Here is a 461,373-nt window from a genome sequence, read left to right as displayed (position 1 = left end):
TATTCTCTTTGAACATTTCCATCAACTGCCTGCTAGAGTGTGTTTTAAAAATGCTCTAACCGCCGAACAAATAGTAGTTCTTGCTGTAACTGGAATTCAAAATAGAAAAGGATTACTCGCTGATACGTTTTACGCTGCTGCGGGCCACCAGTCTGGTACCCACTTCCATTTTCACAACGCCTTCCGTATTTTCACTGATCTTCTCCACAATCAGATTCACTGCCGATACCCCGATTTTATGTTTGCGTATCTGAATCGTCGTAAGCGGAGGATCTAACATTTCCGAAAGTGTCATATTATCAAACCCTACAATCGAAATGTCTTCTGGAATCTTATAGCCTAATTCGCGGAATACACGCATGGCGCATATGGCAACGATATCATTATCTGCAAAAAATGCCCCGGGCAGATCTTTCTGTTCCTCCAGCTTATGCTTTAACTCACCGTAAACGGCTTCTCCGCCGTCTGTGGCAATCCAGATGATATCCCGGTCATTTAGCGGCAGGCCGCATTTTTCCACAGCTCTTTTGAATCCATAATAGCGTTCCGTGAAATTATTGGCATTTTGGCTTACATGCAAGTAACCTATCCTTTTATGACCCATTTTTGCAAGATGCTCTACTACCTGATAAACACCCTGCTCATTATTTATAGTTACACAATCAAATTTGCGGTGCTCCATATAGTTATCAACCATAACTACCGGTACCTTCAAATCTGTAAAAATCTTAATCTGTTCTTCTGCCATCTCCGTTGCCAGAACAAGCACACCTTCTACATCCTGTTTCTTGATTTTCTCAGCTTCTTCCAGTATGGTTTCTTTATCCGTATAGGATATCATCAGATTGTAGCCTTTGATTTTAATCTGGCTTTCCACTCCTTCAATGATTTCCGAAAAGAGCTGGGAAAAATAAGGGGTGCTGGCCGGAGCTACACCATGTTTGCGGTAAACCAGGAAAAGAATATTCTTTTTCTCCTGAGATTCCGACACAAGCAGCTCCTCATATCCCATATCTTTTACTGCCTTACGTACTTTATTTCTTGTCGCCTCGCTGATTCCAGGTCTGTTGTTTAACACCAGTGATACCGTAGAGGGCGACAAATTCAACAAACTTGCCAAGTCCTTCACTTTAATCCCCATCATATACCATCCTTTTTTTTTGGATTATAAATTTTTCTAAATATTTATTAAATCTTTATTTAGTTTTATATTATCACTGGTGTTTACTACTTGTCAATGTAAATAACACAAGGTTATTTTACAGAGCCGACCATACCTTCCACAAATGCATTCTGCAGCAGGAAAAATACTAAAATCGTAGGAACCGTTGAAATAATAATTCCCACCATGACCATACCGTAATCCGGTGTAAATCCTGCTGCCAGGTTAGAAACCGTAAGGGGCAGGGTGAACTTGGAGTTGCTCTGCAGCGCAATCAGCGGCCACATGTAATTATTCCAGCTTGCCATGAATGAAAAGATTCCTGCTGCCGCATAGGTTGACTTCATCATGGGCATAAAAATTCTTATAAATATTTGTAATTCATTTAATCCGTCTACTCTGGCAGCCTGTATTGTTTCCTGGGGAAAAGCATGGGTATTCTGCTTAAAAAAGAAAATTAAAAACGGTGCTCCTATGGCAGGCAGAATAATCGCCCAGTAACTGTTTAACAGCTTCATTTCCGAAAACATACGAAACATAGGAATGATTTTTGCTGCAAAAGGTACCATCATGGAAGCTATCAGTACCATAAATAAAATATCTTTTCCTTTGCTTGGATAGATTACAAATGCATATCCGGCAAGAGAACAGATCACCAGGGATATGACTACAATAATTACCGCCAGTATCGTCGAATTTAAAAACGCCCCCCACAGATCTGCTGTCTCAAATGCATTTTTTACATTTTTCATCAGGGAAGATCCAAAGGTAAGCTTTCCCATCGTAATATCCTTGGAATCATTTGTGGCACTGACAAGCATCCAGTAAAAAGGAAATATAGAAACCAGTGACACAATGATTAAAAACAGATGTTTGAAAATCCCGCTTACTTTATTCATCCTTACTACCCGTTATTCCTTTCTGCACAATCGTCAATATGATCACTAACACTAAAACTACATAAGAGATTGCCGCTGAATATCCATAACTCGGAACATAATTAAACGAAAGGTCGTAAATATACTGTGAAATCGTTCTGGTTGCATTACCCGGACCGCCTCCGGTCAGGTTTACTACCTCATCAAAGAGCTGCAGGGTAGTATTTAACGCCATAATACTGGTCAGAAATACGATAGGCTTCAGCAAAGGCACTGTAATTTTGAAAAAGGACTGAAAAAAGTTGCATCCATCCATTTTCGCCGCTTCATATACGGATTTATCAATATTTTGAAGGGCTGATAAGTAAAAAATCATATAGTATCCTGTATATCTCCAGATAAGCGCTATGACAATTACTGCTTTCGCCCATCCGGCATCCAGGACAAAGGGGATTGCTTTGTCCACAATATTCAGTTTAAGCAGGACCTGATTTACAATCCCGTCTACTGCAAATAAATTCTTAAATAAAATTGAATAAGATACCAGAGATGTTACACATGGAAGAAAAATACAGGTCCTGTAAACACCTCTCATTTTCATCTTCGGGTCATTCAGCAACACGGCGATCACCAGCGCTGCCAGCAGCATAACAGGAAGCTGTACTACTGCATAGAGCAGCGTATTTCCCATAGTCGTCCAAAAAGTAGCATCCTTAAACATTCTGATATAATTTGCAAATCCTGCAAAATGCAGTGCAGCCCCCTTTCCCGTTTTCAGGGAAAGGATAAACGCCTGGATCATCGGTACATAACTGAAAATCAAAACCAGAGCGGCTGCTATCGCTACCATGGACCACCCTGTCAGGCGGTATTTTTTCTTTCCTTTAGTTTCCATTTTTATATCCTCCCGCATATCGCAGGCCCTGTCTGCGATATGCATTAATATGTAGTTTGAAAGGAACTTTCAAACTTTCTCCTCTTAGCAACTCTCCAGAGCGTGTTTTCAATTGCTTTATCCAGTGCTCCATCCAGTTATTTTACTGTTAATTGCACAATGATTTACCAGATGCAGCACTTACTGTATCGACTGATTAAACTGCTCTGCCGCATTTTTTAAACAGTCATCCAGAGTTCCTCCCGCAAGGTATTCCGGTGTTACGGCTAAGAGTGCCGCCTGTGCTTCTGCTGAAAATGCTCCTGTATCAACAGCCGGAATATCTTTTAACCATGCTGCCAGATCTGCATTTAATTTCTGTCCGCCATAAAATTCAGATGGTTCCGAGTAAGCTTCTACGCTTTCTGCCGGAAGATAAGTTCCCATAATGTTGTTGGATTTTAACAGTGTATTATATAAGTCTGTGCTTCCCGCGAATGTCTTAGCCAGGAAATCTGCTGCTTTTTGGGCATTCTTTGCATTATTCAGTACATACCAGCTGGAACCGCCCTGATTGGATTTATTTGTTGCACCTTCTACACTTAATTTTGGAACCGGTGCTACTGCCCATTTTCCGCTCTGATCTTCTGCTGCCATAATCGTGGAAGAAATCCAGGATCCACGAAGTACACAAGCTACATCTCCACCATTAATTGCTCCGGCGAATTCTGTCCAGTCGCTGACTACCTTACAGTAATCAGATTCATTTAAAGTATTAAAAATCTCAAAGCTTTCTTTTAATGCCGCATTGTCTGTAAAATCAGCATTTCCATCTGCATCTGTAAACCATTTCCCTGCAGACTGCATCATGATTTGGAATTCAGCAATATCATTTGGATTGTAGGTCTGCAGCATATGGCCTTTCTCTTTTAACTTTTCGCCCATAGCCAGATATTCATCCCAGGTCAGGTCCTGCATGTCTTCCTGGGTATATCCTGCTTCTTCTATATAATCGGTACGATAAAAGAGTCCTGCCACGCCTGTGTCAAATGGAACTCCGTATCCTACACCGTCATAAGATACTGCTGCTTTTTTATAACTGGCAAAATCATCATAATTGATGACATCATCCATCGGCATAAATGCATCCGGGTAAGACATCAGATATCCCTGTGCTGCAAGGTCACTGATGATCACAATATCAGGAAGATCATCTGTCACACCGGAAGCTAACACGGTATGAATCTTCTGGAGGCAATCAGCCTTTGACATTTCTACGAAATTAATTTTCGCCCCGTCATAAAGCTTATCCGCTTCTTCCAGCGCCTTGCCGTTAAATGCCTTGTCCCATGCCCAGACCGTAAGTTCCGCTTCCGAATCGGAATCTGCATCCTCTGCTTTTCCACCTGTTTCTTTTGCATCCGCTGCTGTCTGGGCTGACTCTGCCCCCTTATCTGCGGAAGTTTCTGCCGGCTTATCTGAACTGCCACAACCAGCGATCATCGATGCCGTTAAAGTAACTGCTAATAATGTTGCTGCTAAACGCTTTTTCATTTTAAAATCCTCCTTTAATAAATGTCTCTAATGTTCTATTAAAGATTTTATATTTATTTATAAATTCTTTAATAGAATAGTAGTACTATTTTTATAAAAAGTCAATATTAATTTTCATTTTTTTATGTTCATTTATCCACTTTGGTTTATTTGCACTATTATACAGCTCCAATTTTGGATACTTTTCACATCATACATTCATTATTTCTTTCTGCGAAGCTTATAAATTTTATATAAATATTTACATTAACTTTACAAATACTCATAAATAAATTTAGTTTTTTTATATTCTCATGATTTTTTATTTTTTCTATTAAGTTCGATGGATTCACAGAGTAAGAAGATACTCACAATACACAAAAAATACAGATATGCCTATATATCTAATAAGCTTATCTGTATTCTTCCCTGATTTGGATTTTTTGAAACAAATTTTATATCTCTGAAAGATGATAGACATCATTCCTTCTATTTTCCAGAGTGAATACCTGATTGCGCACTGACCGAAGATACTCCAGATCAATCTCTGCTGTAATCACGGTGGTTTTGTCTGATGCCATTGCGATTACATTTCCCCAGGGATCAATAATCATCGTTTTCCCATATGCCTGATACTTCGGCTTCACACCAATCTGTCCAGGGGCAATTACATAACAGCCATTTTCAATTGCCCTGGCTCTTAAAAGTACTTCCCAATGATCCTTTCCGGTATTTACCGTAAAGTTTGCAGGAGTGATAAAAATCTGTGCTCCCTTAAGTGCCATTATCCGAAACAGTTCACAGAATCTCATATCATAGCAGACAGACAGCCCCAGATGACCAACTTCCCGGGTGTCTACCGTCAGTATATTATTCCCGGGACAATTCACGTCGGATTCCCGAACGTCCGGTCCATCCTCTATCGATACATCAAATGGATGGAGCTTACGGTATTTGGCCGCTAACTCCCCCATAGGATTTATTAACATCGTTGTATTATAGGGGCGTCTGTCATTTGTATCTTCATTTTTTTCATAGATACTTCCGCAGTGCAGCCACACCCGGTACTTTTTGGCCTGTTCTGCAAATACTTTGAATGTATGCCCTTCCGGTATGGACTCTGCAAATTTCTCGCATTCCGATCCGATATAATTAACCGTCTCCGGCATAGCAATTAACCGGGCACCCCGCTCTGCTGCTTCTCTTATCAATTCAACTGCGTTGTTAAGATTTTCCTCAACATTGCTCTTGGAATCTAATTGGATTGCTGCTGCTGTGAATTTGTTCATATTATCGCTGTACCTCCTTTTTATTCTCTAATTTATTGCCAGTTCAAAAATCTGCTTACAAAATCCCCATTTCCTTCCCCCTGTTCACAGCTGCCAGCCTGCTGTTCACCTGCATCTTGGAATAAATATTAATTACATGGGTCTTCACGGTTGCCAGGGAAATGCAAAGCGCATCTGCAATCTGTTTATTGCTTTTTCCGGTACTGAGTTCTCTCAGAACTTCCAATTCCCTTTCAGAAAGAATATGCTCTTTATTGCTGCTGCTCTCCTCCGGCATCATTTCATGAAGGAATTCCCGTTCCTTTTCTTCCAGCTTTTCCTCTAATTCCAGGCGATACCTGGCTGTCATCTTCTGCATCAGACCCCGTTCGAAGAAAAAGGGCTGCCGCAGTCCGCTGTCTGCGGCGTAAGTAATTACTTCGATCAGCATATTTTTTAATTCCCGCCGGCTTTCCTTGCTCTGCTCTTCTTCCTTCTCTTTACTCAATATTCTCATCTTCAGCAAATCTGCCTCAATAATTCTATTCTTATTACGATTCTTCCTTGCAGATTTCAATATCTCATTTATTGTCTTTATCCCAGTATCCACATGGCCTCTGTCCGCAGACAGCTTTGCATAAACCAGCAAAGTATCCATTTCATTCCCCCGTTCTGCACCACGGTGAAAATCATGTAAAAAACGTTCCTCACATTCCGGATCACTATGGTTCCAAACTACGTATTTAATCAGTGCAGACCCAATCAGGCAATTATCCGGAAGACAGCTTCTTAGAAATGCTTTCACTTTTGCGCTGCTTTTCGTGTAATCTTCCGTCAGGCATTCATATTCGACCACATTGTATTGAAAGCTCAGATCCATCATCAGTGCCTCCCGGGATGTCACCTGTTTTGCCTGTTCGATTGCTTCTTTTGCCTCTTTTAGCTGCATTTTCTTCAAATAAACGCCGATCAGCCCTACATAGTAGGGCAGCTTTAACATTTTGTAATCATTCAGTAACGGGCTGCAGCTCTCATAAAGTTCCATGCACAGATCCAGTTCCCCAAGTTCTTCATAGATCTGGGTGCGTACAAAGGTTACAAAAAACCCCAGATAATGGTTCCCTGTCTTTTTCCATATACTGTCTGCCTTTTCCAGATAATCAAAGGCAGTCTGAATATTCCATTTGTAATATTGTAAAAATGTTTCCTTTACCAGCAGGAACGCCTTTGTTGTATCATTAATTGGAAAACTATCTATTTCTTCCATGGTAAGGAGGCGGATATCGGAATAGGAAAAAGATTCATTAACAAATAAATCAGCACATTGGATTGCTTTTCCCAGATTTCCCAGATCTCCCAGATCTCCGGAACTGCTTTCCCGGCTTAATTTTTCATAAACTTTTTTACAGATTTCAAATTCAAAATTAGCATAGTGATAAAAGAAATACTGTATGGCAAAATCTGAATTACTATATATTTCTTCAATCGGAACTTTACAAAAGTAGGAAAAGAAGATGGAATTTTGTGGTATTTGCACCAGGATATCCATTGCTTCTTCATAAGCTTCTATAAGAAACAGCTGATTCAGGCTCTCTTCATAATCCCCTGATTCGTATAGAATTTCAGATGCATGCTTATGTACTTTCCTCTGAAGATCAATATCTTCTTTTGCAAAGTGCTTCCTTAAATATTCCAGCAGGATCCCATGATAACGATACATGCCTTCCATTTCATCCACACATATCACGAATAAGTTCCGGTCAATGATACTGTCAAATGCCTCTTTTGCATCTTCTCCTGTCAGCTCCACACACATTTCTTTATTAAAATATTGAAAGACAGAAGAAAACAGCAAAAAATGCTGTTCCTGTTCCGGCAATACCTGAAAAATCTCTCTGGAAATGTATTCGTCAGAAAACCTGTTTTGAAAATTCAGTGTAAGTATCTCTTCTTCCGTCTTTCCTTTCAGGGAAAGAGAAAGAAGCTGAAGCCCTCCAATCCACCCCTCTGCGATCCGGCACATATATTCCAGCACTTGATCCGAATAAGAAAGCCCCAGTGTATTTGTAAGAAAATCCATACTGTCCCGGTATCCGCATTTCAACTGCCCCTCATCAATTACCAGAAGTTCTCCTTCCATGCCAAGCGCTCCCAGATAGACCTTTGGCTGCTCTCTGGTTACCAGCAGGATATGCAGCTGCTCGGGCATATTTTTAAATATCAGGTCGATTGTGTTTATCAGTTCCGAATCCTGGATCACCTGAAAATCATCCAGGATCAGCCAGCAGTCACCGGCAAAAGTTATTTCACCAAATAAAACCGGTAAAAACCGCTCCATATTATCCATCTGCATATTTTCGTCAAACAGATGAATCAGTTCCTCACCCTTTTCTCCCAGCTGGTCTCTGACCGCTTCCAGAAAATAATGCCAGAAGACAAATATATGGTTACTGTTTTCATCCAAGGAAATCCAGCGAACAAGTTCTAATTTTCTGTCGGAAATATAAGAACTCAGCAGCGTTGTCTTCCCGCTTCCCGCCTCTCCCTGAATCAGTATTACTTTATAATCCGGCACTTGATCCAGGATCTGATATAACTCACGCCGCACCACATAATTTTTCCGTGGTTTCGGTATTTTAAATTTTGATTGTAATATGGATGTATTAAACATAATTGAACCTTTCCGGACTGAAGCCTCTCCAGCGTGTGATTAAAAATTCATTTCCGCCATCTGCACGCCCCAGGCAATTCTTTATTTTACAGCAGGCCGGTACTTTCTGCAGTTTCGTACAATTGAGATTCCCGTCAATACCAATATGATTACCAGACAGTAACCCAGCTGCTGATAATGATGTATATTCAGACTTCCCTTTTCTACCCCATTCACAAATGAGATAAAATTCTTCTGAGGCAGCACATTTATCAGCCCATTCATGATTTGGCTGCTGTGCGCATAAGAATAAAAGGTTCCCCCTAAGACAGATGTCAGTACAATCAGTGGGGATGCAGTCATATTGGCACTGTCCATGCTCTTACAAAAAGTATGCATAAAGATCCCAAATGAAACAGAAAGCATACACAAAATTCCAAGCAGCGCTGCATATTCCCACAGGGATAAACCAATGTTCAGCCCGATTATCCGGGCAGCAGCCACCACACCCATACTGGGTAGAAAAAGCATCAGGAAAGCATATAAAAAGTGTGCTGCCAGATATTTGACAAAACTGATTGGCGAAACAGCGATCCGTTCCACTAAATGTTTCTCCTTATCTTCACCATAATATTCCATGTGCAGAACCCCCTGCATCAGCAGAATCATCACCAGGTATCCGATAATATTTGTTCCAACTCCCCGAATCCGGTCTGTTTCGGGAACAAATCCTGCCGGGTCTTTTAACGCCTGCATCACCATATTTTTAAAAGTATCGCCTTTGAGCGTCTGTATCCCATATCCCTCAGCTGTTTGTTTTATCACGGCATCATACCGCCCGCTTACTAACTCACTCTCTTTTGGTTCCTGCAAAACATAACTGATATTAAAATAATGCTCCAGCCCAATCTCTTCCCGGACATTTCCAACTACTGCAAGATTTCCAATCACCTGTATCTTATTCGTAAAGTAAATAGCAAACCCTACCATACAAATGGTAAGCACTAACGTCATTATAGCATTTTTTTTATTGCACAGCACCCTATCCAGATCATTTTTTAATATTTGTATCATACATAATCCTCCTTGTGGAAAAACACACCGCACAGCACCACTATGATCACCGTCCCTGCTGCCAGCATAAATATAGTGGGTAATACCTGACCCAGATCCCTGTCATATATAATTGCAAACAGCGTATTCATAATCCATTTCACCGGAGACAGCAGGCATATCTTCCGAACAGTCTCTCCGAATCCATCCAGTGAAAAAAACACTCCGCCCAGCAGACATAATATGGTAAGCAGCGTACTTAGAATCTGATTCGTAATATTCTCACTTTTTAAAATACAGCAGCACATAACTCCCAGTGCTGACGAAAAAAGAATTGCCATAGTAAGTACCGCCAGCACATATCCCGTATACATTCCCCCAATATTGACACCAAACAAATAATGCAGTATACCAAAATCAATAAAATACGCAATCTCCGTAAATAGAAATGCTGCGATAATCTTAGAAAAATACAGATAGGAATCCGGCTGTGGTGAGAAAATAATTCTCATATTTCCTGCCTTAATACGCTCCTCCATAAAGGAATTTGCACCGATAGTAGCTGCATTTAATGCACCGTAGATCATCAGGCTGATGCCATAGTAATCATAAGAAGTGATCTCTGTGCCATAACTACCCTCCATAAAAAATCCCATCACTCCCACCAGCAAAATTGGAAATGCTAAAACATAAAAAAGCCACATTGGATTTTTAGCCAGATTCATAAAATCCTGTTTACATATATTATAAAATCCCCGCATATAAAGCTCCTTTCTTAATCCGTTTATTCATCCCGAAGGCTTTTTCCCGTGAGGCTTAAAAAAACTGTTTCCAAGTTGGCAGTCCGGCACATTACATTGTTGATTTTGATATTCTGGGATAGCGCCAGTGATATAATTTTATCCAGGTTTTCCACATTTTTTAAAGTTGTGATTTCAATAATTCCTTCTTCTGACCTGATTTCCATAACACCTTCAATGCGGTAAAATTCATCAATACTCAATTCTTCTTCGGATTCTACTGTCAGAATAAATTTTCTTTTATCGGAAATACTTTCCTTAAGTTCTTCCTTCGTTCCCTCGGCTATAAGCAATCCATCATCCATTATGATAATACGTGTAGAAATCTCTTCCACTTCTTCCATATAATGTGTGGTGTATAATACGGTCATACCATGGCTGCGCAGTTCCCGTATGGATTCTAAAATGTGATTGCGTGACTGGGGATCAATTCCCACTGTTGGTTCATCCATAATAACCAATTCCGGCTCATGGGCAATGGCACACGCTATATTTAACCTGCGCTTCATACCACCGGAAAATGTTTTCACTTTCTGATTTTTACGATCCTTTAATCCGACAAAGGAAAGTGCTCGTTCTGCCTTCTCACTTAAATCTCTCCCTTTCAGCCCATAAAGAGATGCAAAGAAACGCACATTCTGGATAGCGGTTAGATCTTCATACAAAGCCAGATCCTGCGGTACAACTCCAAGATGATACCGGTACTCCTTTTTTGTATCCCGGATACACTTTCCCTTATATTGAATTTCTCCCCCGTCTGCCCCCAGCACTCCTGCAAGGATATTGATTGTCGTACTTTTCCCTGCACCGTTTGGTCCAAGGAAGCAGAGAATTTCACCCCGCTTAATCTCAAACGATATTTTCTTTACCACTTCTTTATCTCCATAACATTTTTCCAGGTTCATTACCTTTATTAATTGATCCATAGGGATACCTCTCATTCTCTCTGTGATTTGTTCCTGCCATTACTTTAGCATCCGGGACAAAAAAAGAAATCAACCGAAAGGTTGATTTCTAAGGTTGAACTCTCTATTTTTACGTTATTCAAACATATGCTATCTAAGCAGCCCCATACTCCCCGTAAGTTTATTTACCAGCTTCTTATTGCCGCATATCGCAATACCAAAGTACTGCAGTTTTTCTTCATCTACCTTGCTTAACTTTTTTGTAAAATCTTCATAATCATTACAGCTCTGCGCCACATCTGAAAAATCTGCAACCGTAAGCGGCTTGAATTCTTCTGTATAAAGTCTGCTCCGCAAATCCTTTATGATTTGAACATTTCCCTTCAGGATGGGAACCGGAAATGCTGTAATTCCCAGATGTTCATTCTTAGTTCCATCCGATACATCCGCCCCTACTATCTCCGGATGTTGTCTTCCCAGTGTGATTCCCAGGACTGCTGCCGTATTAGCAATAATTCCCAGCGGAAGATTCTCATCAATTACCATGACACATTTATCATTTTGACTGTCCATTTTTGTTCTCCTTTGCATCTGATCTATCTTTGCAAAGTATAACACACACTAAAATAGTTCTCTTGTATGATATTGACAATCTCTTCTGCTTTTCAAATATTATGGTTCCAAACTTTACTCAGAACTATTGATCATCCTTCACCATTTGAAGAAAATATTCATGGACTCGGGTATCCGCTGTAACTTCAGGATGAAAGGCAGCTCCAAGCTGATTTTTATATCTTACTGCTACTATTTTGTCATCAACCCTTGCCAGTATCTTCACCGCCGGATCAGCAATTTCAATGTATGGTGCTCTGATAAATGTCATTGGAATCATGCCGACTCCATCCATATGTCCCTCTGTATGAAAGCTGCCTAGCTGTCTGCCATATCCATTTCTTTTTACAGTAACCGGCAGTGTTCCGAAGTGGACCTGTTTATCGTTGGATAACTTTTCCGCCAGTAGGATCAGTCCTGCACAGGTTCCAAGTACCGGCATCCCGTTTTTGATCTTTGTTTTTAAGATATGGAATAAATCCAGCTCTTTTAAAAGCTTCCCCATTACTGTGCTTTCCCCGCCCGGCAGGATAAGACCGTCAAACGCTTCCTCTGCATCCTTTTTCTGCCGTATTTCGATGCAGTCTGCGCCCAGTTTTTCAAGCATCTTCTCATGTTCTATAAAAGCCCCCTGAACTGCCAACACTGCAATTTTCACTTTATTTTCCCCTTTCTGCCATTAAAAGTCCGATTTCCTGCTCATTGATTCCCACCATTGCTTCCCCCAGGTCTTCCGACAATTCAGCCAGCATTTTAGCATCCTGATAATTGGTTACGGCTTTCACAATTGCCTGTGCCCTCTTTGCCGGGTCACCTGATTTAAAAATGCCCGATCCTACAAAGACTCCTTCCGCTCCAAGCTGCATCATTAATGCTGCATCTGCCGGAGTTGCAACTCCGCCTGCTGCGAAATTAACAACCGGAAGTTTACCGTTCTGATGCACATATTCTACCAGTTCATAGGGTACCTGAAGCTCTTTCGCTGCCTGAAATAGTTCATCCTCCCGCATGGAAACCAATCTTGCTATTTCCTGATTCATCATTCTCATGTGACGGACTGCCTGCACAATGTCACCGGTTCCCGGCTCCCCTTTCGTACGTATCATGGAAGCTCCTTCCGTAATTCTCCGAAGCGCTTCTCCCAGATCTTTCGCACCGCATACGAAGGGAACCTTAAATTTAGTTTTATCAATATGGTACACATCATCCGCCGGAGACAGCACTTCACTTTCATCGATATAATCTATCTCAACTGCTTCCAGAATCTGCGCTTCCGCAAAATGTCCAATCCTGCATTTTGCCATAACCGGAATCGTCACTGCCTCCTGAATTCCACGAATCATCTTTGGATCGCTCATTCTGGATACCCCGCCGGCCGCTCTGATATCTGCCGGAATCCGCTCAAGTGCCATAACCGCACACGCTCCGGCATCCTGTGCTATCTTTGCCTGCTCCGGTGTAGTTACGTCCATGATAACCCCGCCCTTTAACATCTGTGCCAGTTCCTTATTTAACTCATATCTGTACTGTTTCATTTAAACACTCTCCTTGTTATCTATTGTTGTAATGGTTGTCAACGGCAAGTAAATATTTGTATGGCTCATACATTTTCCAAATTAAGATCATAAGAATTCTTATCATTCATTGCAAATGAGCAATTTTTATGGTCTTACTATATCCGAAATGTGTCCTTGTTTCAAATGCCAGTTTTGATTTTTTAACCCATGCCAGTTCACCAATGACGAACAAACTAAATAACTGGAACCCAAAATTGAATTTCACTTTTTCCATCCTCATCCATTACTTCACCATAACTATTTTGCATACCCCATCATTAAAATAACGGCAATGGATTCCTGCTTCATAGGCTTCGAATCCTCCGCCTCAACAAAATAAACTGCCTTTTATCTTTAAACACGGGTCTTTACGCGTAGTTTAAAAAAGTGATAAAAACATATAAGGCTTACCCTGTATATGTTTTTACCACTTTTGACTCTCATACTATTTATATTAATCATAAAGATTTGCAAACAGCTTAGCTGCTAATCTCTGTCTAACACAATCAGCCTGGATATAATTTCCTCACAAATCTCTACAACATTCTTACCATCTGTCTCCACGACAACGTCAGCAGTGGCAAGATATTTTTCACGCCGTTTTTCCATTAGCTCTTCTATGAATGCTACATTCATATTATTGTTCAGGATCGGACGTTCCCGGCTGTCCTTCACGCGCTCGAAAATTGTCTTTGGTGAAGCGGTCAGCAATACCACTCTTCCATGCTTCTTCATATGTTCCGCATTGTCCGGACGCATTACAACGCCGCCTCCGCAGGATACAATTGCCTGGCTTTTTTTCTGAAGTTCAATCAGCATATTACTTTCCAGATTACGGAAATATACTTCTCCATACTCCTCGAAGATTTCCGGTATTGACATTCCCTGCTTCTTAGCAATCATTGCATCCATCTCAATACGCTCCATCTCAAGCATTTTCTCAAGACCGTCTGCAACCGTACTCTTTCCAGCCCCCATGAATCCGATTAAAAAGATATTATAGTCGAACAAACTCTTTGCCTGTATCTTCCGGCTGTTTTTTACAATATATTTAAAAATATGTAAAATCTCTTCTTCGAATTCATTGTTCCCAACCTTCTTCTTCAGGGCATCTTCCTGTTTCTTCTCCTGTTCGGGCTGGATAATCGGCGTACCTGTTTCTTTTTTGTATTCGATAATATCCTTTATGTAATTCATGCGTATTACAAGTTCCTCAATGATGCGGTCGTCACATTGGCTTATCTTCTCTCTGATTTCTTCTAATCTATCCATCTGGGCTGTTCCTTTCTTATATTTCTATGCTGTATTATAACAGTAGGATGAAAATTTTTCAACATTTTAATACTTTAAAGCGAAAAAACTCCTTATTTCTTTTACTATATGTAGTATTCGCCTATTTCATATGATATAATTTAATATAATTGCAATTAATAGAAAGGTGAGGATGCTCCATGAACTTAAACCAGCTATACTATTTTCAGACGATCGCAAGGCTGCAGCATTTTTCCAAGGCTGCTGATGAACTTCATATCTCCCAGCCCAGTTTAAGCTACGCCATGTCCAGCCTGGAAAAAGAACTTGAAACCTGCCTGTTTGAGAAACAGGGACGGAATGTTGTACTTACGAAATATGGAAAATTTTTTTTGGAGCATGTTGACCGCTCCCTGGAAGAACTGGAAGCAGGTATCCGACAATTAAAAAAATACACCAGCAATACAAAAGGGCAGATTGATATCGGATATGTATATCCTCTCGCCCCCAGGTATATACCAAAAATGGCACGCAGCTTTCTGGATCTCCCGGAAAATAAAGATGTAAACTTTACTTTTTATCAGGGTATTACATCTGCTTTAGTTTCCGGTCTGAAAAGCGAAAAGTATGATCTTATCTTTGCATCCCAAGTCCCCGCCGAAACAGATCTTGAATTTGTTTCCCTGATCGAACACGCACTTTCTGTCATCGTACCACTTAATCATCCGCTGGCGAATTTTGACCGGATTCATTTTCATGAAATATCCAACTATCCACTTGTTGTCTACAATAAAGAAACCGGACTTGGGCAGCTAACACTAAAGCTTTTTAATATATCCAACATAGAACCGCAAATCATATGTGAGGCAGAAAATGAACAGGCTTTATATGGACTTGTGTCCGAAGGGTTCGGTATCTCTCTTGCAGCCGTAATCCCTGAAATAAACCTGTATCAGGTAAAGGCAATTCCTGTCATTGAAGGCTACTGTAAACGTCATATCCATATGGCATATCTGAGAAATCATTATCAGACTCCAGCCATGAAACGCTTTATTGAATATGTCAAGTCACATGAATTTGAAATATAATTCAGAAAGGATCAAAATCATGCAAAAAAGGAAATTGGGAAATACCGGTTATCAGATCAGCCCCGTTGTCTATGGGGGAATTGTATCTATGGATGATGGTCAGGATGCTTCTGACCGCTATGTGGAATATGCTATTCAAAAAGGAATCAACTATTTTGATGTGGCCCCCTCCTATGGCGATGCCCAGGAAAAGCTGGGTAATTCCCTGAAACCTTATCGTAATCATATTTATCTTGCATGTAAAACCAACTGCAGGCTGGCTGAAGATGCAAAAAAGGAATTGGATGAATCCTTTGATCTGCTGCATACGGACTATTTTGATGTTTATCAAATGCACGGACTTGCAACTATGGAAGAACTGAACACCGCTTTTTCCAAGGGCGGGGTTATGGAAACCATGTGCAAAGCGCAAGAAGAAGGAATCTTAAAAAAGCTGGGCATCACCTGCCACAGTGAAGAGGTGGCTTTAGAGGCGCTTAAACGCTATAACTTTGACACTGTGCTCTTTCCTTTAAACTGGGGAGTAAATCTTGGAAAAGACTTCGGTACCCGCATTGCAAAAGCAGCCAAAGAAAAAGACATCGGTTTGCTTGGCATGAAAACCCTGATTCACCGCGCATGGATAAATGAAGAAGAACGTAGGGAATCTTCTTTTCCAAAATCCTGGTGTAAGCCCATTTCCGGCAATGAAGCCCTGGGGATCGCTGCCATTAAATATACGCTTTCCATGGGTGCAGATGCTGTTGTACCGCCTGGAAATTTCGAAAGTTTTTCTTTCGTTGTGGATCATATCGACGAATGCCTGAACCATCCTTTGTCTGATAAAGAAAAAGCCCTTCTGGATGATGAACTAAGAATGATAGATGGGCAGTATTTCTTCTAATTAAAGGTCTTTCCACCCAAAATGGATGCCGGTATCATAGCTGCCGGCATCCATTTAATACGTTATTCTTCTATATATAAATCTACTAATTGATCACCTGCCTGCTCTCTGATATCATCATAGACATTCTGTGCCAGCTTTTGCATTTCATCGTGTACTTCATTCGAAAGTTCGATTCTTTCCACGCCTGCTGCTTCCATTATTTCAATCCTGTCTTCCACCCGGATATTAGCCTGTTCTCTGGCATACTCTGTTGCCGATTTTGCTGCTTCCTGAATAATCTTCTGTTGCTCCCGGCTTAATTTATCCATAAAATCTTCACTGGCAATCAAGGTAATCAAATGAGGCACATGATTCGTCTCTACCATATATTTTTGCTGTTCATACAGTTTTCCGGATACAATGACTTCATATGGATTTTCTTCTGCATCAATCGTGTGCTGCTGCAAACCAATATATACTTCACTGAATGCCATCGGGGAAGGGTTTGCTCCCAGATCCTGCCAGAATTTTAAATGATTTGCATTTTCCATGGTCCTTATTTTCTGTCCCTTAAATCCGCTTATATCCTGGATATTCTTATTTGTTGTCATAACCCGGAAGCCCTGATCTGCAATCCCCAGCAATTGATAACTGCTTTTTTCATATACTTCCTGAATTGCCGTATAAAATTCCGGATTATCGATCTTCTCCCGTACTTCCTCAATGGTAGTACTTGCACATGGAAGATCAAAAACAGCCGTTTCCGGCATAAAGCTTACCTGTGGAGCCGTATTTTGCACTACAAAGGGGATATCCCCATCCGCACAGCTTTCTAAAAGTTCTCTGTCACCACCAATTACCCCATTTGGATACACGGCTATTTCCATAGATCCGTTACTGCGCTCCATTACTTCCTGGGCAAACTTTTCACTATACACCTGCGTCACAGTATCTTCCGGACTGCTGGTACCCAGTGCCCATGCATAATGGTTTTCTGTTTTACTGCAGCCACATAATACACTAATCATACTGATCGCTAAAACGGTAATTCCTGCTTTCGATAACTTTTTCATTATGATGCCCTCCTTATAATGACAGGCTGATAGCCGGAATGAATGTAATCAGCAGCAATGCAACCAGGAAGATTAGAATCATCGGCAATGCCTTTTTAGCAATCTGCATAACCGGCACTTCTGTCATGGAACTTGCCACAAATAAATTCACGCCGATTGGCGGAGTAACAAAACCAATCGCCAGGTTAATTACCATAATAATACCGAACTGAATCGGGTCTACACCAATTCCCGTAATGATGGGAAGCATGATCGGCGTTACAATCAAAATCGCAGGGCTGGTATCCATAATCATTCCCACAATCAGTAAGAACACATTGATAACCAGTAAAACTGCCACCTTTCCCGAGAAGGAATCTAAAATCCATCCGCTCACAAGCTGTGGAATCTGCATAAGAGTCAGTACTCTTGAAAAAGCGCTGGACGCTACTAATATAAATAATAAGGGTCCATAGGTTCTGCAGGACTCCACACAAATTGCATAGATATCTCTCACATGAATTGATTTATAAATTACAATACTGACAAACAAGGCATAGAAAACAGAGATTACCGCCGCTTCTGTCGGAGATGCAATTCCACCATATATACATCCTAATATAATGACCGGAGTCAGAAGTGCCCAGACTCCATCTTTTAAAAGGTGTAATAATCCTTTCTGACGTAATTCTCCAACAACAAATTCAATCTTTTCCCGATCCTCTCCATATCTTCTGCAATAGTAATACGCATACCCCATAAGCAAAAGGGCAATTAAGATACCTGGAATAATTCCAGCCTTGAACATAGCTCCTACCGATTCCCCTGAAGCCATTCCAAATAAAATATAAGGTATACTCGGAGGAATAATAACTCCCAGTCCCCCTGCTACTGCTACGATTGCAGTTGCAAAGACTTTATCATATCCAAGATTTATCAAAATAGGAATTGTCATGCTTCCCACAGCTGCAACAGTCGCAGGGGCAGAACCTGATATCGCCCCATAAAAGAGGCAGGTTATAATTACTGCACAGGGAATTCCAGCCTTTCTTTTTCCAATAAAGAAAGCAAATACATCAAATAATTTGCGGGATACACCACCTCTTGCCATAATAATACCGGATAATACAAACATGGGGATAGCCAGGAGCGGGAAACTGTCAATTCCTCCCAGCATGGAACGAATCACATAAGTCGCACTGGCGGTGAAGCTGGAATCTGCCATTCCCGGCAAAACCGAAACAATTCCTAAAGATGTTGCAATTGGTATGGATAAAAATAAACATGCAATAAATATAATAAATACAACTACACTGCTCATGCTTCCTTCCCCCTTATCATTTGAATTTCTCCCCATATCTGCTGTACGGCCCGTAAACATACAAGCACGAAACATACAAACGGTGCCGCCTGAACAATATACATTGGCATCTCACAAGCTGTACTGAGCTGTCCGCTCTCTACCGCTTTCATCATATACGACCAGGAAAAAGGAATCAGGTAAGCAAAAAAGATCAATTCTGACATATGTACAATAATATTAGCAGCCGCATGCATTTTAGGTTTTAATTTACTAGTAACCTGTTCCAGGCGGATTGCAATTCCTTTTGTCATACAAAAACTAATGCTTAAAAATCCTGACCACACAAACAAATATCTGGTAATTTCTTCTGTCCAAGCCATAGAATTATTGAATAAATATCTGGCGCAGATCTGAATCCCCATAATCAAAGTCATTATCATCAAAAATGACACCATGATAAACTCTTCAAAATTCTTGTTTAACCATTTTAAAGCTTTCATACCTTCTCCTTTCGGTTCCATGATCTTTTAATTCGAAAAAGCAAAGCCCCCACTATAACCTTTTCGGTTCCAAACACGATTAAACTATGCAGCACTGGAAATCATTTTTTTATACCTTACATTTACAAAAAGTGCCAGGGCAACCCCTATAACCGTTACAACAATATTTAAAACCATTACCGCTTCCGGTCCGCTGTTTGTGCTCAACTGCCCTGCAAATGAAAGAATTGTATAATTAGACAAGCTGGATGCAATCATAATAATACTTGTAATCGTTCCCTTGATGGAAGGAAAAAGATCATTTACTGTTGCAGTTGCCAGCTGCAATACCCCTCCTGCTGCAGAATACCCGATAACAAATGCACCAACCAGACATATCAACGGTGTTTTTATAACAAGTACGATGATCAGCATCAACGTTGCAATTGCAGGATAAATTACCAGAAAACGAACCTGTTTAAACTTGTTTACCAGAACCGCTGTTACAAACAGCGCTGCAATAGTTCCAGCCGAATACCAGGTCTGCATCATGCCCGCATCTTCCATACCTGCTATCTGAGTTCCGAACTTTTGCGAACAATTCATCCACAACTGAAAGGTTGCCGTACAGGTAAATCCAATTGCAATTAACGCAGCACTTTCCGCTGTAAATTTTGCCTTTTTCAGATTTGCAAAAAAGGAATCCGGCTTACCATCGGCTTTCTTTTGAATTTCAATCATTGGCACCTTTATGACTAAAATACCGATTATAACAATTACTGCTGCAGCCGCAATCATAATGACATTATACGACATATTTCTTGCAGCTACAAATCCCAGCATAAATGGCAGTAACAACTGTGAAGCAGAAATAAATAATTTTGTCAGCATTGCTGCCAGACCGGAACGCGGTTCCAATATTTCTACACATGCCGGTATAACTCCTGTATCTAAAAATGAATTTGCTGCTCCACCAAGGATTGCTGCAATATACGCAACTGCCAGATTCGGTGAAAATGCCATACCAAGGAAGAATATTGCATATGAAGCCACACCGATCAGCGTTGATATTCTTCTACCAAGCTTATCCGAAATTGGGCCGGAAAAAGGCAGCGTAATCAATCTCCCAAGTCCCAATGCCGCAGCTACCATCGTTACCTTGTCATCTCCTGTTCCCCACTGGGCCGCAAGTGCCTCTTTCATAACCTGCTGTCCTAATATAGAGGCCCCGATTCCGTGGATAAAATAATTCAGATACAAAATAAATGCACTAGGATAATACTTTGATTTTCTCACCGCTTCACTCATTACTTCCTCTCCTTTTACCTGAATTCCATCACTTTTTGGATGTTTCTCCCTGATGTTTGTAACATTTATTGAGATTATTATATCAATTAGATTCAATAAATACCAATCGTTTATTTACTGTTATTCATAGATATTGTCTATAGTTATACGCTCTGATTTCTCTTTTCCCATTCGCTTGAATACATTAATGCGCTAAAGAAATAATTGACTTTTTCTGTCAAATAGTTTACTATTAAAAAATCATATATCACAGAATTTTACTGATAAACAATGAGCTAATGAAAGGGGATTATAAAAATGGCAAGAAAAATAACCGGACATACACGTCTTGCATGTCTTTTAGGAAGTCCAGTAGAACATAGTATTTCACCCGCAATGCATAACGAAGCATTTGAGCAGCTGGGTCTTGACTGTGCTTATCTGGCATTTGATGCTGGTGTGGATAAAATGCCTCAGGTAGCAGAGGGGCTTCGTGCAATGAATGTTTTAGGTTTTAATATTACAATGCCTGATAAAAACATCATGTGTGAACTTTGCGATGAACTTTCACCCGCTGCAAGGATTGGCGGCGCTGTGAATACCGTTTTAAATGATAATGGAAAATTTGTTGGTTATACAACAGATGGCACCGGATTTATGATGGCATGTAAAGATTCCGGATTTGACATTATAGGCAAAAAGATGACCCTGTTAGGAGCCGGCGGCGCTGCCAGCGCTATTCTAATTCAGGCAGCTTTGGACGGTGTAAAAGAAATTTCTGTATTCAGCATTCACGACGCATTCTGGGATCGTGCTGAAAAAATCGTCGAAACGTTAAATGCAGAAACAAAATGCATGGTAACTCTATTTGATTTTGATGATCCTTCCGTCCTGAAATCTGAAATTGCCGGAAGTGATATTCTGACCAATGGAACAAGCGTTGGTATGGCTCCAAATACAGATGGCTGTCTGATTACCGATACCAGTGTTTTCCATGAAAATCTGATGGTTTTTGATGTAATTTATAATCCAAAAGAAACAAAGCTACTAAAGCTTGCAAAAGAATGCGGATGCCGTACCGCCAACGGTATGTATATGCTTCTATACCAGGGTGCAGCATCTTTTAAGATCTGGACCGGGCAGGATATGCCGGTTGATATTATTAAAGATAAATATTTCAAATAATAAATTTCCATGTGTAGAAGGACAGGGGGCATATCATTTCAGATTGAGCTCTCCTGTCCTTTTCTTGTATATTACTTTTCTTATATTACGTTTCTTGTATATTACTTTAATCATTTTTCTTTATTTCTGTATTTTATTTCTGTATTTTATTCCTGTGTTTCTTTATTCCCTAATTCCACAGCCTTTTTTTCCTGATCTGTTTTTAACTTTTGAACTATCTCAACAGACAGACCTGTCTTTCTGGCAATGGTTTCTACATCCAGGATATCGATCAGATTCTTTGCAATATCTATCGCTTTCTTTTGTTCACCCTGCTCTATTCCTTCCTCCCTAATCATGATTTTTTCTTCCCATTGCTGCAAATACCTTACCCCCACTTCTTCATTGCGCTTTATGCTTGAGACGCGCTTATGTATCTTGTGAATACGCGAACTTTCGCATTTGCGGCAGACTTCATCCGTAGAGCTTTCCACGTAATGCAGAAAATCAATTAATTCCTGGCTTACCCCTTGCCGGTCTATCCCCTTTGTATTTAAAAAGATCCTAACTGCACCATCTTCTAAAACAGTGCCAGGCAATTCCTCACACTCCATCCTGCAAGTATAACGATACTTTCCAAATCCAAAAAGATCAAAACAAGCGATCATAATCATATAGGAATCATTTAGCTCATTAAAATCTATGACACCCGGTTCCAACAGGGATACATCCAGATGCGCCTGATAAAACCTGCCTCTCCTTGCCAAATTTCCTGCATTTTTCTGCTGCATTTCCATATTGTAGATTTTATCATCTGCATCAGCTGCAAAAACGTCCAATTTTATAGATCTTTGTGAGGTTGTAGTTCGAAATTCCTTTTCAGTTTCATTTTTCTTCAAAATTGTAATTTCTTTATCCAGTATGATTTCCAACATCGCTTGACAGCATTCCGGATCTTCTGCTACTTCATCAAATAAAAATCTGTCTTTCAGATCCAGTTTCTCTAACGGTTTCATCTTCTTTAATATTTTTTCCATGTTTGTCTCCTATATTATAACATCAAAAATAAATTACAGCAACATCGGACTTTGCACTGTACCTACTATTTATCTTACATCTGTAAGCAAATGTATAAAATTATAATTTGCAATATTATAACACGCTTTAAGTCCCGATATTAGTTTATAGTTACCTGTTACTTTTCCATATTAAAATTAATCATTCGTCCATTTACGTTATTTGGAGTTCCCAGCGAGCTGCCAGTAAAAAGAAATATTATAGATATGTTATATACAATAAGACTACTATATTTTATGTAATTAGTCAATAATATATTTATTAAAATGTATATTTATTTGCAATAAATTTTATATATATTTAGTGATATAAGTGTAAAATTGCTAATTAATTCACCACTATTGCATTTCCTGAGATCACGGCATAATTTATAGTCTTTCTCTATTGATTATGGACAAATTAACAATTTGTTTTACCAATTATCCTGTATTATAATAGAATCAACAAAGTTGTTAAAGTATTAACACTTACACAAAACGGAGGAATCAAAATGAATAATTATCCTAATATTTTTAATCCCCTCAATGTCAAAACAATGACACTTAAAAACCGTATTGTTATGACCCCTATGGGTACTAATTTCGGGGAACAAAATGGTGAAATGAGCTTTCTGCATATTCAATACTACGAACAACGCGCTAAAGGCGGCACAGGACTAATTATCCTGGAAAACGCCAGCGTAGATTCTCCGCAGGGCTCCAATGGCACAACGCAGCTTCGTATTGACCAGGACAACTATATTCCTCGCCTGTTCAAGCTCTGTGAGTCAGTACATAAACATGGTTCCTGCATCGCAATTCAGATTAACCATGCCGGAGCTTCTGCTGTTTCTTCACGAACTGGTATGCAGCCTGTATCTGCGTCCGACATACCATCCAAGGAGGGCGGAGAAATTCCCCGGCCTCTTGAGATAAGTGAAATCGAAGCAATTGCAAGAAAATATGGAGAAGCCGCCAAACGTGCACAGATAGCCGGTTTTGATGCTGTAGAAGTACATTGCGGACACTCTTATCTGATTAGCCAGTTTCTGTCTCCTACTACAAATAAGAGAACCGATGAATTCGGAGGATCTCCTGTAAACCGCGCCAGATTTGCTTCTATGGTTATGTCCGAAGTACGAAAAGCAGTTGGACCCATGTTTCCTATTCTCATGAGGATCAGTGCAGACGAAATGATCGAAGGCGGCAATACGCTGGATGATATGCTGAACCTAATGGAATATTTCCAGAAAGAAGCCGATATCATAGATGTCTCAGCCGGACTGAACGGATCTATTCAGTTTCAGATTGATTCCAACTTCCTTCCGGATGGCTGGCGCTCCTACATGGCAAAAGCCGTAAAAGAAAAATTTAATAAACCAGCTATAACCGTTGGTAATATTCGAGATCCTAAAATTGCCGAAGATATTTTAAATCGTGGAGATGCCGATCTGATCGGTATGGGCAGAGGATTAATTGCGGATCCCGATTGGGTCAATAAAGTAGAGTTCGGGAATGAATGCGATATCCGCAAATGTATCTCCTGTAACGTAGGCTGTGCCGGCAACCGCATAGGCGTCAACCGTCCGATCCGCTGTACCGTCAATCCTGCTGTAAATGATGGCCAGGATTACCTGAAAAAACAGGTGAACAAACCTTGTAATGTTGTGGTTATCGGAGGCGGAACTGCCGGGCTGGAAGCCGCCTGTACTGCTTCTGAAGTAGGATGTACTACATTTCTGCTTGAAAAAAGTGATCATCTGGGCGGTCTGGCACATGAAATTTCTAAGATCCCGGACAAAAAAAGACTTGCTGACTTTCCTCACTATCTGATACACAGGGCAAAAAAACAAAAAAACCTATTTATTTTTCAGAATACATGCGCTAATGTGAGCAAAGTAAAAGAACTAAATCCTGATATTATCGTAAACGCCACCGGTTCTAATCCACTGCTGCCTCCAATTAAAGGGCTGCATGAGACAATGAGCAAAGAAGATACCAAGGTCTTCTCCATTTTGGATATGATACAAAATATCCCTAAGTATCCAGACGATATGTCCGGCAAAAAAATTGTGGTTATCGGAGGCGGGGCAGTTGGATTAGATGTCGTTGAATTTTTTGCTCCCAGAAATGCAAGCGTCAGCATCGTTGAAATGATGCCTCAAATAGGCAAAGACCTGGATCCGGTATCAAAGGTTTCAACAAAAGCGCTTATGAAAAAATACAAAGTAAACCAGATGCCAAATACTGCACTGCAGGAAGTACACGATGACTACTTTCTAGTTAAAAGAGACGGGATAGAAGAAAAACTGGACTTTGATTATGGATTTGTCTGTCTTGGAATGCGAGCAAATTCCCCTCTGATGAACGATCTGAGAGACCATTTCTCTTCTAAAGAAGTTGAGATCTATAATATCGGAGACAGCGTAAGAGCACGGCGCATTATTGATGGTACACAGGAGGGACGCAATATCATAAATATATTAGAGCGAAGAAATTTCATATCATAATCCTTGCATAAGGCATGGAAAGAGGGGTGTTTATATTCTTTAACATCTCTCTTTTTTTATGCTTGTCATAACTGCTCTGCACTCAGGATAAACTATAGGACGTTACAATAATAAACTTTAAATTCTGATTATACTAAGAATCGGATTAGCTGCTTTATGAACAGAAATTATGCTGAGAATCGGATTAGCTGTTTTATGAACAGAAATTATGCTGAGAATCGGATTAGCTGCTTTATGAACAGAAATTATGCTGAGAATCGGATTAGCTGCTTTATGAACAGAAAATTACCGGAGCAGGAGGATGTTTATCCTTCCTGTTCCGGTATATAATAACTTAAATATTAGAACCATGTAAAATCTTCAAAACGGTTCTCAGCTCATCCACTGCAAGCTGCCCCGGCGCCGACGCCCGCCTGGCCGAACCAAACGTCAATGCTGAACCAAAGAACTCTCCTGCGATTCTGCTGACTGATCCCATCCACTTCATAGACATTGTAATAACCGGACAGTCTGCATATTTCTGTATATAATCATCTGTTGCAGCGAGCAGAGTAATAACATCCGCAGATGTATTTGGCATAACGGCTATTTTAGGGACATCCGCACCAATTGCTCTCATTTTTTTTAGGCGTTCCAGGATCGTATCCTGATCCGGAGTACTTTGGAACTCATGACTGGAAACAATTACTTTTGTATTACTTTGATGAGCAGATTCAATCACATTTTTACAGATCTCCTCACCCCTGAATAGTTCCACATCCACAAAATCTATCTCGTTGGCGGCTGCTGCCTCTTTGTTCATTTTCTCATAATTCTCCGGTGAAATTGCTTTTTCCCCGCCCTCTTCTGCCGTGCGGAATGTAAACAGCAGCGGAATGTCTCCAAGGGAAAGACGTATTTCCCGCAATGCCTCTTTTACTTTCTCCAGATCTTCGGAAGCATCAAAATAATCTACTCTCCACTCGACCATATCCGCACTTGCGGCCTTTGCCAAATGAATTTCTTCCAGCAGCGTCTTCACATCTCTACCTGTTAACGGGACACATATTTTAGGAATTCCTGCCCCCAGCTTCATACCTCTAACGTCCAATACTCTACTCATACTTATACCTCCTGCATATCGCAGGCCTGCCTGCGATACTGCCTTAATAAGTAGTTTGAAAGTGCTTTCCTTTCAAACTTCCTCCTGCTATTCTTTTTATCTGCCGTAAGTGTAAATCCCAAAGCTTTCTAACAATTCTAATCCTTTTTTCAAATCCTTTTCATAATTGTCAAATGTGTTAGCCTCATAGGAAATCATACCCTTGTAGCATATCTTTTTTAATGTCTCGAATAAGAGACTATAATCAAATCCATCTTCCAGCATTGGAACTCTTCTCTCCGGAAATGCATGAATGGGATTATCCACATGCACGTGCTTTATGAAGTCCGCATATTCTTCTATGATGGAATATGGATGTCCGCCGGCTGCAAACCAGCGAAAATCCAGTAACGTTTTTAAATTCGGGCACCCCAGCTCCTTTGCATATGCAAATGCTTCCGGAATGCTTACCACTGAATTACAAATAGAACTATGCAATGGCTCTAACATAATCGTAATGTTCTCTTTTGCTGCAGTATCACACAGATTTCTCAGTAATTCCCGGTTTTTTTTCACTGCTTCTTTTCTTTTTTCACCTTCCGGAAGGCTTCTGGTACGGCCGTTTCCATACACAAAGTAACGAGCCCCCATTTGAGACGTCCTAAATACAGCTTTCTTTAGATACTCATTATAATATTGAAAGTCAAAGGTATCCTCTGCAATTACCACATCCAGTGGAAGCGGATTATCAAAAATTTCACTAGCCAGTCCGCTGTCCTTTATTCTTTTCTTTGCCGTTTCAAATTCAGCATCATCAAAGGACATAATTTCTTTGATATGTAATTCGATTGCATCATAACCGGCTTTCGCTATTTTATCTGCTTCTTCTGTAAATCCAAAATGGCTGATTCTCATTTTCATGGTTTCACCTCAAGGCTCTCAATCATTTTTCAAAATAACTTTTACATCTTTGGATTTCCCGCTTGTAAGTTCCATCATTTTATTTTGCACTTCACTCATGGGAACTTCTGATGTAATTAACGCTTTCAGATTAATCTTATTTTCCATCAGCAAATCTACGATTTCATAGAGTTCGTCTACATAGCAATAGCTGCCATATAATTTCATTTCATGGGCAACTGCGTACTTATACTCAAATCCATCCATTCTTTCAACACCCATTCCAACCATGGATACTTCTCCGCCATTTCTTACCATCTTCATACTGGTATTTAGACTGACAGCTATACCCACCGCATCCATGCCTGCATACGCTCCATTGCCTCCGGTTAGCTCCATCACTTTTGCTACCGGATCTTCTTCCATGGAATTAATGGTATGGGAAGCGCCGCATTCTCTGGCTACTTCCAGTCTTTCGCTGTTAATATCTATGGAAATAATCTCACTGGCTCCCAGATATTTAAGGCACTCTACACACAACAGTCCGATGGGACCGGCTCCAAAAACAGTTACCGTCTTCCCTTTAACATCCTTCAGCATTTTCGCACCGCGGAGTGCAACAGAAGTTGGTTCAAACATGGAACCCTCCTCGAAACTAATCTTATCCGGAAGTTCGATTAATTTATCTGCCGGAACCACTACATACTCTGCCATGGCTCCGTCATAGCTGCCAGCAGGCATTGTAGTTCCTGGAATAAAACGATTTTCACACAGATTTGGCAGCCCAGCCTTACAATCCGGACATTCTCCACATGGAATATTTGGATAAACCACTACCCTGCCGCCTAACGCTATGGCAGGATGCTCCACGCCTTCCCCATAAGCATCCACAACTCCTGAGAATTCATGCCCCATTACTAACGGTGCCTGCCTCATCGCAGACGTCCCTTTAAAACCCCCTGTATCTGATCCGCAGATAGACACTGCTTTGACTTTTATTCGAACCTGGTTTTTATCCGGCACCGGAATCGGTCTTTCCTGTTCTTCTATGGTAAATGGTGCAGTATATACATATGCTTTCATAATGAACCCTCTCCTTTTTGCTATTCCCCATATGCAGTGTCTGTCAGTATTTTTAAACAGACACCGCATACCTACTATTTTAAGAAATTGAAATCTGAACCTTAATCTCCGTATTGTGCAGATCATTTAAAACATCAAATGCTTTTTTCCCATCTGCCAGATCATAGCAGGATGTAATCAGATCTTCTACCTCCAGCTTCTTATCTGCCAGCATCTGAGCTGCTTCTGCCATTTCTGTTGTAAACATATAGCTGCCAAGGAATTTTAATCCTCTGCCTACAATTTCCATTGGATCAATTTCTACATGCTCATGCATCAGCGCCACTAGCACAATTGTTCCCCCATTTCGTACTAGTTGGAATGACTGATTAATAGATGCACCGACGCCTGCTGCAATAATAACTCTGTCCGCACCATATCCATCGGTATATTTCTTCACCATTTCTTCCACATTTTGATTACCAGCATTAATAATCTGATTTGCACCACATTCTTTTGCTTTCTCCAAACGTGTATCTAAAATGTCAGAGACAATTACATTTGGAACACCCAATGCTTTTAGAAATTTTACTATAAGTAAACCAATGGGGCCTGCCCCTATTACTACTGTATTTTTTTCATCCTCTGTAAATCCTTTTTTCGCACAGGCAAGTGTTACGCCACATGGTTCCAGCATTGCTGCTGCTTCATAGGATACATTATCTGCAATAGGAACAACCATCCACTCCGGTACTGCTACATACTCTTCCATTGCTCCATGTGTCTGGATCCCGCCAATTGCAGTCCCCATACTCTTTCGATTACCACAGAGATTTCCTTCTCCTCTTTCACAAAAGAAGCAGTCATTGCACAACACCATTGGATTAACCGTTACTCTCTGCGCTTTGGTTAGATTTGTTACACCTTCTCCAAGTTCTTCTATATCTCCGGAAAATTCATGGCCTAATACAAGAGGTGCCCGAAACCGGTCTGAAGCAACACGGTATGCCCCCAGATCAGAACCGCATATAGAAACCTTTTTGATTTTTATTAAAACTTCTCCTTTGCCGGGAACAGGAACAGGACGTTCTTCCAGTTCCAATATCCCCGGTCCTTTATATACTAATGCTTTCATCGCTTTTACGTGGCTTCCTTTCTATTCATTATTTTCTTTGTCCCGTAAACCGGCATACCAGACGTGTTTGATAATTCTTCAAACAGCTCTGGAGCATTCCTGAGAAATGCTTATGTTAAGAAGTGCGGTCCAGTTTGCAGGGTGGATATGCCGGCATCCTCTTACGTTGGCCAGGCCAGTGTATAGATATGCTTTCCTCCATGTGTAGGCCCCTTTAATAATTTCTCGATTTCTTCCGGATCTCTCTGGCTCATATAAGAAGCAGGCGGCAAAACACCCGGAGGGCACGCTGTTAAAATATCATCATGTAATTTTACCAGATAATCACAGACTTTATTAATAGATGCTTTTGCCTTTTCGGGATCTGCTTCCGTTGCATGGCCTAATACCCCCTGGGGAGCTGTTACACACTCAATACCTGCATTACCAACCACACAGTGTCCGGGGATTGGATTTCCATAAATATCTCCGCCCCGGTCTACGTGTCCTGCCGGTAAAATACCATGTACATCGGTATCTTCTGCATCCTCCATATTACAAAGTTCCGGGAAGAGTGCAAGTGAAATACTCTGCTCTGCTTCACATGCATGCTGGAACGGACGGTTATAGGGTCCTCCGTGTTCCTTATCCATCAATGTCTGCCCCATAACACGCGGCAGATCCACAAAATACAGCATTGCCGGAACCTGATATTTTTTGCCCCATTCCTGTAATGCTACCGGAAGAGAATATTCCTGCCCGTGCATACTGATGAAAATCTGTTTCCGAAATCCGGTATTCCAAAATCCGGTGATAATCGCCCTTAACTGTGCAATAAAAATATCATCCGGAAGCGGGATAGTGCACGGCTGTCCAATATGGTGAAATGGATGGGAACCATACCATACCGGTTCAGCAACTGTACATCCAGTCTTTTTTGCTACCATTTCTGCAATACGGCTTACGATAAACGTATCTTCGCCGATGGGTCCGGAATTACCATGATTCTCTGTAGAGCCAACCGGGATAATTACAATATCATCCTTCTCCAATCTTTCCTCTACATCCCTTTTGTTCATTGTCTGATAATACATCTTGTCTGCCGACTCCATATAACCTTTGTTTGGAAAACTCCAATCTGACATAATATTTCCTCCTTTAATTGTGTGTTCTTATATATAATGGCTTATCCACTATTTTCATATTTAAGATACGGACTCTGCCAATGCCCGCAAACGCTGCTGGTAGCTGTCTGTTCCTCTGTTTTCCACCAGGTCGGTTACATATTTCCCTGCATCCATAATTTTATGGAAGTCAATCCCGGTTTCCACCCCCATGCCGTTTAGCATAAACAGGGCATCTTCCGTTGAAATATTTCCGGTAGCACCTTTTATGTACGGACATCCGCCCAAACCAGCCAGCGAAGTGTCAATTTTGTCAATCCCTGCCGCCATAGCTGCCACCATATTCGCAAGTCCCATCCCTCTGGTATTATGCATGTGAAGCATCCAGTCCATTTTCGGAAATGCCTTTCTCAGCTCCATCACTCTGCGGTAAACCAGTTCCGGATTCCCTAGTCCTGCTGAATCGGAGAGTGATACCTGAGCAGCTCCGGCATCTTCGAATGCCTTTACAATCTCTATAATAAAATCAAGTGGTATTTCTCCTTCCCACTGGGATGCAAATGGCAGCGAAATAGACCCGGCGAATCCCATCCGATGATCTCTTGCAATATCTCCTGATTTTGCAAAGCTCCTCATGGATTCAAGAGGTGAACGTCCTGCTCCATCCTGGTTATGCTTTGTACTTGCAGAGACATTCAGTTTGATCTTTCTGCATCCGCAGTCTGCCGCCCTTTTTACATCATCCGGCAGATAAACCAACGCTCTGTATTCTACACCTTGTTTTTTATGAAGCTGTTGAAATACCTTATCTGTATCTTTCATTTTGTACATCGTCTCATACGTTGAAAATGCACCTACTTCCACGCATTTCACACCTGCATCCACTACAGCTTCAATAATTTTCACCTTTTCCTCCACCGAATATATCTTAGGAGCTGTTTGAAATCCGTCTCTGGTGACAACTTCGCACAGTGTTACTTTTTCTGGAAATCCCATCCGTCTCTTCCTCTCTTACTGTCATTTGGAAATTTACCTATTTATTTCCTGCTGACTCTCAATTCCACTTCTTTATTCCCTATCTGATGATGTCATTATACTGCCAGTCAATCCATAAGTCCAATTGAAAAATATCTGCAAATTCATAGTTTTTATCTATGTATTATTTGCAAGTTACCCTAATTCCTTTTCCCCCTTTACATTTCATTATTTTCTATGATACGATAATAAAAACCAGAAACAACAACCCTGCTCCATATGGAAACAGGGCGCAATCTTGAAAGGAGCCTTTATGCGCTTATTAATAAAAAATGGACGAGTGATTGATCCCTCCAGTAAAAAAGATGAGATAGCTGATATTTTAGTTGAAGATGATAAAATCCTTAAGGTAGCTGAGAATATTTGCGAGGACTCAGATGAAATCTTAGATGCAAGCGGGTGTTTTGTCATGCCTGGACTGATTGACCTGCATGTCCATTTACGGGATCCCGGACTGGAATATAAAGAGAATATTGAAACGGGTTCTATGGCTGCTGCCAAAGGAGGTTTTACAACAATTGTTGCAATGGCAAATACACTTCCCGTCATTGACAGCGGCGAAAAGATCTCTTCCATATATGAAAAAGCCGCAAGACTTTCTCCTATTCATGTCCTCCAGGCTGGTGCCGTTACAAAGGGAATGCAGGGTGAAGAATTAGCAGACATTGCTTCAATGGCTGCATGCGGTGCGGCAGCACTGAGTGAAGATGGAAAAACCGTCATGGATGCAGCACTGTATCAGGAGGGCTTACGAACTGCTGCCAAGTTCAATCTTCCTGTTCTGGATCATTGTGAAGATGCTGACCTGAAAGGTAAAGGGGTTATGAATGAATGTGAGACATCCAGAAAATACGGCCTTCCGGGAATCCCCAATGAAGTGGAAGACCGCATTATAGAACGCGATATTCAGCTTGCTGCTGAAACCGGAGCCCGACTTCATATCTGCCACTGTTCTACAAAAGGTTCCGTTGACCTTGTTCGCCAGGGAAAAGATAGAGGCATCAACGTAACAGCTGAAGTTTGCCCCCATCATTTTACATTGACCAGCGGGGACATTCCCCCTGATGATACCAACTATAAAATGGCTCCTCCCCTTCGTTCCAAAGAAGATGTGAACGCATTAATTAAAGGACTGGCTGATGGAACGATTGATACCATTTCCACAGACCATGCTCCCCACGCTGCACATGAAAAGGACAAGGACTGGCGTAAAGCTGCTTTTGGTATCGTGGGTCTGGAGACAGCCGTTGCCCTGACAATCACCCGACTGGTTGAACCGGGTTATCTTACTCCCATGATGATGGCCGAACGCATGAGTACCGCCCCTGCACGTATCCTTGGAATCGATAAAGGCAGCCTGCAGAAAGGGAAGACTGCGGATATCGTCATCATTGATCCTTCCCACGCTTATAAGATTGATAAAAATACTTTTGTCTCAAAAGGACGAAATACACCATTCCATGGATGGGATGTAAAAGGAAAGGTAAGACACACCATTTGTGACGGAAGGATTGTCTATAGCGATTTGTAGTATCATAGTTTTTATCTATGGATTTACCTATATTTTTCAATTAGACTTATATATTAAATTCGGATATAATAAGTTCATCGGTAGAGGATACCGATAAATACTCAAGCGAAAGCTTTGGGTATTTAATACATAAACCTCTGTTCTTTTAATAACTGCTATTCTCTCTATTTACCTCCGCAAGTAAACAGAGAAGAAAACAGTCAGAGGGTTGTCCTGCCCTCAAAAAAGAGGCATAAGCCAGTCTAAAGCATGTTTGAAACTTGCTTTTAACTAGCTTATGCCACTTTTTTATCGTATCAGAACCGCCATTTTACCCATCTGATTGTACAGACTTTCAAAATCCTCCGCATTTCTGACTACAATTCCATCTAAAGGATCATTAATTAAAACTGTTCCTTTTTCTTTATCATATCCACATAATACAACACAATGTTCCCTGCCATACCATCGGTAAGCCCTGCCATTTTCATAATATGTCAAATCAGTATATACCGGCTGCATCATATACATGGTGTTCCACACAATTACGGGATTACCTGCTTCTACATATTTGTACAGCTTTGTAAATGAAGTTCCCGTCAGGTCTGTAGCAGTCAGTCCCGAACGCTTCTCTCTTAGAAATTTATTTGCTGCATTGGTAATGGCGGGCGCATAACACCCTGCCCCATCCCAGGATCTTGGATTTCCAATATACGCTGAGACAAAATTATAGGAACTGTATTCCAGATAATTGTCCGCAATGGTCGTCTTTTTCAGTGGAAATTTATAATAGTTTAATACGTTTGTCAGCGCAACGGATTCACATCCGGTAGGAAGCTCCGGATTTTGCAGGATTGCATCCATACTTAGCTCATAAGAGGAAGCCCTGGTCTTTGTCACAATTCCCTTTGCATTAACATAGTTGTCTCCAACCCACTTCTTCGCTGCCATAATGCCGGTTTTGGTATTAAAATAATATTTCTTTCCGCTAATAGTATGCCATCCTGTATAGCGAACACCGGTTTTCTTATTTGCATAATACGTATTTCCTTTTACCGTAAACCAGCCTTTTTTGGTAACACCTGATTTTTTATAATAATACCACTTCCCTTTAATCTGCTGCCATCCACCCTTAAAGTTTGGAATCCACTTTCCATCCCGTCCAACAAAGTACAGTTTGCTTCCTTTGTCAATCCACTGGTCCGTGACACGATTTCCTTTTTTATCCACATAATAATTCCCAATCCAGCGGTTTTTCAACAATTTACCGTTTGCATCATAGTAGCGGTACGTTCCCTGAGATGTCTTCTTCCATCTCGCATCTGCCGTGACCGGCAGGCATAATAACAGGAACAGTATCAGCAGCGTAATCATTGCCGGTTTCTTTTTCATTTGTATCTTCCCCTATTCTATTTATCTTTCTCTCATTGTATCTTCCTTTTGACTCAATTATAAGTGCAATTACAGTATTGTTATTGTATCAAAACCGCCATCTGACCGGTCAGATCATATATCGCTTCGAAGTCCTCGGCATTACGTTCTATGATACCTTCTAACGGATCATTTACGGTAACGGTTCCCTTCTCTTTATCATAACCGCACAGAACCACACAATGCTCTTTCCTGTACCATCGGTAGGTCTTTCCATTTTCCGTATACGTGGCACCAGTGAATTCAGGCTGCTGCATATACATGGTATTCCATACCAGTACCGGCTGGCCTGACTCAATATACGGATAGAGATCTTCCAATGGGGTTTCCGATATATCTTCCGCCCGCAGCTGAGATTCCTTTTCCTCCAGGTACTTATTCGCCGCCTTTGTAATTGCCGGCGCATAGCATCCCGCACCGTTTCCTGATCTTGGATTACCGACAAAAGAAGAAACAAAATTGTCAGAACTATAATCCAGGTACTGGTCCGCAATCGTTGTTTTCTTCACCGGAAAATCGTAAAATTTTAAAACCATTGCCAATGCCACGGATTCACATCCCGTAGGAAGCTCCGGTTTTTGAAGAATATTCTTCATCGTGATCGTAGCGCTTGACGGCAATTTTTTAGTAACCGTCCCTTCCGGACCCACATATTTTTCACCAACCCACTGATTCATTGCCATTACCCCCGTTTCAGGATCAAAATAATATGTCTTATCATCTATAACATACCAGCCGCTAAGCCTCTGCTGTGTAGTTTTATTCACATAGTATTTTTTTCCGTCCACCGTAAACCAGCCGGTCTTCAAAATGCCCTCATCCGTGTAGTAATACCACTTTTTATCTATCTCGTACCAGCCTTCGGACAACTCTTTTATCGCGTTTCCGTCTGCTCCCAGAAAGACTTCTTCATCTCCCTGCAGTACCCACATATTTTTTGCACGTCTCCCTTTGATATCTACATAATAATCTTCTGTCACTTCATTTTTTATTAAATGTCTGTTCAGATCCAATGGAGGTATATCACTGGCTTTTATCTTTTGTACTTCGTTTTCTTCACTAGGTTTCTCGTCTGTCTGTTTTTTTGTCTGTATCTGATTTTCTGTCTGTATCTGTGTCTGTGACTCTGTCTGTGTCTCTGTCAGAGATTCTGTCTGCAGTTCATTATCTTCTGAGTTTTGTTTCATCCACTGGTTTAGGTCCAGCCAGTCCAGATTGTCTTTTGCCTTGTCTTTAAGGCCATTTAGAATCTGGTCCGTACTATCCTGCTTATTCTCTCCCAGAGATTTGGCACTGATGGGAAAACTTACAGCCATCACTACCAGGATCACTGCGCAGGCAGCCCATTTCTTCTTCATCGGCAGATTCTCCTATTCTCATTTACATCTCTCTATTTTATAATGCCTTCCGTGTTTTTGCAAGCCACTATTCCCGAAATATTCTTTTTCTATCATACCTTTTCCTTTATTTATGCCCCTGCATGCAGAATTTAGTCGTATTTAACCGAATTTGCAAAACAAGTGTCTGGGTGACGGGTAAGTGGGGATGATTGCCCGCACACTGCTTCCCTTTCTCACCGAAACCCAACACACACGGTAAACTTAGAAATAATAATCCAAAAAGTAAAATACACTTGACATTTAATGTAAAGCGCACTATACTTTAATTGTAAAGTTAACTATACATTTAAGCATAGAATTGGATCTGCTATCTACAAATACAAATCTAAATACAGCGGAGTATAATTATAAATTGCTCGGAAAGGAAGTGGATGGTTGCAAAATCGAATTCAGATACTTAGAAAAGAAAGACGAATCACACAAAGCGAACTGGCTGATGCGGTGGATGTCACACGTCAGACCATAATTTCCCTGGAAAATGGGAAATACAAATCATCTTTGGTTCTGGCTCACAAGATTGCCCAGTACTTTCAATTAACTATTGAAGATATTTTTATTTTTGATCTGGAGGAGGAAAATATATGTTAATGAAAACCTTAGCACCTACTGCTGCAAATGATCAGGAATTTACCAACATCCTGAAAAAACGTACTGCCTACTTTTTTATTATGATCGCCCTTGGCATAATAACGATTCTATGCTCACTCTATTTCTCATCGGGAAATCATGCTTATCTTTCTGACTATTCTAAAGGACTGTACTGCGGTATGGGCACCGGGTTGATTTTGGGCGGAATCCTGTTAATCGTCAAAATCCGGTTTACCTTAAAGGATAAGAAAAAAGTTCATACTGCAAGACTGAAGGAGCAGGATGAACGCAACCAGGCAATTGCCCAGAAAGCAGTCCACTCAGCGTTGCTTATACTTCTTATACTGATATATCTGGCGATGTTAATTTCCAGTTTCTTTAACCTGGTTATCTTTAAAACACTGCTCTGTACAGCCATGGCATTCATGCTTCTGCTTGCAATAACGAAGTTTTATTACCAGCATAAATATTAACAGTCATTTTTAACTGTAAAAGTATAATAGGCAGGTGATTGAAATGATGAATGAAAACCCAAAAATAAAATTACTCATTATCGGATCTATGTTTATTCTCACCTCTAATCTGATACGTATGGTAAATTTCACATTTTTTCCGGAAGAACTTTCCCACTTTATCTCAGGCTTAGGAACGGGACTTATTTTCACAGCAGCTTTTTTTCTGATTATTTCCCCACGTACCGTCTGCAGGATTAAGTCTTGGAAAAAATCATTGTCAAAGGTACTGCTGCGCAGGTCTCTTTGAATTGGGTAAAGGCAGCTGTATATGCGGAAGAATTCTATCCAAAAAGGTATACGAAGGATTATTGCCGTTCGTATACCTTGATTATACTCCATTTACTATATTATCTTTTTCGACTGCTTAAAAATTTTCATTTCAATTGTGTCAATATCTATCAATATATGGAGCCCTTCTGGAATTCCATTTTATTCAGCCTCCATAAATTGAATTTTCCATTGTCTGCTTTTATCATCATTTCATGCACGCTTTCATTGGGATAAAATCTCGTAGTCATTACTTTTTCACCTTCATTTATAAAGATCTCCAGTATTGAGTTATCCACAAGTAAGTGTATCTTTTCCATTTTATCCACAAGCACTGCTCTTAAGGTTCTCCCGGCAGCCAGTCTGCCATGTAAACTTAGAACTACCTTCCTGCTGACCGGATCATAGCTGATGGACAGATCTTCTGCAATCCGTATTTCAAAACCCCCGGTTACAAAAAGCTCCAATTCATACATTGATAGATCTTTTTTCACATAACTGCCTGCTATTTCTCCCGTTATTTTTTCCTGACGGAGCATTTGCAATTCCTCTGCAGGCCGTTGGTAAATCTGTCCGTTTTTCCATTCCAGTACCCGTGGTACACTCAGACAATGCTGCCAGTTTTCTTTCTGTGCCGTAGGATTTTCATAATCTGCATCCGGCATACCTGCCCAGCCGATCATAACCCGGCGCCCTTTTTCATCCTGAAATGTCTGGGGCGCGTAAAAATCAAAGCCAAAGTCCAGCTCCGTAAAATCCCCCAGCCTGCACCGTGACGTGATCTTTTTATCTGCCGCAAAATAACCGCATTGATAAAGATTCTGGTACCTGATTCCCTCTGACTCTACACCCTGAGGGCAGACAGCAAGAATATTCATCCCATCCAATGGAAAATAATCGGGGCATTCCCACATATATCCAAATGGTAACTCACTGGTTATCCGATCCCGTATCTGCCAGTTTACTTTATCTACTGATTCAAAGACCAGTACTTCCCCAAAATCGTTTCCCGGCGCAGATCCCTGCCTTCTGGCTCCCTGTACCATATAATAACGATCATGCTCACGCCAGACTTTCGGATCCCTTACATGGCAGGTACAATCGGGTGGATAGTTCTTATTTGTCATAATACAGTTCTTATTTTCAAAGTGCAATCCGTCTTTACTGACTGCCAGCACAGTATTGGATTCTCTTCCATTATTTACATAGTCATAATCGCCTAAATGTTTCACGTTGCCGGTATAGTACAAATACATCGTATCATCTTCTATATATGCCGATCCTGAATAGACTCCATGACAGTCATAAGGCTGATCTGCATAGAGGGCGGCTCCCAGATACTTCCACTCCGTCAGATTCTTACTTTTATAATGTCCCCAGAACTTTACTCCGCCATTTTCATCAAAGGGAGAATATTGAAAAAAAACGTGATAGTCTCCTTTATAAAAACAAAGGCCATTGGGATCATTCAGCCATCCGGTTACCGGCATCAGATGAAATCCAGGGCGCCAATGATCCTCATCCCATTTCTTCCAGGCATTCTGCTCCTTCTCCGCCACAAGCTTCATCAAATCTCTGTTCATCGCATTCATAATACCGCTCCTCTGATATCTTAAATTAGCAAATCTCAATAATTACATCCTGTTCTTCTGCCGGCTGCCCGGTTTTACAATTTACACTTTCATAGTCATCGGTATTTGTGACAATCACCATTGTAGTTGTATCGTATCCGGCTTCCTCGATACATTTTTTGTCGAACTCCAGAAGCAGGTCACCCCTCTTCACCGCTGCATCTTCTTTCGTATATGCTTTAAAGTGTTCTCCTTTCAGATTCACCGTATCTATCCCAACATGGATTAAAATTTCCAGACCGTCCTGATTGGTAAGCCCTATGGCATGTTTCGTTTCAAAAAATGTGGTGACTGTTCCATCAAAAGGTGCAACCACCCGATCTGCATAAGGCAAAATTCCAACTCCTTTGCCCAACATTTCCGAAGCAAATGTTTCATCCTTTACTTCGGATATGGGAATGACGTTACCTTTCAACGGACTGAAAACAGTTTTATTGTCAGTTGCTTCCGGTAGGATTTTCTCACCCTCTTCTATCTGATTTTCACTGTTAACTTCTTTTTGATTTTCCCTGTTAACTTTTATTTGATTTACACTTTCCACTTCTTTAACCTGATTCTTATAACCAAATAGCCACGTAAGTACAAATGCCGTACCCGCTGAGATCAGCATCATGATCAGGTAATGTGCCGGCTGGTTCAGACAAAGCAGAATACCAAAGATCCCGGTTACTCCTGTCCCTGTGGCTCCAAGTCCAACCACAGATGCATAGAGGGCACCGCATGCACCCCCTATGGATGCCATGATAAAGGGCTTAACAAAGCGAAGGTTTACACCAAAAATCGCCGGCTCTGTAATGCCCATAAATGCACTTAATGCAGACGGAACGGCCATTGCTTTTATTTTCAGGTCCTTTGTCTTAATTGCCACAGCCAGTGTTGCTCCACCCTGTGCCATATTTGCTGCCGAGGCAAGAGGCAGCCAGAAGGTCATTCCAAATTTTGCAATCTGTCCCAGATCTATGATGGTATACATGTGATGTACCCCGGCAACTACGGTTGTAGCATAGGCGCCGCCCATGATAAAACTGCCAATACCAAGTGGCAGGGCAATCAGCCACTGGACACCATCTAAAAGTCCATTTTCAACAGTTACAAAAACCGGACCTATGATAGAAAGTGTTAAATATCCGGTGACAAATACGCTGACTAACGGCGTAACAAACAGATCCAACATGGCAGGCACAATTTTATGAAGCCTTTTTTCAATCTGTGCAAGAACCCATACGGATATAATTACAGGAATGACATGTCCCTGGTATCCTACCATATCTACACTGTATAGTCCAAACCAGACACTCTGTGTAGCCTGCACTCCTTCGGTTGCCACTGACCAGGCATTCTGCAGATCCGGATGGATCATGATCATACCGATTACTGCGGACAAAAACGGATTGGCACCAAATACTTTACCTGCACTGTATGCAATGAGAATCGGTAAAAATGTATATGCCGTATTACTGAAGATTTTTGCAAAGACATAGATGGAACCGGAAGTATTAATATCCAGGAATCCATTGGCAACCATAAAGTTTAAAGCTTCCATGATTCCCATTAAAAAGCCGCTGGCTACAATAGCCGGGATAATTGGAACAAAGATATCACCCAGAGTTTTAATCAGTCTCTGCAATGGATTCGCCTTTGATGCTGCAGCCTGCTTTAATTCTTCTTTACTGCTTTCTGAGATATCTGCAATTTGAATAAATTCATCATAGACTTTATTCACCACACCCGTACCCAGGATAATCTGCATCTGCCCCTGGGCGAAAAAGACTCCTTTCACCCCGTCTATATTTTCTACCTTTTCCTTATCCGCTTTTCCATTATCGGATATAACAAGACGAAGTCTTGTTGCACAATGGGCTGCTGAGATTAAATTCTCTTTGCCGCCGATCTGCTCATAAATCTCCCGTGCCACTTTTCTGTAATCCATTTTTCTCCTCCTTCATATGTTATCGATCTCACATAATGTTGAATTATTACCATATAATATTCCCTATAATTATGAGAAATATTATATGGTATCGATCCCATTTCTTTAATTGTATTTTACACGCTTTTCTCCGAATTGTAAATTATGAAACTAAGCTAAATTTCAGGGATTGTTTTTGTATAAATTTACTAATAGCCTGCAGACCAGACATTCAAAAAAGATACCGCAACTGGCAGATCCCAATATGCGGCATTTTTTATCTTTATTAATGGTTTATTTCTTGCTATATTTATTATTTCCTTTATTACTGATCTTCTTTTTTTCTTACAGAATTCCTTTGAATAATTTCATAGCCCAGTTTAAGCTTTTTTACATGGGTTTCTTTTGCATCAATAAGATTTACCAGCATTTCGGCTGCTTCCTGTCCGCTCTGTTCATAAAAATATCTGGCTGTGGTCAGTTTTGGCGTAATAACTTTTGAAAACTGGCTGTCACCCATGCCCACGACGGATATATCTTCCGGTATGCGCAGTCCTTTTTCCTTAATACATTCAATAGCGCCAAGTGCAATACTATCGGTAACGCACACCACTCCATCCAGATCCGGCTTCTCTTCCAGGAGCTGTCTCATCTGCCGGTAGCCGGATTCTGCATTAAACTCGCATACACGCATGGCTTTCCTATCCACGTCTCCGCCTGACGCCTTAAGCGCATTCAAAAAGCCTTCTTTACGATTCACACCTACCGCACGATCCTTTTCGGTAACTCCCAGATAACCGATATTACGGCAGCCTGCCTGTATCATACTCTCTGTCAAATCCCTTGCTGCGTGATAATCATCATGAAAGACACTGCAATACCCTTCCAGTTCCTGTCCCAATATCACAACCGGTGCATCCAGAGATTTTAATTCTTCAATATGCTTCTTCGTAAATACTGTAGCAATGAACACAATACCATCCACATGGTTGTTACGAAAGACATTGATATATTCCAGTTCCTTCTGTAAATTGTTTTCTGTATTGCCAAGCAATATATGATAACCGTTTTTTGTAAGTATCTGGCTGATTCCATTTACCATATTGCTGATTGACTCAGAACTGATCTTTGGCACGATAACACCGATCAGCCTGGACTTCTTGGTACGAAGAGCCTGAGCGGACATCGATGGTACATAACCAGTCCTCTCTATTACATCACGGATCTTTTCCCTTTTCTCGTCACTTATGTAGCCATTATTAAAATACCTGGAAACCGTAGCTCTGGAAACCCCTGCTAATTCCGCTATTTCGCTGATATTCATAATGTTTTCTACCTTCCTTATAACAATTATTTATTTTGAGGTATCGATTTCATAACAACTGTAAAAAAGCTCCCGCTAAAAATCTAGCGGGAGTCTACTGCTCTTATACAAGCTCTAACAGAACTTCCATAGCTGCATCACCTTTACGAAGGCCAATCTTTACGATTCTTGTATAACCACCGTTACGGTCTGCATATTTAGGAGCGATTTCGGTAAATAATTTATCTACTAAATCAACCTGTTTTGCATTTGCTTTCTTACCAGCTGCTTCCTTCGGTACTTCCTTTACAGGATAAAGTACTTTTAACATCTGTCTTCTGGCATGAAGTCTGGAAGCATTGTCTTTTTTAATTTCTTTTTGAACTTCATCATAAACAGTAACTTTCTTACCATCTACAACTTCTTTCACTCTTTTGCCATCTTTGTCTTTACGAGCTACTTTAGCAGTAACTGTAACAGTTTCAAAGTTGTCTCTTTCTCTAACAGCCATAGCAATTAAGCCTTCTGCAACTTTGCGGATTTCTTTTGCTTTGGTTTCTGTTGTAACGATCTTACCATTGTGGAGTAAAGCGGTAACCTGATTTCTGATCAATGCTTTTCTCTGACTGGAAGTTCTTCCAAGTTTTCTATAACCTGCCATTTTATATTTCCTCCATATGTGGAACATTTAAGAATGCTCTTCGGGCTTACTTCATAAATGCTTTCTTGTCCATAATGTTTTTATTATTATCGCCTGGCACAGGTACCTTCCCGAAGCTAGTTCGGGAAGTATTCACCAGCAACTATTCGTCGCTTGGGTTCAACTGTAATCCAAGTTCTTTCAATTTTCCTAATACTTCTTCTAAAGACTTACGTCCTAAGTTACGAACCTTCATCATATCTTCCGAAGTCCTGTTACACAATTCTTCTACGGTATTGATACCGGCTCTCTTTAAGCAGTTGTAAGAACGAACAGACAGCTCTAATTCGTCAATGTTCATTTCTAACACTTTCTCTTTTTCATTGTCTTCTTTTTCAATCATTACTTCTGCGGATTTCGCATTTTCTGATAAGTCAATGAATAAGCTTAAATGCTCACTTAAGACTTTCGCTGCAAGGCTGACTGCTTCATCAGGAGCTAATGTTCCGTTCGTATATACGTCTAATGTCAGTTTATCGTAATCGGTAATCTGGCCTACACGTGTATTCTGAACAGTCAGGTTAACACGTTCTACCGGAGTGTAAATAGAATCCACTGCAATTACACCAATCGGCATATCATCGTTTTTACCCTTATCAGCACTTACATATCCTCTGCCTTTTGTAATGGTAAGTTCCATGTATAATTTGCTGTCTGCACCACCATTTAAAGTTGCGATGACTAAGTCAGGATTGAGAATCTCAATGTCCTGGTCTGCCTGAATATCAGCAGCTGTTACCACGCCTTCGCCTTCAAATTCGATGTATGCAACCTTAGCTTCATTCGTCTCACTGTTGTTCTGAATCGCCAGTGATTTGATGTTCATAATGATCTCAGTGACATCTTCTTTTACACCTGGAATCGAGCTGAATTCATGTAACACGCCTTCAATCTTCACCTGGCTTACTGCAGCTCCCGGTAATGAGGAAAGCATGATTCTTCTAAGAGAATTACCAAGCGTCGTTCCGTAACCTCTCTCTAAAGGTTCCACAACAAATCTTCCGTAGGTCTTATCGTCTGATATCTCAGCTATCTCAATTTTTGGTTTATTAAAATCGAACACTATAAAAGCCCCTCCTTTTGGGTTATCATTTTTTTGAGGGTGACGAAATCACTTTAAGGATTATTTAGAATACAACTCGACGATAAGCATCTCATCAACTGGAACATCAATTGCTTCTCTGGCTGGTGCTTCTTTAACAGAAATTTTTAAAGCTTCTGCTTCAGTATCTAACCATTCAGGAACAAGTCTTCCACTTGTTGCATCTAAAATATCTTTGTATCTCTGAGAACCTTTGCATTTCTCTTTGATTTCGATAGTATCGCCTGCTTTTACTAAATAAGAAGGGATATTAACCTGTTTGCCGTTTACTAATACGTGCTTGTGGTCAACGATCTGTCTAGCTTCTTTTCTAGTTCTTGCAAGTCCTGCACGGAACAATACGTTGTCTAATCTGCACTCTAATAAGATCATTAGGTTAGGACCAGTCATACCCGTCATTTTCTCAGCTCTTTTATAGTAGTTTCTGAAAGGTTTTTCTAAAACACCATAAATGAATTTTGCTTTCTGTTTTTCTCTTAACTGCAAACCATACTCACTCATTTTACGGTTTGCTCTTCTTAATTCTCTAGTGGATTTTTTATCTATTCCTAAGTAAATTGGATCTAATCCAAGTGATCTACATCTTTTAAGAACAGGAACTCTATTAACTGCCATCTTACTCTACCCCTCCTATTAGACTCTTCTGCGTTTTGGTGGACGGCATCCATTATGTGGAACCGGAGTCACGTCTCTGATACTAGTTACTTCAAGACCACATGCCTGAAGAGCACGAATCGCTGCTTCACGTCCTGAACCTGGTCCTTTTACCATAACATCTACAGTCTTAAGACCATGTACTAATGCTGCTTTTGTAGCTGTTTCAGCTGCCATCTGTGCAGCATATGGAGTAGATTTCCTTGAACCTCTAAATCCCAGACCACCAGCACTTGCCCATGATAAAGCATTTCCTTCAGCATCAGTTAATGTTACGATTGTGTTATTGAAAGATGACTGAATGTGTGCCTGTCCGCGTTCAACGTTTTTCTTTACACGCTTTTTTGTCACTTTTTTGGTAACTTTTTTAGCCATTTTAAACTAACCTACTTTCTCATATTCTTTAATAAAGTTTGTAATTTTCGTAAATACAATATTATTTCTTCTTGTTAGCAACTGTTCTCTTAGGACCTTTTCTGGTTCTTGCATTGGTCTTTGTCTTCTGTCCACGAACCGGAAGTCCTTTTCTATGACGGATTCCACGATAGCATCCGATTTCCTGTAATCTCTTGATATTAAGAGCGATTTCTCTTCTTAAATCACCTTCTACAGTCTGTGTTTCATCAATTACGTCACGAATTCTTCCTACTTCTTCATCAGTTAAATCTCTGACACGAGTGTCCGGATTAACCTTTGCAGATTCCAGAATTTTTGTTGCACTTACTCTACCAATTCCGTAGATGTAAGTTAATCCAATTTCTACACGTTTTTCTCTTGGTAAGTCTACACCAGCAATACGAGCCATGTAATATTTCCTCCATTTTCTTGTAAGATTACGATGCCGCGCAGCCCATGCCTTTTGCATGTCTGAAATGTGTGCGCCTTTCGAAACCTTAATTATATTGTCCTTAATTGAGGCACGGATAGATGGTCCTGCCCAGCCGCATTGAAATACGACCTTTCCGAATGCCCCCCATTACTGAACGAGGTGGTATGCATGCATCCGGTATTATAAGCAATATATGGTGGAGCGAGTCTCCACTTTATATTGTCATCAGCAGTAACAACACACCCTGGTGAGTCCTGCTGCAGCCGCACTAAAATAAAACTTTACAAACAGATCTTATCCCTGTCTCTGTTTGTGCTTCGGATTTTCACAGATTACTCTGATACTTCCTTTTCTTTTGATGATTTTGCATTTTTCGCAAATAGGTTTCACTGATGATCTAACCTTCATGGTAAATCCTCCTTTCACACCATTTAACGCCCGGTATTTGGGCAAACTGCGACACCGAAACATGGTGTCTTCACAAAAAGTTCGACTCAAATTATATCACGAATATATTGGAAATGCAAGCAAAATATTGACTTTTTTTACTTATCTCTCCAAATAATACGGCCTTTATCTAAATCGTACGGTGATAATTCGATTGTAACCTTGTCACCCGGAAGTATACGGATGAAATTCATACGTAACTTTCCGCTGATGTGTGCTAAAACTACATGCTTATTCTCTAATTCTACTTTAAACATCGCATTTGGTAATTTTTCTAACACAGTTCCTTCTACTTCAATAACATCTACTTTTGACATTTAAAAACCTCCTGAAACTTTCTTCACCTGATTGACATTATCTATTTTCTGTGATTTACGATAATGCTTAATTACTCGTTTGATATCTTCATTTTTAAGTGAATCCATAGGTGCACCACACAAATCTTCTGGAATCATGCGGATCACCTGGATATGTTTTTTCTTCTTTTTCTTGGGACGCTCAAGGGGTTTCACCTTTCCATCCGTCAGATATACATATTCACCATCTATGGCACTTATTACATACAGACAGTCTTTATCATGGCCGGCTCTTGATACAGCCAGCATTCCTATCTCAAATCTTTCCATTTTTTGCCCTCATTATTCATAAATATGTCCCAAAGTTAAAATTTCGGGCTCATCTTCAGTAATCAATACTGTATTTTCATAATGGGCAGACCAGGAACCATCCTCTGTCACTACCGTCCAATCATCATCCAGCCATTCGACATCGTATCGTCCGGCATTAATCATTGGCTCTATTGCCAGGGTCATTCCAGGCTGAAGGCGGATACCTCTGCGCTTTTGGGAAAAATTAGGGATTTGTGGATCCTCATGCAGGCTGGTGCCGATTCCATGGCCAACCAGGTCACGAACCACTCCGTAGCCAAAGCTCTCAGCATATGCTCCAATAGCGGCTGAAATCTCATGCAGATGATGCCCTGCCCTTGCAAATTTGATACCTTCAAAGAAAGACTGTTTTGTTACTTCAATCAGTTGTTTCGCTTCCTTACTGATTTCGCCCACCGCATGGGTTCTGGCTGCATCCGAATGAAAGCCTTTATAGATAAGTCCTGCATCTAAGCTGACAATATCCCCTTCCTGCAGGATACGCTTTTTAGAAGGAATTCCATGTACGACCTCGTCGTTAACAGAAACGCAGATAGATGCCGGATATCCGTTGTAATTCAGAAAATTAGGAGTACAGCCAAAGCTTCTGATAATCTGCTCGCCAAGCTGATCAATTTCCCAGGTAGATATCCCCGGTTTGATTGCCTTTGCCAATTCATTATGAGTAATCTCCAGTAATCTTCCAGCTTCTCTCATAAGTTCAATTTCTTTTGCAGACTTTATTGTTACTGACATAGTGTTACACTCCTAATATCTGTACGATAGCTGTAAATACGTCTTCCATATCTACCGTGCCATCTACTTCTTTTAATATTTGTTTGCTGCTGTAATACTCAATTAACGGCTGTGTCTGATCATGGTATACATCCAGACGCTTCTTAACAGTCTCTGGCTTGTCATCTTCTCTTAAGATCAGCTTTTCGCCGTCAATGTCACAGAATCCTTCCTCTTTGGGAGGGTTATATGCAACATGGTATGTAGCACCACAGCCTACACAGGCTCTTCTTCCGCCCATACGGTTAATGATATTTTCGTCCGGAACTTCCACATTAATTGCATAATCAACTTTATCGCCTAATTTAGCAAGTGCTGCATCTAATGCTTCTGCCTGAGGAATTGTTCTCGGGAAACCGTCCAGAACATAGCCATTCGCACAATCACTCTGCTGTACTCTGTCTACTACCAGATCCACTACCAGTTCATCCGGTACTAATAATCCCTGGTCCATGTAAGTTTTTGCTTTTTTACCCAGTTCCGTTCCGTTCTTGATATTAGCACGGAAAATATCACCTGTTGAAATATGCGGTATCTGATACTTATCCGCTATTTTCTTAGCCTGTGTTCCTTTACCGGCTCCTGGTGCACCTAACATGATAATCTTCATACTTTACCCCTGCCTTTCCTTGGACATTTATGATAATCCATCCTATCTGCTCAGAACCATGAACAGATATAATCCATCCTATATAGCATTTAAGTGCACTACCCACCTATCGTTACCTGCCTGCGCAGATAACGATAAGTGATGCAGTACACTGTTTACTCACTTAAGAAGCCTCTATAATTACGTACTAACATCTGTGATTCAATTTGCTTTAATGTCTCCAGAACAACACCTACGATGATGATGATGGATGTACCACCAAAGGAAACATATGCACCAAATACTCCATTAAAGAAGATTGGAATTATAACAACAATTGTAAGTCCTACAGCTCCTAAAAATACGAGATAATTTAAAATTTTGTTTAAGTAGTCTGTGGTTGGCTTACCAGGACGTATACCCGGAATAAATCCACCCTGCTTCTTCATATTATCCGCTACTTCAATTGGATTAAAAGTAATGGATGTATAGAAATAAGCAAAGAAAATGATCAGGACAATGTACAGCACCAAACCAACCGAATAAATCGGCTGTTTCGGGCTAAACCAGTTGTTCTGGCTCATCATTCCAAGGATTGTAGCGCCAACACCAGTTCCTCCGGTCTTTCCTAAGAACGATGCGATTACAGTCGGCATAGACATCAGGGAAGACGCAAAGATAACCGGGATAACTCCGGCTGTATTTACTTTTAACGGAATATGTGTGGACTGGCCTCCGACCATCTTCCGGCCCTGCATTTTCTTTGCATACTGAACAGGGATCCTTCTCTGTGCATCATTCAATAGTATAACTAAAACAACGGTAACTACTATAACTGCCAGGATTACTAACGCTGCCAGTGAACCACGGGCAACTGATTTTCCTTTTATGAATGTAGTATACAGTGAAGATAAATCTGAAGGGACTCTTGAAAGAATATTAATCATCAATACGATAGAGATACCGTTTCCAACACCCTTTTCAGTAATACGTTCACCAACCCACATTAAGAAAGCAGAACCAGCTGTTAAGGAAACTACAACCATAAATGCTTTCAGGAAGTTCATATCCGGAATTAATCCTTTGTTACCAAAACCAATTGCCATGGCAATTGATTCAATTAATGCTAAAGCAACCGTTACATAACGGGTAATAGCAGTAAGTTTCTTCCTGCCATCTTCCCCTTCTTTTTGCATTTCCTCTAACTTTGGAATTGCAATGGTAAGAAGCTGGATAATGATCGAAGATGTAATATAAGGTGTAATATTCAAAGCGAATATTGACATCTTCTCGAAAGAGCCACCGGTAAATGCACTAAAGAAATTAAATGCATCTCCGGTCTGGTTTGCAAACCAATTGGCTAAGAATGTTCGATCCACTCCTGGAACAGGAAGCTGAGAGCCCAATCTTATTACTACCAGCATCAAAAACGTGAAGAAAATCTTTTTTCGTACTTCCTTAATTTTAAATGCATTTCGTAGCGTCTCTAACATTAGATCACCTCTGCTTTTCCACCAAGTGCTTCTATTTTAGTTTTTGCACCTTCACTGAAGGCATTTACTTTAACAGTAAGCTTCTTTGTAAGTTCACCGTTGCCAAGTATCTTAACACCATCTTTTGGACTTTTAATAACACCTGCTTCCATTAATGTTTCAATGGTTACTTCGGTATCATTTTCAAATCTTTCAAGCTCGCTAACGTTGATTGCTTCAATGTCAAGAGTATTTCTGTTCGTGAAACCTCTCTTCGGAATACGTCTGTATAAAGGCATCTGTCCACCTTCGAAGCCAATTCTTGTTGCTCCTGAACGAGCCTTCTGTCCTTTATGACCTTTACCAGCAGTTTTACCGTTTCCTGAACCGTGTCCACGTCCTCTTCTGAAGTTATCACTTTGTCTTGAACCTTCAGCAGGCTGTAAATTTGATAAATCCATCACGACACCTCCTTATCAATAATTTAGATTTCTTCTACTTTCACTAAGTGCTGTACTTGTTTAACCATTCCCATGGTAGCTGCGTTGTTTGGTAATTCAACTGATTTATTAACTTTTTTCAGTCCCAAAGCTGCTACAGTGGCACAATGTTTTGGAATAGCACCAATTGTAGATTTAACTAATGTAACTTTTACTTTATCTGCCATTTTTCAAATCCTCCTTACGCCAGAATCTCTTCAACAGATTTTCCGCGAAGTCTAGCAACTTCTTCAGGAGACTTGATCTGTCTTAAGCCTTCGATTGTTGCAAGTACTACGTTTTGTTTATTGTTTGATCCTAAAGATTTTGTACGGATGTTCTTGATGCCTGCAAGCTCAAGTACGCTACGTGCAGGACCACCAGCGATAACACCGGTACCTTCAGGAGCTCTCTTTAACAATACGGAAGCACCACCGAATTTACCCTGAAAATCATGTGGAATACTAGCATTGTCATCTAAAGATACATTGATGAGCTTTTTAGCAGCATCTTCTTTTCCTTTACGGATAGCTTCTGGAATCTCAGTAGCTTTACCAAGTCCAGCGCCAACGTGTCCATTGCCATCACCAACAACTACCAAAGCTGTAAAACGGAAGTTACGACCACCTTTAACAACTTTTGTAACACGTTTAATTGATACTACTTTTTCATTCAATTCTAAGCTGCTAGCATCAATAATTGTATGTTTCATGTGTTCTACCTCCTAAAATTCTAGACCAGCTTCTCTAGCTGCATCTGCTAATGCTTTGATTTTACCCTGATATATGAAGCCGCCTCTATCAAAGACAACAGTTGTAATACCTTTTTCCAAAGCCTTTTTTGCAATAACAGTACCTAAATATGCTGCTGCATCAACGTTATTGGTCTTTTCCAGTTCCGCTTTAACATCCTTCTGAAGGGTGGAAGCTGAAACAAGCGTATTTCCAACTGTATCGTCAATAATTTGAGCATACATATGATTATTACTTCTAAACACTGCTAAACGTGGTCTTTCAGTAGTTCCGCTGAAACGATTACGAATTTTCAGGTGTTTTTTTTCGCGAACTTTTGTTCTGGATTCTTTATTAACCATTTTTACACTCTCCTTAATTATTTCTTACCAGTCTTACCAACTTTACGTCTAATAACTTCATCAGCATATTTAATACCTTTTCCTTTATAAGGTTCCGGTTTTCTCTTCTCTCTGATTTCAGCTGCGTATTGGCCAACTTTTTCTTTATCGATACCTTTTACAACGATTTTATTTCCTTCTACAGTAGACTCTAATCCTTCTGGATCGATCATTTCTACCGGATGGGAATATCCAAGTGATAATGTTAATTTCTTACCAGCTTTTGCTGCTTTGTAACCAACACCGTTTACTTCAAGAACTTTCTGATATCCTTCACTAACACCAACAACCATGTTAGAGATCAGAGTTCTTGTTAAACCATGTAATGATTTCATTTTCTTTAAATCGTTTGGTCTGGAAACAACAACCTGACCATCTTCTAATTTGATATCCATTTCAACAGGTAATACTCTTTCAAGTGTACCTTTGCTACCTTTAACAGTAACTTTATTGCCATCTGCAATTTCAACAGTAACGCCTGCCGGAACTGCTACTGGCATTCTTCCGATACGTGACATTTGATATGTCCTCCTTACTTAAATTTTCGGAAAGGTCATAGACCTTTCTGTTTTCAGTAACTTCTAATAGTTCACAGCCTACCAAACAAATGCAAGTACTTCTCCACCAACCTGAAGCTTTCTAGCTTCTTTATCAGTGATAACACCCTGGTTTGTAGAAATAATTGCTACTCCTAAACCTCCAAGTACTTTAGGAAGTTCTTCCTTGTTTGCGTAAACACGTAAGCCCGGTTTAGAAATTCTCTTTAGACCTGTTATGATCTTCTCATTTTTATCTGCACCGTATTTTAAGGTGATACGGATTGTATTAAAGTTTCCATCTTCTACGATATCATATTTTGCAATATAACCTTGATCTAAAAGAATATTTGCAATAGCAATTTTCATTTTAGAAGCAGGTACATCTACTGTATCATGTTTAGCAGTATTTGCATTACGAATTCTTGTAAGCATATCTGCGATTGGATCGCTCATTGTCATTTAAGTTGCCTCCTCTCTACTTCTTTATCCTACCAGCTTGCTTTTCTCACACCTGGGATCTGTCCTTTGTATGCTAATTCACGGAAGCAGATTCTGCAGATTCCGTATTTTCTTAAATAAGCATGTGGACGTCCACAGATTCTACAACGGCTGTATTCTCTTGTAGAGAATTTTGCCGGACGTTGCTGTTTGATTTTCATTGCTGTTTTAGCCATGAAATTTCCCTCCTATAACTATTTAGTAAACGGCATATTGAACTGTGCCAATAATTCACGAGCTTCTTCGTCAGTCTTAGCAGTCGTAACGAAAATTACGTCCATACCTCTAACCTTGTCTACTTTATCGTATTCGATTTCAGGGAAAATTAACTGTTCTTTAATACCCAGTGCGTAGTTACCTCTTCCATCAAATGCGTTAGGGTTTACACCTCTAAAGTCACGTACACGAGGTAATGCTAAATTGATCAGACGATCAACAAATTCATACATTCTCTCGCCACGAAGTGTTACCTTACATCCGATTGCCATACCTTCACGGATTTTGAAATTAGCAACAGAATTCTTTGCTCTGGTAAGAACTGCCTTCTGTCCTGCAATGGTTTCCATGTCTTTTACAGCAGTTTCTAATAATTTGGCATTATCTTTTGCTTCGCCAACGCCCATATTGATAACAACCTTATCAATTTTCGGTACTTCCATTACATTTTTATATCCAAATTTTTTGATCATAGCATCTACGATCTCATTATTGTAAGTTTCTTTCAGTCTACTCAACTTGTGCGGCCTCCTCTCTTAATTAATCGATCACTTCGCCAGTTGCTTTCGCAAAACGAACTTTTTTGTCTCCATCCATTTTAAAACCAACTCTTGTTGCTTTACCTTTGTGAAGCAGCATTACGTTTGAAACGTCAATAAAGGCTTCTTTATTAACAATTCCACCCTGCTGATTCGCTGCTGATGGTTTTGAATGCTTTGTAATCATGCTTACGCCTTCCACAAGTACTCTACCTGCTTTTACGTCTACAGCAAGAACTTTGCCTTCTTTATCTTTATCTTTTCCAGCGATTACTTTTACAGAATCGCCCTTTTTAATTTTCATAGCTGACATTATTTTGGCACCTCCTTATAATACTTCAGGAGCTAAGGAAACAATTTTCATGAATTGTTTTTCACGAAGCTCTCTGGCTACTGGTCCAAAAATACGAGTTCCTTTTGGATTCTTGTCATCTTTGATGATAACAGCAGCATTTTCGTCGAATTTAATATAAGAACCGTCTTTACGACGAGCGCCTTTTACTGTACGAACAACTACAGCTTTTACAACATCACCTTTTTTTACAACACCGCCTGGTGTTGCATCTTTAACGGTAGCTACGATAATGTCGCCGATATTTGCATATCTTCTGGTAGATCCACCCATAACTCTGATACAAAGTAATTCTTTGGCACCAGTGTTATCAGCAACTCTAAGTCTACTCTCTTGTTGTATCATGCTGATATACCTCCTATACTATTTAACTCTCTCGATGATTTCCACAAGTCTCCATCTTTTATCTTTGGATAATGGTCTTGTTTCCATAACTTTTACGGTATCACCAATGTTACATTCATTTTTTTCATCATGTGCTTTTAATTTATATGTTCTCTTTACGATCTTTTTGTAAAGAGGATGTTTAACATGGTCTTCTACTGCAACGACAATTGTCTTATCCATTTTGTCGCTAACAACTTTACCAGTACGGGTTTTTCTAAGATTTCTTTCCACGTTATTTACTCCTTTCATGGTATAAGCACGCCACGAGACTATCCCGAATATCGTGCGAATCTACACCCACCCCACTCCTGAAAGTGTTTCCTGGTCCAGTGGATTTGGTGTATCCTTTATTATTGAGCCTTCTCAGTGATCACTGTCTGAATTCTAGCGATGTTCTTGCGAACTTCTTTAATTCTGCTTGTGTTATCTAACTGATTGGTTGCGTTCTGGAATCTTAAGTTAAAAAGTTCCTTTTTAGCAGCTACTAATTCTTCATTTAATTCTGCAGCTGATTTGCTTTTTAAATCTTCTACAAATTTATTAATTTTCACTGTTATCACCGCCTTCTAAGTCTGCGCGAGAAACGATCTTACATTTACAAGGTAATTTATGCATAGCAAGACGTAATGCTTCACGTGCGATATCATCTGGAACACCTGCAAGTTCGAACATTACACGTCCTGGTTTTACAACTGCTACCCAGTATTCTAATGTTCCTTTACCGGAACCCATACGAGTTTCTGCTGGTTTAGCTGTTACTGGTTTATCTGGGAAAATCTTAATCCAAACCTTACCACCACGTTTGATGTAACGGGTCATAGCAACACGGGCTGCTTCGATCTGGTTTGATTTGATCCAACATGGTTCTAAAGCGACAAGTCCATATTCTCCGTTTGAAATCGTATTTCCTCTAAGTGCTTTACCAGCCATAGAACCACGGAACTGTTTACGACGCTTTACTCTTTTTGGCATTAACATTATTTATCGCTCCCTTCCTTTGTTCCTTTAGTTGGAAGTACTTCGCCTTTGTAGATCCAAACTTTTACGCCTAATTTGCCGTAAGTTGTATCTGCTTCTGCGAATCCATAGTCAATATCTGCTCTAAGTGTCTGAAGTGGAATAGTACCTTCGCTGTAGAATTCTGTACGAGCCATATCTGCTCCGCCAAGACGTCCTGCAACTGCTGTTTTGATACCTTTCGCTCCGGATCTCATTGTTCTGGTCATAGTAGATTTCATTGCACGTCTGAAAGAAACACGGTTTTCTAACTGTAAGGCAATGTTTTCTGCTACTAACTGAGCATCTTTATCCGGTCTTTTTACTTCTTTGATATCAACGATAACTTTTTTATCTGTAAGCTTCTGAACTTCAGCTTTTACTTTTTCAATTTCAGAACCACCCTTACCGATAACCACACCTGGTTTTGCAGTATGAATGATTAATTTCACTCTGTCAGATGCTCTTTCGATTTCAATCTTAGATACACCTGCGCTATATAACTTTTTCTTCAGGTATGTTCTGATTTTGTGATCTTCTACTAAATAGTCAGCGAAGTCAGCCTCAGCATACCATTTGGAGTCCCAGTCTTTAATAACTCCGACTCTTAAGCCGTGAGGATTAACTTTTTGTCCCATGATTGCCCTCCTTATCTTTCATTCAGCACAACAGTGATATGACTTGTTCTCTTTTCGATTCTGTAAGCTCTACCCTGTGCTCTTGGTTTGATTCTCTTCATTGTAGGTCCTTTATTAGCGTAACATTCCTCTACATAAAGGTTTTCTACACTCATTCCGTTGTTGTTCTCAGCATTAGCGATTGCTGATTTCAATAATTTCTCTATTAAGCTAGAAGCATATCTTGGATTATAAGTCACAATACCAAGTGCTGTCTGTACATCCTTACCTCTGATGGCATCTAATACGAAACATGCTTTCTGAACAGAAACTCTAGCGTAAGATAACTTAGCGCTCGGTCTTGTGTCTTTCTGTGCATTTCTCTCTCTTTTGATTTGGGATCTATGTCCTTTTGCCATGGATGAAACCTCCTTTCAAATCTACGATATTCTAGCGAACGCCAGATCTTTTTTCATCTTTTCCATGTCCTCTGTAAGTTCTGGTAGCAACAAACTCTCCAAGTTTGTGACCAACCATATCTTCTGTAACATATACAGGCACATGTCTTCTTCCATCATGAACTGCTATTGTATGTCCAACCATCTGTGGGAAGATTGTGGAACGACGGGACCAGGTTTTAATAACCTGTTTCTGTCCTGCTGCGTTCATCGCATCTACCTTTTTCAGTAAACTATCATCTGCAAATGGTCCTTTTTTAAGTGAGCGAGCCATAGGTTCTAACCTCCTTGTAAACTTTAATTGAATTGATTAATTAGTTAATCGCTTTACCGTCGCGTCTTCTTACGATCATCTTATTAGAATGTTTGTTTTTCTTTCTTGTCTTTAAGCCAAGAGCAGGTTTACCCCAAGGTGTACATGGACCTGGACGGCCAATACCTGTCTTACCTTCACCACCACCATGTGGATGATCGTTAGGATTCATTACGGAACCACGAACGGTAGGTCTGAAGCCCATATGACGTTTTCTACCAGCTTTACCAATATTGATCAGGTTATGATCACCATTACCAACAACACCAATCGTTGCTCTGCAAATGATCGGAACCATTCTCATTTCACCTGAAGGAAGACGAAGTGTTGCAGTTTTTCCTTCTTTTGCCATTAACTGAGCGCTGTTACCTGCTGAACGAACTAACTGTCCGCCTTTTCCAGGATACATTTCAATATTGTGAACCATAGTACCAACCGGAATATCGGATAACGGCATACAGTTACCAATTTTCACTTCTGCTTCTGGTCCATTCATAATTTTCATTCCATCTTTTAATCCCTGAGGAGCTAAGATGTAAGCTTTTTCGCCGTCTGCATAGCAGATTAATGCAATATTAGCAGTTCTGTTCGGATCGTATTCGATTCCGATTACAGTTGCCGGAATACCATCTTTTTTATTTCTCTTAAAATCGATGATTCTATATTTTTTTCTGGATCCGCCTCCGCGGTGTCTTACAGTGATTTTACCTTGATTGTTACGACCAGAGTTTTTCTGAAGAGAAACTAATAAGCTTTTTTCAGGTTCGCTCTTTGTGATTTCTACGAAATCAGAACCGGTCATATGTCTTCTGGAAGGTGTATATGGGTTATATGTCTTAATTCCCATTATTGTCACTCCTTTCAATATTTATTGTCACGCTTTTCTTGCGTATATTTTAGTTGCGGTTGATTCTATAATCCTTCAAAGATTTCGATATCTTTGCTTTCTTCTGTCAAAGCAACAATTGCTTTTTTCGTTTTAGCAGTTTTTCCAACAGTAGTTCCACGTCTTTTTTTCTTACCATCCATATTCATGGTATTAACGCTTTTTACCTTTGTTCCTTCGAACATTTTTTCAACTGCTTCTTTGATCTGATTCTTAGTAGCTTCTGTATGAACTAAGAAAGTATATTTCTTCTCGCCCATAGCATTCATGCTTTTTTCTGTAATAACTGGTTTAAGGATTACATCATAATATTGTATTGCAGCCATTATGCGTACACCTCCTCAATTGCCTCTACAGCAGCTTTTGTTAAAACAACTGTATTATATTTTAAAATATCGTAAACATTGATTGTGCTTGTAAGAGCAGTCTGTACACCCGGAATGTTTCTTGCAGATAACACTACATTGTTGTCATTCTCTTTTGTAACAACTAAAGCTTTGTTTAATTTTAAGTTGTTCAATACATTCTGCATTGCTTTTGTTTTTACTTCATCTAACTTCAGGTCATCAAGAACGATTAATTTGTTCTCCTGTAATCTTGAGGTTAATGCAGATTTTAAAGCAAGTCTTCTTTCTTTCTTGTTCATTTTGAAAGAATAATCTCTTGGTGTTGGAGCAAATACAACTCCGCCGCCCGTCCACTGAGGAGATCTTGTTGAACCCTGTCTTGCATGACCGGTTCCTTTTTGTCTCCAAGGTTTTCTTCCACCGCCGGAAACTTCTGAACGAGTTTTCGCTTTCTGTGTTCCCTGACGTTTATTAGCAAGCTGGCTTACAACTGCCATGTGTACTAAGTGATCATTAACTTCAACACCAAATACAGCATCGTTCAGCTCCATTGTACCAACTTCATTGCCTTCCATATTGTAAACAGATACGTTTGCCATCTGTGTGTTCCTCCTTTCCTATAAAAGCCTATTTACCAGCTTTTACTGTTTCTTTGATTGTTACCATAGATTTCTTAGGTCCTGGTACAGCACCTTTTACTAAAAGCAGATTGTTTTCTACATCAACTTTTACAATTTCCAGATTCTGGATTGTAATCTGTTTAGCTCCCATGTGTCCCGGCATTTTCTTGCCTTTAAATACTTTACTTGGATCAGATGCAGAACCATTTGAACCAGCATGACGATGGAATTTAGAACCGTGGGCCATAGGTCCTCTGCTCTGATTATGTCTCTTAATCGCGCCCTGGAATCCTTTTCCCTTTGAAATAGCAGTTGCATCAATCTTATCGCCAGCTTCAAAAATGTCAGCTTTGATTTCCTGTGCTACTGAATATTCCTCTGCATTGTCAAACTTGAATTCTCTGACATATCTTTTATAAGAAACACCAGCTTTGTCAAATTGGCCTTTCATAGGTTTGTTCACTAATTTTTCTCTCTTATCAACAAAACCTACCTGAATTGCTTTGTAACCATCATTTTCTTCTGTCTTAACCTGAGTTACTACACAAGGTCCAGCCTGAAGTACGGTTACTGGAGTTAAAACTCCGTCTTCATTGAAGATTTGAGTCATTCCGACTTTTGTCGCTAAAATCGCTTTCTTCATTCTTTTTACCTCCTGTTTTTCTACAGCGGATTACACCGTGTTGTGCAATCATCCTAGTCAAACAGTTAATATAAGTGGAACTTTTCGTTACTTCTATATCAACCTTTTAGGATAATCTCTGTTCGAATACCTGTTTCTTATTTGCTTTTCATTTTGATATCAATATAAACACCTGCTGGCATTTCCAGTCTGGATAATGCATCAACCGTCTTCTGGGTTGGTGTCATGATATCGATCAGTCTCTTATGAGTTCTCTGCTCGAACTGCTCTCTGGAATCTTTGTACTTGTGTACAGCTCGTAAGATTGTAACAACCTCTTTCTTAGTAGGAAGTGGTACCGGTCCACTCACCTGAGATCCGTTCTTCTTCACAGTTTCGATGATTTTCTTTGCGGATGCATCAATTAATTGATGATCATACGCTTTTAATGTAATTCTCATTACTTGACTTGCCATAAAAAAAGTCGCCTCCTTTTCGCACTTAATTGCAGTACGACAAGCGGTGACTGTACACTCTCCCGTGTGTATCATCTTAATACTACACGTTGTTTCCATTCTTTGATGGACAGTTATATATTGTACAGTGACTTGTCGCCAGTTTTCTAACTTGACATTCGCTCCATGGAAAACCTGCAGATTAAACTGCAGCAACCTCACACTTCTACGCTATCAAGGTCACAACACGAATGATTATATAGCATAAGCCTCGCAAATGCAAGGGTTTTTTAGGAAAATTTGTATTTTTTTTTGTACACAGCTATTTATTGGTAATTTTTCGTATTTTAATCTCTTTTAGAACCTGTTCATCGTTAAAATCAGGGTTTTCCATTATTATCCTGCCGATACCGGATACCAGGGGTATCTCCATCTCCAGCAGCTCAGCAATGTCCGCCGTCTCCCAGCCTTTATTTATCTGCTTTCGGATTAAAGTAATACAAAGTAGCTCTTTTCCAGCTTCTCTGCCTTCTGCGATTCCTTCTTTCTTCCCCAGTTCCCGTTCCTCAATCCCATGAATTCTAAGTACTTCTTCCATATTACACTGTGCATACAGCATTTGATCTGCCCGGCTTCCATACTTGTCCAGGAAATCCGACACGATTCCTCTGCGCCTGCAATCCTCTATTCCGCGACTGACTGACGCTTTCTTACCGTATCCCATCTTCAGATTCATTCTGATACTTTCTATAAATATAGAATACTCTTTCAATGCACGGCACTTCTCTAAAAGGGGATGATTGGCATCCAGGTTTATGTTGATGACTTTTACCGTCAGTTCAAGTGCCGGCTCGCCGCCATGTGCCTCAAAAACATCAGATAAACGAAGTGTCTCTTCTGTCATGCTGTCTCCTTCGCCATTATAAAAAACATAAAACTTCGGCCATGGTATCAGCATCCTTTTCTTTTGATATATTTCTTTGGAATCTAATAGGGATTCCACTATTCTTCCGTAATAAATCACATCCTGTACCGGAATATTCCGGGTTTGGCCCGTCAGGTGTTCACTGATAACCAGCATTTTGCCGTTAACGGCAAATGCAAGATCATTTTTCCCAGTCATAAACAGTTCATCTTCCTGAGCCAAATAATCAATCTGGGATGGGTCTGTACATTTTTCAGATTCTATAGCATTAAATAGTTCCATTGCATTTTGGGGCTCTCCAAAGTATGCTGCAAATGCGCTTGCTTTAAACCCTGTGTTTGAATAATCTCTGCTGTTGTTTTCTTTCAATCTTTTTCCTCCTATATTTTAGCATATGATTCTGGGTATTACAATGACAAGCAGTAAACATAAACCTATGTTATACAACCTGTTATTTACATGTGTTTTTATAACTGAACATCTTTTAAACTGGAATATTTTGAACAGAACTGTCCGGAAAAACGAAATGTTTCTTCTATTATATAGTGTATTAGTTTAAATAGCAATCACTAATCTTGTAATTTCAAAAAAGGAGAATCCAGAAAGCACTGCCGGATTCTCCTTTTTCATTAAAATAATATTTTCTTAATTTTAGCCTTCTACTCTTTTATTCGCCACATCATCAAATTCCTTCAGCATCTCTTCATCCGGAGCTGCTGTCATGAGACTCACTGCAATAATCAGTATAATACTGATGGCAAAGCCAATAACCAGTGAGTATAAACCGGTGGAGGCTCCAAGCGTCTGTCCTCCAAACGGAATATAATCCCAGACAATAACTGTCAGTCCCCCGGAAACAATACCTGCTATAGCACCTGCTATATTAGTTCTTCTCCAAAATAAGGAAAGTAATACAGTCGGCCCGAATGCTGCGCCTAAACCTGCCCAGGCATTGGAGACCAGCCCCATAATGCTGCTGTTTGGATTCAGGGCAATGATGTATGCCAGCACTGCAACAGCAATGACAGTGATACGGCTGAGTTTTAATACATGTTTTTCTTCTGCCTTTGGATTAATAAATCCCTGATATAAATCTTTTGATACGGAAGATGCCGTTACCAGCAATTGAGAGTCTGCCGTTGACATAATCGCTGCCAGAATACCACAGAGGAATATTCCTCCGATAAACGGCAGTGCCAGATCTTTTGTAAACAACTGTGTAATCATGGCAATGAAAACATTTTCTGCTGAATCTGCTCCTGCGCCGCCTAAAAGTGTCGGATACAGGTATGCTCTTCCGATGACCCCGATGATTACTGCCATACCAAGGGATATCAATACCCACACAATCGCGATAACTCTGGATTTTTTTAATTCCTTCTCACTTCTGACCGCCATAAAACGTGTCAGGATATGAGGCATTCCACAGTATCCAAGTCCCCATCCTATCTGGGATATAATATCCACTGCCCGGTAGGACTCTCCACCATTATGCATCAGATTTAAATAGGAATCTGCATTTACGCCGCTGGCTGCCAGATTTGCAGTCACCGTGTCCGGACCCATTACAAAATAAGCGACTATCGGTACTACCAGAAGTCCTACCAGCATCAGCATCCCCTGAATAAAATCAGTAAGGCATACTGCAAGGAATCCTCCCATGAATGTATAAGCCAGAATAACGGCTGCCCCTATCGTTAATGCAACGCGGTATTCAATTCCAAATACACCGGCAAATAATTTACCTCCTGCAGCTAATGCAGAAGCCGTATATACGAGGAAGAAAATAACAATAACAATCGAAGAAATCAACAGCAATATTTTCTTCTTATCGTGAAAACGGTTTTCCAGATATTCCGGAAATGTGATTGCATTATTTGCCCTGATTGTATAACGGCGAAGACGGGATGAAATGCACACCCAGTTAAATACGGTTCCAATAAATAAACCGACTGCTATCCATGCCTGCCCTGTTCCCAGTGCATAAACTGCTCCCGGCAGACCCATGAGCAGCCACCCGCTCATATCAGAAGCCTGTGCAGACAAAGCCGCCACCCAGCCGCTTAACCCACGGCCTCCTAAAAAGAAATCATCTGTGCTTTTATTCTTTTTCATGGTCACCACACCGATTCCCATCATCATTGCAAGGTAAGCAACAAATGCAATCAATATCCAAATTATAGAACTTTTCTCCATGTACCTTTTCCTCTTTCTCCTTCTTTTTCTTTACATATATTTTAAGAATGCCTGGTATCCCAGATACGCTTCATATATATCCACCTTGCTGGTAATCTCCCACGGTGCGTGCATGTTCAGTACGGCAACACCGCTGTCAATAACCTCCATACTGTAATTCGCCAGGATAAAAGCAATGGTTCCGCCGCCGCCCTGGTCTACTTTTCCAAGCTCTGCTGTCTGGAAACTGACCTGGTTTTCATCCAAAACCCTGCGTATGTCTGCAATATATTCCGCATTGGCATCATTGGAGCCGGATTTTCCCCTTGAACCGGTGTATTTGTTAAATGTCAGTCCCCTGCCTAAGAAAGCACTGTTGTTTTTCTCCATAACACTTGGATAGTTCGGGTCAAAGGCAGCACTTACATCGGAAGAAAGCATCTTAGAATTTTTCAGGGCACGGCGCAGCTTTAACTCACTGTAGTCTCCGGTACAGTTCATAACCTCAGCAACCGTATTCTCAAAAAACTTAGACTGCATACCGGTTGCCCCCACGCTTCCGATCTCCTCTTTATCCACTAAGAGGCAGACTGCCGTTCTGGTTGTGTTAGCCAACTGCAGCATAGCCATGTATGATGGGTAAGCACATACACGGTCATCCTGTCCATATCCCATAACCATACTTCTGTCCAGGCCGTAATCCCTTGCTCTTCCCGCAGGAACAGCTTCAAATTCTGCAGACAGGAAATCTTCTTCTTCTATTCCGTACTTTTCCTTGAGTATCTGAAGAATCTGGGCTTTTACCGGCTCTTTATCATCTCCGTCTAACGGAATACTGCCTATTAATATGTTCAGGTCTTCCCCTTCAATAACTTTATTTGCTTTTTTCTCCAGCTGGGTACCGGATAAATGAATCAATAAATCAGAAACTCCAAATACAGGTTCTGACATCTCTTCTCCAATGGAAACTTCCACAATGCTTCCATCTTTTTTCGCTGCAACACCATGCAGGGCAAGGGGATGTGCAACCCACTGATACTTTTTCACACCGCCATAGTAGTGTGTTTCCAGCATTGCGAGATCATTATCCTCATATAATGGATTCTGTTTCAGATCCAGTCTCGGTGAATCAATATGTGCTCCCAGAATATTCATACCTTCTTCCATGGGTACTTCTCCGATATGAAACAGCGCAATTGTTTTTCCCATATTTGCAGCATATACTTTATCCCCTGACTTTAAAACTCTTCCGGAAGAAACAATTTGATCCAGATCCTCATAGCCAAAAGACTGTACCTGCGCAATCACTTCTTTTACACATTCCCTCTCTGTTTTACATTTGGAAATGAAATCTTTATATCCTTCATTAAAAGCAAATACTTTTTCACGACCTGCCTCATCATATTTTTTCCATGCATTTTCCCGTTCCATATTATGTCATCCTTTCTGTTTCTTTTATTTAAAATATAATTACATACCTCTGGATTTCTTTACACATGCCTTCATGGCTTCGATCACAGCACTTCTCATGCCTTTTTCTTCCAATACACGCACCGCCTCGATGGTTGTTCCTCCCGGTGAGCATACCATATCCTTTAATTCCCCCGGATGCTTTCCGGTTTCTAAAACCATCTTTGCACTTCCAAGTACTGCCTGGGCTGCAAATTTATAAGCCTGGGCTCTTGGCATTCCATCGGCTACCGCACCGTCAGCCATGGCCTCGATAAACATAAATACATAAGCCGGAGCACTGCCGCTTACGGAAACTACCACGTCCATTAGATGTTCACTGATTACTTCTGTGGAACCGCATGCTCCCAGAATCCTGCATACCATCTCTAATTCCTCAGAAGACACCAGTTCATTTGCGCAGACTCCGGTAATCCCTTCCCCTACCAGGGCCGGTGTATTTGGCATACAGCGAATAATTTTAAGGGGTTTTTCAAATACATCACCCAGCCACTCAAGAGTCTTACCGGGAGCTATGGACACCACGATCTTATCAACGTTAACTGCATCTCTGATCTCTTTGATTACCGCTTCATAATACTGTGGTTTAACCGCCAATACAATCACATCCGACTGCTTTGCAACTTCTTTATTATCTAAGGTAGTGCAGATGCCGAACTTTGCTTTAATTGCATCCAGACTTTCCTGTCTTGAAGTAGATCCTATAATTTCATCTGCAGGAATCAACTCATTTTTTAAAATCCCGCCCAGCATCGCTGTCGCCATATTTCCACATCCAATAAATCCTATTTTCATTTAAGAACCTCCTGATTTTAATCTCTTTACCATTCTGCAGGTGCATTTCTTTCACACTTTACCATTGAATAGCGCAAGCTGGGCTTGTGCTATTCCTAAATCAGCAGTGTGAAAGCGGTTTTCTTTAACACTTACCCCATGAATAGCGCAAGCTGGCTTGTGCTATTCCTAAATCAGCAGTGTGAAAGCGGTTTTCTTTCACACTTACCCCATGAATAGCGCAAGCTAGCTTGTGCTATTCCTAAATCAGCAGTGTGAAAGCGGTTTTCTTTCACACTTATCTTTCACTTTATCAAATTAACGGGATTCGGTCAAGTTTTTCATTGAATATCCTTACATTTTGAACTATAATGATTAGAAGATTTTCTTTAAGGGAGCGCACCTATGATAAAAGACAATGCTTATATGAAATTAATAGAAGAGATTTCTCTCAATGCATGGCCTTCGCATAAGATCGAACTTTATGACGGATGGCTGATCCGTTTTTCCCACAACTATACCTACCGTACCAATAGTGTAGAGCAGGTTGGCATCTCTAATCTTCCGGTTGAAGAAAAAATAGCATATTGTGAATCCATGTATGCCAACTTTCATACCCCGGTTAATTTTAAAATCAATCCCATGATCGATCCGTCTTTTGACCGGATCCTGGCGGAACGAGGGTATAGCGTGGAGCATATAACTGATGTGATGACTATGCCTATGGAACAATTTCATATGTTCCCTTATGAATCTATTGAATATGAATATTATGGAAGAAACTCAAACCTACCTTCTTCCGTTTTTTATCCGAATGATACGATCGTCCAGCTGCGGGACCGCATTACGGATGACTGGATAACTTCTCTATTTCGTTTAAACGGTACCACCAATCCTACACTCAGGAGGATTGTGCCTTCAATGTTTAAGGCAATCCCAAAGGAAACAATCGTCGCTTTTATCGAAATCGACGGACGTATGGTTGCATCCGGACTGGGTATTTTGGACCGTGCCCACATTGGCCTTTATGCCATTTATGTGGACGCAAGCTGCAGACGCAAAAACTTTGCGCGTTCAATTTGCAGCTCAATTCTGGAAGAAGCAAGAAAAAAAGGTGCTGAGCATGCTTATCTTCAAGTGGTAGATGGCAATACTTCCGCTAAGGACCTTTATATTTCACTTGGATTTGAAGATTTTTATACTTACTGGTTCCGTTCAAAAAGGAACCTGGCAGTCCATAAAGTTTGACTTCACACGAAAGACGCAGAATGCTTTACGGACTAACGGATACAAAATTTAACTAGGAAAGGTAATATGTAATATGTGGATAGCTGATAATTGGAAAGATTACGAAGTAATTGATACTTCTTGTGGAGAAAAATTAGAGCGGTGGGGGGATTATATTCTCGTCCGTCCTGACCCCCAGGTTATCTGGGATACACCGAAAACCAACAGAGGCTGGAAAAAGATGAATGGCCACTACCACCGCAGTAAAAAAGGCGGGGGTGAATGGGAATTCTTTGATCTTCCCCAGCAATGGAGTATTTCTTATAAAAGCCTGACTTTTAATTTAAAACCTTTTAGTTTTAAGCATACCGGTCTTTTCCCGGAGCAGGCGACAAACTGGGACTGGTTTTCTGATAAAATCAAACATGCAGACCGCCCCGTTAAAGTACTGAACTTATTTGCCTATACCGGAGGCGCTACCCTGGCAGCCGCTGCCGCAGGCGCTTCGGTGACCCATGTGGACGCTTCTAAGGGCATGGTAGGATGGGCGAAAGAAAATGCCCGCTCTTCTAATCTGGAAGACGCACCAATCCGCTGGATTGTAGATGACTGTGTGAAATTTGTAGAACGTGAAATCCGACGCGGCAGTCATTACGACGGAATTATTATGGATCCTCCTTCCTACGGACGGGGTCCTAAGGGCGAGATCTGGAAAATTGAGGATGCCATTCATCCTCTCATTAAATTGTGTGCACAGCTTTTGACAGAAAATCCATTGTTCTTCCTGGTAAATTCTTACACCACAGGACTTGCACCAGCTGTTCTGACATATATGCTGGCAACAGAATTAAAACAATTTAACGGAAAAGTCGACTCTCAGGAGGTAGGACTTCCTGTATCCGGCAATGGACTTGTGCTTCCCTGCGGAGCATCCGGCCGCTGGGAATCAAAACCAAAAACCCGATAACTGGTTATTAACTCAAGAAGGAGCTTTGTTACATGGATCTTAATCACGATATGCCGCTTAAAAAGCAACTGTTCACCATCCCCAATCTTATGGGGTATTTCCGTATCATCCTGATACCGGTTTTCGTATGGCGCTACATTACTGCTGACAGCATAACTGATTACAGAATAGCCGCCATCATTGTAGCAGTCTCCGGATTAACCGATATGTTTGACGGGAAAATAGCCCGACGCTTTCATATGATTACCCCTTTAGGCAAAGCACTGGATCCCATTGCAGATAAGCTGACTCAGGGGGCTATGGCACTTTGCCTTGTATTTCGTTTTCAGTGGATGATGCCTCTCTTAATTCTCTTCATCATAAAAGAAGGTTTTATGGGCATCATGGGAATTCTGCTGCTAAGAAAGGGCAAGATGCTAAATGGTGCTATGTGGTTTGGTAAAGTATGTACAGCGGTACTGTATGTCATTATGTTCATACTTTTCCTTTTTCCAAGCATCCCTTTGGCTGCAGCAAACGTACTGATCGTCATCTGCATTGGTTTCATGCTGCTTTCCCTGTTTATGTACATACCGGTATTTGCCCAAATGCATAAAGAAAAATAAGATATCTGTAAACAAGCAACAGCCAGTCCTATGAAAAGTTCACTCATCCTTTTGTTGTGACTGGCTGTTCTAGAGCGTGTTTGAAAATTCATTCCTGCCATCTGCACGCCCCACTTTGTGGGAGATTTGCCCCGAATTAGAGCTCTATCAAGCAAAAATACATCCCGACTGTAAAATAATATTTGCATATGGCGTAATCTCGCCGGTACGTATCACCGCTTTACAGGATTTTGTTCTGTTTTTTAAGTCACTATGGGATATAAACACGATTTCCGGACCCTCTTGCTGATCAGCAAATAATTTTTCAATTTCCAACAGCATCTCATGATTTTTATCTTTGATCTCCTCTGCCAAAATCAGTTTTTCTATTTTCATATCTTCTGATACTACTTTTAATACTTCCATAAATCCAGGATGTCCGAAACTTAATGCTAAATCTATTCTCCTTATTCCATCGGGAATGGGCAGTCCGCAATCTCCGATTGCGATTAAATCTGTATGCCCCATATTAGATAATACTTCTGAGATATCGCTATTTAAAATTCCATGCTTTTTCATCTTTATACCTCCTGCATATCGCTGACCACCAGTGCTTTAATAAGCAGCAGTTTGAAAGAAACTTTCACACTTCCATCTCCTTCATAGCATTCAGCACCTGACTTCGGCATGGCATCCCCCCCTGGGCTCCGAACTTCTCTGTTGACAGACTTGCAGCTGTATTGGCAAACTGCAGTGCATTTTTTATATCACTTCCACTGGCGATTTCAACGGTAAATGCCCCGTTTAAAGTATCGCCGGCTCCGGTGGTGTCAACGACGTTTGCTTTTCTTGCCGGTACTACCAGGATCTCTCCTGAATTCAGGCAAGTTGCTACGCCTCTGCTGCCCTGGGTAATAATCAGCTTTTCCGGATATTTCTTCAACAGTTCCTCGGTAGTCATTTCATCTCCAAATAATATGACTGCTTCGTGTTCATTTGGAGTCAGGTAGGTAACCTTATCCAGAATCTCTTTTCTGACAGGTCTTGCCGGACCTGGGTTCAGGACAATTTTCACCTGACTTTCATAACATTTTTCTATGACGTATTCAATCGTTTCCTGCGGAATCTCATGCTGAAGCAGTACAATATCACATTTCCGCAGTTCATCCAGAATTTGATCCACATATTCCCGATCCACGCAATTATTTGCTCCGGCAACAACGATAATGGTATTGTCATTTTCACCTACCGTAATCAATGCCAGCCCGGTTGATACGTCAGGTATGACTTTTATATGATCTGTAATAACCCCTGCGTTTTGGAGATTCTCAAGCAAGGCTGCTCCTGCATCATCGTCTCCCACACATCCGAACATCTCAACCTGAGCTCCCAGCTTTGCCATAGCTACAGCCTGGTTCGCGCCTTTCCCACCGGGTATATAGTGTACATCTTCCCCGCGTAAGGTCTCCCCCTTTAACGGTATACGCTCTGCTGTTACCGTCATGTCCATATTAATGCTCCCTACTACTGCTGTTTTCATACTATTCTCCTTTTCTGCACTCTTTAAATTTCATTAGACGTATTTAACGTTGTTTCCCTTTTTATCAGCTTCACTTCAAATAATTTCTTTATAGCCTCTTTTCCTTCTACTGCACGAATCAATGCTTCCACAGCTGCCTTTCCCATTTCACCAATGGGCTGGGATACTGTTGTCAGCTCCGGTGTCACTAACCTGCTGAGGCTGATATTGTCAAATCCAATAAGCTGTATGTCCTGAGGAATACGGTATCCCTTTCTTATCAGAACCTTATATACGGAAATAGCTACCATATCATTCGCGGCAATAATACCATCTGTCTGCGGAAACTTTTCCAGAATCTCCCTTGCCTTGTTCAGTCCATCCTCATAATCATACCTGCAGTCAATAACCGATTCCTGCAGCCCTCTTTCACGGCAGACATCCTGATATCCCTGATAACGCCGCCGTGCACTGGAAAACTTGAGCGGTCCTCTCATATGCACGATATGCTCACAGCCGCAGGATATCAGATATTCCATTGCTATCCTGCCTCCAGTATAATGATCGGACTGAATGCAGGCACTTTCCCCGCCTCCATCTAGCTGCCGGTCGATCATCACAACCGGTATCCTGCATTTGTGCACCTCGTTCTCCATCTTCTCCTGGTTTGTCATTAGAATAATACCATCTGCATTCATCCGGTCCAGTAAACTCAGATTCTTCTTTTCTTTCTCCAGATCATTATTCGAATTGCAAAGGGTTAAACGATATCCCCGCCGATAGCTTTCCTCTTCAATCGCCTTTGCCAGTTCATTGAAAAATGGATTTTCTATATTCGGAACGATCATTCCGATAATCCGGGAAGACCTTTTAAAAAGGGAACGGGCTACTTCATTTGGTTTGAAACCGGTTTCTTGTATTGCATTTAAAACCCTCTGCCTCTTTTCCTCATCTACATTTGCTGTTTCATTCATAACTCTGGATACCGTAGCCGGAGAAACTCCCGCTATTTTTGCCACATCACGAATACTTACCATATACAGAACCTCCATGTCATCACTTTGAAACCCGTTTCAAGATATTTATATTATATTCTTTGCTGTATTGGGTGTCAAACGTTATTTGCCTGAATTCTTTTTTTCATCATTTCAGATATTATTTATATTATTTCCCTGTGAATTCCACATAGGATTTATATAATTTCACTAAATAAAATATATTTGAGATTATACTCAAAAACTGAGAGACTGCACAAAAGGACGGAAACAGGAATATTGCTTTCCCATTTCCGTCCTTTCCAGACTGACTATACAGCGACCGAAGTCGGCTGTCCATTTCCATTTACCAGTTCTTTTATATCCTGTATATCATGACTAAGGTCTAAATCCTCTGTTAATACTTCGGCTATACTCATACAGTTATTTCCCATGCGTTCAAGACTATGCAGCACTGCTGTAAATTCTACCGTGAAATCCGGACTGCACTTTCCTTTTTTCAAACGATCCATATGATTCTTCAGTAAACGCACCTCTAATGAAAGAATATCCTGTTTCTGTAATATAACATTGCCTGCATTTTCGATATTGCCTGTCTGAAGCGTATTGATACAATTATCAAGCATCTCACTGATGCTTTCCATAGTCACCTGAATTTCTTTCACGGCATCTTTTGAGAATCGGAATCCTTTTTCCTGCTTACTCCTGGACGCCCGGGCGATATACAGTCCGTTCTGTGCCATGCGCTCCGATTCTCCCAGAACATACATGTAAGATGCCGTCTGTCTTGCCTGATCTTCTGTCAGTACCCCGTCAGCCATCAGACCTGACATATGCTTCACTGCCTTTTTCTGTACAGAATCAATCATCTCAGCCATATGTTCTGCCTGTTTCAAAGCATTCTCATCTCTATTAATAAATGCATTTTTAGAATCCAATAGTACTGTCCTGACGTTCTGGGCTACATGGATTACTTCTTTACGAATCAGATGCAGGGCAAATACCGGTTGATTCACAATGGTAGAATCAATAAACATCGGCTCATTTTCTCTTGCCTCATTATCATCTTTACCGGGAATAATCCACATTACAATCTTAACCATAAGCCAGATTAAAGGAAGCCAGATTAACGTATTCGCAATATTAAAGGTTGTATGGGCATTGGCGATCTGTCTCGAAATTACATCAACTTCATTTCCTTTTGGTGAAATCCACTGTACGAATTTTGCAAACCATGGGATGATACAGATAAACACCAGACTTCCGCTTATGTTAAATACACTATGTGCCACTGCGGTACGTTTGGCATTCCTGGACTGCCCTACCGATGCCAGAAGTGCTGTTATTGTAGTACCGATGTTGTCACCCAGAAGAATCGGTATCGCACCTGCAAGTCCGATAACACTGGTAACTCCATCCGCTCCCGGCTGAATTGCAAAATTCTGTAAAACTGCAATGGTTGCGCTGCTGCTCTGTACTACCAGAGTCATAACCGTTCCCAGCAATACACCCAGCACCGGTATTTCAGATACTTTTGCAATCATATCTGTAAAGATCGGACTGGCAGCTAATGGCTTCATTACGTCACCCATTGTTATTATTCCTACAAATAGTAAACCAAATGCAAAGATAGTCTGACCTACACTCTTTACTTTTTCTTTTTTTGAGAAGAAGAAAATCACGAACCCGATAAATACAATCGGCCATATGTAATCATTAATTTCAAAAGCAATTATTTGGGCTGTCATCGTTGTTCCGATATTAGCACCCAGAATAACAGAAATTGCCTGGGGCAATGTCATCAGACCTGCACTTACAAAACCAATTACCATTACTGTCGTTGCACTGCTGCTCTGCAAAACTGCTGTTACAAGAGCTCCGGCCAGAACTCCAAGCACCGGATTCTTTGTCAGAAATCCCAGAATCATCTTCATTCTTTCTCCGGCGGCTTTCTGAAGTCCCTCGCTCATCATGTTCATACCATAAATAAATAGTGCCAAACCACCCAATAGACCAAAAATCGTCTGCAATGTACTATTCATACCTTTTCTCCCTTAAACCTGTAAAATTTTTATTATAAAGGCAGATTATCATAACTATGTAAAATGTAATCCGAAGTTTTGTAAAGTTCTTGTAAAATTTTCTTAAAGTTCAAAGCCTGTACCCCTTAAAAAACGCAAAAAAACAGACCTTCCTTTGCCGTTCCCGGCACCTCAGTATGACTTTACAATCAAATACTGTGAAAAGGACTGTCTGTTCTTCATTATATATTTATTTTTAAATTTAGGTTTAACCGATTAAGTTCAGGATCTGTTGTTTTGATCCGGCTCCAACCATTGGCTTCTCCGGCTGTCCATTGCGGAATACCATTAAGGTAGGAATGGACATTACTTTGTATTTTGCAGCCAGATTTGGATTCTCATCTATATTTACTTTAGCGATATTTACAGATGTATCCTCATCTGCAATCTGCTCCAGGATCGGACCTACCATTTTACATGGTCCACACCAGTCAGCATAAAAATCAACTAATACAGGTCCCTGTGCCTGTAAAACATCTTGTTCAAAGCTAGATTCATTTGTTTTAATAAGACTCATAAGCTATTACTCCTTTTTTTATTGTATTATCTCTCATATTTGTGATTTTATTCTTTATTGCAAAGTTTCATTCTGCAATTAAAGTGCAGGTTTTGATTTAAATATTTTGTCATCAATATTCTGTATGGAGATCTGACTCAGGCGCTTTTTACAAGCATCATCCAGATCCTCATAGATCTCATCCATAATATCCGCCATTCCGGAAGCTATCAAACATTTCAAGCAGGAATTTCCCGAACGCCATCCGGATGAAACGATCTTGGTATCCAACGCATCACAAATCTGCTGCAGATTTACGGCATTTGGATCCTGATCAAAATAATATCCACCCTCGATACCTTCCTTGGTTACAACAAGCCCGGCTTTTTTTAGCTTCGCCATAACTTTCCGTATTCTGGCTGGGTTGGTACAGACATTTTCTGCCAGTACATCACTGGCTAAAATCGTTTTTTTATGATTAAGAAAAACTATCGCATGGACTGCCACTGTAAATTCGCTGGTCACATTCCCTCCCACCTTCTCTTTTATCTATCTGTTATCTTGTTAGTTACAGTTGATACTGTAATAATATCAATTACAGTTCGTTTTGTCAAGTAGTATTTCAATATTTTTTTATTTAAATTTCGACAAAATGGAGGCTGCAGTCTGCAGCCTCCATTTTCAGTATTATTACTTTAATTCAATTGTAAAAGGTTCGCCAACCTGTTCAAAATCGTTACTCATTTTTCCGCTTTCTTTTGGAAAAGCTACCGCATAAAGCGTCAGTGTAACGGAAGATGCATTTTCTCCGATATGAGGTCTTAAATCATCAATGTTGAAGCGTCCCCTGCCGCTGCCTGCCCTAGAGAGATAGAAGCTGATTTCATTGCCCAGATCATCCGTACCTTCCAGTTTCATATCATATTCGCAGCGATCTGTATTATATGTGAAGTATATTTTTTCTCCCAATGCGTTGTTGGTAAATTCACTTAAAGTAACCTGGGTACCATCCGGGAGTTCAAAACTATTATCAAGCGCCCGTCGGAATGTATCGATACTTAACTTACTTCCATCCGCCTCAAATGCAAATTCCCAGTTACCACCGCCCTCACGGTCACTGAATACTAATTCAAAATCCAGTTTTCCGCTGGTGTCGAGTCCTTCAATATCATAATGCATTACACTTTGCATGGTATGCGGGTCTGCCAGCGCTGTTCCCCCGCTTGCACCTGTGCTTACATCTCTTCCATTGATATAGATACTGCCGCTAATCGTACTCATATCATTCTCTTTTAGCTCACGGTCGTAAACTTCTGAAGTAGAAACTACCAGCTCATTCTCATCCAGGATAACTGAATTTAATGTAATAGTCACTCCATCATCGCTTACGGACTGGTTCAATACACTTTCGTAAGGGGATAAATCCTTCTGAATTCCAAGTGAATTTGCAATCGTATAAGACACATATTTCATTGCAGCCTGTACTTCCCCTTTTAACGGACCTGCTGCCAGACCAACCGCGCACAGGCAGACACATGCAGCAGCCACTATTTTCTTTCCACTGTTTTTCTTTTTCATATTATGAATCACCTTCTTCTTTATTCTCTTATTTTCTATTTCCGTTAAATGTTCGTCTGAATATTCATTCAAATCTGTCTCTACTTCATTTAATAACTCATATATGTTTTTATTCATATGATATCTGCTCCTTTCCCATCTGAAAATAAAGCTCTTATTTTCTTCTTACCCCTGGATACACGATTATAAATAACTGCTTTTTTCAAGCCTGTTTCTTCACTAATTTCGTCCATTTCCTGCTCATCTACATATAACTTTAGAAATAATTCCCGGTCTTCCGGTGACAGACAAGCCAACATCAGTTCCAGTTCATCCGAAATTTCCTGTTCCACCGTCCTTTGAATTGCCTCATCTTCTTTTACAATAACCACATCTTCCCAGTTTGCATTTTCTAAATCCTTTGCATATTTTCTCAGATAATCAATTGCTTTATATCTGGCAATTCCTGCCGCCCAGTTTTTAAAGGTATTTTTTTCTTCCTCAAAGTAAGAAATATTATTCCAGATCCCTAAGAGAACGTCATTTAAACATTCCTCCTGATAATCTTTCAAAGCATACATGTGTTTTCCAATCACAGACTTTAAAAGTCCTCCATACTGGTCTATGATATACATAAGAGCTTTTTCGTTTCTTTTTTTTAATTGTTCAATAAAATTGTCTTCTCTTATTTTCATTTTTTCCCCCATGGATTTATTGCAAGCTTGCCAGAACGTGTTTTATAATTGCCGTGTCCGAAATGTACGATTCGGTTTTAAATGCAAACATGCTCCTGTAATACTATTTAAATATGATATATGAAAAAATTGATCTTCCATATATTTTTTCTGACCGGTCAGGTAAGCTTACGTATTACCTGTTACACTTATTATTTCGTATTGGCTTAGGTAAATTCTATCAATATCATAACATTTTTTTTAATTTTTGTTTTAACCAATAAAAAAAGCCATCAAATCTTACGTGATTTGATAGCTTTTTACTGCTTCAATATGAATCTAATTTGTTATATCTAAATATTTATCGATTCTGTTTTATCTTGAATATTACATTTTAAACATTTATATTAATGACTTTCCTTTAACTTATGCTTTGCAGAAAACTGCAATTGCCTCATAAGGCTGAAGTACACCGGTTTTATGCTCTTTGTAATTAGATATTAACTCCTTGCCATCTTCTAATCCCTGGAACAAATCACATGCCTGCACTTCTTTTGTAAAATTACATGCCACTACAATTTTTTCACTTTCCCAAAGCCTTTCGTAAGCATAAATGTGATCGTCCTCTTCCAAAAGCGGATTAAATCTGCCATGAACCATGATCTCATTTTCTTTTCTCAGGCGGATCAGTTTTTTATAGTAGTTATATACACTGTCTTTCTCTGCCATTTCAGCTTCCGCATTGATTTCGAGGTAATTTTTATTAACTTTAATCCATGGCATACCTGTCGTGAACCCTGCATTCTCTTTCGTGTTCCACTGCATAGGGGTTCTGGCATTGTCACGGCTGATTTCTTTTAAGCAATTCATCATTTCTTCTTTGCCGGCAAGACCATTCTCGGTATATTCATGATAAGCATTGATGCTTTCAATATCACGATAGTCTTCTAACTTGCTGAAGTATGCATTTGTCATTCCCAGTTCTTCACCCTGGTAAATATATGGAGTTCCTTTCATCATATGAAGGCAGGTAGCCAGCATTTTTGCGGATACTTCACGGTACATAGGACTGTCATCGCCAAATCTGGATACGGCTCTTGGCTGGTCATGGTTATCCCAGAATAAACTGTTCCAAGCCTTTCCTTCCAGATTAATCTGCCATCTGTTCATTGCTTCCCGCAAATCTTTTAAAGGTACCTCTTTTGCAGACCATTTTCCGATTCTGTGGTCTCCCAGTTCCACATGTTCAAACTGAAATACCATGTTTAATTCCCCGGTTGTTTCTCCGGCATATTTTTTTGCTTCCTCTATGGTAACACCTGCTGCTTCACCAACGGTCATAATATCATATTTAGACAATACTTCCTGATTCATCTCTCTGAGATATTCATGTACATGAGGTCCATTACATACAAATGGGCCATTGTCTCCATAAAGTCCGTTTCTCACTTCACCATTCGGGAATGCCGGGTCCTTAGAAATCATGCTGATTACATCCATACGGAAGCCATCGATTCCTTTTTCGCACCACCAGGACATCATATCGAATACTTCCTTACGAACCTGTGGGTTTTCCCAGTTGAGATCCGGCTGTTTTTTGGAAAAGCAATGCAGGAAATACATATCCGTTTCTTTATCATATTCCCATGCAGAACCTCCAAAACATCCGCCCCAGTTATTCGGCTCTTTGCCGTTTTTACCTTCTTTCCAGATGTAATAATCACGGTACTGGTTATCTTTGCTCTTTTTGCTTTCTACAAACCACTGATGCTCATCGGAAGTATGGTTTACCACCAGATCCATAACGATTTTTATTCCGCGTTTATGAGCCTCAGACAGCATTCTGTCATAATCCTCCATGGTTCCAAAGTCACTCATGATCGCCTGATAATCAGAAATATCATATCCATTATCATCGTTTGGGGACTGATAGACCGGTGAGAGCCAGATTACATCAACGCCCAGGTCCTGCAGATAGTCCAGGTGTTCCGTTATTCCATTTAAATCTCCGATTCCATCTCCATTGCTGTCAGCAAAGCTTCTTGGATAAATTTGATAAACTACGCTTTCTTTCCACCACTGTTTCATGTTTTTCCTCCATCTATTGACTCATAATTGTACAGTTTACTTCTTTTTTCTGAGTTCATCATATCATCGGAAATGCTGGAGCGTCAATAGGTTTCGTGCGAAACTATATATTATAACAATACTTTATCATTTGCTTTATGCATATTATACAAAACGACAAAATCAAAAAACAGCCTGCCATAACATGGAACTGCCCCCAATAAGTAAAATCATAAAGTCCAACTTATTGGGGGCACATCAGATTTCTATTACAGTAAACTGTTTTAACATTTATTTCCCGGATCTGTCCCGGACGGAATCCCGGATTACCAGATTTACCGGCAGCCGGGTATCTTTATTTTCCACTGTTTTATTTTCCATTACCTGAAGGAGACGTTCAAATGCCAGTGCCACCTTTTTTCTGTTTTCCTGCCGTACCGTTGTCAGCTTGGGACGTACCACTCTGGCAAGCATATTGTCATCAAATCCAACCACCGAGATCTGGTCCGGTATTCCAATGCCCCTGTCATGGCATTCATTTATAAATTCCACTGCCAGATAATCCGCAGCAAAGAAAAGTGCCTGTGCTTTAAGGAAACGGGGCATCATCTCCCGGTATGTACAAAGGCGCACCGTTTCATAATGAGAAAGCAGAATGCGCCTGTTATCCATGCATAAAACCCCTGCTTCCTCCAATGCTTTTTGCATTCCCATCCAGCGGTATGCATCTGCATTTTCCTCGTACTCCGCCAGATAGAGGGGATCACGGTATCCCATATCCAGCAGATATTTTCCAGCCAGATATCCTCCGTGAAAATCATCGATTCCAATATTCACCATATCATGGGATTTGTCCTGATAGATATCAATTGTTACCATCGGTTTATTTAACTTTTTCTGCAGCTTCAGATAATCTTTTTCCGAATAAGCAAACAGAATCAGCCCATCCACATTCCATCTGGACGCTATATTAATTACGTTTTCCTGATTTTCACCGCCGATCAGCATCAAATAATAGCCGTGGCGTTCCACGATTTCATGTAATGCCCCAGTCATCTCGCTGACAAAAGGATCTCCGATAGCCGTATTCCCATGGGCCTTTTCATATCCGATCACAAGTCCGATAAGTTTTGACTTCTGATTGGTCAGTATCAGGGAGCCCATATTTGGAACATATTCTGCTTCTTTTAATAGCGCTGTAATCTTCTGAATTGTTTCTGGTGACACTTTTTTCGTTTTCCCATGCAATACATTGGAAACCGTTGTCCGGCTCACCCCCACCATATCTGCAATGTCCTGTAATCTTACCATATCTATCCCCCTGATTAGCAAAATCTTAAAGGCCAATCCTAATCAATCAGAAATTCCTGACCTTCATAGGCGATATCGTATATTTTAGAACGGTAACTCTCTGACTCTTTCATTTCTTTTATTCGTTTGATCACACTGTAATCTTCCCAGAAATGCATGGGAAATACTGCTTTTACATCCGGTACGGTTCTTAAAAAATAATCCATACCCTGATAAAATTCCCCTTCTTGTCTTCCATCCAGCGGGAGAAATGCAGCATCAATTTCTTTATCTTTTATTCCGTCTACGATCTTCCGATAGACTCTGCGCATTTTTTCATTCCAGTCATCCGGCTCCAAGGTCCAGGTCCAGTCATTTAAATCCCCCGCATGATAAATGGTCTTTCCACCGGCGGTTACAAGAAATGCAACGCCTTCATCCGTGGAATGAAAGGTTTCTACCACAAGATCTCCTATCCTTTCTTCCATGTTTTTTCCCAGAAAAGTTGTTTTGGAAAGGAATTCTGCCGGAACCTGCTTCGTTTTGATATCGGATGAAAGAATATAGCAGATATTAGGATGAACTTTTTCAAGTTCAAAAATCACCCTGGAAAAATGGTCTCCATGCCGATGGCTTGCAAATACATAAAGGGGCTTTTCTTCTGATAAATCCGGGACTTTCCCCTGGAAATAATCAAACAATAGATAAAACTCCGAACCTTCAACTAAAAATGAACTGTGATGTATATAGGTGATTTTCATACTTACCTCCATTCAGATCTTCAGAGCGTGTGTAATGCTCTGTGACCTCAAAAATATTTACGACTGCGTTAATACTAAAATAATCCTCCAAACACCTGAATAACCACACCTGCCACAACCGAAATTCCGTACAGCAGTCCAACGATTTTCAAATTTTCTTTGGGGTTATGATTCATTTTTAATAACACTACCAGACCAATTCCCGCCCCGGTACACAGCCCGGATACGACGGATGCAAAACTGATTGCACCACTTAAATACAGCTCGGTCAGTATAACCGATGAGGCACAATTTGGTATCATACCAATCAGTGCCGCTATGAAAGGCTGAATCAGGGAATCTTTTAGTAGATATTCGGAAAGCCTCTGGGCACCAATCCAGTCCAATGCAACTTCCAGAACTAAATTAAACACCAATACATAGAGAAATATTTTTGCCGTATGGCGCAGGGCCGGCATTAAAATTCCGCCATGCCCTTCATGGCAGCCGCAGTGGTCACAGATTTCCCCGATTTCCTTCTTTCCTTCACTTCGGCTTCGAAAGAAAATGTCTACTCCATATCCGGCAACAACTGCTATTATGATCTTCGTTATAATTAAATTGAGAATATCGGTTCCTCTGCCGGGATTGCCCATCAGGATCAGGATCGCCTCATCGGATGTAGCGATAAAGACTGCCAGCAGCGTTCCCAGTGTGATGATTCCTCCGGAATACAGATTTGCTGCAATAACAGAAAACCCGCACTGGGGAATACATCCCAGAACTGAGCCTGCTACCGGTCCTGCTTTGCCTACCTTATAAAGGGCTTTTTTCATAAATCCACTGGAGTAATGTTCTACTGCTTCTAAAATTAAAAAAGCTGCAAATAAAAATGGCAGCATCTGTAAACTATCAAAAAATGCTTCTCGTAATGCTTCTGTAAACATATTCCCTCACTGTCTTCCTACCGGTTATGCATCTTACAATGCCCTACACGGTATTACGGCAACACGAAAATTTAAATGCCGCATCTTATTTATTATATTCACCATATCCGTGAAGCATTATACCATATTTGCCCAGATATTGCTATGATATTTACGTTCACTTAATGATAAGTTTTTTTCCATAAGCCTGTATCCGTGTGAACCAGAAAAAGCGTCTCTGCCGGCGCTGCAACACGCCGGCAATAGACACTTTCCCTGTCACTTACTTATTTTCTAACCTTATTTTTTCAACGGAACTGTATTTTCCAAAAACTCTCTTTCCTGCAGAATCAATTTTGTATGCCCTTACTTTTACATAATAAGTCCTGCCGGTCTTGAGATTTTGGATCAGCGGATTTGTTCTGCCGGTGCGTACCCTGGCCATAGATTTCCTGAAATCTTTACTGGTACTATATTTAACCAGATATCCATCTGCCCCGCTGGTTTTTCCAAATCTTACCCGTATTCTGTCTTTTCCCGAAGTTTTTAACGTCAGGGATTTTACCCTGTCAACGCTGATCTTTTTCCATTTGGCGTATACGGTAATATTCTTTTTCGTTCCTTTCTTTATTTCCTTTATTTTGTTTTTATAGTTCTTATCGGTATACCATCCTGCAAACGTGTATCCTTTTCTTGCTGCTTTTTTTAATTTTGTGGTTTCATTTGTCAGGAAAACTGATGGATTGGATGTGGCATTTTTGCCTTTGTTTAATTTGTAGGTTATCCCATAGCCAATCCTTACCCTGCAGCTGGCTTTCACATTGCTGCCGTCTCTTGACACGGCTGTAATAACAGCTGTTCCTGGTGCTTTTGCCGTTATTCTGCCCTGCCTGTCCACAACGGCTGCTTTTTTATTGGAAGATGTCCACATTACCGCTTTCTCATCCGCATTGGAAGGGGACACCTTTGCAGTGAGTTTTACCTTTTTCCCTTTAGCAAGACGTATACCCTTCTTATTCAGTGTAATCTTCTCCACTTTTACCGGATTCTTCTGATACGTTGCTTTCACAACCAGGTTTCCCTGTACATTTGTATAAGCTTTATCCCACCCCATAAATGTATAACCTGCTATGGAAGGCGGATTTGGCGCTGTGGCATCTTTGCCTTTTTCCACGGTTTCTTCTTTCAGAAGCTTTCCATCCCGGTCTAAGAATCTTACGGTATATTTTACAGACGGGACAGCAATTTCCTTATACACTGCCATGACATCCAGGTTGCTCTGTACTTTTGAATAGTCTTTGTCCCATCCGATAAATTCATATCCTTCTATCTCAGGTGGGTTTGGCGCTGTGGCATCTTTGCCTTTTTCCACATTCTGAGCCTTTAACAGATTCCCATCTTTTCCAAGGAAACGGACGGTAAATGTCTCGGTTGGGGGATTTACGGCTTCCTGAAACTCTGCCATAAAGTGCAGCGTCTTGCCTGCAAATGCAGTTTCCCCGCCCTGCTGGAAGGCAAAGTCTGCTTCTGTGCTGACTTCTGCTTTGTCTAACGTCCATCTGACAAATTCGTAACCTTCGTTGGCATCTGCATGAATGGTATAAGTATCATTTTGTTTGGATATGGAAGTTCTTCCGCCTGCCGCATTCTGAGTTCCTGCCAATATCTGAGATTCATAGGCATCCTGCGTCAGTTTACTCACAGAATACGTATTATACCGGATTTTATCCAGGAACTGTCTCGTATTCCCCTGCTCATACAAGATCCCTACATCTGCGTTTGGCAGCTGGGTCAGGCAGGAATATGCAAAATAAACTCCTGTTTTCGTCACATCATACTGGTATTTCCAGTCAATTTCCGGATATTCCTCCCCTTTCGATATGTCATCATTTATTAAACCGATACGGATTACGCCGTGTCTTCTGGAGGACTCTACAGGTGCGGATAAAATGACTGCACGTTTTCCATCTATATAACCATCATAATTGATTACGGACAGCTGGCATCCGGAACCGCTTGCCAGCAGAAGCCTGTCATCTAACGCTCCGTTTGTCCATGTCTCTCCTCCGTCTTTGCTGTATGCGGTGGCAATTCTGCTTTTGACGGTTCTTGCAAATACCTGCAGGGTACCGTCTGGAAGTTCAATTAACTGGGATTCACTCATGGAACCTACGGTTGCCCGGTCAAATTGCGGGCTACCCCCCAGCTTCCAGGTTTCGCCATGATCATCGCTGTAAATTGTATGACACCACTGATCTCCATTTACATATTCATAGACCTGGAATAGCAGCCGTCCCTTATGTTCTCCATCTACAATCTGTATTCCTCTGCCTGGTCCTACACCTAAGAATCCCATGTCTTCCGTCTTCACCATGCCATTTAAATTCACAGGATCTGACCATGTCTTTCCCTGATCATCACTGTATTTCAGATAGAGATAAGAGGTCCGCAGAACCTGGAAGACAGATGTGTCATACATTACATTCATAGCTACATCCTGATCCGTCGTAACTGTGGTAATCGTATCATTATTGTATTCAATATCCTTTTGTTTTACAGTTAACGGCTCACCATTTTTAAGTACTTCAAAATTTCCGTTTAATGAATATTCCGTAGGTGCTCCGTTCTGATTGTAAATTACATTATTTTCCCGAACGGTATAATTATATTCGGTCTCTCCTGCTTTCTTTAGCTTCAGATATTTCTTACCATCTACCAGCGTATAACCACTGCCTTTCTGTGCTGACAAGGTGCCGGTTGCACTTGGGAATGCATCCACCAGGATAAAAATTCTTCCATCGGAATTGATGGTGCGGTCTTCTAAGAGTGCCGGATCGATAAATGCTGCGCTTCCGGCAACTGAAACAGAGGATCCTTCTTTAAATATCTGACCATTATCTGCAAAGTCATCAAAATGGAATGGAAGTATTCCCTCTGACCAGCTTCTGCCGCCATCCGTGCTGGTACTGACTGCGGTATCCAGATTATTCGGAGCATCCTGGGTTCCTCCAAACCTCGCATCAATGGCTGAAATAACGGTTCCCTGCATAGTTGTCAGCATAGCCGGTATTCTGAAATAAGAAGAACCGGTAGCATCATTTGAGTGGAATGGAGGGTCTAACTGTTCATATCCTTCCACTTTGGTCATAGACTTACATATGTCTTCATTAAGCGGTACCCCATAATATTGCAGTTTTTCCATACTGCCTGCATAGGCATATTTCACAGCACCGCCGCGCATGGTAGCACCAATCGTTACGGTATTCAGATGAGGCATATCAGACAGATATCTATACCCTCCAAGGACGGATGCTGCAAGTTCGAATTCCAGCTTGCCATTTACAAAGAGCTGATAGCTTCCTTTCTCTTTATCTGCCCGGAAAATTACTTTATTCTGTTCACCAATTCTGATTACTCCTGTTTTTAGTAATTCTGCCCCTTTGTAATCAAATACAGGATCTCCCTTTTGATTTCGGATTTCCACACCCAGGTTTTCCCCGCTGGTATAAACATGCATATGGGTATTCTGGGCTGCAGCTGCGGTATCATCCCCAAGGGAAACGCTGAACAGGGACTGAATAGATGCATTTGCGGAAGTAAAATCTACAAAAAGTGTTCCTTCCTCTAAATCTTTTATTTCCTCAATATATTTCTCTGTAAGATCAATTGGATGTCCGCTCTCAATCTCCATTTTGCCTTCATCAATGATCAGATACCTGCCTAAGGCTTTGATTGTAAATACCTGTTCTTCCGAGATTTCTCCGATACTTGCTTTTACCCTTACCGAATAGGTATTGCCTTCTGTCAATGTTTCTTTTACTTTTAACTGGTTACCTTCAATGACGAACTTATGATTATCGGTATCCTTTTCTCCCTGGCAAAGACTATATTCAGGTGTTCCTTCCGGTGCCAGCGTACTGACATAGAACGTCCCAGCCAATGCGGGCGGTGTCAGGTCTGTGAGCTTTGAAGCCAAAAAGCCAAGTCCGATTACCACTTCCCCTTCTTTCAATTCTACTGTTTCTGTTTGAAACGTAACTGATTTACTGGTTTCCAGCAAGTCTGCCTTTACCGTAACCTGATACGTTTTATTTACGGGTAAATTCCGGAGTGTTATCATCTTTTCCCCTTTTTTTGAAGAGGCAGTATATGTTTTACCATCGCAGACAGCCTGGATTTTAGTTACCCCAAAGGTACTTCCATAAGTTTCTTCCAGGACTTTTATATCAACTGCAATTTTGTCTCCGGATGCAACTGCTCCTATTGCTTTGTCACTCTGCTCCTCCGTATGGGGAAGTTCGTATGACAGATTGCAGATAGGGCTGGTTTCATTATATAACCCGCATGCCCGGATCAACGACTGAGCCATATTCAACTGGCCATTTGGATTGGGATGAATGGTATCATTGTTCCAGTAGGTATTCTGCCACAAATACGCTCTTGTTTCTAATTCTTTGCTCCATTCTGTAAAATGATCATCTAGCAGTGCATTTTTTTCTGCTGCAACGGTACGTATTACTTCCGCATATCTTGGAAGATTTACCGCCCTGTTTCCGGCTTCCGGCCTGAGCGGGTTTGGTGTCCGTAATACGGCAACAGCACCTTTGTCATGTATTTTATCTACGATACTTTCCAGATTTGCTTTATAGCGGTCTATTGGAACCGTTTCATTTGAAGCATCGTTAGTTCCAAGCATGACGATTACAACATCTGCATTGTATTTATCCAGTCTTTCGTTGGAATTTTCCTCCTGCTCCGCTGTGGTTGCACCTGATACAGCTGTATTAATTACCACATCATCTTTTCTGCCCAGTTCATCTTTTATATATTTTTCAAATGTCTGATGGATGGAATCATAGCCTTTTGTGTGCAGGGCGCCGTGGGTTATGCTGTCACCTACGAATAACCAGGTTGCCGGTTTTTTATTTTCTACAATTTCTTTCATTTGTTTTTGAAGATCATTTAACTCAGTCTGCGTAACCGGTTTAATCTGGCCTTCATCTCCTTGCATTACAGTTCCTGTAACGGCTGCAAGCTGTGTATTCCCGTCTTCAGACTTCACAGTTAACGTATAGCCTGCGCCTGTTGGGAGACCGCCAATCACTGCCTGCTTATTAATAAATCTGCCGCTTATAGTCTGATCTTCAATTAGCAGCTCATAACGCCACCCGGTAATGCCTTCGAAAACCGAATCAGGGATATTTACTGTCAACTGTGTATCTGATGCCGTTACCCCTGGTGCTTCGCCGGAATACGCTGAAGGGGTCTTAACTTTTCTCAAAGAGAGGTCTCCTTCGCTCACCGGAAATCCTTCTGCGGTACCGTAGGTCACTTTTGCAAATTGTTTTGCAATTTCCAGATGTCCTAATGCATTTATTTTTCCCTGTTCATCCAGACAATTCTTTTTAAATGATTCATGGTCTGTATTCTTAAGATGGTCTGCTACCATAACTTTTGATTTCTGTGCATCGCTAAAGCCTTCGTATACCTCATGAACAGCCTCCGCGTAAGCAGCAGCCATTTGGTTCCGGCTTTCATCTGCCTGGGCATAAGGTGTCTGAATAACCAGATAGCCTGTGCCATCACGCAGCCCAAGTGCTTTATCTGCCAGTGTCTGCAGGGATGCCTTAAATGCTTCCAGCCCTTCAGTTCCCGCCTGATAATCTTCTTCTCCTACCATCACGGCAAGCGCTCTCGGATCATATTTTCCAACCAGTTTCTCAAACTGGTCCTTTACATCTTCGATTGTATTTCCGGCTTTCCCGGTATTGATCATATAGCGCTGGCGCCCCATAACACCACCATTTTTTGTCCAGCGTATATACTCTTCAAACTGCCCCACATAATTTCGGATTCCCTGTGTTTCGCCGTAACCGCCTTCCACATCTGTTCCACCGGTAAATACCCAGGTATTATCTTTTGACTGGTCAAACATCTGCTCCGGTAAATCACATAATATTCCGCTTTCGGACTTGGTAATCTCCAGTGTATCTTCTAAACTGGCTGCTTCATCTGTTACCACTACGTAAGCAATCTCACCTTTAAAACCATTGGATACCGTCTGGGTATTGCCATTATAGTAACCTCCTATGGTGAGCTGGTTTAAGTTCTGTACGGTTGAGAAAAATCCTTTATTGCTATCTCCCGTAAATTTCCCCCTGTCTACACCGTCAATTGCAAACCGGAAGACATATCCGCTGTCTGCCTGGGTCACCATCGCTGTATGCCACTCTCCGTCGGCATAATCAATTCCGGCAACAGATGCTCTGGTGTGTTTCATATCTGCACGGTATCGCATAAGATTATCCGATTTTTCCAAATAAAAGGAGGCTTTGTTTACGGATCCATTGATCGCTGTGGATTCCCCCGCAGTTTTTCCCATCAGCATCATGAGATTACCACTTTTATCAGTTGTCCGGAATTTAATCAGGACGGATCCTGTTGACAGTTTGCCTACTTCTGCAGCTTTTTCACTCGCATCAACCAATGTGCTTCCATTAAATTTCTGCCCTGCAAGATCCTGGTACAGAACAGCATTTTCTTTCATTGATTCTATGCCGGTTGGGCTGTTATTACATATTTTATCCGATACTTTGTTCCCATCTTTGGACCGCACCTGGTAATAATAGGTCTTTCCTGCCCCTGTCTGATCAATATAAGAGGTACCCTTGGTGCTTCCGATCTTTTCATAAGTTCCATTTTCATCTTCACTTCGGTAGATATCATACTCTGTGATGCCTTCTGCCGGAACAAAATTAATTTTAATGGAACTGTATCCTGGTTTGATAACGGTTTCGATGGACGGTCCGTGGGATGCAGGTATGGTAAATCCGTCAAATCCGCCTTCGGCTACCCCGATATTTTGCGCATTGCCGTAAAAATCCCTGCCTTCAGCTGTTATTTTACGGAACGTCAGCTCATGTGTGTCATCCGTCCCCGGACGGAATAATAGCTTCGTCGTGCCGCTGCCGGAATCATATTCCATAGAAACAGGTTCTCCGTCAGCGCTTGCTTCCAGATGGGGGCTGCCTATTACCATCATTGGCTGGTCAAATGTTACTTCAATCCTGCTTCCTTCCCATCTGACACCTTGTACGGCTGGTGCTGTCCTTTCCACCGGCGTCTTGTCAGCCATCAGCCATTGTAAATTAAACGTGGTATAATTCTGATCCAGGTTTGTTCCTTCCCAGAATAATCCGATTTTATTTTCTCCCAAAACGGAAAGGCATGAATATCCATAATTTCCAGCTTCCACTAATCTGGATGCAATCCATACAAATTCATCTGTCTGTGGTTCATAATATCCAAGACGGAGGGTTCCATGGTTTCGACCAGCCGCATAAGTACTGTCCGGATTAGCAAAAAGAAACATTTCCTTACCCTCATATCCGGGCACCTCATATGGATAAGGAACAATCGTAAGCTGACAATATGCATCCCTTAATACGGAATCAAACTTCAGGGTATTCTCCCAGGTCTCTCCTCCGTCTTTACTGGTGGCTATGGCTACATTCCCACCCTGGTTTCTGCAGAACAGTCTCAGTTCTTTTTCTCCTGCTGCATTTGTTACCTCCACTGCCTGGGATTCTGTCATCATTGCGCCGTTGTTATTCATGGTTTTCGTCTGCAGTATGGTTCCGTTGCTAAGTACTCTTCCGTCATTTACGGTTTCACCCATGTGCCATGTTTCACCGGCATCATCACTATAGATTACCGCTGCTGACTGACTCCCGCCTACATTACTGTTTGTAATATATACCGGAAGTATTAAACGTCCATTGCTCATCTGCATGCCTACTCCCGGACCCGTGCCGGTAAATAGCATCCAGTTTTCTTTGATCTGACCGTTCAGATCAATTGGCTCAGACCAGTCTACACCATCATTTTCACTTGTGACCATCCAGAGATGTGATGTTCTGACTGCTTTTAATGGCGCCGCCTCAGTTCCGGTATAGAGATAAATGTTGCCGGCGTACTGCAGTTGGTCTGCATCATCGTTTGCATTTGCCGGCTGGGCTTTAGATACCTGCTCACTTATCTGACCAGATTCCGGTTCACCCTCCGCTTCCAGTACTTCGCCATCATCTTCCATCAGTATTGGATTTCCGATAACTTTGGATAGCAACTCTGTTTCATCTTTATTGGATACTTCTTCTGCTGTTTCTTTTATGGTTGCTTCTGTTGTTTCTTCCCCTGTTGTATTTTCTTCGGTTATTGTATCTGGTGCTTCTTCTTTCGTTTCCTCTTCTGGTGTTCCATTCTCTGATGTTTCCTCTTCTGGTGTTCCATTCTCCGATGTTTCTTCTCCTGATGTTCCAACCGCTGATGTTTCTTCTCCTAATATTTCTTCTCCCGAGATTCCATCTTCTTTCGTCCTATTTGCTGAACTGACTGCAATCTTTTCAAATAGTTTTCCATCTGCCAGATTAGGTACCACATAATTGGTGGCTTCACCTGATGCTTCATCGTACACGATTCCATTTTCCCGGATTGTATATTCTTTTGTGTAAGTGTTGCCTCTTTCTGAATTTGGACAATCTCTTAAGATCAGATACTTCTTTCCGTTCACCTCTTTATAGCCGGAGGAAGTTACCAGACTTCCAGAATCCATAATTGCATTGGACTCTGGGAACATATCTACCATCAGGAATATTTTACCGGTATTTCTGTCCTGGACCATATTGGCATCAATACTCAGTGCATGTCTGTTCTGCCCCGATGGGAGATTTACCAAAGTTTTTGTTTCCTCCCAGGTTACGCCCCCGTCTGTGCTCCTTTTGATAACAGTGTCAATATTACCCTGGTCTGCAGATCCGCTCTGGCGTTTATCAATGGCTGCAATAATAGTTCCCTCAGTTGTTGTTAATAAGGATGGAATACGATATGAAGCAGAATTCTCATATCCATTGTAGAATAGCCTTGTATCTGTTCTGACCGCATCTTCCGGATCATCGGGAATTACCGGTTCATAAGCAGTTGCCTTTTGCATCTCTGCCACTTCTTCTGCTGAAAGAGCCTGTCCATACACCTCTACCAGGTCAATGTCACCGCTAAATACCCATTGATTTGTCCCTCCTTTAGCCGGAGCACGATCCAACGCACCTACTTTAACGGAATCCGCTTCTGTTATTTTATCAAAGAAGCCAGACTTCTCCTGTTCCGTAAGCTTCTTTCCGTCCAGATAAATCTGGAATTTTGTTTTTCCAAATACATAAACAACTGTATGCCATTGGTCATCACGAATCGAAGCTGTGGCACTAACCTGATTATAATTTGTTACATTGCTGTTGTTTCCCTGACGTACTTCTACCCCGGCTTTGTTTCCCGTTGGATTAACATAGGCAACCGCATAAGTATTTTCCTGCCCTGGATCTGTACTGGACAGACTGAACAAAGCACTTAATCCCTGATTGGGATTGGACCGGTATCTTACTGAAATGGTCCCCTCCTTTAGCGTTGAAAGCCTTGTCAGATATTCCTCTGTAACATTGACCGTATTTGCCGCTGACGAAATACTCATATTTCTCCCGGAATATATGGGCTGGGTTTTTTCCTGTGCAGATACCTGTATCATTCCCTGAGGCACAATTCCTGACACGACAAGTACAATTGCTAACATCATCGCTAAAAATCTTTTTTGTTTTTGCTTGATATACATTATTTCCTCCTTTTTCACATCCCATAAGATAAGTTTAGTTATTCTCCTACATGGAAACCCGGATTTCCTTTCCCCTCCTCCTTTCTCTTACTGGAAATCGTTTCCTGTCGATATACCTAACATTATTACAAAAATAATTTCTTTTTTCAATATAATATTAGAAGATTTTTCCTTTTTGTTTGTTTCTTCCTTTTTTACCGTTTTTCCAATGCATTTATCAAGGTTTTTCCAGTAATTTCTATCTATATTGCACAATTACAAAAAAGCCCCTCACGAAGTTATGCTTCATGAGAGGCCATTCACTGCTATTAAATTTTATAAGTTCCTCAAAAATACTTTTGTCTCATATGGTTTCATTTCCATGGTCCCCATCACCTGAGCACCTGTATACAGGTCCAGCAACGACTGTTTTAAACAGATCCATACTGGCTCGTGACTATAGTTCAGGACAAATATATATTGTCTGCCATCCTTTTCCCTTACGGCTAATTCTGTCTCCCGGGGTAAATCAAACATATTCTGATAAGGTTCTGCCACACAAAGCTTCCTTAAGAAAACCTCTGCCGTATCCCTTGTAAAAGCTCCCCCAAAATAATAGACCTTACCTTTCCCCCAGTTATTCTTTATTAGTCCTGCTGCCCCCTTATAATAATTAGACTGATAAGTACCCAGTATTTCCGCCTGATTGGTAAGCGGTTCCAGGATATCGTTATAAACCGCTGCTTCTATCAAGCAATCCTCCCAGCCCACCATAACCTTTCCATCTGCTTTCCCGATAAAAGTACCGTCTGTTACGTCCGTTCCCGACAAATCCTGCATAAGCCCGGGAAGATTCTGCATCACACATTTTCCGGTTCTGTCTTTATATCCGGTCCTGCATCCCAGAATCAGGATACCCCCTTCCTGCACATAAGCTTCTAAAAGGGCTTTTCTTTTGTTTGTTATAATAATACCGTGGGGATAGAATAATAGTGGATACTTTAATAGTTCCTGCAAGGATACATCCTCTGTGAGATAGACGTAATCCATCGGCGTATGGGTTAACTGTGCCGCCTCAAAAATTCCCTTCTGACTTACTTTTTCCATACGCTGATGCCATACATCCAGATCTGCATCCCAGACATTATCATAGTCTTTGATTACACCAAAGGATGCCTGATATCTGCTTCCCGCCAGTTCTCCTATTTTCCGAAATTTCCCATGTATCTCCCGTACTTCCTCCAGTCTTCTGTTATCCCGGTTGGCATAATCCAGAATGCCATGCCAATAAATCTCGGTTCCCATAATCGCAGTACGCCAGCGGAAATAGCTGATGTAATCTGCACCATGTGCTACGCTCTGCATAGTCCAAAGTGTCATCTGCCCGGGTTTTGGAGCCGGAGCTTCCATCCGGGTATTCCACCCGTTGGCACCCGACTGCTGTTCCATAATACCAAAGTTTGGGGAAACCGATCTAACTTCTGTCAGATTACGGCTCCATTTCCGGTCATTTAAATCATCTGAATGCAGCGGATCCTCGCACAGGCAGTATGCAAAATTAGGATAGGAATCGTACATATAAAAATCCAGGGATTCCTTTGTCATGCGGTGGTTATCCAGGTGGGAGAACATTCCATTCGTCGTAATGAAATCGGAATCTTTCTTGTACGTCCTTAGAATATCACTCTGCATCTTGGCAAAACGGCAGGCACTGTCTGATATAAATCGGATATAGTCCATTACCTCATGGGGATTTGTGGAATTACTAATGGTGGTACGTGGTACATGGATTTCCTCCCATTCGGTGTATGTCTGATTCCAGAAGACTGTTCCCCATGCGGCATTTAAAGCATCCAGATCTTTATATTTGTTCTTAAGGTATTCCCGGAATGCCAGCGTATCACTTTCAGAATAGAATACGTCTGTCTCACAATTTAATTCATTGTCGATCTGCCAGCCTATGACGGAACTCCTCTTACCATAATGCTGTGCCATTTTTGTTACAATCCGGGCACTGAGCTCCTGATATTTTTTTGAGTTATAATTGTAATGCCGCCTTGCCCCATGACGAAACGGGACTCCATTGATATCACAGTTTAACACTTCCGGATATTTTTGTGTAAGCCATGCCGAAGGGGTTGCTGTGGGCGTCCCCATAATTACCTGCATCTTAGTTTCTTCAGCAATATCTAAAAAATTATCGAAAAATTCATAGGTAAACTGCCCTTCCAAAGGTTCTGCTTTGCTCCAGGCAAACTCTGCAATCCGAATTGTTTCAATACCTGCCTCTTTCATTCTATTCAGGTCATCTTTCCATAGAGACCTGTCCCAATGTTCCGGATAATAGCAGGTACCAAGTGCTAGTTTATCCAGTTTTATACTCTTTTCAATTGTCATAAGACCCTCCACTATATTTCGTTCTCCAACTGCTCATTTAACTTCTTCAGGGACAGGCAGAAAGTAATTTTTGTCCCTTCATCTTTGGCACTTTCTATTTTTAAAGTCCCTTCTGCCCCATAATAAATCTTCAGACGGCGGTATACATTTTTGATTCCAATAGATTCCCTGCCATCATCTCTTTCACACTGCTCATAGGTTCTGCGCACCTCTTCCGGTGTCATTCCAACTCCGTCATCGCTCACGCAAAAAAAGATACCCTGCTCCTGCATTCTGATTTCAATATTCAGATTTCCTTTTCCAAGTTTTGGTTCCAGTCCATGTATAATGGCATTTTCTACCAATGGCTGCAAAATGAAGTTTGGAATGATATAATCCCTTGTCAGGTTATCAATCTGATAAGAGGCTTCTACCTTATCCCCAAAACGGTATTCTTGAATAAACAGATAATTCCGCACACTTTTTAATTCCTCATCAATTGTTATGAAACTATCCTGCTTAATAGTCGCCCGAAGCAGATCCGCCAGGGTAACCGCCATATCGGAGATGTCATTATTTCCTCCGCTTCTTGCCATCCAGCTGATGGTATCCAGGGTATTGTATAGAAAATGGGGATTAATCTGCATTTTAAGAAATTCAATCTCCGCCTGCTTTTGGGATATCTCCATTTTATATACCTTTTCAATCAGGGTTTCTATGTTCTTAGCCATATCATTATAGGTTCTTCCCAGACTTCCGATTTCATCATTGCCCGCAATGTGCACCCGGCCTGAAAAATCCCCCTGTCCCACTGCCGTCATACTTTTGCTCAACTGTCCCAGGGGAAAGGTAATATGCCTGATCATCAAAATAATTGCAACCACAGCCACTACTATGGCCAGCAAAGCTATCCCGCCTGAAAAAAGCGCAAAATACCGGATATCTTTTTGTATTTCTCCAACTGCTACCGTTGTAACCAGCATCCATCCATTGGGCATTTTTTCACCGGTATAAAGGTAGGAATCCACTTCATTGATTTCTGCCCGTGAATCATTTTCCATATTCTGCAGCCTTTCAAGTTCCACCGGAAAATAACTTCCCACATGCTTCCTGTTGTTGGATGCCACTACTATTCCATCTGTATCCACAATGTAAGTACCACTGGTGTACGTATTTGATATATCTTCCAGAATATCGGAGAAATATGCCTCTTCGCAGACGAGATCGATGATTCCAATGGGACGCTGTGTTTTAAAGTCATAAATAGCCCGCTCAATACAGATTCCATTCTGCCCGTCATCTGTCAGTTTCCAGAGGGTGGAGCCCTTCGCATCAAAGACTTCATTTCCGGAGAACATCTGTATGACCTGCTCTCCAACCTGCTTTTGTACCGTAAACGCTTCCTCCGTCAGGGAAATAACGCTCAGGGAAGTTACGTTTTTATTATAGAGGGCATCTCCGATCAGTTCTTCCTCCACTGACCTTTTTACCAGCAGCTTCTCATATTCAGACAGCGTTTTCGTATTGACTATGCCCAATTGCTCCTGAATCTTAGTGTTTTTCAATGTATTAAAAGTAATGGTCTCCATTTCATCAATATTATTTTCCAGGTTATTTGTTGTCTGTCTGGTAATATCCATGATATACTGCCTGGACTTTTCTTTGTAAACCGCTTGGAATACAGCCATTGAAGCAAACGAAATACCTGCGCTGGAAATGATAACCAATACCGAAAATGTCAGAATCAGCTTTTCTTTCAGCCTCATATCCTTGAATCTGTGCTTTCTTTGCATGATTAACCCCATGGCATATTACAGAAAATCTGTAATACTGCTGTACCTCTTATTTTTTCCTGTCCATCATGTCCAGAATTTCTCTGATTGAATAATCCTTTTGTATCCCCGGGTTCTTCCTGTACTCTCCCGGCGTGCTGTCAAATATCCGCTTAAACACCTGACTGAAATAGCGGGAATCATGGAATCCTGTTCTGTCGCAGATCATATTGATTTTCTGTTTATTTTCCTTTAGCAGATACCCCGCATTCATAAGGCGGATACCAGTCAGGATATCCACAAAGGAGTAGCCAGTTTCTCTTTTTATCAACCTTGACAGATAGATCGCGGTGAAATGATACTGTTCAGCCAGTGCATTCAGTGTAATATCTCCGCTGTAATTCTGCGCAATATAAGTCAGCATATCCATAACCTGAGGATTTGCCCCCCGGAAACTGTAAAGTATTTGCTCTGAAGCATCAAAAGCCCCCACCATATCTTCGTGTTCCCGGACTACTTTCCTGGAATATCTTTTTTGTTCCAGAATACTTACGGCACGTCTCACCGAAGCAGCTAATTCATCCGTCTTAATTGGTTTTAATATGTAATCATATACCTGCTGCCTGATTGCTTCCTGTGCATACTGGAAATCACTGAATCCGGTGAGCAGTATTACCATGGTACTCTTCTGGTATTCCCGGATATACCCCGCCAGCTCAAGACCTGACAGCCCAGGCATGCGGATATCACTGATAATAATGTCAATCTCTTCTCTCTCCAGCAATTCTCTGGCATCCTGCCCATTCTGTGCACTTAAGACCTGTTCAAACCCCTCTGCTTTCCAGTCCATGGATAAAATTCCCTGGCGTATAATAAATTCATCATCTGCAACCAGCAGTTTCAATGATATTCCCCCTTTTCCTGTATCCTTCCTCAGCCCTTTACTGCCCCTGCCACCATTCCCTCCATAATATTTCGATGTAATAGAATGTATACAATCACGCTGGGGATAATGGTAATCACAACTGCAGCTATCATCGCTGTATAATCCGTTGCATATTGCCCCTGAAAAGCAGTAAGTCCCACTGGAAGCGTCATTTTTGACTGGTCTGTCAGAAATATCTGAGGAAGCAGAAGATCGTTCCAGATATTGATAAATACAATCACAGCTACCGTCACAACAGAGGATTTGGAGATGGGCATAATGATCTGGTAGAAAATACGGTAGATACTGCACCCATCCATTACTGCTGCTTCTTCAATATCACGGGGAATTGACAGAAAAAATCCGGTTAGTATGAAGATAGCCATTGGAAAGCTGTTGGCTATATGGGGAATAATCACCGAAGCATGGGTGTTCAACAAGTTTACCTTATTAAACATATTAAATAACGGGATAATCGTTGCATATGCAGGTATCATCATACCCAGCAAAAATATATTCATCATTATTCCGGAGAGCTTCCATTTCATCCGTGATATTGCATAGGCAGCCATACAACTTAAGACCGCTCCGGCTAATACCGCTATTACTGCAATTATAACAGAATTTGTAAAATATGTCCCAATCTTTCCATCCACCATCGCAGAAATATAATTCTTAAACCCAAAGGCTTCCGGCATGCCCCAGGGATTGGCAAATAACTCATCATTGGTCTTAAACGAACTGATTAACAGCCATATAATCGGATAAATACAGGTAAGTGTGAATAGCCCCAGCCCTGTATACTTAAATGCGAAAAACATCTTGTCTTTTCCATTTATCCTCATCTTTATTCCTCCTTTCAAAACCATCATGCAACACTAGAGCGTGTTTTAAAATTGCTTTCTGGCAGCTGTGCGTCACAGTTTGTGGGAGATTTGTCCCGAATGAAGGGCACGTAGCGGGCTACGTAACCTGAATTCGGGGCAAATATACCGCAAAGTGGGGCGTGCAGATGGCGGGAATGAATTTAAAAACACGCTCTAGTATTCAACTGGATCCGATTTGAAAATCAAATTCGAAACTGCAACGGCACAGATACATAAAACAAGTAAAATAACACCAATTGCTGCTGAATATCCGTATTTTAATGTCCGAAATCCCTGATAAAACATATAAGTAGACATTAATTCGGTTGCATGGTTTGGGCCTCCGCCGGTCATAACCGCCACCAGATCATAATATTTCAGGGACCCTGTAATAATCAACACTGCATCCACCTTTAATATATTTTTAATGAGTGGAAAAGTAATAGAACAAAATTGTATCCATCTGCTGGCTCCATCGATTTCAGCCGCTTCATACAGGGAACTTGGTATATTTTTCATTGCAGCTATCTGTATAATCATGTGATACCCAACGAACTGCCACATGACAACAATAATAATACAAAACAGTGCAATCCGGGGGTTGGACAGCCATGCCTGCTGAGCATTGCCAAATCCCAGAACTTCAAGGAGTTTATTCAGAAGCCCAAATTCCGAATTATAAATAAAAGACCACATCAGTCCCACTGCCACCCCACATATAACACTGGGCAAAAAGAATACTATTTGGAAAAAATGACTTCCTTTTATCTTTTGAAACAGAATATTTCCAAAAATTAATGCCAGCGGCAGATGGGCAATTAAGGAACCGATTACCATGAAAATATTATTGCGCAGAGCCGTTAAAAAGGTAGAATCTTTAAACAGATTCAAATAATTTTTCAATCCCACAAATTTTCCCGGACTCATCAGATCAGTCTGAAATAAACTGATATAAATATTATAAAATATCGGTATCAGAGAAAATACACCATAGATTAAAAATGCCGGAAGTACAAATACTGCAATACTTTTTTTATTTCCTAAAATTTTGTCCATATTAACAGCCTCCTTAAGCCTGATTAACTGCCGCTTCGACAGAAAGGTTTAAACTTTTAGCGGTCTGCATTTTCTTCTGCAAATGCCTGCAGTTCATCAAATGCTTTTCTTGGATCGGAACCTCCGAATACCGCCAGACACTGATTATTAAATTCCACACCTTCTCCGGCCCCAAAGGCTCTGTCCCACCAGGGTGTGAGACCCTTTGCCTGGTTTGATAAGCTGATAATCTCAGCAACCAGTGGGTCAATCTTAGAATCATCTACTTCTAATTTTAAAGATGGCAGCCTTCCCATCTCATAAAGCAGTTTCTCTTCACTTTGTTTGGAGGTCCAGTATTTCAAAAATGCAACTGCAATCTCCTTGTTGGATGAGGATTCCGCAACGGCAAAGCAGGTATCTACCGATCCAACTGAAATATTATTGAATTGGGAATTCTTTGCCGGGAGTGTAAATGCACCTACACAATCGGTGATGGAACTGGTATTCTTATCCAGAATTGTGGATGCATCCCATGCTCCCTGAAAATACATAGCCGCCTTTCCCTGTTTAAACTGAGACTGTACTTCTTCTGCTGTCATACCAAGCATTCCGTCCTGAAAATATCCCTTATCTATCATACTCTGTACTTCATTGGAAGCTTCCACATGCGCCGGATCATTCCATTTTCTCGTTCCGTCACAGACGCCATCATACAAATCCATTCCTGCTATTCCGTTTGATATCTGCTGCACAAACTGCGCCGGAATCCAGGAATCAGTAGCTGCCAGTATCATTGGCGTAACCTGGTTATTTTTTAAGGTTTCGCATACATCCAGAAATTCTTCATAGGTTTCTGGAACGCTTACCTGATTCTCTTCGAATATCTTTTTATTGTAAAACATGACACAAAAGGACTTCTGGGTTGGTATTGCATATAGTTTTCCATCATAAGTCACCGGATCCAGTACCCCTTCTGCAAAACTGTTCTTCCACTTGTCATCTCCTTCCACCGCTTCCTGAAGGGATGCCACTTTGCCGCCCTCTACAAATGGTTTTAAATAATCCAACTCCCAGGTAAAAAATATATCGGGCACAGAATTAGAAGCCATAAGCGTTGTCAATTTTGTTTTGTACTGTTCGTTCTCATAAAACTCTATATTTACCGTGGCTCCCCACTCATTGTCCTTTGAAAACTCATCAGCAATTTCCTGATACGTCTCCCGATATGCATCAGCTGCGCTTCCAACGCACATAGCTGTCAGCGCCGGTCCATCTCCTGTTTTTACACCTTCTCCCGTATTCCCACTATCCAGGTTTTCTGACATCTCACTTCCCGTTTTGCTGCTCTTCCCATCCGGGGAGACCTGGCTGTCAGCCCCATTGCCTCCGCATCCTGCCAGCATACCTACGGCTGCCATTGCCGCAATCCCTGTAAATATTAAACTCATCCATCTTCTTTTCATACCCTGTCTCTTCCTTTCATAATTCGTTTTTCATTTTCCTTGTTTTAACACATTTTCAGGTTCACCACATCGATTCCTTTTGATATCTGTTTTTGTTTTAAGATAATTTTATTATATATTACATCACATTAACGAAACAGGTAGATGGATAACCAAAAATGTTTAAAATATAAAACAGAGTAGTCTTACCATATCAACCTCTTTACTAAAAAATAAAAAAAGCGGTATGATTAGCTTTCCCAGCCATATCATACCGCAGATCTTTCCTGTTTAAATTTACCAGATAATGTTTCCGAAAAGGTTTCATTTTTCAATCTTCTCAGAAAACAGTTCTCTTTAATTCCCCATTCCAACTATCATACCCAGCACATAAGGCACCAGCCATACCGCCCAGACAAAAATACTGAATTTGTGGAAATTCTCCTGTTTCTGCTCATCCTTTTTCACCAGAACAATCGTTGCCCATACTGCATGGAACAGCATCAGGGCAATTGCCAGAGCGCCTGTAATTCCATGGAGATTTATGCCACCAGTACCTGGCTTACTTCCTGCAATGGTACTCATGATGGTAGTTCCTGTGGTATCAAACACCAGGCCCAGCCAGAATATGATGACATGAGGCTTGCGCAAAACATGTGCCTTTCGCTCTGAAAAAACGCCGATTGTATAAAATATCAGTGCCAGAGTAATCGTAATTATAGCTAAAATTAATTTTACATCCATATGTACTATCTCCTTTATATTCAACTTGAACATTGTTCATTATATGATATAAATTATCATTTGTCAAATCTTTTAGATAAATCCATATTCACTACAATTAAAAATCAGCCGGAGATATCTTCCTCCCAGGCTGATTTTCTTATCTATATTAATTTCGTTATCACACTCTGAAACCCACTCAGAACAACATTGCCTTCCCCGACATTCAATTTCTCATAATTGTTCAAAAGTATTTCTCCAATTTCATCTTCTAACGGCAGCCTGATTTCCCTTGCATTACAATTGTGGATCGCCAGTATCCGTTTTCCTTCATATCTTCTTTCATAAGCAATGATTCCATCCTGGTCTTCATACCGTGGAATGGTATCGCCATAAATAAAAGCTTCTTCAAGATCTTCCCTTTTTCTTAAGGCTATCATCTTTTTGTAATAAGAAAGCAGGGAGTTTTCATCTTTTTTCTGTGCCTCATAATTTATCCTGCGGTAGTTCGGATTTACTTCGAACCATGGAGTTCCCTCCGTAAACCCTGCATTTTTCCTGTCGTTCCACTGCATAGGAGTCCGGCTGTGTTCCCTGCATTCGTTGTTGACTTTTTCCAATGCCTCTTCTTCCGTCATACCTTTTAGCAGGTATCCATTATAATTGTTGAAGGTTGCCAGATCCAGAAACTCGTTAATCGATTTTTTCTGGTAATCCCGCATTCCAATTTCCTGCCCCTGGTATAAAAATACAATTCCTCTCAGGAAAAAGTTTACCGAAGCCAGCAAAGATTCGCTATAGAAACTGATATACTCTTCCGGTATAAACCGCTCCACAGATCTGGAGGTATCGTGATTGTCTGTAAAATTACACATCAGACCATGGCCTTTCGCGTAATCCTGTTTTGCAAACAGCCGCTCTCTCAGTTCATGAACCATTTCTAACGGACGGTCTTTCCATTCTTTATCCTTTACGTGAAACTGCGTATGGCAGAAATCAAAGATCGTGGAAAAATAACCATCGTCTCCGATAAATTCCCCCAGTTCTTCCGGTCTGACATCGTCCACCTCTCCGATTGTCAAAGCATTGTGAGGCTTAAAGGTCTTTTCGTTTAACTCATTCAGAAAGACATTTAGTCCTTTTGCATTGCGGAAATAATCCCAGGCACTGGCAAGCCCGTCCGGTCCATCTGCCGGCTGGTTGACATATGCAAAGTTTTTCTTTAAATGGCTGATTGCATCGATGCGAAATCCCCTAAGTCCCATGTCCAGCCACCGATTTACCATATCGTAGATGATTTCCCTCAGTTTTGGATTTTCCCAATTCAGATCCGGCTGGCCTTTTGTAAAAAGATGCAGATAGTACTTATTGGTATCTCCAATTTTTTCCCAGGCACTGCCGCCAAAAATAGAGCGCCAGTTGTTGGGCGGGTTATCTCCATCCCCTTCTTTTATAATATAATAATCCGCATATTCGCTGTCTGGATCCGCCATTGCTTTTTGAAACCATTCGTGCTGGTCTGACGTATGATTTACCACCAGATCCATCAGTATTTTGATTCCTCTTTTATCTGCTTCCAGTATCAGTTCTTCCATCTCTTCATTTGTTCCAAACATCGGGTCGATCCTGTCGTAATCGGAAATGTCATAACCATGATCCACCATCGGGGATTTGTATATCGGACATAACCAGATTACATTGATCCCCAGATCCTGCAAATCGTCCAAATGCCGGATAACCCCTCTGATATCACCGATTCCATCCCCATTGGTATCTTGAAAGCTCTTTGGATAAATCTGATATCCAATTGTATTATGCCACCACTTTTTAAGCATTTTATCCTCCATCTGCGCATAACTCTGCGCCTAAACTTTGAACTTAAGTGTATCTGCTGATTCATTCCTGCCAATGCATTTAGCCCTTAACTGCTCCGCTGTTGGCGGAATGATAATCCAATGTATGCATCCGCAATGCACTTAGCCCTTAACGGCTCCGCTGGTTACACCCTCCACATAATATTTCTGCATATAGATGAACAGCAGCGAAATAGGAATCGCAATAATCACACACCCAGCAGTAAATACCGTAAACATCGTATTAGAACTTGACTTTGTCATCATCGTGTACAATCCAATCGCAACCGTATAGTTCTCAAGCTTATCCCCCATGATAACCTTGGAGAAAATGAAATCCATCCACGGTGCCATAAATGCAGTAAGTGCCGTATAAACAATCATAGGCTTTGACAATGGAAATATGATCTTGGTAAATACCTGAAACTGGGTTGCCCCATCAATCTTCGCCGATTCATCCAGTGCTTTTGGCATGGTGTCAAAAAATCCTTTTGCCACATAAAAGGTAAGTGCCGCACCGGAAGAATAAATAAGTACCAATGCCAGAAGACTCTGTGTCAGATCCATCGCTTTTAAAATATAATAAACTGCGATCATACTCATAAATGCCGGAAACATATTCAGAACCAGGGCTATTTTCATGATCGGTTTTCTCATGCGGAATCTCAGCCTGGATAATACATATGCCATGGATGTGGTTAAAAATGTACTTAACAGGCAGGATGCCACCGACACGATCAAGGTATTGGAAAACCATCTGAAAAAAGGATATTCACTCATGGTAAAAAGCATTTTATAATTGTTCAGGGTAAATCCCTTTGGTATAAAGTAGGAAACAAATTGTCCGCTCTCCGCTCTGAATGATGTCAGAACGATCCAGATAATGGGGAATATCCAAAGTATACTAAGTGCAATCAGTATGATGTAAGTGATCGTATTGCCTAATTTATTTTTCAGTTTCATTGATACATATCCTCCTTACTGTACGCAGCTGATCTGGTATATGTAATCAGCGAGAATACTGCACATATGACAAAGGTTATGATACCGATGGTAGACGCCAGGTTATAGTCCGCCTTTTCTACCGTCAGTTTATATAACCATGTTACCAGCAGATCCGTATCTCCCGCCGCATAAAAGTTACTGTTAAGCGGTGCTCCTCCGGTCAGCAGGTAAATAACGTTGAAGCTGTTTATATTACCGACAAACTGCTGAATCAGTGAGGGCGTCATAACAAAAAAGATTTGGGGCAGCGTAATCTTTCTGAAAATCTGGAAGGTATTGGCACCATCCATTCTGGCCGCTTCCACCTGATCCTCCGGCAGATTCGTTAAAATACTGGTTACTACAATCAGGGTAAATGGAATGCCGACCCACATATTTACCATAATAACCGAGAATTTTGCTACCAGTGGATCTGTTAAAAATGGAATTGGCTGATCGATCAAACCAATATTCTGCAATAATGTATTCAACGGCCCGGATGCATGAAGCATATTTCTCATAATCAGAAGAGATACAAACTGAGGCACTGCAATTGTGGTTACGAAAATCGTACGGAAAAATTTCTTAAGACGAATACCTTTTTTGTTGATCAAAAGCGCCAGTATAACTCCGCCCAGAAAGTTTGTAACAGTAGCCAAAAGTGCCCAGATCAGTGTCCAAACTAATAGCGGGAAGAAAGTACCGGCAATATTTCCGCCCAGCATAGAACCAAAATTGCTAAATCCAACCCAGCCAAACAAGTTCTTTGGCGGCAGATGATTGTGGTCATAGCTTGTAAATGCCAGTAAAATCATATACATTAGCGGCAAAATAGTGAAAATTAATACAGCAATTGTGGGCAGTCCTAATAATGAAATGTGAAAGCGGCTGTCCAGCAAGGAATGAATATCCTCCGTAAAGGAAGGTATTTTCTTATCTGACGCTTTGAGCATCTGGATATTCCGGGCGCTTTTTATATTTACAAAATAAGCTGCGATAAACAGTGCGATGATGATCACAGTTGCCAGTCCATAAATCATAAACAACATAGAATTATCTCCCTGGACCTGTACCTTAATGCCCAGATTTTCATCCATGACCCACCCCTGCGACTGCACCCCAAGGGTTACCAGTCCGCCAAGGGCAGCTGCCCCATTAAATATCATGTAGAGAAGGAACACTGCTTCTATGGCTAGAAACAGTAAACCTTTTATGATCTGATGATTCATCAGATTGGCACTTCCCATGATAAAATAAGATAAACGAACGGACAGATCCCCGTTTTTAAATCCATTTATATAATTTTTAATTGGATTTCCTCTTCTTTTCTTTTTTGTCTGCATATCCTTATCTCCTCTGAAAAGGCCAGCCATGAATCTTCATGACCGGCCTATGCTTTGACAGATGCGCGCTTACCGAATCTGAAAAATAATTGTGCCGGGTCCCTGCCTGACTTATTAATTGGCAGCAGCGGCACTGGCGGTATCATTTACCAGGGCATCCAGTTTCGTCTGAATATCTGCATCTGATAATTTACCTGCATATGCATCGATAATAATCGGATCCAGAATATCCCAGAAGGAACGCAGTTCAGAAAGTTTTGGCATTAATACGGTATAGTCTTCCTGGGTCATTTCAGAAACAACGCCGGAGATCATGTCATTTTTTACTTCATCTGATTCTCTTAATGCATTATTGCATGGAATATTACCATTTCCTTCAAAACGTGCTTTCTGGCTTTCCTGGTTTGAGAGGAAATCAGCAAGTTCCATTGCATCTAACGGATATTTGGTAGCTGCATTTACAGCCAGTAATTTAACTCCCTGGAAAGAGCGCAGCTGAACGGCACCATCTCCAAAATCAGCAGTTGGGTAAACAGCTACCCCAAGGTTTTCTCCAAGGGCATCTGTAATATCCTTTTTTCCCCAGGGGCCGGTTACCATAGCAGCGATTTCACCGGATTTTAACTTATTCATAGCATCTGCATTGCAGGCAACCACGTTTTTATTATCTTTTAGAGAAGCAATCCATTTTGTTACATTTACACCCTGTTCGGAATTAAAAGTGGTATCTGCAATGTCTTCCCCATTATCTCCGAAAAGCTTACATCCGTTTGCAATATACATCGGTGCTACTGTATAGTTGGTACCTTCTTCCGCTACATTTAATCCGATTTTAGCCTTTGCGGTTATTCCCTCAAATGTTTTCACATCTTCTTCCGTAAGCATGGATTTGTTATAAACCAGATACATTGCTTCTACTGCATACGGGTAGCCATAAACAGTATCTTTATAGGTAGCCGCATCCAACGCTGTCGGCGTATCTTCACTCTTAATTCTGTCTGCATACTTGGTATTTTCGTATAAGGTGCCCGCCTCTACAAGCTGTCCCAGCTGATCATGAGGTAATGCGATTACATCTGCTGCAGCCTCCGGATCTTTCTTCACCTCTTCTTCCGCCTTGCCGCTTTCTGAAAATACAACATCGATGGTATAATTCTTTTCCGGATGAGCTGCTTTAAACTGCTCTACCAGATCCTTGGTAATATCCAGTACATCCTGATCTGCCCACACCTTTAACGTCACGTCCTTACTGTCTGTGCTGACTGCTGATCCTGTACCGGCTGCGGTAGCCGCCTCTGCCGAAGACTTACTGTTGCCTCCGCATCCTGCAAGCAGACCGCCCGCCATCATAACCGATAATGCAAGAGCTGTGAATTTAACTGTTCTTTTCATAATTCCTTACCTTCCTTTTCATTTGGATGTTCTCCTGTTTTCTGAGGTAATTATAACTTTTCATCCGCCTGTTTAAAATGAACTAAATAAACTTTGGTAGTGAACAAAATAAACTTTTCATGGCTGTATGGGGTTTCCCTCCACTTATTGTTCTGTTTCCGGCTGGCCATGACTATTCTTTTATAAACTACATGGACATAGAAAATCAGAATCTACGTAACTTTTTTCAAATGCCATGCCAAATAAATCAACGTAACTTTTTTCAAATGCCATTGACAAAACTAAGACTGACAGCTATAATCAAAACAACATACATGCGTATGTACAGGAGGTGATACTATGCCACGCCATGATCCAGACCAAAAAACAAAGCAGAATATATTGGAAACTGCTATGCGCCTTTTTTCTGAAAGGGGAATGGAGAATGTAAACGTTGAAGATGTTGTAAAGGAGGTCGGTGTTACACGGGGAGCATTTTACCATTATTTCAAATCCCGGGAAGAATTGATTTCAAGTGTTATGTATAAATCTTTTGAATGTGATAACCCTTATCTGCTTGCTGATAAACAGGAAGGACTTAACGCTCTTGAAAAATTTCGCTTTATAGCCAAACTTAGTCTGCGTTCCCATTTGGATGCAAGTGACAGTATGAAAGCACAGATGAAGAAGTTAGCGAACAATCCAGTTGTTTTTAAGAATGAGATGATATTCCAGGTAAATGTTATGGCAACTTATATGGAGAAGTTAGTGATTGAAGGTAACAAAGACGGCTCGATGAATGTGGTCTTTCCAAAACAGACATCACAAACGATTGCATGGCTTGCTGCCTCGTGGCTTAGTCCATACGCATTTGAAGTATCTTATGAGGAATATGTCGATAAAGTTTTGTTCTTTGAGCAACTCTCAACATTGCTGGGCTTTCCTATAATGGATGAGGAAATGAAAGAGATTTATTTAAAACTCGGTAGTTCTGAATTTAAAAAAGAATAAAAGTATAATTTTTAACTGCCTTTCTTTAGGCAGTAAAATTTACAGGTTAAACATACATACGTATGTATAAAAAGGAGGTTAATAATGTCAGAAAAAATAATTGAAGTATCAAGGCTGAAAAAATCTTATAAGTCAAACCATGTTTTGAAGGATGTGAGTTTTACCATTGGAAAAGGCAGCATATTTGCCCTGCTTGGGTCAAATGGTGCGGGAAAAACTACAGTTGTTAAAATTCTTTCCACATTGCTGAAACCGGATGGCGGCAGAGCTGTAATTAACGGATTTGATGTAGCAGCAAATGGCGATGATGTACGTAAATGTATTAGCCTTACAGGACAATTTACAGCAGTAGATGAAGTTTTGACAGGCAGAGAAAATCTAACTCTTATCGGACAGCTAAAACGTCTGCCAAACCTTAAAAATACGGTTAATGAGTGGCTGTCTTTTTCGGGTTTGGGGGATGCCTCCAACCGGAAAGTGTCCACCTATTCGGGAGGTATGCGGCGCAGGCTTGACATAACAATGAGTCTTATGGGCAGCCCCGATGTGCTTTTTCTTGATGAACCTACAACAGGACTTGACCCCCAAAACCGCATTGCTATGTGGGATCTGGTAAAAGAGTTAGCAATGAAAGGAACAACAGTGTTTCTCACAACACAATATTTAGAAGAAGCTGAATATCTCGCAGATAATATTGCTATTTTACATGACGGTAGAATCATCGCTGAGGGAACACCGACGTATCTGAAAGAAAAAATGCCCCAGAGAGGGGTACGGCTTAATTTTGACAGTGAGATAAAAGCCGGTATAGCGATAAAACTCTTAACGGAAAATGGAATTGCTGCCGACAGCATAGAACAAAACTTACCCTCTTTAGAAGATGTATTTTTAACGCTGATTGATGAGAAAAAGGAGAGCAATTAATATGAAAAAATCTAACGTAAATATTTTTTTTGATGCATGGGTCATGTTTAAACGCTGTTTCATTATATCTTTGCGAAATCCCGAAACACTCCTGACGGCAACCTTAATACCATTTTTTTTAATGGTTTTATTTGGTACGGTATTTGGAAGCATATCCGATGTAGGGGATTTTAATTACATTGATTTTATCGTACCGGGAATTATCTTGCAAAGTATCGGTCAGGCATCTCAATACTCGGCAATGAATGTTACATCTGACATGACAAAAGGCATCATAGACCGTTTTCGCTGTATGTCCATATCAAAATCCGCCGTGTTAATTGGTCATACAGGTGCTGGAGTGATACGAGGTCTCATTTCAAATGCCGTCATTATCATAACTGCTCTCATTCTCGGCTTTAGACCGCAAGCTGGATTTATAGATTGGCTTTTGGCAGTATTATTTCTTTTGCTGATAAATATTACAGTTACTTTAATCGCTGTACTATGCGGGATGATATCAAAATCGGTAGAAGGAGCGAGCGGACTACTGTTTCCCCTTTTTATTCTGCCTTTTATGAGCTCGGGGTTTGCTCCCGTAGACACTATGCCAGGCGGCATTCAGTGGTTTGCAGCGATACAGCCTATGACACCCATTATTGACAGTTTGAGAGCCCTGACACTTGATTTGCCTTTGGGAAATAGTTTATGGCTGGCACTTGCCTGGTGCGTGGTATTAAGTATTGGGAGTTTTACTTTATCAATGCGGACATACAATCAAAAATTATCGTAAAAGTACATTCATTTATACTGGGCTTTATCGCCAATTTCATTAGTACCACAGCTCTATTTCAACCGGATATCCCACTTATCATTGGCGGATTAGGCGATTTTCTGTTCATTGCCAACTCAGACTTAAAATGTTAAAATACCTTTATACTTAACAATCATACATTTTTCATAGCAAAGATAAGGATGTGAAACTTGAAACCCAAATACCGCTTTAACCGTATCCGCACAAAATTATTTACCATATTTTTTATTCTGGTACTGTTCCTGCTGCTGATTACTATTTCGTTGAATTACATGATCTCCAGCCGTTCTAACAACCGGAATGCAAAAATATTAAATAACCAGATGGCGACTCTGGCTGATCAGGATTTCCAGGTTATATTTGATGAAATAGACCGGATTTATTCTTCCATAACCACCAGTCCGAATTTTTCATCTCTTTATAATGCCAGCAGTAAAGCTTCCCCATTGGAGAATTATCTGCTGACCTATAACCTTTCGGATCTGCTGAGCACTCCACTGGGAGCTTCCCTTTATATACACAGCATTAATTATATCAACCCATCCAATGACATGCTGATTTCCTGCATTGCCGGGGAAATGAATGTTGAGCGCAATTTTTCATTTTCTGACTCGCCTTCCTGGTTTCAGACAGCCGTAAATAAGTTGGAAGAAAATGAGAATGCAAATATTCTATATCTTCCCTCCCACCAGGAGCTCTATTACAAACGTGGGGCAAATGATGTAAATAAAGAAGTAATTACCGTGGTCAGAAAGACTGCTAATGTCAATACAAATTATCAGAATAAGGGACTATTATTTTTTAACATCGATCTGGAAGTATTGAAAAAACTAACCAGAGGACTAAATGCTTACGACGGGATGCAAAATATCATTATGACAGACACCGGAGAGGTAATCTATTCAACAGATACCGGTCTGACTCAGGTTCCGGGCGCAGCAGATACCCTGTTAAACTGCAAAACGATTGGATATCTCACCTTATCCCAGAATACCTACATGGCGCTTCCTGTTCCCATTCAGGTAAATAACTGGCGGATTATTTCCCTCATACCAAAATCCGTCTACACCCGTGAAAGCCGTCATGTGGCAATGCTCAGCATTTTAGTCGGCGTTCTGGTGCTGACTCTGGGGCTTTTCATTACCTGGATTTTGTCCAAAAGGATCTCTACCCCCATTGAATCTCTTTCCGGAACTATGAAAGCTGTTTCCAACGACCAGATGGATATCCGTGCTGAGATCACTTCTAATGATGAGGTGGGTGAGCTCTCCGTGAGTTTTAATACGATGCTGGACCGGATCAATGATTTAATTGAACAGGAGTACGTTCTGACTGCCCGGCAAAAGGATGCTCAGATTAAAGCTCTGCAGGCACAGATCAACCCCCACTTTCTCTATAATATCCTGCAGTCCATAGCCAGCATTGCATCCATTAACCATATACCCGAGATTACCACTATGGCTAATTCCCTTGGAAAAATGATGCGATACAGTATTAAAACAGCTGAAAACTCCACTACCATCCAGGATGAACTGATACATGTGGTACATTACCTGGAAATCCAAAAAATCCGCCACCTGGAAAAACTGGATTACCAGATCCAGTCCGATGAAAAATATGCTGATTTTCCACTGTTAAAATTAACACTTCAGCCATTGATCGAAAATGCAATTATGCATGGGTTCTGCCCATCACACGAAAAACTTTTTATTTTATTAACGGTTACAGAAGAAGATCCCTGGCTTATCATTCAAATTTCAGATGATGGTGCCGGAATTCCGGCCGAAAAGCTGCAGCAGATTCAAACAGAACTTCTTACACCTGCTACAGGCTTTTACAGTGACAGCAGTCCCAGTATCGGTATAAAAAATGTCTATGCACGTTTGCGCCTTTACTACAACAAAAATGTTCTGCTGGAGATCGACAGCGAGCAGGATGAAGGGACTGTTATTACTCTGAAACTGCCCTTGGATAAGGATAAAACGAAAGAATTACCAGAGTGATTTTGCAGAAGTAATTAAGAACAGGAGGCACTAAAAATGATCCGTACTATCATATGTGAGGATGAATACTGGGTACGAAAAGGCATTATAAACCTTGTCCCATGGAAAGAATTCGATCTGGGGTTTGCAGGTGAATTCGAAAATGCCACCGATGCCATTGAGTTTTTAAAGACCAATCCGGTTGATCTGGTCATTACTGATATGAATATGAATAACGGAGATGGCTGTACGCTGCTTGACTATCTCATGGATTCAAATACTGATTGTGAAAAAATTATTATCAGCGGATATACCGATTTTGAATATACAAAAAAAGCGATCAATTCCTCTGTATGTGAATACTTATTAAAACCGGTAGAAGAGACGGAGCTTCGAAATGTGCTGAGAAAAGCCATTGATAAGATTCATGCAAAACGCAAAGACCGCCTGGCGCAAATCGAGGTACAGGAAAAAATGCAGCAGACCGTACCGCTTCTTCAGGAAAAATTATTAAATTCATTGGTGAGTTCCGAAGATTTTGGAAAAGAAAAAATTATTGAGGAACTGTCTAAGATAGGTTTTGAATTAAATGATAAATATTTCACTGTACAGATTCTCTATGTGGCAAAGTTGGAACCCGGCGCATCCATTACTCCCCTATCCGAGGAAGAACTGATGGAGTGGACTTCTTTCATCGAAGAAAAAATTACACGAAAAGAATGTATTTTATTTAAAAGCCGTCATCGTAAAGAAGAGTTTATCCTTTTATGGGAGGGAACACCACAACGTCCGCTTCATCGGACTTCCATATTTTCAGAATTTCATAAACTGGGGGATGCCAAGGGCTATACCATGAAAAGCGGGACAGGAACCTTTGTGAAAGGATATCAGTCCATCCCTCTTTCCTATCGGCAGGCGAAGGCTGCGCTGGATTATGAACTGATCAGCCAGCCGCTTCCCCAAATCATATTTTACGATGATATCAAAGAGCTGAACCTAAGAACCTACTCCTATACCCTGGATGAAAAATTACTGAGCGGCATTATCAAAAACAGAAGCCGGAAAATGATCCCTCTTTTTTTAGAACATATCGGTTCTATTTCCAAAACTGCTTCTTACTACCATCTTCCAACTTATAAAAATGCCGTGATACGTGCCGCCATGCAGTTAGAAAAGGCATGTTTTGAAAAAGAAATGAAATGCCCGGAATTATCAGACACGGTAAATATTGTCACCCCGATGTGTTCCACCGCCCGGATTAACCAGTATCTCATAAAGATCTTCCACGATATTCTGGATGAAATCGAAAAAGCCAAAGTTCCCGCGGGGAAAAACGTAATCGAAGAAATATGCGAATATGTAAAAGTAAACTATGGTGAAGAAATCAGTCTCATTGCATTTGCCCAAAAATACTACATGAACCATATTTATTTGAGCCGCCTGTTCAAATCAGAAACAGGTGAAAACTTCAGCAGTTTTCTAACCAGAATAAGAATGGAAAAGGCAAAAGAATTATTATCCAGTGATTCCTTTCTGATTAAGGAGATTGCCGAAATGGCAGGTTATGAAAACCCTTATTATTTTACCAAAGCATTTAAAAAATACTTTGCCTGCTCGCCAACGCTCATTGAGAAGCTGGATACCAAGGAGAATGAGGGTTGAAAGGAAATCTATATATGAAAAAATATTTTTATTTTACTTTAATGATTGTCTTGATCCTGATTATGACTGCCGGCTGCAGTTTTTCACTTTCTGCCACAGATGACACTTCTGAAACCACTGATGCAGATCAGGTAAATCTTTATGTTATGCATGGACGCCAGGAAGCACCGGAAGCCTACACAAAACTGGCAGATGCTTTCCACAAAAAATATCCGAATATTACCGTGCACTATGAAACACCAAGCAATTTCGACCTGACCATGCAGAACAGAAGGGCTCAGAACCGGACACCGGATATCTATTCCGCTACCACCATTGAAGCAAATGCCGGAATTCTTATGGATCTGACCGATGAACCTTTTATGAAAAAGGTAAAAAAGGTAACCTTTGACACCGTAAAAGATAGACGGGATTATTTTTTCCCCATTGGATATTCCGGTGTAGGCGTAATTTATAACAAAACTGTTTTCAGGGAAAATAACCTGACACCCCCTAAGACGCTGTCAGAACTCACGAAAGTCCACCAGGTGCTGGCTTCGAAAAACATTGCGGCCTTTGCCCTTGGATACAAAGACCTGTGGGTTGGGCATTTTTCTCTGCGGCCCGCCTTTTATGCGGTGTATGGAACTTACCCCGACTGGAATCAGAAAAGGAGCAAGGGAGAAGTATCCTTTTCCGATACCCCGCAGTGGCAGTTAATCGCTGATATACCGAAGAATTACGTCTATGCCTATGGCAATACCGATACCGCATTTGAAGTGGGTTATATGGATGCCTGTTCTATGCTTGCCAATGGTGACGCAGCCATGATGCTTCAGGGGTCCTGGGCAACTTCACTCATTCAGACCTATAATAAGGATGTGGAACTGGGATTCATTCCCCTGCCGGTCTCCGATGATCCGGAACGCAGTAAGATCAGTTACTATTGTGACTATTATTTATCCATAAGCGCCGACACCAAACATCCAAAAGAAGCAAAGCTGTATCTGGATTTTCTCTCAACACAGGAAGCTGCAGAAATCTATGTAGACAGTACGAAGACCTTTTCCAGTGTAATTTGTGCCCCCATTCCGGAAGATACCGTTTCTAAGGATATCGAAAAATATGTGGATAAAAACCAGTATATCGATGACCCCAGCGGCACCTGGCCTAACCGTTTTTATAAAAATGCAGAAAAATATTTTATGGAATATATATTGGATGGTATAAATTACAAAGAACTCACGAATTTACTGGACGAAGAATGGGATACCTGCAGTGATAAATAACTGCAGGCATCCCATTTGCATTTAGATAGATTATTTCTTTACAACTGGCATCCAGACCTCAAATACAGCATTTGCAGGATCCGGACTTAAATACAATTCGATATCCGGTGCATTTCCGTATTCATATCCGGAAGTTGGCAGCCACTCTGTCACAGCTCTTTTTTCAATATCCTGGATGCTGTCCGGCATGGTACCTGTTCCAAAGAATACAGCCCAGGTAGCAGCCGGAACCATGTATTCTTCTGTTCCTTCTATTGCAGGCTGGTCTGTAGCCACTCCAATATAATAGCACCAGTTATCTTCTTCCAGGCAGGCGCTTACTCCCAGAATTCCTTTGACTTCCTGATTCATCATTCCGGCCAGTTTCTCCAGAATGCCTGTCTGCGCTGCCTTAGCCCACATCTGCGGTACTTCCCTGAAATTCTCTTCCAGCTCTTTACTTAAGCTTTCCTTCATTCCTACAATTCGAAATGCTTCCTTTTTTTCAATACGATATTCCATCTCCGCTTCTCCTTTAATCACCATTTTTAAGCTGATACGCGGGTATGCCTTTAATGTAACGCCCTGCTGCTTTGCTGCAGAAGGCGGAAATCCATGGACTCCCTGGAATGCACGGTTGAATGACGTAGGGGATTCGTACTGGTAACGATATGCCACATCAAGAACCTTATCTCCATTACACAGATCAAAAGCTGCCTGGGTCATCCTCCTTCGTCTGATATACTCTGCTAAAGGTACACCTGCTATATAAGAAAACATCCGCTGGAAATGATATGTGGAGCATCCGGCTATCTGAGCTGCTTTTTTGATTTCTATTTCCCTGCTCAGACTGTCTTCAATATATTTAATCGCTTCATTTAATTGTTCTATCCATTCCATTTGTATCACCTCTTTTATCATCATAGTTTATTTAAAGAATAAAATCCTCTCTTATTACAGACGGAATCTGCGAGATAGACTTATCGTGAGATTTTTCGGCATAACACAACTCAATAGGCAAGAATCTCATATCCTTCTTCTGTGACAAGCACCATCACTTCCCACTGTGCCGATGGCTTCCCGTCATCCGTATAGACCGTCCATCCATTTTCATCATCTACAAAAACCTCATCCGTTCCCATATTTATCATAGGCTCAATCGTAAAAATCATGCCCGGTGCCAGGATCACTCCGGTATCCGGTTTTGTAACATAACTGACGCATGGGTCTTCGTGAAACTCCAGTCCTACACCGTGGCCTCCGATATCTCTAACCACTGTATACCCGTTTTTCATGGCATATGCGTGGATGGCATGCCCCATATTGCCGATGGGCTGCCAGGGTTTTACTTCATCCAGTCCAATCTGAATCGATTCCCTGGTGATATCCACCAGTTTCTTTTTTTCCTGGCTGACCTCACCGATACAGAACATTCTGGACGAATCTGAGAAATACCCATTGTAAATGGTGGAAACATCTACATTTACAATATCCCCATCCGCTAAAATCCGCTCCTCATCCGGGATTCCATGACATACTTCCTCATTTATGGAAACACAGACGCTTTTGGGAAATCCTTCATAATCCAGCGGTGCCGGAATTCCTCCCAATGTAATTGTAGTTTCGTGAACGATTCTGTTAATTTCTTCTGTGGACATGCCCGCCTGTATATGTTTTGCAACCTCATCCAGAATGGCAATGTTTATTTTTGCGCTTTCCCGTATTCCCTCTATCTGCTTTTTTGTCTTAATCATATTCCGGTTTGGAATCCGGTATCCTTTTCGCTTCAGTTCCTGTAATTTTCCATCGAATCCTTCGTGGCATAACTTATATTTTTTACCGCTTCCACACCAGCACACATCATTTCTGCCCAGTTTTTTCAACATATCTTACTCCCTTTCTCTCTAACCTCCGCAATATTCCCCTCTCTCATCCCATATCTTCGGTATTGCCCCGGAGTTCTTCCGAACTGTTTCACAAAAGCCCTGGTAAATGCCTCCTGGGAAGAATATCCGTATTCCACTGCAATGTCCAAAAACCTTTGGTCCGTTGCTGCAATCTCTTCGGCAGCCAGACATAATTTTCGGGTGGCTATATATTTTTTGAAAGAGATCCCGGTATATTCATGGAATTTTGCAGAACAATAAAATGCAGAATATCCTACATGACAGGACATTCCCTCCAAGGTAGGGTTTCCTTTTATATTCTCTTCTACCCATGCGATCATACTCTTTACTGTTTTAACTGACATATCTTTCTACCCTGCCTTTTTCATTCATTGAATATCCCAATTCATTCTATACCTGATACTATTTTATCAGAATCCCTATCTTTTTATTTGATATAAATTGCACAATAATGGTGCATTCGAGCATGCCCTAAAGTATTTTTTCCATCACCGTCAGGTATTCACTGGTTTCATAATCCTTTTTTTGATAATATCCTTCCGTCTGTGGATCCCGGCTGGTCCAGAGGATTATTTTATCTATGCCTTTTTCCTTCAGCCTGTTCTCAAACTCTTTTAACAGAATACTTCCCAATCCCTTGTTTTTCATGCTAATATCCATGCAAAACTCTTTGATTTCAAAGTGTACGCAGTCATAATACTGTTCTTCTCTCCCCACGATCATACCGCAAAGCTTTCCATCCACATATCCGGCAATGCCATAAGCATTGTCACCGGTAATCATCTGGCGTATCCTTCTTCCTGCAGTCTCTTCTGTCCATTTATCATTCCAGGGAGGTGCATTAAACGCATTCATAAACATATTTGCCAGTTCTAAAACCATTGACTCTTTCATTTCATAAAATTCCATATATGTAACAACCTTTCTCAGATTTAATTTATCTGGTTCATCTCCGCGCCTCCAAATTCATGGCCACAAGGCTTACTGTACATCTGCTCCCCGGCTTCCTGCCTTCCTGTACATCTGACTTCCTGACTTCACGGCTCCTTGACTTCACGGCTCCTTGACTTCACGGCTTCCTGTACATCTGGTTTTCTGGCTTCTCTTACGATACTCCGAATGCGCTTCCAAATATCTGCATATAAAGCGGTATCGCTGCCATTGCTAAAACAGTCGTTACAGTGATTACAACCGAAGCAAAAGAGTAATCGCTTCCGCTTTCTTTCGCCATAATCCCAAGCTGGGTCATGGCGGGCATGATTGTCATAATACAAAATACAAGCTGAAGCTGGGAATCTATCGGCAGAAGGAGACACAGTCCAAACATAATCGCAGGCGCGATAATAAAACGTCCCGCCAGTATCATAACCAGCTCTCTGGAAAACCGGATTTCCCTTCGATCAGTCATACGGATAACACTTCCAATGAATACCATGGACAGTGCTGTTGTCGACTGTTTTACATAGCTTATGGAACTCATCAGAAAATCGGGCAGATTTATTTTTAACAGCACCACGGCCACCCCCAGCAGAAACCCCACAAGGGGAGGCGAAAAGATATTTTTTATTTCCTTTTTCCAACCGTACTTTGTCTTCTCACCGGAATCCCTGCGCAGCAGCCAGGTTCCAAGCGTCCAGAATAATGTGGTATTCGCCATATAATACACCATAGCATCTGAAAGCGCCTTTTCTCCCATCAATGCTATAATTACCGGAAAACCTACAATGGTTGTGTTAGAAAAGGTCACTGCATTAATGAACACCCCTCTGCGGCTTGCACTTACCCGAAAAAGCCCAGCTAAAAGGACACTGATTCCCAGGCATACCAGAATCACCATGACCGGTATGGGAAGCTTTGTTACAATCCGTAATAATTCTTCCCGGTCTTTACAGGTTGTAAGTACGTTATAAAACATATAGCAGGGTATGGCTATTTTGACACAGAATTTAGAACAAACATCCATTCCGGTCTTTCCAAACCATGCCCTGCCAGCAATTACCCATCCGATTCCAATCATAATCAACAGTGACAAAACACTCTGAATACTATTCCATAGCATAATCTTTCCTCTTTCTATGATGTCTACCCCAGATAAACTCGCTCCCAAATATCCCAAAAAGTAAAATTATGAATCGAAAATTCATATCATACCTCATACCTGCACTTTCTTCTGCCTGTGTTGGATATCTAAAAATGTTTCCTTCTTCTAAAACGAAAAACCTTCGCAAAAAAATAAGCTATATCACATAATAACATGGTGGGAATCTTATACATTTATTGGATATCCTTTCTGATTTATTAACCGTTGTTTCGGATCGTTCGATTTTCTTTAACGCTATTCTTCTGGTCTTTGATTATGTTTCTTAATCTTCTAATATATATATGATCTTCGAAATTTCCCCATAAGCATCTGCCGGATTCGTCCATTGGAATGTATAGCCCAGTGAAACATTGACATACCGGATGCCGTTTTTTAAGATCTTCATTGGCATATGGGAATGACCGCTGATGCTTAAGGAAACATCATTCTTTTCAAAAAAATACCGGTATCTTTCACTACCCAGCTGATTGATAAATTTACCATAAAAGGGAATTGGATAAGAACGGATAAGATCACTGGTTGGCAGCATGTGCATGACAACACAGCGCTTTTTCCCCTTGGCGGCTTCCTTTTGGAAGGACTTCTGAATCAGTCTGATATCCTTCATTACCAGCCTGACATCCCGTTCATAATCAATCACACCCCCATGGATTACCTTCTGATCCGGCCAGAGATATCGGGATATTAGATTATTCGCCGCCTTCCTGGGATTATCCCCTGAATGCTTCCTTCCAAAGCTGTAATCAAACCAGCCGCAGATCCCCGTAATGTACCATTGCTTTGTTACAATGGGATTTTCCATCAGGGAATACTTTCTGTGAAATAGTATACTGTCATGAAAGGCACTGGATTCTTTATTAATCTGAGCGCTGTTTTTTCTTCTCAGATTCTCCACATACATGTCATGATTTCCCGGAACAATTCGCACCTGTGCCCTGGTCCTATCCGCTATATTATCATAAAATCTGAGTGCATCTTGGGCTCCCGTAGATGTATCCCCCAGAAAAACAACCACATCCAGCCCCTTGTCCGCTATCACTTCAGGCAAAATCTTAAGGAAATCAAACTGCCTGTTAAAATCAATATGAAGGTCCGATATAAATCCAATCCGCATTGTCACACTCTTCTTTCTGCCACTGTCCGCTGTTTCAGTCTTACTATAAGTATATCCAAAAAATTGATTTTATCAAGCCCCTGTTTCCATTAATAATTATTCTCTGTTAATTTCTTCAATAATGGAATCCCCCAGTACCTGCTTCACCGGGATAAACACTGCACCAACACTAATTATCAGGTTCAGTATTATAATTCCTCCTATTATCCAAATATTTGTCCTTTGATTAGGATTGATATATAAATAAACATGGGTAAGTAAATAAAGCAAAAGTCTCTCCAGTCCTAAATACACCAGAACAGTCAGCAGGCTTGCAAAAACACCATAAAGCAGCCCTTCTTTTAACATCATTATTAAAAATCCGCTGTCTGTAATTCCCATTGCTCTTAGTATTCCAAACTCATGCCTTCTGGACAGAACCAGATGGCTCATGCTATTCATAATATGCATTAAGCTGATCATTAACAGGATCACAGCTATCCCATAAAAGAATATCATTTTTTGTTCCAGATAACTGTTTTGCAATTTTATTTCAGCCGTATAGTCTTTGATCAGGCATCTTGGTAAATTATAGATCTGATCTTTGATTCCTTTTACAATCTCTTTGCTATCCCCCGTCCCTTTTTTTACACTGATTATGTTGTAACCGGATATACCAAAGTTTTCCTCCATCTGACGGTTGGTCAAAATCAAATCTAACCCACTATTCCCTATGAAATACGGATTATTTGCCATTGCCCGACTTACAACTGCCGATACCACGAATTTCTTTTCTAGAAACCAGTCCTCCTGATCTCCGAATTTCACCGCCTCTTCCGGAACATCCGGACTTTTTGGCACTTTAACGGTTATCGTATCACCGGGATGGATAAGCAACCCATCATAATAGCCCTGTCCATCCATGAGCGTACGCAGAATTACTGAATTATCTTCTTGCATTTTCAGGGGATTTATCCTTCCCTCCAGAAGATATGATTCCAGTCCCGCCAGCATTCGCGAATCGTATCCATAAATATTGCTCTTAATTCCGTATCCTCCATCCGGCTTCTCAGTACAGATCCCATTAAAATATTCCATAGTTCTGGGGTCCGGCAAATAGTTCGGATCATTGGCTATTTCCGGAAAAAAGTTTTTCCATTGTAATGTATCCCGGGCAATCTCAAGCTCGCCCAGAAAATAGTTTACCGGATGGGCCGATTCTACTCCCAGTACTTTTTTTATATTTGATACACTCTTTTCAGGTATTGTATCCTGAAGTGATGAAGTCTCCAGAAAGATCTGATAATCCGATCCCAGCCCGTCATCTGCCTTTAGTGATAATTCATTATTATGTCTGGTATTTACCGTTACATATGTTGTACATAAAAAAATGATACCACCAAGAGACAGGGAAAACAAAATGCTGATAAACGTTCCTTTTCTTGCAAACATAAACTTTTTAGAAATCACGTCTGTCATTTGCACTGTATTCGTACTGTAACTTTTTCTGTTTCTTCTCTTACTATGATTACTGTTTTTCATAACATCAACCACAGACAGCCTGTGTAACCTTCTTACACTGATAAAGCTGATCAGGAACAACAGGATTCCTAAAAATACCGCCCCCAGAATAACCGCCTTATAGCTTATATAAAAATGTTTGGAAACCGCATCTGCATCTGCGAACACATTGGAAAATTTTGAATAAGACAATCCGATAATTCCATTTCCGATGATACTTCCAATTGGATATCCCATTGCAAACAACAGCCCAAGTTCCATAAACAGCAATCGGAAAATATCTTTATCCCCAATTCCCAGGGCCTCCATGATTCCATATTGGGAAGTCCTCTTCATAATAGACACGTGAAAGATACTATATATAATAAAAGAGCTGAAAATGCACAATATTATAATTACCCCATTAACAGTCAGATTAAATTCTTCCTGTGCGTACATTAATGCCGTAGTGAAATTAGAACCTGGAGTAGTCATCAGCTTCCAAAAACCGAAAGGCTGCCCATCTCCAAAAAATGAAACAACTGCATCATTTACCATCATTCCCCCATCCGGAATATGAAACTCTTTCTGAAATGCTTTTCTTTGTCTCTTTAAGTCTTTTTCCTCATCAAACTTAATATAAAGAAATTGCTTTCCCCCATCCCCCTTTGTGTCTTTGCTTACAAATCCTTCCATCCCGCCAACTGCTGTTGCCCATCGGTTTGAAACCACTCCGCATAAGGTGTATTCTTTACCATCCAGCATGACTTTTCTACCAATTTCATTGCTGATATTTAAATTTTGCATGGTATACTCATCCAACATAACCTCTCCAGGTTTTGCCGGGTAATCTCCCTTTAATAATTTCCTTTTAATAATGGAGAAATATTCTCCATCCGCGTAGATGAAAGAAAAAATATAAGGTTCCTGAATAACCTTTTTCTTTTCAAATACCCCAAGCCGGGTGATTCTATACTCCTCCCCCTTCTTTTTACTCCGAATCTCCTGGATTAAGTCTGAATCTGCCTTAATGTAATAATGATAATCCCCGTAAACTGTCCGGTCTTTCTCCAGATTACTTCTTTCTCCACTGTATACAAGTGAACTGATCCCTGTCATCAGAGCAACTGAAATCACGATACTGAAGAGAATGGCCAATGTCTGCCTTTTATAAAATTTGATGTATCGTACTGAGAATTTATAACTGGCTTTCATTCTATATCACCGCCTTCTCCCACAATTCCACCATCTTCTATATGGATAATCCTGTCACAGATTTGTGCAATCGCCTCGTTATGAGTAACCATCATGATTGTCTGATGGAATTTCTGACTGCTGTTTTTTAATAGACCGATTACCTCCATGGTTGTCCGGGAATCCAGATTTCCAGTTGGTTCATCCGCCAGGATAATTGCCGGTTTATTTGCAAGGGCTCTGGCAATCGCAACACGCTGCTGCTGTCCTCCTGAAAGTTCATTGGGATATTTATCTCTTTTTTCCCACAATCCCAATTCATGCAGCAGTTCCCCGATATATACATGGTCAATGCGCTTCCCCTTATCAAAAGTCACGGGAAGCGCTACATTATCATAAACATTTAAAACCGGCATCAGGCTGTAATTTTGAAAAATAAATCCTATATTTCTCCTCCTGAAGATTGTTAACTCTTTTTTCTTCAATGCCGCTATATTGTGGTTTCGAATGATGATCTCTCCATCGGAAGGATTGTCAAGTCCTCCAATTAAATTTAATAATGTACTCTTACCGGAACCGGAAGTGCCCACCAAAGCGACAAATTCTCCCTGCTCAATCGAAAAACTGACATGGTGCAAAGCCTGAACCGAATTCTCACCGCTGCCATATACTTTAACTATGTCCCTTATTTCTAATATCTTCATCGGACCGCCTCTTTTCCATTTTTTCTTTATTGTAGCAGGCAAGTCTTTCATATCTACTACAAATAGATTCTCAGTTCTTACAATTTTGTAAGAACACCAAAAAAGAGCTGCCCTCCCCCGGCTTAGATTCAATTGTTATATATCCTTTCTGTTTTTCCAGAATCAATTTAGCAAGGTATAGCCCTATGCCCGAACCTTCCAGTTCCTGTACCTCCCTGCTTCGATAAAAGCGTTTAAAGATATGGTTAAATTCTTTTTCATGAATACCAATTCCCTGATCACTAATTCTAATCTGGCTGTACATTTCAAATTGTTTTATTGAAATCTCAATCCGGCTTCCCCTGGGAGAATATTTCACGGCATTCTCCAAAATATTCTCCAGCGCCTCCGCTGTCCACTTCACATTATGAACCAGTGAAATTTCATCAAATTGCCGGGTAATAATTTCAATTTCTTTGGAAACGGCTTTCTCATATACAGAATTAATCGCCTTTCTTAAAGTTTCTTTGACCGGATGAGGTTCCGCATCAAATTGAATTACCCCCTCCTCCAGCCGAACCATTTTAAACAAAGATTGTAAAATCCAATTTATTTTTTCCGTCTGTTCTTTTAACTTTCTTTGAAAAACAGATCTTTTTTCTGGATCCAATGTCTGATTTTCTAAAAGTTCCTGATACATCATAACATTAGACAAGGGTGTTCTTAATTGATGAGACATATTAGAAATGAGGCTCTTTACACTTTCTTTTTCCTCTTTTGCCTGGCATATTTCAAGATTCAGTTTTTCCTGAACACGCATCATCTTTCCAGCTAGAGCCGATGCTTCTCCCTCTTTTAAATCTGATTGAGAGACAGCTCTTTCACTAAGCAATTCATCCAGCATCTTATCAATATTAAAATACAGTTTCAGATATTTCTTCCTGTAGTAATAGCACAGCATTCCAAGAAGAACTATGCAAATCACAAATAATACATATGCAATCATTTTTTCTCTCTCCAAATGTACCCCATCCCATGCACCGTTTTAATAGATTGGGGATTAGAAGAATCTTTTTCAATCTTCATTCGCAGTCTTCTGATATTTACGGAAACAATATTCTCATCCACATATTTACCATCCTGATCCCAGACCCAATTCAATATCTGCTCTTTGGATAAAATCTGCTCCTTATTCTCCACAAAATATACCAAAAGCTTATACTCCACTGTGCTGAGCGAAATCTCCTCATTCTCCTTAAATACCTTTCCCCTACCCTTATCAATCGTGACTCCATTGGAGTTTATAATAGATGCATTCTCTCTTCTTCTACACAAGTTCTTTATCCTGGCCTTCAGAACAGACAAGGAAAATGGTTTTGTCATAAAATCATCTACCCCTAATTCTAAGGCTTTGATTTCATCCATCTCCGTATCCCTGGCTGTCAGCATAAGAATAGGAATCTGACTGTACTCCCTCACCTCCCTGCACAATTCAAAACCATTTCCATCCGGAAGATTACAATCCATGATAAGCAGAGAGTAATTCTCCTTATCTATTTTCTCTTTTGCTTCCTTTTTACAGACAGCCCTATCCAGACTATATCCCTCACACTCCAAATAAAATACCACACCTTCCATAAGGTCTATATCATCTTCTATCATTAATATTCTTTCCATTCCATCACCTCTTCCATTCGATAAGTACATCATATTCCACCCCCATTCTAATTTCAATACAATCCAGAGAATGATTGCAAAAATATATAAGATTTTTTGCTTACGTAAAAAAAGCATAATCTTCTGCTACAAAGATTACGCTTTTTACGCTCTAGATCGAACAATTTTATCTTAAAAATGGTGTTAGCTGAGTAGGCGACGCTTTGCAGATAGATGTAGTGCTCGGAAAGCGTAGGGGCGAACCATGGCAGGCGTTTGGAGGGCTTACCGCAGAACTGGCATTTTCTAACCTTCCCGGAGTACTAATCCAGATACTTGCTTTCATTTTTCTCCTGTTTTTTTCTCACAAAATGATCAAAAACCCAGGTAAAGCAAAATATGAGTAAAAATAAGATAATAAATGCGGTTCCAACTCTTTTCTCTATACTGAAGTTCTTTTCGCCCTTACTGCAAATCAGTATTGCCCAAAAAGCCAGGCTGAATATTCCTGAACCGGCAAACCCATAAAATAAACTACCCTTCCATCCTCTTAGTGCATTGGAACCATCCCAGATGCCTTCCCGGATGCACCCAACCTGATACACGATAATACCTGCCAGTAATATAACCGTTTCCCCCAGAGTACTTCCTGAATCAGATTCCAAAATAAAATCCTGCACAATTATTACTACCAGGCAGATAACTACCATAAACCAGAAACTACGTTTTCCTATTTCCGCTAATTTCTGTTTCTCTCTTTCATCCAGGTTATTTTCTCTCATAGCCATTCCTCCTCCCAGAATAAATCGTTTAGTGTCTTACCTAAAGCTTTGCATATAGAAATGCAAAGTTTGAGTGATGGGTTGAAATCACCGGCTTCGATCATACCAATCGTCTGCCGGGTAACACCTGTCATCTCTGCTAACTGTACTTGCGAAAGATTTTTTTCCATCCTCGCAATTTTTAATTTCAAGTTTTTCATATCCCACCACCTTTTTCTTAGTCTAGTATACTACCATTAATGAATAGATGTCAACTATATATTGCATTTATATACTATATTTTACATTTGCGAACTATATTACTCACCTGTATGACGGCTGACTCACATGTAAGACGAGATGCCACTTTGTAAATCAAAAAGCCATATTTGTAATTAACAATTGAGGCTGTATGACGCTGTATCACATTGTAAGAAGGTAAGAAGTTTAACTCACATGGACTTCAGTCACTGCTTTTATGCTGTTTTCTGACAAAAAAAAGAGACCCTGCAGCGGATCTCATTCTATTTCACAGCTATTAACTAGGCAACCTGTAATAGCTTTGCAATTTGTGCTTCTATTCTCTCAACTGTTGTGTCAAAAACTACTGCAAGTTCTGAAAAAAGTAAATGCTCTACCCTCTGAAGATTTTTGTCATCACTTATACTCAGCTTTTTTCCACTTTCCTGTCTGTTTTTCTGTGCATGCATAATCCCTTTTAACATGCCAAAACATTTTCCACATTCACATGACTTCAGTACACTCTGATATTCTTTGTCTCTTACTCTATCATTCTCGTCATAAATACCCGTCATTTTTGGTAAATCATCAAGGTACTTCTCGGCTTTTTCTTTTGTTATGACTTTTCTCATGGATACCTTGTCATTGTTTGTTTTGATATAAATGGTACCACCATCATTACAAACAGGTTTTAAAATATAGTACATCTCATTTGTGTTAAGGAAATCCAACATATCAATTTTTTCAATATTATATACGCCTCTTCCCTCATAAACTACACTTTCATTAATTTTGAACAATATAAGCACCTTACTTTCTTTACTTCCCTCGTGGAAGAACTACTCCAATAGCCAATGCTTTGAATACCGCAGCAGCAAGTTACTATCCTATTATAACACACTTTTTGCTTTTTTCCTAGGGTCAAAAGTCACAATAGCTATATCGGGATCTATAGATAATAATAACCAATAGCCAGTACAACAGAAAAAGGACTACCACAATAATGTAATTAATGTGGCAGTCCTCATCTTACGCTTGGACTAATGTATCTATTTAAATTGTTTTAATTATTTAACGATTGTAGCAACACGGCCTGATCCAACTGTACGTCCACCTTCACGAATAGCGAAAGTAAGACCCTGCTCCATAGCGATTGGGTGGATCAATTCGATTGACATTTCTACGTTATCGCCAGGCATGCACATTTCTGTGCCTTCTGGAAGGTTGATAACACCTGTAACGTCAGTTGTACGGAAGTAGAACTGAGGTCTGTAGTTGTTGAAGAAAGGAGTATGACGTCCACCTTCATCTTTTGTCAATACGTAAACCTGTGCTGTAAATTTTGTATGGCATGTAACTGTACCTGGTTTGGAAAGAACCTGTCCTCTTTCGATTTCTGTTCTCTGAACACCACGAAGTAACGCACCGATGTTATCACCAGCCTGAGCTTCGTCAAGAAGTTTACGGAACATTTCGATTCCTGTAACAACAACTTTTCTTGTTTCTTCTTTGATACCAACGATTTCAACTTCTTCAGATACATGAAGAATACCACGTTCTACTCTACCTGTAGCAACTGTACCACGGCCTGTGATAGAGAATACGTCTTCGACTGGCATTAAGAATGGCTGATCTGTAGCACGCTGAGGATCTGGGATCCAGCTGTCAACTGCGTCCATAAGTTCCATGATCTTGTCTCCCCAAGCGCTGCTTGGATCTTCAAGAGCTTTTAAAGCAGAACCCTGGATGATTGGTGTATCATCGCCTGGGAATTCATATTCGCTTAATAATTCACGGATTTCCATATCAACTAATTCAAGTAATTCTTCATCATCAACCATATCACATTTATTCATGAATACTACGATGTAAGGAACACCTACCTGACGGGAAAGTAAGATATGCTCTTTTGTCTGAGCCATAACACCATCAGTAGCTGCAACAACAAGGATAGCACCATCCATCTGAGCAGCACCTGTGATCATGTTCTTTACATAGTCAGCATGTCCTGGGCAGTCAACGTGTGCGTAATGTCTCTTATCTGTTTCGTACTCAACGTGAGCTGTAGAGATTGTGATACCACGTTCTCTTTCTTCTGGAGCTTTATCAATATTCTCGAAATCAACTGCTGCGTTACCTGCAACTCTTTCGCTCAGAGTTTTTGTAATTGCAGCTGTTAAAGTTGTTTTACCATGGTCAACGTGTCCAATGGTACCAATATTAGCATGTGGTTTGTTTCTTTCAAATTTAGCTTTAGCCATTTTGAATGTCCTCCTTATAATATGCGCCTGTATCAGGCTTTCTTTTTGGTTTTTTATTTCATTAGGCTATCTTTGATTATATTTCAAATCAAAGATATTTTCAAGCCTAATTTTTTAAAATAACGATATAATTACTTACTTGGACTTAGCACTTAATACTTTTTCCTGTACAGACTTCGGAACCTGCTCATATTTTTCAAAGAACATAGAGTAGTTACCACGTCCCTGTGTTTTGGAACGTAAGTCTGTAGAGTAACCAAACATTTCAGCCAGCGGAACATAACCTCTTACAAGCTTACCACCACCGATATCTTCCATACCTTCGATACGACCACGACGGGAGTTGATATCACCGATAACATCACCCATATAATCTTCAGGCATAGTAACTTCCACTTTCATGATTGGCTCTAATAATACCGCATCACCTTTTCTCATAGCATCCTTGAATGCCATAGATCCGGCGATATGGAATGCCATTTCACTTGAATCGACTTCATGGTAAGAACCATCATATACGTTTGCATTAACACCAAGTACTGGGAAGCCGCCAAGAATACCTGCTTTTGATGCTTCTTCGATACCCTGACCAACTGCTGGGATATATTCCTTCGGAATAGCACCACCAACAACACTGGATTCATATTTGAATGTTTCTTCGCCATTTGGATCCATTGGTGTAAATCTAACTTTACAATGACCGTACTGACCACGTCCACCGGACTGTTTTGCATATTTGCTGTCAACATCAACAGGTTTTGTAAAGGTTTCTTTGTAAGCAACCTGAGGTGCACCTACATTTGCCTCAACCTTGAATTCACGAAGAAGTCTGTCTACGATAATTTCAAGATGAAGTTCACCCATACCTGCGATAATTGTCTGTCCTGTTTCATGATCTGTATGTGCACGGAAAGTAGGATCTTCTTCTGCAAGTTTTGCTAAAGCTTCACCCATCTTGCCCTGACCAGCTTTTGTTTTAGGCTCGATTGCTAATTCGATAACTGGTTCTGGGAATTCCATGGATTCCAGAATAACCGGATGCTGTTCGTCACAGATTGTATCACCAGTTGTTGTAAACTTAAAGCCTACAGCTGCTGCGATATCTCCTGCATAAACTTTATCAAGTTCTGCTCTCTTATTAGCGTGCATCTGAAGGATACGTCCAACACGTTCCTTTTTGCCTTTTGTTGCATTTAATACATAAGAACCTGAGTTCATAGATCCAGAGTAAACTCTGAAGAATGCCAGCTTACCAACAAATGGGTCAGCCATGATCTTGAATGCTAATGCTGCAAACGGTTCATCATCAGATGAATGTCTTACGATCGGATTTCCTTCCATATCTGTTCCTTCAATAGAAGCGATATCAGTAGGAGCCGGCATAAATTCAAGAATTGCATTTAACAGCTTCTGAACACCTTTATTTCTGTAAGCTGTACCACAGCAAACAGGAATAGCAGTACATTCGCAGGTACCCTTTCTCAGAGCAGCCTTTAATGCTTCTACGGATGGTTCTTCACCTTCCAGGTATTCCATCATTAAATCGTCATCTAACTCGCAGATTTTTTCTACTAATTCTGTACGATATAATTCAGCATCATCTTTCATGTCTTCCGGAATCTCAGTGATGGAAATGTCTTCACCTTTTTCATCATTGTAGATATAAGCCTGCATTTCGAATAAGTCAATGATTCCCTTGAAATCATCTTCTTTTCCGATTGGAAGCTGAAGACAGATTGCATTTTTACCTAATCTGTTTTTAATTTGTTCTACTGCACCGTAGAAATCTGCACCCATGATATCCATCTTATTGATGAATGCCATACGAGGTACATTATAAGTGTCAGCCTGACGCCATACATTTTCAGATTGAGGTTCAACACCGCCCTTAGCACAGAATACACCGACAGCACCGTCGAGTACACGTAGGGAACGTTCAACCTCTACTGTAAAGTCAACGTGTCCTGGAGTATCAATGATATTGATACGATGCTCTAAAGCACCTGGTTTTGTTTCGCAGTTTTCCTGCAATGTCCAGTGACATGTTGTAGCGGCTGAAGTAATTGTAATACCTCTTTCCTGTTCCTGCTCCATCCAGTCCATGGTTGCAGTACCTTCGTGAGTATCACCGATTTTATAGTTTACACCAGTGTAATACAGGATACGCTCTGTCAATGTTGTTTTACCAGCATCGATATGAGCCATAATACCAATATTTCTGGTTCTCTCTAATGGATATTCTCTTCCAGCCAAGGTTATTTCCTCCTAAATAATTTAAAGCTTTCCGCTTTGTCACAAGCCGGCCAATACAGGCCGGCACCGCTCATTTATATTTTTTATATAATTAGAAACGATAGTGAGCAAATGCTTTGTTTGCTTCTGCCATTTTGTGCATGTCTTCTTTTTTCTTAACGGATGCGCCTGTATTGTTTGATGCATCTAAAAGCTCATTTGCTAATCTGTCTACCATTGTTTTTTCTCCTCTTTTACGAGAATACAATGTGATCCAACGAAGAGCTAAAGCCTGGCGTCTATCTGGTCTAACTTCGATAGGTACCTGGTATGTTGCTCCACCAATACGTCTTGCCTTTACTTCGAGTACAGGCATGATGTTGTTCATAGCTTCTTCAAATACTTCGACTGCTGGCTTATCTGATTTCTCAGCCATTTTGTCAAATGCTCCATATACTATTTTCTGAGCTACACCTCTCTTACCATCTAACATAATGTTATTGATAAGCTTTGTAACCACTTTGTTGTTGTATAATGGATCTGCTAATACGTCTCTTTTTTGAGTATGTCCTTTACGTGGCACGGTACTTCCCTCCTTAATTATTATCGCAGCCAATTAAGACTGCTTGATTAATTCATCGGTACTCACATGTGTCGTTCTACTTGTGTTTCGTGCACGAAAGCTTCTATATTAACCTGCAACCACGGGTGAATAAGAAATCCGGCACAATTTTTGTTTGTAGTTCTGTTTGTGATACGAATAATTTATAATTTAATTGTTACGAATTATTTTTTAGCGTCTTTCGGTCTCTTAGCTCCGTATTTAGAACGAGCCTGTCTTCTCTTTGCAACGCCTGCTGTATCAAGTGTACCACGAACGATGTGATATCTTGTACCTGGTAAGTCTTTTACTCTACCGCCACGGATCAGAACAACGCTATGCTCCTGAAGGTTATGTCCTTCACCTGGGATGTAGCTTGTTACTTCGATTCCGTTAGATAAACGAACTCTGGCGATCTTTCTAAGAGCTGAGTTAGGTTTCTTAGGTGTAGCTGTCTTAACTGCTGTACATACACCTCTTTTTTGTGGTGCGGATACGTCCGTACTCTTTTTCTTTAAGGAGTTAAATCCTTTTTGCAGAGCTGGTGCAGTTGATTTTTTCTCAGATGTCTGACGACCTTTTCTTACTAACTGGTTAAATGTTGGCATTCCTTTCACCTCCTGTTTTATTTGTACAAAAACATAATTTTTTTCTTTCTGTACATGTGGTTGCTGTTTTAATTTTATTTTATGATGCATGAAATTAGATTAAAATTCACGCACACTGATTTATTATATCCACATGCATTTCTAATGTCAAGCACTTTCCAGTATTTTTCAAAGTTTTTTGCCCAAAATACCTTATAATTTTCTTAAGCCGGTAGACAACAAACGTCAGGAATGCTATGATAGGCGCAAATCGGAGGCGATATATTATGAGGAAATTATTAAAACCATTATCATTTATACCAGCTATACTTTTAATGTGCCTTATTTTTAATTTTTCCAGCCAAAGCGGAGATGTTTCCGGACAGCTGAGTTTTAAAGTCAGCTGTAAAATTGTAGAAGCAGGAGATTATATCTTCGACGCCAATCTGGAACAGTGGCAAATAGAAGAATGGGCCAATAAAATCAATTTTATCACACGTAAATTAGCACATATGACCGAATATTTTGCTCTCGCTGTGGCAGTATCCTTTCCATTATATGTGTACGGGCTGCACGGTATCTGGCTTATGCTTGTAGCCGGCATCCTATGCGTCGGTTTTGCCCTGGGAGATGAATACCACCAATCTTTCGTGGGAGGCCGCTCTCCTTCCCTTCGGGATGTCGGGATTGACAGTGTTGGAGTCTTTTTCGGTATTGTACTCGTCCGGATGGTGGGATGGACCGGTCGAATGACGATCTTTAAGCCGAGAAAGAAAAAAACAAAGGTAAAAAGAATCACAAAAGTAAAACACAAAAACCATAAGTTCAAAAATTACACAGCCAACGCACCGGAATACCATTATAAGGAAGAACATGCTTATTATAATGATATCCCAAAATCTGCATCTAAATCAAGAACATTTAGAAAAGCGCAGAAAAACAGCAAAGACAACAGTTATTCCTATGACCAGCAATATACCGGTTACGATGGCCATACACCTTACAGTCAGGATCCGGGTTATCAAAATTATAATCATCAGCAACCCTATTATAGAAATAACCCCCAGAATTTTAACGGGCAGCCTAATGGCGGCGGTCCTCAGCAGAATTTTAACGGGCAGCCTTACAGCGATGGTCCTCAGCAGAATTTTAACAGACAGCCTTACAGCGATGGTCCTCAGCAGAATTTTAACGGACAGCCTTACAGCGATGGTCCTCAGCAGAATTTTAACGGACAGCCTTACAGTGGCGGTCCTCAGCAGAATTTTAACGGGCAGCCTTACAGCGGCGGTCCTCAGCAGAATTTTAGCGGGCAGCCTTACAGCGGCGGTCCTCAGCAGAATTTTAACGGGCAGCCTTTCGGCGGCGGTCCTCAACAGGATTTTAACAGCCAGCCTTTCGGCAGCGGTCCTCAACAAAATTTTGGAGGTCAGCAACAGGATTTTAACAACTGCAGTTCCGACCAGGACTATGCAAATTACCATTCCGCTGATTATTTTGAAGACCAGACACAGTATTATGACCGGCACCAGCAATATGAAACTTCTGATGACAGCGATCCGGAAGATGATTACAGCGCAGCGAAAAAACATTCACAGCGGCCGGACGATGATGATGACGTGGATATCGTATCTAAAATCCAGTCTCTTTTTAACCGGAAATAATAAAAGCCAATGCAGTATATGATTATAAACTGCGTTGGCTTTTTCTATTTAATCTCCGTATTTTCAAACTGAGACAGAACTGCTTCTTATCTTACATCCCTTCCAGCCTGCTTCATTACCTCCTTTAATTTCTGTATATAATATTGATAATCTTTAAGAGATGTAGATGGTGCCACCTGATGATCAGAGCCCACTATATAACCCCCACCCCGTATCACCGGAAGGATTCTGTCAAATTCCCGGTCTATTGCTTCTTTTCCTTCGGCAATCATAAGCTTATTGAATCCGCCGATAAATTTCAGCCTGGGAAACTGCTCTCTCACTTTAACTATATCCATTCCGGCATTCACATCCATGGGAAGAAAACCATCCACCCCTGCTTCTAAAAAATGCGGGATCATAATGGTAAAGTCTCCATCCGTATCCACAAAAACATTATTTACCCCATGCTCTTTCAGCAATGGAATCAGTCTTTTGTAATAATCGCCTACAAATTCATCAAAGTTTTCCCCTGATATCATCGGTCCGTTTTTTCCACTCAGATCTTCCATCAGATAAACAACATCCGGCTGCAGCAGATCTACGATTTTTATTACTTTTGTAGTGTACACCTGCAATATATACTCATTGATATCATGTATCAGATCCGGCTCATCGTAGAATGCATATAAATGTGCCTCTATCCCCATTAATTCCCTGGGAACCCAGAAAAAACCTTCCAGATTCAACCGGATTGAGTAGTCTCCTCTGTCATGACCCTCCTTCAGGGAACCGTATGCAGCCTCTATAGCCTCATCACTATAATAAGCCTCCAGTTCTCTGTCTGCATAAGATTTAAGCTTCTCCCAATCTGCTTCATTCTGAATAACTGATTTATATTCTGTTTCAATCTCCGAACCCTTTTTCTGCATCATCTGCCTGCCGTATATATCCTGCTTAATGAGATAGGTTTCGGTATCTTCCAGTATCTTTTCTTCAAATCTGCGAAAAGGAAGCACAAAATGAATCCGCCTTACTGAATCAAATCCCAGATACTGCTCATATTCCATGACTCCCTGCCCCCATGCTGCCGCCAGATACATTTCAGTCTGATTTGCTTTATTTCCTACAATATCATTGGTAATATCTTTTGCATTTTGTGCGATATCTGATGGAAATCCCTCTTCCACAAAGCGGTTCTTCGTTAATACCCAGGGATAAAAAGTTTCCTCCACAGCACCTCGGTCCGGCTTTCCAAAATTCAAAGTTAAATTTTCACGCTCCCTATTTGTCATTATATCCTCCTTCTCCATTTACCGAATTCCAGAGCCTCAGTTAAGATTCATTTCTATACCGCTGCATATTGCAGGTAAACCTGCAATACTACCACCAGAAAATAGTTTGAAAGCGGTTTTCTTTCACACTTAACCCCATGAATAGCGCAAGCAGGCTTGTGCTATTCCCAAATCAGTAGTGTGAAAGCGGTTTTCTTTCACACTTAACCCCATGAATAGCGCAAGCAGGCTTGTGCTATTCCCGAATCAGTAGTTTGAAAGCGGTTTTCTTTCACACTTTCCTCTGCAATCCTCTTTATAGGTTCATTTTAAAAGTAAATAGTGAAAAAGTACATGTAAAATCAAAGCTGAAATATATAAAATACAAAACTCATTTATCATTCCTTGCACGGTATTCACGAGGGGTATACCCGGTTGCATTTTTAAATACTTTACTAAAATAAAATTGGTCGGAAAAGCCTAATAACTCGGCTATTTCCCCTATGAGATACTCTTCTTTCCGATCCAGAAGCTTCTTTGCTTCCTCTATACGGATACCGATGAGATATTCGTTATAGGTACAGTTAAAATGCGTTTTAAATGCTTTGCTCAGATAAGGCTGGCTGATAGAAAATATACTGCAGATATTCAGTATGCTATTGTCTCCGGCAATATTTTTGCGGATATGCTCTTCTACTTTTTTCACTAATTGTTCGGTACTTAGCCTGCCCTGGGGTAGTTTTACAGTACACGGATTTTCTCTTGTAGAGATCAAAAGCCTTCGGATCCTTACAAAAAGTTCTTCAATTTTCTTAGGCTCCACCGGCTTTAGAAGATAGTCAAATGCTCCATAGGAAAATGCATCGTGTACATAGTCAAAGTCGGCGTAACCGCTTACTGCTATGCAGACCGCTCTGTTTTCTTCCTGTCCGGCAATGTATTTTATAAGCTCAATCCCATTTTGTTTTGGCATTTTCATATCCGTTAATACAACATCCGGGCTTGTGTTATGGTAAAGTTCAATGGCATCTTTTACGTTATATGCTTCTCCTGATACCTGGAAATATTCCGTCCTCTTCTGAATTGCTCTTTTTTCCATATCAAGGGCTGCCGGCTCATCATCCACCAGCAATACTTTATACATCTTTACCCACTCCTTTTATCTGTATTTACTAATATTCATGCCAAACAGAATACTGGTGCCGCCCTCGTCATTGTTATCCTGAAGTTCATACCAGAAACTGTCTCCATAATAAATCGAAAGCCTGATCAGTGTCCCGCTCAGCCCCATTCCTCCAAACTGAATCTGCTCTGCTATATAGGTGGCTTTATCTGTATTGTGAAATTCGTCAATTCTCTCACGGATTACTTCTCCGGCTTCTTTGCTGATGCCGCACCCGTTATCCTTTATTTCTACAACCAGCTTATCGCCCAGTACCACTGTGTAGATCTTAATTATCACTTTTTCATGTTCCATCAGGCTGTACTTGATGGCATTTTCCACCAGCGGCTGGTAAGTCAGCTTCGGTATTATAATATATTTGGTGTCATCATCTATCTGCATTTCAAATTCGATTCTTTTCTGGTAGCGGCTCTTCATAATTGACATATAGGCCTTCAGGTTCTCTATTTCTTCCCCTATGGTTACTTCGGATGTCTCATAATTGGATGCATATCTCAGGATCTCCGTCAGACTGTAGCATGCATCTGCTGCCGTTTCTGTTTCCCCACGCTCACACAAATTAGCAATACTTCCAAGGCTGTTGTAAAGAAAATGAGGACCCATTTCCGACTGCAGGGCACTAAATAATGTTTTTGTCTGGACATTTTCAAGTTTTTTCTGCTTTACCAGAGCATCCTCCAGCCGCTTTGCCATATCTTCAAAAGAATTCACCAAAATCTCTGTTTCTTTATCCTTAACTTTTATCTCCCTCTTTTGTCTGAAATTCGTCAGATCTGTATTCTGCATGGTCTTTACCAGCAGATTAATCGGACGCATAATCATCCTGGTCGTCCAGAAGCTGTAAAATGTAGTGACAATTATCAGCACTAAGGTAATGGCAATAATTCCTCCCAGCATCTTGTTCAAGGACTCATTCAGAACATTCTTATCCAGAATGATCACTGTTTTACAGGCGTAATAATTGGATGATGCCGTGGAAAATAGTGAATGGCTGTCTTCTTTTATCTTGGAATACTGCCTGGTAAAATCCTTCACCTGCTGGATATAAGTATCATTTCTTTTACTGTCGGGAAGATTGGTATAGAAAAGCTCATCTGTTTCTTCCATAAATACCATGACTTTTAAGCCTTTGCCATTCCACTTTACATTACAGATATTATCCATATAAAAAGCATTCTGCTGAACTTCCAGATAACCGATAATATCAGTATTTCTGTCCTTAACCGGCTTAATTTCAGACACAACAAGGACTTCGCTGCTCTTGTTCCAATAATCGAGATGCGGCTTTAAATAGACCCGGCTGTTCATCTGCTTCATCGGATACTGGCTTTCTATCATTTGTATCCGCTCTCTTACATCATCTTTCTTTACATCCGTTTTCCCGGTACTGTAAAATGTGCCATCTTTTCCATAAATCGAAACCCTTCTTATATCCGATTTATTGATATATGCCTTAGTCAAAAGCTTTCGTATTTCTTTGCCCACTTCATCACCGGACGAAACCACAGCCTGATCCCACAGGTCCAGAAAATGATTATCTGACAATACGTCTATCGCCGTCTGATCCATGGTCGTAAGGCGGCTGTCTGCCTGAGCCATTACATTTTCGGCGATCTGTCCAATATTGCTGACTCCATCCTGATGGATATTATATTGGTTATATTTATAGAAAATAACTGCTGCAATTCCAATAAACAAGATCGTCAAAACAGCATAGGTCATAGAAAGCTTTGTACTGATTTTCTGTTTTATCATAGTTCACACTCTGCCACTTCATAATCCTCTTTTCACAAAAGCGCATGTATGCAAAATGCCTGTGAAGGACTCTTTAAAACCGCTTCAGCCATCTCACGGCATGGTCGATCCATCCTGCATTATCCGGTACGATCTGATCCTGGTTACCCGCTGTAGTCTCATCGCACAGGGATAATCCATGTCCGCCTTTTTCATAAATGTGTAGTTCAAAAGGCACTCTGTATTTGCGCAGTGCACAAGTAAACAATAGCGTGTTTTCTACGGGAACTGCATTATCTTCCTGGGTATGCCATATAAATGTGGGCAGCGTATCTGCTGTGACCTGCTTCTCCAGAGATAACTTTTCACTCAGTTCCGTGGAACCGTCTGTTCCCGTCAGATTTGCGCGCGACTCCTTATGGGTAAATTCACCCATCGTAATAACCGGATAGCATAAAATCATTCCTGATGGTTTATAATTTAAGTTTTCTGTTCCAAACACCTGTGTAAATATTTCATCCTTCCATAGAGTTCCAAGGGAAGCGCATAAATGTCCCCCTGCAGAAAATCCGCAAATAAAGATCTTTTCCGGATCAATCCCCCATTCTCTGGCATGTTCACGAACCATAGCTACGGATGTGGCAAGCTCAAGTACAGCACATGGATATCTGGATGGTGCGGCACTGTATTGCAATACAAATGCCTGCATACCTGCTGCTAAAAACCGCATTGCTACCGGTTCAGCCTCCCGGTCAGATTTAAATTGGTATGCACCTCCCGGACAGATAATGACTGCCGGTCTTTTCCCGGACATTTTCAGTTCTTCACTGTCACTATACATATACCCAAATAATCTGGGCTGATATTTTCCATGATCGGCACCTGCCTTTTCATACGCTGCCTCTACATTCATTTCTTTGTAAATCATATAACTCCCTTCTGCCCTTTTAGGACCATTCATCTCAGAGTATGCCTGAAATTTCTGTTATTATTTTTTCTCTATTATACACCATATCTATTTGAAGGGAAATAGGGGAGTGCTGAAAGGAAAAGACCTATAAACAGAGGTCTTCTCCCTATCTATAGGCCGTTTATTACACTTCTGCTAATCATTAATAGTCATAATTATCCACGGTAGCCGCATCAAATACCAATGCATCCCCTAATACGCACTCACGGTTTGTAATCTCTTTCGTTCCCAGTCTTCCTGCTTCAATGGAGGTAGAATCCGTCGTGATCGTTCCCTCTGCCAGCTGATATCCTGACTGAACTGCCAGATATCCCAGATCCATACAGTTCCAGAGAACTCCGGTGTTCATTGGATTCTCTTCATCCTTAATGTATGTTTTCAGAGCATTTGGTGTCGCCAGTCCGGTTAACGTGATCTTGGAAGGATCCGGTTTGCTGGATGCAGACTGATACTGTGCACCCAGAGCAGGAGTTGACATGGATGACAATGCAATTGCTGCCTGAATCTGGTCCGCACCTTCCCCCATACGGCTGATCAGAGTTGCACACTCGCTGTTTACTGTAGTTTCGTCCGTACCCGGATAATATACATCTGTTTCTTTATTCTGAATTTTCATAAAGCTGTAATCATCTGTCTTCAGTAATTCATCAATTGCTGCCTCCCATGCTGTTTGATTTGCATCTGTGCCGGATCCGGACACCAATGCAATATTTGCAGGTTGGCCTGCACCGTATCCTTTCGCCTTCAGATCAATTGCAGCACCATCCAACAAGCCTTTTGCAGCTGCCTGTGCAGTAATCTGGTTTACAAATAAATCTCTGGAATCTTCCTGAGCATCCGCATCAAATGTTACTACTTTAATACCTGCATCCTGGGCTTTTTTTAAGGTCGGAGCAATTGCAGTCGGATCATTAGGAGATACAATAATAACATTTACATCCTGAGCAATCCATCCTTCGAGAATATCCACCTGTTTCTGGTTAGTAGCCTGATCCTGTGACGGTCCATCATACAACAAGGTGATTCCCAATTCATCTGCTGCTTCCTGGGCACCTACTTTACATGCATCAAAATAGTTTTCTCCTTTGAATTTGGGCAGCATTGCCACAACCACATCAGCGCCTTTGGTTTCTGACGATGAATCTTTGGATGCTTCCTTTGTTTCTTCATTGCCTGCTGCGGCTGTCTCTTTCGTCTCCGCTTTTTCTGTAGTTTTACTTCCACCCGATGTGTCAGTCGCAGAGCATCCGGCTAAAGAAGATACCGCCATAATACCAATCAGGGCTGCCGCCAATACCTTTGTTACCAATCGTTTCTTCATAATTTACCCACCCTTTCTTCTTACAAATTAATTTTTTATGTAAATATTATGTGTTTACTCAGTTGACCCTGAATATCACAATTTTATTACAATCCATTGGTTTTTACAACCGGCTGCTATATAGTGGCGTATTTACGCCGGGAGACACTAGCCGTCATACCTGACTCTCTGATATTTGTTTTGCTGATACTGCAATAATTTTCTTTTTCTTAGCTTTTGAATTTACAAAGGCATAGGCGATCAGAGCAATCATCAGAACTACACCCTGTACAATCGTCTGCACGTCAATAGGGATATTCAATACGGTAAGTCCGCTGTTCAGGGTTGCTATAATCAGCGTGCCCAATACGGTGCCTTTCATATCTCCGATTCCACCGTTGATACTGGTTCCGCCCAGAACAACTACCGTTATTACTTTCAGGTTAAAACTGGTTCCGGCATCATACTTAACACTGGTGAACCTTCCCAGCCATATAAAGGCTGCCAGTGCACAGATGAGACCACAAATTACATAAATCAGTATCTGCATCTTATCCGTATTCACACCGGAATATTTCGTTGCATTTTTATTCAACCCAATACTGTATAATTTTCTGCCAAAAGTAGTCTTACCCAGAAGAATAATGAAGAAAACAGCAAGTATCACATAAATCCAGATTTGCAGCGGAATCCCTGCAATGGAGGTATTTCCAAAAAAGTTCGTAAAGTCATAACTGTAAACACTGTCACCATGAGATATTCCTCTTGCCAGCCCCAGAAACAGATACATCGTCGCCAGCGTAGTCACCATCTCCGAAATTTTGGCTTTGGCTATGATAATACCGTTCACCAGTCCGCAGATTCCTCCTGTAAGGATCGTAACAATAATTCCAGCTCCTGTTCCCATTCCGGCAGCTGCCATTCCGCCCATCATAGCGGAGAGAATCATGATGTTTCCTACCGAAAGATCAATGCCGCCCGTAATAATAATCAACGTCATAGGCAGAGCAGCCATACCGATTTCTACAATATTTCGAAACATAACGTTTATAATGTATGCGGGTTTTAAAAACGACGGACTCCCTAGTGCGATTGCTGCAAATATCACAACCCAGATTAAAAACAGCGCCATATTAAACGTGACTTTATATTTTCTATTCTTTTCCATTATGCTTCACCCCCAGCCTTACAGATCACAGGGTTTGTAATGACCCTTTTTTTCTTGATATATCTGGCTGCCGTAACCAATACGGAGATGATAATAATTGCGCCTTTAATCGCATCTGACCAATTTGGACTAATACCAAGATAGTTAATTGCCGGGGATATCATGGCAAGAATGAAAGCTCCAATAACCGTTCCGATTATTTTTCCCGAACCACCCGCCGTGCTGGTTCCTCCTAATACAACAGCTGCAATAAATGTCATCTCAAGACCACTTCCCATAGTGGTAGTAACTCTCTGCCCTGCCGTTGCTATAATTACTGCTGATATCCCAAATAAGGCACCTGCTATCGTATAAGTGAGCACTACAGTTTTATTTACATTTATACCAGCCAGTCTGGCACCGCCTTTATTGTTCCCAATAGCATAGATCTTCTTGGAAAATCTGGAGTACTTCATAAATAGCAAGGCTGCTGCCACCACAATCAGACATATAAGTACACTTGCCGGTATCATTCCGAAGATTTTTGCATCGAATGCCAGCCAGGTAAAAGAAGCCGGCAAATCATAAATAGACCCTTCTACCGTAAGCGGCAGAATCCCCTGAAATATCTGGGTCGTCGCCAAAGTGGCTACAATTGCCGGAATCTTTAATTTTGTAATAAACAACCCGTTAAATGTGCTCAGGGCTGCTCCTATTACCATCGCTGCTGCCAGAAGAACAGCAAACGGTGCCCCCATCTTCCCGATAGCCGCTGTGCATATACAGATTACTGATATTAAAGCTCCTGTGGAAACATCGATATTCGATGTCAAAATAATCATGTTCATACCTACTGCCGATATTAATATGTAACTGAAAGAATTCAATAAGCTCATCAGGTTATTTACGGTATAAAATCCTTTTGCAAAAATTGCAAGTCCAATCAATACTACTGCCAGAAAGACTGCCAGATAAAATTCTGTTGTTAAAAACGCTGCTTTTTTCTTATTATGATCCATTTTACTCCCTCCTTAAGCATATCTTCAAAATGTTTGTGTCCGGCTTATGCCATTACCTGCTTTTTAGATTCCAGAGCTACTGTTAGTATCTTTTCCTGGGTCACTTCATCTCTGTCAAAACAACCGGCGATATAACCGTCTTTCATTACATAAATCCGATCACACATTCCAAGCAGTTCCGGGAGTTCTGAGGAAATCATAATAATCGTCAGGCCTTTTTGTGTCAGATCACTGATAATCTTATGGATTTCTGCTTTTGCATTTACATCCACGCCTCTGGTTGGTTCGTCCAGTATTAAAATTTTAGGATTTAATGCCAGCGCTTTTGAAACAGATACCTTCTGCTGGTTTCCCCCTGACAAATTTGCAACCAGAAAATCAGCCTTTGGAGCTTTAATACCAACATCCTGTATATATTTTTCTCCAATTTCCTGCTCTTTTTTCGTGTGGATTATGCCCAGTTTACCAGCAAATTTTTCCAGTTGGGGCAGAGAGATATTCTGTTCAATACTCATATCAACAATCAATCCGAATTTTCCACGATCTTCGGAAACATATACCAGTCCATTTGCCATAGCATCTTTATAGTCCCTGATCACGACCTCTTTTCCCTCTAGTATGACTTTACCTGCAGCTTTTCCCGTAAAGCCGCAGAGGGACTCCATAAGCTCTGTCCTGCCAGCTCCTGCCAGACCTGCAAACCCGAGAATCTCTCCTTTATTTAAGGCAAAACTGATATCTTCTAAAAATCCATCGTCATAATAATGCTCTACACGAAGCAGTTCTTTTCCAATCTTAGCTTCTGCCTTGGGATAATAATTGCCCATCTTTCTTCCTACCATATCTGCCACAAGTTCATCTTTATTCGTACCGGATACCTCTTTAGTAGAAATATACTGACCATCACGGATCACCGTTACCCTGTCGCAAATCTCAAATATTTCTTCCAGACGGTGGCTGATATACACAATTCCCAGACCTTCTTTTTTCAGGTTCCCAATAATCTCAAACAGGGCACTGACTTCTCTTTGGGTAAGAGATGCCGTAGGCTCATCAAATATAATGATATTAGCATCAAATGTAAGTGCTTTTGCAATTTCCACCATCTGCTTTTGAGCCATACCCAAGGTTTTTATCGTTACATCCAGGCTCATCTGAGTATTCAGACGTCTGAAAATTTCTTTTGCCCGTTTCTTCATCCCATCGTAATCAATGAAACTGACAGGACCTATCCTTTTCGTTATCTCATGTCCCAGAAACAGATTATCCAGTACAGTCATTTCCTCAAAAAGGCTGGTTTCCTGAAAAATAATGGAAACTCCTTTCTGGTATGCTTCCATAGGATTCCCAAACGATTCCTCTTTTGCATTAACAACCATTGTTCCGCTATCCGGCTTATGCACTCCGCAAACCACTTTCATAAGCGTGGATTTTCCCGCTCCGTTCTCGCCGCAAATGGCATGTACTTCACCGCTTCGAAGTTCAAAATCAATGCCATTCAGGGCCAGGACCCCTGGAAAAGTTTTCACAATATCTCTAAGTTCCAATATTGTTTTTCCCATAGTTCCTCCTCCAATCTTCATATGCTGTCTCTTTCTTAACTGTCTTTATCTTACCAAGAGCAGAAGAAAAGGTACATGTAAAATCAAAAAGGGTTTATATAAAATACAAAAGCCCCCGGACAGAAGATTTTACTCTTTGTCCAGGGACACTTATCATTGACTGCCGGCTTTGCGGCACCCCTTTTATACCTGTTGTTTTTTCTTACCTCTGCATAACACATTCGCTAACGGATACTCCACGCACAAATACATCAGTAACCCCACCGCCACTGTAAAGACCACAAAAAGCGTCATCACAAACTCTCCGCCCTTTTTAGGAATAAAGGCAAAAAACGCAAACTGGTACAAATATATTGAATAAGAGGCTGCAGAAAGCGCCATTATTATCGTACGCAATGAATTTTTAACGTTTATTTTTGGCATCCACAAAAACCCAAGAGCAATTGCTACGCCAGATATCGACTTATATGCATCGTAAGTTAAAAAGGGATTAGATTTTATGAACATCATTCCTATTCCGCCTAAAAACAATAAAATGCCAATAACCCTTGGAACCTTGACTCCTTTTAAATATGCAGCCAGCATCCCAACTAAGAAGCATGGCAGCATCGCTATGTATTCCATATTACTAAAAAAAGTAATCCAGGTTAAGGGGAAAAGAAGTATACATGCTAATATCGCAGCTACTTTTTTTGCTGTCGCTGAAAGCTTCAGCCATAAAACAGCTTTTTTGCAAACTAAAAAAATAAAAGGTACCATTAAGTAAAAGATCATCTGAACGCTGATATACCAGTAAAAACCTTTTATTTTTGCAACTGTTTCCATGCTAAATGCATGAACAAATAATAAATGTGCTACCACATCCTTAAATTCATATGGCTGTGGTTTCAAATTATTTGCCATGAAAATACAGCAGATTAATATAGATATATAATACGCCGGTGCGATCCGAAGAAATCTTGTTAAATAAAAACTTTTTAATCTTTTACCGGTAGGTAACCCCTCTAACCTCTGATAACTGCCTACCATACAATATCCCGAAATCACAAACATAATTATTACACCAATGACACCCCATTTTGCAAAACCATCCAGGTTAAATATCCCTACAATATATTCCGGTCTGCGCATTCGCTTCCATATGTGATAATAGGTCACACCCACTATTGCGAATATCCTTGCCAAGTCAATATTAAGCGATCTTTCATCCTTCATATCCAAAACCTCTCCCTTAGAAAAATGGCATGCTATAGTTCACACCATAACATGCCATAATTACTTATTCTTCTGTAGCAGATACCAAATCTTCTTCACCCAGATCATCCAGATCTAAATCATCTGATAAATCAAGGCCCAGATCCAGATCGTCATCATCATCAAAATCTTCATCCTCATAAACCTGATCCAGTGTATAATCTGTATCCAGTTTTACATTACGGTATCTCTTCATGCCTGTTCCGGCCGGAATTAATTTACCGATTATAACATTTTCTTTTAATCCGATAAGCGGATCAATCTTACCTTTGATTGCTGCTTCTGTCAGTACCTTCGTCGTTTCCTGGAAAGATGCTGCTGATAAGAAGGAGTTGGTTGCAAGAGATGCTTTTGTTATACCAAGCATTACCTGTTTTCCGTCTGCAGGCATCTTGCCTTCTTCTACTAACGCATCATTAACATCTTCAAAGTCAAGAATATCTACCAGTGTACCAGGCAGTAATTCAGAATCACCATTATCCTCAATTCTGATCTTCTTCAGCATCTGACGAACAATAACTTCGATATGCTTATCATTGATCTCAACACCCTGTAAACGGTAAACACGCTGAACTTCCTGAATCATGTAATCCTGTACAGCACGAACACCTTTGATCTTCAGGATATCATGTGGATTTACGCTACCTTCTGTCAGCTCATCACCGGCTTCCAATAATGCACCATCCTGTACCTTGATTCTGGATCCATAAGGAATCAGATATGTCTTAGCTTCACCGCTTTCATCGTTTGTCACAATAATCTCGCGTTTTTTCTTGGTATCCTTAATGTTTGCAATACCAGGAATTTCTGTAATAATAGCAAGACCTTTTGGCTTTCTTGCCTCAAAAAGCTCCTCGACACGGGGAAGACCCTGTGTAATATCGCCGCCGGCCACACCACCGGTATGGAACGTACGCATGGTAAGCTGTGTTCCAGGTTCTCCGATAGACTGAGCTGCAATAATACCTACGGATTCACCTACCTGAACTGCTTCGCCTGTTGCAAGGTTGGATCCATAACATTTCGCACATACACCGATATGTGATTTACATGTCAGTATCGTACGGATCTTAATCTTGTCAAATGGTTTTCCATTTGCATCCACACCTTCGTTCATGATACGTGCCGCACGTCTTGGGGTAATCATATGGTTTGCTTTTACGAGAACTTCACCATCTTTATTTGTAAGAGTTTCGCAGGCAAATCTACCTGTAATTCTCTCCTGCAGGCTTTCAATTTCTTCTTTTCCGTCCATGAATGCTTTTACATACATACCCGGAATTTCTTTTCCTTCACAACAGTCAACTTCACGGATAATCAAGTCCTGGGAAACGTCAACCAGACGTCTGGTCAGGTATCCGGAATCGGCTGTACGAAGAGCAGTATCAGACAGACCTTTACGAGCACCATGTGCAGACATAAAGTACTCCAATACGTCAAGTCCTTCACGGAAGTTTGACTTGATAGGCAGCTCGATTGTATGACCGGTTGTATCCGCCATCAAACCACGCATACCGGCAAGCTGTTTAATCTGCTTGTCAGAACCACGGGCTCCTGAGTCAGCCATCATATAGATGTTATTGTACTTATCAAGACCGTCTAACAGCGCCTTGGTCAGAATATCATCGGTGTTCTTCCATGTTTCCACAACTTCTTTATAACGCTCTTCTTCCGTGATCAGACCACGTTTGAAGTTCTTTGTAATTCTATCTACCGTATCCTGTGCCTGCTGAATCAGCTGCGGTTTTTCAGGAGGTACTGTCATATCGGAAATGGATACGGTCATCGCTGCCCTGGTAGAGTACTTGTAACCCATAGCCTTGATATCATCAAGTGCTTCAGCAGTCTTGGTTGCTCCGTGAGTATTGATGATTTTCTCCAGAATCTGTTTTAATCCTTTTTTACCTACGTGGAAATCTACTTCCAGCTTCAGTGCATTTTCCGGAATATCACGGTTTACAAAACCTAAATCCTGAGGAAGAATTTCATTAAAGATGAAACGTCCCAACGTAGATTCTACATTTCCGGTAAGCCTGCTTCCATCCGGCATGATCTTTGTCATACGAACCGTAATTCTGGTCTGTAATGTCAAAGCCTTATTTTCATAAGCAAGGATTGCTTCGTTTACGCTTTTAAATACTTTGCCTTCTCCAAGTGCACCTGGTCTCTCCTGTGTCAGATAGTAGATACCAAGGACCATATCCTGTGAAGGTACGGCAACGGGACCACCATCGGAAGGTTTTAACAGGTTGTTTGGAGACAACAGTAAGAAACGGCATTCTGCCTGTGCTTCCACAGACAATGGAAGATGGACAGCCATCTGGTCACCATCGAAGTCAGCATTAAACGCTGTACATACCAATGGATGAAGCTTGATCGCCTTACCTTCTACCAATATAGGCTCAAATGCCTGAATACCAAGTCTGTGAAGTGTGGGGGCACGGTTTAACATAACCGGGTGTTCTTTGATAACTTCTTCCAGAACATCCCAGACTTCCGGCTGAAGTCTTTCTACCATCTTCTTCGCATTCTTAATATTGTGAGAAGTACCGTTTGCTACTAATTCTTTCATAACGAAAGGTTTGAATAATTCAATTGCCATTTCTTTTGGCAGACCGCACTGGTAAATCTTAAGTTCCGGTCCAACAACGATAACAGAACGTCCTGAATAGTCAACACGTTTTCCAAGTAAGTTCTGACGGAAACGTCCGGATTTACCCTTTAACATGTCTGATAAGGATTTAAGGGCTCTGTTACCCGGTCCTGTTACCGGACGTCCACGACGTCCATTATCAATTAAAGCATCTACCGCTTCCTGAAGCATACGCTTTTCATTACGAACGATAATATCAGGTGCACCTAATTCCAAAAGTCTTTTCAGACGGTTATTACGGTTGATGATTCTTCTATATAAGTCATTCAGGTCAGATGTGGCAAAACGTCCGCCATCCAGCTGAACCATAGGACGTAAATCCGGCGGAATAACAGGAACAACTGTCATGATCATCCACTCCGGTCTGTTTCCTGAGCCACGGAAAGCTTCTACAACTTCCAGTCTTTTAATGATTCTGGCTCTTTTCTGACCGGTAGAATCCTTCAGTCCTCTTTTTAATTCAACGGATTCCTTCTCCATGTCAATGGCTTCTAACAGTTCCTTAATGGATTCTGCTCCCATGCCTACACGGAAAGTGTTTCCCCATTTTTCTTTCGCTTCCTGGAACTCTTTTTCTGTCAGAACCTGTTTGTACTGTAAATCTGTAGTTCCTTTATCCAACACAATATAATTGGCAAAGTACAATACTTTTTCCAATACTCTGGGAGACAGATCCAGAATTAATCCCATTCTGGAAGGGATTCCCTTAAAATACCAGATATGGGAAACAGGAGCTGCAAGCTCAATGTGTCCCATACGTTCTCTACGAACGCTGGCTTTGGTTACTTCTACGCCGCATCGGTCGCAGACTACACCTTTATAACGGATTTTCTTATATTTACCGCAGTGGCACTCCCAGTCCTTGCTGGGACCGAAAATACGCTCGCAGAATAATCCGTCTTTTTCTGGTTTCAGGGTTCTATAATTAATCGTTTCTGGTTTTTTAACTTCTCCTCTGGACCACTCTCTGATCTTATCCGGAGATGCTAAACCAATTTTGATTGCATCAAAAGTCATTGGCTGATACGTTTCATTGTTTGTTGTTTCAGGCATTGATGGTACTCCTTTCCATTGTTAGCTACCTACATTTACTCTTCATCAAGAACTTCTTCTAGGTCTAAAAATGCTTCTTCTTCTTCCTCTTCCACATCAACTAACTCGCCGTCCTCAAATTCCTGCTGACTAAATCCGAAGTCTTCCAGAGGTTCTTCCTCATTGTAGCCCTTCTCGCCTTCAATAACGGAATGCAGATCTGTTTCGCCAAAATCAATCGTTTCCATGATTTCAACTTCTGTCTGGTCTTCCTTGAGTACTTTTACATCAAGTCCAAGGGACTGAAGCTCTTTTAACAATACCTTGAAGGATTCCGGTATACCTGGTTCCGGTATATTTTCTCCTTTGATAATTGCTTCGTAAGTCTTCACACGGCCGATAACATCATCGGACTTCACAGTCAGAATTTCCTGCAGTGTATAGGATGCACCGTATGCTTCCAGCGCCCAAACTTCCATCTCTCCGAAACGCTGTCCACCAAACTGTGCTTTACCACCAAGAGGCTGCTGTGTAACCAGGGAGTAAGGACCGGTGGAACGTGCATGGATTTTATCATCAACCAGATGATGAAGCTTCAGATAATGCATGTGTCCGATTGTAACTGAACTGTCGAAGTACTCGCCGGTACGGCCATCACGCAGCCTTACTTTACCATCGCGTGAAAGCGGTACACCTTTCCAGAGTTCTCTGTGTGCTCTGTTCTCATATAAATAATCCATAACATCAGGAAGCAGTTCCTGCTCATGTTTCTCTTTAAATTCTTCCCACTCAAGATTGACATAATCATTCGCCAGATCAAGAGTATCCATAATATCAACTTCGTTCGCACCATCAAATACCGGTGTGGATATATTAAATCCTAACGCTTTTGACGCAAGACTTAAATGGATCTCAAGTACCTGTCCGATATTCATACGGGAAGGCACACCAAGAGGATTCAATACGATGTCAAGCGGACGTCCGTTTGGCAGGAACGGCATATCTTCTACCGGAAGTACACGGGAAACAACACCCTTGTTACCATGACGGCCGGCCATCTTATCTCCAACGGAAATCTTTCTCTTCTGTGCAATATAAATACGTACTGCCTGATTTACGCCCGGTGATAATTCGTCTCCGTTTTCTCTGGTAAATACTTTGGCATCTACGACTATACCATATTCTCCATGAGGTACTTTCAGAGAAGTATCTCTTACTTCACGCGCCTTTTCACCAAAGATCGCACGAAGAAGCCTTTCTTCTGCAGTCAGCTCAGTCTCTCCCTTAGGGGTAACCTTACCAACCAGGATATCTCCGGCACGGACTTCCGCACCGATACGGATGATACCTCTTTCATCCAGATCCTTTAACGCATCATCGCCGACACCGGGAACGTCTCTTGTAATTTCTTCCGGTCCTAATTTTGTGTCTCTGGCTTCTGCTTCATATTCTTCAATATGGACAGATGTATAGACATCCTCCATAACCAGTCTTTCACTTAATAATACCGCATCCTCGTAGTTATAACCTTCCCAGGTCATAAATCCGATCAATGGGTTCTTACCTAATGCAATTTCACCATTCTGTGTAGAAGGTCCGTCAGCAATAACGTCTCCCGCCTGCACATGATCGCCTTTGAATACGATCGGTCTCTGATTGTAACAGTTACTCTGGTTACTTCTTGCAAACTTCGTCAAATGATACTCATCTTTAGATCCATCGTCATTTTTCATAACAATTGTCTTAGATGTGGAACGTTCAATCGTTCCGGCTTTTTTGGCAACCACACAAACACCGGAGTCAACCGCTGCTTTCATTTCCATACCTGTTCCAACAACCGGTGCATCCGTAGTCAATAACGGTACGGCCTGACGCTGCATGTTAGATCCCATCAGCGCACGGTTAGCATCATCATTTTCCAGGAAAGGAATCAATGCGGTAGCAACAGAAAATACCATCTTAGGAGATACATCCATGTAATCAAATGTAGTTCTTTCATACTCCTGCGTTTCTTCTCTGTAACGACCGGAAACATTTTTATGAACAAAATGTCCTTCTTCATCCAGGGCCTCATTCGCCTGAGCTACATGATAATTATCTTCCTCATCTGCAGTCATATATACAACATCTTCCGTAACACGAGGGTCAGTCGGATCTGTCTTGTCTATTTTACGGTATGGTGCTTCAATAAAACCATACTCATTAATTCTGGCATAGGTTGCCAGGGAGTTAATCAGACCGATATTAGGACCTTCAGGTGTCTCGATCGGACACATTCTTCCATAATGGGAATAGTGAACATCTCGAACCTCGAATCCCGCTCTATCTCTGGACAAACCACCAGGGCCCAGTGCGGATAAACGTCTTTTATGTGTTAACTCACCAAGCGGATTATTCTGATCCATGAACTGAGACAGCTGGGAAGAACCAAAGAATTCTTTAACAGCTGCTGTTACCGGCTTGATATTGATCAGAGACTGTGGTGAAATTCCTTCCAGATCCTGTGTTGTCATACGTTCACGTACAACTCTTTCCAGCCTGGAAAGACCAATACGGTACTGGTTCTGCAGCAACTCGCCTACTGCTCTGATACGTCTGTTTCCTAAATGGTCGATATCATCTGCATTGCCAATTCCATATTCCAGATGCATATTATAGTTAATAGAAGCAATAATATCTTCTTTTGTAATATGCTTCGGAATCAATTCGTGGATATTCTGCTTGATTGCATATTTGATATCTTCAATATCGTCATTTTCTTCCAGTATTTTTTCAAGCACAGGGTAATATACTAACTCTGTAACACCCACTTCTTTTGGATCAACATCAACGAAATTCGTAATATCAACCATCATACTGGAGATTACTTTCGCATTACGTTCTTCCGTCTGAATCCAAACGAAAGGAACTGCTGCATACTGAATAGCATCTGCAATTTCACGTGTTACTTCGGTGCCTGCTTCAGCCAGAATTTCACCTGTAGTAGTATCTACAACATCTTCTGCAAGCACATGTCCTGAGATACGGTTGCGAAGAAGAAGCTTCTTATTAAATTTATAACGGCCAACCTTAGCAAGATCATATCTTCTAGGGTCAAAAAACATACTGGTAATAAGGCTTTCTGCACTTTCTACTGCCAGCGGTTCACCCGGACGGATCTTTTTATATAATTCAAGAAGACCTTCCTGGTAATTTTCTGATGTATCCTTAGTTAAACTTGCCAGGATCTTAGGTTCTTCACCAAATAACTCAATGATCTCAGCATTGGTACCGATGCCAAGTGCACGGATTAAAACCGTAATCGGCACCTTTCTGGTTCTATCTACACGAACATAGAAAACATCATTGGAGTCAGTTTCGTATTCCAGCCAGGCACCTCTGTTAGGAATAACGGTAGCAGAAAATAACTTTTTACCAATTTTATCATGAGCAACTGAATAATAAATACCTGGCGAACGAACCAACTGACTAACGATAACACGTTCAGCACCATTAATTACAAAGGTACCTGTTGCAGTCATTAAAGGCAAATCCCCCATGAATATCTCATGTTCATTGATTTCGTCATTCTCTTTATTATGAAGTCTCACCCTAACCTTTAACGGTGCAGCAAATGTTGCATCTCTCTCCTTGCACTCCTCGATGGAATATTTCACATCATCTTCACATAATGTGAAATCTACAAATTCCAAGCTCAGTTTGCCACTATAATCTGCGATTGGAGAGATATCTTCAAAAACTTCCTTCATTCCTTCGTCTAGGAACCATTGGTATGAGTCTTTCTGGACCTCAATCAAATTGGGCATTTCCAGAACCTCTTTTTGTCTTGAGTAACTCATACGAAAGCTTTTGCCGCTTTTGATTGGTCGTATCCTGTTTTTCTCCATTGACGTTTCACCCCTGTTCTTTCTATATAAATATAAACTATTTCCAACAACCCGGTTTTGGGCATAATGATACCCTTGGGCACAATCCTGCACAATAGTGCATCTTCCACTTTAGCATAAAGAAAAACTGCTGTCAAGCAGTTTCTCCTGAAAAAATTGGTTTTAAATTTGTACAATTTGAACTTCCTGTTTAAGAGCACGATTAAAAACAAACAGTAGCAAACTGTGGATTTCAGCTTGTATCTGAAATGTGCCGTATACATAGCATCAATAATTTGCAGCACCATAGTTTAGCAGGGTTTTGGTATCCCTCCATCTGGACTCACTGCTTGGACACCCCAGAACCACCGAAATGTAGGTCTTTCCGTTTTTGCTCATCGCCCCGGCAAAGCAATGTCCAGCCAAAGTTGTCCAACCTGTTTTTCCACCCAGGAATCCTGACATCTGGCCCAGCATATCATCCGTACTATATACCGTAAATCCTCTGCCGCCAGAAAGGCTGGAAAAACTATAAGCCCTGGTCTGTATAATCTGGCGGAACAAATCTTTTTTGATGGCATAACGCAGCATCTTTGCAAGATCCAGAGCTGACGAACCATGATTTCCCATCTCCAGTCCATTTGGTGTGACAAAGGTTGTATTTTTGCATCCAAGCTCTCTAGCCTTCTGATTCATAAGATCTGCAAAATTTTGTACCGAGCCGCTGATATGCTCCGCTATTGCCACTGCCACATCATTATAGGAAGGCAGCAGTAATGCATACAGCAGATCCTGCATCCGATAGACTTCACCCGGATTCATATACAGCTTTACTTCTTCCTGTCCTGCGGCATACGCAGAGACAGAAACTGAATCATTCAATCCGGCATACTCCAAAGCCAGTATTGCCGTCATTATTTTTGTGGTACTGGCATTGGGGCGGTTTTGATTTGCATTTTTCTGATAAATAACTTTTCCCGTCTTAGCGTCAATTAATACCGCAGAGGGTGCAGACAGGCTTAATGCAGAAGCGCTTACCTTTTTCCCGGAAGCATCAACGAACTTACTTCCTATAAAAGTACTCTTCACCATTGCCCCATTACTGCCCAGATAGTAATCGCCAACCCATTTATTTTTTACCATATAACCATTACTGCCAAAATAGTACCACTTACCCGACACTTTCTTCCAACTGTTTTTCAGATAACTTCCGCTTTGGTTCTGATATTTCTTTCCTTTATCTCCAGTTCGCATACCCGGCTTCATGAAACCATATTTATCAAAGCTGTATTTAATTCCATTTATGGTAATTCTTTTATTTTTGACCGCATAACCATGTTTATCAAAATAGCACCGTTTATTATTGATAGTCTTCCACTTATTCGTTATGTACTGGTTCTTTTCATCCCGGAAACGCCAGCCTTTCGATGTTTTCACAAGCCCTTTTACATATTTCCCGCTTGCCTCCAGATAATGACTGCCCACCCAGCTTTGTGTAACGGCATAACCCTTCTTATTAAAATAATAACGGTTCCCATCAATTGTTTTCCACTGGCTTTTCAGGTATCCCTTAGATCCATTCTTATAGCGGTATCCCTTCCCGGTATTTTTAAAGCTTACAATCCATCTTCCTTTGGAATTTACATACCGGTCACCAACCCAGCGGCTTTTTTGCAGTCTTCCGCTCTTTGTATAATAATACCAGCCTGTACTTTTGTGCTTCCATGCAGCGTCCGCCTGGAAAACAGGTGAAATGCCAATCAGCAATATCAGAATTAATGTTAATGGAATAAAAAATCGCTTTTTTACATTTTTCATTTAACTCTACCCCCCACTTTGATTTTCAAAAACATTCTAAAAATATTATACATGATAATGTAAAATTCACCAAATCAATTTTTCTCACCAGCAATATAAAAAATGCCGGTGCCAAGATTATCTCTCAGCACCAGCATCATTTTAAGTTATCATACATTCTAAAATTACAAATTTAAAGCAGATCAGATTGTTCCATCCCAGGTAGAAACTGTTTTGGCTTTCTTCTCTTCCTCGTCAAACCAACGGGTGGTCACTACTTTTCCTTCTGTATAGAAACGATATCCGTCTTTTCCAAGGCAATGCAGATCTCCAAAGAAAGATTTCTTATGTCCATTAAATGGGAACATACCTACGGGAACCGGAATACCTACATTGACTCCCACCATTCCTCCGTCCGTACGTCTTGCAAATTCTCTCGCATAGTGACCGCTCTGTGTGAAGATTACAGAACCGTTAGCATATGGATTTGCATTCATAACCGCAAGTCCTTCATCGAAATCTTTCACACGTTTGATACAGAGAACCGGACCAAATACTTCTCTGTCTCCGATGGTCATTCCCGGTTTTACGTGATCGAAAATCGTAGGCCCTACATAATAACCATTCTCATATCCCGGAACCTGGATATCCCTTCCATCTAAGATCAGTTCTGCACCCTCTTCAATTCCTTTTTCGATCCAATTCGTAACAAACTTCTTATGCCCTTCATTTACTACCGGACCCATACCTGTTGTTTTATCATAAGCCGGACCGACTTTAATTTCTCTTGCTTTTTCTACAATTGCATGAACCAGGTCATCTGCAATATCTTCCTGGACTACAACCACCGGGAGTGCCATGCAGCGTTCACCGGCACATCCAAAGGCTGCGTTAATAATTCCAGCTGCTGTTCTTTCGATTGGTGCATCATTCAACACCAGTGCATGGTTTTTCGCTTCGCAAAGAGCCTGAACGCGTTTTCCATTTGCTGCTGCAGTTGAATAAATATGTAATCCTACTTCTGTTGATCCCACAAAAGTAATTCCTTTGATATCCGGATGCTGTAAAAACATTTCCGCTTCATTTCTGGAACAGGTCACAATATTGATTACGCCATCCGGTAGCCCTGCTTCCTTATATAATTCAGCGATACGCATACAGGTCTGAGGTGTAAACGTTGCAGCCTTTATTACAATGGTATTTCCACAGGCGATGCACATTGGTGTCATCCATCCCATAGGGATCATTGCCGGGAAGTTAAATGGAACAATACCTGCAAATACACCCATGGGTTCACGGTACATTACAGTGTCAAAACCGGAGGAAGCATCCATGAGACTTTCGCCCATCATTAATGACGGCGCGGAAATTGCCTGTTCGGTTCCTTCTTTTGCTTTCAGGACGTCACCTTCTGCCTCAACCCATGCTTTGCCGTTTTCTCTTGCAACAAGTTCCGTCAGTTCATCCATATGCGCAATCAGCAGATCTCTCAGCTTATAAAGAATCTGAACACGTTTGATTACAGGTGTTCCTGACCAGCCAGGGAAAGCTGCTTTCGCTGCTGCAATGGCTTCTTCTACTTCCTCTGAAGTACAGCAGGGTACTTTTGCAGTGATTTCACCGGTACTCGGATTGCAAGCATCCGTATAACGTTCCGTCTTAGATTCTTTAAACACACCATTAACATAATAACCCAGTTTCTTAACATCGCCCATGATAAATCCTCACTTTCATATTTGTGGTAAACTATTGTAATTTGTTGATTATATTTTGGATATATCTTATATTATCACAGAACATAACCAAAATCAACACAAACTTTTCGTTATTTTATTCACGAAACAATCAGGACATTATCTGCATTCACAGATATGTTCATAACTTCACATATCTATATTTTTTTTGTGAAGACCTATTCCGGACAACAAAAAATCCCCGCAGACACCTGGAACCAGGTAACTGCGGGGATTGCTAATCATCAGATTATTTTAATGTGATCTTAGCGCCTTCTGCTTCTAATTTAGTCTTTAATTCTTCAGCTTCTGCTTTAGAAACGCCTTCTTTAACAACCTTAGGAGCTCCGTCAACTACTTCTTTAGCTTCTTTTAAGCCTAAGCCTGTAGCTTCACGAACAACTTTGATAACTTTAACTTTGTTTGGTCCAACTTCTGTTAATTCTACGTCGAACTCATCTTTTTCTTCTGCTGCTTCTGCTGCTCCGCCTGCTGCTGCTACTACAACACCTGCTGCTGCAGATACACCAAATTCTTCTTCACATGCTTTTACTAAATCGTTTAATTCTAATACAGATAATTCTTTGATAGCATCAATAAATTCTGCTGTTGTTAATTTTGCCATTTTATTTTCCTCCATTTAATTTTTTAAGTTATTTTTTCGGATATCCGATTTCCCGGTTCCACGTTTTACGTTGAATTCTTAAGCTTCTTTTGCTTCTGCAATCTGATTAAGAACACGAGCAAGATTTGTAATAGGTGACTGGATACTTCCAAGTAACTTGCCAAGAAGTTCTTCCCTTGACGGAACGGAAGCCAATGCCTGTACGCCTGTCTCATCGTAGTAAGCTCCTTCTACGACACCTGCGATCAATTTGATTGCCGGAACAGTCTTTGCATGTTTTGCTAAGATTCTTGCCGGAGCAGTTGCGTCTTCTTTCGAAATTGCAATTGCATTTGGTCCTTCCAGATGTTTGCTGAGTGCTTCGCAATCTGTATCTTTGAATGCAAAGTTCATCATTGTATTTTTGTATACTTTGTAGACAACGCCAGCTTCTCTAAGCTCTTTACGAAGAGCTGTGTCCTGTTCCACGCTGATTCCACTATAAGTTACTAAAATAACTGATGCTGCATCTTTGATACTTGCGCTAATCTCTTCAACAACTGGTTTTTTAAGTTCAACTTTTGCCATGAATGGTGCACCTCCTTATGTTAGTATGTGTACCGCCGTAAAAAACCTCTTTGTACAAGACAAAGAGGTTTCATAAATCATTCTTATTAGAACTCATTACTCCTCGGTAGGCGTTTTCACCTTATGCCTTACGGCACCTACTGTCTTCGGCAGTTTTCTAATAGACTATAGCATAGTCTGTCTGAATTTGTCAAGCAGATTTTATAACTTTTTCTGTTGGCTGGCATTATTCTTTGATTTTTTTATGAAACTCCTGTAATGAATGAACCTCTAAACGTTCTCCCATCTTTACTGCCTTAATGCCTTCTGCCGTAGCTTTTGCCGCTGCCATTGTTGTCATGTAAGGTATTTTTTCCTTGATAGCAGCCTTACGGATATAACTATCATCTGTTGCACCTTTTTTATCAATTGGTGTATTGATGATCATTTGGATCTTTTTATTGGTGATGGCATCCAGGATATTCGGTCTTCCCTCATTAATCTTAGATATCTTCTCGGCTTCAAGTCCGGCTTCCTTAATCAGTTCATAAGTACTACCGGTCGCCATCAGCTTAAATCCGCAATCATGAAGTTCCTGTGCCACTTCTTTTACTTCCGGCTTGTCTCTGTCACTTACGCTGAGGAGTACGGTACCTTCTAATGGAAGTTTGGTCTGAGTAGCTTCCTGCGCTTTATAGAACGCTTCACCGAAACTTTCTGAAATACCAAGTACTTCTCCGGTAGAACGCATTTCAGGTCCTAATAAAGGATCTACTTCCGGGAACATATTAAACGGGAAAACAGCTTCTTTTACACCATAGTGTGAAAACTTCTTCTCTTTTAAATCAAGTACCGGAGAAGGTCTTCCAGTTAAATAAGAAGTCATGATATCTGTTGCCAGTTTAACCATTTTAATATTACATACTTTTGATACCAGCGGTACTGTTCTGGATGCACGCGGATTTGCTTCAAGTACATATACTACTCCGTCTTCAATGGCATACTGCATATTCATAAGTCCGACTACATTCATTTCTGCTGCAATCTTTCTCGTATAATCTTTAATGGTTTCGATCTGTTCTTCTGTCAGGTTCTTAGATGGAAGAATACATGCGGAGTCACCGGAATGAACACCTGCAAGTTCAATATGCTCCATTACCGCCGGAACAAATACATTAGTTCCATCGCTGATGGCATCAGCCTCACACTCAGTAGCATGATGTAAGAAACGGTCGATCAATATCGGTCTGTCGGGAGTAACTCCAACCGCTGCCTTCATGTAGAATGTCAGAGCCTCATCATCATGAACCACTTCCATGCCTCTTCCGCCCAAAACATAAGAAGGACGTACCATAACCGGATATCCGATCTTATTTGCAATCGCAAGCGCTTCCCCTACGTTAACAGCCATTCCTGCTTCCGGCATAGGAATATTCAGCTTCTTCATCATGTCACGGAACAGATCTCTGTCTTCTGCAAGATCAATCGTTTCCGGTGTTGTTCCAAGAATATTGACTCCCGCTTTTTTCAGGTCATATGCCAGATTCAGCGGCGTCTGTCCTCCAAACTGTGCAATAACTCCTACCGGTTTTTCCTTGTCATGGATACTCAGTACATCTTCCAGGGTCAGTGGTTCAAAATACAATTTATCAGAAGTGTCATAATCTGTAGAAACAGTTTCCGGATTACAGTTAACAATGATAGTTTCAAATCCCAGCTCTTTCAAAGCAATTGCTGCATGTACACAGCAGTAGTCGAATTCGATTCCCTGTCCGATACGGTTTGGTCCACCACCTAAAATCATGATCTTCGGTTTATCATTATTAACCGGGCTCTCATCTTTCATATGGTAACTGGAATAATAATATGCAGAATCCTTGGTACCGCTTACGTGAACCCCTTCCCAGGCTTCAACGATTCCGGCTTCTATTCTTGTACGTCTTACTTCATCTTCTGTTACTTCCAGGATCTGGCTCAGGTATTTATCAGCAAAACCATCTAACTTCGCCTGTTTCAATACGTCTGTCTGAGGAACCTTTCCCTTTAAAGCCTTTAATGATTCCTCTTCTTCTACCAATTCTTTCATCTGTTCAATGAAGTAATGCTTAATTTTCGTTAATTCAAATAATTCCTGAACGGAAGCACCTTTTCTCAATGCTTCATACATAATAAACTGACGTTCACTTGTAGGAACGGCAAGCATTTTCAAAAGTTCTTTCTTCGACTTGGTTGCAAAATCCTTTGCATTGCCAAGTCCGTACCTGCCGGTCTCAAGACTTCTGATTGCCTTCTGGAAAGCTTCTTTATAAGTCTTACCGATACTCATAACTTCACCAACGGCACGCATCTGGGTTCCAAGCTTATCCTCAGATCCTTTAAACTTCTCAAACGCCCAGCGGGCAAACTTAATTACAATGTAATCACCGCCTGGAACATACTGATCCAGAGTTCCATACTTGCCGCACGGAATTTCATCTAAAGTCAAACCACTTGCAAGCATTGCGGAAACCAGAGCAATAGGGAACCCGGTTGCTTTTGATGCCAGCGCAGATGAACGTGATGTCCTTGGATTAATCTCAATTACGATAATGCGGTCACTGACCGGATCATGTGCAAACTGTACGTTGGTACCACCAATTACTTCAATGGCTTCAACGATTTTATAAGCCTGCTCCTGAAGTCTTTTCTGAACCTCTCCGGATATGGTCAGCATCGGTGCAGAACAGAAAGAATCGCCTGTATGAACGCCCAGCGGATCAATATTTTCAATAAAGCAGACTGTAATCATGTTGTTCTTCGCATCACGGACAACTTCTAATTCCAGCTCTTCCCAGCCGAGAATTGATTCTTCAACTAATACCTGGCCTACCAGACTTGCCTGTAATCCTCTGGCACATACCGTCTTTAACTCTTCAACATTATATACCAGTCCGCCGCCTGCACCACCCATGGTATATGCAGGACGCAGAACTACCGGATAACCCAGATTGTCAGCAATTTTCACTGCCTCTTCTACGGTATATGCCACTTCACTTTTTGCCATTTCGATTCCCAGGCTGTCCATAGCCTTTTTGAATTCTATACGGTCTTCTCCACGCTCAATAGCATCTACCTGAACACCGATAACCTTTACGTCATATTTTTCCAAAACACCGGCTTTTGCCAGTTCGGAACACAGATTCAGACCGGACTGTCCACCCAGGTTTGGCAGTAACGCATCCGGACGTTCTTTTTCAATAATCTGAGTCAGACGTTCCACATTTAATGGTTCAATATAAGTAATATCCGCTGTTTCCGGATCTGTCATGATTGTTGCCGGATTGGAATTTACCAGAACAATTTCATAACCAAGGTTTCTTAGCGCTTTACACGCCTGTGTTCCGGAATAGTCAAATTCGCATGCCTGTCCAATGATGATAGGACCGGAACCGATAATAAGTACTTTGTGAATATCATTTCTCTTCATGGTTTTACCTCTCATAATATCTTTTTGTATACTATACTACACAAAATCATTAGGTCTATTATACGTTATTGTAAGAGATGTGTAAATATATAATTTTATCCCATGATAAAATTCTGCCTCAGGCGCGTTCTCTTCGCTTATACTTCCTCAGAACTGCTTCAAAATACTCCAGCATTTCCTCTCTTTCATATACCATTGTCCCCTCTTTCAAGGTCTCCATATAATCCTGCAGCATATCATAAGTTTTCTTTTCACTGATTACAACTCTCTGACTCTTGCCTTCCCCGTTTCTTACAAATACCTGTGCCTGGTCCTTGTCGAATACCTCCATATAGATATTCTTCATGGTTCCCGCCTCATCTGTCCTTAACATATAACCTTCCGAGCCGCCTTTTTTTATTTCTGTATAGACCTGCTCCAGAATCTGATATGTATGGCGCAGTCCAAGTGGATGCTGCTCCGCCTCCGGTACTCCAACTATCGTTCCCTGCCTGGCAAACTCTTCCAGTCCGGTATCCGGAAAATAAAACCTGAATTTTCTTTTCCCCTGTATTTCTCTCATATCCCGATTATTGTCATTCATCATCTCACACTACCTCCACCAGATAGATTGTATGTTTAGTTTCTTTTTTCCCTCAAATAATCCTTATATCTTAATATCCTTTTAATATTAAGAATTATTATAACATGTTAACACTTTCATAACAACATCCGATCGAACATGTGACCGTTTTTTGTAAAAAACAGAAGAGTATACTCAGATTCGAATACTCTTCTGCCTTTATTTATGTTCACTTCCTGCAGTCTCTTTCATTGCTTCTACCGTATTTCTGTCACATTCTCCAATGCCATATCTCGCCATCTCATAATATTCGGTCATTTTCGGTCCGCCGGATACCTCGGGAAATAATTCCATGCGAATTTCTTCCGGCGTACAGGATGCCGGCAAAATTCTGCCCTTTTTCATTCTCCCTTTCACGAATTTTTTATACATCTTTCTGATTTTCATGTTATTGCTGCCGGTAAAAAGTTCCCGGATTGTTCGTCTGTTTTTTCGTTTCTTTACCCTTTCCTCTTTCCACAGAAAAGTGCTGGACTCCTGTATCTCTTCGTCCGGCATCTTCTGTTTATATTTCCGGTAGATTCTGTAAATTCCATATGCTGCCAGAAATACAATTCCTGCAGCTACAGCAGCTTTTAAAACCGTTGCAAGAATTTGCTCCAGTATCTCGAGCCACTGACTTTTTTCACTTATTTCCTGCGTGAACATATCAGCCATTTGATTCTGTGCCTGGAATGCCTCTGTCTGCGGCACATCATTGGACTCTTTTAAGAAAAATGCCAGAAGCCATCCCACAATCCCCAGCATTATGTTTTTTAATGCAGTCAGGATCAGGTCCGGGGATAAGTCTTTAAATAGAAAAATTACTGCTGCCCCGCAAAACAGAAAAACCAGCATCATAACATTTCCCACCCATTGAATCCGCTCATAGGGAATACTGGTATTCCTTTTGTTTTTCACAAAAAACTGATGCATATTTTCTAAATATATGAGAATCATTTCAGATAATCCAAAAACGCTGACTGCCAGTACGCTGACCCGCTTCAATATTTCGCTGTTGGTATACCCCCCTATCCCGTAGGACACAAGAAAAACACCTGCCCATGCCAGCCAAGGACGCTCCTGTTTATTCTGTATACGCAGAAACAAAGAAATAAGTGCTGAGAGTCCTGTACAAAAAGTCAGAAGCAGACCGGCAGATTTATCCGGTATTAAAATATACATCCCAGCCGTTATCAGTATATGAAGCATAAGGAACACTATAAAACTTACAGTTGTTTTTCTCAAAATATAAAATACAACAAGCGGAACCACAAACACAATCCCTTTTACAAACCAATCCTTACTCAGCACATTCCCGTTGCAAAGTCCGGCCAGCACCGAAGCATAAATCATATAGTACAGACATGTCTGTGCCGCAATTTCCAAAAACGCCGTATGAAACTGCTGCCTGCCCCCTTTTAATACCATTTTGGACAATTTTTTCACCTGCCTTTTTACCTGCACTCTCAACCGCCTCTTTCTACTTCCCAGCAAATCATGTCACCTGCGATTCCGGGATGCATATTTAACAACGTTCCACGATAAACAGGTGCGATCCAAACAGACCCCCTGCTCTGTTCCCGAAGCCTTAAAAAATCTTCCTGCAGTTCCTCCCTGCAGCTGGTGGATACAAAAACATAAAGGACATTTTCGCTTTTCCCATTACAAAGTTCTTCCATACGGACATGAAAACGCTCCGCTTCCAGAGTCAGATCCATCCTTGCCAGCTGCTCATCCAGCATTTCCCCGTGAGCCTCCCCGCTGCCGGCACGAAGGTACAGACTTTCTTTTGTTATTTTGTCTTTCCCATTGGTTAGAAACTGAACCGGAACACCCTGCTCTAAAAACTGTCTGGCTAAAGTACTTACTATACGGATGCCTTCTTCCAGCAGATCATCATGATGCCAAATCGTATCCTGATCCGCATTAAATAGAAAACAAATAGCCTGAGAAGCTGTAGCATCATGTACATTTACCATGTAAGTGCTGTTCTTCGCAGAAATTTTCCAGTTGATGCTCCTCATGGAATCATAACTTTGATATTCTCTTATACCGGCAAATGCAAAAGGATCCTCCTGAAGGTATTTCCTGGTCTGTATATTCCCCATTATCCTTTCATAAGGAACATCTGTCCGTTCCAGATCCGCCTTTGCAGGAAACACATACAGCCTCGCCTTATTTTCACAGGTGCTGTAATATTCCCCGGAAAACCAGATATCACCTGCCGTCAGATCTAATTCATCCACATCATACAATCCCCGCTTTGCACAGGTGACCTTATGACGCCGGACTATTTTTTGATACGGAAACAGCGAAAATATGTCACATTTATAACAGTAATCCGTTATTTTCATATTCTCCTGTTTTTCAAAATGAAGTCCTTTATCGGTCTTAAACATCACTTTTAATGTGGGCAGGATCATCCATTTACGATTGCTTACCATTTCAAACAGAATCGTTTCGCTTCCTTCCGTTACGGCACTGTGTTCAAATGACACCTCCGCATTCAGTCCTTTTTTCCAGTTCTTTTCATATACCAGCCGCTGTATAAACCAGACTATAAATAGTCCCAAAATAATCAGGATAATTTTCATCTTTATACCCATTGTATATTGCAGGCCTGCCTGCAATACTGCCACAAAATAATAAGGTTTCACGTATCACAGTGTGGCTGCCTTCCATCTGAAATTTTCTTTTACCCTTTCTCCATGCATGTCGCAAACAGGCTTGCCATACTTCCCTTACTTTTCCCAGTTCTCAGTAGGAACCGGTACCTGATCCAGGATTTCTTTTATTGTATTTACCGTGTTCCGGGATCGGTTCATTCCGCCGTACATTACCAGGCGGTGTGCCATTACCGGAACGGCAAGTGTTTTCACATCCTCAGGAATAACGTAATCCCTGCCCTCTATGACAGCATAAGCCTGTACTGCTTTTACAAATGCCAGCGTTCCCCGCGGGCTGACTCCCAGTTTGATCTTCTCATGTTTTCTGGTTTTGGTAATCAGTGCCAGTATATATTCTCTGATCCCAGCATGAACAAATACATCTCTATGTACCTGACTCATAAGAAGCAGGGTTTCTTTTGAACACACCGGTTCTATTTCATCCAGCGGATCTCCTTTGATAAAGCGCTCCATCATCTGCAATTCTTCCGACTCTTGTGGTACTCCCATGGACAGCTGCATTAAGAATCTGTCCAGCTGTGCCTCCGGCAACGGATAAGTTCCTGCTGTTTCTATGGGGTTCTGAGTCGCAATAACCAGAAAGGGTTCCTCCAGATGCATGGTCACACCATCTACCGTTACCTGCTTTTCCTCCATGCATTCCAGCAGACTTGACTGGGTTCTGGGTGTGGCCCTGTTGATCTCATCCGCCAGAACAATATTTGCAAAAACAGGTCCCTCACGATATACAAATTCTCCCTGCTTCTGATTGTAATAATTGATACCGGTTATATCTGATGGCAGTAAATCCGGCGTAAACTGGATTCTGCTAAAGGGAAGATCCAGGGATCTGGCAAGAGACTTTGCCAGCTTTGTCTTTCCTGTACCCGGTACGTCTTCTAACAGTATATGCCCACCTGCTAAAAGTGAAGTCAGAACCAGGTCTATCACTTCTGATTTACCTATGATCACCCTATTTATATTTTCCTTTATGGATTGTGCCGCTGCTGCTGCCTGAACGATATCCATTTATCCTGTCCTCCTGTTCCAGAGCATGTCAGAACAATCATTACACGGTCATATCCTGCCAGGGGCGCAGTCAGTCCGGTGCAAGCCGTTTCTAATACACTCTAATACTGTTTTTATTTTACTACGAATTCAGGAAAATTACTATTTTAATTCAAAAAGATAAAAAAGCAAAAAAAGGGGGCCATCGCACTAAATCTTAATGCGATGACCCCTTTATAAGGGTTTATGCAAATTTTGCTGTGTTAAGCTTCACACCAGGTCCCATTGTAGGAGCGACTGTTACGCTCTTTAAATACTGTCCTTTAAGTGCTGAAGGTTTCGCTTTTAAAATTGCACCCATAAGCGTCTGGAAGTTGTCCGCTAACTGCTCCTCTGTAAAAGAAGCTTTTCCGATTGGCACGTGGATAATGTTTGTTTTATCTAATCTGTACTCAATCTTACCTGCTTTGATTTCCTGAACTGCTTTTGTTACGTCCATAGTTACCGTACCAGCTTTTGGGTTTGGCATTAAGCCTTTTGGTCCAAGTACACGACCAAGACGTCCAACAACACCCATCATATCCGGTGTAGCTACAACTACATCGAATTCAAACCAGTTTTCGTTCTGGATCTTTGGAATTAATTCCTCTGCTCCAACGTATTCAGCGCCTGCTGCACGAGCTTCATCAGCTTTTGCATTTTTAGCGAATACTAAGACACGAACTTTTTTACCGGTACCGTGTGGTAACACAACAGCTCCACGGATCTGCTGATCCGCATGACGGCCATCACAGCCTGTTCTGATATGAGCTTCGATTGTTTCATCAAATTTAGCAACAGATGCTTTCTTCACTAAAGAAATAGCTTCTGTTGTATCATAAAGATTTGCGCGGTCGATTGCTTTTGCAGCCTCTGCGTATCTTTTTCCTTTTTTCATATTAAATAACCTCCTGGTGGTATTTGCGGGAATTTCCCTCCCACTTTTCATTGTTTAGTTTACGTTTTGCTTGATTGCCAAGTATATTATTCCTCAACAGTGATACCCATGCTGCGTGCGGTACCTGCGATCATGCTCATAGCAGCTTCAACAGATGCTGCATTTAAATCTGGCATTTTCATTTCAGCGATCTCTTTGATCTTTTCTTTGCTGATTGTAGCAACTTTTGTTTTATTTGGAACGCCTGAACCTGATTTCAGGTTGCATGCTTTCTTTAATAAAACTGCTGCCGGAGGAGTTTTTGTAATAAAGCTGAAGCTTCTGTCTGCATATACAGTAATAACAACCGGGATAATTAAATCGCCTTTGTCAGCTGTTCTTGCGTTGAACTCCTTTGTAAACTGAACGATGTTAACACCGTGCTGTCCAAGTGCCGGACCAACTGGTGGAGCTGGTGTAGCCTTTCCAGCAGGAATCTGTAATTTAATATAACCTGTTACTTTTTTTGCCATTTTTAGGCACCTCCTATGTGGTATTGGCGGGGGATTTCCCTCCCACTAATCCGTCAGACTGCGAATATTACCCGACGGTCTAATATCATGTTACATTTTTTTAATCTCTGTGAAACTTATTTCTACTGGTGTTTCACGACCGAATAACTCAACATTAATGGTAACGATCTGTTTACCATGATTGATGGACTGAATTACTCCAACGGTATCTTTCCAGACTCCGCCGGTTACAGTAACGGCATCTCCCTCTGTGAAATCCACCTGGACATCGTCCGCCTGGATTCCAAGATTCAGCATTTCCGCTTCGGTAAGTGGCACTGGTTTTGATCCAGGACCAACAAATCCGGTAACACCTCTTGTATTTCTAACGACATACCAGGTGTCATCATTCATGACCATATTCAGAAGTACATAGCCAGGAAACAGTTTCTTCTGAACCTGCTTCTGCACGCCATTTTTTACTTCTACAACATCCTGCATCGGAACTCTGACCTCAATGATCTGATCTTCTAAATGCCGGTTTTCAATCGTTTTCTCAATGTTGGCCTTAACCTTGTTCTCATACCCTGAATAAGTATGAACTACATACCAGTTTGTTTCTGACATAAAATCACCCTTGCCCTTACTTTATTAAGAAATCAATACCATACTGTACAATAACATCAATAATGGTTATAATGACACCTAATACACAAGAAACGGCAACAACCGCAATGGTCTGTTTGCCAAGTGTTTTTTTCTCCGGCCAGATAATTTTCTTAAATTCAGATTTAAGACCTTCAAACCAGCTTTTCTTGGGGGCTTTTTCTGTTTTTGCAGTTTCTCCCATTACATTCACTTCCTTTGCATTATCACTAACAGTTATTTGGTTTCTTTGTGTGATGTGTGTGTTCTACAGAATTTACAGTATTTTTTTGTTTCCATTCTGTCCGGATGATTTTTCTTATCCTTCGTCATGTTGTAGTTACGTTGTTTACATTCCGTACATGCCAATGTGATTTTAACGCGCACAACTTCCACCTCGCCTTCTTTGTAATTTGGTAACAGCTTGCGTAGGCTGTTGAATTTTTAGGCATAAAAAAAAGACCTACTTCCATTCGCTCGTTTATCTTATCATATACAATAGCTGGAAGTCAAGTCTTTTTTTGACAAGATCCATGATCTTATGCAGTGTTTTAATTACAAATATCTCAGAAATCTATCTGAAGTATCATTCAGATATGCTCCGGATCAGCGGAATTTTTCCTGTCCCTGTTTTAATGATACTTCCCTGCCGAATGCTGTGGCTGCCAGGCCGCCTTCCCCCGTTTCCCGCAGGGAGACATTCATCAGATCTCCGACTTCTTTCATGGCATCAATCACCTGATCAGGGGGAATCCGGCTTTCTATTCCAGCCAATGCCATATCGGCACATGCCAGTGCGTTCACCGCCCCGATTACATTCCGCTTCACACACGGAACCTCTACCAAACCGGCTACCGGATCACAGACCAGTCCCAGCAGATTTTTAAGAGACATCGCGGCCGCATGAGCGATCTGACCTGCATTTCCGCCTCTGAGATGTACCATTGCCCCTGCCGCCATCGCACTTGCCGAACCTATTTCCGCCTGACAGCCGCCGGAAGCTCCGGCAATATAAGCACGGACAGCTATAACCTGTCCAATTCCAGCAGCCACATACAGTGCTTCTCCAATACGTGCATCCTCTGTCTGCTCATTCTTGTAAAAAGGGACCAGTACAGCCGGAAGTACGCCGCAGGCACCAGCTGTGGGTGCAGCCACAATCCGTTTCATGCAGGCATTGGATTCACCCATCTGCAGTGCAGCCGCAATGACCTGTCCCATAAATGCACCGCACAATGGTGTTTCCTTTTGAATATACTGTTCCATAATACCGCCGCTTCCGCCTACCAGACCGCTGTTGGAAATCAGTTTTTCATCATATGCTTCACTGGACGAAAGCATCGCCCGCCACATACCCATCATCTTCTCAAAAGATTCCTCTTTTGTAACTTTCCGCTCATTCATATCATCCTGCAGGATGGTTTCCCAGAATGGAATCTGTGATTCCCTGCATACTTCTAAGATTTCCTCTAATGAGTTATATGCCATGTTACCGGTTCCCTCCTATATCAATGTATGTTACCTTCAGTATGCCCTCTTTCTGCTCCAGCCACTCAATGGATTCCTTTGGAATCTTCTGGTCTGTCTCTATGATCATCACCGCATAGCCCCCTCGTTTTTTCCGGTGCAGGGACATATTGGCAACATTCACGGACTTCTGAAAAAGCATGGATGCCACCTCGGCAACATAACCGGGCTGATCCATGTTATGAATAATTAATGTGGGATTCTCACAGGTACAATTGACCTCCACATCATTGATTTTATTCAGCATAATCCGACCGCCACCCAGAGAAGAAGCCTGAACTGTCAGCTTTCTGTGCTGGCCATCCTCCAGTACCATCTGTACGGAATTAGGATGTGCCCCCTTTAAAGTTGTCTCTTCAAATGTAAACTCTAATCCCTTTTCTCCTGCCATTTCAAAGCTTTCCGGAATCCTTACATCATCCGGCTCCATTCCAAGCAGGCCTGCCACTATGGCTTTATCTGTACCATGTCCTACTCCGGTCGCCGCAAAGGAGCCATGCATACAAATCCGTGCTTTTAAGGGCATACATCCCAGCAGCTTTCTCCCCATCAGCCCGATCCTTACTGCCCCGGCCGTATGAGAGCTTGATGGTCCAACCATAACAGGTCCCAAAATATCGAATATGTTCATCCGTTTTTTCTCCTTAGCGTAAATTGAAAGGGAACGCCGAACGCTCCCTTAAAGAATATATTCATTATTATATTTTATCAAATCCCTGTCAAAAAGTATAGGGGGCAGCTAATTTTTTTCTGCGGTTCCCACTCGCAGGGAAACCAGCGTACGAAAAACCTTTTCTTCCTCTTTACACTCCATACTGCCTTCGTATTTTTTTACAATTCCCTTTACAATGTCAAGTCCCAGACCATGGCAGAACTTATCTTTTTTAGAAGTTTTAAAGTTTCCTTCCCGTTTAGCTTCCAAAGCTCTGGTCTCACCGGATCTGGCATTACAAAAAATCAGAACCTGATAGCCTGCACGGTACTGGCTTTTCACATTAATAAAGCGCTCCTGGGAATTTTCCATGCGCATGCAGCTTTCAATTGCATTATCAAACAAATTATAAAAGATACTGAGCCAGTCAACATCATCGACTCTTCCACTGACAAAATGTGCCATGTTTAACTGCAGTTTAATTTTATTTTTCGCACACTCTGTAATTTTATTATGCAGTACTGCATCAATCATTACATTTCTGCTGATATTGCTTTGCAGAAGCTTGTCATATTCTTTATTCAGTCGTTTTGTGATTTCACCCATAGATTCTGTATGATTATCCCGTACCAGCCTTTCTATGGTCTGAAGATGGTTTCCAATATCGTGGCGCATTTTCTGCACCAGTTCGTTTTGCTCTTCCAGAACCTTATAATGCTCTCTCAAAAGCTTTTGCTGCATCAGCAGATATTGATTCTCTCTTTTAAGGTTTTCTCTGCTGTACCAGGTCAGCAATCCGCCGAATACGCACAGCATAGCTACCACATACATCAGTACCCAGGGTTCGAGAAGCCGGTTTGCATTTTCATTCATCATAAAGACAGTTGCAGCCAGATTCACAAATACGGATACAATAGCAAATACCTTCCAGATCCATAAAGGAATTTTTTCAAATACGCAGAATTTAATCACAACACATATGATCGCGGCAGCAAGAATATTTTTAGCCCCGTTTACCGCAGTCACTAATAAAATATTCTCTCCACTGTAAAGAGCAGCAGCGCCGCCAAAACCAAATATGTTGTTCGTAATCAGACTGAATGCCGCACCGATAATCCCAAAAAATTCTATAAATGCGTAAAATTTCACAAAATCATTTACCGGTTTCACCGATATTTTATAGATGACTGCCATCCACAGAATGATTTCTGCCACATAGACCAGAAATGCAGAACCGCCGTTCTTTACAGGCAGCATCAGCAAACCATCCACCACAGCAAGAAGAAGCAGAATCATCCGCTTCTTTCTCAAGTCCATATTTCCGGTATCTACGCACCGAATGGCAAAAATATAGAATATAACAGTTTCTAACAGGGCAGCAACACATTTTCCGGTAAATACCGTCATTATTTCACCTCACATTAGATTGTATTCTAGATATCTTCCCCCAGCCACCTGGCAAATGCCCTGCGGACATCATTCAGATACCTTCGGCTGATCGGAACCTTTTTCCCATTGCGCAGAATCAATTCATTCCGGCAAAATTCTTTTACAAAATTCAGATTCACAATATAACTGTTATGGCATCTTACAAAGTAATCCGATCCAAGCTGTGCCTGCAGTTCGGTCAATCCGGAAGATGTTCTGACAGTTTCTCCGACGCAGACCGCAAGTGTACTGCGCTTTTCCCTTTCTAAGTACTGAATATCCATAGGAAGCAATATAATCTTTCTTCCTTTTACCATGACAACAATACGTTCTCTGGCAACCTTACTTTTCTGTTGGATTTGCTTCTCAATAATCTTTGGCAGATATTTTTCCAGGTCTTTTTTCAAAACAAAATAGCAGTAGTCAACCTCATATACTTTTGAACTGTAGCAAAGATAGTTCGTCAAAAACACAATTTTTGTTCTGGTATCTAATGCTTCCAGCTTTTTCGCAACCTCAACCCCGTTAGATTCACCTATTTCAATATCCAGAAACAGTAAATCCAAATCATAAATACTTTCCCTTACGTAATGGTATAACTCCTCCGGATTCAAAAATTCATGAATTTCATACTCACACTTGTTTTTCTTCAAAAATTTCTCAATGAAATCTTTGCTTACCTGAACCGCCTTTGCTTCATCGTCACATATCCCGATTCGCATCATGATTCATCCCACCTTACTTATTTCTTTTCATTACCCGAATATAATTGCACAATTATATTTCTTGGAATTATACCATCCGTATCACAGTAAATGCAATGCTAAATACACTTTTAACACAGTTCGTGTAATATTTAACCAAAGTTTGTCGATTTCATTAAAAAATAGTCAAAAAATGGTAAATACTTCCATCCATTATAATCCACAAGCTATTTTTTAGGTTATAGATTATTATAATATAACAAAACAAATAATACAATACTTAATAAGTAATTATACAGGGGGTAAGTATGACAATTGATTATACCGCTATCGGACGCAGAATCCGAGCCATGAGATTAACCCAGAAAATTACACAAGAACGGCTCGCCGAACAGGTAGATATCTCTACACCACATCTTAGCAATATCGAAAGAGGGGTCACCCATGTAAGCCTGCCTACATTAATCACTATTGCAAATGCACTCCACACTACGGTAGACAATCTATTGTGCGACAGCCTTCCCGAAGCAAAGTCTTTCTACGTGAAAGAATTAAGGGATTTGTTAAACGACTGTGACGAAAAAGAGCTCCGCATATTGACGGAAACTTTAAGATCTCTGAAATCTTCCCTTCAGGATACTTATGGACATTGAATCATCGCTTGCATAATGACTGATAAAACAAAAAAGGACATTCCATTTGGAATTATCCTTTTTTTATTACCAAGCCGATACCTTTTCTGGCCTTGCACCCGGTATGTGTCCATCCAGTTTCCGAAAAGCTGTTACACTTCTTAGGATATATTATTCAGTATTCCATAAATATAAGTATCTTTCCAGACAGGCTGATTATTCTCATCCTTCCAGAAATATACGTTCTTTCTTAAATATCCTTCCCTGATAAATCCCAATTTCTCCAATAATCCCCAGGAATTCTGATTGTCCGGATCACAGTACGCACAAATCCTATGGATTCCATTTTCAAATGCCCATATAATCAGCTTTTCACAGCTTTCTTTTGCATATCCTTTTTTCCAGTAATTTTCATTAAACACATATCCGATTTCCAGAGAATTACAATCGCATTTACCCAAATAAACATTACCTATCATTTTACCTGTAGATTTTAGCTCAACCGCAATCATTTCATCCGTTGAAATTCTGGATTCCAGATTTTCCTTAACCTCTTCCATTGACATCGGCTTATATGGCTCATATTCCAGGACTTTCGGATTGGACAAGTATTCATATAGGTCCTGTAAATCACTTGTTGTGTATCTTCTTAATATTAATCGGTCCGTTTCTGCGATTATTATTTTTTCCATAATTATCTCCCCGTAAATTTATCTTTACCAACTTCCTGCACTTTTTTATTATATCATTGCCATATTCCAAAGTCACTTTATTTTTTCTTTTTTCTGGCATTTTCTAGCCTTCCCGGAGTACTATAGCGTGTTTTAAAAAAGTGGGGCGTGCAGATGGCGGGTATGAATTTTCAAACACGCTCTGGCAGCTCCCCACTCAATATTATGTTACCAATACGTCTTCCAGTCTTTTATATTTCTGACCAGTGCCTCAAGATAGAAATAATCTCCCCACAGATTACATTCATCGACCCCTCTGTCGGATACGCTGTTAAATGGACTGCTTTTCGCATAAACACCATGCAGGATCAGTCCGTTTGCTTCCTTCGGTGACCTAACCGCATAGTTGTCTATCAGGCTTTCCAGCATCTTCTGAGCCCTTTTACCATAAAAGGATTGCTCTTCCTTTTCCAGTCCCCCGTTTTCACACATTTCCATGATCCCGCAGACTGCTGCTGCGGCGGCTGACGAATCTCTCGGTTCATGGCTCCCCTCTGAGAACTGCAAATCCCAATAGGGAACCATATCCTCCGGGAGATGTCTTAGATAAAAATCCGTCACTTTGCGGAACAATTCTCTGCAGGTTTCATCTTTTGTATACCGCCATGCCAATGCCGTGCCATATATTCCCCAGGCCTGTCCTCTCGCCCAGGCAGAATCATCCTGATATCCCTGAGCCGTAACCCCCCGTAACGGCTCTCCGGTTCTCGGATTAAAAAAATAAGTGTGGTAGGTGGAATTATCTTCCCGCACCAGGTTTTGGATGCTTGTCTTCGTATGACGTACTGCAGCGTCTCTGTACTTTCCGTCCCCAGTTACTCTGGAAGCCCAGTATAATAAGGGCAGATTCAGCAGACAGTCAATAATCAGGCGGTAATTATCCTCTGCCCCCGGCTCTCCCCACGCCTGGAGAAACTCCCCTTTTACCTGAAAACGGCTGATAAGCTGGTCTGCAGCCAGAATAGCCGCTTCTTTTGCCCTTTTATTTCCCGTAATCTGATATGCTGCCACGCAGGAAGGTGTGTATAGAAATCCCATATCATGGTGGTCTACATCTATTTTCTGTTTTATCCTATTATAAAAGCTCTCAACCTGAACCTCCGCCGCCGATCTGAAACTTTCCTCTGCCGTCAGTTCATAGGCAAGCCAGTATGTCCCCGTACAGAATCCGGTTGTCCACTCTGTATTTTCTGTTTCCGGGTAAAACAGATGCTCACTATTGGATCCTGGAAATTTGTATGTGTAGTTATTCAGATTTCCTTTTAGAATAGATACTGCCTGCGCAGCTGCTTTTTGTATTTTTAACTTCTCCATAAATGCCCTCCTGCTGTAACTCCCGTTCCGCTGAATTCTCCATTTGTGGCAGTCCCATAATTTTTTATTTTGTCACTTTGATATAATTATCGTAAGCCGTCTGCTGAATTTCAATTGCTTTTTCAATATTCCTGTCCTTAAGTTCCTGAATAAATGCATCGTATTCATCGTCTATATTGCTGGAACCTAAAATCCAGCTCTGCAGCTTTTCATAAACAATTGGCTGAATTCCCGACATGATGCTCTTGTATTCATCCATATCCTCTGTGCTCAGCTTCAGCTCCGGAAGTTTTGGAGCACTAAACCATTCATCATGTGAATCATAAAGCTTGTTTGCTGCTTTCCCTGCATCATTCATGGTCGCATACTCATAATCTGCTGCCTGGATATAACCGGCACGGTATTGTGAGCCCAGGGAACGCAGATATTCCACCGGTGCCAGTCCGGATTTGAACACTTCCTCTGTAAAAGCTTTCCCGCCGTTGTCATCCACCGTGTATGTCCTGCCCTCGATACCCCAGTTCATCAAATCGGAACCTTCCTCTGTAAACATGAAATCCATAAACGCAATTGCACTCTCCGGATCCTTGCACTGGGAAGAGATTCCCCATCCGCACTCAGCATAACGGTAATCACGCTCCTTCACATTCCCATTCTGGTCTTTTAACGGTGCAATTGCCACCATATTAAATCCCGGTATTTCCTCTCCCAGAGAATCATTGTAATTACCTGTACTTACCCAGTCATGGGTAAATCCACCTGTGTTATTACTAAGCAGTGTATCTCTTGCGGACATGCCTCTTGTAAAAATCTCCGGATCAATCAGTCCCTCTTTATACCACTGAGCCAGATTTTTTACCGCAAGTTTATAATTATCTGTCAGCGGTTCAAATGTGATTTTACCGTCACGGGGATAGAAGGATGCACTGGAATCCCACAGTGCGAGATACTCTCCCATTTCTGTCTCCGAAGTAGCAGAGCGGTCAAACAGCGGAATCTCGTCTGCCTTTCCATTGCCGTTGGGATCATTGTTCTTAAATGCTGTCAGTACATCATGGAGTTCATCCACGGTTTCCGGTGCCTTCAGCCCCAGTTTATCCAGCCAGTCCTGGCGTATCCAGTAAAATTGTGAAGACTTCAGCTCTTTTCCCAACGGGATATTATAGATATGTCCGTCTTCCGCTGTTGCCTGATATTTCAGATTCGGGTCATTATCCAGTGCTTCTTTGATATGAGGGGCATGCTCCTCAATCAGATCATTTAAAGGGATAACCCCTCCGTCCTTACCCAGTTTCTCCATATCAGTCGTTAAATCACATGCAATAATATCAGCCAGCTGCCCGGATGCCACCATATTCTGGAACGCTGTAGCATAATCGGAATTGGATGAGGCAACCAGCCCTTTGAGTTTTACACCCGTTTTCTTCTCCACCTCTTTCCACACTTCCCAGTCAGAATTAAAAGGTGTTCCGGACAGGAACATAAACGCCGTGAATTCTTTGCTGCCCTCTCCCTTAGAAGCAGTTGCTGTGCTATCCTTCACTTTTCCGCATCCTGCTGCACCAAATATCATAGACAAGCCAAGAACTGCGGTCAGTAATAATACTGTAATCTGTTTTCTCTTCATAATGAATAATCCTCCATTTATAATTAGCCTTTGACACCACCCAGGGTGAGGCCTGATTTAAAATATTTTTGAATAAAAGGGAATACAATAATCATGGGAACAACTGCCAGTATAATCAATGCATATACCTGCGTGGTAGGTGAAGTGAGCGATGCCTTTGTCACAATTGCCGCATCGGAAGGGTTGGATACCCTCTCCACGATTAATTTTTTCAGGAATACCTGCAAAGGGATCTTGCCGTCATCTTTTAGAAGCTGCATTGCCCAGAAATAACCGTTCCACCTGCTGATGCCGTAAAACAATCCTACAGTGGCAAGTGCCGGTTTTGATAGGGGCAGATATATATTCCATAATACCCTGAAATGCCCTGCACCGTCAATGAACGCTGCCTCTTCCAGTGCCTCCGGCACCTGCTCAAAAAAGCTCTTCATAATAATCAGATTATACGTCTCAATTGCGAACCCAAAAATAATTGCCGCTCTTGTGTCCAGCAGTCCCAGATTGCTGAAATTCATATAAGTGGGAATGATCCCTGCGCTGAACCACATGGTAAAGACTGTGAATAGTGTCAGAGCTTTTCTTCCCATCAGATATTTCTTCGATAACGCATATGCCATAGTAGTTGTAAAGAACATATTTGCCAATAGTCCGAAGACCGTGTAAAAAATAGCATTTCCGTAAGCTGACCACAGCCCGTCACGCTTAAAAACTGCCTCATAACTTGCTGTAGTAAACTCCCTGATCTTCAGTAAAACATCCCCATTTTCAACAAAAAATGGCTTGCTGAAGGAAGAAATCAATACATAATATATGGGATACAGAGCGATAAAGGTAATCAGGATACCCAGAATAACCATCACCACATTGAAGATCTTTTCTTCGAACCCGATAACCTGTCCCTGTTTTATTTTATTTCTCAACATCTCTTTTCCTCCTTACCATAATGCGTTATCGGAAATCTTCTTGCTGATTTTGTTAGCAAGAATTACCATGATGAATGCAACCGCGGATTCAAATAACCCAGCCGCCACAGACAGCCCATAGTTTCCGTTTTCAAATGCCAGACGGTAAGAGTAGGTGGATATAACATCTGCTGCCGAATAAGTTGCCGGCTGGTACAGAAGCAGAATCGCCTCGTACCCTACCTTGATGATCCCTCCCAGCTTGAGAATCAGCATGGTTACAATAGCAGGTACCATACCCGGAATCGTCACATGAAAAATTTTCTTCATTTTCCCTGCCCCGTCCACAGTTGCTGCCTCATAAAGCTGCTGGTCTATTCCCATAATTGCGGCAATATATACCAGTGCATCAAATCCTGCATTCTGCCACAGTGTCATCAAAGTATAGATTCCTTTGAAATATTCCGGTTTTGTCATAAAGTACACCGGATCTGCACCCAGCTTTTCCAATACCAGATTTATCACACCGGTACTGGGTGAAAGAAAGTTAATCACAATACCGCAGACCACCACTACCGATATAAAGTGCGTAAGCAGCGTGGACATCTGCGTCATCCTGCTGACAAACTTGTTCTTCATCTCTGTTACACAAATTGCCAGTGCGATAGGCACCGGAAAGCAGATCAATAACTGCCAGAAAGAAATCATCAGGGTGTTTTTCAATACCCTGGGAAAATCCTTCCCCTTAAAAAATTCAATAAAATTCTGAAGACCTGTAAACGTACTGCCTTCAATGCCCTGAAATACATTGTAATCATAGAACGCAATCTTAAGTTCCGTCATAGGGCGGTATGCAAATAGAAGATACCAGATAATACCCGGAAGCAGCAGAAGATATAATTCCTTGCTTGAAACTATTTTCTTTATAACAAAAGAAAAATTTCTTTTCTTCTGTGTTTTTATTTGTTGTTTAGCCAAAGTCCTCTTTTCTCTCCTTTCTACAGTATCGAAGCGCTTCGAGTCGATAGATCAACCTTAACGGATCATGTTTGAAAAGTAAATCATCAAATTCCCCGGCCTGTTTTTTCTCTGCTTTTTGGGATACCCACTTTTCTCTCAGTACCCTTTTTTCAATGTCCCGCCCATTTTTCGTGCATCATCATTTTTCAAAAGATCACCATTTTGTCCTAATCCTTGTAAAATAGGGCTCTTTCACTTGAATTATCACCAGAATGCAATTATAATTTATACTGAATTTCCAACAATTTACACCAAAAAGGAGGTGCGCGATGATGCTGAAACATCCTTCCGGGTTATATCATCAAAAAATGAAATTTGTCTTCCTGCTCTTAGCCGCTGCTGTGACGCTGGCGTTTGCATCTGTCTCAGGAATATTCCTGTCACAAAAATCGGAAGAAAATTATATGAGTTCCATCACTGTTTCCCGGACTATACTGGAAGAGAAGAGCGCCGCCTCACTCAAAGAGATTTCCAATACTATGACGGATATTGTAAACGATTCCCTGATAAAGGAATGGTCTGTCTCGGAGGGGACACCTGATTTTTATTTTCTGTCCTCCAAGGCCCAAAAGGCATTGTTAAAACATGCCGGTGCCGGAGAGACCCGCTTCCAGGTCTATCTGCTCCTAAATAACGGACAGATTGATCTTGAAAACAACACACATTCCACTGTCCTGTCGCCGGAAGGTTCTTTTTCCATATCCGAATTTTTGAAGAAAAAAGGGCTGTCTGCAAAGGATCTGGCAGATATACAGCATTATTTCGAAACAAATATGTTTCCCTATGTTATCCCTCACTATGATGAAAAAGGCTCACTTGTCTCTCTTTACTATTTGATTAAGGGTTGTAAACAGCCCCGGACATGTATCTATATGGCTGATATCCCCATTTCTTCCCTGGTAGGCACTGCCACCCCCGAGAAATACTGGATTTCCGGCACCAATGGACTTTTCATATCCAGTTCTCAGGATGAAGAGGATTTGAAACTGTTTAAATCACTGCAGAAAGACTTGGATTCCAACAAAGACATAGTCCGGAAATCCGGCTTCTATATTGCAAATACGCATCTTCTGTCAATGAACTGGAATATATCCTATCTCTATGACCGGTACAGTCTGAACGCTATGAATATTTTTCTGTACCTGGTGTCTGTCATGGCTATTTTCGTGTTGCTGTGTGCTGTCTTTTATTATGTGGCAAATCTTCTGTACAAACCAATTTATAAAGTATTGCAGCCACATATAAAGGAAGATTCCCAGAGCTATGACGAGTTTGGGATTTTGAATGAAAATCTGGCTAAAATTCAGAGCCTGAACCACAGCCTTCTGGCAACCCAGAAGACCACGGATACATTACTTGCACAACAGTATTACCAGAATCTGCTCACAGACCCCAACGGCTGCCTGGCACCAAAAGAAAAGCCGTTTTTTCCTGATAACAGCCGTTTTTGTGTGGGACTGATCTGCTTTACCCCGGATTCCAGTCTTCCTCCGGATGACAGCAGATTCTGCCAGCTGGAGCTTTATAAAAACCTGATCTTTAAAAGCTGTCTGCAGCGTAATGATCTTGTATTTGTAAAATTATCTATGTACCGTTATGCCCTGATCCTGATATCCGACAGTCTTGAGGAAGCAAAGGCACTGGCAGCCCAGGTGATGTCCCCTTCCCCGGAAACGGACGAGGAAGGAGGAAAATACTGGGAAGAACAGATTATTCTGAGTTCGGTAAAAGAAGGCTTTGAGAATCTGCATCCCTGTTACCTGGAAACTTTGAAGATAGCAGAATATCTCCCCATGCTGCCACACGACAAAATCATCACCCATGCTCAGATAGCAGATATAGACTCCGCTACATACTCCTACCCTCTTTCTATGGAGAATAAACTGATACAGACCGTTATCGAAGGACAGGAGCAGGCACTTGAACTGTTCGATAATCTGATCCGTGAAAACCTGGTCCACAAAGTTCTGCCCATGGAGGTTCTGCAGAACTTTATCTACGCCCTGATCGGAACCGTGAACAGAATATTCCAGGAGATGAAAACCTGCCCTGAGGAATTTATTGGCCGCTCCATTGACTACGAACACTGGTATACACATTGGGCGGATTCGGTGACGATCACTGGTATCAAAACGGTTCTCACCGAGACCATCCGTGAGAAAAACCGGCGCACCCAGACCCAGGATGAGGCTGTCCTCTCCCGCATGCTGGACTATATTCACCAGAATTACCATGATAACATCATGCTCAACGACCTTGCTGACCAGTTTAATATCTCACCTAAATACTGCGGTATTCTATTCAAACAGCTAAGTGACAACAATTTTAAGGATTATCTGAATAACTACCGGATTAATCAGGCCAAAGCCCTGCTGGAAAAAGATCCTTTTCTGAAAACCAAGGACTTAAGTACCCTGACAGGATTCAACAGCTCCAACACCTTCATCCGGGTGTTCAGCAAATATACCGGGTTAACACCACAGAAGTATGCCGATTATGTAATGGAAAAAAGGGACAGAAATAAATAATGGGACAAAAAACAGCGAAGCAATGATTATTTTTCATTGCATACGCTGTTTTTATTATTCATAAACACCCATTATGCTATTAAAACCTAAAAATCCCCAGAAGCATAATCGCTTCTGAGGACTAAAATTATACGCAGCTATCTTAATACAGCTTTGCACCTGCCGGAATCCGGTCATCCACCATCAAAAGATTCAGACCTTCTTTCCCGTCATCCTCATGAACTGCTGAAATCAGCATTCCACAAGAATCAATGCCCATCATAGGTCTTGGAGGCAGATTTACGATTGCAATACAAGTTTTTCCAACCAGGTCTTCCGGCTCGTAATACTCGTGAATACCGCTTAAAATCACTCTTTCTGTGCCTGAACCATCGTCCAGAACAAACTTCAAAAGCTTCTTGCTCTTCGGAACTGCTGTACATTCTTTTACCTTCACAGCTCTGTAATCAGCCTTTGAGAAGGTCTCAAAATCCACCATTTCTTCAAAAAGAGGCTCCACTTTTACCTTTGAAAAATCGATAGCTTCCGCAGCTTTTACTTCCTGTACCGGTGCTGCATTTTCTGTTTTTCCTTTTTTTGCAGAAGCATCAGAACCGCCGATGCTCTTCATTGTGGGGAATAACAGCACATCACGAATCGCTGCAGCATTCGTAAGCAGCATTACCATACGGTCAATACCGATTCCAATTCCACCTGTAGGCGGCATACCATGTTCCAGGGCATTTAAGAAGTCTTCATCAACGCTGTTGGCTTCTTCGTCTCCCTGAGCCTTTAATTCTTCCTGTGCTTCAAAACGTCCGCGCTGGTCGATTGGGTCATTTAATTCGGAGAACGCATTTGCCATCTCTCGTTTAGTGATAAACAGTTCGAAACGCTCTGTATAATCCGGATTTCCAGGTATTCTCTTCGCAAGAGGAGATACTTCCACCGGATGATCCATAATAAAGGTTGGCTGAACCAGCTGTTCCTCTACAAATTCTTCAAAAAGAAGATTCAGGATATCGCCCTTTTTATGTCTGGCCTCGTAGTGTACACCCTTTTTATCAGCTAAAGCTTTCGCTTCTTCTTCTGTCTTGATTTCATTAAAGTCCACACCTGCATATTTCTTCACCGCTTCTACCATAGTAAGACGTTCGAAAGGCTTGGATAAATCGATCTCCACGTCACCATAGTTAATTACTGTTGTACCCAGGACTTCCTGCGCTACATGACGGTAAAGGTTCTCAGACAGATCCATCATGCCATGGTAATCTGTATATGCCTGATAGAGCTCTAGTAATGTAAATTCCGGATTATGTCTGGTATCCAATCCTTCGTTACGGAAAACACGTCCAATTTCATAAACGCGTTCCAGTCCGCCTACGATCAGTCTCTTCAGATATAACTCCAGAGAAATTCTCAGATGCACATCTTCATCTAATGCATTATAATGTGTGTCAAAAGGTCTGGCAGCAGCTCCGCCTGCATTTGGAACCAGGATCGGAGTTTCTACTTCCATAAATCCGTTCCCATCCAGGTACTGACGAATGCAGCTAATGATCTTGGAACGTTTCACAAAGGTTTCCTTCACATCCTGGTTCATGATTAAATCCACATATCTCTGACGGTAACGGATATCTGTATTGGTCAGTCCATGGAATTTTTCCGGCAGGATCTGAAGACTCTTAGACAACAGAGATACTGCAGATGCATGAATTGAGATTTCACCTGTTTTCGTTTTAAATACTTCACCCTTTAAGCCAACGATATCACCAATATCCATTTTCTTAAATGCTTTGTATTCTTCTTCTCCGATACTGTCTCTTGCAACATAAGACTGGATATTTCCTTCCAGATCCTGAATATTGCAAAAAGAAGCTTTTCCCATAACACGTTTGGACATAATACGTCCAGCCAGGGAAACCTGTTTGCCTTCCAGCTCTTCAAAATTCTCTTTCACTTCTCTGCTATGATGGTCTACATCATATTTCATAATTTCAAAAGGATTATTACCGTTCGCCTGTAATTCTTCCAGCTTCTCGCGGCGTACCTTTAACAACTGATTAATATCCTGTTCCTGTACCTTCTTCTGTTCAGCCACTGTCTTTCCTCCTTCATTAAATGGATCTTTGTATTTCTAAAACCTTATATTTCATATCTCCCGCCTGGGTTTCCACAACTACTTCATCGCCAACTTTAGCGCCGATTAATGCTTTTCCAACCGGAGACTCATTTGAAATCTTACCCTGAAGACTGTTTGCTTCGGAAGAACCTACGATCTTAAAGTCCAGTTCTTCTTCAAATTCAGCATCATATACTTTCACAGCACATCCAACGCTGATTTTGTCTAAATCAACTTCATCTTCCACAATAACTTCTGCATTTTTTAAGATTTTTTCAATCTGCTCAATTCTTGCTTCTATATCTCTCTGTTCATCTTTCGCTGCATCGTATTCCGCATTTTCGGACAGGTCGCCCTGCTCTCTTGCCTCTTTAATCTTACCGGCAACTTCTTTTCTTTTTACAACCTTTAAATCATGAAGCTCTTCTTCCAGGCTTTTTAATCCCGCATAAGTTAATAAGTTCTTCTTTTCTTCCATTCTTATTGCACCCTTCCTACATCTATTCTTGTATTTGTTTTCAAGCCCCTTCGAACGAAACACCTCAGTTTATAGGACTGTTCCCATTCTATAAAATGAGGTGAATCGTACGTTTACGTAACAATCACAGTATTATATCCTATCAATGGCAAATTGTCAAGAATCTCAAAGTCGAAATAGCGCCATCCAGTATCTTCCAGATATTAAAATTTCTCTTCCAGCATTTTTTCCAACTGTTCCATACTCTCAATCTCATTTACACATCTGCGTATAGCAGCCGAATGAGGATACCCTGCAGTATACCATGCAACGTGCTTCCTCATTTCCCGGATTCCGGTATATGCCCCTTTATATTGAAGCTGAAGAGATGCATGTTTGAGAATCATTTCCTTTAATTCCGGAATCGAAGGTTTTGGGAGTATAACCCCCCTTTCAAAGTATGCAGCCAAGTCCCTGAATATCCATGGATTTCCTCTTGCCGCCCTTCCTATCATGATTCCGTCACATCCGGTCTCTTTCATCATCTTCTCTGCTGACAGTGGATCCGTAACATCACCATTTCCGATAACCGGTATACGAACTGCCTCTTTTACCTGTCTTATTATTTCCCAGTCTGCTTCTCCGGAATAATACTGTTCTCTGGTTCTGCCATGTATCGTAATTGCCGCCGCTCCGCATCCTTCTATAATTCTGGCTATCTCTACCGCATTAACATGCTCTTCGTCAAAACCTTTTCTGATCTTGACGGTTACCGGTTTATTTACGGCTTTTACAGTTTTGCTTACAATTGCCTCAACTCTCCCGGGATCTTTCATGAGTGCGGAACCTTCCTGGTTATTCACTACCTTCGGGACCGGACATCCCATATTAATATCCAGAATATCAAATTCTTTTTCTTCAATTTCCTTTGCCATTTCACTGATAATATGGGGATCTGATCCAAAAAGCTGCAACGCTATGGGATGTTCTGATTTTTCTATTTCCATTAGTTTTTCTGTATTCTTATTATGGAAGGAAATCGCTTTTGCACTCACCATCTCCATACTTAAAAGTCCTGCCCCCTGCTCTTTGCAAAGCAAGCGAAATGGCAGGTCAGTTACCCCTGCCATCGGCGCTAAGACAAATGGATTTGCCAGCTCTACGCTGCCTATCTTAATCTTCATAGTCTTCTCCAAGAAAAAATACTTTATAATACATCTCCAGTGAGCGAAGCAGTTCCTCTTTGCTCCTCTGAAGTTCTTTGATCTTTAGCACGCTCCCGATTTCATCATAGGCATAATCCGATTCATGAGCCTCGGTATGAAAACAAAGCGTTCCATCCTCTTCAAATTCAAGGGTTAACACTCCCCCCACGTCCTGAGTATATAAGACGCACATAATCTTCAACTCGTCTTTTATACTGTCGGGAAGAGCGGCGAAGTTCTCATTTAAATAAAATTTTTGCTCATATGCGCTTGCTCCGCATAATACTACTTTATCCTGGTACATCGTTTCCTCCTGACACCTGTTTACTTTATACATATCCGTAAAATCCACGGACAGATACCTCACCTGCAAACACCCGAACCTGTTCTCCGCTTTCTTTGGTAACAAGCAGTTCACCCTGGCTGTTAATGCCCTCTGACATTCCCGTATACACATTGCCTGGTTCCAGCACCTTCACCATATTTCCTCTATTTACAAGGACCTCATTATATTCTTCTAATAAAAGGGATAAATCCTGTGTCTGCATAAATTTCTCGTAACACCGCTCAAACTCTTCCATGCAATACTGAATTACTTCTGCGCGATGGATCTTCTTATTACATTCCAGCGATAAAGATGTTGCCACGGCTTCAATTTCTTTAGGTATTTCGTTCATATTTACATTGATGCCTGCACCGATTACAATATAATTCACCGCTTCCATCTCTGCACTCATCTCTGTGAGAATCCCACAGATTTTCCTGCCGTTTAATACCACATCATTAGGCCATTTAATCTTCGCCGGAAGTCCCAGCATGCGATGCACAGCTCTAGCTACTGCAAGTCCCATCACCAGTGTCAGCATAGATGCTTTCCCCGGATTCATCTGAGGGCGTATGATTAATGTCATTGCCACAGAGCTTTTTTCCGGCATACTCCAGGTTTTACCCCGTCTTCCCTTACCGCCGTACTGACGGTCTGTTACTGCCAGAGTTCCATGTACCGCACCATTTTCTGCCAGCCGCCTGGCATAATTATTGGTAGAATCCACTTCCTGAATATAAGCGATCTGCTGCCCTGCCCACTTCGTATTCAACAGGCTGAGCAGTTCCTCTGCTTTCACGCTGTCCGGGCACCCTTTCAGCCGATATCCTTTATTGGAAATTGCTTCTATCTCATATCCTTCTTCTTTCAGCTGGTTCATTGCCTTCCAGATTGCCGTTCTGGTGACACCGAATTTTTCACAGAGCTCCTGCCCGGAGACATAGTCTTCGGCACTGCGAAGCGCATCTAATATTTTACTTTTCACAAATCATTGCCCTCCTTGAGCGTGTCTTAAATTCTAAACTGCCAGTGCGGCATACACGCAGACACCGAGATAAATCATTGTCAGAATGGTAAACAGAATTCCCGCCGCAATATGACGCCGATACCAGTTCATACCGGCAAGACTTCCATTGAGTATCGTCCCCATAAGAAACACGGCTATAAATATCCGCTGCCCATACTGATAATCCCAAAATGCTGCCACCGTTAATATAATTATGGCGAAACTGGCTATTGTCCCTGCCACCTCAAGATCCAGAGATCTCTTATTTGCAAATTTCTTCATATTAATACCCCTGAATAGCGCAAGCCGGCTGGCTTTCTCCCATACGAAAATTACTCGCCAAGAGTTGCTACCATAACAGCTTTGATTGTATGCATACGGTTCTCAGCTTCATCAAATACAACAGAAGCTGCCGATTCAAATACTTCTTCCGTAACTTCTTTTCCTTTTACTGCAGGCAGGCAATGCATAAAAATAGTTGTATCTTTGCCTGTTTTATGCATCAGTTCACTGTTAATCTGATATGGTGATAATAACGCAATACGTTCTGCCGCCTTGTCCTCTTCACCCATGGAGCACCATACATCCGTATAGAGCACATCCGCATCCTGAACACCGTCTGTAGAATCTGTTATTGTAACCGTTGCCTGAGAATCCTTCGCGTATTCTTCACATAACGCTACCAGATCATCTTTCGGCCATAATTCCCTGGGTGCAATAATTGTGAAATGAACACCCAGTTTGGCGCACCCGATCATCAGACTGTTTGCCATATTATTACGTCCGTCGCCTAAGTATACAAAACGAAGTCCTTTCAGATAACCGAAATGTTCCTTCATTGTGAGCATATCAGCCAGAATCTGCGTTGGATGATAATCATCTGTCAAACCGTTCCACACCGGTACTCCTGCATATTCTGCCAGTTTTTCAACTGTTTCATGCTTGAATCCGCGAAATTCAATTCCGTCAAACATACGTCCCAGTACTCTTGCGGTATCTTCCACACTTTCTTTATGGCCTAACTGTATATCATCCTTTCCCAAATACTCCGGATGACCGCCTTCATCTGTACAGCCGATAGTAAATGCACATCTAGTTCTGGTTGATGGCTTTTCAAAAATCAAAGCAACATTTTTTCCACGCAGACTGTTTCCCAGTACACCGCGTTTCTTTTTTTCCTTAAGTTCTCCTGCAAGTTCCAGCAGGTATTCTATTTCTTCAGAAGTGAAATCTTTTAATGTTAAAAAACTGCGTCCTTTTAAATTCATCATCTTTCCTCCTATTTGTGCTCCTGGTACCGTATTGACCAAATAATATCGTGATTTGTTTTCCATCATACCACTGTTCTACGTTTTGTTCAACATATTATCTCTTATAGAACATAAAAACTGTGGGAATAAAGCAGAATTTCTAATCCCTTCTGCCAAATCCCCACAGCCCTTTACTTCTTCTCGCCCATCATTTTACTCTGTTGATCTTCTTTACTTATTAAATATCCTTTGCAATTTCCGTAATGGACTTTACAAGCCCTGCTACATTTTGTATCTCAGACGGAATAATAATCTTAGTTGCCTGACCATCTGCTACTTTCTCTAATGCTTCGAAGCTCTTAAGTGCTAATACGGACTGATCTGCTCCAGCTTCTTTTAAGAAACGGATACCGTCTGCATTTGCTTTCTGTACTTTAATAATTGCTTCCGCTTCACCTTCAGCTTCACGGATCATCCTTTCCTTTTGTGCTTCTGCACGAAGGATTGCCGACTGTTTTTCTGCTTCTGCTTCTAAAATAGTAGATTCTTTATGTCCTTCAGCTACCAGAACTGTAGATCTCTTCTCACCTTCCGCCCGAAGAATCGATTCTCTTCGTTCACGTTCAGCCTTCATCTGTTTTTCCATGGCATCCTGAATTGCTGCCGGCGGAATAATATTCTTTAATTCCACGCGGTTAACCTTGATTCCCCATGGATCTGTTGCAATATCTAGAGATGAACGCATCTTTGTATTAATAATCTCTCTGGAGGTAAGCGTCTGATCCAGTTCCATGTCACCGATAATATTACGTAAGGTGGTGGCTGTCAGATTTTCGATTGCCATAATCGGATTCTCAACTCCATATGCAAAAAGCTTCGGATCTGTTATCTGGAAGAATACAACCGTATCAATTCGCATCGTTACATTATCTTTGGTAATTACAGGCTGAGGTGCAAAATCTACAACCTGCTCTTTTAATAACACTTTTTTAGCAATTCTGTCGATAAAAGGAACTTTAAAATGTAAGCCTACAGACCAGGTTCCCTGGTATCCGCCAAGTCGTTCTACAACTAATGCCTGAGCCTGAGGAACAATCTTAATACAAGATACCACTAACAATAATAAAATAATGATTAACACAATAATCAAAATAGGTACAAAAACCGATGAAACGTTAGTATCCATAACTTAATTCTCCTTCTCTTTTACAATTAATTTCACTCCGCTGATCCGCTCGATTACTACGGTCTTCCCTTCTGCAATCTTCACTTTATCATCACCTGTGCGGGCAGTCCATTCCAAGCCATTCACCACTGCCTGGCCTTCCCCCAGAAGATTGTCAATCGCTTTGGTTACGATTGCCTTCTTGCCAACCAAACTATCCACATTCGTCTTAGTCCGATTTTTATTCACATATCTGACTGCAAATGGTCTTGTAAAAATCAAAAGTACCACGGAGACAATAACAAATGCCAGGATTTGAAGTAGAATATTTCCATCCAGAACCGATACAATGAACCCTGCAACGGATCCTCCTGCAAACCAGATTGTTGTCAAACCCATCGTAGCAAGTTCGATTACAATAAGGAGAATAAATAAAACGAGCCAACAAATAGATTCTATTTCCATAATATTACCCTCCTGTCAGAGTATTTATATGTTACCTCTATATTTTACTATAAATAGTAGGAAAATACAACTTAAGTTTCATATATTTCAGAAGGGATAAAAAGGAAGCCGTCACCATTTAGGTGTTCGGCTTCCTTCTATCAATTCACATATTAGTAAAACTGATGTGCTCCAATCTTGATTCCTTTTCCGGAACCTGTGTTGAAGTACAATGCGCCCCCTACCGGATTTTCTCCGTTCAGGGCAGCCTGTGCTGCTTCGTAGCAGTCACTTGGCACTCCATTAGCTAATGCACTTGACATACTTCCATCCCAGGTCGGCATGAACTGTCCGCTTTCGTAAATAACGTCACGGATATTGCCGGCAAATGAAGAACTTGCCACACGGTTCATTACAACTGCACCTACTGCCACTTTACCATCCCGGGGCTGATTTCCTGCCTCACAGTAAATGATAGATGCCAACAGAGTTAAATCATCGGCACTTGCTGAGGAACTTGCATTGGATTCTGTCTCCGGTGCTTCCGTTGCCGGTGCCTCTGTTGCCGGCGTTTCCGTTACAGGTGCTTCTGTCTCCGGTGCCTCTGTCCAGGTTGTCTCTGTCTGAGGCGCTTCTGTCCAGGTCGTTTCCGTCTGTGGTGCCTCTGTCCAGGTTGTTTCCGTCTGCGGTGCTTCTGTCCAGGCTGTCTCTGTCTGAGGCGCTTCTGTCCAGGCAGCCTCTGTCTGCGGTGCTTCTGTCCAGGTTGTTTCTGTCTGCGGTGTTTCCGTCCAGGTCGTCTCTGTTTCCGGAACATTATTCACATTCTGAGAATTATCAGAGTTTCCTGTATTGGCTGAACCGTTATTTCCTGATGTCTGATTGGTACTGTTACTTGTATAATTTCCATTGCTGTAAGCACTCACCGGTGCCACATAGTCGTCCGTCGGAACCGCGGTTTCAAGAAGCAGTGTTTCTTTTACATCTTCAGCAGGAACATACGCACTTTTTGAATTGTCCAGCTGAATATTTACCCAAGTACCGTCATTCGACGTATACTCGTAACCTTCGCCCCTGTTTACCGTATCCACAATTTTCGCTGCCGGATCGGCATTATTAAAAATATTTACTCCGTCCCAAGAGATCTCTACTCCCGGAGTACCATAAACTTCAGCCAGTTTCTTAGCATCTTGTCCAAATGCAAGATATTCTGTCTTTATGTAGCCTACAACATCTCCTGAGCGAACCTTAGTCCAGTCATCCCCTTTTTCCAGAACATATGCTCCGCCGGCACTTGGCAGATAGCCAATAATCTTACCGTTCTCGGAACCCATTGATCTGATAAATAATTCGTCCGTTACATCCGCAACCGCACGATAATTCCAGTCGCTTTCTTGTGTCTGATCTTGTATGTTTGATGTCCCTGCATTTGGCATTTCTTTCGCCATAGACACCATCGATACTGCCATGGAAAGTGTAAGCGCTGATACAGTACAGCAAATTGCAGGTTTCATTCTACCCTTCATTTTTACCTCCTGAATAACTGCGTTGCATGAAATATTTACTACTATTCCATTACAATTATTACAAATCTATTAAATTATGTTACGAATGTATTGTACAATAATATGAGGAGATTGTCAACCTTATTTCTTAAGTTTTCATTAGATTCTCCTCTGGCGCTTCACTTCATACATTAATATAGATGCCGCTATAGCCGCATTTAATGATTCTACCTGGCCTGACATGGGGATCTTGATGTAACAGTCCGACCGGGCGCTTAGCCCCTCACTTAAGCCATTCCCTTCATTTCCAATCAGAAATGCCGTTCCCGCAGAATAGTCTTCTTCATAGTAGCTGCGGGCTCCTTTCAGATGCGCAGCATAGGTTTTTATATTTTTTTTTCTTAATTCTTTTAAAACTTCTTCTATATTACCAGTGTAAAAAAATGGTACCCGGTACAGCGACCCCATCGTAGACCGGATTGTTTTTGGATTATAGATATCTACCGTATCTGATGTCATAATAATTCCATTCACACCGGCACCCTCTGCCGTCCGCATAATCGTTCCAAGGTTTCCCGGATCCTGGAGATTCTCAAGGATTAATAGATGGGGTGTGGCAGAAGATGTAAGAATCTCTCCTAAGTTATAGTGGGATTGTTTTACAATGCTCAAAATTCCCTGAGGGGTTTTAGTATCGGATGCAGCATCAAATACCCGGTCTTCTACCACCTCCAGCCTGTCTCCCGCCAGAAGCTTTTTATTTTCCGGCTTTTCATAGAAGGTCTTCGAAACATAAGTCTTTACAATCCGTTCCCCGGGTGCTTCCTGATACATCTTAACGCCTTCAACCACAAACACATCCTGTTCTTTCCGTACTTTACCCTTTTTCTGAAGTTGAAGCAGATTCTTAATCTGCTGATTTGACGTACTGGTAATCATATTTCTCCTATTCTGACAAAAGGCGCTAATTTTCATCAGCGCCTTTTCATCTTTATCTATTTTATTTTCATTCAAATTCTTCAATTACTTTATGTTAAAACTTATACTACCTGATCTTCCTCAGTTTTTCATTATCACCAACCGTTAGCAGTGTTTGTTCTGCCCGCATCGGTTCATCCGGGTCCAGATTTACATTTACCTGATCCCCTATTTTATAGGCGATGATGTTAACTCCAAACTTATTACGGATATCCAGCTCCCTTAAGGTACTTCCTATCCAGGATTCCGGTACTTCCATTTCCACCATACTATAGGTAGAAGAAAGTTCAAATGTATCTACAAATCTGCCAAATACCATATTCCTTGCTACACGGGATCCCATTTCGCTTTCCGGCGATATTACATGGTCTGCGCCGACTTTTTCCAATACCGTGGCATGAATGCGGCTGGTAGCCTTCGCCAGAATATACGGTATTCCCGCTTCTTTCGCCAATATGGTAGCCATCACACTTGCTTCCATATTTCCGGATATCGCAACAACTGCCCCATCCATATTTCGCAGTCCCAGGCTTTTAAATACTTCCGGATCTGTTACATTCGCTCTTACTGCATATGTTACTTCATCTGCAATGTCCTGTACCTTATCCGGGTCCATATCCACCGCCAGCACTTCACATCCATTATTACTGAGCGCAGTTGCAACGCTGACACCGAACTTACCTAACCCAAAAACTACAAAGGATTTTACTGCCATCCTGATACTCCTTATCTTATACTGAAAGAGATCTGCTTACCTCAAACATAAATTCTGAAATTCCTTTTTGCATTGCCAGAGCTTCATTAATATCGAAATCAGTGAAGTCTCCGTTTTTATATCCAACTACACGGTTTGTCTTACCATCACATAATAAATCAGTTGCATATGCGCCCATCATAGATGCATACACACGATCCTTACAGGTAGGGCTTCCGCCACGCTGCATATGTCCCAGAATCGTTGCTCTGGTCTCAACACCGGTAGCAGCTTCGATTCTCCTTGCCATACTGGTAGAATGTCCGATTCCTTCCGCGTTGATAATAATATGGTGCTTTTTACCGCGTTTTCTATTATTAATAATGTTATTAATTAATTTCTGTTCGTCATAATCATACTTTTCAGGAATCAGAATATCTTCTGCTCCATTTGCAATACCGCACCATAATGCGATATAGCCTGCACCACGTCCCATTACCTCGATAATACTGCATCTTTCATGGGATGTAGAAGTATCACGTACTTTATCAATTGCCTGCATCGCTGTATTAACAGCGGTATCAAAACCGATTGTATACTCGGAACAAGCAATATCAAGATCTATTGTTCCCGGAACCCCAATGGTATTTACTCCCAGGTTCGCAAGTTTCTGTGCTCCGGCAAAAGATCCGTCTCCACCAATAACTACAAGACCGTCAATGCCGTGTTTTTTGCAGACTTCTGCTCCCTGCTTCTGTCCTTCTGCTGTTCTGAACTCAGCACAACGTGCCGTATAGAGAATCGTACCTCCCCGTGAAATGGTATCTGATACATCACGTGCCGATAAGTCAATAATTTCTTCATTTAACAGGCCATTATAGCCTTTTAAAATACCCTTTACTTTTTTACCGCTTGAAATTGCTCTTCGTACTACTGCACGAATTGCAGCGTTCATTCCGGGTGCATCTCCACCACTTGTTAACACTCCGATTGTCTCTATTTGCTTTGCCATTTTTGTGCCTCCTTCATTTTAGGTTCACCTTAATTCATTTATATACAATTTCCTCATCCTAAACATTCTAATTCATTTTCTACAACTTTTCAATACTCTTTTCTACAACTTTTACGTTATTCCCCCCAAAATTTTCAGCAAGTTTCCGTAAAAGCTGCTCTTCAATCCGTACTGACCAGTTGCGTTCCAGCCTCTTAACAGACTTTGGATTTCGCACATATATGACCACGGCATCTTTCCCATCAGACTGGCGCAGCAGTCCATAGAGTGTCTCTTCTGACTTCACAAAAGTTTCTTTATCTTCAAATTGTATCCAGAGTTCCCTTGGTGCTTCTTCAAATTCCCAGATCTTTTCACAGATCAGTTTGCTGGGTTTGTCGTCTTCGGTAGAAACCCTTCCTTTTACAAATACTTTACTGTCTTCAACAAGAAGATCCTTGAACTTCTCATAATCCTTAGGAAAAATTACCACTTCCACGGTACCCACCAGATCTTCTATGGTAATAAATGCCATTGTTTTATTCGTTCTGGTGTGTTTTATCGTTTTACTGATAATCATTCCTCCGATTATGGCTTTTATACCATCTGCTACCTTTGTTACTCCAATTTCCTCATCAATCATGAAATCTGATGTTACCTGGGAGATATTTTTACGCCATCTTTCTTCATATTCCTGAAGCGGATGACCGCTGATATACACGCCCAGAACTTCCTTTTCAAAACTGAGCAGCTGCTCTTTTTCATATTCTCCTACGTCCGGCAGACGGATTTCGAATTCTTTTTTTTCTTCCTCGCTTACAAGATCAAACAGAGACATCTGTCCGGATAGGGAATATTTCCGTTCCTGATTGACACTGTCCATGATCTGTACGTAAATCATCATGAACTGCTTTCTGGTTCCTCCCAGTCCGTCCAGTGCGCCCGCTTTAATAAAGCTTTCTATTGTCCGCTTATTAACCTCTTTACCGGATAACCGCTCAATAAAATCTTTTAGAGACTTATAGGATCCTCTCTGGACACGTTCGGATACAATTGCCTCAATAACCGGTTTTCCAACACTTTTAATGGCAGACAGTCCGTATCGGATGGATTTTCCATCTGCTGAAAACGCACTTTCCCCTACATTGATATCCGGGGGCAGAATATCGATTCCCATCTGGCGGCAGGTCAGGATATATTCTGATACTTTGGTGGGATTATCAATGACAGACGTCATAAGCGCCGCCATAAATTCAACCGGATAGTAATATTTCAGATATGCTGTCTGATAAGATACCACACCGTATGCCGCCGCATGGGATTTATTAAATGCATACTTGGCAAAATCGATCATATCATCGTATATTTTATTTGCAACTTTTTCATCGATACCATTATTGATACAGCCGGCAACGCCTTCCTCTTCATTTCCATACACGAAATTCTGGCGCTCTTTTTCCATAACCGATGCCTTTTTCTTAGACATGGCACGGCGCAGCAGATCGCTTCGCCCAAGTGTATATCCTCCCAGATCCCGAACAATCTGCATAACCTGTTCCTGATATACAATACAGCCGTATGTGGGCTCCAGGATTGCTTCCAGCTGAGGGCAGTCATAGGTGATGCTCTCCGGATTATTCTTACCACGGATATACTGTGGTATAAAATCCATAGGACCCGGACGGTACAGGGATATTCCTGCGATAATGTCTTCCAGACTCTGCGGCTTCAATTCTTTCATAAAGCTCTTCATTCCGGCGCTTTCCAACTGGAACACACCGTCTGTTCTTCCGGTTCCGATGGAATCCAGCACTTCTTTATCGTTATAATCTATTTTTTCCATATCCAGGCAGATTCCAGTGCTCTTTTCTGCCAGACGAACCGCATTCTGTATTACAGTCAGAGTTCGAAGCCCAAGGAAATCCATCTTCAGCAGCCCAAGTTCTTCCAGGGTGGTCATCGTAAACTGGGTGGTAATGGAACCGTCAGATGCCCTGGAAAGGGGAACATATTCATCCACAGACTTCTGGCTGATAACAACTCCGGCAGCATGCATGGAGGTGTGCCGCGGCAGTCCTTCCAGCCTTTTTGACATATCAATCAGCGTCTTGACCTGTGAATCAGATTCATAGAGGCTTTTCATTTCCCCATTCATGATCAGCGCTTTATCTATGGTAATGTTTAACTCATTCGGTATCATTTTCGCAATGGAATCCACCATTGCATAAGGCAGATCCATAACACGGCCCACATCGCGGATAACACCTCTTGCAGCCATAGTACCAAAGGTAACAATCTGTACAACACGGTCTTTTCCGTATTTCTCCACTACATAATCAATTACTTCCTGCCTTCTTTCGAAACAGAAGTCCACGTCGATATCGGGCATGGATACACGTTCGGGATTCAGAAAACGTTCAAACAGCAGGCTGTATTTAATAGGATCCAGGGTAGTAATCCCCAGTGTATAGGAAACAAGGCTTCCTGCTGCCGAGCCACGTCCCGGTCCCACGATAATATCATGATCTTTAGCGTATTTAATAAAATCCCAGACTATCAGGAAATAATCCACATATCCCATTTCCTTAATAATTCCAAGTTCATATTCCAGACGTGACCGCAAATCATCCGTTACCGGTTGATAACGTTCATCCATACCATCAAAACAGAGCTTGTTCAGGTATTCCCAGGAGGAATATCCATCCGGTACATCATATTTGGGAAGTTTTGTTACACCGAACTCAATTTCCACATGGCAGCGGTCTGCAATTTTTTGTGTATTTTCCAATGCCTCCGGCGCATACGGAAATAAGTTTGACATTTCCTCCGGGGATTTGACATAATACTGTCCTCCCTCATAGCGCATACGGTCTTCGTCATCCAGTTTCTTTGCAGTCTGAATACAAAGCAGAATATCATGGGGAGATTCATCCTCTGCATAAGTATAGTGAACATCGTTTGTGGCTACCAGCCCGATATCCAATTCTTTGCTCATGCGCAGCAGCTGGGGATTTACCATCTTCTGTTCCGGAATCCCGTGATCCTGTAACTCCAGGAAGTAATTCCCTTTTCCAAATATGCCCTCATACCGAAGAGCCGCTTTTTTTGCATCCTCATACATTCCACGCACAAGATACTTCTGCACTTCTCCTGCCAGGCAGGCGCTAAGAGCTATTATTCCTTCACTGTAAGTTTCCAGAACTTCCATATCCACACGGGGTTTATAATAAAATCCTTCTACAAATCCTTTGGATACAATCTTCATCAGGTTACTGTAACCCTGGTTGTTTTCAGCTAAAAGGACCAGGTGATAATATCTGTCATCTCCCCCGGCCGCTTCTTTATCAAATCTGGAGTTGGGTGCAACATATACCTCACAGCCGATCACCGGATTAATTCCTGCCTCTTTTGCCGCCCGGTAAAAATCGATGACGCCGTACATAACCCCATGGTCTGTAATCGCCGCACTGTTCATTCCCAATTCTTTGACTCTTGCTACATATTCTTTTATCTTATTCGATCCATCCAGCAGACTGTATTCTGTATGGACGTGTAAATGTGTAAAATTCATCTATACCTCAATTCCAGAACGTGCCTGAAAACACTTCACGCAATACACTGAAATGTCTCCAAACACGTTCAAAGATAGTTCCTGTTTACTTTATCCTTTTTAACCAATTATAATCATCTGAACAATACAGATAAGGGCACCAATAACAAAGCATGGTGTAATTAATCTTCTGTTATCATTCTGTTCTGCAGCCTGCAGTTCGCCATTAACAGTAATGCAAGACATTTCCGGTTCTCTTCTTTTGAATGCATTCCGGAAAATCGAAATAAAATGGATATCCCGATTGCAGTGCTTACTGATCCAGACAAGCACACATCCCGCCAGGGCTGTGCAGATCACTGCAGCAACTGCCACTCCCTGAAGGGCTGTTATAATATAATCAGATGACAGACTCCCGCTCTGAATTGTATCCGACACCTGCGGAACAGCCTGTACCAGTACCTTCTGCAGTTCCAGTACCACTACACTCCATGCATCAATAATAAAATGCGCCAGCATAGGCGCCAGTATGCTTCCGGTAGCCTCCATAAGAAGGCAGAATGCAAATCCTGCTACGAACGCATATAGAAACTGATTCACATTTAAATGTGCCATACCAAAGATCAATCCGCACATAACTGCTCCCTGTACATGATTCTTCCTTCGGTAGCTGCCATAAAATACCCCGCGGAACATAAATTCTTCTGAAACTGCCGGCATTACACCAACCAGAAGCAGATTCACCAAAAAAGGATTGGTATTGAGTTCCTGAGCACTGGCATTGACATGGTTTGTTACAAACAGCATGGAAAATAAATTTAAAAATGAAACCAGCGGCATCAGCAGAATGACAAACAAAACAACCATACATGCTGTAGACCATTTAATTTTCCTGAATGGAATTTCCTCTTTTACAGGTACACGCATTACAACAATATAAAACAAGATTGGAATTAAATACATCAGCTGCCCTAAGATCATAGCCATCTCTGTACCAAGTCCTGTTACAAAAAATCCGATACCATAGGAAAACAGAAAAGCAAAAATCACCATTCCCAGGAACAGCCGGTTAATATTTTTAATTTTATTCATATAAGTCCTCGCCTGATTCAGTCACTTTTTTCTTTACCAATACATTAATCCACTCTGTATCCGGATGACTGTTTCTTGCATCCTCCGTCTTCCAGATCTCTATAATCTTAATTCCTCTCTGACGTTTTAACATGCGATACAGCGAATCTTCTGTATAGTCATGAAATAAACGCTGGTTACGGAATTCTTCAGATTCACCATAGCGAAATGAAGCATACAGGATTCCTCCCGGATTTAGCGCCTGGATAACTTTCCCCATAATGCGGTCCATATCTTTTTCTTCCACATGAAGCAAAGAAGCACATGCCCAGATTCCGTCAAACACCTCATCAAATTCCATCTCCTCAAAAGTCATATGTAAGACTTCTTTGTCAGTGTTAATCTCTGCCAGCTTACACATTTCTTCTGATCCATCCAGAGGAGTTACATAACAGCCCATTTCTTCCAGATAAAGGCTGTCCCTGCCGGACCCGCAGCCAAGGTCTAATACTTCTGCATTCTCAGGGAGGTAAGAAAGAAACTTGTCCAGTACCCCGTGCATGTCAAGATCTACTGTGTTCTCATAATATACGCCTGCATATCGCTCATAATAGTCTAATGAATCCAAAATTTTTCTCCTTTTCTTAATTGCTGATAAATTTATTATTTACTCTTTTGGTCATTATATCAAATAATGCCTGCAATAACAATAAACATTCTATAAAAATCCAATTTAAAAAAGCTGCCCCCATTGGAGACAGCTCTGCAAATCTTAGTTATTAACCATAAATGAGATTAACTTGTCGATATCATCTTTTTCATATGCTACGATTTCCAATTCCGGAATCTCGCCATTTGAAAATATGTTCGCCATAGATACGTATTGGGAAAGTTTTGATTTCAGATTCAGTCTGTCACCTTCACCTGTTACCAATTCCACTTTACCGCTGCAGCTGTCTACTACCTCAAAAAATTTTTCAATGTTGGTTATATTCTGTACTTTCATCCCCAGCTCTCCTTTCCAATCACTATATTGTATTTACAATTAAATGTCTCCACATATTACTATAAACTACTTGTGGATTAAAATCAAATATTATTTATTATTTCACTGCAACTGCTTCGATTTCAATCAGAACGTCCTTCGGTAATCTTGCAACTTCCACACAGGAACGTGCCGGATAAGTTCCGGTAAAATATTTTGCATAAATTTCATTGATCTTGCCAAAGTCATTCATGTCTTTGATAAATACCGTTGTCTTAATCACCTGTGCCGTTGATGTTCCCGCTGCTTCCAGTAAAGCTGCCAGGTTTCCAATTGCCTGCTCTGCCTGTGCTTCCACACCTTCCGGAATCACACCCGTAGCCGGTACTACCGGAATCACGCCGGATGTATAGATCATTCCATTCACTTCAATTGCCTGTGAATAAGGCCCGATTGCTGCCGGTGCTTTGTCTGTGCTGATTGCTGTTTTCATGTCTTTTCCTCCTGCTTCATCTATTTTATTATTTCCTGTGCAATTTTATTACTGAACCTTGCGGATTGATTTTTCGGTAATTTCAATACGGCCTTCTTTTAAAAGTCTGCCCACGCCCCGCTTGAATGCATTTTTGCTCAGTCCGAATTCGCGCTTGATCACTTCCGGGGATGCTTTGTCCGTAAATGGCAGAACACCCGAAAACTCTTCTATAACACTCATGATATTCTCAGCATCCTCATCCATCTGAAGATATGCTTTTTCCCTGGTGCTCAAATCCAGTTTTCCGTCTTCTTTCACAGCCGTTACCCGGGCTTCAATGCTGTCACCCACCTGATAATTTCCTGCTGCGTCTTTTTTCGGAATTAAAGCTGAATATTTATGGTCAACTGCAACAAATACACCAAATTCTTCACTGATCTCATAGACCACTCCGATGACATGATCGTCTTTCTTATAAGGAGAATCCGTACACAGTGCTTCATATACATTCATAGTTGCACATAATCTGCTGCTCTTATCTATATAAAGAGTAACCAGCCACTCTTCACCCTGGCGTACCCTTCTGGTCTGTTCTTTAAACGGGAGCAAAAGGTCTTTTTCCAGTCCCCAGTCTAAAAATGCTCCGATCTTCCCTACTTCTTTTACGTTCAGGACAGCCAGCCCTCCAAGTTCCAGCATTGGTTCCCTGGTGGTCGCGATCAGCCTGTCTTTTGAATCTTTATATAAAAAAACGGTCAGACGGTCTCCTGTCTTTATATCCTTTGGAACTTCTTTTCTCGGAAGCAGCACCCGTTCTTCCGTACTGGTACCATCTCCCAGATAAATTCCAAAATCCACCTGTTTAACAACTTCTAATTCCTGCTTTTTTCCTAATTCCAGCATTTCTTCCTCCATATATTACGCCTGTGCGGTAAATTCTACGATAGCATAAGGCTTTTCTTCTTCATCACAAAGAGCCGTTGTAATACGCCCTTCCTCTGCATGAACTCTGGGAATAATCAGGTCATGAAGAACTGCAGATTTTTTATATTCCACCCGAACCTGATGTACCATGAATGCTTCCGGGAGATATTCCTCAGCCATCTGTATATATTGTCCGTTATTCACATGGCGGTTAGTATCCAGGTGGCATCTCAGCACCGGAAAGGGTTCCCGCTGTTCACATTCTGCAGGTACCGGAATCTTCCTTGGGGCATAATCCATAGAAAGTTTTTCCTCCAGTTGATATCCGTCCGACTCAGCCTCGCTGATCTTAGCCGGATGACCGGTCTCTGTATCCACAAATATCCAAAGAGAGTTGGCATATGCTATTCTTTTTCCATTTTCGTCTGCAAGGGCAAAGTTTCTGCTTCCATAAAATCCCTTAAAATCATACGGCCATGTCTGCACAGTGATCTTTTCTCCAAGTTCGGGATACCTGTCCACCACAATCTGCCACGAAGAGAGCACCCATACCCGGTTTCGCTTCGTCAGATTCTTCAAACCAAGTCCGACCTCTTCAGAATGGAAAGTACTGCTGTCCTGAAAATAATTTACAATCGCATTCAGCGTCAGTTTCTGATCCATTCCAATCTCACTGTAGCGCACCCTGCTGTCAAACTGATAACTCATAATCTGCCTCCAAAACCAAAAAGGCTGCCTTTCAATGAACCTCTGAAAAGCTTCATCAAAGACAACCTGTAAATAGCTGGGCTACAAGGATTCGAACCTTGAAATGACGGAGTCAGAGTCCGTTGCCTTACCGTTTGGCGATAGCCCAATGTGTTACAACACGATGTATTATATATTACCTTTTCCAAAAAAGCAAGTACTTTTTTTAATTTTTTTTAAAAAATTTTTTTAAAGTACTTTTTTGGCGATTTTACAACACATTTCAGGGGAAAAGTAGTATAATCATACACAGATTTAAGCTGCTGTAAATAAAGCAGGAATAAAACAGCAATAATTTTAAGAAATAGAAAGGGCAGGCATGCCTGCAGTGAGCATTGGGTATAATAATGACAAATTTACTTGTAAAAACTTTTATTAAAAATCCTCAGGACACCGATAATATTATGGTACGGACCGCATACGGAACCTTAGCCGGTATCGTAGGCATTTTCTGTAATGTGCTGTTATTCATCGTGAAACTTGTCGTTGGAATCGGTCTGCACAGTGTATCGGTTATGGCAGATGCATTTAACAACCTTTCCGATGCCGGTTCTTCTATTATAAGTCTGATCGGCGTTAAAATGGCGAGCAAACCTGCAGACCAGGATCATCCTTTTGGACATGGGCGCATTGAATATATTGCTGCTCTGATTGTTTCATTTTTAGTCATTGAGGTAGGATTTACTTTTTTCAAGGATTCTTTTGGTAAAATATTTAACCCGGAGGAAATTTCATTCCAGGTGACTTCCCTGGTAATCCTGGTTTTATCCATAGGCGTAAAGCTTTGGCTGGGCTTTTTTAATAAAAAACTTGGTAAACGGATAAATTCTACTGTTATGATGGCGGCCGCCACAGATTCCATGGGGGATGTTATCACTACCTCCGTTACGATTGTTTCGATTCTTGTATTTGGCATTTTCCATATCAACATCGACGGTTATGTTGGAATCCTGGTTGCCGGTATTGTAATCTGGGCAGGAATCGGCATTGCCAAAGATACGTTAAAACCACTGATCGGAGAACCTGCCGATCCCCAGTTGTATAAGGATATCACGGAAATGGTGGAAAGCTACGACGGGATTGCAGGAAGCCACGACTTAATTATCCATAACTACGGTCCGGGACGCAGCATGGCATCCATTCATGCTGAGGTTCCAAATGACGTGGATGTTGAATCCTCTCATGAAGTTATTGATAAGGCGGAGCGGGAAGTCGGCAAAAAGCTTGGGATCTTCCTGGTCATTCACATGGATCCCATCGAAACGAAGAACAGCCGGATTCAAAAACTGAAACAGGAAGTCGACATTGTTATAACCAGTATCGATGACCGGCTCTCCTTTCATGATTTTCGTGTGGTAGAAGGTAAAAATCAGATTAATCTTATCTTTGACCTGGTCATCCCCCATGAATACAGCCCAAAACAGCAAAGCGACATACAGCTTGAAATCATCTCCCAAATAACCCACTTGGATAAACGATACCAATGTGTTATAACTATAGACAAGAGTTTCGTATCAACAAACTAAGACAAAGGAGCAAGTTATGAGTACAATGAATTTAACGCTATTAACAGATTTTTATGAATTAACCATGATGCAGGGTTATTTTAAGAATCATACGGATGAAGTAGTGGTCTTTGATGCCTTTTACCGCAAGAACCCGTCGGACGGGGGCTTTGCCATTGCAGCAGGTCTGGAACAGGTGATCGATTATATTAAAAACCTGAAGTTCAGCAAAGATGATGTAGACTACCTGAGAGGACTTGGTACCTTTGATGAAGACTTCCTGAATTATCTGGCAGATTTCCGGTTTACCGGCGATATTTATGCCATTCCTGAAGGAACTGTTGTCTTCCCAAGAGAACCTCTGGTAAAAGTAATTGCACCTATTATGGAAGCACAGTTAGTCGAAACGGCTATCCTGACAATAATAAATCACCAGAGTCTCATCGCCACTAAGGCATCCAGGGTGGTATATGCCGCAAAAGGTGACGGTATTATGGAATTTGGGCTTCGCCGTGCACAGGGTCCGGATGCAGGCGTATACGGCGCCAGAGCTGCCATGATCGGGGGATGCGTGGGAACTTCCAATGTACTTGCCGGTCAGCTTTTTGATGTACCGGTGAAAGGCACACATGCCCACAGCTGGATTATGAGTTTTCCGGATGAATATACGGCATTTAAAAAATATGCAGACCTATATCCGGATGCATGCTGCCTTCTGGTGGATACCTATGATACTTTAAAATCAGGAGTTCCCAATGCCATTCGTATCTTTACCGAAATGAAGGAAGCCGGCATTCCTCTTAAAAATTATGGAATCCGTCTGGACAGCGGTGACCTTGCATATATGTCTAAAAAAGCCCGTATCATGTTAGATGATGCCGGATTCAAAGACGCCTTCATATCCGCATCCAGCGATCTGGACGAATATCTGATCGACAGCCTGAAAGCACAGGGCTGCAAAATTACTTCCTGGGGTGTTGGAACCAATCTGATTACCTCCAAAGATTGCCCTGCATTTGGCGGGGTATATAAGCTGGCTGCCATTCAGGATAGTAAAACAGGAGAATTTATACCTAAAATCAAACTTTCTGAAAATACAGAAAAGATTACAAATCCGGGCAATAAAACGATCTACCGCATCTATGATAAAACTGCCAAAAAAATAAAAGCCGACCTGATCGCTCTTGCGGACGAAACCTTTGATGAAGGAAATGACATGATTATCTTCGACCCGCTTGAGACCTGGAAAAAAACTAAAATCCATGCAGGTACCTTTACTCTGCGGGAATTGTTAGTTCCGGTATTTAAAAACGGGGAATGCATTTATACCTCTCCATCCGTAATGGAAATCCGTGATTACTGTAAACAGGAACTGGATACTCTCTGGGATGAAACAAAACGTTTTGTAAACCCACACGACGTTTACGTTGACCTCTCTGACAAGCTGTTCGGTATCAAGTCCGAACTTCTGGAAAAGATGAGCATGGATGCATTAAAGTAAAATTCTTATTTTAAGAATTCACGCATATATAAAAAGACTCCTTCATATACATATATAGCTTATATGAAAGGAGTCTTTTTATGTCCCAATATGATATTCTTGTGAACAGGCACCACCTTTTAGACCCCGGTACTGTTCCCGCGTCCCTTGTAGACCCCGGTGTCCCTTTTGATGCCCTTCCTGATGATCCGAAAAGGCTTCTGGAACCCCAGACTGCCAAAGCAGTAAGAGAACTCTTTGCCCATGCTGTCGATCAGGGTATCAACCTCTACGGCATATCCGGGTACCGTTCTTATTACCGGCAGATGGAGCTCTATAATCCGGACAGAAATCCGCTCTATGTAGCCCCGCCGGGCGGCAGTGAGCACCAGACCGGGCTGGCTCTGGATGTTTCCTGTTCCGCCGTGGGGCTGGATCTGACAGAAGATTTCGCGGATACTGCAGAAGGCATCTGGCTTGCTAAAAATGCACCATTATATGGGTTCATCATCCGCTATCCCAAATCGAAAGAAGACATAACCGGGTATGCATACGAGCCGTGGCACATACGCTATGTAACGAAACCTCTGGCCCATTATCTCACCATCACAGATCTTACCCTGGAAGAATACCATCAGCAATCCATCAAAATATGTTCCTGCTGATACCAATTATTCCCAGAGAAAACAAGGCCGGATATGCCTACGAACCCAAGCATATCTGGTCTTGTCCTGTAATCCCTGGCACTTCATCTTACGATAACCGGATCACCGGGTCTCCATTAGAGGAATACCACAGGCATGTCTCTATTGTTCCATTTGACGTCCCATGAATCCCGAAGCACATTTTGCTACAATCCGTTCTGTATCACCCATTTTTCCCTTCTCATCCTTGCTGATGAGAATCACAGCCCCAATAGCATCTCCCTCGCAGAGGATCGGGCTGATTACCTGTGCAAGGTTCTCTTCCATATCCTCTCCGGTTATTTTTACATAATTTTTGTCATCCCGGTTTGACAAAACATTTTCACGGTCATTGATGATTCGTTCTAATGCTTTACTGATCGCTTTACCAATCATATCTTTTTTTATTCCCCCTGCGGTGGCAATCACCTGGTCACGGTCCGTTATGCAGACTCCATGTCCTGTACTGTAAGCCAGTGATTCTGCATATTCTTTGGCAAATGCCCCCAGTTCACCTATAGGGGAATACTTCTTCAATATAATTTCGCCTTCTCTATCGGTAAAGATCTCAAGTGGATCGCCTTCTCTGATTCGAAGCGTCCTTCTTATTTCTTTTGGTATAACCACTCGACCCAGGTCGTCAATTCTTCTAACAATGCCTGTAGCTTTCATAAAATTAATTCCTCCATTTTATTTTCTCATGGTTCGTACTTTAGTACCCATGATCTATTATTTGTAAAATGGAGGAAATTATGCTTAATTTTTCATTATTTTGAATTTTTTATTTTTAAAGCAGAACGGTAAACCAGATAGACTTACCGCCTTCACTTTGTACGGATATCTTTCCTTTGTGCGCTTTTACGATATTCTGGGCAATGGATAACCCGATTCCATATCCCCCGGTATCTCTGGACCGTGATGAATCTGCCCGGTAAAAACGATCAAACAATTTATTCAGATTATCCTTTGGAAGATCCTTTCCCGTATTATATACTTCCAGCCTGACCGCCTTGCCCGCCGCCGACAAAGAAATTTTAATCTGTCCACCGGGCTCAGCATATTTAACAGCATTATCCACAAGAATTGTAACTAACTGTCGAATACTGCTCTCATCCCCATGCAGGATCAGATTAGACTGGATATTCAGATCAAAATGCTTGTTCTGCAGCTCCGCCACCGCTTCAAAAGGTGCCGCAGCTTCCAGAACCACCTCACTTACCGGAAAATTCCCAAAGATCAGCTGAATATTCTCCTCGTCCATCTTCGCAAGCGCCAGCAGATTTTTCACCAGTTTATCCAGCCTGGCTGTCTGGCTCCGGATACTGTCAACCCATTCATTTTTTCCGGTACTTAATTCCAGCACATCCGCATCCGCAGAAATAATAGCCAGCGGCGTCTTGATCTCATGCCCCGCATCGGTGATAAACTGCTTCTGTTTTTCCATATTTTCAATAACCGGCTGAACTGCTTTTTTCGACAGAATGAAAATCAGGATGAAGATCAGCAGCAGACAGGATATTGCAATTACAAAAGATAAAATTGCGAACAGCGTCACCATCTGTATCTGGGACCGGCAATCTACGAATACGGTCAGTGTACCGAATTCCTTTTCCACAACCATAAACTTATATATTCCATTAAAACCGCTTTTCCTGCCGGTTTCCAATACCTTTGCGGTATATTCTTTAGCCTCCGTCTCGGAAATCGCTGCAACATGACTGGTGTCTGTCTGTAATACTTTGCCATCCGCCCCGCATTCCACGATGAAATAGCGCGTCTCATACTGGGTTTCTTCTGTCATTTCAAAACCAAAACCCACATTCAGTTTTTCGGACTTATCCTTCTCAAATTCCGGAAACCTCCCGTCATTTTCTGATAAAACATACAGGACGCCATCCATCTTCCGGTTCATCTGATAAATGTTTGCTGCATTAATTACACCGATTAACAATATCATCACAAGCGCCACCGCCCCCATGGTAATTAATATAAACTTTTTTTGCAGCTTTTTAATCATGTTTATACCTCCTGCATACCGCAGACGGGTCTGTGGTACTGCACCAATAGAAAGTTTGAAACGATTTTTGTTTCAAACTCATTCCTCCAGTGTATAGCCTACGCCCCTGGCTGCCTTAATTTCCACATTTGCATTAAGTGCAGCAAGCTTTTTGCGCAGGTAGGATATATAAACCCATACCACATTCATCTCTGACTCTGAGTCATATCCCCAAATCCGCTCCATGAATTGTTCCGTAGAAATTAATCGCTTTGGATTATTCATTAAAATCTCCATCATCTGGAACTCTTTATTTCCCAGACGAAAGGATGCATTTTCACCGGACAGTTCATAGTTTGCTTTATTTAATGTTATATTTCCGATTGTTATGGTACTCGGTGTAAACTCTGACTGCCTTCTCATCATGGCACGTACCCTTGCCAGCAGTTCTCCCATGGCAAATGGTTTTGTAAGATAATCATCTGCCCCCAGATCCAGTCCGGCAATGCGGTCCTGAATCTCCGATTTCGCAGTAAGCATCAGCACCGGAGTTCCAATTCCTCTTTTTCGAAGTTCCCCTAACACTTCCAGTCCGTTCATCTTAGGCATCATAATATCCAGAATAATCCCATCATAGTTTTGCGCAAATCCGTAATCTAATGCATCGGCTCCATCATACACCGCATCTACCGAATAATTATTATGTTTTAAAATGGCGGCCAGCGCCTTTGATAAATCTATCTCGTCTTCCGCTAACAAAATCCTCATGTATCTGCCTCCGTTTCCCCATATAGCGTGTTTGAATATAACTTTCTGACAGCTGCTCTTCACAGTTTGCGGGAGTTTGTCCCGAATGAAGAGCACGTTTTATCCACTATACACCATTTCTATGTAAAATCTGTGTACCTGCCCGCTTTTTTCTGGCATCATCATAAATTATCTCCATCCTCAATCATATCACGGATTGTCTGCAGGTTCAGATCGGCTGATGCAATTTCATCTGCGCAGCGCTTTAATTCTCCTACGATCATTTCCTGGTTTGCAATACTTTTTTTATATTTCAACTGGTGCTCCAGGCTCGCCCAGCAATCCATTGCAATGGTTCTTATCTGGATCTCACAAAACACCCGACAGATTCCATCCGCCAGATGAATGGGCACTTCCACAATCATGTGGTAACTGCGATAGCCGTTTGGTTTTGGATTTTGAATATAGTCCTTTTCTTCCAGCACCCGGATATCCGACTGTTTATGCAGCATCTTTGCAACAAAATACACATCATCCACAAAAGCGCAGATAACCCGGATTCCCGCTGCATCATACACTTTTGTCATGGCATTTTCCCGTGTTGGTTCCAGTCCGTGGCGTAACAGCTTTTCTCTCATGCTTACCGGTGATTTAATTCTGGATTTGCAGTATTCGATAGGATCCCGGTTATGGTGTGCTTTGCGGTATTTCCGTATGATATCAAGTCTTGACGTCAGTTCTATGACCGCACCTTCCAGTAATACCAGGGAATCCTGGTAGAAATCACAATCCTGCGAAAGTGCTTTTTCATCTATTGCATATTGAAACATGTACGATACCCCCAATTTTATATTTACAAAGGAGATTATAACTGACCAACCTTAAAATAACTTTAAAGAAACCCATTTTCGTTTCCTTTTCCTGCACAATTTAGAAAAGACGACATATATGTATTGTCAAATGTGTAAGTAAGGTGATAAAATATATTTACAAAACATCATTGCAACTTACAAAGGAGAAACAAAATGGCAAATGCTGTAACGGATTCTATTGATACCTTTTTTGAAGAACATCACATAGAACCGCCGCGCTTTGATTACAATATGAAATACAGTCTCACCACGCTGATTCTTTTATTTTTCAGCTTTTCTTTTATTGGATGGATATGGGAAGTGGGGCTTCACATCGCCCAGGCAGGTGAATTTGTAAACCGTGGGGTACTGTTTGGCCCCTGGCTTCCAATTTACGGAAGCGGCGGCGTTATGATACTGCTCCTGCTGCGCAGATTTTTCCACCGTCCTGTTCTCACCTTCTTTTTAAATATGTTCCTATGTTCCGGAATTGAATATTTTACCAGTTGGTTTTTGGAAACAACCAAAGGTGTCCGCTGGTGGGATTACAGTGGTTATTTTTTGAATGTAAACGGACGGATTTGTCTGGAGGGCTCCGTTATTTTCGGACTTGGCGGATGTGCTATTATCTATTTTCTGGCACCCTTCCTTGGAAATCTTTATAAACGTATCATACCATTTCTGAAAGTACTGATCTGTATCATTCTGATTGCTTTATTCAGTCTGGATACCGCTCATTCTATGATACATCCCAATACCGGTGAAGGTATTACGGATGATATGAAAGTCAGGGAACTTCCTCCGGCAAAACCGAAACATTAAAAGGCGAAAGGACTAAGCAGCCCTATCGCCTTTTTACATTTTTTCTGTAATTTCATTTCTCAGCGTCATATACAATTCTGCAAATGTGGCACCCCGATATCCATTGGTAAAAAATATGGATACCAGTCCAAACGTAACAACGGACAGCATTTCCCATCCCAAAAATGATAATTCCAAAACAAAAGTACGCCACTTCTGCCCTTTCATCATTTTTTTGGAAAGCTGAAACGCTTCTCTGCGGTCAATCTGAGGATTTTCAGCCAGAATATATGGAATCATCAGATATTCATAATACTTTATGATCCCACCCACAATTGTCAAAAACCATAATCCGGTAAATAATGACCGGAAGAACATTACCTTGACAGCATTCCAATATCTGCCCCTGCGAAACAGAAACATAATTCTTCCTATTCTGGTGCGGGACTCCATCCTGGTTTCCAGGAAAAAGCGTTTCCCCCCAACCAGCAGCAGGTTCGTCACCAACAGTGTAAATGCCAGTTCCCCGCCGGCTGCAAATATAATCAGCAACCCTTCTAAAACCGGATAACGGTCAAATAAGTCCCCGTCTGCGCGTACTACTTTGAATACAAATGATACCGGCGCCGTAATAGTATTAAAGGGAGAAGATATCATCTCATCAATCTTCGGATCAAACAATGGCTGATTATTTTCTTCTCCCCGTATAAGCCTGCGTAAAATCTCCCAGTTGTCCACCCGGTTCTCCGGCTTCACTACCTCCACATCACGTATCTGCCTGACCTCTTCCCGCTGGCTGTACTTGTGGATAGATGTGGCAGATGACCCGTATTCCGCTCCCAGGAACGCAAGAATAAAACAGACCGCTACCGCAGCCCAATAATTCTTTTTCAGCACCTTTTTCCCTTTTTTCTTAAGTTCTTGACGCGTCCACATATATTTAAATTCCACCCATCCGTCTTCAATCTGTCTGTTATATTTTTATTATAAAACAACTTTTCTGACTTCGCAACTGAAACCCCGTGCTTTTTTTTTGATTTTGTGTTACAATTTTTCAAACAAAACAGAAAAGAGGCTTAAGTATTATGATTGCATTATTCTTATCACCAATTTATCTGTTGGTGAACTTTTATATTCTTCGATGGATATTGAAATGGATGGGGTCATGTACCCATTACTTTAAGAAAAAATGGTTTCGGGTTGTATTTATTGCAGCTTATATTTTTGTATCTACTTCCCTGTTAACTGCTTTTCTGATTACAAAACCGGTTGTAATTCACCGATTTTTAAAGACGGTAAGTAATTTTTATCTGGGAACATTTCTATACATCCTGCTTACTGTCGCTGTCGTAGATCTGATTCGTATTATACTGCGCCATTTGAAATTTATAGATCAGGAAAAGCTTCGCTCCCGCAGAACTTTTGTGCTGACCGGCACAGTTTGTGCCGTGGTCATTATCTCTCTGAGTGTCTATGGCACCCTGCATGCACGGCATCTATATCATACCAGCTATCAGGTGACCGTAGATAAATCCTGCGGCACTGACCAGTCCCTGAAGATCGCTCTGGTAGCGGACATGCACCTTGGCTATAGTATAGGCAGCTGGCATATGAAGCAGATGGCAGATAAAATTAATGCAATGGAACCGGATATTGTTTGTATTGCCGGAGATATCTTCGATAATGAATTTGAGGCAATTAAAAATCCGGATGAGATTGCCCGGACTCTGCGCAGTATCAAAAGTAAATACGGTGTTTATGCCTGTTGGGGAAATCACGATATTGAAGAACCGATTCTTGCCGGATTTACCTTTGGCTCTCAAAAAAAGATTGGTGCAGATACGCAGATGGTAGACTTCTTAAAAGATTCCGGTATTACGCTTCTGACCGATCAGACAGTTCTGATCAACAATAATTTTTATCTGACAGGACGAAAGGACTACTCCGTTACCAAAAAGGATAAAGAAACCAGGAAAACCCCTGCTCAGTTAACGGAATCCTTAGACAAATCAAAACCAATCATTTTCATTGACCATCAGCCAAAAGCCCTTCAGGAAGCTGCGGATGCAGGTGTTGACCTGAATCTCTGCGGCCACACCCACGATGGCCAGATGTTCCCCGGTAATCTCACTATTGGTTTATTGTGGGAAAATGCATACGGATATCTGAAGAAGGACAACATGCATAACATCGTCACATCCGGCGTCGGGGTCTGGGGACCGAATATGCGCGTGGGTACCAAAAGTGAGGTTGTGGAAATTGATGTTGCATTTACCAAATGATTATAATAGTTCCTTTTCCTAAAAAAGAAGCGCCAGTGCAGCCTGACGCTTCTTTTTTCTGTCTGATATATTTTTCTTACTCAGCAGCTTCCGTTGTTGCTGCTTCTGTTGTAACTGCTTCTGTCGTTGCCGCTTCTGTCGTTGCTGCTTCTGTTGTCGCTGCTTCCGAACCAGCCTCAGTTGTTTTCCCGGATACCGCTTCCGAAGATTTTTCACTTCCGGCAGCCTCCGTAGTTCCTTCACTTCCGGCTTCCGTCGTATTGCTCTGTGCTTCTGTCTCAGTCTGCTTTACGCTAACCTTATCTGTAAAATTAATCTTGCCCCAAACCTTATCTTCTACTTTGAATTCAGCCTTTTCTTTCCAGGCTGTGTAAACTTCTTCGTATTTGTCACTCTTTCTCTGGTTGATAATGGTTTGTTTCTGTGTCTCTGTAGCCTCTTTGTCAAAAGTACTCTTCATCTGCACAACATAATATCCGCTGTCTGTTTCAATTATGCTGTCTGCTGTTTCTCCGTCTTTTAACTTGTCTGCAGCGGTCTTTACTTCATCCGGTAACGTTCCGTTGTCTGTTCCATAAGAAGCGGTGGAAGCTGTCTTTTCTTCATCTACTTCTTTTACGGCTGCATCCATTTCTTTTCCGCCCTTTACGGCATCTAATACTTTCTGTGCATTGTCTTTTAACGCTTTTTTCTCATCGTCTGTTAAAGATTTTGTTGTTCCATCCGCATCTGTGGTATCAGCGGTACTGAATAATACATAGGAAACCGTCTTCTGAGCCGCCTCATCATCGGATACGTTTGTATCTGCTTTTGCCTCAATTGCTTTTTTCATCTTGTTGTTAATCGTATAAAGTGTTAACACCCTGGAAACCGTCTCCTGGGATGCTGTTAATTCCTCAATCGTTTCTTCTGAATTCTCTTCCATAAACTGCTTTGCAGAGCTTTCAATTTTTGCTTTTTCTTCATCGGTAACCGTAATATCATAATCTGCCATATGTTTCTCTAAGATCAGCATTTCTTCCAGACTGTCCATCATCTGGGTTTTAAAAGTTGTACCATATGGGGTACCGCTTCCCATGAGATCCGTATTCCACATATCTTCACCAAACATGGAACCATAAGAACTCTGCATCTGAGCCTGATTATAACGAAGCATAAAATTAGCAATTCCGAAAGGTACCTTTTCCCCGTCCAATGTTGCCACTGTCGCATCTGCATTTACATTTCCACACCCTGTCAGGGACGCTGCTGCCATACAGATACAGATTCCGGCAGCTACAAGTTTTTTACCTAGCTTATTCATAAATAAGTTTCCTCCTAGAAAGTCTCAATTCCTTATATTATAGCCTGTTTTCAAAATCACCGCAATCCTTTTTGTTCATTTTTCATCTAAAGTTCACTTTTTACCCCATCATTTTCGTAAATTTTCGCTCTTTACTTTCTTAACATCAGAATATCATTCAATATATCCCTTACCACCATAAGAATATCATCGTTATCTTTCAGGCTTTTTCTTGGCTTACTGTAAATAAAATACGGGTTGGCTTCAATGGTGAACTTTACTTTTCCATTATAGCGCTTCAGCATTTCCTCAATCTTCACCGGATCTACGGAAGCCCGCTCAAACATGGTGAACTTAATAAAGTCACCCTTTTGTGATATTTCCACCACAAAACCTTTATGAGCCAAAGCTTTCAAGTTAGCGATCATCAGAAGGTTCTGGACTGATTTTGGCGGTTCTCCAAAACGATCCATCAGTTCTTCTAACATATCATCGTATTCTTCTTCACTTTCAATTCCGGCAATCCTCTTATAGATGTCCAGTTTCTGGAATTCACTGCGGATATAGCGTTCCGGTATAAATGCATCAATATCCAGATCAATTGTTGTCTCATAGGATTCTTCAATTGTCTTTTCGCCTTTTAATTCACGTACCGATTCCCCAAGCATTTTGCAGTAAAGATCATAACCAATCGCTTCCATATGTCCATGCTGTTCTGCTCCCAGCAGATTTCCTGCTCCGCGGATTTCCAGATCCCGCATGGCTATTTTAAAACCGGAACCTAGTTCCGTGAATTCCTTGATTGCGTGAAGCCGCTTTTCCGCTACTTCTTTAAGCATCTTATTGCGTTTATACATCAAAAATGCATATGCTGTACGGTTCGAACGCCCCACACGTCCTCTCAGCTGATAGAGCTGAGAAAGTCCCAGGGTATCGGCATCATGAATAATCATGGTATTAACATTGGAGATGTCCAATCCTGTTTCAATGATCGTCGTTGACACCAGCACGTCAATTTCTCCGTTAATGAAATCAAACATAATTCGTTCCAGTTCCCGCTCCTTCATCTGCCCATGGGCAAATGCTACATTTGCCTCCGGCACCAGTTTTGCTATGGTATTGGTCATTTCTACAATGGTATTTACCCTGTTATAGACATAATATACCTGTCCGCCTCTGGAAAGTTCCCTGTTGATTGCCTCTCGGACCATTTCATCATTGTACTCCATCACATAAGTCTGTATCGGCATACGCTCCATAGGTGCTTCTTCTAATACACTCATGTCCCGGATACCGATTAAACTCATGTGCAGCGTCCTTGGAATCGGTGTAGCTGTCAGAGTCAGAACATCTATATTATCTTTTAATTTCTTTATCTTCTCTTTATGGGTTACCCCAAAACGCTGTTCTTCATCAATAATCAGAAGCCCCAGATCTTTAAATTCCACATCCTTAGACAAGACTCTGTGGGTTCCTATTATGATATCTACCATTCCCTTTTTCAGGTCTGTTATCGTCCTTTTCTGTTCAGCCGAGGTACGGAACCGGCAAAGCAGATCCACACGTACCGGAAATTCCTTCATTCTCTGAACAAATGTATTATAATGCTGCTGTGCCAGAATTGTGGTAGGCACCAGATATACCACCTGTTTACCTTCCTGCGCCGCTTTAAATGCCGCCCGGATGGCAATTTCCGTTTTACCGTATCCCACATCTCCGCAGACAAGGCGATCCATGATCTTAGTGCTCTCCATATCCTTTTTAGCTGCTTCTATTGCCAGCAGCTGATCTTCCGTCTCCTCAAAAGGAAACATCTCTTCAAATTCTTTCTGCCAAACCGTATCCGGACCGTAGATAAAACCCTCTCTCGCCTGTCGTACCGCATATAGTTCCACCAGGTCTTTTGCAATATCTTTTACCGCACTGCGTACCCTGGTCTTCGTCTTATTCCATTCCTGGGTACCAAGTTTATTCAGTTTTGGCTTCTTTGCATCGGAATCCGCATATTTCTGGATTACATCCAGCTGGGTTGCCAGTATATAAAGATTGCTGCCACCGCTGTATTCAATCTTCATATAATCCTTTGTGACCCGGTCTACCTCTACTTTTTCGATTCCCTTGTAGATACCAAGTCCATGATTTTCATGAACTACATAGTCTCCTACGCTCAGTTCATTAAAACTTTCTATCTTCTGGCCTTCAAAGCTCTTGCGTTTTTTCTTCTTTTTCTTCTCTTTTCCAAAAATGTCACTTTCGGAAATAATGACAAACTTAATCAGCGGATATTCATAACCTCTGTGTGTATATCCATGGGTTACCAGAATTTCTCCCGGCTTCACTTTCCTGTTCAGATCTTCCGTATAGAAACTGTTCAGGTCATATTCCCTGAGATCTTCTGAAAGGCGCTTTGCCCTGGTTCTGGAACCGGACAGAAGTACTACCTGATAACCGTCTTTTTTAAATCTTCGAAGATCCTGCACCAGAAGTTCAAAGCTGTTATTATAGGGATTTACGGATTTCACATTCATGTGATGCATATTTGTGATCTTCCAGTCCCCTTTTGCCGTTTCCAGCGTACAAAGTGCCAGGCAATTGCGGTTATTCAGCCTGCCTATAATTTCATTATAGCTGTACAGCACTTCCGTCTGCCCGGGCAGTATATATCCCTTTGCCAGACGGTTCATCATGCTTTCCCGGAATTCTTCCTCTACTGCATAACCTTCCTCTTCCAGATGATTCGGCTCATCCAGGAAGAAAATCGTATCCTTTGGATCAAAATACTCCAGGAAAGACACATCCCTGTCATAAAAGTAATGGATATAGCTGTCCAGTCCGGTGATGCCCCGGAAATCCGTCAGCCTCTCCTTAATTTCTTCTGTCAGTTCCTGGATTCTGTGTGCTTCTTCTGTCTTCATCTGCTTACGCAGTGTCTGATAGAGTTTCTTAGACTCCTCTTCGATCTTTTTCAGCCCCTGCTCCAGATGCTTCTTGTCTACAATTACTTCATTCGCCGGATAAACTTTGATTTCTTCCAGGTTTTCAATGGATCTCTGGCTTTCCACATCAAAACTCCGGATCGAATCTATCTCATCTCCCCAAAGCTCAATACGGATCGGATTCTCTTCTGTCAGGGGATAAATATCCAGGATTCCGCCGCGGACTGCAAACTGTCCAAAGCCTTCCACCTGGCTGCTTTTCTCATAACCCATTCCGATCAGTTCTTCAGACAGCTGATCCAGTTTTAGACTACTGTCATTTTTCAGACAGAGCACATGCTCTGCAAAGTACTGAAGCGGCAGCAAATGATCCATACATCCGGCGAGGGTTGTAATTACCGTAACCTGTTCATTTTCTAACAGCGCCTTCATGACTGCTATTCTCTGCTGCCCGATAAGATTACTGTGAATATCCGCATTATAAAAAATTAAATCCTTTGACGGATACAGCATGACATTCGGATCAAAAAATTTGTAATCTTCATAAATTTCTTTTGCTTTTAAATCACTGTAAGTAAGGATGATTTTCCTTTGGAAACCATCCCCTGCACTATACATAAAATGTGATTTTTGCGAATCAATACAACCAGATACCTGAAGTACTCCCTGATGATACATTAGCTCCCGCCTGATATCCTCAAACTCGCTTAAATTTTTTAGTGGACTTGTAAAAGTCTTCATCTCACACCTTCTTATTATATTCATTCATGGCCGAAGCCATATCTCCTGTCATTATTTTGACCGCTGCATCTCCTGCTCTTTCCAGCAGCTCGTCGATCAGCTTACGCTCTTCCCGCGGAAAATGTCCCAACACATAATCCGCCAGATCATATCCTTCCGGTTTTTCTCCCACACCAATTTTGATTCTGGGAAAATCCTGGCTTCCCAGATGGGCAATGATATTTTTAATACCATTGTGCCCTCCGGCACTTCCCTTTGCACGAAGCCTCAGCTGACCCGGCTCCAGACTGATATCATCGTAAATCACGATCAGATTCGTTTCAAAATCTACTTTGTAAAAGTCTATGACCTCACGGACACTTTCACCACTCAGATTCATAAAAGTCTGCGGTTTTACCAGAATTACTTTCTGTCCGTCTATCACTCCGCTGCCGCACAATGCTTTAAATTTCTTCGTATCTACATTGATACGGTACTTGTCTGCTAATTTATCTATTGTATCAAAACCTACATTATGCCGCGTATGCGCATATTGTCGTCCCGGATTTCCCAGTCCTGCAATTACAAACATATCTTCCTCCTCTGCCGAATTAACTACGGCTTAAAGGTGCACTAAAAGTGTCCTTCTTTCACATTTCTCTTCCTTATTTTACAGGAAGAATTGCAAAATGTCTATCTTCAAAGTGTATTTCTGTAATTCTGTATAAGTCTATTTGCACATATGTGCAATAACCGAGAATTTGTTGAACATATTCTCACCTTATGATATGCTGATTTTAATAAGAACATAGAGCGTGTCTGAAAATTGCTTTCTGACACACTCTAGTAGAGAAGGAGTGTGGAGTGAATGTATAATATCCATAAGATACCCATTGGCATATATGAAAAAGCACTCCCCGGGGACTTTTCCTGGGATGAGAAAATGAAGGCTGCAAAAGCTGCCGGCTTTGATTATATGGAACTTTCCGTTGATGAATCCGAAGAACGCTTAAGCCGCCTCGACTGGAGTGAAGAAGAAATAGAAGCTCTGAAATCTACCATGGAGCAGACCGGGATTTCATTTCCCACCATGTGTTTAAGCGGCCACCGGAAATATCCTTTTGGCAGCAAAGACCCTCATATCCGCGCAAAAGCATTTGAAATTATGGAAAAAGCTATTCTTTTATCCGTAAAATTAGGCATCCGCTGTATCCAGCTGGCAACCTATGATGTGTACTACGAAGAGTCAGACGAAGAAACAAAAGCTCTTTTTCTGGACGGCATGAAGCAATCCGTAGCCATGGCGGCAAGAGCCGGCGTTATATTGGCTATGGAGATCATGGATACGAAATTCGTAGGCACCATTGTTCGTGCGATGCATTATTTAAAAGAAATCCCTTCCCCTTATTTCAAGATTTATCCTGACATGGGGAATCTCAGCAATTTCAGCAGCGATGTGGAAGGCGAATTAGAACTTGGATTTGCCGACATTGTAGCCATACATGTAAAAGAAACCAAACCGGGCATCTTTAAATGTGTGAACTTCGGAGAAGGCTGCGTCCGTTTTACAGATATATTCCGGAAGTTAAAGGAATTAGGTTATTCCGGAATGTTCTTAATCGAAATGTGGGCAGATAATTCCATAAACAACAGTTTTGAAGATGCTGTAAAAAATATCAAGGATGCCAGAATTTTTGTAGAAGACAAAATGAAACAGGCAGGGTTACTTACAAACACGCTCTAGAATATAAAAACCATGGAGGACAGCAACGTATGTTAAAAGCAGAAAAAAAAGTAATTTCAAATCTTACTAAATGTTATTCGATTGCCCCTTTGACTTATAATGGCAGCCAGCATTTTTTAGTGGCTGCTGAAAAAACGGACCGCTGCATTTTATTTGATCCGGAAGGTAATGAAGAAGCAACCGTGTGGAACGAGCCGGGCGGTGTAATGTCCATGGTGCAGGTTCCCGGCACAAACGGCCAGTTTCTTGCTACCCATAAGTTCTACTCACCAAATGACTCAAAAGAAGCCAAAATCGTAGTTGCCACTCCCACAGAAAACGGGACATGGGACATCCGCACCTTGGTCTGTCTTCCCCATGTTCATCGTTTTGATATTATAGAAAGCCATGGCACCTTTTATCTGATTGCATGTACCTTAAAATCCGGCCACGAATACAAAGATGACTGGTCCATGCCGGGTAAAGTTTATGCTGCAGAACTCCCCCGTGATTTAAGCCTGTATAACGAGGAACGCCAGCTGCCCATGACCGTACTGAAAGATGGAATGCTGAAAAATCATGGCTATTATAAAGTGCCTATGGACGATATCCAGACCTGTGTTATCTCATGCGAACAGGGTGTATTTCAATTTTACCCCCCTGCAAATCCGGGAGAAGATTGGAGGATATTAAGTCTTCTGGACACGCCTGCAAGTGATGCGGTATTAATTGATCTGGATTCTGACGGCAGCAAAGAATTAGTGGTACTCTCACCATTTCACGGTGACACCATAAGGATCTATAAAAAGATAGATGATGTCTTTACACCGGTGTACGAATATCCGGTCAAATCCCCATTTACACATGCAATCTGGGGAGGCATGCTGGCATGCGGTCCTGCTGCAATCATTGGCCATCGCCAGGGTGAACGTAATTTAATTGCATTTACTTATCATAAAGAAGACGGCTGTTATCATGCTGATATTCTGGACAGGGACTGCGGCCCTGCAAATGTTATGCACTTTACACATAACAATCAGGATATTCTCATATCCACTAACCGGGAAATCGATGAAGTAGCACGTTATACCATCACGAATATACAGGCTCCAGAGTGTAATTTATAATACCAGCCTGGTTATAAAGGAGACAAAAATGTTAGAAGAATTAAAGCAAAAAGTATACGAAGCAAATATGGCTCTGCCAAAATACAATCTTGTTACCTTCACCTGGGGCAATGTAAGCGCCATCGACCGGGAAAAAGGGTTGTTTGTAATTAAACCCAGCGGTGTGGATTATGATAAACTGGTTCCTTCGGACATGGTGGTTATGGATCTGAACGGAAATAAAATAGAGGGTGGCTATAATCCTTCCTCAGATACGCCTACACATATGGAATTGTACAAAGCTTATCCCGAAATCGGCGGTATTGTACATACCCATTCTCCTTGGGCAACCTCCTGGGCTCAGGCCGGAAGAGGCATTCCCTGCTACGGAACCACCCACGCGGATTATTTCTACGGAGAAATCCCCTGTGCCAGAAGTCTGACACCGGAAGAAATTAATTCTGCTTATGAAAAGAACACCGGATTAGTTATCATAGAAACCGTTTCTGCCAAAAACGTAATGTCCGTTCCAGGTATTCTCTGTAACAACCACGGGCCCTTCACCTGGGGAACAGACGCAGCTAATGCGGTGCACAATGCAGTGGTATTGGAAGAAATAGCGAAAATGTCTTACCGTACCGAAACTTTAAACCCAGCCATAAAACCGGCACCTCAGGTACTTCAGGATAAACATTATCTGCGGAAACATGGGGCGGGTGCATATTACGGACAAAAATAAGGGACATTGAAGGGAGAGCTTGTGGCTCTCCCTTTTTACATATGATTGGTTTTTGATGATTATACAGATCAGATCTCCTTTACAAACCCCCTCATAATTGCTAATATAATCATTAGAAATTAACCACGAGAACAGATTGGAAAGGAGTTGCATGAGGTGGATGATGTGAAAAATTATGAAATGATGAATGATACGGAGAAATGGAATTTTCTTTCTGCCGTAGCAAATCTTTATTACAATTCTGAAATGACCCAGAATGAAATAGCAGACCGGTTCTATACTTCCCGTTCTAAGATTTCCAGGATGTTAAAAGAAGCCCGCAGGATTGGCGTGGTGGAGATTACCATACATGAACCCTGGGAAAGGAACAGTTCTTTGGAACAGGAATTTATGAATACATTTTCTCTGACGCATGTCCGGATTATCTCTGTAAAGGAGCAGAATTCTTCCTTAGTACTGCAAAAGCTGGGAGAAGCTGCCGCCTATTATCTGGACTCTATTATTAATAAAAATACTATTTTGGGAATGTCCTGGGGAAATACGGTATACCATACGGTTCAGGCCATTAAAACCAGTAAAAATATCCCCCTTACTGTTGTTCCCATAATGGGCGCTGCAATCACCCACAAACCGGAGCGTGATTCCCTGGATCTCTCTAAAGAACTAGCGGCTTCCTATGGAGGCACCTACCATTATATCTATGCTCCGCTTTTCGTAAAGTCACGAAGCCTTCGGGAAAGTCTGATTCAGGAGCCAAATATTAAGGAAACTCTGAATCTGGCCCGGCGTGCGAATGTTATTCTGACCAGCGTCGGTTCCATCGCCTCTAAGTCCTGGAAGGATTTCATCCAGCCCGGATCACTTGAAAAGCTTTCCGCAAAAGGCGCCATCGGACATATCGGAGGACACTTCTATGATATCCGGGGACAGGAAATTCTGACGAGCCTTTCCCAGAAAATGATCGGTATTGATCTGGCGGATATTAAAAATGTAAACGAAGTAATCTGTGTGGCTGGCATGGAGGAAAAGGCAGAAGCCGTTCTGGGAGCTGTCCGGGGCGGATATATCAACACACTGATTATCGACCATTATGCTGCCAGGAAGATTCTGGAATTAAACAATTCTCTCCGTTAAAGAGCACAATTCTTAATCGTGCGTATAGCTGCAAAAGAAACCGCTTATCCTCTGACGAATAAGCGGTTTCTTTACTGTAGTGCATCCATTACATCACGGATCGTATATGCCGATACAGCCTTAAATGCAGTCTGTTTTGCCTCTTCATAGCTGCTGTTTCGGATTACATTTTTAATATTTGCCACTTCACCGGCTGAGATACTGAATTCATCCAGTCCCATTCCAAGAAGCATCTCCGTTGCTTTATCATCACTTGCAAATTCCCCGCACATACCAACTGGAATCTGGTGTGCATGACCGGCCTGAATAATCCGCTGGATCGCTTTCACTACTGCCGGATGAAACGAATTATACCGGGACGCAATCTTTTTATTTCCACGATCTACTGCCAATAAATACTGGGTAAGGTCGTTTGTCCCTATACTGAAGAAGTCCACATGGGCTGCAAATTCTTCCACACACATCACAGATGCAGGCGTTTCAATCATCATTCCCACTTTGATATCTTCTTTATAAGCCAGTCCCTCCGCCTTTAATTCCGTCTTACAGACCTCTAACAGTTCATTTGCTTTATTCAGCTCTTCCATAGAAATAATCATAGGATACATAATCCGGATATCTCCAAATGCACTTGCCCTTAGAAGTGCTCTCAGCTGATCTTTGAACATATCCTCCATTTCTAATGAAATACGAATCGCACGCCAGCCAAGGAATGGATTTTCTTCTTTTTCAAATACATAATAAGGAAGTTCTTTATCCCCGCCAATGTCCAGCGTCCGGATAATCAGTTCACTCTTCACCAGTTCCGCAGCTTCTTTATATACCGCAAACTGTTCTTCTTCTGTTGGAAAATGAGAATTTTCCATATATAAAAATTCACTTCTAAATAATCCGATACCATCAATATGGTTTTTTACGGCATTTTTTACATCTTCAATGCTTCCTACATTGGCACATACCTTGACACTTCTGCCATCAGACGTTATAGCCGGAAGGTGGCTCAGGGCCTCCAGTTCTTTCTGATGCTTTGCAAATTCTTCTGCCTTCACCTGATATTCTTCTATCTGTTCCCTGTCAGGCTCTACAATGATCTTCCCTTCTGATGCATCCATGATCAAAAAGTCACCGGAAGACGCATGTTCCAGAATCCCCTTTACGCCCACCAGCGCAGGCAGCCCCAGGCTTCTTGCCATAATGGAAACATGGCTGGTAACTCCGCCCAGTTCCGTTATAAATCCCAGAATATAGTCCAGATTTAGTTTTGCAGTGTCGGAAGGAGCCAGATCTGATGCAACTAAAATTACTTTTTCCTGGATTGCATCAAAATCACTGTCCGGAAGTCCCTTTAATTTACGCATCAGCCTGTTTCTGATATCTTTAATATCCGCTGCCCTTTCTCTCATGTATTCATCTTCCATACATTCGAATATGGCACAATATTCTTCTGCCGTATGTGCTAATGCCATCTGAGCATTTTCTTTACCATTATTGATTTTATCCAGAACACCTTCCATAAGGGCTATATCTTTTGCCAATTCCAGGTGCGCAGAAAAAATATCCGATTCTTCTGCCAGAGGCTCTAACTCTTTAATTACCTCATTTACAGCAGTTTCATATTTTTTTGTTTCTTCCTCATAATCTATTGCAGCATAGCATTCCGGTGACAAATCCTGGTCTTCTTTTCGAAATACCTGCCCCATAACAATTCCTTTGGAAGAAGTCTTTTCAACCTGTATCGTTTTCATTCCTATCCCCTATTCTCCTAAACCACTTGCAATTGCAGCTAAAATTGTTTTTAAATCCTGTTCTTCCGTTTCTCCGTCACACTCTACCGTAATTTCATCCCCACACATGATTCCGGCACTCATCAGAATCAAGACACTTTTGGGATTTACACGCTTTTCGCCTTTTACCAGTGTGATGTTTGATGGACATTTTGCTGCAATTTTAGAAAGTTCTCCTGCCGGTCTTAAATGTAATCCTGACTTGTTAATAACTGTAATTTTTTCGCTAACCATTTGTATCTTCTCCTTTGTTTTCATTATTTTATATTCATTATTTAAAAGTTTCATTTAAAATTTCATTTTAAGTTTCATTCTAATTTTCATTTTAATTTCCACTTATATTCTGTTTGAGACACCTTTACGCCTTTGCTTTTTTCATTTTCAAAACATCATCCAGCGAACTCTGGATATAGATGTTAGAAACATGTTTTTCCAGCTCTCTAAGAATATCTTTTAACTGGTATTTGCTAAATAAAAGCTTATACTTTCTCTTTTGTGTCACACAGATAATCTGCATCTTGGAGTACTGAAAAGAATCAATCCGGATCTCCTTTATCTGATTCCATGGAACGGTATAACATATCTTTTCCACACCATTTTCAGATAGTCCTCTTTTTATTCCCGCTGATGCAAAAAGCGTAACCAGCACCAGGATATTACGAAAATCCTCAATCATGCTGTTAGCTGTAGTAATCGGGAAAATCAAAAGAGCAAAGAACATAACCAGCGCATAGGTGAAGAAGTCATCTTTTCCCTTTTTTACAATTGTTTTATTTCTCCGGATAATAAAGTAAGCTTCCCCAATAAGACACCCTATCAATAATACACATACCGCATAGTTCAAAATAATCATAAAACCCGCCCCTTTCTTTTTATACGTTCATTATATCATATAATTATCCACAAATCAATCATTATGTTCTTAATTATATGATATATTTCAATATTTTTACGAACATTTTAATTTATATTTGTTCTCTTCTTTCAAAAAAGAGTGCATAAACAGCCTGTTTCCTATATTCAGACCAAAAACGGTCTAACCCATATAGAACCTTCTGTTTACGCACTCCTTCTTTTCAAACGAGTGTGACATATCCATTTTCTTTACCTTCTACAATTCCATATCCCTTCTCACCTGAAAAATATTAATATTATTTTCCTGAAATCCATCCAGTATATTCTGAGGCGCCTTTTCATCTGTAATAATATTGATGATCCGTTCTGTGGGGCAGCTAACGAAACTGCTGTTACGCCCAAGCTTGCTGTAATCAGCCAATATGTAGGATGTACCGGTTACACGGTTTAACATCAGTTCATTGATGTTTACTTCACTTAAGATCTCCGTAGTCATACCACTCTCCACTGATAACCCGCTGCAGCCCAGGAAACTTTTCTTAGCAGTCACCTTGCTGATATTATTCGTGGCAAACTCTCCTACCATAGCTTCCTTAATTTCCCGAAGCTCTCCGCCGCTTAAAATGACAGACACTTTAGAAGAGTGCTCCATAAAGATTGCTTTACCGTTATTAGTGATTACGGTAACACGTTTATCTCTGATATATTTAATCATCTGTAATGCCGTAGAGCTGGTATTGATAAAAATAGTATCTCCATCCTCGACCAGTGATGCTGCATACTGTGCAATTTTCTTGCGGTACATTTTTATCTCGTCTTCCTGAGTGACGATCTCATCGTCTTCGCCACTTACCGTAGCTCCTCCATAAAAACGCTCTAATTTCTTGTGATCCTCCAGATACTGGAGATCCCTGCGGATTGTAAGCGGTGAAACCTGAAATTCCTCGGCCAGATCCCCCACTTTCACTGACCCGTTACTTTTCAGGGCTTCTAATAATTTCTTTCTTCGATTATCTACTAATGCCCGGCTTCGTTTCATAACACGCTCTCCTTTAGTTTTCTATACCTGTTTAATAACCCATGATATATCTCCAATTATATGAACATTTCATATAAGCGTCAAGCACTTCTTTTCATATAGAATAATTACCGTCAAATATACTCCTGCTAAATAATTACAGGGCGGCATTTAAAAAACGCCGCCCTGTTCCATATTCATTTACTGCTTAAAATCCCCGTATTTTTCAAAACATTCCAGGGCATACAGCATAGATTCCCTGGTTGTTCCAATGGCATCCAGATATCCGTATTCTACACCAATCAGTCCGCCCTTAGGTGTTGCCCATTTTTCTATCAGTTCTTTTGCTTCCTGTTCAATCAGCGCTTTGTCACCGGTAGGCAGCGTGGCCTGGATGTCAATTGCCGCTTCAAAGCAGATTCTTCCCTTTGCAATTTCTGATACCTCATCGATACCCACCAGCCTTGGCTGATGAATATTAATAATATCAACTCCCAGTTCGATCAGGTCTTCCAGAATATCATTGATTTTACCATCGGTGTGGAATCGGATATCCATACCGCACTCATGGGCTTTGTCAAAGATTCTTTTGTACTGCGGCTTAAAAATATCACGGAAAACATTGGGAGATATCATCAGGTTATTCTGTGTTCCCCAGTCATCTGTGGTATCATAGCAGTGGATTCTGCCTTTTCCAAGGCGGTAAGCTTCTTCTATAATTCCTATTTGATAATCAGCCAGTTTTACAGCCATAGCTTCGATTTCTTCCGGCTCAATCAGGCAGTCCATCAGCGTATTTTCAAAACCTCTTAAGAAATGCATTCTTTCAAAAATACATTGCGGGCTGTTAAGCTGTACATACAGTCCGGCTTCCTCCGCCTTATCCAGAGCCTCTTCCAGTCCGTCAAACCGTCCTTCTGCCTTAGGGTCAGGAATTACATAGTCTTCCATGTCCTCCCATTCTTCAATGGGAATATTAGTTACCTGTCCCATATCGGAACCGGTTGCATCATCACTTTCCCACAGGCATCCCCATTCATCATATTCCCCATTGGCGGGACGTACTTTCTTAGAAACCGAATACCTGCCTTTTGGCCTTTTATCTTTCGGTGGAAGGACAAAGATACGACATACATCACCCTTCCCGGCAATGCGGTCAAAACGAAGTCCGATTCGGTCCGGTCCTGTAAAATTAATGTTTCCTTTTATAATTTCATATCCTGTCATATCTGTCTCCTTACCTTCCTTACTTTATTTCATTTGGAAAATGTTCTTTTACTGCGTTTAATAAAGTTTCTGTTACTGCCTTTGTATCAATCAGATTCTTTGTTTCTGCAATTACCGCATTGCTTGGCGGCAGCATTCCTGCCCACTCCGGACTTGTTAATACGATATCTGTGGTTGTAATATATGAGAGTGCCTCTCCGAATGAACATGACTCTACTGTTGCATCAATATTGTTCTGATCACAGATTTTCTTCACACTGATTTTCAAAATTGTACTTGTTCCCATTCCATTTCCGCATACACATAAAATATTTAACATCTCTTTTGCTCCTTTCAGCAATTTGCTTATTTATAATTGTCACTTTTTATTCTAACCCTGTTTAAACTAACCTGCAATCGGTATTCCGAATAATTGGCCGATACCTTTGAATATGGCAATAATTGCCACCCAAAGTGTTGCATAATCGGCACTTCCCTGCCACCATGTAAGCTGCAGCATCTGAACCGCCAGTGCCGAACCCAAAATCTGGATAATACCATTTACGGTACAAATGACGCCTGCTGCTTTCCAGCCTCCAAACTTATTTGCAAAGATTGCGATCGTAGCATTATCAAAGAATAACGGTATAAATCCGGGTACCAGGAATATCGGGGATTTAAAAATTAATAATCCGCCAAGTCCGATTAACTGTCCCAATGCTCCAAAGAGGAGTCCCAGCACTACTGACTTCGGTGCAAATGCGAATATCGCAGCACAGTCAACACCTGCAACCGCACCAGGAAGCAGTTTTTCAGAAATACCCTTAAAGGAGATCATTAATTCACCTACAAACATTCGAACACCATATAAGAGAACAACGATGTTTGCAGTCAGTGTGATACCAATCCATACCAGGAATACAATGTTGTTCTTCAGTCCGCCCTGGTTCAATCCGTCTGCACTTCTGAGCCAGTCGATCTGGTCGCCGCCGATAACCAGGAAAATAATCGCTGTGGAAATAAACATTACGAGCGCCGTTGCAATAACGTTATCCTGTAAGAAATTCAGAGATTCCGGCATTTTCTTCTTCTCAATATCGTCTTTATCCGGATGTCCCAGTTTTGGAGCAACTTTATATGCAATATAGCTGACAACCATCTGCTGATGGGCAATTGTAAAGTCTGCTCCTGTTATTTCATGAGTAGGTTTAATCAGCAGTGTAGAACAGACACCCCAGTACAATGCTGTTACTGCTGCTGCAATTAATACGGTAGGGATCATGCCAAGTCCTAAGAACCTCCAAACAATGTAAGTACTGATACCAGCCTGTACAATCATTGCATTACCGGTTAAATAAACGGCACGGATCTTAGTAAATTTACGAAGTGCAACCAATACCAGGTTCAGGATAAAAGCAACCAGTAACGTATAAATCCCCCAGGAAGCTCCTGTTCCATCCCCTAAAATCTTGTCCATCTTTTCGTAAGCTGCTGTCATCGTAGGATAAGTATTCAGGCCCGCACCCTGAATTCCGGTTGCATTCTGTAATGCTGTAAGTAACTTACCAAAATTTGCAATCAGGGCGCCCGATCCCATCCCCATTACAATAACACCGATTGAAGCTTTCGCAGCCCCCGTAATTGCCTTAGAGAACTTTTGCTTCATTGCAACGTAACCAATGAAAACGATGATTGCCATAAGTAAAAATGGCTGGCCGAAAATTTGTTTCAAAAGTAAATCCAAAATATAGTTTAGCATAATCCCTCTCCTTTCGTATTTCCACGTCCCTCTTATCCGCCCCACCCTGGACAATCGTTATCGTGTGTAATATGCTTTAACTTATATGCTTATTATAATTATTTTTATGAAATATGTCAATTGATTTTTATGATTATTTCATTATTATATGATTATTTTATACTTTAATGATATTTTTACCCTCTAAACATTCATATATTTTGTCATTTCGTTCATTTATAATTATTACTTTCATAAATCCAGTTCTTTTTCAAGATAAACTGCCACACCATCCTCATCATTACTAAGGGTTATATCACTTGCTGCTTCTTTCAGACACCCAATACTGTTGCCCATAGCAATTCTGCGGTCTGCGCATTCAAACATACTGAGGTCATTGTCATAATCGCCGAACACACATACCTGGCTCTTATCAACTCCCAGATGCCCCATAATTTTAAAGAGTGCCGTTCTTTTTGAAACTGACTTATGAAAAGCTCCCTGGAGGCCATATCCGGTAGACTCACAATGAACATTCTCCAGATTCTTGGCAAAATCCAAAAATCCATTCATCTGCATCTCTTCGTCTTCATAAACAACGATCTTGGCAACATCATCAAAATTCCGGTTTATATCATCTGCCGTAATAGATTCTGCTGCCAGTTTCATTGGATATCCCAATTCTTCAGACAGTTTTTCATAATTAGTAATGCGTTTTTTCAGCTTCTCACTGTCATTTGAAAAATACATCGTCTGAGCTGTATACATCATGAAAACCATCTGCCGCTGCGTAAGAAAAGCCAGGATCTGTTGTATATCCGGCTTCTCCAATGCTGCTTCATATAAGATGTTTCCTGTGGTGTCACGTACCAGAGCCCCGTTATTCGAAAGCATATAGCTGCATCCACCAATGCATTTACTATATACTGCCATCATCTGCTCATCTCTGCCGGACGCAAAACAAATATGGATTCCAAGCTCCTTTGTTTTCATCAGTACCTTTCTGGTATAGCTGCTTATCTTCTTCTTGCTGTTCAAAAGCGTTCCATCCAGATCGCAGACAATTAATTTAATATCCCCCACCTAATCCACCTCCTTTATTACTCAGTTTCCCATAGCTTTTATAACTTCTTCTATTTGACTGCTGAGTTCATTGCACATTCGTTCATATAAACGACCGCCTTTTTCAGCCGTGGCACTGGATGCATCTCCAAATGCTCCGGATTTCAAAAAGCTTTTCCAGGGGACCGCCGACAGGGCATATGCCTTTGGTACTTCCGGAAATTCGCAGGTGGCTTTCTCCATATGGACTAACTCAGGTCTTAGATGCAGCATGAGAGACGTTTCTAATTCACCTGCATGCCACACCTTGCCATTCCAAAGGGGTGTAGTTAAAATATCCTCTACGTTTTTTTCGATTCCCGACAGTGATATATGGTATGCCTCCGGCCTGCTGTCCTCATCCTTTAAGATGCGCAGTACCTCTGTAATTACTTTATGATTGCCGTTATGAAAGGAAAATATAAATAACCGCTTCGCCCCGGCTCTTTGTATACTTTTTGCAGCCTGTACACAATATTCTTTCAGACAGTCCGAAGAAATGGATACAGTCCCTTCAAAATCCCGTGCAGACCATACCTGCCCATAAGTAACACAAGGATAAAAATACAGATTCTGGCGCCTGCAGATTTCTTCCGCCAGTGCTTCCGCAATGATTGTATCCGTTCCCATCGGAAGGTGAAATCCATGTTCTTCCACTGATCCCAGAGTCAGGATCACACCTGCGCTGTTTTGGATTTTATTCTTTGCATCTTCCCAGTTTGAATAAAACAAATTTCTCGTCATAATTTTATAATCCGGAGTATTTTTCATCCAATGCCAGCAGGTCTTCTACACTTTTCACTTCCAAAAGCGCATCCATGATATCAGCTGTCAAAAGCATATTTGCAAGCTTCTCCATATTCTGCATATGCATGGTATGATCTTTGGATGCCAGCACGAAGAATAATCTGGCATCCTTTTCCGGGTTTCCTTCTTCAAAATGTACCGGCTCTTCGACTTTCATAAAGGATACCGCCGTGTCATTTACTCCTACTGCTCCCTCCTGTGAATGAGGCATTGCAATATTGGGAGCAAATACAATATAAGGACCGTATTTCTTTACACATGCAATTACCGAATCCACATATGCCTGTTCGATAGAACCATCCGCCAGCAGCGGCTGACAGGACGCTGCCACCGCCTCTTCCCAGGTATCAAATTTCTGATGAAAACATACTCTGTTCTGATCTGCTAATTCCTTTAATAACATAATACTTACCTACCTCTCTTCTTTCCCGCAATATTCTTACTACGCTAATGTTTCTTATAAAATATTAGTTGCAGCTATTATACACACATATAGTACTTTACAACAAAATACAATCGTTTACCATATCCACTTATCCTGTAATTTTACAGACTATATTTACAGTACACTTCTAAACGGAACATTCGGTTCATCCGCAAAGCAATCTTCAAATCCCCTGCGGTAATGGTACTGCAGTTTATCTTTATCGTTCGGATAGATAAATTTGCCGCCAACATCCCAGATGAATGGTTTAAACTTATAATCCAGCACATGTTTTTTGAAATTGTACAACATCATAATTTCAGCCGGATCTGCTTTAAAATTCGTCCATACATCATAATGAAATGGAATAACTACTTCCGTCTGCAGCGCTTCAGCCATTCTCAGAATATCTACCGAAGTCATCTTATCCTGATTTCCCGCCGGATTTTCTCCATAAGAGCCAAATGCTACATCTATCTTATGATCTTTTCCATGTTTCGCATAATAAACAGAATAATGCGAATCTCCGCTGTGGTAGATATTTCCACCCGGGGTTTTGATCAGATAGTTAACCGCTTTATCATCCATATCCGTCGGGCAGATCCCTGCAAGCGGTTTTTCAGCCGTAACGATACAGGTTCTGTCAAAAGAATCAAGAACAACGATTTCCACATCTTTGACTTTCACTACATCTCCGGGCTTCACAATTTTACAGCGCTCCTTTGGAACACCGTAGCTGAGCCATTTGTTCACACTTTCTAAAGGCCCGATAAATGGTACGTCATCTTTACAGTTTTTCAGAACTGCCGCTGCAAAAAAAGGATCGATATGATCATTGTGATAATGTGTAGATAATACTGCATCCACTGTTGTTACTGCAAACGGATCATAAACAATCGGCATCGCACGCAGATTTGGCTGCATCAGCCTGCCGCCAGTCATATTTCTCATTTGGTGGTATTCATCCATATATGGTTTTTTCTTTGTTCTTTTTCCATTGCCAAACCAAAGATCTATCGCAATATTTGCATTGCCCTCTGACTTAACCCAAATCCCGGTGCAGCCAAGCCACCACATGGCTACGGTGCCTTTTTCCACTTTCTCTGCATCAATTTCTTCATTCAGCCATGTTCCCCATTCCGGAAATGCTCCCAAAATCCAATTCTCTCTTGTGATCTCATCCACTTTACTCATACACAGTTCCTCCTTAAATAATCATATAATTCATTATTATTATGTTCGTTTCAGTTGATATGTTTATATTACTACATTTTTAAGTTCATTTCAATGATTTTATATGAATATTTCTTAATTATATGATCATTTATTTTATTGAAAGCCGCCCCCGGGAATCCAGTGTGTATTTTTACACAAAAAATACGCCCTGCCTCCCACAGCAGAGCGTATAAACATAACCTTTTCTCTTTTCCTGTACTGCCTGCATAACTATGCGGCAAATAACCAATGTTTCGTTTTTTACCTTGTGCTATACTGGTTTACTTCTATAAAATCTTCGTTGCTAAATTAATAAGCTGCCTCTTCCGATTCAGGTTCCGCTGCTACAACAGCCTCGTACTGATCCAGGATGATACCCTGAATACGGTCTCTTGTCTGGGAATTAATAGGATGTGCGATATCTCTATATTCTCCGTCGGATGCCTTTCTGCTTGGCATGGCTATAAATAACCCCTTTTCTCCTTCAATTACTTTAATATCATGAACAACAAACTCATCATCAATTGTAATTGAAACTACCGCCTTCATCTTACCTTCCTTTGCAACTTTACGTACCCTGACATCTGTAATATTCATGTCTTTTAGCCCCTTTCCATATATAGTCGTAATTTAAAATGTTATAGTACGTAGCGTTCGTTTTTTTCTATAACAATTTTTATTTTGTCCTCGCCAACATGATAAGAATTCGCCCGTATGGTATCGCGGGATTCAACAATACAATTTTCAATATATGTATTATCACCCAGATATACATCATTCAGGATAATGGAATTCTTAATCACACAATTCTCACCCACAAAAGTCTTCTTAAACAACACCGAATTTTCTACATGCCCGTTAATGATACATCCACTGGATATCAGGCTGTTTTTCACTTCACTGCCCGGATTATACTTAGCAGGCGGAAGATCATCAACCTTGGAATATACATCCGGATACTGACGGAAGAAATAATCTCTCACTTCCGGTTTCAGAAAATCCATATTTGTTTTATAATAAGACTCTACCGTAGCAATGTTGCTCCAGTATTCTTTCATTTTATAACCATAGATTCTCTTCAGGTTCTTATAGCGAATCAGAATATCCTTTACAAAATCATGCCTGTCTTCCTGTGCACATCTTTCGATCAATTCGATCAGCTGTCTTCTGCGGATAATATATACACCGGTAGAAACAGTATTCCAGGATGAAACCATTGGTTTTTCTTCAAACTCTTCGATTCTGCTGTCCTCATTCATTTTCAGGACACCGAATCTTGTTATATCTTCGCTTGGAGCCATATCTTTGCATACAACTGTAATATCCGCTTTCTTCTCAATATGATATTCCAGCACTTTATTATAATCCAGCTTGTACACACCGTCACCGGATGCAATGATCACATATGGTTCATGGCTTTTCTTCAGAAAATCCAGATTCTGATAGATCGCATCTGCTGTCCCCCGATACCAGAAACTATTATCAGAAGTGATGGTTGGTGTAAATACAAACAAACCACCCTGCTTTCTTCCAAAATCCCACCATTTCGAAGAACTTAAATGTTCATTTAAAGATCTCGCATTGTACTGTGTCAATACCGCCACTTTTTGTATAGAAGAATTAGACATGTTACTTAACGCGAAGTCGATGCTTCGATAGCTGCCTGCAATGGGCATTGCTGCAATGGCTCTCTTATTTGATAAATCTCCCATTCTGTGACTGTTGCCACCTGCTAAAATCATTCCTATCGCTCTCATCACGCTTCACCTGCCTTAACTAAAGTTTCTCCACTCTCCAGTACGCCATCCGGATAATCCTCCGCTCTTGTAATTCCATCCACTGCTGTGTTCTTTCCGATTTTCACATTTGGCGGAATGTAAGAATTTTCACCTACCGTTACTAAACCAAAAGAATAAACATTTGGTTTTAATTTGTTTGGAACTTCTTCGCCTATGCCAAGCACTGCGCCTTGTCCGATTTCCGTGTTCTCAGCTACGATAGAGCGGTCCAGAACAGCACCATCGCCGATCTTGGTTCCCCTCATGATAATCGAGTCACGAATGACAGCTCCCTTTCCGATCGTTACCCCGGCTCCAATGACAGAATTATGTACCTCACCATAAACCTCTGTACCATCGCCGATGATACACCTTTCAATTACCGACTCAGAAGATATATACTGCGGAGGAATAATTTCACTGCTTGTGTATATCTTCCAGAACTCTTCATATAAGTTAAACTCCGGAATGATATCGATCAGTTCCATATTTGCTTCCCAGTAAGAACCTAATGTTCCGACGTCTTTCCAATAGCCGTTATACTCATAAGCTACAAGCTTATCTCCCTTTTCATGGCAATACGGAATAATATGTTTACCAAAATCACAATTACTCTGATCAGACATTGCGATTAAAGCTTCCTTTAATACCTTCCATGAGAAAATATAAATACCCATTGACGCAAGATTGCTCTTTGGTTCTGGCGGTTTCTCCTGAAACTCCGTTATTCTGTTATTATCATCTGTCACTACTACGCCAAATCGGCTTGCTTCTTCCATCGGTACGGGCATAACTGCGATGCTGATGTCGGCATTGCTGGCTTTGTGGAAATCTAACATTACTTCATAATCCATCTTATAGATATGGTCACCTGACAGAATTAAAACATAGTCAGGATTATAATTCTCCATATAGCCCAGGTTCTGGTAAATTGCATTTGCTGTTCCCGTATACCATTCACTGTTGCCACTTTTTTCATATGGAGGAAGTACTGTTACACCTCCGATATTCCTATCCAAATCCCAGGGAATACCAATTCCAATATGCGTATTTAACCGCAATGGCTGATATTGTGTCAGGACACCAACTGTATCTACCCCAGAATTAATACAGTTGCTAAGCGGGAAATCAATTATACGGTACTTTCCGCCGAAAGCCACGGCCGGCTTTGCCACTTTGGCTGTCAGAACGCCCAGACGGCTTCCTTGTCCTCCTGCAAGTAACATTGCAATCATCTCTTTTTTAATCACGCTATCACCTCTCGCTGTAGTATAGTACTATGATGTCAGATGCATCTATAGCCCGTTAACAATCATATTTTCTCATAAATAAAATTGTTATTTTTTATTATACCACATCTTTCCAAAATAGTGAACATATTTTACAATTTTTTGAAATTTTTTTCTCTCATTTTAGAAGAAATAGCTCAAAATATTGTCTAGCCACTTTTTTTATTCGACATTTCTTTCACATTTATGCTATTTTCCCTTTGTTTTTCCTTTGATCTTTTGTCATATTTTTACATGATTCTTTGTTTTGTTTTAAAAATGCATAAAAATACCGTCGAATATTGTGTTTTTTTAGAATGTGTTTCAGATCTCCCATAGAGTCCACTCCATGCTTCGAAACCCAGCTTTGTAACGGCAACCGGAACCCGGGAAATCGTCCTTTAATCAGAAAACCTCAAATTTAATCCCCCATAATGTCAAGAAATGCTTTAATTTTTATCCATATGAGGTTATAATGATGACAGAATGCCTTTCACACAGCCTGTGAAAGAGTGATTTTCATAAGGAGAGTATCAATATGTATGAAATAAATTTTAAGCAGCCTATCCATGTACACTTTATTGGTATCGGAGGAATCAGCATGAGCGGTCTTGCTTCTATATTAATAGACCGTGACTTTAAAATCTCCGGTTCTGATGCAAAAGAATCGCCTCTGACTAAATGGATGGAGGATAGAGGGGTTAACGTATACTATGGCCAGCGCGCATCTAATATAGAGGATGGAACAGATCTGGTCGTATATACAGCCGCAATTCATCCGGATAATCCGGAGTATGCAGCCGCAGCCCAAAAGAACATTCCAATGCTGACCCGTGCAGAACTCCTGGGGCAGATTATGCAGAATTACGAAACACCCATTGCCGTTTCCGGAACACATGGCAAAACAACCACAACGTCTATGATTTCCCACATTCTTCTGGCTGCAGATACCGATCCTACCATATCCGTAGGCGGAATCTTAAAAGCGATTGAAGGGAATATCCGCGTCGGCAATTCTGAAACATTTCTGACGGAAGCCTGTGAATATACAAACAGTTTTTTGCATTTTAATCCAAAGATCAGCCTGATTCTGAATATTGATGCAGACCATCTGGATTTCTTTAAGGACCTGGATGACATCCGTAATTCTTTTCGCTTATTTGCCAAAAGACTGCCGGAAGATGGCACACTGATCATCAACGGGGACATTCCCGATTATGAAGAAATTACAAAAGACCTGCCTTGCAAAGTGGTAACCTACGGATTTTCAAAGTCCAGCCATTACAGTGCGGTAAATATCAGCTATGACGCTTTTGCCCATGGTTCTTTTGATGCGGTAAGAGATGGCAAAGTGATTGGGCATATTACTCTGAGTGTTCCGGGAAAGCACAATGTTTCCAATGCTCTGGCTTCACTTGCACTTGGTGAATTACTTGGAATTCCTCTGGATAGAATTCAGCAGGGACTGACTGACTTTGGCGGTACCGACAGACGTTTCCAGAAAAAGGGGGAAATCGGCGGTGTAACGATTATAGATGATTACGCACACCACCCCACGGAAATTACTGCTACACTGAACGCGGCACATCAATACCCCCACAAAACTATCTGGTGTGTATTCCAGCCTCATACTTATACACGTACCAAAGCATTGATGGACGATTTTGCAAAAGCGCTGGCACTGGCTGATAAAGTTGTGCTTGCTGATATCTATGCCGCCCGTGAAACGGATAACCTGGGAATCAGTTCCAAAACCCTTCAGAAAAAAATAGAGGAACTTGGCAAAGAAGCATATTATTTTCCATGTTTTGACGAGATTGAAAACTTTTTGTTAGAAAATTGTATACACGGTGACTTGTTGATAACTATGGGCGCCGGAGACGTTGTAAAAATAGGGGAAAGCCTGCTTGGAGAATAGTTATCCACATTATCCACATGATTATGCACATTAACGTGTATTTTACATGTGGATTTTTTTGTGGATAGCTTGGTTTACATAATTTCGCTGCTGTAATTTTAAAAAATTCGACAATCCCCGACAATTGCACATTTTCTTCTGTTGCACCTATTTTTTTTGTCCCCAAGTTATCCACATTATCCACAATGTCCACAATGGAGAACTTCCCCCTTATCCCTGGAACCCTTGTAAAAACTAGCTGTTCTCTTTTTTTAAAAGGTATGCTATACTGGTTGCATATCAAGAAAATAGCAGGTGAAAGCAATGAATGAAATATCCTTACACATAAATTCCGGCAGCAGTGTTACCATTGTCCAAAATACATTTATCGACAATTACATGCCTTCTGCCAGTGGTGAATTCGTCAAAATATACTTATATCTCTTAAGATGCACCTCTTCTAATATTGGTGTGTCTATTTCGTCTATCGCAGATACTTTCGAACATACAGAAAAAGATGTGAACCGGGCCCTCTCTTACTGGGAAAAGCTTCACTTACTGAAATTGGAACACGATGAAAACGGTGCATTAACCGGAATCTATTTTCTCAGCTCGGCTGATCTCACTTCAGGTGCGGCGAATACATCTGCTTCACTTGAAACTGCGGCCAGCACTGAGCAGCCTAAGCCCGTGAAAAAGGTACTTCCCACCGCCGATAAGGTAAAATCGTTAAAAGAGCAGGAAGATATCCGTCAGCTTTTATTTATTGCAGAACAGTATCTTGGAAAGACTTTAAGTTCCACAGAAGTATCCAATATTCTTTACTTCTATGACGGTCTGCATTTTTCCACCGACCTGATTGAGTACCTGATTGAATATTGTGTCTCCAAAGGCAGCAAAAGTGCCCGCTATATTGAAAAGGTTGCACTTTCCTGGGCAGAAGACGGTATCACTACCGTTGACCAGGCAAAATGCAATACGAATCTGTATAATAAAAATTATTTCACAATTTTAAATACCTTTGGCATTAAAGGACGTGCCCCGGCAGAACCGGAGATTACATTAATGGCTAAATGGCTGGACGAGTTCCACTTTACCCTGGATATTATCATTGAGGCATGTAACCGGACTATTAAGCAGACACATCAGCCCAATTTCCAATATGCCAATAAGATTCTGGAAGAATGGAATAAGTCGGGAATCAAACATCTCTCTGAAGTTGCATTATTAGATGAAAAACACCAGAATTCCAAAAAAACTGCTCCTGTTCAGAAAAAAACCGTTGCTTCTAACAATAAATTCAATAATTTCCATCAAAGGGAATATGATTATGACCAGTTAGAGAAACAGTTGCTGAACAGATAAATTTTCATTTTCTAAAGAAGGGAGAACCAGCCTGTGTCATTGAAAAACTCGCAATATGATATGATCATCCGCCAATACCAGAAAAAACAGTTACAGACCAAACACGATCAGGATGCGCGTATCCAGGAGGCTTATGAGAAGGTTCCTGCTCTTCGTGAAATTGATCATCAGATAAGTTCTATCAGTGTCGCCCGCGGGCGTCAGCTGTTATCCGGAGACAGTGATGCACTTAACGGCTTAAAGGAAGACATCCGCCGTTTATCAGACAAGCGTATCATGCTGCTTGTGGAGAACGGGTTTCCAAAGGATTACCTTCTCCCCCGGTATACCTGCCCCGACTGTCAGGATACGGGATTTGCAGATAATCATAAATGTCACTGTTTTAAGCAGGCAGTCATTGATATGCTGTACACCCAGTCTAATTTAAAAGAAGTATTAAGCAGAGAGAACTTCTCTAATTTTTCCTATGCTTATTATTCGGATAAACTGGTCAATCCTTCCACCGGACTGTCTTCTCTGGCAACCATGCGTCAAAATATGGCTGAATGCCAGGAATTTATCCGATCTTTTGATGTAGATTTTAAAAATTTATTCTTCTACGGGGATACCGGTGTGGGAAAAACCTTCCTCTCACACTGTATTGCAAAGGAACTGATCGACACAGCACATTCTGTAATCTATTTTTCAGCATTTGAGCTTTTTGATGTATTTGCAAAAAGTACGTTTGAAAAGGAAGAAGAAGCACAGAATATCCATCCCTATATCTTTGACTGTGATCTGCTGATCATAGACGACCTGGGTACGGAGCTGACCAATACTTTTGTCTCATCCCAGCTGTTTCTTTGTATTAACGAACGGCTTAACCGCAAAAAGTCAACGATTATTTCTACAAACCTGCCCATTAATACATTTGCAGATACTTATTCGGAACGTGTATTTTCCAGGATTACCAGTAATTATATGATGATGAAACTCTTCGGGGACGATATCCGTATACAAAAAAAATTATTCCGGGGAAAGCCTTGACCTATGAAAACTTTGTGATACACTATATGCGTAAGACAATTTCACTGAAATGTGATAAATAACGGAGGAAATATCATGCAATCAACAGAAGAACGCAATCTTGAAACCATTCCTGTCGGCTCACTTGGCATTATTCCATTAGAAAGCTGTAAGACACTGGGAGAAAAAATTAATGCTTATCTGGTAGAATGGAGAAGGGAACGCGATCACGAACATAAGAAGACTATTGCTTTTGAAGGTTATCAGAGGGAGAACTACATTATTGACACCAAAATTCCACGTTTTGGATCCGGCGAAGCTAAGGGAATCATCAAAGAGTCCGTTCGTGGTGATGATTTATATATTTTAGTAGATGTATGCAACTACAGTCTGACCTATTCTCTGTGCGGCCATACCAACCACATGTCCCCGGATGATCATTTTCAGGACTTAAAGCGCATTATTGCAGCCGTGGCTGGAAAATCCAGGCGTATCTGCGTTATTATGCCTTTCCTGTATGAAAGCCGCCAGCATAAGCGTAACGGACGTGAATCACTGGACTGCGCTCTTGCTTTAAAGGAACTGGTCCGTATGGGTGTGGATAATATCATTACTTTTGACGCTCATGATCCCCGGGTCCAGAATGCGATCCCGCTGAAAGGTTTCGAAACCGTACAACCCGTTTATCAGTTTATTAAGGGCCTCTTCCGTGCCCAGCCGGGACTTAAGATTAATAAGGACTCTATGATGATTATAAGCCCGGATGAAGGCGGTATGGGACGTGCTGTCTATATGGCAAATGTTCTGGGATTAGATATGGGTATGTTCTATAAGCGAAGAGATTATACCAAGATCGTAAACGGAACGAATCCGATTGTTGAGCATGAATTCCTTGGCGCGAACGTTGAGGGAAAAGATATGGTAATCATTGATGACATGATTTCCTCCGGTGACAGTATATTAGAAGTAGCTGCAGAATTAAAAAGGAGAAAAGCCAACCGAATTTTCCTGTGCTCTACCTTTGGTCTGTTTACAAATGGACTGTCCAAATTTGATAAGGCATATGAAAATGGTCTTTTCGATCATCTTCTTACAACAAACCTTGTATATCAGACTCCGGAACTTTTACAGAAAAAATACTATGTAAACTGTGATCTGAGTAAATACCTTGCGTATATTATAGACACACTGAATCACGATGCATCGATCAGCAGTCTGTTAAATCCGATTGGACGAATCCAGAACTTTCTGGAAAAACATAACAAGTAACAAATTACAAAAATAAATATAACATATTCACACAAGGAGGTAGTATTATGCAGGCAATATTTGATGAAAGTTTAGTAACAGGCAATGAATTAATTGATGAACAGCACAAAGAACTGATTGGTAAAATCAACGATCTTGTTAAGAGCTGCGAAACAGGGAAAGAAAAAACCACAGCGGTTAAAATGCTGGATTATCTCTCAGATTATACAGATTTCCATTTCAGTGCAGAAGAAAAACTTCAGGAAGAAATCGGATATCCACAGATCAGCGAACATAAAGAACAGCATAAAGCATTCATCCAGGCAATTAAAGAACTGTACGAAATGCTTCAGGAAGAAGAAGGACCTACACCTGCATTTGTTGCAGCTGTGGATAAGAATGTTACCGAATGGCTGTTTAAACATATCAAAGGATTTGATAAAGCAGTTGCGGAGTATGCCAGAAATAACTAATGTGAATTTGCAAAGTGTCTGTTAAGCTTGTATATAGCGGATACTTTGTTTTTGAAAAACGAGAATGTGAGTAAATATACAGTCAAAAAATGGGACTAATATTGGGCAGAATCCAATAGTCCTATTTTTTTGCTATCCAGAGACTCCATGCAAGTTAAATATATTTGGGTTTTGTTGAGTAATGACGCTTTGTAGATGTAGGTAGTGTATGGAAAGATGGGTGTGGGAAACTGGCATGGGCTCCGTCAGCTGGCCGCAGAACTGGTTTTCTCAGCCGAGTGGAGACCCCGGGGCTGTGACCAGCTGTTCGTTTTTGGATTCAGCAGAGTGTGTTTGGACAGTTTAGTATGAATTGGGAGAAAGTTTAATTTTACTTGCTTTCCTATCACAGAAGTAACTGGATGTAAGTACTATAACCATAAATATACTGTATTAGAATGAAGAATCCCACTACAGTGATAAGATCAAGCTGCTTTCAGCCAATAGCGTCCAGCATGCCACAACCCCGGGGGCCCACCATGCTGAGAAAACCAGCTTTGAATCAACGAATGCTATCTCGGAAAGAGAAGGGGGCGGACCAGGACATTGGTTTGGAAGGCGTATAGCAGAGCTGAGCATTTACTTATCTTCCCGGTGTGCTTTTTGGCGGATACAATTCGACTGGCTCCCATCGGATTGTAAGCGGGCAGTGAGCTGCGAAATGCATCAGGATTTCGGAGCGAATGCCCGCGTGCCGCCAAAAAGTGCTCCGGGAAGGTTAGAAAATGCCAGTTCTGCGGTAAGTCTTCCAAACCAATGTCCTGGTCCGCCCCCTTCTCTTTCCGTACACTGCCTACATCTACAAAGCGTCTCTTAATCAGCGAAACCCAAATTTATATTTGAACAAAGCATTCTTCTCTTCTTATCTCTTCCAGAATTGCTCCCTCTCTTTTATGGCAGGTAAATAACAATACCTGGCTATCACTCTTATAAAGCCATTTAAGGGTTCTTTTCAGCCGCTGTTCATCGTACATTACAAATGCATCATCAAATATCAGCGGCATTTTCTCGCCGCTTAGAAAAAGCTGAGCTGCAGCCATTCTAAGAGCAAAGTAAATCTGATCCATCGTTCCCCTGCTGACCTGTTCCAGATACAATAGTTTTTGAGGCGTATTAATTCTTACCTGCATATTAGCATCCAGATAGATGCTGGTATAATTTCCTCCGGTTACCTCTTTTAAGATATCTGAAGCCGTATGGTTCAGCTTTCTTGCCGATTCCTTATATATCTCTCTGGAAATGTCCTGTATGGTTGATATGGCAATCTCCAGAGCCTCTATATCGTTTTGGATCCGATTGCTGTCTGCTTTCTCTGCCAGAATGTCCGCCTGGTTTTCTTTGAGATTTTCAAGCAAGACCCTCTTTTCATGCAATTCTTCCTGTATCCTTTCCAGATTCCAAACCATTTTCTGAGAGGCTTTGGACGCTCCGCTGCCGGACTGGCGGCTTTCCTGCTCCCTGTTTCTGGAATAACGATTTGTATACCAGCAATAAGCAAATAACAATACAGCGGCGATTCCCAATGCCATTTTCAGCCATAACGGTTTAAGCAGAATCCCCATCAGCACTGCAATACCTGCCGCAGTGAACAAGCAGATCTGCCGGATTTTCAGCATTTTGATTTCTTCCCTGTTTCTGGCCTCCATGCGGGCTCTTTTTTCCTGTTCCGCGAGCCCTTCTCTTGCCTCCATGCTTCGTAATTCCTGAAGTTTTATAGTACCATCTTCCTGCTGTTTTTGCAGCCCACGGATCTCCTGTTCTACATAATCCAGTTTAATCTGCACCTGTTCCAGACGTTCACTGCGGACTTCATCCTGCTGCTTCTTTTTTACAGCGCATTCCCGCTGCTTATCTTTTAATGTTTCAATTGCTTTGACAACATTAATTTCATCATCTCCTGCGCTTTCAAAATTAGCCATATAATTTCGAAGCTCTGCCGCCAGCCCCTCATCCGTTTTACTGGAATTCTGACGAATAAATATGGTATTTCGAAATGCAGTTTCATTCAGCCCTTCCATCAGCATTTGAAGGTCTCCATGTATAATATCCAGCTCTTCCCCGTCGGACTCACAGATCAGCAGAGCCTTTTTTTCTAATTTATTAAAATTTCTTTCTATACGGAAGATCTTTCCACCGCTTTCAAACCGCATTGCACCGGCAAAATACCCCGGATTATCCCACGGCTGGCGTATGGTGTATTCATCATTCCTGGCAGCTCTCCCACGCATTTTATCAATGCCAAACAGCATTCCCCTGATAAATGCATGGATCGTGCTTTTTCCCATTTCATTTTCCCCGTAGATGATATTAATCCCCTCATGGAAAGTAATTATCTGATCCCTGAACTTTCCAAAATTTCTGATCTGCAATTCCAGAATCCGCATCATCTCACCTCGTTGTCTCTAACATCGCCTGTATTCCATAGTAAAGAGCCTTGCTTTGTACTTCATCCATAGAATCTGTATTCAGGCGCTGAATATATCGTCCTACTACACTGTCAGCGTATTTCTTCCCTAATTTCGCAAAGTCGTATGCCGGTTTTGACATATCGGCGACTTCCACTATATTTCCCAGTTTTTCATAACTTTTCAGCTCATACTGAATGTCCGGATCCCGATATCCGGTAATGATTATTTTATAAATATTGTGCCCGCCCAATTTTTTCATATATGCTTGAATTTTTTCCTGCAGGGAATAATCCGTCTGCGTTTCATCTGTCTCTACCTTTAAATGAATATATTCCCTGACCGCACTTGGTATAAATCTGGCTGTAAGTGTACGTTTCCTGTATTCGCCTATCATATACCCGTGGGGTCCCGTATCATTTTTATCCAGAGGTTCCAAAGCTCCTGAGTATGCCATTCTATTTGCTTCCAGTATCTGCGGCTTATGTATATGTCCCAGGGCTACGTAATCAAATCCGGCCTGGCACAACTGCCTTTTATTAATTGGGATATGCTTTTCATCCCCGCCATGTGCCAGCAGAATCGTACACACTCCGTCATCCTCCGGTACCAGTTCATCATATAAAGCATTTGTAATTTCTCTGGTATGATAACTCAGGCCATAGACAGTGGTATTCAGATCTGGAAAATGAATCCTCTGACAATCCTGGTTTTCCAGACAAATGACGTTTTCATTCCACTTAAAACCATGGTAAAACGAATCAGGCTTCAAATAGTCATGATTTCCAATAATAAATACAACTCTTGTCTCGGTAAGGGTGGAGAAAAGATAGTTAACCTCCTTTAATTCTTTTAATAAAGGCTGTCTGTGAAAAAGGTCTCCTGCAATCAGAAGCAGGTCCGCCTGCTCTGCTTTTGCTATTCTGATAATATTACGGAAGCTGTCCCAGATCTCAGTCTTACGTTCTTCACTCCATGGATATCCCACATCCGGAACAGCACCCAGATGCACATCTGCGATATGGATAAATTTCATCCAAATTCCTCCTTTCCTATATGGAAAAGACCCTGTTGCTCCATACAGGGTCTTTTCCAATTTATTGCCGTACCAGAGCCTGTCAGATAGCGTTTTTCTTACACGCTCTAAGCCAGTGCAAGTGCCTGTTCCAAATCAGCAATGATGTCCTGAACATTCTCGATGCCCACTGAGAAACGGATCATTCCCGGTGATACACCGGCATCTTTTAACTGCTGGTCATTCATCTGTCTGTGGGTATGACTTGCAGGATGAAGAACACTGGTTCTGGCATCTGCCACGTGGGTTACGATTGCAGCCAGCTTTAAGCCATCCATAAATCTTACCGCTGCCTCTCTGCCGCCTTCCAGTTCAAAAGAGATAACGCCACAGGTTCCATTTGGCATATATTTTTTTGCAACATCATAATACTTGTCGCCGGGTAGTCCTGCATAATTTACATGAGATACTTTCTCATGGGCATTCAGATACTCTGCAACTTTCTGTGCATTATAACAATGTCTCTCCACACGAAGAGGCAGGGTCTCTAAACCAACGTTTAACAGGAAACTGTTCATTGGTGCCGGAATGGATCCCAGATCCCGCATTACCTGTGATGTTGCCTTCATTATGTATGCACCTTTTCCAAATTTCTGTGCATAGATCACGCCGTGATAAGATTCATCCGGTGTTGTGAGACCATGATATTTGTCGCCATATGCATTCCAGTCAAAATTACCGCTGTCAACAATGGCTCCGCCTACCTGCATTGCATGACCATCCATATACTTTGTTGTAGAATGGGTAACGATATCTGCTCCCCATTCAAAAGGACGGCAGTTAACCGGTGTAGCAAATGTATTATCTACAATCAAAGGAACCTGATGTTCGTGTGCAAGTTTTGCAAATTTCTCAATATCCAGTACAACAAGTGCAGGATTAGCAATCGTTTCAGCAAATACAACTTTTGTATTCGGCTGAAATGCCTTACAAAGTTCTTCATAAGAGGAATCCGGATCTACAAAGGTGCACTCAATCCCCAGCTTTTTCATTGTTACGCCAAAGAGATTATAAGTTCCGCCGTAAATTGTGGAGGATGCAACAATATGATCTCCCGCTTCACAAATATTAAAAACTGCATAAAAATTTGCTGCTTGTCCGGAAGATGTCAGCATAGCGGCTGCGCCGCCTTCCAGATCACAAATCTTAGAAGCCACGGTATCATTGGTAGGATTTTGTAATCTGGTATAAAAATATCCCTCTTCTTCCAGTGCAAATAATCTGCCCATTTCTTCTGTTGAATCATACTTAAAAGTAGTACTCTGAACAATAGGAAGCACCCTCGGCTCCCCTTTTTTTGGTTTCCATCCAGACTGGATGCATTTAGTCTCAATTCTATAATCGCTGTTCATTCCAGGCTCTCCTATCTCTAATATAGTCGTATTATCTGTATTTTGTATAGTATAGCATATCTGGTTGAAAATAGAAATCCTGATTTTATAAAATTGGGGGTGCTGAGGATGACCTTTTGCAGATAAAGCATGTGAACGGAACCATCCTCTTGCTCACCTAGCCCCATATATAATACATCACAACCTGCGCAGCCCCAGCCAAAAGCATTACACTGACGGGATTCATCTTAAACTTCCGCAAAAGGATTACTGCAGCGGTGAAAATCACTACCGCCTGTACTTTTAGATCGGAGAAATGAACAGAGAAACCGGCATCTCCCCAGAAAGACAAAACCAGTATAGCAAACCCTGCCGATGCAATCATGGCAACAACAGCCGGTCTTAAACTTCCTAAAATGCCCTGAAGAACTGCCATTTCACGATATTTAAAATAAACATATGCCAAGAGGGATACAATAATACAAGATGGCAGAATACAACCGATTGTAGCTACCACTGCCCCCTGGATACCTCCAATCTGCAAGCCCACGAAAGTCGCAGAATTGATTGCAATCGGTCCGGGCGTCATCTGGGATATGGTAATTAAATCTGTAAATTCTTTTACCGTAAGCCAATTGTGAATATCTACAACCTGATTTTGAATTAAGGGCATCGCCGCATAACCGCCCCCTATACTGAACATTCCAATTTGCACAAAGCTTAGAAATAGCTGTAAGTAGATCATTTGACCGCTCCCTTCTTTATGTTATACACCGCTCTGATTACACCAATTACTCCACAGATCAGAATAATCAGAATCACATTGATATTTAACAGATAGGATGCGGCAAAGGCAGCTACCATGATGAATATAGAGAGTACATTTTTTTCTTTTACAAGGTTTCCACCCATTTCAATTACCACATCAGCAATTACCGCAGCAACACCTGCCTGCATTCCGGTCAGAACCAGGTTCACAATTAAATTATCCCGAAAGGCTTCATAGAATATGGAAATCACAGATAATATCGCAAAGGGCGGGAGCACAGTACCAATGATCGATACGGCTGCTCCCGCTGCTCCCGCTACCCGGTATCCTACAATAATAGCTCCATTTACTGCAATTGCTCCCGGCGCCGACTGGGCTATTGCAGTTAAATCCAGCATCTCCTGCTCATTAATCCAATGATAACCGTCCACAAATTTCTTTTTCATTAATGTGACAATTACATATCCCCCTCCAAATGTAAATGCACTCAGATAAAGCATAGACAAAAACAATTTTAACAAAATTTTCTTTTTCCCCATTTGTAAAATATCCTCCTTTTCATCATTGTTACTATAACGTAATTTACCATAATAGTAAAATAACGATATCTGATGAAAAGTATATGATTTTATAATACATTTCTACGGGAACCTTCAGGACCGCTCTATACTGTACAAAAGCTGTATCATACCAAATCCGGCAATAAATGCCGCAATACAAAAAATAAATTCTATTCCCTGGGGCACTCCCGGAAATACTTCTGCCACAGATCCTGCCACAAAGCCCAGAATAATCAGATAAGTTGCCTGAGTATGGTTTTTCATGGCATTTTCCAGCAATTTCGTAGTAAGTATAATTCCCAGAATAATACCGCTTCCAAGAGGAATTAAAAAAGCAAGATTAAAATCTCCAATAGCCATCATTGTTTTATCATAGATTCCCATCAGCAGAAGCAGATAGGATACGCTGATTCCAGGGAGGACTAATGCCACCGCTGCCACAATACCCGCTGCTGCCAGCAGCAGAAACCCCGGCATCCCCTCTCCGGTTCCCATTTGAAAGAAATCGGCTGGAAGAAGTTCAAACAACAGCACTGCAGCCAGACCAGCTGCGGGATATAAAAATACCTTCCAGGATATACTGCGTACCTCTGCTTTTTGGTATATCATAGGCACACCGCCTGCAACTACTCCGATAAAAAAATACAATAACAGCATGGGATAAGATTCGATCAGATGAAGTAATGGCTTGGCAAGCAGGATCATTCCCACTCCCGCACCAAGAGAAAAGGTTACAAGAAAAATCAGACTGTTTTTTATATCTTTAAAAAATGAACTGACAGATTCAATTAATTTATCATAAATCCCCAGGATCATGGCCATAGAACCACCGCTCACTCCCGGTACAAGCATGGTGCCTCCTACACAGAGACCTTTCAGGGCTGTCGTTAACATTATCTTTGACATAGCTTACTCCTACACATCTTTCTTTTTACTTATAATTTATTCGAAAAACGTGAATATATACATATGCCCGACAGCTCTATTGTTAAAATACGCTCTGGAGCGGCGGGTATTCACTGTGAAAGCCTGATGCATTTCCCAGTTCAGTACCCGCTTAGAAACTGTGCTCTTTAGATATCGTTATTTAAAAATATGAATCGTTCCTTTATCATTCAGATTCTTTAAGAGGGAAAGCGTTATTGGCAATCCAAATAACCCAAATACTCCTAAGATCTGTGCCCCGACAAACATAGACATCAAAGTCACCAGTGGATGGAGCCCTACCTGGCTTCCTACAATCTTCGGTTCCAGAATGTTACGGATTACTGTAACTACCAGATACACGCACAGCAGCCCAATGGCCATTGTGTAATCTCCCTGTATTGCCGTCAGTACTGTCCAGGGAATCATAATTCCGCCGGTCCCCAGTACCGGAAGAATATCAAAGATCGATATTAAAAACGCAATGAGAATCGCATTGTCTATCCGCAGTATTGTAAGTCCAATGGAAAGTTCAATAAAAGTAATACACATAATCAGCGCATAAGAACGAATGCATTTAAACAGAGTATTTATAACATAATCCTTTACCTCTAATGCCAGTTTTCTTGGTTTCTCTTTTAATTGTCTTAACAGAAATCCCATAACCTTATCATAGTCAATGGTTAGAAAGAAGGTGGAAATTACAGTAAATAATACACGTATTAAAAAACCCGGAAGCGTCGATGCATAGTTGGAAATTGCTCCGATTACTTTCATAGACAGACTTGAAATACTCTCTCCAAGTGACTTCACCAGATTCCCGGTAACTTCTTCCAGTGTGGAAATCATGGTTGGATCCAGCCTGGAAAGGGATTTCTCCAGGGAATCAATCAGATCCATTAAAGAAGGTTCAATGTCCCTGGCATAAATCTGTGGAATGTAAAAAAATAACTGCTGGATCGATGTAAACAGCCGTACTCCCAGAAGCGTAAACAGAACACCAATTACTGCATAAAACAATATAACAAGCAGAATTGCCGCTAATGTTTTATTAACCCTGCACTTCCGGTTAAGGAAATTTATTGGTTTTTTAAGTATAAATGCAAATACGAATGCCATTAGAAAGGGGGCTATATAAGACAAACCATACTTAAGCGCAACAACTACAATTGCCCCGATGATGAAACAATATATAAAATTAACAATAAATCTTTTTCTTTTTTCTATATCCATAGATTATAGATCCTTCCTCAGCTGCTTATTTTATCCGAAAATACCTGGGAGCCAGCCGGTAAACCAAAACAAGAGCCACAGCTATATAGCATATGGTAAATGCCAATACTGCCATTGTGAAACCTGTTCCGCCCGCCTCTATTTTAAGGCACATAAAACATATAAAATACATTACATTGTTAATTACCGTAAAAAATGGATTTTTAATATCCAGCCCCGTAGAATAAGGCTGAAATACATAGTACAGGAATAAATGATGTACTGTAAATAAAACTGCCAGAAGCATGATCGATACGGAAAAGGCCAGCAGATCTAGCGAAAATATACTGGTTCCACACAAAATACAAAAAATAACTGCCACTGCACTTAATGCCACGCCTACAATGAGATTATACAGCGATATCCGAATCAGACGTATCTTAAAATTCTGTAGAATCGTTCCCGGCTTACGGTAATATCCATAACGGAGCAGACTGATATCACAATTATAAAACATTGCTCTGCAGGATTTATCCCCAACTGACATACAATACATGATAAAAACAAAGCTGGGGAGTAAAACACCCAGATTCTCACTTAATTTGACAGCAGTGTTTTTATCACTTATATATAGGAAGATTCCCCCGACAAGTATAATGGCTGTTATAGCAAGCCTGAAATATATTGGTTTCACTAACTGCCTGCGATGTCTTGCAAAGAAAATTGCATTCATATATGCATATCCTTTAAGCCTCTGGAATTTAGCTACCTCTTCCCGGCTGGTTTTCAGATCTTTTTCTTTCATTTCTACTTCGGCAAATGAAGACTGCTTTGCCTGCTTCATGGCATTCGAAAACAAATACTTCAGTTCTATCGATCGTTTCAGCTTCTCTGCGTAGGCTTTATACCCCCACATAATATAATAAAAACTGACTGCGCCAAGGATAACAGCGATCAGCACGCTGACCGGATGGATGATAACCGGAGCCACTGTATGAGGCATGTTCAGGAAAAACGGAAGATACGCTGCCGTCAGGGATAAAATAATAACTCCCCAGGCAAATCCCATATTTCTGGATAGTACAAAACCTTTTTTATCGTAGAGATATACCTGTAAAGCTTCCCCCATCATGCGGAAAGATACAAGCAGCAGCCACAGCCCCACCCCCTGAAGTATACTGCCACCTGCCATGCGGGCTGCTAAAATCAGAAATGGAAGGTAATAAACGAAAAAGGGAACATATTTTGAAAGTAATGTAGCCTGTACATACCTTCCTGCATCCATCTGCATGTATTTTATACAAGTGATTTTCTGTCTTGTAACCGAAAAAACCTGGCTGTCCTGTAACGATCCCAGAATACAATTTGTAAAGAACAAAATATGCACCATCCACAGGAACCGCTCTGCCGGAGTCAATATCTGATTCTTCCCCATAAAAAGGAATGGTAATCCAATCATTACCGCTAAATAAAGACCCTTACCAACAAATTCCACAACCTGCATCAGGACTGCAATGATTACTGTCAGCACTTTTTTAGCAGAATCCATACCATAGGCATTGTCTGGTATCAGCTTTCCGATTACCCAGAGCCGCTTCAAATAATATAGAAAAACATTTACCTGCATCACCGTTTTCAAATGAAAAATGGTCTTGAATGTCTTAATCATGATCCTCCTCATCCTTTAATAACTCTATGATCCGGGTTTCAAAATCTTTACTTTTCAGCATCTCATGATCCAGCTGCTGCAATTTTCCTTCGCTCAGGACTACAAGTTCATCGCAAAGATCAGTTGCCAGCTGCAGTATATGAGTAGAAAAAATAATGATGTGATCCTTCTTAATCTCACGCAGCAATTTCTTAATCTCAAGTGCGACCACTACATCAAAAGAGGTCAGCGGCTCATCCAGAAGAATTACAGGCGGCCTTGCGATAATAAAACACAGCATTTGTAATTTATTCTTCATCCCATGAGAATATCCTTTAATCAGCCTGTTTCTGTCTTCCGGATCTATTTTCACCATATCAAAATATGTATCAATCGTCATTTCGGGATCTGCTCTGTCCTGGTTAATCTCAATATAAAATTTCAGAAATTCATATCCGGTGAGAAAATCCGGCAAAACCGGTGTGGAAAATACATAACCGATATGATCTTCGGCTAATGATTCCAGCTGTCCGTCCTCCCTGTATATATTTGCTGTGCCGCTATCCGGTGAAATTTCATCGCTCAAACAGTTAAACAACGTTGTTTTTCCCGCTCCATTTCTTCCAAGCAATCCATAAATTTTCCCTTTTTCAAACCGAAAAGTACATCCTTTCAGAACCTCTTTTTCTCCAAACGATTTCCTGATCTGCTCTAACTGAAGTTCCATGCGCCCTCCTTTTCCTATCCCTCTTAGTTACTTAAATTTGGTCAAATGATAGCATGAATTAGCATTTGCTTCAACAAAATTTCCTATGTTTATAGTTTTTTAATAACTACCACAAAAAAACCGGGTGCTGCAGTTACCTGCCCACCCGGTTATCTAGTTTTTAATTGGATTGCTCTAATAATTCATCCGCAACATTTCTGGCATAATCTTCACATGCGCCGCAGCATAGGGAAACATTCGTTTCATCCTGAATTTCTTCAAAACTCGTTGCGTTTTTAGCAACTGCTTCCTCCATCTCCCCTACGGTTACGTTATAACAATTACATACTACTTTATCTTTTTTCATGAGAATATCTCCTTCATTAACTTATTAATATCAATAACTATTATCGATATATTTAATATAATATATTTTTTTTAAAATGTCCAGAGATTTCATCTATTCTTTCTAGCAAATTCTGGACTTGAGAAATTTATTTATATCTTCCAAGCTAATATCATGAATCGATCTAACCGGCTGTGGTATTGTATGCTCCACATTCGAATGATAGGCTGCCCGTTCCATCTGCCTGTGCGCATATGCATATCTGCAGATTTGCCCATAATCTACATACACCAGATAAGGGGAAAATTGAGATATTTCGCCATCTTTCTTCTGAATATACTTTTTTAATATGTTCTTTTATGATAAAATAAGAAATAACATTTTTGTTAAAATTTTACAATTAAGCATTCTATATACAAGGCAGGTAAAAGTCATGAAAAGAAATAAAATACTAATAGTTGATGATATGGAAATAAACCGCGCCATTTTGTGTGAGCTCTTCCACAAAGATTATGACGTAATGGAGGCAGAAAACGGACTGACTGCGCTGAATCTGCTCCATCAGCATCAGGACAGTATTGCTATCATTCTGCTTGACATCATCATGCCTGTCATGGATGGATTTCAGGTAATGGAACATCTGCAGTCTGAAGGAATTATGAAGAAAATCCCGGTTATCCTGATCACTGCTGATACTTACCAGGAAAATGAAATAAAGGCACTGGACCTTGGTGCTTCTGATATAATATTAAAACCGTTTAATGCACATATTGTTAAAAAGCGCGTTGAAAACAGTATTGAACTATACCGGCACAAAAATCATCTGGAAGATCTTGTGGAGCATCAAACAAAAAAACTAACGGAAACCAATGATTTTATAATCGATGCCCTGAGTACTGTAATCGAATACCGCAGCATGGAATCCGGCCATCATATCCGGCGTATCCGGGTGTTAACCAAAACTCTGGCTGCCTGTGTACAGCGTATGTTCCCGGAATATATGCTGACTCCCAGGCTGATTGATACCATAGCCAGCGCTTCCGCCATGCATGACATCGGTAAAATTGCTATTCCTGATTCTATTCTTTTAAAGCCGGGCAGGCTGACTCCGGAAGAATTTGAAATCATGAAAACCCACACTACGAAAGGCTGTGAAATTCTTCAGACCTTTCAGCGAATGGATGATAAAGTTTATTTGCATTACTGCTATGATATCTGCCGCTACCACCATGAACGCTGGGACGGAAAAGGCTACCCCGATGGACTCAAAGGTGATGAAATCCCAGTCTGCGCCCAGATTGTATCCATAGCAGATGTATACGATGCACTGACTAGTGACCGCGTATACAAGCCTGCTTTTTCCCATGAGGAGGCTGTTCAAATGATATTACACGGTGAATGCGGCATCTTTTCCGCTCAGCTGATTAATTGTTTTGAACAGGTATCCGTCATTTTCAAAGAAATTAGCACCACTTACAAGGACGGCACCATACAGGATAATATTTCGGTATCTTTTCTTCCTGACATGGCTGACCTTCCCGGTACCGATATAAAAGATCCTACTATGATTGCCAAAGAATTACAGGAAGCTTCTACTGCATTGCAAAAAGAAACCCTGGAACGGGACGCCTTAATTAATGCTATCCCCGGAGGTGTGGCGAAAGTCGCTGTAGATGATGATTTTCGCATTCTGCTTGCTTCCGAAGGATTTTATAAGTTGACCGGTTATACCAGAAACGAATACCACTCTGCACCGATTGAAGGAAAAGGAATCCGCCTGATTCTGGAGGAAGATATCCCGGATCTTACATTCTCCATTAAACAGCAAATGAATGAGGGCTCCCCCATTTCTGTTCAATACCGGATTCGAAAAAAAGATGGAGGCATTGCCTGGATTGATGTCCATGGCTCTGCAGTTGAAATAGAAGACGGTTATGCTATCGTGCAGGCTGTTTTTATAGATCAGACTCTTTCGAAAAAAACGGAAAATATGCTTTTAATGAACGAAGAGCGATATCGTATCATCGTAGAACAGGCACAGGATATTATTTTTGAATGGGATATGGTGAACAGTTCCATGTATCACTCACCGGCATTTGAGAAAAAATTCAAATACGACCTTCCAATCCACAATTTCTGGAATACCATATGTACAACGGATATTGTATATGAAGACGATAAAAAACCATTTCAGGATTTTAGAGAAATACTGGCAAGCGGACAGGCTCATGCTGAACTGGAAATCCGGATAAAGATAAATTCAGGTGAATATATCTGGTGCAGGATCAAAGCTAACGTTATTTACGACCAGAACCACCATCCCATTCGAACCATTGCAACCATATCTGACGTAGATGATTATAAAAAGGAAAATGCACTATTGGAAAATATGGCGCAAAAAGATTTGCTGACGGGCATCTACAATAAACTTACCACAGAAAAATTAATACAGGATTATCTGGCCTCAGACGGAAAGGGTTCATATCATGCTTTGTTTATTATAGATATCGACAATTTTAAAACTGTCAATGATACTTTCGGACATACCGTGGGAGATACTGTTCTTCAAATGATCAGTTCATGCCTCAGAACAAATTTCCGGACGGAAGATATTATAGGACGTGCAGGCGGCGATGAGTTTGTAGTATTCTTAAAAAATGTGCATTCTGCCTCCTTAATCTATGAAAAGGCGGAATTGCTTCAAAATGCCCTGCAGAATTTTTCCTTTTCCGCTAAAAACACCTTTCCAATTTCTATCAGCATTGGAATATCACTTTATCCACAAGACGGGTGCAAATATTCAGAGTTATTCACAACGGCGGATAAAGCACTGTATCGTTCCAAACGAAATGGAAAGAATTGTTATACTTTTTATAATGAAACATAAATATTTCCATAAGCTCAGACCTGTTATGGGATTAACTAAAAAGAGGCTGTCGGTTAATAATCTATTTAACCGGCAGTCCCTTCTCTCTTCTGAAGAACATTCTATATATCCCCGTTTTTATAAACAATCTTTCCATCAATAATCGTGTACAGCGTCTGCGTAAATATTTCCAGCGGATTCCCCGAAAAAATAACAATATCTGCATCCTTCCCCGGCTTCAGACTGCCTACCCGGTCTCCTGCTCCACAGATTCTTGCCGGATTAATCGTAATCGCCTTTAGTCCTTCTTCCATCGGCAGTCCCTGCTTGACCGAAAGCCCTGCACATAAGGGGAGGTAACGGATCATAGAAACCGGATGATCTGTTGTAATTGCAATCTGAACGCCTCTCTCCTGCAGGATTTTATCTGTTTTAAAGCTTAAATTTTCTATTTCTATTTTTGATTTGGACGTCAGATCGGGACCTACGATACAGGGATATCCGGATTCAACTATTTTTTCAGTTATCAGATGTCCTTCTGTACAATGATCCAGGGTTAAATCCAATTCATATTCTTTTGCAATACGAATTGCCGTCAGGATATCATCCGCCCTGTGCACATGTGCTTTTAACGGAATTTCTTTTCGAAAAACAGGCACCCAGGCTTCCATTTGGAAATCTTCCTCCTCTAATTCTCCTGACTCTTTTTTCAGAAAATACTGCCTTGCCTTAAATAGAGTTTCTCTCAAAAGAGAAGCAATCCCCATCCTGGTAGCAGGACATACATCCTTGTCCCCATAGTTTGTCTTGGGATTCTCACCAAACGCAATCTTCATTGCCGCTGGTTCCCGGATTATCATATCATCGATACAACGCCCATGTGTCTTGATAAATGCAAACTGACCACCTACTACATTGGAGCTGCCCGGTCCTGCCATAACAGACGTAATTCCTGCCATAATTGCCTCATGAAATGCCGGATCTAATGGATCAATTGCATCAATCGCACGAAGAGTAGGGGTGATGGGGTCCGTCATCTCGTTGCTGTCATCTCCAATCATCCCATGCTTTTCTTCCGTTATTCCAATATGACAATGCGATTCAATAATGCCGGGCAGTACCCAGCCGCCGCCTGCATCTATAATCTCATCCTCTCCGCAGAATGGAAATAAATCCTCCATACTTCCAACTTCCGCAATTTTACTGTCCTTTGTACGGACGTAACCATTTTCATATGTCTGCCCATCCATCGTATGGACTTTTCCTTTTATGATTAACAAATAATATCCCTCTTTCTAGTACCAATGCTTTTATGAAATAATGTACGTAATATATATTCTTTTGCTATTATTTGTCGTTATTCAAAAATTATCCATTTTTTTAGCAGGGTGCTGATTTGCACCCTGCTAAACGTTAATGTGATATAATACGATATTCACTTTTTATTTCATAGAAATCACTTAAGTATACACTCATTCCCAGCATCATCATGTGATAGCTGCTTTTTAAGTCCTTAAAAACGCATTATCCGCAGAAGACATAGCTTTTTTACCATTGTATTGGAGCTGGTATTTACCCAGAATGTGGGGAACTGGCATGGGCTCCGTCCCCTTCTCTTTCCGTACACTACCTGCATCTACAAAGCGTCATTACTCAGCAAAACCTCAATTTAAGAAACTGTTCGCTGTACTACTATTACTCCAAATGATAAACTTCTTCCATTCCCGACCAGAATTCCTCTTCTTTCCTATCCTCAAGAGGCTGCATCAACGGCTTCACCAGATCCCACCACTTTTGCGTTGCCGGATCGGCTGCAACTTTTTCCATATCAGCATCAAAGTTTTCTCCCACATATTCATAATATGCAAACATGTAGTCCCCTCTTTGATAAATAGAATAGTTCTGAATGTTGCATGCCTTCAAAATTTCATTTACTCCCGGAAGCGGATTTGCATGATATGCTTTGTATTGTTCCAGACCCTCCGGTTTTATTTTTATCATTTCACCAATTCTTTTCATATTTGCTGTCCCTTTCCATAACGGTTAAACAAGATTACACTTTACCCGTATATTTTCTGTGCTTCATCAAACAAAGCTTTTATGTTTGCCGGAGGCACATCAGGCATGATTGCTTCGTGGCTGGGGGAAATAATCAAACCCGTTGGAAAGATGGTCCGTAATTCTTTCACTTTACTGCGTACTTCTTCCGGTGTTCCGTTTACCAACAGATCCTGAGTATCTACACCACCGCAGAAAGAGACTTTTCCGTCAAATTTTTCTTTCAGGTTTTCCGGCTGCATTCCGGCTGCAAGTGCCTGAATGGGATGTACAATATCTACACCTGCTTCAATTAAATCAGGAATTACATCAGCGATAGAACCGCAGGAATGGTAAATGACTTTTAATCCATAGCTATGTGCCTGCTCTACCAGTTTTTTACATCCGGGTATGATAAATTCTTTGACCATTGCCGGTGAAAGCATCAGTCCGCGCTGGCTTCCCATATCATTTCCGATCAGTACTGCATTTAGTTTTCCCTTTGTCGCTTCATAGAAAATTTCATTTGCTTTCAGGTAAAAATCCACGATCTTATCATTTACCGCTTCGTAAACTTCCGGATTGGCAATCATATTCATAAGTGCTGTTTCCATTCCAAAGGACGCACATGCATCCTGAAAATGAGCTGACCACATCATGCCCAGTACTACTTTTCCCTCCGGTGCAAGTTCTACTCTGCGTCTGCACTCTTCCACATCAATATATTTTGCCGGATCCGGCCACTCAAAGAAATCCAGGTCTTCCAGGTCTTCTGCATCTTTAAAACATCCGTCTGCTGTTAAGGTACGGTCTTCGGAATCTACATTTCCATCCATATACCAGTCAAACGCTGCGTAGATTGCACTTGCCGTAGGGGATTGATAAGGAACCTCCACTGCATAGAAGTCATCTCCCACCGCCAGTTTTAATTCATGCATATCTTTTACACCATAATATTCGAATAATGCCGGCTGTGCAAAAATATCCGGCATTCCAAGCCATGCCGCCGGTCTGTCTACCGGCTTTCTGTCTACCGTTGCATAAAAACGTTCTAAACTGTTCATCCTTCATTCCTCCTGAATTATACTCTCTGCGTCATAAATCGTAATTCTGCTTTAGAGCGTGTTTGATTGCTTTCTGACAGCCCTTATTATGCCTGGCTTCTTTTCTGGATGCTGTTGATAATAACTGCACCAAAGATTACAAGCCCTTTAATAACACTCTGCATATATGCATTTACACCTAATAATACCATACCATTGCTTAAGATACCAACAAATAGCAAACCTATAATGGTTCCTCCAAGCTTTCCTTCGCCGCCCATCATATTTGTTCCGCCAATGATCGCTCCTGCGATGGTATCCATTTCCCAACCGTTTGCACAAGTCGGATCTCCGGAACGGACTTTCGATGTTAACAGCACGCCTGCAACACCGCAAAGCATGGATGAAATAACGAAAACCATTGTTTTTACTTTTTCAACGTTAATACCGGAAAGTCTTGCTGACTCCTGGTTTCCGCCAATGGCATAAATAGATCTTCCAAATGCAGTATATTTCATAATGTATATAAACACTGCATAAAAGATAATCATGTAAATAACCAGATAAGGAACCGGACCAATGGAACCGGATGCAATTTTTCCAAAGGAATCCGGAAGTCCGGCTACCGGATAGCCTCCGGTAATAGTTTGTGCAAGACCTCTGAATGCCTGCATCAGTGCCAGTGTTACCAGGAATGAATGCAGTTTTAGCTTTGCGGTCACCCCACCGGAAATAAATCCTAATACCCCTGCCACCAAAACGGTAAGAATAATCGCAATGGGAATAGGTAATCCGGCATTCATCATCATTGCTGCACATACGGAAGCAAATGCTACGATGGAGCCAACACTTAAATCTATATTACCGGTTATAATAATCATGGTCATACCGATTGCTACTATAGACTGTATGGATATCTGTTTTACTATTGTCATTAAATTTGCCGTGGTTAAAAACTTGTCGCTGGCAACCGCCATAATAATACACATCAATATCAAAACAAAATACATAATATATTTCATTAAAAATGCTTTTATATCAAAACTTTTTGCTTTCGCATTCATCTTCCTATCCTCCTGAATTCTCCGTTAGACTGCTTTCTGGCTGGTGGCATAATCAAGCAGAACCTCTTGTGTCAAATCTTTATTTACTAACTCTCCTGTAACTTTCCCAGCCGCTAGTACCATAATGCGATTGGATACCTGCAGTACCTCCGGGAGATCAGAGGAAATCATGATGATTCCGATTCCCTGTTCCGCCAGTTCATTGATCAGCGCATAAATCTGGTTTTTGCTGCCAATGTCTATTCCTCGTGTGGGTTCGTCCATAATCAGAATCTTAGGCTCGGTAGCCAGCCATTTTGCAATAACAACCTTCTGCTGGTTTCCACCGCTCAAATCCATGGCTCTTTGATTTCCGTCACGGCACTTGATACTCAGGGATTTGATATATCCATTCATCAAGTCTACCTCTTTGTGTAAATCCAGCCCAATTCTCTTTTTTAATTTATCCAGTATGGTCATACCTACATTGGTATGCAGATCCATGTTCAGAATCAGTCCTTCTTCTTTTCTGTCTTCTGTAACAAATCCAATACCGGCTTTTTTAGCGTCTCCTGGAGATTTAATATGTATTTCTTTACCTTCCATGAAAATTTCACCGGAATCATTGGGCTCTGCACCGAATAATGCTCTGACAAACTCTGTTCTCCCCGCCCCTGCAAGTCCGGCAATGCCCAGAATCTCCCCTCTGTGAAGTTTCATGTTTACATTGCTGAATTTCTTTCCGGAAGAAAAATTCCTGACTTCCAGCAAGACTTCTTTGGTTGCACAATTAGCCTGTTCCGTAACAGTCATGTTCTTGCCAACCATGTTTTCAATAATCACATTTTTCGGAGCATCCTCTATATCTAAAGTTTTAATATATTTTCCATCCCTGTATACCGATATCCTGTCACAGATAACCGGCAGTTCTTCCAGTCTGTGGGAGACGTAGATAATACTGATGCCTTTTTCCCGCAGCCCTTTTACAACCTTAAACATATTTTCAATATCATTATCCGACAAGGAGGCTGTGGGTTCATCCATAATCAGCACCTTTATCTCGTTGGAGAGTGCCTTCGCAATCTCAACCATCTGCTTTTGTGCCACACTCAATGTCCCTACTACAGCATCCGGCTTGATATTACACTCTAATAAATCTAAAATTTTCTGAGCCTCATCATTTATTTTTTTCCAATCAATTTGATTCACAGGACCGATTTTCTTTTTTATTAATTTACCCATGTAAATATTTTCCGCCACGGATACGGTATTTATCAAGCTAAATTCCTGATAAACAGCACTGATGCCTAATGCACGCGCTTCAAATGTGGATTTTACATTGATTTCACTGCCATCCAGATAAATTTTCCCTTCATCCTTTGAATAAGCGCCTGTAATAATTTTAATCAATGTGCTTTTCCCTGCCCCGTTTGCACCTACCAGAGCATGCACCTCTCCCTTTCTGAGTTCCAGACCGGCATTCTCTAAAGCGGTGATTCCGCCGAACTTTTTCGTAACGCCTTCTGCCTTTAATATAATGTCAGACACTTCCTTCACCTTCGCCTTCTTTTATTCTGCTTGTTAACCTGCTCCTCATGTTATCTCTGAAGCGAGTTTGAAAATTGCTTTCATCAAGGTGTGATTCCTCTTTGCGATACATCCATTCCACAAAGCCAGGCATTGCTGATTGATGAAATTAATTTTCAAACAGGCTCATGACAGTCTATTCTTATTTTACTAAATCCTTATGTTCATCAATATACGTCTGGATTTCATCTGCATTGTCTTTGGTATACGTTTTCAAAGGCACCAGTGTCTCTTTGTCTATAGTCTCACCCTTTGCCGCTTTTACTGCATTTTCAACCGCTTTATATCCAATATCGTAAGGCATCTGTGTTGTGACTGCCTGTAATTTCACAGCTTCACTTTGCATATCTTTTGCAAGATCAACACTCATGTCTGTTCCCATTACAACTACTTCTGCATTTCCTGCGTTCTGGAGCGCTGCCACACATCCCAGGAGTGAAGTCTGGTTCCATGCCCAGATTAACTGCACATCCGGATTTGCGGTTAAGATCTGTTCTGTAATATCAAGACCTTCTTCCTGAAGTTCTGCATCCTGTTCTGCAACTACCTCCAGGCCTGCTGCATCTTTGATAGCATCCTTGAAACCTTTACATCGCTCAACACCAACTTCATAACTGCTGTTTCCGATGATTGCCATCTTACATCCATCCGGGAAATTTTTCTCTACATATTCCTTTACATACTCTCCTGTTTTTCCGCCCAGATCATAATTGGAAACCCCTACAAACCCTTCCGTATCTGTATTTACCGTAGTGTTCCAGTTTACTATCGGAATGGAAGCATCCTTAGCACTTTCAACCGCTGCAACTGATGCATCTACGGAAAGCGGTGAGATCACCAGTGCATCTACCTGCTGTGCCACATAAGTTGCCACATTATCGGATTCTTTGGAAACTTCATTGTCGGAACTTACGATACTGAATTTAACGCCAAGATCTTCTGCTGCTGCTTCCTGACCTGCGATAACTTCCGCAAACCATTCACCAGATGTATTCATAATAACAGAACCAATGGTCAGATCACCGTTTGCAGCTGTTTCTCCTCCGGCTTCGCCTGCACCTTCTGTGCCAGCTGCAGTATCTCCTGCCGCTTCTGTGGATGCTGCCTGACTTGAACCGGTAGCTGCTGCCTCTGTTGTACTCTTTTCGGATGCTCCACATCCTGCCAGCATTCCTGCGACCATTGCTGCACAAATTAATCCGCTTAAAAATTTCTTCTTCATTTGATATCCTCCAATTTGTTGTTTTGCTGTTTGCTACACTCATAATATAAAACAATCCCACGAAAAAATTAATTCAATTTTTTCATGGGATTGGTCGAAATTTTCACATATGGTTTATTTTTTTATTTCTAATTGGATGATTCCAGGTCTTCTCCATCCATAGGATCCTGATAACTTCCGATATTTTCTTTTGTGATTGTCTGGATCGGATCTTTATACCACGGCCTTAATTCTTCTCCATTTGCTATATCAATGGCACAGTAAATACTATATGCGCCTTCATATACCGGAGGCTGTGTTATTAGACCATAGATTTTTCCATCTTTCACCGCCTGCAGATATTCCTGGTCTTCCCCTACTCCAATCAGGACGACATCAGTTTTATCAATGGATTCAAGCGCCGCCCGGGCTCCTAATGCCATATTGCTGTCGTGGCAGAAGATTCCTTTTATATCAGGATTTTTTCGCATTAAATCAATAGTTACCAGCATTGCTTTCTCCCGGTTCCAGCTGCCGTTTCCAATGCCGATGATTTCAAACTGGGGGTGGGAATTCATCTGCTCCACAAATGTCTGGGTTCTGTATACCTGGGGATCGCTTCCCGGTGCTCCTTCAATAATTGCTATTTTTCCGCCATCTTCAAGAGCGGTAACCATCAGGTCTGCTGCCAGGGCTGCTTCTTCCGAGCTGCTGGCTCCAATGTAAGTACTGATATATTCCGAGGACATTGCATCCACTTTCATATTCAGATTAATTACGGGTATTTCCTCAGCTTTAGCCTTTTTGAGTGAAGTAAGCATTGATTTTGCATTTACGGGACAAAGTATAATTACGTCTACCTTCTGGTGGATAAACTCATCCATTTGTTCCGTCTGTATTTGTTCATTCCACTTTGCATACCGGATATCCAGCGAGGCACCTTTTTGATCTGCAACACGGATCATAGCCTTGCTGACTGTCTTTAAATAGGCAGAATCTTCTGATGCAAGAGTGGCTCCTATCACTATTTTTGACTTCTCAGATAACTGTTTCTCTGTATCAGGATCAATATCCGTACCGGTACCTGCCCCCTCTGTTATGCCAAGCTTTCGTGTTTCGCTTTCCATTTGGGAGGAACTGCTTTCAATCTCCGCATTCTGATTAAAACTGCTGCATCCGGTAATTAAGAATAACAGGCAGATTACAAGGGATATGATAAGTTTTTTCATTTTCTCTGCCTCCTTTTAGCCAATGGTTTCTTCTATAACAGGCAATACCAGTTCCGCAGTTGTTCCTTCTCCAAGGACGCTGGTATAGCGCAGCCCATACTCTTTCCCAAAATAGAGCTGTATACGCTCATTTACGTTTTTTACTCCTATACCGGATCCGCTGCTGTTTTCAAATTTGGAATCTTTCGTCAGTATGGCCCGGCAGGTTTCTTCGTTCATCCCATTTCCATCGTCCTGTATGCGGATACAGAGCTTTTCTTTCTCCCGATAAGCCAGAATATCAATCCTGCCTTTTCCTCTTTTTTTCTTAATTCCATGATATATACTGTTCTCTACAATAGGCTGCACAATTAACTTAATGGTTTTGCAATACCTGACCTCATCTTTTATTTCTATATGATAGGTAAATTTATCCGTATACCGCATACTCTGGATAACCAGATAATTGCGCACATGTTCCATTTCATCTTCTATCCGGATGAATTCATTTCCTTTATTTAATGAGATGCGGAATAACTTCGCCAGCGCTTCCGTCATAGGAACTACATCCGAATTCTTTGCCTCTGCCATCCATATAATGGAATCCAGTGTATTGTAAAGAAAATGAGGATTGATCTGCGCCTGTAATGCCTGGAGTTCGTATTTGCGCTTCTCCTCCTGTTCATTTACAACCTCACCCATGAGATTTTCAATACGGTCAAGCATCTTGTTAAAGCTTTTGGATAATGCACCTGTTTCGTTGTGATTCAGAACCTCAGCCCGCTCACTTAAATGCCCTTCATCCGCCAGATCAATATGCCCTTTTAATCGAAGAATTGGATTTACTACTCCTTTAAGAATTCTGCTGAGTGCAACGCCCAGAATCACCATAACCAGCACAATTGCGGCAATAACGATTCCAAGGGTATCGTACATGGACTCTTTCAGCTTTCCGGTTGACGTAATGGAAAGCACTTTCCAGTCCGCCTTCTCAAAAGTGGCTGCAACCACCTGATATTCTTCCTGATCAATACGGGCAATAAAGTTGTCCTTTGCCGAGCTGTTCAGCTTTTCAAGCAGCTGGGGTGTAACCTTGTCATAATTCATAGGATATACAATCTGTCCCTGATCATTTAAAATACACAGCGCTCCTTCACCATTTGCATAGAAGGATTCAAATATTTCGGCGATTTTATTCAGATTTAAATCGATCAGAATCACTCCTAAAAAACTGCCGTCTTCGTAACTGCTGATTCTCCTGCTCAAAGAAATCGTCTGTTCCGTATTGTCTTTCAGAAATTCATGCCGCATAGGCCCAGTAATTACAGAAGTATTAGGTGTCTCTATTGCTTTCTGGTACCAGGGATAAGAATCATATTCCTGTACCACAGACCAAAATTCATAAATGCTCTTATGTAACAGGAGACTCTTTTTTCCAAAAATCATAAGAGACGTCACATCGGTTCGGCTGTTCAGGGAAGAGTTAAATACCTTGGAACTCATTTCGTAATCCTGCATACTCTTGGCATTGGTCAGATTGCTGTACCCCTCGGCATTGTCTTTTTCTGCAATCAGATAATTCTGAAGATAATAGTTATAGTTAGCCTCATTTGCTATGGATGCTATTTCATCAAAATAATTTTCCAGACGTTTGTTGGCATTTTGAAGCAGCTGCCTGGAATAAGTCACATTATCCGACTCAATTTTCTTTGTAAATATAAACAAAAACATCCCTATGAAAATCAGCATAAAGAAGATCACGACTACAAAAACCTGCAGTAATGTTTTATTCTTTATCCCCATGTAATCATAGCGATGTTTTATTTTCTTAATCATTGTTGTTTTCTCCTGCAAGACACATGCCTCCTGGAATATTTGCAATTCATCTGTTAGAATTATCAGATTTTACCTGTGTTTACTCCGAAAATCAGAGGGCGACATACCGCAATACTTTTTAAAAGATACACTAAAATAATGTGGATTGGAAAATCCGGTCTCATAAGCAATCTCATACGTCTTTTTATCGGTATTGCGAATCAGTTCCATTGCTTTTTCCATGCGGATATTGGTAAGGTACTCCACAAAATTTATCTTTGCTTCTTTTTTGAACAGCCCGCTTAGATATCCGGTACTGACAGATACGTGTTCCGCAACAGTGCTGAGGGATAATTCCTCTTCCCCATAATGGCTGCCAATATAATCTTTGGCATTTTGGATAATCATCTGACCACTGTTGGACTGGAGCTGCTGCAGTTCCCGGGATACTTTAATGGAAAAAGACAGCAGTTTTTTTAGAATCTCTTCGGAAGATGACATATCCTCGAGCCCATTGTAAAGAGCAAAGCCTTCTCCCCACACATCCTTGGAGACCTGCCGTACACCGGACAATTCTTTTAAAAGGGATGTTATCATCTCTATAAATACCATTTTTATATTGGAACTGGAGAGATTTTTTGAACAAAGCAGGTCATCATAAATTCCCGCCATAGATTTCTCTATATCTTCCTTTTGTAAAAATTTAATGCTGTAGATCAAATCCTTAATTCCCTCAAAAGGATAAAAAAAAGCCTTCTCGATGTAATCAAGATCGCTGATATCATACACCTTGTTGGCGCCCAGTGAATATTTACAATCCAGTGCCGTACTGGCTTCGTGGTAAGAGTGGTACAGATCTTTTAGTTTCCTTACCTCTGACCCCAGCGCACAAGTGGTATTCACCTTCAGAACAGCAGTTACAGCCTTTTGAATAACCTGAAGCGTACTGTATGCAATAAAATGTCCGTCATCTCCAAAAGAATCCAGGTTAAATACAATGATAACCTTATTGTTATTATCATCAAAAATACAATGCTGACTGCCGATACAGTCCTGGGTAATATTCTTTTCTGTAAATACGAATAACTCAATATCGGAATTCTCTGCTTTTGTCAGATCTGCCTCAACAATTCCTACCATATATTGCTGGGAATCAAGCGGAATCTCAAGAGATCTGATACGGTCTTCTAAATGATCCGACTGTCCATATTGGGTACAGACCATGGTATACAAAAATTTTTCCTGAAGAGCAGGCATACTTTGATGAATCTGTAATTTCATTTTTGCTATATACTGCTTTTGGGATGCCTCAATGTTCAGCTTTTTACAGATTTCTTTCATTTTTGAATAAAGCGTGGATGCCCCAACCGGCTTTAATATATAATTTTTCACTCCCAGATCTACCGATTGTTTGGCATATTCAAAATCTTCATGCCCGGTCAATACTACTACGTGTATATCGGGAAATTCTTCACTTAATGCCTTCGACAATTCCAATCCGTCCATAAAAGGCATGACAATATCCGTAAGCACCAGATGTATCTGATGCTTACGGCATATTTCAAGGGCTTCCAGGCCATCCTCCGCCTGGTAAATAGTTGTAAATCCAATAGAATCCCAGTCTATAATCGTACTTATTGCATTTCTCACCAGCGGTTCATCATCTACGATTAATAATGTATACATGCTATACGCCTCAAATTCTGTTTATTTCTGCACCAAATCCTCTGCTGCCACGTCTTCTATCTGTCCGTCCGGGTCTTCCACTGCTTCCGGCGCTTCTTCCGACGATCCGTCCTGGTCTTCCATTGCTTCCGGTGTTTCTTCCGTCGATCCGTCTGGGTCTTCCATTGCTTCCGGCACTTCTTCCGTCTGTTCACTCAGGTCTTCTATCTCCCCTGGGGTTTCGGGTGCCTCTGTATTTTCCTGGGCTTCCACTTCATTCTGAAGATTTACACCGGTAAATTCATCACGGAATTTCTTCTTCAAACTGATACTCAGAACATAAATTACTGCCCCAACCAGTCCCACGCTGCCGGCATTGCCAATATTAAAAATAAAAAAAGCGATACCTGCATATCCTACAAGATCCGTTCCTGCATATTTATAATATGCTCTCTTCCGGTCTTCCGAAATCCCATCCAGCTCATGTAACAGCCTTGGCTCTACCACATCCAGCAGAACCCAGTAAATAACCAGAAAAATAGCAATTGCTCCATAAAATACGATCTGGGATACTTGCTTGCTAAATCCTACGTAGAGTAAAAATGCTACCATCGCAAGCAGCAGGACGATAGAAGCGATCGTAATTTTCTTCCTTATTTTTCTTCTTTCTTCTTTTTGCATGATTCTTCTCCTTTTTATAACATATAGAGAATATTATACATGATGTAGGAAGAAAAATATAGGACTTTTACAAAAAAGTCTGAGAAACAAAAAACATATATAAATCAAAAAGAAATCCGTCAGGAAGAAACGGATTTCTTTTTGATAACTTTTTAAGCAAACTGATTCAAGTCGGCATCGTAATAGTAATCGATGTTTTCTAATTTTTTGATCAGTTCTTCTTCTTTTAAGCTCAGGCTCTTACACATTTCTTTCAGAGACGGATAAAAGTCTCTTAGTTGTGTATTCACGTAGCTTAATAGTATAAATGGGTCATTTGGAATCATTTCGTACCTCTACTTGATTACTTCACCGGTCACTTTTACATGTGCAGCCAGCTGGTCATTTTCAACATCCAGCACGATAGTGTCTTCTGCGCCTACGCTGCCGGAGAGAATTAACTTCGCCGCCAGTGTCTCTACGTTCTTCTGTAAGAATCGTTTTAATGGCCTTGCCCCGTAGATTGGGTCATAACCGCCTTCTATAATATATTCTTTCGCATCATCTGTCAACTCCAGGCGGATTTCCTGGTCTGCCAGACGTTTGTTCAGATCCGCCATCATAAGGGTTACAATGCTTCCAATATCAGCTTTTGTCAGGGGCTTAAACATAATGATCTCATCCAGCCGGTTTAAGAATTCCGGACGGAAGTGATTGCGCAGGTCATTCATTACCATCTCTTCGCTTTGCTCATTAACTTCGCCCTGTTCATTAATCCCTTCCAGAAGATAAGCCGAACCAATATTTGATGTCATTATTAATATGGTATTTTTGAAATCAACTGTTCTTCCCTGGGAATCGGTAATACGTCCATCATCCAGTACCTGGAGTAATACGTTGAACACATCTGGATGTGCCTTTTCAATTTCATCAAACAAGACTACCGAGTACGGTTTCCTGCGCACTGCTTCTGTCAGCTGCCCGCCCTCTTCGTATCCTACATATCCCGGAGGCGCTCCGATTAATCTGGAAACGGAGTATTTCTCCATATATTCACTCATATCGATTCGCACCATATTCTGCTCATCGTCAAACAGGCTTGCCGCAAGGGCTTTTGCAAGTTCTGTCTTACCTACACCGGTAGGTCCCAGGAATAAAAAGGAACCAATCGGTTTTGTGGGATCCTTAATTCCTGCTTTTGAACGGATAATGGCATCGGTTACTTTGTTTACTCCGTCATCCTGTCCGATCACTCTGTGATGCAGTTCTTCATCCAGATTCAGGATCTTGCTTCGCTCACCTTCTGTCAGCTTAGCTACCGGGATTCCGGTCCATCTGGATATAATTCTGGCGATCTCCTCATCCGTAACGCTTTCACGAACCAATGCAAGCTCCTGGCTCTTTACCCGTTCTTCCTCAATACTTAACTGTTCCTGCAATTTTGGCAGTTCCCCATACTGCAGTTCAGCCGCACGATTCAGGTTATAATCCCGTTTCGCCATTTCAATTTCTTTGTTCAGATTTTCAATCTGCTCACGCAGTCCAGATAAATTTTCCACCGAATGCTTTTCATTATCCCACTGGGCTTTTTTGCTGCTGAAATTATCCCGCAGTTCCGCCAGTTCTTTTTGCAGGTTCTCTAAACGGTCCTGACTTAATTTATCTGTCTCCTTTTTCAATGCAGCTTCTTCAATTTCCATCTGCATAATTTTTCTTTGAAGCTCATCCAGCTCTGCAGGCATGGAATCCAGTTCCGTCTTAATCAAAGCACAGGCTTCATCTACCAGGTCAATGGCTTTATCCGGTAAAAAACGGTCAGATATATACCGGTGGGACAATGTTGCTGCAGCGACTAAAGAACTGTCTGTAATTTTTACTCCGTGGAAAACCTCGTAGCGCTCTTTTAATCCCCTTAAAATTGAAATGGTATCTTCTACTGTTGGCTCATCTACCATTACCGGCTGGAAACGGCGTTCCAGTGCCGCATCCTTTTCAATATACTTGCGGTATTCATCCAAAGTGGTCGCACCGATACAGTGCAGTTCTCCTCTTGCCAGCATTGGTTTTAACATGTTTCCGGCATCCATTGCGCCATCAGTCTTACCGGCACCCACAATCAGATGAAGTTCATCGATAAACAGGATGATCTGTCCTTCACTTTTCTTCACTTCCTCCAGTACGGCTTTTAAACGCTCTTCAAACTCCCCGCGGTACTTGGCACCTGCAACAAGAGCTCCCATATCCAGAGAGAAGATCTTCTTATCCTTTAATCCTTCCGGAACATCCCCCCGGACGATACGCTGTGCCAGTCCTTCCACAACTGCAGTTTTACCAACACCAGGTTCTCCGATCAGCACCGGATTGTTTTTTGTCTTACGGGACAGGATACGGACTACATTCCGGATCTCACTGTCACGCCCGATTACCGGGTCCAGCTTCTGGTCTCTGGCTTTCTCTACCAGATCCTGACCGTATTTATTCAAGGTATCATAAGTTGCTTCCGGGTTATCACTGACAACTCTCTGGTTACCCCTTACCGTTGACAACGCCTGAAGGAAACGGTCTCTTGTAATCCCGTATTCCTTAAACAGCGCCTTCACGCTATCATTGGGATGTTTCAGCAATGCAAGGAACAAATGCTCCACGGATACATACTCGTCTCCCATGGCTTTTGCTTCATCTTCCGCACTAATCAGGACCTTATTCAATTTCTGTCCGATAAAAAGCTGCCCGCCGGAAACTTTTGGACGCTTATTCAAAGCATTTTCCAGATTTCCAGCAAAATGTTCCTTGTTAATTTCCATCTTCTCAATTAATTTGAGAATCAGACTGTCTTCCTGATTTAATAAACTATATAGTAAGTGTTCCTGCTCTATTTCCTGATTTCCATATTCATAAGCCACTTTTTCCAGGTCATTAACTGCCTGTAAAGATTTCTGCGTAAATTTATTAATGTTCATAATCAAACCTCCTCATCACATTCATTTGCAGACAGCTGGATTTCTTTGTTTCTGTCTGTTCTATAACTACTATAACATACATTTTCAAAATTGCAAGTACTTTTTTAAATATTTATGAAGTATTTTTTGAAAAACGGTAAATGCTAAAAAGAGAAATTGAAGACTACGAATATGGGAGGTTTTAAAATGTATCCTGATAAAATCTATTATGAATCGGATGTACTGAATTATCCTCTGGGTCAGGAGTTAAAAGACAAATATGCTGCTGTACCCTGGATCGAAATAGAAAGCCACAATAAAATTGACGAACTGCGCAGTAATGAAAATTCACAGTTCGCCAATATGAAACGCCATTTAATTATCGGAACCAGAAAAACCCATAAATATGTACCGAACCAAAAAGTCTCAGATTACCTGGTCCCCTATACTTCGTCCGGCTGCAGTGCCATGTGTCTGTACTGTTATCTGGTCTGTAATTATAATAAATGCTCGTATCTGAGACTTTTTGTAAACCGGGAAAAAATGATGGAACGACTGATAAAATCCGCTTCTTCCTCTGAACAGGAATTAACCTTTGAGATTGGAAGCAACAGCGATCTTGTCCTTGAAAATACCATAACCAATAACCTGAAGTGGACCATACCCGCATTTACCGCTCAGCCAAGAGGGTATCTGACCTTTCCAACAAAGTTTGATATGGTGGATCCTCTTCTTGACCTGCCCCATAAAGGCAGGGTAATCTTCCGTATGAGCCTGAACCCCCAGGAGATTATCAGTAAAATTGAGATTGGTACTTCTTCATTAAAGCGCCGGGTCCAGGCACTAAATAAAATGTGTGATGCCGGTTATAAAGTAGGAATATTGTTTGCTCCTATTATACTCGTTGACGACTGGAAAAAAATATACACAGAGTTTTTTACACAGCTTGCCGATACGCTTTCGGATAAAGTGAAAAAAGAAGCTTTTATCGAAATTATTTTTATGACTTACAGTTTTGTTCACCGTGCAATCAATGCCGAAGCATTTCCAAGCTCACCTGATTTGTACAGTAAAGAAAACATGACCGGCAGAGGCAGAGGAAAGTACTGTTATCAGACATCTCTTCGAACGGAAGGTGAAAGTTTCCTAAGGGAACAGATCGCAGATACGTTGGGAGATATGCCGATTTTGTATGTGGTTTAGATCCAGATAGCCCTCTGCAATAATATCTTTATATATTGAAAACTCAAATCCTAAAATCCAAAAAGCTTATGCTGCATTGCACAGCATAAGCTTTTCTTTACTTCTCCAGATAATCTCTAATCAATATCATAAATACACTTGCCGTCCACGTAAATCCGGAATCCCTTAGTCCATGCCCGTCAATGGCGCTGTAATTTTCAAAAAATCCTTCAGATGCACACATATCGCAAAACCGCCGTGCGTTTAATACTGCCTCTTCTTTTCGCCCGTTTGCCATTAATGCTTCGGTCATGATATAGGCAGTTGGCGGCCATATTGCCCCCCTCCAGTATCCGTCTTCTACAAAGTAAGGACTGTCAACAGGCTCCGACGCTATGCCGTAGTCCGTTATAAAGTTCTTTTCTTTCAGAAGTTCTTCCAGCATTCTTTCCCGTATCTCAGCGGGGAGTTTTTCTCCCAGAATAAGGGGAACATACAGAAGAAGGGAATCACATTCCACTGTTTTATTATCCGGTACTTTAATTGCCTTCATGTGATTATTTTCTACAAAAAGCGCTAACATTTTTTGCAGCAGTTCCTCACTTTTTTTCTTCCAGACGTCTGCTTCCTCAATGAGTCCCAGCTCTAGTGCAGTATCTGCAAGAAAATCCAGTTGGATTATCAGCCATGCCGATAGGTCTGGTGCTTTTACAGGTACTCCCAGGCGAAAAGCTGTGCTGTTGTCCCACCCGGAATCATTTCCATGATGATAGACAGGAATACCGTCTATATTCCCTCTGTAATCAAACCACCACTTCGTAAAACGGACAACCGAATCATATATTTTCCTAAGAATATCCATACCGGGTCTTTGGATTTTGAACATTCTTTTTAAGATAAATCCCTGTACCGGAGGCTTTACAAAGGTACATACATATGCTCTTGCATGAAACGCGTCGGGGTAGGAACCGTCCTTTTCCTGCATTTCAGCAATCGCCAGAAATTGGTCATACGCAAGGACCGGATCTTTGTCCATCATGGCAAGGGCATTAAATGTATAATCCCAGCTCCAAACCATATTCATTTTATTTTTCGTCATTAACATAACCGGATATTTTACATATCCTTCCGGCCTCACTACACTGTGCCAGCTAATGTAGGCAGCCAACTCCATGGAATCTTTGTATTTTTCAATGCCGGTGTTAAAATGTTTTTTAAAATCTTCGAATGCAGTTTCTACATTCAGCAGATTTTGTTCATAAGTAAGATTCTGTGGTTTGCGGTAACTTAACCCCGCCAGTGTCAATTTCATTTCGAATTCACCCGTTTTATCGGGATGAATGAGTACTTTTATATTTTCACATCTTGTTCCCTCTTCGGACCACACGGAATCATCACTGATACTTCCCCTGATCATTTCTATGATAACAGATGCATCATTTCCCGCTATTTCCCAGCTTCCTGTTTCATGGTGCATCACACGGTCACACATCAAACCGAACATTTTCGTTTTTGTGATCATAATATCCGTGCTGCCCTTTAAATGTACCGTATCTTCATTTTGAAAACAAATTTGATAGCCCTGTCCACCGGCGCTTACCTTTAACTGGACAGGTGTAGCTTCTATGTCTCCGGCAACCGGCACTCCCTCCTGATTCAGCATCACAATAGGGTATGTCTCCTGTTCATTAAACATGCCATAGAGAATGCGCAGAGCCAGATGATCCTGATAAACACCTTCCCCATCTCTTGGATAAGAAAATGCAAGGTAAGATCCATAGCAGCTGAATGGTACTGTATTGATATCGAAATTCATAAGTTGTCTCTCCTGATTTGTATTATTTTTCGTGTTCTTGCCCATGGTGTGATCATCCCTTTACACCGGATGCCGCTATACTTTCCTGCACCTGTTCCTGCGCAAATGCATAGAGTATAATTCCCGGAAGCACAACTACCGTGAGTGCAGCAAAGAGCTTGGTGTAATCATAGGAAAATGCTTCATTGAAAAACTGCAGTGCCAGGGGTAATGTCCTGTTTAAATCCGAAGAAGTAAGCAATGAGGCATAAAAATACTCATTCCAATTATTTAAAAACATCAATATTCCTGCTGTAGCCAGTCCACTTTTAGCCAGCGGCAGATTAATTTTCCAGAATATTCTAAAGAATCCGGCTCCCTCAATTGCCGCTGCTTCATCCAGGGACTTGGGTATTGACATGAATGTAGATTTTAAAATAAACATGGACATAGCAAGTCCTGCCGATAGGTACACCAGGGCTACTCCCCATATGTTGTCGTATAGGTTTAAGTTCATGATCAAGGAAAAGATTGGCTGTGCCTTCGACTGCGCCGGTACCAATAAGGTGATGGTAAACAATGCAAATATAAAATTTCTCCCGGGGAATTTATATTTCGCGATTACATATCCTCCCATGGCAAAAATAATAAGTGATAATCCGGTGGAGGTAATGCAGATCAACAGTGAATTCAGGGCATACCTTAAAAAATTATATTTTTCAAATAAATAGGCAAATGCATCAAAGCTGATACTGGTGGGTAGTGAAAAGGGACTCCCCAGGATCTGTGCATTTGTTTTAAATGCAGACATGATAACCCATATAATCGGAAACACAGAAACGATAATTGTAAAAATCAATATTCCATATTCAAATATCTTAACGAGAACTTTTTTTACCTGTTTCATGATGACCCTCCTTAATATGCGCTTTCGTTCATGCGAAATGCCTTGTTTACCAGCGCCAGAATTAAAAGTCCCAATATGAACATGACTACACCGTTGGCATTGGCATATCCATATTTCATATCACTGATGGATTTTACTAATATTATAGGAAGATTCATTGTATCATCCCCCGGACCTCCCGCTGTTGTCAGGGCGATCTGTTCATACATCGCAATTCGCGATGTGATGGAACAGATGATTCCTGTGCCTATGGCATTGCGGCAAAGCGGCAGGTGGATTCTTGTAATGATCTGCCATTTCGCAGCACCGTCTACTCGTGCGGCCTCATTCAATTCCTCCGGAATCGCCATAAGGTCATTTAATACAACCAGGGTTACGATTACCGCATAAAACAGCCAGGTTAATGTAACTGCCCAAAATGCATATGGTGACTGATAAAACCACTGAATCCCAAATTCAGGATCAAATTTACGAATGATATTATTTAATATACCCATATCGTTATTAAAGATAAACTTATAGATCAATGCCCATGCTGCTGCCGATATTACATTTGGAATCATAAACACCGTTCTTGTTACCTTCCACCCAAAAGGTTTCTGGAAAAGAATAAATGCTACCAGAACACCAAATCCCACGTGCAGTGTTCCTGCTATAATTGACCAGAACAACAGGTTTTTTAGTGCAATTTGAAACGTATCACTGCCGATCATCTGCTTGTAATTATCCAGTCCTGCAAATACAGGGCTATTAAAACCATCCCACTTCGTAAAGGAAGTTACAAACACCGTTACTATGGGAGAAAGATAAAAAAATAAAAATATAAGAATTGAAGGTAATAAAAATAAATAAATCCATTTATAATTTCTTTTTTCCAATTTACTGACCTGTGCTTTTTTCATTGGACGCTTCTCCTTCTTCCCTGGTTTCACAATGCAGCCTACTTCGCTTCTTCTGCCTTTTTCGTTAATTCCTGACAAAACTGTTCCGGTGTTAAGGAATTATCCGCTAATTTAGGCAGTAGTTTTCCAAATTCAATATCTGCAACAGAGGATGGCATAACATCATAGAGGGATACTGCATACTTTGTATTGTCGGTAATACTTGCAGAAAGCTGGGATAAGATCGGCGTTTCTTCCTGTTTTTTCTGGAAATCCTCTGAATATGTAATGGAAGGTGCCACTCCTCCTTCTGCCAGCATTAATGCTTCAATCTCTTCCTGGGAATCCCGGAATTCCAAAAATGCACATGCCAGTTCTTTTTCTTCCTCTGATGCTGTATTTGCTACCCAGAATTCTCCATAGATCCTTGGATTTACCAGCCCAACATCACCCGGATAAATAGTTGCCTTCACATTTTTACCGTCAAACCCGTTACTCCACTTGTCTTTGGATGCTTCCTCAAATTCGGAGGACATCCAGGAACCATTACAGATTATAGAAGCATTGTTACTCATAAATGCATTTGCCGCATCAGCATACGCAGCGCCAATAGAATTCGAAGCCGCATTGGTCTGGAACAGTTTCTGCAATTCTGTTACTGAATTTACAATAGCCGGATCTGTATAATCATACAGTTTATCATCTGCATACTTCTGGATTAATTCTATGCCGCCTTCCTGGCTGGCTACCAGGGCAGAAAGCAGCAGTCCTGTTGTCCATCCATTATCTGCAGTCTGGAACGCGAATTTATGATCTCCCAGTGATGCCAGAAATTCTTCCATAGACATATCCTTTATATCTTTCTCTCCCTGGTATAAGCTGCTGTTATAAAATAATCCTACCGGCTTCAGAACTGCGATAGGCATGCAGACTACTTTCCCATCCACAGTACAATATTCAATGGACTCCGGTACCAGATTCTTTTTAGTATCCGGATGACTGTTCAAAAATTCACTTAAATCATAGGCCATGTCGTTGGCAACCGCTACATCTTTGAACCACTGCACATCAATTCCGCCAGATCCCGCTGAATGTACCAGCGCCGGAAGTTTCTTTTGCTGTGCCAGCTGTTTGATCTTCTCTGCATAAGATGCCTGCGGCACTTCTTCTATGTTAATCTTATATTTGCCTTCATATTTTTTATTAAACCGTTCCACTTCCGGCAGAAAAAACTTAGCACCTACATTTTCACCTGCCAGATAGGTTGGAATGGTGACTTCCACCACATCATCCGAAGAAGTTTTACTTTCCTGTAAATCCCCTGAATCGCCCGATGTACCTGTACTTCCACCACATCCGGACATTCCTAAAACCAGAACTGCTGCAGTCATTACCGAGATTACTTTTTTGAATTTCATACCTTTTCCTCCTTATTGATTCTTTCATGCAATTACTTTACAGTTACATTTTTACAAAAACGTTTTTGTTAATATTTATTTAAAAAGCAGGTCTTTAACCTACTTTAAAAATCTACCATCAATCATTTGCATACACACCGACAGCATAGTAATCCTTATCCGTCAAAAATGCTGCTTAAATCCTTTGTTTAAAGCCTTCTGACACTTTCACGCTCCAAGAGGGAATGGGGTACAATTACCGTTTTTTCTGTGGCATTCCCTTTTAAAATTCGATCCAGTAATTTCCCTGCTTCATATCCTTTCTGCATTACATTCTGATCGATTGTGGTAATTCTGGGTTCCACATATCTACCGAAACTGATCCCATCATAGCCGGTAACCGAAAAATCTTCCGGAACTCTGTATCCGCAATCACGAATTGCCCTTGCAACTCCAAAAGCAGTGATATCACTCATACAGATAAATACTGATCCTGCATCTTGCCCCTTCTTTAATAACAATTCTTTGGTTTTTTCATATGCCTGGGTCTCAATAAAATTTGAATCGAGCACCGGAACGTCTTTTATGTTTATATTATTTTTCTTGAGTGCTTTACAAAATCCGCGATACCGCAGTTTGGCTACCATTGCCTGCTTTCTGCCGTAAACCAGAATCAGTTTTCTATGATTTCTGTCTATCACATACTGGGTTATTTCCTCGAATGCTCTTTCATCATCCGTGATCACGCTTCCAATCTGTTCTCCCTCCACCCGGATATCTACCGTGACACAAGGTATCTTGGAATCGCAAATGTTTTCCACATACTTATCTGTAACTTTTAAGCCAAATAATAACGCTCCAGATAAACTAAATTCCCTGCAGAACTCTTCAAACCCTTTTACCTTTTGATCCTCTGAGCTGATTGCATATGTTGCAATGGATAACTGATGCCGGTTCATATAAGTATATGCCCCTTTAATCAGCGCCATTGTAAAGTCATCCGTCTGCTTCTCATCCAATAACCCGGAAGCAATCATAGCCACGTTTTTATTATTTTTAGAAGAAAGGTTCTTGGCACTTACATTTGGTGTATAACCCAGATCTGCTGAAATATCTTTAATTTTTTTCCTTGTCTTCTCGCTGACATCCGTATATCCATTTAAAGCTCTTGATACTGTGCCAACGGAGACTCCTGCCATTTTTGCCACATCCTTAATTGATGCTGCCATAATATCACCCTCCGCTTTCTTTTCTGAAAACGTTTTTGTTAATTCTGACTTAAGAATACGCTTTATAAATATAAAAGTCAATCTTTTTCTTATTTTTCTCTAATATTCACAATATTAGATGTGGATTTTGTACATATCTGACAGACTGGCTCATCTTTTGTTATCGAATAATCTGTCTATATTATAATTGTAAAAGTAGTTCCCATACTTTCCATGCTCTCCGCCTGAATCTTTCCATGATGGTTTTCCACGATCGTCTGTGCAATAGAAAGACCCAGTCCGTATCCGCCTTGTTTTCTGGCTCTTGACTTATCTGCACGGTAAAATCGTTCAAATATATGATCCAGATCATCCTTTGGAATCACATCACCGGTATTGTTGACCTTCAGATAAATTTTTTCCTGTTTCTTTTCCAGGATCACACTGATTCTGCTATTTTTTTTCGCATATTTACATGCGTTGTCCAGTAAAATAGCAATCAGCTGTTTGATCTGCCCTTCATCACCTACGATATGAATGCCAGGTGTAATTTCTTCATTCAGCTCCACCCCTCGTTCGTATGCCAGCGATTCAAATGGCAGAATGCAGCTCCAGAGTGTATTGCTTAAATCAAATTCAGCAAATACTTTTGGGGTCTGTGACATATCTGAGCGAGCCAGAAAAAGCAGGTCGTTTAACAATTCTTTCATCCGGGACGCTTCCGTCTTTGTATTTTCCAGCCATCGCTCCTGATCCTTAATCCTGTCCTCACGGTGAGCCGATAAAATATTCAAATTCGCCAGGATTACCGTGAGCGGAGTTTTTAATTCATGGGATGCATCTGCAATGAACTGTCTCTGCTGCTGCCAGGCTTTTTCTACCGGGGTCAGCGCCCACTTTGCCAGAAACAGGCTGATCAGAAAAAATGCCGCAAGACCGCCCACTAAAATCAGCGCCGACACCAGTAATAAATTCCTCATGCCATTGATTTCCCTGCTGCAGTCTACAAATGCAATTTTCTCGCTCTCATCGTCCTGCCTCCGCTCATAGCGAAGTTCCTGGTTAATCAGGAAGCCCCTTTCATGCCCGTCTCTTTTGGCCGCTTCTACAGCTTCCCTGGCGGAATCCTCTGTAATACGGATACCGCTGTCATTGATATCTGCAATCTCACCGTTCTCATTTAGCTCTACTACAAATACAGGACCCATATTCATTGGTCCTTCTTTTCTTCCCGGTACGAAATCCACCCTGGGTTTCAGATTTCCTCCTTTATCCTCTAAGGCATGATTTAAAGCCTGACGGCTGTCTTTTTGATATTTCTGGTAATTTGTAAAGCAGATAACCACCAGGACCCCCACTAATATCAAAGTAACAAAAGACATATTTATAAAAATAAACTTCTTCCGCAGTTTTTTTATCATTCCCTTTGTTCCTCCAGACGGTATCCCACCTTACGTACGGTACCAATGCCCACTTTTGATCCCAGAAAACACATCTTTTTCCGTAAGAAAGAGATATATGCCTCCACATTATTATCCTCCACGTCCGATTCCGTTCCCCAGACTTTCGTAATGAGAATCTCCTTGGATGTAATAATTTTGGGGTTTGAAATCAGAATTTTCATAATTTCAAACTCTTTATATCCAAGATGTATCGATTTCCCATTACACCACAGATCATTGGCAGAGAGCACCAGCGTCAGATCCGAAAAACAGATTTCCTCCAGCAATACTTCTCCCTGCCGTCTTGACAGCGCCCTAATCCGGGCAAGCAGTTCTTCCGGAACAAACGGCTTTGTCATATAATCATCCGCGCCTCTGTCAAGTCCCGTAATCTTATCCCTCACATCATCCCGGGCAGTCAGCATAATAACCGGAGTTGCTATTTTTTTCACCCGCATCTCCTTTACAATCTCAAAACCATTTATTCCCGGAAGCATAACATCTAAGACAATAACATCATACTGTCCGCAAAGAGCGTATGCCAGACCATCATTTCCATCATAGACCACATCAGTAATATATTTCGCTTCTTCCATAATCTGTCCCAGCGCTTCTGCCAGGCGGACTTCATCTTCTACAATCAGTATTCGCAAATTCAGTTCCTCACTTTCCATTACGTACATTACAATAATTATATAATGTTTCTGGAGTTCCTGCAAATGATTATAGAAGGAGAGACTGAAAATAGTCTGAAGTTAATTTATATCCCGGCTAACTTTAATCCCATGAAGCTAATCCACAGCCTGTACCCTGGACAGCTTCATGAGTCAGCCAATTCGTCAGATTCCATATTTTAAGAATAAATCATTTCTGACAGCATCATTTTCTGCTGCAAGTTTCATCAGTTCCAGATCGGCATCTCTGATCAAGATCCGGTATAACTGGTTCAATCTGTTTATACCTCTTTTTTCACCCAGGGCTTCTCCCCTTGCTTCTAATTCTTTCAACGCTGTACACATATTATATCCTCCTTGCTCTGTTTTAAATTTTCTTTTATTGCTGCCCGTTATTTTCTGTTCACCCAGAAAGAGAAACACCATATCATAAGTATCCCCATCCAGATTTGTAAATTTATCTCTGTTCATATTAACAAAGGATCTCAGTTTTTCTTCATCTCCGGCAAATCTCAGTATTTCGAATACCTCTTTCAGCCCTGTCCTGAAGTTTTCCGGATTTACATTTCCGGCATGTACCAGGTTGATATGATAATCCTGCAATAAGTGTCCGAACTTCTGCAGTTTGTCCGGTATATCAAGCATCTGATGCAGTTCTCTGTTCTGATCCCAGTTTTCCTCTCCATAATAGAATACCATTGAGTAAACGGGACAAATCTTTTCCCCCTTCTTTATTCCGGATAAAAACTCACTTCCAGACTTTAAATCCCGCATTCCCTGATGGTCTTTCCTATGGTTCTTTACTTGTTCACTATAGTCTAATGCATCATACAGCATTCCTCTTACAGGCATAGCAAAATGAATTTTATCCTGAACTTCACATGCCAGCACCGCAGTCCTCCCACAAATTCTGGCTTCGAATACCACATCACGGAATCTGCCTTCTGCCCTTTTCTTTCCCCGGCTGTCGGGAACCAGCAATGCCGACTCCCCATTTAACTGCCTTAATTCTCCTGGTCTTAAAATTTGTTCCCCATCGAATAATGCTCCATTATACAAATCACAAAAAACAACAGGGTCTGATAAAAAACTTTTGGTGGTTATATCTCTTTTCCTGGACATCCTTCCTCCTTTTGCACCATATCGCAAATGCAAAAAGAAGCTTTCTGATATCAGCACAATTTATACCTTTGGAATACAAGACCGGAAAATGATTGAAAATTTATTCCTGTCATCTGCATGCTCCGCTTTACGATATATAAACTAAAAAATGCCACACAAAAAGAAACATTCTGATAATACATATGCGATTATCTTAAATAAATTGGAAATTAGCCGAATCGGCTGTTAGATTTGATAATTTATAGTAACATAAAGTATTTAAAAAATCAACTGCAAAAATAACAGCCGGCAAATTATTTGCCAGCTGCTATAAAAATCTCAGTTTTCTACAGGTTATCAAGTTTAAAACTGCGGTAAATATTGCTTGTTCGCTTCAAACATCTCATCTACCATGCTCTGGATTTCATCCATGCTCAATACAGATGCTGTTAACGGATCAAATAAGATTGCATGATAAACAGCCCGCTTATCCCCATTTATACAGCCCTTGATTGCCAATTCTTCACTTCTTGCAGAAGTGTTGGTCATTACCGCCAGCTGATCCGGAAGATTTCCTACCGGATGTATGGTAAAGCCATCCGGTCCTACCGTCACAGGTACTTCCACACAGCACCCATCCGGGAGATTTTCTATATATTTTTCATTTCTGACATTCCCGTTAAAGTGAAAAACAGTTCCATCTCCAAATAATGAATTAAAGATGCAGGCTGCATACTCCTGCCCCCGTTCCAGCTCCACCTCGTCCTTCTCCAGCCATTCCTGAATGTCCTTTTTCCATTCATTCTGTCTTCTGAAATATTCATTCAGGATATATGCATGTGCTCCGGGATTCCAGCCTGTGGAATGTGTACAGTATTTTTCAATCAGATCGGGACGCTTCCGAAACCAGGGATAATATTCTGAATTATGGCCGCTGCTCTCTGTGGGGTAATAATCCAGATGTAAATACAGCTGGTTTCTCACCTGTTCTTCATTGTATATTTCATCTTTTTCCACTGCTTTCTTAATAAGTGGATAAGCATCTTCACCCTTCCACTCATATTTCAGATAAAATGCCTGATGATTAATTCCGGCACATAGATAGTCCACGTCTTCCATATCCGCACCGATCCAGTCAGCCAGCATTTTGGCTGTATGCTGCACACTGTGGCACAGACCTGTTATCTTCACATTGGTCATTTCCTGCAGATAACGACAGTTAAGTGCCATAGGATTCGTATAATTCAGTACATAGGCATCGGGACAAATCCGTTCTATATCCCGGCAGATATCCAGAAGTACAGGAGCAGAACGCAAAAAGCGGAATATGCCAGCCGGCCCCCTGGTATCGCCTACACAGATATCAACTCCATATTTTTTAGGAATCTCGATGTCTGTACGGAAAATATCCGGTCCCGCAGTAAGGACTGTGATAACCACTCCGTCTGCTCCTTTTAAAGCTTCCTCCCGGTCCGTGGTTGCAATTATGGATGCCGGATAATTACCGGCTGCTTTTATTTTATCGCATGCTTTTTTAATAAATCCAAGCTTTTCTTCATCAATATCCATCAGGCAGATACATGCATCCTTAAATGCATCATAAGTTAGAACATCTTTAACCAGCTCCCTGGTAAAATCAAAGCTGCCTGCTCCGATAAACGTTATTTTCTTCATAAATTATCCCAGTCTCCTTTATTTTAATGTGATAAATGCATCAAGTCCTGTGGGCTGGTCAGGATTTCTTCCCAAAAGAATGGATTTCTCATATGCTGCCATCTGGCATACATAAATAAATGGAATTCCCCATGCTTCAAATCGTTCAATCCCTTTCAGGCAGATATTTGCATTTACGCCAAATTCATTGCCTTCATATTGTGATACTGTTACAATCGTTCCTCCATGGGATTTCAGATCTTCAATCATGTCTCTTTGCAGTTTATCTTCATTTGGCTGTACCAGTATCACTGTCAATGTCTGCTCACCGTTTAAAACCATAGGACCATGGCGGTAATCCAGCAAATGGAAGCACTGTCCCGGAAGCATGGATATTTCAGTAAATGCAAGTGCTCCTTCCTCTGCAATTCCTATAGGCGCTCCGTCAGCCAGAACAATGGCATTACTCCATTCCTTTTTGGAAATATCAGCCAATACTCCACGGCAGGCCTCTTTATATGCCTCATTGTTGTCAACTGCAGCTTTTACAGAAGATAATAATCCTTCATCTTCATTATAAAATGCGGTAAGCATCAGCATTGCAGTATATAAATTGGTAACGGTTCTCGTCTGGCATACACTTTTGTCATAGCACCAGTCCATGGTAATGTCCAGTTCGCTGTAAGGCATAATATCGTTATCATCCTTCATAGACAACGAGATTACAGGATTACCGTAATGTTCCTTGATATACTGCACGTCCCTTACAATTTCCGTTGTCTGCCCGGATCTTGACAGCGTTACGATGATACTGTCTTTGATGCATGCTTCATAATACCCCGGATTCACCAGATAGTCTCCGCCGGCTATGGCGTTGGCACTGCTTCCTTCACAGGTGCAAATCAGCTGCTGGCCGGATTTTGCAAGCATATAGCTTGATCCGCAGCCAAAGAAAACAAATTTTCTGGACGGATGTTCCGAGAAGAACTTTTTGATCTCAGCTTTTTTTTCCATCATATAATCATAAGTTTTATTAAGTGCAATATGCTGTTCCATAATTTCCTGTTCTGTTAAATACATTTTAATCTCCTCCGATTATCTATTCTCATAATATTTTGCCAGCAGTAACGCGCCCTCTGCCGGTGTCCTTTTAGGTGGTACAAGGGTGATATCAAGTGGTTTCAGATATCGTTCAAAGGGCTTTAATATCAGATCCTCCGTTTTAAATAAACCGCCGGAATAGGATACTTTACACCCTTTTCCCATCTTCAGTTTTTCATGCACGCTTCTTACAATCAGCATCAGTTCATGTGCGGCATGTTCATATAAACGAACCGCTTCCATATCTCCTTCCATTGCGGCATCCTTCAGGCATACCTGCAAAGATGCAACTCTGTCCCGGTAAGGAATATAATCCGCTTCCAGGATACCGATCAGATCATAATCATGATCCAATTGAAACTTCTCCTTCATGATCTCATATAAAGCACCTTTTCGAAAACGTCCGTCAGCTTCCTTTGAAAAACATTCCATTGCCTTTCTGCCCAGCCAGTAACAGGATCCCTCGTCTGAAAAGAACTCGCTCCAGCCTCCGGCTTTAGCACTTTCCCCATTTGGGTTTTTACCAAATGCAATCGAACCTGTTCCAGCCACAATATTGATTCCGGACTCCATTTCCAGGCTTCCTGCCCAGCCTGCCTCTACATCATTTACCGTTTTTATCCGATATTTTCCAAGCCTTTCTTTCAGGGATTTTAAGATAACCTCATCCTTATTCCGGTGTTCACCATATAAGGGCATCCCAAAACAGGTATGGAATTCATCATCCTTTGCTATTTGCAGGGGGCGAATCAGATTTTCGATTCCTTCATCCAGAAGGTCAATTAACCCTCCTTCCCCGATCTGCATATAAGAAGCACTCCCTCTTAATGTGCGTGAGAGTATTTTATGATTTTCGTCAGCCAGCAGAAACTCCGTCTTTGTACCGCCTCCGTCAATGCCAATATAATATTTCATCGGATCAACCTCCTGCCTTGCTATTCTTCGTTTAATTCCAGTTCGATTACGGTATCCGGCGTGGGATCCACCGTGAAAGAAAAGCAATCCGGGGTTCCATAATTAACGAATTCACAATCCGGGAATTCCTTTGCAACCCATGGAGTCAATAGCAGCATTTCATATCCGTCAGACAATCTCCTTGCCTTTTTTATCTTGCCCTTCACTCCCGGCAGACAGATAGCCCCTATGCTTTCTTCCATAATATGTGCATACAATTTATTTCCGTTTTGTGTATAACGTCCCCATTCAGGCTTTTCAAATTCTGACATCCGGCAGCCGTAAATACTCTCCGAATTGTCTTTCATCCATTCTCCGACTTCTTCCAGTATTTCCACTTGTTTCTTCGGAATTTCACCCATTGCATCAGGGGATATATTCACAATCATATTTCCGTTTTTACTGGTACACTCTACAAGCTTTTTAATTATCTGGGCCGAGTTCTTATAATGCTTGTCATTGGGTGTATATCCCCAGTTATTATTCAGTGTAAAACATGCTTCCCATGGAATTTCTCTACCCGACGGTGTCCGCAGCCCATAAGGGGGAATAATCATCTCAGGGCAGGCAAAATCTCCCGAAAAAACATTGGGTTCGTCCGTCATTACTGAGCCATAACTCTCCCCATTTGCCTCCAGCCTGCCATTCATGATGATCTCCGGCTGAAGCTTTCTAACCATCTGAACCAGTTTTGTCCCCTTCCATTCTTCTCCCATGTGCCCTTCATAAGAGAAATCAAACCAAAGCAGATCTATCTTTCCATAGTTTGTCATCAGCTCTCTGACCTGGTTGTGCATATAAGTAAGATAATTATCAAAATGATGTTCTTTGCCCTTATAGGACTCATTTGCCCTGTCAGGATGATACATGTCACCATATGCAGGATAATCCGGATGATGCCAGTCTAGTAGTGAATAGTAAAAACCAATCTTCAATCCTTCTGCCCGAAATGCGTCCACAAATTCTCTTACCAGATCCCTGCCGCACTTTGTATTGGTGCTCTTATATTCTGTATATGCACTGTCAAAGAGACAAAAACCTTCATGGTGCTTGGTAGTCAGTACCGCATATTTCATTCCTGCCGCTTTGGCAAGTTTTGCCCATTTTACCGGGTCATACCGTTTCGGATTCCATTCATCAAAATATTTCTGATATACACTCTGGGTAATCTGCTCATCACTGTGAACCCATTCTCCTCTTCCGGGTATTGCATATAACCCCCAGTGTATGAACATTCCGAATCTATCCTGCATAAACCATTTAGTCCGTTCTTCTCTTTCTTCTATAAGTCCCATTGTTCCTCCTTAGCCTTTCACTGCTCCCGCTGTCAGAGATTTTACAAACGTCTCAGACAAACAGCAGAATATAATAATTGTCGGTACCACAGCCACGATAATAGCCGAGAACATACCATTTAAGTTTTTTGAATACGCTGTTGTAAACTGTCCCAGCAATGCAGGAATTGTCATTTTATCCTTGCTCTTTAGCAGAATCGATGCAAAGTAAAATTCATTCCAGTTATTTAAAAACGCCATGATACCTGCAGTCGCAAGTCCCGGTTTTGCAATTGGAACAATAATCTTAAAAAAGGTTCCCACATAACCGCATCCGTCCATTTTGGCAGCCTCTTCCATTTCCTTAGGAATAGTAAGAAAATAACTTCTGATGATGAAAAAGGTAATCGCAATTCCAAGTCCTGAATATACGAAGATTACCCCCAGCCTGGAATCCTTCAATCCCATATTATTCAGCAGCTGGTAAATAGGAAAACTGATCGAGATCTGCGGAATAAATAAAGTTGTAGTAAACATTGCCGTAATTGCGCCTTTTAATTTAAACTGCATTCTGGCTGAAATATAAGCTGACATTCCGACTACCGTAATACTGATCAGTGTAGAAATAACGGTAATCAAAAAACTGTTAAAAAAGTAAGTCTGAATATTTAATTGGGTAAAAATAGTAATATAACCATCAAATATCCACTCTGTAGGCAGTGCCAGACCTCCCGGATTCCGTTTAAAGGAGGATATAAACACCCAGAGAATCGGGTAAATAGAAATAAACAATACTACGGCGATTATAAAATACGTTCCAATGGAACCCAGCAGATTCTTTATATGAAATGGCTGTTTGCTTTTTTTGTTCATCTTCTCTCCTCCTTTCTAATCAACTTCACTGGTTCGGAATCCCCTGTTGATTAACCCTACCAGAACAATTCCCATGATAAACTGTATAACACCTGCCGTATTTCCTCTGGCAAAATTCAGCTTTGTACTTCCAAGTGCTGTCTTGTAAATATAATAACTCAAACTATATGTAGCATTATCCGGACCGCCGCCACTGATTAAAGCAATTTCATTGTAGAGCACTAACCCATAGTTTGCTGCCATGATAGCGACAGTACCAAGCATTGGGCGAAGCAGCGGCAATGTAATTTTAAGATCAATCTGGGTCTTGGATGCTCCGTCTACCCTGGCCGCTTCAAATAAGGAAGAGTCAATAGAAAATATCTGAGTCAGCAATAGGAGGCAGGATGACCCGCCAAACAGGATAAATGCAAAGGTTACACCCCAGAATGCATACTTTTCATTCGCCAGAACACTGATATTAGATCCGGGACTGATCCAGTTGCAGATCTCTGTAATAATACCTCTGGATGGACTGTAGATATTCAGAAAGATTAAGCCGATTGCTGCTGTTGAAATGATATTCGGTATAATAAATGCATTTCTTGTAAACCGCCATCCTTTAGGCTTTCTGGCGAGAACCAGCGCTACCAGAAGAGTGAACGGAATCTGTACTACCATGGTAAGCACTACCCATTTTAAGGTATTAATCAGTGCTACCTTAAAGTTTGTATCCACGGTAAATAGTTTAATATAGTTGTCAAATAAGTGCCCCCAACCTAAAAATTCCGGATTGGTAAAATTCTTGTAATTCCATTTTGAAAAGGATGTAACAAAAATATTAACCAGCGGATATGCATATATGACTGCAAACAACAGGACACCCGGAAGCAAAAAGGCTAATATAAAGCCGTTCTTTTTTGTAAAAATAGATTTTCTTTTCTGCATGCTGTTCCCACCTTTATTCTGGTTTTCAATGCTTTAGGATGGGCTGCTGTACAATCATGACTGACCGTACAACAGCCCATTTACCTATTTCATTATTCTGCCGCTGCTAAGAAATCATTTAATTCCCCAACTACGCCGTCTACTGTTTTAGAATCATCTTTTAATCCTGCATATTTTGCCTGGATTTCGCCTTCTGCATCACCAAAGTTATTGCCAAGTCCAAGTGCCTGATAATCTGCACTCTGGCACAGCTGGCAAGCTTCTACTAAAAGTTTTGCTTCCGGAGCTGTTACTTTATTTAACAATGCATCATAATCTACTTTTGTGCTTGGTGCCATACCGATACCTTTTTCGATAATTCTGCTTGCTACTTCAGGGCTGGTCATGTATTTGATGAAATCGATACATGCTTTCGTCTGTACTTCGTCTAACTTATTAGAAACTACAAATCCGCATCCGCCTGACATGAGGGCTGCTTTTTTACCTGCTTCGTCTGTAGGGAATACTGCCGGTTTGATATTTTCTGCACCAGCTTCACAGTCTACAGATCCGCCTGCATCCCATACACCGTTGAATAACATTGCTGTTTTGCCTGCAAAGAAGTCTGAACGGTAAGCTTCGTCATCATCTCCGCCAGGTCCGAAGTTTGCTGCATCAATTTTCTGAAGTGCATTTTTCTGGATGAAATCCAATGATCCTTTAAATGCATCATTATCAAAACTCTCTACGCTCTTTCCTTCTGCATAGAAGGTTCTGGAATCTTCACTTCTCTGTAAATTACTTGCTAACAGAATATTGGTAGGCCATCCTGCATTTAATCCGAATGGAGTAGTTCCTTTATCCACTAATTTGTCAACTGCCGTATTAAAGTCATCCCAGGTCTGCCATTTATCCGGTGTATCCGCGCCTGCATCATTAAATAATTTTTCATTATACCAGAAGCCCACTCCTTCAATCTGTTCACGAACGGAATAGATCTTGCCGTCTTCTGTCAGGTTCTGATCATAGCAGACACCTACGCCATCTTTAAAATCCTGGTTCTCATCTAAGTATGGTTTCAAATCCAGAATCATATCTGCTCCGGCAGCTACCTCTGTAATATCCCAGCCTCCGAAATCCGCTATGTCGTAGAAGTTTCCGGCACTGATATCATTCAAAGCGGTATTGTAGATTCCTTCTGCGCCTGATTCATCTGCTTTTATAACAAAGTTATATTCATTTTTATGCGCATCCGCAAATTCCTGGTAGATAGCTCTCATCTCAGCAGCTGCTGCCCATTCTGATTCGCTCTGGTAATATCCATGAGTAAAGGTAATTGTAGGAAGATCAGCATTTGTTCCTGCTTCCTTAGTCTCTCCGGTGGTTTCTGCAGTCGTTTCGGCTGCACTGTCCTTTGTTGCTTCCTCAGTTGTTTCAGCCGCCTTAGACTCTGTCTCTGCCTTTGTCTCTTCTGCTTTTGTTGTTGTTCCTGTCTCTCCTGAAGCTCCGCAGCCTGCCAATATCATGGATGCTCCCATTGCCCCAGCCAGCGTCACCGCCATAACCTTTTTCAATTTCATACTAATATCCTCCTTATGCTATATAAATATTTTTATTTGTTTCTGTTTTCTTGATAATCATAATTTACCATTTTTTTTAAAGCATTTGAATAAGCATAACTCTCTAATTACATCAATTTTTTTACCTGAAAATTGCGGATTTTTTTAAAATGATGAATTTTTTACTTTATCCTATTCGTTTGAGAAAGGCAGTCAAAAAATCGTAATTTTTAAAGAATCCCCGCTGCGTCATGCAACGGGGATTCTTCCTGTTATTTCTGAATTTTTGCCTTGCCAGATAATCCTTTTCCTTTTAACAGCTTCTTATAATCTGCTAATTTTGACTTTGGAACCTTTACAGTCAGCTTTGCATTTGTTTTCTTAAATGCATTCTTGCCTACACTGTTAAGTCCGGTAGTTTTTAAGGTAAGCGTTTTTAATTGGGAAGCGCCATAAAATGCATAAGAACCAATTGTTTTTACATTCGAACCAATGGTTAACTTTGTAAGCTTTGTATTCTTTTTGAATGCATTTTTTGCAACTGCAGTTACTTTGTAAGTATCATTCCCGATCTTAACCTTAGAAGGTACGCTGAATGAGCTGTAGGTCTTCTTTACAGGAGCCATAAAGGTTACTGTTTTGTTCTTTGCTGAAGCATCAGTAACTTTATATTTTCCTTTACCAACCGTGTAGGTCTTTCCTTCTGCTGCCTTGATTGCAAAAGTTTTGTTGATGGTACCATAATATTTACCCTTGCCCGTAATCGTAACAGATGCAGTTCCAGGATTTATATTATTTTTGTAAGATACGGTATAATCAGTATTTTTCTTTAATGTATTCTTACCGTAAGTTACTTTTACAGATGGTTTTAATGCTTTGCCTGTATGTGTTTTTGATGATGCAAGGCTTACTTTTGCCTTGGAAATCTTTGTGCCCGGTACTGTTATAGTACAAGTTGCCTTATGTCCGTTTACGGTAGCTGCAGTGATTCTGGCTGTTCCTGCATTAACTGCTTTTACGACTCCATTCTCAACTGTTGCAACATACGTATTGTCAGACGTCCATTTAACGGTCTTATTATCCGCATTGGAAGGCTGTACTACAGCGGAAAGTGTAAGGGTTTTATTCAGTTTTACACTTGCTGTTTTCTTGTTCAGTGAAACACCGGTTGGTAGATTCTGTGGCTGTGCTTTGACTGTGATCACACATACAGCCGTTTTTCCATTGACTGATGTTGCTGTAATCTTAGCAGTTCCGGCTGCAATACCTTTTACCCATCCATTTGCGACAGTTGCCACTTCAGGTTTGTCTGATTTCCAGGTAATTGTCTTATCTGCTGCATTTGCCGGCAGTACAGAAGCAGTTAACTGAATCTGATCTCCTACTGTAAATTCAGCTGATGGAATGTTTAAGCGCACTTCTGCCGGGAGAATTACTTCCGGCTCCTCTTTTTCCTTTACGTTAATGACGCAGTCTGCTGTCTTTCCATTTGCAGTTGCTGCTGTAATACGTGCCTCTCCTGCCGCTAACGCTTTTACCCTGCCATTTTCAACAGTAGCGGTTCCCGGCTTATCTGAGCTCCAGGTAACAGCCTTATTAGTTGCAATGTCCGGCTTCACAACGGCATTTAATAAAAGTTCGCCTCCAACTGTTAAATCAGCTGATGTCTGATCTAACGTAACGCTTTCTGCCTCTACATCAGATGTCTTTGTACCGGTAACCAGAACATCCACATTTGTGGTTGCTTCAGTTCCTGCTGCCTTTACACTCTTTGCGTCTGTTTCTTTTACTTTTAATGTTAAAGTTACAACTGTATCATTTTCCGGTCTGGTGATGCTGCCATCAATACCAATTACGTCCGGATTGCTGGAATTACTGATTACGATATCAAATCCAGTAATGACTGGGATAGATACTTTTGTATCTTCTGCTTTTACAGGTGCAATTACTTTAATATTTTCGGCAAGCTCATTTGCGGAAGGTTTCTGTGCCACTTCAAAAATATTGATTTCTGCCGCGGAACCATATCCTCCTTTTGATGCCTTGTCATCGTTGCCGTCTACCTGCAGCTTGATCGCCGTAGCTTCAACTGCGTCAAATTCAGCATATTTTACATCTGCATTTGCTGCCCATACGCCCTTTGCAACCTGTTTTTCATTTCCTTCCAGATCGGTGATAATCAGAACATAATTATAAATTGTTCCGTTAGATGCTCCGGTTCTTGGTGTATAAGCAAATTTGTTAATTGTTTTTGTTCCGTTTAAATCAATTTTAATCCAGTGAGGATGTAATTCAGGTTTATCTGTCCAGCTTGTATGCCACATTGTGTCCTGCTTACCGTCCAGTACGTTGGAAGCAGGTCCTTCTCCACCTGATTTAGACTGTTCGCTGTTGGCTGTAGCCGTCATTCCTGTACGGTCTAATTTTACGGAAGCCGCATAATTAACGGTAACAGTTGCGATACCCTTTGCCTGGTAAGCAGACTGGGCGATAATCTGAGCTACACCTGCTTTATGAGCTGTAACGGTACCGTTTGATGCAACCGTTGCAACATTTTCATTTGTGGAAGTCCAGGTAATGCTGCTGTCAGACGGGTCTTCCGGTGCTATGGATGCTTCCAGTTTCGCAGAATCCCCTGCACTAAGAGACAACTCTGTTTTGTTTAAGTTTACTTCCGTTACTTTTCGGTCAATTACATTTACTTCGCATTCTTTATAAACACTGCCAGAAATAGCTGCACGTAATACGGTTTTTCCTTCTTTTAGTCCGGTTACGGTTCCTTTGTTGTCTACAGAAGCAATCTCAGGATCGGCGATTGTCCATGTTAACTGTTTATTTCCTGCATTCTGCGGCAATACCGTTGCCTTTACAACTGCTGTCCGGTTACGGATTACATCAACTTTATCAGTTGATAATTCCACACTTGTTGCCGGCACTTTTTCATCGCCTGTTACAATATTGAATTCCACAATACCATTGTGGCTGACCGTAATCACCCATTCATCGGTTGTGCCTTCTTTTTGTGCAACCGTATATTTGTATGGTCTTACATAATTATCTTCTGCAAAACTTCTGTCTGCCGGAGATTCTGTTACAAAGTTTACTTTCGGTTCTACTGCATTTTTAACGGTAATAACGGTGTCACGAAGCTGTGTATCCAGCCCTGTTCCATTCTTCATGCGCTCACACATCTGCCATACATAATTATAGCAGCCCTGATCGCTTAATCCTCCGGGGATTGTACCATCCCAGAGTTCTGTTTTATCCAGGCGGTAGTTGCTTAAGTATACATTTAAAGATCCCGGATTTTCTTTTATAATACCAAATACATGGGGTTCGCCGGCTATCTTTACACTTTCAGCTCCATTGATTGCGGTTGTAAATTCAGTGTACTGGCTTACGTTTTTGTCTTCCGAGGAATTCATCCAGTACCAGGTATCTCCAAAGGTTTCACAGTATGCGGTTCCTTCTGATTTCTGAACCGGGTATACCGTATCAAGTGCAGACTTCAGTCCTGCTTTGCCAAGGTTTTCCCTTACTACCAGATCATAGCCTGCCAGTTCTTCTTCCGGACAATTTGAAGGTACATAAGGTACGATTCCATATTGTCCTGTGCTTGGATACAGATTTGAATAAGTAGTATTATAATTAAAGTTATTCCAGTTTTCTGCCCCTACAACAATTGCTTTTGTTCTTTCCAGCATCTCTTCTTTTGTAGGAATTTTTACCTCTTTGCTTACCAGTTTCTCCAGGAACGGAATCATGGAATACTGATATGTCGGTGTACGCATGCCTTTTGTAGCATTTGAATACCACTGTGCTTCTGATTTAAAGCAGGTTGCACCCTGGCTTACTGCACGCACAACGTCCTGCGTATACATATTTTCCGGCCATGTCAGACACTGTTTCCATGCATCTCCGCCGCTGCCTGCATCAAAGAGTGCTCCATTGCTGTCTAACTGCCAATGCCACCAGTCGGAGGCGATTCCCCAGTTCTCGCAGTAGTCTGTCATCCACAGGCCCTTAAACAGAGCATCTGTATTTGCTGCCTCACTGCCGTAAGACTCTTTTGTCATCAGAGAGATATACTCTTTGTATTCCCGCATAAGACCGGACAGTTTTTCATCCTGAGTCAGCCAGTCATACAACACACCGTTTGTACCAAAAATATTGGTATCGGTCCACATCATGCATACGCCGTGGGATACCCCTAAACGGATCATATCCATAACATAGCTGCGGTTGTCACCTGCAAAACGGTTATACATCTCGGCTGCATTAAATCCAACCAGGTATTCATTGTTCGTTGCCAGCTCATTCCAGAACGATAATGGAATGGTTGTATTTACATTTGTTTCTCCATTTGCAATCTGAACTGCACATGGAATCTTATTTTCATTACATAATTCAACATTCTTTTTAATCCAATCCCTTACTGCATCTGTGCTGTTTAAGCTTCTCTCTGCAATTAACAGGATGACTGTATTATCCTTCAATTCTTCAGGAACGGTATTATACAGCATTACCGGACTGTCGACACGTTCATCCCCATAGTAGTTCTTGTTTGCGTCTAAGCCGTCTTTTTTTGGTGCATCATCACTCCAATAGTAATTCTCCAGATACATCGGATGGTCATTGCTGACCTCAAATCGAATTTCACCTCTTTGAAGCTCACCAACCGTTACGGATAATTCACCTTTTGCGCCCGATTTTGTTTCTGCAACAATAGTTGTGGTTCCATCCTTAACCCCTGTAACAATGCCTGTTGGATCAATAACTGCAATTTCCGGATCCTGAGATGTATATTTTACAATGCGGTCGGTAGCATTTTCCGGTACGAAAGCAGTGCTTACCGTTGCTTCTTCACCTACTGAAATGCTTGTTTTATCCATTGACAGATTTAAGGAAACTGCGTCTACTAATTCCGGTTCTTCATAGTTTTTATTCTGGGTCAGAGCTTTCATGACTTCCATGTAGTCATTTTCTGTATACCCGATACGCCAGATCCTGGTATCCTGGCTTCCAACCTGAAGAGACACTGTTCCATCAGGAGCCAAAACGGTCTTGCCTGAAGTATTTGCCTGCAGTGCACTGTACCAGATTCTAAATTTCCCACCAGTAGGGCTGTCTGACTGATTATCATAATAGAAGGTAGAACGGTAAATCTGGAAATCATCCCAGGTACCTGATTTTCCTGCCCTTAATACCGGCTGTGTTCCTGCCTGCTCCCAGTTGACACCATCTCTGGACTTGGTCAGGTATAATACGGATCCATCGGGATTAGATGTAGAGAAACACTGGGACAGTCCCCAATATTCCTGTAGCTCAGGGATATACTGAATATCCTGATGCCATGGCCAAAGCTGTCTGCCATTCTCATCTTTTCCAAGGAAATTATTCACTTTTTGTGGTTCAGACCAGTTTATTCCATCCTCAGACCATCTCATTTCGATGAACTTTCCGGACTGGTTGTATCCCGCATCACCCGAGTTTTGTGCCCACATTGTATATATGCCGCGGAAATCGTCATAGGTAAATGTTGGGGAAAGCATACCATAACGGTCTTTTTCGCTGATTGCAGGAATGAAATCCTTATCTCCTGTTTCCATTCTTACTACAGTATCAGCTGTTGTGGCAATATTGCCGTCTTTGTCGTAAGGAACTCCCCAGTTAATTCCATCATAAGAAATTCTCAGACGAATCTGACAGTTCTGATCTTTTAATTCGTCATCAATTCCGCCGCCGTCATCTGCCCAGTTCCAGTAAGCAAGTAAACGGTCATTGACAGAGTCGTATAACAGATCTGCATCACAGTTATGAAATCTGGTTGATGGCGGTTCTGGTTCAATTGGATTGGAAATCCCTTCCGGTTCTACCCATGTCTGTCCATCTTCAGATGCTACGATATATGGATTTTCATACTGGGAAGTGATCATTGTATTTGGTGTGTAAATCATCCAGTATTTATAACCGTTCCACGGTTGGTCAAATACCTGGATATCAGGATGTGTCACCTGTCCGCCAATGTGCTTTAAGCTTCCATCGTCGTTTTTATTGGAATCCAGATCCTGGAAATGAGTTGGCATATCTAAATAAACTTCTGCATTTTCAAATGCATTTGCTTCATATGGTTTTGGTTCTGTATTGAAATTATAACCCATTACCTGTAATTCAGCGATATGGTTCGTTGTACCTTTGTTGGAACCAGCCATATACACACGGACATACTGTCCCATGGTTCCCGCCGGAACTTCGAATAATTTTCCACTCTGGGTTTCTCCATAAGTGTCATCACTGCCTGCGCCAAGTCCGTGTTTGTCTGCTTTATCTGAATTATAAATAAAAGTTGGATTACTAAAGTCTGCGTTTTCGGAAACTGCAATTACAGTACCATTATATACTCTGCCATCTGCCCAGTATCTAAACATATTAATCTGGGTAAGTTCATAAACATCCCCTAAATCTACCTGCAGATAACGGGAAGTATTATCCCCATCCTGTCCAAAATCACAATAGTTAGAATCTGATGTAGGTCCAATGATTCCATCTACAGCCATTGATCCCGGTCTGCTGGAATTTACTTCAGAGTCTGAGTTATCCGCTGTTTTCTTAACGGTAACTGTTTTATTTAAAGCCACATTAGACGGTTCGGGATAAGCCATTTCAAAGCTGGCATCTGCCCAGTTTCCCCAGTCATTATAAGGCTCTTTAACCATTTTAGCTTCCAGTTTTAGTTCTTTATTCTCTGATGTTATAGCAACATTAACTTCCTGAGCCTCATCAGATGCATCAACTACTCCGCTGTCAAATACTACGACATCATCCAGATATACTTTAAACTGGATATCACAGCCTTCTCCGTCTACATATTCCATTGCTGAATAATCAACGCCTGCCAGGGTGTGGAAAGAAGTGTAGCCTTTGTCTTCCAGATCATAAACGATAGAAGAATCCGTCTGAACTCCAATTCCTTTATCAAAAGACTTCTCTGCTCCGTTTACCAATAATTTCATCTGCTGCTGTAAATGATTCAGGTCCTTTGTTGGAGTGTCTTTTTCTCCTGTTGCACCTACTGCATTTGCAGCACTCTTCCAATCCATATCAGACAAGTACATTGTTTTTGTCTTTACTACGGTATTTTCCTGGATACCCTCAACTGTAACCGTAATATCGTCCTGGATATTTGCAATTGTATATACACCGAGCTCATCTTTTCCCAAAGCTGCACCGCCGTTTGCTTTTACAACCGGTACGGATTCATTATAAGCTTCGTCTATAATAAGCTTAAAACTGACAGAACCATTATAGTCTACCGTTGTACTTCCTTCATTCTGAATCTCAACACTGTATCCCTGTGGATTTTCCGGGAATTTCACTTCATACTGTGCTTTATGTACGCCTTCAATGGTGATTACCTGATCTTCAGTAATGTTCTCAATGGTATAAACACTGTCAACTGCCTCCAGACTTACTCCATTTGCTTTTACCGCACTGGTTGCGCTGTAACCATTATCGGAGTCAATCAGTACCTGAAAACGGAAAGAACCGCCTTCTTCCACTGTCGTCGGGTCATTTTCATAAGGTATTACCTGATATCCATTTCCCTGTGGAATTGTCACCTGATAAGAATTTACATCCGGATTCTCTGTATGGGGAGTTCCCCAGACCTGCAATTCATTGATGTGGTTTGTAGTACCGTTTTGGCTGCCAAATACATATACGCGTACTGCCTGTGCCTTTGTACCGTCCGGTACTGGGAATTCATGTCCGGAGGCAGTCTCTGCGTAGCGTTCATCTCCTCCTGCCCCAAATCCATGTACATTCGACCTGTCTGAATTATATATGACTGCTTCATCTGTGAAATCGCCGCTCTCAGATGTGGTAATTACTGTTGCATCGTAAGTTCTGCTGTCTTTCCAGTATCTCCACATATTGACTCTGCTTAAATCATACAGACCTCCAAGGTCCACCTGCATATACAGGGCTGCTTTATCACCGTCTTTACCGAAATCGCAATAGTTGTACTCTCCTGTATCGTCAATAATACCATCTACCGCCATGGTAGCTGGTCTTTGGGGATTTCGATAATCCTCCGGCAGTTCTGTTCCATCGCTCTTATGCAATGTAACTGTTTTTTCCAGCGCCGCATTTTCTTCTGTTGCAGTCTCAGCAGCTTGTACATTAATCGGAATCTGCACTGCTGTTAATATCATACACAATGTCAGAATCCACGCCATAATACGTTTCATTGATATTAATCTTTTACTGTTCATTTTGTTACCTCCCAATCTTTTTCATGTTAGCGGGTTGTCGCGTTTAAGAAAAACACCTCCCTTTCTTTTATCTCCTGTAAAATGTAAAATTTTTCCGCTCTACCCTATTTCAAAATCCTATCATGCGGCCTAATTTCTTACAATAAACAAAGCTATCCATTTCTTTCATTTTTTTTACTGCGACACCCACATTTTTAAATATTTTTAAAATTATTGCTATTTTTTGACTAATCATCATAAAATGATTTGATTCTGGTAAAAAAAACGATAGAGATTCTTATGACTTTGTTTTAACATTTACAGACTTGCTATAGCTTCCATATACTTTTTTACCTTTATATACTTTGTAAGCCTTTACTTTGTATGAATATACTTTTCCTTTTTTGACCTTCTTATCCGTAAAGTATAGTTTCTTTGCATTTACCTGCGCAGCCTTTACCCATGTTTTCCCTTTCTTTTTCATAACAACATATCCGGATGCGCCAGACACTTTGTTCCATTTTACCACTACATTATTTTTAGAAGCTTTTGCCTTTGCGGTCACCGTTTGCGGCACAACTTTTTTAGTGGCTGTTTTGTATTTACTATAGGTCGTCTTTCCATTTACTTTCTTAAAAGCTTTTACTTCAAATACATATTTCTTACCGGGAGTACCTTTCTTATAAGTATAAGTGATTATGCGGTTGTTCTTAATGGTCTTCTCCGTACTCCACTTTTTGCCTGTCTTTACACGGATTACATATCCGTCCGCATCTGCTACCGTTTTCCAGGATAATTTAATCTCTTTTGATTTATAGGATACTGCTTTTACGGCAACCTTAACTGCCGCTACTTTCTTTGCTGACTCTGCTGCCAGCTTATCTGCATCTATTTTTAAATTTTTAATTGCATTTGTTAATGCTGATACCAGATCATTTACCTGCTGCTGTGTGGCATCTGTTTTGTTTGATAACTCCTGAGCTTTTACTATTGCATTTTGCAGGGCTTTGTAGGATTCATCCGTATAGTTTCCTTGTCTGATCCCTTTTGCCTCAGCTATTTTTGCATTTAATGCCGTTTTGGATACCACCGCCGGTTTTTCTTTTAATCTGGCTATTGCACTTTCTAACCTGCTTAACTGTGCATTTACTTCCTCCTGTGTGGCATCTGTTTTGTTTGATACCGCCTGGGATTTTCCAATCTCTTCCTGAAGAGCTTTGTAGGATTCATCCGTATAGTTCCCCTGTCTGATCCCTTTAGCTTCTGCTATTTTGGAATTTAACTTTGCTTTATCAACCTGGGGTACTTCTGCCGTGTTCGTGTCAATTGTCAGATCTACCCAGCCATTTCCGGATACAGTAATCATAGCCGTACCTGCAGCGGCATCATATTCCACAACCGGTTCCTGATACTGATCCTTTAAGCCATTAGTTACATTTACCTCCGGCTCACTTTCCAGTCCAACCAGTTCAAAGGTTGTATCTCTGAAGGTATCATCGTCCGGATTTGGAATATACTCATCCCGTATCCAGTCCTGAAGTTTGGTATTGTGGTCCGTATCCCAGCGGTCCGTCACCGTGGTGCCGTATCCTTCCCAGATACTGTCTTTATCCACACGATAATTGTTCAGTTTAATCTGAAGCTCACCATCCTGATCATCCAGGATCACATAAGTATGCGGTGTCATTGTAATATCTACGGATTTATTACCTTCTAACGGAAGTTTTGCATTTTGCACCCCATCCACATTCACATTACTGTTGTATAAATACCAGGTATCATTCAATAGCTGTCCAAATGCCGTACCGGTATACTGTTCCGGATATTTTTCTTCAAAATATGCTTTTTTCGCATCTTTATTCGCAAGCTGTGCACTGGATTGATTCAATATCTCAATATCGCCGAATACTGCTTTTACAGTTTTTTCATCTACTGCCTCCGGGACTGCAGGTATTAATCCATATCGACCCGTAGTCTGGGTTGGCAGTGTGGCATCTTCCCAGTTCAAACCTTTTTGCAGTAAGTTTCCTGCACTCTTTAAAGAACTTAATTTTCCATAGAACACTGCTTTTGTATCAGCAAGCACTTCCTCTTTACCTGGTGCCGGATTCTTAATCGCATAGCGCATGAACTCTGCAATTACATTTTCAAAGCAAGGTGAATTCTGGTTATAAGAACCATATACATACGCCGGGTGCTCAAAGTTGTAGACACATCCGCCATTTGTATAGATACTCATCATTTCGATACCAAGCAGTGCTTCCGGTTCGGTTGCAACCGGTCTTGCTTCTTCCCCACCCGGATTATAAGAATACTGACCATCAAATAATTTACCAAATCCTTTTTCATACCATTTCCAGGTATCAGCCAGACCGCCCCATTGTGCACAAATTCCGGTTAGCCAGAGGCCCTGCATATAGCTGGCTGTTCCTGCATTGGAGTTAGTACCGGCAGGCGTGTTCTTCCAGGTGAAAATAAAATTATTACCGTAAAGTTTCAATGCTTCATTAAATTTCTCATTTGCTATTACATTTTCAATAACACCCTCCTGGTGCTCGCTCCATACAAAATATCCGCCGTTTTCAGCTGCAACCCGCAGATAATCGGCACCCATAGTAGCAACCTTATTGTAGTCAGTCCAATAATTTTCAGTGGACATAATTCCTTTTAACACACTGTGCTGCTTGAACATCCGGTCAATCCACTCAGCATCCAGATTCGCTGTTCCCGTCCAGTAGTTCTGCTGGCCTGCCGTAGCTACCACCATCATTACCGGGATGTTATTTTCCTGGGCAATTGCCAGCTGCTGCTCATAAAACGCTTTTGCCGTGTGGGAATCACTTTCATTTAAGCCAATCTTGCCACCCAGATGAATTTCAATAACTGCGTTTTCTTTTAAATCTTCCGGAACCTGTTTCCAGCGTGAAACCAGATCATCTCCCCAATCCAGGGTACTTCCTGATTCACTGTAAGACTTTCCGTAAAGCGGCATAATCAGCAGAGGATTTTCATTATTTACCTCTATTCTTTTTTCCACTTCCGGTCTGCTTCCCGTTAATTTGTACATGGCATCTGCATAGTTTGCAGATGTATATCCTATATCCCAGTGAGACTGGCCTTCCGCCAATGCAGCATACCAGATATGGAATGTTCCGTTTCCTTTTGCCCCACCTGGCTCATACCAGAAAGTAGAACGGTATATCTGTCCTGCATCCCAGGTCCCGGGTGCCCCTACTGTAATTAAAGCTTTTTCAGATACCGGCTCCCAATGAAGACCATCTTTGGATTTCGAGAAACGCAGGGAAGAATTATCCGGTCCGCTTCCTGCCGGAAATGCCTGCTGAAGTGCCCAATATTCCTGAAATTCCTCTACCCACTGGATATCCTGGTGCCATGGATACATCTGCAGCCCGTCTTCATTTACTCCAAGAAAATTCTCCACGTAAGTCTTATCCGACCAATTGCTGATCCCGTCTTGGGATGTCCGATACCATACTTTGTTATTCTGTTTGTTTTCATATCCTACATCTCCGGCATCATTTGCCCACATTTTGTAGATTTTTTCTGTTTTATCATATACTACGGTTGGAGAAAGGTCTGAATATCTTTCGCCTTCTGTGGCAATGGCGCAGCCATGATCCGTTGGTCCAGTCATCAAAACACCAGTTTTGTCTTCCACTCCCCAGTTAATCCCATCATAAGAAACACGGTATCTGATTTCAGAACGATGTGTTTTACCATTAACCGCCTCATCCTGTGCCCATTCCCAGTACATAATCAACCGGTCATTTACCGGGTCATATACAATATCGGTATCACAGTTATGTTCATTTTGATTTTCTATTTCACTGTCATAGCGCGGCTGTACAGGGTTCTGGGCAGGAAACTCCCAGTTTACGCCATCGTTGGATGCAGCTATACAGGGATTTTCAAAATAGGAACTTCCCGGTTTATTCGGTGTATATGCCATCCAGTATTTATACCCATTCCACGGCTCATCAAACACCGTAACATCCGGGTGGGTTACCTGATCATTCGTGCCCGGTCCCTGTAGCTTCAGCGGATTAACTGCATTTGGGAAAATCTTGCTGTCATCCGGCTTTTCCGGTAAGATTTCATCTCCAAATACGTAAGCATTCACCTTTAATTCTACAATGTGATTTGTTACGCCTGATGTCCCATTAACACCATATGTATAAACTCTGATATACCTTGCTTTTGTATTTTCCGGTACCGGAAATGTCTTGCCACTTTCTGTTTCTGCATAGAGCATATCACTTCCTGCTCCCAGGTGATGTATTTCTCCCGTCGTATCCGAGTTATAGATAACTGCTGCATTTTCAAAGTTCTCATCCTCAGCTACTACAATTGCAGTAGCTGCATAAGTTCTGCCATCTTTCCAGTATCTCCACAGTTGTATATCGGACAGTAAATAGCTCCCTTTTAAATCTACCTCCATATAGAGTGACTCCCTTACGGCTCCGCTATTTGCCTGATCTCCAAAATCAAAATAACTGGAGCTGTCAATAACACCGTCAACAGCCTTAGAACTGTTAACTGCTGAATCCGGATTAACAGGAGCCTCCGAATTATCTGATGTCTTTCGTGTCACTACCGTTTTTTTGAATGCAACATTTTCGGGTTCCGGCAGTGCCTGATAAAATTTTGCATCTGCCCAATTGGCGTGATCAGACCAAGTTTCCGTTACTTTATCCGCGTATAATGTTAAAGTTTTGGCTGTATCGGGTATGTTAACAGAAATCTTAACCGCATTCGAAAGCGGATCCAGTACACCGGTTTCTGATACAATCTTGTCATCAATTTTCACCCTGAATTTTACGTCGCAGACTTCCCCCGGAATGTTTTCTTTCTGGCTGTAGTCTACACCCACGTAAGTTTCAAACTTTGTATATCCCTTTCCCTCCAGATCGTACACAATGGTGGAATCTGTCTGTGTTCCAATCCCCTTATCAAATTCTGTTACCGTTCCATCCACTTTTAGCGTAATTTTTCCGCCGCCAAAGGACTTATCCTTTCTGGTAGGCAGCTCGCTATCTACTGTATGATTTTCTGACTTCCATTGCAGGTCTGACAGATACACAATCCGGTTTGCTGGATCCTGGGCATCTTCCAGAATTTCAGTTACCCTTGCCTTTCCGTTCCTATCTGACGCTTTCTTTGTCCCTTGCGTCTGTATTTCTTTCATGTGTGTTTCTTCTGCCGGTTCTTCTTTTGTCTGTACTTCTTCTGTCTGCGCATCTTCTGTCTGCATTTCTTCTGTCTGTACTTCTTTTGTCTGCGCATCTTCTGTCTGCATTTCTTCTGTCTGTACTTCTTCTGTCTGCGCATCTTCTGTCTGCATTTCTTTTGTCTGTACTTCTTCTGTCTGTACAATCCCGCTGTCTTTTGTACCTTCCATCAAAACCTCTGCTGTCTCTTCCCCGGTTAACTTCTGCTCCCTTTCTTCGGTTGTCTGCTCCTGGTTCCGGATAGCCTGTTCCTCTGTCAAATACCCCGTTTGCCCTTTCACTAATCTGGTTCCTGTGCCACTTTCTGCCGCAGCGCTCAATGGTGAAGCGAGACACATACAGGATGCGGTTAAAAGTGCCACTAGTTTTTTTGCCCTAAACTTCATATAAATCCTCCTCCTTATAACTCTTTTATTAATTATAAATTGAGGAGGTAGTTAAATGAATGCGATTATCTGCCCCCTTTCATCACATTTTTGACCACTCCCACCGCAAGATATTACAGATTACTAATTTTTTACTTTTTTCATCGAATTTTTGCCTGAAATTACCATATAATACGTTTTTTTAATTTTTAATTGCATTTGACTAAATGACGGATATAATAAAGATGTAAAGAATTCACATACCTGTAACATGGACGTTCTATCATTATGACTGATCCATACGAAAGGAACATGTGAATATGAAAATTTTAAAAAGAACCCTGATTTTTATGCTTTGCCTTTTCTTAACTGCCGCACTGCTTGCCGGATATGCATTTAAGATAGAACCCTTTATGGTGTTCACCCATTACTATGACCTGAATGCTCCCGACAGAAAGATCACACAAGTTATCCGTGTGGTACAGTTATCCGATATCCAGGTAAATGCCTCTTATACAGAAAATAAACTTGAAGAACTTGTGGACAAGGTTAATGATCTTTCACCGGATGTCATTGTCTTTACCGGGGACTTGTTTGATAACTTTTCAAAATATAAGGCTGTAGATGCCGTTACTTCGGCACTGTCAGCCCTGAATGCGTCATATGGTAAATATGCTGTCTGGGGAAATCGTGACTATGGCGGCGGTGCCTCCCGGGTTTATGCAGATATTATGTCGAATTCCGGCTTTACACTGCTGAAAAATGAAGGTATCACCGTAACTACCACAAAGGGGCATGAATTATTCATCGGCGGTCTGGACGATGCCCTGCTTGGATTTCCAGATATATCAACTACTTTGCGCTACATGGAAGATGATCCTGATTATCGGATCATTTTGCTGCACGAACCGGATATTGCAGACCGTTTTGAGGCTGGCTCTGCCAATCTGCTTCTGGCGGGTCACAGTCACGGAGGCCAGGTAAAACTTCCATTTATCAAAAGCCCGGTTACATCACTTGCTGAAAAATATACATCCGGATTTTATGATATCGATAACAATATGAAACTCTATGTAAATACCGGTATTGGGACTTCTCATATTCCGGCACGATTTATGGTGCCTCCCGAAATTGCGGTATTCAATATTGGACTATAAAGCTTGCGCTATCAGGAGGATAATTATGAAAATATTAATCGCAGAAGACGAAAAAGATATGCAGAAGATCATGAAGCTCTATCTTACCGGAGCAGGTCATGAAGTTGCTGCCGTTTCCGATGGACGGGAGGCTTTTGATCTATTGTGCAAAGAAAAATTCGACCTTTTGATTTCTGACTGGATGATGCCTGTCATGGACGGGATTGCCCTGTGCAAGGCTGTGCGTGAATATCATATGCCCATAAGAATTATAATGCTCACAGCGAAGGGGGAGATTTCTGACGAAATTGCAGGTCTGACTTATGGTGCAGACGACTATATACGCAAACCTTTTGAGCCAAAGATCCTGCTCCTTCGGATTGAAAAACTTTTTCAGCTGGGAAAACTGCTTACCTGCGGCAGCCTTACCTTAAATCCGGACACCAGAATCGTAAAAATACGGCAGGAAGAAATAAAACTAACCAAAAAAGAATACGAACTCCTTTACACCTTTTTCCTGAACCAGGGCATGATTCTATCCAGAGAACAATTACTTTCCAGCGTTTGGGGAATGGACTATTATGGCGATGAACGCACCCTGGATACCCATATACGGAGACTTCGCAATAAAATAGGAGAAAAGTATATCACTACCCACATCGGTATCGGATACATGTTGGAGAATCAAAATGAGTAAACTTGCCAAAAAATTTCTATTGAGTATTTCAGCCGTTTTAATTGTCGTTGTATTAATATCAGTCGTTGTAAATTCACAGTTTATCGGAAGATATTATATCTATGAAAGAAAGTCAGAAATTAATGAAATTTGTAATACACTTATGCAAAATGCAGAATCATTAGACGAAGCCATTGCCGCACTGGAAGAATCCAGGGATGTAGTAATTGCCCGCGTAGACAATACCTCTGATATTGATGTATTAAATGAACGCCTCCGCAATGCGTTTCTGGATAAAGGTCTGGGGCTGGACCGTTACTGGCTTTGGGATCAGGATTACCTGAATACAATGGCAAACGGGAGACAACTGCGCATCTACAACCAATCCAAGCTGCATTACAGTATACTTGTAGAATACTTGAATTTAGAGGAAACCTTTGCAGGAGTAGCTATCATCATTCCAAATATCAGCGAGATCGTCTCATTGATCAATGGCATTACCTTATGTATCTTTTTAGCCGCAGTAATTATTATGATGATTCTCATCTATTTTCTGGTTAAGAAAATTACTACTCCCCTTTCAGAGATCAGCGCACTGACAAAGGATATTTCCAACCAGAATTTCAGTCAGATAGAAATCAGGACAAACGATGAGCTGGAAGACCTTGCCAGCAGCATCAATGACATGAGCTGCAAACTAAAAGAATCCCAGGAAGCTCTGATTGAAAAAAACCGACAGATGGAAGCTCTACTTGGCAATGTATCCCATGATCTGAAGACACCGGTGGCCCTGATTAAAGCTTATACCTGCGGCATTAAAGACGGCATTGATGACGGCACTTTCTTGGACACGGTTATCCGCCAGAATGAAAAAATGGAAAGGCTCATTGAAGGACTTCTTGATTTATCCCGCATCCGGCAAAAAGACTATCCCAAAGAATCTGTAGAGATCAGCAGTATGCTCACCGGAATGATCGAAGAATATCAGCTGGAGTTAGAAAACAAGCAGCTCACTCTGCAAGCAGACATCCTGCCGGATGTAGTTATCACTGCAAGTCTGGAAGGAATTACTGCCATATTTTCCAATCTGATCTCTAATGCGGTAAAATATACTTCCAACAGCCATATAAACATACGGTTATATGAGGAATACGGCAGGATTATTTTTCAGACCTCCAACGGTGTAGCCCACAACCACAATATTCTTTTGGAAAGAATCTGGGATCCGTTCTATGTTGCCGAGAAATCCCGGAATAAAGAGCTGTCCGGTACCGGACTTGGACTTTCCATTGTAAGTGCAGCTGCACAGAAACAGGGTTTTGCATATAACTGCCAGATTGATGATGGGGTAATTACTTTCACGATACGCTTTTAATGCTAAGTTATTCGTAATTTATTTGAATCTAAAAAAGTGCTCTCTTGTCCATAAAGAGAGCACTTTTTATTAAGACACCCTAAGACATATCTGCTATAATAAAAAATCATGACCATCACGAAAGGGGGCATTACTATGAGTGATAAAAACGATATTGTTGTGGAGATTGTATCCTACATTGAATCCCATCTGCAGGAAAAAATCCATCTTGACGATATTTCACAGAATATGAACTATTCAAAATACTATCTGAACCGCATATTTTCCAGTGTGGTAGGCTGCACCATGCATAAATATATCCAGAGACGCAGACTGACAGAAGCTGCCAGACTTTTGGCAGAGACCGACATTCCTATTGCAGAGATTTCCTGTAATGCGGGTTATGATTCCCAACAGGCTTTTACACTGGCGTTCCGGCAATTATATCAATGTACTCCCCAGACCTGCCGGAGCCTTCACATTTTTACACCCAGGCAGGAGCGATTTGTGCTTTTCCAGGAATTTTGTCCGGCAATTCAGGTATTCGCAGACAATTCTGCAAAAGGATACAATACCATTACCAGCTTTTGTATACAACTGTCTGAAGTCAGGGGGATTGCAGCATGATTATACCTTATGTAGTTGAACAGACCAGTCGCGGTGAACGCAGTTTTGACATTTACTCCCGCCTGCTGGATGACCGGATTATTTTTCTGGGTGAAGAAGTCACCGATGCTTCTGCCAGTCTGGTTACCAGTCAGCTTCTGTATCTGGAAGGCCAGGATCCGGGTAAGGATATCCAGTTATACATTAACAGTCCGGGTGGTTCCGTATCTGCAGGATTTGCAATTTACGATACCATGAATTATATCAAATGCGATGTTTCCACCATCTGTATCGGAATGGCTGCAAGCTTTGGAGCATTTTTATTGGCAGGCGGTGCAAAGGGCAAGCGTTTTGCCTTGCCAAATTCAGAAATTATGATTCACCAGCCTTCCTCCGGCGGCATAAAAGGCCAGACCAGTGACATTAAAATTCTTTCTGACTATTTGCAGAAGAGTAAGCAGCGTCTTAACCGGATTCTGGCTGAAAATTCGGGCCGCACCATAGAAGAAATTGAGCGTGATACAGACCGGGATAATTTTATGAGTGCTGAAGAGGCAAAAGCCTACGGACTGATTGATCATGTATACGTCAATCGAGTTTCAGAAATATAAATAAAATGTGAAGAAAATCATAAGATTACTCTTAAAGTCTTGATTTTGGGCAATGATAAGAATAAGATCTTATTAAAACCAGAATTATACCAAAGGAGATTGAAATATGCCAGGATTTACTTTACATTACTTATTTGGAGTGGATACTTATAGGTTGCTTTCCCCGGGCATCCTGCAAAATACCATTCATGCTCATACCGCTGCATACTGTCTTGGACTTCAGGGACCGGATATTTTTTTCTACTATCCTGCAGCCTACCTAAGAAAAGAAAATATCGGTTCCCTCATGCATGAAGAACACGCAAGAGAACTTTTTCAAACAATGTTAGATTATAGAGAACATCTGAAAGAAGAAGAAGAGAAAAATATCATTACTGCCTATTTAGCAGGATTTCTGGGGCATTACACACTGGACGGCCTGTTTCATCCCTACGTGTATGCCCGTACAGAATATCAGGTTGGAAGGAAAAACGGCAACCAGTATTATGCAAAACATTTTGAACTGGAATCCTGCTTTGATATTTTATATCTGGAGAAGAGAAAAGGGCTGCAGCCGGGTCAGTTTTACCAATCCCGTACCATCGCCCTCTCAGTTGCTGAACAATCTGCCATATCAGCATTGATCAGCCAGGTTGCACGAAAGGTCTACAAACAGAACTATTCTTCCAGAAATATCTCCCATGCCATATCCTGTATGCGGATGGGCACTTCTCTTCTGCATGATTCAACAGGTCTTAAAAAGAAGTTCTGGCATTGGTTTGAGACCCATATTTTTGGATATGAATGGTTCTCTCCAATGATTCAGACACCCCATGAGATGGATACCGCCAAAGTGCTGAATGAACAGAAGGAAGACTGGGAAAATCCCTGGAACACCAGTCTGATTTCTCAGGATTCCGTGGAAGATCTATTAAATAAAGCCGTCAGTGCATACCATAAAACACTGATTCTGCTGGAACACAAAATCAGCAGCATACCAGGCAGTCAGGAACGTCTGCTTGCAAATATCGGGAACCGCTCATTCCACAGTGGACTGGAAAATACCTGATAGATGATCATTTCAGCTTAAAATTGGCTTTTGCTGATTGCTGATTAAGGACGCTTTGTGGATTGTGGATGGGAATTGTGTACAAAAGGACGGGGGTTCGGCTTGCTATAGTGCAGTCGCCGGATCTTCTGTCATTGTTCCCCTAACAGAATTCGCTTTTTCCAGATTAATTCGGATTAACTTTATGATACTTCTTATACTGCTCCACCAGTTCCCCGATACTACTCTGATCCGTAAAATCAACTGCTTTACCGTATGTAGCTATAAATTCTCTGTCCTCTGATGTTTTCTCATTTTCCGGTTTCTTAACTATCATGTTATTCATCATTTTCATCATCAATTTATGTACTGACGTCAATTTACTATAATCCATATATCCGCGAAAATGATACAGCTTAGCCTGCTTCATCAGCTCTTTTGGTAATGCTTTCTCCATCCCCTCCCGAATATGTTTTACATTTTCTTCAACTTTTGTATTTGCAAGACCGCAGGTAAATAAAATGATATTTTTCCCTTTAATCCTCTCATAATTTTTTCCAATCAGGGAAATCCCTGCAATACCACCTGCATAAATTCCTCCACCGTAAATGACCGTATCATATTCCATCATTTTTTCTGGTGCTATCTTCCTTCTTTCAAATAAATCAGCACCCAAAGCTTCTGCAATCCATTCTGCATATTTTTTTGCTGCTCCATATTTTGACTGATAAATTACTACAACCTCATTCATAGTTACTCTCCTCCTATTTGCTATTTATCCTCTACGAGTATATGTTACTTTACTTAAAAAAGCATCAAATGCTAAATCCAGCATCTTTCTTATCTCTACATCATCCAACTGCACTGACCCCGTAACCAGCATGGAAGAAATTCCATGGGTATAAATCAGCATATTCATATGTAATGCTTTTGCACACTCCGGCGTAATATCAAATTCCTCTGCAATTCTATCCGTAACCTTTTTATTGCTGCGCTTTTCATATATATCCTCAAAACTGTTCAAATTGTCCTGTTTCATCATAAATAGCAGCCAAAACAGATGGGGTTCTTTTCTGGCAAATTTAATCTGGCAATATCCTACACTCCTGAAGAATTCCTTCGGATCAGCATTTCTGGCAATAAAGTCTCCATAAAAAACCACTGCCTTATGAAACAAATCCTTTTTTAATTCCTCCATATTCTTATAATAACTGTAGATCGGCTGAACCGAACAACCTATCCGCTCAGCAATCTCCTTTGTAATTACACGTTCAAATCCCTGCTCTCTTGTTAATGTAAAAGCAGTATCCAGTATCATTTCTTTTGTTATTCTCTGTTTTGGCATTTTTTCCTCCTGTGTGCCAGTCATACACTATCTATGTGTAACGAATTTACATAACATACTTTATATAATATACTTTATATAAATATAATTATATATTTTCTCTTGCTTTCTGTCAACAAATTTCTCCTTACCTGCTGATAATATTATTAAAAAAATGCAGAAGAAGAATTTGAAAACTAATTTCCCAAATTCTTCTTCTGCGTATCCTTTTATTCACTCCGGTATAATCTGATCTTTGACGCTAATTCCCTTGCTGCCACACTGCTGGATGCACTCCCTGCATAGACTCTGTTCATTTGTTCCATCATCAATTCCTCTATAATTGTATCCACGATTAGTGGGTGTTTTAATTCCACAGCTATTTTTTTAAACTCTTCCAGTTCTGCTTCATCAGCTTGTATAAACGTAATAATCTGATCTTCTTCATCCCCCTCCACCATTGCTTCCACATCAGACTCTACAGGCTTCAAATCTTGAAAAGTTTGCCTAATCACAGGAAATCCTTCCCCTAACTCTAGACTCTGCATTTTTTTCGACAGCAAAGTCCTGATAAATTCTTTTGCTTCATCCATATGCTCAGATGCTGCATGAATACCTACCATGTCATAAGGTGTATATAGTGACTTTATCGTTTTTACCTGAGTTTCATATTTACCCTGAAAAGTTACAGGTAATGATAAATCCATAACGCTTTTCATCTCCTCTATGGCAACTCTGTATTTTCCAGTATTAGAGGGGAATCCTAACCGAAACATATTTTTATCTTCTTCTCTCCCCTCTTCCCTGCTCTTTGCACCTGTCTTACGTACCAGCTTCATTACTACATTTATATATTGTTCAAGGTCTTGTTCCCGAAATGAAGCAGCCTTGAGATCGTTATAATACATATAGAAAATATTTTGTGCAATTTTTTCATAAATATCACTTTCTATAATTTGATCTGCATCCGTACGATTCAGATATTTTTCCAGACTGTCTAAAGATTCCATTTGCCTGATTGCATCTTCATTACCAATTAAAAGAGGCACCCCAAATCTGGATGAAATGGAAAATATTCTGCCCTTATTATCTTTTTGCAAGCTTAAATTATCCAGTAACCCTAATTCTCCTTCCATTTCATCTGCTATAACAGACAAATCCAAAAGCGCACCCTTTGCTGCATAAGCATCGGCCGGAAGTCCGTCAAGTATAATCAAATCCGGCCCTTTTTCACCCGCCAAGACTTCTGTATTTATAATTCTTATCGTATCTGACAGGGTAGTACGATCCTTGGTTTCTCCATAATCCTGGTATTCTATTTTCACATCCGGATTCTTCTTTTCAAATTCAGTAATCGCCTGCTGTATTGTATTACTTTTTGCCAATCCCGCCATTTTAAGTATTGTGGAATCTTCCTTTCGCTGCTTCTTGTCATAGTTATAGTATTTTAAAGATGCATTCCCAGATTTCTGAAACATCACATAAAAGCTATTATTTTCCCCTATTTCAAAAGAAACAGTCTCCTGATCTAACTTAAGAGCCGGCATTTCATCCCCTTCTATGATTGTTTCCACGATACTGCCGTCTGCCATAATATGATGAATCCCCTCATCATTCAAAAAGAAAAAATCTTGCCCGCCGCCTTCCTTCAGATAACTGCGTCCCGCCAATTCTCCAACCTTTATTTCATTTTTCTTTTCCCCTGTTTCTATATCATATAAACAAAATCCCGTTCCTGTGTCATTAACGGATAGAAATAGCCCCGGACATACACCAATATTTTTCGTTACATTCACTCCTAATTCCCACTTATCAAACCTTCTGATCTTTTTTCCTTCTCGATCGTATAAAACTGCTCCTTTTTCTGAATTATAAGAAATAATGATCCTCCCATCTTCCAGACTTTTTATCCCGTTAGGATCTACAGGTTGCTGCTCTAATCCGTCTTTCTTAAGATCCGCAATAAAAACTTCTTCTATCGTATTGCCCTGCTGTTTAGCAATATGAGGTAAATAATCATCATCAAAGTAAAGCATATAAATATTTCCATCCAAACCGCTCTCAATAATTCTTGGTTCATATGTTACATTTTTAAAAAACTCTGTCAATCCGCTTTCACTTTTCTCTTTCCAGCTATGGTCTTTCAGTAATTCATAAATATGATAATCACCAGATTCTTTCTCCCTGGAGTACAGATACATTTGGCTTTTCTTCACTTTCACAAATGATATTGCCTTCTCCCTATCCTGATCAAATGGCAGTTCAATATCGTCCTCCATGTACCCCTTACCATTAAATTTCTCACTGACTTTCTTTTGACTGCATCCTGTTCCAAGAATCATGAATAAGAAAACTAAAATTGCCATCAAACAAATTTTTTTCATATGTGCGCCCCTTCCTTTCGTGTTCAAATCTATACTAACACGAATATCTCGAAGAAACTTCTAAAATGCCATGGACTTCTTTATAATTTATTAAAGATTACTCCGCTCAGCTGTGCTATAATAAATAAAATTTATACCATATTAAGGAGTGTTGTCATGCGTATTCTACTAATTGAAGATGATAAAGATCTTTGTAATCTTATACAGCTCCACTTTTTACAGGCACAATATGAAGCAGATATCTGCTACAACGGCGATGACGCTTTATTTCACATACAAAATACTTATTATGATATCCTTGTACTTGACCGAATGATTCCCGAAATAGATGGACTTTCCCTATTGAAAATTATACGGGGACAAAATATCGAGACTCCCGTTATCATAATTACCGCACTGGAAAAGCTGCAGGATAAGATCTGCGGTCTGGACGCAGGCGCTGATGATTATATAACAAAACCATTTGAAATATCCGAATTGATGGCGCGTATCCGGGCTATATCAAGGCGTCCGGGAATTCTTCACTCCGCTGTAACCCTGAACTATAAAGATCTTGTTCTGGATGTAGAAAAACAAACGCTATCATCCGCGTCACTATCTGTCTCCCTGTCCCACAAGGAAACCCGCCTATTGGAAGTTTTTATAAAAAATGCTGAATTAACTCTCCAACGGGATTATTTGCTTAATTCTGTCTGGGGGGCTGATTCCGATGTGGACGAAAGTAATTTAGATAATTACATCTATTTTCTAAGAAAAAGATTATCTAAAATAGAAGCAGAAACCAGTATTAAAACCATGCACGGAATCGGGTATTATTTGGCATCCACAAAATAGCACCTCCGACAGATCCGGGTTGATTGTACCATTATGCATACTCTAAAGTTTACGAAAGGATCTGACTGACATATGATATTTCCTAATGTTCAAAAAAAATTAACTATCCTGTATGTACTGACTTCCGGAATTATTCTTACTGCGGCGCTTGCCATAACAGCTGTATTATATACAAAATTCCTATATCAAAAACAGACAGAGACTTTTCAGGCAAATATTTTTCATGTAGTCTCCACTTTACAGAACGGTTCTGCTGTTTCAGATTCCTGGCTGGACGAACTAAGTTACCGTGAAAATCTGCTGATTCATATTGAAGAAAATGGAGCACCTCTGCTTTATAATACCTCTGACAAGTTACACGCAGGTCAGAAAAATCTGATTCAGACTGCCAAAGATTATATCAGAGAAAATTATCTTACCTCTATAACAGGCTCTTCCTATCAAAGTCCATTGTTTAAGGTGACCGAAGCTGGTCAAGGTACTTTCCTTTGTGCCTACATTTCCTTATCTAACAATCGCCATTATCAGGATATCTATCTGTTAAATGATATATCCCATTTAAAATCAGATGGCTTTACACTCCTATTTTATTTACTGCTAATTGAATTTGTCAGCTGTATTTGCCTGTTCTACCTTGGACACCGGTTCGTCCGCCTTGCTCTGACGCCTGTGCGCGAGAATCAAAAACTACAAAATGACTTTATAGCCGCTGCTTCCCATGAACTTCGTTCACCCGTAATGCTAATTCAAAATGCTGCTTCATCTGCACAGCAGTTCCACGATCAAACAGACTACTTTCATAATCTTATTCAACAGGAATGTATAAGAATGTCTTCTCTAATTCAGGATCTTTTAACCCTTACCATTTCACCGTCTGATACAGAAGAAGTCTTCATAGAATATGACCCTGATACATTACTTCTGGAAATCTATGAAAAGTATCTGACTCTGTGTAAAGCCAAAAACCTTCACCTTCGCCTGGAATCTGCCGATTATCTCACTGACAGTCCCACAAGTATCCCCGGATATCTATCCCAGGTTATTCGTATATTTCTCGACAATGCAATAGCCTACTCACCAAGTGGAGAGACTGTTACATTACGGATGTCCGTTAACAAAAATGACATTTACTTTTCAGTTATTGATCATGGCTGCGGTATCGCAGATGAAGATAAAAAGAAGGTCTGCCAGAGATTCTATCAGGGTGACATATCACGTAGCAGCAAAGAACATTTTGGGCTTGGTTTAAGTATTGCACAAAAATATACCACCTCCCTGAGGGGCAAAATTTTATTAGAAGATACCCCCGGAGGCGGATGTACTTTTATTCTAAAATGCTCCTACACTATCTCTCCGTAATACTAATTGATTCTATCGCCACACTGCCGCCCCGCACTACTTCAATTGCAGAAAATTCTTTTGCAGCAAGCTTAACCAGATCGTTATTGCGCTCCTCCGTCTGTACACATTCCAGTACCAGACGGTCTTTGTTCATATCTACTGCCTTGACGCCAAAGACTTCCGCCATACGGAAGGCTTCATTTTTATCCTGCTCACCTGCCGTGTGGATTTTCAGATACATCAGTTCCTTCATATGAATCGGAACATTTGTAAAATCAACAACTTTTATAACTTCTACACATCTGTTCAGCTGTTTCTTAATCTGCTCAAAGGTAGCATCATCACTGTCCACACAGATTGTCATTCTGGACACTGTATTATCTTCCGTCTCTCCCACCGTCAAACTATGCAGATTATAAGATTTTCCGGAAAACAGTCCTGATATCCTAGCCAGCACACCCACATCATTTTCCACATATAACGATATCCATCTTTTCTTCATTTAACTATTCCTCCTTTAACATTCCATTACCATATCGTGAATTGCATTTCCACCCGGCACCATAGGCAATACCAGTTCATCCCGTTCAATAATAAATTCGATGATCGTCGGACTGTTCTGGTTCCTCTCAGCCTCTATAAATGCAGCCTCTATTTCATTTTCATCAAATACACGGATTCCTTTCGCTCCATAACTGTCAGCCAGTTTTACAAAATCCGGAGAGTATACAGGACATCCGTTGGTCTTACAGCCTTCACAGCTGCTTCCACAGCTTCTTCTTCGTTTCATACAGGTACTTGCATAGCGTTTATCGTAAAATAACTGCTGCCACTGTCTTACCATTCCCAGGTAACTATTGTTAAAAATACAGATTGTAAGCGGTATTTCACAGGTTACGGCTGTTGCCAATTCCTGAATATTCATCTGCACACCGCCATCTCCCGATACACAGATTACCTGTCTCTTCGGATTTCCCAGTTTTGCCCCTATTGCTGCCGGCAGGCCATATCCCATAGTCCCCAGTCCGCCGGACGTTAAAAGCCTGGTCTGTTGGTTCATTTCCAGAAACTGTGTTACCCACATCTGGTGCTGCCCAACATCTGTTACAATAATCCCGTCTTTTCCCCGTTTATTAATAACCTCAATGATTTTATCCGGTGAAAGTCCTTTGTGAGTACTTCTGGCAATTGGAAATTCCGCTTTCCATTCCCTGATTCGTCCTATCCACTCTGTTCTTTCACAATCCTCTGCCTTTTCCAGCATTGCTTCCATTGCCAGTTTCGCATCCGCTACAATTGGAACATCTACATGAATATTTCTGGATATGGAAGCCGCCTCAATATCTACATGGATTATCGTTGCTTCCGGTGCAAATTCACTGATTTTTCCCGTGATCCGGTCGTTAAACCTGGTTCCTATGGAGAACAGCAGGTCGCACTCGCTAATTGCCATATTCGAAGCATAAGAACCATGCATTCCAATATTTCCAATATAATAATCATGGTCCGTAGGTATTGCCCCCTTTCCCATAATCGTAGTAATTACGGGAACATGAACCTTATTCACCAATTCTTCCAATGCGCCTTGCGCACCTGCAATCGGAACACCGCCACCAATTAAGAACACAGGGCGTCTGGCGCTTTTTAACATCTCCAGAGCCTTTTTAATCTGACCTTTGTGTACAGATAAATTAGGCTTATATCCCCTGATAGAAACAGGTTCATCAAAGCAGTCTTCAAACATCTCATTTTGAATATCCTTTGGGAAATCAACAACTACCGGTCCCGGTTTTCCTGTTCTGGCAATATAAAAAGCTTCTTTTATGATCCGTACCAGATCTTTTCTCTCCCTGACTGTAACCGCATATTTGCAGATACTTCTGGTAATTCCAACGATATCTACTTCCTGAAAAGCATCATTTCCAATTAAGTGGGTCGGCACCTGGCCGGTAAAGCATACCAGCGGTACACTGTCATAATTAGCCGTTGCAATCCCGGTAACCAGATTTGTTGCCCCCGGACCGCTGGTGACAAGGCAAACTCCGACTTTCCCCGTAGATCTGGCATAACCATCTGCAGCATGGATCAGCCCCTGCTCATGTCTCGGAAGAATTACTTCTATGTCTCTCTGATCATAAAGGGCATCAAAAATATCAATTGCATAACCGCCCGGATAACCGAATAACATATCAACCCCTTCCCGTTTTAATGCTTCAATAAAAGCCTGCGTTCCTTTTCTTTCCATTGCATTTCCTCCTTTACAAATTCCATTGATACATTCCGGCAATAAAAAAGCCCTAAGCTAATAAAATTAGCTTAGGGCGAATACGCTGTGATCCGTGTTACCACCTAAATTCAAAGAATAATCTTTGCACTCTGCCAGTACGGATAATCCTCCATCTGACATGATAACTTCTCATTTCAGTACGGAAAAATCGATACTGCTTTCCCTGTAACGGAGGAAAATTCCGTTGAAGCCTACTTAGGTAATCCTGTTCAGTTCACTGCTCAAAGGCTACTTCCATACTTCCTTGTTAAAGATTCGCACCAACCATCTTTTCTCTGGAACTCAGTGAGTATGTACTCCTCCTCATCATTGCATTTGTCATTTTATATTATATGCATTTCTGATATTTTTTATTATAACTGGGATACTCGCTGATTGTCAATACTTTTTTTCAGACAGTTTTCTTTCTCACCCTACTCAAACATCGCGACTGCATTCTGCAGTTCTGCAATAATTTCAATATGCTGTGGACACTGAGCCTCACATGCTCCGCATTGCAGGCAATCCGATGCCTTGTTTCCGCCGCCTGTTACAAAACCGTATTCATTTTTTGCATCCTGCAGGTTCTTAAATGTCGCATTTTTATTCATTGCCTTAAAAATCTCCGGTATCGGAATCTGTTGTGGACAGACTTCCATGCAGTACTGGCAGTTTGTACATGGGATCAGCGGCATATTTTTCAGCTTCGCTGTGACTTCATCAATCACCTTCTGATCTTCCGTTGTGATTTTCTCAAACTCAGCCATAAAGCTTAAATTATCTTCCATCTGCTCCATATTTGACATTCCGCTTAATACCGTAATAACGCCTTCCAGAGAAGCTGCAAAACGCAGCGCCCAGGATGCTACGGAATGTTCCGGTCTTGCTTCTTTAAATATTTCGTCCAACTCAGGTGTCAGTGATGCCAGTGTTCCTCCCTTAACCGGCTCCATAATGATTACCGGTTTGTTATGTTTTCTTGCCACTTCATAACATTTCTTTGCCTGAATAATGCTGTCGTCCCAATCACAATAATTGATCTGAAGCTGTACAAATTCTGCATCCGGATGTTTTTGTAATATTTCATCCAGACAATCAGCCGTATCATGAAAAGAAAATCCATAATGTTTGATCAGGCCTTTTTCTTTCTGCTCTTTTACAAACTCCCATGCTTCATATTCTTCATACTTTACGGCCTTATTCCGATCAATTGCATGTAAAAGGTAAAAATCAAAATAACCTGCTCCGGTACGTTCTAACTGGGTGTTAAAGATTTTAGCTACATCTTCTTTTGCATTTACCAGCCATACCGGGAGCTTCGTAGCCAGCTGATAGCTGTCCCTGGGATATCTGCTGGTTAAGGATGCTTTTACTGCTTCTTCTGAATGTCCGTCCAGGTATGGATATGCGGTATCAAAATATGTAAATCCCTTTTCCATATACAGATCAACCATTTTTTTAGTCTGTTCCACATCAATCGTGTTGTCTTCCAACATTGGCAGGCGCATCATCCCAAACCCCAATTTCTTAATCTCAGATCCTAAAAATTTTTCACTCATTACATAATCCTCCTTTATATTTGATATACAGTGTCTTATTATTCTGCTTCATAGATGCATTGATATATTTCTTTTAACGGTACTCCCTGCTGCATCGCCAGTTTTTTAGCGCTTTCATACTCCGGATAAATTCTTTCTTCTGCTCCTGCAGTCACCTTTTTTACTTCCAGTTCTCCATATCTCGTAGAAATAACCTCTTTTGCTCTAGGCAAAACAGTTCGGCTCTCTAATCTTTTACGTAAGCCGATAGTAGTGGTATGCAAAAATATAATCTCTTCTATTTTCTTCATATCTTCCGGAACACAAATTGCAGTCATGCGGTATGCCGGTCTGTTCTTCTTCATATATATTGGTGTAAAAAACACATCCAATGCTCCCTGTTCAAAAAGCCGTTCCATAACATATCCCAGGAATTCTCCTGTGCAGTCATCCAGATTCGTTTCCAGGACTAATACCTGATCATCTTTATCCTGAAATCTCCCATCCACATTCACGATCTCACCCAGGCTGACCTTTAGAAGATTTGGTATTTCAAGATCCTTCGTACCGGCGCCCCAACCGATTTTTTGGACATTCATTTCCGGCATATTTCCATAAGAAGATGCCAGTTCTGCTATGATTGCAGCCCCGGTGGGTGTCACAAGCTCGGTATTAATGTCAATCTGCCTGGTAATCGCATCGCTGGCTGCAAAAATTTCAGATACTGCCGGAACGGGAACCGCAAGTTTCCCATGCTGGCAATGAATAAACCCGCTGCCATCCTGAATAATAGATGCACACACCATATCCGGTCTGAGCATATCAATTAAAATCGCAGTTCCTACAATATCCACAATGGAGTCTACTGCCCCAACTTCATGAAAATGGACTTCTTCCAGTTTCCTGTTATGTACTTTCGCTTCTGCTTTTGCCACCCGTAAAAAAATGCGTTTCGACAGATCCTTTGCGCCTGACGTAATTCCGCTTTCTTCTATGATACGATTAATATCCATTAAGTTCCGATGTTCATGATGATGCTCCTGCGGATGGTGCTGATGTTCATGAATTTCATAACCTTCACGAACTTCATGCTCCAAATGTACTTTCACATAATTACCCGTTATTCCGTTTTTTACCGCCTTATTAAAACTTATTTTATATCCGTCCACATGGAGCTTTTCCAGTTCTTGCAAAAATACCTGTCTGTCTAATCCCAGATCCAGGAGCGCTCCAAGAGTCATATCTCCGCTTATTCCCGAAAAACAGTCGAAAAATAAGATTCTTTTCTTCTGCATCTATTCTTTTCCTCCCAGACTATTTATACTGTGCGCCATATAACCCGCACCAAATCCGTTGTCAATATTTACCACGCTGATTCCGCTGGCACAGCTGTTCAGCATTGCCAGGAGAGGGGCAACACCGCCGAAATTTGCTCCGTATCCAACAGAAGTAGGCACCGCAATAACAGGCTTATCCGTCAGCCCGCCTACAACAGAAGCCAGCGCCCCTTCCATTCCGGCTACAGCGATCACTACATTTGCCCTGGCAAGAACATCCAGTTTCGATAAAAGCCTGTGTATTCCGGCAACACCTACATCATAGATTTCTTCTACATGATTCCCCAGAAAACGTGCTGTTATGGCTGCCTCTTTGGCAACCGGAAGATCGGATGTTCCGGCACATGCCACTACCACCACGCCTTTATTCATAGAAACAGCTTCCCTATTATATTGGATAATCCTGGCTTCTTCATCATATTCCATATCCGGGCATACTATTTTAACTGCCTCATACTTTTCCGCTGAGCATCTCGTCCCCAGGATATTTCCGACCTGATGTGCGATCATATTTTCCACGATTCCTGCTATCTGCTCACTGGTTTTTCCCTCACAGTAAATAACCTCAGATACTCCAGTCCTGATCTTTCTCTGATAATCAATCATTGCATACCCAAGGTCATCAACAGTTTCTTCTTTCATCCGTTTTTCTGCTTCGGCAACTGAAATTTCATGTGCATTTAACTTTTCTAATATTTCCTTTACTTCCACGTTCACACCAACTTTCCAACCCGCATGTATCCGAACTGTAGCTATACAGACTTTATACTGCTTTTCCTCTTACAAATCAAAACTTCCGCTGCGGAATCCTTCCAGATCCAGCGTTACATAATCAAATCCGCATGCCTTAACCTTGTTCACAAAGTCCTTATGTTCCAGAAGGCATTTAAAATCCTCTTTTGCAACTTCAACCCGTGCAATCCTGTCATGTACCCGTATTCTGCCTGAATCTATCCCCAGCTCCTTAAGACAGCGTTCCGCATCCTCCACCTGTTTTAATTTTTCCGCTGTCAACTGCGTACCATAAGGAAAACGCGAAGCCAGACAGGCATTAGACGGTTTATTCCAGGTGATAATCCCCAGTTCTCTGCTTACATTCCTGATATCCTGTTTTGTAAATCCACACTCATAAAGCAGGGAACAGATCCCCAGCTCTTGGGCTGCTGCTGCACCAGGGCGATATACCTTAGCATCATCCAGATTCTTCCCATCCAATACAACTTCATACCCCTGGGTTTTAGCCATTTCGATAATCTTCGACATTAAGTTCTTTTTACAATAATAACATCTCTTCTTATCATTCCCGGCAAATTCAGGCACCGTGAATACATCCATAGCAAGAATTTCATACTGTACATCTTTGTCTTTTAACAGCTGAACCGCTTCCTGATAATCAGCTTGAGCCAGCATAGCTCCACTGCATAATACAGCAAGCACATTTTCTTTTCCTAACGTTTCTCTTGCTACAGACATCAAAAAATTAGAGTCCACTCCGCCTGAATATGCAATTGCTACTTTCTTTAATTCTTTCAGCCTTTTCTTTAATAATTCCAGTTTATCCATGTATGCCTTTCCGATACTTGTAACCCGATCTTTATATTCATTCTATTGTATCATATTTGCGGGTTTCAGACCATATTTACATAATATTTGCACAACTCTGTTTTATATAGAGTAGCACTTAAAGTTTGCTTTAAGTCAAGTACTTTTTCACTTAACCTTTCACTTAACGTTTTCCGTTCATTCTTTTCATTTTATCTATTTGCGCCGCTACGAATAACGCATTCTCTTTCGCTTCCTGTAAAGATGTAAGGAGCCTGTCACATGCGGTTATAATGTCGTCATCCTGCCTGGGTGTATTGATTATCTCCCGGATATTGGTATCGGGGTTCATTGTCAGGGCTTTTAGCATTCTTAATATAGAAGACAGAGAATAATTTGCACAGCGGAGAGAACGTATTATTTTTAACCGCTGCAAATCTTCCGATGTATACACCCGATATCCATTTTCCAGCCGTTTAACAGAAAACAGCCCATTTAGTTCCCAATTTCTAAGGGTATCAATTGTAACGTGAAGATAATCAGCCGTCTCTTTTCTTGTAAATAAAATATCCTTTTCATCGGAATCTGCACCTAAACTGGATAATAACTTTTGTGTAATCTGTATTGCCTCTTCCGCATTTTTTATCTCTGTTTCCACCTGTTTCATATAAATTCGGGTTAATTCCGCTGCTTTTTCATAATCTCCAGCCGCAGATATCTTAATGATTTCCACTGCCTTTTTACGCAGCCCATTCTGCAGTACCTCTGCCTGAAGTGCCGCCCTTGCTAACTTCAGCTGTTCTACATGCAGATCCGTGAATACCCGATACCCATTACTTAACCTTTGCGGTTTGGGAATCAGACTGCATTTCTCGTATAATCGTACCGTATTCACATGTATTTCAAACATTCTGGCGATATCGGCAGTCTTGTATGTGTTCAAATTTCTATACCTCCATTCTGTCATCTTAAATTTGGGTTTTGTTGAGGAAGGGACGCTTTGTAGATAAAGGTAGTGTGCGGAAAGATGGGTGTGGAAAACTGGCATGGCCTCCGTCAGCTGGCCGCAGAACTGGTATTTTCTAACCTTTCCGAAGCGCTTTTTGGCGGCACGCGGGTATTCACCGAGAAATCCTGATGCATTTCTCGGTTCAGTACCCGCTTAGTATCCGATGGGAGCCAGTCGAATACTATCCGCCAAAAAACACTTCGAAAAGGTAAGTAAATACTCAGCTCTGCTCTACGCTTCCTACGCCCATACCAGTTTCCCACACCCATCTTTCCGAGATTCAGTTTACTGTCACAAAGCTGGTTTTCTCAGCAGATTGGAACCCCTGGGCTGTGGCAGGATGTTCTGTATTGGTTGCTGCGCTATGTTTCAACTGTTTGTGTAAAAGAAGATGGAAGTTTAATGCATCAGGATTTCGGAGCGAATGCCCGCGTGCCGCCAAAAAGTGCTCCGGGAAGGTTAGAAAATGCCAGTTCTGTGGTAAGCCTTCCAAACCAATGTCCCGGTCCGCCACCTTCTCTTTCCCTACACTACCTACATCTACAAAGCGTGATTAATCAGCTAGACCCCATATCACAAACCTGCAGGGAGGGATCTCATCTCCCACAAAGTGTGAAGCACATCTGCCAGTAAGCAATTTTACCCCCCCCTTAGGATTCCTAGTGTAGCGGAGAAACACCAGAAAAGCAAGCTTTATTGTTCTTCCCGGTCACGATCACGGCAGCTATCTGATTTTGGTATTTCAGACCAGGTGGTACGGTATGATTTAGACAAAATGATTCCAGTTGCAGAAGATGGATGCTTCATTACTTCTTCCGGCGTCCCCTGAACAACTATCCGTCCGCCATAATTTCCGCCTTCGGGGCCAAGGTCGATCACCCAGTCAGATGCAAGAATCACTTCCGGATTATGTTCAACCACAATTACACTGCTGCCCATCTGAACCAATCGCTGAAATACTCCAATCAGACGGTTTGCATCCTGCGGGTGCAGTCCGCAGGTAGGTTCGTCAAACAGATACAATACACTTTCACCGGTCTGCTTTGCCAATTCTCTTGCCAGTTTTAACCGCTGGGCTTCACCACCGGAGAGCGTAGTTGCTGATTGCCCAAGCCCAAGGTATCCCAGGCCTACATCCTGCAGTACTATCAGTTTCTTCATTATTTCTTTTTCCTGCTCAAACAAGGCTGCGGCTTCATCAATACTAAGCTCCAGAACCTGCGCAATACTAAGTCCCCTGTACTTTACATTTAATACCTGCTTTTGATATCTATTTCCCCTGCAAACCGGACAGACTACTTCAACATCCGGCAGAAAATTCATGGAAATTGACAACTTTCCGGCACCCTGACAATTTTCACACCGCCCACCGGGTACATTATAGGAAAAATGTTTTGCCTGTAATCCTCTATTTTGTTTCCTTGCAATTGCAGCATATAAATTCCGGATATCCGAAAAAATATCGGTATAAGTAGCCGCATTAGAACGCGGAGAACGTCCGATTGATGTCTGTCCAATGGTAATCACATTTTCTAAATGCTCTAGACCGCTGACGTTACTCTTCTGTTTTCTTTTTGGCTGATGGGCATATGCTTCTGCCGCTTCTGCCAGTTCTCCAAAGATCAGGCTGGATTTACCTGCGCCTGAAACACCTGTTACCGTAATAAATTTCCCCAGAGGAATTTCTACGTTCAAATCTTTCAGGTTATTTGTATTTGCATTTTTAATCACTACATATTTCCCATTTCCGGGAGATTTTAGAGATACCCGGTTATAACCTGTACCGCTTAAATATTTTCCGGTAACCGATTGTGAACAGTTCTTAAGATCTGACACATTTCCAGCCGCAACAATCTGCCCGCCGTCTCTTCCTGCACCAGGTCCAAAATCAATGATATGATCTGCAGCCTGTATAATATCAAGGTCATGTTCGATAACGATCACAGTATTGCCCATATCCCGAAGCCTGTTCAGCGCATCAATGATTTTAGAAGTATCCCGGCTGTGGAGCCCGGTGGATGGTTCGTCTAACACATAAAGGACTCCTGTTAAACTGCTTCCCAGAATAGAGGCAAGCTTGATTCTCTGGGCTTCCCCTGCTGAAAGGGATATACTGGGCTGGTTCAGGGACAGATATCCGGCGCCCACTTCTATTATACGCTCTATGCGGTGCAGCAAGTTATCCAGAACCTGCCCGACAACCGCTCTGGCATCCGCTCTTTCATCCGCACTAAGATCCCGGTCAAGCTGCTTCAGCCAGTCTGCAGTATCCGTAAGCGGCATTGAAAGTGCCTCTATAATATTTACACCGGCAACCCTTACATCCAGAATCTCCTTCCGGAAACGGATGCCGCCGCACTCCGGACACTCCTGTTGTATTAAGAACTTTTCAATGCGCTGCTTCGCACTATATGAATTCTTTTCCTCATAGCGGCGCATCAGATTCGTAATGACTCCCTCATAGCGTCCCTCAGGAACCGTTTTCGGAGGTTTTATGTCTGGAAAATGCCGTGTAAACTGTTTGCTTAATGCACCGTAAAGAAGTAAATCCATTGCAGTTTCGCTATACTCAGAGATGGGAGCAGACAGGTCAAATTCAAATCCATAATATTGGGCTGCATTCGCAATTGATGCCCCGTATCGGTCAATATATACCTGATCCCAGCCATGGATGGCAAACTCTTTTATACTCTTTGACCGGTCAATTAAAAGATCAATATCCGGTATGCTTACAATACCGATTCCTTTACATGCAGGACATGCTCCTGACGGCTTATTAAAGGAAAAATGGCTTGCCGTAAGTTCTGGGATTCCTTTTCCACAGTGAGGGCAGGGCATCATCTGCTCATACATTTCGGCAGATTCTTCCGCCTGGTCCGGAAGCTCTGCATAGATAGCCCCGGTTTCTTCCCCATAATTTGGGGTAATGGTTTTACCGCAGTGTTTACAGTTTCTTTCCCCTAATTTTGAAAACAGTACTCTCAGATATGGGGAAATCTCCGTAACCGTACCAACAGTTGAGCGCGGGTTACGGTTCGTATTTTTCTGATTAATGGAAATTGCCGGAGATAAGCCTTCAATTTTATCCACCATAGGTTTTGATCCAATCTCCATGGTCATCCCCATAGACTCCATATATTGTCTTTGGCATTCCCTCTGCAGAGTTTCCATTGCCAGTGTTGATTTACCACTGCCGGATAATCCCGTAAAAACAACCAGCTTATTTTTGGGTATTTCAAGGCTGATATTTTTTAAATTATTCTGTCGCGCACCTTTAATCCTGATATTCATATAATCTGCTCCTTTCGCATTCACCTGTTCAAAACATCGGTCATGCTTTTTATACCACATATCAAAACCCTGGTGTTAAAGTGTAGGGTTCTAATTCGTTCAATGAAGCAAAAGAACGAGTCATTCTGACATAAAATAAGAGACAGCCCGGCTGGTTTCCCAAGCCGTCTGTCTCTGCTGATTATTAGAACTGCTACATCTGTTTCAGAATAAATTTTTTACCCTCCGGTATCAAAATCTCTTCTTTTAAATCATACACCACATTGCTGATTACATACTCGCCGTCATTTACATAGACCTCAATCAGATTCCGGTCCACAAGGATATTCAGTCTGGCATTTTCTTTCAGTATTGGTGTTTCAAAGGCAAGCCTGCAGTCACGGATGTCTTCATAGACTTTCTCCCGGTTTGTGCATATTTTATTACCCTTCCTGTATATTTCATAGCCTCCCAGGGATATGGATTCCCCGTCATCCAGCTCAATTTTTAACTGGTACGGTTTTTCCTCCTCTACTTCTCCAACCTCAGTGATTTCCTTTACAAATGCTTTTTCCACATTTGGATGCATCCGGAAATATATATGACCGTTCCTGCGTTCCACTACCCGGGGTGTACACATCATTCCGATCCAGGGCTTTACCTCCGCAACCGGTTTGGGCATTCTCATCCATCCAACGACTACTCTGCGCCCCTCTTCATCTACCGTACTCTGGGGTGCATAGAGATCAAGTCCATAATCTGCAAACTGATACTCCTCTGCCATCGTAAGGATACCTGTCTGCTCATCAAAATCTGCTGCTGCACAGATAGCATGGTTCTGTTCTTTTGCGCCGTCTTTCAAAAAACCCATCGGCGAAAAACAAACTACCCAGCCTTCATCTGTCTTATACAGATCCGGACATTCCCACATCCATCCGAGATTATCTGCTTTAGAAGTATAACTGTTCAGATACTCCCAGTTTTCTTTATCACTGCTTCTGTAAAACAGCAGAATTCCTTTTTTTTCATCCAGGGTGCTTCCAAGAACCATATAATAATGATCCCCGCTTCTCCATACCTTAGGGTCTCTTGTATGCGTACGGTGCCCAAGAGATGCATCCATAATCGGAGGAATAATCAGTTTCTTATCTTTATTATTATCAAAGTGTATCCCATCCTCCGACGTGATCATCAGCTGGGAAGACTCAAACTGTTCATTTACGCAGTGATGGATATCTTCTTTGGTTATTTCCTCATACCGCACACCCGTATAATAAATATAAAGCTTTCCATCCTCCTGGACTGCACTTCCGGAAAAACAGCCGTTGCTGTCCCAGTATTTGCTTGGATAAAGGGCTATTTCCTGATGTGTCCAGGTTACAAGGTCATCACTTACCGCATGCCCCCAGTGCATGGTTGCCCAAGCGGGTGCATAGGGAAAATACTGATAAAACAAATGATATTTCCCTTTATAATAGATAAAGCCATTGGGATCATTGATCCAGTTTCCCGGCGCCTTTAAATGTAATTTATGTTCTGTCATATTTATACCTCCTGCATATCGCAGGCCTGCCTGCGATACTGCCTTAACAAGTAGTTTGATAGTGCTTTTCTTCAAACTTACCTTCCTATTTTAAATAATTCTCTTCCGTCTGCTTATCAAAGAAATGAAATTTTGTAGGTTCCAATACAAAAGTAATCTTTTCTCCAATACCGCTGACTTCGTATTTAGAAACCCGTGCAACAGAGGTAATGCCCCCAAAGCTAAAATAAAGATTGTTTTCATTTCCCATAACTTCTTTGTTTTCTACAACAGAAGTCTGTTTATCTGATTTGTAAATTTCCAGGTTGTGCGGATCCAGCTTTATATCCTCACCGCGAATTCCTAAAATCATTTCTCCCTGGCGCCCGTTTAGTTTCTTCAGGACACCTTCGGGGAGTGTAATCTTATTTTTATCTTTGAATTCCACGCTGCTGCCACTTACGGTAACCTCATAGAAATTCATTTGGGGAGAGCCGATAAATCCCGCTACAAATTTATTTACCGGATGCTCATACAATTCCATAGGTGCACCTACCTGCTGAATTAAGCCATCCTTCATGATGACTATACGGTCCGCCATAGTCATAGCCTCTATCTGGTCATGGGTCACATAGATGGTGGTGGTTCCCAGTGTCCGGTGAAGCTTGCTGATTTCATTTCTCATACTCACACGCAGTTTGGCATCCAGATTGGAAAGGGGCTCATCCATGAGAAATACCTTCTGATTCTTCACAATTGCCCTTCCAAGAGCAACCCGCTGCCTCTGTCCGCCGGAGAGATTCTTTGGCTTTCTGTATCGGTACTCTTCCAGCCCCAGAATATCAATTGCCCAGTTCACTTTCCTGTTGATCTCATCTGCGGGCACTTTCATATTTTTTAATCCGTATCCTATATTCTTCTCTACTGTCATATGTGGATAAAGAGCATAATTCTGGAATACCATAGCGATTCCACGATCTCTTGGCGCTGTTTCATTCACCTTTTTTCCATCGATAAACAGTTCTCCCCTGGAGATATCCTCAAATCCGGCAATCATCCGAAGTGTAGTAGATTTTCCACAGCCGGAAGGTCCGACAAATGCTATAAATTCTTTTTCTTTAATTTCCAGATTAAAATCTGTAACCGCATTTTTATCCGTACTTGCATATTTTTTACTAATATTTTTAAATTCTATAAAGCTCATACTATCATCCTTCCTTCGTGCCTGTGTGTGTAACTCCTTCTACAATCTGCTTGGAGAAACAGGCATATATAATAATGACCGGTATCGTAATCAGGGTTATGACTGCCAGCGTCTGCCCCATGGTTGTATTTTCATTGGCAGTAATGGAATTCAGCCCAATCTGTGCAGTAAGCAGGTCACTGGACGTAAATACCAGTGATGGCCAGAGGTAGTCATTCCAAACATTCAGAAATGTAAAAACACTGACTGTAGCCACAACTGTTTTTGACATAGGCAGAACCATTGTAAAGAAATATTTCACCGGACTGCAAAAGTCCAGCTGCGCTGCTTCATATACATCATCCGGCAGGCTTAGAAAAACCTGGCGGAACAGGAAAATATTAAATGGATTTACGATCATGGGGAGTATATATCCGACCACTGTATTTAGCAGCCCCGTTTTTGCAATAATTAAAAAGTGGATCGTAATAATTGTCTCGGTGGGAATAATCATCAGCATCATAATCACCAATACCCAGCGTTCCCGAAACGGAAAATCTATTTTCGCCAGAGCATACCCTGCAAGGCCATTTACGATAATCCCCAATATGATCAGAACCGCAGCATAAAACAGGGTGTTTCCCATGTACCTCAGAAAAGCCGTATTTGTGATAATCGTTATATAGTTATCAAAAAAGCTGCTGCTTAATGCGGGCGGAATAAATGCCGACATGGCATTCATGTCTGCCGCAATGGCTGCATCCGGCTTGAAAGAATTAGCAAGCATCCATACCACCGGAAATAAGAAGAAAATAGATAAAATAAGCATCAGGATAACCAGAACCCAGTTAATTGATTTTTGTTTTTTTGTTAACATGTTTTTCCTCCTTATCCCGCGTCAAAATTGTCTGAACAATGGTCAGAATGACCACAAAAATCACAAATACAATTGCCATGGTGGATGCCAGCCCCATTTCCCAGTTAACCGTACCAGTCTCATAAATATCATAGACCAGCGTATACGTAGAATGGGATGGCCCGCCTCCTGTCATTACCATTGGCTGAACAATCATTTTAAAAGCACCGATGGTAATGGTGATAAATACAAATACGCAAATGGGTTTCAGTTCCGGCAGCGTAATATCCCTGAATTTCTGCCATCCGCTGGCATGATCCATCTCTGCTGCTTCGTAAAGTCCCGGATTAATTGCCTGAAGTCCTCCCAGAAAAATGATCATCTGATATCCCACACCCTGCCAGATACTCATAAAAGCAATGGAGGGAAGTGCCTGCTTATCACTGTAAATAAAGGGCTGTGCAGATATACCCAGGTTCGCAAGCACCGTATTTAAAATGCCTTCCGGATTATAGATCTGCATCCACAATGTAGAAACAACCGCAAGAGACATAACAACCGGTATAAAAAATGCAACCTTAAAATACTTTTTACAATGTGTAACTTTATTAATCAGCAGCGCCAGAATAAGCGCTCCGCCTCCCTGGAGAGGCACGATAATAAACACAAACTTTACGGTATTAAGAAACGCCTTAAGAAACAGTTCATCCTTAAAAATCGTAATATAATTTTCCAGGCCCACAAAATGTGTAAGATCCGGATTCAAAGCAAAATAATCGGTAAAACTGAAAACCAGTGTCAGCAGCATAGGAAGAAACAAAAAGATGGTAAGCAGTACGAGGGCCGGTCCAAAGAATGCCATTCCTAAAAGCGAATTAGATTTTTTTCTCTTCATTATTCTCTTGTGTAACGCTTTAACTTGGCGTTAATCCTTTCTATAGATTTATCCAGTTCCGCTTTTGCATCCTTTCCATTCAGTGCAGCTCCTTCCAGAACCTGCTGAAAAGAAGTACTTACCTGCGGATATACGGGTGTCTTGGGTCTTGGATGTCCATATTTATTCAGCTGCTCATATAGAGCCTTGTAATTCTCATCTTCCGAAAAAAGAGAAATCTGCTCAAATGCCCCATAAGTGGATGGCAGCCCTTTTGTCTGTTCATGGAGAAGAATGCCGCTGTCTACACCACTCATCCATTTTACCAGCTCGGTTGCTCCTTCCAGATTATGGGTGGAAGCAGATGCTGCATATGCCCAGGAGCCTGTGGGCGTATATCTTCCTCCATCCCAGTTTTCTCCTACAATATAAGGCGCCACTCCCAGTTTGATATCCGGATAGTTCTCATAGACGGTATTTACTTCCCATGCACCGTCAAACTTAAACGCTGCACGCCCTGTTTCAAACAGCTTATCAATTGGCGTTTTTGACATATAGCCATTCTCTACAATTCCCCGGAAGAAATCCACGGCTTCTACATTTTTATCGGAATTGAAAATACCATCCACGCCCAGTCCATCCTCACTTACAAAGTCTCCTTCATTGGCCCAAAAGAACGGCGCATAATAATAAATACTCGCTTCTCCAACCGGAAACGTCATATCCAGACAGTATCCGTTCTTTTCTTTCATAACCGGATCGAGCTTTTCACAGATCTCCATAAACTCATTCCAGGTCCAGGGATCATCAGCGGAAGGAATATTTATTCCGGCATTTTCCAGAATATCCTTGTTGTAATACAGACCTACACTGGATTCCATGGCTCCCAGTGTGTACAGCTTATCGTTATAGGTTCCCTGCTCAAGTATCGAATCCAGATAGACCGCCCTTTCTTCCTCTGACAGCTCCGCCAGGGGCTGGATTATACCATTTGCCGCATAAGCCGCCACATTGGGTCCGTCTACCGTAAGCACATCCGGAAGTCCGCCGGACATAACAGATGCATTTACCTTGTCAGAATATCCCCCTCCGCTGTCATTTCTGGGAATGAATTCAATATCTGCAAAATATTTTCCATCATACTTTTCATTAAATCTTTTCACGGACTCCGCATAGGCATCCCCTTCCGGCGTGTCCTCAATTGTATGTACCCATATGGAAAGATAGCTTTCTCCTTCCTCATATCCGGCAATATCGCCCGGCTTTACCTCTTTTTGCCGGCACCCTGCCAGGCAGCTTGCGGCAAGGAAAAATAGTGCCGCATATTTCCATGACTTTCTCATGTGCTCCTCCTTTACTTCAAAACCTATGCTTATAAACCTTTGCTTCTAAACCTTTGCTTCTAAACCTTTGCTTCTAAATCTTTGCTTCTAAATCTTTGCTTTGTAACCGGTAATGTTACCGGTTAAGTTACCGGTTACTTTTATTATCTAAAGAGTATCACAACTCTATATTTGCGTCAATTCCTTTTTCTATTTTTGTGAATACTGTCTTTATTTCAAGGCAGTATTTTGTAATAAATTCACAAAAATAACCGGTTACTTTCACTCATTGCCAATTTGACATTGCCTGCAGAACATATTTTTGTTATACTTATCTGAAAATACTTTTACCTGGCTGATTGGAACGGTCTTACACGTGTATTATTTTACGACATGCCCGGATAGTTCATAAAATCAGAACCTTGACAAAGGAGTTTCTATGGGGAAAAAAAACAAAGTAACTTTTAATGATATTGCAAATTATACTAACTTTTCAAAAACAACCATTTCCAGGTATTTTAACAACCCGGACTCACTGACTGAAGAAAACCAGAAAATAATTGCAGACGCTCTGTTAGCTCTGGATTATAAAGAAAATAAGGTGGCGCGGATCCTGGCAAGCGGGAGTACCGAGTTTGTAGGCATTATTATTCCAAACCTGTATCTTCACTACTATTCTGAGATGCTGAACCAGATTCTTTCATCTTATCAGGAATATGGCTATAAATTTCTTGTATTTGTTGGAAATGATGATGCGGAAGTTGAACGAAATTATATCAAAGAATTGATGGCATACCAGATTGAGGGACTGATTATCTTAAGCCATACTATCCCATCCAGAGAACTGTCAGAATACCACATCCCGATTGTGGCAATTGAGCGTGAAGACCAGTATATTTCCAGCATTAATACGGATAACTATATGGGAGCTGTCCAGGCAACCAGCCTGCTGATTAAAAATAACTGCAATGTCTTAATCCATATTAACAGCGATGTACCCAGCTATATTCCGGCATACGGAAGGATTAAGGGATTCCAGGATATCTGCAAAGAAGGAAAAATGCTGAATGAGATTATCTACTGCGATCTGGGATCTACTTTCGAAGCAAGCAATGCGAAGCTTACAGAAATTTATGAAGACCTTGAAAAACGATACCCCAATCAAAAAAAGGGCATTTTTATGCCCAACGATACCCATGCCAATGTTCTGCTCAATATTATTATCCGGAAGAAAGGCTCCCTGGGCAATGACTACCGGATTGTGGGGTTTGATGATTCTCCCATTTCCAAAGAAGCCATTATCCCCATTACAACGGTAGGCCAGCAAATCAGCCTGCTTGCCGAGGAAGCTGTTAAACTGCTGGTATCCCAGATGTCCGAACGTAAAAAACGGCGCCCGAACATTTCCACGGAACCCGTACACAAAAAAATCCCTCCTGTGCTTGTACGGAGAGATACTACTGATCATGACATCTTATAGTACCTGCAACGCACAATTTTAGCTGCAAAAAAAGGAGCCACTATTGTAGTGATAGATACTTACCAAAAATCACAGCATATCACAACCTACGGTTGTGTTGCTGTGATTTTTTGAAAAAGTTCAGAATTTATAACCCTCATGGGTTCCAATTATGCTAAGAAAACCAGTTCTGCGCCCAACCGGCAGAGCTGCTATTCTATTATTTCATAGCTTCACTTACAACTGCAGCTTCTGCCTGTGCTCTCTGTATATCATCCGCCTTTTCCAATCCTTCTACTGTGATATTGCGGTTCACTTTAGCATCATAGGTATCGGCTCTCATGATTTCGCCCAGGTCTATTCCCACTGTCTCTTTCATGGACTCAAAAAGCTTTGCCATAACTGCGGGAACATTTCCGGCTACTGAATCAACTCCGCTTCCTTCTCCTCCTCCAATAATAGTAATCTTATCAATCTGGCTCAGAGGTTCTGCAATTTTACCAGCAATTTCCGGAAGTACCTGAATCAGCATCTGTGCCATAGCCGCATTGTTATACTTCTGATAAGCTTCCGCACGTTTTTCCATCGCCTCTGCTTCCGCAAGTCCTTTTGCCCGAATTGCTTCCGCCTCTGCTTCACCGACCCTTTGAATACCCTGCGCTTCCTGCTCCTTAGAATATCTGTCCGCTTCCGCCTTTGATTTCTGTGCTTCTGCTTCCTTTTGAACTTCAAATTTCTTTGCTTCTGCTTCTTTTTGACGTTCAAATAATTCGGCTTCTGCCTTCTGCTGACGTTCATATCTGTCCGCTTCCGCTTTTTTCCTGATCTGGGCATCCAGTGACTGTTCCATAACTTCTGCTTCTTTTTGCTTCAGAAGAATGACCTTCTCTTCCTTAGCAATATCTGCATCTGCCGCTGTAACACCAATTGTTTTCCTCTGCTGCTCTTTCTGAATCTCATAAGCGGCATCTGCTTCTGCACGCTTCGTATCTGCATTTTTCTGAAGTGCCGATTTCTGTATGTCCAGTTCATTATTTTTAATGGCAATTTCCCTGTCAGAATTGATCTTCGCATCATTTGCCTGTTTGTCGGCTTCGGCCTTTGCCACTGCTATTTCTTTTTCTGCTTCTGCTTTTGCAATGGCTGCTTTTTTCTTAATCTGTGAAATATTATCAATACCAAGGTCATCGATAACCCCATTATTATCCGTAAAATTCTGCACATTGAAGCTTACAATGTCAAGTCCCATGGCTGCCAGATCCGGTTCCGCATTTTCTTTTACCAGATTTGCAAACTTTTGCCGGTCACCAACCATTTCTTCCAGCCTCATTCTGCCTACAATCTCACGCATATTTCCTTCCAGAACTTCTCTTGCCACCTGGGCTATGTACTGCGTGTTCTGATTCAGGAAGTTCTCCGCTGCCAGCCCCAGACGCTGATTTTCGCTGCTGATTTTAACATTTACGGCAGCATCTACCTGGATATTAATATAATCTGCGGTAGGTACGGAACTGGAAGTTTTAACATCGATTGGTATCAGTTTTAAGCTTAATTTATCAAGTCGTTCCAGCACCGGAATCTTAATACTTGCTTTTCCTATTATAATCTTTTTACGAAGTCCGGAAATAATAAATGCGGTATCCGGCGGAGCTTTTACATATCCTGTTACCAACACTAAAATAAGTAAAACTAATACCACAATCAAACCAATGAAAATCCCAATGTTGTCCATAATCATATTCATATTTTTTCTCCTTTATCCTATTTGCTATGAATCATTATTAGTTTGAAATGCTCTTTTTCATTGCAACTTTTCACCTCCTTATTCATGCTCAGAGCACTTCCGGAAATTTGAGTATGCTGCATTTTATGGTTCGGGGTATAGAAAAAGACCCCTATTGCAACAACTCATGCTACAATAAAAGTCTCGCACATTTCATTCGATACGGATGTTTTACATCGACCTGACGATTTCGAATCACCTTACGGTGTTGGCTACTCCCTTTTATTAAGATCAATATAACACCATTTCCATATATTGTCAATAATTTAACAAGGAATTTTTCCTCTTTAAAGTGTACCTCTAAATGCCCCATTATCTTCTTAAGGAACGGATATATTCTTTTGCTGCTTTATCAACCTGCAGTGATTCTGTTATTTTCTGAAGCGCCTTATTATAGGTCCAGTTATCCAATTCATTCTCTTTCAGATATTCCATAACCTGTATGGGAAACTTCACATAGTAAATGGAAATTGCCCAGGCGACAGCCATTCTGACGTAATATCCTTCATGCTTAATGGCATCAAATGCTGATAATGCCCCTTTCAGATATGCTTCCTCTACAAAATAATCTAAAAGCATGACAACCCCAAACCGTAGCTCATATTCATTTTGGCTTCTCAGATACTTTTCCAGAAACAACCTCATTTCTTCTCTGTATTCTTTCGTTATCTTGAGGCCGGCGCAAAAACTGTCACATACTGACCAGTTATCTATCTTACCCACAAAACAATCAATTCTGGGTAAAAGTTCTAAAAGGTCCATACGGGCATAGCCTATCACCATTCCCTGAAGCATTATCTCTTCATAGCTGTCGTCAAGTGCTTCCTCCAGATAAGCCCTCCAATCCTCTTTTACAATCGTCTTTGCGATTTTCCGAAGAATTGGCAGGCGGACACCATATACATTTTCCACTCCCGGCATAAGCCTCATGGTAAAATCTCTGAATTTATCCTCAGATAACATTTGCAGCTGTTCCTTTATCCATACGTTTGATACCATATTTACTCCTCTCATCCTCCGTAAAATTTTACTACCAGAATTGCCCATCCTATGATATATTATTTTTATTGTACTACACAGGAGGAAATCTAAATTATGAAGAAAAAATATCACAACCTGCTCTTTCGAATCTCATATTACATGGAATTATTTCTGGCTGTTTTAATCACCGCTGCTATTCTTATTCTAAGCCTTCATTTAATACCGGATGTAGTCCATATGGCTACGAATGCTCAGTTTGACAACTTTAATAAATTTCTTTCCACCGCCCTGAGTCTGGTGGTCGGAATCGAATTTGTGAAAATGCTTTGTAAACATACGCCCGAAACACTGATTGAAGTACTGATGTTTGCCACTGCCCGGCAGATGGTTGTAGAACATATGTCTTTATTTGAAACGATTGTCGGTATTGTCGCTATCGGTGTACTCTTTTTTATTAAAAAGTTTCTGCTCACTAATTTTGATACCGGAAAGGATCAACCGGACTCTTCCGTTACCAACCAAACGAATCAGAATCCGGAATAATCATATATCATTGATACAAAACAACTCCAGAATGGACTTTCGAACATTCTGGAAATTGTTCTATCATTCCTGGAGTTGTACGTTTTATTGTATACTTTATTGTATTAATGATTGCTTTCCTTCCAATTCTTAATAGGATATATCAATGGTAATTTACAATAATCCTAATTTTTGCAGTCCATACCAGATCCCGTCTTCATTCACGGCTTTGGTCACAAAATCAGCTGCCTTCTTCAGTGGTTCTATTGCATTTCCCATTGCTATGCCACAACCTGCCGCATGAATCATTTCCATATCATTCATGCTGTCTCCAAATGCGATCACATCATCCCATCCCAATTGATAATGAGTAAGAAGGGCCTCGATTCCAACAGCCTTGGATGTATTTTTATCCACAATATCTGCACCTACATTTCCCGAAAACATAGGGAATTTTAACAATGGAAATGCCCTTTCTAATTTCTGAACCTGCTCCAGTGTGCCAAACACAGCCAGCGCATGCAGGGACGCATCCAATAATTTTCCGGGATCTCCAAATTTTCTGTCACAGCTTCCAAATACCTGAACTTCTCTTTCAATCACACGCTCTTTGTTCACAAAATAGCCGATTTCACCCAGGTTATAACCGATACAGATATGATGCTCTTCTGCAAATTCCAGGAGTTCTTTCACAATACTTTTCTCCATGAAATGCTCATATATCTTTTCATTTCCGATCGTTACCTTCAGTCCGTTAGCATGAACAATTGCATCCGGATGGACCAGTTCCGCCAGGGGACGGCTGAATTCATTTTCCATGTCCCTTCCGGAAGCAAGCACGATAATATGTCCCTCTGCTCTCAGATGATCCAAAGCCTTCATCGCAGATTCCGGTATACTATATGTTGCATGATCTAAAAGAGTCATATCCATATCAAAACAAACTAATTTTTTCATATTTATACCCATTGCATATTGCAGGCTTACCTGCAATACTTCCATTCTTTTTTCTTTCAACTATTTTCGGCGCAGATTCCATGTGAAGCGGGGTGTGCAGATGGCGGAATGATTTTAAGATACATTCTAATGTGTCTGATTACACTTCTCCCAGTCTGACATCTCTCACTTTGCTTACATCTGTATCTCTGATTTTTTTACGCAATGGCAGAATACATGCCGGTGAAACGGATAATTCATCAATTCCCATGCTTAAAAAAGTCTCTGTCAATTCCATATCCGCACCTAACTCACCGCAAATGCCGATCCAGATTCCATTTTTATGGGCATTGTCTGCTGCCATTTTAATCAGGCGGAGCAGCGCTTTGTGATGTGGGTAATAAAATTTATCCAGATTCGCATTCTGTCTGTCTACTGCGGTCGTATACTGTGTGAGATCATTGGTTCCCACACTGAAGAAATCCACCTCCTTAGCCAGTTCATCACTGATAATCGCTGCTGCCGGTGTCTCGATCATAATTCCAAGCTGTGTATCTTTATTATACGGGATCCCTGCTTCATCCAGTTCTGCTTTCACTTCTGCAACAATCTCTTTGATTTCCAGGACTTCTTCTACTGCTACGATCATTGGGAACATAATAGCAATATTGCCAAATGCCGATGCACGGAAAAGAGCACGAAGCTGCGTTTTAAATATATCATGCTGTGTAAGGCAGATACGGATTGCCCGGTACCCAAGTGCCGGATTCTCTTCTTTCGGAAGATTAAAATAATCAATCTGCTTGTCCGCCCCGATATCCAGGGTCCGGATAACAACCATCTTCCCCGCCATGGTCTCCGCTACATATCGATATACTTTAAACTGTTCTTCTTCCGTAGGGTAATTATCACTCTCCAGATACAAGAATTCGCTTCTGAACAATCCGATGCCGCCTGCATCATTTTGCATCACGGCACCAATGTCAGATGCATTGCCGATGTTAGCATATACTTTAATCTTCTGACCGTCCAGCGTAATATTCTCTTCGCCTTTTAGCTGCTGCAAAAGCTCCTGTTTACCTTGATATTCTTTCTGCTTTTCCTGATATTTCGTAAGCGTCTCTTCATCCGGGTCAACATAAATGAGACCTTCTGCTCCGTCTACGATTCCCAGTTTTCCTTCATATTCTTCTGACAAACCGCTCCCTGCTCCGATAATTGCAGGAATATTCATGGTTCTGGCAAGAATCGCGGTATGGGAGTTGGTAGATCCACCCTGGGTAATAAAGGATAGCACTTTATCTTTTTCCAGCTGCACCGTTTCACTGGGAGCCAGATCGTCTGCTGCTAATATTACCGGCTTATCCGTCACCAGCCCGCTGTTCTCATTTCCGGAAAGGATAGAGACTACACGTTCCGAGATGTCTTTTACATCGGCAGCACGGCCTCTCATATACTCATCATCCATAGATGCAAACATCTGTGAAAAATTATCTCCGGTTGCAGCAACGGCATATTCTGCATTCACCTGCTGCGTTGTAATCATATTGGTAATAGCTTCCACATAGTCTAAATCATCCAGCATCATCTGATGTACCTGGAAGATCATTGCATTCCCTTCGCCCACTTCCTGGACTGCCTTGTCATACAGTTCACCCAGCTGTTCAATTGCTTTATCCTTCGCAGATTCAAAACGCTGGATTTCGGAACTTGTATCTTCCACTCTCTTACGCTGAACCTGTCCCTCTGCTCTTTTATAAAAGGCTATCTCACCGATGGCAATGCCGCCAAAAACGCCTTTTCCCTGCAATGTTACCATAAACATGACCTCCCTTATTCTTCAGACACCATCATTTTAATGTTTATTTTCAAAAATGTGGTATCGATACCTATGCCACCATATTAACATATTTAAACTGATTAATCCATAAAAACCTAAACCGGGGCCAAGTTTTCAAAGGATTACACAAAAATAGGATAAAAGGGGATATTTTTTCTGCTTTTCCGCATACTAATTGAAAAGCAAACTATACTTTTCATATAAAAATCAGGAGGAATCCCTATGAAAGATAACAAAACGAACAATGAAATTATCGATGATTATGACTATCTGGGCAATTCCGCTTCTTCCATGGACTGTACCGGTCTGATCCCCTCCGCTCCTCAGAGCAAGGCTGAATTGGATTCTTATGAAGAAGTTTATCATTTCGAACCGCCAAAAATGAAAGCCAGACACGAAGAAAAAGACTCACTGGAATAATTCCTGAGTCTTTTTCTAATATAAGCTATCCAAATACCCTTGCAAGGGTTGAAATCACCGCCTGCAGGTCTGTAATTGCTTTATTTAATTTATCAAAATCTATCTTATCCATATTTTCTGCTGCCTGAGTCACTACCTGATCACTATTATCCGCCAAACGGCTAATTTTATCTATCATGGATGGAATATCTGCATCAGTCAGCTGACGCGATATTTCATCCAGATTCCCGGATGCTGTTTCCACTTTATTTATAATCGTCTTTACTCTGGGTGCCGCAACTGCAATAAAAAGAATCACTGCCGCCAGAAAAAAAGCCAGAGTTGCCGCAATGAAACGCAGGTAAGTCCTTTGCCTCTTAAGGCAGTTTTTTTCTGCTTCTAGTGCAGTTAATATCTCCCTGTTTGTTTTCTCCTCCACTGCAAACCTCCCCGACAGTTTCCTTTTAAACAATTTATGCGGGATTCAAAAACAAAATGCCCAATTTATAATTTCTTCTTTCTTGTAAGAAATACACCGCTTGTCAGTGCCGTAAAAGGGGCTACCGTAACCAATCCAAAGCTCCCTACAATGGTGTCCAGTATCTCGGATGATACATATTTATAGTTTAAAATATTGTCTATGGGGGTTCCCTGAGCCATAAACACCATCAATAATGCTACACAGCCGCCTGAGTAAGCCAAAAGCAGCGTAGTTGTCATGGTTCCCATGGCTGCTCTTCCTACAGCCATTCCTGACTGCATTGCTTCTTTCCATCCGATATCCGGCTTTTTCTGGATTACTTCATTCACGGCAGATGTGATATCTACCGCCAGATCCATAACCGCTCCTGACGATCCGATGAAGATACTTGCCATAAATATCTGAGTAAGATTCAGATTCTCGTACCCACTGTATAAGAGGCTCTCTGAATTAGGCATAATAGCACCATGGATTTTAAAAGCATCTGTAAAAATCAGTCCCATTATACAGGTAGTTATAATGCCCAGGAAGGAACCGCTGACCGCTGCAAAAGCCTTCCGGTCAAATCCATAAACCAGCGTGATAATAATAAACGTCAGTGACAGCACAATGACCAGTCCCACCATTACCGGCTGCATACCTTTTAGATACATAGGAACCAGTAATTTCCATATCATCAATATTGTAAGTCCAAAAGATAATACTGCACGAATTCCTGTCTTACCTGCAAATATAATTAATAGCACCACAAAGCATCCGGCTAGTATCAGTTCCTTATTCAGTCGATAGTGGTCTATCAGGTTTACGGAAAGAATTTCATCTCCTTTGTGGCTGATTACCACAAGCGCCTTATCCCCGGGACGAAAAATTTTATCTGCTTCCAGAGAGCCGTTCAGCATATTAAAGCCCTCTGCCTCTAATCCTTTAAATTCTCCTCCCAGAAAACGGACCGTACATCTTTGTTCTCCTGATTTGATCAGTCCGGTACTGATTATTTTACTGTCATCGGTATTCAGAACTTCCGCCGCACAGCGCTCTGTCCCTTTATAAATGACTGCATCTTCAAATCCGGTAGGTAAAAAAAACAGTACTGCCATCAGCGCCAGACAGAATATGACCGGCAGCTGGTAGCAAACTGTTTCTCGGGTAAACTTCAGTTTTCGCATTTTGGGAAACAATTACTTAACTCCTGTAAGCTGTGCGAGATTTTTAAATATATCTGTGTTATCATAATACCCTTCGAATTTTTCCTGCCCTGTTCCTTGTGCATATACCGGTACCGGAAGTCCTGTATGTGCATAAGATGCAAAATTAATACCTGATTTATTATTAAGAATATGTGTAATGGTTACCGATAATGGCTCATAAGTTCCATATAAAATATATTCTTCCTGAGACATCCCATCCTTCTTTGCCGTTCCTGTTTCCAGTGTTCTCTTATAAGCATCTTCCAGGCGGGAATATTCATAATCTGTTAAAACCAGTTTGGAATCTTCTGTTGCATCCGCATCATCTTTTGCCATTAAGCCAAAGTTTGCTTTTATATCTTTTAACACTTCCTTAAACTCTGTTTTATTTTCTTTATATTTTGCAACATAGTCAGAGTCGAATTTCGCATAGGATATTTTCTGGTTTGTCAGGTTTGTCAGATAAGTATCGTAATCTGTTCCTGCATATCCGATTGTTAATCCACCGGTTTCATGGTCACCGGTTACCAGAATAAGTGTATCGTCCGGATGTTTTTTATAAAATTCTACTGCTGCTTCCACCGAGTCACTTAAGGCTTCTGTATCGTTGATTGCAGATCCTGCATCATTTGCATGACATGCCCAGTCAATCTTACCACCTTCAACCATCATAAAGAATCCAGTATCATTGTTCAGAACGTCAATTCCTTTCTGCACATAGTCTTTTAATGAAAGTTCGTCTTTTACTGCATCCAGATCATAAGACATTGCATCTGCATCTGCCAGATGTTCTGCTATTACAAGTGATTTTCCATCTTCTGCTTTTAACTTCTTTACTTCTTCCTGGGTTTTAATTACCTTATAACCTGCGTCTTCTGCCAGTTTATAAGCATCTGTCTGATCTTCTTTTTCTCCTGTCGGGTCAAGAAGTGCACCTCCTGCAAAATAATCAAAGTTACTGTCTACCAGCTCTTTTGCAATATCATAATAGCTGTTTCTGGAAGCCTGATGAGCATAAAAAGCTGCCGGAGTAGCATGGTTTAAATTAACCGTCGTTACAATACCTACCTTATAATCCTTTTGCTTTTTTAATTTTTCAGAAATCGCCTCAAACTTCTTTGTCATGGTTGTATCCATGTTAATGGTTCCGCTGTAGGTTTTATTTCCCGTGGAAATAGAAGTAGCTGTTGACGCAGAATCCGGAGCAAAAGAAGTGCTGTCATAGGTCTGTGCTGTCCCAGCTACCGGAAAATTCATAAATGACAATGCTTTTGCCTCAATTTCTCCTTTATTTTCTGTCGTTCCCAGATAATCTGCCGTTGCCTGGATTTGAGGATAACTCATACCATCGCCTATAAATAAGAAAATGTACTTTGGTGTCTTAATCTCTGCATTCTCTGCTGCCTTACTGTCTGCTTTCGTTTCAGATTCAGCTGCCTTTGTCTCTTTCTCTGTCTGTGCCGTTGTTTCGGTAGCATGTCCTGTTACCGAAGGAACTGCCGTAATTGTTGGGACTGCCAATGCCATAGCTAACATCACTGCACTGATTTTCTTCAATTTCATAATCTTTTTCTCCTCTTTTTGCTTGATTATTTACTTACATGAATAATCTATCAGAGAAGTGTAAGAAGCGGTTTTGTGCCTTGTAAAGAATTGGTAAAAATAAAGCGGGCTTTGTAAAATTGATTTAACAGTGTTTATACTGCGGCAAAGAGTTTGTTAAGGGATTACTATTACGAATAGATTGGGGGGTAAGTGAGAAAGGGACGCTTTGTAGATAGATGCCGTGCGTGGAAAGAGAAGGGGGCGGACCATGGCAGGCGTTTGGAAGGCTTACTGCAATGTTTAAAAATTCATTACCGCAGATCCTGTTCGTAATGATATTTTTGTGATAGAATAAAAATTATTGTACCATAGGAGGATCAGGAAATGTATTTTTATATGCCAACAAAAATTTATTGTGAAAGTAATTGTGTCCGGAACCATGCTAAGGATTTGTCAACCCTCGGCAAAAAAGCTCTTATTGTAACTGGAAGACGCTCTTCAAAAGAAAACGGATCCCTGGCTGATATTCAGGATACTCTCTCAAAGGAAGGAATATCTTATGAGATATTTGACCGTATTGAAGAAAATCCTTCCATTGAAACCGTTATGGAAGCACGGGACTTCGGAAATGAGTCTGGTGCTGACTTTGTCATTGGAATAGGCGGCGGTTCACCGCTGGACGCAGCCAAAGCTATTTCCCTTATGATGAAACAAATAGATAAAACAGAAGATTATCTGTATGAGAAAGGCTCAGATGATGCTTATCCTGTCGTATCTGTTCCTACTACATGTGGTACGGGATCAGAAGCGACTCCTTATGCCATACTAACCATTCACAGGAAGCGGACAAAATCCAGCATATCTCATCGTATCTTCCCGGTTTTGGCTCTGTGCGATCCTAACTATTTAAAGAACCTTCCACCTTCCGTACTTGCATCTACTTCCATCGATGCTTTGGGACATTTTATGGAAAGCTATATCAATAACAATGCAACTTTCTACAGTAAAATGCTTTGTAAAGAAGGGATGCATCTCTGGTCTTCTGTTAAAGATGTCCTTCTGGGTAAGCCGGCATGTGATGCTGACTATGAATCACTGTTAAATGCTTCTACACTTGCAGGCATGGCAATTACCCATACCGGAACTTCACTTCCCCACGGACTCAGTTACTATCCAACCTATGAGACAGGGGTACCTCACGGAAAAGCCGTTGGCTCCTTCCTCCCTGCTTACTTAAGGGCTGCAAAAAATTATCAAAGCGAAATCCTGTCACTTTTAAATTTCCCGGACACAGACGCATTTACTTCTTATGTCAATCAAGTTTTAGGCAGCGTTATGATCAGCGATGACCTCAAAAAAGCCGCCGTGAATGGCATGTTATCCAATCAGGGGAAACTGGCAAATTGCCCATTTCCTGTAGACGAAGATGTTATGTGGGGGATGTTTGAGTAAATCATACTTATGTATATCTATGGTATATTATTACTTACTATCACGAATAGATAAAATAAAACGACAAGTATTCTGTGTGTACCGAATGCTTGCCTTTTTATTTTTATATATTCAGCCATGTTCCTACCCTTTCGTAAGATTGTCGGGAGTAAGGTTGTATCTTTGACATCCCCTACTTTCCCTTCCTCCCCTTACCCACAGCAATCCACACCAGATGAATCAGAAATCCCCCCAGTATAATTGCTGCCATATAAACCACAATCACAAGTGAATTTGGCATAAAACCTTCCAGATCTCGAAATACAACCTGGGAAAATTGCCTGTATGGATTGATATAAAACATGTCGATCTCATTTGTGAACAGTTTCGATACTACTGTATTGATTATTTCAGCAATAACTGCAGTGATGACGAATATTTTTATAACGCCAAAATAGTCACGCACTGTCAATTTTGAAGAATATCGAATTCCTGTGTAAATGCCCAGTGTAATTAATACCAGATGCCAGCAGATGGAGTGCAGTGTCAGTATGAAAAGGGGATAGCACATGCCGGAGGTGTCTGCAAATGCAAATATGCCTCCCAACAGATTGATATCCATTAAAAAATGGATGTATGCTTTTTTATTTTTGAGAAAGGGCAGAATCAGGCATAAATACATAGGCAGGCTGCATAACTGAAACGGGAAATACCGCCAGCTGTAGCTTCCATCATTTATTACGGTTATCAGCAAAATCTGTTTGATGCACTCTGAAATGAAGAAACAGACACCAAACCAGAAGATGATTTTGCAGCTTTGATCAAACTTCTTCTTTATCTGCATTCTATCACCCCGCCTTATATCTTCCATCCCTTAATTCTATTAATCGGTTGACAAGATTATTATACTCTCTATCTGATTCCTGGTCTACGTCATGAATCGACAATATTTTTAACAATTCCGTAAAAAAAGAGCAAAGACGGAAAATCATCTTTGCTCTAAAACGTTCCTCATACACTATTAAGCTAAATTACAAGAGGCTCTCTTTCACTTAAATCCTCTTTTTACGAAATATCATCACAGCTCCACCTAAAAATACAATGCTTAATCCTGCTGTAACTCCCACCGCTGCCATTGCATCTGCAATCTGGTATTCTGAAACAAGCATTCCTACATTATTTGAAATCAGGAGTATCGGATTATATTTTTGTAGAACCGGCAGCATATTTAACATAAATAAGATTACAACAACTGCACCTACCCCCATAAGGCTGGTATAACTGTTCTTGCCTACTGTAGAAATCAGGAGCAGGAGTGTCAGCAGAAATATACCAAACAGCCATAAACACAAAACTGCAAACCAAAGATGATAAATATCATTCTGTTGAAATAAATACTCCGTATATCCATACGTTGTGACAAAACAAAGTGCCAGGCATATCGTCCAGATGAACGCCGCGGATGTGAATTTTGCCATAATGACAGCATTTCTGGAAAGGCCTTTGGTAAGGATATTGATCAATGTTCCTTTCGACAGTTCACTGGATAGAATCCCGCTGAATACCAATATCAGAGCAATGAGTCCCATAGAGGTATTATTTTTGAAAAACTGCATATACGAATCCATTGCCGTTGGATCCGGCATTGTAATCTTCATGCCTTCAACAGCAAAATTTTCTAACAGCAGCGGTGTCAGTTTCGCAGTCAGGGGATTCATCATTCCAAATATAAAAAATACGATTATGAGGATGAAAAGACGATAGGTTCTAAGCTGCTCCAACCACTCTTTTTTCAGAAAAGCTATATATCCTTTCATTTCACCACCTCCATAAATAAGGTTTCCAGATTTGGTTCCTGCACCTCGTATTTCAGAACCTGTATCTGCTCTTTTAAAATCAGGGCTAATATTTGAAATCCACTCTTCTGCACATCCTGTACCCGAATTGTTAAGGATAGACGGGACCGGTTAACATCCGTGATTCCTTCTGTCAGCCTAAGCATGCCCTGAACCTTTTTGGCATCTTCCTCATTCATTAATTCCAGAATCATTTCATCTCTCTTATGGCCGGATTTTAATTCTTCCAGACCTCCGCAAAGAGCCAGCTCTCCGTCATGCAAAACTGCAACCCGGTCACAGATGCGCTCTACATCAGATAAAATATGTGTGGAGAACACCACCGTCATCTGGGATTTAACTACCGATAATATATCCAGTATTTCTTTTCTCCCAACGGGGTCCAATGCCGACGTAGGTTCATCACACAGCAGCAGTTTAGGGTCATTTAATAATGCCTGCGCAATTCCCAGACGCTGTTTCATCCCCCTGGAATAACCGCCGATTTTCTGCTTTACATCTTTTAATCCTACGATTTCCAATAATTCCCCGCTCTTCTCCAGAATCTTCTTGGCTGGCATTCCTGACACTTCGCCGCAGAGTTTCAGATATTCTTTTGCCCTCATATAATTATAAAACTCCGGTACATCAGGCAGATAACCGATCATGCGGTTTGTTTTTGTTTCTCCATAGGAAACCCGGTTTCCGGCTATCCGTATCTCTCCTGCATCCGGCTGCAGCAGTCCCAGAATCATTTTCATTGTGGTTGTTTTCCCGGCACCATTTTCCCCAAGGAATCCAAACACACTATGCTCGGGTACCTGAAAGCTGAGATCCCTGATGACTGCATGGCCGTTAAAACTTTTCTTTAAGTTTTTAACCTCTAAAATGTCCATTATTCTTCACCTCTGCCTATGGTAAAATACAATATTGGTCCGATAAACTGAACAATTAGTACAACAACTGCCCATATGACCTTATTTCCAAAACGGTAGTGGGGATGTCGCAGCACATGGATAAGCGCTGTGATTGCCAGTGCCAGCTCTGCTATAATTACCGGTATCAAAAACGGCAGAAACTCCATTAATTCTTTCATGTTATTCTCCTCCTGACCGGAGCATTCCTGATACGGCTCCGGATATCGCGTAAAGATAAACTAGTTACGATTGTTTTAAAAGCTTTAATCTCAGCTGATGAACAATATGTTTAAATTCATCTGTTTCAAAAAGAGGTGCAAGCCGGGGATTCTTTTCTACCGATTCCATCAGACTGTCCTTTACTACAGACTCACACCTTGGCATATTCGTACCCAGCCCCAGCATATCAAACCAATTTTCCATCTGATCAAAATACTTGTTTCCCTGAAGCTTCAGCGGAAATATATCTCCGGTGAAAATATCGGTGTATTTCTGAAGCATAACCAGTGCTTTCTGCTCCTGTCCATGGGATGCATATGCTTCTGCAGCCAGAAGATACATCGGTGCCAGACCTCCCGGGTGCATCTCCAGAAGCCCCATTGATTCTGCAATCTGAGTAAAACTATGCATCCACATATCCACCTTTTCTTCACGGTCTGCATATTCGATTATCAGATTTCCAAATCCTGCAAGCGCCAGCAGAATATTCTGATATATCATCGTTTGAAGTACTTCTATTGCCTTATCCTTTTTCCCCAGGCGGTCCAATGCAGATGCCAGGATGACTTCCGGTGAAGCCTTTGGCCGGTTGCAGTCTTCTAATAAAATCATTGCTGCACTTGGGTTATCTAAGTACAATTCACAGCCTGCCTCCATATAAACAGATACTCCGAGCAGATACTCATCATTGGTTTCTTCTCTTACATGAATCATAAGATCTCTTACCATTACCAGTACCTTCCGGCTTTTTTCCGGTGAGTCCGCCAACATATTATGATTGACCAGCAAACTCCCCATCTCCACCAGAAGGGCAGGGCAGGCATAGTATTTTTTAATAATCTTTTCACACTCTGCTAACACTTTATCAAATGGCTTTTCTGAAAAATCCTTGCATAACTTTACATACAATCTGCGTATATCCTCCTTCACCATCTGGGGTTTATAGTCAATCAGGTCATCTATACTAATATTAAAATAAGCAGCTAAAAGGGGAAGTAATGTAATATCCGGATAACTCTGTCCGGTTTCCCATTTTGATATGGCTGCTTTTGACACGCCCAAATATCCTGCAAGCTCATCCTGGGTGATCCCTTTTTCTTTTCTTTTCCCAACCAGGATAGACGCGATATTAATTTCTCTCATAAAAATCACCTCCATACACGTAGTATAATGGAGGTGATTCAAAATTACAATGGATATGAAGTTGTCAAATTTTTCATTAGTCAACCATTAGTTGACTCCCGATAGCCAAACTCCCGTGATAACTGTTCCCTTACTCCCAAAACCTTTTCCGCCAGCTCGTCAATTCTGGCATCTGTCATTTTTATGGCTGGTGCCGAAATACTAAATGCGTTCTTAACTTTTCCCCGGTAGTCGAAAATGCAGGCCGCAATACAGCGCACACCGATTTCATTTTCCTCATTATCCAGGGCATATCCCCGTTCACGGATTTTCTTTAATTCATCCATGAGATCTTCTGATGAAATAATGGTATATTCTGTCTTCTTTTCAATGATACTGTTTTCCCATATAAACTTCACTTCCTCTTCCGGAAGCTGCGCTAAAATGGCTTTTCCCACCCCGGAGGAATACATTGGCCTGGATAACCCTATCTGAGATGCCATCCGGATCGCACTGTCATTCCGTATGATAGGTGTGACCTTGTCTATATATACGACCTCGCAGCCTCTGCACTCTACCAGATGCACCGTCTCCCTGCACTCATTTGCCAGCTTCTCCAGATAAGGGTGTGCAATTGTCACCTCGTCCATGCCGGCAAGGGCCCTGCTGGATATTTCCATTAATTTATAAGTAAGGCGGTATTTATTATTCTCATCCTGGGCTACGTATCCCATGCAAATCAAAGACAACAACAATCTGTGGACCGTACTCTTATGGAGTCCGATACGGGTACTCAAATCAACCAGTCCAATTGGCCCCGTTCCGGCTAACGTTTCCATCACCATAAATATCCGGTCCGCTGACTGTATAGGGTTTTTCTGTTCTTCACTCATGATATCCTCCATTCGCTGCAGGCATACTGCAGATACTATAAATGTTTATATTAAATCTTTACTTCAAGATTCAGACTTTATGGACTACTTGAGCGTGTCTTAAAATTCATTTCATCATTAAGCACTCCCTAAAAAACGGATCGTACCTCTTGATAAAATCAATTTTAAAACACGCTCTAATATATTTTAACATTAATGATATGGGTTCGCAATATAAAAGTTATTTACCTATTGACATTTCAAGTGATTCTGGCTAAAATTATTTTAACGGTTTTATTTTGTAAAACTATGTTTTACATTATGAAACATTGAAGTTTAAATAGAAAATATATGATAAATTTAGCAAGGGGGATTACAAGATGTTATGTGAGAATTTTTCTGAAGTAAAAAAAGATTTTGATTTACTGGCACTGGGTGAGCTGCTGCTGAGACTTTCGCCGCTTGGAAATGAACGCCTTTCCAGAGGTGATACGTTTTTAAAACAAATGGGAGGCGCAGAATTAAATGTGGTTTCAGGGGCATCTCTTCTGGGGCTTCGAACAGGAATTATATCAAAACTCCCCTCAAACACCATTGGTTCCTTTGCTAAGAATCACGTTCGTTTCTGCGGAGTCAGTGATGATTATCTGACTTATGACGAAAGCAGAGATGCCAGACTTGGGATTTATTATTATGAATACGGCGCATATCCACGCAAGCCCGGTATTGTTTACGACAGAATGAACACCTCTATAAATAAAATTTCCATTGATGATTATCCGGATTCTTTATATCAGTCCACCCGTTGCTTTCACACCAGCGGGATCACTCTGGCACTTAGCGAAGGTACCTGCCGTACTGCCATTGAAATGATGAAGCGGTTCAAAGCAGCCGGCTCTCTGATCTCTTTTGATGTGAATTTCCGTGCCAACCTGTGGAGTGGTTCCCAGGCCAGAGACTGTATAGAACAGATCCTGCCATACGTTGATATATTCTTTTGTTCGGAGGATACTGCCAAGCTTACATTTTTAAAAGAAGGTTCCATCAGGGATATTATGAAATCCTTTACCAGGGACTATCCAATTTCCATCGTCGCATCTACCCAGCGTATTGTACACAGTCCGAAGATTCACACTTTTGGATCTGTGATCTATAACGCTAAGGAGGATGCATATTACGAAGAAAAACCTTATGAAAACATTGAGGTTGTAGACAGAATTGGCAGTGGCGATGCGTATATCTCCGGTGTACTTTATGGACTTTTAGCCCACAGCTTCGACTGCCGGGCTGCTCTTGAATACGGAAATGCTACCAGCTCCACCAAAAATACGATTCCAGGCGATCTTCCATCTTCTGACCTGGCTGAGATAGAACGAATTATTCAGGGACATCATTCCTCCATCCAGACGGAAATGGATCGCTAGAGCGTATTCGAAACCCCCTGTTCCGGAAGCCATTTTCCCTTCCAGGCGTACAGGATTACTCCGAGCATGGCAAAGACCCAGGAAACCGGATATCCCCAGAGTACTGTTTCCAGATCCGGATAAAATAAAACCATGATATTTACCCACAACATCCTGATTCCTACCATACTTCCTACCATCAGAAGCATAGATGTTACTGCTTTGCCTGCTCCCCGAAACACGCCTGTCATTACCTGTGCTACGGTCAGTGTTACGTAAAAAGGTGCCACCGTCCGCAGCATCAGGTAACCATTCTGGTTTACCGCTACATCTGATGAAAATACCCGAAGGGGAATTTGACCGAATAACAACAGCAGTATGGTGACAGCCACAGTGTATGTGAGACCGATCATCAGCGTATTTGCTGCACCTTTTTTCACACGTTCCCGTTTACCGGCGCCTACATTCTGCCCGGTAAAGGTCATTGCCGCCATTCCAAAGCTCATGATTGGAAGTATTACAAAACCATCTATTTTCATATAAGAACTACAGCCTGCCATTGCATCTGCTCCGAAGCTGTTAATATTCGCCTGAACAACTACATTGGAGAAAGATATAATGGCATTTTGTATACCACTAGGAATTCCCATCATTAACACGCGTTTCAGCATGATTCTGCTGATACCAAGTTTCTTCAGATGCAGGCGGTAGATATCATCATCCCGCATTAAAGCACGAACAACCATAAATGCAGATACAACCTGGGATATAACAGTTGCCCAAGCAGTTCCTGCAACTCCCATATGAAATACCACTACAAAAATAATATCCAGGATAATATTGACTACCGATGAAACACACAAATAATATAAGGGACGTTTTGAATCCCCCACACCTCTTAAAATACCCGCCCCCATATTGTAAAGTATGTTAAATACGGAACCACAGAAGAAAATGCGCAGATATGTGATTGATTTGTCCATGACCTCCTGCGGGGTTCCCATAGCAACTAATATCTGAGGGGATAAAACGACTCCCACTCCGGTCAGAACGATTCCGCCAATGATACTGATGGTAATAGAAGTATGTACGGCCTCCTGCATTCCCTTTTCCGCCCTTGCCCCATAGTACTGGGAGATTACTACTCCGGCACCCGTTGCGATTCCCATAAATAATCCCACAATTAAATTGATTAAAGAATTGCTGGAACCAACTGCTGCAAGCGCTTCTTTCCCAATGAAATTCCCCGCGATGATAGAATCCACTGTATTATATAACTGCTGAAACAGATTCCCAATTAGAAGCGGAATGGAAAACAGAAGAATTCCTTTTATAATTTTTCCCTCTGTCATATCTTGTTTACTGGATTTTATTGCACTTTTCAATTTTCAAACTCCCTTCCCATAAAAAAACTACCGCGTAAGCAGCAGTTTTTCGCCATTTTATCTAGGAAACATTTATCTTTTCACCAAGGTCTTCAGTAGTAAGCAAACCATTTACCAAAATAAAATGCTCCGGCATTCTGCCTTCTGTCATCCATTTCAATTCCAGCCCCAGCAAATCTTTTGTTGTCTTACCCACATCCCCTCCCAGAGATTCTATAGAATAGCGCATTTGACCGGGCTTACAGCAAGGTTCCCCTTTTAAGCGGAGGCATTCTTTGCAGTAATCACAGTTCCCTGCTGAAAGACTTTTACTTCCCGGGTATTTATCTTCCAGGCTGTGCATCATTATTGACAGTTTCTTTTTTTCGCTGCTCAATTCATTCTTTAGGAACCCTTTTAATGTTTCCTGGGTATGGGAACACTTTGTCTCCTCTTCCGGTATGATGATTCTGGTACCAATTACATATAGATAATTAAATTTATTCCAGTAATCCTTCACATCAAAGTCGTATGGGGGACATGACCACTTTTTCCCGTAGTCCGGACAGGCCTTGCAGCATTCTAAAAACTTTTCAATGTCCACATAATCCCTCAGATATTCCTGTACCGTTATCCTGTTGGACAACTGCTCCGTCGTATAATTCATCTTCCATCCTCCCTTTCACTGCTATATCATGGGTGGTTAAATTCCCGGACATTTCCTGCCTGCTATTTTATACCCGGGGATTCCTTACCTGGTTATTTACTTTTCAATTCCTGATAAAGTCGCGCTATAGGAAGTCCCACAACGTTGTTATAATCTCCGTCAATTTTTTTAATATAGATTGCCGCCCGGCCCTGAATACCATAAGCGCCCGCTTTATCCATTGGTTCTCCGGTTGCAATATAAGCTTTGATTTCCTCATCTGTCATTGGGTACATAATTACATCGGTTCTTTCTGAAAACGTTGTAACCTTTCTTATCCCGGACTGTATTTCAATCAGGGTAACGCCGGTATATACCTGATGGGTATTTCCCTGCAGAGTCTTAAGCATTTCCTCTGCCGCTGTTGCATCTTGCGGCTTTCCCAGAATTCTGCCACTAACAGCCACTATGGTATCTGCACCAATGATGACTGTGTCTTCTTCTATCTGTGCTGCCACTGCTTCTGCTTTCATTGCGGAGAGTTCCTCAACAAATTCATCCGGCATGGATTTATCTGTAATCTCATCCGTATCACTTGTAATAACCGTAAACTGATACCCGGCCTGAGCCAGCAGTTCCTTCCGTCTGGGAGAAGCAGATGCTAAAATTATGTTCTTCATAATAACTCCTGTCTGCTGCCCTGCAGCTTAAAAATTAATACCATTCCAGCCCCAGTCCTTAATTCCTTCATAAGTTATATAAGTTCTTTCTGCCGGAATCTGCAATTCCTCTGTCAGCAAATTACAAATAGCCTCTGTCATTTTCTCACAGTAATCTCTCTCCACCTGTCCAAAAACTTCCACCTTTACATAAGCTGTGGCTGCCTCCTGATTTCCTTTAAAATACATCTGGCAATTATCCTCCAGATCAACCATCAGCCAGCTTTCCGTCTTTCCCGGAATGATTTCAATAATTTTACCAAACTTACTTTTTAATGTCTCCGACTGCGCCTCTGTCATGGAAACGGATACTCTTGTTTTTATATATGGCATAATAATACCCTCCTTTTCTATACAATAAATCAAGTATGCAATAATCTCATTATATACGATTATCCCTGCACTGCAACAGAAAATCTTTCATTTTTAGGAAAATTTCCTCCCGGTTGTCTTTGGTTACTTCTAAAAGAACCACCTTTTTATGATGTTTAATCTGATCCAGCCAAGTACCTTCAAATCCTTTTCTCACTACACCGGTAACCGGTGTCTGTAAATTCAGTATCTCCAGTATTTTCTCTTTGAACTTCTCTGCCATGCCCTCGAAACGTCCGCACTCATCCATTATAATACAATCTGCATCTGGCCTGACGCTTCCCAGAATTTCTATACCCAGCCGTTCAATCACCCTGGTTCTTATCCGGGGGATCCCATCCTGAAACTGTACAATCACATTTTCTTCTTTCCATACCTGCGGCCCGGATGCCGGAACCATATACAGTGACCGGTTCTGATCTTCCCGGTTGTCACCAAAACAAGTGATGAATCCACCATATGCCACTCCTGATTCTTCCAATGCACGCCTGATAATCGTCGTTTTCCCTACCTGAATATCTCCTGTTAAAAACAAATGACACCTATTTTCCATGTACACAATACCTCACAGCATCGGGATTGGCATCTTCCAGCTGAATCAATCTCTTTGCATTTTCTACATATTTCATCATTAAATGCGTCAGATACGCCTCATCCAGCGGAAAGTCGGGTATCTCTTCTGCTGAAGATAAACTTTTTCCCTGTCCATGCCAATAAACACGCTGTATATTCCGAAAAGTTATCTGGAGCTGCTTTATATACTGATGCAAAATCACTCTCTTTGGTTCATCGATTTCCCCTGACTGTACTATGAAAATCATCTGTTCCGCTTCCGCAGACATTTTCCACATTATGTCCAGCATTTTACGATAGAAATCCACATTTACTTCTTCAACCGGTTTCGCCAGATACTGTTTCACCTGATCCGCAACCAGGTAAAAATGGGTCAGGGCTTCGCTGGTTACCCCATAATCTATTACACGCTGTGTACTGATATCCAGAATTGACAGATAGGAATTCTGAATCCGGAAAAGTTCCCGGACATTCCCTCTGAATTGTCCTTTTAAACTGGTTGGAAATAAGAAACGGTTGACCAGCAGTACAATGAACACTGCCAATATCAGATAGGCGATACGCAGTTCCACTGCGGTAGCCCCGTTCATCGTAATCGAAGCCATAAAAAGTGCAAAACTGGTAGAGAACACAGCCTGTATACGGGTTCCCGGAGTAGTACAGTACATCAGTGTTACCATCAGTGTTGCAAATATAAAATGCCATACGATACCCGAAAAATAAGATACGGTAAAAAACACAAGAATACAACCCAGGAATGTGCCAATCAATCGGTTCTTAACCCGATAGGCACTATCTTCATACATTGGCTGTATCATTAAAAAAGCATTAAGCGGAATCCAGTAGGCATGATTAATATTCGTCAGCTGACTGATTAAGAAACTAACCATGATTACAATAGACAACCGCAATGCAAATCTTACCTCAAAAGCATCCAGACGCATTTTCTGCCTGTGTTTCTGAAAAATATAAAAATCTTTTGGAAGCTTCCAGGATTTTCGAAAAGAAGGCTTTTCATTTCTGGCTGCACCATCCAGAATGAGCACCAGCAAGTGTAAAAAGTTCCGGAAAAAAATATAGAAAAAACCATCCGTCTGATTCTCACCAACCTCATTTAACAGGTTGCTGGCCTCCTGAATCAGTGTTTCATTATCCTCTTTGTTAAAAGAGTTCTGAACCTTATCAAGGTAATCTGCCAGCCGGCAGAGGATTCCATCATACTCTTCCCGGTGTTTCCCGCATTCCTCTTCATAATTTGAAATAAAATACGCCGACCTCTGGAATAAAAGGGCAAACATATAATGCAGTTTGCTCTCCCCCTGCATCTCAAATGCCAATTGCCGCCCATCGTATGCGAGCTTATGCAAAGAACTCTGAATATCCAATATTTCCTTCTGCATATGTTCATCCTGGCTTCCTTTGGTTATCAATCGAAACTGACATGCCAGCAGGTCCATGCCCTTTCTCGCTGCCCGGTAATCCTGCGGCCTTCGGTGAAGCAAAGAATAGAGAGCCAGTGCCCCGCTTAAAACGGTCAATGAGTAAAGCATTACCCCAAGTAATGGCAGGATTCCGTCCCAGCCTACCGGTGCCAGCTGTAAAAATACAAATGCCATGGCATAAGTAAAATATCCCTTCTGGTTAAACTGTGTCGTCTGGAGATAAACGAGAAGAAAGGGTACTACAAAATTCAATATGATACACAGGGGTATATTTAAGGTCGCAAAAAATGCCAGGATACACAGAAGAAACATCTCCAAAACAAGCCCGCATACGCCCCTTATTGAAAAATTCTTTTGCCGCCGGATCTGAAACGCAGTAGTCAGAAAAGACACAATAATGGAATATCTCGTTCCAAATAAAAAGATAACGGAATAAAAAAGAAATAAAAAAAATAAGATAACAGGCAGAGCTGTATCCCATTTTTTCTTAAACAAAAAAATATTATTTTTCATTGCTGAAAACATTATAATCACTCCACTTCAAATACTTATTATACTCCTGTATTTGAAAAAGCGCTATAGGGAATATGCTTAAGCAAAGGGTTGATCTAATCTGTTTTCATACGCATTATTTTCCCGAAGCATCTTATTCCACATGATATGATCTACTCCGGTTTTACAAAGAAACTGATAAAATCTGCATTGAGATTTCGTAAGCTTATAGGGTTTTGCCAATTTTTGTACTGTTTCTTTGTGTAATGTTCCTGTCTCCTGGAAATAACTTCCCAGCTTTTCCAGATTCTTAAATAATTTGCGATTCATAAAATCAGGCACCATGGACGTACCTGCCGCACCACATCTGGCTGCAGTTCCAAGATATTTCATATGCAGCCTTTTCGCCTGTTGTTTCATACAGCGTCTGGCATAATCAGCATGGGCTGAACCAACAAATCCCATTTGTACGATGCATCCCAGAGATTTATTCTCTGTATTCTGTACATTTAGTTTCTCAAATAGTTTCATTACCGGTCCCGGCATTGCATGTACATAAAGGGGCATTACAATCAAGACTGTGTCAAATTTTTTTATTTTCTCTGCAATTACTTCCGGATTTTCTTTTTGTATACAGCTCACCATGGGTATTTCTTTCATGCCCTTTACGAACTGCGTTATAAATATTCCTGTATTTCCTTTTTCTCCATGAGGAGAACCATTTATAATGAGAAGTTTCATCTTATCTGCCCTCCTTATATTCGGAAATCGTGCCAATACATTTAATTTTCCAGTGAAATTGGACGCAGACTCTTTTGAAATATTCAATGAACAGCTTCCGAGCCTCATTTGATGTAAACGTATCCTGATAATAGATTTCTATTACAGGCGTTTTATCATATCTGGCAACATGCATTGCTTCGCCGGAAGTATATTCAATATAAGGAAGAACGGAAACTATCATACGGTCCAGCAGCGTTTTCAAATTGCCGCTGGCAAAACCGCAGGACTCTTGTAACAAAAAAACTGCCCGGTCTGCTCTAAAAAAAGCATGATAAAAATCATCCAGATCCTTTTGTACACATCTTCCCGGGGTTTTCAGCCAGCAGGCCCAGCAGCCAAGGCAATCCCTGATCATAACCCTGTTAAGATCCAGTATATAGGTGTCTGATTCCTTTCCCTTTGCCGGTGTATGGAAATCATCCCACTCCTGGCAATCTTTAATTATAACTGTTTTCATTGTATTTTCACCTGAGCTCATCTGAGCTTTCCAATCTTAATGATACAGTTACTATAATGCTGGTGGTTACCACCAGGTCAATACTTTATAAATTTATAATTGTATTAATTTATGGTTTTATGAATTTATCGGAATCCAGCACTCATAATAATTTCTGGGATTCAGACTTCCCACAACACAGATTCTCGTCCTGATATATACAACCCCTTTCATCTCCAGTTGATTCTCACAAGCCCATCCATTAACCAAATGATACATTCTTCCCATGGTATCATAATCATCCATACCTGATTCTACCACTGTATAAATGCTCTTTCCGGATATCAGGTATTGTTTCTCAGGGTCCTTTTTCCCCTCTGCCGGTTTTATAATCCTCATTTTGGATTCTTTGTATCCATTTTCATCAAAAGTAACTTCCCTGATCATATTGCTGATAATATCTTCTCTTTTTAAATCAATGTTTGGAACTACATGCTCCGTATAATCGGAAAATGCAGACATGTAATCAATCGAATCTACAATTTCGTATAAAGGCAGTTCACAAATGCCGTATTGATGAAGATGTCCGGATAAATTCTTTATAAACAACTGATCCTGTGCCAACCGTTCTTCCATTAACTTCAAGCGCTCTATCTCTTCTTTTAGCTGACATTGCTTCCTGGAAAAAATCTCATGAACCTGTGAAATATCATCCTGATTAATCAGTTCCTTAATCTCTCCAATGGCAAATCCATGTTTCTTGTAATAATCAATAGCCATCAAGCGGAAAATATCCAGGATCGTAAATTCCCGATAACTGCTTTTTCTGTCTTTATTAGGACAGATCAGCCCCTGTTTTTCATAATACCGAAGTGTCTCTCTCGTGATTCCCAGGCTGTTATAGAGTACTCCCGGGTTATAAACATGGCCGATCCGTTCCATTTCGGGCTGGTCAATTGCAGTAAAACTTTGCTCGATCAATTTTTTTCTGTCCACGAATACCTCCTGTGACGATTCCTATAGGTCAATGATATTACTACTGTATCACAGGTTATCCCTAATTCCAAGACATGGTGTCATTTACTTATATACACTCTTTCATCACTTCATAGCTTCCATTTCGCAGAATTTTATCCAGATATCCTGCCACGGCATCTTCAAACCCTTTGATATCCGTCAGATCTTCACCCCAGAATTTCGTATTTCTGCAAACTGCATTTGCCAGCATTTTTGCGTTGTCGTTACGATGTTCATAAAAGAACTCCAGTACTTCCCTGTCATCCCGGATCAGATATCTGTCTTCTCCTCTGACTGCTTCCAAACCATTTTCGGTCAGATGACTGCCTCGGCAGAACGCGATGTAAAATGCGAAGGATGCTGTAATGCATACAGGCAGCTTCCCGAACTTTTCTACATATCCTTTCAGGGATGGCATGACTCTGGCCTTCCACTTGGATGTAGAGTTCAGGGATATATCCAGAAGTGCATGGTCCACAAAAGGATTATTAAATCTTTCTGTTACAGCTGCTGCAAATTCTTCCAGTTCTTTTTGTGGAAGTGATAACGTTGGTATAATTTCATCATAAATAGTCTGATTCATAAATTTACAAATGGTCTGGTCATTCATACAATCCCGTACAATATTCTGTCCTGCCAGGTATGCCCCCAGAACCATTGAAGTATGAGCACCGTTTAAGATACGCACTTTACGCTGTTTGTATGGTTTATGGTCATCGCAGATAATGACGGGAAGCCCTGCCTTTTCAAACGGGAGTTCTTCTTTCAGGCTCTGTGGCCCTTCAATGACCCAGAAACCAAATACTTCTCCCGTGTCGATTAAGTTATCTTCATAGCCCATTTCTTCACACAGCGCCTGTGCTTCATTTTTGGGATAACCAGTTACGATACGGTCTACCAATGTGGAACAGAATATGTTTTCAGACTTGATCCACTGGGTAAATGTTTCCCCAAGATTCCACTGGTCTGCATACTGAAGGACGCACTTCTCCAGTTCTTTTCCGTTATTATCAATCAATTCACAAGATAAGATGATGAAACCTTTTCCTTTTTCCGTCCCGTAATTCAGAAAACGCTGGTATAAGAACTGTGTTAGCTTTCCCGGATAGCTGGATGCGGGACTGTCGGTAAACCGGCAGGCTGGATCATAGACGATCCCTGCTTCTGTAGTGTTGCATGTGATAAAGCGCAGATCAGGATTCTTGGCACATTCCAGTACCGCATCAAACTCTTCATAGGAATTCAGACATCTGCTGACACAGGAAATCACTCTTTTATCATTTACTTTCTGACCATTTTCAAATCCACGCAGAAACAGGGTGTATAATCCTTCCTGCTCATTTATTCTTTCCGAAAGCCATGGAGATGAAATTGGTTGGCAAAGCACTACTTTTGACTGAAACCCTGCTTTTTCATTCATCATATCAATCCAGTAATCCACAAAAGCACGCATAAAATTGCCTTCGCCAAATTGTAAAACTCTTTCCGGCGCCTGCTCCAGCAGATACCCCTCATACCCCTGTTCTTTTAGTACCTCATAGCTTAATTTTTTCATATTTTATATCCAACCCTTCCTAATTATAATTTAATAAACATGCTATTTATAATTGAATACACATCAATTTTGCTTACGTTGTATCTGTACTGCCGGTTCATCCTGCTTATCATTACAGGGTAACACCCTGTTTAAATATTGCCATATCGTGAAATCCTGCTTTTTCCGCCTTTACCTGTTTTCCGGAAGCTACATCCAATACATAGCAGAATAATTCTTCAGCCATTTCATCCAATGTCTTCCCTTCTGCCAATTTGCCGCAGTTAAAGTCGATCCAGTTGTCCTTTCTGGTACTCAGATCTGTGTTGCTTGATATTTTTACCGTCGGTACCGGCGATGCAAACGGGGTGCCTCTACCGGTAGTAAACAGAACAATGTGCGCGCCGCCTGCCGCCAGTGCCGTAGACGCTACCAGATCATTTCCCGGAGCACTGAGCAGGTTCAGCCCTTTTTCTTCCACTGTCTCACCATATGCCAGAACTCCCGTAACCGCTGCTTTTCCACTCTTTTGTGTACAGCCCAGGGATTTATCTTCTAAAGTGGAAATTCCTCCTTTTTTATTTCCCGGAGAAGGATTTTCATAAATTGTCTGATTGTGGCTGGTGAAATAATTCTTAAAGTCATTGATCAGATCTACTGTCTGATGAAATAACTGCTGATTCTTACAGCGGTTCATCAGAAGTGTTTCCGCACCGAACATCTCCGGCACCTCTGTTAAGATCGTGGTTCCTCCTTTTGCAATCAGCATATCGGAAAAAGCCCCAACTACCGGATTTGCTGTAATTCCGGACAAGCCATCCGAACCACCGCATTTCATACCTATGACCAGTTCCCCGGCATCTATTTTTTCTCTGCTGTCACGTCCGGCATATTCTGCTATTTCTTCTATTAATGACAGCGACTCCTGGATTTCATCTTCACAATCCTGAGCCACCAGAAACCTTACTCTGTCCTTATCAAAATCTCCAATATATTTCTTCAGTTCATCAATATTGGAATTTTCGCATCCAAGTCCAAGAACCAGGACCCCTCCTGCATTTGGATGATTAACCAGATCAGCCAGAATTTTTCTGGTGTTTTCCTGATCTTCTCCCATTTGGGAACAGCCGTAAGGGTGTGGAAAAGCAGCAACCGCATCAATGGTTCCCTGTACATATTTCTGGGCTTTTTGTTCAATTGCATTCGCCACATTATTTACACAGCCTACCGTTGGGATAATCCAGATTTCATTTCTGATTCCAACTTTTCCATTTTTCCGCCTATACCCCTCAAAACTGGCACCTGTTCCGACCGGCATATCTGTTGGTACTTTTTCATAGGTATATTCCAGCAGTTCACCCAGCCCGGTCTGAATGTTATGAGTATGTACCCAGGCGCCCGCTTCAATTGCATCCTTTGCTATACCAATTGGACTTCCATACTTTATCACCCTGCTGCCTTTGCTCATCTGTTTCAGTGCAAATTTATGACCTTGCATGATATCCTCATTTAGAATCACTTCTACCCCATCTATGATGCAAGCCATCCCTTTCTTGAGGGGTTTTAATGCAACAGCTACCGTGTCACTCTGATGAATTCTGATATAATCCTGCATAATACCTTCCTTTCCTTCACTGTTTCTGACTTTTCTTATTCTTCATCCTAATTCCATGTCTTAATTATGTAAGTACTTACATTTAACTTACATCAAATAAACTTTTGTGTCAACAACATTTTTTATTTTTTAAAATATATCTTGATTTTATAGTATTAAACTATTATAATGACTTTAATTCCATTTTGTAAGCATTTACATTATTTTCAGGAAATCGAGGTAGCCCAGATGAACATCTATGATATTTCAAAAAAAGCCGGTGTATCCATTGCTACCGTATCCCGCGTGTTAAATGGAAACGAGAAAGTCAGTGCAAATACCCGTCAAAAAGTCTTAAGAGTAATGGAAGAGGAAAGTTACAGTCCAAATGCCTTTGCAAGGGGGCTGGGTCTCAATACCATGAAAACTATTGGTATTCTCTGTGCAGATTCTTCTGATGCCTATCTTGCAAGTGCCGTTTATTATCTGGAACAGGAACTTCGGCGTTTCGGCTATGATGCACTGCTGTGCTGCACCGGATATGACCTGGACCAGAAAAAGAAATATCTTGAGATATTGCTTTCCAAGCGGGTAGATGCCATTATTTTAGCAGGCTCTACTTTTGTAGAACAGGCAGATAAAAACAATGAATATCTCCGCTTTGCTGCCAGAAAAGTCCCGCTTATTCTGCTAAACGGACATTTAGATGCTCCCGGAATTTACAGTTCCCTCTGTGACGATACCGCAGCAGTTGCGGGTGCCACAGAGAGGTTCCTGGTCAGCGGAAGGAATAAGCTGCTCTTTCTCTATCGGTCCCAATCTTACAGTGGACGTCGAAAGCTGGCGGGTTTTCTAAGCGCACATAGCAAAAGAAACATACAGGTGGAAAATTCACAAATGATCTGCTTTAACGGTTCCATACAGGATATCAAAGAACGGCTGCTCACTCATTATGCAAACTGTTTTCCATTTAACGCCGTAATCACCTCCGATGATGAACTTGCTATCGGCGTGCTGAAATTTGCTAAAGCTGCAGGACTTTCCATTCCCCGGGATCTGTCTATCATTGGATATAACAATTCAAAAATTGGAATCTGCTGTGATCCGGAACTGACTACGATTGACAATAAACTGGAGTTTTCTTGCAATCATGCGGTCTCTGTTTTAATGAGCGTTTTAGATAGCAAGAAAGTACCTGCTAAAACGGTCATTACCGCTGAAATCATTTTGCGGCAATCCACAGATGATCACTTTTAATTCAAACCCTTAAGGAGGATTTTAACTATGAAACAATTTATGGACAAAGAATTTTTACTTTCAACACCCACTGCCAGCAGGCTTTTTCATGAATATGCAGATACTTGTCCTGTGCTGGATTATCATTGCCACATTAACCCCAGGGAAATAGCAGAAGATAAACAATTTTCCAACATAACAGAAGTATGGCTGGGCGGAGATCATTATAAGTGGCGCCAAATGCGTTCCAATGGAATTGATGAATACTACATAACAGGCGACGCATCTCCCCGGGAAAAATTCCAGAAGTGGGCGGAAACGTTGGAAAAAGCAATTGGCAATCCCCTTTACCACTGGAGTCATCTGGAACTTCAGCGCTATTTTGGATATACCGGCATCTTAAACCGGGATACGGCAGAAGAAGTCTGGAATCTCTGCAATCAGAAATTACAGGATCCTTCTATGTCCGTCCGTAATATTATTAAAATGTCGAATGTAACTCTGATCTGTACAACGGATGATCCCATTGATACGCTGGAATGGCATAAGATGATCAAAGAAGACAGCAGTTTTGATGTTGCAGTCCTTCCGGCATGGCGCCCGGATAAGGCTATGAACATAGAAAAAGCAGACTTTACAGAATATCTTGCTAAACTTGCAACAGCAAGCGGCACACAAATTAAAGATTTTGCTTCCCTGAAGGAAGCGCTCAGAAACCGGATGGATTTCTTCCATAATAATGGCTGTCTGGTATCTGACCACGCTTTGGAATTTGTTTACTACAGCCCGGCTGATGAATCCGAGATAGAAGCCATCCTGAAAAAGAGACTTACCGGAAATACCGTTACAAGAGAGGAAGAATTAAAGTTTAAAACGGCATTTATGCTTTTTGCAGGACGGGAATATCATCGCCTTGGGTGGGCTATGCAATTGCATTTTGGATGCAAAAGAGATAACAACTCTTTAAGCTTTCGCAAGCTTGGACCGGATACCGGATATGACTGCATTAACAACTATGCTCCTTCTGCTTTGGCTGCGGATTACCTTAATGCCCTCATCTGCACAGACCAGCTTCCAAAAACGATCCTGTACTCCCTGAATCCAAATGATAATGCCTATATTGACGCTATCCTGGGATGCTTTCAGGACTCTTGTGCTATTGGGAAAATGCAGCATGGCAGTGCATGGTGGTTCAATGATCACAAACAGGGCATGACCGACCAGATGATTTCCCTTGCAAATCTTGGATTGTTAAGCAACTTTATTGGGATGCTTACGGATTCCCGCAGCTTTTTATCCTACACCCGTCATGAATATTTCCGCCGCATCCTGTGTGATCTGATTGGAGGCTGGGTAGAAAATGGAGAATATCCGGAAGATTATCAGGCATTAGGAGAAATCGTTAAGGGGATTTCATATAATAATGCAGTGCGGTATTTTGGATTTGATTTAGAAAATACACAGGAATCATAACTTAATTCACAGAAATTTTCCCGGGCGGCGAACAAAATCATTTGACTTAAAGTATGCTTTAAGTATTATAATTTATTTAACACAGCTTCTGTGCCCGCCTGGCAAATCATAATTCTGGTGCGCATCTGGAAGCAATAACGTTATCAGGAGGTAATCTATGGGAAAATCCAAGGTATATTTTACAAACTTACATACCAGAAACAATGACAATCTACAGCAAAAACTTGCACGTCTGATTAAAAAGGCAGGCATTGGCGATATTGATTTTAACAAAAAATATGCGGCAATTAAAATTCATTTCGGCGAGCCGGGGAATCTGGCTTATCTACGTCCAAACTACGCAAAGACCGTAGTGGATGTGATTAAGGAACTGGGTGGTAAACCGTTTCTCACAGACTGCAATACCCTTTATGTGGGGGGACGCAAAAATGCCCTGGACCATATCCAGAGCGCTTATGAAAACGGATTTTCTCCTTTTTCCACCGGATGCCATATCTTAATCGGTGACGGATTAAAGGGAACAGACGAGACCCTGGTTCCTGTAGAGGGCGGCGAATATGTGAAGGAAGCAAAAATCGGGCATGCTATTATGGATGCGGATATTTTCATCACACTGACACATTTTAAAGGCCATGAAGCTACCGGCTTCGGCGGAACTTTGAAAAATATAGGGATGGGATGCGGATCCCGTGCCGGTAAAATGGAAATGCACAGTGCCGGCAAACCATTTATTAGAACAGATGAATGTATCGGATGCGGCATGTGCAGCAAGATCTGTGCTCACGATGCAGCCGTTGTCACAGATAAAAAGGCTTCCATTAACCATGATAAATGTGTAGGATGCGGCAGATGTATCGGCGTCTGTCCCCAGGATGCCGTTAAAGCAGCCTCAGATGAATCCAACGATATTTTAAACTGTAAAATCGCAGAATACAGTAAAGCAGTGGTAAGCAAAAGACCGCAGTTCCACATCAGTCTTGTCATGGATGTTTCACCGTATTGTGACTGTCACGGCGAAAATGACATACCAATCGTTCCGGACGTGGGCATGTTCGCTTCTTTTGATCCGGTTGCACTGGATGTTGCCTGCGCAGATGCAGTAAATAAACAGCCTGTAATTCCCGGAAGCCTTTTGGATAAGAGCACAGACCACTCTCATGACCACTTTCATGCCGTTAGCCCGGATACTGACTGGAAAGTTGGTATTGAGCATGCCGTTAAGATTGGGCTTGGGAATAAAGAATATGAATTAATTGAATTAAAATAAAAGCAGGCACAGGGTATGATAAGTACCCCCCATTGCACCAACGGCAGATATCAGGATTTAAGCAGCAAGATAAATTAGAAATATGACACCCTGTTCCAGTCTGTCAAAGCGCTGTTCCCTCGGGAAAACAGCGCTTTTATTTAATTACATAATTTATTATCTAATCCACCATATGATTCCCATTCCAATCAGCACAATGCCCAGAATCCTGCCTATAAGAATACTCTTCTTTACGCCTGTCAGCTGTATCGTCTGAGGCGTACAGAAGGGAAACAGGGTTATGGCTGCCCCCAGAATTACAATCATCAGGCAGACGACCCATTCCCCCAGAATAAACGATGCAAAAGTACAAAGGATCATAGGTACAAATATCAATACCAGAAACAGTTTTTCATACTTCTTCGCAAAGCTTAGAAAATTTTCGCAATCCTCTTTACACTTTTCACCACAAAAAGTACAGGTTAGCCCATCTATTTTTTCAATAACAGCATTTTCTATCCCTTCGGGAATTTTTTTATTGCAGTACATACACTTCATAGTTCAAACCACTCCTTTTTCAAAGAACTTATCCGTTATGTACTTAGAATAGCTCATACTTCCGCTGATTGCAATCCCCTGTTTACTTTTTAAGTTGGTGTGGTATCAGGATTCATCTGGATTCTGTCTGATTCACTGACACCGCCACATCCAAATGGTACAAATGAATACCTCTGTGTCCAGGTAGTCTCCTGGGTGATATCGGGATTTACAATCTTATCCTCATATCCATAAATTCCTTTAAAGGTATTTGGTCCAACATAATTATTTTCACCCTTCATGTGATGATGGGGTCCAAGCAGATTCCGGTTCGTTCCAAGAAGCAGTACCTCTACCTGATTCTCTCCATCCACAAGCATCTCTGTAAGATCTGTCTCATAGGGTTCCATATATAGCAGTTTGTCTTTGCCATTGCAGCTGACTTTTACTGCTGCAGCGTCTACCCTGTTCAGACAAATCCACTGATGCATACCTGCTTTCTTTTTAACGGTTGTTCTGAACTTAAGATTTCCCCTGTAAAACCACAGACCCTGGGGGGTCACATCTGCGCTTCCATTTAATTTTCGGTAGTCTGACAGTATAAATCTTTCCGGGTCTGCGGTCCAATGTGTTGCTTGTCGCCAGTACCGTCCCTGGATATCTACTGAAAAATCTCCTTTTATATATATCGCCTCCGGTTCCACGGGATAATAAAAACGATTTACCTCTGTCTCAAACAGCCCTTCTACATCCTTTATATTATTCCCGGGCAAATGATATCTCAGAGTAATGGTATTCCAGCCCTCTGTCACATATTCGCCCAGTTCATATTCGTGGATTTTACGGTCCAGATACCAGCCGCCCCGACAGCTTGTAATGGATGCTTCATTACACCAGATACCGGTACAATCATCATCCTCTAAAGCTGCTATAAGTGGTGACTTGTTGCTTCTTCCATCGAAAAAACGATATTTGATATAGATCTCCCGGGCGTTTTCTCTGTTAATATGCTGATACAGCAGCGGATGCATTTGTACCACCTGCATCTCTTCGGAATAATGCTGTCCATCCAAGGAAAAGGACGCATAGTCCAGTGTCAGGGTATTCTCTCTGTCAGGTTCCCAGGTACCATCCAGCCGGTTCATAGATATTTCCTGATATTCCTGACAGCTGCCTATTCCATCCTGTAATTCCATCAATACTGATTGATACCCGCAAAGCTTCAGTGATACCAGCGTCTCATCTTCTCCCCGGACAACAGCAAGCTGCGTTTTCTCTCCCGTTTCCAGATTCACTGTAAATGCGCTGCACTGACCTGCAACCTGTACGGTCAGTTCCCTGCAGCTGTCAACATATCGGTTCCACACATATACATAATCAGAAACATCCCGTTTTACAGCCACATGGAGACCATGGGCAAGATAGAAACCATTCTTCTCCAATACGGCTATCTTACGCTTATAATGAAGGGCTGCAAAACATTTCTGCCAAAAATTTCTGCTGTTCTGAATGACATAGCACTCATGTATCCAACTGCCTTCCCCCTGTAATCCCGGAACCTGGCTGGTAAATAAGACAGTCCCACCGTTTTCATGAAATTTCTGAAGAAGTTTCCAGGTATATTCCTCTAAGATTTCTGCCTTTGGAACAATCACATATCGATATGCACAATTTCCGATTAAAAATCTGTCACCTTCTACACTTCCACAGTCATGGATTACCTCCTCATCTCCCAGGTCAAATCCCACCTGTATATCAAGCAGATTCTCCAAAAGTTTTCGATAAGAGGCTGCATATTCTTCCTCAATGGCGTTTTGTTTCCCGTGATATAAATACATGGTTTTCAGCGGTGTGAGTACCACCAAATCTTCTGCCCATATCCCCTTTCCCATATAGGCACCAATCCCCTCCATCCACTTTGCCACGTGATAAAATTCCTCCCACCATGGTTCCTGGTAAGAGTAAAATGCAGGATAATCCCTTTTTCGGATTCCTTTGATAGAATGAGGACCAATATGCAGAACCGGAACATTAATTCCTGCCGCTGCCTGCCAGCCCCAGATATGACACATCTGCTCAAAGCTAATATTCCATCCTGCACAGCCAAAAGTTTCTGAAAGTACTTTTTTTCTGCCATACTGCTTTGCTGCACTGGTTACCTGTTTTGTCAGAAGAACAGGCGTAATCCGCCTCCCTAAATGGTCAATCCCAGGCATCTGCATGTATTTATATTTCGGCATGACCCCTGCTGTACTGCTCATCTGATGTATAAGGCTGTCTTCCCCTGGAAAATGCCCGGTAAATATAACTCCATTTTTTTCACACCAGTCATAGATCTGACCTGCAAAATTCTGCTGCATCATCTCCTGTACGGTATCCCAGTAATCTTTTCTGTATTGGTCCGTAAAATCTGTATTCTCTTCAAAAAGATACATATTCCTTAAGAAGGAATACCCATTGCGCTTCTGGAAATATGCTTCCAGCTCCTCACTGTAAGGCAGTCCCTGAAAACTATACTGTGGCTCGTCTGTAAAGAATCCGGGAACAACCGTTCCAAAATACTCTCCCAGTTCCTTTTTATATCGTTCATGTGTTACCTCTATGAACTTTTTTGTCACTTTCTCAGACAGTAGATCTACATAGTCCGGTTCTGTCATATAACAGAAGAACAACTCACTTTCCGATTCTTCTGCCGGTTCATAACCCTCTTTTGTTTTACGGAAGGATGCAAGGAAATGACTTTTCACAACCTCTTCTCTATTTCTTGTTGCTGCTAAATACTTTGCCTGGTATTCGACGCCGCATCCATTGACAAGTCCCCCGGCAAATCCGCTGGGCCAACCATCCTCATCATAAATCCAGGCTTCCATCTGTAGCTGCTTTGCTTTTTCAGCTGCTGTACGGCAGGCATGGAACCATTCGTCAGATAGATATGGTGTAATAAGACCCGCTCGGGAATGCATAAAAAATCCTTTTAAACCCTGATCATAAAACTCCTGGATTCTCTGGCAGATGCTTTCATCATCCATTTCCTCATTCCATGCCCAGAAGCTTAAGGGAGCATAAGCGTTTAAATCCAGTTCCGGTAATTGTTGTCGTTCCATTTTTTTCCTCCTTGTGTGTCTTATTCCTTAACTGCTCCGCCGGTGAGCCCTGCCACAATCTGATTTGAGAACAGGAAGTAAAGCACCACTACAGGAACAAGGGTAATTACAACGGCAGCAAATGCATAATTCCAGTTTTTCAGAAAACTCTCCATATATTTATAAACACCCAGGGTAAGCGTTCTCACATTTGCCTTACCCAAAAATACCAGCGGCATATAAAAATCGTTCCAAATCGTAACCGAGTTAATTAGTGCAATGGTTGCCAGCACTGGTTTACAAATCGGCAGTATAATTCTCCAATAGATTGTAAATTCTCCTGCTCCGTCCAGTCTGGCTGACTCCTCTAATGCCTCTGGTATGGTGCTGAAAAATTTGGAAAAGACAAACACGGGAAAGGACATTCCTGCACCGTACAGCAATATTAATCCCAACAGATTATTTAAGAGACCAAGACTTCGCAAAATAATAAACAGTGGAAGAAGCCCCAGTTGTATAGGAAACATCAGGCCAAGCATAAAATAGGTCTGTACTGCACCTTTCATTTTAAATTTATAACGTGAAAGACCGTATGCGGTCATAGAAGCCAGAAAAATTAATAGGGAAATTCCACCCACGGTTAATATGATACTATTCATGAAATATCTCAAAAAATGATCCTGCGTCAATACCCTTTTGAAGCTATCCAACGTAAATTCCGCAGGTATACCAAAAGTATTTTTAATCAGTTCCCCTTTTGTCTTAAAAGAATTTAATACTGTAATTCCAATAACTAAAATTGTGCTTAATGTTACAATAAAGAGCATTACGGAAAAGATGCCTCTGACCGTTTTTTCTCCTGCTGACCGGATAATTTTCTTTTCTTTATTCATTTTCCACCTCCTAATACTCGTATTCTACTTTAGACAGCAGCCTATTCTGAATCATGGATACTGTGAAAATGATGAAGAACATGACCACACTGATTGCTGATCCAAATCCCATATTCGACTGACCATTTAATGCACTGCCGAAGGTGTAACGGTAAAATACCATATTTACAAAATCCAGGGAATTATTTACTCCTCCGGTAGCACCTCCCAGGATATATGGAAGGTCAAAAATACCCAGTGCCCAGATTGTACTCATTATGATATTCGTAGCACAGGACGGAATGGACAGTGGTATTACAATTTTATACAGACGCTGCCAGTCATTACATCCATCAATCATGCTTGCCTCAATAACAGAGTCCGGAATATCCTGCATGTTCGCATAGAATATCATCATACCGGTACCGATCCCCTGCCACATAATTACAATTACCATCAAGGTAAACGCAAGTTTGGGGTTGCCAAACCAACTGCTTTTTTCAAGCCCCACAGAAGTCAGCATTTTATTCATAAAGCCGATATTAGGATCAAATAGTATAGTAGCAAAGAAACTGACTATGGTTGTACTGATTACATAGGGAAGAAACAGCATGAAACGATAGTATTTATGGCCTTTGATTTTAATGTATAAAAGATATGCAAGTCCAAACTGGATGGGTGTTATAATAACCAGAACTACAACCATATATTTGATATTATTTTTCAGAGCGTGAAAGAAAGTAGGTGAAATCCGGGAGTCCGTAAGAAGTACCCGAAAGTTTTCCAGTCCGGTAAACTTCATTTCCCCTAGCCCTGACCATTCATGTAAGCTGATAAACATAGCAAAAAATATTGGTACAATGATGAATACCGTATACATAATAAATCCCGGGGCTATGAATCCAATATACGGTCTTTTTTTCCTAATTTTATTCTTCATATTTATACCCATTGCATATTACAGGCTTACCTGCAATACTGCCACAAAAACAGGTGAAAGAATCACAGTGTGGCTGCCTTTCCGTTTTTAAATTTTCTTTCACCGTTCCTCCTAAAAAGGATGCCCAAAGAATGATTCTTGGACATCCTCGAGAGCGTGTTGCAAATTGCTTTCTGACCGCTGCGCGTCACAGTTTGTGGGAGATTTGTCCCGAAGGAAGGGCACGCAGCGGGCTACGTAACCTGAATCGGGGACAAATATGCCGCAATGCGGGGCGCTTTTTAAGTGATATTACTGCATGACTTCTCCAAGATTATCCAACAATTCCTGAACCGTCATAGCTTTCGATGCTACTTTTACGGAATCTTCCTCCCATACACTGGTAGCAGATGCACCCTCTTTATTATATTTTGACAAATTTGACTGCCAACTGGTAAACGTTTCATCACAATCAGAAATTTCTTTAGCCACTTCATTAGAAGATTCAATTTTAGGGCTTCCGGAAACACTTCCCAGGGTTTGTACCCAATTGGTCTGCGCTTCCAGAGTAGCACAGTAGTTTAAGAATGCCATTGCGGCCTCTTTATTTTCTGTGCCGCTGTATGCAGAGAATCCATTAGCAAAGGTTCCTACCATACCTGAGGTGCCTTCTTCACTTGGAATCTGGAATGCTCCCAGATTTAAATCCGGATTATTTTCCTGAAAAGACGTGGTACTCCAGGAGCCTCCCACAAACATTGCTGCTTCTCCCGTAGTAAATGCCAGACTGGAACCATCATCATCTACTCCCAGCCATCCGTCTCCAAAATAGCCCTTGTCTGCCCATTCAAGCATTTTATTCAGAATATTCCCGAACCGTTCATCATTTGCTTTTGAACTGTAATCAGCTAATCCTCTGGTGTATTCCGGTTCTAAAGCAGATCCCATTGGCTCTACAAAAAACAGAAGCGGCCAACTTGTCATACCGGATAAGGAAATTGGGATTTTACCGCCCTCATCCAAGGCAGCCAGCAATTTTTCATATTCGCTGAATGTTTTCGGTACCTCTAAGCCAAGTTCCTTGAAGATATCCTTATTGTAATAACAGGTTCTGGTATCAAATGTCATCCACGGTACGGAATAACGCTTACCGCCTATGGTTGCCAGGCCATAAGACGATTCCTCCAGATCACCCATGTCAACAGCATCTGTAATATCCATAATTGCTCCCTGGGACACATATTCTGCCATCTGGGCCGTAGCTGTTCCATTTGTCCAGAAAATATCCGGTGCCTCACCTGCCTGAATTGACGTAGCCAGCAGGCTGTAATACTGATCGCTGGGTTTCACCTCATATTCTACCTCAACATCCGGATACTTCTCATTAAAGCCCTCAATCAACTGGTCTAAGGCATTTTCAAAATCCGTACTGTGTTCCCAGATAATAAGCTTCCCTGAAATATCAGCTCCTGCACTTTTCTCTGTATCTGCACTTTGTCCTGTTTCCGTATTCGCCTCTGTTTCTGTTCCTTTCTCTGTCTGTCCCTGTTCCACTGTTTCTGCTGCCAAAGTCTCCTTAGCAGTCTCCTGTACTTTTTCTGTTTCACCCTTACCACAACCACCAAGCATGGTTCCAATCAGCGCTGCACTGAGCAGTCCGCATAAAATTTTTCTGTACTTCATTTTCTATCCCTCCATTTTTTTGTGCTCCGGAACTTTTGATAATTCTATTATAAATTTTTATACAAAATAAGACAATGAACATTCTTTTTCAAAAAGTTCATTGTCTTATCCCTCTTTTAACACAGTTGTTTATTTTCGTACAAAAAAATTCACAATCTCACACAGGATTCACTTTTTTAAACCATTTCTGTATTCACGGATCGTAATACCCGTAATTTTCTTGAACAAACGGATCATATAATTCACATTATAAAACCCGGTAAGCTCCGAAATTGCCTCCAGAGAATAGGACCCGCTATGAAGATAATCTTTAACTTCTCCTATTCGTTTCTCATTGATATAGTTTATAAAGGTAGTGCCTGTATACTTTTTAAACATCTGGCAGAAATAGTTAACACTCATATAAAACCGCCCTGACACCTCAGCCAGTGTCAGCTGCTCTTTAAAATGTTCATCGATATATCTTAAAACTTTAGGAAAATCATCTGATTGATCCAATTTTTTTAAAATTGCTGTTATAAATCTGCCTATATGATCTATGGTAATATTCTTAAGAACCTTCATGCTGTATACGTCATATAATTCCTGATAGCTTAGATCATATTCCATGAATGCCTCTTTTTCCCCTTCCAAATGATAAAATTTTATCACATCACTTAACAAAACATGGAAGCTTTTCAGTATTGTTTCCTTTATACTCTCCGGCAATACTTTACGTATCCTGCACTGTACCAGATAGTCTTCCAGTTGTTCAATGAACCTTCTCATCCCATCCTCACTTATCAGACTTTCTATATCCAGCTGCAGATCCAGATAGCACTTCTCTGACGGAATATCTGCAAATATTTCCCGTTTATCATAGAAACGGTATTCAAGGTTTTTAAGCGCTGTCTCATAATTTTCCTTCATCTGTCTTTGGTCATCAAACAGCCCGCTGATTCCCATAGCTAAGGACCGGTTCACATATAGCCTGGTATTCTGCTCCAACCTGTAATAGACACCGGATACCCTTTCCAGCCGGTTGCTATCCTCCATATCCTTCATAAATTGGAAGATTAGAAACATCCTGCCCTGACGATCCCGCAAAAGAGTGGCACATTTCGTCTGAGCTACCGCATCGTCCAGGACCTGAAACAGCATGTCCGCATCCAGATTCTGCGTTTTCTCCCTGCCGGAATCATCATATTCTTCCCAAAGCTTCAATGCCGCAATCTGATACATTACCTCCTCGCAAGAAGGTTCTCTATCCGGCCATATCCCAGGTTTTTCCTTTTGGGACAAAGACACTGACGGAGCTTCACTGCCGGTCTCACTCTGTTTCTTTTTATAGATTTCCCGAAGCTCATTGACCAGAATATCCTCACATACCTCCTGCTTGAGCATGTATTTATCCGCGCCCAGATCCATGGCATCCCGTACATATTCAAAGTTTTCATGGCAGCTAATAATAACAATGCCGCAGTTATAATTACATGCCTTTAGCGCTTTGATATATTCCAGTCCACTCATCTGTGCCATCTCAATATCAGTCAGAACGATATCCACTTCATCCCGTTCCATATATGCCAAAGCTTCCTTCGCCGTTGCAAAAGTACCTTTTACCTCAATATCCTCGTATCCTTCCAGATAAGTCTTTATTCCTAAACGAACCAGTACCTCATCATCAACAATCATTACTTTCATTTCTGAATCCCCCCTGCTTCTCAACCGGCAGCAGATAGCTGACCTTGGTTCCTTTTCCAATCACACTCTCGATCGTCATACCAAAAGGTTCTCCATACTCTAGTTTAAGCATCTGCTGTACATTTTCCAGTCCGATTCTCGTGTGCCTGGTATCCGGATCTCTTTTTTCCTTTAATTGCCCTACCTCAAATCCCACTCCATTATCTGTAATTTCCACATGCAGATACTTATCCTGATAAACCCTGATGCAAATCATTCCAATTTTTTCTGATTGATTCAATCCATGAATAATTGCATTTTCTACGATTGGCTGTAATAGAAATCTTTTTATCTGCAGATCCATGGTATCTTCATCCGCCCGGATCATCAAGTCGAAATTTAAGAATCGGGCTTTTTGTATGTTGGCATAATTTTGCAGAAGCTCCATTTCATCCCTGATCGTATTATTTTCATCTGTCCTTTTTGACATATTCATAAAGATCTGAATCAATGATTCTATCATCTGTCTTATATTTTCCTGCTTGTTAATCACCGCAATCCATTTAATTGTGTTCAGTGAATTATAGATAAAATGAGGACTCATCTGCATCATCAGCGCCTGCATTTTGAACTCATTTTTTTCTTTTTCCTCTTCTTTTACATCCTCCATGAGGTGTTTCACTTCCTGAACCATGGTATTAAAATGGTCTGTCAGCTTTTTCATCTCACCTGTTTCATGACTGTCCAATTGAATATTCAAATCACCTCTGGCAAACTGGTCCACTCCATAGGTAAGATTATTTACCGGAAGAAAAATCTGTTTTTTCAGTATCCTGAAAATTAATACCATAAACAGCAGTATCACGCACAATGAACCCCAGAACACACTGGCAATGCCCTGAAATTCCTGTAGAATCGTACTTTGAGGCATAACACTTAAAACTACGTATTTTGTATCATAGGATGTTCGGAACACCAGCAAACTTTTTTCACCTGCTATTTTCTCAGTGGTATGATTGTTCTTTTTGATACTTTTCTTATAAATCTGCGCTATTTCTCCTACCATTTTCGGATCTTCTTCCGGCGACCAGACGAGTGTTCCATCTGTCAGCATAAGAAAATTTCGGGACCCACTTAGAAAATCCGTCCTTTTAAATATATTTTTCATCAAAGCTCCACTCATATAGAACCAAAGGACTCCTGCTTCTTCTTTGTCTTCGTTATAAAGTACTCTTCCTGCTATTAGTATTTCCCGTCCACGTCCGGAATAGGGGTGCACATTTTCCATGGGCAGCCAGACAAACCTCCCATTTCCCGCAGATACTTTTTCATGATATTTTTCACAGACTGCTTCCTGTTCGATAAATTTTTTACCTGTCACATACGTTTGATCCGGCCCTTCCCATATGGCAGTCAGAAGACCACTGTTTGTATTAATCAGATTATCCAGCACTTTATGTACCCTTTCCCTGGCAAATACATTATCTTCATTTTCATACCCATTGTAGTAAACCGACATCGACAGGTTTTGATACCCGGAGCAGATGTCATCCAACTGCTCCTGCATGGAATATAAATTATTTGTCTGATTTTCAATGGACATTTTATAAGCATAGTTGGAAATAGTTCTATAAAAAATGATAAAAAGCAATAGAAACGGAATAATAACCAGACATAGAAAGCTGATTGTAATCCGGTTTCTTATAGATAAGTTACGAAACCTCCCCATTCAGAACCCCCCTTTTGACAGCATTATTTCTTTCAATATAACTTGAATCTTCAATAATTACAAGAGAATATATGACTGTCTTCGGTGAAATTTCTAAAGCTACCCGACTTGTTTAATCGGGTGAGCTGAGTAAAGAACGCTTTGCGAATGGGGATTGTGTACTCTATGCTTTTTGCATTGCATTTTGCGGGAAATCCAGTCTGTTCACCCGGTCCATAGCTTCTCCTATCTGCCTGGTAGTAAACCCTTCGCCATGAACTTCATTAGATTCCATTACGATTAAAAACGATTTCGGATCTGCGGCTTTTACGGCCTTCTGAACAAAATACATTTCTTTATTATTGCAGGCACATAAGACGACCTGGCGCTCATCCTGCTTGTAGCCTCCCATTGCATTCATAATAGTAGAACCTCTGCCGCAGCACTCTTCTATCACCTCTGTAACCTCTTTTCCATGGTCGGTAACGACGATTGCCAGCTTTCCGGCATTGATTCCGTACATTACTTTGTCTACAGCCAGGGCAAAGATGAAGTTAATGATCATACCATAGATAATTCCATCTACATCTTTGAAAATAATACCGCCTGCCAATATAATTCCCACATCAGTTAAAAATGCAATTCTTCCAAGAGGCAGATAGGGCTTCAAAGCTTTCACCGCCATGATAATGAAGTCCGCACCTCCCGTAGAAGAGTTTGCCATATAAATAATTGCATATCCAAAACCACCGAAAACTCCGGTGCAGATAGCTGCCAAAAGCCTGCTTCCCTGATATACAGGCAGTAAAGGACCAATAAAATCGATCATCAGTGAAGAAATGACCATACAACGCAGTGACCGGAAGAAAAATCCTTTTCCCAGTAAACGGTAGCAGATCAATGCAACCGGAATATTCAGTACTATCGTAGTTGCTCCAACCGGCAGATCAAACAGACGGTATAATATAATGGATATACCGGAAAATCCGGTCATTGGAAAGTTCGCGTGTAATGCAAAATTGTAGATGCCTATAGCGATTAAAAGACTTCCCAAAAGTTCGATCCCTATAGTTTTAAAAGTTGATTTTGTGAAAATTTTCTCTCTCATTTCAGAAACCCTCCTAAATTTAATATAATTTACAACGAAAAAAAGCCATTGCGAAATATAATAATATAATTCGCAATGGCTCTTGTCTATTACACAATATCATAGGATTCCGGATCTGTCAACACCAAAACCCAGTCTCCATGACCCTCTCCTTTAAAAGGAGGATGAAATTCCATTTGCTTTTGATTCATCAATTGTCCTGCAAAACTGTATACCCCAGTTTCCGGATCCATCCAGTAGGTATCTAAATTATTAGGATAGGCAGATAAATCCAGCGTAAAAGGTTTCCCCAGATAAGAATAGCAGATTATAAAATCTTTTCCGGCAAATACACTGACTCTCTCGTACTTTTCTCCCTGACCGGATACCAGAAGATGACTCGCGGGAACACCATTTTGATAATCCACCTGTTCCATCAGATTTTTCAAATGCTTCATCTGGGAAGATCCTGCGTTATGTATTGCTTCTTTCCATTCCTGTTTCACCCCGAATGCCCCTTCTCCGTCTTTTTTTGTATAGAACTGCATAATGCTGTTATCCCCGTAAGTGTGCCCAAATGCACCTTCTAATACAGACCAGTAAGCGTATCTGCGGACATCCCAGGACTGCCAGTATCCCTGGGTTTTATCATGTAACCCCTGCAGTACCTGTTCATAAGACGGCTCTCCGTCAATGGTCGGTTTTATTGGAATCAGGCTATGGTCACGTTTTACATATTTCCAATTGTCTTCCCCGTAATTATCCGGGTTCTTACCATTATCATCCCAGGACTGCATCACAAGCTGGTCATATCTGCGGTGCCCCGACTGGAACATATTAAAATCCAGCCATTCTTCTTTGTGAAACCAAATGGAGGATGAAGTCCTTCCAAAGGGATGAAACCCTACAAGCTGTCCCTTACACCCCTGTTTCAGTCTTGAACCAATTCTGCAGAATACTTCCGGCGCTGCTTCCCCTTTCACATCTCCTCCTACCAGCCAGATAATATTGGGTCTGCTGCCAAATCTCTCAATTAAAAAGTCCAGGTAGGCATCAGCATTTTCCAGGTTCAGATAGCCTCTTGCCACATTTCCTCCCCATGCAGGAAGCAATGCCATATACAGGCCAAGTTCCTCCGCCATATCAACCATTGCTTCTGTTCTTTTCCAGAAATTCCCCTCCAGATCGCAGACTGCGAAATCTTCATTTACAAGGGCATTACTTCCATCAATGTTCTTCTGCGGCCACTCATGAATCAAAGTGGTCTGGATTACGTTATATCCCTTTTCTTTACGGTTTCTCAGATATCCCCAGGCTTCCTCCTCCGTTAAGTGGCTGAACATCAGCCAGGCTGTATCTCCAAGCCAAAAAAAAGGTGATTCGCCATTTGCCAGATATCTTCCGTTGCTGCTTACGCATAAGGTACCCTTATCCCAGGGTTTCTTTTTATCAATCATAGCTTTTCTCCTGCTTCTTCATTTTTATCGCACATTATAATTATTAATAGTATATCAGACAACTTTGTAAAGTTCTAATAATTTTGTTAGTATTCCGTCACGGTTTCTATTATACTAATTAGAAAACACTACCTGAATTAGCCGCAATTCACACCCGGCTTTGCGGCATAGGAGGCTGCCATGTATATTATGAGTTACTCAAAAGACGAGACACAATCCCTCTATTTAGCTTCCAGCGAAGATATGTTTCACTGGAAAGATTTAAATAACGGGGCACCTGTCCTGGATCTGAATGACCAGGGTAAAATTATCCGTGACCCTTATTGGTTTACGGATAATCAGGGACTTTTCCATGTACTTTTCACAGATAACTGGAACAGCACGACCATCGGCCATGCCGTATCACGGGATCTGCTCAGCTTTGAAATGGAAAGCTTTATTCCTGTCATGGGAGATAACAGCGACGTTGCCAACTGCTGGGCTCCTGAAATATTTATGGACCATGAAACCAACGAATACGTACTGATCTGGTCATCCAGTTTTTATTCCAGGAACACAGACAAACGTATCTCGAATCGAATTTTCAGCTGCCGCACAGTTGATTTTAAAAGCTTTAGCAAACCGCGCAAATTTTTTGATCCCGGACATCAGGTCATTGATGCTACGGTTACTTTCAAAAACGGAATCTATTATATGGCTTTTAAAGACGAACGGGGACATAACAGTCCCGACTCTCCCTACTGCGCCATACGTACTGCTATTTCTACCAAAGCAAACGGACCTTATTACAATATATCTGCCCTGCTGACACCCTGGCGAAGCGAAGGTCCGATCCTGGTTCAGCATAATTCTGATTTTTATATGTTCTACGATTCCTTTGGTGACCAATGTTACCGGGGGATCAGAAGCAGCGACTTTGAGAACTGGACTGATATTTCAGACCAGATGGAATTCCCCGAAAATTGTAAACACGTATGCATTCGTGAATACAAAATGTAAAATGCAAAGCCTATCCTTTTTAAGGGCAGGCTTTTTGTCTGTTATTTTTATACATGCTGGGCGTTACCCGGTAAGTTTCTTTAAATTGCCTGGAAAAGTAGGAGAAGTTGTAGTACCCTGTCTCCACTGCCACTGCTCCTACCGGAAGGTTGGTATTATCGAACAGCCTTTTGGCTTCTTTTAGTCGCAGCATATTAATATATTGGTTCAGGGATATTCCGTTTTCCCTTTTAAATATATGTGAAAGATAGGTAGGATTGAAATAAAGAGCGGCTGCGACATCATCTCTTTTAAAATCTTCGGAAAGATGTTCCATTACATATGCCTCTACCTTTTTTATCATTGCAGCATTCATCTATCGGATACACTCCATTATATCGGATACTTTGACCACATTTCCTGTCTTCATAGCCTGCTCCATAGCAGCCATAACCGCCAGCGTATGTATTCCTTCCTGTAAATCCGGCTTGGGTGTTATGCCCCTGTTCATATCTGATGCAAAATGTTCCATGTAATTCTGATATTCACCTGCATGGTGGCTTTCATTTTCAAACCGGAAATAATATCCATGCTTATCTGCGAATTCCTGCAATTTAGCTGTTTTTTGAACCGGCTCGAAATTAGTGTAATATTTCAGCTTCGGATAGCCTGCCCGGCTGATTCCTTTGGAGCCGCGGATGGTGCAGCTGATGGATTGCTCTACGGCGCTTCCAAGCGTTGGTGCAGCATAGGCTCCGGTTACACTGGCAAATCTGCCGTCTTTGTTTTTTAAGATAAACTTTAACGTATCGGGCACATCAAGACCATAGGATCTGGTATTCTCACTGACTACACCCAAACCATACACCTCTTCGATTTCCGGCAGATACCACACCGCAAGATCTACTGCATGTATCATAAAATTATACATCCAGGAAAATCCCTGCTGATGGCTCCAGGCACGTTCCAGAAACCATCTGGAATCGCTGATGTAGTGGGTTTCAATTGTCTCCACTTCTCCGTGTTTTCCGGCTTCATAGTCCCTTCTCTGCCGCAGAGCCGGCTCAAAATACCGGGAACTCTGTCCCACAAATACAGCCTTGTTCGTCTCTTTTTGTACCCGGATCAATTCTTTTGCTTCATCCAGATTAATCATCAAAGGTTTGGTACAGATAACATGCTTTCCGGCTAACAGAGCCATTTTAATATGTCTTGCATGCAGCTGGTCCGGCGTATAGATTCCGATAACATCAATCTTCGGATCTTTTAGCATCTCTTCATAACTGGTGGTGTATTTATCAATTCCAAACTCCTGACAACGCTCTTTGCACAACTCTTCATTTAAATCACAGATATTTCCCAGTTCCCACATCTTGCTGTTTAATACTGCGGATATGACACTTCTGCCTTCGCCTAATCCTAAGACACCCATTGTAAATATATGATCCATGTTCCAACCCTCCTGTTTGCTTTTTCTTAGCATAACAAAACATGGGGATAATTGCTTGTAACATGTTTGAAAATTCTTGCACTATCTTTGGATTTATGTACAAAATGAATTTTTGATTTTTGCTTTCTCTATTAAAATATAAGTCTTATATCTAATAGGATTTGCAATAGAATGACTGTATCCCAATATTATAGTTCCATATTTGAACTAGTCGAATAATTCTTCATATATTAAGTTGCTTTATAATCACTATTTTTAAATCCCTTAAATACTACTATACATATTATATTTTATAAGTTATAATATATATGCTGTTGACTCTTTCCAGCAGGAAGGAGGTGCTCCTATGCAATACATATTAAGCTTTTTAATATCCGTGATAGCAGGTATTATTTGCTACTATATTTGCAAATGGTTAGATGGAAATAACAGCAACAGCTAACTAAAAAATCCCCCGCAGAAAGCACCTGCGGGGGATTTCTTTGTGCAACTACGCACATACATATTAGCTTTTTAACTGATTTTATCATAGCGCAGATAAACAGATTTGTCAACCCTCCGTTTTACATTTTACTTTACCGTAATCTTACATTTTGCACTCTTACCATTGCTGCTTTTAACGGTAATAGTTGTTGTCCCATTCTTTTTTGCCTTTACCAGACCCTTGGAAGTGACTTTTGCTACTTTTTTGTTGGAACTGGTCCATTCCAGCTTTTCTGTTGCAGTAACCGGATATCTTACGGCTTTCAGAGCGAGGGATTTTCCTTTTGGGATCTTCAGCTTCTTATCCAGCTTGATGCTCTTCGTGACTACTTTCCCGGTCTGTACTTTGACATTCAGTTTCACCTTACCGCCTAAAGTACTTGTTACGGTGATATAAGTACTTCCCTTTTTCTTTCCGGTGATAGATAATTTACCTTTTTTCACCTTTACGGATACCAGTTTTTTATTACCGGACTTGGCTGACCGTATCTTCTCACCCGCCGGGGAAGAAGAGCTTATCTTTACTGCAGTGGTTGTTTTTTTCACCTGTAAGGTGATGGCTCTGGCATTTAATTTAATTACAAGCGCCTTTACTGTTATAGTACAGCTTGCTTTCTTTCCTCCGTCTGCAGTACATACAGTAACCACTGCTGTTCCCGGTTTTCCTGCCAGGATTATACCGTTCCCGTTCACAGAAGCTACCGACTTATTGGATGAAGTCCAGGAAACTGCCTTGTTGGATGCATTGGAAGGAGTGATAACTGCCGTCAGCGTCACTTTTGATTTTACCTTCATGGTGAATACTTTTTTATTTAGCTGCACTCCCTGCACGGAGATCTTCTCTGGTACCGGAACTTCCTTCTTTGGCTCCAGCTTCGCAATTGCATTTTTAAGCGCTGCCGCGGCCTGGTCTGTTTCACTTTGGGAAGCATCTGCTTTATTCATTACCGCTTCTGCTTTCGCCAGAGCTTCCTTCATCACTTTTACAGAAGCTTCTGTATACTTGGCAGTGTCTGTCTTCTTTGCATTTTGAATCAGTTCTTTCAACGCTGTCTTATCTGCTGCCTCTTTACCGCTGATATAGACGACTGCCTTGATATTCTTATAGGCAGGATCCAGTTCTTCTTCGGCAGTCATATTGAAGAGCAGCGTCCCATCGAAAGCCACATTTATACTTTTGACTACGGTATGGCGGCAAGGGTCAAACAGTCCTCCGGCACCGGGTTTGCCTGCATGTGGGTCCGGATATGGACGCGCATGGTAGACAAGTGCCAGGTTCCCATATTCATCCAGAACCACGGAATTATGTCCTCCGCCGACGTGCCGGCCTCCTCCGATGGATCCGTCTGCCGTATCATAGGAACTGAGTACCGGATAATTAATATTGGTCCAGCTGTCCGGATTCATGATGTCACTGCCTTTATCCGCCATCATCAGACCAAGGGTGTAAAATTTATCAACCGTAGCCGCCGAATAGCTGATATAAACTTTATCTCCATAAGAGAACAGATACGGTCCTTCTACGACTAACTGGTCATTTCCCTCCGGATTATTTACTGTAATGGAACCTTCATAGACGCCGTACTCCCAGGGCCACTGACCGGATTTAATTAACTGCGGACTTCCCTCGGGCTGAGGAATCACACCTTCACCGCCCTTTGCCTTTATGACATAAAGAGATGCAGCACTTGGTATTATATAGTACCCCTGTCCCCCTTCATCTTCATAATAAGAGACATCAAAGGATGCATTTGCCGGAGCCGGGAGGTTCATTTCGATTGGCGTCCCCCACTGGTCAGCATTCAGCATTCCGCCGTTCTTCATCTGCTCTGCGCTTCCCTCGTAAGGAATAAGTATGGACCTGCTGCACCATCCCCAATCGGTGTCATTTTTAATTCCTGCAGTACCAAAATCATGTGCTCCTACGATACAATACCATTTTCCATTGATTTTATGGAATTCAGGAGCCCAGATAAAGGAACCCCATCGATCACCAATTTTTGATTCCATAATGTAATGCTCATTAGCTGTTTTCAGTCCTTCTATTGTCTTTGCACGCCGGATATCCAGCTTTCTGTAGGAATTATTACGTGCATCACTTTCGTTATTCCAGTTCATGTTTTTCTCGTAATAGGAACCGGTTGAATAGTAATAACCGTCATCTTCATTATAAAAGATATGGGGATCGGCACGTTCCTCAATAAATGGATATGCATAGGAATCCTGCTGTACTTCTCCGGATATTTCATAGGTTCCTGCCTGTCCGTTTGCGATCTTATCCAGATCCTGCTGATTCCATTTTACCCCCAGGTTCTTAGTGCTTCCATCGCTGTAGTCTGCGGTCACCGTTTCCGGCAGTGTTACCTTGTCTCCGGTATTTGCCCGGATAACAACGGACTCAACTCCTGTATTGCGGATGGTTTCGTATTTCTTTGTGAATGCCTTATATTCTTCCCTGTCTGCTTCAAATATGGCAGACTGTTCCATCACTGCATTTTCCGGAACTGCTGCAGACAGCGCTGCCTTTTCATAGTCTGCTTCTTCTGTTATGACAGGTGTGGATCCTGCATTCAGATTACTCAGCATACTTACATAAGAAGTGCCCTGCTCATCCTTCCAGAATATTTTATAGCATTCTGATATGGAATCATAAACCACATCCGGATCCTGTACTTCCTTACCTTCCGTATTCAGAACCAGATACCTTTCGTTTTCAAAGCTTGTGGTTTCCCTGGTATCCCAGATATAAATTCCATCCTTCTTATTATTTCCCGATGCTGCTGCCCCCAGACTTCCGTCTTGATAGCGGAACAATACCGGTGAACCCATCTGATTGTCCGGATTTGTTTTCTGGTCTTTATCCCATTTTACATATAACACCGCCTTGCCTTTATTCAATGGCATAAACTCATCGGAAACCTGATCCCGCGCTGCCAGGAATAATGCATCGGAACGTCTGCTGTCGGATGCAGCCAGAAGATCTCCTTCTCCTGTATAAAGGTTCCCGCCCTTTACTACGTAGCTTAAAATCTGCCCTCCTTCTGCCATAACTGTCGCCTGTTTTGTGATCACGGTATCCCCAATCACAGCTTTTACCATAATCTCCTTGTTTTCCTGATCTCCGGCGGGGCGGTGAACAGTACCGTCTGCATCGATTATGCCCTTTGGTTCACTTGACCAGATGACTGCCTCTCCATTTACTTCCGTCTGCATATTGCAGGAGATATACTTAGGAATACTCAGTGCGGTTCGGTAACGCCCTGCTGCTGCATCTTTCTCAGATGCTATTGTCAGTTCATATACGGATTCTTCTGTGTACGCACCGCTGCTGATCACTGCTGTCAGCGTCACCGTCGTTTCATCCTTTTGGAAGTGTACCGTTCCGTTTTCTTCTACTACAGCAGGCTGGCCGGATCTCCATTTAACGGTGCATTCTCCTGCCTGAACGGGAAGGTCCAGGTTCCCGGTCACAGATAATCCATTCCCTATTTTCAAGGATGCCCTTGCCTCTTTTACTTGTTTAACCGGCAGGGAATTCTGATATAAATCTGAAACTTCTGACATATTGAATTCTCTGCTGTAGATTCTCAGGTCACAGAAATTTCCTGCGAAGGTATCATCTGCATACTCCGATGCCCCAATATATGCCGACAGTTTTTCTCCGAAGTCAGCTACTGTCTTGTTATGGATTTCTGATGTTCCTACTTTCTTTCCATTCAAATATCCGGTTATCCGGTCTTTTGTAATTGTCACCGTATAGTAAGCCCACTGGTTCATATAATCCAAAGTACTGATACTGTTCTGGCTGGAGTTATTGATTCCCACCTCTGTAGTCCATGGATTCGCCGTGCTGCCGGCAGCCGGATCTGTAAATACCGCCTTATAATAACCATCCGTATTACAGGGATTCAAAATAAAATAATCCGCCGGATAAATTCCTGTCTTCTTTTTTCCGCTAAAGGAAAATGCAGCTGTATTCATTTTCGTATTCTTATTTTTGATCCACATGGAGATGGTTGTACTGTTTTGTCCGTCAAACAGCCCTGCCGGCAGTGTCACATAATTTTTATCGGACTTTGCTCCCCCATCAAGGCACAGTACACCATCTGTAAAATGTGTTCCTTTACCACCCATCACGGCATCTTTTTGTTTGCCGGAAGCATCTTTACCGTCATCTTCCAGTTTGTAATGCGCCAGCAGGTCTTTGCTGATATCTAATTCCGGATCATCTCCTCCCAGCTCTTTAGCACTTAAAACCCGGTTATAAACTTTGACATTATCAAAGGATCCCTTAAAATAAGGATCGTTACTATAAAAAGATTTGCCCAGATATGCCAGCAGATTCGATCCCAGATCACTGACAGAACGCACGTAATCCCGTTTGTCAGCCAGAACACCATCAATATACAGCGACATGCTGTGACCGTTCATTACGATTGCAACCTTACTCCACTTGCCCTGGTAAGAACCATTGATCTGAACATCCCGCTCTTTCCCGTTACCCTGAGTGGTTATGGCATTTCGGATATTCCCGGGTTTGGTTCGGAGGAACATATACTTGCTGCTGTCCTGTCCCACGCCGAATGTAAAGAAGAAGTTACTTGTGATCTCCGGCTTTACATCCATTTCTATCGTCATTTCATCGCAACCGTCAAAAAGCCCTCTGGGGAATTCTGCATAGGTTCCGCTGCTGCCGTCCAGATATAATACATGCCCTTTTTCAGCATCCTTTTTGAATACTGCATTACCATATGTCTTGCCGTGGTTTCCATTTCCGGAAACATCAGTAATTGTGCCATCTGATTTTTCTTCAAAATTATATTCCAAAACTGGCTCTTCCTGTTGTCCCATGTTTGATTTTACAATCCACTTTTCCTGCAAGGCATCGAATTCTTCCTGCGTTACCGGAATCACAGTCCCGTGCTTTGCGCCGGTAGGCATCAGATAGGTGTCATCCTTCATGAGATGCAGACTGTTTTCTGCACCAATATCCTCTGAAATAAAAGGTATATAGCCTCTTTTTGCCCCTCCATATTCATCAACCAGGGCACACCATTTATTTTCATTCAGAAATCGGAACATTGTAGGACCTTCATAATAGCCTTTGTAACTTTCCAGCTCTGTGTTCTTTATTTTTTTAAATACAGATCCTCTGTTTTTTTCTCCATCCCCATAGCTGAGTAACTGATCCGCAGATTCCAGCGTAACATATGCCTCCCTGTCATCCTTAATCAGGCGGTAATATTTCTGCCCCACCTTTAAAATGGAAGCATCTATATTGCCATTGGGGTCATCCGAATAAACTTCAGGTTCGGTGAATGTATAAAAGTCCCTGGTCTTTGCAACATAAATTCTGCTCTTTTCATACTGGTCTGTTTTCACGGAACTGGACCAGTAAACCAGATATTCCCCGGTTATTTCATCATAAATTGCTTCCGGTGCCCATACGTGGTCTGCCTGTATGGAACTTCCCACATCTACTGCCCGGTGGTTTGTCCAGTTTACCAGATCCCTAGATTCCCAGATGATCAGGTCTTTGCTTCCATCTCTGGAAGTCCACCACTGGTTTCCATACCTGCCATTTCGGATATCCAGATCTGTAGCGATCAGATAAAAACGGTCACCTTCCGCAGAACGGATAATATAAGGATCCCGGACGCTTTTATCTCCCAGCGCAGAAGTTAATACCGGATTATTTTCATTCAGATCACTCCAGGTAATTCCATCTTTGCTAAGAGCAAAGTAAATCTGCTGGTCATCCATCCTGGATTCATCTCCGCTGAAATATGCATACAGATATCCCACATAATCCTTAGCTGCTTCTTTTGCTTTAACTGTCACGTTAAATGTCTTCGTATCCTCAAAAGTCCCATACCGGATCACCGCACGCAGGGTAACTTTCTGATCCTTACTACCTCTTGTCACCGTTCCGGCAGGTGTAGCCGCATAAGCTTTATTTTCAGAAGATACTGCAGAAATTACTTCTTCTTTATCAGAAATCCAGGTGATCTGCGAACCATTTTTTCCCTCAGATGAAAGGGTCAGATTTCCTTTTACAATATTTTCTGTTACGCCATTCAGCGTCAGCGCCTCCTTATCGGCAGCAACGATCCTTTGATCTTCCGGCACATCCCCTTCTTCTACAATAATGGTTCCTGCAACCGAACGGTATTCCTCTTTTAATTCCCGGTCAACGGTCATATCCAGTACAGGAGTCCCATCAGCTGCCCAGTGAACACGTCTTGCACTGGCACTCCTGGTCCCTCCATTTGGTTTCATGTGATATACAAATAAGTCATTGCCATCTTCATCTACGGTAAAAGCGCTGTGGCCCGGTCCGCCCTCCCCTGCAACACTTTCCGCCTGCAATATGGGGTATCCGGTCTCCTTCCAGCTTGCCGCATCCAGCAGGTCACTTTCCGCAGCTGCAGTTAACAGCCCCACGCAATAGGTATTGCTGACGCTGGAACCTGAAAAAGTCATATACACAGTTCCATCCCTTTGAATCACATAAGGACCTTCATCAACGGTGGCATCAAAACGGTCCCATCCATACTGGGGACGCAGTATGCACATAGGATCGCTGGTCAGCTGATATGGATTTTCTTTATCAATGGCTGCAATATATAGATCGGATGTTCCAAATCCCCTGTCACTTGTCATCTCACGCTGTGCCCAGCACACATAGGAAATTCCGTTCACTTCAAAATAAGTCATATCCAGTGTAATACCGTCTTCATAGAGATAGCTTCCATCCTGTTTACGGACTCTGACGGCCTCTTTCCAGTCATTCTTATTCGTCGGATTTCCGCCTTCTTTTAATTCCATAATACTGGATTGTACCTGCTTCCAATCATCACCAACGGCAAGGAAAATGTATAACTTACCGTTTATTTCATGGAGTTCCGGAGCCCATCTTGGTTTTCTCACATTTGGGATCAGTTCATGATCTGTGGCACCAAACAGTCCCAGTGGTGTATCGGCTTCCCGGATGTTAATCTGGGACTGGTTTGCCGTTTCCCCGGTTGCTATAAAATAATACTTTCCATTATAGAAATAGATGTCCGGATCAGCTCTTCCATTCAAAACCGGATATTTGGTCAATTTGGCTGTGCCGTTTATCTGATAGGTGCCCGCTTTGTTAAAATTAATTGACTTTAAGCTGTTGGCATCCCAATTCACTTTGATCTCTTTTTCTGTTCCGTCACTATATTTAGCCTTGATAACGGAAGCAATATCATCCTTTGTAAGTTCCTGGCCTGCCTTTGTGGCAAACTGAAATTTTTGTTCTTCTATTCCTGTATTTTCAATTGGAAGCAGTTTAGCAGTAAGCCCTTGTGTCTCAGACATGGTTACCGGAAGGACATTGCATGGTACAGCTCCGGCGATTTGAGCAGATACTGCTATGTTCTCCCTGCCTGTTATTTCTGCCGGTGCACTGATCTCTACAAAGTCTGCCGTGGTGCTGCAATACAACCTGCCGTCAGAACCCTTCCATGTAATCCGATATACTTTATTTACACCGTCGTACTCACACCTGGGTTCCGTAACTGCAAGTTCCGTATGTAAGGAAATCAGTCCATAATCTTCATATTCCATAAGATCATCCGTTGTATAAAGTAAAATCTTTCCTTTTGCATTTTTGTCACCTGCAGCATCAGTGCGCACAGCGGTTACGCCTATTTTTCCGTCCGCCATACGAAACAGATACGGACTGCGCAGACGCTTTGTGGTTCCTGCAATGGTGTTTGCTTCATTTTCTTCCAGATCAGCTTTTGGATAAAGGATACCTGTATTGTAATTTAAAGAAGTATACTCTACTCCATCCGCACTGTAAGCCAGATGCATACTGTCAGTTAATTCGGTATTGCCGTTTCGGGTATAACTCATAACGTAATTTGCGGTTTTTTCCATTACCAAAACCACAAATTCTTTATATGCCAGCTGATCGCCCTTTGCAATAGCTGCTTTCAGCTCTAACTGCATGTTCTGATCCTGAGCCGTAATTGTACCATCGCCGGCAATCACCGACGGATCGCTGCATTCCCAGCTTACAGTAATTCCATCACCCAGACTTGTGGGCAGCACGGTTTTATCCGTGATGGCATACGGCACATTTACCCGGCTCATGGCCTCCGCCAATACTCCGTCTGCTGCTATTACGGTTACCTCAAATTCTTTTGACACCGTTTCCCCATTTCGCATAAGTACTGCCGTAAGGGTTACATTCTGTAAGGTGTCTGACAATGTCACTTTTCCTGTATGGCCTATTACCGTGGGATCGGATGATTCCCAGGTAATAGACACATCATTTCCAACGGTTTCCGGAAGCGTAAGATTGGCAATCACTTTGGAGGTATCTCCAAGAGTGAGGCCTTCCTTTGCTTCCAGCAGTTCATTTCTGTTAAATGCGGTTTCATACAAACCGTTAACTTCCGTATCCCCCAGACATTTCCCATAAATACGCAGGTCACGGAAGGAACCTTTAAACAAAGGATCCTCCAGATACTCTGACTTGCCGATGAGGGATACCAGTCCTTCTCCAAAATCAGATACACTTCTTGTCAGGCTGGCAGTACCGATATGCTCTCCATTCAGATATGCAGTCAGTGTTTTGCCACTCCCACCTTCTCCTGCCGTATCGAGAACCACCGTATAATAAGCCCACTGGTTCATATATTCAGTTGTGGAAACCGTATTACTGATTCCGGCTTCCGTATTGTAAGGTGCCGATTCATTAATAGAATCCGTCAATACCGCTTTATAGGTACCTTTGGGATTACAGGGATTCAGTAATAAATAATTGACGGGCAAAACCCCTTTTGCTTTTGTCCCAAAGAAGAAAGCAGCGTAATTTCCTTTTGTATCATTATTTTTAATCCACATGGAAATCGTTAACTGATCCTGATGATCAAAAATCCCCTGGGGCAGCGATACATAATTGTTACTGTTTGACTTTCCTCCGGGTAAATTCAAAGATTCCCCCGCAAACGTCACCCCTTCTCCCAGTACTGCTCCATGATATTCATTCCCGGACACATCAAGGACATCCGTTTCCAATGGATAATGGGCTATTAACTCCTGATCTGCCTGGAAAACTTCTTCTGCCCTTACGTCCGGCATACTTAATTGCGGCAATGCAGTCACCGCCATAATGCCTGCCATTGCCCCTGCTATCATTCTGCTGACTATTTTTTTCTTTTTCATAAACAATTCTCTCCTGATAAACTTTACACACCAAAATTTGTCCATAGATTAGGTAATGAATGGAATCAGCAGTGTGAAAGCGATTTTCTTTCACACTTTATCTCACATGAACCTTGCATTTTGCTTTCTTACCATTGCTGCTGATAGCGGTAATCGTTACATCCCCTTTCTTTATTGCTTTTACTACCCCTTTGGAAGTAACTTCCGCAATCTTTCTATTGGAGCTTTTCCATGTGATTTTACTGGTTGCAGTTACAGGTGATTTTACTGCTTTCAGCGTCAGCCTTTTCCCTTTCTTTATAGTGACTTTTTTATCTAAGGTTAATTTGGTTACGTTTACTTTCTTTTTCACCGTTATTTTAACTTTAGCTGTACCGCCGTTGGTGGTGGTTACCGTCACATAAGATGTTCCTGTCTTTTTGCCTTTTATCGTGAGCTTTCCATTTTTAACAGACACGGATGCTATATTTTTCTTACTGCTTTTTGCCGACTTTATCTTTTCTCCGGACGGCACTGATGATTTCAGTCGTACAGCCGTAGTAGATTTCTTTGCCTGCAGCGAAAGTCTGCTGTAGGTAAGTTTGATAACCGGCTTTTTCACTACTACTTTACATACTGCTTTTTTGCCACCGTCAGCAGTAGTTACCGTAATATAAGCCGTACCGGGCTTTTTGGCTGTGATTTTTCCATTTTGTTCTACCGTCACTTTTCCACTGTCTGAGGTGCTCCATAACACCTTTTTATTAGCTGCATTTTCCGGTAAAACGTTAGCAGTAAGAACCATATTTTCTTTTAGCGTCATGGTTAAGGACTGTTTATTTAATGTGACACTTTTTACAGAGACAGGCTGGGGCTTAGGATCCGGATCCGGTTTTACTTCCGGAACTTTTACCAATGCAGCCCGGGCAGTCTGAAGATTTAAAAGTGCGGTATCTACTGTTTCCTGGTCAGCGCTTTCTAAGCCCAGCACTTCTTTTGCATAAGACAGCGCATCCGCATACTTTGCCCAGCTCTCTCTGGTATAGCTGTCTTTCTGGCCTTCTCCGATTGCCTGGTTTATTTCAGCCTGCAATTGATCTTTATTTACTATTTCCGGCTCATCCTCTTTCATTTGAACAGATGCCACGCCTTCCATTGTAGGAGTGATTGTCATATATCCGTCTTCATCAAAGAAGATTTCATCGATACAAGTCTCCCGGTGTTTTCCAAGTCCATCGGAGTCCAGGAAAATATCCAGCGGTGTATAGAAACGATGGTAGGACATAAAATAGCGATCCTGGCCTTTGCCGTCTTTTACATGAAGGACGGATTGATGAGCACTGCCCAGTATTCCTTTTTCCGTATCTTTTTGCAGTAAGGTTCCACGAAGACTGATTGCACTGTCCAGCGTGTCTGAGACACCATAATTCACATGGTAATTCGGACTGTTTGCATCATCACAGGACCATGTCCAGTGATATTTACCGCCTGCTTTAGTAATTACCACAGACTCCCGGAAATCTCTGAGATTATTAATCTGATTTAAGGTTCCTTCTTTCACACTCATCATGTCATCGTTCAGTTCTACAATCGCCGCATTTCCATTGCCAAATGTCATATAGACTTTCCCGTCATCATCTGTAAAGATGGAAGGATCGATCGCCTGTCCCATGCTTACCCCCGCATCTTTGCACATCTGTACTGTAACGAGTGCCTCCCCCTTATCGGTATAAGGTCCCTGGGGATGATCCGCCTGTGCAACACCGATGGCAGACTGCCCATTTGGAAACTTCGCACAGTAATAGAAATAATATTTCCCGTTTCTTTCTTCAATGGTTGGCGCCCATGCACTTCCCACTGACCACGGTGATGCTGCAATCTGCACTCCTTTGTCATTCAAACCAGGTTTATCATTTTCCACATCCATAATGATGCCTTCATCCACCCAGTCCACCATATCTGTTGAAGAAAATGCATGGAAGACCGTTCCGCTCCAGGAGGGGTATCCATCTGTTGTAGGGAATATCCAGAATTTTCCGTCCATATAATCAATGTCCGGATCTGCATACTGTCCTGGCAGTACCGGGTTATTGGATACCACCGGTGTTTTTATCGTCCATTCCTCTTCCTTATCTCCTTTTTTCACCGTTATCACACAATCCCGGCTCAAATCCAGGGTACCGCCGTTTTCCCATTCCCGGCTGCCATTCCAAACGCTTACTTCTTCTCTTGTAAATGTCAGGGTTACAGGTACCTTTGTAAGGTCGCATCCTTTTCTCACGTAGGATGTAATCACTTTATTTTCAATGTCCACTTCGGTACGAACAGCGCTGTGATCATCGGTGCCACGGTAAGTAAGTGCCGTATCCCGGTCCGGTGCAGTTCCTACCAGACCATCTGCAACAAGACCTACACCTGCCTCTTCTGCAATTTCATCTGCCGACAGTGCTCTGTTGTAAATGGCTATATTGTCAAATCCTCCTTTGAAATTCCGGTCTGCACTATAGAAAGATTTTCCAAGATAACTTTTCAGATTCTTCCCTAATTCAGTAACTGAAGTAGTTAGATTCTTGTTTTCACCTGCCAGGATGCCATCTACGTAAACGCGCATCGTATTCTTATCTATAACTGCCTTCACATTGTGCCACTGCTTCACAGCTGCTCCGGCCAGTGTGTGGGATACAGCAGATTCATTGCCATATGAGGAGCGGGTAATTGCACTTCTCAAAGTATTTCCTCTCATTCTCAGGAAATAGTACCGATCCGTATCCTGTCCAAATGCAAAGGTAAAGAAATTCCCGTCCGACAGTTCTGTCATGACATCCATAGAAATTGTCATCTTATTCCGTCCGTCAAAAAATCCATCCGGTAGTTGTGCCCATGCGTTTGTTCCTCCATCCAGATAAAGATAATTTTGATTTCCTTCCCCTGGATCAGTATATGCTTTTACTGTTGCACCGCTTCCATAAATAAGGTCGTTTTTCTCCTCAAATGTGTACTGCAAAACAGGATCTTCCTGTTCTTCTTCGGTATTTTCTTCTGCATCATCCGTATAGGCTTTCATAAGAGCTGCATACTCATCATCTGTAACAGTAAGAATCGTCCCATGACGCTTTTTTAAACTGTCAAAATTAATATCGGTGGCCGCCGTCCAGCTCTGGGTACTCATATCCCCGAGATTAGTTGAACGAAATGGAAGATACCCCTTTCCTTCTGCATACTGATCGCACATTAACCCCCATGTATCCACCGGATTGCCATCTGCATTATTCAGGCGGTCATCCTCGCAATATTTAAAAAATTCTGGTCCCTCTAACTTTCCACCACTGTAATTATTATTATTGAAAATGTTACTTAAGGTGCCAATGATTTCCCAGCCATCGTAAATCGACTTACTCTTCTCTATGGTAATCTGCCCATCACCGGAAGCACGATAATATGTATCCCCGTCTTTGATCATAGTTGTATCAATTATCGAATGATTTTCTCTGCTGATCCACAATTGTGGTTCTGTAAAGGTATAGAAGTCCCTGGTTTTTGCATAGTACATTTTCATAGGATCGCCGCCGACTTCCGCTGCCATCTCGGAAGATGCCGTTGCCCAGTATACTACATACTCTCCGGTATTATCATCATAGATCGCCTCAGGAGCCCAGGCACATCCCCCTCCGGGAATTTTAGATGCAACATCTGCAAGTCTTGGCTCACTCCAGTTTACTAAATCTGTGGATTCCCAGATAACCAGTTTCGTGCTGCCCTTTGTAGTGGCCTGTGCATTTCCCCAGCCGCCCCTGTTCTTTATGCTCAGGTCTGTCGCCAGAAGATAGAACTTGTCGCCTTCGGGAGATCGTATCAGATATGGATCACGGACACCCTTATCTCCAATATCAGAAGTCAGAACCGGCTTTCTATTATTTAGATCTCTCCAATGGCTTCCGTCTTTACTTGCTGCAAAATAGATCTGCTCATCACTGGTGCTGCTCTCAGATCCGGTAAAATGAGCAAAAACATAAGAAGTATCTTTTCCCCGTTCTTCCGGTTGTTTTTTTACGGTAAAAGTGAAATCCTTCGTTTCCGCATAAGTCATGCCGTTATAGGAAAATCCGGCTGTTACGGTTACTGCTGTATCCTGATCTTCCGGTCTGGTTACAACACCCGCCGGTATCACACTGCCATCTGCTGCCTTCCCTTTGGCTACGGTTACAATACTCTTATATTCATCTGCTGTGGTCCAGCTTATATTACATCCATTTTCAGTCTGTGACGGCAGCGTAATATTTCCATACACTTCTGTGTAAGGCAGTTCAAGGGATTCATAGGCTTCCGGGAAGAGGGAATCTGACCCTTTTACCGTGATATAAAATTCCTTCACGGCAGTGCTATTTCCATAAGACGCTTCAGCGTTCAATGTCACCTGGACATCCTCTTGTGGAACTGATACAAGCTTTCCGTCATCACTTACAATTGAATCATCGGAAGAAGTCCACTCAATACTGCTTCCATTAACGCTTCCCGTATCCGGTAATGCAATGTCCCCACTCATAACCCCGGGTAATGTTATGGCATCCAGATCCTCTTTTGCCAAGCCTTCCTCAGAAGTATCCCGAATCGTAGAATAGACATCAAATTGCGTTAATGTACCTTTAAATGCATCATCGGGCGTATACAAAGATTTTCCGATATATCCGCAGAAATCATCCCCGGTTCCTTCCTTTAATAGCTTCTGAATGGAGTAACCGGTGTCCAGCACTTCTTTTTCTTCTCCATTCACAATCAGTTTCACAGTCCCGTTTTCAAAATCCAGCCGTACCGTAGAATATTGGTCAGCCACAATCCGCTGATTCTGTTTAAACAGGAGCTCATTGCTGGCATCTTTTATGCCGGAACGCAAGGTTCCGTCCCCCTGCATAGGATTTAAAAAAACGTAATTTTTTACATTTGGCCACTTATCTTCCTTTGTACCCAAACACCACAGCCAATGGCCAGCCTTTACCGATGTCTTAAAAGTTGCTTCTATTGCAAAAGATTTTTTCTGAATCAGCCCGGAAGGAATTTCAACGTATTTTCCCTTGTCACCGGAAAATTTCAAAATCTGATCCTGATTCTCCTCTGCAGCGAAATCACCATCCTCAAAACCTACCAGTTGAGCATCATTTCCAAATCCACTGGAATCCGTCAGTTTGCCATCTGCATGCCCCATGTCATAAGATGCAACCAGTACTCTTTCTTCTGCCGCCTCCAAACCAGTATCTTCTGCAGATACTCCCATTGATGGAATCACTGATAATACCATGCTGAAGCTCAGCAAAAATGCCATTATTTTTTTCTTCATGTGTTACCTCCCTCATAGTTAGAATTTAATATTTTCCATAAATATGAATAGGCGCAGTATTCAAATTTATACATTTAAGTATATCAGATTCACTTTTTAATAAAACGGAGGTTCTTATCAAGATGCTAAGATTTCTTAGCTAATCGGTCGTATTGGGAGATCGGGGATGATTGAGAGTTTTAATAAATTTGTACGTATTGTATTAGATAAAATTAGATTATAATGTGAAAATACAGCATTTGCAGATAGAAACCATCAGGTCTTATTGTAATTTTTATACACAATATGTTGTTTTAATACTTTCCAGCGGAAAGGGGATGCTTCTATGCAATACATATTGAGCATTCTTATGTCTGTAATAGCCCCGGCATTATATGCTATTATATTTGTAAATGGTTAGATGAAAATAACCGCAGCCACTAACCAGAAAATCCCCCGCACACCACTGCATGGGATTTCTTTGTGCAACTATGCACATACATATTTTGCATTTCTGAATATAGCATACTGCAATTATTTATGATTGTCAAGTCGCGTCGACTATCTTTTTCGTTCAGATCTAGAGCGTACAGTTTATATAAGTGGCTTATGGCTCACTATAAATAAACTTATGAATCATTACTTGAAATAGAAACTTCCTGATGGTTTATTATATTGGGGTTTAGCTGAGTAATGACGCTTTGTAGATGTAGGTAGTGTACGGAAAGAGAAGGGGGCGAGCCAGGACATTGATTTGGAATGCTTACCGCAGAACTGCCTAAACACACTATACTGCATCCAAAAACAAACAGCCTGCCACAACCCAGGGTCTCCACCCTGCTGAGAAAACCAGCTTTGTATCAACGAATGCTATCTCGGAAAGATGGGTGTGGGAAACTGGTATGGGCGGAGGAAGCGTAGAGCAGATCTGAGTATTTACTTACCTTTTCGTAGTGTTTTTTGGCGGATAGTATTCGACTGGCTCCCATCGGATACTAAGCGGGCACTGAGCTGCGAAATGCATCAGGATTTCGGAGCGAATGCCCGCGTGCCGCCAAAAAGCGCTTCGGAAAGGTTAGAAAATACCAGTTCTGCGGCCAGCTGACGGAGCCCATGCCAGTTTCCCACACCCATCTTTCCGTACACTACCTACATCTACAAAGCGTCCTTACTCAACAAAACCCCAATTCAAAAACTGTTCGCTGTAGTACTAGAGCATGTTTTAAAATTGCTTTCAGACAGACCATACAATGAGTCAATATTATACAAGAGATTTTTCTTCCTCTATGTTATACTTGAATCGAAAAGGAGGTTTTTATAGTGTCTGAGAAACGTACAATACGGTATGACCGTGATTTAAATCTGGAAGCATATCATTTCAAAGGGATTATGCAGAAGTTCCCAAACCATTTCCATGAGCATTATGTAATCGGCTTTATTGAAAAAGGGAGCCGCCGCCTGACCTGTAAGAACAGGGAATATAATATAGAAACCGGAGACATTATTCTTTTGAATCCGCTTGAAAATCACATCTGTGAGCAAATTGATAACGGTGTGCTTGATTTCCGCTGCATTAATATTCTTCCGGACGCTATGCAAAAAGCTGCTTACGAAATCACCGGAAAAGATTCTTTACCACATTTCGGAGTAAATGTTGTTTATCGCAGTGACCATGTGAAACCATTACACAAGCTTCATCAGATCATTATGGAGCAGCAGCCGGATTTTGAAAAGGAAGAACTTTTCTTCTTTTTATTAGAACAGCTGATTGAGCTTTATGCGGAACCGTTTTATAAACAACCGCCAAATAAGAACAGTCCGGCTATACAGACTGTCTTTGATTACATAAGCGGACATTATGCGGAACATATCCGCCTGGATGAACTGGCAAGCCTGGCAGGTATGAATAAATATACTTTACTGCGAGCCTTTACCAGACTCAGAGGTATAACCCCATATCGTTACCTTGAAACAGTCCGGGTAAATGAAGCAAAAAAATTGCTGGAACAGGGCATAGAACCAATTGAAGCTGCCATGCAGACCGGATTTGTGGATCAGAGCCATTTTTCAAATTTTTTTAAAGACTTTATCGGTCTTACTCCAAAACAATATCAGAATATATTTAAGGATAATCCCAGACCCGGAAAGGAATATTATGAAACAAAATAAAAATATTACAGGACATCTTGCAGCCGTGCTTACCATTCTGATCTGGGGAACAACCTTTATTTCCACCAAAGTACTTTTAAGGGAGTTTACACCCATTGAGATATTATTTTTTCGGTTCAGCATTGGATTTATCGCCCTGTTACTTATTTCTCCCAAACGATTCCATCCAAAGGAAAAGAAACAGGAGTGGCTGTTTGCCGGAGCCGGCTTGTGCGGTGTAACACTATATTTTCTTCTGGAAAACATCGCCCTGACCTATACGCAGGCATCTAACGTAGGTGTGATTATTTCCATTGCTCCTTTTTTTACTGCTTTATTTTCACATTGGTTTTTAAAAGGGGAATCACTGAAGCCTAATTTCTTTATTGGATTTTTAGCCGCCATAAGCGGTATTATTCTAATCAGTTTTAACGGAAGCTCAAATCTGCAATTGAATCCCACTGGGGACATACTGGCTATACTTGCTGCTTTTGTATGGGCTGCCTATTCCATCCTGACCAAAAAGATCAGCGCATTTGGCTATAGCACGGTACAGACAACAAGAAGGATTTTCTTTTATGGCATTTTGTTTATGATTCCTGCCCTGTTTATCTTTGATTTCCGTCTGGGTCTGGATCGTTTCACCCAGCCCCTACACCTATTTAATATATTATTCCTGGGACTTGGTGCTTCTGCACTCTGTTTTGTAACATGGAATTTTGCAGTAAAAATACTTGGCGCTGTGAATACCAGCATCTATATTTATATGGTTCCGGTAATCACCGTTGTAACTTCTGTAATTGTCCTTGATGAAAAAATTACAGGAATGGCTCTTGCAGGTACACTGCTTACTTTGGCAGGCCTCCTGATCTCAGAAAGTAAGATATCATTCCGGAACAGTAAAAAACAAAATAAAATTTCAGATCCTTTATGAAAAATAACTATCAATAAAATAGAAACAGAAAAAGATACGGCTCTTCAGAATTAAAACCGTATCTTTTTCTTTATTCAAAAATGGTATTGAAAGAGATTTTTCCCATTCAGTTTACGTTACATTCCCAAATAGCGGGTCAATTCCAATTATATTATTTATAATAATACAGTCTGCACACTTCATCTCCCTTAGCAATACTTTTCAATAACTTTAATTTTCCGCCATAAGCCTCCCCAATCCCATGATCACCGCACATGGCTATATCGCATAAATCTGCAATCTCCTCATCTGTACAGCCAGCCTTCTGCCAGGCCTTGACCAATGGACAGTAATGAAAATCAATTGCCAGGACCTTATCTGTGCTTTTCCTTATCTTCATCTCGAATACCCACTGGGCAGGTTTTGTAAACAGCGTTTTTCGCAATCCGGTCAGACTGTTCGTCCCGCCGGTTTTTATTAAATCATTTCCCTGTGATAAACCGCACCGCTTAATTGCCGCACTTCCAAAATCTTTCCATTCAAGCCCCCGCTTACCCGCTTCATCACAAAGCAGATAAAGCCATGCTGCTCTTTGCTCCAGCTGCCCTCTGACCGCCTGTATAATAGGGTTTTTAATGGACGGCTCATTGGTTACGATGCTGTGTCGGCCTCTCGGCTTGTTTTTCTTCTGTTCTGCCATCTCTTTTACGGTCTGATCTGCCATCTGATCTGCCATCTGTTCTGCCATCTGATCTGTCATCTGTTCTGCCATCTGTTCTGCCATTTTATCTGTCATATCCTCAGCCATTCTGAATACCTCCTCCGATTTCATGTGTATATCTGCTCAAATTTCTTTATATATTATCTTAACACACTCTTGCCCGATTAAAAATCATTAATTTTTTGATATTTCAAATTAGACTGTTCATTGGACTCCAGCTTGAATTCAAAATAATATATGTGTTAACGCGTTAACATGCAGCTGTTAGAAAGCAGTTTTAAACCCCCTTCAGATACAGAAAATCCCCCTTAACAGATCTTCTCTGCCAAGGGGAATCTTATTTATTGCTATTCTATTTTACCTTAACTGTTTTTACTGTACTCCATTTACTATACACCTTTTTGCCCATAGAATTTGTTGTATATCCTCTTGCCCTTACATAATATGTCTTTTTCTTAAGGTTTTTGATTGTATAAGAAGTATTCTTGGTAGTTTTCGTTGCCGGCTTACCCCTGAAGGTCTTCTTTAAGGAATATTGAATCTGATATCCGGCTGCCGCTTTATCTTTTGTCAATGTTACTTTTATTCTGCCCTTAGTACTTTTCGCAGACTTAATCTTCGCTCTTCTGCCAACCAGAGTTAATGCATTGGAATCCTTCTTTGCATTGTTTCTGGCATCTGCAATTGCTTTATCTGCTGCCGCCTGTGCTGCCTGAGCCGCTTTCATTGCACTTTCAGCTGCCCTTTGGGCTTTTTCTGCCGCCAGCCTGGCTTCTTCCGCATCTTTTTTCTTTTGCGCTGCATCAGCTGCCGCTTTCTCAGCTTCTTCCTTTGCTTTTTTGGCTTCCTGGGCTGATTCTGCTGCTGCTTTTGCTGCCGCTTCCGCTGCTGCTTTCGCTGCTAATGCATCTGCTCTTGCTGATTCTGCTGCGGTTTTTGCTGCTATGGCTTCCGCTTTTGCTGATTCTGCTGCGGTTTTTGCTGCTATGGCTTCCGCTTTTGCTGCTTCCGCAACTGCTTTTGCTGACTCCGCTGCGGTTTTCGCTGCAGCTGCATCATTTTTAGCCTTTACCGCTGTATCTCTTGCTGCTTCTGCTGCCACCTTTGCAGCAACTGCATCGTCTTTTGCCGATTCCGCTGCTTTTTTTGCGGTCTCCGCTGCTTTTGCTGCTGTCTCAGCTGCACCCTGGGCTGTTTTCGCTTCGTTTTTTGCTGTTTCGGCTGCACTTTGAGCTGCTACTGCCTTTTCTTTTGCTTCTTCTGCCTTTTTCTGGGCTGCTTCAACATTAGTCTGGGCTGCTGCTGCTTTTACCTGGGCTTCCTCTGCTTTTTTCTGTGCTGCCTCTGCTGCAAGTCTCGCTGTCTCTGATTTTCCTGCCTCTGCCAATGCCTTATCCGCTTCGGTTTTTGCTCTGTCTGCCTCCGTTTTAGCTTTATCCGCTTCGGTCTTTGCTTTGACTGCTTCATCTGCCGCTTTTGCTGCTTCCGTTGTAGCTGTATCTGCCGAAGCTGCTGCCGCTTCCGCATCTGTTTTTGCTTTTATGGCATCTTCTTTTGCTGCATCCGCTGATTCCTGAGCTTCTTTTGCTGCTTTAATAGCTGCCTGCTTTGCTTCTTCTACAACGTCGGTCACTTCATTATTCAAACCTTCTATTGCTTTCTTAAGATCATTAATGACACCGTCACGCTCCGGGAATGTAAGGCTTGCATATTCCACCCTTTCTTCCGCTATCACAATTGCATTTTGAAGTGCTGCAAAGCTTTCATCTGTATATATTTTAGGATCATTCTTGTATGCCTTCGCTTCCTCAATTGCAGTTTCCAGCGGTTCGCGTTCATCACACAGATTGAACGGCAGCAGTGCATCCATTGCTCTGTTTAAAGCTTCTGCTGCATTGTCGATCTCGCTCTGTGCAGGAACTTTCGGATCGTTGTCATTTACTTTTCTGGAATCCGCTTCTATTGCCTTGAAATTATTCCAAGATTTACGGGTATACTCGGTATACTCATGCTCATCCCATAACTTATCGCTGGTGTTTACCGGATTGACCTTTTCATTTGCAGTGTTCAGAGCTTCTTCCAAAGCTGCTCTCTCCAGCATTACCAGTGATTTCATTGCATTTTCAATTGCGAAAATATGGTCTGCAGTTTCTTTGTCCGTATAAACGCTGCCGTCTTTATAAGCCTGGGCATCGGATATCTTACTGCTCAGAACACCAAAACTTTCCGGCGTATAATCTGCTTCCGCCAAAGATCCTGCTTCCGTTAATTTCTCCTGAAGCTTTGTGATATCCACAGCAACTGCTTCTAAGTTGTCAATAGCTTCCTCAAGGGATGCGATTGTACTTTCCAGCTGATCTGCTGTTGTATCTGCACTTTGATATACCGCTGCTGCTGCTGTCAGTACTTCATTTATTGCTGCTATGCTCTCATCCGTGTACATTCCGGAGCTGATCCTGTCCGTTACGTCAGTGATTTTTTGAAACAGCGGAGTTTTATCTACACCTGCATTTTCTTCGGAAGCAGGAATATAGAAATAAGTTGTATATGCCGGAACACCAGCAAAATAGTGCGGAACAAATGTTTTTGGTGCTGCATCTCCTCCCGTAGTTCCAGGCACCACATTCACGCTTAAACTAGGTACATTTCGTGTTGGCACTTCTCCTGACGTGCCGCCTGTCATGGTCTCCGGCGCATTTATGGTAACGTTTGTACCTTCTCCTGTTGTAAGATAGGAGTCAAGTTCAATTCTGGACAGACTGGCTACATCCGTTGATGCCATAACCAGCGGTCCGTTCATAAGGGAACCGTACCACTCGGAATCACATTTACCTGGCAGGTAATCAACATTAAAGCCAAAAGGCATGGTGACTACGATTTCATCCGTGGATGACCAGGATCTCACACCGGTGGAAACATAGGAACTTGGCTCATAACTGTCTGCCAGAGAGGTTCCGTTGAGTTTGATATCGAAATCTTTTGTTGCCCAATAAGGAACACGGAATTTCATTTCGAATTCCTTTGTTTCCGCACCAGGTGTTACCATAAATGTAGATTGCTCAGACGGGAATACACAGGACTGCTGGATTGTCACATCCTGTTCCTCCCACCTCGCTGTGGTAGGCATATACAGTCCAACATAGAAGGTCTGCTCATCTGCTGAGGTGAAATAAGCAGCTTCCTGGTATTTAACGTGATTCTCAGTCCCGGTGCCGGAACAGCAGGTGTTACCGGGATTGGTTGCATTGCCGGTACTTCTTTTTCTGGTGCTGTTCGGATAAATAGAATATCCGTAGGATACCTGGTTGGATTTACTGCCTGGTACAATGGATCCTATGATCTGGTTATAAAGCAGACGCTCATAGTAGTCCATATATTTCGCATCGTCAGGATTATAAGTATTAAGATCCTTGGTTAGCTTAAGCATATTGTAAGCTGCACAGGTCTCACAGATTTTGTCTGAGTTATTGGTATTGACAACCCCAATCTGATTGTATGTGCCCGCAAACTTTTCTTCATTACTGTTGTTGCCTCCCACACCGCCGATGGTGAAGGAATAGCGTCCAATTATATAATCCCAGAAATTTTCTGCTATATTGTAATATTTGGCATCATTGCTTCCCTTAAAGTTCCAGAGTGCTCCAATGATCTGTGGTATATGCTGATTACAATGCAAGGTTCTGATAGAGTCTCTGTTATCCGCAAGGGATGAGAAAAACGGGATATTTCCCGTATCACTGCTGGCTCCATTATTATCAAAGCACATGGAAGCTTCCAGCAGTTTCGCAGAATCATCTTCATTCCCCTGGGCCTTCATAATATCGGAAAGTCTTGCCAATGTTTCATTCACACCGCCAAATTCTCCTGCAATGTATAAAGCCCACATACTGTCACGGTATCCTGGTGAGTTAGCGTCCGGCCGTGTCCCAGCTTTTGTGCAGTAATGGAGTCTGTTCCATACCCACATCCCCATATCCTTTGCAATGGCAAGGGCTTTATCTGCCACTGCCTGCTCTTCAGTACTTCCGCCGTCCAGAGCATAATAGATGTCAACGAGTCCTGCAAGCTGCTTATGCAGGGAGTAATAAGGTGCCCAAACGCCGTAGTTATCCATGTTTCCATCATAAGGAGCGTAGTTCTCTATGAGTATGAGATGTTCTGGCTGAATTGCATTAATATATCCGTAACCAAATAACGAAGGATCTCTGGGTGCCGTTGCATCATCCATTAAACGGACATTTGTCATTGCCTTTACTTCACTGTCCGTCGAGTATCTGTCACGCGCTTCCCTGAATCTGTCTTCTGTAGGCAGTTTGACAAATGTCATCTCCTGCATCTCACGCATTTCATCCGTCATTCTTTTCATTCTGCTCATAAGCTGGGACTTTTCATCATCGGCTGCACCGGACGCGTAAGCAAATGCAAGTCCGGACAGGTAATGCCCATAACCGTGTCCTTTCAGCTTTGTTGTTCGGGAATCCCATCCGCCTGGTGCAGCGTAACCCTCCGTACTAAGTCCGAAAGTCTCCCGGTAATTATAAAGCATACGGGTTACGTCTACCCCCAATATGTATTCTATCTGATTGTCTCTGTTTAATGTCAGCCTGTTAGCCTCACCATCAGGGTCATCTTCAAGGGTCACTTCATTCAATGGTAAAGTTTGTACAAGCGGATTGTTTGACGGTACAATAGCCTCTCCATCCACAACCGTGATTTCCGCAGTAACCTGATATCCGTTTGTAATAGCATTATCACCCAGCACATTTCCGTTCATGGTATAGGTATGTCCAACCGGATATTCTGCCTGTGCGGTCTGCGCTGCAGTGGTATAGCCTTCCCAGCTGACTCTTCGCTGTTCAGATTCTCCGTTGCTATAGAGTACCTTTACAAAGTTTGGCAGTTTAGGAGCATCACCCACCGGACATTCAATTATGATCGGCTCGCAGGATACAATTGATCTGCCTGCCCCCGGATATGCCGGAATCGTAACTTCCCAATCACGTGTGACAGATGCACTCCCAAAGGTAGCCGTAGCGGTTAGTTTAACCTTGGCATCCGCTTCTCCTGATGGTGGTCTGAGAACATTTCCATCTGTCCATAAGTATTTAGAATTTTCTGTATTCCATGTAAATACAGATCCAAACCGCCCCTCCTGGGGGAACGTAAAGTTTGTTGTTCTGTCCGTAACGCTTCCGATGTCGATGGATTCCAAATCCGTTGTGGCGATTTTCTCGTCATCCATATCAGCAAATACAGAGAATTCAAATTGTTTTGTTGCGATGAAATCTCCATTTTCCGCAGTAGCTGTGATCTGGCCTGTGGCATCGGGTTCACCATTTGCCGGGCGGGTCACTTTACCATCATTGCCTAAAGCGGGATCCGTAGATTCTGACCAGGTGATCGTACTTCCGTTAGATCCAACTGACGGAAGCTCTACATCACTCAGAAGTTCCATAAGGAAGTCTTCCTGGATCTCGGCTAAATCTGCTACAGCAGGATCCACATAACCGAATACTTCCCACTCGCTTATACCGATGCCGGGTGCTGTGCCGGAATTTCTTTCCGCCGTTATACTCAACCGTACCCCTTTTGTAATAATCGGGCTGTCCAGATTAACTACATTCCATTTTGTATTGGCTCCCCAACGTTTTGGTGACGGCCATGGCTTATTGGCTTCCGCACCGCCTTCACCGGTAAATGCTGCCGAATTACCATCGGTTCCAACGGAACCATAGTCAACCCATTCATCATTTACCAAATACTGAAGGTTACAATCCCTGGCCCAGCGAACGCCTCCATCTGTGTAAATCCACCACATAACCCGCATGGATTCCAACACTTGCGGCTGATTCCATGTATACTGAATCCAAACCGGATTATCCGGATTACCGTATTGGGTCCCCCATGTGTTCCATACAGATCCGGTACTGCCGCTTGCAAGTTTCCCGTTGTTTGCATTTGCTGCCACCGAACTTCCGTTGGCGTATGCCGCTTCTACCTTTGCGGAAAGTGCAATATTACCATCTTCAGCGCCATATGGATCAAGCCTCTCAAGATCCTGAGGTACAGCTGACAGCTCATTTAGATACGGTGAAGCTGCTGCGGGCAAAACCACGCTGCTGATCATGGATAAAATAATCAGTAATGAAACAATCATATTTGTTCTTTTCTTACGTAAACTTTTTGTGCTTTTTCTTAACATTATTTCTCCCTTCTCCATTAAACAACACAATTAATGATTGCGAAAGCCTGTTTTTCTTATTACCCGGCTCACCTCCTGACCTTTTATACTTTTACACCGGAATTCTAAAAGATGTCACGCTATCCCGGTATTTGTTAACACAGCCATGCAAACCTGATTACACGTCTACGGAAACAATCTTTCATCATAGAAAAACCAATATTGTTCCTATTGTTAACCCCTAATATAAAATATTGCATTTATTTTAAATTAGGAACATTTATTTACGTAAAAAGTAATAATATGACTCAATATTTTTTTCATAACCAAACTGTTTCATCATTTATTTTATTCTATCAAATATTTCAAAAGAATGCGTTCGATATTTTTTGATAAAAGTGCGATATTTTTCCTTTTTTACATTTTTTATCAAGCTATCCTCAAATACATCATATATTTGGTTACTTCACGCTTACTATATTTTATTTTTTATATATATTAATCTAATTTTCAAAATTCATAAGTATTTTTTATTAATTTTTTTAATATTTTGCACATAAAAATGCCAGAGTACTGGTCACGCCTCAGCCTCTGGCATTAATCTGTTGAAATAAGATTCCATTATACTTCTTCATTCTAACCATTACAATCTCAATACTTATCTTAATATGTTGAATGCTGTTCCATGCATTCCTTTAGCTCCACAAATCGATTCATATGTCCATCCACTTTTCTGCTGGCTTCTAAAATTTCATCCGACGTAAGATTCCTCCCTTCTTCAATCAGACGCTCCAGCTTTTTACTGTCCATTTCCATTGCGTACTTGTACCAATTCTTTTGAATATTCTGTAACCATCTCTTCATACGTTTATCTCCTTTATAATGCTGATAGTGTGTGAGTAGTTCTAATAGAGTTAGTATAACACATCTGCCATGTCGAAGTCTGTCGAAACAAGTGCGAAAATCCGGTTTTTTTCTAATATTTTGTAAAAAAAAGCAGCAGACAAAACCATATCTTTGGTTTTATCTGCTGTTTGCTTACACTATTCTTTTTTATTACTGATCATCGAACAAGTAAGGATTTATTGTTTTGCTTCCTTTACCAGAACTTCAATTACATGGAAGATTCTATCCTGCTCTTTTGGGGCTAACTCTTTCATGATATCTACAAAAGCGGAAGCTTTGATTTCAGCGCCTCTGTCTAAAACATCTGACAGCAGCATATCTGAGGTCACCTCCAGTGCATTTGCAATCCGTACAAAAGTTTCCAGACGTGGTATTTTAACGCCTCGTTCGATGGCACTCATATAGCTGCTGCTGAGTCCTGTCCTTTCTGCAAGCTCTTCCTGCTTCATGCCTCTTTCTTCTCTGCACCTTTGTATTCTTTTTCCAATTCGATTCATTTATTCCTGCCTCATTTGTAATATATAGTATTCTATATCCCTGGAAAATCCTTACATTTATAAGAAAAATCCTTTCCCTGATATACTGATATTATATACCTGATGCACACTTTTGACAAGAAACTCTATTCCGAAAGCATATCAATATATTCTTCTGCAAATTTTGAAGCTACAGCTCCATCCGCCGTTGCAGTCACGATTTGTCTAAGGGGTTTCGTCCTTACATCGCCTACCGCAAATACTCCCGGCAGATTGGTCCTGGTTGTCTCATCTGCCACAATATATCCCCCGCTATCCAGGTCTGTCTGACCTTTAAACATATCTGTATTTGGAATTCTTCCTATGGCAACAAACACACCGTCACATGCCACTTTGATGTTGTCCCCGCTTTCTGTATCTTCTACTACTACACCGGTTACTTTCTGATCATAGAGTATTTCTTTTACTTTTGCATTCCAGATAAATTCTATATTTAAGCTCTGTTTTAAAGCAGACAAATAACTTTTAGAAGCTCTTAACTGATCTCTGCGGTGAACCAGATAAACCTTATTGCAAATCTTGGATAAAAACAGTGCGTCTGCTACAGCAGTATTGCCTCCGCCTACCACCACAACTGTCTTATTGCGGTAGAACATTCCATCGCAGGTAGCGCAATATGCAACGCCCCTGCCTTTTAGTTTCTGTTCTTCTTCCAATCCCATTTCTCTTGGATTTGCTCCCGTTGCCAATATGACTGTCCGGGCTAATAGATCTCCTTCACTGGTATGAATTACTTTGGGCTGCGCATTTAGATCCACGGACTCTACTTCTGTAAATAAAGATTCTACTCCAAACCGCTCGGCTCCCTGACGCATCTTTTCTCCCAGTTCATATCCATCTACACCTTCTTCAAAACCGGGATAATTATCCACCTGGCTTGTTGTAGCCATCTGGCCGCCTGCCGAAAGCTTCTCTATTACAAGTGTTTTTAAATTTGCCCTTGCGCTATATAATGCGGCAGTATAACCACCTGGTCCTCCGCCAATTATAATCACATCTAATATCTTCTGTTCCATGCTGGTCACTCCTCTCCTACTCTTTCGTAATCCCCAGTTCCTTCATCCAGCCTTCTATCTGAGACTTAGCCGTAGGTGCTACCAGCGGTTCGCCTGCTGCCTTTCCATTTTGGAATGCAATCAGTGTCGGTATCGTCATAACATCAAATTTCTCTGCCAGTTCCGGTTCATCATCAATATTGAGCTTACCAACTTTTAAAATATTCTGATATTCTTCTGCAATCTGATCAACTGAGGGTGCAATTCTTTTGCAATAGCCGCACCACGGTGCCCAGAAGTCTACTACCGTAATTTTACCTTCTTCTATTTCTCTGTTAAAATTTTCCTTTGTTAATAATGTTCCAGCCATTTGTATTACCTCCACTTTCTGTTTATCTGCTTGTTTTTAATTTATTTCTTATCGACATCCATTGCATTTTCTATGGAATTTTTATCCTTAGGTGCCGGTTCCCAGAATCCAACCGCAAGAATCAATCCGATTATCCCTCCAAAGACCATACTTTTCATAGGGTCTGAAGTAATGGCACAGGTACCGCTGATGCACCCGATCTGCCAGTAATATAGATATCCGGCAGCTATGCCTCCCAATATAAAAATCAGAGGTTTTATAAATCTTTTCATCGTTTTCCTGTCAAATCCCATAGTTGCCTCCTTTGTATATCCATATATATGGATCACAATTTTTTATCTGTAACTTTTTTAGTTTCATTTATACTGTAATTATAATGGTTACAGTATGGTTTGTCAATATATTTTCTAAATTTATTTATTTCCAGATTCAGACAAGAAAAAAGCCTGCGGATTCCAAAACCTTTTCGGATTGTTCCACAGACTTTTTTGAAGTATTTCTTTGTTTCTTCGTATTTCTTTGTTTGTTAGTTTTCTTTGTTTCTTCGTATTTCTTTGTTTCTTAATATTTCCGGTTGGGAAGTTCCTTTGCTGCCGTCTCAGAAGGATAAATTCCTTCTTCTACATATTGAAGTTTATCGACGGACTCTCCGCTCATAATTTTTTTTGCAATTTCCGCCACCCGGGGACCATGCAGAGGATTACATTCTATGGAAACGTTTAATTTTCCTTCTATCATAGCCTCAAACGCTGCTTTCACTGCATCAAAAGATACGATGGCAATGTCTTTACCGGCCTTCTTGCCTATCTCTTCTATTGCTTCAATTGCTCCAAATGCCATATTGTCATTCTGGGCTATCACCACATCAATATCCGGATTCTTCTGAAGACAGTATTCCATCGCTTTTTTGCCCTTAGTCTGAATAAAATCTCCCAGCTGCTCAGATACGATCTCATAGTTCTGATATTTTTTGATTGCTTCGTTAAATCCCTTGGTACGGCCTATTTCGGCAGTCGATCCTATTGTACCTTTTAAGATTGCAATCTGATGGTGATCACTTCCCTCACCTCGTGCTTCCATATATTTTACCAGCCAATCCGCTGCGGCACGTCCCTCCTTCTCAAAATCAGACCCGACCCAGCATGTATACAGAGAATCATCCTTTACATTAATCATTCGGTCTACGACAATTACCGGTATCCCTGCATCCTTTGCCTCTTCCAGCACAGTATCCCAGCCATCTTCCGTGACAGGTGCAATCACAATGACATCTACCTCCTGTGAAATAAAGTCCCGGACTGCTTTGGTCTGGTTCTGCTGCTTTTGCTGTGCATCGGAGATCAGAAGGCGGAAACCATTTTCCACACTCAATGCTTCTTTCATCGATTCCGTATTGGCAATTCTCCAGTCAGATTCCGCTCCGATCTGGGCAAACCCTACTGTTATCAAGTTTTTTTCTTCGGCAGATATTGTTTCTCTGTGATTCTTTGTTATAGTGCAGCCTGCCAGGAGTATACTTGCTATTGTAATACAAAGTATCCATATTTTTTTCTTTTCCATTTTCCTACCGATCCTATTTTGCAACAAGCTAGTTTATACCACACTTTTCATTCGATAATCTTTGGGGGTACATCCTACTTCTTTCTTAAATATGTAATAAAAATAATGCGCATCCCGATATCCCAGCCTGCTGCCTATATCCGACGTCTTCATACTGCTGCACCTGAGCATCTCTTTTGCTTTATTAAGCCTGGTCTGTGTTAAATACTCTACAAAAGTCTTGCCCTCCACCTGCCTGAAGACTCTGCTAAAGTGATTAGGGCTTACATTCACATAGGCAGCAACTGCATTCAGGGAAATCTTCTCATCACCATAATGCTCATTGATATAATCTTTCGCATCTTCGATCCAGCCTTCTAACCGGCTTTTGGACATCTGGTCACGCGATTCAATGCAGAGATCCACAATTTTTATAAGATAATTTCTGGTCAGCTCCCGGGAGCTGATATTCGTAAGAAGATCGCCTACTTTTGTATGATGTTCTTTTAAGCGCTCTTCCTTGTTCCCAATTTTTTTCAGAAACCGGAGGGCTGCAAAATTCGTATCCAATACTATATATTGGCGAAAGATCATAGAATCCATGTTTGCTTTTCCTATACTTTCGATATAGGTATCTATAAAGTCTGCCACCTCCTGTTGTGAGCCGTTTTTGAGAAAGTCTTCCAGGATATCCTTGTCCATCCTGCCCAGGTCAATCTCATCCATATTCATCCGCATTCCCTGATCTTTGTCTATATCCTGAAGCTCTGCGCTGAATACCACATTCTTTGTCTGGTCAAACAACCTGTACGCAAATGCCTTATTTGCCTGATAATAGCATTTTGTTATATCCCGCAGCCTTGTAAAGCATTGTCCTATCCCGGCAAAATACCGGTATCCGGTCCACGTCAGGGTAACCTGATCCAACGTTTTAAGGATTTTGTTTACGACGCATTTCAGCTCATCCCGGTCTTTTCCCTTGACAAGAATTGCCCCGCCTTCTGATTCCCGGTTAAAGTATACTGCCTTGCACTGCTTTTCCTCCAGCTTCTCTGCTATTATATTCATGATGTCCTGTTCGCTTAATTCTACCTGTACATCTGTTTTCTCCTTCCAGCACTGAAACAGGATTATATTATACTCCTTGGCTGCAAGGTCAATCTCAAGCTGCAGCCCTCTGGATATAATTTCCGATACAGAACACCTGTCGGATATCATATCGTTGAATAACTGGTTTTTTTTCAGTATTCTTTTTTTCTCACGTTCCATTTCATAAAGTTCAATATACTTTCTCTTCTGTTTTTCTATTTCGATCTGTTCTCTGACCTGAATCATGATATTCAAAAGCTTTCTGGCATCCACAGGCTTTGACAGATAATCAACAATACCGATTTTCAGTGCCCTGTTGGCATAGACAAAATGCTCAAATCCGCTAATAATAATAATCTTAATCTGCGGCATTTCCCTTTTTACTAATTCACTAAGTTCCAGTCCGTCCATAAACGGCATCATAATGTCTGTAATCAGCAGATCCGGCTTCGTTTCCTGGATCATCGGATACGCTAATTCGCCGTCACCGGCCTCTCCAACCAGACACAGTCCATTTGCCTCCCAGTCAATCCTGCGCTTGATCCCTTCCCGGATGACAGTTTCGTCTTCCACTATAAAAACTTTTATCATAATAATTCTCCCTTTTTCCTAATCCACAGCTTTGCTGCACACAGGTATCTTGAAATAAACCTCTGTACCAACGCCGTACTCACTGGTGATATGTATTTTACACTCCTCTCCGTAAATGAGGCTCAGCCTTTCATTGACATTTAAAAGTCCAAACCCACTCTTACTGTCAGAGAGCTGCTCTCCTTTAAGCTCGTTCTCCAACCTGTTTAATTCCTCCGGACTCATACCCCGTCCGGTATCTTTTACGGAAAAGTGAATATAGTCTCCTATACGGTATCCTTTTACACTGAGCTTTCCTTTTCCTCTTTTGTTCTTAATCCCATGATAAAGGGCATTTTCTACAATGGGCTGCAGGCAGATCTTCAGAATATAATTACATCGTATCTCCTGATCCATCTCAACCTCGTAGTCCAGAATATCCTGATACCGGAACTGCTGGATCATCAGGTAGCTTCTTACATGTGATTCCTCCTCAGCCAGGGTAATAAACTCCTGCCCCTTGCTTAATGTAGTACGGAAGAAGATGGAAAGCTGGTCCACCATCTGCACTACCTGTTCATTTTGCTCATCTTCTGCAAGCCAGATAATGGTATCCAGGGTGTTATATAGGAAATGCGGATTTATCTGCGCCTGCAGTAATTTCAGCTCCGTCTTCCTCAGGTGGATCTGTTCATTGCGAACATCCTCCACAAGGCTTCCTATTTTCTTAACCATAATATTAAAGCTGTTTCCAAGCACCTCCATCTCTTCCATAGGATCAATCCTTACCTGAATATCAAAATTTCCTTTTGCAACCTCTTTCGTGCTGTCACATAACTCCCGGACCGGACGTTCAATACTTTTTGATATACGGTTTGTAAGTATCAAAACCAAAAAAATAATGGCAAAACCAATAATAACACAGTATTGAATGGATGTCCCGATCTGAACTTCCAGCTCCGTTTTCACCACTTTTGCATGTTCCGCTTCATATCTGATATAATCTGACATTTTTTCATCTACCAGCTCTGTAAACTGGTAAATATCTTTGTCTAATATCTCCGTGTTATCTTTCCTGCCCAAAACAGGTTCATTTTTCTCTATATTCTCCATTGTGTTTTTTAATTGTTTTAAAAGACGGAGAATTGCATCGATCCTGTCTACGCTGTTTTCTGTTGTGGCAGTCTCCTTCAGCTTTTCCAGAATAATTTTTGCCTGATTTATATCCTCATATGGCTTAACCTCTTCAAATGTAACCGCACCTGCTACGATCCGGTACATTTTATAATCCAGTTCTGAGCGGAAATCGGAGTTAAATTCCGTAGCCGCTGCCATATTGTTAATCACCGCACTGTATTTTTCATTATAAGAAACCATCAGCAGAATCATCCAAATAATTAATATAATAAATGGTATAATAATGCCGCTCCTTAGAATCATCAGCTTTCTTCGTATAGAACATCTGTCAAACCGGGACTCCACATCCTTCCAACCCATTTGTACCTGTCTCCCTCTGCCGCTTTTATCTGAAACAATTCTGATAAAACCCTGTTATTTAATATTTTATAATTGACAAAAAGGGCCTATCAGATATTCTGTCAAGAATTTTTCTGTATCAGACCCGAAATGCTTTCCTTATATACTTATTATAAGAATAATGTTTTTTATGATCAATGGGTTTTCTTATCAAAAAAGTACGAAAATGTATCATTTATCTGATCTCCTTTCTCTGCACTTTAATCCGATAATCTTTAGGCGTACAGCCCTCCATTTTTTTAAACAGATAATAGAAGTAGTGAGAATCTTTATAACCGACTTCATAACCAACATCTGAAATTCTGATATTGGTGGAGCGCAGCAATTCTTTTGCCCTTTCAATACGAATATCCGTTAGGTACTCTACAAAAGTAATCCCGGTTTCCTGGCTGAAAATACGGCTGAAATGGTTGGGACTTACATTTACCCTGGCAGCTGTTGTATTCAAGGATATATCCTCATCGTTATAATGAATCCTGATAAACTCTTTGGCACACTCTACCATATCAGCATATTTGTTTACAGCCGCCAGTTCTCTCAGGTTCATACAGTTTTCAAAACTTTGTATGATATACTGCTTTGTTTTACCAAGTGAACGGGTAAACATCATGATATCACCGAATTCAGGAAACCTTTTCTGAAGATCCTCCCTGGTGCGTCCAATGCTTTCTAAGAACTGAACAATCTGAAAATTAATATCTAATATAATATACTGCCGGAACATTAATGAATCCATATTATTTTCTCCAAGACTCCGGATAAATTTTTCCACAAACAGCTCAATGTCGCTTTTCAAACCGCTTTTTAAAAAATTCAATGCAACTTTACTATCCATATGATTTGAAGCTACATCCATCAAGCTGAATGGTTTTTCTTTTTCCAAATCCCCTGCATGAATGTCACCTCCATAAAGTACCTTATTTCCTAAGGTGAGAAACCGGTAGGTATACGCTCTGTTTGCATATTGATAACTAAGTGCAATATCTTTAAGATCCAGCACGTTTTTCCCAATTCCGATAAAATAATGCAGCTTATGGCTTGCATCCGTCTCCTTTGAAATAATCCGTATGCATTTGGATATCGTCTGATCTACTTCCTTGGGCGTCTTACCTGTAATTAATAATGCCGCACCTTCTGCCAAATGATCAAAATAAATCAGATTTTTATCCTTCTCAAACGCTTCCACCAGAAATGCTTCCACCTGCATATAGTCCTGGCGATATTCCATATGGTCATCATAACTGGATGCAGAGATTTTGTATAGTAAAAAATTATAAGCACCTGCTTCCAGATCCAGTCCCAGGCTTTCTCCTTTCTGCTTCAGTTCGAAAGCAGTACCCTTACCGCTTAACAGTTCATTATAAAACTGATATTTTAATATCTCATAATCTTTCTGTGTTTCTTTCTCATATTGTTCCAGAAATAGTGTCTGGGCCCTCTCCTCTTCTAAATCCTCTTTCATTTCCAACAGTGACTGCAGCAGTCTTGCACTGGTCACCGGCTTTAAGAGATACTCTGCTACCCCAAGCCTGATTGCCTGCTTTGCATATGAAAAATCATCATACCCGCTCAAAATAAGTATTTTCATCTCCGGGAACTCTTCTTTTACCAATCTGCATAATTCCAACCCATCCATAAAAGGCATTTTAATATCTGTTATGAGAATATCCGGCCTTATCTTTCGTATCATCGAAAGTGCCTTTTCTCCATCCTCTGCCTCACCGGAAAAGAGAAAGCCGTTTTCTTCCCACTTCACCCTCCTTTTAATACCCTCCCGAATAGTCATTTCGTCTTCTGCCAGAAATACTTTAATCATATTGTCCTCCGTCCTTAGCATATTTCCACACTATTGACCGTACTACTCCCTGGTTAGTATTCTGCAAACTCTGCAGATATGACTCACGGTACAGCATAGTATATTATCGTTATAATAACCATCAAAAGCAATAGTGTTCACATGATCTTTGTATCTTTATACAATATTCAATATAAAAAGGGCTGTCTTGAAAAGCGATATTTATGCTTTTATTGACAGCCCTGCTTTTATTTATGTTTTTATTTTTAATGCTGCCTACCCAGCAATACCCTCATTATTTTTTCAATTTCATTCTTGCAAATATAGATTGTAAAACTATAAAGAAACAAAGTAATGCAGATAATACGATTCTTACCCACCAGCTGGACAGTGTTCCCTGGGTTGTGATCAAGCTGGATATGGAACCTTTGATTAATACGCCGAACAGTGTTCCAAATGGTGTTCCAACACCTCCGCTCAGCAGAGTACCTCCGATAACGGCAGATGAGATGGCATCCATTTCCAGCCCTTTTGCCTGCTCCACAAATCCTGCGCAGCTGTTGAGGCAGAAGAGAAATCCTCCAATGCCAGCCAAAAGTCCATTCAATATATATGCACACAGTTTGGTCTTACGAACATTGATACCCATCATTAGGGCGCTTTGCTGATTTCCTCCGATTGCATATAACTTACGTCCAAACTTTGTATATTTCATAATAATAATTACAACAATGAGAATGATCAGGGCTATGACCACCGTGGGGTATATGTACGCCGCCTGGAAGACGCCTTTCTTACTCACAGTACCAAAAGGCATGTTAATTTTATAATTTGCCCAATTTAAAAACACTTCATTTTTAATAGAAATCATATCTGTACTGACTATAGCTGTCAGACCGCGTCCAAAAAACATACCCGCCAGCGTAACAATAAATGGCTGAATGTCCAGAAAAGAGATTAAAAATCCCTGAATCACGCCATATGCCAGGCCTATCACCAGTGCAAGCAATACTGCAGTATAAGCACTTGCGCCATTATTCTCCATCTGATTGGCAGCCACCATACACACCAGCGCTGTCACAGAACCTACGGAAATATCAATTCCTCCTGTGATCATTACAATAGTCTGACCCATTGCAATTACCAGAAGCCCTGCATTTGAAATAAACAGGTTCAGAAACATCTGCGGTTTCGCAAATCCTTTATCATTAAAGATAATCATACCAGCGGCATACATGATCACGAACAACAGTATCGTAATCATAAGGAGGAAACTGTTTCCATTCAGTTTTTTCTTATTATTTAAACTTTTCATTACTGATTCCCTCCTTGTGCAGCTAATTTTTTTGCGTCCTTTTTAGCAGTAAGATTTTTGAAGAATTTTTTAAATACCTCACTCTGCAGTGTAACAATGATAACAACTACAACGGCTTTGTAAACCGGCAGCTGGTCAGCAGATACATTCATTGCATAAAGTGTTGTAGTCAGAGCCTGAATGGTATAAGCACCAATTACGGATCCCATCAGACTGAACTTTCCGCCGCTCAAGATATTACCGCCAAGAGCAACAGCAAGAATAGCATCCATTTCCAGATTTAAACCAATATTATTTGCATCAGCAGAATAAATTCGGCTGGATGCAGCAATTCCGGCAATTCCTGCAAGCAGACCACACAGCACATAAGCAAGAAACTTAATCATTTTAGAATTGAGCCCCACCAGACGGGAAGCAGCTCCATTAATACCTACGCACTCAATATATAAGCCTAACGCTGTTTTCTTTAAAACAAGGTTGATTATGATGATTACAATAATTGCAATGAATATAGGTGTTGGAATTGGGCACTTGCCGATATATCCCCCTAATACCTTGTAAGATTCCACGCGGACATAAGTTATCTGTCCCTGGGTAATCAGCTGTGCAATACCTCTGCCTGCTGTATACAAGATCAATGTTGCAACCATAGGCTGTATATTCAGATGTGCAACCAAAAAACCATTAAAGGATCCACAGATCATGGCTACAATTAATGCTGCCAGTATTGCAATAATCAAAGGATTCTGAAAAGTATTGGTGGAAACTTCGCCGCCGGACAGAATCTGACAGCAGACAGCTCCTGCCACTGCCATGGTGGCGCCAACGCTGATATCCTGACCTCCGCTGGCTGCGGTAACTAAAGTCATGCCGACTGCCAGAATTACCAGCTCTGACGCACGATTGATAACATCAATAATATATCCGTACAGTACACCGTTGTTAAGAGAAATTTTGAAGAAGCTGGGGGTTGTAATCACATTAACCAGTAATACAACCAGCAGACATACTATCGGCATGAACAGACGCATCCTGGTTACTTTTCTAAAGTCTATTTTCTGTTTCATGTTATTCCTCACCTCCTGCAATTGCTTTCATAATACCTTCCTGTGTCATTTCATCCCCGCTGATCTCGCCTACTTTCTTACCATCTCTAAGTACGCCCATGCGGGAACAGGTACGGATCATTTCTTCTACTTCTGAAGAAATAAATGTTACCGCCATTCCTTCATCTGCAAGTTTCAGTACCAATTTCTGAATCTCTGTCTTCGTTCCGATATCAATACCTCTTGTAGGTTCATCCAGAATCAGGAATTCCGGGTTGGTCAGAAGCCATCTGCCGATAATTACCTTCTGCTGGTTTCCTCCGGAGAGACTCTTAATCGGAGTTTCACGGCTTGCAGTCTTAACCTGGAGCATGTCAATGTATTTATCTGCCGCTTCTTCCATCTCTTTACGGCTCATTGGTTTAAACATGCCGCGTTTTGCCTGAAGAGCAATAATTATATTTTCACGTACCGATAAATCAGCAATGATTCCTTCCTTCTTACGATCCTCCGGCAGATATGCCATTCCAAGCTTCATTGCATCTATCGGAGCATGGATTTTGACTTCTTTTCCATTTACCATAAGTTTTCCGGAATCCGCTTTATCCGCACCATAGATTGCCCTTACAAGTTCCGATCTTCCTGATCCCAGCAGGCCTGTCAGTCCGATTACTTCACCTTTATGTATATCAATGTCAAACGGCTTGATTGTTCCCGTATGGCCCAGCTTTTCGGTACTGATTACCGGTACGCCTGCTTTTGCTTTTGACTGTTCCCGGTCTCCTTTGATATCAGCCAGATCATCAAAATCTTTCCCCATCATCTTTGCTACCAGCATAACCCTGGGAAGCTCTTTGACCTCATATTCTCCTACCAGTTCCCCATTTCGTAAAACGGTAATGCGGTCACATACCGCGTAAACCTGCTCCAGAAAATGTGTTACGAAGACGATGCCGACTCCTTCTCCTCTTAGCTTTCTCATTAGGATAAACAGCTTTTCAACCTCATCATCATCCAGCGAAGATGTGGGTTCATCCAGTATCAGCACACGGCATTTCATGTCTACTGCACGGGCAATTGCGATCATCTGCTGTATTGCAATGGAACACTCTTCCAGTTTCTGTGATGGCGCTACCTGGATGTCCAGACTCTCCAGCAGTTTACCTGACATCTGGTTCATCTTGTTCCAATCGATAAGCCCCATTTTCCTGGGTTCCCTTCCAATGAAAAGATTTTCCGCTACGGATAAATTGGGACAGAGGTTTACTTCCTGGTATACCGTGCTGATCCCGTTATTCTGTGCATCCTGGGGAGAGTGGTTTTTGACTGGCTTGCCTTCCATCTTTACCTCTCCCTCATCAAATTCGTATACACCTGTCAATACTTTAATCAAGGTTGATTTTCCGGCACCGTTCTCACCCATCAGTGCATGGATTTCACCGGTTCTCAATGTAAAATCAACATTCTGCAATGCTTTTACGCCGGGAAAAGTCTTATAGATGCCACGCATAGTCAAAACTTCATTCTGCTTCATTCTTCCTCTACACCTGCTTTCCTATTACTGTTTTACATAAATCAAAAACCCCGCCGCAAGCGACAGGGTTTTTAACCCTCGCGGCAGTCGCCAAATGGATCCGCAAGCGCGTCCGATTGGCTCGTTGCTCGCGGAAATAAGGCGCAGCAGCTTATCCGTATTCCGAATTATTCTGCCACGCCCTGTACTAGTACCGCACCAGAACTTATCCTATGCAGTACCGGTCATGAATCCGCAATTTAAATTTTTTAGTATGCACGGCTATCAAGCACTTCCTGGGTCATAACAGTTACCGGATAATCGGTTCCGTCAACATTAATAGATGTTACTTCGCTTGGATTTGCAAAAATTTCTTCATCTACATACTGTTCTTTTTCTACATCTTCTCCTGCTTCCAGTTTCTGGATGATCTCTTCTACACGTGGTCCGTGTAATGGGTTACATTCGGTATTGCAAACGATTTTTCCAGATAAAGTATCTGTCAGACCTGCATTTGTTGAGTCAAAGGACATTACCAGAATATCTCCGTCAACGCCTACTGTTTTACCAGCTGCTTCAATAGCATCAATTGCTCCAAATGCTTCATTATCATTTTCACAATATACTACATTGATGTTGTCGTACTGTTTCAGCATGGACTCCATAACTTCCTGTCCTTTTGCCTGTGTAAATTCACCAGTCTGAGCTGCCAGAAGGTTCCAGCCGTTTGCTTCTACTGCATCAGCAAGTCCTTTTGTACGTCCGATCTGTGCGGAAGCTCCGATTGTTCCCTGGATATCTACGATATTAATTTCTTTCATGCCTTTAGCATCTGCATATGCTTTTAACCATGCGGAAGCTTTTTTACCTTCTAATTCAAAGTTAGAACCTACCCATGCTGTATACAGGCTGTCATCGGATACATCTACCATACGGTCAACAATGATTACCGGAATTGCTGCATCTTTTGCTTCCTGAAGTACTGTGTCCCATCCTGTTTCAGTTACCGGTGCCAGTACAATATAATCTACTTCCTGCTGGATAAAGTTACGGATTGCCGTAATCTGATTTTCCTGTTTTTGCTGTGCATCATCAAAGATCAGTTCATAACCGTTATCTTTGCTGAATGTTGATTTCATTGATTCTGAGTTTGCTGTACGCCAGTCAGATTCTGCACCAACCTGTGAAAAACCAACTGTAACATTACCGCCCTCGTCGCTTCCGCCGTCTGTAGTATCTGCTGCTGCTTCTGTTGTTGCTGCTGCTTCTGTCGTTGCTGCTTCTGTTGTTGCTGCTGCTTCTGTAGCTGCATCTGTCGCTGCTGTTGTTGCTGCCGCTTCTGTTTCTTTAGCACTGCTTCCGCATCCTGCTGCCATGGAAGCTACCATTGCTGTACAGAGTAAAACGCTGATTACTTTTCTTTTCATTAATAAATCCTCCTTAGATTATGTAAAAGTTGATTTCTTTAACCATCTTTATCATAGTCTATTTTGGAAAAATTTTATACGGACGGACTTTTGTGTTTTGTAATGTATTTTTCGTATTATCTGATCTTCCTTTGGTTTTTGTAAGAAATTTTTTTTAAATGTTCGAAATTTTTTGAAGTAAATTTATTTCCGGTACTTTTTTTCCTCTCAACCGGTATTCCTTCGGCGAACATTTTTGGGTCTTTTTAAATATGTAATTAAAGTAATGGGAATCCTTATAACCAACCTGATATCCGATTTCGGAAGTCTTCTGGTTAGAGCACATCAGCAGCTCCTTTGCCTTATCCATGCGCACTTCTGTCAGGTATTCTACAAATGTCATTCCTGACTCCTGGCTGAATACCGAGCTGAAATAGCTGGGGCTCATATTCACATGAGATGCCAGTCTGTTCAGTGACATATCCTCCTGCATGTAATTTTCTGTAATATAAGACTTTGCCTTTAACAGAATATCCGAATATTTACGCCCGGATGCGTTATCCCTCAGCAGAAGTACATTTTCCAAAAGTTCCCGTACATACTGCTTTGTAGTATCTAATCCCACTATATGTTCGCTCAATCCTTTGATCTCTCCGCAATTTTCTACCAGTTCTTCTTTGCTCAGCTGAATTTCTTCCCCAAATGCGATTGCACTGAAATAGATATCCATGCAGATATACTGACGCATCATTAAGGATTTCAGGTTGTCCTGGCTGGTATTCCCAAAATATCCCTTTATAAAGCTCTGCACCTCATCCAGTGTTCCATTTCGCAAAAACTGGCGGATCATTTTTCTGGAGTCCTCCACAGAATATATATTATACAGATCAATATCTGCAACCGCCCCGGGTATATAACTGTCCTCATATACTACCCTGTTCCAGTTTTCCACAAAGCGGCTTGAAAATATCTTGTCCGCTTCATTATAAGAAATTCTCAGTTCCCGAAGCCTTGATACCATCTTCCCCACCCCTGCATAGTATTCCAGATTTTCATATCCACTGATCAGTTCCACCAGATAATGGCAGAACTCTGAAATCTTTTCATTTAATTCCTCACTGCTGTCACCTTTTATCAGGAAGGCCAGCCCCTCCGCACCTCTCTCATATACAAATACATGGCTTTGGGTTTCTACATATCTCTGGATTTTTTCCGAAACCTCCACTACTCCCTCGGAATATTCTGCCTCATGCTCCTTTTTCCGGATTTTGAACAGAATCATATTATATTTTTCCGCACTCAGCTCCATGCCCAGCTGACGCCCCTGTTCCAGCGCTGCAGACATTGGCACCTGTTCTGTTACAAGCATGGTGAAGAAACACTGTATATTTCTTCTTACATTTTCCTCCATCTCTTTTGAATACTTTTCCAGCAGCATACGTTCCTCCCGCTCTTTTTCAATAATTTCAGCTACCTCTTTTATTGCTACAAGCAGCCGCTTTGAGGATATTGGCTTCAGCAGATATTCCTGTACCCCCATTTTAATCGCTTCCTGGGCGTAGCCAAATTCACCGTATCCGCTTAATATGATGACTTTTGTATCCGGCAGATCACGAAGAACTGCCTTACTCAATTCAAATCCGTCCATAAAGGGCATCTTAATATCTGTGATCAGAATATCCGGTTTGTTTTTTATGATCATCGGATAAGCCAATTCACCATCCGATGCTTCCCCTACAAAAGAAAGCCCTTCCTGTTCCCATTGGATACCTTTTTTGATACCGTTTCGAATTACAATTTCATCTTCTACTAAAAATACCTTGATCATATTTGCCACTCCCTATTCATACTTTTTTTAATTATTCTTCTATATAATAGTAATGCCAAAAATAAATGGAAAAAGAAACGGGATTTCTTATTAATAAGGTGGGATTTTTTATCGTTATAAAAAACGCTGTTCAGCAAAAGGATTTTAACCCCGAATCTAATACGGGATTAAAATCCTTTTTTCATTTCCTATTTAATGGTTATACTTTTGATTTTGGAATATGCTCCATAGACTTTCTTTCCATTAATGGTCCGGTAAGCCCTGATTTTTACATAGTATTTCTTACCACTCTTTAATCCTTTTACAGAAGCAGATACCACTTTTTGTTTCTTAACTGCCGCTTTTTTCTTGAATCCTTTGGATTTATACTGAGACATATAAACCTCGTATCCGGATGCCCCGCTTATTTTCTTCCAGCTGATATTTGCTCTGCCCTTTTTTGCGGACTTCACTTTTATGGATGGTATTTTTAGAAGAGATGCTTTCACGGCTGCACTGTTAGCACTGCTGTAAGCACCCTCGGATGCCACCGCCTGTACTTTATAATAATAAGTCTTTCCGGAAGTTACTTTGCGGTCCGTATATGCGGAGGAAGTAACCGTCTTGATTTTACGGTAACCGCTTTTTGCTTTTGTGGAGCGGTATAAATTGTATTTTACTGCTTTGGACGATTTACTCCAGCTTACTTTTACTTTTTCCGCACCTGACTGAACTGCTTTTACTTTTCCCGGTGCTGCAAGCTTAACGGTTACCGTCATGGATGCTTTCACTCCTGATCCATCCTGTGCCATCACAGTGATTACAGATTTTCCGGGCTCTTTTGCCAGGATACTATTTCCATTGACTGCCACTGATTTTGTATTGGAAGAACTGTATGTTACTTTTTTATTGCTTGCATTTTCCGGTGAAATCAGTGCCTGAAGTGCAAAGATTTCTCCCACTGTTACTGTTTTCGATGTTGGATTCAACGCAATACCCTTAACCGGAACCGGCTTAGGTGCCGGAGCTTTTACGGTCACGGATAAGGATACTTTCACACCAGAACCATCTTCTGCCGAAACAGTTATGATGGCATTTCCTGGTGCAGCCGCTGTTATTTTATTTCCGCTTACTGCTGCAACTTTTTCATTATCCGACTGATACTTCAGACTCTTATTGGCTGCATTTTCCGGAAGCACTTTCACATCGATCAGGGTACTTTCACCTGTGATCATGGTTTTCTGGCTCCATCCGGGCAGAATCTGACTCACCAGCACTGCCTCTTCCACATTTTTTCTTTCAATTATAACTGTATACTCTTTTAAGGTCACATGATCCTCTGCATATACCCGCAGCGCAGCTTCTGTTTTGTCTCCCTCCAGTGTGATTTTCTGAAGTGCAGAATCATTGACAAGGATGTCATTTATATAGAGCAGTCCATAGGTATCAGCCAGTTTAGCAGTAAATCCAACCTCCTGTGTCTCTTCTGGTACAGTAATCACACAGCTGTCTTCCTTCATTTCCACAGTTCCCACATTGGGAGTCAGGGAAACCAGATATGCATTCTGGCTGTAACTGGTTGCAATATACATCTCTTCTACTAACCGGGCTGAAGCCTCATTTGCCGATCCTTCAAACTTCAGCGGCACTACATCATAAGTCTTCCGGGTGCCCGTTGCAGCATCATCTACCGTAATAGACTGTGCTTTTTTTACTGCATCTTCCGGGATTTCTATCTTCATTTCATAGACAGCATCTTTTCCGGAATAATTTAGTTTTTCATTGTAAATGACCTGATCCCCGGCTGTAATCTTTAATGTTTTTCCATTATCAATCTTTGCTAACTGGCATAAAATGTAGTTAGTCTTTTCTTTGTTGACAATCATCCGGTATGTGAAGAATCCACCCGGTACTGCATAACGTGTTGTCATACCATTTAACGCATTATCACTTCCCCCAACAGAACCTGCTCCATTGTTATCATCCAATTGGTGTATATTGTCGTTTTCGTACTGTCCGTAACCAGCCTTAATAACATCTATTTTTGCCTGGTTTGCACGGCCTTCTTCTTTTTGTTTTAATATAGCTGCCTGCTGATCCTCCGCACTGCTGTCTGCACCTGTAAAATACCAGTAGATTCCATACCGCTGTGTGTGCTGGAGATAATGGGTAGAGAAGGTCAGATCGTGATCCGTTCCTTCTAGTTTAAACGACAGCTTTCCGTCTTCTCCCACTGTCTTAACCAGATATTGATTTATATTTTCCATAAAATCATCTACCGTATATTTTTCAATATCTATGGTCTCTGTTCCCAGAACTGCTCTTTTTCCGTCTTTGGGGCTGGCTGATTCTGAACCGACTACTTTTGTCTTTGGAATAGAAACTGCTACTCCGCAGGTGGTCAGATCCATTTTATCATCTGTGCCAAGCTCTGCACTTAATACCACCGGACCATATTTAAATGCGAATGCTCTTTCATCATCCGGCAGTGTAAATGCCCTGACCTCCATTGGAAGCTGTACACTTACTGTGTCGCCGTCTTTCCATGTACGGTCAATGCAGAGATAACCTCCGGCAGTTTCTGCTTTCTGATCTACTCCATTCACTTTTACAACAGGCGTTCCCGCAACCCATGAGGGAACAGAAAGGCGTAAGTTCAAATCAGCCTTATCAGCTCCGTTTAATAAGGATATGGTAAATTCTGAGGTATCTGTCTCAGGGATAGCCGTTTTCTGAGTCAGTTTTACATTCTTCTCATCCCAGGTTAATTCAGAACTCAGATACTGATTAACAAAAAGGGTATGATCTTTATAAAAATAAATACTGTCCCCAAGCTTTGTAAAATTCTCCATTCCGCTGCCTGTACAGCACCAGAACTGGTTATTATTGATATTGGTATCTGCATATACCTTGAAATATCCGGCTGCCATTGGCTGGAAATAGGTAGTCATCCCCGTTTCCGGATTTATGGAGGACATAATGGCATTCAGGAAAGTGTTCTCGTAATAATCGGAGTATTTTTTATTTCCGGTTATCTTGAATAATTCCCTGGTCATTTTAAGCATGTTGTAAGTATTGCAGGTCTCACAGTTACACTGGGTCCGCTCCGCATCCAGGATATTGTCTGCGCCGAAGTGTTCCCACTCACTGTTGCCTCCTGTAATATAGGTATGTCGCTCAATTACCATATCCCAGAATGCTTCTGCGTATTGCAGGTAACTGGAAGCATCCTGTTTTTCTCCATTGATTGTTTTCCCATCCAGCGCGCGGTAGCGGTTTAATGCTCCCAGGAATTTGGGTATGGTGGTATTGGCATGTTTTCCATTTAATATATTTGGTGTTCCGGCAAGTACATTTTCAAATAAGGTGTCTTCATCAAACATATGAGCAGCTTTGGCATGCTCTTCCTTACCGGTACATTTGTAAAGTTCATAGAGACAGTCATTCATGCCTCCGTATTCAATGTTCAGTACCCGGCGCTGCGTGGCTGCATCCCACTTGCTGGTTCTGTTGTAAATCCAGTCTCCAAGGGATGATGCCGTCTTCAGGGCCTTTTCATCTCCGGTGAATTTATAAACGTCTACCAGTCCTGCAAGTATTTTATGCATGGTATACCATGGTACCCAGTTTGCACCGCCTGTTTTTCCTTCCATAATATCAAACTGTTTTTCAATATTGTTGCGGTCTTCAATCTGCGCACCAAATATGAAACCTGTTCCTATAGCATTCTGGCATTTCTCCAGTTCCTGAATTAAGTAAGCAAGACGGTCTTTCATCCAGGTTCTGTCTTCTTCGCTGTCCGCTGTCAGATATGCCTGTGCACATGCTGTCAGGTAATGTCCCAGGGTATGCCCGCCGATATAGCTGTCTTCCCATCCGATGTAAGTCTGTTTATTCTGCGTACTTAATCCTGCCGTCTCCCGGAATCTGGACAGCAGCCTGTCCGCATCAAATTCCTTTAAAAAAGCAATATCTTTGTCGGTAACCTGGTCATAGTAATCATTTGTTACATCTACAGCTTCCAATGGAAATTCTTCAATTCCGGTGATGTCCGTTTCTGCCAGAACAAGAAAACGGAACGATTTATCTTTCGTAAGATTTCCAAGTGTCAGGGTTGCCTTTAAGATTACCTCTGCGTCCTTTTCTCCTGCCTGAGGCCTGTTCACCGTACCATCTGTGGAAATCACATTGGTATTACTGCTTTCCCACTGTATACTGCTTCCGTTCAGTCCCATCTTCGGCAATTCCAGGTATTCTTTTGTAAGTTCTCCTTCTTTTAACTTTAATGCCTTCTGGTCTTCGGCAATCCGGTCCTCATCTGTCATATCCAGATTTTTATCCGCATAATTCTGCCAAACCTCCTGATCGCTCATGGCATAATTATAGACATCAAAATAAGAAATTGTTCCGATGTATCCCGGATCGTTTCCATAGAGTGACAATCCCATATATCCAATAGCATCCTCAGGATTTTTTACACCATTTTTTAAAATATCTGTCAGGTTATATCCGTGTTTTGTAGTTCCCGCAAGCTTACCGTTGAGATAAAGTTTCGCAGTCTGGTCTTCACTGAATACCATGGCAGCCGTTGTATCTTCGCCTGGTTTTATTGCACCGCCGATATTCACGGACTGCTCACTTTTGCCATTTGCTTTTAAGGTAAAAGCAACCTCTCCGCCGGCTCTGATCGGATTCAAAAAGACGTAATTATTTACATCTTTTGTTCCCAGATTAAAAACCCAGGCAAAGTCCATCTGTGACGTATTGAATTTCATTTCGATGGTAATACTTTCATCTCCATCTTCGATAATGCCGGAAGGAATCTTAACATACTGGTTTTTATTTCCCGTAAACTTAAGCTTCTTTTCCCCATCTTCATCTGTTGTTACATTGCTTTCATTCATTCCGGCCAGGGGTGCATTGCATCTGCCCTGTTTGTCTACCAGCATACCGTCCTGTACCGTCATATCATAGCTTACATACAACTGGTTTTCTGTCAGTGCCGGAACATTCAGCGTAAATTCCTTTGTTTTCGTCACATCCCCATATGTGACAGAAGCTGTCAGGATTACCTGGGCATCTTCTTCTCCGGGATTTGGGCGAACCACCTGTCCCTGGTTGGAAATGACTTCTTCCCTGCTGCTGTTCCAGGTTATGGCACTTCCATTTCTTCCGGCATCCGGAAGCGTTACATCATGAACCAGCGTATCCGTATTTACAAACGGATTTAACAATGCCAGATCTTTATCCACGATTTCTTCATCGGTATAAATCCCCCCGTAGCGGTGGTACAATGCAGAAACTTCTTCTGAATCGGCACAGTGGCTGTAGATTTCAAAATCATCAAATGCCAGTTTTGCAAATCCACCGTTGTATTTTGGAGAATTAAATCCCAGATATTTATAATCTGAATCATTTCCGTTAATTTTATTTCCTTTGTTATTATATGTCAGTTCCTGTGGAATCCCATTGCGGTAAATACAGGCTGCTCCTGTCTCACTGTCATAAGTCACTGTGACATATACCCACTCATCCACCGGGAAAAATTGATCCCTGTCATCCTCTACCGATATCTCCATAGGCTGTCCACCACCTACCGAAGTTCCAACAGACAACTTCAGCGGTACTGTATCGCTCAGGCTGGACAGATACCATCCTTCTCCTGCGTAATTACCGTTGGGCTTTGCCCACATAATAATATGCTCGCCCTTGCCCAGTGCTTCAGGAGCTTTTACCCAGAATGCCGCAGTCAGCATAGACGGCTGCAGGGACGCGCTGTTCCCCAGATTCAGATAAGTTTTCCCATCTAACTGCAGTGCATTTCCATTCATTCCTTCTATGTAATTTTCAGATCCGGTCAATGCTATCGGAAGATCTTTTCCGGAAGTATCCGAAACGTTCCCGTCAAACTTTAACTGAAGTTCCAGATCCGCATCCTGAATTGGCTCACTGGTGTAGATCCGAATCCAGTTAACATTAATTGTCTTCCCTTTTACTTCATCTGATTTACGCACATCCACACTCAGATAGCCATTTTCATCTGCCGTTGCTTCACCTTTCACTACGGCATTGCCACTCTTGGGAATGTTACCGCTGCTTCCGATATGCTGCTCTGATTCTTCCCCTCTGTTTGCGTAGACTTCTACCGGGCTGGAATTCCCCCAGTTATTGCCTACTCCAACTTCCACATCATAGGTCTTGCCTGCCTGAAGTTCAAATTTATAATCTACGTAAAGCTCTTTGATTCCATTTTCATTTTGGTTTCTTCCGTAACGGAAACTGAGTTCCTTAGAAACACCATCTTGTGCCAGCTGCTCATTTGCCCATGTAAGTTTCGTATAGACACCCGTGACCGGATATGTCTCTTCTGAAACTTCTCCTGCGGGATCATCTATCCCCCACATTCTGCCTGTGCCGGGATCTTCTCCAAAGACATGGTCCGTAACTGTATTCCATGCTCCGAACTCATCCCCCTCTGATACCGTAGTCACATCATGATCACCTGCATCAACAAAATAAAGTAATGTCTTCTTCGCCTCTTCCTGTGTTCCAGACTCTTCTGCATTTGCCTGCATTGGCGCCACGCTGCCGAGAACCATCGTAACAGCCAAAAAACCGCTTAGTAACTTTTTCCATAAAACCTGCTTTTTCCTCATTGTAATCTCCTCTCCAGTTTTGTTAATGGCTGATTCCGCTGAATCAGTTTGCCATTTCTTTGCCCGGGTATGTTTGAAACTGCTCTCTGTCCGCAAACTGGTACATGCAGATCACGGAAATGAATTTTACACACGCTCCGGATTCCCTCGCTTTCTTAGTAATGGTTTAAGTATATTTTATGGATGGAAATATTCAATGTTCATTTTTATCAAATGGGTTGGATTATTTATCTTATTTTGTTATGGCGGCATTTTATAAATGCGCACAAAAAAAGCCGGAACGCAATTTTTTCGATTATTAATTGCTTTCCGGCTCCTATGAATCAAATTGTTACTATGCTATTTCATCTGCGTTATTACTCTTCCACCACCAGATTATCCTGTGATGCCTTATATGGTGTCCGAATCAGCCACTCAAATGGATCATAATAATTTAATCCAACTGCTTCCATCATCTCCATTACATCCTGCCTGTTCTTCGGTGGCGTCCTCTGTAATATAAATGCCGGGACATGGTTTACCCTGTAATATTTACGATATCTGCAATCCATATCAATCCCCGGAATTCCCAGAAATGCTCCCGGTTCCTCATCTGCCAGTTTATCAATTGTTTCCCAGTATGGCTCTATAATATACTGAAACTCCTCATTCCAGAAATGCTCATAAGTTATTCTGGCAACAGGTATTTTATTTTCTTTCCATACCGCCTTTATATCTGCGATTCTGCTATAATCCGGCTCTTCCGAGGCCACTGAAAAAGTTTAAGCCAAAGTAATATTGCACAAAAGGTTAAAATTTTAAAGTTCTCTACTCTCCAAGGAACGTGATAGATTCGTTTGTTAAGGTCCTATAAAAACATAAAACTAATATTTATTTGTGTAATATGACAAACTCTTTTAAAAATAGGGGACTTTTTCAGTGGCCTCGCTCTTCCAAAATGGGTGTAGTTACTTCGTTTAATGGAACTGCATCAATAACATCCTTCTGCAACATCTATTCTACCTCTTTATGAAATATATGTTTATAACGATATCTTAAAATTAATTTGTAAAAATCTTTTCTATTCTCACTGATAAATGCAGTTTCATCAATACATTTATCTATTTTCTTAAAATCGATTTTATCTGTAATTTTCTTTTCTGCTTCCTTACAGCCTACAAAATCTCCATTATTTATTACGTCATAATAAGATGACTTTTTCCCATCCAGAAGAATCTGTGATGTAGGAAAATGGTAAGTTCTTTTATCCATTTCCTCCTGACTATTCAAAATCCTGTCAAGCTCTTCATCCTGAAGCCGTGGAAAAAGAGAGGACCCGTTGTCATAAATTGGTGCCAGCCTGTAACTTGTAACTCCTTTTAAGAACCCCCAATTATAGCCATGTCTGTCAAGATTTGCAATCAATGCATCTACGATAAACATCTCCCAGAATCTTCGTATTAACTCTTGTCTCGCAATAACTTTTGTACGCTGTTCCAAAAGATATTCAATTTCTCTATAACTATATACCGTATGTTTTTCTCTCTCCGTATCAAAAGAAGAATCTCCTGTAGATGAAAATTCCACTAATGTTTCCCCTGTTCCAGCAGTAAAGTCCTTTACAGCCACAACCTCCTGTCCTTTATAGATACCTAATAGTGTATCATGCACATCCAAGCCTGTTGTTTTAATAATATGGCTGGCGAGATACTCAGAAATATGGCTATAAGAAGGTTGACCGTTTACTACTTTCCTAAACTTCAACATATACGCCTCATCATGATACAGAATTCCGGTCTTTTTTTCACTCCCGGAATATAATATCCCGCTTAAAGTGCAATCACTAAAATCAATCATTTATTCGTTCCCCATATCTCTTCTTTTCATTTATGACAAACAGGAAACATGTAAACACGCTCCCTGCTGTTTATTATATCCTATATATTTTTTTGTATATCGGATTCTAAATGATCTCAAAATCTCCTGTAATATGTCAAAAATTATTTTGCTCTTTTAAAATGATTGAACTTGGAAACCATAGTCATCAAAATTTTGCATCATCCAAATATATTCCCAGCTTCTCCTTCACATTTTCATAAATTTCATCTGCAATTATTTTTGCTTTTTTTTCATTTAAACCAATGGATTTGGCAACCTGCAAAATTTCCTTCATTCCCGGATTTCTGCCATTACCATGCACCATAGTGGCATGCTCACCTCCAATAGAATAGCTATAGGTCAGATCGTATGCCGGAGACAAGACCCATCTATCTTCCTTTTCCTTATATAAATAAGTAAAATTTTTGGAATGATCATCCCGATTATGTGCAAAAACATTAAAACACATAAGACGATACAGTTTTTCTATTTCCGAAAATTCTTTTGTCAGTTCAAGCGTTAATTTCATTAAAATATCATAATCCAGATTCGGAATACGGTGCGAAGTCTCCAACAAAGCACTAACGGAAATCATATGAATTCGTTCTATAACTCCATTCACCACTCTTCTGTCATAGCGCTTCGTGCCAAAATATCCTTCACATCGTTTTGAGTCGAAAAGTTTTGTTGCTTCCATTTCAATTCCACATTCTTTTGCACACAAAGAATATTCATACTCTTGTTTTCCTATATGGACTCCATCCTCTGATGAAGGAAATTTCACAATCCAATCCTCTTCATCTATCCGTGTTAATATTTTGGGTCTTGCCCCTCCGGACGAGCCCCCCATTTGAAATAGTTCATCCAGATTTTCTGAGTATTGCGTTTTTAATATTTTGCTACACTCTTCTGCAATTTTGTCAAGATCCAAGCATGGTTTATCTAAGTCAAGATGATAGTCTGGCTCATATGTTAAAGCTCCCATCCCTGAGTTTCCAACAATTCCAAGACGATTTAAATTCCCTACTTCGTAAGGATTAATACGATTCTTCAACATCAGTCGATCTACCAGCAAACGGCCCCAACCATCCGGAAGGCTATCTGCAAAAATACCATAAATTCCATCAAATGGCTCCATTTTAGGTATAAACACCTTTTGCTCCAAAGGCAGCGAAAATGGACTGATGGAAAATCCATCTGCCACCCATTCTTTATCGTATTCAAAAGCGGCAAGCTTTCCTTTATATAAAGCCATAGTTCCAACTTTTCTACAGTGATAAAAAACTTTCAGCTTTTTAATTTCCTTCATTTATAATCTCCTCAATGGATAAAAACGGAACTTCTTCAAATAAATTTTCAAGTTCTCCGTGAATTTCAAGTGCGATCGCTATCTTCGTTAAAGAAATCAATGATATTTCCCCTTCTTGCTCAAAACGCTTCACAGAACCTAAGCTTACTCCTGATTTTTCACTCAATTTTTTCTGTGATATTTTTCTCCGCTTTCGGATTCTGCGTATTCTTTCCGCAATAAGTTTATTAATTTCTCCCGGTGATTTTTGATTGAAATGATATATATTCATAGCTAATATTTTATCCCATTTCTGATATATTATCAAGTACTAGATAATATATTAGCCATCTTTTACTTTCTCTCTATTTCGGTTCCACCAATACATGAAATCCATCCGTCCCCAGATAATTTTTCTGCATAAGCTGCAGTACTTCCTCTGCCGGCATAACCATATTATTAACCGCTGGCAAATAAATATCAACATTCTGAAACGCGATATAATTGCTCCTGTCTTTTCTTACCGAATGAATATCTGTCATACCAATATTATATTTTTTAATGGTTAGAAACATCAGCCAGAATCGAATTACATCGTAGTCATCAAGCGGACGCATGTCTTCTATCATATGTGGCACATTATTATAGACATAACCTGTGATTACAGCAGCCGTTACAAATGCTCTGATATCACTAAAATCACTTTCCTCTAAAACCGCAATGGACGCAAATACAGACTCAACGATGTACTTTGACAGCCGTTCCGTTACCACATAGCCTATATGGTTTCCCTCCAGACAACCGTTAAGAATTTCTATTACTTGTTTCAGATAATTTTCCCGGTCATTCGCCAGCGCTGCAAAATTATTTTTATTGGCAGCACATCTTCTAAATCCTCTGCTTCTTATTTGGGTAATCTCTGCAATGTCCCTGTTCGTATCGGTGACCAGAAATGGCGAAAAGAAAGCGTTTAAAATTCTGCCGCCAGCTAGCGCTCCACTGCTGCCACCGCCGACTTTTTCTAACTTTCCAAACATTTCTAAGGAATAACGCTTTTCACACACCACTTGTTCTGCTGCTTTATTTCCATAGCCAATCTGATATGACACGTTATTGTAACACTGGACCTTTTTATGATGGGTATGTCCAAAAATGTTCCAGCAGTTTTCTTCTTTTAAGTCTGTCAAAGAACTCCACCAGCAATCGGCGTCTTCTCTGGTAAAATCAAACATTGGAAAATGTGTAATGATTAAAACCTTTTCTTCAGAAGATACGGCTGCATTGGCAAATTCAACCCAATCCCTATGAAATGCCTTTAATTGACCCGGATAAAATCCCTTTACCTCATCCGCTTCAGGCAATTCCATAAACCGGTCCAAAGAAATATCACCTCCGGCCCTTCGCCGGAAACTCGTCCATCCGGTATCACCAATGACACAAACATCCTCAAAATAATACTTTCTGCCCATAATCAGAAGCCTGAAATACTGGTTTCCCCTCGTTTCAGTTTCAAATAAGGCAATCAGCTCCTGATAGCCTTTTTGACCCTGGTTCCAGTAATCATGATTGCCCAGAACGCAAAACCCTCTGATTCTATGGCTCTCCATCTCCTGTATAAAAGCAAGGGTCTTTCTGTAATCGTTAAAGTAATCACCCGCCAGGCATAGCAGACAATTTCTGCACTGTTCTTTTACAAATGCCAGAAACTCTTCCTTCATTCTTTCCGCTGATTCCGGATGATATTCATTATTGGTAAAGTCAAAGTGCAGATCGGATATAAATACAATTGGAACAGAGCCTGTATCTGCCACCGCCTCCAATTCTGCATTTTCCGTTTCCCAGCCTGCAGTTCCCATATTTTATCCCCTTTCTATTCTTTAATCATGCAAAACAGCGCTAAAACATACATTCCTGCCATAACCCTACATTTTTTTCCAGGCCTTAATCTCCTCCAGCCTTTCTTTTATCTCTTTTTCCATTCCCTGCCCGGTGGGCTCATAATAAGTACGATCCTTCAGACTGTCCGGCAGGCACTGCATCCTTGTCAGTTTCTCCTCTGTATCATGAGCATACTCATAATCTTTCCCATAATTCAGATCTTTCATCAGCTCTGTAACGCCATTTCTGATCTGCAGCGGTACCGGTTCGGCAGGAAGCTCACGGATATCTCTTTTGACAGCATTGCACGCAGCATATATTTTGTTCGATTTCGGAGCCATTGCAAGGTAAACGACAGCATGGGACAGGTTGACATCGCACTCCGGCATTCCGTTAAAATGGCAGGCCTGATATGCCGCCACTGCCACCTGCAGGGCATTACTGTCAGCCATGCCGATATCCTCACTGGCAAAACGGATCAGGCGTCTCGCCACATACAGAGGGCTCTCGCCCCCTTCCAGCATTCTCATAAGCCAATAAATAGCTGCATCCGGATCACTGTTGCGCATGGATTTATGGAGCGCCGAAATAATATTATAGTGTTCCTCCCCCGTCTTATCATACAGGAGTGATTTCTTCGTGATACACTGCTCCATAACCTGATCGGTCACAGTGACCTGCTCCGCACTCATCTCACCGTTTAAAATCGCCATCTCCAAAGTATTGAGGGCAGTTCTGGCATCTCCGTCGGCAAATCCTGCGATTGCCCGCAAATGATGTTCTTCAATAGCGACCTTCTGATTCCCAAACCCCATGGGATTGCTCAGCGCATTATGCAGCAGCTGCACCAGATCTGATTCTTCCAGCCCCTTTAAGACAAATACCTTGCATCGGGACAGAAGCGCTGCATTAACTTCAAAGGACGGATTTTCTGTCGTTGCACCGATCAGCGTGATACTGCCCTGTTCAACGTATGGAAGAAAAGCATCCTGCTGAGCCTTGTTAAAGCGGTGTATCTCATCCACGAACAAAACCGTACGAATTCCCATCTTCCGGCTGTCCTCAGCCTTAATCATTACCTCTTTAATTTCCTTGATACCACTGGTCACAGCACTGAAATTAATAAAATCTGCTTTTGTCCGTCCTGCAATAATACGTGCCAATGTGGTTTTCCCAACCCCCGGAGGCCCCCAGAATATCATCGAAGATACCTGGTCCTGTTCGATCAGCCTCCGCAGGACTTTTCCTTCCCCCAGCAGATGCCGCTGGCCCTGGAACTCTTCTAGTTTTTCCGGCCGCAGACGGCTTGCCAGAGGATTATATTTTTCTCTGTCATCAAAAAGTGTCATTTGCTCCATGATCTTTTACTCCTTTGGATGAATTTTACGTTCCTGCCTGTGATGTCTGTTATCATTCATTATAATTCACCGAACATACATTCGTCAATCTTAACTTCAGCAGAATTCCAGTTTACCCACAGAATTTATGACAATAAGAACTTGGAATTGGGGGAGCAAAATTTGGAGGTTGCAAAATTAATCTCCCCGGTAATATTTCATACCAGGGAGATGCTTATCTGATGCTTATCTGATTTTTATTTGATCTTATCTGATTCTTATTAAACTTTAAAATTATGCACTCTTAGCCCACTCCGTACATGTCTTCACTGTATCTGCCGGATTTATCGCCCAGGCATCCGCCCCTACAATGTCACATACTTTTCCTGTTACCGGAGCCCCGCCGATAATTACTTTTGCCTGATCCCTCAGACCTTCTTTTTCCAATGCATCAACAACTGCTTTCATAGAATCAATTGCCAGTGTCAGTACTCCGCTCAATCCAATAATCTGGATATTATCCTCTTTCATTCTGCGGATAATTTCATCTGCCCCTACATCAATTCCCAGATCTACTACCTCAAAACCGCCGGCTTCCAGCATGGCCTTAACAATATTTTTCCCAATATCATGCAGGTCCCCTTCCACAGTACATAAAATCATTTTGCCGGCTTTTTCAGTAGAAGCTGCTGCTAATGCAGGCTTGATAATATCCATTGCTTCTGTCATCAGTTCACCGGAAAAGATAAGGTCGGATACAAAATACTCATTGGATTCGAACCGCTCTCCAACCACATTCATTCCTTCCTGGCAAGCCTTCATTGCTTCCGGGGCTTCTTCACCGCCATCTGCCATGACCTGTTCTAATATTTCCAGTACAAGATCCTCCTCTAAATCAGCCATTGCATTTTTTAAACTATCATAATCAAACATAACATACCTCCTGTTCCCGCTTTGTTTTTCCGCAGTTTTACTATATCTTCTCAATACGATTCATTTTGTTATATGGTATATTCTACTTTCTCAATCCATTTACTGTTGTCTTCTGATTTACTCGCATAACAGATAGACATAACGCAGTATCTCATCCTCCAGATCCATCACAATATCCTTAGCACTCTCTGGCGTATATGGATTCATCTCCAGATACTTCTCCCAGCTGCGGTAATATTTACTCTCAAACGGAGCAAGCTCAGAATGTACATAGTCTTCCTTATTAAACTGGAGACCAGCCTGACCGCCTGGATTCTGATATACTCCGTATTCCCTTACCGTTTCACAAACTGCAATCAGATTTTCCAGATTGATATCATTAAAGGTAAGTGCTCCCTTATCAAATCCAAAAATGAATTTGCCGCCCGGCATCATGATATCCAGGAATTCTTTTACATAGTCAATACATTCCTGTTTGGTACCCGTCCGAAGCAGCGATAACGGGAACAGACCGGAAATGATATGTTTATTGCCAATCTTTTCTTTCACAAGCTTTGCATCTCCCATTTCAAAGGAGAGATAAGTATCCGTAGGCAGTTCATACAGATAATCCAGATAACGCATCCAGTCATGCTCACAAAATGCATTGATATGGAGTCCCAGAGATGCATAATCATTTGCCTGGCGTAAGAATGGCTCCCACCATAATTTCACAAAATCTTTTTCCTTCATATAAGTAGCCAGATGAAGCGGGAAGAATACATGCCCGTAATTGGAAATCTGTTTCGGAAGACCTGCCTTGTAGTTCAGCGTATATACTGCATTCACTGCATCCAGAACTTTATCCGGCCTTCTTCGGATATCCATACACATCGCACTCAAGCTTCTCATATTGTCAGTCAATATATCCAGAGGCGCATAACACATTGAAGTAAATACCGGACTCATACCATATAATCCGTATTTTTGAATCAGTTTCCCCATCATAGCACCATTCTGCATCATAAACCGGTCCTTTGATGCCAGACCCTGATAGAGCGCCATCATTGACCGCCCCGGGTCCTTTATGAAATCAAGCCCGTTGTAATTTCTGGGCAATACCTTTTCAATGATACAGTCATATGGGTTTTTGATAAATTCATCATACTCTTCCGGCAAAAGCCCAACCGTATTGGGGTGCTGCATAAGACCAGCCTTATTCATCTTAAAATTATTGGAATCCAATGCCTGATAAGCGATCGGCATACGGATTGTTCCGCCATACATGCAGACATCCGATGGAACCAGACGGCATAATTCGTCTGCTGCCTTCTCTAATAATTCCGGATGCCAGATTGCCTCTTTTCCGTCTATGCCTGCGTAACCCGCTATTACTTCCAGGCCCAGATTTACTTTAATTGGTACTCTTTTTGGAATTTTATTATCAAATACATCATGAAATATCTGATTCCGTTCCGCTCTTAATTCCTCCGTATTATTCATATAGAACCTCCTGTCATTACCTGTTAATAGTTTATTTTAAAAACGGCTGTTCAAACTGCCTCCTTTCCTCCGCTATTTACAAATGATCTCCCAGCCATCCATCTCTACCTCTATTTTGCAGCTTTTGCTCTTTTTGCATTTAACTCTTCCCTTACCTTATCCATCTTCGCCGGGGTAAGTCCATAGAAGAACATCAGCACCGTACTGATAATCAAAAATGCTGCCGGCATTCCCATTGCCATAAACCGAATACCCGTTACTACCTGAGTGCTTGGTTCTGTTCCGCCTACATACCCAACGATGGACAGACCGAAGCCTGCGATTGCCGTACTGAAAACTGCTGCAATCTTAATAGACAGCTGGAACAGGGAAAAATATACACCACGGGCATTTCTCCCGGTTTTCCACTCACAATAATCAACGGTATCCGCATACATATTGATATTTACAACATTCGGCCAGGAATATCCCAGATAACCGACTGAAATCATAATAATAATGAATGTAATATTGCTGCTAAAAACGATTGAAATCAGCATACAGACGGATAAAATCATATTGCCCACCATATAAGCCTTTTTCTTGGATAAAAACTTGGTTATAAGCGGAACGCTGGTAGCCCCTACTAATGCCAATATGTTTACAATACCAAAAAATGTAGAAGTTGCATCCTTATTTTTTGCTACGTATTGGAAGAAATAAGGGAACATCGCGTAGGTCATCAGCAGACTTAGAATTCTCGTAATATCTGCAAAGAACAACAACAGCAGATTCCGGTCATGGAATACAAGGCTTACCATCTGCCCTACTTTCAGTTTCTCCTGGGCTCCCGCATTCACTTTTACCGGCTCATTCTGAATATCTTTTCCCTTTGAGGCATAGATCAGATTCATATAACATAAGAAGCAGATCAGTCCAACCAGAAATGCTGTCCAGGTGAATCCAGCTACATTTTCTTCTCCATGACCGAAAAATACAATAAGTGGCAGAATGAAAAATCCCGCAAAGATTTTACCAATGGCACCACCCTGTCCACGGAAAGTGGACAAATGTACACGTTCCTTCGGGTCATCCGTAAGAGAAGAGCTTAATGAGGTATAGCCTGTATAAGCAATATTCGTAGCGATACAAAATGCCGCATATATAATGCACGCTGTAATTGCTTTAGGAATCATATCCATAGAATTGTTTGTGAACATAATCCCATTGAGCAGCAAAATCAATGGAGCGCCTATCAGAACCCATGATCTGTACTTGCCCCAGCGCAGATTACTCTTTTCGATTGCCGCACCGATAATCGGCGGACTGATACTGTCTATAATCCTGCCAACCATCATCAGGGTACCTGCTGCTGCCGCAGTGATACCTGCATAATCCGTATAGAACATTAGTAAAAAAGTATTTGACATTGTAACCATAAACATAAAACCATAATCAGCCAGACCATAGGAGACTTTTAAATACGTTCCAAGCTTTTTTCCCTGCTCATTCATTGCAATACCTCCATCCCTTTTTTTGTTTCCGCTAAACACCCGCATTTAATTTTTGTATTTTTCTGCTTCTATACAATTTTCATTATAACATCCATTCCATTTTTTGTCTATATCTTACAATGTATTTAAAAATTTTTGTAAATTTTTATCTATTCTTACAAGTGTTTTTTATGATAAACTGATAAAAAAGCGGCAGGTGATTCTATGCAATATACAAAAGGAATACAAACACAGGAGCATATTTTCCAGATTGGAAAGGAACTGATGTATAAAAACGGATATAAAAATACCACCATCAGTATGATCGTGGATGCAGCAGATGTTCCTCATGGACTTGTAAATTATTATTATAAAAAACCGGACTTTGCAGCCAGGCTGTATCTGGAATATTTTTCATCCATTGACCGGTTACTAAACGCTCTGATACCGACTCACATTGAAAATGAGCTGCAATTTCATATTCTCCAAATGAAGATTGCACTCACTCAGATTTTTAAAGATGCAAAAGCAAAAGCTTTCTACTATGAAGTCAGCAGGCTGAATCTGGCTCCCAAAGAATTGCATGACAGTATACGAAGCCTGCAGGTTTCTGCCTTACATCATTTAAATACCGTCATGAATCCGGAAGATTATTATCTCTGTGCTATTGCAGAATACGGCGCGCACAAAGTACTGCTGGACCAACTGGCAGAATTTAAGGAAACCGATGACCGGTTTGAGCGCATTGTTGAGCTGATCTCTACCATATCCGTACGGATAGCCGGGCTGGATCCGCTGATTATAGAAAAGAATATTTTGACCACCAGAACTTTGTTTGATCAACTGGATTATTCGAATATACATATGTTCTGAGCGTATCTTAAAACTGGCTCCCATATCGGAGACTCCCATCATGCTGGAAAACCAGCTTTATATCACAGCATTGCATCCTAAAAAGAGCAGCGGGCAATCTTCTGTTATTGCCGCCTCCTGCTCTTTCCAAATATGCTCCTGACCTTCAAAGCTTCTGGTAACAGCCAGACCCAGCTTATTTTCCAACCCCCTCCCCCAATTTTATATGATAGTATCTCCATACCCTCACTGGCTGTGCCGGCAGTAGATGGAATACAACCCCCAATTTTATATAATAATATCCCCATACCGCTCCGACAGCAGCTGAAAATGTTCTTTTTCAATCCTGATTTTACCTTTTCTAATACATAGATAGTTATTTTCCTCTAAGGAAGCAACCATCCGATACAACGTTCTCAGGTTCATATGAAGCCTTTCAGCCAGCACCGCTCTTGTAAGGGTACATGTATATGGAATCTGGTGGCACGCCTGTAAATAGAGGTAATGTCCCAGAATATCCTTTGAGTTAAATAAATTTCCTTTTTCAGCACACGCCATATTGGCAGCCGTAATATTTCCCATCACAGTCAGAGTCTGAAAGCACAGCCTGCTGTTATTCTGGATAATACGGATAAACCGCTCTACCGGAATACGGTAAACAATACATTTGCACTCAGCCAGCACATAAGCAGTATAATAGTTGATATTATTCAGATACTCTACAAGTCCCAGAATATCAAGGGGCCTCAGATATTCTATGACGTTATTTTCATTCCATGAGATCTGATTCCAGACAGACGCCCTGCCGCTGATCAGGAAATAAAAGTAATCCAGGGGATCTTTCTGGCTCAGTATAGCTTCATTTTTTTCAAAAATCAGGAGATCTTCTTTGGATGCCATTCCAGACAGCGAGATAAGCGGGTTCTGTTGGTTATATTTTTTTTCCAGAATAATTTCCAGTATCCGTTCTGAATTATAAATCATGTTTTTATTACTCCTTTCGTCAAAATCTCAAAAAAACTGACACTTGTCATTTTTATTATTGTAAAGCTGTGGTAAATTAATGTCAAGTTAGAAAAAGTTTTGTGGTAATTCCACAAAATATATCCGGATATCTTTAACTAAAATAAAAAAAGAATAGGAGCAGCGAGATGAAAACGAGATATAAGGTGATTGGTTTTTTGGCATTTGCCATGTATTTTCTCACAGGCGCAACTTGTGTACTGGTGGGCAGCAGTCTTCCCCAGCTGGTTGAAATGTATGGGATGACATTAGAAAAGGTCGTTTTGCTGGGGTCGGCTTATGCACTGGGAAGAGTTTTAACTGTATATATTACAGGTAGAATGACAGAGAAGCTGGGACCGGTAAAGGTACTGGCCGCAGGCATTATCCTGACAGCGAGCTTCCTGCTGGGAATCCCGTTAATCGTTAATTTTTATGCAGGTATGGTATTTGCATTCCTGGGCGGAGTCGGCATGGGAACCCAGGACGCAGTATGCCCCGTATTATTAAGTGTTGTATTTAAGAAAAATTATGCAAGCTCCCTGAGCGGAGGACAAGGGCTGTTTGGCCTTGGAACCTTTGTGACACCATTTTTAATCGGAGTGCTTTTGACAGGGAAACTGCCCTTCTACTGGTGCTATTTTGTACTGACAGGAGTAGCTGTCATTATGCTGGCATGCATTCCCTTTGCCAAAATTGAAGAAACTGTGCAGGGGGAAGGTGCAGAAGAACACATCGAACCTCTCTATGTAAAAAAGACCTGGACTGCATATGCCGGTATCTTTACCGTAGTTGCTGCATTTAGTGCAGTTTCCAGTACTCTGGGACTGTATATATCCAGCTTTGCACAGAGTATGGGAAGCTCAGAAGCTTCCGGGGCATTTATGCTCACTGTGTATAATGTGGGATGTGTCATCGGAGGGTTTGTATTTGTATGGGTACTGAAATACATCAAAAGCCAGACCGTCCTGTTAATAAACTGTATCGGAGCATTTGCAACAATTGCAGTCTCCATGATCGTAAATACTACACAGTTTTATTTTATCGGATTATTTATAACGGGCTTGTTCCTGGGCGTCCTTTTCAGTGTCATCGTAGCCATAGCAACGCGCATTAATTCCAAACGGGTAAGCGTAGCAAGCTCTTTGGTGGCAACCGCAAGCGGCATCGCTGATTTTCTGACACCGTTGATTACAGGAATGGTTATATCCAGACTGGGAATCGGATTCTCATTTAAATTTACGTTAATTATGCTGGCAGTCTGCATTGCATCTGCAGCAGTTTTAAAGCTGATTACATCAGAGGATAAAGAAAAAGTAACTGTACAATAGATTTATGTATATCAGATACTACACATAAGTATCAGGCACTATTTAAAATATCAGAAAATATAAGGAGATTATCATTATGGACCAGAAGAAAAAAATAATCATTGACACAGATTGCGGATCAGACGATGCAATGGCGATTGCCATGGCACTCAACGATCCTGCATACGAAATTGTAATGATTTCAACCGTTTCCGGAAATGTAAATGCTGTTCAGGCTACGATAAATACACTGACTACTATTGAATATGCAGAAACCTATGAGCCGCCGGTATATCAGGGCGCAGATAAAATGCTCTTAAAAGAGCTGGTATACGCACACGAAACACATGGAAACGACGGTATGGGGGACATTGGACTTGTACCCGAGAGATTAAAAGTTCAGGATGGAAACGGAATATTAGAGATGCTTGCGTGTTTAAGAGACAGCGAACCTGGGGAAATTGATATTATAGCGCTGGGACCACTGACCAATCTCGCAATTGCGATCCGTCTGGATTATGAGGCAATGCAGAAGGCAGGCCGCATCGTCATTATGGGAACGGCAGGACTCGGCGCAGGTAATGTGACGCCAACGGCAGAATTTAATATCTGGCAGGATGCAGAAGCCGCAAAAATTGTTACGGAATCCGGGCTTAAAGAAATCATATATGTTGGCTGGGATGCATGCCTTGGCGATTGTATGCTGAACCCCCGGGAGATCGAAAAAATCAGAAATGGAAGCAAACTGGGGAAATTTGCAATTGACTGCAACAAAAATCTGATGGAGATGAACATTGAACGATTTGGAGATGCCTATCTGGATATGGCTGATCCTTCCGCAATGGCAGCTGCGCTCTACCCGGAGTGTATTGAGAAATGCGATAAATACTTCTGTGAGGTAGATACATCCAACGGACCAAGCTACGGTACTGTTCTGGTTGATGTAAATTATTTCTCAGGAAAAGAACCAAATGTATACATCTGCAGCAAGCTGTATGCGGATAAGTATAAAAACTACATTTACAAGACATTAAAAGTAGAATAAGCATCCCCTCAAAGAGAATCACAAAATACACATCTTACGGGGCCAGGGAAAAGCTGTAAAACAATGTAAACACAAGGGGAAACCCCAATAAACCCATAAGGAGGAGGATAAGGATGAGCAGGAAAACCAGTTCTATCAAAGATGATTTTACCATACTGGCGCAGTTAATGATACCGGTATGTGTCGCAGTAAACTTTGTGGGTGGACAGCTTGCAGCGATCTTAAAGCTCCCTGTATATCTGGATGCAATCGGAACCTTTTTCATCGCTATGCTCTGCGGCCCCTGGGTATCGGCTGTCACCGGAATGCTGTCCAACATTGTTGCCGGGATTGCCAATCCTTCTAATTTTCCCTTTCTCCCTGTGGGTGTCATAATTGGTATCACGGCTGGCTTTTTAGCTAAAAAAAGAATGTTCACCGTGTGGTGGAAATGGATTATTTCCATTCTTATTTTGTCAGCCGTATCCATTCTGGCAGCCGCTCCGGTGGTAGTTCTTCTATATGGAGGAATTACAGGGGGCGGTACATCCATTATCACGGCTGTAGCAATGGCAGCCGGGGCAAATATCTGGACTGCATTTTTCGGAACAGAAGGCATTTTTACCGTGTTGGACCGGATCATCTCCTTTATCATCTGCTGGCTTGTCTTAAGAGTGATACCAAAAAGGACTCTCATCAAGTTCCTCTGCGGACAATACTACATCAAAGAAACGTAACAGAATCCATATAGTACTGCTGTACCCTGACCGGATTATGGGTCAGTATCTGCTAAAATATTCCTCTGTATCAACAGCGTATTAAATTATATAATACAAGCGCATGATCATTGAAAGGATCATATGCCTGCAAAGAGAAGGATGGTCTATTATGGAAAAAACATACACAGAAAGAATACAGATTTACAAATCTAATAAGCTTGCAGCATTATATCCGGCTTCCAAGCTGCGAATTGCCGTACTGTATATCGTCTGCACATATATCATCAGTACTTTAAAATTCACAGACGTCCTGCTGCCTCTTTTGCTGCTGCCGGAATTTCTGACTGTATTAATCTTATGTAAGTTAAGCGGGGTAATGAAAGAAAGCTGGAAGGCATTGAAAACAATTACATTTATTGCATTATTTATCTTATTAGTACAAACCTTCTTTGTCCCCGGGGGCGAACTGGTCTGCCGGCTGGGCTTGCTTACAATATATGAAACAGGACTTCAGACAGGCATATCCTTATCTTTTATGATACTTAATATTGCCGGTATTTTTGTATGGATCTTTCAGACCACAGAGAACAGAGAGATCGCAAGCGTGCTTGAGGATTCTGGCATGAACTATAAAGCAGTCTTTGTATTTACCTCCACACTGCAGATGATAGAAGTATTGGAAAAAAACAGTAAAATAATTATGAATGCGCAGAAAGCAAGAGGTGTGGAGACGGAAGGGAATATCTTAATCCGTGCAAAAGCATTTGTTCCGGTGCTGATCCCTTTAATCCTGAACTCGGTAATTGGAACCGAGGAACGGGTACTGACACTGGAAGCCAGGGGATTTTCTATGCCTGGCAAAAGAACCCATTTGTTTCAGGTACAAAGAAGCGGATATGAGAAGATTGCTGAGATTATAGCCGCCGTTATAACATGCAGCATACTGGCGGGGAGGATTTGTTTATGGATACTATAATAGAATTAAGGGGTGTAACTTATTATTACCCCCTGACCAAGACACCCGCTGTCAGCGGACTTAATCTCAGGATAGAGCGGGGAAAAGTATATGGTGTGATTGGGGAAAACGGTTCCGGCAAAACGACGTTCTGTGCTCTTGTTCGTGGTTTTGCTCCCGGTTTTTATCAGGGGGAGCTTGCCGGAAAAGTACTGGTTGAAGGCAAAGATATCGCAGAATATGGCGGTGATCTTGCGTCTAAGATCGGCTATGTATTCCAGAATCCGTTTAATCAGTTAAGCGGAGTGAAAAGCACGGTATTCGAAGAAGTTGGATATGGACTTGAAAATTTCGGCATTAGGCCTGATGAAATGGAACAGAGAATAGTGGATGCAATGAAGCTGACAGAAATTGAAGAGCTGGCAGAAAAAAATCCGCTTGAACTTTCCGGAGGACAAATCCAGCGAGTGGCACTTGCCTCCGTACTCGTACTGGACCCTGATATTCTGATAGCAGATGAACCCACAAGCCAGCTTGATCCGGAAGCAACAGAAAGCGTATTTGCAATTATTCATGCCTTAAAGCAAAAAAAGAAAACGGTCATACTAGTTGAACATAAGATGGATCTCGTCGCAGAATATGCAGACGAGGTACTTGTATTTCAGAAGGGGCGCCTGGCTGCATCCGGAGAGACAGCAAAGCTTCTGTCTGACATGTCACTTCTTAAGTCGGGTGTTTTGCTGCCTCAGGCTGCGAGACTTGGAAACCTTTTAAAAGAGATGGGTTTTCCTCTTGACCGGATTCCGGTAACAGAGGAACAGGCAGTAAATCTGATACAGAGGACATTTCGGGAGAGGGGCGGCATATGAGCGAAATTATTCTAAATAAAGTGAACTATACTTATCCCAATGGCAGTCTGGCAGCAGATGATATCAGTCTCCACATAAAAAGCGGGGAAAACGCAGCCGTCATTGGTAAGAATGGTGCCGGTAAAACTACACTTGCAAAAATGCTGAACGGGCTGCTCAAACCGCAGCAGGGCGATGTATTTATAGGCGATCAGAATACCAAAGACTACACTACGGCTCAAATTTCCAAATTAGCTGGCTATGTATTTCAAAATCCTGACGAACAGATTTTTCATGCAACCGTGGAAAAAGAAGTAGCTTTTGCTCCCAAAAGAATGAAATTAAAAAAGGAAGATATCATAAGACGCACACAAGAGGCATTGAAACACACCAAACTGGAAGAATACAGAGAAGAAAACCCTTATAATCTCCCGCTGTCTCTGAGAAAATTTGTGACGATAGCGGCAGTCTTAGCAATGGAGCCTGACATATATATCTTAGACGAGCCGACAGCCGGGCAGGACATGGAAGGAAACCGTAAGCTTACAGAAATTCTGCGGTATCTGCACAGTAAAGGAAAGACAGTGATTACAATCACCCACGACATGGAATTTGTGGCAGAAAACTGTAAAAAAATAATTGTCATGGCTAACAACAAAATTATCCGTACCGGTTCTCCTGAAGAAATATTCCGGGATATGGAAGTAATGAAAGCAGCAAACCTAAAGCCGCCTTCTGTCAGCAGAATTTGCACACAACTGGGTTTCCCAGGCCCTATACACACCAGAGATGCCGCGGAGCTGATTCTAAAGCACTGGCAGAATTTGCAGCAAGAATCCAAATTTACAATATCCACATAACTATTTAAAACGCAGCGCTAAAAAGTCGCAGGCTATACAAAAACCCCGTAAGATACAAATTCCTACGGGGTTTTGTAATGCTGCTTTTTCTAAAGAAGCTCTCTTAGAATGTAAGCCGGCGTACAGCTCCATGCATGGCAGTAACTGTTCACCATGGAAGATCCATATGGTGATTCCTCCGGATTTTCCGGATTATACATTTCCCAGAAAGTATCTGCTCCCTGGTTCACCATTCCGCCCCAATAGTAAGTCATGTAATCCATTGCCTTATCTTTTTCACCGCAGAGCAGAAGTGCTTCTACGAAATGATGGTTCATATATGGTGTTACCATTCCTTTTTCCGGATGCATTCTGATAATCCGATTGATCAGTGCACGGCTTTCATCCATAGGAAGAACCCCTGCCAGAATCATCCACACCTGGCTGGCATATGAAATCTGTCTGTCTTTTCCGCTTATAAACACCTGGGACTCTTCATCCCAAAGACATTTTTTCGCGCCTTCGATACAGCGGTTTCTTTCCTGTTCCAGTTCCATTTTCATCTGGTCTTTTCCCAGAATTTCAGTTAGTTCAATTGCCGCATTTAACGTATAGATGTAAATTGCCTGTGCACTTGCCTGTTTATTCAGTCCATCTGTCCAGTCTACAAAACACCAGAATCCTTCATCGTCCTGTATCACATAATTTTCATCCAGGCGTTTTCTGGATAGCTCAATCTGGCGGTATGCACTGTCCCAAAGTTCCTCCACAACCGCAAGCTCACCGGAAGCATGATAATAGTCCTTTAAGATAGAAACAAAGAACAGCGAATAATCAAATAAAAATGTATCATCAACAAGATATTCCGGTTCTGTAAACAGGCAGGCCCCGATCGCCCCATCTTCTCTGGTAAGGCCGGCGAACAAATACATACAGCGCTTTACAAGAACTAAGTTTTTGAAAGTTGCATAATTAGCCAATGCCTGAAGCCTTAAATCTCCAATCCACAGTCTTCTATCCCTCTTGGGACCGTCTTCAAATACATCCTGCATACAGTTTTGCAGGGTACGCAGGCTCACCTGATCCATCCGGCTGATCTGGTCACTGACACCTGGCAGTTTCGGCAAGGCATCCATATCTACAGAAGCAACGGCTCTGCAGGATGCATCCTCAATTACCACCTGGAACTTCATAGAAGTATCTATAGCATAGATTTCTAAGTAGCGAAAAGCATAACGACGAGGCAGTGTAATTTCCTGGGGCAGTACATCTAAATGCAGAAATTCTTCCTGTATCCAGCTTCTGCTGATCCATCCGTCATATTCTGAGGAATCTTCTGTCAGTTCCTTTGCTATTTCTCCGAATTTCAGTCTGAGATAAGCCGGCGCATCCTGCGGGCTGCCTACACTTTTTAATCTCATGGTAAAGTAGCCTACCTGATGATCCCCGAAATCAAGTACAATAGAGTCTCCTTTTTTAAGAGCAATGTTTCCCATTTCACTCACATCTGCCCGGTGTTCTGTCTGTCCATTTTCTTTAACCGTTACAATATCTACTGGTTTTATGATTTTTTCAATTAATTCAGGACTGTATTTCATCGCCTTGTCCACAAATTTCTGATTTACTTTACGCTTCATTTCTAAGTCTATGCTTACTGCCGCCATCTTTATGACCTCCTGTAATCTGCGGTGCTTCCCGATTCATTCCGGAGCACCCATAATCTGAAACTTTCGTCTGCTGTGGGTTTCTTTATATTATATCTGATTTTAACACCACAGCCTCAAACTTCCAATGGTCTAATTTATGGTCTTGACTTGATATTTTTTAAGATATGATTTTTCTTCTTCTAAATTCTCCCGGAGTCATTCCAAATTCCTTCTTAAACAGCCTGGAAAAGTGCTCCGGATTTGGATAACCGATCATTTCACAAATAGTCATAATACTCAGGTGTGTATGTTCCAGAGCATAGCATGCCTTCTCCAGTCGGATATTTTTTAAGATCTCTACAAAGTTCTGCCCCGTATTCTCCTTAATCAATTTACTGAAATGGGGGACACTGAAATTAAAATGTTCCGCCGCTGATTTCAGCGTTATCCCGGCATAGTGATTCTGGAAATAATTCAGTACCTCCAGCATATCCAGATTCTTATGATTCGTATTCAGAAAACTTTCCATATGATTTTCATGGTTCCGGAGCAAAAGGCAAAAAAACGTCATGACTTGATTTTTCATAATTGTTTCAAAATACTTTACCCGCTCTTCATATTCCATATATAAATCTTCCACCAGAGAACGTATTCCCTCATCTTTACCGGTATGGAACAACAGATAATTATTCTCCGTCTTATCATAAAGAATATGGGCAAAGAATTGAGACAACACATTCTTTCCGGTGAAAATATCAAAAAATACTTCGTGGAAAGTACTTGCCTTAAGCATAATATTAATAACAATACTGTCATCGAATACTGCGATGCTGTGTTTTGTTTTGGGGGGCAGGATGCAGACATCCCCCTCACTGCATGCATATTTCACATTTTGTATCGTATTTTCACAGGTTCCCTCGTATACATAGAATATCTCATAAAATTCATGCTCATGAATGTACTCCGGGGAATACCGGTAGTGTTTCTGGATTACAATATGGTCCGATGAAGTTCCAAAAAGTTCATTTTCATTTAAATAGTTCAGCCATTTTCCATGTATAGCCGGAACATACAGTTCATGTTCCCTGATATACTCCCGGTTTATCCTGGCTACAAAATCTTCAAATCCATCCGGCCGCAAATGTTCTTCTTCGTACAGATTTTTATAGAATACCTCATCCTCATGATATGCTTTTATAAATTCCTTGAAATGTTCCTTACAGATCTTCATATATCTTATAGATCCTCTCTGTTTACAAATGTCTAGGGGCTAACCCGATTATATGATAAACCTGTGGTATTTGCAAATCAAACCGGCTTATGGAAATTTACTGTCAATTAAAAAAAGCGGTTCCCGATATTTTCGGGAATCCGCTCCTTTTCCACTGCTCTGAAATTCTTATTTATTCTTATTTACAATCCTTGTCTCATAAGTACCGTCTGCTATATCTATAAAACGTACAAACAGAGAAACCTTATTATCCTCATTCAGGCTTGTCCATAATGTATTGGTAAATGCATCAATCTCATCCGGGATTGCCACTAATTTGGGCTCTCCTTCGAAGCTTGGAAGTGGATCGCCATCACACTGGTAGGTGTGGATAAAATGTCCTTCTCCTGCTACACAGTTTTCATATGCAAAGGTATAACGGTTACAGGATTCCGGATTTCCATTGTCACTTTTCAAAATTGACATCGCATAGTTATATTTTCCGTTCTCTAAATGCATGATTCCGGAAATACGAGGTGTGTAATTAGGCGCATCCGGCTCAAACTCTCTGCTGCGAAGAGACTGCTCAAAAGTCATCTGTCTGTCCATTCCCTCATAGATGGTATCCGTCTGATCCCCATTGGTCACGATGGTTTTATTGCCCAGTACACGAACCGGTGCATAGATAATCAGGCTTGGATCGGTGAGCTTGGATGGGTCAAATGCCTGTGTACGGATTCCTTCACCATCTTCTACAAATATACGGTTTCTGCTGTTTTCGCTTCTGCCCATGATAAAGTAAGCTGTCACTGCTTTGGTTCCATCTGCTGATCTGCCGATTACAATTCCTCTTCCCGGATATGTGTTCTGCTGCAAATCCTGTTCAATTGAAATCATCTTCATTATCTTTTCTCCTTTGCTCTGCATGTTTTGTTTTATATGTTATTTTTACCACTGATTTCATTATATACTATTTTGCCGTTCTGTCGATACATATTTTTAAAATTTCATGTGATTCCAGGGGTGTTTTATTTTTACATTCCTGCCGCAAAGAGGATGTACCAATTGATGAATGGATTTTTGAATCAGGCTTAGATCGTTTATATTATATTTTATTATCTTGACACTTTCTTCCTGAAAGCATATAATAAAACAATAATAATTACTATTACTAGTATTTTACTAGTTATTACAAATCGAAAAATCTGCCTGCTTTTATTTCATATTTTGATCTGTCATTATCAAATTCCGCATATTTATATACAAAATGTGCCGGATATCATGAAGTCTGGGAATATTTGAAATGTCACAGGTTACACTAATATTTCAGATATGACTCATAAAACAGGAGTCTTCGAGCATCTATCATCAGGGAGGATTGTCATGAACATATTAAATGGTTATATCGGAACATATTATTCAGAAAAAAGTCCGGGAATTTTTCATTTTCAATTTAATACAATTACAGGAGCGCTAACGGATCCATCCTTATTTTATCCGGCAAGAAACGCAAAATGTGCAGCTCTTTGGGAAAACTCTCTGGCTGTGCCATTGGAAAAAGACGGCAAGGCAGGAGTCTGTCTTTTGGATACCGCTTCAGAATCCCCCTTAATGCAGGGAAAAACAGAGTTATCTGCGGAACACAAAACGACATGCATGGAGTTATTGGCAGAGCATAAAACGGCATGCTTTCTATATCAGGACAGCTCATGTATTTACACAGCCAATTATCATGAAGGCACTGTCTGCATTTACCAAAAAGAGACGGAAGGCCTTATCCTTTATAAAAAAATTGAAATTGCACCTCTGGCGGGCTGCCATCAAATACTTTTCCATAGCCATTATATGCTGGTTCCCTGTCTGGAAATGGATGAAATACGTATCTTTGATGCATCCGCTGACTATCAGACCGCCGGTATCATAAGTTTTCCGAAAGGCAGCGGACCCAGACACGGCATATTCAATATGAGCCATAACCGGTTGTATGTAGTCAGTGAACGCAGTAATGAATTGTTTACCTTTTCTTTGAGCGATGATTTGGATTTCCGGCTTTTGTCACAGATTTCTGTTCTGAACCCGGAAAGCCACAGCGGCAGTGAGAACGCATCTGCAGCAATCCGCCTCTCACCGGATGAGCATTTTCTATATGTTTCCGTCCGGGGGGCTGACATGATTACGGTAATATCCCTTACCAGTGAGTTTCCTAAGGCAATTCAATATGCTTCCTGTCAGGGCGGCCATCCCAGGGATTTTATTCTTTCACCTAATGGTCGCTACCTTATAACGGTTAACCGTACTTCAAATGAAATGGTATGTCTGTGCAGAAACAGCATTACCGGATTTCTGGAGGATGTCTGTTCCAGAGTTCCCATAGCCGAAGGAGTTGGCATTATTTTAGAAGCAGAAACACTATCAAAAACAAAAAGCAGATGATCCGGTTAAATATCAGATTTACGCTAAATGATGCGGGTATTTTGGGATATATCCTAAATCCGCTGAACATGAATTTCATATAGCTGAAGGAAAATGTAAAATAGAAAGGATGCCACAGGGTTTATCCTTCAGTATAACTAAATGTGGCAGTATTGCAGGGAACATGCAATGCTTAAGGTATACAGAATGAAAAAATTAGATATAGGAATTATAGGATTAGCAGTTATGGGCAGAAGCCTGGCACTTAACATGGCGGACCATGGTTTTATGGTTGGCGGGTATAACAGAAGCAGGGAGGTAACAGATACACTTATACAAGACCACCCACATGAAAATTTTACACCTTATTATGATTTGAAAGAGATGGTCGGCGCATTGGCGGCTCCCAGAAAAATTATGCTGATGATACAGGCGGGAAAACCAGTAGATCTTGTAATTGAACAATTAATCCCTTTACTTCAGCCGGGTGACATTATAATGGATGGTGGAAATTCATTTTTTGAAGATACCAGGAGACGGTACACTTTATTAGAAGAAAAAGGAATTCATTACTACGGTGTAGGCATTTCCGGCGGTGAAAAAGGAGCGCGTTTCGGTCCGTCCATTATGCCGGGTGGAAACAGGGATACTTACGATGAAATCAAGCCTGTCCTGGAAGCAATTGCCGCCCGTGCTAAAGGAGAACCCTGCTGCAGTTACATGGGACCTGATGGTGCGGGACACTATGTAAAAATGGTTCATAACGGTATTGAATATGCGGATATGCAGCTGATTGCAGAATCATATCTTCTGCTGAAACATGCGGGCGGATACGATAATCAGGCAATTGGGGACATATTCGCACAGTGGAATCAGGGCGAGCTGCAAAGCTATCTGATCGGTATCACAGCAGACATCTTCCATGAAAAAGATGATTTCCAGGAAGGCGAACTTCTGGATTATATCCTGGACAGTGCCCAGCAGAAAGGCACAGGAAGATGGGCAAGTATTGAAGCTTTAAAACAGGGCGTTGATATTTCCATGATTACAGCCGCATGCAACGCAAGAATTATGTCGAATCGTATAGAGGAACGGAAAGAAGCCGGCGAACGCCTCCATGGACCGTCTGTATCTGCTTCGAAACAACATGATGAATACTTCGGGGAAATTGTCCGGGAAGGACTCTACGCTGCCAAGATAGCAGCTTACGCCCAGGGTTTTTCCATGCTAAAAGATGCTTCTTCCCTATATGGCTGGAATCTGGATTTCGGTAATATTGCAGCAATTTTCCGGGCAGGCTGCATTATTCAGGCGGAATTCCTAAACGATATTACTCTTGCTTTTCGTAAAAACCCGCAATTAGATAATCTGATCCTGGATGACTTTTTCTTATCCAGAATTGATCATAACTTAAAAAGCCTCAGAACTGCGGTAATTACCGGAATCAACAATGGCATTCCAATGCCTGCAATGGCCAATGCACTCTCCTATATCGACGCTTTTCGTGGCGATGCAGTAGGGGCAAACCTGATTCAGGCACAACGGGACTGCTTTGGTGCCCACACTTACAAGCGGATCGACAGAGATGGCAGCTTCCATCACGATTGGGGGAAATTATCATGAATCAAAATCTGACATTTACAATATTCGGCGGAACAGGTGATCTGACATTTCGTAAGCTTTTACCGGCTCTTTATAATATGTGTGTTTCCGGGCGCCTTGGTGCAGACGACCGGATTGTAATTATCGGAAGACGCAGTTACAGCGATGATGATTACAGGGCAATTGCCCGGGACTGGGTATCTAAATTCTCCAGACTTCCTTATACAGAAGAGGATTTTGCCGGATTTGCATCCAGAATCCATTATTACCAGATGGATTTTTCGGATAAGGAAGCATATGAAGGACTAAACCGTTATTATCAGGAACATCAGCTTTATTCCCATATCTTCTATTTTGCCGTAGCCCCCCGCTTCTTTGGTATTATTGTAGAAGGGCTGACCGGCGTAGACGGTGCGGAAAACGGCAAGGTGATCATTGAAAAACCTTTCGGTGAAAATCTGGCTGCTGCTGATGCACTGAATCAAAAAATGGAGGCATTTTTTTCTCCTGATCATATTTACCGCATTGATCATTATCTGGGTAAAGAAATGGTACGTAATATCCAGACAATACGCTTTACCAACCCTATCTTCAGCAATCTCTGGAGTGCAGAGCATATTGAATGCATCCAGATATCTGCACTGGAAGATGTAGGCGTTGAGACAAGAGGCGGCTATTATGATTCCAGCGGAGCACTAAAAGATATGGTCCAGAACCATCTATTTCAGATATTATCCATCGTAGCCATGGAGCAGCCGGAACAATTTTCCGGTTCGGAAATGCACGCGGAACAGATTAAAGTTCTACGGTCTCTGCGGCCTGTTAAAGCAAAAAATATTAAAGATTCCCTGCTCCTGGGGCAATACGAAGGATATCTGGAAGAAAAAAATGTTGATCCCAACTCCACTACAGAGACTTATGCGGCTCTGCGCCTTTTTGTAGAGAATAAACGCTGGAAAAACATGCCTTTTTATATACGTACCGGAAAAAAACTGGGACACAGGGAAATGGATGTGGCAATTGTTTTTCGCCGCTCTTCACCTGAGATAGCGCCAAATATTTTAAATATAAAAATCCAGCCGACAGAAGGCGTATATCTCCAGTTTAATATCAAAAACCCAGGTGATACGGATGAGATCGTTCAGACCAAAATGGATTTCTGCCAGAGCTGTCTGGATATTTTCCGGATCAATACACCGGAAGCTTATGAACGTATGCTGGACGCGTGCATGCAGGGTGAACGCTCCTGGTTCTCACAGTGGGATCAGATCGAAACAAGCTGGAAATTTATTGAGAATATACGTAAAGTTTACTATAAGCAAAACCTTCCCGTATATCCTTATACACCAGAAACCAACGGTCCCACAGAGGCTGACGAATTCCTGAATCACTATAACCATGAATGGTTTGAATAGGAGGGCTGACACCTCCATTATTACCCCGTTGTATAAATCATATTTTTAAAATCCGCCACTGCTTTTTTCTGCGTCTTTAAATCTTTCGTAATGAAATAACTTTGGATTACAGGCGCAGCAAAATCCAGCAGCGGAATTTCTCTTAACCTTTGATCCTCAAGATACTTCCCCACAAAACTGCGGGGCAGAAAACTGTATCCGATACCATCCAGCAGATATGGGAGCAATTTTGTACTTTTATCAATTTCAAATGGAAACGGGTTCTTTTTCGGGAATATATCCCGCATAAAATTGCCCCCCTCACCTAATACAAAATCACAGTAGAGATAATACAGATTCTGCAGTATGTCCCTGGTAATGCCTTTCTCATATTCTGTATTATTCCACGAAGTTACCAGTACCAGTTCATCAGTCTGAAATGGAATGCAGGTAAATCCGGTTCTCTCTGTGGGTACAAAGGTAAAAATCACATCCAAAGTCCCATCCTGCAGCATCCTGATCAGCTTATTGGAGTGGTCAATAATTACTTTTACCGAAATGTCAGGACATTCCCTTAATATCCTCGACATGCATTTTGTTAAATGGCAGTCGTACACTGTATTAACCGTCCCTATGCGCAGGTGTTCCGCAAAGCTGTGCAGCATCCCCAGTTCCATAACTGCCGTATGTTCCAGCTCCACAATACGTTTGGCATATGGAAGAAACCGCCTCCCCTCTTCTGTCAGTTCCACAGACTTCTTCTGCCTGATAAACAGCTTTTTCCCCAGTTCCTTTTCCAATTCCATAATGCGGTTAGTTACAGTGGACTGAACAATATAATACTGGTCTGCCGTCTGGGTAAAATTTTTAAGTTCCGACAGAGTGAGAAATGTTTTTAAATTTTCAATATTCAACGGTTTTCTGTTCTCCTTTACTATCGATATTATCGATTATTTTCTCCATAAAGATTCATTATACAAATCATAAAGAAAACGTTATAATAAGTCAAGATAAAGTTCTTTTATCGTTAACATACATTAACCTGAACACAATTTCAAACAACAAACACGCTCTAATCAAAACAATAAATACAAAAAATACATGGGGGTAACAGCATGCAAAAGATTTACACAAAAGTAACTGATCAGACACATTTTTTTGAAAATCAGAATCCGGTAGAATTAGCAGCCGCTTACGGCACACCGGTTTACGTATATAATGAAAGAATTTTAAGAGAGCGCTGCCGTGATCTTAAAAACATGGTCACCTATCCAAAATTCGTAGTGGATTTTTCTGCAAAGGCAAACAGCAATCCTGCTCTTCTCCAGATTGTAAGGTCGGAAGGCCTGGAAGTAGATGCCATGTCACCGGGAGAGATTTATATTGAAAAACTGGCCGGTTTTACTTCAGACGAAATATTCTATATCGGCAATAATGTATCCGATGAGGAAATGCAGTATGCCATCTCAGAAGGTGTTCTGGTAAGCGTGGATTCCATCAGCCAGTTAGAACGCTATGGACGCCTGGCACCAGGAAGCCGTGTGGCAATCCGTTTTAACCCCGGGGTCGGTGCAGGACACCATGAAAAAGTAGTAACCGCAGGAAAGAAAACAAAATTCGGTGTGGACCCGGTATTTATACCTCAGGTAAAAGAAATATTGGAGAGATTTCAGCTTACTCTTGCAGGTATCAACCAGCATATCGGCTCACTTTTTATGACCGGAGACGCTTTCGTCAAAAGTCTGGGTTCTTTATTTGCAATAGCAAAACAATTCCCGGAGCTGGAATTTATAGATATGGGCGGCGGCTTTGGCATCCCATATAAGAAAGAAGATGGAGAAGCACCTCTGGATCTGAAAGAGCTGGGCATGAAAATTGATGAAGCATTATTTAAATTCAGCGAACAATATGGAAGACAGCTTACTTTCCGCATCGAACCAGGCCGTTATATCAGTGCCGAATGCGGTGTGCTCTTGAGTGAGGTTCATTCCATAAAATATAATTATAATAATAAATATATTGGCTGTGATACAGGATTTAATGTACTGTCACGACCTATTTTATACGATTCATATCATGGTGTGGAGATTTATCGTGGAAGCGATACACCTTCTGAGCGGGAAGAAGCCGTAACCATTGTGGGCAATATCTGCGAAAGCGGTGATATTCTGGCAAAAGACAGGCACCTGCCGGAAATCCAGGAAGGTGACATTCTTGGCATTCTGGATGCAGGCGCTTATGGGTATGTTATGAGCTCTAACTATAACAACCGCCTCCGTCCGGCTGAAATCTTAATACGGGAAAGCGGAGAAGTGGTAGTAATCAGGGAACGGGAGACTTTGGATGACTTGAAGAATCATCTGGTATTACTATAAGCTTACTCATAAACTGTATATAAAAATGAAAATGACTGCATCAGCTTCTTTAGCTGGTGCAGTCAGACTTTTATTTAGCCGGTATATTATCCTGTTCCCGGAGGCACATGCTGCGAAGTCCCCGCAGCATACCTATTTGATTAAGTTTCTCTACTTTTTCATCATCCAGACTGTAGGATCGTATACCGCGCTTCCGTTCCCGCTGTGCATTGATCCAGTACCCCAATCGGTAACCTCCATTACTTGAAGCATAATCCTGAGCAATTCCAAAATCCCCCGAAACAGTACTGCCTTTTTACATCCGGAGAATCTCATGCTTCCCTGCCAGTCTCCGTATTCCATGTAATAGATGTGAATAAAGAAAAAATACCCCATTTATAAAATTACAATTTACTGCTCCTTTTTTATTACTGCTTTTAAAAACTGATCATTAATTTTTACTGCAACTGCTTCCTCTTCTTCCACACCCGGTAAGCTATATATTCCTCCATAATACCAATCCATTCTCTGCTGCCTGGAAAGCCGCCCCGGTACCGTTTCTATTTCCATAAGATCTGCCCTGGGAATTGCCCGCCCGGTGTTGTTATCAAATATATAATGCTCCCCTGAATTCCCCAGGTATTTTCCATCTGATGCTTCTGGCACCTGGATATCTGTGATCTCATAGATCTGGTTCCCCCTTAACAACTCCCTGCAGTTCCGGGAATTCACTTTCCAGTCATCCGCACCTTCTGCCTCGGTCCTTTCAAAAGAAATAATCCTGGATTTCTGCTCATCATCCGGATGAGTGACAGCCTTATGAAATCCATTTCCCACATCAATCACTACATCATCTTCCGTCTGGCTATCCTTCAACTGAAATACATTCAAAAATGTGACCATACAATCCGAATTTTCAGGCAGTTCCTTTCCCAGATCTGCCATATTTGTCAAATTTTCTTCTATCTCTTTTTCCAGAACAACCTGGTTCTGATCATTTAGATATACATATTTCTGTATATAGCCAATCCAGTCCCCCAGCTGATCCCGCCCTAACGTATCCTCCAGAATGGTATATTCTTTATTACCCATATAAAACCTGGACGCATCCTCCTCATTAACTGTACACTGCTCTTTTCCTTCCCGGTTTCTTTTAACTGCTTCTTTAAGCAAACCGCATCCTGCCGCAGATATACATAATATCGCTGCAACTGCTGCAGCCATCCATATTTTTATTCCTTTTTTCATGTTTTCCTTCCTCTCTGTATTTCATGATACACGTTCCTGCAATATCCAGTAGTTCATCACACTGCTGATTTATGGACTACTGGAACCTTGGTGAAAATTCAGACTCTATAAACTAAATTCTTTATCTGTTTCACTTTTATATCATGATCATAACAATAAAATATAAGGAATCTATAAATTTATTTCTGCAAATCTAATTTCCTACGGATTTCCAATGAATTACAAATATTTCTTGCATCTTAAAATGAACTGTGCTATGATACATCCGAACGAAGGTGTTCAGATAATACATACGTGTTATCTGAACACCTTTTTTATTTATAAATGCGACATTACACTAAATCTATCTGTTAGGAGGTCTTTCTATGAATACTGGTGATACTGCTTTTCTTTTAATTTCAGCCGCTTTGGTCTTCCTTATGACACCGGGGCTGGCATTTTTCTACGGCGGGCTGGTGCGGCGCAAAAATGTATGCAATACTATGATGGCATGCGTTTCTATAATGGGGCTGTCCATTGTCATGTGGATTTTATTTGGCTACTCCCTCTCCTTTGGCGGAAATCATCTTGGCATTATCGGTGATTTCAGATGGTTTTCCTTTCAAGGGGTGGGAATGGATGCCGGTCCATATTCCGATACTCTGCCCCATCTGGTATTTGCTGCATTTCAGATGATGTTTGCCATGATCACTCCTGCTCTGATTACAGGTGCCCTGGTTGGGCGTATACGGTTTAAAGCTCTCTTCCTGTTTATATGCCTATGGTCTGTCATCGTCTATTATCCGTTAGCCCATATGGTCTGGGGCGAAGGCGGTTTCCTTTCAGCTATTGGCTCCATTGATTTTGCCGGCGGTAACGTAGTTCACATCAGTTCCGGAGTCAGCGCACTTCTTCTTGCACTCTTCCTTGGAAGAAGGCGTGGATACGAGACCACTTCATACCGGATACACAATATTCCATTTGTGGTTCTTGGTGCATCACTGCTCTGGTTTGGATGGTTTGGATTCAATGCCGGAAGCGCTCTTGGTGCAAATGGATTGGCTGCTCATGCATTTATAACCTCTGCACTATCTGCAGCAACTGCTCTATTATCCTGGATGCTGATCGATGTGATAAAAGAAGGTAAGCCAACCATCGTAGGTGCATCCACCGGCCTTGTGGTAGGTTTGGTAGCAATCACACCGGGTGCCGGGTTCGTCCCCGTCTGGTCTGCATTTATAATTGGCGGACTGGTCAGCCCAATCTGCTATGTTACCGTAACTTTTATTAAAAAGCACCTGAAAGCAGATGATGCCCTGGATGCTTTTGGATGCCATGGAATCGGCGGAATATGGGGCGGTATTGCAACCGGCCTGTTTGCCAGAAGCTCCATTAACAGTACGGCAAAATGGGATGGTCTGGTATTTGGGGATACCCGCCTGTTCATGGCACAGATCACTGGCATTCTGATATCCATTGCCGTTGCGGCAGCAGGAACCTTAATCTGTGTGGGAATTGTAAAACTGTTCACACCACTTCGGGTAACTCCCAAGGAGGAACAGCTTGGTCTTGATATTTCAGAACACGGCGAAAGCGCTTATCCATCTTTCAATGGATTTGATTAAGAAACAGGAGGATTCATTCATGATTATTAAAATAGAAGCAATCGTACGGGAAGAAAAATTTGAAGATGTAAAGGAAGCTCTGGATGCAATTCAGGTAAATGGGATCACCATTTCCCAGGTCATGGGCTGCGGTGTACAGCGCGGATACAAAGAAATCGTACGGGGAACCCAGGTAGATCTGATGATGCAGCCTAAAATTAAATTTGAAATTGTAGTATCCTCAGAAGAATGGGAGGAAAAGGTAATAAATGCCATTCAAAAAGCCGCCTTTACAGGAGAAGTGGGCGATGGAAAGATATTCAGTTATGAAATCCGAAGTGCAATGAAAATCCGTACCTGTGAAACAGGCTATGAGGCGCTGCAGTCAGATAATTAATATAAAAAGCGTGTATGAAAAGTAAGACCAAACTTCTTTTCAAACACGCTTATATTCGAATTTCAAGAACTGTTTTACCGGTACTCCGTATACCGGACTTTTTGCTATTTCATCTGTTTCTTCCATTATAAATCCTCAAACCGGGCATACATAAAAGTTTTAATTCTATCTCTGCAGCTTCTGTACTACATGTCTCTATCAAATTCCCACTCTTCTTTTAAAATTCCATATTCATACGTATCCTGCCATATTGGTTTCCCATTTACATCAGACTTAAAGAAAATATTCTTAACCAAAAATCCTTCCCTTCGCATTCCAAGACGTTCCATCAGTTTCCAGGACTGCTGATTCCCCGGATTACACTTAGCCACCACGCGGCGGACTCCCCAATTCTGAAACCCTTCTTCCAGCAGTGCCTTTGCCGCCTCTGCCGCATATCCCCGCCCCTGGTACTTATTATTGAATACATACCCAATCTCCCAGGTATCAAACTTTCCTCTTTCAAAATAAAGGTTCCCGATCATTTTCCCGTTTTCCTGAAGGCACACTGCCCAAAATGCCTTGCTGACCGAACGGATTCTGGCCTCCTCCTGGCACTTCTCCCTGGAAAAAACCTCATATGGTTCATAATACACAACTTCTTCATCCGCCAGATATTCATACAGGTCCTCCCAGTCACTTTCCAGAAATCTACGGATGATCAGACGTTTCGTTTTCAATTCCTTCATAAATTCCTCCCTGCTGCCATTGAATCTGTCAGTTCAAGTCTGATTGCTTTTCTTATACTCCTATATTATGAAAATCCGGAATAAAACTCTTCAATATAAATTCTATGGGGACATTATAGCCTATCATTCAAAAAATAACAAGTAAAAGCAGGTGTAGTTTACCTGCCGTATTATACCTGTGCCTATGCTTTTCCATCGTTTTTCCAAATCGTCAAAAAAGGCAGCGCCCAGATGGGTGCCGCCATTATATAGCTATATAATCTTATTATTTCTGAATAAGCAATGGAATATCGGTCAATTTTTCCATACCATGTTCCAGGATCAGGTATCCGTCCTCGAAACGCATCCCCGGAATATCAGCCTCAAATAATGGAATATCAACGGAAATAACCATGTCTTTCTCTATCATTACACTGCTGGACGGTCCCAGTATAGGCGGTTCAAACTCTATAACCCCAATACTATGAAGCCCGGAATACATAAAGTTTTTCTCATACCCCGCCTCCTTCATGACCTGTCTTCCCATTGCTTCCACCATACTTCCTATTTTTCCCGGAAGCAGGTTTTCGGCACATACCTCCTGCGCCCGAATCGCTGCATCAACAGCCGCTTTTACCTTTTCTCCTGGATTTCCAACGAGTATTGTTCTGCCACAGGCCCCATGATAGCCTTCATACCGGGGTGCCAGTGTGATAATAACCACATCATTTTCTTCAATCCTGCGATTCGTCGTGCGTGCTAAAATATGCCTGGTATTTTGTCCGGAAGCAACAATCGGATCAATCCCATATCCTTCACATCCCATTTTACGCATTACATATTCAGCCTCCGCAGCAACTTCACGCTCTGTAATACCCGGCCGCACTGCCGCAACCGCCGCCTGCATTCCTGCTGTTGCAATTTCATAAGCTTTTCGTATCACTGCGATCTCTGCCCGGGACTTCACACCTCTCATCGGCTCCAGAAGTTTATCTGCATCCACCAGTTTTGCTGACTGGAAAGCACTTTCAACCGCCTCATAGAGTTCCGCCCCCATATAAAGCTTTCCGGCAATCCCAACTCTTTCGGGACTTTTCAGCACACACTGCTTCACAATCTGCTCCAAGGGCTCGACCACAGAAAATGGATAGTCTTCATCCTCAGCAGAAAATTCAGATAAAACTTTGATATTATGAATTGCAGAAATCTCTTTTGCATACCCTTCCGTTTCCGGTCCGGTTAAAATGACCGGGTCACTGTCTGCCAAAAACATCAACAGCACATTTTCAAAATGGGTTGGTAAATCCGCATAATATCTGGCATATGCATTGCCATGTGTGGCTCTGTCATCACTATAAGTCAGGATTACATCCAATTGATGATCTTTCATTATCTTCTGAACCTTCTCCCAACGTTTGTGATATTCTTCTCTTGGTATTCTGACTGCTTCCTGCTGCATACTGATTTTCTCCTTTTCACCTTCGATACCTGGCATTGTATATTTAACCGCATACTTGATTGTGTACACCTGATTATTTGCAGTTTTACTCTAACCATAAAATATTATTTAATATTATTATACCTGTATTATTTCAGATGTCATCCTGTTATCTTGTGTAAAAGTATCACTTTCTTGGGCTGCTATCTAATTCAGTTCCGTCTGTTTTAATCCCAGAGCCATGACCCTTCCGAGTACAGGAAATCTTTCTTTTAATCCACAATGTCAAATAGTTCATCCAGCCGGCTAATCTCATATGTTGCCAGGGCACTTTTACCTCCGATGATACAGGAATGTATCCCCAGATTCACAGCCCCCTGAATATCACTTGCTTCACTGTCACCGATTAACAGGGCAGCTGACTGATCAAAACCGGGAATATGAGCCTTTACATATTCCATGAACTCAATCTGCGGTTTCTGGTATCCCACTTCTTCACTGATAAAATATGCCTCAAAGAAAGGATACAGTCCGCTTGCATGAAGTCTGGCATACTGGGTGGTAGCCACCCCATTTGATACTACATACAAACGGTGGTTCTCACTCAAATGTTTCACGGCTTCTAAAGCACCCTCTTTCATCATTGCCCCATTTGCCAGCTCATCTTGATATTCCTCTTCAAAGCTATCCGCAATCCCCTTGATTCCCAGTTCCTGAAAAGTTAGCCGGAAGCGCTTATCCAGTACTTCCTCCCTTGTAACATTTCCAAACTCATACTCATGCCACATATGATGGTTAATCCTGGAATAACACTCCATCAATTCCTTAGTGAATTCAATATTGTACCGCTCAAATATTACATGGAGTGCTCTTTGCTCACATGCTTTAAAATCAAATAAAGTTTCATCCAGGTCGAACAGTAAATCTTGGTAATGCATTGGATACCTCCTTCTATTTTTCCACAAACGTGGCTATACTTGCCATAACTTCTTCCGGTATATGCTTCTCTCCCTGATAATTAGCTGCTCCGTCCTCATATTTACCGGGCATAAATACATGAGTTAAGCCAGGGAAGGATTGAAATTCCCAGTTAGCTTTTTCCTTAAAATGTTCCTCCCATATTTTAAAGTCATCCATTGTAACCTGATAATCTTCTTCCCCCTGCAAAACGAGAACAGGCATGGTCATCTTCTCTGCCTCCTTGATACTGTCGAAATCAAAAATACTTTTCATGTATTTAACCGATTGTCCCATTATCTTTTCATCAGCTCCCAGAGAGTCAATATTTTTCATCTTGTCAATTTCTTTAAACATATTCTCATAAGATTTAGTTACCTCTTCTGTAGGATTCTTCTCCAGACTTTGAAGATATTTACACTGTCTCTCTATCGTCTCTGCAAATCCTCTTGCCGGAGCTGCCATCATAATACATCCATCCGGCGACGCTGCTTCTGCAATTGCCGGCATCATCTGTCCGCCCTGGCTATGTCCTACCACATACACTTTTGTGATCCCCTTTAGTTCTCTTAGCATTTTAACGGCAGCCACCGCATCATTAACCGTTTCGTCATATACCGTAAAATCCGGATCGGCTGCAAGCTCTTTTCCGTATACATAACTGATCTTATCATAGCGGTAAGATGCCACACCCTTCTGGGCAAGCCCCCATGCCAGATCACGGAACGGCTTGAGCTGTCCCAGTGACTCATCCTTATCAGACGAACCAGAGCCGTGGACAAATACCACGGCTGCATATTCGGTCTTATTTTCCGGCTGGGTAAAGATTCCAGGCAATTCCCATCCATCTTTTACTTTTAAATTCATCGCAGTCTCTTTTACGCCTTCCGGCATGGATGTTTCTTCCGAAGCTTCCTTATACTCTCCTGTATGGATTCCGCCGATTTTACCTTCTTTATTAAAACTGATCACCATATTCCAGGGTTGAGTTTCAAAATCACATGGAACCTCTACATTCGTATACTGTGACCGGCTGCTGACCCATGCCTCTTTCATTTCATTTAACTTCCCGGATGCGGCAATTGCCGGTGCTAAAGACTGTTCCAGCTGTCCATTATCCAAAACTTCTTTTAACTGGTCTTCAAACTGATAATCCGATTTTATCTTCTCATAATCTCCGGTTACAATATCATTTGCAAATGCCTTTGCCTGTTCCAGCAATTTTCCTTCATCCTCACTTGCTCCGGCAGAATCGCTCTGTTCCCCATTCCCATTTTCCTTTGCAGCCTCACTCGGTGCCTCTGATCCGGTATTTGCTGCTGTTTCTTTTACGGATTCTGTTTCAGCTTTGCTCTCTTTTGTTTCCTGCGTTGTTTCCCCGGTACTTCCCTGGGTACTTCCCTGAGTACTAACCTGGGTCACCGTTTCACTTTGTGCCGTACTGCTTTTGTCCTGTCCGCAGCCAGCTATTGCCAGCGCTATTCCTAATACCATGACTACTAATTTAGCTCTCTTCTTCATAATATCCTCCTATCTGTACGCGTTTATATACCAACATGATCTATCCCCCGGTAGAATCAGCTTATGCCCTTACTACTGACCTTCATACTGATCTCCCTCCTGAGTTGGCTTCATTATAGCACAGCCCCCATAAAGCTCAATAGCAGGTGCATAATATACCGTTTTTGGTGATTGAAATACAGATAGTAAATTTAGCTATATGACTGTATAATTATTATATTGGGAAGTAAAAAGAAAATCAATCATTTAATACAGAAGATATAGAAGTTTTATAAAATTTGTAGTTGACGTATAAATTGGGATTTGGTAGAATATAATAGTTAAGAGATGCGGCGACATAGCCAAGTGGTAAGGCATGGGTCTGCAACACCCTGATCACCAGTTCAAATCTGGTTGTCGCCTGTTAATTTTCCCGGAAATTATGAATTTCCGGGCTTTTTTTATCTCTGAATGATAAACAAACCATCTGCCGGGTGCAGCATCATAAACTTAAATTTTCATTGATACTGCCCCCAGATACTCATGGCTGTTTATGGAATAAAAAAAATCCTTTCCCAATCTACGTAATCGTCATATTGATGACATCATAATTATTCTCCGTTAATTCCCGGAATGCATGTCCGAACTGTTTACTATTCCTGGCATGTATGCTTTCCCTTATGTCATGTGATATACTTGACCAATGGAGGACTGGTTCTTCACCGCTTTCCTCTATACGCAGAATACTTCCATTTAATAAAAGCAACGTGATTTTACTGTAAATTTCGCGTATCGCAGCAAGTGGACAATGATGAACTACCGCCTGCAATCCCGCACTAAGCGTTGCAACCAGAGATCTTTTTTCATCTGATATGGATATTGCTTCCCCAATGGAATCCAATAATCTCTCCGGGATATAAGGAAATACACACTGAAAAACGGGTTCGCTTGTTATAATCAGCAGTTGCATGGCTTCCAGAAAAGTTTTCAATTTATATTCCAGCATTAACCCCTTCACATTATACAGCGTTTCGGGTTCTCCATGAGCAATTGCCCTGGTTCCTACGCCATTCATTGTTTTTGCTACGCCCAGTTTATTCAGTAAGCCGATGGTACGGCGCATCGTGATTTCTGATACATGATAAACATCTGCTAATGCTGAAGTGCCAGGCAGCAGTTCCCCAATCGGATAGTCCCCCTGATTAATTTTACATATCATGTCAATTGCAATGATATCGCAGTATCTGGTTCGTCCTTTACGAGGCTCCCAACAAAAGGATTCCTGACCCGCATTTTCCAGGTTCGCTGCGAATACTTCTAAGCAGTTCTCTATTTTATTAAATAATTTTTCAATTAATTGTTCTACCTTTTGTTTTACCAGACTCCTGTTTCCCTTTTGAAACTCAAATATGCACTGAACATATTTCTCATTTATATCCTGCAAAAACAAAACTGTTTCACTTTTTCCGCAATGGGTATAAAGTACATCCGTAAAGGAACTTTCGGCAAAAATAAGGACATCATTGTAAAGGCTGAATGCTGTTTGATTTATGAGCGCATGCAAACATTTTTCAAATTGCTGATACAAATGCCTGTCAACAAAAACACCTCCATAAATAAATGTCTCTGAAATGTCTGGGTATAACTTTTCAATATGATACAAACTCTGATAACAGATAACCGGTAAAATTAACTTGAGACTTCTACTTAAGTCAAGTAATGCAGCAGCACGTTTTTTAAAAGTATCACTTTCAAGATAATTTTCATATGGTTTCGATAATATAGAGGTGGCTTTACCACGGTTAAGTTTTATAAAACCATCATTTTCAAGCATTTTGAGAGCCCGCTGTGCAGGGCAATACGAAACCTGATAGCGTTTTGCAATATCCCGGGCTGATGGAAAATGCTCTCCGTCATCAAAGAAACCCAGTTGTATCTGCCCCGCAAGTATGCGATAAATAGTTTGTTCCTGACTGTTAGGGTTATGCATCATGTACTTCCTTTCCACAATTTTTCCAGTGTATAAAATATACATAACATGTATATATAATAACACATATAACTGAATTTCGGATTTGTTTTTATTATTATATCTATACTCTCAAATATAATGAATGGAAAAAGCTCTAGAAAGTATTCTTTCTAGAGCTTCTAAAGAGGCGACAACCAGATTTGAACTGGTGATCAGGGTGTTGCAGACCCATGCCTTACCACTTGGCTATGTCGCCGTATCTATTATCTATTATATTCATCCCGATGATCAAATATTCCTAAAAATAATTTAATCAAATCAAATGACTCCAAGGGGATTTGAACCCCTGTTACCGCCGTGAAAGGGCGGTGTCTTAACCGCTTGACCATGGAGCCTTGCTTTACTGCCTTTTATCCTTTTAAATACTTAGCCATTTTGTTAAGTACTTAGCTCCCCGAGTTGGGCTCGAACCAACAACCCTTCGGTTAACAGCCGAATGCTCTACCATTGAGCTATCGAGGATTATACTGCTTTTTGGAAAAGCCATATACCTTCAAAACCACATACAGAAATTCATCAAA

At 41.3% G+C, this 461,373-nt stretch carries 385 protein-coding genes, 5 tRNA genes, 5 pseudogenes and 2 other annotated features; of the genes and pseudogenes, 73 read left to right on the top strand and 322 right to left on the bottom strand.

Features of this window, described 5'->3' with window-relative positions:
• Positions 1–112: 112 nt before the first annotated feature.
• The 14 genes from QR40_RS05870 to QR40_RS05810 all read right to left on the bottom strand — a co-directional run bounded on the left by QR40_RS05870 (position 113) and on the right by QR40_RS05810 (position 14,563).
• Positions 113–1,144, bottom strand: coding sequence for a LacI family DNA-binding transcriptional regulator (locus tag QR40_RS05870; RefSeq protein ID WP_081820383.1), 1,032 nt, complete (start codon positions 1,142–1,144; stop codon positions 113–115).
• Between the two features lie 110 nt (positions 1,145–1,254).
• Positions 1,255–2,061: a carbohydrate ABC transporter permease gene (locus QR40_RS05865; protein ID WP_027296240.1), complete on the bottom strand. Its 807-nt coding sequence runs from the start codon at positions 2,059–2,061 to the stop codon at positions 1,255–1,257.
• Positions 2,054–2,935 carry a carbohydrate ABC transporter permease gene (locus tag QR40_RS05860; RefSeq protein ID WP_081998809.1) on the bottom strand — a complete coding sequence of 294 codons (882 nt, stop codon included), beginning with the start codon at positions 2,933–2,935 and terminating at the stop codon, positions 2,054–2,056. Before QR40_RS05860 ends, QR40_RS05865 begins: the two co-directional genes overlap by 8 nt.
• Before the next feature lie 180 nt (positions 2,936–3,115).
• Positions 3,116–4,468: an ABC transporter substrate-binding protein gene (locus tag QR40_RS05855; protein WP_044293882.1), complete on the bottom strand. Its 1,353-nt coding sequence runs from the start codon at positions 4,466–4,468 to the stop codon at positions 3,116–3,118.
• 434 nt (positions 4,469–4,902) lie between these two features.
• Positions 4,903–5,736: a carbon-nitrogen hydrolase family protein gene (locus QR40_RS05850; protein WP_044293881.1), complete on the bottom strand. Its 834-nt coding sequence runs from the start codon at positions 5,734–5,736 to the stop codon at positions 4,903–4,905.
• A 55-nt stretch (positions 5,737–5,791) separates the two neighbouring features.
• On the bottom strand, positions 5,792–8,386 hold the full coding sequence (locus QR40_RS05845; RefSeq protein ID WP_044293880.1) for a helix-turn-helix transcriptional regulator: 2,595 nt from the start codon (positions 8,384–8,386) through the stop codon (positions 5,792–5,794).
• A gap of 81 nt (positions 8,387–8,467) precedes the next feature.
• Positions 8,468–9,439, bottom strand: coding sequence for an ABC transporter permease (locus tag QR40_RS05840; protein ID WP_044293879.1), 972 nt, complete (start codon positions 9,437–9,439; stop codon positions 8,468–8,470).
• On the bottom strand, positions 9,436–10,179 hold the full coding sequence (locus QR40_RS05835) for an ABC transporter permease (RefSeq protein WP_044293878.1): 744 nt from the start codon (positions 10,177–10,179) through the stop codon (positions 9,436–9,438). The genes QR40_RS05840 and QR40_RS05835 overlap by 4 nt, the downstream gene beginning before the upstream one ends.
• Positions 10,180–10,202: 23 nt before the next feature.
• Positions 10,203–11,144 carry an ABC transporter ATP-binding protein gene (locus QR40_RS05830; protein ID WP_044293876.1) on the bottom strand — a complete coding sequence of 314 codons (942 nt, stop codon included), beginning with the start codon at positions 11,142–11,144 and terminating at the stop codon, positions 10,203–10,205.
• Positions 11,145–11,273: 129 nt separating this feature from the next.
• Positions 11,274–11,696 (bottom strand): DUF2000 domain-containing protein, encoded by a 423-nt coding sequence (locus tag QR40_RS05825; RefSeq protein ID WP_044293875.1) that lies wholly within the window; start codon positions 11,694–11,696, stop codon positions 11,274–11,276.
• A gap of 124 nt (positions 11,697–11,820) precedes the next feature.
• Complete coding sequence (gene pdxT / locus QR40_RS05820) at positions 11,821–12,393, bottom strand: pyridoxal 5'-phosphate synthase glutaminase subunit PdxT (RefSeq protein ID WP_044293874.1); 573 nt, start codon at positions 12,391–12,393, stop codon at positions 11,821–11,823.
• 1 nt (position 12,394) lies between these two features.
• Positions 12,395–13,270, bottom strand: coding sequence for a pyridoxal 5'-phosphate synthase lyase subunit PdxS (gene pdxS, locus QR40_RS05815; protein WP_027296230.1), 876 nt, complete (start codon positions 13,268–13,270; stop codon positions 12,395–12,397).
• Positions 13,271–13,376: 106 nt separating this feature from the next.
• The gene (locus QR40_RS31680) at positions 13,377–13,517 is read right to left on the bottom strand and encodes a hypothetical protein (RefSeq protein ID WP_160295776.1); all 141 of its coding nucleotides are present in this window, start codon (positions 13,515–13,517) and stop codon (positions 13,377–13,379) included.
• Positions 13,518–13,777: 260 nt separating this feature from the next.
• Positions 13,778–14,563, bottom strand: a complete 786-nt coding sequence (locus tag QR40_RS05810; RefSeq protein ID WP_044293873.1) for a shikimate kinase — start codon at positions 14,561–14,563, stop codon at positions 13,778–13,780.
• Between the two features lie 179 nt (positions 14,564–14,742).
• On the opposite strand from QR40_RS05810, the gene QR40_RS05805 reads away from it, so the two are divergent.
• Positions 14,743–15,630 carry a LysR family transcriptional regulator gene (locus tag QR40_RS05805; protein ID WP_044293871.1) on the top strand — a complete coding sequence of 296 codons (888 nt, stop codon included), beginning with the start codon at positions 14,743–14,745 and terminating at the stop codon, positions 15,628–15,630.
• Positions 15,631–15,649: 19 nt separating this feature from the next.
• The gene (locus QR40_RS05800) at positions 15,650–16,513 is read left to right on the top strand and encodes an aldo/keto reductase (protein WP_044294013.1); all 864 of its coding nucleotides are present in this window, start codon (positions 15,650–15,652) and stop codon (positions 16,511–16,513) included.
• 62 nt (positions 16,514–16,575) lie between these two features.
• On the opposite strand, the gene QR40_RS05795 is transcribed toward QR40_RS05800, so the two are convergent.
• The 4 genes from QR40_RS05795 to QR40_RS05780 all read right to left on the bottom strand — a co-directional run bounded on the left by QR40_RS05795 (position 16,576) and on the right by QR40_RS05780 (position 20,637).
• Positions 16,576–17,568, bottom strand: coding sequence for a TRAP transporter substrate-binding protein (locus tag QR40_RS05795; protein WP_044293870.1), 993 nt, complete (start codon positions 17,566–17,568; stop codon positions 16,576–16,578).
• Positions 17,569–17,581: 13 nt separating this feature from the next.
• The gene (locus QR40_RS05790; protein WP_044293868.1) at positions 17,582–18,868 is read right to left on the bottom strand and encodes a TRAP transporter large permease; all 1,287 of its coding nucleotides are present in this window, start codon (positions 18,866–18,868) and stop codon (positions 17,582–17,584) included.
• A complete protein-coding gene (locus tag QR40_RS05785) occupies positions 18,865–19,350 on the bottom strand; it encodes a TRAP transporter small permease (protein ID WP_027296224.1) in 486 nt (161 codons plus the stop codon). The genes QR40_RS05790 and QR40_RS05785 overlap by 4 nt, the downstream gene beginning before the upstream one ends.
• Before the next feature lie 84 nt (positions 19,351–19,434).
• The gene (locus QR40_RS05780) at positions 19,435–20,637 is read right to left on the bottom strand and encodes an MFS transporter (protein ID WP_044293867.1); all 1,203 of its coding nucleotides are present in this window, start codon (positions 20,635–20,637) and stop codon (positions 19,435–19,437) included.
• A 297-nt stretch (positions 20,638–20,934) separates the two neighbouring features.
• Here QR40_RS05780 and aroE point away from each other — a divergent pair, with 297 nt between their 5' ends.
• The gene (gene aroE, locus QR40_RS05775) at positions 20,935–21,801 is read left to right on the top strand and encodes a shikimate dehydrogenase (RefSeq protein WP_044293865.1); all 867 of its coding nucleotides are present in this window, start codon (positions 20,935–20,937) and stop codon (positions 21,799–21,801) included.
• 146 nt (positions 21,802–21,947) lie between these two features.
• Here aroE and QR40_RS05770 read toward each other — a convergent pair whose 3' ends face one another.
• Positions 21,948–22,817, bottom strand: coding sequence for an Rpn family recombination-promoting nuclease/putative transposase (locus QR40_RS05770; RefSeq protein WP_044289695.1), 870 nt, complete (start codon positions 22,815–22,817; stop codon positions 21,948–21,950).
• A 530-nt stretch (positions 22,818–23,347) separates the two neighbouring features.
• Between QR40_RS05770 and QR40_RS05765 the strand changes: the two genes are divergently transcribed.
• Complete coding sequence (locus tag QR40_RS05765) at positions 23,348–25,345, top strand: oxidoreductase (RefSeq protein WP_044293863.1); 1,998 nt, start codon at positions 23,348–23,350, stop codon at positions 25,343–25,345.
• A 334-nt stretch (positions 25,346–25,679) separates the two neighbouring features.
• On the opposite strand, the gene aroD is transcribed toward QR40_RS05765, so the two are convergent.
• From aroD to QR40_RS05735, 6 genes are all read right to left on the bottom strand, one after another.
• Positions 25,680–26,447: a type I 3-dehydroquinate dehydratase gene (gene aroD / locus QR40_RS05760; protein WP_044293859.1), complete on the bottom strand. Its 768-nt coding sequence runs from the start codon at positions 26,445–26,447 to the stop codon at positions 25,680–25,682.
• Between the two features lie 96 nt (positions 26,448–26,543).
• Entirely contained in the window at positions 26,544–27,347 is an 804-nt protein-coding gene (locus QR40_RS05755; protein WP_044293857.1) for a sugar phosphate isomerase/epimerase family protein, read from the bottom strand.
• An 18-nt stretch (positions 27,348–27,365) separates the two neighbouring features.
• On the bottom strand, positions 27,366–28,409 hold the full coding sequence (locus QR40_RS05750; protein ID WP_027296217.1) for a zinc-dependent alcohol dehydrogenase: 1,044 nt from the start codon (positions 28,407–28,409) through the stop codon (positions 27,366–27,368).
• A gap of 79 nt (positions 28,410–28,488) precedes the next feature.
• Positions 28,489–29,523 (bottom strand): zinc-dependent alcohol dehydrogenase, encoded by a 1,035-nt coding sequence (locus QR40_RS05745; protein ID WP_044293855.1) that lies wholly within the window; start codon positions 29,521–29,523, stop codon positions 28,489–28,491.
• A 161-nt stretch (positions 29,524–29,684) separates the two neighbouring features.
• Positions 29,685–30,647, bottom strand: a complete 963-nt coding sequence (gene iolN / locus QR40_RS05740; RefSeq protein WP_027296215.1) for a 3-dehydro-scyllo-inosose hydrolase — start codon at positions 30,645–30,647, stop codon at positions 29,685–29,687.
• Between the two features lie 60 nt (positions 30,648–30,707).
• The gene (locus tag QR40_RS05735) at positions 30,708–31,622 is read right to left on the bottom strand and encodes a beta/alpha barrel domain-containing protein (protein ID WP_044293853.1); all 915 of its coding nucleotides are present in this window, start codon (positions 31,620–31,622) and stop codon (positions 30,708–30,710) included.
• Positions 31,623–31,914: 292 nt separating this feature from the next.
• Between QR40_RS05735 and QR40_RS05730 the strand changes: the two genes are divergently transcribed.
• A complete protein-coding gene (locus tag QR40_RS05730) occupies positions 31,915–33,192 on the top strand; it encodes a dihydroorotase (protein ID WP_044293851.1) in 1,278 nt (425 codons plus the stop codon).
• Between the two features lie 288 nt (positions 33,193–33,480).
• On the opposite strand, the gene QR40_RS29535 is transcribed toward QR40_RS05730, so the two are convergent.
• Both QR40_RS29535 and QR40_RS29530 read right to left on the bottom strand, forming a co-directional pair.
• Positions 33,481–34,563, bottom strand: coding sequence for a C39 family peptidase (locus QR40_RS29535; RefSeq protein ID WP_052430713.1), 1,083 nt, complete (start codon positions 34,561–34,563; stop codon positions 33,481–33,483).
• Between the two features lie 80 nt (positions 34,564–34,643).
• Positions 34,644–35,960, bottom strand: coding sequence for a C39 family peptidase (locus QR40_RS29530; protein ID WP_052430712.1), 1,317 nt, complete (start codon positions 35,958–35,960; stop codon positions 34,644–34,646).
• Between the two features lie 417 nt (positions 35,961–36,377).
• On the opposite strand from QR40_RS29530, the gene QR40_RS05715 reads away from it, so the two are divergent.
• Positions 36,378–36,590 carry a helix-turn-helix transcriptional regulator gene (locus QR40_RS05715; protein ID WP_027296212.1) on the top strand — a complete coding sequence of 71 codons (213 nt, stop codon included), beginning with the start codon at positions 36,378–36,380 and terminating at the stop codon, positions 36,588–36,590.
• Complete coding sequence (locus QR40_RS05710) at positions 36,584–37,063, top strand: DUF2178 domain-containing protein (protein WP_027296211.1); 480 nt, start codon at positions 36,584–36,586, stop codon at positions 37,061–37,063. The genes QR40_RS05715 and QR40_RS05710 overlap by 7 nt, the downstream gene beginning before the upstream one ends.
• A 440-nt stretch (positions 37,064–37,503) precedes the next feature.
• Here the strand turns inward: QR40_RS05710 and QR40_RS05700 are convergent, their stop codons facing one another.
• The 39 genes from QR40_RS05700 to proC all read right to left on the bottom strand — a co-directional run bounded on the left by QR40_RS05700 (position 37,504) and on the right by proC (position 64,271).
• Positions 37,504–38,964: a glycoside hydrolase family 32 protein gene (locus QR40_RS05700; protein WP_044293848.1), complete on the bottom strand. Its 1,461-nt coding sequence runs from the start codon at positions 38,962–38,964 to the stop codon at positions 37,504–37,506.
• 25 nt (positions 38,965–38,989) lie between these two features.
• Entirely contained in the window at positions 38,990–40,933 is a 1,944-nt protein-coding gene (locus QR40_RS05695; RefSeq protein WP_044293846.1) for a PTS sucrose transporter subunit IIABC, read from the bottom strand.
• Positions 40,934–41,237: 304 nt separating this feature from the next.
• Complete coding sequence (locus tag QR40_RS05690; protein ID WP_330373666.1) at positions 41,238–42,257, bottom strand: LacI family DNA-binding transcriptional regulator; 1,020 nt, start codon at positions 42,255–42,257, stop codon at positions 41,238–41,240.
• An 82-nt stretch (positions 42,258–42,339) separates the two neighbouring features.
• A complete protein-coding gene (locus QR40_RS05685; RefSeq protein ID WP_027296206.1) occupies positions 42,340–42,876 on the bottom strand; it encodes a bL17 family ribosomal protein in 537 nt (178 codons plus the stop codon).
• Between the two features lie 142 nt (positions 42,877–43,018).
• Positions 43,019–43,978, bottom strand: a complete 960-nt coding sequence (locus QR40_RS05680; protein WP_027296205.1) for a DNA-directed RNA polymerase subunit alpha — start codon at positions 43,976–43,978, stop codon at positions 43,019–43,021.
• Positions 43,979–44,038: 60 nt separating this feature from the next.
• The gene (rpsD, locus tag QR40_RS05675) at positions 44,039–44,632 is read right to left on the bottom strand and encodes a 30S ribosomal protein S4 (RefSeq protein WP_027296204.1); all 594 of its coding nucleotides are present in this window, start codon (positions 44,630–44,632) and stop codon (positions 44,039–44,041) included.
• Positions 44,633–44,650: 18 nt separating this feature from the next.
• Positions 44,651–45,046 carry a 30S ribosomal protein S11 gene (gene rpsK, locus QR40_RS05670; protein WP_027296203.1) on the bottom strand — a complete coding sequence of 132 codons (396 nt, stop codon included), beginning with the start codon at positions 45,044–45,046 and terminating at the stop codon, positions 44,651–44,653.
• A 61-nt stretch (positions 45,047–45,107) separates the two neighbouring features.
• A complete protein-coding gene (rpsM, locus tag QR40_RS05665) occupies positions 45,108–45,476 on the bottom strand; it encodes a 30S ribosomal protein S13 (protein ID WP_027296202.1) in 369 nt (122 codons plus the stop codon).
• Positions 45,477–45,794: 318 nt separating this feature from the next.
• The gene (gene rpmJ, locus QR40_RS05660) at positions 45,795–45,908 is read right to left on the bottom strand and encodes a 50S ribosomal protein L36 (RefSeq protein WP_003497809.1); all 114 of its coding nucleotides are present in this window, start codon (positions 45,906–45,908) and stop codon (positions 45,795–45,797) included.
• A gap of 137 nt (positions 45,909–46,045) precedes the next feature.
• Complete coding sequence (infA, locus tag QR40_RS05655) at positions 46,046–46,264, bottom strand: translation initiation factor IF-1 (protein ID WP_027296201.1); 219 nt, start codon at positions 46,262–46,264, stop codon at positions 46,046–46,048.
• Positions 46,265–46,573, bottom strand: a complete 309-nt coding sequence (locus QR40_RS05650) for a KOW domain-containing RNA-binding protein (RefSeq protein WP_044293842.1) — start codon at positions 46,571–46,573, stop codon at positions 46,265–46,267.
• Positions 46,574–46,585: 12 nt separating this feature from the next.
• Positions 46,586–47,350, bottom strand: coding sequence for a type I methionyl aminopeptidase (gene map / locus QR40_RS05645; protein WP_044293840.1), 765 nt, complete (start codon positions 47,348–47,350; stop codon positions 46,586–46,588).
• A gap of 4 nt (positions 47,351–47,354) precedes the next feature.
• Positions 47,355–47,999: an adenylate kinase gene (locus tag QR40_RS05640; RefSeq protein WP_044293838.1), complete on the bottom strand. Its 645-nt coding sequence runs from the start codon at positions 47,997–47,999 to the stop codon at positions 47,355–47,357.
• A 155-nt stretch (positions 48,000–48,154) separates the two neighbouring features.
• Entirely contained in the window at positions 48,155–49,471 is a 1,317-nt protein-coding gene (gene secY, locus QR40_RS05635; protein WP_027296197.1) for a preprotein translocase subunit SecY, read from the bottom strand.
• Positions 49,471–49,911, bottom strand: a complete 441-nt coding sequence (gene rplO / locus QR40_RS05630; RefSeq protein ID WP_027296196.1) for a 50S ribosomal protein L15 — start codon at positions 49,909–49,911, stop codon at positions 49,471–49,473. The genes secY and rplO overlap by 1 nt, the downstream gene beginning before the upstream one ends.
• A gap of 23 nt (positions 49,912–49,934) precedes the next feature.
• On the bottom strand, positions 49,935–50,117 hold the full coding sequence (gene rpmD, locus QR40_RS05625) for a 50S ribosomal protein L30 (protein ID WP_027296195.1): 183 nt from the start codon (positions 50,115–50,117) through the stop codon (positions 49,935–49,937).
• A gap of 14 nt (positions 50,118–50,131) precedes the next feature.
• Complete coding sequence (rpsE, locus tag QR40_RS05620; protein WP_044289690.1) at positions 50,132–50,641, bottom strand: 30S ribosomal protein S5; 510 nt, start codon at positions 50,639–50,641, stop codon at positions 50,132–50,134.
• 12 nt (positions 50,642–50,653) lie between these two features.
• The gene (rplR, locus tag QR40_RS05615) at positions 50,654–51,022 is read right to left on the bottom strand and encodes a 50S ribosomal protein L18 (RefSeq protein WP_027296193.1); all 369 of its coding nucleotides are present in this window, start codon (positions 51,020–51,022) and stop codon (positions 50,654–50,656) included.
• A 17-nt stretch (positions 51,023–51,039) separates the two neighbouring features.
• Positions 51,040–51,579, bottom strand: coding sequence for a 50S ribosomal protein L6 (rplF, locus tag QR40_RS05610; RefSeq protein ID WP_027296192.1), 540 nt, complete (start codon positions 51,577–51,579; stop codon positions 51,040–51,042).
• A 78-nt stretch (positions 51,580–51,657) separates the two neighbouring features.
• Positions 51,658–52,059, bottom strand: a complete 402-nt coding sequence (rpsH, locus tag QR40_RS05605; protein ID WP_027296191.1) for a 30S ribosomal protein S8 — start codon at positions 52,057–52,059, stop codon at positions 51,658–51,660.
• A gap of 29 nt (positions 52,060–52,088) precedes the next feature.
• Positions 52,089–52,274 (bottom strand): type Z 30S ribosomal protein S14, encoded by a 186-nt coding sequence (locus QR40_RS05600; RefSeq protein ID WP_027296190.1) that lies wholly within the window; start codon positions 52,272–52,274, stop codon positions 52,089–52,091.
• Positions 52,275–52,292: 18 nt separating this feature from the next.
• Complete coding sequence (rplE, locus tag QR40_RS05595; protein ID WP_027296189.1) at positions 52,293–52,832, bottom strand: 50S ribosomal protein L5; 540 nt, start codon at positions 52,830–52,832, stop codon at positions 52,293–52,295.
• Between the two features lie 22 nt (positions 52,833–52,854).
• The gene (gene rplX / locus QR40_RS05590; RefSeq protein ID WP_044293836.1) at positions 52,855–53,166 is read right to left on the bottom strand and encodes a 50S ribosomal protein L24; all 312 of its coding nucleotides are present in this window, start codon (positions 53,164–53,166) and stop codon (positions 52,855–52,857) included.
• A gap of 15 nt (positions 53,167–53,181) precedes the next feature.
• A complete protein-coding gene (gene rplN / locus QR40_RS05585) occupies positions 53,182–53,550 on the bottom strand; it encodes a 50S ribosomal protein L14 (RefSeq protein ID WP_027296187.1) in 369 nt (122 codons plus the stop codon).
• An 18-nt stretch (positions 53,551–53,568) separates the two neighbouring features.
• Positions 53,569–53,823, bottom strand: a complete 255-nt coding sequence (gene rpsQ / locus QR40_RS05580) for a 30S ribosomal protein S17 (RefSeq protein ID WP_027296186.1) — start codon at positions 53,821–53,823, stop codon at positions 53,569–53,571.
• Between the two features lie 119 nt (positions 53,824–53,942).
• Entirely contained in the window at positions 53,943–54,143 is a 201-nt protein-coding gene (rpmC, locus tag QR40_RS05575) for a 50S ribosomal protein L29 (RefSeq protein WP_027296185.1), read from the bottom strand.
• Entirely contained in the window at positions 54,133–54,570 is a 438-nt protein-coding gene (gene rplP / locus QR40_RS05570; protein WP_027296184.1) for a 50S ribosomal protein L16, read from the bottom strand. The genes rpmC and rplP overlap by 11 nt, the downstream gene beginning before the upstream one ends.
• On the bottom strand, positions 54,570–55,226 hold the full coding sequence (gene rpsC, locus QR40_RS05565) for a 30S ribosomal protein S3 (RefSeq protein WP_027296183.1): 657 nt from the start codon (positions 55,224–55,226) through the stop codon (positions 54,570–54,572). Before rpsC ends, rplP begins: the two co-directional genes overlap by 1 nt.
• A gap of 11 nt (positions 55,227–55,237) precedes the next feature.
• Entirely contained in the window at positions 55,238–55,624 is a 387-nt protein-coding gene (gene rplV, locus QR40_RS05560) for a 50S ribosomal protein L22 (RefSeq protein WP_027296182.1), read from the bottom strand.
• A gap of 31 nt (positions 55,625–55,655) precedes the next feature.
• Positions 55,656–55,937: a 30S ribosomal protein S19 gene (rpsS, locus tag QR40_RS05555; RefSeq protein ID WP_027296181.1), complete on the bottom strand. Its 282-nt coding sequence runs from the start codon at positions 55,935–55,937 to the stop codon at positions 55,656–55,658.
• A 40-nt stretch (positions 55,938–55,977) separates the two neighbouring features.
• Complete coding sequence (rplB, locus tag QR40_RS05550) at positions 55,978–56,823, bottom strand: 50S ribosomal protein L2 (protein WP_027296180.1); 846 nt, start codon at positions 56,821–56,823, stop codon at positions 55,978–55,980.
• A gap of 65 nt (positions 56,824–56,888) precedes the next feature.
• Positions 56,889–57,188 carry a 50S ribosomal protein L23 gene (gene rplW / locus QR40_RS05545; protein ID WP_027296179.1) on the bottom strand — a complete coding sequence of 100 codons (300 nt, stop codon included), beginning with the start codon at positions 57,186–57,188 and terminating at the stop codon, positions 56,889–56,891.
• A complete protein-coding gene (rplD, locus tag QR40_RS05540; RefSeq protein WP_027296178.1) occupies positions 57,188–57,808 on the bottom strand; it encodes a 50S ribosomal protein L4 in 621 nt (206 codons plus the stop codon). The genes rplW and rplD overlap by 1 nt, the downstream gene beginning before the upstream one ends.
• A 28-nt stretch (positions 57,809–57,836) precedes the next feature.
• Positions 57,837–58,472: a 50S ribosomal protein L3 gene (gene rplC, locus QR40_RS05535; protein ID WP_027296177.1), complete on the bottom strand. Its 636-nt coding sequence runs from the start codon at positions 58,470–58,472 to the stop codon at positions 57,837–57,839.
• 137 nt (positions 58,473–58,609) lie between these two features.
• Complete coding sequence (gene rpsJ, locus QR40_RS05530) at positions 58,610–58,927, bottom strand: 30S ribosomal protein S10 (protein WP_027296176.1); 318 nt, start codon at positions 58,925–58,927, stop codon at positions 58,610–58,612.
• 301 nt (positions 58,928–59,228) lie between these two features.
• Positions 59,229–60,200, bottom strand: a complete 972-nt coding sequence (locus QR40_RS05525; protein ID WP_027296175.1) for a hypothetical protein — start codon at positions 60,198–60,200, stop codon at positions 59,229–59,231.
• A gap of 282 nt (positions 60,201–60,482) precedes the next feature.
• Positions 60,483–62,027, bottom strand: coding sequence for a sodium/proline symporter PutP (gene putP / locus QR40_RS05520; RefSeq protein WP_044293835.1), 1,545 nt, complete (start codon positions 62,025–62,027; stop codon positions 60,483–60,485).
• Between the two features lie 30 nt (positions 62,028–62,057).
• Positions 62,058–63,437, bottom strand: coding sequence for an aminopeptidase (locus QR40_RS05515; protein WP_044293833.1), 1,380 nt, complete (start codon positions 63,435–63,437; stop codon positions 62,058–62,060).
• 39 nt (positions 63,438–63,476) lie between these two features.
• Positions 63,477–64,271 carry a pyrroline-5-carboxylate reductase gene (gene proC / locus QR40_RS05510; protein WP_044293831.1) on the bottom strand — a complete coding sequence of 265 codons (795 nt, stop codon included), beginning with the start codon at positions 64,269–64,271 and terminating at the stop codon, positions 63,477–63,479.
• A gap of 384 nt (positions 64,272–64,655) precedes the next feature.
• Here proC and QR40_RS05505 point away from each other — a divergent pair, with 384 nt between their 5' ends.
• From QR40_RS05505 to QR40_RS33520, 4 genes are all read left to right on the top strand, one after another.
• Positions 64,656–65,498, top strand: a complete 843-nt coding sequence (locus tag QR40_RS05505) for a GNAT family N-acetyltransferase (protein ID WP_044289685.1) — start codon at positions 64,656–64,658, stop codon at positions 65,496–65,498.
• Positions 65,499–65,571: 73 nt separating this feature from the next.
• Positions 65,572–66,444, top strand: a complete 873-nt coding sequence (locus tag QR40_RS05500) for a class I SAM-dependent methyltransferase (protein WP_027296170.1) — start codon at positions 65,572–65,574, stop codon at positions 66,442–66,444.
• Between the two features lie 32 nt (positions 66,445–66,476).
• Positions 66,477–67,049: a CDP-alcohol phosphatidyltransferase family protein gene (locus QR40_RS05495; protein WP_242849159.1), complete on the top strand. Its 573-nt coding sequence runs from the start codon at positions 66,477–66,479 to the stop codon at positions 67,047–67,049.
• Between the two features lie 56 nt (positions 67,050–67,105).
• Positions 67,106–67,189, top strand: coding sequence for a DUF6783 domain-containing protein (locus QR40_RS33520; RefSeq protein ID WP_416389829.1), 84 nt, complete (start codon positions 67,106–67,108; stop codon positions 67,187–67,189).
• A gap of 7 nt (positions 67,190–67,196) precedes the next feature.
• Here the strand turns inward: QR40_RS33520 and rbsD are convergent, their stop codons facing one another.
• From rbsD to QR40_RS33015, 18 genes and pseudogenes are all read right to left on the bottom strand, one after another.
• Complete coding sequence (gene rbsD / locus QR40_RS05490) at positions 67,197–67,607, bottom strand: D-ribose pyranase (RefSeq protein WP_044293823.1); 411 nt, start codon at positions 67,605–67,607, stop codon at positions 67,197–67,199.
• Positions 67,608–67,671: 64 nt separating this feature from the next.
• A complete protein-coding gene (rbsK, locus tag QR40_RS05485; RefSeq protein ID WP_044293821.1) occupies positions 67,672–68,568 on the bottom strand; it encodes a ribokinase in 897 nt (298 codons plus the stop codon).
• A gap of 23 nt (positions 68,569–68,591) precedes the next feature.
• Entirely contained in the window at positions 68,592–69,584 is a 993-nt protein-coding gene (locus QR40_RS05480) for a LacI family DNA-binding transcriptional regulator (RefSeq protein ID WP_044293819.1), read from the bottom strand.
• 269 nt (positions 69,585–69,853) lie between these two features.
• Positions 69,854–71,584: a Na/Pi cotransporter family protein gene (locus QR40_RS05475; protein WP_044289684.1), complete on the bottom strand. Its 1,731-nt coding sequence runs from the start codon at positions 71,582–71,584 to the stop codon at positions 69,854–69,856.
• A gap of 247 nt (positions 71,585–71,831) precedes the next feature.
• Positions 71,832–72,140, bottom strand: a complete 309-nt coding sequence (gene trxA, locus QR40_RS05470; protein ID WP_027296165.1) for a thioredoxin — start codon at positions 72,138–72,140, stop codon at positions 71,832–71,834.
• A gap of 78 nt (positions 72,141–72,218) precedes the next feature.
• Entirely contained in the window at positions 72,219–72,644 is a 426-nt protein-coding gene (locus tag QR40_RS05465) for an RrF2 family transcriptional regulator (RefSeq protein WP_027296164.1), read from the bottom strand.
• 165 nt (positions 72,645–72,809) lie between these two features.
• Positions 72,810–73,814 carry a DUF4179 domain-containing protein gene (locus QR40_RS05460; protein ID WP_044293817.1) on the bottom strand — a complete coding sequence of 335 codons (1,005 nt, stop codon included), beginning with the start codon at positions 73,812–73,814 and terminating at the stop codon, positions 72,810–72,812.
• Positions 73,811–74,371, bottom strand: coding sequence for a sigma-70 family RNA polymerase sigma factor (locus tag QR40_RS05455; RefSeq protein WP_044293815.1), 561 nt, complete (start codon positions 74,369–74,371; stop codon positions 73,811–73,813). Before QR40_RS05455 ends, QR40_RS05460 begins: the two co-directional genes overlap by 4 nt.
• 405 nt (positions 74,372–74,776) lie before the next feature.
• The gene (locus tag QR40_RS05450; protein ID WP_044293813.1) at positions 74,777–76,438 is read right to left on the bottom strand and encodes a glycoside hydrolase family 13 protein; all 1,662 of its coding nucleotides are present in this window, start codon (positions 76,436–76,438) and stop codon (positions 74,777–74,779) included.
• Positions 76,439–76,708: 270 nt separating this feature from the next.
• Positions 76,709–77,728, bottom strand: a complete 1,020-nt coding sequence (locus tag QR40_RS05445) for a LacI family DNA-binding transcriptional regulator (RefSeq protein WP_044293812.1) — start codon at positions 77,726–77,728, stop codon at positions 76,709–76,711.
• A gap of 38 nt (positions 77,729–77,766) precedes the next feature.
• Positions 77,767–78,468, bottom strand: a complete 702-nt coding sequence (locus tag QR40_RS05440) for an MBL fold metallo-hydrolase (RefSeq protein ID WP_044293810.1) — start codon at positions 78,466–78,468, stop codon at positions 77,767–77,769.
• 74 nt (positions 78,469–78,542) lie between these two features.
• A complete protein-coding gene (locus tag QR40_RS05435; protein ID WP_027296158.1) occupies positions 78,543–79,394 on the bottom strand; it encodes a putative manganese transporter in 852 nt (283 codons plus the stop codon).
• A 262-nt stretch (positions 79,395–79,656) separates the two neighbouring features.
• Entirely contained in the window at positions 79,657–89,031 is a 9,375-nt protein-coding gene (locus QR40_RS29525; RefSeq protein WP_052430711.1) for a sialidase domain-containing protein, read from the bottom strand.
• 315 nt (positions 89,032–89,346) lie between these two features.
• Positions 89,347–91,407, bottom strand: a complete 2,061-nt coding sequence (locus tag QR40_RS05425) for a beta-galactosidase (RefSeq protein ID WP_152614171.1) — start codon at positions 91,405–91,407, stop codon at positions 89,347–89,349.
• A gap of 11 nt (positions 91,408–91,418) precedes the next feature.
• Positions 91,419–93,152 carry a cache domain-containing sensor histidine kinase gene (locus tag QR40_RS05420; protein WP_160295775.1) on the bottom strand — a complete coding sequence of 578 codons (1,734 nt, stop codon included), beginning with the start codon at positions 93,150–93,152 and terminating at the stop codon, positions 91,419–91,421.
• A gap of 76 nt (positions 93,153–93,228) precedes the next feature.
• The gene (locus tag QR40_RS05415; protein ID WP_044293806.1) at positions 93,229–94,062 is read right to left on the bottom strand and encodes a response regulator transcription factor; all 834 of its coding nucleotides are present in this window, start codon (positions 94,060–94,062) and stop codon (positions 93,229–93,231) included.
• Between the two features lie 29 nt (positions 94,063–94,091).
• The gene (locus tag QR40_RS05410; protein ID WP_052430710.1) at positions 94,092–94,928 is read right to left on the bottom strand and encodes a carbohydrate ABC transporter permease; all 837 of its coding nucleotides are present in this window, start codon (positions 94,926–94,928) and stop codon (positions 94,092–94,094) included.
• A 23-nt stretch (positions 94,929–94,951) separates the two neighbouring features.
• A pseudogene (locus QR40_RS33015) lies at positions 94,952–95,047 on the bottom strand (DUF6783 domain-containing protein); the annotation flags it as partial.
• Between QR40_RS33015 and QR40_RS33010 the strand changes: the two are divergent.
• A pseudogene (locus tag QR40_RS33010) lies at positions 95,033–95,149 on the top strand (DUF6783 domain-containing protein); the annotation flags it as partial. The pseudogenes QR40_RS33015 and QR40_RS33010 sit on opposite strands and share 15 nt — an antisense overlap.
• Here QR40_RS33010 and QR40_RS05405 read toward each other — a convergent pair.
• The 7 genes from QR40_RS05405 to QR40_RS05375 form a co-directional block, all read right to left on the bottom strand.
• Positions 95,124–96,005: a carbohydrate ABC transporter permease gene (locus QR40_RS05405; RefSeq protein WP_044293801.1), complete on the bottom strand. Its 882-nt coding sequence runs from the start codon at positions 96,003–96,005 to the stop codon at positions 95,124–95,126. The pseudogene QR40_RS33010 and the gene QR40_RS05405 overlap by 26 nt on opposite strands.
• Positions 96,006–96,061: 56 nt before the next feature.
• A complete protein-coding gene (locus QR40_RS05400; protein WP_044293799.1) occupies positions 96,062–97,450 on the bottom strand; it encodes an ABC transporter substrate-binding protein in 1,389 nt (462 codons plus the stop codon).
• Between the two features lie 336 nt (positions 97,451–97,786).
• Positions 97,787–98,173, bottom strand: a complete 387-nt coding sequence (locus QR40_RS05395; protein ID WP_044293798.1) for an HsmA family protein — start codon at positions 98,171–98,173, stop codon at positions 97,787–97,789.
• Between the two features lie 143 nt (positions 98,174–98,316).
• The gene (locus QR40_RS05390; protein WP_044293796.1) at positions 98,317–99,987 is read right to left on the bottom strand and encodes an alpha-glucosidase; all 1,671 of its coding nucleotides are present in this window, start codon (positions 99,985–99,987) and stop codon (positions 98,317–98,319) included.
• Positions 99,988–100,128: 141 nt separating this feature from the next.
• Positions 100,129–100,968 carry a sugar ABC transporter permease gene (locus tag QR40_RS05385; RefSeq protein WP_044289682.1) on the bottom strand — a complete coding sequence of 280 codons (840 nt, stop codon included), beginning with the start codon at positions 100,966–100,968 and terminating at the stop codon, positions 100,129–100,131.
• Positions 100,965–102,332: a carbohydrate ABC transporter permease gene (locus QR40_RS05380; protein ID WP_044293795.1), complete on the bottom strand. Its 1,368-nt coding sequence runs from the start codon at positions 102,330–102,332 to the stop codon at positions 100,965–100,967. The genes QR40_RS05385 and QR40_RS05380 overlap by 4 nt, the downstream gene beginning before the upstream one ends.
• A 114-nt stretch (positions 102,333–102,446) precedes the next feature.
• Positions 102,447–103,724 carry an extracellular solute-binding protein gene (locus QR40_RS05375; protein ID WP_027296147.1) on the bottom strand — a complete coding sequence of 426 codons (1,278 nt, stop codon included), beginning with the start codon at positions 103,722–103,724 and terminating at the stop codon, positions 102,447–102,449.
• A gap of 339 nt (positions 103,725–104,063) precedes the next feature.
• On the opposite strand from QR40_RS05375, the gene QR40_RS05370 reads away from it, so the two are divergent.
• The 6 genes from QR40_RS05370 (at position 104,064) to QR40_RS05345 (ending at position 111,343) form a co-directional block, all read left to right on the top strand.
• Positions 104,064–104,714 carry a TetR/AcrR family transcriptional regulator gene (locus QR40_RS05370; protein WP_044293793.1) on the top strand — a complete coding sequence of 217 codons (651 nt, stop codon included), beginning with the start codon at positions 104,064–104,066 and terminating at the stop codon, positions 104,712–104,714.
• Between the two features lie 84 nt (positions 104,715–104,798).
• Positions 104,799–105,638 carry an ABC transporter ATP-binding protein gene (locus tag QR40_RS05365; protein ID WP_044293791.1) on the top strand — a complete coding sequence of 280 codons (840 nt, stop codon included), beginning with the start codon at positions 104,799–104,801 and terminating at the stop codon, positions 105,636–105,638.
• Position 105,639: 1 nt separating this feature from the next.
• On the top strand, positions 105,640–106,410 hold the full coding sequence (locus QR40_RS05360) for an ABC transporter permease (RefSeq protein ID WP_044293788.1): 771 nt from the start codon (positions 105,640–105,642) through the stop codon (positions 106,408–106,410).
• Positions 106,411–106,601: 191 nt separating this feature from the next.
• A complete protein-coding gene (locus tag QR40_RS05355) occupies positions 106,602–108,434 on the top strand; it encodes a sensor histidine kinase (RefSeq protein WP_044293787.1) in 1,833 nt (610 codons plus the stop codon).
• Positions 108,435–108,470: 36 nt separating this feature from the next.
• Positions 108,471–110,075, top strand: coding sequence for a helix-turn-helix domain-containing protein (locus tag QR40_RS05350; protein ID WP_044293785.1), 1,605 nt, complete (start codon positions 108,471–108,473; stop codon positions 110,073–110,075).
• A gap of 14 nt (positions 110,076–110,089) precedes the next feature.
• Positions 110,090–111,343 (top strand): ABC transporter substrate-binding protein, encoded by a 1,254-nt coding sequence (locus QR40_RS05345; RefSeq protein ID WP_152614170.1) that lies wholly within the window; start codon positions 110,090–110,092, stop codon positions 111,341–111,343.
• Between the two features lie 30 nt (positions 111,344–111,373).
• Here the strand turns inward: QR40_RS05345 and QR40_RS05340 are convergent, their stop codons facing one another.
• The 17 genes from QR40_RS05340 to rpsL form a co-directional block, all read right to left on the bottom strand.
• Positions 111,374–112,222, bottom strand: a complete 849-nt coding sequence (locus tag QR40_RS05340; protein ID WP_027296140.1) for an AraC family transcriptional regulator — start codon at positions 112,220–112,222, stop codon at positions 111,374–111,376.
• A gap of 110 nt (positions 112,223–112,332) precedes the next feature.
• A complete protein-coding gene (locus tag QR40_RS05335; protein ID WP_044293783.1) occupies positions 112,333–113,208 on the bottom strand; it encodes a methionyl aminopeptidase in 876 nt (291 codons plus the stop codon).
• Entirely contained in the window at positions 113,202–113,573 is a 372-nt protein-coding gene (locus QR40_RS05330; protein WP_044289678.1) for a helix-turn-helix transcriptional regulator, read from the bottom strand. Before QR40_RS05330 ends, QR40_RS05335 begins: the two co-directional genes overlap by 7 nt.
• A 127-nt stretch (positions 113,574–113,700) precedes the next feature.
• A complete protein-coding gene (locus QR40_RS05325; protein WP_044293781.1) occupies positions 113,701–114,138 on the bottom strand; it encodes a GNAT family N-acetyltransferase in 438 nt (145 codons plus the stop codon).
• A gap of 196 nt (positions 114,139–114,334) precedes the next feature.
• Complete coding sequence (locus QR40_RS05320) at positions 114,335–115,288, bottom strand: AEC family transporter (protein WP_044293780.1); 954 nt, start codon at positions 115,286–115,288, stop codon at positions 114,335–114,337.
• A 304-nt stretch (positions 115,289–115,592) separates the two neighbouring features.
• A complete protein-coding gene (locus QR40_RS05315) occupies positions 115,593–116,444 on the bottom strand; it encodes a metallophosphoesterase (RefSeq protein WP_044293779.1) in 852 nt (283 codons plus the stop codon).
• A gap of 96 nt (positions 116,445–116,540) precedes the next feature.
• Entirely contained in the window at positions 116,541–119,138 is a 2,598-nt protein-coding gene (locus QR40_RS05310; RefSeq protein ID WP_044293777.1) for an ABC transporter permease, read from the bottom strand.
• Positions 119,135–119,821 (bottom strand): ABC transporter ATP-binding protein, encoded by a 687-nt coding sequence (locus QR40_RS05305; protein WP_044293775.1) that lies wholly within the window; start codon positions 119,819–119,821, stop codon positions 119,135–119,137. The genes QR40_RS05310 and QR40_RS05305 overlap by 4 nt, the downstream gene beginning before the upstream one ends.
• A gap of 70 nt (positions 119,822–119,891) precedes the next feature.
• Complete coding sequence (locus QR40_RS05300) at positions 119,892–120,806, bottom strand: sensor histidine kinase (protein ID WP_044293773.1); 915 nt, start codon at positions 120,804–120,806, stop codon at positions 119,892–119,894.
• Positions 120,803–121,477 (bottom strand): response regulator transcription factor, encoded by a 675-nt coding sequence (locus QR40_RS05295; RefSeq protein WP_027296132.1) that lies wholly within the window; start codon positions 121,475–121,477, stop codon positions 120,803–120,805. The genes QR40_RS05300 and QR40_RS05295 overlap by 4 nt, the downstream gene beginning before the upstream one ends.
• 302 nt (positions 121,478–121,779) lie before the next feature.
• A complete protein-coding gene (locus tag QR40_RS05290; RefSeq protein ID WP_027296131.1) occupies positions 121,780–122,238 on the bottom strand; it encodes a DUF6773 family protein in 459 nt (152 codons plus the stop codon).
• The gene (locus QR40_RS05285; RefSeq protein WP_027296130.1) at positions 122,235–122,438 is read right to left on the bottom strand and encodes a helix-turn-helix transcriptional regulator; all 204 of its coding nucleotides are present in this window, start codon (positions 122,436–122,438) and stop codon (positions 122,235–122,237) included. Before QR40_RS05285 ends, QR40_RS05290 begins: the two co-directional genes overlap by 4 nt.
• A 321-nt stretch (positions 122,439–122,759) precedes the next feature.
• Positions 122,760–123,266, bottom strand: a complete 507-nt coding sequence (locus QR40_RS05280; RefSeq protein ID WP_027296129.1) for a CarD family transcriptional regulator — start codon at positions 123,264–123,266, stop codon at positions 122,760–122,762.
• Positions 123,267–123,524: 258 nt separating this feature from the next.
• Positions 123,525–124,718, bottom strand: a complete 1,194-nt coding sequence (tuf, locus tag QR40_RS05275) for an elongation factor Tu (protein ID WP_027296128.1) — start codon at positions 124,716–124,718, stop codon at positions 123,525–123,527.
• Positions 124,719–124,853: 135 nt separating this feature from the next.
• Positions 124,854–126,971, bottom strand: coding sequence for an elongation factor G (gene fusA, locus QR40_RS05270; protein ID WP_027296127.1), 2,118 nt, complete (start codon positions 126,969–126,971; stop codon positions 124,854–124,856).
• Positions 126,972–127,062: 91 nt separating this feature from the next.
• Positions 127,063–127,533 carry a 30S ribosomal protein S7 gene (gene rpsG, locus QR40_RS05265; protein WP_027296126.1) on the bottom strand — a complete coding sequence of 157 codons (471 nt, stop codon included), beginning with the start codon at positions 127,531–127,533 and terminating at the stop codon, positions 127,063–127,065.
• A 203-nt stretch (positions 127,534–127,736) separates the two neighbouring features.
• Positions 127,737–128,159: a 30S ribosomal protein S12 gene (rpsL, locus tag QR40_RS05260; protein WP_027296125.1), complete on the bottom strand. Its 423-nt coding sequence runs from the start codon at positions 128,157–128,159 to the stop codon at positions 127,737–127,739.
• A gap of 266 nt (positions 128,160–128,425) precedes the next feature.
• Here rpsL and QR40_RS32815 point away from each other — a divergent pair, with 266 nt between their 5' ends.
• Positions 128,426–129,802 carry a VanZ family protein gene (locus QR40_RS32815; RefSeq protein WP_063837570.1) on the top strand — a complete coding sequence of 459 codons (1,377 nt, stop codon included), beginning with the start codon at positions 128,426–128,428 and terminating at the stop codon, positions 129,800–129,802.
• 86 nt (positions 129,803–129,888) lie between these two features.
• Here the strand turns inward: QR40_RS32815 and QR40_RS05250 are convergent, their stop codons facing one another.
• The 30 genes from QR40_RS05250 to QR40_RS05110 all read right to left on the bottom strand — a co-directional run bounded on the left by QR40_RS05250 (position 129,889) and on the right by QR40_RS05110 (position 167,625).
• On the bottom strand, positions 129,889–131,076 hold the full coding sequence (locus QR40_RS05250) for a uroporphyrinogen decarboxylase family protein (RefSeq protein ID WP_044293769.1): 1,188 nt from the start codon (positions 131,074–131,076) through the stop codon (positions 129,889–129,891).
• Positions 131,077–131,446: 370 nt separating this feature from the next.
• On the bottom strand, positions 131,447–132,199 hold the full coding sequence (locus tag QR40_RS05245; protein ID WP_027296123.1) for a response regulator transcription factor: 753 nt from the start codon (positions 132,197–132,199) through the stop codon (positions 131,447–131,449).
• A gap of 15 nt (positions 132,200–132,214) precedes the next feature.
• Complete coding sequence (locus tag QR40_RS05240) at positions 132,215–133,993, bottom strand: sensor histidine kinase (RefSeq protein ID WP_044293767.1); 1,779 nt, start codon at positions 133,991–133,993, stop codon at positions 132,215–132,217.
• A gap of 73 nt (positions 133,994–134,066) precedes the next feature.
• A complete protein-coding gene (locus QR40_RS05235) occupies positions 134,067–134,900 on the bottom strand; it encodes an alpha/beta hydrolase (protein ID WP_081820380.1) in 834 nt (277 codons plus the stop codon).
• A 184-nt stretch (positions 134,901–135,084) separates the two neighbouring features.
• Positions 135,085–136,263, bottom strand: a complete 1,179-nt coding sequence (locus tag QR40_RS05230; RefSeq protein WP_044293765.1) for an autoinducer 2 ABC transporter substrate-binding protein — start codon at positions 136,261–136,263, stop codon at positions 135,085–135,087.
• Positions 136,264–136,417: 154 nt separating this feature from the next.
• Entirely contained in the window at positions 136,418–137,410 is a 993-nt protein-coding gene (locus QR40_RS05225; protein ID WP_044293763.1) for an ABC transporter permease, read from the bottom strand.
• On the bottom strand, positions 137,410–138,408 hold the full coding sequence (locus QR40_RS05220; RefSeq protein WP_044293760.1) for an ABC transporter permease: 999 nt from the start codon (positions 138,406–138,408) through the stop codon (positions 137,410–137,412). The genes QR40_RS05225 and QR40_RS05220 overlap by 1 nt, the downstream gene beginning before the upstream one ends.
• A gap of 44 nt (positions 138,409–138,452) precedes the next feature.
• Positions 138,453–139,970 (bottom strand): sugar ABC transporter ATP-binding protein, encoded by a 1,518-nt coding sequence (locus QR40_RS05215; RefSeq protein WP_044293759.1) that lies wholly within the window; start codon positions 139,968–139,970, stop codon positions 138,453–138,455.
• Positions 139,971–140,153: 183 nt separating this feature from the next.
• Positions 140,154–141,185 (bottom strand): acyltransferase family protein, encoded by a 1,032-nt coding sequence (locus QR40_RS05210; protein ID WP_044293758.1) that lies wholly within the window; start codon positions 141,183–141,185, stop codon positions 140,154–140,156.
• Positions 141,186–141,249: 64 nt separating this feature from the next.
• Positions 141,250–144,930 carry a DNA-directed RNA polymerase subunit beta' gene (rpoC, locus tag QR40_RS05205; RefSeq protein WP_027296117.1) on the bottom strand — a complete coding sequence of 1,227 codons (3,681 nt, stop codon included), beginning with the start codon at positions 144,928–144,930 and terminating at the stop codon, positions 141,250–141,252.
• 35 nt (positions 144,931–144,965) lie between these two features.
• The gene (rpoB, locus tag QR40_RS05200; protein ID WP_027296116.1) at positions 144,966–148,796 is read right to left on the bottom strand and encodes a DNA-directed RNA polymerase subunit beta; all 3,831 of its coding nucleotides are present in this window, start codon (positions 148,794–148,796) and stop codon (positions 144,966–144,968) included.
• Positions 148,745–148,933, bottom strand: a complete 189-nt coding sequence (locus QR40_RS31275) for a hypothetical protein (protein ID WP_141728551.1) — start codon at positions 148,931–148,933, stop codon at positions 148,745–148,747. The genes rpoB and QR40_RS31275 overlap by 52 nt, the downstream gene beginning before the upstream one ends.
• 130 nt (positions 148,934–149,063) lie before the next feature.
• Positions 149,064–150,593 carry a hypothetical protein gene (locus QR40_RS29520; protein WP_052430709.1) on the bottom strand — a complete coding sequence of 510 codons (1,530 nt, stop codon included), beginning with the start codon at positions 150,591–150,593 and terminating at the stop codon, positions 149,064–149,066.
• 182 nt (positions 150,594–150,775) lie between these two features.
• Positions 150,776–152,287: a CoA-acylating methylmalonate-semialdehyde dehydrogenase gene (locus QR40_RS05185; RefSeq protein WP_027296114.1), complete on the bottom strand. Its 1,512-nt coding sequence runs from the start codon at positions 152,285–152,287 to the stop codon at positions 150,776–150,778.
• Between the two features lie 268 nt (positions 152,288–152,555).
• Positions 152,556–152,930 (bottom strand): 50S ribosomal protein L7/L12, encoded by a 375-nt coding sequence (gene rplL, locus QR40_RS05180; RefSeq protein ID WP_027296072.1) that lies wholly within the window; start codon positions 152,928–152,930, stop codon positions 152,556–152,558.
• Between the two features lie 78 nt (positions 152,931–153,008).
• Positions 153,009–153,497, bottom strand: coding sequence for a 50S ribosomal protein L10 (gene rplJ / locus QR40_RS05175; RefSeq protein WP_027296071.1), 489 nt, complete (start codon positions 153,495–153,497; stop codon positions 153,009–153,011).
• Positions 153,498–153,526: 29 nt separating this feature from the next.
• Positions 153,527–153,665 (bottom strand) — a sequence feature (ribosomal protein L10 leader region).
• Between the two features lie 58 nt (positions 153,666–153,723).
• A complete protein-coding gene (carB, locus tag QR40_RS05170) occupies positions 153,724–156,942 on the bottom strand; it encodes a carbamoyl-phosphate synthase large subunit (RefSeq protein ID WP_044293753.1) in 3,219 nt (1,072 codons plus the stop codon).
• A 118-nt stretch (positions 156,943–157,060) separates the two neighbouring features.
• Positions 157,061–157,528 (bottom strand): hypothetical protein, encoded by a 468-nt coding sequence (locus QR40_RS05165; RefSeq protein WP_027296069.1) that lies wholly within the window; start codon positions 157,526–157,528, stop codon positions 157,061–157,063.
• A 195-nt stretch (positions 157,529–157,723) separates the two neighbouring features.
• The gene (locus tag QR40_RS05160) at positions 157,724–159,010 is read right to left on the bottom strand and encodes a hypothetical protein (protein ID WP_044293752.1); all 1,287 of its coding nucleotides are present in this window, start codon (positions 159,008–159,010) and stop codon (positions 157,724–157,726) included.
• Between the two features lie 2 nt (positions 159,011–159,012).
• Positions 159,013–160,185 carry a DUF58 domain-containing protein gene (locus QR40_RS05155; protein ID WP_152614168.1) on the bottom strand — a complete coding sequence of 391 codons (1,173 nt, stop codon included), beginning with the start codon at positions 160,183–160,185 and terminating at the stop codon, positions 159,013–159,015.
• A 102-nt stretch (positions 160,186–160,287) separates the two neighbouring features.
• A complete protein-coding gene (locus QR40_RS05150; protein WP_027296067.1) occupies positions 160,288–161,241 on the bottom strand; it encodes an AAA family ATPase in 954 nt (317 codons plus the stop codon).
• A 223-nt stretch (positions 161,242–161,464) separates the two neighbouring features.
• Positions 161,465–162,157: a 50S ribosomal protein L1 gene (gene rplA / locus QR40_RS05145; protein ID WP_027296066.1), complete on the bottom strand. Its 693-nt coding sequence runs from the start codon at positions 162,155–162,157 to the stop codon at positions 161,465–161,467.
• A gap of 86 nt (positions 162,158–162,243) precedes the next feature.
• Entirely contained in the window at positions 162,244–162,669 is a 426-nt protein-coding gene (gene rplK / locus QR40_RS05140; RefSeq protein ID WP_027296065.1) for a 50S ribosomal protein L11, read from the bottom strand.
• 90 nt (positions 162,670–162,759) lie between these two features.
• Positions 162,760–163,275: a transcription termination/antitermination protein NusG gene (nusG, locus tag QR40_RS05135; RefSeq protein ID WP_027296064.1), complete on the bottom strand. Its 516-nt coding sequence runs from the start codon at positions 163,273–163,275 to the stop codon at positions 162,760–162,762.
• A 16-nt stretch (positions 163,276–163,291) separates the two neighbouring features.
• Complete coding sequence (gene secE, locus QR40_RS05130; RefSeq protein ID WP_027296063.1) at positions 163,292–163,498, bottom strand: preprotein translocase subunit SecE; 207 nt, start codon at positions 163,496–163,498, stop codon at positions 163,292–163,294.
• A gap of 32 nt (positions 163,499–163,530) precedes the next feature.
• Positions 163,531–163,680 carry a 50S ribosomal protein L33 gene (rpmG, locus tag QR40_RS30690; RefSeq protein ID WP_138002359.1) on the bottom strand — a complete coding sequence of 50 codons (150 nt, stop codon included), beginning with the start codon at positions 163,678–163,680 and terminating at the stop codon, positions 163,531–163,533.
• A 219-nt stretch (positions 163,681–163,899) separates the two neighbouring features.
• Positions 163,900–164,781 carry an L-serine ammonia-lyase, iron-sulfur-dependent, subunit alpha gene (gene sdaAA / locus QR40_RS05125; protein WP_027296062.1) on the bottom strand — a complete coding sequence of 294 codons (882 nt, stop codon included), beginning with the start codon at positions 164,779–164,781 and terminating at the stop codon, positions 163,900–163,902.
• A gap of 1 nt (position 164,782) precedes the next feature.
• Positions 164,783–165,451 (bottom strand): L-serine ammonia-lyase, iron-sulfur-dependent subunit beta, encoded by a 669-nt coding sequence (sdaAB, locus tag QR40_RS05120; protein WP_044293750.1) that lies wholly within the window; start codon positions 165,449–165,451, stop codon positions 164,783–164,785.
• 108 nt (positions 165,452–165,559) lie between these two features.
• A complete protein-coding gene (locus QR40_RS05115) occupies positions 165,560–166,879 on the bottom strand; it encodes a sensor histidine kinase (RefSeq protein ID WP_027296060.1) in 1,320 nt (439 codons plus the stop codon).
• Positions 166,880–166,905: 26 nt separating this feature from the next.
• Positions 166,906–167,625 carry a LytR/AlgR family response regulator transcription factor gene (locus QR40_RS05110; RefSeq protein WP_027296059.1) on the bottom strand — a complete coding sequence of 240 codons (720 nt, stop codon included), beginning with the start codon at positions 167,623–167,625 and terminating at the stop codon, positions 166,906–166,908.
• 287 nt (positions 167,626–167,912) lie between these two features.
• Between QR40_RS05110 and QR40_RS05105 the strand changes: the two genes are divergently transcribed.
• Positions 167,913–168,257 carry a helix-turn-helix domain-containing protein gene (locus QR40_RS05105; RefSeq protein ID WP_044293743.1) on the top strand — a complete coding sequence of 115 codons (345 nt, stop codon included), beginning with the start codon at positions 167,913–167,915 and terminating at the stop codon, positions 168,255–168,257.
• Between the two features lie 140 nt (positions 168,258–168,397).
• On the opposite strand, the gene QR40_RS05100 is transcribed toward QR40_RS05105, so the two are convergent.
• Positions 168,398–168,928 (bottom strand): GNAT family N-acetyltransferase, encoded by a 531-nt coding sequence (locus tag QR40_RS05100; RefSeq protein WP_027296057.1) that lies wholly within the window; start codon positions 168,926–168,928, stop codon positions 168,398–168,400.
• A gap of 138 nt (positions 168,929–169,066) precedes the next feature.
• On the opposite strand from QR40_RS05100, the pseudogene QR40_RS33515 reads away from it, so the two are divergent.
• A pseudogene (locus QR40_RS33515) lies at positions 169,067–169,117 on the top strand (DUF6783 domain-containing protein); the annotation flags it as partial.
• Between the two features lie 18 nt (positions 169,118–169,135).
• On the opposite strand, the gene QR40_RS05095 reads toward QR40_RS33515, so the two are convergent.
• The 4 genes from QR40_RS05095 to QR40_RS05080 all read right to left on the bottom strand — a co-directional run bounded on the left by QR40_RS05095 (position 169,136) and on the right by QR40_RS05080 (position 173,788).
• Positions 169,136–170,281: a glycoside hydrolase family 88 protein gene (locus QR40_RS05095; protein WP_044293741.1), complete on the bottom strand. Its 1,146-nt coding sequence runs from the start codon at positions 170,279–170,281 to the stop codon at positions 169,136–169,138.
• A gap of 64 nt (positions 170,282–170,345) precedes the next feature.
• A complete protein-coding gene (locus tag QR40_RS05090) occupies positions 170,346–171,908 on the bottom strand; it encodes an extracellular solute-binding protein (RefSeq protein WP_027296055.1) in 1,563 nt (520 codons plus the stop codon).
• Positions 171,909–171,931: 23 nt separating this feature from the next.
• Positions 171,932–172,831: a carbohydrate ABC transporter permease gene (locus QR40_RS05085; RefSeq protein WP_027296054.1), complete on the bottom strand. Its 900-nt coding sequence runs from the start codon at positions 172,829–172,831 to the stop codon at positions 171,932–171,934.
• 12 nt (positions 172,832–172,843) lie between these two features.
• Positions 172,844–173,788, bottom strand: a complete 945-nt coding sequence (locus QR40_RS05080; protein ID WP_044289663.1) for an ABC transporter permease — start codon at positions 173,786–173,788, stop codon at positions 172,844–172,846.
• A 311-nt stretch (positions 173,789–174,099) separates the two neighbouring features.
• On the opposite strand from QR40_RS05080, the gene QR40_RS05075 reads away from it, so the two are divergent.
• Complete coding sequence (locus tag QR40_RS05075) at positions 174,100–176,358, top strand: helix-turn-helix transcriptional regulator (RefSeq protein ID WP_242858456.1); 2,259 nt, start codon at positions 174,100–174,102, stop codon at positions 176,356–176,358.
• A 142-nt stretch (positions 176,359–176,500) separates the two neighbouring features.
• On the opposite strand, the gene lysS is transcribed toward QR40_RS05075, so the two are convergent.
• The 21 genes from lysS to QR40_RS04970 form a co-directional block, all read right to left on the bottom strand.
• Complete coding sequence (gene lysS / locus QR40_RS05070) at positions 176,501–178,438, bottom strand: lysine--tRNA ligase (protein ID WP_044293740.1); 1,938 nt, start codon at positions 178,436–178,438, stop codon at positions 176,501–176,503.
• A 16-nt stretch (positions 178,439–178,454) separates the two neighbouring features.
• Positions 178,455–178,937: a transcription elongation factor GreA gene (gene greA / locus QR40_RS05065; protein WP_027296039.1), complete on the bottom strand. Its 483-nt coding sequence runs from the start codon at positions 178,935–178,937 to the stop codon at positions 178,455–178,457.
• Between the two features lie 203 nt (positions 178,938–179,140).
• Entirely contained in the window at positions 179,141–180,100 is a 960-nt protein-coding gene (gene dusB / locus QR40_RS05060) for a tRNA dihydrouridine synthase DusB (RefSeq protein ID WP_044293739.1), read from the bottom strand.
• Positions 180,090–180,425, bottom strand: a complete 336-nt coding sequence (locus QR40_RS05055; RefSeq protein ID WP_027296037.1) for a DUF6145 family protein — start codon at positions 180,423–180,425, stop codon at positions 180,090–180,092. Before QR40_RS05055 ends, dusB begins: the two co-directional genes overlap by 11 nt.
• A gap of 25 nt (positions 180,426–180,450) precedes the next feature.
• Complete coding sequence (locus tag QR40_RS05050; protein ID WP_044293737.1) at positions 180,451–181,431, bottom strand: biotin--[acetyl-CoA-carboxylase] ligase; 981 nt, start codon at positions 181,429–181,431, stop codon at positions 180,451–180,453.
• A 33-nt stretch (positions 181,432–181,464) separates the two neighbouring features.
• Entirely contained in the window at positions 181,465–181,734 is a 270-nt protein-coding gene (locus QR40_RS05045; protein ID WP_027296035.1) for a hypothetical protein, read from the bottom strand.
• A gap of 50 nt (positions 181,735–181,784) precedes the next feature.
• Positions 181,785–182,720, bottom strand: a complete 936-nt coding sequence (gene argF, locus QR40_RS05040) for an ornithine carbamoyltransferase (protein WP_044293736.1) — start codon at positions 182,718–182,720, stop codon at positions 181,785–181,787.
• 220 nt (positions 182,721–182,940) lie between these two features.
• Complete coding sequence (locus QR40_RS05035) at positions 182,941–183,888, bottom strand: SPFH domain-containing protein (protein WP_044289659.1); 948 nt, start codon at positions 183,886–183,888, stop codon at positions 182,941–182,943.
• 3 nt (positions 183,889–183,891) lie between these two features.
• Positions 183,892–184,332 (bottom strand): NfeD family protein, encoded by a 441-nt coding sequence (locus tag QR40_RS05030; RefSeq protein WP_176731019.1) that lies wholly within the window; start codon positions 184,330–184,332, stop codon positions 183,892–183,894.
• A 152-nt stretch (positions 184,333–184,484) separates the two neighbouring features.
• Positions 184,485–185,834, bottom strand: a complete 1,350-nt coding sequence (locus tag QR40_RS29515; protein ID WP_052377977.1) for a cell wall hydrolase — start codon at positions 185,832–185,834, stop codon at positions 184,485–184,487.
• Positions 185,835–185,972: 138 nt separating this feature from the next.
• Complete coding sequence (locus QR40_RS05020) at positions 185,973–186,752, bottom strand: TrmH family RNA methyltransferase (RefSeq protein ID WP_044294002.1); 780 nt, start codon at positions 186,750–186,752, stop codon at positions 185,973–185,975.
• A gap of 106 nt (positions 186,753–186,858) precedes the next feature.
• A complete protein-coding gene (locus QR40_RS05015; RefSeq protein ID WP_044293733.1) occupies positions 186,859–187,506 on the bottom strand; it encodes a potassium channel family protein in 648 nt (215 codons plus the stop codon).
• Between the two features lie 16 nt (positions 187,507–187,522).
• Complete coding sequence (gene pfkA, locus QR40_RS05010; RefSeq protein ID WP_027296029.1) at positions 187,523–188,497, bottom strand: 6-phosphofructokinase; 975 nt, start codon at positions 188,495–188,497, stop codon at positions 187,523–187,525.
• 79 nt (positions 188,498–188,576) lie between these two features.
• Positions 188,577–192,047, bottom strand: a complete 3,471-nt coding sequence (locus QR40_RS05005) for a DNA polymerase III subunit alpha (RefSeq protein WP_044293731.1) — start codon at positions 192,045–192,047, stop codon at positions 188,577–188,579.
• A gap of 99 nt (positions 192,048–192,146) precedes the next feature.
• Complete coding sequence (locus QR40_RS05000; protein ID WP_027296027.1) at positions 192,147–193,118, bottom strand: CPBP family intramembrane glutamic endopeptidase; 972 nt, start codon at positions 193,116–193,118, stop codon at positions 192,147–192,149.
• Positions 193,111–193,725: a class I SAM-dependent methyltransferase gene (locus QR40_RS04995; protein WP_044293729.1), complete on the bottom strand. Its 615-nt coding sequence runs from the start codon at positions 193,723–193,725 to the stop codon at positions 193,111–193,113. Before QR40_RS04995 ends, QR40_RS05000 begins: the two co-directional genes overlap by 8 nt.
• Positions 193,726–193,869: 144 nt before the next feature.
• A complete protein-coding gene (locus tag QR40_RS04990; protein ID WP_027296025.1) occupies positions 193,870–194,103 on the bottom strand; it encodes a hypothetical protein in 234 nt (77 codons plus the stop codon).
• Between the two features lie 97 nt (positions 194,104–194,200).
• Entirely contained in the window at positions 194,201–194,575 is a 375-nt protein-coding gene (locus QR40_RS04985) for a RidA family protein (protein WP_027296024.1), read from the bottom strand.
• A 48-nt stretch (positions 194,576–194,623) separates the two neighbouring features.
• Positions 194,624–195,460, bottom strand: coding sequence for a CvfB family protein (locus tag QR40_RS04980; protein ID WP_027296023.1), 837 nt, complete (start codon positions 195,458–195,460; stop codon positions 194,624–194,626).
• Between the two features lie 15 nt (positions 195,461–195,475).
• Entirely contained in the window at positions 195,476–196,189 is a 714-nt protein-coding gene (locus tag QR40_RS04975; RefSeq protein ID WP_027296022.1) for an acyl-[acyl-carrier-protein] thioesterase, read from the bottom strand.
• Between the two features lie 76 nt (positions 196,190–196,265).
• Positions 196,266–196,337 (bottom strand) — tRNA-Gln (locus tag QR40_RS04970).
• Between the two features lie 238 nt (positions 196,338–196,575).
• Here QR40_RS04970 and QR40_RS04965 point away from each other — a divergent pair.
• The 3 genes from QR40_RS04965 to QR40_RS04955 all read left to right on the top strand — a co-directional run bounded on the left by QR40_RS04965 (position 196,576) and on the right by QR40_RS04955 (position 199,878).
• On the top strand, positions 196,576–197,754 hold the full coding sequence (locus QR40_RS04965; protein WP_044293727.1) for a cation diffusion facilitator family transporter: 1,179 nt from the start codon (positions 196,576–196,578) through the stop codon (positions 197,752–197,754).
• A 16-nt stretch (positions 197,755–197,770) separates the two neighbouring features.
• Positions 197,771–199,234, top strand: a complete 1,464-nt coding sequence (locus QR40_RS04960) for a nicotinate phosphoribosyltransferase (protein WP_027296020.1) — start codon at positions 197,771–197,773, stop codon at positions 199,232–199,234.
• An 80-nt stretch (positions 199,235–199,314) separates the two neighbouring features.
• Positions 199,315–199,878: a M15 family metallopeptidase gene (locus tag QR40_RS04955; RefSeq protein WP_027296019.1), complete on the top strand. Its 564-nt coding sequence runs from the start codon at positions 199,315–199,317 to the stop codon at positions 199,876–199,878.
• A 141-nt stretch (positions 199,879–200,019) separates the two neighbouring features.
• On the opposite strand, the gene spoVT is transcribed toward QR40_RS04955, so the two are convergent.
• The 4 genes from spoVT to QR40_RS04935 all read right to left on the bottom strand — a co-directional run bounded on the left by spoVT (position 200,020) and on the right by QR40_RS04935 (position 203,469).
• Positions 200,020–200,568, bottom strand: coding sequence for a stage V sporulation protein T (spoVT, locus tag QR40_RS04950; protein WP_027296018.1), 549 nt, complete (start codon positions 200,566–200,568; stop codon positions 200,020–200,022).
• 115 nt (positions 200,569–200,683) lie between these two features.
• On the bottom strand, positions 200,684–201,913 hold the full coding sequence (locus QR40_RS04945; RefSeq protein ID WP_044293726.1) for a sensor histidine kinase: 1,230 nt from the start codon (positions 201,911–201,913) through the stop codon (positions 200,684–200,686).
• A 78-nt stretch (positions 201,914–201,991) separates the two neighbouring features.
• Entirely contained in the window at positions 201,992–202,660 is a 669-nt protein-coding gene (locus tag QR40_RS04940; protein ID WP_044293724.1) for a response regulator transcription factor, read from the bottom strand.
• A gap of 161 nt (positions 202,661–202,821) precedes the next feature.
• Complete coding sequence (locus QR40_RS04935; protein WP_044293721.1) at positions 202,822–203,469, bottom strand: GTP pyrophosphokinase; 648 nt, start codon at positions 203,467–203,469, stop codon at positions 202,822–202,824.
• Positions 203,470–203,664: 195 nt separating this feature from the next.
• On the opposite strand from QR40_RS04935, the gene QR40_RS04930 reads away from it, so the two are divergent.
• Complete coding sequence (locus QR40_RS04930) at positions 203,665–204,312, top strand: putative ABC transporter permease (protein ID WP_052377976.1); 648 nt, start codon at positions 203,665–203,667, stop codon at positions 204,310–204,312.
• 33 nt (positions 204,313–204,345) lie between these two features.
• On the opposite strand, the gene QR40_RS29510 is transcribed toward QR40_RS04930, so the two are convergent.
• Positions 204,346–205,227 carry a DUF975 family protein gene (locus QR40_RS29510; RefSeq protein WP_052430707.1) on the bottom strand — a complete coding sequence of 294 codons (882 nt, stop codon included), beginning with the start codon at positions 205,225–205,227 and terminating at the stop codon, positions 204,346–204,348.
• 149 nt (positions 205,228–205,376) lie between these two features.
• On the opposite strand from QR40_RS29510, the gene QR40_RS04920 reads away from it, so the two are divergent.
• Positions 205,377–206,573: a metallophosphoesterase gene (locus QR40_RS04920; RefSeq protein WP_044293720.1), complete on the top strand. Its 1,197-nt coding sequence runs from the start codon at positions 205,377–205,379 to the stop codon at positions 206,571–206,573.
• A gap of 76 nt (positions 206,574–206,649) precedes the next feature.
• Here the strand turns inward: QR40_RS04920 and QR40_RS04915 are convergent, their stop codons facing one another.
• From QR40_RS04915 to pth, 3 genes are all read right to left on the bottom strand, one after another.
• Positions 206,650–207,876 carry a peptidylprolyl isomerase gene (locus QR40_RS04915; protein ID WP_052430706.1) on the bottom strand — a complete coding sequence of 409 codons (1,227 nt, stop codon included), beginning with the start codon at positions 207,874–207,876 and terminating at the stop codon, positions 206,650–206,652.
• A 131-nt stretch (positions 207,877–208,007) separates the two neighbouring features.
• Positions 208,008–211,532 (bottom strand): transcription-repair coupling factor, encoded by a 3,525-nt coding sequence (mfd, locus tag QR40_RS04910; RefSeq protein ID WP_027296012.1) that lies wholly within the window; start codon positions 211,530–211,532, stop codon positions 208,008–208,010.
• A gap of 1 nt (position 211,533) precedes the next feature.
• Positions 211,534–212,103, bottom strand: a complete 570-nt coding sequence (pth, locus tag QR40_RS04905) for an aminoacyl-tRNA hydrolase (RefSeq protein WP_027296011.1) — start codon at positions 212,101–212,103, stop codon at positions 211,534–211,536.
• A 276-nt stretch (positions 212,104–212,379) separates the two neighbouring features.
• Here pth and QR40_RS04900 point away from each other — a divergent pair, with 276 nt between their 5' ends.
• From QR40_RS04900 to QR40_RS04885, 4 genes are all read left to right on the top strand, one after another.
• A complete protein-coding gene (locus tag QR40_RS04900; RefSeq protein ID WP_176731018.1) occupies positions 212,380–213,255 on the top strand; it encodes an L-ribulose-5-phosphate 3-epimerase in 876 nt (291 codons plus the stop codon).
• 29 nt (positions 213,256–213,284) lie between these two features.
• Positions 213,285–214,361 (top strand): hypothetical protein, encoded by a 1,077-nt coding sequence (locus QR40_RS04895; protein WP_044293718.1) that lies wholly within the window; start codon positions 213,285–213,287, stop codon positions 214,359–214,361.
• 28 nt (positions 214,362–214,389) lie between these two features.
• A complete protein-coding gene (locus tag QR40_RS04890; RefSeq protein WP_027296008.1) occupies positions 214,390–215,079 on the top strand; it encodes an L-ribulose-5-phosphate 4-epimerase in 690 nt (229 codons plus the stop codon).
• A gap of 165 nt (positions 215,080–215,244) precedes the next feature.
• Positions 215,245–216,213, top strand: coding sequence for a sugar-binding transcriptional regulator (locus tag QR40_RS04885; protein ID WP_081998808.1), 969 nt, complete (start codon positions 215,245–215,247; stop codon positions 216,211–216,213).
• Positions 216,214–216,284: 71 nt separating this feature from the next.
• On the opposite strand, the gene ptsP (QR40_RS04880) is transcribed toward QR40_RS04885, so the two are convergent.
• The 14 genes from ptsP (QR40_RS04880) to QR40_RS04815 form a co-directional block, all read right to left on the bottom strand.
• Positions 216,285–217,958 carry a phosphoenolpyruvate--protein phosphotransferase gene (gene ptsP / locus QR40_RS04880; RefSeq protein WP_044293717.1) on the bottom strand — a complete coding sequence of 558 codons (1,674 nt, stop codon included), beginning with the start codon at positions 217,956–217,958 and terminating at the stop codon, positions 216,285–216,287.
• A gap of 9 nt (positions 217,959–217,967) precedes the next feature.
• The gene (locus QR40_RS04875) at positions 217,968–218,231 is read right to left on the bottom strand and encodes an HPr family phosphocarrier protein (RefSeq protein WP_027296005.1); all 264 of its coding nucleotides are present in this window, start codon (positions 218,229–218,231) and stop codon (positions 217,968–217,970) included.
• A gap of 124 nt (positions 218,232–218,355) precedes the next feature.
• Entirely contained in the window at positions 218,356–218,850 is a 495-nt protein-coding gene (locus QR40_RS04870) for a hypothetical protein (protein WP_027296004.1), read from the bottom strand.
• 258 nt (positions 218,851–219,108) lie between these two features.
• Complete coding sequence (locus tag QR40_RS04865) at positions 219,109–219,891, bottom strand: DeoR/GlpR family DNA-binding transcription regulator (protein WP_027296003.1); 783 nt, start codon at positions 219,889–219,891, stop codon at positions 219,109–219,111.
• Positions 219,892–220,071: 180 nt separating this feature from the next.
• On the bottom strand, positions 220,072–221,097 hold the full coding sequence (locus QR40_RS04860; RefSeq protein ID WP_044293715.1) for a uroporphyrinogen decarboxylase family protein: 1,026 nt from the start codon (positions 221,095–221,097) through the stop codon (positions 220,072–220,074).
• Between the two features lie 19 nt (positions 221,098–221,116).
• Positions 221,117–221,416, bottom strand: coding sequence for a PTS sugar transporter subunit IIB (locus QR40_RS04855; RefSeq protein ID WP_044289655.1), 300 nt, complete (start codon positions 221,414–221,416; stop codon positions 221,117–221,119).
• A gap of 66 nt (positions 221,417–221,482) precedes the next feature.
• On the bottom strand, positions 221,483–222,835 hold the full coding sequence (locus tag QR40_RS04850; RefSeq protein ID WP_052430705.1) for a PTS transporter subunit IIC: 1,353 nt from the start codon (positions 222,833–222,835) through the stop codon (positions 221,483–221,485).
• 231 nt (positions 222,836–223,066) lie between these two features.
• Positions 223,067–223,897 carry a Cof-type HAD-IIB family hydrolase gene (locus tag QR40_RS04845; RefSeq protein WP_044293713.1) on the bottom strand — a complete coding sequence of 277 codons (831 nt, stop codon included), beginning with the start codon at positions 223,895–223,897 and terminating at the stop codon, positions 223,067–223,069.
• 21 nt (positions 223,898–223,918) lie between these two features.
• Positions 223,919–224,686: a creatininase family protein gene (locus QR40_RS04840; RefSeq protein ID WP_027296000.1), complete on the bottom strand. Its 768-nt coding sequence runs from the start codon at positions 224,684–224,686 to the stop codon at positions 223,919–223,921.
• Positions 224,664–225,125 (bottom strand): PTS sugar transporter subunit IIA, encoded by a 462-nt coding sequence (locus tag QR40_RS04835; RefSeq protein ID WP_027295999.1) that lies wholly within the window; start codon positions 225,123–225,125, stop codon positions 224,664–224,666. Before QR40_RS04835 ends, QR40_RS04840 begins: the two co-directional genes overlap by 23 nt.
• Positions 225,126–225,281: 156 nt before the next feature.
• Positions 225,282–226,340 (bottom strand): L-ascorbate 6-phosphate lactonase, encoded by a 1,059-nt coding sequence (gene ulaG, locus QR40_RS04830; protein ID WP_044293712.1) that lies wholly within the window; start codon positions 226,338–226,340, stop codon positions 225,282–225,284.
• Between the two features lie 330 nt (positions 226,341–226,670).
• Positions 226,671–226,958 carry a septation regulator SpoVG gene (gene spoVG, locus QR40_RS04825; protein WP_027295993.1) on the bottom strand — a complete coding sequence of 96 codons (288 nt, stop codon included), beginning with the start codon at positions 226,956–226,958 and terminating at the stop codon, positions 226,671–226,673.
• 41 nt (positions 226,959–226,999) lie between these two features.
• Complete coding sequence (gene glgD, locus QR40_RS04820; RefSeq protein WP_027295992.1) at positions 227,000–228,118, bottom strand: glucose-1-phosphate adenylyltransferase subunit GlgD; 1,119 nt, start codon at positions 228,116–228,118, stop codon at positions 227,000–227,002.
• Positions 228,118–229,389, bottom strand: a complete 1,272-nt coding sequence (locus QR40_RS04815) for a glucose-1-phosphate adenylyltransferase (RefSeq protein ID WP_027295991.1) — start codon at positions 229,387–229,389, stop codon at positions 228,118–228,120. Before QR40_RS04815 ends, glgD begins: the two co-directional genes overlap by 1 nt.
• A 556-nt stretch (positions 229,390–229,945) precedes the next feature.
• Between QR40_RS04815 and murC the strand changes: the two genes are divergently transcribed.
• From murC to QR40_RS04790, 5 genes are all read left to right on the top strand, one after another.
• Positions 229,946–231,325: a UDP-N-acetylmuramate--L-alanine ligase gene (gene murC, locus QR40_RS04810; protein ID WP_027295990.1), complete on the top strand. Its 1,380-nt coding sequence runs from the start codon at positions 229,946–229,948 to the stop codon at positions 231,323–231,325.
• A gap of 303 nt (positions 231,326–231,628) precedes the next feature.
• Positions 231,629–232,669 (top strand): DnaD domain protein, encoded by a 1,041-nt coding sequence (locus QR40_RS04805; protein WP_044293711.1) that lies wholly within the window; start codon positions 231,629–231,631, stop codon positions 232,667–232,669.
• A 33-nt stretch (positions 232,670–232,702) separates the two neighbouring features.
• Entirely contained in the window at positions 232,703–233,695 is a 993-nt protein-coding gene (locus tag QR40_RS04800) for an ATP-binding protein (protein ID WP_027295988.1), read from the top strand.
• A 75-nt stretch (positions 233,696–233,770) separates the two neighbouring features.
• Positions 233,771–234,943 carry a ribose-phosphate pyrophosphokinase gene (locus tag QR40_RS04795; protein ID WP_027295987.1) on the top strand — a complete coding sequence of 391 codons (1,173 nt, stop codon included), beginning with the start codon at positions 233,771–233,773 and terminating at the stop codon, positions 234,941–234,943.
• Between the two features lie 47 nt (positions 234,944–234,990).
• Positions 234,991–235,395, top strand: a complete 405-nt coding sequence (locus QR40_RS04790; protein WP_027295986.1) for a bacteriohemerythrin — start codon at positions 234,991–234,993, stop codon at positions 235,393–235,395.
• A gap of 872 nt (positions 235,396–236,267) precedes the next feature.
• On the opposite strand, the gene QR40_RS04785 is transcribed toward QR40_RS04790, so the two are convergent.
• The 10 genes from QR40_RS04785 to QR40_RS04740 all read right to left on the bottom strand — a co-directional run bounded on the left by QR40_RS04785 (position 236,268) and on the right by QR40_RS04740 (position 246,431).
• On the bottom strand, positions 236,268–237,821 hold the full coding sequence (locus QR40_RS04785; RefSeq protein ID WP_044293710.1) for an ATP-binding protein: 1,554 nt from the start codon (positions 237,819–237,821) through the stop codon (positions 236,268–236,270).
• Between the two features lies 1 nt (position 237,822).
• Complete coding sequence (locus QR40_RS04780; RefSeq protein ID WP_044293708.1) at positions 237,823–238,875, bottom strand: metallophosphoesterase family protein; 1,053 nt, start codon at positions 238,873–238,875, stop codon at positions 237,823–237,825.
• Positions 238,876–238,982: 107 nt separating this feature from the next.
• Entirely contained in the window at positions 238,983–240,266 is a 1,284-nt protein-coding gene (locus tag QR40_RS04775; protein ID WP_044293707.1) for an O-acetylhomoserine aminocarboxypropyltransferase/cysteine synthase family protein, read from the bottom strand.
• Between the two features lie 157 nt (positions 240,267–240,423).
• Positions 240,424–240,990: a chromate transporter gene (locus QR40_RS04770; protein ID WP_027295981.1), complete on the bottom strand. Its 567-nt coding sequence runs from the start codon at positions 240,988–240,990 to the stop codon at positions 240,424–240,426.
• Positions 240,987–241,553 carry a chromate transporter gene (locus tag QR40_RS04765; protein ID WP_044293706.1) on the bottom strand — a complete coding sequence of 189 codons (567 nt, stop codon included), beginning with the start codon at positions 241,551–241,553 and terminating at the stop codon, positions 240,987–240,989. Before QR40_RS04765 ends, QR40_RS04770 begins: the two co-directional genes overlap by 4 nt.
• Before the next feature lie 114 nt (positions 241,554–241,667).
• Positions 241,668–242,480 (bottom strand): DUF368 domain-containing protein, encoded by an 813-nt coding sequence (locus tag QR40_RS04760; RefSeq protein ID WP_044293703.1) that lies wholly within the window; start codon positions 242,478–242,480, stop codon positions 241,668–241,670.
• Positions 242,481–242,657: 177 nt separating this feature from the next.
• Entirely contained in the window at positions 242,658–243,731 is a 1,074-nt protein-coding gene (gene ytvI, locus QR40_RS04755; RefSeq protein ID WP_027295978.1) for a sporulation integral membrane protein YtvI, read from the bottom strand.
• A gap of 25 nt (positions 243,732–243,756) precedes the next feature.
• The gene (locus QR40_RS04750; protein WP_027295977.1) at positions 243,757–245,379 is read right to left on the bottom strand and encodes a hypothetical protein; all 1,623 of its coding nucleotides are present in this window, start codon (positions 245,377–245,379) and stop codon (positions 243,757–243,759) included.
• Positions 245,372–246,085, bottom strand: a complete 714-nt coding sequence (locus tag QR40_RS04745; RefSeq protein WP_044293702.1) for an ABC transporter ATP-binding protein — start codon at positions 246,083–246,085, stop codon at positions 245,372–245,374. The genes QR40_RS04750 and QR40_RS04745 overlap by 8 nt, the downstream gene beginning before the upstream one ends.
• 160 nt (positions 246,086–246,245) lie before the next feature.
• Entirely contained in the window at positions 246,246–246,431 is a 186-nt protein-coding gene (locus QR40_RS04740) for a (2Fe-2S)-binding protein (RefSeq protein ID WP_027295975.1), read from the bottom strand.
• 412 nt (positions 246,432–246,843) lie between these two features.
• Here QR40_RS04740 and QR40_RS33940 point away from each other — a divergent pair.
• Together QR40_RS33940 and QR40_RS33935 are read left to right on the top strand one after the other, a co-directional pair.
• Positions 246,844–247,902: pseudogene (locus QR40_RS33940) on the top strand (HD-GYP domain-containing protein); the annotation flags it as partial.
• Positions 247,903–247,935: 33 nt separating this feature from the next.
• Positions 247,936–249,297: a sensor domain-containing diguanylate cyclase gene (locus tag QR40_RS33935; RefSeq protein ID WP_465231360.1), complete on the top strand. Its 1,362-nt coding sequence runs from the start codon at positions 247,936–247,938 to the stop codon at positions 249,295–249,297.
• 101 nt (positions 249,298–249,398) lie between these two features.
• Here the strand turns inward: QR40_RS33935 and QR40_RS04725 are convergent, their stop codons facing one another.
• The 12 genes from QR40_RS04725 to clpB form a co-directional block, all read right to left on the bottom strand.
• Positions 249,399–250,556, bottom strand: coding sequence for an amidohydrolase (locus QR40_RS04725; protein WP_081998797.1), 1,158 nt, complete (start codon positions 250,554–250,556; stop codon positions 249,399–249,401).
• Between the two features lie 415 nt (positions 250,557–250,971).
• Positions 250,972–251,295: an L-rhamnose mutarotase gene (locus QR40_RS04720; RefSeq protein WP_027295973.1), complete on the bottom strand. Its 324-nt coding sequence runs from the start codon at positions 251,293–251,295 to the stop codon at positions 250,972–250,974.
• 41 nt (positions 251,296–251,336) lie between these two features.
• Entirely contained in the window at positions 251,337–252,377 is a 1,041-nt protein-coding gene (locus tag QR40_RS04715) for a uroporphyrinogen decarboxylase family protein (protein WP_044293701.1), read from the bottom strand.
• An 86-nt stretch (positions 252,378–252,463) separates the two neighbouring features.
• Positions 252,464–253,420: an ABC transporter permease gene (locus QR40_RS04710; RefSeq protein WP_052430703.1), complete on the bottom strand. Its 957-nt coding sequence runs from the start codon at positions 253,418–253,420 to the stop codon at positions 252,464–252,466.
• A 24-nt stretch (positions 253,421–253,444) separates the two neighbouring features.
• Complete coding sequence (locus QR40_RS04705; protein ID WP_052430702.1) at positions 253,445–254,956, bottom strand: sugar ABC transporter ATP-binding protein; 1,512 nt, start codon at positions 254,954–254,956, stop codon at positions 253,445–253,447.
• Between the two features lie 172 nt (positions 254,957–255,128).
• Positions 255,129–256,208: a substrate-binding domain-containing protein gene (locus QR40_RS04700; RefSeq protein WP_044293699.1), complete on the bottom strand. Its 1,080-nt coding sequence runs from the start codon at positions 256,206–256,208 to the stop codon at positions 255,129–255,131.
• 128 nt (positions 256,209–256,336) lie between these two features.
• Positions 256,337–257,416, bottom strand: a complete 1,080-nt coding sequence (locus QR40_RS04695; RefSeq protein ID WP_044293698.1) for a sugar ABC transporter substrate-binding protein — start codon at positions 257,414–257,416, stop codon at positions 256,337–256,339.
• 15 nt (positions 257,417–257,431) lie between these two features.
• Positions 257,432–259,231 (bottom strand): sensor histidine kinase, encoded by a 1,800-nt coding sequence (locus tag QR40_RS04690; RefSeq protein ID WP_152614167.1) that lies wholly within the window; start codon positions 259,229–259,231, stop codon positions 257,432–257,434.
• A 69-nt stretch (positions 259,232–259,300) separates the two neighbouring features.
• Positions 259,301–260,896, bottom strand: coding sequence for a response regulator (locus tag QR40_RS04685; protein WP_044293696.1), 1,596 nt, complete (start codon positions 260,894–260,896; stop codon positions 259,301–259,303).
• A gap of 21 nt (positions 260,897–260,917) precedes the next feature.
• A complete protein-coding gene (locus QR40_RS04680) occupies positions 260,918–261,556 on the bottom strand; it encodes a hypothetical protein (RefSeq protein ID WP_044293695.1) in 639 nt (212 codons plus the stop codon).
• 152 nt (positions 261,557–261,708) lie between these two features.
• Positions 261,709–261,882, bottom strand: coding sequence for a DUF4250 domain-containing protein (locus tag QR40_RS04675; protein WP_044293694.1), 174 nt, complete (start codon positions 261,880–261,882; stop codon positions 261,709–261,711).
• A gap of 9 nt (positions 261,883–261,891) precedes the next feature.
• Positions 261,892–264,495 (bottom strand): ATP-dependent chaperone ClpB, encoded by a 2,604-nt coding sequence (gene clpB, locus QR40_RS04670; protein WP_044293693.1) that lies wholly within the window; start codon positions 264,493–264,495, stop codon positions 261,892–261,894.
• 186 nt (positions 264,496–264,681) lie between these two features.
• On the opposite strand from clpB, the gene QR40_RS04665 reads away from it, so the two are divergent.
• Positions 264,682–265,677: an SPL family radical SAM protein gene (locus QR40_RS04665; protein WP_044293692.1), complete on the top strand. Its 996-nt coding sequence runs from the start codon at positions 264,682–264,684 to the stop codon at positions 265,675–265,677.
• Positions 265,678–265,774: 97 nt separating this feature from the next.
• Here QR40_RS04665 and QR40_RS04660 read toward each other — a convergent pair whose 3' ends face one another.
• From QR40_RS04660 to QR40_RS04580, 17 genes are all read right to left on the bottom strand, one after another.
• A complete protein-coding gene (locus QR40_RS04660) occupies positions 265,775–267,472 on the bottom strand; it encodes an amylo-alpha-1,6-glucosidase (RefSeq protein WP_044293691.1) in 1,698 nt (565 codons plus the stop codon).
• Positions 267,473–267,524: 52 nt separating this feature from the next.
• Positions 267,525–268,358: a carbohydrate ABC transporter permease gene (locus QR40_RS04655; protein ID WP_027295960.1), complete on the bottom strand. Its 834-nt coding sequence runs from the start codon at positions 268,356–268,358 to the stop codon at positions 267,525–267,527.
• A gap of 11 nt (positions 268,359–268,369) precedes the next feature.
• Complete coding sequence (locus QR40_RS04650; protein WP_044293690.1) at positions 268,370–269,260, bottom strand: carbohydrate ABC transporter permease; 891 nt, start codon at positions 269,258–269,260, stop codon at positions 268,370–268,372.
• Positions 269,261–269,298: 38 nt separating this feature from the next.
• The gene (locus tag QR40_RS04645; RefSeq protein ID WP_044293689.1) at positions 269,299–270,657 is read right to left on the bottom strand and encodes an ABC transporter substrate-binding protein; all 1,359 of its coding nucleotides are present in this window, start codon (positions 270,655–270,657) and stop codon (positions 269,299–269,301) included.
• Between the two features lie 188 nt (positions 270,658–270,845).
• Entirely contained in the window at positions 270,846–271,865 is a 1,020-nt protein-coding gene (locus QR40_RS04640; RefSeq protein WP_044293688.1) for a LacI family DNA-binding transcriptional regulator, read from the bottom strand.
• A 176-nt stretch (positions 271,866–272,041) separates the two neighbouring features.
• A complete protein-coding gene (locus tag QR40_RS04635) occupies positions 272,042–273,265 on the bottom strand; it encodes a sensor histidine kinase (protein ID WP_044293686.1) in 1,224 nt (407 codons plus the stop codon).
• A complete protein-coding gene (locus QR40_RS04630; protein WP_330373641.1) occupies positions 273,262–273,969 on the bottom strand; it encodes a response regulator transcription factor in 708 nt (235 codons plus the stop codon). The genes QR40_RS04635 and QR40_RS04630 overlap by 4 nt, the downstream gene beginning before the upstream one ends.
• Before the next feature lie 156 nt (positions 273,970–274,125).
• Positions 274,126–275,082 carry a hypothetical protein gene (locus QR40_RS04625; protein WP_044293684.1) on the bottom strand — a complete coding sequence of 319 codons (957 nt, stop codon included), beginning with the start codon at positions 275,080–275,082 and terminating at the stop codon, positions 274,126–274,128.
• Positions 275,083–275,424: 342 nt separating this feature from the next.
• Positions 275,425–276,735 carry an alpha-galactosidase gene (melA, locus tag QR40_RS04620; RefSeq protein WP_044293683.1) on the bottom strand — a complete coding sequence of 437 codons (1,311 nt, stop codon included), beginning with the start codon at positions 276,733–276,735 and terminating at the stop codon, positions 275,425–275,427.
• A gap of 18 nt (positions 276,736–276,753) precedes the next feature.
• Positions 276,754–277,794 (bottom strand): SIS domain-containing protein, encoded by a 1,041-nt coding sequence (locus QR40_RS04615; RefSeq protein WP_044293682.1) that lies wholly within the window; start codon positions 277,792–277,794, stop codon positions 276,754–276,756.
• 15 nt (positions 277,795–277,809) lie between these two features.
• Positions 277,810–278,730 (bottom strand): N-acetylglucosamine kinase, encoded by a 921-nt coding sequence (locus tag QR40_RS04610; protein WP_044293680.1) that lies wholly within the window; start codon positions 278,728–278,730, stop codon positions 277,810–277,812.
• A gap of 20 nt (positions 278,731–278,750) precedes the next feature.
• Positions 278,751–280,064, bottom strand: a complete 1,314-nt coding sequence (locus tag QR40_RS04605; protein ID WP_044293678.1) for an alpha-L-fucosidase — start codon at positions 280,062–280,064, stop codon at positions 278,751–278,753.
• A 9-nt stretch (positions 280,065–280,073) separates the two neighbouring features.
• Positions 280,074–280,916, bottom strand: coding sequence for a carbohydrate ABC transporter permease (locus QR40_RS04600; RefSeq protein ID WP_044293675.1), 843 nt, complete (start codon positions 280,914–280,916; stop codon positions 280,074–280,076).
• 15 nt (positions 280,917–280,931) lie between these two features.
• Positions 280,932–281,843: a carbohydrate ABC transporter permease gene (locus tag QR40_RS04595; RefSeq protein ID WP_044293674.1), complete on the bottom strand. Its 912-nt coding sequence runs from the start codon at positions 281,841–281,843 to the stop codon at positions 280,932–280,934.
• 92 nt (positions 281,844–281,935) lie between these two features.
• Positions 281,936–283,402, bottom strand: a complete 1,467-nt coding sequence (locus QR40_RS04590; RefSeq protein WP_044293673.1) for an ABC transporter substrate-binding protein — start codon at positions 283,400–283,402, stop codon at positions 281,936–281,938.
• A 251-nt stretch (positions 283,403–283,653) separates the two neighbouring features.
• Positions 283,654–291,654, bottom strand: coding sequence for an Ig-like domain-containing protein (locus QR40_RS04585; RefSeq protein WP_044293672.1), 8,001 nt, complete (start codon positions 291,652–291,654; stop codon positions 283,654–283,656).
• A 277-nt stretch (positions 291,655–291,931) separates the two neighbouring features.
• On the bottom strand, positions 291,932–297,268 hold the full coding sequence (locus QR40_RS04580) for a glycoside hydrolase family 98 domain-containing protein (RefSeq protein ID WP_044293671.1): 5,337 nt from the start codon (positions 297,266–297,268) through the stop codon (positions 291,932–291,934).
• Positions 297,269–297,567: 299 nt separating this feature from the next.
• On the opposite strand from QR40_RS04580, the gene QR40_RS04575 reads away from it, so the two are divergent.
• From QR40_RS04575 to QR40_RS04550, 6 genes are all read left to right on the top strand, one after another.
• Complete coding sequence (locus QR40_RS04575) at positions 297,568–298,404, top strand: metallophosphoesterase (protein WP_027295943.1); 837 nt, start codon at positions 297,568–297,570, stop codon at positions 298,402–298,404.
• A 25-nt stretch (positions 298,405–298,429) separates the two neighbouring features.
• Positions 298,430–299,080: a response regulator transcription factor gene (locus QR40_RS04570; protein ID WP_027295942.1), complete on the top strand. Its 651-nt coding sequence runs from the start codon at positions 298,430–298,432 to the stop codon at positions 299,078–299,080.
• Complete coding sequence (locus QR40_RS04565; RefSeq protein ID WP_027295941.1) at positions 299,073–300,434, top strand: sensor histidine kinase; 1,362 nt, start codon at positions 299,073–299,075, stop codon at positions 300,432–300,434. The genes QR40_RS04570 and QR40_RS04565 overlap by 8 nt, the downstream gene beginning before the upstream one ends.
• A gap of 135 nt (positions 300,435–300,569) precedes the next feature.
• Positions 300,570–301,040 carry a helix-turn-helix transcriptional regulator gene (locus tag QR40_RS04560; RefSeq protein ID WP_063837569.1) on the top strand — a complete coding sequence of 157 codons (471 nt, stop codon included), beginning with the start codon at positions 300,570–300,572 and terminating at the stop codon, positions 301,038–301,040.
• Positions 301,037–301,630, top strand: a complete 594-nt coding sequence (locus QR40_RS04555) for an ATP-dependent Clp protease proteolytic subunit (protein ID WP_044293669.1) — start codon at positions 301,037–301,039, stop codon at positions 301,628–301,630. The genes QR40_RS04560 and QR40_RS04555 overlap by 4 nt, the downstream gene beginning before the upstream one ends.
• Before the next feature lie 106 nt (positions 301,631–301,736).
• Positions 301,737–302,678: a zinc dependent phospholipase C family protein gene (locus tag QR40_RS04550; protein WP_044293667.1), complete on the top strand. Its 942-nt coding sequence runs from the start codon at positions 301,737–301,739 to the stop codon at positions 302,676–302,678.
• A gap of 166 nt (positions 302,679–302,844) precedes the next feature.
• Here QR40_RS04550 and QR40_RS04545 read toward each other — a convergent pair whose 3' ends face one another.
• The 3 genes from QR40_RS04545 to QR40_RS04535 form a co-directional block, all read right to left on the bottom strand.
• Positions 302,845–303,408: a flavodoxin domain-containing protein gene (locus QR40_RS04545; protein WP_044293665.1), complete on the bottom strand. Its 564-nt coding sequence runs from the start codon at positions 303,406–303,408 to the stop codon at positions 302,845–302,847.
• Positions 303,409–303,432: 24 nt separating this feature from the next.
• Positions 303,433–304,002: a TetR/AcrR family transcriptional regulator gene (locus tag QR40_RS04540; protein WP_027295936.1), complete on the bottom strand. Its 570-nt coding sequence runs from the start codon at positions 304,000–304,002 to the stop codon at positions 303,433–303,435.
• A gap of 209 nt (positions 304,003–304,211) precedes the next feature.
• On the bottom strand, positions 304,212–306,347 hold the full coding sequence (locus QR40_RS04535) for an extracellular solute-binding protein (protein ID WP_160295774.1): 2,136 nt from the start codon (positions 306,345–306,347) through the stop codon (positions 304,212–304,214).
• A gap of 174 nt (positions 306,348–306,521) precedes the next feature.
• Between QR40_RS04535 and QR40_RS04530 the strand changes: the two genes are divergently transcribed.
• Together QR40_RS04530 and QR40_RS04525 are read left to right on the top strand one after the other, a co-directional pair.
• Complete coding sequence (locus tag QR40_RS04530) at positions 306,522–307,199, top strand: response regulator transcription factor (RefSeq protein WP_044293660.1); 678 nt, start codon at positions 306,522–306,524, stop codon at positions 307,197–307,199.
• A 72-nt stretch (positions 307,200–307,271) separates the two neighbouring features.
• A complete protein-coding gene (locus QR40_RS04525) occupies positions 307,272–308,558 on the top strand; it encodes a sensor histidine kinase (protein WP_044293658.1) in 1,287 nt (428 codons plus the stop codon).
• Here the strand turns inward: QR40_RS04525 and ilvN are convergent.
• The 7 genes from ilvN to QR40_RS04490 all read right to left on the bottom strand — a co-directional run bounded on the left by ilvN (position 308,545) and on the right by QR40_RS04490 (position 316,166).
• Positions 308,545–309,042, bottom strand: coding sequence for an acetolactate synthase small subunit (gene ilvN / locus QR40_RS04520; RefSeq protein WP_027295932.1), 498 nt, complete (start codon positions 309,040–309,042; stop codon positions 308,545–308,547). The genes QR40_RS04525 and ilvN overlap by 14 nt on opposite strands.
• 15 nt (positions 309,043–309,057) lie before the next feature.
• On the bottom strand, positions 309,058–310,785 hold the full coding sequence (gene ilvB, locus QR40_RS04515) for a biosynthetic-type acetolactate synthase large subunit (protein ID WP_044293656.1): 1,728 nt from the start codon (positions 310,783–310,785) through the stop codon (positions 309,058–309,060).
• A 69-nt stretch (positions 310,786–310,854) separates the two neighbouring features.
• Positions 310,855–311,146: a binding site (T-box leader), on the bottom strand.
• 94 nt (positions 311,147–311,240) lie between these two features.
• Positions 311,241–312,365, bottom strand: a complete 1,125-nt coding sequence (locus QR40_RS04510) for an aldo/keto reductase (RefSeq protein WP_027295930.1) — start codon at positions 312,363–312,365, stop codon at positions 311,241–311,243.
• A 38-nt stretch (positions 312,366–312,403) separates the two neighbouring features.
• Positions 312,404–313,639, bottom strand: coding sequence for a nickel pincer cofactor biosynthesis protein LarC (gene larC / locus QR40_RS04505; RefSeq protein WP_044293655.1), 1,236 nt, complete (start codon positions 313,637–313,639; stop codon positions 312,404–312,406).
• A complete protein-coding gene (larB, locus tag QR40_RS04500) occupies positions 313,640–314,398 on the bottom strand; it encodes a nickel pincer cofactor biosynthesis protein LarB (RefSeq protein ID WP_027295928.1) in 759 nt (252 codons plus the stop codon). It lies immediately after the preceding gene.
• A 63-nt stretch (positions 314,399–314,461) separates the two neighbouring features.
• Complete coding sequence (larE, locus tag QR40_RS04495) at positions 314,462–315,244, bottom strand: ATP-dependent sacrificial sulfur transferase LarE (protein WP_044293653.1); 783 nt, start codon at positions 315,242–315,244, stop codon at positions 314,462–314,464.
• 163 nt (positions 315,245–315,407) lie between these two features.
• A complete protein-coding gene (locus QR40_RS04490; RefSeq protein ID WP_044293651.1) occupies positions 315,408–316,166 on the bottom strand; it encodes a MerR family transcriptional regulator in 759 nt (252 codons plus the stop codon).
• Between the two features lie 72 nt (positions 316,167–316,238).
• Here QR40_RS04490 and QR40_RS32445 point away from each other — a divergent pair, with 72 nt between their 5' ends.
• On the top strand, positions 316,239–316,361 hold the full coding sequence (locus QR40_RS32445; RefSeq protein WP_276325417.1) for a hypothetical protein: 123 nt from the start codon (positions 316,239–316,241) through the stop codon (positions 316,359–316,361).
• Positions 316,362–316,925: 564 nt separating this feature from the next.
• Here QR40_RS32445 and uvrA read toward each other — a convergent pair.
• From uvrA to QR40_RS04455, 6 genes are all read right to left on the bottom strand, one after another.
• Entirely contained in the window at positions 316,926–319,523 is a 2,598-nt protein-coding gene (uvrA, locus tag QR40_RS04480; RefSeq protein ID WP_044293989.1) for an excinuclease ABC subunit UvrA, read from the bottom strand.
• A 193-nt stretch (positions 319,524–319,716) separates the two neighbouring features.
• Positions 319,717–321,045 (bottom strand): glycoside hydrolase family 32 protein, encoded by a 1,329-nt coding sequence (locus tag QR40_RS04475; RefSeq protein ID WP_044293648.1) that lies wholly within the window; start codon positions 321,043–321,045, stop codon positions 319,717–319,719.
• A gap of 85 nt (positions 321,046–321,130) precedes the next feature.
• On the bottom strand, positions 321,131–322,228 hold the full coding sequence (locus QR40_RS04470; protein ID WP_027295924.1) for an ABC transporter ATP-binding protein: 1,098 nt from the start codon (positions 322,226–322,228) through the stop codon (positions 321,131–321,133).
• Between the two features lie 4 nt (positions 322,229–322,232).
• The gene (locus QR40_RS04465) at positions 322,233–323,084 is read right to left on the bottom strand and encodes a carbohydrate ABC transporter permease (protein WP_044293646.1); all 852 of its coding nucleotides are present in this window, start codon (positions 323,082–323,084) and stop codon (positions 322,233–322,235) included.
• Positions 323,056–323,958: a carbohydrate ABC transporter permease gene (locus QR40_RS04460; protein WP_044293644.1), complete on the bottom strand. Its 903-nt coding sequence runs from the start codon at positions 323,956–323,958 to the stop codon at positions 323,056–323,058. The genes QR40_RS04465 and QR40_RS04460 overlap by 29 nt, the downstream gene beginning before the upstream one ends.
• Positions 323,958–325,280 (bottom strand): ABC transporter substrate-binding protein, encoded by a 1,323-nt coding sequence (locus tag QR40_RS04455; protein WP_044293642.1) that lies wholly within the window; start codon positions 325,278–325,280, stop codon positions 323,958–323,960. The genes QR40_RS04460 and QR40_RS04455 overlap by 1 nt, the downstream gene beginning before the upstream one ends.
• Positions 325,281–325,698: 418 nt before the next feature.
• Here QR40_RS04455 and QR40_RS04450 point away from each other — a divergent pair, with 418 nt between their 5' ends.
• On the top strand, positions 325,699–326,739 hold the full coding sequence (locus QR40_RS04450) for a LacI family DNA-binding transcriptional regulator (protein WP_027295920.1): 1,041 nt from the start codon (positions 325,699–325,701) through the stop codon (positions 326,737–326,739).
• A gap of 199 nt (positions 326,740–326,938) precedes the next feature.
• On the opposite strand, the gene QR40_RS04445 is transcribed toward QR40_RS04450, so the two are convergent.
• Both QR40_RS04445 and QR40_RS04440 read right to left on the bottom strand, forming a co-directional pair.
• Positions 326,939–328,456, bottom strand: coding sequence for an SPFH domain-containing protein (locus QR40_RS04445; RefSeq protein WP_044293988.1), 1,518 nt, complete (start codon positions 328,454–328,456; stop codon positions 326,939–326,941).
• Between the two features lie 357 nt (positions 328,457–328,813).
• Complete coding sequence (locus tag QR40_RS04440) at positions 328,814–329,515, bottom strand: DNA alkylation repair protein (protein WP_242858455.1); 702 nt, start codon at positions 329,513–329,515, stop codon at positions 328,814–328,816.
• Positions 329,516–329,596: 81 nt separating this feature from the next.
• On the opposite strand from QR40_RS04440, the gene QR40_RS04435 reads away from it, so the two are divergent.
• The gene (locus tag QR40_RS04435; protein WP_044293637.1) at positions 329,597–330,025 is read left to right on the top strand and encodes a hypothetical protein; all 429 of its coding nucleotides are present in this window, start codon (positions 329,597–329,599) and stop codon (positions 330,023–330,025) included.
• 153 nt (positions 330,026–330,178) lie between these two features.
• Here QR40_RS04435 and QR40_RS04430 read toward each other — a convergent pair whose 3' ends face one another.
• The gene (locus tag QR40_RS04430; RefSeq protein ID WP_160295773.1) at positions 330,179–331,021 is read right to left on the bottom strand and encodes a Cof-type HAD-IIB family hydrolase; all 843 of its coding nucleotides are present in this window, start codon (positions 331,019–331,021) and stop codon (positions 330,179–330,181) included.
• A gap of 79 nt (positions 331,022–331,100) precedes the next feature.
• Positions 331,101–332,759: a phosphoenolpyruvate--protein phosphotransferase gene (gene ptsP / locus QR40_RS04425; RefSeq protein ID WP_044293635.1), complete on the bottom strand. Its 1,659-nt coding sequence runs from the start codon at positions 332,757–332,759 to the stop codon at positions 331,101–331,103.
• A 243-nt stretch (positions 332,760–333,002) separates the two neighbouring features.
• Here ptsP (QR40_RS04425) and QR40_RS04420 point away from each other — a divergent pair, with 243 nt between their 5' ends.
• On the top strand, positions 333,003–333,200 hold the full coding sequence (locus tag QR40_RS04420) for a hypothetical protein (protein WP_027295915.1): 198 nt from the start codon (positions 333,003–333,005) through the stop codon (positions 333,198–333,200).
• Between the two features lie 25 nt (positions 333,201–333,225).
• Here QR40_RS04420 and QR40_RS29500 read toward each other — a convergent pair whose 3' ends face one another.
• The 3 genes from QR40_RS29500 to QR40_RS04405 all read right to left on the bottom strand — a co-directional run bounded on the left by QR40_RS29500 (position 333,226) and on the right by QR40_RS04405 (position 336,410).
• Positions 333,226–333,618, bottom strand: coding sequence for a hypothetical protein (locus tag QR40_RS29500; protein WP_052430700.1), 393 nt, complete (start codon positions 333,616–333,618; stop codon positions 333,226–333,228).
• Between the two features lie 65 nt (positions 333,619–333,683).
• Positions 333,684–334,838: a YibE/F family protein gene (locus QR40_RS04410; protein ID WP_330373639.1), complete on the bottom strand. Its 1,155-nt coding sequence runs from the start codon at positions 334,836–334,838 to the stop codon at positions 333,684–333,686.
• Positions 334,839–336,410, bottom strand: coding sequence for an alkaline phosphatase (locus QR40_RS04405; RefSeq protein ID WP_044293629.1), 1,572 nt, complete (start codon positions 336,408–336,410; stop codon positions 334,839–334,841). It abuts the gene before it with no gap.
• A 366-nt stretch (positions 336,411–336,776) separates the two neighbouring features.
• Between QR40_RS04405 and QR40_RS04400 the strand changes: the two genes are divergently transcribed.
• On the top strand, positions 336,777–337,844 hold the full coding sequence (locus QR40_RS04400; protein WP_044293628.1) for an iron-containing alcohol dehydrogenase family protein: 1,068 nt from the start codon (positions 336,777–336,779) through the stop codon (positions 337,842–337,844).
• Between the two features lie 172 nt (positions 337,845–338,016).
• Here the strand turns inward: QR40_RS04400 and QR40_RS04395 are convergent, their stop codons facing one another.
• The 6 genes from QR40_RS04395 to QR40_RS04370 form a co-directional block, all read right to left on the bottom strand.
• Entirely contained in the window at positions 338,017–338,667 is a 651-nt protein-coding gene (locus QR40_RS04395; RefSeq protein ID WP_052430699.1) for a TMEM164 family acyltransferase, read from the bottom strand.
• Positions 338,668–338,875: 208 nt separating this feature from the next.
• Complete coding sequence (locus tag QR40_RS04390) at positions 338,876–339,640, bottom strand: ABC transporter permease subunit (protein ID WP_027295911.1); 765 nt, start codon at positions 339,638–339,640, stop codon at positions 338,876–338,878.
• Complete coding sequence (locus QR40_RS04385) at positions 339,637–340,554, bottom strand: ABC transporter ATP-binding protein (protein ID WP_044293627.1); 918 nt, start codon at positions 340,552–340,554, stop codon at positions 339,637–339,639. Before QR40_RS04385 ends, QR40_RS04390 begins: the two co-directional genes overlap by 4 nt.
• A complete protein-coding gene (locus QR40_RS04380) occupies positions 340,554–340,754 on the bottom strand; it encodes a PLD nuclease N-terminal domain-containing protein (RefSeq protein WP_027295910.1) in 201 nt (66 codons plus the stop codon). Before QR40_RS04380 ends, QR40_RS04385 begins: the two co-directional genes overlap by 1 nt.
• A gap of 64 nt (positions 340,755–340,818) precedes the next feature.
• Positions 340,819–341,937 carry a helix-turn-helix domain-containing protein gene (locus QR40_RS04375; protein WP_044293625.1) on the bottom strand — a complete coding sequence of 373 codons (1,119 nt, stop codon included), beginning with the start codon at positions 341,935–341,937 and terminating at the stop codon, positions 340,819–340,821.
• An 80-nt stretch (positions 341,938–342,017) separates the two neighbouring features.
• Positions 342,018–342,809 carry an IclR family transcriptional regulator gene (locus QR40_RS04370; protein ID WP_044293623.1) on the bottom strand — a complete coding sequence of 264 codons (792 nt, stop codon included), beginning with the start codon at positions 342,807–342,809 and terminating at the stop codon, positions 342,018–342,020.
• Positions 342,810–343,168: 359 nt separating this feature from the next.
• On the opposite strand from QR40_RS04370, the gene QR40_RS04365 reads away from it, so the two are divergent.
• Positions 343,169–344,212 carry a sugar kinase gene (locus QR40_RS04365; protein ID WP_027295907.1) on the top strand — a complete coding sequence of 348 codons (1,044 nt, stop codon included), beginning with the start codon at positions 343,169–343,171 and terminating at the stop codon, positions 344,210–344,212.
• Here the strand turns inward: QR40_RS04365 and QR40_RS04360 are convergent.
• The 11 genes from QR40_RS04360 to QR40_RS04310 form a co-directional block, all read right to left on the bottom strand.
• The gene (locus QR40_RS04360) at positions 344,209–345,576 is read right to left on the bottom strand and encodes an MATE family efflux transporter (RefSeq protein WP_330373638.1); all 1,368 of its coding nucleotides are present in this window, start codon (positions 345,574–345,576) and stop codon (positions 344,209–344,211) included. The genes QR40_RS04365 and QR40_RS04360 overlap by 4 nt on opposite strands.
• Positions 345,577–345,637: 61 nt before the next feature.
• Positions 345,638–346,222 carry a DUF2284 domain-containing protein gene (locus QR40_RS04355; RefSeq protein ID WP_044289641.1) on the bottom strand — a complete coding sequence of 195 codons (585 nt, stop codon included), beginning with the start codon at positions 346,220–346,222 and terminating at the stop codon, positions 345,638–345,640.
• A gap of 92 nt (positions 346,223–346,314) precedes the next feature.
• A complete protein-coding gene (locus QR40_RS04350) occupies positions 346,315–346,881 on the bottom strand; it encodes a Maf family protein (RefSeq protein WP_044293621.1) in 567 nt (188 codons plus the stop codon).
• A 27-nt stretch (positions 346,882–346,908) separates the two neighbouring features.
• Positions 346,909–347,253, bottom strand: coding sequence for a phenylpyruvate tautomerase MIF-related protein (locus tag QR40_RS04345; RefSeq protein WP_044293619.1), 345 nt, complete (start codon positions 347,251–347,253; stop codon positions 346,909–346,911).
• 49 nt (positions 347,254–347,302) lie between these two features.
• Positions 347,303–347,845, bottom strand: coding sequence for a nucleoside-triphosphatase (locus QR40_RS04340; RefSeq protein WP_044293614.1), 543 nt, complete (start codon positions 347,843–347,845; stop codon positions 347,303–347,305).
• Positions 347,835–349,832 carry an FUSC family protein gene (locus tag QR40_RS04335; RefSeq protein WP_052377967.1) on the bottom strand — a complete coding sequence of 666 codons (1,998 nt, stop codon included), beginning with the start codon at positions 349,830–349,832 and terminating at the stop codon, positions 347,835–347,837. The genes QR40_RS04340 and QR40_RS04335 overlap by 11 nt, the downstream gene beginning before the upstream one ends.
• A gap of 66 nt (positions 349,833–349,898) precedes the next feature.
• A complete protein-coding gene (locus QR40_RS04330) occupies positions 349,899–350,540 on the bottom strand; it encodes an NAD(P)H-dependent oxidoreductase (protein ID WP_044293612.1) in 642 nt (213 codons plus the stop codon).
• 1 nt (position 350,541) lies between these two features.
• Positions 350,542–351,039 (bottom strand): flavodoxin family protein, encoded by a 498-nt coding sequence (locus QR40_RS04325; RefSeq protein WP_044293611.1) that lies wholly within the window; start codon positions 351,037–351,039, stop codon positions 350,542–350,544.
• A gap of 117 nt (positions 351,040–351,156) precedes the next feature.
• Entirely contained in the window at positions 351,157–352,014 is an 858-nt protein-coding gene (locus QR40_RS04320; protein ID WP_044293609.1) for a helix-turn-helix domain-containing protein, read from the bottom strand.
• Between the two features lie 88 nt (positions 352,015–352,102).
• Positions 352,103–353,590, bottom strand: coding sequence for a tagaturonate reductase (locus QR40_RS04315; protein ID WP_044293608.1), 1,488 nt, complete (start codon positions 353,588–353,590; stop codon positions 352,103–352,105).
• Positions 353,591–353,702: 112 nt separating this feature from the next.
• The gene (locus tag QR40_RS04310; protein WP_044293606.1) at positions 353,703–355,184 is read right to left on the bottom strand and encodes a UxaA family hydrolase; all 1,482 of its coding nucleotides are present in this window, start codon (positions 355,182–355,184) and stop codon (positions 353,703–353,705) included.
• Between the two features lie 228 nt (positions 355,185–355,412).
• Between QR40_RS04310 and QR40_RS04305 the strand changes: the two genes are divergently transcribed.
• From QR40_RS04305 to QR40_RS04295, 3 genes are all read left to right on the top strand, one after another.
• Complete coding sequence (locus QR40_RS04305) at positions 355,413–356,420, top strand: LacI family DNA-binding transcriptional regulator (protein ID WP_044293605.1); 1,008 nt, start codon at positions 355,413–355,415, stop codon at positions 356,418–356,420.
• Between the two features lie 27 nt (positions 356,421–356,447).
• Positions 356,448–357,872, top strand: coding sequence for a glucuronate isomerase (gene uxaC, locus QR40_RS04300; protein WP_044293604.1), 1,425 nt, complete (start codon positions 356,448–356,450; stop codon positions 357,870–357,872).
• Positions 357,873–358,029: 157 nt separating this feature from the next.
• Positions 358,030–359,139 (top strand): DUF362 domain-containing protein, encoded by a 1,110-nt coding sequence (locus QR40_RS04295; RefSeq protein ID WP_044293603.1) that lies wholly within the window; start codon positions 358,030–358,032, stop codon positions 359,137–359,139.
• 156 nt (positions 359,140–359,295) lie between these two features.
• Here QR40_RS04295 and QR40_RS29495 read toward each other — a convergent pair whose 3' ends face one another.
• The 10 genes and pseudogenes from QR40_RS29495 to QR40_RS04250 form a co-directional block, all read right to left on the bottom strand.
• Positions 359,296–359,676 (bottom strand): hypothetical protein, encoded by a 381-nt coding sequence (locus tag QR40_RS29495; protein ID WP_052377965.1) that lies wholly within the window; start codon positions 359,674–359,676, stop codon positions 359,296–359,298.
• 89 nt (positions 359,677–359,765) lie between these two features.
• Positions 359,766–362,759: a glycosyl hydrolase gene (locus QR40_RS04285; protein WP_044293601.1), complete on the bottom strand. Its 2,994-nt coding sequence runs from the start codon at positions 362,757–362,759 to the stop codon at positions 359,766–359,768.
• A gap of 20 nt (positions 362,760–362,779) precedes the next feature.
• The gene (locus tag QR40_RS04280; protein WP_052430698.1) at positions 362,780–363,631 is read right to left on the bottom strand and encodes a carbohydrate ABC transporter permease; all 852 of its coding nucleotides are present in this window, start codon (positions 363,629–363,631) and stop codon (positions 362,780–362,782) included.
• 10 nt (positions 363,632–363,641) lie between these two features.
• The gene (locus QR40_RS04275; protein WP_044293600.1) at positions 363,642–364,550 is read right to left on the bottom strand and encodes a carbohydrate ABC transporter permease; all 909 of its coding nucleotides are present in this window, start codon (positions 364,548–364,550) and stop codon (positions 363,642–363,644) included.
• A gap of 111 nt (positions 364,551–364,661) precedes the next feature.
• Positions 364,662–364,814: pseudogene (locus QR40_RS33005) on the bottom strand (DUF6783 domain-containing protein); the annotation flags it as partial.
• Positions 364,815–364,841: 27 nt separating this feature from the next.
• A complete protein-coding gene (locus QR40_RS04270; protein WP_044293598.1) occupies positions 364,842–366,212 on the bottom strand; it encodes an ABC transporter substrate-binding protein in 1,371 nt (456 codons plus the stop codon).
• Between the two features lie 168 nt (positions 366,213–366,380).
• The gene (locus QR40_RS04265; protein ID WP_044293597.1) at positions 366,381–367,895 is read right to left on the bottom strand and encodes a response regulator transcription factor; all 1,515 of its coding nucleotides are present in this window, start codon (positions 367,893–367,895) and stop codon (positions 366,381–366,383) included.
• The gene (locus QR40_RS04260) at positions 367,876–369,603 is read right to left on the bottom strand and encodes a cache domain-containing sensor histidine kinase (protein WP_044293596.1); all 1,728 of its coding nucleotides are present in this window, start codon (positions 369,601–369,603) and stop codon (positions 367,876–367,878) included. Before QR40_RS04260 ends, QR40_RS04265 begins: the two co-directional genes overlap by 20 nt.
• A gap of 163 nt (positions 369,604–369,766) precedes the next feature.
• Positions 369,767–370,690 carry a YitT family protein gene (locus tag QR40_RS04255; protein ID WP_044289637.1) on the bottom strand — a complete coding sequence of 308 codons (924 nt, stop codon included), beginning with the start codon at positions 370,688–370,690 and terminating at the stop codon, positions 369,767–369,769.
• A gap of 89 nt (positions 370,691–370,779) precedes the next feature.
• Positions 370,780–372,126: a glycoside hydrolase family 140 protein gene (locus QR40_RS04250; protein WP_044293595.1), complete on the bottom strand. Its 1,347-nt coding sequence runs from the start codon at positions 372,124–372,126 to the stop codon at positions 370,780–370,782.
• Between the two features lie 189 nt (positions 372,127–372,315).
• Between QR40_RS04250 and QR40_RS04245 the strand changes: the two genes are divergently transcribed.
• A complete protein-coding gene (locus tag QR40_RS04245) occupies positions 372,316–373,125 on the top strand; it encodes a glycoside hydrolase family 43 protein (protein ID WP_160295772.1) in 810 nt (269 codons plus the stop codon).
• 19 nt (positions 373,126–373,144) lie between these two features.
• Here QR40_RS04245 and QR40_RS04240 read toward each other — a convergent pair whose 3' ends face one another.
• The 5 genes from QR40_RS04240 to QR40_RS32440 form a co-directional block, all read right to left on the bottom strand.
• Positions 373,145–373,468: a helix-turn-helix domain-containing protein gene (locus tag QR40_RS04240; RefSeq protein WP_160295771.1), complete on the bottom strand. Its 324-nt coding sequence runs from the start codon at positions 373,466–373,468 to the stop codon at positions 373,145–373,147.
• A gap of 12 nt (positions 373,469–373,480) precedes the next feature.
• The gene (locus QR40_RS04235; RefSeq protein WP_027295889.1) at positions 373,481–374,554 is read right to left on the bottom strand and encodes a Gfo/Idh/MocA family protein; all 1,074 of its coding nucleotides are present in this window, start codon (positions 374,552–374,554) and stop codon (positions 373,481–373,483) included.
• Between the two features lie 570 nt (positions 374,555–375,124).
• On the bottom strand, positions 375,125–384,244 hold the full coding sequence (locus QR40_RS04230) for a family 43 glycosylhydrolase (RefSeq protein WP_044293594.1): 9,120 nt from the start codon (positions 384,242–384,244) through the stop codon (positions 375,125–375,127).
• 97 nt (positions 384,245–384,341) lie between these two features.
• Positions 384,342–389,555, bottom strand: coding sequence for a family 43 glycosylhydrolase (locus QR40_RS29490; protein WP_052430696.1), 5,214 nt, complete (start codon positions 389,553–389,555; stop codon positions 384,342–384,344).
• Between the two features lie 1,002 nt (positions 389,556–390,557).
• Positions 390,558–390,680 carry a hypothetical protein gene (locus QR40_RS32440; RefSeq protein WP_255348096.1) on the bottom strand — a complete coding sequence of 41 codons (123 nt, stop codon included), beginning with the start codon at positions 390,678–390,680 and terminating at the stop codon, positions 390,558–390,560.
• Positions 390,681–390,851: 171 nt separating this feature from the next.
• On the opposite strand from QR40_RS32440, the gene QR40_RS04220 reads away from it, so the two are divergent.
• Positions 390,852–391,703 (top strand): AraC family transcriptional regulator, encoded by an 852-nt coding sequence (locus QR40_RS04220; RefSeq protein WP_027295885.1) that lies wholly within the window; start codon positions 390,852–390,854, stop codon positions 391,701–391,703.
• Positions 391,690–392,616: a DMT family transporter gene (locus QR40_RS04215; RefSeq protein WP_044293593.1), complete on the top strand. Its 927-nt coding sequence runs from the start codon at positions 391,690–391,692 to the stop codon at positions 392,614–392,616. The genes QR40_RS04220 and QR40_RS04215 overlap by 14 nt, the downstream gene beginning before the upstream one ends.
• A 151-nt stretch (positions 392,617–392,767) precedes the next feature.
• Here the strand turns inward: QR40_RS04215 and QR40_RS04210 are convergent, their stop codons facing one another.
• The 26 genes from QR40_RS04210 to QR40_RS04080 form a co-directional block, all read right to left on the bottom strand.
• A complete protein-coding gene (locus QR40_RS04210; protein ID WP_242858454.1) occupies positions 392,768–393,403 on the bottom strand; it encodes an L-2-amino-thiazoline-4-carboxylic acid hydrolase in 636 nt (211 codons plus the stop codon).
• A gap of 265 nt (positions 393,404–393,668) precedes the next feature.
• Positions 393,669–399,518 (bottom strand): beta-L-arabinofuranosidase domain-containing protein, encoded by a 5,850-nt coding sequence (locus QR40_RS29485; protein WP_052430695.1) that lies wholly within the window; start codon positions 399,516–399,518, stop codon positions 393,669–393,671.
• 642 nt (positions 399,519–400,160) lie between these two features.
• Positions 400,161–400,361 carry a Spo0E family sporulation regulatory protein-aspartic acid phosphatase gene (locus QR40_RS04195; protein ID WP_027295882.1) on the bottom strand — a complete coding sequence of 67 codons (201 nt, stop codon included), beginning with the start codon at positions 400,359–400,361 and terminating at the stop codon, positions 400,161–400,163.
• A 218-nt stretch (positions 400,362–400,579) separates the two neighbouring features.
• Positions 400,580–400,900 (bottom strand): helix-turn-helix domain-containing protein, encoded by a 321-nt coding sequence (locus tag QR40_RS04190; protein ID WP_027295881.1) that lies wholly within the window; start codon positions 400,898–400,900, stop codon positions 400,580–400,582.
• A 125-nt stretch (positions 400,901–401,025) separates the two neighbouring features.
• Entirely contained in the window at positions 401,026–401,955 is a 930-nt protein-coding gene (trxB, locus tag QR40_RS04185) for a thioredoxin-disulfide reductase (protein WP_027295880.1), read from the bottom strand.
• 16 nt (positions 401,956–401,971) lie between these two features.
• Positions 401,972–402,304, bottom strand: a complete 333-nt coding sequence (gene trxA, locus QR40_RS04180) for a thioredoxin (RefSeq protein WP_027295879.1) — start codon at positions 402,302–402,304, stop codon at positions 401,972–401,974.
• Between the two features lie 41 nt (positions 402,305–402,345).
• The gene (locus QR40_RS32030; RefSeq protein WP_052377960.1) at positions 402,346–402,597 is read right to left on the bottom strand and encodes a DUF6132 family protein; all 252 of its coding nucleotides are present in this window, start codon (positions 402,595–402,597) and stop codon (positions 402,346–402,348) included.
• A gap of 268 nt (positions 402,598–402,865) precedes the next feature.
• Positions 402,866–403,864: an ABC transporter substrate-binding protein gene (locus tag QR40_RS04170; RefSeq protein WP_052430694.1), complete on the bottom strand. Its 999-nt coding sequence runs from the start codon at positions 403,862–403,864 to the stop codon at positions 402,866–402,868.
• A 33-nt stretch (positions 403,865–403,897) separates the two neighbouring features.
• On the bottom strand, positions 403,898–405,523 hold the full coding sequence (locus QR40_RS04165; RefSeq protein ID WP_027295877.1) for a response regulator: 1,626 nt from the start codon (positions 405,521–405,523) through the stop codon (positions 403,898–403,900).
• A gap of 18 nt (positions 405,524–405,541) precedes the next feature.
• On the bottom strand, positions 405,542–406,999 hold the full coding sequence (locus QR40_RS04160; protein ID WP_027295876.1) for a sensor histidine kinase: 1,458 nt from the start codon (positions 406,997–406,999) through the stop codon (positions 405,542–405,544).
• Positions 407,000–407,213: 214 nt separating this feature from the next.
• Positions 407,214–408,854, bottom strand: a complete 1,641-nt coding sequence (locus QR40_RS04155; RefSeq protein WP_044293592.1) for a helix-turn-helix domain-containing protein — start codon at positions 408,852–408,854, stop codon at positions 407,214–407,216.
• Positions 408,855–409,128: 274 nt separating this feature from the next.
• Positions 409,129–410,148 (bottom strand): ABC transporter permease subunit, encoded by a 1,020-nt coding sequence (locus tag QR40_RS04150; protein WP_027295874.1) that lies wholly within the window; start codon positions 410,146–410,148, stop codon positions 409,129–409,131.
• Positions 410,148–411,215: an ABC transporter permease gene (locus QR40_RS04145; RefSeq protein WP_027295873.1), complete on the bottom strand. Its 1,068-nt coding sequence runs from the start codon at positions 411,213–411,215 to the stop codon at positions 410,148–410,150. Before QR40_RS04145 ends, QR40_RS04150 begins: the two co-directional genes overlap by 1 nt.
• Before the next feature lies 1 nt (position 411,216).
• A complete protein-coding gene (locus QR40_RS04140; RefSeq protein WP_027295872.1) occupies positions 411,217–412,728 on the bottom strand; it encodes a sugar ABC transporter ATP-binding protein in 1,512 nt (503 codons plus the stop codon).
• A 248-nt stretch (positions 412,729–412,976) separates the two neighbouring features.
• Entirely contained in the window at positions 412,977–414,134 is a 1,158-nt protein-coding gene (locus tag QR40_RS04135; RefSeq protein WP_044293591.1) for an ABC transporter substrate-binding protein, read from the bottom strand.
• A 154-nt stretch (positions 414,135–414,288) separates the two neighbouring features.
• Positions 414,289–415,941, bottom strand: a complete 1,653-nt coding sequence (locus QR40_RS04130) for a response regulator (RefSeq protein WP_044293590.1) — start codon at positions 415,939–415,941, stop codon at positions 414,289–414,291.
• Positions 415,942–416,129: 188 nt separating this feature from the next.
• Positions 416,130–422,576, bottom strand: coding sequence for a beta-L-arabinofuranosidase domain-containing protein (locus QR40_RS29480; RefSeq protein WP_052430693.1), 6,447 nt, complete (start codon positions 422,574–422,576; stop codon positions 416,130–416,132).
• A gap of 356 nt (positions 422,577–422,932) precedes the next feature.
• A complete protein-coding gene (locus QR40_RS04120) occupies positions 422,933–423,328 on the bottom strand; it encodes a hypothetical protein (RefSeq protein ID WP_052430692.1) in 396 nt (131 codons plus the stop codon).
• 241 nt (positions 423,329–423,569) lie between these two features.
• Positions 423,570–424,412, bottom strand: a complete 843-nt coding sequence (locus QR40_RS04115) for a HipA domain-containing protein (RefSeq protein WP_044293589.1) — start codon at positions 424,410–424,412, stop codon at positions 423,570–423,572.
• 187 nt (positions 424,413–424,599) lie between these two features.
• On the bottom strand, positions 424,600–425,742 hold the full coding sequence (locus tag QR40_RS04110; protein ID WP_044293588.1) for a type II toxin-antitoxin system HipA family toxin: 1,143 nt from the start codon (positions 425,740–425,742) through the stop codon (positions 424,600–424,602).
• A complete protein-coding gene (locus tag QR40_RS04105; RefSeq protein WP_027295870.1) occupies positions 425,729–426,013 on the bottom strand; it encodes a helix-turn-helix domain-containing protein in 285 nt (94 codons plus the stop codon). Before QR40_RS04105 ends, QR40_RS04110 begins: the two co-directional genes overlap by 14 nt.
• Positions 426,014–426,086: 73 nt before the next feature.
• Positions 426,087–427,577: a metallophosphoesterase gene (locus QR40_RS04100; protein ID WP_044293586.1), complete on the bottom strand. Its 1,491-nt coding sequence runs from the start codon at positions 427,575–427,577 to the stop codon at positions 426,087–426,089.
• 66 nt (positions 427,578–427,643) lie between these two features.
• On the bottom strand, positions 427,644–428,957 hold the full coding sequence (locus QR40_RS04095) for a replication-associated recombination protein A (protein ID WP_044293585.1): 1,314 nt from the start codon (positions 428,955–428,957) through the stop codon (positions 427,644–427,646).
• Between the two features lie 273 nt (positions 428,958–429,230).
• Positions 429,231–429,869, bottom strand: coding sequence for a cobalamin B12-binding domain-containing protein (locus QR40_RS04090; protein WP_044293583.1), 639 nt, complete (start codon positions 429,867–429,869; stop codon positions 429,231–429,233).
• Between the two features lie 117 nt (positions 429,870–429,986).
• The gene (locus tag QR40_RS04085; RefSeq protein ID WP_044293582.1) at positions 429,987–431,351 is read right to left on the bottom strand and encodes a uroporphyrinogen decarboxylase/cobalamine-independent methonine synthase family protein; all 1,365 of its coding nucleotides are present in this window, start codon (positions 431,349–431,351) and stop codon (positions 429,987–429,989) included.
• A gap of 110 nt (positions 431,352–431,461) precedes the next feature.
• Entirely contained in the window at positions 431,462–432,844 is a 1,383-nt protein-coding gene (locus QR40_RS04080) for an MFS transporter (RefSeq protein ID WP_044293580.1), read from the bottom strand.
• A gap of 204 nt (positions 432,845–433,048) precedes the next feature.
• On the opposite strand from QR40_RS04080, the gene QR40_RS04075 reads away from it, so the two are divergent.
• Positions 433,049–433,696 carry a TetR/AcrR family transcriptional regulator gene (locus tag QR40_RS04075; RefSeq protein ID WP_044293579.1) on the top strand — a complete coding sequence of 216 codons (648 nt, stop codon included), beginning with the start codon at positions 433,049–433,051 and terminating at the stop codon, positions 433,694–433,696.
• Positions 433,697–433,753: 57 nt separating this feature from the next.
• On the opposite strand, the gene QR40_RS32435 is transcribed toward QR40_RS04075, so the two are convergent.
• Together QR40_RS32435 and QR40_RS04070 are read right to left on the bottom strand one after the other, a co-directional pair.
• Positions 433,754–433,882 (bottom strand): hypothetical protein, encoded by a 129-nt coding sequence (locus QR40_RS32435; protein ID WP_255348116.1) that lies wholly within the window; start codon positions 433,880–433,882, stop codon positions 433,754–433,756.
• Positions 433,883–433,963: 81 nt separating this feature from the next.
• Complete coding sequence (locus QR40_RS04070; RefSeq protein WP_044293578.1) at positions 433,964–434,659, bottom strand: Crp/Fnr family transcriptional regulator; 696 nt, start codon at positions 434,657–434,659, stop codon at positions 433,964–433,966.
• A 167-nt stretch (positions 434,660–434,826) separates the two neighbouring features.
• Between QR40_RS04070 and QR40_RS04065 the strand changes: the two genes are divergently transcribed.
• From QR40_RS04065 to QR40_RS04040, 6 genes are all read left to right on the top strand, one after another.
• Positions 434,827–436,008 (top strand): MFS transporter, encoded by a 1,182-nt coding sequence (locus QR40_RS04065; protein WP_044293577.1) that lies wholly within the window; start codon positions 434,827–434,829, stop codon positions 436,006–436,008.
• A gap of 76 nt (positions 436,009–436,084) precedes the next feature.
• Positions 436,085–437,032, top strand: coding sequence for a nucleoside hydrolase (locus tag QR40_RS04060; protein WP_027295861.1), 948 nt, complete (start codon positions 436,085–436,087; stop codon positions 437,030–437,032).
• Positions 437,033–437,145: 113 nt separating this feature from the next.
• Positions 437,146–437,748: an ECF transporter S component gene (locus tag QR40_RS04055; protein ID WP_027295860.1), complete on the top strand. Its 603-nt coding sequence runs from the start codon at positions 437,146–437,148 to the stop codon at positions 437,746–437,748.
• Positions 437,749–437,899: 151 nt separating this feature from the next.
• Positions 437,900–438,706: an energy-coupling factor transporter transmembrane component T gene (locus QR40_RS04050; RefSeq protein ID WP_052430691.1), complete on the top strand. Its 807-nt coding sequence runs from the start codon at positions 437,900–437,902 to the stop codon at positions 438,704–438,706.
• Positions 438,694–439,554 carry an energy-coupling factor ABC transporter ATP-binding protein gene (locus QR40_RS04045; RefSeq protein ID WP_044293575.1) on the top strand — a complete coding sequence of 287 codons (861 nt, stop codon included), beginning with the start codon at positions 438,694–438,696 and terminating at the stop codon, positions 439,552–439,554. Before QR40_RS04050 ends, QR40_RS04045 begins: the two co-directional genes overlap by 13 nt.
• Positions 439,551–440,393, top strand: a complete 843-nt coding sequence (locus QR40_RS04040; RefSeq protein WP_044293574.1) for an energy-coupling factor ABC transporter ATP-binding protein — start codon at positions 439,551–439,553, stop codon at positions 440,391–440,393. Before QR40_RS04045 ends, QR40_RS04040 begins: the two co-directional genes overlap by 4 nt.
• A gap of 89 nt (positions 440,394–440,482) precedes the next feature.
• On the opposite strand, the gene QR40_RS04035 is transcribed toward QR40_RS04040, so the two are convergent.
• The 3 genes from QR40_RS04035 to QR40_RS04025 all read right to left on the bottom strand — a co-directional run bounded on the left by QR40_RS04035 (position 440,483) and on the right by QR40_RS04025 (position 444,131).
• Complete coding sequence (locus tag QR40_RS04035) at positions 440,483–442,036, bottom strand: alpha-L-rhamnosidase-related protein (protein ID WP_044293573.1); 1,554 nt, start codon at positions 442,034–442,036, stop codon at positions 440,483–440,485.
• A gap of 160 nt (positions 442,037–442,196) precedes the next feature.
• Positions 442,197–443,249 (bottom strand): AraC family transcriptional regulator, encoded by a 1,053-nt coding sequence (locus QR40_RS29475; protein ID WP_052430690.1) that lies wholly within the window; start codon positions 443,247–443,249, stop codon positions 442,197–442,199.
• Positions 443,250–443,417: 168 nt separating this feature from the next.
• Positions 443,418–444,131, bottom strand: a complete 714-nt coding sequence (locus QR40_RS04025; RefSeq protein WP_044293572.1) for an IMP cyclohydrolase — start codon at positions 444,129–444,131, stop codon at positions 443,418–443,420.
• Between the two features lie 480 nt (positions 444,132–444,611).
• On the opposite strand from QR40_RS04025, the gene QR40_RS04020 reads away from it, so the two are divergent.
• From QR40_RS04020 to zwf, 3 genes are all read left to right on the top strand, one after another.
• Positions 444,612–445,661: a lactonase family protein gene (locus QR40_RS04020; protein WP_044293571.1), complete on the top strand. Its 1,050-nt coding sequence runs from the start codon at positions 444,612–444,614 to the stop codon at positions 445,659–445,661.
• A 186-nt stretch (positions 445,662–445,847) separates the two neighbouring features.
• A complete protein-coding gene (gene gndA / locus QR40_RS04015) occupies positions 445,848–447,263 on the top strand; it encodes an NADP-dependent phosphogluconate dehydrogenase (RefSeq protein WP_044293968.1) in 1,416 nt (471 codons plus the stop codon).
• Complete coding sequence (gene zwf, locus QR40_RS04010; protein WP_044293570.1) at positions 447,260–448,657, top strand: glucose-6-phosphate dehydrogenase; 1,398 nt, start codon at positions 447,260–447,262, stop codon at positions 448,655–448,657. Before gndA ends, zwf begins: the two co-directional genes overlap by 4 nt.
• Before the next feature lie 20 nt (positions 448,658–448,677).
• Here zwf and QR40_RS04005 read toward each other — a convergent pair whose 3' ends face one another.
• Entirely contained in the window at positions 448,678–449,550 is an 873-nt protein-coding gene (locus QR40_RS04005; protein WP_044293569.1) for a LysR family transcriptional regulator, read from the bottom strand.
• 201 nt (positions 449,551–449,751) lie between these two features.
• Between QR40_RS04005 and lysA the strand changes: the two genes are divergently transcribed.
• Complete coding sequence (gene lysA, locus QR40_RS04000) at positions 449,752–451,011, top strand: diaminopimelate decarboxylase (RefSeq protein ID WP_044293568.1); 1,260 nt, start codon at positions 449,752–449,754, stop codon at positions 451,009–451,011.
• 70 nt (positions 451,012–451,081) lie between these two features.
• On the opposite strand, the gene QR40_RS30685 is transcribed toward lysA, so the two are convergent.
• Together QR40_RS30685 and QR40_RS03990 are read right to left on the bottom strand one after the other, a co-directional pair.
• The gene (locus tag QR40_RS30685) at positions 451,082–451,276 is read right to left on the bottom strand and encodes a helicase associated domain-containing protein (RefSeq protein WP_081998789.1); all 195 of its coding nucleotides are present in this window, start codon (positions 451,274–451,276) and stop codon (positions 451,082–451,084) included.
• A 125-nt stretch (positions 451,277–451,401) separates the two neighbouring features.
• Positions 451,402–452,238, bottom strand: coding sequence for a NisI/SpaI family lantibiotic immunity lipoprotein (locus QR40_RS03990; RefSeq protein ID WP_044293566.1), 837 nt, complete (start codon positions 452,236–452,238; stop codon positions 451,402–451,404).
• A gap of 365 nt (positions 452,239–452,603) precedes the next feature.
• Here QR40_RS03990 and QR40_RS03985 point away from each other — a divergent pair, with 365 nt between their 5' ends.
• Positions 452,604–453,842 carry an ammonium transporter gene (locus QR40_RS03985; RefSeq protein WP_044293565.1) on the top strand — a complete coding sequence of 413 codons (1,239 nt, stop codon included), beginning with the start codon at positions 452,604–452,606 and terminating at the stop codon, positions 453,840–453,842.
• Positions 453,843–453,861: 19 nt separating this feature from the next.
• Positions 453,862–454,218, top strand: coding sequence for a P-II family nitrogen regulator (locus tag QR40_RS03980; RefSeq protein WP_081820366.1), 357 nt, complete (start codon positions 453,862–453,864; stop codon positions 454,216–454,218).
• 185 nt (positions 454,219–454,403) lie between these two features.
• Here QR40_RS03980 and QR40_RS03975 read toward each other — a convergent pair whose 3' ends face one another.
• The 4 genes from QR40_RS03975 to QR40_RS03960 all read right to left on the bottom strand — a co-directional run bounded on the left by QR40_RS03975 (position 454,404) and on the right by QR40_RS03960 (position 458,841).
• The gene (locus QR40_RS03975) at positions 454,404–454,946 is read right to left on the bottom strand and encodes a GNAT family N-acetyltransferase (protein WP_027295844.1); all 543 of its coding nucleotides are present in this window, start codon (positions 454,944–454,946) and stop codon (positions 454,404–454,406) included.
• Positions 454,947–455,211: 265 nt separating this feature from the next.
• A complete protein-coding gene (locus tag QR40_RS03970) occupies positions 455,212–456,384 on the bottom strand; it encodes a M24 family metallopeptidase (RefSeq protein WP_044293564.1) in 1,173 nt (390 codons plus the stop codon).
• Between the two features lie 251 nt (positions 456,385–456,635).
• Positions 456,636–457,301 (bottom strand): YjjG family noncanonical pyrimidine nucleotidase, encoded by a 666-nt coding sequence (locus tag QR40_RS03965; RefSeq protein ID WP_027295842.1) that lies wholly within the window; start codon positions 457,299–457,301, stop codon positions 456,636–456,638.
• A 13-nt stretch (positions 457,302–457,314) separates the two neighbouring features.
• Positions 457,315–458,841, bottom strand: a complete 1,527-nt coding sequence (locus QR40_RS03960) for an alpha/beta hydrolase (RefSeq protein ID WP_044293563.1) — start codon at positions 458,839–458,841, stop codon at positions 457,315–457,317.
• A gap of 331 nt (positions 458,842–459,172) precedes the next feature.
• Here QR40_RS03960 and QR40_RS03955 point away from each other — a divergent pair.
• A tRNA-Cys gene (locus QR40_RS03955) sits at positions 459,173–459,243 on the top strand.
• A gap of 157 nt (positions 459,244–459,400) precedes the next feature.
• Here QR40_RS03955 and QR40_RS03950 read toward each other — a convergent pair.
• The 4 genes from QR40_RS03950 to QR40_RS03935 all read right to left on the bottom strand — a co-directional run bounded on the left by QR40_RS03950 (position 459,401) and on the right by QR40_RS03935 (position 461,314).
• The gene (locus QR40_RS03950) at positions 459,401–460,813 is read right to left on the bottom strand and encodes a GntR family transcriptional regulator (protein ID WP_160295769.1); all 1,413 of its coding nucleotides are present in this window, start codon (positions 460,811–460,813) and stop codon (positions 459,401–459,403) included.
• 164 nt (positions 460,814–460,977) lie between these two features.
• Positions 460,978–461,048, bottom strand: a tRNA-Cys gene (locus tag QR40_RS03945).
• 67 nt (positions 461,049–461,115) lie between these two features.
• Positions 461,116–461,187, bottom strand: a tRNA-Glu gene (locus QR40_RS03940).
• A gap of 55 nt (positions 461,188–461,242) precedes the next feature.
• Positions 461,243–461,314, bottom strand: a tRNA-Asn gene (locus QR40_RS03935).
• Positions 461,315–461,373: the final 59 nt, after the last annotated feature.

It is taken from the genome of Robinsoniella peoriensis (assembly GCF_000797495.1).
GTDB lineage: Bacteria > Bacillota > Clostridia > Lachnospirales > Lachnospiraceae > Robinsoniella > Robinsoniella peoriensis.
Note: the sequence above shows the minus strand (reverse complement) of the source record. Positions and strands in the feature narration are given on the sequence as shown.

Excerpts from the sequence above, each read along its gene's own strand:
- QR40_RS05870 (WP_081820383.1), bottom strand. The coding sequence starts at position 1,144 with ATGATGGGGATTAAAGTGAAGGACTTGGCAAGTTTGTTGAATTTGTCG.
- QR40_RS05865 (WP_027296240.1), bottom strand. The coding sequence starts at position 2,061 with ATGAATAAAGTAAGCGGGATTTTCAAACATCTGTTTTTAATCATTGTG.
- QR40_RS05860 (WP_081998809.1), bottom strand. The coding sequence starts at position 2,935 with ATGGAAACTAAAGGAAAGAAAAAATACCGCCTGACAGGGTGGTCCATG.
- QR40_RS05855 (WP_044293882.1), bottom strand. The coding sequence starts at position 4,468 with ATGAAAAAGCGTTTAGCAGCAACATTATTAGCAGTTACTTTAACGGCA.
- QR40_RS05850 (WP_044293881.1), bottom strand. The coding sequence starts at position 5,736 with ATGAACAAATTCACAGCAGCAGCAATCCAATTAGATTCCAAGAGCAAT.
- QR40_RS05845 (WP_044293880.1), bottom strand. The coding sequence starts at position 8,386 with ATGTTTAATACATCCATATTACAATCAAAATTTAAAATACCGAAACCA.
- QR40_RS05840 (WP_044293879.1), bottom strand. The coding sequence starts at position 9,439 with ATGATACAAATATTAAAAAATGATCTGGATAGGGTGCTGTGCAATAAA.
- QR40_RS05835 (WP_044293878.1), bottom strand. The coding sequence starts at position 10,179 with ATGCGGGGATTTTATAATATATGTAAACAGGATTTTATGAATCTGGCT.
- QR40_RS05830 (WP_044293876.1), bottom strand. The coding sequence starts at position 11,144 with ATGGATCAATTAATAAAGGTAATGAACCTGGAAAAATGTTATGGAGAT.
- QR40_RS05825 (WP_044293875.1), bottom strand. The coding sequence starts at position 11,696 with ATGGACAGTCAAAATGATAAATGTGTCATGGTAATTGATGAGAATCTT.
- pdxS (WP_027296230.1), bottom strand. The coding sequence starts at position 13,270 with ATGAAACAGTACAGATATGAGTTAAATAAGGAACTGGCACAGATGTTA.
- QR40_RS05810 (WP_044293873.1), bottom strand. The coding sequence starts at position 14,563 with ATGGATAGATTAGAAGAAATCAGAGAGAAGATAAGCCAATGTGACGAC.
- QR40_RS05805 (WP_044293871.1), top strand. The coding sequence starts at position 14,743 with ATGAACTTAAACCAGCTATACTATTTTCAGACGATCGCAAGGCTGCAG.
- QR40_RS05800 (WP_044294013.1), top strand. The coding sequence starts at position 15,650 with ATGCAAAAAAGGAAATTGGGAAATACCGGTTATCAGATCAGCCCCGTT.
- QR40_RS05795 (WP_044293870.1), bottom strand. The coding sequence starts at position 17,568 with ATGAAAAAGTTATCGAAAGCAGGAATTACCGTTTTAGCGATCAGTATG.
- QR40_RS05790 (WP_044293868.1), bottom strand. The coding sequence starts at position 18,868 with ATGAGCAGTGTAGTTGTATTTATTATATTTATTGCATGTTTATTTTTA.
- QR40_RS05785 (WP_027296224.1), bottom strand. The coding sequence starts at position 19,350 with ATGAAAGCTTTAAAATGGTTAAACAAGAATTTTGAAGAGTTTATCATG.
- QR40_RS05780 (WP_044293867.1), bottom strand. The coding sequence starts at position 20,637 with ATGAGTGAAGCGGTGAGAAAATCAAAGTATTATCCTAGTGCATTTATT.
- aroE (WP_044293865.1), top strand. The coding sequence starts at position 20,935 with ATGGCAAGAAAAATAACCGGACATACACGTCTTGCATGTCTTTTAGGA.
- QR40_RS05770 (WP_044289695.1), bottom strand. The coding sequence starts at position 22,817 with ATGGAAAAAATATTAAAGAAGATGAAACCGTTAGAGAAACTGGATCTG.
- QR40_RS05765 (WP_044293863.1), top strand. The coding sequence starts at position 23,348 with ATGAATAATTATCCTAATATTTTTAATCCCCTCAATGTCAAAACAATG.
- aroD (WP_044293859.1), bottom strand. The coding sequence starts at position 26,447 with ATGAGTAGAGTATTGGACGTTAGAGGTATGAAGCTGGGGGCAGGAATT.
- QR40_RS05755 (WP_044293857.1), bottom strand. The coding sequence starts at position 27,347 with ATGAAAATGAGAATCAGCCATTTTGGATTTACAGAAGAAGCAGATAAA.
- QR40_RS05750 (WP_027296217.1), bottom strand. The coding sequence starts at position 28,409 with ATGAAAGCATATGTATATACTGCACCATTTACCATAGAAGAACAGGAA.
- QR40_RS05745 (WP_044293855.1), bottom strand. The coding sequence starts at position 29,523 with ATGAAAGCATTAGTATATAAAGGACCGGGGATATTGGAACTGGAAGAA.
- iolN (WP_027296215.1), bottom strand. The coding sequence starts at position 30,647 with ATGTCAGATTGGAGTTTTCCAAACAAAGGTTATATGGAGTCGGCAGAC.
- QR40_RS05735 (WP_044293853.1), bottom strand. The coding sequence starts at position 31,622 with ATGGGATTTCCAGAAAAAGTAACACTGTGCGAAGTTGTCACCAGAGAC.
- QR40_RS05730 (WP_044293851.1), top strand. The coding sequence starts at position 31,915 with ATGCGCTTATTAATAAAAAATGGACGAGTGATTGATCCCTCCAGTAAA.
- QR40_RS29535 (WP_052430713.1), bottom strand. The coding sequence starts at position 34,563 with ATGAAAAAGAAACCGGCAATGATTACGCTGCTGATACTGTTCCTGTTA.
- QR40_RS29530 (WP_052430712.1), bottom strand. The coding sequence starts at position 35,960 with ATGAAGAAGAAATGGGCTGCCTGCGCAGTGATCCTGGTAGTGATGGCT.
- QR40_RS05710 (WP_027296211.1), top strand. The coding sequence starts at position 36,584 with ATGTTAATGAAAACCTTAGCACCTACTGCTGCAAATGATCAGGAATTT.
- QR40_RS05700 (WP_044293848.1), bottom strand. The coding sequence starts at position 38,964 with ATGAATGCGATGAACAGAGATTTGATGAAGCTTGTGGCGGAGAAGGAG.
- QR40_RS05695 (WP_044293846.1), bottom strand. The coding sequence starts at position 40,933 with ATGGATTACAGAAAAGTGGCACGGGAGATTTATGAGCAGATCGGCGGC.
- QR40_RS05685 (WP_027296206.1), bottom strand. The coding sequence starts at position 42,876 with ATGGCAGGTTATAGAAAACTTGGAAGAACTTCCAGTCAGAGAAAAGCA.
- rpsD (WP_027296204.1), bottom strand. The coding sequence starts at position 44,632 with ATGGCAGTTAATAGAGTTCCTGTTCTTAAAAGATGTAGATCACTTGGA.
- rpsK (WP_027296203.1), bottom strand. The coding sequence starts at position 45,046 with ATGGCTAAAAAAGTTACCAAAAAAGTGACAAAAAAGCGTGTAAAGAAA.
- rpsM (WP_027296202.1), bottom strand. The coding sequence starts at position 45,476 with ATGGCTCGTATTGCTGGTGTAGACTTACCAAGAGAAAAACGTGTAGAA.
- rpmJ (WP_003497809.1), bottom strand. The coding sequence starts at position 45,908 with ATGAAGGTTAGATCATCAGTGAAACCTATTTGCGAAAAATGCAAAATC.
- infA (WP_027296201.1), bottom strand. The coding sequence starts at position 46,264 with ATGTCAAAAGTAGATGTTATTGAAGTAGAAGGAACTGTGTTAGAAAAA.
- QR40_RS05650 (WP_044293842.1), bottom strand. The coding sequence starts at position 46,573 with ATGGAAAGATTTGAGATAGGAATGCTGGCTGTATCAAGAGCCGGCCAT.
- map (WP_044293840.1), bottom strand. The coding sequence starts at position 47,350 with ATGTCAGTAACAATAAAGTCTGCAAAAGAAATTGAACTTATGAGAGAA.
- QR40_RS05640 (WP_044293838.1), bottom strand. The coding sequence starts at position 47,999 with ATGAAGATTATCATGTTAGGTGCACCAGGAGCCGGTAAAGGAACACAG.
- secY (WP_027296197.1), bottom strand. The coding sequence starts at position 49,471 with ATGTTAGAGACGCTACGAAATGCATTTAAAATTAAGGAAGTACGAAAA.
- rplO (WP_027296196.1), bottom strand. The coding sequence starts at position 49,911 with ATGGATTTATCAAATTTACAGCCTGCTGAAGGTTCAAGACAAAGTGAT.
- rpmD (WP_027296195.1), bottom strand. The coding sequence starts at position 50,117 with ATGGCAGATAAAGTAAAAGTTACATTAGTTAAATCTACAATTGGTGCT.
- rpsE (WP_044289690.1), bottom strand. The coding sequence starts at position 50,641 with ATGAAACATACAATTATTGATGCTAGCAGCTTAGAATTGAATGAAAAA.
- rplR (WP_027296193.1), bottom strand. The coding sequence starts at position 51,022 with ATGGTTAATAAAGAATCCAGAACAAAAGTTCGCGAAAAAAAACACCTG.
- rplF (WP_027296192.1), bottom strand. The coding sequence starts at position 51,579 with ATGTCACGTATCGGAAGAATGCCAGTAGCAGTTCCGGCAGGCGTTACT.
- rpsH (WP_027296191.1), bottom strand. The coding sequence starts at position 52,059 with ATGACAATGAGCGATCCAATCGCAGATATGCTTACAAGAATTCGTAAT.
- QR40_RS05600 (WP_027296190.1), bottom strand. The coding sequence starts at position 52,274 with ATGGCTAAAACAGCAATGAAAATCAAACAGCAACGTCCGGCAAAATTC.
- rplX (WP_044293836.1), bottom strand. The coding sequence starts at position 53,166 with ATGTCAGCTATGAAAATTAAAAAGGGCGATTCTGTAAAAGTAATCGCT.
- rplN (WP_027296187.1), bottom strand. The coding sequence starts at position 53,550 with ATGATACAACAAGAGAGTAGACTTAGAGTTGCTGATAACACTGGTGCC.
- rplP (WP_027296184.1), bottom strand. The coding sequence starts at position 54,570 with ATGTTAATGCCAAAAAGAGTAAAGCGTCGTAAACAGTTCCGTGGTTCT.
- rpsC (WP_027296183.1), bottom strand. The coding sequence starts at position 55,226 with ATGGGACAAAAAGTTAATCCTCACGGCTTAAGAGTCGGAGTTATTAAA.
- rplV (WP_027296182.1), bottom strand. The coding sequence starts at position 55,624 with ATGGCAAAAGGACATAGATCCCAAATCAAAAGAGAGAGAAATGCACAG.
- rpsS (WP_027296181.1), bottom strand. The coding sequence starts at position 55,937 with ATGGCTCGCTCACTTAAAAAAGGACCATTTGCAGATGATAGTTTACTG.
- rplB (WP_027296180.1), bottom strand. The coding sequence starts at position 56,823 with ATGGGAATTAAGACATATAACCCATATACACCTTCCAGAAGACATATG.
- rplW (WP_027296179.1), bottom strand. The coding sequence starts at position 57,188 with ATGGCTGCAATACAATATTATGATGTAATCCTTAAACCAGTTATTACA.
- rplD (WP_027296178.1), bottom strand. The coding sequence starts at position 57,808 with ATGGCAAACGTATCTGTTTACAATATGGAAGGCAATGAAGTTGGTACA.
- rplC (WP_027296177.1), bottom strand. The coding sequence starts at position 58,472 with ATGAAGAAAGCGATTTTAGCGACAAAAGTCGGAATGACTCAAATCTTC.
- rpsJ (WP_027296176.1), bottom strand. The coding sequence starts at position 58,927 with ATGGCAAGTCAAGTAATGAGAATTACATTAAAAGCGTATGATCATCAA.
- putP (WP_044293835.1), bottom strand. The coding sequence starts at position 62,027 with ATGGAGAAAAGTTCTATAATTTGGATATTGATTGCATTTGTTGCTTAC.
- QR40_RS05515 (WP_044293833.1), bottom strand. The coding sequence starts at position 63,437 with ATGGAACGGGAAAATGCATGGAAAAAATATGATGAGGCAGGTCGTGAA.
- proC (WP_044293831.1), bottom strand. The coding sequence starts at position 64,271 with ATGAAAATAGGATTTATTGGATGTGGAAATATGGCGACAGCGATGCTG.
- QR40_RS05505 (WP_044289685.1), top strand. The coding sequence starts at position 64,656 with ATGATAAAAGACAATGCTTATATGAAATTAATAGAAGAGATTTCTCTC.
- QR40_RS05500 (WP_027296170.1), top strand. The coding sequence starts at position 65,572 with ATGTGGATAGCTGATAATTGGAAAGATTACGAAGTAATTGATACTTCT.
- QR40_RS05495 (WP_242849159.1), top strand. The coding sequence starts at position 66,477 with ATGGATCTTAATCACGATATGCCGCTTAAAAAGCAACTGTTCACCATC.
- rbsD (WP_044293823.1), bottom strand. The coding sequence starts at position 67,607 with ATGAAAAAGCATGGAATTTTAAATAGCGATATCTCAGAAGTATTATCT.
- rbsK (WP_044293821.1), bottom strand. The coding sequence starts at position 68,568 with ATGAAAACAGCAGTAGTAGGGAGCATTAATATGGACATGACGGTAACA.
- QR40_RS05480 (WP_044293819.1), bottom strand. The coding sequence starts at position 69,584 with ATGGTAAGTATTCGTGATGTGGCAAAAATAGCGGGAGTTTCTCCGGCT.
- QR40_RS05475 (WP_044289684.1), bottom strand. The coding sequence starts at position 71,584 with ATGAATAGTACATTGCAGACGATTTTTGGTCTATTGGGTGGTTTGGCA.
- trxA (WP_027296165.1), bottom strand. The coding sequence starts at position 72,140 with ATGAGTCTTATTAAAACAAATGAATCTAGCTTTGAACAAGATGTTTTA.
- QR40_RS05460 (WP_044293817.1), bottom strand. The coding sequence starts at position 73,814 with ATGAATAAAAACATATATGAGTTATTAAATGAAGTAGAGACAGATTTG.
- QR40_RS05455 (WP_044293815.1), bottom strand. The coding sequence starts at position 74,371 with ATGAAAATAAGAGAAGACAATTTTATTGAACAATTAAAAAAAAGAAAC.
- QR40_RS05450 (WP_044293813.1), bottom strand. The coding sequence starts at position 76,438 with ATGAAACAGTGGTGGAAAGAAAGCGTAGTTTATCAAATTTATCCAAGA.
- QR40_RS05445 (WP_044293812.1), bottom strand. The coding sequence starts at position 77,728 with ATGGTAAGATTACAGGACATTGCAGATATGGTGGGGGTGAGCCGGACA.
- QR40_RS05440 (WP_044293810.1), bottom strand. The coding sequence starts at position 78,468 with ATGAAAATCACCTATATACATCACAGTTCATTTTTAGTTGAAGGTTCG.
- QR40_RS05435 (WP_027296158.1), bottom strand. The coding sequence starts at position 79,394 with ATGTTTACAGAAGCATTACGAGAAGCATTTTTTGATAGTTTACAGATG.
- QR40_RS29525 (WP_052430711.1), bottom strand. The coding sequence starts at position 89,031 with ATGTATATCAAGCAAAAACAAAAAAGATTTTTAGCGATGATGTTAGCA.
- QR40_RS05425 (WP_152614171.1), bottom strand. The coding sequence starts at position 91,407 with ATGACAATTGAAAAGAGTATAAAACTGGATAAACTAGCACTTGGTACC.
- QR40_RS05420 (WP_160295775.1), bottom strand. The coding sequence starts at position 93,152 with ATGAGGCTGAAAGAAAAGCTGATTCTGACATTTTCGGTATTGGTTATC.
- QR40_RS05410 (WP_052430710.1), bottom strand. The coding sequence starts at position 94,928 with ATGAGGATAAATGGAAAAGACAAGATGTTTTTCGCATTTAAGTATACA.
- QR40_RS05405 (WP_044293801.1), bottom strand. The coding sequence starts at position 96,005 with ATGGACAAAATTTTAGGAAATAAAAAAAGTATTGCAGTATTTGTACTT.
- QR40_RS05400 (WP_044293799.1), bottom strand. The coding sequence starts at position 97,450 with ATGAAAAGAAGATGGATGAGTTTAATATTTACAGGGATTGCGGCAATG.
- QR40_RS05395 (WP_044293798.1), bottom strand. The coding sequence starts at position 98,173 with ATGGATGTAAAATTAATTTTAGCTATAATTACGATTACTCTGGCACTG.
- QR40_RS05390 (WP_044293796.1), bottom strand. The coding sequence starts at position 99,987 with ATGCTTAAAAAGTGGTGGCATAATACAATTGGATATCAGATTTATCCA.
- QR40_RS05385 (WP_044289682.1), bottom strand. The coding sequence starts at position 100,968 with ATGAAACTGAAAAATAAATTAGGCAATACGATCACTTACATCATACTG.
- QR40_RS05380 (WP_044293795.1), bottom strand. The coding sequence starts at position 102,332 with ATGCAGACAAAAAAGAAAAGAAGAGGAAATCCAATTAAAAATTATATA.
- QR40_RS05375 (WP_027296147.1), bottom strand. The coding sequence starts at position 103,724 with ATGAAAAGAACAGTTAAATTCACAGCTCTTGCATTATCGGTTATGATG.
- QR40_RS05370 (WP_044293793.1), top strand. The coding sequence starts at position 104,064 with ATGCCACGCCATGATCCAGACCAAAAAACAAAGCAGAATATATTGGAA.
- QR40_RS05365 (WP_044293791.1), top strand. The coding sequence starts at position 104,799 with ATGTCAGAAAAAATAATTGAAGTATCAAGGCTGAAAAAATCTTATAAG.
- QR40_RS05360 (WP_044293788.1), top strand. The coding sequence starts at position 105,640 with ATGAAAAAATCTAACGTAAATATTTTTTTTGATGCATGGGTCATGTTT.
- QR40_RS05350 (WP_044293785.1), top strand. The coding sequence starts at position 108,471 with ATGATCCGTACTATCATATGTGAGGATGAATACTGGGTACGAAAAGGC.
- QR40_RS05345 (WP_152614170.1), top strand. The coding sequence starts at position 110,090 with ATGAAAAAATATTTTTATTTTACTTTAATGATTGTCTTGATCCTGATT.
- QR40_RS05340 (WP_027296140.1), bottom strand. The coding sequence starts at position 112,222 with ATGGAATGGATAGAACAATTAAATGAAGCGATTAAATATATTGAAGAC.
- QR40_RS05335 (WP_044293783.1), bottom strand. The coding sequence starts at position 113,208 with ATGTTGAAAAAACTGGGCAGAAATGATGTGTGCTGGTGTGGAAGCGGT.
- QR40_RS05330 (WP_044289678.1), bottom strand. The coding sequence starts at position 113,573 with ATGTCAGTTAAAACAGTAAAGAGTATGATCGCATGGGTAGAAGAGAAT.
- QR40_RS05325 (WP_044293781.1), bottom strand. The coding sequence starts at position 114,138 with ATGGAATTTTATGAAATGAAAGAGTCAATGGTTTTAGAACTGGCAAAT.
- QR40_RS05320 (WP_044293780.1), bottom strand. The coding sequence starts at position 115,288 with ATGCTATGGAATAGTATTCAGAGTGTTTTGTCACTGTTGATTATGATT.
- QR40_RS05315 (WP_044293779.1), bottom strand. The coding sequence starts at position 116,444 with ATGCGGATTGGATTTATATCGGACCTTCATATTGATTTTAACAGGCAG.
- QR40_RS05310 (WP_044293777.1), bottom strand. The coding sequence starts at position 119,138 with ATGAAAGCCAGTTATAAATTCTCAGTACGATACATCAAATTTTATAAA.
- QR40_RS05305 (WP_044293775.1), bottom strand. The coding sequence starts at position 119,821 with ATGAAGATATTAGAAATAAGGGACATAGTTAAAGTATATGGCAGCGGT.
- QR40_RS05300 (WP_044293773.1), bottom strand. The coding sequence starts at position 120,806 with ATGATTGCATATGTATTATTTGTGATTTGCATAGTTCTTCTTGGAATG.
- QR40_RS05295 (WP_027296132.1), bottom strand. The coding sequence starts at position 121,477 with ATGGAAAGAATATTAATGATAGAAGATGATATAGACCTTATGGAAGGT.
- QR40_RS05290 (WP_027296131.1), bottom strand. The coding sequence starts at position 122,238 with ATGAGAGAAAATAACCTGGATGAAAGAGAGAAACAGAAATTAGCGGAA.
- QR40_RS05285 (WP_027296130.1), bottom strand. The coding sequence starts at position 122,438 with ATGAAAAACTTGAAATTAAAAATTGCGAGGATGGAAAAAAATCTTTCG.
- tuf (WP_027296128.1), bottom strand. The coding sequence starts at position 124,718 with ATGGCTAAAGCTAAATTTGAAAGAAACAAACCACATGCTAATATTGGT.
- rpsL (WP_027296125.1), bottom strand. The coding sequence starts at position 128,159 with ATGCCAACATTTAACCAGTTAGTAAGAAAAGGTCGTCAGACATCTGAG.
- QR40_RS32815 (WP_063837570.1), top strand. The coding sequence starts at position 128,426 with ATGAGGAAATTATTAAAACCATTATCATTTATACCAGCTATACTTTTA.
- QR40_RS05250 (WP_044293769.1), bottom strand. The coding sequence starts at position 131,076 with ATGACAAATAGGGAGCGTGAAAATTTAACTTTGAATTTTGGAAAGCCG.
- QR40_RS05245 (WP_027296123.1), bottom strand. The coding sequence starts at position 132,199 with ATGTATAAAGTATTGCTGGTGGATGATGAGCCGGCAGCCCTTGATATG.
- QR40_RS05240 (WP_044293767.1), bottom strand. The coding sequence starts at position 133,993 with ATGATAAAACAGAAAATCAGTACAAAGCTTTCTATGACCTATGCTGTT.
- QR40_RS05235 (WP_081820380.1), bottom strand. The coding sequence starts at position 134,900 with ATGATTTACAAAGAAATGAATGTAGAGGCAGCGTATGAAAAGGCAGGT.
- QR40_RS05230 (WP_044293765.1), bottom strand. The coding sequence starts at position 136,263 with ATGAAGAAACGATTGGTAACAAAGGTATTGGCGGCAGCCCTGATTGGT.
- QR40_RS05225 (WP_044293763.1), bottom strand. The coding sequence starts at position 137,410 with ATGGAAAAGAATAGAAAATATAAAGTCACGTTTAATATGGCGCTGTTT.
- QR40_RS05220 (WP_044293760.1), bottom strand. The coding sequence starts at position 138,408 with ATGGATCATAATAAGAAAAAAGCAGCGTTTTTAACAACAGAATTTTAT.
- QR40_RS05215 (WP_044293759.1), bottom strand. The coding sequence starts at position 139,970 with ATGGGAAAAACAATATTGGAACTTAGAGATATTGTGAAAACTTTTCCA.
- QR40_RS05210 (WP_044293758.1), bottom strand. The coding sequence starts at position 141,185 with ATGAAGGATGAAAGATCGCTTAATATTGACTTGGCAAGGATATTCGCA.
- rpoC (WP_027296117.1), bottom strand. The coding sequence starts at position 144,930 with ATGCCTGAAACAACAAACAATGAAACGTATCAGCCAATGACTTTTGAT.
- rpoB (WP_027296116.1), bottom strand. The coding sequence starts at position 148,796 with ATGGAGAAAAACAGGATACGACCAATCAAAAGCGGCAAAAGCTTTCGT.
- QR40_RS29520 (WP_052430709.1), bottom strand. The coding sequence starts at position 150,593 with ATGAAAAATGTAAAAAAGCGATTTTTTATTCCATTAACATTAATTCTG.
- QR40_RS05185 (WP_027296114.1), bottom strand. The coding sequence starts at position 152,287 with ATGGGCGATGTTAAGAAACTGGGTTATTATGTTAATGGTGTGTTTAAA.
- rplL (WP_027296072.1), bottom strand. The coding sequence starts at position 152,930 with ATGGCAAAATTAACAACAGCAGAATTTATTGATGCTATCAAAGAATTA.
- rplJ (WP_027296071.1), bottom strand. The coding sequence starts at position 153,497 with ATGGCAAAAGTTGAACTTAAAAAACCAGTTGTTGAAGAGATTAGCGCA.
- carB (WP_044293753.1), bottom strand. The coding sequence starts at position 156,942 with ATGAAGAGAAATGATATTCACAAAGTACTTATTATCGGTTCCGGTCCT.
- QR40_RS05165 (WP_027296069.1), bottom strand. The coding sequence starts at position 157,528 with ATGATGAATGACAATAATCGGGATATGAGAGAAATACAGGGGAAAAGA.
- QR40_RS05150 (WP_027296067.1), bottom strand. The coding sequence starts at position 161,241 with ATGGATATCGTTCAGGCAGCAGCAGCGGCACAATCCATAAAGGAAAAT.
- rplA (WP_027296066.1), bottom strand. The coding sequence starts at position 162,157 with ATGAAAAAAGGAAAAAGATACGCAGAGGCTGCAAAAGCAATCGACCGC.
- rplK (WP_027296065.1), bottom strand. The coding sequence starts at position 162,669 with ATGGCAAAAAAAGTAACAGGTTATATTAAATTACAGATTCCTGCTGGA.
- nusG (WP_027296064.1), bottom strand. The coding sequence starts at position 163,275 with ATGTCAGAAACAAACTGGTATGTAGTTCATACTTATTCAGGGTATGAG.
- secE (WP_027296063.1), bottom strand. The coding sequence starts at position 163,498 with ATGGGAGAAACTGCAAAAACAGAAAAAGCCCCCAAGAAAAGCTGGTTT.
- sdaAA (WP_027296062.1), bottom strand. The coding sequence starts at position 164,781 with ATGGCATATAACTCATTAGAGGAAATCTTAGAAGTATGCAGGGAATCA.
- sdaAB (WP_044293750.1), bottom strand. The coding sequence starts at position 165,451 with ATGAACATATTCGATATTTTGGGACCTGTTATGGTTGGACCATCAAGC.
- QR40_RS05115 (WP_027296060.1), bottom strand. The coding sequence starts at position 166,879 with ATGACGGTATTTACCGGAAAATGTGTTGCTGCCCTGTTAGAAACTGTT.
- QR40_RS05110 (WP_027296059.1), bottom strand. The coding sequence starts at position 167,625 with ATGATGCGAATCGGGATATGTGACGATGAAGCAAAGGCGGTTCAGGTA.
- QR40_RS05105 (WP_044293743.1), top strand. The coding sequence starts at position 167,913 with ATGACAATTGATTATACCGCTATCGGACGCAGAATCCGAGCCATGAGA.
- QR40_RS05100 (WP_027296057.1), bottom strand. The coding sequence starts at position 168,928 with ATGGAAAAAATAATAATCGCAGAAACGGACCGATTAATATTAAGAAGA.
- QR40_RS05095 (WP_044293741.1), bottom strand. The coding sequence starts at position 170,281 with ATGGAGAAGTTAAAAATACAAAAAGCAGCTGCGCAGGCAGTATCTATT.
- QR40_RS05090 (WP_027296055.1), bottom strand. The coding sequence starts at position 171,908 with ATGAAGAGAAAACAGATTACAGTATTATTACTGACCGCAGTTCTTGGC.
- QR40_RS05085 (WP_027296054.1), bottom strand. The coding sequence starts at position 172,831 with ATGTTGAGAAATAAAATAAAACAGGGACAGGTTATCGGGTTCGAAGAA.
- QR40_RS05075 (WP_242858456.1), top strand. The coding sequence starts at position 174,100 with ATGATGCTGAAACATCCTTCCGGGTTATATCATCAAAAAATGAAATTT.
- greA (WP_027296039.1), bottom strand. The coding sequence starts at position 178,937 with ATGGAAGAAAAGAAGAACTTATTAACTTATGCGGGATTAAAAAGCCTG.
- dusB (WP_044293739.1), bottom strand. The coding sequence starts at position 180,100 with ATGAAGATTAAGATAGGCAGCGTAGAGCTGGCAAATCCATTTGTCTTA.
- QR40_RS05055 (WP_027296037.1), bottom strand. The coding sequence starts at position 180,425 with ATGTACCAGGATAAAGTAGTATTATGCGGAGCAAGCGCATATGAGCAA.
- QR40_RS05045 (WP_027296035.1), bottom strand. The coding sequence starts at position 181,734 with ATGAAGAAATTTGCAAATAAGAGATCTCTGGATCTTGAGGTGGCAGGG.
- argF (WP_044293736.1), bottom strand. The coding sequence starts at position 182,720 with ATGAATTTAAAAGGACGCAGTTTTTTAACATTAAAAGATTTCACTTCT.
- QR40_RS05035 (WP_044289659.1), bottom strand. The coding sequence starts at position 183,888 with ATGGATACTAACGTTTCATCGGTTTTTGTACCTATTTTGATTATTGTG.
- QR40_RS05030 (WP_176731019.1), bottom strand. The coding sequence starts at position 184,332 with ATGGAAATAGAATCTATTTGTTGGCTCGTTTTATTTATTCTCCTTATT.
- QR40_RS29515 (WP_052377977.1), bottom strand. The coding sequence starts at position 185,834 with ATGAAGGGTAGAATGAAACCTGCAATTTGCTGTACTGTATCAGCGCTT.
- QR40_RS05020 (WP_044294002.1), bottom strand. The coding sequence starts at position 186,752 with ATGATTACCAGTACGTCAAATCAGCAGATTAAGAATCTGCTTCAACTT.
- QR40_RS05015 (WP_044293733.1), bottom strand. The coding sequence starts at position 187,506 with ATGGCAGTAAAATCCTTTGTAGTTTTTGGGTTAGGTAAGTTCGGTGTC.
- pfkA (WP_027296029.1), bottom strand. The coding sequence starts at position 188,497 with ATGGCAAAGCAAATAGAGACAATCGGAGTGTTAACAAGTGGTGGAGAT.
- QR40_RS05005 (WP_044293731.1), bottom strand. The coding sequence starts at position 192,047 with ATGAATTTTACACATTTACACGTCCATACAGAATACAGTCTGCTGGAT.
- QR40_RS05000 (WP_027296027.1), bottom strand. The coding sequence starts at position 193,118 with ATGAATAAAATTAAAAATATTAACCGGCTGTTCCTGGGAATGGTGATT.
- QR40_RS04990 (WP_027296025.1), bottom strand. The coding sequence starts at position 194,103 with ATGAAAGTACAGAATATAACCAACATTGAAAAATTTTTTGAGGTAGTA.
- QR40_RS04985 (WP_027296024.1), bottom strand. The coding sequence starts at position 194,575 with ATGAAAACAGCAATCAGCACAGACAAAGCACCGGCAGCAATCGGGCCT.
- QR40_RS04980 (WP_027296023.1), bottom strand. The coding sequence starts at position 195,460 with ATGCTGGAATTAGGAAAAAAGCAGGAATTAGAAGTTGTTAAACAGGTG.
- QR40_RS04975 (WP_027296022.1), bottom strand. The coding sequence starts at position 196,189 with ATGAGTTATCAGTTTGACAGCAGGGTGCGCTACAGTGAGATTGGAATG.
- QR40_RS04965 (WP_044293727.1), top strand. The coding sequence starts at position 196,576 with ATGACAAATTTACTTGTAAAAACTTTTATTAAAAATCCTCAGGACACC.
- QR40_RS04960 (WP_027296020.1), top strand. The coding sequence starts at position 197,771 with ATGAGTACAATGAATTTAACGCTATTAACAGATTTTTATGAATTAACC.
- QR40_RS04955 (WP_027296019.1), top strand. The coding sequence starts at position 199,315 with ATGTCCCAATATGATATTCTTGTGAACAGGCACCACCTTTTAGACCCC.
- spoVT (WP_027296018.1), bottom strand. The coding sequence starts at position 200,568 with ATGAAAGCTACAGGCATTGTTAGAAGAATTGACGACCTGGGTCGAGTG.
- QR40_RS04945 (WP_044293726.1), bottom strand. The coding sequence starts at position 201,913 with ATGATTAAAAAGCTGCAAAAAAAGTTTATATTAATTACCATGGGGGCG.
- QR40_RS04940 (WP_044293724.1), bottom strand. The coding sequence starts at position 202,660 with ATGAGGATTTTGTTAGCGGAAGACGAGATAGATTTATCAAAGGCGCTG.
- QR40_RS04935 (WP_044293721.1), bottom strand. The coding sequence starts at position 203,469 with ATGTTTCAATATGCAATAGATGAAAAAGCACTTTCGCAGGATTGTGAT.
- QR40_RS04930 (WP_052377976.1), top strand. The coding sequence starts at position 203,665 with ATGGCAAATGCTGTAACGGATTCTATTGATACCTTTTTTGAAGAACAT.
- QR40_RS29510 (WP_052430707.1), bottom strand. The coding sequence starts at position 205,227 with ATGTGGACGCGTCAAGAACTTAAGAAAAAAGGGAAAAAGGTGCTGAAA.
- QR40_RS04920 (WP_044293720.1), top strand. The coding sequence starts at position 205,377 with ATGATTGCATTATTCTTATCACCAATTTATCTGTTGGTGAACTTTTAT.
- QR40_RS04915 (WP_052430706.1), bottom strand. The coding sequence starts at position 207,876 with ATGAATAAGCTAGGTAAAAAACTTGTAGCTGCCGGAATCTGTATCTGT.
- mfd (WP_027296012.1), bottom strand. The coding sequence starts at position 211,532 with ATGAAGACTTTTACAAGTCCACTAAAAAATTTAAGCGAGTTTGAGGAT.
- pth (WP_027296011.1), bottom strand. The coding sequence starts at position 212,103 with ATGTTTGTAATTGCAGGACTGGGAAATCCGGGACGACAATATGCGCAT.
- QR40_RS04900 (WP_176731018.1), top strand. The coding sequence starts at position 212,380 with ATGTATAATATCCATAAGATACCCATTGGCATATATGAAAAAGCACTC.
- QR40_RS04895 (WP_044293718.1), top strand. The coding sequence starts at position 213,285 with ATGTTAAAAGCAGAAAAAAAAGTAATTTCAAATCTTACTAAATGTTAT.
- QR40_RS04890 (WP_027296008.1), top strand. The coding sequence starts at position 214,390 with ATGTTAGAAGAATTAAAGCAAAAAGTATACGAAGCAAATATGGCTCTG.
- ptsP (WP_044293717.1), bottom strand. The coding sequence starts at position 217,958 with ATGAAAACGATACAGGTTGAAAAGACTTCTTCCAAAGGAATTGTTATG.
- QR40_RS04875 (WP_027296005.1), bottom strand. The coding sequence starts at position 218,231 with ATGGTTAGCGAAAAAATTACAGTTATTAACAAGTCAGGATTACATTTA.
- QR40_RS04870 (WP_027296004.1), bottom strand. The coding sequence starts at position 218,850 with ATGATTATTTTGAACTATGCGGTATGTGTATTATTGATAGGGTGTCTT.
- QR40_RS04865 (WP_027296003.1), bottom strand. The coding sequence starts at position 219,891 with ATGAAACGAAGCCGGGCATTAGTAGATAATCGAAGAAAGAAATTATTA.
- QR40_RS04860 (WP_044293715.1), bottom strand. The coding sequence starts at position 221,097 with ATGACAGGATATGAAATTATAAAAGGAAACATTAATTTTACAGGACCG.
- QR40_RS04855 (WP_044289655.1), bottom strand. The coding sequence starts at position 221,416 with ATGTTAAATATTTTATGTGTATGCGGAAATGGAATGGGAACAAGTACA.
- QR40_RS04850 (WP_052430705.1), bottom strand. The coding sequence starts at position 222,835 with ATGCTAAACTATATTTTGGATTTACTTTTGAAACAAATTTTCGGCCAG.
- QR40_RS04840 (WP_027296000.1), bottom strand. The coding sequence starts at position 224,686 with ATGAAAAATACTCCGGATTATAAAATTATGACGAGAAATTTGTTTTAT.
- QR40_RS04835 (WP_027295999.1), bottom strand. The coding sequence starts at position 225,125 with ATGTTATTAAAGGAATTAGCAGATCAGAACAGAGTATGTTTTCATCAG.
- ulaG (WP_044293712.1), bottom strand. The coding sequence starts at position 226,340 with ATGAGTAAAGTGGATGAGATCACAAGAGAGAATTGGATTTTGGGAGCA.
- spoVG (WP_027295993.1), bottom strand. The coding sequence starts at position 226,958 with ATGAATATTACAGATGTCAGGGTACGTAAAGTTGCAAAGGAAGGTAAG.
- glgD (WP_027295992.1), bottom strand. The coding sequence starts at position 228,118 with ATGAGAGCGATAGGAATGATTTTAGCAGGTGGCAACAGTCACAGAATG.
- murC (WP_027295990.1), top strand. The coding sequence starts at position 229,946 with ATGTATGAAATAAATTTTAAGCAGCCTATCCATGTACACTTTATTGGT.
- QR40_RS04805 (WP_044293711.1), top strand. The coding sequence starts at position 231,629 with ATGAATGAAATATCCTTACACATAAATTCCGGCAGCAGTGTTACCATT.
- QR40_RS04795 (WP_027295987.1), top strand. The coding sequence starts at position 233,771 with ATGCAATCAACAGAAGAACGCAATCTTGAAACCATTCCTGTCGGCTCA.
- QR40_RS04790 (WP_027295986.1), top strand. The coding sequence starts at position 234,991 with ATGCAGGCAATATTTGATGAAAGTTTAGTAACAGGCAATGAATTAATT.
- QR40_RS04785 (WP_044293710.1), bottom strand. The coding sequence starts at position 237,821 with ATGATGCGGATTCTGGAATTGCAGATCAGAAATTTTGGAAAGTTCAGG.
- QR40_RS04780 (WP_044293708.1), bottom strand. The coding sequence starts at position 238,875 with ATGAAATTTATCCATATCGCAGATGTGCATCTGGGTGCTGTTCCGGAT.
- QR40_RS04775 (WP_044293707.1), bottom strand. The coding sequence starts at position 240,266 with ATGAACAGCGATTATAGAATTGAGACTAAATGCATCCAGTCTGGATGG.
- QR40_RS04770 (WP_027295981.1), bottom strand. The coding sequence starts at position 240,990 with ATGATCTACTTACAGCTATTTCTAAGCTTTGTGCAAATTGGAATGTTC.
- QR40_RS04765 (WP_044293706.1), bottom strand. The coding sequence starts at position 241,553 with ATGGGGAAAAAGAAAATTTTGTTAAAATTGTTTTTGTCTATGCTTTAT.
- QR40_RS04760 (WP_044293703.1), bottom strand. The coding sequence starts at position 242,480 with ATGTCAAAGATAATGTTAACGACAGCCCTGAAAGGTCTCTGTGTAGGA.
- ytvI (WP_027295978.1), bottom strand. The coding sequence starts at position 243,731 with ATGGATATAGAAAAAAGAAAAAGATTTATTGTTAATTTTATATATTGT.
- QR40_RS04750 (WP_027295977.1), bottom strand. The coding sequence starts at position 245,379 with ATGATTAAGACATTCAAGACCATTTTTCATTTGAAAACGGTGATGCAG.
- QR40_RS04745 (WP_044293702.1), bottom strand. The coding sequence starts at position 246,085 with ATGGAACTTCAGTTAGAGCAGATCAGGAAATCGTTTGGAGAAAAAGAG.
- QR40_RS04740 (WP_027295975.1), bottom strand. The coding sequence starts at position 246,431 with ATGAAAAAAGATAAAGTAGTATGTAATTGTTATAACGTAACCGTAGGG.
- QR40_RS33935 (WP_465231360.1), top strand. The coding sequence starts at position 247,936 with ATGGCTGACCTTCCCGGTACCGATATAAAAGATCCTACTATGATTGCC.
- QR40_RS04720 (WP_027295973.1), bottom strand. The coding sequence starts at position 251,295 with ATGAAAAGAATTGGTGAAATGATAAAAATAAAACCGGAGGGTCTGGAA.
- QR40_RS04715 (WP_044293701.1), bottom strand. The coding sequence starts at position 252,377 with ATGAACAGTTTAGAACGTTTTTATGCAACGGTAGACAGAAAGCCGGTA.
- QR40_RS04710 (WP_052430703.1), bottom strand. The coding sequence starts at position 253,420 with ATGAATGCGAAAGCAAAAAGTTTTGATATAAAAGCATTTTTAATGAAA.
- QR40_RS04700 (WP_044293699.1), bottom strand. The coding sequence starts at position 256,208 with ATGAAGAAGAAATTTTTAAGCGGATTAATTTGTGCAGCAATGGTCGCA.
- QR40_RS04695 (WP_044293698.1), bottom strand. The coding sequence starts at position 257,416 with ATGAAAAAACTTATCATATCCCTTGTAATCTGCCTGTTATTCTTAATT.
- QR40_RS04690 (WP_152614167.1), bottom strand. The coding sequence starts at position 259,231 with ATGATTAAGAAAATAAAACATCGCTATGATTACATGGGGATAAAGAAT.
- QR40_RS04685 (WP_044293696.1), bottom strand. The coding sequence starts at position 260,896 with ATGTATACATTATTAATCGTAGATGATGAACCGCTGGTGAGAAATGCA.
- QR40_RS04680 (WP_044293695.1), bottom strand. The coding sequence starts at position 261,556 with ATGCAAAAAGAAGAAAGAAGAAAAATAAGGAAGAAAATTACGATCGCT.
- QR40_RS04675 (WP_044293694.1), bottom strand. The coding sequence starts at position 261,882 with ATGATTCCAAATGACCCATTTATACTATTAAGCTACGTGAATACACAA.
- clpB (WP_044293693.1), bottom strand. The coding sequence starts at position 264,495 with ATGAACATTAATAAATTTACGCAGAAATCTTTACAGGCAGTTAATGAC.
- QR40_RS04665 (WP_044293692.1), top strand. The coding sequence starts at position 264,682 with ATGTATCCTGATAAAATCTATTATGAATCGGATGTACTGAATTATCCT.
- QR40_RS04660 (WP_044293691.1), bottom strand. The coding sequence starts at position 267,472 with ATGAATTTCGATATCAATACAGTACCATTCAGCTGCTATGGATCTTAC.
- QR40_RS04655 (WP_027295960.1), bottom strand. The coding sequence starts at position 268,358 with ATGAAACAGGTAAAAAAAGTTCTCGTTAAGATATTTGAATATGGAATA.
- QR40_RS04650 (WP_044293690.1), bottom strand. The coding sequence starts at position 269,260 with ATGAAAAAAGCACAGGTCAGTAAATTGGAAAAAAGAAATTATAAATGG.
- QR40_RS04645 (WP_044293689.1), bottom strand. The coding sequence starts at position 270,657 with ATGAAATTCAAAAAAGTAATCTCGGTAATGACTGCAGCAGTTCTGGTT.
- QR40_RS04640 (WP_044293688.1), bottom strand. The coding sequence starts at position 271,865 with ATGGCAGCATCAATTAAGGATGTGGCAAAAATGGCAGGAGTCTCCGTT.
- QR40_RS04635 (WP_044293686.1), bottom strand. The coding sequence starts at position 273,265 with ATGATAAAAAAACTGCGGAAGAAGTTTATTTTTATAAATATGTCTTTT.
- QR40_RS04630 (WP_330373641.1), bottom strand. The coding sequence starts at position 273,969 with ATGTACGTAATGGAAAGTGAGGAACTGAATTTGCGAATACTGATTGTA.
- QR40_RS04625 (WP_044293684.1), bottom strand. The coding sequence starts at position 275,082 with ATGTCCAGGAAAAGAGATATAACCACCAAAAGTTTTTTATCAGACCCT.
- melA (WP_044293683.1), bottom strand. The coding sequence starts at position 276,735 with ATGAAGAAAATAACGTTTATCGGAGCAGGCAGCTTTGATTTTACCAGG.
- QR40_RS04615 (WP_044293682.1), bottom strand. The coding sequence starts at position 277,794 with ATGTATTTAACAGAACAGGAAATTATGGAACAGCATATTGCACTTAAT.
- QR40_RS04610 (WP_044293680.1), bottom strand. The coding sequence starts at position 278,730 with ATGAAATATTATATTGGCATTGACGGAGGCGGTACAAAGACGGAGTTT.
- QR40_RS04605 (WP_044293678.1), bottom strand. The coding sequence starts at position 280,064 with ATGGGACTTATAGAAGAAAGAGAAGAACGGACTAAATGGTTTATGCAG.
- QR40_RS04600 (WP_044293675.1), bottom strand. The coding sequence starts at position 280,916 with ATGAACAAAAAAAGCAAACAGCCATTTCATATAAAGAATCTGCTGGGT.
- QR40_RS04595 (WP_044293674.1), bottom strand. The coding sequence starts at position 281,843 with ATGCAGAAAAGAAAATCTATTTTTACAAAAAAGAACGGCTTTATATTA.
- QR40_RS04590 (WP_044293673.1), bottom strand. The coding sequence starts at position 283,402 with ATGAAATTGAAAAAGGTTATGGCGGTGACGCTGGCTGGGGCAATGGGA.
- QR40_RS04585 (WP_044293672.1), bottom strand. The coding sequence starts at position 291,654 with ATGAACAGTAAAAGATTAATATCAATGAAACGTATTATGGCGTGGATT.
- QR40_RS04580 (WP_044293671.1), bottom strand. The coding sequence starts at position 297,268 with ATGAAGTTTAGGGCAAAAAAACTAGTGGCACTTTTAACCGCATCCTGT.
- QR40_RS04575 (WP_027295943.1), top strand. The coding sequence starts at position 297,568 with ATGAAAATTTTAAAAAGAACCCTGATTTTTATGCTTTGCCTTTTCTTA.
- QR40_RS04570 (WP_027295942.1), top strand. The coding sequence starts at position 298,430 with ATGAAAATATTAATCGCAGAAGACGAAAAAGATATGCAGAAGATCATG.
- QR40_RS04565 (WP_027295941.1), top strand. The coding sequence starts at position 299,073 with ATGAGTAAACTTGCCAAAAAATTTCTATTGAGTATTTCAGCCGTTTTA.
- QR40_RS04560 (WP_063837569.1), top strand. The coding sequence starts at position 300,570 with ATGAGTGATAAAAACGATATTGTTGTGGAGATTGTATCCTACATTGAA.
- QR40_RS04555 (WP_044293669.1), top strand. The coding sequence starts at position 301,037 with ATGATTATACCTTATGTAGTTGAACAGACCAGTCGCGGTGAACGCAGT.
- QR40_RS04550 (WP_044293667.1), top strand. The coding sequence starts at position 301,737 with ATGCCAGGATTTACTTTACATTACTTATTTGGAGTGGATACTTATAGG.
- QR40_RS04545 (WP_044293665.1), bottom strand. The coding sequence starts at position 303,408 with ATGAATGAGGTTGTAGTAATTTATCAGTCAAAATATGGAGCAGCAAAA.
- QR40_RS04540 (WP_027295936.1), bottom strand. The coding sequence starts at position 304,002 with ATGCCAAAACAGAGAATAACAAAAGAAATGATACTGGATACTGCTTTT.
- QR40_RS04535 (WP_160295774.1), bottom strand. The coding sequence starts at position 306,347 with ATGGCAATTTTAGTTTTCTTATTCATGATTCTTGGAACAGGATGCAGT.
- QR40_RS04530 (WP_044293660.1), top strand. The coding sequence starts at position 306,522 with ATGCGTATTCTACTAATTGAAGATGATAAAGATCTTTGTAATCTTATA.
- QR40_RS04525 (WP_044293658.1), top strand. The coding sequence starts at position 307,272 with ATGATATTTCCTAATGTTCAAAAAAAATTAACTATCCTGTATGTACTG.
- ilvN (WP_027295932.1), bottom strand. The coding sequence starts at position 309,042 with ATGAAGAAAAGATGGATATCGTTATATGTGGAAAATGATGTGGGTGTG.
- ilvB (WP_044293656.1), bottom strand. The coding sequence starts at position 310,785 with ATGGAAAGAAAAGGAACGCAGGCTTTTATTGAAGCATTAAAACGGGAA.
- QR40_RS04510 (WP_027295930.1), bottom strand. The coding sequence starts at position 312,365 with ATGAGTGAAAAATTTTTAGGATCTGAGATTAAGAAATTGGGGTTTGGG.
- larC (WP_044293655.1), bottom strand. The coding sequence starts at position 313,639 with ATGCAGAAGAAAAGAATCTTATTTTTCGACTGTTTTTCGGGAATAAGC.
- larE (WP_044293653.1), bottom strand. The coding sequence starts at position 315,244 with ATGGATAAACTGGAATTATTAAAGAAAAGGCTGAAAGAATTAAAGAAA.
- uvrA (WP_044293989.1), bottom strand. The coding sequence starts at position 319,523 with ATGAATATCAGGATTAAAGGTGCGCGACAGAATAATTTAAAAAATATC.
- QR40_RS04475 (WP_044293648.1), bottom strand. The coding sequence starts at position 321,045 with ATGACAGAACATAAATTACATTTAAAGGCGCCGGGAAACTGGATCAAT.
- QR40_RS04470 (WP_027295924.1), bottom strand. The coding sequence starts at position 322,228 with ATGAGCTTTATAGAATTTAAAAATATTAGTAAAAAATATGCAAGTACG.
- QR40_RS04465 (WP_044293646.1), bottom strand. The coding sequence starts at position 323,084 with ATGTTAACAAAAAAACAAAAATCAATTAACTGGGTTCTGGTTATCCTG.
- QR40_RS04460 (WP_044293644.1), bottom strand. The coding sequence starts at position 323,958 with ATGAAGAGAAAAAAATCTAATTCGCTTTTAGGAATGGCATTCTTTGGA.
- QR40_RS04455 (WP_044293642.1), bottom strand. The coding sequence starts at position 325,280 with ATGAGAAAGTCATGGAAATATGCGGCACTATTTTTCCTTGCCGCAAGC.
- QR40_RS04450 (WP_027295920.1), top strand. The coding sequence starts at position 325,699 with ATGGGGAAAAAAAACAAAGTAACTTTTAATGATATTGCAAATTATACT.
- QR40_RS04445 (WP_044293988.1), bottom strand. The coding sequence starts at position 328,456 with ATGATTATGGACAACATTGGGATTTTCATTGGTTTGATTGTGGTATTA.
- QR40_RS04440 (WP_242858455.1), bottom strand. The coding sequence starts at position 329,515 with ATGAGAGGAGTAAATATGGTATCAAACGTATGGATAAAGGAACAGCTG.
- QR40_RS04435 (WP_044293637.1), top strand. The coding sequence starts at position 329,597 with ATGAAGAAAAAATATCACAACCTGCTCTTTCGAATCTCATATTACATG.
- ptsP (WP_044293635.1), bottom strand. The coding sequence starts at position 332,759 with ATGGTAACATTGCAGGGAAAAGGCGTTTTTGGCGGCATTGCCATCGGT.
- QR40_RS04420 (WP_027295915.1), top strand. The coding sequence starts at position 333,003 with ATGAAAGATAACAAAACGAACAATGAAATTATCGATGATTATGACTAT.
- QR40_RS04405 (WP_044293629.1), bottom strand. The coding sequence starts at position 336,410 with ATGAAATTGAAGAAAATCAGTGCAGTGATGTTAGCTATGGCATTGGCA.
- QR40_RS04400 (WP_044293628.1), top strand. The coding sequence starts at position 336,777 with ATGTATTTTTATATGCCAACAAAAATTTATTGTGAAAGTAATTGTGTC.
- QR40_RS04395 (WP_052430699.1), bottom strand. The coding sequence starts at position 338,667 with ATGCAGATAAAGAAGAAGTTTGATCAAAGCTGCAAAATCATCTTCTGG.
- QR40_RS04390 (WP_027295911.1), bottom strand. The coding sequence starts at position 339,640 with ATGAAAGGATATATAGCTTTTCTGAAAAAAGAGTGGTTGGAGCAGCTT.
- QR40_RS04385 (WP_044293627.1), bottom strand. The coding sequence starts at position 340,554 with ATGGACATTTTAGAGGTTAAAAACTTAAAGAAAAGTTTTAACGGCCAT.
- QR40_RS04380 (WP_027295910.1), bottom strand. The coding sequence starts at position 340,754 with ATGAAAGAATTAATGGAGTTTCTGCCGTTTTTGATACCGGTAATTATA.
- QR40_RS04375 (WP_044293625.1), bottom strand. The coding sequence starts at position 341,937 with ATGAGAGAAATTAATATCGCGTCTATCCTGGTTGGGAAAAGAAAAGAA.
- QR40_RS04370 (WP_044293623.1), bottom strand. The coding sequence starts at position 342,809 with ATGAGTGAAGAACAGAAAAACCCTATACAGTCAGCGGACCGGATATTT.
- QR40_RS04365 (WP_027295907.1), top strand. The coding sequence starts at position 343,169 with ATGTTATGTGAGAATTTTTCTGAAGTAAAAAAAGATTTTGATTTACTG.
- QR40_RS04355 (WP_044289641.1), bottom strand. The coding sequence starts at position 346,222 with ATGAATTATACGACGGAGCAGTTGTCCAACAGGATAACGGTACAGGAA.
- QR40_RS04350 (WP_044293621.1), bottom strand. The coding sequence starts at position 346,881 with ATGAAGAACATAATTTTAGCATCTGCTTCTCCCAGACGGAAGGAACTG.
- QR40_RS04345 (WP_044293619.1), bottom strand. The coding sequence starts at position 347,253 with ATGCCATATATAAAAACAAGAGTATCCGTTTCCATGACAGAGGCGCAG.
- QR40_RS04340 (WP_044293614.1), bottom strand. The coding sequence starts at position 347,845 with ATGGAAAATAGGTGTCATTTGTTTTTAACAGGAGATATTCAGGTAGGG.
- QR40_RS04335 (WP_052377967.1), bottom strand. The coding sequence starts at position 349,832 with ATGTTTTCAGCAATGAAAAATAATATTTTTTTGTTTAAGAAAAAATGG.
- QR40_RS04330 (WP_044293612.1), bottom strand. The coding sequence starts at position 350,540 with ATGAAACTTCTCATTATAAATGGTTCTCCTCATGGAGAAAAAGGAAAT.
- QR40_RS04325 (WP_044293611.1), bottom strand. The coding sequence starts at position 351,039 with ATGAAAACAGTTATAATTAAAGATTGCCAGGAGTGGGATGATTTCCAT.
- QR40_RS04315 (WP_044293608.1), bottom strand. The coding sequence starts at position 353,590 with ATGAAAAAATTAAGCTATGAGGTACTAAAAGAACAGGGGTATGAGGGG.
- QR40_RS04310 (WP_044293606.1), bottom strand. The coding sequence starts at position 355,184 with ATGCAGGATTATATCAGAATTCATCAGAGTGACACGGTAGCTGTTGCA.
- QR40_RS04305 (WP_044293605.1), top strand. The coding sequence starts at position 355,413 with ATGAACATCTATGATATTTCAAAAAAAGCCGGTGTATCCATTGCTACC.
- uxaC (WP_044293604.1), top strand. The coding sequence starts at position 356,448 with ATGAAACAATTTATGGACAAAGAATTTTTACTTTCAACACCCACTGCC.
- QR40_RS04295 (WP_044293603.1), top strand. The coding sequence starts at position 358,030 with ATGGGAAAATCCAAGGTATATTTTACAAACTTACATACCAGAAACAAT.
- QR40_RS29495 (WP_052377965.1), bottom strand. The coding sequence starts at position 359,676 with ATGAAGTGTATGTACTGCAATAAAAAAATTCCCGAAGGGATAGAAAAT.
- QR40_RS04285 (WP_044293601.1), bottom strand. The coding sequence starts at position 362,759 with ATGGAACGACAACAATTACCGGAACTGGATTTAAACGCTTATGCTCCC.
- QR40_RS04280 (WP_052430698.1), bottom strand. The coding sequence starts at position 363,631 with ATGAATAAAGAAAAGAAAATTATCCGGTCAGCAGGAGAAAAAACGGTC.
- QR40_RS04275 (WP_044293600.1), bottom strand. The coding sequence starts at position 364,550 with ATGAAGAATAAAATTAGGAAAAAAAGACCGTATATTGGATTCATAGCC.
- QR40_RS04270 (WP_044293598.1), bottom strand. The coding sequence starts at position 366,212 with ATGAAGTACAGAAAAATTTTATGCGGACTGCTCAGTGCAGCGCTGATT.
- QR40_RS04265 (WP_044293597.1), bottom strand. The coding sequence starts at position 367,895 with ATGAAAGTAATGATTGTTGATGATGAGGTACTGGTTCGTTTAGGAATA.
- QR40_RS04260 (WP_044293596.1), bottom strand. The coding sequence starts at position 369,603 with ATGGGGAGGTTTCGTAACTTATCTATAAGAAACCGGATTACAATCAGC.
- QR40_RS04255 (WP_044289637.1), bottom strand. The coding sequence starts at position 370,690 with ATGAGAGAGAAAATTTTCACAAAATCAACTTTTAAAACTATAGGGATC.
- QR40_RS04250 (WP_044293595.1), bottom strand. The coding sequence starts at position 372,126 with ATGATTGATAAAAAGAAACCCTGGGATAAGGGTACCTTATGCGTAAGC.
- QR40_RS04245 (WP_160295772.1), top strand. The coding sequence starts at position 372,316 with ATGAGTTACTCAAAAGACGAGACACAATCCCTCTATTTAGCTTCCAGC.
- QR40_RS04240 (WP_160295771.1), bottom strand. The coding sequence starts at position 373,468 with ATGATAAAAAAGGTAGAGGCATATGTAATGGAACATCTTTCCGAAGAT.
- QR40_RS04235 (WP_027295889.1), bottom strand. The coding sequence starts at position 374,554 with ATGGATCATATATTTACAATGGGTGTCTTAGGATTAGGCGAAGGCAGA.
- QR40_RS04230 (WP_044293594.1), bottom strand. The coding sequence starts at position 384,244 with ATGAAAAAGAAAAAAATAGTCAGCAGAATGATAGCAGGGGCAATGGCA.
- QR40_RS29490 (WP_052430696.1), bottom strand. The coding sequence starts at position 389,555 with ATGAAGAAAAAAATAATGGCATTTTTGCTGAGCTTCAGCATGGTATTA.
- QR40_RS04215 (WP_044293593.1), top strand. The coding sequence starts at position 391,690 with ATGAAACAAAATAAAAATATTACAGGACATCTTGCAGCCGTGCTTACC.
- QR40_RS04210 (WP_242858454.1), bottom strand. The coding sequence starts at position 393,403 with ATGGCTGAGGATATGACAGATAAAATGGCAGAACAGATGGCAGAACAG.
- QR40_RS29485 (WP_052430695.1), bottom strand. The coding sequence starts at position 399,518 with ATGTTAAGAAAAAGCACAAAAAGTTTACGTAAGAAAAGAACAAATATG.
- QR40_RS04195 (WP_027295882.1), bottom strand. The coding sequence starts at position 400,361 with ATGAAGAGATGGTTACAGAATATTCAAAAGAATTGGTACAAGTACGCA.
- QR40_RS04190 (WP_027295881.1), bottom strand. The coding sequence starts at position 400,900 with ATGAATCGAATTGGAAAAAGAATACAAAGGTGCAGAGAAGAAAGAGGC.
- trxB (WP_027295880.1), bottom strand. The coding sequence starts at position 401,955 with ATGGAACAGAAGATATTAGATGTGATTATAATTGGCGGAGGACCAGGT.
- trxA (WP_027295879.1), bottom strand. The coding sequence starts at position 402,304 with ATGGCTGGAACATTATTAACAAAGGAAAATTTTAACAGAGAAATAGAA.
- QR40_RS32030 (WP_052377960.1), bottom strand. The coding sequence starts at position 402,597 with ATGGGATTTGACAGGAAAACGATGAAAAGATTTATAAAACCTCTGATT.
- QR40_RS04170 (WP_052430694.1), bottom strand. The coding sequence starts at position 403,864 with ATGGAAAAGAAAAAAATATGGATACTTTGTATTACAATAGCAAGTATA.
- QR40_RS04165 (WP_027295877.1), bottom strand. The coding sequence starts at position 405,523 with ATGATAAAAGTTTTTATAGTGGAAGACGAAACTGTCATCCGGGAAGGG.
- QR40_RS04160 (WP_027295876.1), bottom strand. The coding sequence starts at position 406,999 with ATGGGTTGGAAGGATGTGGAGTCCCGGTTTGACAGATGTTCTATACGA.
- QR40_RS04155 (WP_044293592.1), bottom strand. The coding sequence starts at position 408,854 with ATGATTAAAGTATTTCTGGCAGAAGACGAAATGACTATTCGGGAGGGT.
- QR40_RS04150 (WP_027295874.1), bottom strand. The coding sequence starts at position 410,148 with ATGAAAAGTTTAAATAATAAGAAAAAACTGAATGGAAACAGTTTCCTC.
- QR40_RS04145 (WP_027295873.1), bottom strand. The coding sequence starts at position 411,215 with ATGAAACAGAAAATAGACTTTAGAAAAGTAACCAGGATGCGTCTGTTC.
- QR40_RS04140 (WP_027295872.1), bottom strand. The coding sequence starts at position 412,728 with ATGAAGCAGAATGAAGTTTTGACTATGCGTGGCATCTATAAGACTTTT.
- QR40_RS04135 (WP_044293591.1), bottom strand. The coding sequence starts at position 414,134 with ATGAAAAGAAAAGTAATCAGCGTTTTACTCTGTACAGCAATGGTAGCT.
- QR40_RS04130 (WP_044293590.1), bottom strand. The coding sequence starts at position 415,941 with ATGATCAAGGTATTTTTAGTAGAAGATGAAATTGTAATTCGAAACGGT.
- QR40_RS29480 (WP_052430693.1), bottom strand. The coding sequence starts at position 422,576 with ATGAGGAAAAAGCAGGTTTTATGGAAAAAGTTACTAAGCGGTTTTTTG.
- QR40_RS04115 (WP_044293589.1), bottom strand. The coding sequence starts at position 424,412 with ATGATTGATTTTAGTGATTGCACTTTAAGCGGGATATTATATTCCGGG.
- QR40_RS04110 (WP_044293588.1), bottom strand. The coding sequence starts at position 425,742 with ATGAAGGAAATTAAAAAGCTGAAAGTTTTTTATCACTGTAGAAAAGTT.
- QR40_RS04105 (WP_027295870.1), bottom strand. The coding sequence starts at position 426,013 with ATGAATATATATCATTTCAATCAAAAATCACCGGGAGAAATTAATAAA.
- QR40_RS04100 (WP_044293586.1), bottom strand. The coding sequence starts at position 427,577 with ATGGGAACTGCAGGCTGGGAAACGGAAAATGCAGAATTGGAGGCGGTG.
- QR40_RS04095 (WP_044293585.1), bottom strand. The coding sequence starts at position 428,957 with ATGGAGCAAATGACACTTTTTGATGACAGAGAAAAATATAATCCTCTG.
- QR40_RS04090 (WP_044293583.1), bottom strand. The coding sequence starts at position 429,869 with ATGTTTGATTATGATAGTTTAAAAAATGCAATGGCTGATTTAGAGGAG.
- QR40_RS04085 (WP_044293582.1), bottom strand. The coding sequence starts at position 431,351 with ATGAATAATACGGAGGAATTAAGAGCGGAACGGAATCAGATATTTCAT.
- QR40_RS04080 (WP_044293580.1), bottom strand. The coding sequence starts at position 432,844 with ATGAATGAGCAGGGAAAAAAGCTTGGAACGTATTTAAAAGTCTCCTAT.
- QR40_RS04075 (WP_044293579.1), top strand. The coding sequence starts at position 433,049 with ATGCAATATACAAAAGGAATACAAACACAGGAGCATATTTTCCAGATT.
- QR40_RS04070 (WP_044293578.1), bottom strand. The coding sequence starts at position 434,659 with ATGATTTATAATTCAGAACGGATACTGGAAATTATTCTGGAAAAAAAA.
- QR40_RS04065 (WP_044293577.1), top strand. The coding sequence starts at position 434,827 with ATGAAAACGAGATATAAGGTGATTGGTTTTTTGGCATTTGCCATGTAT.
- QR40_RS04060 (WP_027295861.1), top strand. The coding sequence starts at position 436,085 with ATGGACCAGAAGAAAAAAATAATCATTGACACAGATTGCGGATCAGAC.
- QR40_RS04055 (WP_027295860.1), top strand. The coding sequence starts at position 437,146 with ATGAGCAGGAAAACCAGTTCTATCAAAGATGATTTTACCATACTGGCG.
- QR40_RS04050 (WP_052430691.1), top strand. The coding sequence starts at position 437,900 with ATGGAAAAAACATACACAGAAAGAATACAGATTTACAAATCTAATAAG.
- QR40_RS04045 (WP_044293575.1), top strand. The coding sequence starts at position 438,694 with ATGGATACTATAATAGAATTAAGGGGTGTAACTTATTATTACCCCCTG.
- QR40_RS04040 (WP_044293574.1), top strand. The coding sequence starts at position 439,551 with ATGAGCGAAATTATTCTAAATAAAGTGAACTATACTTATCCCAATGGC.
- QR40_RS04035 (WP_044293573.1), bottom strand. The coding sequence starts at position 442,036 with ATGGCGGCAGTAAGCATAGACTTAGAAATGAAGCGTAAAGTAAATCAG.
- QR40_RS29475 (WP_052430690.1), bottom strand. The coding sequence starts at position 443,249 with ATGAAGATCTGTAAGGAACATTTCAAGGAATTTATAAAAGCATATCAT.
- QR40_RS04025 (WP_044293572.1), bottom strand. The coding sequence starts at position 444,131 with ATGAAGATGATTTCAATTGAACAGGATTTGCAGCAGAACACATATCCG.
- QR40_RS04020 (WP_044293571.1), top strand. The coding sequence starts at position 444,612 with ATGAACATATTAAATGGTTATATCGGAACATATTATTCAGAAAAAAGT.
- gndA (WP_044293968.1), top strand. The coding sequence starts at position 445,848 with ATGAAAAAATTAGATATAGGAATTATAGGATTAGCAGTTATGGGCAGA.
- zwf (WP_044293570.1), top strand. The coding sequence starts at position 447,260 with ATGAATCAAAATCTGACATTTACAATATTCGGCGGAACAGGTGATCTG.
- lysA (WP_044293568.1), top strand. The coding sequence starts at position 449,752 with ATGCAAAAGATTTACACAAAAGTAACTGATCAGACACATTTTTTTGAA.
- QR40_RS03990 (WP_044293566.1), bottom strand. The coding sequence starts at position 452,238 with ATGAAAAAAGGAATAAAAATATGGATGGCTGCAGCAGTTGCAGCGATA.
- QR40_RS03985 (WP_044293565.1), top strand. The coding sequence starts at position 452,604 with ATGAATACTGGTGATACTGCTTTTCTTTTAATTTCAGCCGCTTTGGTC.
- QR40_RS03980 (WP_081820366.1), top strand. The coding sequence starts at position 453,862 with ATGATTATTAAAATAGAAGCAATCGTACGGGAAGAAAAATTTGAAGAT.
- QR40_RS03975 (WP_027295844.1), bottom strand. The coding sequence starts at position 454,946 with ATGAAGGAATTGAAAACGAAACGTCTGATCATCCGTAGATTTCTGGAA.
- QR40_RS03970 (WP_044293564.1), bottom strand. The coding sequence starts at position 456,384 with ATGCAGCAGGAAGCAGTCAGAATACCAAGAGAAGAATATCACAAACGT.
- QR40_RS03965 (WP_027295842.1), bottom strand. The coding sequence starts at position 457,301 with ATGCATTACCAAGATTTACTGTTCGACCTGGATGAAACTTTATTTGAT.
- QR40_RS03960 (WP_044293563.1), bottom strand. The coding sequence starts at position 458,841 with ATGAAGAAGAGAGCTAAATTAGTAGTCATGGTATTAGGAATAGCGCTG.
- QR40_RS03950 (WP_160295769.1), bottom strand. The coding sequence starts at position 460,813 with ATGATGCATAACCCTAACAGTCAGGAACAAACTATTTATCGCATACTT.